The sequence below is a fragment of the Microbispora sp. NBC_01389 genome (assembly GCF_045040095.1).
In the GTDB taxonomy this organism is placed as follows: Bacteria; Actinomycetota; Actinomycetes; order Streptosporangiales; family Streptosporangiaceae; genus Microbispora.
The window spans coordinates 905,687-1,325,000 of sequence record NZ_CP109552.1 but is presented as its reverse complement, the minus strand read 5'-3'; the positions used below and the strand labels follow the sequence as shown (position 1 = coordinate 1,325,000).

The 419,314-nt window shown below is 70.9% G+C and carries 327 protein-coding genes, 5 tRNA genes, 2 rRNA genes, 6 pseudogenes and 1 riboswitch (2 of these 341 cut by a window edge); of the genes and pseudogenes, 210 read left to right on the top strand and 130 right to left on the bottom strand.

Annotated elements, in window-relative coordinates:
• The 3 genes from OG344_RS05825 to OG344_RS05815 form a co-directional block, all read left to right on the top strand.
• A 23S ribosomal RNA gene (locus OG344_RS05825) occupies nucleotides 1-2,822 on the top strand; it begins 286 nt to the left of the window's first position.
• Between the two features lie 88 nt (nucleotides 2,823-2,910).
• Nucleotides 2,911-3,027 (top strand): 5S ribosomal RNA (rrf, locus tag OG344_RS05820).
• An 881-nt stretch (nucleotides 3,028-3,908) separates the two neighbouring features.
• Nucleotides 3,909-4,274 carry a cell division protein SepF gene (locus OG344_RS05815; protein WP_307800863.1) on the top strand — a complete coding sequence of 122 codons (366 nt, stop codon included), beginning with the start codon at nucleotides 3,909-3,911 and terminating at the stop codon, nucleotides 4,272-4,274.
• A gap of 79 nt (nucleotides 4,275-4,353) precedes the next feature.
• On the opposite strand, the gene OG344_RS05810 is transcribed toward OG344_RS05815, so the two are convergent.
• From OG344_RS05810 to OG344_RS05795, 4 genes are all read right to left on the bottom strand, one after another.
• A complete protein-coding gene (locus OG344_RS05810) occupies nucleotides 4,354-5,667 on the bottom strand; it encodes a hypothetical protein (RefSeq protein WP_327049457.1) in 1,314 nt (437 codons plus the stop codon).
• 115 nt (nucleotides 5,668-5,782) lie between these two features.
• Entirely contained in the window at nucleotides 5,783-7,504 is a 1,722-nt protein-coding gene (argS, locus tag OG344_RS05805; protein ID WP_405087303.1) for an arginine--tRNA ligase, read from the bottom strand.
• A gap of 108 nt (nucleotides 7,505-7,612) precedes the next feature.
• Entirely contained in the window at nucleotides 7,613-8,641 is a 1,029-nt protein-coding gene (gene plsX, locus OG344_RS05800; protein ID WP_327048220.1) for a phosphate acyltransferase PlsX, read from the bottom strand.
• Between the two features lie 17 nt (nucleotides 8,642-8,658).
• Nucleotides 8,659-9,228 (bottom strand): DUF1707 domain-containing protein, encoded by a 570-nt coding sequence (locus OG344_RS05795; protein WP_405087302.1) that lies wholly within the window; start codon nucleotides 9,226-9,228, stop codon nucleotides 8,659-8,661.
• Nucleotides 9,229-9,645: 417 nt separating this feature from the next.
• Here OG344_RS05795 and OG344_RS05790 point away from each other — a divergent pair, with 417 nt between their 5' ends.
• Nucleotides 9,646-10,785: a hypothetical protein gene (locus OG344_RS05790; protein WP_405087301.1), complete on the top strand. Its 1,140-nt coding sequence runs from the start codon at nucleotides 9,646-9,648 to the stop codon at nucleotides 10,783-10,785.
• A gap of 170 nt (nucleotides 10,786-10,955) precedes the next feature.
• Here the strand turns inward: OG344_RS05790 and OG344_RS05785 are convergent, their stop codons facing one another.
• The 4 genes from OG344_RS05785 to OG344_RS05770 all read right to left on the bottom strand — a co-directional run bounded on the left by OG344_RS05785 (nucleotide 10,956) and on the right by OG344_RS05770 (nucleotide 13,488).
• A complete protein-coding gene (locus OG344_RS05785) occupies nucleotides 10,956-11,126 on the bottom strand; it encodes a hypothetical protein (RefSeq protein WP_405087300.1) in 171 nt (56 codons plus the stop codon).
• A gap of 62 nt (nucleotides 11,127-11,188) precedes the next feature.
• Nucleotides 11,189-11,725, bottom strand: coding sequence for a YbhB/YbcL family Raf kinase inhibitor-like protein (locus OG344_RS05780; RefSeq protein ID WP_405087299.1), 537 nt, complete (start codon nucleotides 11,723-11,725; stop codon nucleotides 11,189-11,191).
• A 19-nt stretch (nucleotides 11,726-11,744) separates the two neighbouring features.
• Nucleotides 11,745-12,473, bottom strand: coding sequence for an ABC transporter ATP-binding protein (locus OG344_RS05775; protein WP_405089051.1), 729 nt, complete (start codon nucleotides 12,471-12,473; stop codon nucleotides 11,745-11,747).
• Nucleotides 12,474-12,582: 109 nt separating this feature from the next.
• Nucleotides 12,583-13,488 carry an ABC transporter permease gene (locus OG344_RS05770; protein ID WP_327048214.1) on the bottom strand — a complete coding sequence of 302 codons (906 nt, stop codon included), beginning with the start codon at nucleotides 13,486-13,488 and terminating at the stop codon, nucleotides 12,583-12,585.
• A gap of 393 nt (nucleotides 13,489-13,881) precedes the next feature.
• Here OG344_RS05770 and OG344_RS05765 point away from each other — a divergent pair, with 393 nt between their 5' ends.
• The 5 genes from OG344_RS05765 (at nucleotide 13,882) to OG344_RS05745 (ending at nucleotide 19,566) form a co-directional block, all read left to right on the top strand.
• Nucleotides 13,882-15,543 carry an ABC transporter substrate-binding protein gene (locus OG344_RS05765; RefSeq protein ID WP_405087298.1) on the top strand — a complete coding sequence of 554 codons (1,662 nt, stop codon included), beginning with the start codon at nucleotides 13,882-13,884 and terminating at the stop codon, nucleotides 15,541-15,543.
• Nucleotides 15,544-15,655: 112 nt separating this feature from the next.
• Nucleotides 15,656-16,597 carry an ABC transporter permease gene (locus OG344_RS05760; RefSeq protein ID WP_327048212.1) on the top strand — a complete coding sequence of 314 codons (942 nt, stop codon included), beginning with the start codon at nucleotides 15,656-15,658 and terminating at the stop codon, nucleotides 16,595-16,597.
• Nucleotides 16,590-17,513 (top strand): ABC transporter permease, encoded by a 924-nt coding sequence (locus tag OG344_RS05755; protein ID WP_405087297.1) that lies wholly within the window; start codon nucleotides 16,590-16,592, stop codon nucleotides 17,511-17,513. The genes OG344_RS05760 and OG344_RS05755 overlap by 8 nt, the downstream gene beginning before the upstream one ends.
• Before the next feature lie 12 nt (nucleotides 17,514-17,525).
• Nucleotides 17,526-18,566: an ABC transporter ATP-binding protein gene (locus tag OG344_RS05750; protein WP_405087296.1), complete on the top strand. Its 1,041-nt coding sequence runs from the start codon at nucleotides 17,526-17,528 to the stop codon at nucleotides 18,564-18,566.
• Nucleotides 18,550-19,566, top strand: coding sequence for an ABC transporter ATP-binding protein (locus OG344_RS05745; protein WP_405087295.1), 1,017 nt, complete (start codon nucleotides 18,550-18,552; stop codon nucleotides 19,564-19,566). The genes OG344_RS05750 and OG344_RS05745 overlap by 17 nt, the downstream gene beginning before the upstream one ends.
• A 16-nt stretch (nucleotides 19,567-19,582) precedes the next feature.
• Here OG344_RS05745 and OG344_RS05740 read toward each other — a convergent pair whose 3' ends face one another.
• A complete protein-coding gene (locus tag OG344_RS05740; protein WP_405087294.1) occupies nucleotides 19,583-20,389 on the bottom strand; it encodes an S-adenosyl-l-methionine hydroxide adenosyltransferase family protein in 807 nt (268 codons plus the stop codon).
• Between the two features lie 109 nt (nucleotides 20,390-20,498).
• On the opposite strand from OG344_RS05740, the gene OG344_RS05735 reads away from it, so the two are divergent.
• The 4 genes from OG344_RS05735 to OG344_RS05720 are packed head-to-tail and all read left to right on the top strand — an operon-like array spanning nucleotide 20,499 to nucleotide 22,883.
• Entirely contained in the window at nucleotides 20,499-20,780 is a 282-nt protein-coding gene (locus OG344_RS05735; RefSeq protein WP_327048207.1) for a DUF3263 domain-containing protein, read from the top strand.
• Nucleotides 20,781-20,792: 12 nt separating this feature from the next.
• Nucleotides 20,793-21,614 (top strand): trehalose-phosphatase, encoded by an 822-nt coding sequence (gene otsB, locus OG344_RS05730; RefSeq protein ID WP_405087293.1) that lies wholly within the window; start codon nucleotides 20,793-20,795, stop codon nucleotides 21,612-21,614.
• Nucleotides 21,615-21,624: 10 nt separating this feature from the next.
• Nucleotides 21,625-22,233, top strand: a complete 609-nt coding sequence (locus OG344_RS05725; RefSeq protein WP_405087292.1) for a hypothetical protein — start codon at nucleotides 21,625-21,627, stop codon at nucleotides 22,231-22,233.
• 59 nt (nucleotides 22,234-22,292) lie between these two features.
• Nucleotides 22,293-22,883 (top strand): hypothetical protein, encoded by a 591-nt coding sequence (locus tag OG344_RS05720; protein WP_405087291.1) that lies wholly within the window; start codon nucleotides 22,293-22,295, stop codon nucleotides 22,881-22,883.
• A gap of 22 nt (nucleotides 22,884-22,905) precedes the next feature.
• Here the strand turns inward: OG344_RS05720 and OG344_RS05715 are convergent, their stop codons facing one another.
• Complete coding sequence (locus OG344_RS05715; RefSeq protein WP_405087290.1) at nucleotides 22,906-24,330, bottom strand: trehalose-6-phosphate synthase; 1,425 nt, start codon at nucleotides 24,328-24,330, stop codon at nucleotides 22,906-22,908.
• Nucleotides 24,331-24,432: 102 nt separating this feature from the next.
• Here OG344_RS05715 and OG344_RS05710 point away from each other — a divergent pair, with 102 nt between their 5' ends.
• The 5 genes from OG344_RS05710 (at nucleotide 24,433) to groL (ending at nucleotide 29,220) form a co-directional block, all read left to right on the top strand.
• Nucleotides 24,433-24,984 (top strand): RNA polymerase sigma factor, encoded by a 552-nt coding sequence (locus OG344_RS05710; protein WP_150938751.1) that lies wholly within the window; start codon nucleotides 24,433-24,435, stop codon nucleotides 24,982-24,984.
• Between the two features lie 96 nt (nucleotides 24,985-25,080).
• Nucleotides 25,081-25,220: riboswitch (SAM riboswitch) on the top strand.
• Nucleotides 25,221-25,234: 14 nt separating this feature from the next.
• Nucleotides 25,235-26,503, top strand: a complete 1,269-nt coding sequence (gene thrC, locus OG344_RS05705; protein WP_405087289.1) for a threonine synthase — start codon at nucleotides 25,235-25,237, stop codon at nucleotides 26,501-26,503.
• Between the two features lie 45 nt (nucleotides 26,504-26,548).
• Nucleotides 26,549-26,824 (top strand): MoaD/ThiS family protein, encoded by a 276-nt coding sequence (locus OG344_RS05700; protein ID WP_327048201.1) that lies wholly within the window; start codon nucleotides 26,549-26,551, stop codon nucleotides 26,822-26,824.
• Between the two features lie 256 nt (nucleotides 26,825-27,080).
• On the top strand, nucleotides 27,081-27,281 hold the full coding sequence (locus OG344_RS05695; RefSeq protein ID WP_142575003.1) for a cold-shock protein: 201 nt from the start codon (nucleotides 27,081-27,083) through the stop codon (nucleotides 27,279-27,281).
• A 316-nt stretch (nucleotides 27,282-27,597) separates the two neighbouring features.
• Entirely contained in the window at nucleotides 27,598-29,220 is a 1,623-nt protein-coding gene (groL, locus tag OG344_RS05690) for a chaperonin GroEL (RefSeq protein ID WP_405087288.1), read from the top strand.
• 122 nt (nucleotides 29,221-29,342) lie between these two features.
• Here the strand turns inward: groL and OG344_RS05685 are convergent, their stop codons facing one another.
• Together OG344_RS05685 and OG344_RS05680 are read right to left on the bottom strand one after the other, a co-directional pair.
• On the bottom strand, nucleotides 29,343-29,765 hold the full coding sequence (locus tag OG344_RS05685; RefSeq protein WP_405087287.1) for a GNAT family N-acetyltransferase: 423 nt from the start codon (nucleotides 29,763-29,765) through the stop codon (nucleotides 29,343-29,345).
• 13 nt (nucleotides 29,766-29,778) lie between these two features.
• A complete protein-coding gene (locus tag OG344_RS05680) occupies nucleotides 29,779-31,764 on the bottom strand; it encodes a HelD family protein (RefSeq protein ID WP_405087286.1) in 1,986 nt (661 codons plus the stop codon).
• Between the two features lie 202 nt (nucleotides 31,765-31,966).
• On the opposite strand from OG344_RS05680, the gene OG344_RS05675 reads away from it, so the two are divergent.
• Nucleotides 31,967-32,272 carry a hypothetical protein gene (locus OG344_RS05675; protein ID WP_405087285.1) on the top strand — a complete coding sequence of 102 codons (306 nt, stop codon included), beginning with the start codon at nucleotides 31,967-31,969 and terminating at the stop codon, nucleotides 32,270-32,272.
• Between the two features lie 549 nt (nucleotides 32,273-32,821).
• On the opposite strand, the gene OG344_RS05670 is transcribed toward OG344_RS05675, so the two are convergent.
• Together OG344_RS05670 and OG344_RS05665 are read right to left on the bottom strand one after the other, a co-directional pair.
• Nucleotides 32,822-34,477 carry a DNA repair helicase XPB gene (locus OG344_RS05670; RefSeq protein ID WP_405087284.1) on the bottom strand — a complete coding sequence of 552 codons (1,656 nt, stop codon included), beginning with the start codon at nucleotides 34,475-34,477 and terminating at the stop codon, nucleotides 32,822-32,824.
• 102 nt (nucleotides 34,478-34,579) lie between these two features.
• Nucleotides 34,580-37,009, bottom strand: a complete 2,430-nt coding sequence (locus OG344_RS05665; protein WP_405087283.1) for a helicase-associated domain-containing protein — start codon at nucleotides 37,007-37,009, stop codon at nucleotides 34,580-34,582.
• A gap of 185 nt (nucleotides 37,010-37,194) precedes the next feature.
• On the opposite strand from OG344_RS05665, the gene OG344_RS05660 reads away from it, so the two are divergent.
• Complete coding sequence (locus OG344_RS05660; RefSeq protein WP_405087282.1) at nucleotides 37,195-37,593, top strand: cold-shock protein; 399 nt, start codon at nucleotides 37,195-37,197, stop codon at nucleotides 37,591-37,593.
• 50 nt (nucleotides 37,594-37,643) lie between these two features.
• Here the strand turns inward: OG344_RS05660 and OG344_RS05655 are convergent, their stop codons facing one another.
• The gene (locus OG344_RS05655) at nucleotides 37,644-38,933 is read right to left on the bottom strand and encodes an MFS transporter (RefSeq protein WP_405087281.1); all 1,290 of its coding nucleotides are present in this window, start codon (nucleotides 38,931-38,933) and stop codon (nucleotides 37,644-37,646) included.
• A 76-nt stretch (nucleotides 38,934-39,009) separates the two neighbouring features.
• Between OG344_RS05655 and OG344_RS05650 the strand changes: the two genes are divergently transcribed.
• Together OG344_RS05650 and OG344_RS05645 are read left to right on the top strand one after the other, a co-directional pair.
• A complete protein-coding gene (locus tag OG344_RS05650) occupies nucleotides 39,010-39,813 on the top strand; it encodes a DUF3027 domain-containing protein (protein WP_405087280.1) in 804 nt (267 codons plus the stop codon).
• A 2-nt stretch (nucleotides 39,814-39,815) separates the two neighbouring features.
• Nucleotides 39,816-42,893 (top strand): sacsin N-terminal ATP-binding-like domain-containing protein, encoded by a 3,078-nt coding sequence (locus OG344_RS05645; protein ID WP_405087279.1) that lies wholly within the window; start codon nucleotides 39,816-39,818, stop codon nucleotides 42,891-42,893.
• 4 nt (nucleotides 42,894-42,897) lie between these two features.
• Here the strand turns inward: OG344_RS05645 and OG344_RS05640 are convergent, their stop codons facing one another.
• A complete protein-coding gene (locus OG344_RS05640; RefSeq protein ID WP_405087278.1) occupies nucleotides 42,898-44,103 on the bottom strand; it encodes an FAD-dependent monooxygenase in 1,206 nt (401 codons plus the stop codon).
• A 154-nt stretch (nucleotides 44,104-44,257) separates the two neighbouring features.
• Between OG344_RS05640 and OG344_RS05635 the strand changes: the two genes are divergently transcribed.
• A complete protein-coding gene (locus OG344_RS05635; protein WP_405087277.1) occupies nucleotides 44,258-45,253 on the top strand; it encodes a TetR/AcrR family transcriptional regulator C-terminal domain-containing protein in 996 nt (331 codons plus the stop codon).
• Between the two features lie 39 nt (nucleotides 45,254-45,292).
• Here the strand turns inward: OG344_RS05635 and OG344_RS05630 are convergent, their stop codons facing one another.
• A complete protein-coding gene (locus OG344_RS05630) occupies nucleotides 45,293-45,553 on the bottom strand; it encodes a DUF2530 domain-containing protein (RefSeq protein WP_405087276.1) in 261 nt (86 codons plus the stop codon).
• 94 nt (nucleotides 45,554-45,647) lie between these two features.
• On the opposite strand from OG344_RS05630, the gene OG344_RS05625 reads away from it, so the two are divergent.
• Nucleotides 45,648-47,159 (top strand): NCS2 family permease, encoded by a 1,512-nt coding sequence (locus tag OG344_RS05625; RefSeq protein WP_405087275.1) that lies wholly within the window; start codon nucleotides 45,648-45,650, stop codon nucleotides 47,157-47,159.
• Nucleotides 47,160-47,220: 61 nt separating this feature from the next.
• Here OG344_RS05625 and OG344_RS05620 read toward each other — a convergent pair whose 3' ends face one another.
• Complete coding sequence (locus OG344_RS05620) at nucleotides 47,221-47,691, bottom strand: hypothetical protein (protein WP_405087274.1); 471 nt, start codon at nucleotides 47,689-47,691, stop codon at nucleotides 47,221-47,223.
• Nucleotides 47,692-47,720: 29 nt separating this feature from the next.
• Complete coding sequence (locus OG344_RS05615; protein ID WP_405087273.1) at nucleotides 47,721-48,284, bottom strand: TetR family transcriptional regulator; 564 nt, start codon at nucleotides 48,282-48,284, stop codon at nucleotides 47,721-47,723.
• Between the two features lie 85 nt (nucleotides 48,285-48,369).
• Between OG344_RS05615 and OG344_RS05610 the strand changes: the two genes are divergently transcribed.
• On the top strand, nucleotides 48,370-48,576 hold the full coding sequence (locus tag OG344_RS05610; protein WP_405087272.1) for a hypothetical protein: 207 nt from the start codon (nucleotides 48,370-48,372) through the stop codon (nucleotides 48,574-48,576).
• Nucleotides 48,577-48,591: 15 nt separating this feature from the next.
• Here the strand turns inward: OG344_RS05610 and OG344_RS05605 are convergent, their stop codons facing one another.
• The gene (locus tag OG344_RS05605) at nucleotides 48,592-48,798 is read right to left on the bottom strand and encodes a transposase (RefSeq protein ID WP_405089050.1); all 207 of its coding nucleotides are present in this window, start codon (nucleotides 48,796-48,798) and stop codon (nucleotides 48,592-48,594) included.
• Nucleotides 48,799-48,868: 70 nt separating this feature from the next.
• Here OG344_RS05605 and OG344_RS05600 point away from each other — a divergent pair, with 70 nt between their 5' ends.
• The 6 genes from OG344_RS05600 to thpR all read left to right on the top strand — a co-directional run bounded on the left by OG344_RS05600 (nucleotide 48,869) and on the right by thpR (nucleotide 53,411).
• Nucleotides 48,869-50,137 (top strand): RNA-guided endonuclease InsQ/TnpB family protein, encoded by a 1,269-nt coding sequence (locus tag OG344_RS05600; RefSeq protein WP_405087271.1) that lies wholly within the window; start codon nucleotides 48,869-48,871, stop codon nucleotides 50,135-50,137.
• Between the two features lie 85 nt (nucleotides 50,138-50,222).
• A complete protein-coding gene (locus OG344_RS05595; protein ID WP_405087270.1) occupies nucleotides 50,223-50,519 on the top strand; it encodes a helix-turn-helix transcriptional regulator in 297 nt (98 codons plus the stop codon).
• 10 nt (nucleotides 50,520-50,529) lie between these two features.
• Nucleotides 50,530-50,955 (top strand): VOC family protein, encoded by a 426-nt coding sequence (locus tag OG344_RS05590; protein ID WP_327048183.1) that lies wholly within the window; start codon nucleotides 50,530-50,532, stop codon nucleotides 50,953-50,955.
• A 209-nt stretch (nucleotides 50,956-51,164) separates the two neighbouring features.
• Entirely contained in the window at nucleotides 51,165-51,608 is a 444-nt protein-coding gene (locus tag OG344_RS05585) for a MarR family winged helix-turn-helix transcriptional regulator (protein WP_405087269.1), read from the top strand.
• A gap of 5 nt (nucleotides 51,609-51,613) precedes the next feature.
• Complete coding sequence (locus tag OG344_RS05580; protein WP_405087268.1) at nucleotides 51,614-52,867, top strand: MFS transporter; 1,254 nt, start codon at nucleotides 51,614-51,616, stop codon at nucleotides 52,865-52,867.
• Nucleotides 52,830-53,411, top strand: coding sequence for an RNA 2',3'-cyclic phosphodiesterase (gene thpR / locus OG344_RS05575; RefSeq protein WP_405087267.1), 582 nt, complete (start codon nucleotides 52,830-52,832; stop codon nucleotides 53,409-53,411). Before OG344_RS05580 ends, thpR begins: the two co-directional genes overlap by 38 nt.
• Nucleotides 53,412-53,537: 126 nt before the next feature.
• Here thpR and OG344_RS05570 read toward each other — a convergent pair whose 3' ends face one another.
• Nucleotides 53,538-54,506 carry an aldo/keto reductase gene (locus OG344_RS05570; protein WP_405087266.1) on the bottom strand — a complete coding sequence of 323 codons (969 nt, stop codon included), beginning with the start codon at nucleotides 54,504-54,506 and terminating at the stop codon, nucleotides 53,538-53,540.
• 548 nt (nucleotides 54,507-55,054) lie between these two features.
• On the opposite strand from OG344_RS05570, the gene OG344_RS05565 reads away from it, so the two are divergent.
• Nucleotides 55,055-55,276: a hypothetical protein gene (locus OG344_RS05565; protein WP_405087265.1), complete on the top strand. Its 222-nt coding sequence runs from the start codon at nucleotides 55,055-55,057 to the stop codon at nucleotides 55,274-55,276.
• Nucleotides 55,273-57,621 carry a VWA domain-containing protein gene (locus OG344_RS05560; RefSeq protein WP_405087264.1) on the top strand — a complete coding sequence of 783 codons (2,349 nt, stop codon included), beginning with the start codon at nucleotides 55,273-55,275 and terminating at the stop codon, nucleotides 57,619-57,621. Before OG344_RS05565 ends, OG344_RS05560 begins: the two co-directional genes overlap by 4 nt.
• 33 nt (nucleotides 57,622-57,654) lie before the next feature.
• On the opposite strand, the gene OG344_RS05555 is transcribed toward OG344_RS05560, so the two are convergent.
• On the bottom strand, nucleotides 57,655-58,224 hold the full coding sequence (locus tag OG344_RS05555; protein ID WP_405087263.1) for a PadR family transcriptional regulator: 570 nt from the start codon (nucleotides 58,222-58,224) through the stop codon (nucleotides 57,655-57,657).
• 309 nt (nucleotides 58,225-58,533) lie between these two features.
• Between OG344_RS05555 and OG344_RS05550 the strand changes: the two are divergent.
• The 3 genes and pseudogenes from OG344_RS05550 to OG344_RS05540 form a co-directional block, all read left to right on the top strand.
• Nucleotides 58,534-59,451, top strand: a pseudogene (locus OG344_RS05550) (FAD-dependent monooxygenase); the annotation flags it as partial.
• A gap of 659 nt (nucleotides 59,452-60,110) precedes the next feature.
• Nucleotides 60,111-62,558: a helix-turn-helix domain-containing protein gene (locus OG344_RS05545; RefSeq protein WP_405087262.1), complete on the top strand. Its 2,448-nt coding sequence runs from the start codon at nucleotides 60,111-60,113 to the stop codon at nucleotides 62,556-62,558.
• Nucleotides 62,559-62,934: 376 nt separating this feature from the next.
• Complete coding sequence (locus OG344_RS05540) at nucleotides 62,935-63,927, top strand: hypothetical protein (protein WP_405087261.1); 993 nt, start codon at nucleotides 62,935-62,937, stop codon at nucleotides 63,925-63,927.
• Between the two features lie 231 nt (nucleotides 63,928-64,158).
• On the opposite strand, the gene OG344_RS05535 is transcribed toward OG344_RS05540, so the two are convergent.
• Both OG344_RS05535 and OG344_RS05530 read right to left on the bottom strand, forming a co-directional pair.
• A complete protein-coding gene (locus tag OG344_RS05535) occupies nucleotides 64,159-64,593 on the bottom strand; it encodes a CBS domain-containing protein (RefSeq protein WP_405087260.1) in 435 nt (144 codons plus the stop codon).
• Nucleotides 64,594-64,648: 55 nt separating this feature from the next.
• Complete coding sequence (locus OG344_RS05530) at nucleotides 64,649-65,011, bottom strand: hypothetical protein (protein ID WP_405087259.1); 363 nt, start codon at nucleotides 65,009-65,011, stop codon at nucleotides 64,649-64,651.
• Between the two features lie 90 nt (nucleotides 65,012-65,101).
• On the opposite strand from OG344_RS05530, the gene lhgO reads away from it, so the two are divergent.
• The 4 genes from lhgO to OG344_RS05510 all read left to right on the top strand — a co-directional run bounded on the left by lhgO (nucleotide 65,102) and on the right by OG344_RS05510 (nucleotide 67,799).
• Complete coding sequence (lhgO, locus tag OG344_RS05525) at nucleotides 65,102-66,286, top strand: L-2-hydroxyglutarate oxidase (protein WP_405087258.1); 1,185 nt, start codon at nucleotides 65,102-65,104, stop codon at nucleotides 66,284-66,286.
• Nucleotides 66,287-66,304: 18 nt separating this feature from the next.
• On the top strand, nucleotides 66,305-67,027 hold the full coding sequence (locus tag OG344_RS05520; RefSeq protein ID WP_327048170.1) for a response regulator transcription factor: 723 nt from the start codon (nucleotides 66,305-66,307) through the stop codon (nucleotides 67,025-67,027).
• A gap of 119 nt (nucleotides 67,028-67,146) precedes the next feature.
• Complete coding sequence (locus OG344_RS05515; RefSeq protein WP_405087257.1) at nucleotides 67,147-67,503, top strand: type II toxin-antitoxin system RelE/ParE family toxin; 357 nt, start codon at nucleotides 67,147-67,149, stop codon at nucleotides 67,501-67,503.
• Nucleotides 67,500-67,799, top strand: coding sequence for a helix-turn-helix domain-containing protein (locus tag OG344_RS05510; RefSeq protein WP_150938817.1), 300 nt, complete (start codon nucleotides 67,500-67,502; stop codon nucleotides 67,797-67,799). Before OG344_RS05515 ends, OG344_RS05510 begins: the two co-directional genes overlap by 4 nt.
• Here the strand turns inward: OG344_RS05510 and OG344_RS05505 are convergent.
• Both OG344_RS05505 and OG344_RS05500 read right to left on the bottom strand, forming a co-directional pair.
• Entirely contained in the window at nucleotides 67,774-68,067 is a 294-nt protein-coding gene (locus OG344_RS05505; protein ID WP_405087256.1) for a helix-turn-helix domain-containing protein, read from the bottom strand. The genes OG344_RS05510 and OG344_RS05505 overlap by 26 nt on opposite strands.
• A 245-nt stretch (nucleotides 68,068-68,312) precedes the next feature.
• Nucleotides 68,313-70,163: an efflux RND transporter periplasmic adaptor subunit gene (locus OG344_RS05500; protein ID WP_405087255.1), complete on the bottom strand. Its 1,851-nt coding sequence runs from the start codon at nucleotides 70,161-70,163 to the stop codon at nucleotides 68,313-68,315.
• 144 nt (nucleotides 70,164-70,307) lie between these two features.
• Here OG344_RS05500 and OG344_RS05495 point away from each other — a divergent pair, with 144 nt between their 5' ends.
• From OG344_RS05495 to OG344_RS05455, 9 genes are all read left to right on the top strand, one after another.
• Nucleotides 70,308-71,486: an efflux RND transporter periplasmic adaptor subunit gene (locus OG344_RS05495; protein ID WP_405087254.1), complete on the top strand. Its 1,179-nt coding sequence runs from the start codon at nucleotides 70,308-70,310 to the stop codon at nucleotides 71,484-71,486.
• A gap of 50 nt (nucleotides 71,487-71,536) precedes the next feature.
• A complete protein-coding gene (locus tag OG344_RS05490) occupies nucleotides 71,537-72,277 on the top strand; it encodes an ABC transporter ATP-binding protein (protein ID WP_405087253.1) in 741 nt (246 codons plus the stop codon).
• Nucleotides 72,274-73,566, top strand: coding sequence for an ABC transporter permease (locus tag OG344_RS05485; protein ID WP_405087252.1), 1,293 nt, complete (start codon nucleotides 72,274-72,276; stop codon nucleotides 73,564-73,566). The genes OG344_RS05490 and OG344_RS05485 overlap by 4 nt, the downstream gene beginning before the upstream one ends.
• 131 nt (nucleotides 73,567-73,697) lie before the next feature.
• The gene (locus OG344_RS05480) at nucleotides 73,698-74,309 is read left to right on the top strand and encodes a hypothetical protein (protein WP_405087251.1); all 612 of its coding nucleotides are present in this window, start codon (nucleotides 73,698-73,700) and stop codon (nucleotides 74,307-74,309) included.
• Nucleotides 74,306-74,995: a response regulator transcription factor gene (locus tag OG344_RS05475; RefSeq protein ID WP_405087250.1), complete on the top strand. Its 690-nt coding sequence runs from the start codon at nucleotides 74,306-74,308 to the stop codon at nucleotides 74,993-74,995. Before OG344_RS05480 ends, OG344_RS05475 begins: the two co-directional genes overlap by 4 nt.
• Nucleotides 74,988-76,505 (top strand): sensor histidine kinase, encoded by a 1,518-nt coding sequence (locus OG344_RS05470; protein ID WP_405087249.1) that lies wholly within the window; start codon nucleotides 74,988-74,990, stop codon nucleotides 76,503-76,505. The genes OG344_RS05475 and OG344_RS05470 overlap by 8 nt, the downstream gene beginning before the upstream one ends.
• 3 nt (nucleotides 76,506-76,508) lie before the next feature.
• Nucleotides 76,509-77,222, top strand: coding sequence for a hypothetical protein (locus OG344_RS05465; protein ID WP_405087248.1), 714 nt, complete (start codon nucleotides 76,509-76,511; stop codon nucleotides 77,220-77,222).
• 141 nt (nucleotides 77,223-77,363) lie between these two features.
• Nucleotides 77,364-79,115: an ABC transporter gene (locus tag OG344_RS05460; RefSeq protein ID WP_405087247.1), complete on the top strand. Its 1,752-nt coding sequence runs from the start codon at nucleotides 77,364-77,366 to the stop codon at nucleotides 79,113-79,115.
• Nucleotides 79,112-80,707, top strand: a complete 1,596-nt coding sequence (locus OG344_RS05455; RefSeq protein WP_405087246.1) for a YfjP family GTPase — start codon at nucleotides 79,112-79,114, stop codon at nucleotides 80,705-80,707. The genes OG344_RS05460 and OG344_RS05455 overlap by 4 nt, the downstream gene beginning before the upstream one ends.
• A gap of 115 nt (nucleotides 80,708-80,822) precedes the next feature.
• Here OG344_RS05455 and OG344_RS05450 read toward each other — a convergent pair whose 3' ends face one another.
• The 3 genes from OG344_RS05450 to OG344_RS05440 all read right to left on the bottom strand — a co-directional run bounded on the left by OG344_RS05450 (nucleotide 80,823) and on the right by OG344_RS05440 (nucleotide 82,908).
• Nucleotides 80,823-81,941 (bottom strand): SPFH domain-containing protein, encoded by a 1,119-nt coding sequence (locus tag OG344_RS05450; RefSeq protein ID WP_327048158.1) that lies wholly within the window; start codon nucleotides 81,939-81,941, stop codon nucleotides 80,823-80,825.
• A gap of 6 nt (nucleotides 81,942-81,947) precedes the next feature.
• The gene (locus OG344_RS05445) at nucleotides 81,948-82,379 is read right to left on the bottom strand and encodes an NfeD family protein (RefSeq protein WP_327048157.1); all 432 of its coding nucleotides are present in this window, start codon (nucleotides 82,377-82,379) and stop codon (nucleotides 81,948-81,950) included.
• 91 nt (nucleotides 82,380-82,470) lie between these two features.
• Nucleotides 82,471-82,908, bottom strand: coding sequence for a hypothetical protein (locus OG344_RS05440; RefSeq protein ID WP_405087245.1), 438 nt, complete (start codon nucleotides 82,906-82,908; stop codon nucleotides 82,471-82,473).
• A gap of 122 nt (nucleotides 82,909-83,030) precedes the next feature.
• Here OG344_RS05440 and OG344_RS05435 point away from each other — a divergent pair, with 122 nt between their 5' ends.
• Both OG344_RS05435 and OG344_RS05430 read left to right on the top strand, forming a co-directional pair.
• Nucleotides 83,031-83,684 carry a response regulator transcription factor gene (locus tag OG344_RS05435; RefSeq protein ID WP_327049455.1) on the top strand — a complete coding sequence of 218 codons (654 nt, stop codon included), beginning with the start codon at nucleotides 83,031-83,033 and terminating at the stop codon, nucleotides 83,682-83,684.
• A 95-nt stretch (nucleotides 83,685-83,779) separates the two neighbouring features.
• Nucleotides 83,780-84,910: a sensor histidine kinase gene (locus OG344_RS05430; RefSeq protein WP_405087244.1), complete on the top strand. Its 1,131-nt coding sequence runs from the start codon at nucleotides 83,780-83,782 to the stop codon at nucleotides 84,908-84,910.
• On the opposite strand, the gene OG344_RS05425 is transcribed toward OG344_RS05430, so the two are convergent.
• The 4 genes from OG344_RS05425 to OG344_RS05410 form a co-directional block, all read right to left on the bottom strand.
• Nucleotides 84,817-86,064, bottom strand: coding sequence for an Ig-like domain-containing protein (locus OG344_RS05425; protein WP_405087243.1), 1,248 nt, complete (start codon nucleotides 86,062-86,064; stop codon nucleotides 84,817-84,819). The genes OG344_RS05430 and OG344_RS05425 overlap by 94 nt on opposite strands.
• 134 nt (nucleotides 86,065-86,198) lie before the next feature.
• Nucleotides 86,199-87,290, bottom strand: a complete 1,092-nt coding sequence (fahA, locus tag OG344_RS05420) for a fumarylacetoacetase (RefSeq protein WP_405089049.1) — start codon at nucleotides 87,288-87,290, stop codon at nucleotides 86,199-86,201.
• Nucleotides 87,287-88,459, bottom strand: a complete 1,173-nt coding sequence (locus tag OG344_RS05415; RefSeq protein WP_405087242.1) for a homogentisate 1,2-dioxygenase — start codon at nucleotides 88,457-88,459, stop codon at nucleotides 87,287-87,289. The genes fahA and OG344_RS05415 overlap by 4 nt, the downstream gene beginning before the upstream one ends.
• A 162-nt stretch (nucleotides 88,460-88,621) precedes the next feature.
• Nucleotides 88,622-89,275, bottom strand: coding sequence for an IclR family transcriptional regulator (locus tag OG344_RS05410; protein WP_405087241.1), 654 nt, complete (start codon nucleotides 89,273-89,275; stop codon nucleotides 88,622-88,624).
• 151 nt (nucleotides 89,276-89,426) lie between these two features.
• On the opposite strand from OG344_RS05410, the gene OG344_RS05405 reads away from it, so the two are divergent.
• Nucleotides 89,427-89,579 (top strand): hypothetical protein, encoded by a 153-nt coding sequence (locus OG344_RS05405; RefSeq protein ID WP_405087240.1) that lies wholly within the window; start codon nucleotides 89,427-89,429, stop codon nucleotides 89,577-89,579.
• A 2-nt stretch (nucleotides 89,580-89,581) separates the two neighbouring features.
• On the opposite strand, the gene OG344_RS05400 is transcribed toward OG344_RS05405, so the two are convergent.
• The gene (locus OG344_RS05400) at nucleotides 89,582-89,785 is read right to left on the bottom strand and encodes an EF-hand domain-containing protein (RefSeq protein WP_405087239.1); all 204 of its coding nucleotides are present in this window, start codon (nucleotides 89,783-89,785) and stop codon (nucleotides 89,582-89,584) included.
• A 107-nt stretch (nucleotides 89,786-89,892) separates the two neighbouring features.
• Here OG344_RS05400 and OG344_RS05395 point away from each other — a divergent pair, with 107 nt between their 5' ends.
• Nucleotides 89,893-90,807 (top strand): SDR family oxidoreductase, encoded by a 915-nt coding sequence (locus OG344_RS05395; protein WP_405087238.1) that lies wholly within the window; start codon nucleotides 89,893-89,895, stop codon nucleotides 90,805-90,807.
• Nucleotides 90,808-90,853: 46 nt separating this feature from the next.
• On the opposite strand, the gene OG344_RS05390 is transcribed toward OG344_RS05395, so the two are convergent.
• Together OG344_RS05390 and OG344_RS05385 are read right to left on the bottom strand one after the other, a co-directional pair.
• Nucleotides 90,854-92,050 (bottom strand): RNA-guided endonuclease InsQ/TnpB family protein, encoded by a 1,197-nt coding sequence (locus OG344_RS05390; protein ID WP_405087237.1) that lies wholly within the window; start codon nucleotides 92,048-92,050, stop codon nucleotides 90,854-90,856.
• Between the two features lie 276 nt (nucleotides 92,051-92,326).
• Nucleotides 92,327-93,535 (bottom strand): cellulose binding domain-containing protein, encoded by a 1,209-nt coding sequence (locus OG344_RS05385; RefSeq protein ID WP_405087236.1) that lies wholly within the window; start codon nucleotides 93,533-93,535, stop codon nucleotides 92,327-92,329.
• A 608-nt stretch (nucleotides 93,536-94,143) separates the two neighbouring features.
• Between OG344_RS05385 and OG344_RS05380 the strand changes: the two genes are divergently transcribed.
• The 11 genes from OG344_RS05380 to OG344_RS05330 all read left to right on the top strand — a co-directional run bounded on the left by OG344_RS05380 (nucleotide 94,144) and on the right by OG344_RS05330 (nucleotide 106,468).
• Nucleotides 94,144-95,511 carry a cytochrome P450 gene (locus OG344_RS05380; protein WP_405087235.1) on the top strand — a complete coding sequence of 456 codons (1,368 nt, stop codon included), beginning with the start codon at nucleotides 94,144-94,146 and terminating at the stop codon, nucleotides 95,509-95,511.
• 9 nt (nucleotides 95,512-95,520) lie between these two features.
• Nucleotides 95,521-96,420, top strand: a complete 900-nt coding sequence (locus tag OG344_RS05375) for a terpene synthase family protein (RefSeq protein ID WP_405087234.1) — start codon at nucleotides 95,521-95,523, stop codon at nucleotides 96,418-96,420.
• Entirely contained in the window at nucleotides 96,417-98,015 is a 1,599-nt protein-coding gene (locus OG344_RS05370; RefSeq protein WP_405087233.1) for a prenyltransferase/squalene oxidase repeat-containing protein, read from the top strand. Before OG344_RS05375 ends, OG344_RS05370 begins: the two co-directional genes overlap by 4 nt.
• A 269-nt stretch (nucleotides 98,016-98,284) precedes the next feature.
• Nucleotides 98,285-100,513, top strand: coding sequence for a nitrate- and nitrite sensing domain-containing protein (locus OG344_RS05365; protein ID WP_405089048.1), 2,229 nt, complete (start codon nucleotides 98,285-98,287; stop codon nucleotides 100,511-100,513).
• The gene (locus OG344_RS05360) at nucleotides 100,510-100,944 is read left to right on the top strand and encodes a roadblock/LC7 domain-containing protein (protein ID WP_327048144.1); all 435 of its coding nucleotides are present in this window, start codon (nucleotides 100,510-100,512) and stop codon (nucleotides 100,942-100,944) included. The genes OG344_RS05365 and OG344_RS05360 overlap by 4 nt, the downstream gene beginning before the upstream one ends.
• Nucleotides 100,941-101,315, top strand: coding sequence for a DUF742 domain-containing protein (locus tag OG344_RS05355; RefSeq protein WP_327048143.1), 375 nt, complete (start codon nucleotides 100,941-100,943; stop codon nucleotides 101,313-101,315). The genes OG344_RS05360 and OG344_RS05355 overlap by 4 nt, the downstream gene beginning before the upstream one ends.
• The gene (locus OG344_RS05350; RefSeq protein WP_405087232.1) at nucleotides 101,296-101,883 is read left to right on the top strand and encodes a GTP-binding protein; all 588 of its coding nucleotides are present in this window, start codon (nucleotides 101,296-101,298) and stop codon (nucleotides 101,881-101,883) included. Before OG344_RS05355 ends, OG344_RS05350 begins: the two co-directional genes overlap by 20 nt.
• A 387-nt stretch (nucleotides 101,884-102,270) precedes the next feature.
• Nucleotides 102,271-103,443, top strand: a complete 1,173-nt coding sequence (locus OG344_RS05345; RefSeq protein ID WP_327048141.1) for an extracellular solute-binding protein — start codon at nucleotides 102,271-102,273, stop codon at nucleotides 103,441-103,443.
• 7 nt (nucleotides 103,444-103,450) lie between these two features.
• Nucleotides 103,451-104,377: a carbohydrate ABC transporter permease gene (locus OG344_RS05340; protein WP_405087231.1), complete on the top strand. Its 927-nt coding sequence runs from the start codon at nucleotides 103,451-103,453 to the stop codon at nucleotides 104,375-104,377.
• Nucleotides 104,374-105,231, top strand: coding sequence for a carbohydrate ABC transporter permease (locus OG344_RS05335; RefSeq protein ID WP_405087230.1), 858 nt, complete (start codon nucleotides 104,374-104,376; stop codon nucleotides 105,229-105,231). The genes OG344_RS05340 and OG344_RS05335 overlap by 4 nt, the downstream gene beginning before the upstream one ends.
• Before the next feature lie 352 nt (nucleotides 105,232-105,583).
• Nucleotides 105,584-106,468, top strand: a complete 885-nt coding sequence (locus OG344_RS05330) for a GNAT family N-acetyltransferase (RefSeq protein WP_405087229.1) — start codon at nucleotides 105,584-105,586, stop codon at nucleotides 106,466-106,468.
• A gap of 293 nt (nucleotides 106,469-106,761) precedes the next feature.
• Here the strand turns inward: OG344_RS05330 and OG344_RS05325 are convergent, their stop codons facing one another.
• From OG344_RS05325 to OG344_RS05300, 6 genes are all read right to left on the bottom strand, one after another.
• On the bottom strand, nucleotides 106,762-107,424 hold the full coding sequence (locus OG344_RS05325) for a hypothetical protein (RefSeq protein ID WP_405087228.1): 663 nt from the start codon (nucleotides 107,422-107,424) through the stop codon (nucleotides 106,762-106,764).
• A 141-nt stretch (nucleotides 107,425-107,565) separates the two neighbouring features.
• Nucleotides 107,566-109,707, bottom strand: a complete 2,142-nt coding sequence (locus tag OG344_RS05320; RefSeq protein ID WP_405087227.1) for a multicopper oxidase family protein — start codon at nucleotides 109,705-109,707, stop codon at nucleotides 107,566-107,568.
• Nucleotides 109,704-110,183, bottom strand: a complete 480-nt coding sequence (locus OG344_RS05315; RefSeq protein ID WP_405087226.1) for a DUF6220 domain-containing protein — start codon at nucleotides 110,181-110,183, stop codon at nucleotides 109,704-109,706. Before OG344_RS05315 ends, OG344_RS05320 begins: the two co-directional genes overlap by 4 nt.
• A gap of 264 nt (nucleotides 110,184-110,447) precedes the next feature.
• Complete coding sequence (locus OG344_RS05310; RefSeq protein WP_405087225.1) at nucleotides 110,448-110,984, bottom strand: hypothetical protein; 537 nt, start codon at nucleotides 110,982-110,984, stop codon at nucleotides 110,448-110,450.
• An 84-nt stretch (nucleotides 110,985-111,068) separates the two neighbouring features.
• On the bottom strand, nucleotides 111,069-112,118 hold the full coding sequence (locus tag OG344_RS05305; RefSeq protein WP_405087224.1) for a glycosyltransferase family 9 protein: 1,050 nt from the start codon (nucleotides 112,116-112,118) through the stop codon (nucleotides 111,069-111,071).
• Between the two features lie 75 nt (nucleotides 112,119-112,193).
• Nucleotides 112,194-112,361, bottom strand: coding sequence for a hypothetical protein (locus tag OG344_RS05300; protein ID WP_405087223.1), 168 nt, complete (start codon nucleotides 112,359-112,361; stop codon nucleotides 112,194-112,196).
• A gap of 149 nt (nucleotides 112,362-112,510) precedes the next feature.
• Between OG344_RS05300 and OG344_RS05295 the strand changes: the two genes are divergently transcribed.
• On the top strand, nucleotides 112,511-113,083 hold the full coding sequence (locus OG344_RS05295) for an RNA polymerase sigma factor (RefSeq protein ID WP_405087222.1): 573 nt from the start codon (nucleotides 112,511-112,513) through the stop codon (nucleotides 113,081-113,083).
• The gene (locus tag OG344_RS05290) at nucleotides 113,073-114,248 is read left to right on the top strand and encodes a hypothetical protein (RefSeq protein WP_405087221.1); all 1,176 of its coding nucleotides are present in this window, start codon (nucleotides 113,073-113,075) and stop codon (nucleotides 114,246-114,248) included. Before OG344_RS05295 ends, OG344_RS05290 begins: the two co-directional genes overlap by 11 nt.
• A gap of 17 nt (nucleotides 114,249-114,265) precedes the next feature.
• On the opposite strand, the gene OG344_RS05285 is transcribed toward OG344_RS05290, so the two are convergent.
• Both OG344_RS05285 and OG344_RS05280 read right to left on the bottom strand, forming a co-directional pair.
• The gene (locus tag OG344_RS05285) at nucleotides 114,266-115,441 is read right to left on the bottom strand and encodes a cation diffusion facilitator family transporter (protein ID WP_405087220.1); all 1,176 of its coding nucleotides are present in this window, start codon (nucleotides 115,439-115,441) and stop codon (nucleotides 114,266-114,268) included.
• Complete coding sequence (locus OG344_RS05280; protein WP_405087219.1) at nucleotides 115,434-115,841, bottom strand: ArsR/SmtB family transcription factor; 408 nt, start codon at nucleotides 115,839-115,841, stop codon at nucleotides 115,434-115,436. Before OG344_RS05280 ends, OG344_RS05285 begins: the two co-directional genes overlap by 8 nt.
• Nucleotides 115,842-116,028: 187 nt before the next feature.
• Between OG344_RS05280 and OG344_RS05275 the strand changes: the two genes are divergently transcribed.
• Nucleotides 116,029-116,817 (top strand): lytic polysaccharide monooxygenase, encoded by a 789-nt coding sequence (locus OG344_RS05275; protein ID WP_405087218.1) that lies wholly within the window; start codon nucleotides 116,029-116,031, stop codon nucleotides 116,815-116,817.
• 74 nt (nucleotides 116,818-116,891) lie between these two features.
• Here OG344_RS05275 and OG344_RS05270 read toward each other — a convergent pair whose 3' ends face one another.
• Nucleotides 116,892-117,521, bottom strand: coding sequence for an Ohr family peroxiredoxin (locus tag OG344_RS05270; RefSeq protein WP_405087217.1), 630 nt, complete (start codon nucleotides 117,519-117,521; stop codon nucleotides 116,892-116,894).
• Nucleotides 117,522-117,648: 127 nt separating this feature from the next.
• Here OG344_RS05270 and OG344_RS05265 point away from each other — a divergent pair, with 127 nt between their 5' ends.
• Nucleotides 117,649-118,599: a Gfo/Idh/MocA family protein gene (locus OG344_RS05265; RefSeq protein ID WP_405087216.1), complete on the top strand. Its 951-nt coding sequence runs from the start codon at nucleotides 117,649-117,651 to the stop codon at nucleotides 118,597-118,599.
• 54 nt (nucleotides 118,600-118,653) lie between these two features.
• Nucleotides 118,654-119,271: an HAD family hydrolase gene (locus OG344_RS05260; RefSeq protein ID WP_405087215.1), complete on the top strand. Its 618-nt coding sequence runs from the start codon at nucleotides 118,654-118,656 to the stop codon at nucleotides 119,269-119,271.
• 97 nt (nucleotides 119,272-119,368) lie between these two features.
• Here the strand turns inward: OG344_RS05260 and OG344_RS05255 are convergent, their stop codons facing one another.
• From OG344_RS05255 to OG344_RS05245, 3 genes are all read right to left on the bottom strand, one after another.
• Nucleotides 119,369-119,623: a hypothetical protein gene (locus OG344_RS05255; protein ID WP_405087214.1), complete on the bottom strand. Its 255-nt coding sequence runs from the start codon at nucleotides 119,621-119,623 to the stop codon at nucleotides 119,369-119,371.
• The gene (locus OG344_RS05250; protein ID WP_405087213.1) at nucleotides 119,624-119,995 is read right to left on the bottom strand and encodes a DUF6247 family protein; all 372 of its coding nucleotides are present in this window, start codon (nucleotides 119,993-119,995) and stop codon (nucleotides 119,624-119,626) included.
• A 118-nt stretch (nucleotides 119,996-120,113) separates the two neighbouring features.
• Complete coding sequence (locus tag OG344_RS05245) at nucleotides 120,114-120,893, bottom strand: class I SAM-dependent methyltransferase (protein ID WP_405087212.1); 780 nt, start codon at nucleotides 120,891-120,893, stop codon at nucleotides 120,114-120,116.
• 139 nt (nucleotides 120,894-121,032) lie between these two features.
• On the opposite strand from OG344_RS05245, the pseudogene OG344_RS05240 reads away from it, so the two are divergent.
• From OG344_RS05240 to OG344_RS05230, 3 genes and pseudogenes are all read left to right on the top strand, one after another.
• Nucleotides 121,033-121,134: pseudogene (locus OG344_RS05240) on the top strand (helix-turn-helix domain-containing protein); the annotation flags it as partial.
• Between the two features lie 19 nt (nucleotides 121,135-121,153).
• Complete coding sequence (locus tag OG344_RS05235) at nucleotides 121,154-121,459, top strand: Scr1 family TA system antitoxin-like transcriptional regulator (RefSeq protein ID WP_405087211.1); 306 nt, start codon at nucleotides 121,154-121,156, stop codon at nucleotides 121,457-121,459.
• Nucleotides 121,450-121,695, top strand: coding sequence for a DUF397 domain-containing protein (locus tag OG344_RS05230; protein WP_405089047.1), 246 nt, complete (start codon nucleotides 121,450-121,452; stop codon nucleotides 121,693-121,695). Before OG344_RS05235 ends, OG344_RS05230 begins: the two co-directional genes overlap by 10 nt.
• A 69-nt stretch (nucleotides 121,696-121,764) precedes the next feature.
• On the opposite strand, the gene OG344_RS05225 is transcribed toward OG344_RS05230, so the two are convergent.
• Both OG344_RS05225 and OG344_RS05220 read right to left on the bottom strand, forming a co-directional pair.
• Nucleotides 121,765-122,358, bottom strand: a complete 594-nt coding sequence (locus OG344_RS05225) for a TetR/AcrR family transcriptional regulator (protein WP_405087210.1) — start codon at nucleotides 122,356-122,358, stop codon at nucleotides 121,765-121,767.
• Between the two features lie 129 nt (nucleotides 122,359-122,487).
• Nucleotides 122,488-122,775 carry a hypothetical protein gene (locus tag OG344_RS05220; RefSeq protein WP_405087209.1) on the bottom strand — a complete coding sequence of 96 codons (288 nt, stop codon included), beginning with the start codon at nucleotides 122,773-122,775 and terminating at the stop codon, nucleotides 122,488-122,490.
• A gap of 339 nt (nucleotides 122,776-123,114) precedes the next feature.
• Between OG344_RS05220 and OG344_RS05215 the strand changes: the two genes are divergently transcribed.
• The 5 genes from OG344_RS05215 to OG344_RS05195 all read left to right on the top strand — a co-directional run bounded on the left by OG344_RS05215 (nucleotide 123,115) and on the right by OG344_RS05195 (nucleotide 125,582).
• Nucleotides 123,115-123,543 carry a hypothetical protein gene (locus tag OG344_RS05215; RefSeq protein WP_405087208.1) on the top strand — a complete coding sequence of 143 codons (429 nt, stop codon included), beginning with the start codon at nucleotides 123,115-123,117 and terminating at the stop codon, nucleotides 123,541-123,543.
• A 32-nt stretch (nucleotides 123,544-123,575) separates the two neighbouring features.
• A complete protein-coding gene (locus tag OG344_RS05210; protein ID WP_405087207.1) occupies nucleotides 123,576-123,743 on the top strand; it encodes a glycerophosphodiester phosphodiesterase family protein in 168 nt (55 codons plus the stop codon).
• A gap of 31 nt (nucleotides 123,744-123,774) precedes the next feature.
• Entirely contained in the window at nucleotides 123,775-124,185 is a 411-nt protein-coding gene (locus tag OG344_RS05205; RefSeq protein ID WP_405087206.1) for an Lsr2 family protein, read from the top strand.
• Nucleotides 124,186-124,383: 198 nt separating this feature from the next.
• Nucleotides 124,384-124,809, top strand: coding sequence for a hypothetical protein (locus OG344_RS05200; protein WP_405087205.1), 426 nt, complete (start codon nucleotides 124,384-124,386; stop codon nucleotides 124,807-124,809).
• 167 nt (nucleotides 124,810-124,976) lie between these two features.
• Nucleotides 124,977-125,582 (top strand): DUF1707 domain-containing protein, encoded by a 606-nt coding sequence (locus OG344_RS05195; RefSeq protein ID WP_405089046.1) that lies wholly within the window; start codon nucleotides 124,977-124,979, stop codon nucleotides 125,580-125,582.
• 115 nt (nucleotides 125,583-125,697) lie between these two features.
• On the opposite strand, the gene OG344_RS05190 is transcribed toward OG344_RS05195, so the two are convergent.
• The 3 genes from OG344_RS05190 to OG344_RS05180 all read right to left on the bottom strand — a co-directional run bounded on the left by OG344_RS05190 (nucleotide 125,698) and on the right by OG344_RS05180 (nucleotide 130,835).
• Entirely contained in the window at nucleotides 125,698-127,104 is a 1,407-nt protein-coding gene (locus tag OG344_RS05190) for an AMP-binding protein (RefSeq protein ID WP_405087204.1), read from the bottom strand.
• 195 nt (nucleotides 127,105-127,299) lie between these two features.
• The gene (locus OG344_RS05185; protein ID WP_405087203.1) at nucleotides 127,300-128,430 is read right to left on the bottom strand and encodes a hypothetical protein; all 1,131 of its coding nucleotides are present in this window, start codon (nucleotides 128,428-128,430) and stop codon (nucleotides 127,300-127,302) included.
• A 254-nt stretch (nucleotides 128,431-128,684) separates the two neighbouring features.
• Nucleotides 128,685-130,835: a peptidase domain-containing ABC transporter gene (locus OG344_RS05180; RefSeq protein ID WP_405087202.1), complete on the bottom strand. Its 2,151-nt coding sequence runs from the start codon at nucleotides 130,833-130,835 to the stop codon at nucleotides 128,685-128,687.
• Between the two features lie 244 nt (nucleotides 130,836-131,079).
• Between OG344_RS05180 and OG344_RS05175 the strand changes: the two genes are divergently transcribed.
• The 9 genes from OG344_RS05175 to OG344_RS05135 all read left to right on the top strand — a co-directional run bounded on the left by OG344_RS05175 (nucleotide 131,080) and on the right by OG344_RS05135 (nucleotide 139,431).
• Nucleotides 131,080-131,235: a hypothetical protein gene (locus OG344_RS05175; RefSeq protein WP_405087201.1), complete on the top strand. Its 156-nt coding sequence runs from the start codon at nucleotides 131,080-131,082 to the stop codon at nucleotides 131,233-131,235.
• A gap of 17 nt (nucleotides 131,236-131,252) precedes the next feature.
• Nucleotides 131,253-131,405, top strand: a complete 153-nt coding sequence (locus OG344_RS05170) for a hypothetical protein (RefSeq protein WP_204287722.1) — start codon at nucleotides 131,253-131,255, stop codon at nucleotides 131,403-131,405.
• A gap of 112 nt (nucleotides 131,406-131,517) precedes the next feature.
• Nucleotides 131,518-132,504 (top strand): MvdC/MvdD family ATP grasp protein, encoded by a 987-nt coding sequence (locus OG344_RS05165; protein ID WP_405087200.1) that lies wholly within the window; start codon nucleotides 131,518-131,520, stop codon nucleotides 132,502-132,504.
• 1 nt (nucleotide 132,505) lies between these two features.
• On the top strand, nucleotides 132,506-133,681 hold the full coding sequence (locus OG344_RS05160; RefSeq protein WP_405087199.1) for a TIGR04500 family putative peptide maturation system protein: 1,176 nt from the start codon (nucleotides 132,506-132,508) through the stop codon (nucleotides 133,679-133,681).
• A gap of 320 nt (nucleotides 133,682-134,001) precedes the next feature.
• Nucleotides 134,002-135,111 (top strand): 3,5-dihydroxyphenylacetyl-CoA synthase DpgA, encoded by a 1,110-nt coding sequence (gene dpgA / locus OG344_RS05155; protein ID WP_405087198.1) that lies wholly within the window; start codon nucleotides 134,002-134,004, stop codon nucleotides 135,109-135,111.
• A 26-nt stretch (nucleotides 135,112-135,137) separates the two neighbouring features.
• Complete coding sequence (gene dpgB, locus OG344_RS05150; RefSeq protein ID WP_405087197.1) at nucleotides 135,138-135,791, top strand: enoyl-CoA-hydratase DpgB; 654 nt, start codon at nucleotides 135,138-135,140, stop codon at nucleotides 135,789-135,791.
• A complete protein-coding gene (gene dpgC, locus OG344_RS05145; protein ID WP_405087196.1) occupies nucleotides 135,788-137,101 on the top strand; it encodes a (3,5-dihydroxyphenyl)acetyl-CoA 1,2-dioxygenase DpgC in 1,314 nt (437 codons plus the stop codon). The genes dpgB and dpgC overlap by 4 nt, the downstream gene beginning before the upstream one ends.
• A gap of 26 nt (nucleotides 137,102-137,127) precedes the next feature.
• Nucleotides 137,128-138,612, top strand: a complete 1,485-nt coding sequence (locus OG344_RS05140) for a tryptophan 7-halogenase (protein WP_327048105.1) — start codon at nucleotides 137,128-137,130, stop codon at nucleotides 138,610-138,612.
• 15 nt (nucleotides 138,613-138,627) lie between these two features.
• Nucleotides 138,628-139,431 (top strand): alpha/beta hydrolase, encoded by an 804-nt coding sequence (locus OG344_RS05135; protein WP_327048104.1) that lies wholly within the window; start codon nucleotides 138,628-138,630, stop codon nucleotides 139,429-139,431.
• Between the two features lie 25 nt (nucleotides 139,432-139,456).
• On the opposite strand, the gene OG344_RS05130 is transcribed toward OG344_RS05135, so the two are convergent.
• A complete protein-coding gene (locus OG344_RS05130) occupies nucleotides 139,457-140,740 on the bottom strand; it encodes an ATP-binding protein (RefSeq protein ID WP_327048103.1) in 1,284 nt (427 codons plus the stop codon).
• Nucleotides 140,737-141,402 (bottom strand): response regulator transcription factor, encoded by a 666-nt coding sequence (locus tag OG344_RS05125; protein WP_405087195.1) that lies wholly within the window; start codon nucleotides 141,400-141,402, stop codon nucleotides 140,737-140,739. The genes OG344_RS05130 and OG344_RS05125 overlap by 4 nt, the downstream gene beginning before the upstream one ends.
• Before the next feature lie 249 nt (nucleotides 141,403-141,651).
• On the opposite strand from OG344_RS05125, the gene OG344_RS05120 reads away from it, so the two are divergent.
• The 18 genes from OG344_RS05120 to OG344_RS05035 all read left to right on the top strand — a co-directional run bounded on the left by OG344_RS05120 (nucleotide 141,652) and on the right by OG344_RS05035 (nucleotide 218,129).
• Nucleotides 141,652-141,861: an MbtH family protein gene (locus OG344_RS05120; protein ID WP_150938947.1), complete on the top strand. Its 210-nt coding sequence runs from the start codon at nucleotides 141,652-141,654 to the stop codon at nucleotides 141,859-141,861.
• Between the two features lie 35 nt (nucleotides 141,862-141,896).
• Nucleotides 141,897-144,164 (top strand): ABC transporter ATP-binding protein, encoded by a 2,268-nt coding sequence (locus OG344_RS05115; protein WP_405087194.1) that lies wholly within the window; start codon nucleotides 141,897-141,899, stop codon nucleotides 144,162-144,164.
• A 239-nt stretch (nucleotides 144,165-144,403) separates the two neighbouring features.
• Nucleotides 144,404-161,170 carry an amino acid adenylation domain-containing protein gene (locus OG344_RS05110; protein ID WP_405087193.1) on the top strand — a complete coding sequence of 5,589 codons (16,767 nt, stop codon included), beginning with the start codon at nucleotides 144,404-144,406 and terminating at the stop codon, nucleotides 161,168-161,170.
• A 5-nt stretch (nucleotides 161,171-161,175) separates the two neighbouring features.
• Nucleotides 161,176-195,519 carry a non-ribosomal peptide synthase/polyketide synthase gene (locus OG344_RS05105; RefSeq protein WP_405087192.1) on the top strand — a complete coding sequence of 11,448 codons (34,344 nt, stop codon included), beginning with the start codon at nucleotides 161,176-161,178 and terminating at the stop codon, nucleotides 195,517-195,519.
• A 1-nt stretch (nucleotide 195,520) separates the two neighbouring features.
• Entirely contained in the window at nucleotides 195,521-202,657 is a 7,137-nt protein-coding gene (locus OG344_RS05100; protein ID WP_405087191.1) for an amino acid adenylation domain-containing protein, read from the top strand.
• A complete protein-coding gene (locus OG344_RS05095) occupies nucleotides 202,658-203,341 on the top strand; it encodes a hypothetical protein (RefSeq protein WP_405087190.1) in 684 nt (227 codons plus the stop codon). It abuts the gene before it with no gap.
• Between the two features lie 199 nt (nucleotides 203,342-203,540).
• On the top strand, nucleotides 203,541-204,218 hold the full coding sequence (locus OG344_RS05090) for a hypothetical protein (RefSeq protein WP_327048096.1): 678 nt from the start codon (nucleotides 203,541-203,543) through the stop codon (nucleotides 204,216-204,218).
• On the top strand, nucleotides 204,215-205,366 hold the full coding sequence (locus OG344_RS05085) for a peptidoglycan-binding protein (RefSeq protein WP_405087189.1): 1,152 nt from the start codon (nucleotides 204,215-204,217) through the stop codon (nucleotides 205,364-205,366). Before OG344_RS05090 ends, OG344_RS05085 begins: the two co-directional genes overlap by 4 nt.
• A complete protein-coding gene (locus OG344_RS05080; protein WP_327048094.1) occupies nucleotides 205,363-206,115 on the top strand; it encodes an ABC transporter ATP-binding protein in 753 nt (250 codons plus the stop codon). Before OG344_RS05085 ends, OG344_RS05080 begins: the two co-directional genes overlap by 4 nt.
• Nucleotides 206,116-206,120: 5 nt before the next feature.
• Complete coding sequence (locus tag OG344_RS05075) at nucleotides 206,121-207,311, top strand: ABC transporter permease (RefSeq protein WP_405089045.1); 1,191 nt, start codon at nucleotides 206,121-206,123, stop codon at nucleotides 207,309-207,311.
• Between the two features lie 480 nt (nucleotides 207,312-207,791).
• The gene (locus OG344_RS05070; protein WP_405087188.1) at nucleotides 207,792-208,769 is read left to right on the top strand and encodes a streptomycin biosynthesis regulator; all 978 of its coding nucleotides are present in this window, start codon (nucleotides 207,792-207,794) and stop codon (nucleotides 208,767-208,769) included.
• Nucleotides 208,770-209,216: 447 nt separating this feature from the next.
• Nucleotides 209,217-210,080 (top strand): ParB/RepB/Spo0J family partition protein, encoded by an 864-nt coding sequence (locus OG344_RS05065; protein WP_405087187.1) that lies wholly within the window; start codon nucleotides 209,217-209,219, stop codon nucleotides 210,078-210,080.
• Nucleotides 210,081-210,196: 116 nt separating this feature from the next.
• Entirely contained in the window at nucleotides 210,197-211,273 is a 1,077-nt protein-coding gene (gene hppD, locus OG344_RS05060) for a 4-hydroxyphenylpyruvate dioxygenase (RefSeq protein ID WP_405087186.1), read from the top strand.
• Nucleotides 211,274-211,275: 2 nt separating this feature from the next.
• Nucleotides 211,276-211,644 carry a chorismate mutase gene (aroH, locus tag OG344_RS05055; protein ID WP_405087185.1) on the top strand — a complete coding sequence of 123 codons (369 nt, stop codon included), beginning with the start codon at nucleotides 211,276-211,278 and terminating at the stop codon, nucleotides 211,642-211,644.
• Nucleotides 211,641-212,804, top strand: a complete 1,164-nt coding sequence (locus tag OG344_RS05050) for a prephenate dehydrogenase (protein WP_405087184.1) — start codon at nucleotides 211,641-211,643, stop codon at nucleotides 212,802-212,804. The genes aroH and OG344_RS05050 overlap by 4 nt, the downstream gene beginning before the upstream one ends.
• A gap of 44 nt (nucleotides 212,805-212,848) precedes the next feature.
• Nucleotides 212,849-215,332, top strand: coding sequence for an aminotransferase class I/II-fold pyridoxal phosphate-dependent enzyme (locus OG344_RS05045; protein WP_405087183.1), 2,484 nt, complete (start codon nucleotides 212,849-212,851; stop codon nucleotides 215,330-215,332).
• Entirely contained in the window at nucleotides 215,319-216,740 is a 1,422-nt protein-coding gene (locus OG344_RS05040; RefSeq protein WP_405087182.1) for an acyl-CoA carboxylase subunit beta, read from the top strand. Before OG344_RS05045 ends, OG344_RS05040 begins: the two co-directional genes overlap by 14 nt.
• A 72-nt stretch (nucleotides 216,741-216,812) precedes the next feature.
• A complete protein-coding gene (locus OG344_RS05035; protein ID WP_405087181.1) occupies nucleotides 216,813-218,129 on the top strand; it encodes a cation:proton antiporter in 1,317 nt (438 codons plus the stop codon).
• Nucleotides 218,130-218,367: 238 nt separating this feature from the next.
• Here the strand turns inward: OG344_RS05035 and dpgD are convergent, their stop codons facing one another.
• Nucleotides 218,368-219,204 (bottom strand): enoyl-CoA-hydratase DpgD, encoded by an 837-nt coding sequence (gene dpgD / locus OG344_RS05030; RefSeq protein WP_405087180.1) that lies wholly within the window; start codon nucleotides 219,202-219,204, stop codon nucleotides 218,368-218,370.
• A gap of 258 nt (nucleotides 219,205-219,462) precedes the next feature.
• Complete coding sequence (rox, locus tag OG344_RS05025; RefSeq protein WP_405087179.1) at nucleotides 219,463-220,890, bottom strand: rifampin monooxygenase; 1,428 nt, start codon at nucleotides 220,888-220,890, stop codon at nucleotides 219,463-219,465.
• A 217-nt stretch (nucleotides 220,891-221,107) separates the two neighbouring features.
• Here rox and OG344_RS05020 point away from each other — a divergent pair, with 217 nt between their 5' ends.
• The 5 genes from OG344_RS05020 to OG344_RS05000 all read left to right on the top strand — a co-directional run bounded on the left by OG344_RS05020 (nucleotide 221,108) and on the right by OG344_RS05000 (nucleotide 225,166).
• Entirely contained in the window at nucleotides 221,108-221,281 is a 174-nt protein-coding gene (locus tag OG344_RS05020) for a hypothetical protein (RefSeq protein ID WP_405087178.1), read from the top strand.
• A gap of 547 nt (nucleotides 221,282-221,828) precedes the next feature.
• Complete coding sequence (locus OG344_RS05015) at nucleotides 221,829-222,032, top strand: cold-shock protein (protein WP_111701102.1); 204 nt, start codon at nucleotides 221,829-221,831, stop codon at nucleotides 222,030-222,032.
• A 181-nt stretch (nucleotides 222,033-222,213) separates the two neighbouring features.
• Nucleotides 222,214-222,708, top strand: a complete 495-nt coding sequence (locus OG344_RS05010) for a hypothetical protein (RefSeq protein WP_405087177.1) — start codon at nucleotides 222,214-222,216, stop codon at nucleotides 222,706-222,708.
• Nucleotides 222,709-222,747: 39 nt separating this feature from the next.
• The gene (locus OG344_RS05005) at nucleotides 222,748-223,374 is read left to right on the top strand and encodes a hypothetical protein (RefSeq protein WP_405087176.1); all 627 of its coding nucleotides are present in this window, start codon (nucleotides 222,748-222,750) and stop codon (nucleotides 223,372-223,374) included.
• A 364-nt stretch (nucleotides 223,375-223,738) separates the two neighbouring features.
• Nucleotides 223,739-225,166, top strand: a complete 1,428-nt coding sequence (locus OG344_RS05000; protein ID WP_405087175.1) for a non-reducing end alpha-L-arabinofuranosidase family hydrolase — start codon at nucleotides 223,739-223,741, stop codon at nucleotides 225,164-225,166.
• Nucleotides 225,167-225,321: 155 nt separating this feature from the next.
• Here OG344_RS05000 and OG344_RS04995 read toward each other — a convergent pair whose 3' ends face one another.
• A complete protein-coding gene (locus OG344_RS04995; RefSeq protein ID WP_405087174.1) occupies nucleotides 225,322-227,076 on the bottom strand; it encodes a glycoside hydrolase family 15 protein in 1,755 nt (584 codons plus the stop codon).
• A 172-nt stretch (nucleotides 227,077-227,248) separates the two neighbouring features.
• Between OG344_RS04995 and OG344_RS04990 the strand changes: the two genes are divergently transcribed.
• Nucleotides 227,249-227,623, top strand: a complete 375-nt coding sequence (locus OG344_RS04990; protein WP_405087173.1) for a DUF488 domain-containing protein — start codon at nucleotides 227,249-227,251, stop codon at nucleotides 227,621-227,623.
• Between the two features lie 85 nt (nucleotides 227,624-227,708).
• Here OG344_RS04990 and OG344_RS04985 read toward each other — a convergent pair whose 3' ends face one another.
• From OG344_RS04985 to OG344_RS04965, 5 genes are read right to left on the bottom strand one after another with little or no spacing between them, the layout of a single operon-like run.
• Nucleotides 227,709-228,314: a DNA-binding response regulator gene (locus tag OG344_RS04985; RefSeq protein ID WP_405087172.1), complete on the bottom strand. Its 606-nt coding sequence runs from the start codon at nucleotides 228,312-228,314 to the stop codon at nucleotides 227,709-227,711.
• Complete coding sequence (locus OG344_RS04980) at nucleotides 228,311-229,414, bottom strand: sensor histidine kinase (protein WP_405087171.1); 1,104 nt, start codon at nucleotides 229,412-229,414, stop codon at nucleotides 228,311-228,313. Before OG344_RS04980 ends, OG344_RS04985 begins: the two co-directional genes overlap by 4 nt.
• A 10-nt stretch (nucleotides 229,415-229,424) precedes the next feature.
• A complete protein-coding gene (locus tag OG344_RS04975) occupies nucleotides 229,425-230,183 on the bottom strand; it encodes an ABC transporter permease (RefSeq protein ID WP_405087170.1) in 759 nt (252 codons plus the stop codon).
• Nucleotides 230,180-230,932 carry an ABC transporter permease gene (locus OG344_RS04970; protein ID WP_405087169.1) on the bottom strand — a complete coding sequence of 251 codons (753 nt, stop codon included), beginning with the start codon at nucleotides 230,930-230,932 and terminating at the stop codon, nucleotides 230,180-230,182. Before OG344_RS04970 ends, OG344_RS04975 begins: the two co-directional genes overlap by 4 nt.
• Nucleotides 230,925-231,875, bottom strand: coding sequence for an ABC transporter ATP-binding protein (locus OG344_RS04965; protein ID WP_405087168.1), 951 nt, complete (start codon nucleotides 231,873-231,875; stop codon nucleotides 230,925-230,927). The genes OG344_RS04970 and OG344_RS04965 overlap by 8 nt, the downstream gene beginning before the upstream one ends.
• Before the next feature lie 166 nt (nucleotides 231,876-232,041).
• Here OG344_RS04965 and OG344_RS04960 point away from each other — a divergent pair, with 166 nt between their 5' ends.
• Nucleotides 232,042-233,373 carry a hypothetical protein gene (locus tag OG344_RS04960; protein ID WP_405087167.1) on the top strand — a complete coding sequence of 444 codons (1,332 nt, stop codon included), beginning with the start codon at nucleotides 232,042-232,044 and terminating at the stop codon, nucleotides 233,371-233,373.
• Nucleotides 233,374-233,539: 166 nt separating this feature from the next.
• A complete protein-coding gene (locus tag OG344_RS04955) occupies nucleotides 233,540-233,956 on the top strand; it encodes a hypothetical protein (RefSeq protein WP_405087166.1) in 417 nt (138 codons plus the stop codon).
• Between the two features lie 291 nt (nucleotides 233,957-234,247).
• Here OG344_RS04955 and OG344_RS04950 read toward each other — a convergent pair whose 3' ends face one another.
• Nucleotides 234,248-234,850, bottom strand: a complete 603-nt coding sequence (locus tag OG344_RS04950; protein ID WP_405087165.1) for an ATP-binding protein — start codon at nucleotides 234,848-234,850, stop codon at nucleotides 234,248-234,250.
• A 214-nt stretch (nucleotides 234,851-235,064) separates the two neighbouring features.
• Here OG344_RS04950 and OG344_RS04945 point away from each other — a divergent pair, with 214 nt between their 5' ends.
• Complete coding sequence (locus tag OG344_RS04945) at nucleotides 235,065-236,450, top strand: hypothetical protein (RefSeq protein WP_405087164.1); 1,386 nt, start codon at nucleotides 235,065-235,067, stop codon at nucleotides 236,448-236,450.
• A gap of 69 nt (nucleotides 236,451-236,519) precedes the next feature.
• Nucleotides 236,520-237,407, top strand: a complete 888-nt coding sequence (locus OG344_RS04940; protein ID WP_405087163.1) for a phosphotransferase — start codon at nucleotides 236,520-236,522, stop codon at nucleotides 237,405-237,407.
• Between the two features lie 234 nt (nucleotides 237,408-237,641).
• On the opposite strand, the gene OG344_RS04935 is transcribed toward OG344_RS04940, so the two are convergent.
• A tRNA-Arg gene (locus OG344_RS04935) sits at nucleotides 237,642-237,723 on the bottom strand.
• Nucleotides 237,724-238,016: 293 nt separating this feature from the next.
• On the opposite strand from OG344_RS04935, the gene OG344_RS04930 reads away from it, so the two are divergent.
• Nucleotides 238,017-238,433: a hypothetical protein gene (locus OG344_RS04930; RefSeq protein WP_405087162.1), complete on the top strand. Its 417-nt coding sequence runs from the start codon at nucleotides 238,017-238,019 to the stop codon at nucleotides 238,431-238,433.
• Nucleotides 238,434-238,572: 139 nt separating this feature from the next.
• Here the strand turns inward: OG344_RS04930 and OG344_RS04925 are convergent, their stop codons facing one another.
• Nucleotides 238,573-242,244 carry an RNA-binding domain-containing protein gene (locus OG344_RS04925; protein WP_405087161.1) on the bottom strand — a complete coding sequence of 1,224 codons (3,672 nt, stop codon included), beginning with the start codon at nucleotides 242,242-242,244 and terminating at the stop codon, nucleotides 238,573-238,575.
• A 335-nt stretch (nucleotides 242,245-242,579) separates the two neighbouring features.
• Between OG344_RS04925 and OG344_RS04920 the strand changes: the two genes are divergently transcribed.
• The 4 genes from OG344_RS04920 (at nucleotide 242,580) to OG344_RS04905 (ending at nucleotide 255,276) form a co-directional block, all read left to right on the top strand.
• Nucleotides 242,580-245,522: a helicase-related protein gene (locus OG344_RS04920; RefSeq protein WP_405087160.1), complete on the top strand. Its 2,943-nt coding sequence runs from the start codon at nucleotides 242,580-242,582 to the stop codon at nucleotides 245,520-245,522.
• 2 nt (nucleotides 245,523-245,524) lie between these two features.
• A complete protein-coding gene (locus tag OG344_RS04915; protein WP_405087159.1) occupies nucleotides 245,525-249,358 on the top strand; it encodes an Eco57I restriction-modification methylase domain-containing protein in 3,834 nt (1,277 codons plus the stop codon).
• Nucleotides 249,359-249,481: 123 nt separating this feature from the next.
• On the top strand, nucleotides 249,482-254,407 hold the full coding sequence (locus tag OG344_RS04910; RefSeq protein WP_405087158.1) for a DEAD/DEAH box helicase: 4,926 nt from the start codon (nucleotides 249,482-249,484) through the stop codon (nucleotides 254,405-254,407).
• Complete coding sequence (locus OG344_RS04905; protein WP_405087157.1) at nucleotides 254,404-255,276, top strand: abortive infection family protein; 873 nt, start codon at nucleotides 254,404-254,406, stop codon at nucleotides 255,274-255,276. The genes OG344_RS04910 and OG344_RS04905 overlap by 4 nt, the downstream gene beginning before the upstream one ends.
• Here the strand turns inward: OG344_RS04905 and OG344_RS04900 are convergent.
• Nucleotides 255,255-257,360 carry a DUF262 domain-containing protein gene (locus tag OG344_RS04900; RefSeq protein WP_405087156.1) on the bottom strand — a complete coding sequence of 702 codons (2,106 nt, stop codon included), beginning with the start codon at nucleotides 257,358-257,360 and terminating at the stop codon, nucleotides 255,255-255,257. The genes OG344_RS04905 and OG344_RS04900 overlap by 22 nt on opposite strands.
• 476 nt (nucleotides 257,361-257,836) lie before the next feature.
• Nucleotides 257,837-258,562, bottom strand: a complete 726-nt coding sequence (locus tag OG344_RS04895; RefSeq protein ID WP_405087155.1) for an XRE family transcriptional regulator — start codon at nucleotides 258,560-258,562, stop codon at nucleotides 257,837-257,839.
• Nucleotides 258,563-258,727: 165 nt separating this feature from the next.
• On the opposite strand from OG344_RS04895, the gene OG344_RS04890 reads away from it, so the two are divergent.
• From OG344_RS04890 to OG344_RS04880, 3 genes are all read left to right on the top strand, one after another.
• Entirely contained in the window at nucleotides 258,728-259,081 is a 354-nt protein-coding gene (locus OG344_RS04890; RefSeq protein WP_405087154.1) for a hypothetical protein, read from the top strand.
• Nucleotides 259,065-259,544 carry a GntR family transcriptional regulator gene (locus OG344_RS04885; RefSeq protein WP_405087153.1) on the top strand — a complete coding sequence of 160 codons (480 nt, stop codon included), beginning with the start codon at nucleotides 259,065-259,067 and terminating at the stop codon, nucleotides 259,542-259,544. Before OG344_RS04890 ends, OG344_RS04885 begins: the two co-directional genes overlap by 17 nt.
• A 67-nt stretch (nucleotides 259,545-259,611) precedes the next feature.
• Nucleotides 259,612-260,163, top strand: coding sequence for an HD domain-containing protein (locus OG344_RS04880; protein WP_405087152.1), 552 nt, complete (start codon nucleotides 259,612-259,614; stop codon nucleotides 260,161-260,163).
• An 842-nt stretch (nucleotides 260,164-261,005) separates the two neighbouring features.
• On the opposite strand, the gene OG344_RS04875 is transcribed toward OG344_RS04880, so the two are convergent.
• Both OG344_RS04875 and OG344_RS04870 read right to left on the bottom strand, forming a co-directional pair.
• On the bottom strand, nucleotides 261,006-261,482 hold the full coding sequence (locus OG344_RS04875; protein WP_405087151.1) for an NUDIX domain-containing protein: 477 nt from the start codon (nucleotides 261,480-261,482) through the stop codon (nucleotides 261,006-261,008).
• 1 nt (nucleotide 261,483) lies between these two features.
• Nucleotides 261,484-262,224: a helix-turn-helix domain-containing protein gene (locus OG344_RS04870; RefSeq protein ID WP_405087150.1), complete on the bottom strand. Its 741-nt coding sequence runs from the start codon at nucleotides 262,222-262,224 to the stop codon at nucleotides 261,484-261,486.
• Nucleotides 262,225-262,378: 154 nt separating this feature from the next.
• On the opposite strand from OG344_RS04870, the gene OG344_RS04865 reads away from it, so the two are divergent.
• Complete coding sequence (locus OG344_RS04865; RefSeq protein WP_405087149.1) at nucleotides 262,379-262,597, top strand: hypothetical protein; 219 nt, start codon at nucleotides 262,379-262,381, stop codon at nucleotides 262,595-262,597.
• Between the two features lie 177 nt (nucleotides 262,598-262,774).
• Here the strand turns inward: OG344_RS04865 and OG344_RS04860 are convergent, their stop codons facing one another.
• Entirely contained in the window at nucleotides 262,775-263,131 is a 357-nt protein-coding gene (locus tag OG344_RS04860) for a GntR family transcriptional regulator (RefSeq protein ID WP_405087148.1), read from the bottom strand.
• A gap of 162 nt (nucleotides 263,132-263,293) precedes the next feature.
• Here OG344_RS04860 and OG344_RS04855 point away from each other — a divergent pair, with 162 nt between their 5' ends.
• From OG344_RS04855 to OG344_RS04835, 5 genes are all read left to right on the top strand, one after another.
• Nucleotides 263,294-263,635, top strand: a complete 342-nt coding sequence (locus OG344_RS04855) for a hypothetical protein (RefSeq protein WP_328855041.1) — start codon at nucleotides 263,294-263,296, stop codon at nucleotides 263,633-263,635.
• A complete protein-coding gene (locus OG344_RS04850; RefSeq protein ID WP_405087147.1) occupies nucleotides 263,628-264,980 on the top strand; it encodes an FtsK/SpoIIIE domain-containing protein in 1,353 nt (450 codons plus the stop codon). Before OG344_RS04855 ends, OG344_RS04850 begins: the two co-directional genes overlap by 8 nt.
• Nucleotides 264,981-264,998: 18 nt before the next feature.
• Nucleotides 264,999-265,658: a DUF2637 domain-containing protein gene (locus OG344_RS04845; protein WP_405087146.1), complete on the top strand. Its 660-nt coding sequence runs from the start codon at nucleotides 264,999-265,001 to the stop codon at nucleotides 265,656-265,658.
• An 18-nt stretch (nucleotides 265,659-265,676) separates the two neighbouring features.
• Nucleotides 265,677-265,817, top strand: a complete 141-nt coding sequence (locus OG344_RS04840; RefSeq protein ID WP_405087145.1) for a hypothetical protein — start codon at nucleotides 265,677-265,679, stop codon at nucleotides 265,815-265,817.
• A gap of 98 nt (nucleotides 265,818-265,915) precedes the next feature.
• Complete coding sequence (locus tag OG344_RS04835) at nucleotides 265,916-266,860, top strand: replication initiator (protein ID WP_405087144.1); 945 nt, start codon at nucleotides 265,916-265,918, stop codon at nucleotides 266,858-266,860.
• Between the two features lie 95 nt (nucleotides 266,861-266,955).
• Here the strand turns inward: OG344_RS04835 and OG344_RS04830 are convergent, their stop codons facing one another.
• Nucleotides 266,956-268,785 (bottom strand): group II intron reverse transcriptase/maturase, encoded by a 1,830-nt coding sequence (locus tag OG344_RS04830; RefSeq protein ID WP_405087143.1) that lies wholly within the window; start codon nucleotides 268,783-268,785, stop codon nucleotides 266,956-266,958.
• A 568-nt stretch (nucleotides 268,786-269,353) separates the two neighbouring features.
• On the opposite strand from OG344_RS04830, the gene OG344_RS04825 reads away from it, so the two are divergent.
• The 4 genes from OG344_RS04825 to OG344_RS04810 all read left to right on the top strand — a co-directional run bounded on the left by OG344_RS04825 (nucleotide 269,354) and on the right by OG344_RS04810 (nucleotide 272,329).
• The gene (locus OG344_RS04825) at nucleotides 269,354-269,839 is read left to right on the top strand and encodes a replication initiator (RefSeq protein ID WP_405089044.1); all 486 of its coding nucleotides are present in this window, start codon (nucleotides 269,354-269,356) and stop codon (nucleotides 269,837-269,839) included.
• Entirely contained in the window at nucleotides 269,839-270,030 is a 192-nt protein-coding gene (locus OG344_RS04820; protein WP_405087142.1) for a helix-turn-helix transcriptional regulator, read from the top strand. Before OG344_RS04825 ends, OG344_RS04820 begins: the two co-directional genes overlap by 1 nt.
• Entirely contained in the window at nucleotides 270,027-271,391 is a 1,365-nt protein-coding gene (locus OG344_RS04815; RefSeq protein ID WP_405087141.1) for a tyrosine-type recombinase/integrase, read from the top strand. Before OG344_RS04820 ends, OG344_RS04815 begins: the two co-directional genes overlap by 4 nt.
• Before the next feature lie 125 nt (nucleotides 271,392-271,516).
• Nucleotides 271,517-272,329 (top strand): hypothetical protein, encoded by an 813-nt coding sequence (locus OG344_RS04810; protein ID WP_405087140.1) that lies wholly within the window; start codon nucleotides 271,517-271,519, stop codon nucleotides 272,327-272,329.
• Nucleotides 272,330-272,587: 258 nt separating this feature from the next.
• On the opposite strand, the gene OG344_RS04805 is transcribed toward OG344_RS04810, so the two are convergent.
• Nucleotides 272,588-272,660: transfer RNA gene (locus OG344_RS04805), tRNA-Arg, on the bottom strand.
• A gap of 195 nt (nucleotides 272,661-272,855) precedes the next feature.
• Between OG344_RS04805 and OG344_RS04800 the strand changes: the two genes are divergently transcribed.
• Both OG344_RS04800 and OG344_RS04795 read left to right on the top strand, forming a co-directional pair.
• Nucleotides 272,856-273,338 carry a hypothetical protein gene (locus OG344_RS04800; RefSeq protein WP_405087139.1) on the top strand — a complete coding sequence of 161 codons (483 nt, stop codon included), beginning with the start codon at nucleotides 272,856-272,858 and terminating at the stop codon, nucleotides 273,336-273,338.
• Between the two features lie 138 nt (nucleotides 273,339-273,476).
• A complete protein-coding gene (locus OG344_RS04795; protein ID WP_405087138.1) occupies nucleotides 273,477-274,598 on the top strand; it encodes a D-alanyl-D-alanine carboxypeptidase family protein in 1,122 nt (373 codons plus the stop codon).
• 4 nt (nucleotides 274,599-274,602) lie between these two features.
• Here the strand turns inward: OG344_RS04795 and OG344_RS04790 are convergent, their stop codons facing one another.
• The 5 genes from OG344_RS04790 to OG344_RS04770 form a co-directional block, all read right to left on the bottom strand.
• Complete coding sequence (locus tag OG344_RS04790) at nucleotides 274,603-275,196, bottom strand: SAF domain-containing protein (protein ID WP_405087137.1); 594 nt, start codon at nucleotides 275,194-275,196, stop codon at nucleotides 274,603-274,605.
• A gap of 13 nt (nucleotides 275,197-275,209) precedes the next feature.
• Nucleotides 275,210-276,016, bottom strand: a complete 807-nt coding sequence (locus OG344_RS04785; protein WP_405087136.1) for an S-methyl-5'-thioadenosine phosphorylase — start codon at nucleotides 276,014-276,016, stop codon at nucleotides 275,210-275,212.
• A gap of 83 nt (nucleotides 276,017-276,099) precedes the next feature.
• Entirely contained in the window at nucleotides 276,100-276,456 is a 357-nt protein-coding gene (locus tag OG344_RS04780; RefSeq protein WP_405087135.1) for an FmdB family zinc ribbon protein, read from the bottom strand.
• A 128-nt stretch (nucleotides 276,457-276,584) separates the two neighbouring features.
• On the bottom strand, nucleotides 276,585-278,090 hold the full coding sequence (locus tag OG344_RS04775; protein WP_405087134.1) for a potassium/proton antiporter: 1,506 nt from the start codon (nucleotides 278,088-278,090) through the stop codon (nucleotides 276,585-276,587).
• A 31-nt stretch (nucleotides 278,091-278,121) separates the two neighbouring features.
• Nucleotides 278,122-278,697, bottom strand: coding sequence for a 5-formyltetrahydrofolate cyclo-ligase (locus OG344_RS04770; protein ID WP_405087133.1), 576 nt, complete (start codon nucleotides 278,695-278,697; stop codon nucleotides 278,122-278,124).
• Nucleotides 278,698-278,721: 24 nt separating this feature from the next.
• On the opposite strand from OG344_RS04770, the gene galU reads away from it, so the two are divergent.
• The 8 genes and pseudogenes from galU to OG344_RS04730 all read left to right on the top strand — a co-directional run bounded on the left by galU (nucleotide 278,722) and on the right by OG344_RS04730 (nucleotide 284,441).
• Complete coding sequence (gene galU, locus OG344_RS04765) at nucleotides 278,722-279,627, top strand: UTP--glucose-1-phosphate uridylyltransferase GalU (RefSeq protein ID WP_405087132.1); 906 nt, start codon at nucleotides 278,722-278,724, stop codon at nucleotides 279,625-279,627.
• A gap of 5 nt (nucleotides 279,628-279,632) precedes the next feature.
• Nucleotides 279,633-280,817: a gephyrin-like molybdotransferase Glp gene (gene glp / locus OG344_RS04760; RefSeq protein ID WP_405087131.1), complete on the top strand. Its 1,185-nt coding sequence runs from the start codon at nucleotides 279,633-279,635 to the stop codon at nucleotides 280,815-280,817.
• Between the two features lie 11 nt (nucleotides 280,818-280,828).
• Nucleotides 280,829-281,290, top strand: a pseudogene (gene moaC, locus OG344_RS04755) (cyclic pyranopterin monophosphate synthase MoaC); the annotation flags it as partial.
• A 154-nt stretch (nucleotides 281,291-281,444) separates the two neighbouring features.
• Nucleotides 281,445-281,921: a molybdenum cofactor biosynthesis protein B gene (locus OG344_RS04750; protein ID WP_405087130.1), complete on the top strand. Its 477-nt coding sequence runs from the start codon at nucleotides 281,445-281,447 to the stop codon at nucleotides 281,919-281,921.
• Between the two features lie 61 nt (nucleotides 281,922-281,982).
• On the top strand, nucleotides 281,983-282,624 hold the full coding sequence (locus OG344_RS04745; RefSeq protein ID WP_327048036.1) for a GNAT family protein: 642 nt from the start codon (nucleotides 281,983-281,985) through the stop codon (nucleotides 282,622-282,624).
• Between the two features lie 367 nt (nucleotides 282,625-282,991).
• Nucleotides 282,992-283,717, top strand: a complete 726-nt coding sequence (locus tag OG344_RS04740) for a hypothetical protein (protein WP_405087129.1) — start codon at nucleotides 282,992-282,994, stop codon at nucleotides 283,715-283,717.
• Between the two features lie 50 nt (nucleotides 283,718-283,767).
• Nucleotides 283,768-283,844: transfer RNA gene (locus tag OG344_RS04735), tRNA-Ala, on the top strand.
• A 447-nt stretch (nucleotides 283,845-284,291) separates the two neighbouring features.
• Entirely contained in the window at nucleotides 284,292-284,441 is a 150-nt protein-coding gene (locus tag OG344_RS04730; RefSeq protein ID WP_405087128.1) for a hypothetical protein, read from the top strand.
• Nucleotides 284,442-284,534: 93 nt separating this feature from the next.
• On the opposite strand, the gene OG344_RS04725 is transcribed toward OG344_RS04730, so the two are convergent.
• The 3 genes from OG344_RS04725 to OG344_RS04715 are packed head-to-tail and all read right to left on the bottom strand — an operon-like array spanning nucleotide 284,535 to nucleotide 287,270.
• Entirely contained in the window at nucleotides 284,535-285,335 is an 801-nt protein-coding gene (locus OG344_RS04725) for a DUF4097 family beta strand repeat-containing protein (RefSeq protein WP_405087127.1), read from the bottom strand.
• Nucleotides 285,336-285,345: 10 nt separating this feature from the next.
• Entirely contained in the window at nucleotides 285,346-285,987 is a 642-nt protein-coding gene (locus OG344_RS04720) for a response regulator (protein WP_405087126.1), read from the bottom strand.
• The gene (locus tag OG344_RS04715; RefSeq protein WP_405087125.1) at nucleotides 285,978-287,270 is read right to left on the bottom strand and encodes a sensor histidine kinase; all 1,293 of its coding nucleotides are present in this window, start codon (nucleotides 287,268-287,270) and stop codon (nucleotides 285,978-285,980) included. The genes OG344_RS04720 and OG344_RS04715 overlap by 10 nt, the downstream gene beginning before the upstream one ends.
• 132 nt (nucleotides 287,271-287,402) lie before the next feature.
• On the opposite strand from OG344_RS04715, the gene OG344_RS04710 reads away from it, so the two are divergent.
• Entirely contained in the window at nucleotides 287,403-289,574 is a 2,172-nt protein-coding gene (locus tag OG344_RS04710) for an MMPL family transporter (protein ID WP_405087124.1), read from the top strand.
• 635 nt (nucleotides 289,575-290,209) lie between these two features.
• Here the strand turns inward: OG344_RS04710 and OG344_RS04705 are convergent.
• From OG344_RS04705 to OG344_RS04695, 3 genes are all read right to left on the bottom strand, one after another.
• Nucleotides 290,210-290,779 carry a ferritin-like domain-containing protein gene (locus tag OG344_RS04705; protein WP_405087123.1) on the bottom strand — a complete coding sequence of 190 codons (570 nt, stop codon included), beginning with the start codon at nucleotides 290,777-290,779 and terminating at the stop codon, nucleotides 290,210-290,212.
• Nucleotides 290,780-290,794: 15 nt separating this feature from the next.
• Entirely contained in the window at nucleotides 290,795-291,448 is a 654-nt protein-coding gene (locus tag OG344_RS04700; protein WP_405087122.1) for an MIP/aquaporin family protein, read from the bottom strand.
• Nucleotides 291,449-291,924: 476 nt separating this feature from the next.
• Nucleotides 291,925-292,467, bottom strand: a complete 543-nt coding sequence (locus OG344_RS04695; protein WP_405087121.1) for a hypothetical protein — start codon at nucleotides 292,465-292,467, stop codon at nucleotides 291,925-291,927.
• A gap of 240 nt (nucleotides 292,468-292,707) precedes the next feature.
• Between OG344_RS04695 and OG344_RS04690 the strand changes: the two genes are divergently transcribed.
• Both OG344_RS04690 and OG344_RS04685 read left to right on the top strand, forming a co-directional pair.
• A complete protein-coding gene (locus OG344_RS04690) occupies nucleotides 292,708-293,328 on the top strand; it encodes a TetR/AcrR family transcriptional regulator (RefSeq protein WP_405087120.1) in 621 nt (206 codons plus the stop codon).
• Nucleotides 293,325-293,699: a VOC family protein gene (locus OG344_RS04685; RefSeq protein ID WP_405087119.1), complete on the top strand. Its 375-nt coding sequence runs from the start codon at nucleotides 293,325-293,327 to the stop codon at nucleotides 293,697-293,699. The genes OG344_RS04690 and OG344_RS04685 overlap by 4 nt, the downstream gene beginning before the upstream one ends.
• Here OG344_RS04685 and OG344_RS04680 read toward each other — a convergent pair.
• Nucleotides 293,675-294,133 carry a class I SAM-dependent methyltransferase gene (locus OG344_RS04680; protein ID WP_405089043.1) on the bottom strand — a complete coding sequence of 153 codons (459 nt, stop codon included), beginning with the start codon at nucleotides 294,131-294,133 and terminating at the stop codon, nucleotides 293,675-293,677. The two genes, OG344_RS04685 and OG344_RS04680, sit on opposite strands and share 25 nt — an antisense overlap.
• Before the next feature lie 74 nt (nucleotides 294,134-294,207).
• Here OG344_RS04680 and OG344_RS04675 point away from each other — a divergent pair, with 74 nt between their 5' ends.
• Together OG344_RS04675 and OG344_RS04670 are read left to right on the top strand one after the other, a co-directional pair.
• On the top strand, nucleotides 294,208-294,348 hold the full coding sequence (locus OG344_RS04675) for a hypothetical protein (protein WP_405087118.1): 141 nt from the start codon (nucleotides 294,208-294,210) through the stop codon (nucleotides 294,346-294,348).
• A gap of 211 nt (nucleotides 294,349-294,559) precedes the next feature.
• Nucleotides 294,560-295,420 (top strand): cellulose binding domain-containing protein, encoded by an 861-nt coding sequence (locus OG344_RS04670; protein WP_405087117.1) that lies wholly within the window; start codon nucleotides 294,560-294,562, stop codon nucleotides 295,418-295,420.
• 55 nt (nucleotides 295,421-295,475) lie between these two features.
• Here OG344_RS04670 and OG344_RS04665 read toward each other — a convergent pair whose 3' ends face one another.
• Together OG344_RS04665 and OG344_RS04660 are read right to left on the bottom strand one after the other, a co-directional pair.
• On the bottom strand, nucleotides 295,476-296,924 hold the full coding sequence (locus OG344_RS04665) for a hypothetical protein (protein WP_405087116.1): 1,449 nt from the start codon (nucleotides 296,922-296,924) through the stop codon (nucleotides 295,476-295,478).
• A 102-nt stretch (nucleotides 296,925-297,026) separates the two neighbouring features.
• Nucleotides 297,027-298,634 carry a dolichyl-phosphate-mannose--protein mannosyltransferase gene (locus OG344_RS04660; protein ID WP_405087115.1) on the bottom strand — a complete coding sequence of 536 codons (1,608 nt, stop codon included), beginning with the start codon at nucleotides 298,632-298,634 and terminating at the stop codon, nucleotides 297,027-297,029.
• Nucleotides 298,635-298,778: 144 nt separating this feature from the next.
• Here OG344_RS04660 and rsmI point away from each other — a divergent pair, with 144 nt between their 5' ends.
• Nucleotides 298,779-299,609, top strand: coding sequence for a 16S rRNA (cytidine(1402)-2'-O)-methyltransferase (gene rsmI / locus OG344_RS04655; RefSeq protein WP_405087114.1), 831 nt, complete (start codon nucleotides 298,779-298,781; stop codon nucleotides 299,607-299,609).
• Here the strand turns inward: rsmI and OG344_RS04650 are convergent.
• Nucleotides 299,576-301,150, bottom strand: a complete 1,575-nt coding sequence (locus OG344_RS04650; RefSeq protein WP_405087113.1) for a hypothetical protein — start codon at nucleotides 301,148-301,150, stop codon at nucleotides 299,576-299,578. The two genes, rsmI and OG344_RS04650, sit on opposite strands and share 34 nt — an antisense overlap.
• Before the next feature lie 293 nt (nucleotides 301,151-301,443).
• Here OG344_RS04650 and OG344_RS04645 point away from each other — a divergent pair, with 293 nt between their 5' ends.
• The 4 genes from OG344_RS04645 (at nucleotide 301,444) to rsmA (ending at nucleotide 306,215) form a co-directional block, all read left to right on the top strand.
• The gene (locus tag OG344_RS04645) at nucleotides 301,444-302,673 is read left to right on the top strand and encodes a glycosyltransferase family 2 protein (protein ID WP_204288722.1); all 1,230 of its coding nucleotides are present in this window, start codon (nucleotides 301,444-301,446) and stop codon (nucleotides 302,671-302,673) included.
• 145 nt (nucleotides 302,674-302,818) lie between these two features.
• A complete protein-coding gene (gene metG / locus OG344_RS04640; RefSeq protein WP_405087112.1) occupies nucleotides 302,819-304,405 on the top strand; it encodes a methionine--tRNA ligase in 1,587 nt (528 codons plus the stop codon).
• 2 nt (nucleotides 304,406-304,407) lie between these two features.
• Nucleotides 304,408-305,265 (top strand): TatD family hydrolase, encoded by an 858-nt coding sequence (locus OG344_RS04635; protein ID WP_405087111.1) that lies wholly within the window; start codon nucleotides 304,408-304,410, stop codon nucleotides 305,263-305,265.
• Nucleotides 305,266-305,342: 77 nt separating this feature from the next.
• Nucleotides 305,343-306,215 carry a 16S rRNA (adenine(1518)-N(6)/adenine(1519)-N(6))-dimethyltransferase RsmA gene (gene rsmA, locus OG344_RS04630; protein WP_327048023.1) on the top strand — a complete coding sequence of 291 codons (873 nt, stop codon included), beginning with the start codon at nucleotides 305,343-305,345 and terminating at the stop codon, nucleotides 306,213-306,215.
• An 80-nt stretch (nucleotides 306,216-306,295) separates the two neighbouring features.
• Here rsmA and OG344_RS04625 read toward each other — a convergent pair whose 3' ends face one another.
• On the bottom strand, nucleotides 306,296-309,430 hold the full coding sequence (locus tag OG344_RS04625; RefSeq protein ID WP_405087110.1) for a protein kinase domain-containing protein: 3,135 nt from the start codon (nucleotides 309,428-309,430) through the stop codon (nucleotides 306,296-306,298).
• Between the two features lie 174 nt (nucleotides 309,431-309,604).
• Here OG344_RS04625 and OG344_RS04620 point away from each other — a divergent pair, with 174 nt between their 5' ends.
• The 3 genes from OG344_RS04620 to OG344_RS04610 all read left to right on the top strand — a co-directional run bounded on the left by OG344_RS04620 (nucleotide 309,605) and on the right by OG344_RS04610 (nucleotide 314,410).
• The gene (locus OG344_RS04620; protein ID WP_405087109.1) at nucleotides 309,605-310,531 is read left to right on the top strand and encodes a 4-(cytidine 5'-diphospho)-2-C-methyl-D-erythritol kinase; all 927 of its coding nucleotides are present in this window, start codon (nucleotides 309,605-309,607) and stop codon (nucleotides 310,529-310,531) included.
• A gap of 58 nt (nucleotides 310,532-310,589) precedes the next feature.
• A complete protein-coding gene (locus OG344_RS04615; protein ID WP_405087108.1) occupies nucleotides 310,590-312,440 on the top strand; it encodes an ABC-F family ATP-binding cassette domain-containing protein in 1,851 nt (616 codons plus the stop codon).
• Between the two features lie 437 nt (nucleotides 312,441-312,877).
• Nucleotides 312,878-314,410, top strand: a complete 1,533-nt coding sequence (locus tag OG344_RS04610) for a trypsin-like serine peptidase (protein WP_405087107.1) — start codon at nucleotides 312,878-312,880, stop codon at nucleotides 314,408-314,410.
• 485 nt (nucleotides 314,411-314,895) lie between these two features.
• Here the strand turns inward: OG344_RS04610 and OG344_RS04605 are convergent, their stop codons facing one another.
• The 3 genes from OG344_RS04605 to OG344_RS04595 all read right to left on the bottom strand — a co-directional run bounded on the left by OG344_RS04605 (nucleotide 314,896) and on the right by OG344_RS04595 (nucleotide 319,469).
• The gene (locus OG344_RS04605; protein ID WP_405087106.1) at nucleotides 314,896-316,428 is read right to left on the bottom strand and encodes a trypsin-like serine peptidase; all 1,533 of its coding nucleotides are present in this window, start codon (nucleotides 316,426-316,428) and stop codon (nucleotides 314,896-314,898) included.
• Between the two features lie 535 nt (nucleotides 316,429-316,963).
• A complete protein-coding gene (locus tag OG344_RS04600) occupies nucleotides 316,964-318,592 on the bottom strand; it encodes a trypsin-like serine peptidase (protein WP_405087105.1) in 1,629 nt (542 codons plus the stop codon).
• Between the two features lie 340 nt (nucleotides 318,593-318,932).
• Nucleotides 318,933-319,469 (bottom strand): MarR family winged helix-turn-helix transcriptional regulator, encoded by a 537-nt coding sequence (locus OG344_RS04595; RefSeq protein ID WP_405087104.1) that lies wholly within the window; start codon nucleotides 319,467-319,469, stop codon nucleotides 318,933-318,935.
• A gap of 84 nt (nucleotides 319,470-319,553) precedes the next feature.
• Between OG344_RS04595 and OG344_RS04590 the strand changes: the two genes are divergently transcribed.
• Nucleotides 319,554-320,312: a trans-aconitate 2-methyltransferase gene (locus OG344_RS04590; protein WP_405087103.1), complete on the top strand. Its 759-nt coding sequence runs from the start codon at nucleotides 319,554-319,556 to the stop codon at nucleotides 320,310-320,312.
• A 59-nt stretch (nucleotides 320,313-320,371) separates the two neighbouring features.
• A complete protein-coding gene (locus tag OG344_RS04585) occupies nucleotides 320,372-321,838 on the top strand; it encodes a CHAD domain-containing protein (RefSeq protein WP_405087102.1) in 1,467 nt (488 codons plus the stop codon).
• 4 nt (nucleotides 321,839-321,842) lie between these two features.
• On the opposite strand, the gene OG344_RS04580 is transcribed toward OG344_RS04585, so the two are convergent.
• The 4 genes from OG344_RS04580 to OG344_RS04565 all read right to left on the bottom strand — a co-directional run bounded on the left by OG344_RS04580 (nucleotide 321,843) and on the right by OG344_RS04565 (nucleotide 327,145).
• On the bottom strand, nucleotides 321,843-322,739 hold the full coding sequence (locus OG344_RS04580) for an NUDIX domain-containing protein (protein WP_405087101.1): 897 nt from the start codon (nucleotides 322,737-322,739) through the stop codon (nucleotides 321,843-321,845).
• 65 nt (nucleotides 322,740-322,804) lie between these two features.
• Nucleotides 322,805-324,901, bottom strand: a complete 2,097-nt coding sequence (locus tag OG344_RS04575; protein ID WP_405087100.1) for an RNA degradosome polyphosphate kinase — start codon at nucleotides 324,899-324,901, stop codon at nucleotides 322,805-322,807.
• A 185-nt stretch (nucleotides 324,902-325,086) separates the two neighbouring features.
• Nucleotides 325,087-326,055, bottom strand: a complete 969-nt coding sequence (locus OG344_RS04570) for a TetR/AcrR family transcriptional regulator (protein ID WP_405087099.1) — start codon at nucleotides 326,053-326,055, stop codon at nucleotides 325,087-325,089.
• 151 nt (nucleotides 326,056-326,206) lie between these two features.
• Nucleotides 326,207-327,145, bottom strand: a complete 939-nt coding sequence (locus OG344_RS04565) for an acyl-CoA desaturase (RefSeq protein WP_327048008.1) — start codon at nucleotides 327,143-327,145, stop codon at nucleotides 326,207-326,209.
• A 493-nt stretch (nucleotides 327,146-327,638) separates the two neighbouring features.
• Here OG344_RS04565 and OG344_RS04560 point away from each other — a divergent pair.
• The 3 genes from OG344_RS04560 to OG344_RS04550 all read left to right on the top strand — a co-directional run bounded on the left by OG344_RS04560 (nucleotide 327,639) and on the right by OG344_RS04550 (nucleotide 330,610).
• Nucleotides 327,639-327,709 (top strand) — tRNA-Gln (locus OG344_RS04560).
• 195 nt (nucleotides 327,710-327,904) lie between these two features.
• A complete protein-coding gene (glmU, locus tag OG344_RS04555) occupies nucleotides 327,905-329,401 on the top strand; it encodes a bifunctional UDP-N-acetylglucosamine diphosphorylase/glucosamine-1-phosphate N-acetyltransferase GlmU (protein ID WP_327048007.1) in 1,497 nt (498 codons plus the stop codon).
• 231 nt (nucleotides 329,402-329,632) lie between these two features.
• Complete coding sequence (locus OG344_RS04550) at nucleotides 329,633-330,610, top strand: ribose-phosphate diphosphokinase (protein WP_405087098.1); 978 nt, start codon at nucleotides 329,633-329,635, stop codon at nucleotides 330,608-330,610.
• Between the two features lie 91 nt (nucleotides 330,611-330,701).
• Here the strand turns inward: OG344_RS04550 and OG344_RS04545 are convergent.
• Nucleotides 330,702-331,418 (bottom strand): annotated as a pseudogene (locus OG344_RS04545) (tryptophan--tRNA ligase); the annotation flags it as partial.
• Between the two features lie 321 nt (nucleotides 331,419-331,739).
• Here OG344_RS04545 and OG344_RS04540 point away from each other — a divergent pair.
• Entirely contained in the window at nucleotides 331,740-332,336 is a 597-nt protein-coding gene (locus tag OG344_RS04540) for a 50S ribosomal protein L25/general stress protein Ctc (protein ID WP_405087097.1), read from the top strand.
• A 79-nt stretch (nucleotides 332,337-332,415) separates the two neighbouring features.
• Nucleotides 332,416-333,027 carry an aminoacyl-tRNA hydrolase gene (gene pth, locus OG344_RS04535; RefSeq protein ID WP_327048004.1) on the top strand — a complete coding sequence of 204 codons (612 nt, stop codon included), beginning with the start codon at nucleotides 332,416-332,418 and terminating at the stop codon, nucleotides 333,025-333,027.
• Between the two features lie 142 nt (nucleotides 333,028-333,169).
• Here pth and OG344_RS04530 read toward each other — a convergent pair whose 3' ends face one another.
• The gene (locus tag OG344_RS04530) at nucleotides 333,170-334,501 is read right to left on the bottom strand and encodes a UDP-glucose dehydrogenase family protein (RefSeq protein ID WP_405087096.1); all 1,332 of its coding nucleotides are present in this window, start codon (nucleotides 334,499-334,501) and stop codon (nucleotides 333,170-333,172) included.
• Nucleotides 334,502-334,639: 138 nt separating this feature from the next.
• Between OG344_RS04530 and OG344_RS04525 the strand changes: the two are divergent.
• Nucleotides 334,640-335,860, top strand: a pseudogene (locus OG344_RS04525) (RNA-guided endonuclease InsQ/TnpB family protein); the annotation flags it as partial.
• Between the two features lie 93 nt (nucleotides 335,861-335,953).
• On the opposite strand, the gene OG344_RS04520 reads toward OG344_RS04525, so the two are convergent.
• Complete coding sequence (locus OG344_RS04520; RefSeq protein ID WP_327048002.1) at nucleotides 335,954-336,550, bottom strand: 3'-5' exoribonuclease domain-containing protein; 597 nt, start codon at nucleotides 336,548-336,550, stop codon at nucleotides 335,954-335,956.
• 486 nt (nucleotides 336,551-337,036) lie between these two features.
• Between OG344_RS04520 and OG344_RS04515 the strand changes: the two are divergent.
• From OG344_RS04515 to OG344_RS04485, 7 genes and pseudogenes are all read left to right on the top strand, one after another.
• Nucleotides 337,037-337,666: pseudogene (locus tag OG344_RS04515) on the top strand (sugar transferase); the annotation flags it as partial.
• 2 nt (nucleotides 337,667-337,668) lie between these two features.
• Nucleotides 337,669-338,457, top strand: coding sequence for a 3'(2'),5'-bisphosphate nucleotidase CysQ (locus tag OG344_RS04510; RefSeq protein ID WP_405087095.1), 789 nt, complete (start codon nucleotides 337,669-337,671; stop codon nucleotides 338,455-338,457).
• A gap of 10 nt (nucleotides 338,458-338,467) precedes the next feature.
• Nucleotides 338,468-339,382 (top strand): sulfate adenylyltransferase subunit CysD, encoded by a 915-nt coding sequence (gene cysD, locus OG344_RS04505; protein ID WP_327048000.1) that lies wholly within the window; start codon nucleotides 338,468-338,470, stop codon nucleotides 339,380-339,382.
• The gene (gene cysN / locus OG344_RS04500; RefSeq protein WP_327047999.1) at nucleotides 339,382-340,644 is read left to right on the top strand and encodes a sulfate adenylyltransferase subunit CysN; all 1,263 of its coding nucleotides are present in this window, start codon (nucleotides 339,382-339,384) and stop codon (nucleotides 340,642-340,644) included. Before cysD ends, cysN begins: the two co-directional genes overlap by 1 nt.
• Before the next feature lie 158 nt (nucleotides 340,645-340,802).
• Nucleotides 340,803-341,717 carry a sulfotransferase gene (locus OG344_RS04495; RefSeq protein WP_405087094.1) on the top strand — a complete coding sequence of 305 codons (915 nt, stop codon included), beginning with the start codon at nucleotides 340,803-340,805 and terminating at the stop codon, nucleotides 341,715-341,717.
• A complete protein-coding gene (locus tag OG344_RS04490; protein WP_405087093.1) occupies nucleotides 341,714-342,634 on the top strand; it encodes a glycosyltransferase family 2 protein in 921 nt (306 codons plus the stop codon). Before OG344_RS04495 ends, OG344_RS04490 begins: the two co-directional genes overlap by 4 nt.
• Nucleotides 342,634-343,515 carry a WecB/TagA/CpsF family glycosyltransferase gene (locus OG344_RS04485; protein ID WP_405087092.1) on the top strand — a complete coding sequence of 294 codons (882 nt, stop codon included), beginning with the start codon at nucleotides 342,634-342,636 and terminating at the stop codon, nucleotides 343,513-343,515. Before OG344_RS04490 ends, OG344_RS04485 begins: the two co-directional genes overlap by 1 nt.
• 449 nt (nucleotides 343,516-343,964) lie before the next feature.
• Here the strand turns inward: OG344_RS04485 and OG344_RS04480 are convergent, their stop codons facing one another.
• From OG344_RS04480 to OG344_RS04460, 5 genes are all read right to left on the bottom strand, one after another.
• Nucleotides 343,965-344,321, bottom strand: a complete 357-nt coding sequence (locus tag OG344_RS04480) for a hypothetical protein (protein ID WP_117409250.1) — start codon at nucleotides 344,319-344,321, stop codon at nucleotides 343,965-343,967.
• The gene (locus OG344_RS04475; RefSeq protein ID WP_405087091.1) at nucleotides 344,318-344,779 is read right to left on the bottom strand and encodes a hypothetical protein; all 462 of its coding nucleotides are present in this window, start codon (nucleotides 344,777-344,779) and stop codon (nucleotides 344,318-344,320) included. The genes OG344_RS04480 and OG344_RS04475 overlap by 4 nt, the downstream gene beginning before the upstream one ends.
• A gap of 97 nt (nucleotides 344,780-344,876) precedes the next feature.
• Nucleotides 344,877-345,737, bottom strand: coding sequence for a bifunctional 5,10-methylenetetrahydrofolate dehydrogenase/5,10-methenyltetrahydrofolate cyclohydrolase (locus OG344_RS04470; protein ID WP_405087090.1), 861 nt, complete (start codon nucleotides 345,735-345,737; stop codon nucleotides 344,877-344,879).
• On the bottom strand, nucleotides 345,734-346,393 hold the full coding sequence (locus OG344_RS04465; protein WP_405087089.1) for a cyclodeaminase/cyclohydrolase family protein: 660 nt from the start codon (nucleotides 346,391-346,393) through the stop codon (nucleotides 345,734-345,736). The genes OG344_RS04470 and OG344_RS04465 overlap by 4 nt, the downstream gene beginning before the upstream one ends.
• Nucleotides 346,394-346,460: 67 nt before the next feature.
• Nucleotides 346,461-347,405, bottom strand: a complete 945-nt coding sequence (locus OG344_RS04460) for an EamA family transporter (RefSeq protein WP_405087088.1) — start codon at nucleotides 347,403-347,405, stop codon at nucleotides 346,461-346,463.
• Between the two features lie 97 nt (nucleotides 347,406-347,502).
• On the opposite strand from OG344_RS04460, the gene OG344_RS04455 reads away from it, so the two are divergent.
• The 6 genes from OG344_RS04455 (at nucleotide 347,503) to OG344_RS04430 (ending at nucleotide 350,815) form a co-directional block, all read left to right on the top strand.
• Nucleotides 347,503-348,003 (top strand): MarR family winged helix-turn-helix transcriptional regulator, encoded by a 501-nt coding sequence (locus tag OG344_RS04455; protein WP_405087087.1) that lies wholly within the window; start codon nucleotides 347,503-347,505, stop codon nucleotides 348,001-348,003.
• Between the two features lie 115 nt (nucleotides 348,004-348,118).
• On the top strand, nucleotides 348,119-348,625 hold the full coding sequence (locus tag OG344_RS04450; RefSeq protein WP_327047986.1) for a hypothetical protein: 507 nt from the start codon (nucleotides 348,119-348,121) through the stop codon (nucleotides 348,623-348,625).
• A 225-nt stretch (nucleotides 348,626-348,850) separates the two neighbouring features.
• Nucleotides 348,851-349,600 (top strand): transposase family protein, encoded by a 750-nt coding sequence (locus OG344_RS04445; RefSeq protein WP_405087086.1) that lies wholly within the window; start codon nucleotides 348,851-348,853, stop codon nucleotides 349,598-349,600.
• Entirely contained in the window at nucleotides 349,488-349,742 is a 255-nt protein-coding gene (locus tag OG344_RS04440) for an EndoU domain-containing protein (protein WP_405087085.1), read from the top strand. Before OG344_RS04445 ends, OG344_RS04440 begins: the two co-directional genes overlap by 113 nt.
• Before the next feature lie 5 nt (nucleotides 349,743-349,747).
• Nucleotides 349,748-350,197, top strand: coding sequence for a hypothetical protein (locus OG344_RS04435; protein WP_405087084.1), 450 nt, complete (start codon nucleotides 349,748-349,750; stop codon nucleotides 350,195-350,197).
• 384 nt (nucleotides 350,198-350,581) lie between these two features.
• A complete protein-coding gene (locus OG344_RS04430) occupies nucleotides 350,582-350,815 on the top strand; it encodes a TetR family transcriptional regulator C-terminal domain-containing protein (RefSeq protein WP_327047983.1) in 234 nt (77 codons plus the stop codon).
• A 37-nt stretch (nucleotides 350,816-350,852) separates the two neighbouring features.
• Here OG344_RS04430 and OG344_RS04425 read toward each other — a convergent pair whose 3' ends face one another.
• The 6 genes from OG344_RS04425 to OG344_RS04400 form a co-directional block, all read right to left on the bottom strand.
• Nucleotides 350,853-351,803 carry a sulfotransferase domain-containing protein gene (locus OG344_RS04425; protein ID WP_405087083.1) on the bottom strand — a complete coding sequence of 317 codons (951 nt, stop codon included), beginning with the start codon at nucleotides 351,801-351,803 and terminating at the stop codon, nucleotides 350,853-350,855.
• Entirely contained in the window at nucleotides 351,800-353,107 is a 1,308-nt protein-coding gene (locus OG344_RS04420) for a lipopolysaccharide biosynthesis protein (protein ID WP_405087082.1), read from the bottom strand. Before OG344_RS04420 ends, OG344_RS04425 begins: the two co-directional genes overlap by 4 nt.
• Nucleotides 353,095-353,952 (bottom strand): sulfotransferase domain-containing protein, encoded by an 858-nt coding sequence (locus OG344_RS04415; RefSeq protein WP_405087081.1) that lies wholly within the window; start codon nucleotides 353,950-353,952, stop codon nucleotides 353,095-353,097. Before OG344_RS04415 ends, OG344_RS04420 begins: the two co-directional genes overlap by 13 nt.
• A 64-nt stretch (nucleotides 353,953-354,016) precedes the next feature.
• Nucleotides 354,017-355,018 carry a hypothetical protein gene (locus OG344_RS04410; RefSeq protein WP_405087080.1) on the bottom strand — a complete coding sequence of 334 codons (1,002 nt, stop codon included), beginning with the start codon at nucleotides 355,016-355,018 and terminating at the stop codon, nucleotides 354,017-354,019.
• Nucleotides 355,015-356,415: a hypothetical protein gene (locus tag OG344_RS04405; protein WP_405087079.1), complete on the bottom strand. Its 1,401-nt coding sequence runs from the start codon at nucleotides 356,413-356,415 to the stop codon at nucleotides 355,015-355,017. Before OG344_RS04405 ends, OG344_RS04410 begins: the two co-directional genes overlap by 4 nt.
• Entirely contained in the window at nucleotides 356,412-357,776 is a 1,365-nt protein-coding gene (locus OG344_RS04400) for a Wzz/FepE/Etk N-terminal domain-containing protein (protein WP_405087078.1), read from the bottom strand. The genes OG344_RS04405 and OG344_RS04400 overlap by 4 nt, the downstream gene beginning before the upstream one ends.
• A gap of 296 nt (nucleotides 357,777-358,072) precedes the next feature.
• Between OG344_RS04400 and OG344_RS04395 the strand changes: the two genes are divergently transcribed.
• The 4 genes from OG344_RS04395 (at nucleotide 358,073) to OG344_RS04380 (ending at nucleotide 362,636) form a co-directional block, all read left to right on the top strand.
• Nucleotides 358,073-359,140, top strand: coding sequence for a glycoside hydrolase family 26 protein (locus OG344_RS04395; protein WP_405087077.1), 1,068 nt, complete (start codon nucleotides 358,073-358,075; stop codon nucleotides 359,138-359,140).
• Nucleotides 359,141-359,303: 163 nt separating this feature from the next.
• On the top strand, nucleotides 359,304-360,164 hold the full coding sequence (locus OG344_RS04390; RefSeq protein ID WP_405087076.1) for an alkaline phosphatase family protein: 861 nt from the start codon (nucleotides 359,304-359,306) through the stop codon (nucleotides 360,162-360,164).
• Nucleotides 360,165-360,168: 4 nt separating this feature from the next.
• Nucleotides 360,169-361,554, top strand: a complete 1,386-nt coding sequence (locus OG344_RS04385; protein WP_405087075.1) for an MFS transporter — start codon at nucleotides 360,169-360,171, stop codon at nucleotides 361,552-361,554.
• Between the two features lie 23 nt (nucleotides 361,555-361,577).
• Complete coding sequence (locus OG344_RS04380; protein ID WP_405087074.1) at nucleotides 361,578-362,636, top strand: TolB family protein; 1,059 nt, start codon at nucleotides 361,578-361,580, stop codon at nucleotides 362,634-362,636.
• Nucleotides 362,637-362,754: 118 nt separating this feature from the next.
• Here the strand turns inward: OG344_RS04380 and cysC are convergent, their stop codons facing one another.
• Entirely contained in the window at nucleotides 362,755-364,041 is a 1,287-nt protein-coding gene (cysC, locus tag OG344_RS04375; RefSeq protein WP_405087073.1) for an adenylyl-sulfate kinase, read from the bottom strand.
• A gap of 123 nt (nucleotides 364,042-364,164) precedes the next feature.
• Nucleotides 364,165-364,896, bottom strand: a complete 732-nt coding sequence (locus OG344_RS04370; protein WP_405087072.1) for a methyltransferase domain-containing protein — start codon at nucleotides 364,894-364,896, stop codon at nucleotides 364,165-364,167.
• Nucleotides 364,897-365,249: 353 nt separating this feature from the next.
• On the opposite strand from OG344_RS04370, the gene mfd reads away from it, so the two are divergent.
• The 9 genes from mfd (at nucleotide 365,250) to OG344_RS04325 (ending at nucleotide 375,600) form a co-directional block, all read left to right on the top strand.
• Nucleotides 365,250-368,759 (top strand): transcription-repair coupling factor, encoded by a 3,510-nt coding sequence (gene mfd / locus OG344_RS04365; protein WP_405087071.1) that lies wholly within the window; start codon nucleotides 365,250-365,252, stop codon nucleotides 368,757-368,759.
• Between the two features lie 53 nt (nucleotides 368,760-368,812).
• Nucleotides 368,813-369,466: a hypothetical protein gene (locus OG344_RS04360; RefSeq protein WP_405087070.1), complete on the top strand. Its 654-nt coding sequence runs from the start codon at nucleotides 368,813-368,815 to the stop codon at nucleotides 369,464-369,466.
• 45 nt (nucleotides 369,467-369,511) lie between these two features.
• Entirely contained in the window at nucleotides 369,512-370,561 is a 1,050-nt protein-coding gene (locus tag OG344_RS04355; protein WP_405087069.1) for a MazG family protein, read from the top strand.
• An 82-nt stretch (nucleotides 370,562-370,643) separates the two neighbouring features.
• Nucleotides 370,644-371,924, top strand: coding sequence for a phosphopyruvate hydratase (eno, locus tag OG344_RS04350; protein WP_327047967.1), 1,281 nt, complete (start codon nucleotides 370,644-370,646; stop codon nucleotides 371,922-371,924).
• A gap of 88 nt (nucleotides 371,925-372,012) precedes the next feature.
• Nucleotides 372,013-372,468 carry a septum formation initiator family protein gene (locus OG344_RS04345; protein WP_405087068.1) on the top strand — a complete coding sequence of 152 codons (456 nt, stop codon included), beginning with the start codon at nucleotides 372,013-372,015 and terminating at the stop codon, nucleotides 372,466-372,468.
• A gap of 72 nt (nucleotides 372,469-372,540) precedes the next feature.
• Nucleotides 372,541-373,068 (top strand): DUF501 domain-containing protein, encoded by a 528-nt coding sequence (locus tag OG344_RS04340; protein WP_405087067.1) that lies wholly within the window; start codon nucleotides 372,541-372,543, stop codon nucleotides 373,066-373,068.
• A gap of 88 nt (nucleotides 373,069-373,156) precedes the next feature.
• Nucleotides 373,157-374,089, top strand: a complete 933-nt coding sequence (locus OG344_RS04335; RefSeq protein WP_405087066.1) for an exopolyphosphatase — start codon at nucleotides 373,157-373,159, stop codon at nucleotides 374,087-374,089.
• 69 nt (nucleotides 374,090-374,158) lie between these two features.
• The gene (locus OG344_RS04330) at nucleotides 374,159-374,488 is read left to right on the top strand and encodes a PadR family transcriptional regulator (RefSeq protein ID WP_208804240.1); all 330 of its coding nucleotides are present in this window, start codon (nucleotides 374,159-374,161) and stop codon (nucleotides 374,486-374,488) included.
• Nucleotides 374,485-375,600: an HAAS signaling domain-containing protein gene (locus OG344_RS04325; RefSeq protein WP_327047963.1), complete on the top strand. Its 1,116-nt coding sequence runs from the start codon at nucleotides 374,485-374,487 to the stop codon at nucleotides 375,598-375,600. Before OG344_RS04330 ends, OG344_RS04325 begins: the two co-directional genes overlap by 4 nt.
• A 4-nt stretch (nucleotides 375,601-375,604) precedes the next feature.
• Here OG344_RS04325 and OG344_RS04320 read toward each other — a convergent pair whose 3' ends face one another.
• Complete coding sequence (locus tag OG344_RS04320; protein WP_405087065.1) at nucleotides 375,605-376,810, bottom strand: cytochrome P450; 1,206 nt, start codon at nucleotides 376,808-376,810, stop codon at nucleotides 375,605-375,607.
• A 218-nt stretch (nucleotides 376,811-377,028) separates the two neighbouring features.
• On the opposite strand from OG344_RS04320, the gene OG344_RS04315 reads away from it, so the two are divergent.
• The 6 genes from OG344_RS04315 (at nucleotide 377,029) to OG344_RS04290 (ending at nucleotide 382,007) form a co-directional block, all read left to right on the top strand.
• A complete protein-coding gene (locus OG344_RS04315) occupies nucleotides 377,029-377,829 on the top strand; it encodes a uracil-DNA glycosylase (RefSeq protein ID WP_405087064.1) in 801 nt (266 codons plus the stop codon).
• A 162-nt stretch (nucleotides 377,830-377,991) separates the two neighbouring features.
• The gene (locus tag OG344_RS04310; protein ID WP_405087063.1) at nucleotides 377,992-379,350 is read left to right on the top strand and encodes an NAD(P)/FAD-dependent oxidoreductase; all 1,359 of its coding nucleotides are present in this window, start codon (nucleotides 377,992-377,994) and stop codon (nucleotides 379,348-379,350) included.
• A gap of 291 nt (nucleotides 379,351-379,641) precedes the next feature.
• Nucleotides 379,642-379,714, top strand: a tRNA-Leu gene (locus OG344_RS04305).
• 589 nt (nucleotides 379,715-380,303) lie between these two features.
• Entirely contained in the window at nucleotides 380,304-381,089 is a 786-nt protein-coding gene (locus OG344_RS04300; protein ID WP_405087062.1) for a Bax inhibitor-1/YccA family protein, read from the top strand.
• 231 nt (nucleotides 381,090-381,320) lie between these two features.
• Nucleotides 381,321-381,539 (top strand): DUF4287 domain-containing protein, encoded by a 219-nt coding sequence (locus OG344_RS04295; protein WP_117410461.1) that lies wholly within the window; start codon nucleotides 381,321-381,323, stop codon nucleotides 381,537-381,539.
• Nucleotides 381,540-381,596: 57 nt separating this feature from the next.
• Nucleotides 381,597-382,007, top strand: coding sequence for a PPOX class F420-dependent oxidoreductase (locus tag OG344_RS04290; protein ID WP_405087061.1), 411 nt, complete (start codon nucleotides 381,597-381,599; stop codon nucleotides 382,005-382,007).
• 58 nt (nucleotides 382,008-382,065) lie between these two features.
• Here OG344_RS04290 and OG344_RS04285 read toward each other — a convergent pair whose 3' ends face one another.
• Complete coding sequence (locus OG344_RS04285; protein ID WP_405087060.1) at nucleotides 382,066-383,283, bottom strand: acetyl-CoA C-acetyltransferase; 1,218 nt, start codon at nucleotides 383,281-383,283, stop codon at nucleotides 382,066-382,068.
• 90 nt (nucleotides 383,284-383,373) lie between these two features.
• Entirely contained in the window at nucleotides 383,374-384,735 is a 1,362-nt protein-coding gene (locus OG344_RS04280) for a hypothetical protein (protein ID WP_405087059.1), read from the bottom strand.
• 584 nt (nucleotides 384,736-385,319) lie between these two features.
• Between OG344_RS04280 and OG344_RS04275 the strand changes: the two genes are divergently transcribed.
• Both OG344_RS04275 and OG344_RS04270 read left to right on the top strand, forming a co-directional pair.
• Nucleotides 385,320-386,690: a cystathionine beta-synthase gene (locus OG344_RS04275; protein WP_405089042.1), complete on the top strand. Its 1,371-nt coding sequence runs from the start codon at nucleotides 385,320-385,322 to the stop codon at nucleotides 386,688-386,690.
• A gap of 91 nt (nucleotides 386,691-386,781) precedes the next feature.
• Complete coding sequence (locus OG344_RS04270) at nucleotides 386,782-387,921, top strand: cystathionine gamma-synthase (RefSeq protein ID WP_405087058.1); 1,140 nt, start codon at nucleotides 386,782-386,784, stop codon at nucleotides 387,919-387,921.
• Between the two features lie 30 nt (nucleotides 387,922-387,951).
• Here the strand turns inward: OG344_RS04270 and OG344_RS04265 are convergent, their stop codons facing one another.
• From OG344_RS04265 to OG344_RS04250, 4 genes are all read right to left on the bottom strand, one after another.
• Nucleotides 387,952-389,163 carry an MFS transporter gene (locus OG344_RS04265; RefSeq protein ID WP_405087057.1) on the bottom strand — a complete coding sequence of 404 codons (1,212 nt, stop codon included), beginning with the start codon at nucleotides 389,161-389,163 and terminating at the stop codon, nucleotides 387,952-387,954.
• Nucleotides 389,164-389,233: 70 nt separating this feature from the next.
• Entirely contained in the window at nucleotides 389,234-389,665 is a 432-nt protein-coding gene (locus OG344_RS04260) for a hypothetical protein (RefSeq protein ID WP_150937670.1), read from the bottom strand.
• A gap of 396 nt (nucleotides 389,666-390,061) precedes the next feature.
• Nucleotides 390,062-392,032: a hypothetical protein gene (locus OG344_RS04255; protein WP_405087056.1), complete on the bottom strand. Its 1,971-nt coding sequence runs from the start codon at nucleotides 392,030-392,032 to the stop codon at nucleotides 390,062-390,064.
• Nucleotides 392,029-393,489 carry a sigma 54-interacting transcriptional regulator gene (locus tag OG344_RS04250; RefSeq protein WP_405087055.1) on the bottom strand — a complete coding sequence of 487 codons (1,461 nt, stop codon included), beginning with the start codon at nucleotides 393,487-393,489 and terminating at the stop codon, nucleotides 392,029-392,031. Before OG344_RS04250 ends, OG344_RS04255 begins: the two co-directional genes overlap by 4 nt.
• Nucleotides 393,490-393,639: 150 nt before the next feature.
• Between OG344_RS04250 and OG344_RS04245 the strand changes: the two genes are divergently transcribed.
• The 3 genes from OG344_RS04245 (at nucleotide 393,640) to ilvA (ending at nucleotide 397,395) form a co-directional block, all read left to right on the top strand.
• Nucleotides 393,640-394,827 carry an FIST N-terminal domain-containing protein gene (locus OG344_RS04245; RefSeq protein ID WP_327047936.1) on the top strand — a complete coding sequence of 396 codons (1,188 nt, stop codon included), beginning with the start codon at nucleotides 393,640-393,642 and terminating at the stop codon, nucleotides 394,825-394,827.
• Nucleotides 394,824-395,939 (top strand): ROK family protein, encoded by a 1,116-nt coding sequence (locus OG344_RS04240; RefSeq protein WP_405087054.1) that lies wholly within the window; start codon nucleotides 394,824-394,826, stop codon nucleotides 395,937-395,939. Before OG344_RS04245 ends, OG344_RS04240 begins: the two co-directional genes overlap by 4 nt.
• Before the next feature lie 193 nt (nucleotides 395,940-396,132).
• On the top strand, nucleotides 396,133-397,395 hold the full coding sequence (ilvA, locus tag OG344_RS04235; protein ID WP_405087053.1) for a threonine ammonia-lyase: 1,263 nt from the start codon (nucleotides 396,133-396,135) through the stop codon (nucleotides 397,393-397,395).
• A 9-nt stretch (nucleotides 397,396-397,404) separates the two neighbouring features.
• Here the strand turns inward: ilvA and OG344_RS04230 are convergent, their stop codons facing one another.
• The 3 genes from OG344_RS04230 to hppD (OG344_RS04220) all read right to left on the bottom strand — a co-directional run bounded on the left by OG344_RS04230 (nucleotide 397,405) and on the right by hppD (OG344_RS04220) (nucleotide 400,672).
• Complete coding sequence (locus OG344_RS04230; RefSeq protein ID WP_405087052.1) at nucleotides 397,405-398,898, bottom strand: M1 family metallopeptidase; 1,494 nt, start codon at nucleotides 398,896-398,898, stop codon at nucleotides 397,405-397,407.
• A 76-nt stretch (nucleotides 398,899-398,974) separates the two neighbouring features.
• Nucleotides 398,975-399,511 carry an RDD family protein gene (locus OG344_RS04225; protein ID WP_405087051.1) on the bottom strand — a complete coding sequence of 179 codons (537 nt, stop codon included), beginning with the start codon at nucleotides 399,509-399,511 and terminating at the stop codon, nucleotides 398,975-398,977.
• 57 nt (nucleotides 399,512-399,568) lie between these two features.
• Nucleotides 399,569-400,672: a 4-hydroxyphenylpyruvate dioxygenase gene (gene hppD, locus OG344_RS04220; protein WP_405087050.1), complete on the bottom strand. Its 1,104-nt coding sequence runs from the start codon at nucleotides 400,670-400,672 to the stop codon at nucleotides 399,569-399,571.
• A gap of 96 nt (nucleotides 400,673-400,768) precedes the next feature.
• Between hppD (OG344_RS04220) and OG344_RS04215 the strand changes: the two genes are divergently transcribed.
• Both OG344_RS04215 and OG344_RS04210 read left to right on the top strand, forming a co-directional pair.
• Nucleotides 400,769-401,236 (top strand): Lrp/AsnC family transcriptional regulator, encoded by a 468-nt coding sequence (locus OG344_RS04215; protein ID WP_327047930.1) that lies wholly within the window; start codon nucleotides 400,769-400,771, stop codon nucleotides 401,234-401,236.
• Nucleotides 401,237-401,421: 185 nt separating this feature from the next.
• Nucleotides 401,422-403,989, top strand: a complete 2,568-nt coding sequence (locus tag OG344_RS04210; RefSeq protein WP_405087049.1) for a transglycosylase domain-containing protein — start codon at nucleotides 401,422-401,424, stop codon at nucleotides 403,987-403,989.
• 129 nt (nucleotides 403,990-404,118) lie between these two features.
• Here the strand turns inward: OG344_RS04210 and OG344_RS04205 are convergent, their stop codons facing one another.
• Entirely contained in the window at nucleotides 404,119-406,161 is a 2,043-nt protein-coding gene (locus OG344_RS04205; RefSeq protein ID WP_405087048.1) for a thioredoxin domain-containing protein, read from the bottom strand.
• Nucleotides 406,162-406,181: 20 nt separating this feature from the next.
• Nucleotides 406,182-406,484, bottom strand: coding sequence for a hypothetical protein (locus tag OG344_RS04200; protein ID WP_405087047.1), 303 nt, complete (start codon nucleotides 406,482-406,484; stop codon nucleotides 406,182-406,184).
• Between the two features lie 363 nt (nucleotides 406,485-406,847).
• Between OG344_RS04200 and OG344_RS04195 the strand changes: the two genes are divergently transcribed.
• Entirely contained in the window at nucleotides 406,848-408,011 is a 1,164-nt protein-coding gene (locus tag OG344_RS04195; protein WP_327047927.1) for a hypothetical protein, read from the top strand.
• Nucleotides 408,012-408,019: 8 nt separating this feature from the next.
• Here OG344_RS04195 and OG344_RS04190 read toward each other — a convergent pair whose 3' ends face one another.
• Genes OG344_RS04190 through mca form a run of 3 tightly spaced genes read right to left on the bottom strand, consistent with a single transcriptional unit; the run spans nucleotide 408,020 to nucleotide 409,368 of the window.
• A complete protein-coding gene (locus OG344_RS04190; protein ID WP_327047926.1) occupies nucleotides 408,020-408,313 on the bottom strand; it encodes a GNAT family N-acetyltransferase in 294 nt (97 codons plus the stop codon).
• Entirely contained in the window at nucleotides 408,310-408,477 is a 168-nt protein-coding gene (locus OG344_RS04185) for a hypothetical protein (protein WP_327047925.1), read from the bottom strand. Before OG344_RS04185 ends, OG344_RS04190 begins: the two co-directional genes overlap by 4 nt.
• A 9-nt stretch (nucleotides 408,478-408,486) precedes the next feature.
• Nucleotides 408,487-409,368 carry a mycothiol conjugate amidase Mca gene (gene mca, locus OG344_RS04180; protein WP_405087046.1) on the bottom strand — a complete coding sequence of 294 codons (882 nt, stop codon included), beginning with the start codon at nucleotides 409,366-409,368 and terminating at the stop codon, nucleotides 408,487-408,489.
• A 145-nt stretch (nucleotides 409,369-409,513) separates the two neighbouring features.
• Between mca and OG344_RS04175 the strand changes: the two genes are divergently transcribed.
• From OG344_RS04175 to OG344_RS04165, 3 genes are all read left to right on the top strand, one after another.
• On the top strand, nucleotides 409,514-409,939 hold the full coding sequence (locus tag OG344_RS04175; RefSeq protein ID WP_327047923.1) for a DUF4307 domain-containing protein: 426 nt from the start codon (nucleotides 409,514-409,516) through the stop codon (nucleotides 409,937-409,939).
• 75 nt (nucleotides 409,940-410,014) lie between these two features.
• Nucleotides 410,015-410,515, top strand: coding sequence for a transcription elongation factor GreA (greA, locus tag OG344_RS04170; RefSeq protein ID WP_327047922.1), 501 nt, complete (start codon nucleotides 410,015-410,017; stop codon nucleotides 410,513-410,515).
• 136 nt (nucleotides 410,516-410,651) lie between these two features.
• Entirely contained in the window at nucleotides 410,652-412,001 is a 1,350-nt protein-coding gene (locus tag OG344_RS04165) for a C40 family peptidase (protein ID WP_327047921.1), read from the top strand.
• A 13-nt stretch (nucleotides 412,002-412,014) separates the two neighbouring features.
• Here OG344_RS04165 and OG344_RS04160 read toward each other — a convergent pair whose 3' ends face one another.
• Complete coding sequence (locus OG344_RS04160; RefSeq protein WP_405087045.1) at nucleotides 412,015-412,311, bottom strand: hypothetical protein; 297 nt, start codon at nucleotides 412,309-412,311, stop codon at nucleotides 412,015-412,017.
• Between the two features lie 169 nt (nucleotides 412,312-412,480).
• On the opposite strand from OG344_RS04160, the gene OG344_RS04155 reads away from it, so the two are divergent.
• The 4 genes from OG344_RS04155 to OG344_RS04140 all read left to right on the top strand — a co-directional run bounded on the left by OG344_RS04155 (nucleotide 412,481) and on the right by OG344_RS04140 (nucleotide 417,535).
• A complete protein-coding gene (locus OG344_RS04155; RefSeq protein WP_405087044.1) occupies nucleotides 412,481-412,999 on the top strand; it encodes a hypothetical protein in 519 nt (172 codons plus the stop codon).
• A 281-nt stretch (nucleotides 413,000-413,280) separates the two neighbouring features.
• Nucleotides 413,281-415,077, top strand: coding sequence for a phosphoenolpyruvate carboxykinase (GTP) (locus OG344_RS04150; RefSeq protein ID WP_405087043.1), 1,797 nt, complete (start codon nucleotides 413,281-413,283; stop codon nucleotides 415,075-415,077).
• Between the two features lie 139 nt (nucleotides 415,078-415,216).
• Complete coding sequence (locus OG344_RS04145; RefSeq protein ID WP_327047917.1) at nucleotides 415,217-415,978, top strand: isoprenyl transferase; 762 nt, start codon at nucleotides 415,217-415,219, stop codon at nucleotides 415,976-415,978.
• A 246-nt stretch (nucleotides 415,979-416,224) separates the two neighbouring features.
• Nucleotides 416,225-417,535: a PhoH family protein gene (locus tag OG344_RS04140; RefSeq protein ID WP_327047916.1), complete on the top strand. Its 1,311-nt coding sequence runs from the start codon at nucleotides 416,225-416,227 to the stop codon at nucleotides 417,533-417,535.
• A 5-nt stretch (nucleotides 417,536-417,540) separates the two neighbouring features.
• Here OG344_RS04140 and OG344_RS04135 read toward each other — a convergent pair whose 3' ends face one another.
• Both OG344_RS04135 and OG344_RS04130 read right to left on the bottom strand, forming a co-directional pair.
• On the bottom strand, nucleotides 417,541-418,200 hold the full coding sequence (locus OG344_RS04135; protein WP_405087042.1) for a hypothetical protein: 660 nt from the start codon (nucleotides 418,198-418,200) through the stop codon (nucleotides 417,541-417,543).
• Nucleotides 418,197-419,314 carry the 3' portion of a sensor histidine kinase gene (locus OG344_RS04130; protein WP_405087041.1) on the bottom strand. The gene runs 328 nt beyond the window's last position, so 1,118 of the gene's 1,446 nt are visible here — the last part of the coding sequence; the start codon falls outside the window, past its right edge; it ends in the stop codon at nucleotides 418,197-418,199. Before OG344_RS04130 ends, OG344_RS04135 begins: the two co-directional genes overlap by 4 nt.

Genomic DNA, 419,314 nt, shown 5'->3' with positions numbered 1-419,314 from the left:
TGTGATAGCCGGCGGGCGTTGCGTGTGCGGGGTTGTGGGACCTTCCGGGGGAGACCGCCGTCTCTTCAGGCAGTGAGAAATCGGTGGGGTAGTCGAACGCTCTGGGAAGGGCGGCCGTAGACCGTGAGAGCCGGGTAGGCGAAACTTTACCGACTGTTGGGAGTGTTCCCGAGTAGCACGGGGCCCGAGAAATCCTGTGTGAATCTGCCAGGACCACCTGGTAAGCCTAAATACTTCCTGATGACCGATAGTGAACTAGTACCGTGAGGGAAAGGTGAAAAGCGCCCCGGTGAGGGGTCGTGAAATAGTACCTGAAACCGTGTGCCTACAAGCCGTAGGAGCGTAGTCGTTTTCGGACGGCTGTGATGTGACTGCGTGCCTTTTGAAGAATGAGCCTGCGAGTTATGGTGTGTGGCGAGGTTAACCCGTGTGGGGGAGCCGTAGCGAAAGCGAGTCTGAATAGGGCGCTTTTAGTCGCATGCTGTAGACCCGAAGCGGAGTGATCTACGCATGGGCAGGTTGAAGCGCGGGTAAGACCGCGTGGAGGACCGAACCCACCAGGGTTGAAAACCTGGGGGATGACCTGTGTGTAGGGGTGAAAGGCCAATCAAACTCCGTGATAGCTGGTTCTCCCCGAAATGCATTTAGGTGCAGCGTTACGTGGTGCTTGCCGGAGGTAGGGCTCTGGTTGGCTGATGGGCCCGACAAGGTTACTGACGTCAGCCAAACTTCGAATGCCGGTAAGTGGAGCGTGGCAGTGAGACTGCGGGGGATAAGCTCCGTGGTCGAGAGGGAAACAGCCCAGATCACCGACTAAGGCCCCTAAGCGTGTGCTAAGTGGGAAAGGATGTGGAGTCGCAGTGACAACCAGGAGGTTGGCTTAGAAGCAGCCACCCTTGAAAGAGTGCGTAATAGCTCACTGGTCAAGTGATTCTGCGCCGACAATGTAGCGGGGCTCAAGTACACCGCCGAAGTCGTGGCACTGTCAGCGTTTGCTGGTGGTGGGTAGGGGAGCGTCGTGCGAGCCGGTGAAGCTGCCGAGTGATCGTGTGGTGGAGGTCGTACGAGTGAGAATGCAGGCATGAGTAGCGAGTCAGAAGTGAGAATCTTCTGCGCCGAATGACCAAGGGTTCCTGGGGCAGGTTCGTCCGCCCAGGGTAAGTCGGGACCTAAGGCGAGGCCGACAGGCGTAGTCGATGGACAACGGGTTGATATTCCCGTACCCGCTGTGATGCGCCCATATCGAATCCGGGGATACTAAGGGTCCTTAAGCCGGTTGGCTCTTCGGAGCCGGCGTCAGGGTGAACGCCTGGCCTGATCTGGTAGTAGGTAAGCGATGGGGTGACGCAGGAAGGTAGCCCAGCCCGGGCGGTGGTTGTCCCGGGGTAAGCATGTAGGGAGAGAGATAGGCAAATCCGTCTCTCATTAATCCTGAGGTGTGATGCCGAGCCGATTGTGGCGAAGTGGGTGATCCTATGCTGCCGAGAAAAGCCTCTAGTGAGTGTCGTAGCGGCCCGTACCCTAAACCGACTCAGGTGGTCAGGTAGAGAATACCAAGGCGGTCGGGTGAACTGTGGTTAAGGAACTCGGCAAATTGCCCCCGTAACTTCGGGAGAAGGGGGACCTTTACTGGTGATGGAACTTGCTTCTTGAGCTGGTGGGGGTCGCAGTGGCCAGGGGGAAGCGACTGTTTACTAAAAACACAGGTCCGTGCGAAGTCGTAAGACGATGTATACGGACTGACGCCTGCCCGGTGCCGGAACGTTAAGGGGACCGCTTAGCATCCTTTTGGGGTGCGAAGGTGAGAACTTAAGCGCCGGTAAACGGCGGTGGTAACTATAACCATCCTAAGGTAGCGAAATTCCTTGTCGGGTAAGTTCCGACCTGCACGAATGGCGTAACGACTTCCCCGCTGTCTCAACCACAGGCCCGGTGAAATTGCAGTACGAGTAAAGATGCTCGTTTCGCGCAGCAGGACGGAAAGACCCCGGGACCTTCACTACAGCTTGACATTGGCGTTTGGAGCGTCTTGTGTAGGATAGGTGGGAGACTGTGAAGCGGTGACGCTAGTTATCGTGGAGTCATTGGTGAAATACCACTCTGGTCGTTTTGGACGTCTAACCCGCGCCCGTGTATCCGGGTGGGGGACAGTGTCTGGTGGGTAGTTTAACTGGGGCGGTTGCCTCCTAAAAGGTAACGGAGGCGCCCAAAGGTTCCCTCAGCCTGGTTGGCAATCAGGTGTCGAGTGTAAGTGCACAAGGGAGCTTGACTGTGAGACTGACGGGTCGAGCAGGAGCGAAAGCTGGGACTAGTGATCCGGCATCGGCGTGTGGAAGCGGTGTCGCTCAACGGCTAAAAGGTACCCCGGGGATAACAGGCTGATCTTCCCCAAGAGTCCATATCGACGGGATGGTTTGGCACCTCGATGTCGGCTCGTCGCATCCTGGGGCTGGAGTAGGTCCCAAGGGTTGGGCTGTTCGCCCATTAAAGCGGTACGCGAGCTGGGTTTAGAACGTCGCGAGACAGTTCGGTCCCTATCCGCTGCGCGCGCAGGAGACTTGCGAGGGGCTGTCCCTAGTACGAGAGGACCGGGACGGACGAACCTCTGGTGTGCCAGTTGTTCCGCCAGGAGCACGGCTGGTTGGCTACGTTCGGTAGGGATAACCGCTGAAAGCATCTAAGCGGGAAGCTCGCCTCAAGATGAGGTCTCCCACCACGAGAGTGGGTAAGGCCCCCTATAGACGATGGGGTTGATAGGCCGGAAGTGGAAGCGTAGTAATGCGTGGAGCTGACCGGTACTAATAGGCCGAGGACTTGACCATATTATGCTCGCGTTCACTATGCGATCTCAGAGACAGCAACCGGTACACACCTTTCGGGTGTGTGGTGTGGTTGTGTGTTTCATGGGGTTACGGCGGTTATAGCGGTGGGGAAACACCCGGTTACATTCCGAACCCGGAAGTTAAGCCCGCCAGCGCCGATGGTACTGCACCGGGGACGGTGTGGGAGAGTAGGACGCCGCCGGACAATCTTTTGAGGGGGGCCATCCCATTGGGATGGCCCCCCTTTTTTTGTGCCCAGAATCTCTGCGCCAGAGCGTCTGTGCCCTGGACCGCTCGGCCTGCCCTCCCGGTTTCCCCGCCCCGCCTCCTGCTTGCCCCGCGCATCGGAGGGTGCGCACTGGCTGTGTTGCGGCCGGCTACCGCTACCGGTGCCTCGCGCTCTCGCGGGCGCCGGCCGGTCGAGGGTCGGCATCGGTCGTGGGAGTCGTGGCCGGGGCTGGATGAGGCGGAGACGGGAAGTTCGCGTCATCCGGGAACCTATGGGCGTCTGTGAGCCTCTAACTCTTCGTGTGGCAATGCGTCGTCGGCTCCGAGGCTGACCACCATCGAGGATCTCCCAGCGGCAGCCGTCCAGCCGGCCCTGGGCTGCGCCTCCGGCGGTGCGGACGCCCGCGACTACTCTCGCAAATGTTTTCGAAATGCGAATTCCCGGCCCGCGGACGAGGCGTGCGTCACACAATTCGATCATCTTCGCCGGAGGTTCGATTCGTGTCTCCGGCATCCGTCCACGGCGGCTCTACCAGCAAGATCTTATTTCCGGAACCCTTCATCGGCGGCGTTCGTTGTGATCTACTGAGGGAACGACGTCCTTCCTGATGACCGGAAAAAATGTTTGCGAAGGGTTCCGTGGGGTAGGCGGGTTCGAGAGTTACCCTGGAAGGGCTGAAACAGAATTGACGATGAAGACATACGCACTCGGCCTCTACATAATCCAGCCAACAACCCTTAAACGGCCGGGCGTGTCGGTGGGGGATCGCTGAATCGTCGATTACGGTCCCATGTGCTGGGACAAGCCCGGAAAAGGACAAGCCGGAAAAGGACAAGCCGATGGGGGCTGTGCGCAAGGTGGCAAGCTACCTTGGCCTGGGTGGGGCAGAGCAGTACGACGAGGCCTACACCGACGAGGACGAGTACGAGGACGACTGGATGCCGGCGGCCGAGCGTGCCGCCAAGCGTTGGCAGCCCAATGCCGACCCTGCCCACATCGTGATGGTCCGCCCGCACAAGTACGACGACGCCCTGACGATCGGCCGGCACTTCCGTGAGGGCCACACTGTGGTGATGGACGTGGCGGGCATGTCGACCGCGGAGGCCACCCGCATGGTCGACTTCGCCGCGGGCCTCGCCTACGGCTGTGAGGGCCGCATCGAGCGGATCGCGGACAAGGTGTTCCTGATCACCCCCGCGAACGTGGAGGTCTCCAGCGCCTGAACCGGCGCCCGTGCATGTGACCGAAAGGGGCCCTCTCCCGCCATGGGAGAGGGCCCCTCGGTCGTACGGCGGAACGGCGTCAGGCGGCCCGTGGGCCCCGGCGCAGGATGGTGGTGATCTCCGTCAGATCGCGGGCGGCGACGGAGGCCCGCTCCTCGGACTCCCTCGCGTACTCGTGCAGGGCCCAGACGGCCTTGTCGGCGAGGTCGCCGAGCTTCCCGGCCCGCGACTGGACGTACCGCACGTCCGAGTGTTCCTGGATGCGGTGCCGCCACAGCAGGTGCCCACCCACCGCGGCGATCACCAGGCCGCCGAGGGCCAGCGGCGGGTTGACCACGAAACCCCAGGCGAAGACGGCGGCGGCGAGGACCAGGAGCAGGAACGCCGGCCAGGGCCGGCCACGCTTGGGCACGCACTCGGTGACGAGGCGCTGCTCGGCCGCCGCCATCGACTCCTGGTCCGGGCCCTCCGGCCGGAGCCGTACCGCATAGCCGAGGATCGGCACGTCCAGCGCGTCCGGCGGGGGCTCGCGCACCACGTCGACGAGCGCCTCGGCGGCGGCCCGTACGGCGGGCGCCGCGACGTGCAGGGCGAGTGCGGCCAGGTGCGGATCGGCGTCGGGGCGCAGGTCCTCCAGCAGATGGCCGGTGAGCGAGCTCAGCGGCCCGTCGGGGCCGCCCTGCCCGATCAACGCGCGGAGCACGGCCAGCGGCTCGTCGTCGGCCCACACGGTGCCGCGTACGACCTTGGTCACCTCGCCGGGCCGCCGGGTGGTGGTGATCGCGTCGCAGCGCTCACGGAGGCGCTGCAGCGTCACCGACGCCCGCAGGGAGCGCTCGATCTCGGCGACCTTCGCCAGTTCGGGGAACGGCTCCAGCGAGGGGGGCACCGACGTCTCGGGCGGGCCGGGCACGATGGCCTTCAGCCAGCGGTCGTCGCCGGCCGGCACGTCGGCCGCGTCCAGCCTGCGCAGCACGAAGATCTTTCCGACCGGCCCGTACGCCCCCCGCGCGGCGGCGAGCCACAGGGCCCGCTGGCCGGGGGCCACCGGACGCTCCTCGGAGAGGTCGCCGAAGGCGGTGCCGAGCCAGGACGCGTGGATGCGGTCGCCCTGGCCGCAGACGGCGAGGGCGAGGCACAGGAACAGGGCGGTGCGCCGCTCGTCGAGCTGGGAGGCGAGGGCCAGCGGCTCCAGCGCGTCCCCGCCCGACAGGATCAGCACGAGGGTCTCGACGGCCGGCGCGAGCCAGTAGCCCGGCACGTCCGTGACGCCCGGCGGCAGCTCGGGCGTGGTCCCGTCGGCCGCCAGGCTGACGAGCAGCGCTTCGGCGTAGCGGTGCAACTCCGTGGCGTCGGCCACGTTTCCGGGGTCCGGGCTCGTGGTCAGATCCATGCTCACGCGGAACGCTCCCCGAGGGATCGGCTGGCACTCCCTTGCCCGCGCCAGACTAGACGCTCGGCGCGCTGACAAGGGGTTAGGCACGCCGGAGCGGGTTCGGGCACGCCGCTCACATCCGCTCGGGCACTTCGATGCCGAGCAGGTCGAGGCCGCGCAGCAGCACGCGCAGCGTGAGCGCCGACAGGGCCAGGCGCGACTGCCGTACGGACTCGTCCTCGGCCTTGAGGACCGGGCAGCCCTCGTAGAACGAGGTGAACGCCTGCGCGAGGTCGAACAGGTAGTTGCACAGCCGGTGCGGCTCGGACAGGTCGGCGACGGCGGCGACGATCGTGCCGAAGCCGAGCAGCTGCAGCGCCAGCGCCCGCTCGGCCGGGTGGCCCAGCACGATCGGTCCGGTGACCGAATCCGGGTCGATCCCGCCGTTGCGGAAGATCGACCGGATGCGGGCCGTGGCGTACTGGAGATACGGCCCCGTGTTGCCGGTCAGCGCGAGCATGCGGTCGAAGTCGAAGACGTACTCGCTGTCGTGGCTGACCGACAGGTCGGCGTACTTGACGGCGCCCATGCCGACCTGGCGGGCGATCTGCCGCCGGGCCTCCGGCTCGTACCCGCGGTCGGCGATGACCGCCTCGGCCCGGACGACGGCCTCTTCGAGGAGGCCGGTGAGCTTGACCGACTCGCCGCTGCGGGTCTTGAACATCTTGCCGTCGCTGCCGAGCACGCTGCCGATCTGGACGTGCTCCGCCCTGACCTCGTCGTGCAGCCAGCCGGCCATCCGGGCCGCCGCGAAGACCATCTGGAAGTGCAGCGACTGGGTCGCGCCCACGACGTACAGGACGCGGTCGGCCTTGAGGTCGCGGACCCGGTGGCGGATCGCGGCGAGGTCGGTCGTGGCGTAGCCGTACCCGCCGTCGCTCTTGCGGACGATGAGCGGCAGCGGCTGGTCGTCGCGGCCGGTGAAGCCGGGCGGGAACACGCACAGCGCGCCCTCGCTCAGCTCGGCCACACCCATGCGCTCGAGCTCGTCGCAGACGTCGGCGAGCATCGGGTTGTACTTGCTCTCGCCCGCGATGTCGTCGTCGGTCAGCGTGACGCCGAGCGTCCGGTAGACCTTGGTGAAGTAGCGGTTGCTGTAGTCGACGAACTCGCGCCACAGGCGCAGGGTCTCCAGGTCGCCGCCCTGCAGCAGCGGCACCCGGCCGCGGGACCGCTGCTGGAACTCGGAGTCGTTGTCGAACTTGTGCCGCGCCGCCTGGTAGAAGGCGTTGCCGTCGCCGGCGGCCAGCATGCCGAGCGCCCGCTCCTCGCCGATGTCGAGGAGGTGCTCGATGAGCATGCCGAACTGCGTGCCCCAGTCGCCGAGGTGATTCTGCCGGATCACCTGGTTGCCGACGTGCTCGTGGGTGCGTGCGAGGGTGTCGCCGACGATCGTGGTGCGCAGGTGACCGACGTGCATCTCCTTGGCGGCGTTCGGCGCCGAGTAGTCGACGATCACGGTCTGCGGCGCCGACTGCGGCACGCCGAGGCGGTCGTCGAGCAGCCGATCCCCGGCCTGCTCGGCGATCCAGCCGTCGCGCAGCGTCAGGTTGAGGAACCCGGGCCCGCTGACCTCGACGCTCACGTCGGAGGTGTCGAGGTGGTCGGCGATGGCCTGGGCGACCTCCCGCGGCGCACGTCGGAGCCGCTTGGCCAGGCTGAGCGCGACGTTCGCCTGGTAGTCGGCGAACTGGGAGGGCCTGATCAGCGGGTCTTCGGTGGCGTACTCCGAGCCGAAGGCGGAGCCCAGCGCCTGCCGGACCCGCTCGGTGAGCACGAGCTGCGGATCGGTCATGCGTCAAGCTTATCGGCGCGCGACTCGCGCCCGCCTGCCATAATCGGCGGCCACCCCGCTGCCACCTCGCTGCCCGCCCGCACGGCCCCCGCACGGCCGCCTGTACGGTCAGCGGCGGCGGTGCGACCGGTTGCCCGAGGCGATCCGATCGCCGATCCTGGCGACGACCCCCTGGGCCGACAGGCGGGCGGCGAGCTCGCAGGCGGCGGCCACGCCGCGGGCCCGCGACGAGCCGTGGGCGATCACCACCGTGCCGTTGAGCCCGAGCAGCACGGCCCCGCCGTGCGCCTCGGGGTCGAGCCGGCCGGCCAGCTCGCGCAGCCGGGCCCGTTGCAGCATCCCGCCGATCCGGGCCAGGCGGCTGTCCGCGATCGCCTCCCGGAACTGGTCGAAGGCATACCGTACGGTGCCCTCCACCGTCTTCAGCGCGACGTTGCCGGTGAACCCGTCGGTGACGACGACGTCGGCCCTCCCGGTGAGCAGGTCGTGCCCCTCGACGTTGCCGACGAAGTCGATGCCGGGGGTGGCGGCGAGCAGCTCGTGCGCGCGTTTGGCGAGCTTGTTGCCCTTCTCGGCCTCGGCTCCGATCGTGAGCAGGCCGACGCGCGGGCGCCGCGTGTCGAGCACGGCCTCCGCGTACGCCACCCCGAGGTGGGCGAACTGCACCAGCATCTCCGGCTTGGCGTCCGCCGTGGCCCCCGCGTCGAGCAACACGGTGGGCTGGGGGAGCGTCGGCAGGCCGACCGCGATGGCGGGCCGTACGACGCCCTGCTGGGCCCGCAGGCGCAGCCGCCCGGTGGCGACGACGCCGGCGGTCGAACCGGCGGACACCACCGCGCAGGCGTCGCCGCGCCGGACGAGATGACACGCGACGGCGATGCTGGACCGCGGGCGCCGCAGGCTCGCCAGCGCCCCCTCGTTCATCGCCAGCGCCTCATCGGCGCGGACGATGGGGATCTCGGTGACCGCGTCGTGCCCGGCCAGCTCCTGGTAGAGCACGCGGGGATGGCCGACGAGCACGACGGGCACACCGCGTTCGCGCACCGCCCGCACGGCTCCCGCGACGATCTCGCCGGGCGCGTGGTCGCCGCCCATGGCGTCCAGGGCCACGGGCAGCGCACGGCCGGTGGGTTGCATGGCCGAATCGTAGGCCGTCAGCGGCGCATCCCCCGGGACACCACGATCTTGCCGAAGCGCGCGTTGCCGGTGAGGCGGATCAGCGGGCCGTCCTCGGCGCCGTCCCCACCACTGATCGCGCGCTTGGAGAACACCGTGCCGCCCTGGTCGATCACCCTGGCGTTCGGGGGAACGGTGATGATGATCTTGCCGCAGAACGAGTTCACCTCAAGCGTCAACTCCCGGCCGGGCAGGACCGCCTCGTCGAGGTTCACGATCAGCGCTCCGAAGACCGCGGTGAGCTCGGTGTGCCGCCCGGCGATCCAGCGCCCGCGCCGTATGATCTTGCTGAACACCGCCGCGATCCGGAGCCGGTCGGTGGGGAGCGCGGACGCCTGGCCGGACACGTCCGGCACATCCCTGATCAGTGGCACGAGTTCGCCGAGCGTCACGGCGTGGTAGACGGCGTCGAGCCGGTCGGCGTGTTCGAGGCTCGTCAGGCGGCCGGTGGCCAGCGCCTCGCCGAGCACGGCCGCGATCCTGTCGCGGTCCGCGTCGGAGGCGCGCTGCGCGGGGTCGTCGCCCGCGTACGGGGTGAGGTAGGTCACCCCGACAGCGTAACTCTTAACGAGATATGTCGCGATAGCGGCCGGTCGAGAACAGGGGGTCCCAGGGGTTGCGGTCCGGCGCCCGCCGGGGGCGCCAGGCAGCGGTTGTCACGGACGCCACGCGCGCGTCGCCAAAAGCGCGCGGAAAAATTCCCCGCCGCCACCGGGCGCGGTGTTTACCGTAGCTTTCTGCTGCGCGGGGATTGGGGCGACCGTGAAGTGGTCGTCCGATGCTCGATATCTCGACTTTTCCGGCGCGTCGTCCGGGCTGGATCCCCCACCTCACCGGGCCTTCCGCCGTGAACTCCGGTGATAGAAATGCCGACGTCTTTGTCGGCGTGCCCGCCGACGCACGGGGGTTCTTGGGTTCGTCATTCCCACTCTCGTGAAAAGGAATATGAACCGGGGGCAAGTCAAATGAAACGAACGGTTAGGACAGCCGTCGTCGCCGTCGCGATCGGCGTCGCCGGCATGGTCGCCGCGCCGGCGCAGGCCCAGGGGTGCGCGGTCAAGTGCACGAACAACCGGGTCGCGGCGGTGGCGAGCCTGCTGGCCGACCTGCGGGCCGGTGTGGTCGCCGGCGCGGTGGCCGGCACAAGGAGCGGAACGACGGGCAGTGCGACGAGCGGATCGGCGAGCAGCACGACGAGCGCCGCGACGGGTAACGCCGTCGCTCAGGCCGACGCCGCCGCCCAGGTGGCGGTGAACGTGACCGCCGCGCTCCGGGCCGACCTCGTCGCGGTCGCGGACCTCGCCGGCACGGCCACGGCCGCTCTCACCGCGAAGGCGAACGCGCAGATCAACGCGGCGGCCGCAATCGCGGCCGATATCGCCGCCGACATCACGGTGGACGCCGCGGTCGATGCCACGGCCGACGCCGCCACCGACGCCGCGGCCACCGCCGCTACCACCTCGGCCGCCGACGCGGCCGCGGACGCGACGGTCACCGTCGACGCCACCGTGGTCGCCGCCCTGGAGGCGCACCTGTGCGCCGCCCTTCAGGCGGTCGTCGACGCCACGGCCACCGTGGACGCGGCCGTGAGCGCCAAGGCGAAGGCCGCCGCGGCTCTCACCGCCCAGGCCGGCCGGCCGGTCGTCACGACGTCCGGCCGGACCGCCGACGCCGTGGACGCCTCGGCCGCGGCCGTCGCCGCCGCGGGCGCCGACGCCGATGCCGCGCTCGACGTCACCGCCAGGCTCAAGGCGCTGCTCAACCTGAACGGCGCCGCCGCGGCGACCGCCGGCAGCGCGGGCGGCCTGCTGACGCTGGTTCCGTGCGCCGACCCGGCCGGCGGCCTCACGAGCGGCACCCGTACGACGGCCGCCGACGCCGCGGCCCGCGTGAACGCGGGCGTCCGCGCGGTCGTCGGGGTGGCGGGTACCGCCACGCGCGTGCCGGCACAGGGGGCCGGCACGGCCACCGCCACGACGGCCCAGGTCGCCTCCTCCGTGGCCGTCACCGCCGACGCGGCCCTGTCGGGCGCGGTGTCGTCCGCCCCCGGCCTGGTGTCCGGCGCCGTCCCCTCGTCCGGCCGCATGCGCGGGTACGGCAACTGACCCGGAAATCGAAATACTCCGGCTTCGGCCGCGACGAACGGCCGGCACCCGCTGAGGGCGCCGGCCGTTCGCCGTTCCGGCGAGGTGGCCGCCGAGGGGGATCTCGTGGCGACGCCGCTAGCGACGGCTCCGGGTCCCGCGGATCCATGAGGCGAAGATCGGCGACGTGCCTAGTTGGGCGACTCGGAGGAGACGCGCAGGTAGGTGCGCCTGGCGATCTGGGCCTGCAGGCGGGCCATCTGCCAGTGCAGGTCGAGGAGCTGCTCGGCGACCAGCCCGACGGGCAGCTCAGAGGGATCTTCGGCGGCAAGACTGTCGATCGCCGACGCGAGGTCGCTCATCCCGGCCCTCCGCTATGTCGAATCTCCGTTCGAATCATAGTGGAAAGCCGGGACCTCCTGCATCAGGTTTCGTACACCGGTGCGATGTAGCCGCGGGCGAGTGTGTTCGCCGTGACGTTGAAGCCGACCACGGCGGGCGGCGTGTCGGTGCCCACGCCGAGGGAGTCCACACTCAGCGCGTGCACGGCGAAGAGGTAGCGGTGCGGGTGTCCGGGCGGAGGGGCCGCGCCGCCGTACTCCTTCGTGCTGAAGTCGTTGCGGGCGTGCCTGGCCCCTTCGGGCAGTCCCTTGAAGTCGGGGCCGTTGCCCGCGCCCGCCGGCAGCTCGGTGACGGAGGCCGGGATGTCGAACAGCACCCAGTGCCAGAAGCCGCTGCCCGTGGGGGCGTCCGGGTCGAAGCAGGTGACGGCGTAGCTCCGGGTGCCCTTGGGGGCGCCCGACCAGCGCAGGTGCGGGGAGACGTTCTGTCCGCCCATGCCCCAGTCGTCGAACACGTGGGCCTCGGGGAGCCTCTCGCCGTCCCGCACGTCGTCGCTCTCGACGGTCAGCGCGGGCACCTCGGGCAGGTGGTCGTACGGGATCGGTGGCGGCGTCGGCACGTTCGCCTCTCCGTTTCTCTCAGGCTTTGTTGTACGCCTCCAGGACTTCCTGGGGGTCGCCCTGCATTCTGATCTTCCCCTTGTGCAGCCAGATGACGCGGTTGCACGTCTCCTCGATCACGTCGAGGTTGTGGGCGACCAGGAAGACGGTGCCGGCGGACTCGCGCATCTGCTTGATGCGGTCCTGGCTCTTGCGCTTGAAATCACGGTCGCCGGTCGCGAGCGCCTCATCGATCAGCAGCACGTCGTGCGTCTTGGCCGACGAGATGGCGAAGCGCAGCCGGGCGCCCATGCCGGACGAGTAGGTCGACATGGGGAACTGGACGAACTCCCCGATGCCGGAAAAGTCCACGATCTCGTCGTACTTCTCGCGGACCTCGGCGGGGTTCATCCCCATGGCGTAACAGCCGAGGATGATGTTGCGCTCGCCGGTCAGTTCCTTCATGAGGGCCGCGTTGACGCCGAGGAGGGAGGGCTGGCCGTTGGTGTAGACGGCGCCCTTGTGCGGCGGCAGGAGACCGGCGATCGCGCGCAGCAGGGTCGACTTGCCCGAGCCGTTGCGGCCGATGATGCCGATGGCGTCGCCGTGGTGGGCCACGAAGCTCACGCCCTTGACGGCGTGCACCTCCTTCATCTGCGGCCGTCCCTGGCGCCGCAGAAGGCGCATGAGCGCGTTGGCCGCGTTGCCCTTCTCGGCGTCGCCGGCCGAGCCGTACACCTTGTAGACGATGTGGAGGTCGTCGACGATGACGGTCGGCGTCCCGGTCGTGGAGTCGGGCGACTCGGGGTCACGGGTCTCGGAGGGGGTCTGCGTCTTCGGGTCTTGGGGCGCCACCTGGGACAGCTCCTCGGTCAGCTCAGCCACGGCCGTACCTCTCCTCGGCCCGCCAGAAGTACCAGAAGCCGACGATCAGCGCGAACACTGCCCAGAATACGCAGGTCACCCACGCCCAGCGCTCCGGGAAACGCTGGTAGATCAGGAGGTCGCGCATGAACTCGATGTAGGCGGCCGCCGGGTTGAACTCCAGCGCCCAGCGGAGGAAGTCGGGGAGGTCCCGGGTCCTGTCGTCGATCGCGTAGAAGACGCCCGAGGCGTACAGCCAGGTGCGGGTGATGAACGGCAGGAGCTGGTTCATGTCCCGCATGAACGCGCCGACGCGGGCCATGAACAGGCCCATGCCGATGTTGAACACGGTCTGCGTCGCCAGCGTGACGGGGATCAGCAGCCAGAGCCAGGTGATCGGCTCCCCCGTGACCAGCACCAGCAGGAGCAGCACGCCCATCGAGTAACCGAGCTGCTGCAGCTCCTGCATGGTGTACGCGAGCGGGAGCGAGGCGCGCGGGAAGTGCAGCGCCCGGATCAGGGAGAGGTTCGACGAGATCGACTTGGCGCCGCTGATCACCGTGCGCTGGGTGAAGGTGAACACCATGACCCCGGTGATGAGGAACGCGGGGTAGTTCTCGATCTTCTTGCTCTGCCCGAGGATCACGCCGAACATCAGCCAGTAGACCGCGGCGTTGAGCAGAGGCGTCAGCACCTGCCAGAGCTGACCGAGCATCGACTCGGAGTACTTCGACACGTTGCGCGACGTGGCGTACGTGAGGATGAAGTGCCGCCGGTCCCACAGTTGGCGCAGGTAGGCGGGCATGCTGGGGCGTGCGATGGCGCGTCGCAGTCCGTGACGCTCGGCGAGCGCGGCCAGCGACTCCGGGGCTCGGCCGCCACCCTGGGCCTCCGCGACCGCGGATTCCGGCTGGCTCATGGCAGTGACTCTATTGGATGGAGGTCGATGGGACGGCTGTCGCACCGGACGTGGCTGCGACTGGTCAAAGGTAGCCCAGGACATCGTGACGGGGGGACCGGGGAAGGAGTGTTGCCGACACCGCGGGTCAAGGACTCGCACTCCGCCGGTGAATGTACGCTAAAGGGGGTTTTAGTGCACTGCTGGGCGTTTAGGGTTGGCTCGCGGGACTGCGTGTGTGACGCCCGACTCGCGCACGTGTGACCGAACTGCAACGCGCCAGAGATACCTCTGCTGCGAGCGGTAAGGGATGCTCCGGACGACTGGCAGGACGTCAGCTGGTTTGACGGTGCCCGCAAACCCGGGGTCACACCAGCATGAACGCCCATCCTAGAGGGAGGATCAAGATCCACTATGCGTGTGACTAGGGGCGTAAAGATTACCGCCGGAGCAGCGCTGCTGGCGCTCGCCGTGGCCGCCTGTGGCGGTGGTGGAGGGTCCGACAACTCCGGCTCCGGCTCCGCCGCGCAGCCGGTCCGCATCGAGATCGCCGAGCCGCAGAACGACCTGATCCCCGGCAACACCGGTGAGACCAGCGGCGCCGAGGTGCTGAACGCGCTCTTCATCGGCCTCGTCGACTACGACGACCAGAAGAAGCCGGTCAACCGGATCGCCGAGTCCATCGACTCGACCGACCAGACCACCTGGACGATCAAACTCAAGGACGGCTACACCTGGCACGACGGCACGCCGGTCACCGCCCAGAACTTCGTGGACTCCTGGAACTACACGGCCTTCGGGCCGAACCAGCAGCAGTCCAACTACTTCTTCTCGGTGTTCAAGGGCTACGACGCCATGAACCCGCAGGACCCGGACGGCGAAGAGGGCTCGAAGAAGGCCCCGGAGCCCACCGCGACGACGCTGTCGGGACTCAAGGCGGTCGACGAAAAGACCATCTCGGTCGAGCTCACGCACCCCTACTCGGGCTTCCCGACGATGCTGGGCTACACCGCCTTCTACCCGCTGCCGAAGGCCGCCTTCGAGTCCGAGGGCAAGATGAAGGCCGACTACGGCTCGAACCCGATCGGTGACGGCCCCTTCAAGATGAGCAAGCCGTACAAGCGCGGCACCGACCAGACGGTCGAGATGGCCCGCTTCGACGGCTTCAAGGAGGGCAAGGCCAAGGTCGACGCGCTCCAGTACAAGATCTACACGGACCTGAACACCGCGTACAACGACCTGCGGGCCGGCAACCTGGACATCATGGACCAGCTGCCGCCGGAGCAGATCGGCGGCGCCAAGGCCGAGTTCGGCGACCGCTACATCGAGCAGCCGTCCTCCGGCATCGGCTGGCTCGGGTTCAACATCAAGAGCGGTGACACGTACGCCAAGAGCCGCGAGCTGCGCACCGCGATCTCGATGTCGATCGACCGGGCGACCATCACCGACAAGGTCTTCTCCGGCACCCGCGTCCCGGCCGACGACAATATCAGCCCGGTCGTCGCCGGTTACCGCAAGGGCGCCTGCGGCGAGGCGTGCACCTTCGACCCCGCGAAGGCCAAGTCGCTCTGGGAGTCCAACGGCGGCAAGGGCGTCAAGTCCATCGACCTGAGCTACAACGCCGACGGCGCCCACAAGGAGTGGATGGAGGCGGTGGCCAACAACATCCGCACCAACCTCCAGGTCGAGGTCAACGTCAAGCCGTACGAGAAGTTCGCCGACATCCTCAACGACCTCGGTGACGGCAAGGTCAAGGGCGCCTTCCGGATGGCGTGGATCATGGACTACCCGTCGCCGGAGAACTACCTCCGCCCGATCTTCGGGACCGGCGGCAGCTCCAACTACGTCCAGTACTCCAACAAGGAGTTCGACGAGCTGCTCAACAAGGGCGACTCCGCCGCGTCCCTCGACGAGGGCGTGCAGTTCTACCAGCAGGCCGACGACCTGGCGCTGAAGGAGATGGCGTACGTGCCGATCTACTTCTACACCACGAACGGCGCGTTCTCCGCGAACGTGAAGAACGTCAAGATCGACCCGTTCGAGCGCATCGACGTCTTCCACGTCGAGCGGGCCTGACCGACAAGCTATTCGGGGGGTGGTCCTTGATCTGCCCCCCGGTAGTCGACCATCCTCAGGGGCAGCCCATGACGACAGAATGGGCTGCCCCTGTTCATGACCGGGAGACCTCATGGGTCGCTACGTGATCAGACGCCTACTGCAGGCGATCCCTGTACTGGTGGGTACCACGTTCCTGCTCTTCGCCACCGTCTACGCGCTGCCGGGTGATCCCATCGCGGCCCTGGGCGGGGACCGGCGTCTCGACCCCCAGCTCGTGTCGCGCATGCGGGAGCAGTTCCACCTGAACGATCCGCTGCTCGTCCAGTACTGGTACTACCTCCGCGACATCGTGTCCGGTGATTTCGGCACCACCTTCCGCGGGGTGCCGGTGTCCTCGCTGTTCCAGGGCAAGTTCCAGGTGACCTTCCAGCTCTCGGTCACCGCCCTCGTGTTCGAGGCGGTCATCGGCGTGGGGCTGGGCCTGTGGGCGGCGCTCCGCCGGGGCAGGTGGCAGGACCAGGCCGTGCTCGCGGTCACCCTGCTGCTGGTCTCGATCCCGACGCTGGTGAGCGGGTTCGTCCTGCAGCTCGTGCTCGGCGTGAAGCTGAAGCAGAACACCGGCATCGACTTCTTCCCCGTCGCCGGGATCCAGAACGGCATGCGGAGCTACCTCGTGCCCGGCCTGGTGCTGGCCGGCCTCTCGATCGCCTACCTCACCCGGCTCACCCGGACGAGCCTGATGGAGACGCTCCGCGCCGACTACATCCGCACCGCCGTGGCCAAGGGCATGTCCCGCCGGAGGGTGCTCGGCCGGCACGCGCTGCGCAACTCGCTCATCCCGCTGATCACCTATCTGGGCGCCGACCTGGGCACGCTGATGGGCGGCGCGATCATCACCGAGACCATCTTCAATCTGCCCGGCATCGGCCAGCAGCTCTTCCAGTCCGTATACCTGCGCGAGAACGCGGTGGTGGTCGGTATCGTGACGGTGCTGGTCCTGGTCTACATCCTGGCCAACCTGATCGTCGACCTGCTGTACGCCGTCCTCGACCCCCGGATCCGCTATGAGTAACGCGACTGTGGCCGAATCGGCCAAGGACAAGGACGCCAAGCCGGAGAAGGCGCGCAGGCCGGCCAGCCTGTGGTCGGACGCCTGGTACGACCTCCGCCGGAACAAGGTCTTCATCCTGGGGTCGATCCTCGTGTTGATCCTGCTCCTGATGGCGGCCTTCCCGTCGTTGTTCTCCTCCGTCAACGCCTACGACCCCTCCACGTGCGACCTGAGCAACGCGCGGGACGGCATCACCTCCAAGCACTGGTTCGGCACCGACAACCTCGGCTGCGACACCTACTCCCGCGTCATCTACGGCGCCCGGGTCTCGGTCATCGTCGGCATCGCCACCTCGCTGATCAGCGCCGTCGTCGGGGGCGGGCTCGGACTGCTGGCGGGCTACTACAGCCGCTGGGTCGACGTGCTGCTGTCGCGGCTCGCGGAGATCTTCTTCGCGATCCCCTCGGTGCTCGGCGCGCTGCTGTTCCTGTCGGCCATCGGCCGGGAGAACGCCGGAGCCTTCACCGTGGTCCTCTCGCTCTCCGTGCTCGCCTGGCCCCTGATCCTGCGCATCATGCGGGCCGCGGTCATCTCGGCGAAGAACCAGGACTACGTCACCGCGGCCCGGGCGCTGGGCGCGGGGCCGGGGCGCATCATGCTGCGGCACATCATGCCCAACGCGATCGCCCCGGTGATCGTGACGGCCACCCTCAACCTCGGCGTGTTCATCGCCGCCGAGGCCGGCCTGTCCTTCCTGGGGGTGGGCGTCCAGCCGCCGACGATCTCGTGGGGCCTGATGATCGGAGACGCCCGGCGCAGGTTCCTGGAGGCGCCGGAACCGCTCATCTTCCCCGCGATCTTCCTGAGCATCACCGTGCTGGCGTTCGTCATGCTCGGCGACGCCGTCCGCGACGCGCTCGACCCGAAGCTTCGATAAGAGGGGCGGCAAGTGAAGAACCCATCTGTCGACACGCATCTGCTCCCGGCGGAGCGCGCGGGCGACGAACCCCTGCTCGCCGTGGATAATCTGCACGTCGAGTTCCAGACCCGCCAGGGCGTCGTACGGGCCGTGAACGGCGTCTCCTACTCGGTCGACGCCGGCGAGACTCTCGCGGTGCTCGGGGAGTCGGGCTCCGGCAAGTCGGTCACCGCGCAGGCGATCATGGGCATCCTCGACATGCCGCCGGCGCGCATCCCCAAGGGGGAGGTCCGGTTCCACGGCACCGACCTGCTCACGATGCCGGACAACGCCCGCGGCCAGATCCGCGGGCGGCGGATCGCGATGATCTTCCAGGACGCGCTGTCCGCGCTCAACCCGGTGTTCACCGTGGGCTGGCAGATCGGGGAGATGTTCCGCGTCCACCAGGGCATGTCCAAGCGGGACGCCCGCCGGAAGGCCGTGGAGCTCATGGACCGGGTCAGGATCCCGGGCGCCAGGTCCAGGGTCGACGACTTCCCGCACCAGTTCTCCGGCGGCATGCGGCAGCGCATCATGATCGCGATGGCGATCGCGCTCGACCCGGAGATCCTGATCGCCGACGAGCCCACCACCGCCCTGGACGTGACCGTGCAGGCGCAGATCATGGGACTGCTGGCCGAGTTGCAGCAGGAAAGCGACATGGGCCTGATCCTGATCACCCATGACCTCGGCGTCGTCGCTGACGTGGCCGACAAGATCGCGGTCATGTACGGCGGGCGCATCGTCGAGAACGCCTCGGTCTTCGACGGATACCGCGCTCCCGCCCACCCCTACACCAAGGGCCTGCTGGAGTCGATCCCCCGGGTCGACCTCAAGGGCCAGGAGTTGTACGCCATCAAGGGCATGCCGCCGAACCTGCTCGACATGCCCACCGGCTGCGCCTTCCACCCGCGGTGCCCGTACCGCAAGGAGAACTGCGTGACCGACGCCCCACCGCTGTACACGGTCGGCGACACCCGCGGCAGCGCCTGCCACTACTGGAGGGAGGTTCTCGATGACGGCTCCAACTGAGTCCATCCTCGAGGTCCGCGACCTGGTGAAGCACTTCCCGCTGACCTACGGCGTCGTCTTCAAGCGGCAGGTCGGCGCCATCAAGGCGGTGGACGGCGTCTCCTTCGACCTGCGCAGGGGCGAGACGCTCGGAGTCGTGGGCGAGTCGGGCTGCGGCAAGTCCACGCTGGCCAAGCTGCTGATGGCGCTGGAGCGGCCCACGTCGGGCTCGGTGCGGATCAAGGGCAGGGACATCGCCACCGCCAGGGGCGCCGAGCTCAAGCGGATGCGCCGCAACATCCAGATGGTGATGCAGGACCCGTACACGTCGCTGAACCCCCGGATGACGGTCGGCGACATCGTCGGCGAGCCGTTCGAGATCCACACGGACGTCGCGCCGAAGGGCGGCCGGCGGCAACGGGTCCAGGAGCTGCTGGAGGTCGTGGGCCTCAACCCCGACCACGTCAACCGCTACCCGCACCAGTTCTCCGGCGGCCAGCGTCAGCGCATCGGCATCGCCCGCGGCCTGGCGCTCCAGCCGGAGATCATCATCTGCGACGAGCCGGTCTCCGCGCTCGACGTGTCGATCCAGGCCCAGGTGATGAACCTGCTGGAGCGGCTGCAGAACGAGTTCAACCTCGCCTACATCTTCATCGCGCACGACCTGTCGGTGGTCCGCCACATCTCCGACCGGATCGCGGTGATGTACCTCGGCAAGATCGTCGAGCTCGGGAACGACACCGCGATCTACGACAACCCGACGCATCCGTACACGCAGGCCCTGTTGTCGGCGGTGCCGGTGCCCGACCCGGAGGGCCGGGAGACCCGCCAGCGGATCATCCTGCAGGGCGACCCGCCCTCGCCGGCCAACCCGCCGTCGGGCTGCCACTTCCGCACCCGCTGCTGGAAGGCGCAGGAGATCTGCGCCGAGCAGGAGCCCATGCTGGAGGTTCGCCCGGGCAGCGCGCATCCCAGCGCCTGCCACTTCGCGGAGGTCCTCGACGTGGTGAACGCCGAGTAGGAGACCCGCCGCCGGGTCAGCGCCCGGGCGACAGCCGTACGTGCGCGCCCGGGGGCAGGCCCAGGCGGTCGGCGGCGTCCCCGGCGTTGATCGCCATCGCGACCAGGCCGGCGGAGTCGGCGAACGCCACGAGGTCGCCGGGCGGCACGGCGGTGAAGGTCTCCCGGTACGGCACCGCGACCTGGCGGCGCCCCAGCCACACGGCCAGGGTGTCGCCGAGCCGTACGCCGATCTCGGCCAGGTCGGTCGCGGTGATCGAGAACTGGACGTTGCCGTGCCGGTCCACCGACAGCACCTCGCCCTCCGCCGCGCCGTCCCGCAGGCGGCAGGTCGGCGCGGGCAGGGTCACCAGGCGGCCCACCGGCATCGGCGGCCCCACGTCGGCCACCGCCCGGCCGGCGCACAGGTGTGCGGCCACCGGGGCGAACAGGTCGCGTCCCTGGAAGGTCGGCGAGACGTTGGCCAGGAACAGCTCCCTGTTGGTGATCTCGTAGGCCGCGTCGGCGCCGCCCGCGGCCCGGACGGCCCACGACAGGACGCCGTTGTCCGGGCCGACGAACACCCGTCCGCCGGCGTCGACCGCGACCGGGCGGCGGTTGCCGCCGACGGCGGGATCGACGACGGCGAGGTGGACGCCGGCCGGGAGGTAGGGCAGGGTCTGCGCCAGGATGGCCGCGCCGCGCCGCACGTCCCCGGCGGGAACGAGATGGCCCACGTCGATGATCCGAGCCTGCGGTGCGATGCCCGCGATCACGCCGTGGCACGCGGCGACGAAGCCGTCCTCCAGCCCGTAGTCGGTCAGAAGCGTGATTACAGAGCTCACACCACGTGACACTACGTCGGCCTCCGTCCCGCTGCACACCCCGGGTCGTCCAACGTCGTCCGTCCCTTTACCATGAGGGGCGGGCTCGCGGCCGATCGAGGAGGAGCGGATGGACACCGAACCGACCGGCGGCGACGGGCTCGACCTCTCCGACCGCGACCGCGAGATGCTCGCGTTCGAGCGTCAGTGGTGGCGGTACGCGGGCGCCAAGGAGCAGGCGATCAGGGAGGCCTTCGGCGTCTCCGCCACCCGGTACTACCAGTTACTCGGGGAGCTGATCGACCGGCCGGAGGCGCTGGAGCACGACCCCATGCTGGTCAAGCGGCTGCGCCGGATGAGGGCCGGCCGGCGGCGCGACCGCTCCGCCCGCAGGTTCGGCACGCACTCCTGACGGAACGAGGCCATGACACTGCCCGCGCACCCAGGACTCGACGCGATCGTCGCCGATCCGGCAGGCGCCGTGATCGGGCTCGACTACGACGGCACGCTCTCCCCGATCGTCCCCGACCCCGCCGCCGCCCGCGTGCACCCCGCGGTGCCGGGCGTGCTGGCCGCGCTCGCCCCGCTCGTACGCGCCGTGGTCGTCGTGACGGGCCGGCCGCCCCTGACGGCCATCGGCCTGGGAGAGGTCCCCGGCGGGCCGTCGCTCGGGGACGTGCCCGGTCTGGTGATCCTCGGTCACTACGGCCTCGAACGCTGGGAGGACGGCCGCGTGACGGCCCCGCCGGCGCCGCCGGGGCTCGACCTCGTACGGACCCGGCTGCCCGTCGTCGTGGCCGGTCTCGCGGGCGCGTGGATCGAGGACAAGGGCCACGCCGTCGCCGTGCACACCCGGCGGTGCGCCGACCCCGCCGCGGCCCTGGACGCGCTGCGCGAACCGGTCGCGGCGCTGGCCGCGGAGGCCGGGCTCGCGGTGGAGCCGGGCCGCCTGGTGCTGGAACTGCGGCCCCCCGGCATGGACAAGGGCCGGGCACTTTCGGCCTTCCTCGCCGAGCGCGGCGCCCGCTCGGTCATGTTCGCCGGCGACGACCTCGGCGACCTCGCGGCCTTCGCCGCCGTGGAGGAGGCCGGCCTGCCCGGCGTGCGGGTGTGCAGCGGGTCCACCGAGGTGACCGCCCTGGCGGAGCGCGCCGACCTGGTGGTGGACGGCCCCGACGGCGTCGTGGCCCTGCTCGGCGACCTGGTGGAATCGCTTGGCAAGCGGTCTGCAAGCGGGCAGGTCTAACGTCCGGGGCATGAACCGGAAGACCATCCCGGCCGGGCTCGCCGTGCTGACCGCCGCCCTCGCGGCCGCCACCCTGGTGGCTCCCGCGGCGGCGTCCGCGAGCGACCTCGGCGGCACCAGGCAGCTGCACCTGCGCAAGGGCCTCACCCTCACCATCCCCGCGTCGTGGCGGGTCGACGCCGTCCGCACGGACTGGACCCGCGTCATCACCGGCTCGTGCCCCACCCGTGGCACCGTGGACTACGGTTTCCGCGACTCGGGGTGCCACAGCTTCTGGGTCCTGGGTCCCAAAGCCATCAAGATCGGCCACGAGCTGTTCAACGCGTACACGCCGGACGGGCCGTTCTATCCCGCCACCGACATCGGGCCCTGCCCGGTGAAGAAGAACCTCTACATCGGCCAGACCAAGCTCGTCGGGAAGGGACTGCGCCAGGTCGGGCCGGGGCACCGGGCCGACTACCGCGACTGGGCGGGGCCGTGCGTGACGATGACGAAGTTCACGGTGAAGGCCCACTTCCACCAGCGGGAGTGGTTCCTGCCCACGTCGAAGATCCTGATCGTCGACCAGTGGAACACCCCGGGCCTGGACGCCGTCCTCAAGAAGGCCACCTGGCACTGACCTCTTGCCGGCAGCGCTCCCCAAGCCGTCTCCAAGTGGCAGGGCATACCGTACGAGACATGATCGGAAAGACGATTGCGACCGCGGCGGCCGGGCTGGCCGTGCTGACGGCCACCCTGGCGGCTCCTTCCGCGGCGTCCGCGAGCGGCACCAAGCAGGTCCACCTGCGCAAGGGCCTCACCCTCACCGTCCCCGCGTCGTGGAAGACGGTCCAGGCCGGCTCGGACTGGACGCGGGTCATCACCGGCTCGTGTCCCAGCCTCGGCACCATGGACTTCGGTTTCCGCGACGCGGGGTGCCACGGTTTCTGGGTGCTGGGCCCGAAGGCCCTCGAAATCGGCGGCCACACGTTCCAGCGCTACAACCCCAGATACGAGTTCGATCCCGCGACCGACGTCAGCGTCTGCCCGAGGACCGTGAGCCTGTACAAGGGCACCTTCACGCTCGCCGGCAAGGGCCTGCGGAAGGTCGGGGCGGGTCACCGGGCGGAGTACCACGCGTGGGCGGGCACCTGCGTCGACAAGAAGTTCAGGGTGAAGATGCGCTACAGCCAGCGCGAGTGGTACCTGCCCACGTCGAAGATCCTGATCGTCGACCAGTGGGACACCCCGGGCCTGGACGGGATCCTGAGTAAGGCCATCTGGCGCTGACCACCGCCTCCGGCGCGGCCGGTCAGCGCAGCGCGGCGATCTGGTCGCCGAACCAGCGGCGGGGCGGCAGCGCGGTGGCCGCCTCCCGCAGCCGCAGGCCGCGCCTGAGGCGCTCCTCCTCCGGCAGCGTCAGCGCCTCGTGCAGCGCCGCCGCCGTGGCGGTCACGTCGAACGGGTTGACCAGCAGGGAGTCAGCGCCGAGCTCGGCCGCCGCGCCCGCCTCGCGGGACAGCACGAGCGCGCACCGGGGCGACAGGATCGGGCCCTCCTTGGCCACCAGGTTCATGCCGTCCCGGACGGGGTTGACGAGCAGCACGTCGGCCAGCCGGTACGCCGCGAGCGAGCGCGGGTAGTCGTCGTTGACGTTGAGGATCAGCGGGTCCCAGTCCTCGGTGGCGTACTCGTCCTCGATCTCCTGGGCGCACCGCTGCACGGCCGCCGTGTACTCGCGGTACTCCGGCAGGTCGTGCCGGGAGGGGTAGGCGAACGCCAGATGGACCACCCGTCCGTGCCACTCGGGATGCCCCGACAGGAACTCCTGGTAGGCCCGCAGGCCGCGGACGATGTTCTTGGACAGCTCCGTGCGGTCGATCCGCACGATCAGCCTGCGGTCGCCGACGTGGTCCCTGATCGCCGCCATGTGCGACTCGACGTCCGGCTCGGCCGCCCGTGCCCGCAGCGCGTCGCCGTCCACCCCGAGCGGGTGCACGCCGATCCGGGTGATCCTGCCGCCCCAGCTGACCGTACGGGCCGCGTGGTCCACCCGGGCCCCGAGCAGGGCGGCGCAGCAGTCCATGAAGGCGCGCGCCCAGCGCGCGGTGAGGAAGCCGGCGTGGTCGGCGCCGAGGATGCCCGACAGCACCTCCGCCGCGACGTCCTCGGGCAGCAGCGCGAAGTATTCCGGCGGGGCCCAGGGCGTGTGCGAGAAGTGCGCGATGCGCAGGTCGGGCCGTTCGACCCGGAGCATCGCGGGGGTGAGCGTCAGGTGGTAGTCCTGCACCATCACCCGGGCCCGGGCCGTGGCCTCCTCCGCCAGCGCGAGCGCGAACGCGCCGTTGTAGGTGCGGTACGACTCCCACTCCCGGGCGAACCGGGTGCCGAACTCGGGGGAGAAAGGCGTGTTGTAGAGCAGGTGGTTGACGAACCACAGGGTCGAGTTCGCCACGGCGTTGTAGGCCCGGTGGAAGACCGCGGGCGGGATGTCCAGCATGCGGATGGGTCCCGTGTCGAACGCCTCGTCGAGCCGGCCCCCCGGCGCCTGCCGCACCGCCCCGCGGTCGCCGTCCGACAGCGCCGCGCAGACCCACAGCACGTCGGTGTCCCTGACCACGTCCGACAGCCCGGACACGAGCCCGCCGCCGCCCCTGCGCATGGTGAGGCCGCCGTCCTCCGACAGGGTGAAGGACACCGGGCCCCGGTTGGACGCGATCAGAACGGAGCTGCTCATTGGGGTTTCCCCTCGATCAGAGCGGGCGCGCATGCCGGAAGGTTAATAAAAGCGGGCCTCCATCAATAGGATGTCAACCGATCGCGGGAGGGCTGGAACGGGATGGCACTGGACGACGTCACCGAGGAACTGGCCGGATCGGCCGCCCGGGGAGATCACCGCGCCCTCGGCGAGCTGCTGCGGCGCATCGAGCCGGACGTGCTGCGGCACTGCGAGCGGCTTCTACCGTACCGGCAGGACGCGGAGGAGGCGGCGCAGGACACGCTGCTCGCCGTGGCCCGCAACATCGCCCGGTTCGAGGGCCGGGCCAAGTTCAGCACCTGGCTGCACATCGTGACCGTGAACTGCGCCAGGACGACCTACCGGTCGCTCAAGCGGCGCTCGTCGGAACAGGCGGAGGAGCTGCCCGAGCAGCGGCCGGACCCGCGGCGGGTGAGCGTCATCGCCGGGTCGCGGCTCGACCTGCTCGACGCGATGGAGGCGCTGGAGGCCGAGCGGCCCGACCTCGCCCAGGCGCTCGTGCTGCGCGACATCTGCCAGCTCGACTACTCCCAGGTCGCCGAGCAGCTCGGCATTCCCCTCGGCACCGTCAAGTCCCGGATTCACCAGGCGCGCAAATACGTGCAGAGCGCGCTCGGCGAGGCCTACGGCTGATACAAACCTTCTCGCCATCTGAGACAACGGAACGGACACAGGGGACGCCGGGGTACAGTGCTGGAGGACCTTTCTCGAAGGTTCTACAACTGAAGATGCTCATCCAGAGGGGTGGAGGGACCGGCCCTGCGAAGCCCCGGCAACCTCCCCGGTGTCGAACTCGTGTCCACGAGGCCCGGCCGGGACAGGTGCCAATTCCGGCTCGCGGCCAGGGTGGTCGCGAGCGAAGATGAGGGAAAGGCCTCGCTTCATGGCGCACAGCAGCACTGCGGCCCCCACCACCGCCACCGACTTCGGCCCCGCCACCGGTCTGTCCTGCCGGGAGTGTGGCGCTCACTATGACCTCGGCCCGGTCTTCGCCTGTACGGAGTGTTTCGGCCCCCTTGAGGTGGCGTACGACTTCGGGGAGGTCCGCCGGGAGGACATCGCGGCGGGCCCGGCGAACATCTGGCGGTACCGCTCCCTGCTTCCCGTCCCCGCCGGGGTGGCGGACAAGCCCAACCTGCAGCCCGGCTGGACCAAGCTCGTGCGGGCCGACCGGCTGGCGGCAGAGCTCGGGCTGCGGTCGCTGCACGTCAAGGACGACTCCGGCAACCCGACCCACTCCTTCAAGGACCGGGTCGTCGCGATCGCGGTCGAGGCCGCGCGCGCCTTCGGCTTCCACACCCTGTCGTGCTCGTCCACCGGCAACCTCGCCGGCGCGGTGGGCGCCGCGGCGGCCAGGGCCGGGCTGGACTCCTGCGTGTTCATCCCCGCCGACCTGGAGGCGGCCAAGGTCACCATGGCCGCGGTGTACGGCGGCCGGCTGGTCGGCATCGACGGCACCTACGACGACGTGAACCGCTTCTGCTCCGAGCTCATCGGCGACGAGCTGGGCGAGAAGTGGGGATTCGTCAACGTCAACCTCCGGCCCTACTACGCCGAGGGTTCCAAGACGCTGGCGTACGAGATCGCCGAGCAGCTCGGCTGGCGGCTGCCCGAGCAGATCGTCGTCCCGGTGGCCTCCGGCTCGCAGCTCACGAAGATCGACAAGGGCTTCCGCGAGCTGATCAAGCTGGGCCTGGTCGAGGAGCGGCCGTACCGGATCTTCGGCGCGCAGGCCGAGGGCTGCTCGCCGGTCTCCCGCGCGTTCAAGGCCGGGCAGGACGTGGTGCAGCCGGTCAAGCCCGACACCATCGCCAAGTCGCTGGCCATCGGCAACCCGGCGGACGGTCCGTACGTGCTCGACATCGCCCGCCGTACGGGCGGCGCGGTGGAGGACGTGAACGACGGCGAGGTGGTCGAGGCGATCCGCCTGCTGGCCAGGACCGAGGGCGTCTTCGCCGAGACCGCGGGCGGCGTCACGGTCGGCGTGCTGCGCAAGCTCGTGCGCGAGGGCCGCCTCGATCCCGAGGCCGAAACCGTCGTCCTGAACACCGGCGACGGTCTCAAGACACTTGACGCCGTGGCCGCGCAGGCCCGTCCGTCCGCGGTCATCCGTCCCTCCCTCGGCGCCTTCCGTGCGGCATTCGCCGACTGAAAGCGTTATCACAGGCCCATCGGCAGCAACGAAAGCGAGTGAGCAATGAGCGTTTCCGTGCGGATTCCGACGATTCTACGGACGTACACCAACGGCGTCGCGGAGGTAAGCGGGGAGGGGGGAACGCTCCGCGACGTCCTGCAGAAGCTGGATGCGGACTATCCGGGCATCGGAGGTCGAATCCTGGATGAGACGGGCAAGATTCGGCGTTTTGTCAACGTCTATGTCGGAGAAGAGGACGTCCGTTTCGCCGATGGGCTGGACACCGCCACGCCGGACGGGGTACAGATTTCGGTCATCCCCGCCGTCGCCGGGGGCTGAGCCGCGACACCGCCGCCGGGCACCTGACATGCGCTTCTTTCACCGGGGAAGTGGGACGTCGCCGCGGCGAGTGGTGAAGCGCTCAACCTTTCGGTGGAAAAGTGAATAATCGTCTGTACCGCTTTGAGCGAACGCGACGTAGTAGTTTGCGGATTGACTCTGTTGTTCTACGCCTTGACACGGGTATGGTCGAAGACGATCGACGAAACCGGGGGCTTCTTGGGTGTGGTCCCCAGCCCAGCAAGAGGAGTCGGAAGTGGCGCAGGGCACCGTCAAATGGTTTAACGCGGACAAGGGCTACGGCTTCATCGCGGTAGACGGTGGGAAGGATGTGTTCGTCCATTACTCGGCAATCATGATGGACGGCTACAAGGCCCTCGAGCAGGGTCAGCGGGTGGAGTTCGACATCACGCAGGGGCAGAAGGGCCCGCAGGCGGAGGCCGTACGATCCGTCTGATCCCGTCAAGCGACCATTGAAGGCCCGGTCCGCGGTTCCGCGGACCGGGCCTTCGGCTCGTCCGCGCCTGCCGGTGTTCGTCCGTGCTTGCCGGTGTTCGTCCGGGTGTTCGGGAACCCCGTCCAAGCTGGTCAGGGTGGCTTCCGCTTGCACTCTCGGGGGTAGAGTGCTAAATACTTGTTTGGCACTCTGAGGTCGAGAGTGACAACAACCGGGATCGGGGCGATGGGGCTCGCGCAGGGATAGCGGGTCCACGCCGTCGCGGGCGTCGGCTCGGTCCGTTGAAGACACCCTGCTACTGGGAGGTCTAAGCCTTATGGCAGCCAAGATGATCGCGTTCAACGAGGACGCCCGGCGCGGTCTCGAGCGCGGTATGAACCAGCTCGCCGACGCCGTGAAGGTGACCCTCGGCCCCAAGGGCCGCAACGTCGTGCTGGAGAAGAAGTGGGGCGCCCCCACGATCACCAACGACGGTGTCTCCATCGCCAAGGAGATCGAGCTCGAGGACCCGTGGGAGAAGATCGGCGCCGAGCTCGTCAAGGAAGTCGCGAAGAAGACCGACGACGTCGCCGGTGACGGCACGACGACGGCCACCGTGCTCGCCCAGGCGCTGGTCCGCGAGGGCCTGCGCAACGTCGCCGCCGGCGCCAACCCGATGTCCCTGAAGAAGGGCATCGAGGCCGCCGTCGAGCGCGTCAGCGAGGAGCTGTCGAAGCTCGCCAAGGACGTGGAGACCAAGGAGCAGATCGCCTCCACCGCCTCCATCTCCGCCGCCGACCCGGAGATCGGCGCGCTCATCGCCGAGGCGATGGACAAGGTGGGCAAGGAAGGCGTCATCACCGTCGAGGAGAGCAACACCTTCGGTCTGGAGCTGGAGCTCACCGAGGGCATGCGCTTCGACAAGGGCTACGTGTCCGGCTACTTCGTGACCGACCCCGAGCGCATGGAGGCGGTCTTCGAGGACGCCTACATCCTCATCGCCAACCAGAAGATCTCGGCGAACAAGGACCTGCTCCCGCTGCTCGACAAGGTCGTGCAGTCCGGCAAGCCGCTGGTCCTCCTCGCGGAGGACGTCGAGGGCGAGGCCCTGGCGACCCTGGTCGTCAACAAGATCCGCGGCCTGTTCAAGTCCGTGGCCGTCAAGGCCCCCGGCTTCGGCGACCGCCGCAAGGCCATGCTGCAGGACATCGCGATCCTGACCGGCGGCCAGGTCATCTCCGAGGAGGTCGGTCTCAAGCTGGAGAACGCCACCCTCGACCTGCTCGGCCGCGCCCGCAAGATCGTCATCACCAAGGACGAGACCACGATCGTCGACGGCGCCGGTGACGCCGAGCAGATCTCCGGCCGCGTGAACGAGATCCGCGCCGAGATCGACCGCACCGACTCCGACTACGACCGCGAGAAGCTCCAGGAGCGTCTCGCCAAGCTGGCCGGCGGCGTCGCCGTCATCAAGGCCGGCGCGGCGACCGAGGTCGAGCTCAAGGAGCGCAAGCACCGCATCGAGGACGCCGTCCGCAACGCCAAGGCCGCGGTCGAGGAGGGCATCGTCCCCGGCGGCGGCGTGGCCCTGCTGCAGGCCGGCGCCAACGCGTTCGACAAGCTCGAGGTCAACGGCGACGAGGCGACCGGCGCGGCGATCGTCCGCAAGGCGCTCGAGGAGCCGCTGAAGCAGATCGCCGTCAACGCCGGCCTCGAGGGCGGCGTCGTGGTGGAGAAGGTCCGCAACCTGCCCGCGGGTGAGGGCCTCAACGCCGCGACCGGCGAGTACGTCAACATGTTCGAGTCGGGCATCATCGACCCGGCCAAGGTCACCCGCTCGGCGCTGCAGAACGCGGCGTCCATCGCGGCCCTGTTCCTCACGACCGAGGCCGTCATCGCCGAGAAGCCCGAGAAGGAGAAGGCCCCCGCCATGCCCGGCGGCGGCGACATGGACTTCTGAGTCCTGCTCTCCCGCTTCACCAGGAAGGGCGGTTCCCCTCGGGGAGCCGCCCTTTCCTCTGTTCGCCGCCCGGTCCGGGCGCGCCCGTGGCCAGATGAGGGGTGGCCAGGCGAGGTGGGGGGTCAGGTGAGGCGCCTGATCCAGCGGGCGCAGTCGGTCTGCATCGTGTATCCCGCCGCCGCCCAGGCGTGGTGCGCCAGGGCGTTGTCGTTGAGGACCATCGCGTCGACCCGGAACGCGCCGTGCTTCCGGAACCGCTCCTCCGCGGCCCGGATCAGCTGTGATCCGATGCCCCTGCGCCGCTCGGCCGGGTCGACGGCGAGCCGGTAGAGGCTCGCGCGCCAGCCGTCCCAGCCCGCGATCAGCGTGCCGGCCACGCGGCCGCCGATCTCGGCGATGAGCAGCGCCTCCGGATCGCGCTCGACCAATGCCGTGACCTTGGCGGCGTCATCGTGCCGGTCGGTGTTCTCCGCGGACTCCAGCCAGAACCGCAGCACGGCCTCGACGTCGTCGAGACCGCCGTACCGCAGGATGACCTCGCTCATGCCGGCTCCTCACTCAGGTCAGGTCGGGGGGCAGATCGTGGGTGTGCAGGATGGTCAGGGACGTCACGGCCCGGGTGAGCACGACGTAGAGGCGGGCGAGCCCCCGGTCCTCGGCGGCCACGATGCCGGCGGGCTCGGTCACGATCACGTGGTCGTACTCCAGGCCCTTGGCGAGCGTGGCCGGCACCAGCAGCACCCGGTCGTCGCCCGTCGCGTCGGGGCCGAGCACCGTGTGCGGCACGCCCGCGGTGCCCAGGGCGGCCGACAGGGCCGGTACGGCGGCGTCCGCCGCGATCACGCCGATCGAGCCCTCACAGCCGAGCGTCCGCCGCAGGGCCTCCGGAAGCGCCGCGGCGACGTCGGGGACCTGCCGTACGGACAGCGATCCGGCGCCGGGACGCAGGGAGCGGGGCGGGGCGAGATCGGGCGCGACGGAGGGCAGCAGCCGCGCGGCGAAGTCGAGGATCTCGCGGGGCACGCGGAAGCCGAGCGTGAGCTCGGTGACCTCGCCGGAGGACTGGCCGAGGTGGTCGAGCACGGTCTTCCACGACCGCGCCGACCAGGGCGTGGTGCCCTGGGCGAGGTCGCCGAGCACGGTCGCCGAACCGGTGCGGCAGCGCCGCCCGAGCGCGCGCAGCTGCATGGCCGACAGGTCCTGCGCCTCGTCCACCACGAGGTGGCCCTGGGACGGGGTGCGCTCGACGAGGTCGCCGAGCTCGTCCAGCAGGGCGGCGTCGGCGGCCGTCCACTTCGCCGACCGGTGCGACTTGTACGGCTTGCGCCACAGGAGCAGTTCCTGCTCCTCCGCGGAGAGGTCCGACCGGGCGGCCTTGGCGAGGAACTCGGGGTCCGACAGCAGGCGGTGCAGCACCTGTTGGGGAGTCAGTTTGGGCCACACGGCGTCGAGGACGGCCCTGACCGGCTTCGAGCGGGCCACCGCGTCCTGCGTACGGTCGTCGGGCGACTCGCCGCGGCGCTCCATCTGGACGAGCACGGCGTGCGCGAGCCGCTGGGCCAGCATCGTGCGGCCCGGGCCGTATCGCGTCGTCCCGCGCAGCGAGGCGACGATCTCCCGGACCTCGTGGTCGGGCACGCGGTAGCGGTTCACGCCCTTGGTGACGAGCACGCCCTCGACTGGCTTGACGACGTGCAGCCACAGGGCGCGGCGCAGGACCTCGGCCATCCGGGCGTCGCCCTTGACGGCCGCCACCGCCGGGTCCTCGGGATGCGCGTGCTCACCGAGGACACCCGCCACGGTGGTCTGGTCGACCTTCACCTCGCCGAGGGCCGGGAGGACCGAGGAGATGTACGCGAGGAAGGCGCGGTTGGGGCCGACGATCGTCACGCCCGACCTCGCCAGCCTCTCGCGGTGGGTGAACAGGAGGTAGGCCGCGCGGTGCAGGCCGACGGCGGTCTTGCCGGTGCCGGGGGCGCCCTGCACGCAGACGGTCACGCCGAGGTCCGCGCGGACGATCTCGTCCTGGTCGGGCTGGATGGTCGCGACGATGTCGCGCATGGGGCCGGTGCGGGGCCGCTCGATCTCCTCGGTGAGGAGCCTGCTCTGCCCGAGCGCCCGGCCGTCCAGCGGTTCGTCCTCGTACGCCGTGAGGTCGCCGCCCCGGTAGCCGAACCGGCGGCGCAACGCGACGCCCATCGGGTCGGACGGGCTCGCCTGGTAGAAGGCGCGGGAGATCGACGCGCGCCAGTCGATGACGAGGGGCCGGCTGTTGTCGTCGTGGACGTGCCGGCGGCCGACATAGATGGTGTCCGGCAGGTCGTCGCCGGCGGTCCGGTCGAGGCGGCCGAAGAACAGTGGAGTGTCGGGGTGGTCGGCCAGGGCGGCCACGCGCTGGTCGAGCAGGCCCTGGAGCACCTGCTGCGACACCCAGTCGGCGGCGGCGTCCGCGGACAGCGACTGCGCGTGTTCACGCATCGCCCGCAACGCGGCGCGGGAGGCCGCGAGATGGGCGCGCTCGGCTTCGAGCACATTCTCCGGCATGCGGAAAATCCTCCGTACACGATGAGGACGGGACTGGAGACGGGACTGAAGATGGGACCGATGACGGACCGGGGGCAGGACTGAAGACGGGCAGCGGACAGGACGGAGCCGGAAGGACAAGAGCTTAGCGACGGGCGCCCTGATGCCGAAACGGTATTTCTCTAGCGTGTCGCCGTTCACCTGCCTGGGTATCTCTCCGCGGGTGACGCGCACCTGGGTTCCTCCCGCGATCCCGGCGGCGGTGAGCCTGTTGCTCGCCACGCTGTGGGGTTTCGCGGTTTTCGGCGGCTGGAGCCGGCTGGCCTTCTGCGCCGGTCCGGAACCATCGTCGGACTGCGCGGATCGGCTGGCGCCGGTGGCCTCGCTGTCCGAACTGGTCGCGCTCGTCGCGGCGGGATTGACGGGGTTCGCCTGGTTCGCCCGTCGCGAGTCCCTGTACGGCGTGGCGGTGGGGGCGTGGATCGCGGCGCTGGCGGTGCTGTTCTTCGGCGGCCTGGCCGTCCGCTGAGCCGCCGGTGCCCGCCCTGCCGAGATGCTGCGGCGTTGTGCCCCGACGCCTGTCCGGCGCGTCTGACGCACCGGACACAGTGCTGCGAGGCGCCTGGTCACTGTGGCTGCTGAGCGTGCCTCGGCACCGTGCTGCCTTGCGTGCTGCGCGTTGTGCTGCTCAGGCGCGGCGATGCCGGGTGATTGCTGTGTGTCGCGTTTATCTAAACGCGTTCGGTAGCGATTTGCTTACACACCGGTGAATTGGTAACACTGTCCGCTTTTTTGCGACAAACCAGGGACAAGGTGAAAAATGCGCATATTGCGTGATTCGCCGTACTGAGTGGGTATTGCCGCCATCACGGCACCGTGATGTCGGTATAGGCGCGAGGGGGTGATGTGGTGGCACGGCCCGCAGGCATTTCCTGGATCTGACAGGTGCCCGTTCGATCTCCGCCCGTTCGATCTCCGCCCGTTCGATCTCCGCCCGTTCGGTCTTCAGCCGTTGGTCTTCACCGTGGACGTGGTCCCGGGGAAACGCGCCCCGGGACACGGCGCCCACCCGGCGAGGTCACCTCGCCGGGTCCTCCTGGCCCACGTCGTCGGCGTCGATGATGTGATAGGCGTACCCCTGTTCGGCCAGGAAGCGCTGCCGGTGCGCGGCGAACTCCTGGTCGACGGTGTCCCGGCTGACGACGGAGTAGAACAGCGCGCCCCCGCCGTCCGCCTTGGGGCGCAGCACCCGGCCGAGCCGCTGGGCCTCCTCCTGGCGTGAGCCGAACGTGCCGGAGACCTGGATCGCCACGGCCGCCTCGGGCAGGTCGATGGAGAAGTTCGCGACCTTCGAGACCACCAGCACCTGGATCTCCTTGTCGCGGAACGCCTGGAACAGCCGCTCGCGCTCCTTGATCTTGGTCTCTCCCTTGATGACCGGCGCGTCGAGGTGCTCGCCCAGCTCGTCGAGCTGGTCGATGTACTGCCCGATGACCAGCACCTGCTCGCCCTCGTGCCGCCGCACCAGCGCCTCGGTGACCCTGATCTTGGCGGGGGCGGTGGAGCAGAACCGGTAGCGCTCGTCGCTCTCGGCCATCGCGTAGGCCAGCCGCTCGTCGTCGCGGAGCGTCACCCGGACCTCCACGCACTCGGCCGGGGCGATGTAGCCCTGGTTCTCCATCTCCTTCCAGGGCGCGTCGTACCGCTTGGGCCCGATGAGCGAGAAGACGTCGCCCTCGCGGCCGTCCTCGCGCACCAGCGTGGCGGTCAGCCCCAGACGGCGGCGCGCCTGCAGGTCGGCGGTCATCCGGAAGATCGGCGCGGGCAGCAGGTGGACCTCGTCGTACACGACGAGCCCCCAGTCGCGGGCGTCGAAGAGTTCGAGGTGCCGGTACATGCCCTGCCTCCGGGTGGTCATGACCTGGTAGGTGGCGATGGTGACCGGGCGGATCTCCTTCTTGGTGCCGGTGTACTCCCCGATCTCGTCCTCGGTCAGCGAGGTGCGCCGCAGCAGTTCCTGCTTCCACTGGTGGGCCGAGACCGTGTTGGTGACCAGGATCAGAGTGGTCGCCCGCGCGTGCGCCATGGCCGCCGCGCCCACGATCGTCTTGCCCGCGCCGCAGGGCAGCACGACGACGCCGGAACCGCCGTGCCAGAACGCGTCCGCCGCCTCCTGCTGGTACGGCCGAAGCTCCCAGCCGTCCTCGCGCAGGTCGATCGCGTGATGCTCGCCGTCGACGTATCCGGCGAGGTCCTCGGCCGGCCAGCCGAGCTTGAGCAGCGTCTGCTTGATGTTGCCGCGTTCGGAGGGATGCACGGCCACCGAGTCGGCGCCGAGACGATCCCCGACCAGAGGCTGGATCTTCTTGGACCGCAGCACCTCCTCCAGCACCGCGCGATCACTGGTGGTGAGCACCAGGCCGTGCACCGGGTCCTTCTCCAGCCGCAGGCGGCCGTACCTCGCCATGGTCTCCGCGACGTCCACGAGCAGCGCGTGCGGCACGGGGTAGCGGCTGAACCCGATGAGGGCGTCGACGACCTGCTCGGCGTCGTGCCCGGCGGCCCGGGCGTTCCACAGCGCGAGCGGGGTGACCCGGTAGGTGTGGACGTGCTCGGGAGCGCGTTCGAGCTCGGCGAACGGGGCGATGGCCTTGCGGCACTCGCCGGCCCGCGGGTGATCCACCTCCAGCAGCAGCGTCTTGTCCGACTGAACGATCAGCGGCCCGTCACTCAATGCGTGCTCCCTAGTACGGCTGTCCCTTATCCAACAAGAGACCAGGCCCGATGAGTCCCGTTTCACCGAGACCGGGTCGCCCGCCGTGTCGGGGGACGCCCCTCAGTCGACTCCGGCGGCGCGCTCCCCGGACGTCTCCGACCGCTCGGAGCCGTAGCCGGCGACGCCGGTGATGCGGCTGAGGACGAAGCGGTGGACGGTCGCCCGGGTCTCGTCGTACGCCGTGAGGTAACCGCCCTCGATGCGGGCCGGTTCGAGGATACGGCTGGTGGCGTGCCCCTGCGAGTCCTGGTAGCCGATCCACACCCGCGCCCCCCGCCGGATGGCCTCCTCCAGCGCGCTGATCGTGGCGGCGCTGGGGGAGCGGGGCACCTGCCCCTCGGGAGTGTCGGCGGGCGGGCGGCGGGTCCGGTGCGCCGCGTCCCCCGCCCGCATCGCCCGTACGGTCCCGGCGGCGGCCTCGGGGCCGAGGCCGGGGTTGGCGGGCGGGCGGGCGCCCGGCGGCCCCTCGGTCCGCCGGGCGTCGGCCCGCGCGACGACGAGGTCGCCCTCCAGCGACTCGGCGACCGGCGCGTAGCCCATCGCCCGCAGCGTGTCGACCAGCGCCGCCCGGGACGTCTTGGACGCGAGCACGGTGGGCGCGAGCCGCCGCAGCCGCAGCAGGTGGGCCCGCTTGTCGGCGAGCACCTCGTCGAGAAGGGCCGGATCGTCGCAGCGGACGTAGGACGACGCCACGCCGACCCGGATGCGGCCATGGCGGCGGGCGACGTCGGTCACCAGGTAGGCCAGCGGCTGGGGGACCGGCGTGGCCGAGTGGCGCTCCAGCATCGCGAGCAGGTCGGCGGCGGAGTGCCCGGCGTCGAGCGCCCGGCGGACCGACTGCTCGGAGAAGCGGTAGACGGTCGCGCCGCCCTTGCTCTCGACGTCGGCCGTGAGCGCGAGCCGCCGGCCGAGGTCGGTGGTCAGCGGTCCGGGCGCCACGGCCGTCAGGTCGGCCTGCAGCAGCACGTGGTCGACCGCCCGCGGCAGCAGCGGCGCGAGCAGGTCCGCCGCACGCCGGCCGTCGCCGCGGGCCGCCGCGCGGCCGTGTGCCGCGGGCACGCCGAGGCCCGTCACGCCGATGTGCTCGGCCTCGCGCAGGGCGAACCGGACGAGCGGGTCACGCGGCGCGGACGGGCGCCGGGGCTGCTCCCAGGCGAGCCGGGCGAGCACCGACTCGGGCGTCGGCGCGAGGCCGGGCGGCGCCGCCTCCAGCACGGAGAGCGTGCGCGCCCGTGTCTGGGCCGCGCCGGACCGGCGCAGGTCGGGGTGGAGCGCGTTCAGCGGGCGGTCCCGGTCGTCGCGTTCGCCGATCAGGCCCGGCGCGCGGTCCATCGCGGCCCAGGCGGCGGCGAGCACGGCCCACCGGTCCTCGGTCGCCCTGATCCGCCAGCCGTCGTAGCCGCCGGTCGGCAGCCACTCACCCTCGCCCGCCGCGACCAGCCCGGCCGCGTGCGCCACCTCGGCGACCAGCCCGGCCGCCCATTCCGGCAGGTCGAGAAGCTGGGCCGCGCGCCGAAGGTCCCGTACGGACAGGCCGCCGGCGCGCAGCACCCCGGGCGGGTCGACGCTCCACAGCTCGCACAGCTCCTCCACCATGCGGACGAACATGAACGCCTGCCCGGCGGCCGTCCGGTCGGCCAGCTCCTGGTCGCGTACGGGCCCGTCCAGGGCGGGCGGCCCGGGGGACAGGTCGCGGTGTACCCGGCCCCCGCGCAGGACCAGGGCGACCTCCCGGGGCAGCGCGACGGTCTCCTCCCCGGTCGCCCCCAGGAGCCCGCGGGCCAGCAGCTGCTCGATGGGCGACTGCGCGGTCGCGGTGTCCACCTCCCGGCGGGCGCTCGGCAGCCGCCCGCTCGGCGGACCCCAGACGAGCGCGTCCAGCGCGGCCCTCGCCTGCGGAGACACCTCCTCCAGCAGGCGCGCGACGGTCGCGGGGCCGGACAGCAGCGCCGCGAGCCGCTGCCGGGCCGGCCTTCCCGCGTCCACCTGCCCGCCGGCCTCGTACGCGGGGTCGATGTCGCGCAGGAGGACGTCGAGCCGTTCGGGCGCATGGTGGCGGAAGACCTCGGCGGCCGGCGGGCCGAGCGCGGCCGGCGGTTCGAGGGCCGCGGGCACGCCGGGCGCGGGCCGCAGCGCGTCCGGCGGCCCGTAGACCAGGCCGCGGGTGACCAGCGCGTCGAGCGCCGCGTCCAGAGCGGCCCCGACCTCCTGCTCGGTGGACGTGCCGGGCGCCGCGCGTACGATCATGGAGAGCAGGGCCGCGCGGGAGGAAGGGCCGTCACGCAGCGCGAGGGTCTCCAGCACGGCGAGCTGGAAGCGGTCGAGCCGGTCCAGCGCCCGGCCGAGGGCGGAGGGGCTGCAGGCCCGGGCGGCGAGGCCGTCGAGATGGGCGGGGACGGGCGTGACGAGTTCGGGCCGTGCCGTCACGAGCGCTCGCAGGTGCTCGTCGGAACGGCCGCGCAGCCACTCGCTGAAGTCCGTGCCCGTCATCGTCTCCATCGTAGGGGGACGCCTCTCGGGGAGCACGCGACCGCCCGTGTGACAGGGGGTGACGGAAGATCCACGGGAATCCGGAGACGCGACGCTTCAGTGGCCCCTTAGTGGGTCCACGGGGCCGGTCTGTGGGCATAACCTACATCCATCACCTTCACGACAGTCTGAACGAGGTCACCCCTGTGCCGAGTGGCAAGGTCAAGTGGTACGACGCCGACAAGGGTTTCGGCTTCCTCACCCGCGACGACGGCGGTGAGGTCTTCGTCCATTCCTCCGCGCTGCCCAGGGGCGCCGAGGCCCTCAAGCCCGGGCAGAAGGTCGAGTTCGGGGTCGCGGAGAGCCGCCGCGGGCAGCAGGCGCTCTCCGTGCGCGTGATCGAGCAGCCTCCGACGCTGGCGAAGACCGTGAAGCCCAAGACGAAGCGGAAGAACCCGGACGAGATGGTCGTCATCATCGAGGACCTGATCAAGCTGCTCGACGACATCTCGAACTCCTACCAGCGAGGCAAGCACCCCGACGTGCCGCACGCCAAGAAAATCGCGGCCGTGCTGCGCGCGGTCGCCGACGACCTCGACGCGTAGGGCGGCACCCCGGCGTACGGGCGCGGCGAGGTCGGGCGGGCCGACGGGGCTCAGGCGGTGGCGGGCCGGGTGGCGAGCCTTCGGCGGCGCAGCGTGAGGAGGCGGCCGAAGGACAGCGCGAGGGCCGCTGACATCACGCCGAGCCCGGCCGGGCCGGCCACGAACAGGGAGAGCACCAGGCCGAGCAGGCCGCCGGACACCCAGGCGATCTGCAGCAGCGTCTCGGCGACCCCGAAGGCCGACGAGCGCACCTCCTCGCCGATCTCGCGTTGCACGATCGCGTCGAAGGCGAGCTTGCCGAGGCCCTGGGCGAACGCGCCCACGAGGGCGACGGCGGCGGCGGTCCAGATGGTGAAGACGAACGCCGCCGCGACGGTGGCGACCGTCGCGAGCGCGAGGGTGGCCAGCACGGTCAGCTGCGGCGAGCGGGACCGGGTCCAGGAGCCGGCGGCGGCCCCCGCCAGGCCGCCCGCGCCCGCCGCGGCCGCCAGCAGCGCCAGCGCCACCGTGGGGTCGACGCCGCGCAGGTGGCCGTCCTGGACGAGGAACAGCAGGAAGAACACCAGGAAGCCCGACTGGACCCGGATCGCGGCGTTGGCGCCCATGGCCTCGCCCACCACCGAGCCCACCACGGACCGCGTGCGCCAGCGCGGGCGCGGCTCGTCCTCCTCCGGGTCGGGCGCGTCCACATGGCGCGGCAGCCGTACGGCGAACACCCCGCACAGCAGGAACACCGGCACGGCGGCGCGCAGCACCCAGTCGGGCCCGGCCGCGGCGGACAGGCCCGTGGCCAGGCCCGCCCCGGCCCCGGCGGAGACCAGCGCGAACAACGCCACCCGCGCGTTCGCGGTCACCAGGGGGATGTCGGCGGGCAGCAGACTCGGCATGATCGCCGCCCGGGAGACGTTGTAGGCCTTCGACAACACCAGAACGGCGAGGGCGGACGGGAACAGCGTGACGGCGTCGGAGGCGTGGACGGCGCCTGCCATGCCCCAGCACAGCAGGCCCCGCGCGAGCAGGGTGCCCGCCATGATGTAGCGGCGGCCCGAGCGCAGCCGGTCGAGCACCGGCCCGACGAAGGGCGCCACGACCGCGAACGGCACCATCGTGACCAGCAGGTACGCCGCGACCTGCCCGCGGGCCTGGCCGACCGGGAGCCGGAACAGCAGCGCCCCGGCGAGGGCCACCGTGACGAGCGCGTCCCCGGCCGAGTGGGCGGCGGTCAGCTCGATCAGGCGGCCGAGCCCGGTGCGGTCCGCCCCCTGGGCGTGCGTGAGCCGGCGGGTCGCCCGGGCGGGCGCGCCCACAACATGCAGAACGTTCGCCCAAATGTTCACCATAGGCCCCGAGGGTCCTCTCATGATTTGCCCATCAAGCCGGTGCGGTCCGCTCTCGGCGTGGGTGAAAATGGAGAGTGTGAGTCGTACCCGAATTCGTAGCACTCCAGTCGACCAGGCCTGTGCGGCGGCGGTCGGCCTCGCCCGCGGCGCGGCTGAGGAGATCGCGCGCCCGGGGGAGGTGGGAGAGCACCTGGGCTTCGACAACGAAGGCGACCGGGTCGTCACCCACTTCTTCGAGTGCCTTGACCACGCCTACCTGGGCTGGCGCTGGGCGGTCACCGTCACCCGCGCCTCCCGCGCCCGCGTGGTGACCGTGAGCGAGACCGTGCTCCTGCCCGGGGCCCGCGCGCTGCTCGCCCCCCGCTGGGTGCCGTGGAACGAGCGGCTGCTCCCCGGCGACCTCGGCGTGGGCGATCTGCTGCCGGCCGAGGCCGACGACGACCGGCTCGTGCCGGGGTTCGCCTCCCCGGACGAGGAGATCGACGCGCAGGCCGTCTTCGAGCTCGGCCTGGGCCGGGCCCGCGTCCTGTCGGCCCTCGGCCGTGACCTCGCCGCGCACCGCTGGCGGTCCGGCGAGCCGGGCCCGCACGCCCCGATCGCGCACGCCGCACCCGCGCAATGCTCGACCTGCGGCTTCTACTGGCCGCTCGCCGGGACGCTGGGGCTGGGCTTCGGCGTCTGCGCCAACGAGTACGCGCCGGACGACGGCCGGGTGGTGTCGGCCGACCACGGCTGCGGCGCCCACTCCGAGGCGACCACCGTGCCCTCGATGGTCACGGACGCGGCGCCGCCGATCCTGGACGACCACGACCTGGGATATGACCTGATCGAGTCCGGCTCCGCCGACGAGGCGAGCTCCGCACCCTTGGGCAACGCCTGATCATGTTCGATACCGCGCGCCTACGTGACACGGTTCTCGCGGCCTGGGCGGCCTCGCCCGCCCGCTTCCGCGAGGACGCCAACGCCGAGGAGGACTTCGCCCTCGGCGGCTACCGCGACCGGCTGGTCGTGGAGCTCGCCCAGAACGCCGCCGACGCGGCGCTGCGGGCGGGCGTGCCGGGCCGTCTGCGGCTGACGCTCGCCGACGGCGTGCTGCTCGCCGCCAACACCGGCGCTCCGCTCGACGAGGACGGCGTCGAGGGCCTGAGCACGCTGCGGGTCTCCGGCAAGAAGGACGAGACGGGAGCGGCCGGACGGTTCGGCGTCGGCTTCGCCGCCGTGGTGTCGGTGACCGACGAGCCGTCGGTCGCCTCCCGGCTGCCGTCCGGCGAGCTCCGGGGAGTGCGCTGGTCGCGGGCGGAGACCGCCGCGCTGGTCGCCGCCACGCCGGCGCTCGCCGGGGAGCTGAAGGGCCGCGAGGGCCACGTCCCGCTGCTGCGGCTGCCGTTCGGCGACGACGCCCCGGGCGTCCCCGAGGGCTACGACACGCTCGTCCGGCTGCCGCTGCGCGACCAGGCCGCCGAGGAGGCCGTACGGCGGATGCTGGAGGAGGCCGGACCGGCGCTGCCGCTGTCGATGCCGGCGCTGGAGACCGTCGAGATCGAGGTCGACGGGCGGAGCCGCACGATCTCGGCCGAGGGCTGGCACGTGGTCGCCGAGTCGGGCACGTTCACCCCCGCGCAGGTGACCGAACTGTTCGCCGACCGGCCGACCGAGGAGCGGGCCCGGCCCTACTGGGAGGTCCGCTGGGCCGTCCCCGCCGGCCGCCCCGCCGGTGGCCGCGACGGCGTTCCCCGGGTGGTCCACGCGCCGACGCCGAGCGACGAGCCGCTCGACCTGCCCGCGCTGCTGATCGCGTCGTTCCCGATGACCACCGACCGGCGGCACGTCGCGCCGGGGCCGCTCACCGATTTCCTGGTCGCCAGGGCCGCCGAGGCATACGTGCGGCTGCTGGGGGAGCTTCCGGCCACCCCCGCACTGCTTGACCTCATCCCCGGCCTCATGGCCAGCGGCGCGCTCGACGCGGCGATCAGGCGGGAGATCATCACGGCGCTGCCGGACACGCCGCTGCTGCCGTCGATCTCCGGCGACGCCGACGGCGTCATTCCGGGCGGCGTCATTCCGGGCGGCGTCATCCCGGGCAACGAGGCGCGGGCGGTCGAGGGCCCGGCCGAGTTCCTGGCGAGGATCGCCGGCATCGTCCCCGGGCTGTTGCCCGCCGGATGGGCCTCCCGGCATCCGGCCCTGACCACGCTCGGCGTACGCCGGGTCGAGCCGGCCGACGTCGTGGACATGCTGTCCGGCGAGGCCGTCGAGGACAAGGACCCGGCGTGGTGGCGGTCGCTGTACGAGGCGCTGCCCGCCGACGACCCGGAGGCGATCGGGGCGATCCCCGTGCCGCTCGCCGACGGCCGCCTGGTGCGCGGCCCGCGCGGCACGCTGGTGCTGTCGCCGGACGGCGGCACCGCCTCGTCCGGCGCCTCGTCCACCCTCTCGTCCGGTGTCTTGTCCGGCGTTGCGGGCGGCGGGCCGTCCGGCCCGGGCTCACTGGACCCCGCCCTGCTGGCCCCACTCGGGCTGCGGATCGTCCACCCCGACGCCGTCCATCCGCTGCTGCTGCGGCTGGGCGCGGCCGAGGCGACTCCGCGTACGGTGCTGGAGGACCCGCTCACCCATGCGGCGGTGGCCGAGTCGCTGAACAGCGCCGACCCCGAGCCGGTGTCCCAGGCCGTGCTGGCCCTGGTGGACGCGGCGGGCCTGACGGCGGGAGAGGCGCCCTGGCTGGCCGAGCTGGCCCTGCGCGGCGCGGACGGCGAGCGGTACGCCGCGGGTGAGCTGCTGCTGGCCCAGGGATCGCTGGCCGGCCTGATCGACCCGGAGGTGCCGTTCGGCGTCGCCGCGCCCGACCTGGTCGAGAAGTACGGGCCGCACGTGCTCGCGGCGACCGGGGTGCTCGACGGCTTCGCCGTGGTCAACGACTCCGACGTGCTGCTCGACCCCGCCGAGTGCGACCACGACCTCGATCTCGAGGACGAGTGGCTGGAGGCGGTGCTCGACCTGCTGCCGGACCTTGACGTCCCCCCGGTGGTCCGGGAGTTCACCGCCGTACGCGACCTGGAGTACGTCGCCGACTGGCCGAACGCGCTCGCGCTGCTGTCGCGGCCGCCGCTGCGCGCCGCGCTGCGGCCGATGCGGGTGCTCGCGGCGGGGGAGACCGTCGAGGTGCCGTCGTACACCGCCTGGTGGCTGTCGCGGCACCCGGTGCTCGGCGGGCGCAGGCCGGTCGAGCTGCGGCTCCCGACGGGCGACCCGCTGCTGTTCGGCCTGTACGCCGAGGCGCCGGCGGGGATCGACGAGGACGCGCTCACGATGATGGGCGTCCGGTCGACCCTGGCCGGGCTGCTGGACGCGCGCGGCGGCCCCGAGGAGCTGCTCGACCTGCTGGCCGACGCGTCCCTGGAGGTGGACCGCGCCCAGCTGCGGTCGCTGTGGATCGCGCTCGCCGCCGTCGACCCGGACCGCGTCGGCCCGCCGGAGGCCGTACGGGCCGTGCGGAAGGGCATGGTCGCGGTCGCGGACGTCGAGGACGGCCCGGTCGTGGTGGAGGCGCCCGACCTGCTGCCCCTGGTGGAGGACCGCCCGCTGGTGCTGGCGCCGTTCGACCTCGCCGAGGCGTTGTCGGACGTGCTCGACCTGCCGCTGGCCGGAGAGACGGTCACAGGCGTGGTCACCTCGCACGGCGCGGAGAAGCCGGTGCCGCCCGAGGTGCGCTCACTGCTGCCCGGCGCCCCCGCGACGTACGTCGAGCACGATGAGCTTCTCGTGGACGGCACCCCGGTGCCGTGGCGGTTCTCCGAGGGCGTGGTCCACGCCACCGGTGTCGAGGGGCTGGCGCGAGGCCTGGCCTGGGCGTCCGGCCAGTGGGGCGACCGCCTCGCCGTCGCCGCGCTGCTGCGCGACCCGGCCCGGGTCCCCCTCCTCCTCGCCGAGGCCGATCTCGACCCCGTCACCTCCCTCTGACCCCTCACCGCATGGCGGGGAGGGGGTAGTCGGGGAGGGTGATGTTGCCGGCCTTGGCGAACTGGGCGGCCAGGATGCCGCGCATGGGCCAGCGGGTCATGGACCGCATCGAGGCGGCCCGTAGCCGGATCGCGAGCGCGGTGGAGGGCGCGAAGCCGCCGGCGCCGCCGGGCGGCAGTTTCTGCGCCTCCGTCACGTAGGGACGCATGACCCGTTCGTAGCCGCGCAGCGCGACCCGGTGGTCGCCGGCCGCGGCCAGTTCGCCGGCCAGGACGTACGCCCCGACCAGGGCGAGGCTGGTGCCGAGGCCGGTCAGCGGCGTGGCGCAGTAGCCCGCGTCGCCGAGCAGCGCCACCCGGCCGCGTGACCACCGGTCGAGGCGCACCTGTCCCAGGGGGTCGAAGAAGAAGTCCGGCGCGTCGGCCATCGCCGCCAGCAGTCGCGGGGTCTCCCATCCGGCGCCCGCGAAGCGGTCGGCGATGATCCGCTTCTGCGCGGCGACGTCGCGCCGGTCGTAGGCGATCGGCACCGACCGGAAGCTCAGGCCTGCCTTGATCTCCCCGGGCAGCCGGCCCGGCCGCGCCGAGACGACCAGGCCGCCCGGGGCGTTGTACATCTGGTACCAGCCGCCGAGGTCCAGCGGCAGCGTGGTGGTGAACCACGAGGTGTAGAGGCCGAGCGGGCGGACGAAGTCCGCCTCCGGGCCGAAGGCCAGCGCGCGTACGGCCGAGTGCGGCCCGTCCGCGCCGACGACCAGCCCGAACCGGCGCGGCGCGGACTTCTCGAAGGTGACGGTCACCCCGTCGTCGTCCTGCTCCAGGGCGGTGACGGTGTCGTCGAACAGATACTCGGTGCCGGGGAGGGACGCCTGGTAGAGGAGATCGGCCAGGTCGCCGCGGAGGATCTCGATCTCGGAGACGATTCCCTCGCCGCCGAAGGCGTCGACCGGGAGGGTGGCCGTGAAGCGGCCCTTCCCGTCGACCAGGGCGACGCCGTGCTGTTCGACGGCGATCTCCCGCGCGCGGTCGAGCAGGCCCATCCGGGCGGCCACGGTGCGGCCCGCGCCACGCAGGTCCACGGTCTGGCCGCCCGGGCGGGGCGCGGGCGCGCGCTCGACGACGGTGACGGTGAAACCCGCCCGGCCCAGCCAGTACGCCAGTGCGGGCCCGGCGATGCCGCCGCCGGAGACGAGGATGTCGGTGTTCTGCATACACCGGACTGTACGGCGTACGCATAGTGCACGCAAGGCGATAAGCTGGGTAAATATTTATAGAGCACTAGTGCGCAAGGGTTGCGGAGACTCTTGGGCCGGCTGTCGTGGCAGCGTGCTGGGCTACAGTGGTGCACTAGTGCGGGAGGTCGGCGTGGACGGATCGGGCGCGGGGCGCTACCAGGAGATCGCCGCCGAACTGCGGAGGCGGATCGAGGCGGGCGAGCTCAGGCCGGGCGACCGGGTGCCGTCCACGCGGGAGATCGTCGGGCGATGGGGCGTCGCGATGGCGACCGCGACGAAGGTGCTCACCGAGCTTCGCCGGGAGGGACTTGTCCGCGCCGTGCCCGGCGTCGGCACGGTCGTCGAGACAATCGTCGGCGCAGGCGCAGGCGCAGGCGCGGGCGTCGGCACCGGCACTGGGAGCCGGTCGTCACCCGCCGGGCGGCCGGGTGCGCCGGCCGCTTCCCGGCGGCGGGGTGCCCCGGACGGCGCGCTCACCTCGGCGCGGATCACCGCGGCGGCCGTCGCGGTCGCCGACGCGGAGGGACTCGGGGCGGTCTCCATGCGCCGGGTGGCCGCCGAGCTCGGGGTGGCGACCATGTCCCTCTACCGCCATGTCGCGGACAAGGACGCCCTGGTGCTGCGGATGATGGAGGAGATCTTCGGCCGGATGCGGTTCCCCGCCGAACCGCCCCGAGACTGGCGCGGCCGGGTCGAACTGGCCGCGCGCCTGCTGTGGGCGACGTTCCGCCGGCATCCGTGGCTCGCGCCGGCCATGTCGGTGACGCGGCCCCAGCCGATCGCCGGCGCGCTGCCCTTCACCGAGTGGGTGCTCACCGCTCTCGACGGTCACGGCCTCGACCTGGGGACGGTCTTCACCGCGTACATCACCGTGTTCAACCACGTCCGGGGCACGGCGGTCAATCTGGAGGTGGAGGCGGAGGCCGAGGCGCTCACCGGGATGAGCGTCGACGAGTGGATGGACGCCCAGGAGCCCGCCTTCAAGGAGATCATGGCCGGCCGCCGGCTGCCGATGTTCGAGGCCCTCAGCGCGAGCGGTTACGACTTCGACATCGACGAGCTGTTCGAGTTCGGCCTGCAGCGCCTTCTCGACGGCATCGCGATGCTCCTCACCGACGCTCCCTGAACGGAGCCGCCGTACGGAGCCGCCGTACGGGGCCGCGGGTCAGGGACTGTGCGACTCCGATCCGGACAGGCCGGAGGCGGGGGTGGTGTCGCGTACGCGGGCGTCGCGGCGGCGGACGTACAGGAGACCGAACACGCCGAGGCCGACGCCGGCCACGCAGGTCCAGACGAGCCGCGTGTCGGCCGGGCGCACGACCAGCAGCACCACGATCAGGGCGACCGCCCACAACACCGTTCCGGTCAGGATCGTCAGGGTGTCCCGGGTTTCCAGGGGCGTGGGGTCCGGCCGGCGTTCGCTCACGTGGGCCAGCTTAGAAGGGCAGGACGGCGACCCGGTATTTTTATGACAAACCAGTCACGAAAGGACAACGCTGCTCCCCTGGCTCTTCCCGCCGATGGTAGGGGCCTGCGACTCTGCGCGCGTGAATACGAACTCTATGAATTCCCCAAATTTCCTCGATCGATACTTCTCCATCTCAGCCCGTGGATCAACCGTGGGCCAGGAGGTCCGCGGCGGTTTCGCCACGTTCTTCACGATGGCCTACATCGTGGTGCTCAACCCCCTCATCATCGGCACGGTCGCCGACAAGACGGGCCAGTTCCTCGGTGACGGCTCCAACCCCAACATCCCGTTGGTCGCCGCGGCCACCGCGTTCGCGGCGGGCATCCTCACGATCCTGATGGGCGTCTTCGGCCGGGTGCCGTTCGCCCTGGCCGCCGGGCTCGGCCTGAACGCCTTCCTCGCCTTCGGCATCGCGAGCCAGATGTCGTGGGAGGACGCGATGGGCCTGGTGGTGCTCGAAGGCGTCGTCATCGCGATCCTCGTGGTGACGGGCTTCAGAGTGGCGGTGTTCCACGCGATCCCGGCGCAGCTCAAGACCGCGATCAGCGTCGGCATCGGCTTGTTCATCGCACTGATCGGGTTCGTCGACGCCGGGTTCGTCCGGCGGATGCCCGACGCGGGCGGCACCACCGTCCCGGTCAAGCTCGGCGCCCTGGGCAACGGCTCGCTGACCGGGTGGCCGACCCTGGTGTTCGTCGTCGGCCTGCTCATGACGGCCTTCCTCGTCGCCCGCAAGGTCAAGGGCGCCATCCTGATCGGCATCATCGGCACCACCGTGCTGGCCATGATCGTGGAGGCGATCGGCAAGATCGGGCCGCAGGTGGCTCCGGGTCAGCCGGTCAATCCCAACGGCTGGTCCCTCAACGTGCCCGCCTGGCCGGCCAAGTTCATCGAAGTGCCCGATCTGTCGCTGCTCGGTCAGTTCAGCCTGTTCGGCGGCTTCGCCAAGATCGGCGGCCTGGCGGCCGTGATGTTCGTCTTCACGCTCATGCTCGCCGACTTCTTCGACACCATGGGCACCATCGTCGGCGTGGGCCGGCAGGCGAACCTGGTCCAGGAGGACGGGACGGTCGAGCGCACCCGGGAGATCCTGCTGGTCGACTCGCTCGCCGCGGCGGCCGGCGGCGCGGCGAGCGTGTCGTCCAACACCACCTACATCGAGTCGGCGGCCGGCGTCGGCGAGGGCGCGCGTACGGGCCTCGCGAGCATCGTCACCGGCGTGCTCTTCCTGCTGGCCATGTTCGTCGCCCCGCTGACGGAGATCGTGCCGTTCGAGGCGGCGACCCCGGCTCTCGTCGTCGTCGGCTTCCTGATGATGACGCAGGTCAAGGAGATCGACTTCAGCGACTTCGAGACCGCGATCCCCGCGTTCCTGACCATCGTGCTGATGCCGTTCACCTACTCGATCACCGCTGGAATCGGCGCGGGCTTCGTGAGCTACATCGTGATCAAGGTCTTCCGCGGTAAGGCGAAGGAGCTCCACCCACTGCTGTGGCTGGTCGGCGCGTTGTTCGTCGTCTACTTCGCCCTGGAGCCCCTCAAGAACCTGCTCGGCCTGAACTGACCGCCGATCCGGTCCCGAGAGGCCGCCGCGACCGTTCGGCCGCGGCGGCCTCTTTCGCGTCTCAGAGCGTACGGGCGGCCGCGAACGTGCAGATCGCGGCCGCGAGCATGAGCGCGTGGAGGATCATGTGCTCCAGGTTGGGGCGCGGGCGATCGCCGCGGTGCGGCAGCACGATGACGGTCTTGGCGTACGTCCGGGCGTGCAACGCGGCCCAGCTCTCCTCGGTGCCCGCCGTCGCCCACGGGACCGTCACGGCGGCCAGGTAGGGAAGCCACCACAGCGCGAGGCCGTTGAGGACGGCGAGCAGTTCCAGCGCCCCGCCGGCGTACGCCAGGGCGGGCAGCCCGGCGCCGGCCGCCCAGGCGAGAAGCACGGCCGGGAGCGCCATGACCGGTGCGTTGATCGCCACCTCGGCGACCTGCTCCGACCGCCTCGCCTCCCGCACGTTGTTGAACGGGAACAGGTCCACAAGCGTGGTGAGAACGAAGTAGGCGTCGGCCAGGACAAGCAGGACGAGCGCGACGGAGACCATGGGGCTTCCTTTCCGTACGGCAGGGGGGTTCAGGCGCCGTAGCGCGCCTCGATGCCAGCGAGGAACGTCGAGACGGCGATGCCGAACCAGGCGTCGTAGTACGCGGTGGGCGCGGCCGGCGGCTCGGGGGTGTCGCCGAACTCGGCGAGGGCGTGGCCCGTCACGAGGATGTAAAGGGACTGCACGAGATACAGCGCCTCCTCGTCGGCCACTCGCAGGCCCGCGTTCATGGCGGCCAGCACCGTCGGGACGGCCCGCTCGAACACCTGCGGAGACGCGTGCCGTACAGCGACGACGGCGGCCGCGCCGGGGTGGGCCCGCAATGTCCGGCGCAGCCCCTGGGCGACGTCCGTGAGCAGGTCGCGCCACCCGCGGCCCGGAACGACCGACGCGATCACCTCTTCGGCGACCCTGTCGGCGACCAGTTGGAGCAGCGCGGCCTTGTTGGGCACGTGGTAGTAGAGCGACGCCGCCCTGACCTGGAGGCGGGCGGCGATCGTGCGCATGGAGAGCGCCGCGACGCCCTCCTCGTCGAGGACCTGCAGCGCGGCGCGCAGGACCGATTCGGTGTCGATACGGGCAGCCGGGCTCACTAGCAGTCCTTTCTAACATCGTTAGGCTCAATCTAACGTCGTTAGAAAGGATGGTGCAAGACGCTGGGAGCGGTAGTGTCGTGACGTGGCGCTCAGAGGAGGCGGGGCGGTGCCGGCGGACCTGGTGCCTCGGCTGCGCCTGGCCCGTGACCGCATCGACCGCGACTACCGGAGCGATCTCGATCTCGACGGGCTCGCCGCGGTCGCCGGGATCTCCAAGTTCTACCGGAATGCGGGCCAGTGCTCCGTCCTTCAGGCCGGGGGTGAAGGCCCGCGCGGGAGTGCCCGCTAGGGCGCGAACGTGCCTTCACCCGCAGGTCACAGTGGGCGTTGCCGCTGCTCGATGTACTGCTTGTTCGCCGTTGAACTCCCGACGTTCGACCTCGAAGTCGGCGCAGACCTCGCGCATGAGTTCCTCGCATCGGGCCGGCATCGGGCCGGTGAAAGCCCCACGCCGGTACTTCGTCACGCACACCACGTGGGCGTGGAGGGTGTGGACACCATGGCGTTCGATGCGTACATCGGGGTCACTCAGGGTGTGGATTCCATCACGATGACATAAACCAGAGGGATACGATCAGGGCGTGGAGGTGACCAGGCAGGCTCGTGCGCACGTGGCGCGACTCGACTTGAGCACGGCCCAGGTGGCGGTGCTGGACGGTCAGGCGCACACCGCCCGCGCGCTGTGGAACCTGCTGCACGAGTACGTCACCTTCCGGCAGGGCCGGTTGGCGACGGTGAAGGAGTGCGACACCGCGATCCGGGCGGCCCGCCATGGGATCGACTGGATGGGCCGGCTGCCCGCCCAGGCAGCGCAAGCGGTGCTGAAAACCTACCGGCAGGCGTGGGCGAACTTCTTCGATCCCGGCCACCCCGCCAAACGGCCCACGTTCAAGGCCCGGTTCCGGACCCGGTTGGCGGTGGATGTGCCGCAGGCCCGCGATCTGCAGGTCACGCGGGTGAACCGGCGGTGGGGTGCGGTCAGTCTGCCGAAGGTCGGGCGGGTCCGGTTTCGGTGGACCAGGGATCTTCCCGGCGTCACCAGGGGCGGCCCGGCCGGGCGGATCACCGGCGCGCGGCTGGTGAAGGACGCCTTCGGGTGGCAGATCGTGTTCCGCACCGAAGCAGTGGTCGCGGCGGCCCCGGCCGCCCACCCCGGCCCCGTGGCAGGGGTCGATCGGGGAATCGCCGTCGCTCTGGCGTTGTCGGACGGCACCATGCGCGAGCACGGGCCCTGGCTGCGCGACGGCGAGAAACAACGCCTGCGCCGACTGGAGAAGAAGTCCGCCCGGCAGCGCCGCACTCGCACTCCCGGCCGGCCCACGTCCAAACGGCTGGCCCGCACCTACGACCGGATCGCCCGGCTCCGCGCGACAGCCAAGCGCCGAGCCGTCGACTGGCAGCACCAGACCACCACCGAACTCGCGCGCACCTTCGGCGTGGTCGTGGTGGAAGACCTGACGATCACGAACATGGTCCGCTCCGCCAGCGGCACGATCGAGCGCCCCGGCCGGAACGTGCGGCAGAAGGCCGGGCTGAACCGCGCCATCACCGGGCAGGCATGGGGCCGCACCGTCACCCTGCTGGAGTACAAAACCCGTGATCGCGGCGGCCTGGTGGTGAAGGTGCCCGCCCCGGGCACGTCGCAGACCTGCCACCAATGCGGCCACCGCGACCCGGCGGCCCGGAACGGGATCAGGTACGCCTGTGCCAACCCCGCGTGCGGGTGGGCCGGGCACGCCGACACCAACGCCGCGATCAACATACGCAACGCCGCAGGAACCGCGGTGTCAGGACGTGGAGACCTCGGGGCTGCCCGGTCCGCGAAGCGTCAACCCCCGCACGCCGCCTGACCGCGACGCGACGGGAGAATCTCCGGCCTTCAGGCCGGGGAGGAGTTCAATTCGTCCGCTGCTTCGAGCGTACGGCGAGACGCCGATGCGCTACCTCACCCGGCGCAGGCTGGAGCGCGCGCAGGAACTGCTGCGCGGGGCCAACCTGACCGTCACCGAGATCTGCATGGCAGTCGGGTTCACCAGTCTCGGGTCGTTCTCGGCCAAGTTCCGGCGGCTGGTGGGGGAGAGCCCGAGCGAGTACCGCGACAGGTGGGCGGCACGCGGCGGCCCGCACGTCCCCGGCTGCTATCTGTTCATGTCCGGCGTGCTCGACCTCGGAGCGCACCGCGTCTCCGACTCTGCAATTTTGGAGAAGCCCAGGTCAGCGGGGCAGCAGTAGCGTCTTCCGCATGATTACGAACGTCTCTCTCGTCACCGTCTACTGCAGGGACCAGGACGAGGCCCGCGACTTCTACGTGGACGTCCTCGGTTTCGTCACGAAGACCGACGTCACGCTGGACGGATATCGCTGGCTGACCGTCGGCCTTCCCGCTCATCCGGAGCTGGAGATCACGCTCATGAAGCCGGGGCCTCCGCTGGACGAGGAGGGCGCCGACTTCCACCGCAGGCAACTCGACAAGGGGCAGGCCGGCGGGCTGGGGCTCGCCGTGGACGACTGCCGGAAGACGTACGAGGAGCTCACCGCGAAGGGGGTGACGTTCCTGCAGGAGCCGGCGGAGCGGCCGTACGGGATCGAGGCCGTCATGCGTGACAACCAGGGCAACTGGCTCGTGCTCGTGGAGCCGAGGCGGTTCACCCCGGAGGACTTCGCCTGACGACGGCAGGACGGCACGGCTCGTGGAGGCCCGGTCCCCGGCACGGGGGCCGGGCCTCTCCGTGAGCTGACAGACTGCGTCCTCCACGGGCAGGCCCGTGATCAACACCGGTCCGGTGCCGGTACGGTCGGTCCACCTGAATCACCCCAGATGGGGACCGTTTGGAGGAATGGCGACATGCGAGATATAGTTAGCAAAGGTAATGACTCATGCTAACGAACACCCAGAACTTGCGCAGCGACGCCGCGCTCGCGTCCGCCCTGCGCGTGTCCCTCGCGCGGCTGACGCGGAGGATGCGCAAGCAGGCCGCGCACCACTCACTGACGCCCACTCAGCTCGCGACGCTCGTCGCCGTCGAGCGCCACACCTCGATGACCCCCGGCGAGCTCGCGGAGCACGAGAAGGTGCAGCCGCCTTCGATGACCCGCGTAATCGCCAAGCTGGAGGCCCGGGGCCTGCTGGAACGCTCCCCGCATCCGACCGACCGCCGGCAGGTGACGGTCAGGGTGACGCCGCAGGGGGCGGCGCTGCTCAAGGAGGAGCGCCGGACGAAGGAAGCCTGGCTGGCGCAGCGGCTCGGGGACCTGACGCCGGAGGAGAGGGCGGCACTGCGGGCGGCGGCGCCGATCCTGGAGAAGCTGTCGACGATGTAGGCGGCATGTTCCGCTCGCTGCGGAACTACAACTACCGGCTGTTCGCCGCCGGTGGGGTCGTCTCCAACGTCGGCACCTGGATGCAGCGCACCGCCCAGGACTGGCTCGTCCTCGACCTCGCCCGGGGCAGCGGCTCGGCCCTCGGCGTGACCGTCGCGCTGCAGTTCCTGCCCACGATGCTGTTCGGGATGTTCGGCGGCGTGATCGCCGACCGTTATCCCAAGCGCAGGGTGCTCATGATCGCCCAGACGCTCATGGGCCTGCTCGCGCTCACCATGGGCGCGCTGGTCCTCACCGGGACGGCCCAGGTCTGGCACGTGTACGTCATGGCGTTCACGCTCGGCCTGGTGTCCTGTGTCGAGGTGCCGACGCGGCAGTCGTTCGTGGTCGAGATGGTGGGCAGGCGCGACCTGCCCAACGCGATCGCGCTGAACAGCTCGACCTTCAACCTCGCGCGGGTCGTCGGCCCGGCCCTGGCCGGGCTGCTGATCTACTGGATGGGCACCGGCCCGATCTTCGTGCTGAACGCCGTGTCGTTCGCCGCCGTGATCACCGGGCTCGCGCTGATGCGGTCCTCCGAGCTGCGCTCGCCGGAGCCGGTGCCGCGAGGCAGGGGACAGCTGCGGGAGGGCCTGCGTTACGTCGGCGGCCGGCCCGACCTGTTGCTGCCGCTGCTGATCGTGGCGTTCATGGCGATCTTCGCGCAGAGCTTCTCGACGAGCATCGCGCTGATGGCCAAGCAGGTGTTCGGCGCGGGGGCGTCCTCGTTCGGCATCGCGTCCAGCGCCTTCGCCGTCGGGGCGTTCGGCGGCGCGCTGCTGGCCGCCCGGCGGGTCAAGCCGAGCCGCCGGTTCCTGATCGCCGGCGCGCTGTGCTTCGGGCTGTTCCAGATCGTCTCCGGCCTTGCCCCCGGCTATCCGGCCTTCCTGCTGCTGCTGGTCCCGGCGGGAATGGCGATGATCACCGTGAACACGACCGCGAACACGATCGTGCAGCTCGGCGCGTCGCCCGAGATGCGCGGCCGGGTGATGGGCATCTACGTGCTGGTCTTCACCGGGGGAGCCCCGATCGGAGCGCCCCTGGTGGGCTGGCTCGCCGAGGTGACCGGTCCCCGCCTCGCGGTCGCCGCCGCGGGCGCGCTGAGTATGTGCGGGGTCTGCCTGGCCGTGCTGGTCACCCGCATGGTCGCGGCCCGCGTGGCGCGCGGGGAAGAATCCACGCGTGAGCAGATTGTTCGTGGCGCTGCTGCCGCCGCCTGAGGTGCTGGCGGAGATCGCCACGGCGGTCGAGCCCGTACGGGCCGAGTGGCCGGAGCTGCGCTGGGTCGATCCCGCCCGGTGGCACGTGACCGTGGCCTTCCTCGGCGAGGTGCCCGACGAGGTCCTGCCCGAGCTGCGCGTACGGCTGGCCCGGGCGGCGGCCCGGCACTCCGCGCAGACCGTGTCGTTCGGCGGCGCCGGGGCCTTCCCCTCCCCGGCCCGGGGCCGCATCTTCTGGCTGGGCCTCGACGCCGGCCCGGCGCTGACGAGACTGGCCCAGTCGGTGGCGGCCGGCGCGCGGCGGGCCGGGGCGGAGGAGACGGACCGCAAGCGGTTCCATCCCCACCTCACCCTGGCCCGCTCAAGAACCCGCTCAACCCGCTCAGGCCACGGCGACGACCTGCGCCCCCTGGTCGGCGGCGCGCTTGGCGCCTTCGGCGGGCGGCCCTGGGAGGCGTCGTCGGTCCACCTCGTGCGCAGCCACACCGGCGCGACCGTGTGGTACGAACAGGTCGAGGCGTACGCATTGGCGGTCCGCGGCTAGGCTCCATGACGTGGATCGTCCTCGTCGCTGGCTGTTGCCCACGGTGCTCGCGCTGCTCGTGCTCATCGTGATCGTCGGCGCGCTGCTCAACAACGGCTGATCACCGGGCCTGATCATCAGGGGTGATCACCAGGCGTACTCCTCCGGGGCGGTCCGAAAGCCGGGGAAGATCTCGTCGAGCCGGGCGAGCGCCTTGTCGTCCAGCTTGATCTCCAGCGCCCGCAGCGTCCCGTCGAGCTGCTCGACCGTACGGGGACCGATGATCGGCGCGGTGACCGCCCGCTGGTGCAGCAACCAGGCCAGCCCCACGTTGGGCGGGTCCTCGCCGAGCTCGTCGCAGAACGCCTCGTACGCCTCGATCTTGTCGCGGTGCCTGTCGAGCTGCGTGACGATGCGGTCGTCCGCGGACCGCCCCTTGTCGATCTTGCGGAGGATGCCGCCGAGCAGGCCGCCCGCGAGCGGGCTCCACGGGATCAGGCCGAGGCCGTAGTCCTCGCAGGCCGGGATGACCTCGAGTTCGGGGGCGCGGACGAGCAGGTTGTAGTGGGACTGCTCGCTGACCAGGCCGAGCGTGCCGCGGCGCCGGGCCGACTCCTGCGCCTTGGCGATGTGCCAGCCCGCGAAGTTCGACGAGCCGACGTACAGGATCTTGCCCTGCTGCTTGAGGATGTCCATGGCCTCCCAGAACTCCTCGAACGGGGTGTCCCGGTCGATGTGGTGGGCCTGGTAGACGTCGATGTAGTCGATCTGCATCCGGCGCAGCGAGGCCTCCGCGGCCCGCCGGATGTTCAGCGCCGACAGCTTCTCCTCGTTCGGCCAGTCGCCCATAGAGCCGTACAGCTTGGTGGCGATGACCGTCTTCTCGCGGCGGCCCCCGCCCTGGGCGAACCAGCGGCCGATGATGTTCTCGGTGATCCCCTCGCCCTGCTTCCAGCCGTAGACGTTGGCCGTGTCGAAGAAGTTGATCCCGAGTTCGTGCGCGCGATCCATGATCGCGAAGGAGTCTTCCTCCGTGGTCTGCGGACCGAAGTTCATGGTCCCCAGGCAGAGCTTGCTGACCAGTAGGCCGGTGCGGCCGAGATGTCCGTATTCCATGTCCTCCACCCTAGGAACCTGGAGTGGACTCCAGTCGAGTACCGGCACGTCCGCGCTCGGCGCGGCGCGGCGATTTGTTGCCGGGGCGGGTGGCGGGCCGGCCCTCCGTTGCAGCGGCGGGCCGGCCCCGGCGTCGCGGCGTCCGGACCAGAGGACCTCCGCTGTCACCGGTCCCGGCGCGCCGGGACCGCCTCCCAGTGTCGCCGAGCCGCCGTGGAATGTGGTCCGCGCTTTGTTGCGCGGCCGGGCCGCAACAATTCATCTCTGCTCTGACCTGCGGAGACTCCAGGAAACGGATGGTCGTCGTGGGCGGGCGCCGCGTAGGGCGGGGGCCGGGTGCCCGCCGCGCGGGGAGGCGCCGGCGGATGGGCCACGTGATATTGCGAACCGCCCGCTACATGTTGCTTTTGACGATTTACTGCTCGTGTGTGGTGGCGCCGAGGCCCACTCTTGAGGCATCCGCCGGGCCTGGCCGGGAGTTGCAGCTCCCGGCCGCCGTACACGGCCCGCGGCCCATCGCAGCGCAGTCCGGACCGGAGGAGTTCGTCGTGAGCAAGGCACAGCACAACGACGTACGGGAGTCTGCCGCCGTATCGCCGAACTGGCGGGCCGGCGTGTTCGTCGTGATCCAGATCGTGGTGGTCGTCCTGCTGGTGGCGGGTTACGATCTGCCGACCACGCTGGCCGTGGTGGTGGGCACCGGCCTCGCCGCCGGGCACGTCATCCGCCAGGTGTTCGGACCCCTGCTTCCCGGACGGGACACGCGATGAGCCCTGCGCAGGCCGGCCGGGGGCGTCCGGCTCCCGATCTCGACCCGCACAGGGGCCCGCTCGTTGCGCTCGCGTGGGCCCTGTTCGTCCTGCGTCCCCCGCGTGGGCGCGACGGCTACCGGACTCTGGAGGAGATCGGCCGCCTCATCAACTACGACAAGAGCAGTGTCTCGCGGCTGACCAACGGGAGGGAGTTGCCGTCACCGGAACCGATGAAGGCGTATCTCAAACTTCACGGCGTCGCGGACACCGAGCCGTGGGAGCGGCTGCGCGACCTCACGGAGAAGGCCGGCGAGGGTGCGGACGAACTCCGGCGGTTCGCGGAGGCATTCGTCGAGCTGTGCGCCACCAGCCTGCCGGAGCAGTTCGCCGCACAGCAGGTGGGAACCGCACAGGACCTCCTGGCCTCCTGGAGCCCTCCCGCCGCCTGCACCGAGGAGGAAGAGGAGGACGACGACTTCGAATCCGTACGGCCTGGCCGGGCACCGCGGCTCTGGTGGACGGCGGGCGTCGCGGCTGGGCTGGTCGTGGTGGTCGTCGTCACCGCCACGGTCGTCAGCCTCCGGGCGGACGGCGATGACACCGCGGCGCGGGTCCCGGGTGCGGGGGTCTCCGCATCGGGGGTCCCGGCGTCGCCGGACTCCGCGCTCGCGGCCTGCGGGCGGCCCACCGCGCAGCTGCGGATCGCCTCCTCGACCGACAAGTCCGCGATCCTCCGGGAGATCGCGCGGCTTTACGGGCCACGCTCCAGCCATGGCGGCTGCGTGACCGTCGTCGCGGACAGCGTCGACTCGGGCATCGCCATGCAGGCGCTGGCCCGAGGGTGGAATCCCGCGACCGACGGCCCGCGCCCGGACGTGTGGGCGCCCGCCGCGCGGTTGTGGCTGCAGGTCGCCCGGCAGCGGGCCGCCGGGAAGGACTCCCTGGAGCTGCTGCCGGAGGCCGCGGGCCCCTCGATCGTCACCAGCCCGCTGACCATCGCCATGCCCGAGACGATCGCCGAAGACCACGGCTGGCCCGGCAGGAAGATCGGCTGGAAGGACCTGCCCGCGATGATCAGGAAGGACCGTCTGACGCTCGGCAAGACCAACCCCGAATACTCCACCTCGGGCCTGAACGCCACCGTGGCCGCGTTCTACACGCAGACCGGCACCGTCGCGGAACTGGTCACGAGCGACCTCACCGACAGAGAGAACCGGAAGAAGGTGCAGGCCATCGAGAGGGCCGTGGTCCACTACGGCGACACGACCCTGACCTTCCTCGCCAACCTGCGCCGCGCCGACGACGCCGGGCACGCGACGGACTACATCTCCGCGGTCACCGTCGAGGAGAACAGCGTCGTCGCCTACAACGAGGGTTATCCCTGCGGCAGCCGGTCGGACGAGCCCGGCTGCGCGAAGAGGAACCCGCCGAGCGTCAGGCTCGTCGCCTTCTATCCCACCGACATCGATCCCACCGACAGCAGAGGCGTCGGCACGATGTACTCCGACCACCCCTACATCCCGTTGAACGGGTTGTCCCCCGCGCAGAGCGCCGTGGCGGCCGACTTCCTCCACGTCCTCACCACGTGGAAGCCCGCCCGGGACCGCTTCACCGAACTGGGGTTCCGCGGCCCGTCCCACGAGATCACCGAGAACATCACCAGGAACGGCGCCCCGGGCGTCCCCCTGCCCAGACAGCTCGCCGAGCCCCCCGCCGGCTGGGTGGACCGGCTCCTGACCGTCTGGCGGCAGCTCAGGAAGCCGGCCAACGTGCTGGTGCTGATCGACACCTCCGGCTCGATGAACTGGAACGCCAAGGACGATCCCGATCGGGCGCCCGGCGAGCCGAGCAAGCTCGACCTGGTCAAGAAGGCCCATGGTCCCCTGCTGGACGGGTTCACCGGCCGTGACCGGGTCGGGCTGTGGCACTTCTCCAGTACGCGCGTCGTCGACGACGAGGTCGCCGAGATGGAGGCCAGGGCCGCCGACGGCCGGACCCACCGCGAGCACCTCGAAGCCGACATCAGAGCACTTCACCCCAAAGCGGCCACCGCGCTGTACCAGACCATCGGTGACGCCGTGAAGTCACTGCGCGACCACTACGACCGCGACGCCATCAACGCCGTCGTCGTGCTGACCGACGGCCGCAACGAGACCGCCGGCGGTCCCACGCTCGACGAACTCAAGCGCGCCATCGGCGACTCGGGCAAGCCCGCCGTACGCGTGTTCACCATCGCCTACGGCGGCAAGGCCGACACCGGCGCGCTGCGGCAGATCGCCGAGGCCACCCACGCCCGCGCGTACGAGGCGAGCGACCCCGGCTCGATCGCGGGGGTGCTCGCTCACGTCATCTCGAACTTCTGAGACGGCTCATGAGCGCGGCCGGCTCCGGCCGCGTCAGATGCGGTAGTCCCAGTCGAGGCGGCCCTCGCCGAGATCGCCGGCGAGGCCGTGGACGAAGCCGAGCTCGCTTTCGAGCTGGGCCTTCTGATATTCGCTCTCCACGAGGAACAGCGGGGCGAGGAAGGTCCGGCCGTCCGCGATCTCGGCGTCGAGCGCGGACAGCCGGGCCTCCAGCGCGGCGATCCGCTGCCGCAGCGCCGCCAGCGCCTCCTGGGGCGGCAGTACGGGCAGGAAGGCGAGCGCGGCGGGGAACTCGGGGAACTCGCGGGCCGGGGTGGACAGCATGGCGCGCATCCACTGCCGCAGCGTCTCGCGGCCGGTCTCGGTGGCCTCGTAGACAGTGCGTTCCGGCCGGTTCTCCTCACGGGCAGTCTCGCGTACGGCCAGGAGCCCGTCACGAAGCAGGCGCTCGATCGTCTGGTAGACGCTGTTGCGCTGCGCGACGTTGACCACGTCGTCCTTGTGGCGCTCCTTGATCATCTGCTGCATGCGGTACGCGTGCATCGGCGCCTCGCAGACCAGCGACAACAGCGCCATGGCCAGTGGGGAACGGCGCGTCGGCATGGGCTCCATCGTATTCTCGCCGTGCTGTAGTCATAGTATGTATAGTCATAACATGACCAAGAAAGCCATCATCATCGGCGGCGGGATCGCGGGTCCCGTCACGGCCATGGCACTGCGGCGCGCGGGCCTCGACGCCGAGGTCTTCGAGGCGTACGACCGGGGAGCCGACGGGGTCGGCGCCTTCCTCACGCTGGCGGTCAACGGGCTGGAGGCCCTGCGAGTGCTCGACCTGCACGATCTCGTCCGCGACCTCGGCATGGACACGCCGCTGATGGAGATCCGCAACGCGCGGGGCAGGCATCTGGCCACCGTGCGGCAGCCGAGCCGCACGCTGAAGCGCGCGCCGATCTCTACCGGGCGCTGCGCGACGAGGCCGTACGGCGGGGCGTGCGGGTCCACTACGGCAGGCGGCTCGTGGACGCGGAGGCCACCGGCGACGGCGTCCGCGGCATCTTCGCCGACGGGAGCGAGGCCGAGGGCGACCTGCTGGTCGGCGCGGACGGGCTGGGCTCGCGCACCCGCGCTCTCATCGACCCCCGCGCGCCGCGCCCCCGGTACGTCGGGCTGCTGAACACGGGCGGCTTCGCCGACGGAGTCCAGGTGCCGGGACGGCCGGGGGTGTCCTCCTTCGTCTTCGGCAGGCGGTGCTTCTTCGGCTACCTGATCCATCCGGACGGGCAGGTGTGGTGGTTCGCCAACCCGCCGAGCCGCCGGGAGCTCTCGCCGGAGGAGCTCGCCGCGATCTCGCCGGAGCAGTGGCGGGCGAGGCTCCTGGACCTGTTCGAGGGTGACGCCGGGCCGATGCGGGAGATCGTCGCGGCGACCCCGCGCATCCTGCCGGCCTGGAACACCTACGACTTCCCGACCGTGCCGACCTGGTCCGGCGACCGCATGGTGATCGTCGGCGACGCCGCGCACGCGACCTCGCCGTCCTCCGGGCAGGGCGCGTCGATGGCCGTCGAGGACGCCGTGGTGCTGGCCAGATGCCTGCGTGACGTCCCGGACACGCGGGGCGCGTTCGCCGCGTTCGAGCGCCTGCGGCGCGCGCGGGTCGAGCGGGTCGTGGCGCACGGCAAGCGCAACGGTGACGGCAAGGCGCCGGGCGCCGTCGGGGCCTTCGTTCGCGACCTGTTCCTCCCGGTGGTGCTGCGGCAGGTCGGGAAGCGCGACGCCCTGGCCTGGCTGCACGACCACCGCATCACCTGGGACGACCGCGTCACGGTCTGATCGACCGTCTTCGGGGAACACTCCGGCGTCGCGGTACGGGCCTCCGGTCGCCGTGACTGGGCAGGCCGAGCAACGATAAAACGGTCAAGGCATCACTAATGCCTGATATGCCTAATTTTGCATGTTCGATGATGTAAAGGAGCATATAACGAGTAACAGAAGAATCATCCAAAACTCTGAGGCTCACAGGTTGCGATGTCCCGCTACGCTAGGGGCTGACTCTTTCTAGCTGTGCCCGTGGAAAGCCGAGTGGCTGGACCTCGAGGCGGCGTTTCCGGCAGGTACGGATAGAAAGGGCAAGGCGGGAATGGATGCTTCACACACCGGTCACGAACCGGCGCGCGGGGACGATGAGGAGAGGTCCTGTCAGCACAGACCTTCTCCTGGCGTCTCTCGAAGTAGCCGCCTTCGTCGCTGCTTTCGCTGGGCGCTGAAGCTGGCCGCGGCAACCACCGCGGTCATCAAGCTTTACGTCGCCATCCGCGAAGGCTGGCCCAAGCTGTAGGAGCTTGGACCAGCTAGCGGCGCACCAGGCGGGGGTTCCGTGATCAGTAGCAGCTGGGACCGGAGCCTCCGCCTTCTTCGGTTCGTCGTCGACTATTACATCGCGGCGGCTGAACACCTGGCTCTATCTCTATATAGCTAGATGGTAACCGCACATGCATCCTGATGTCCGTCTTACAAATGCCACGCTCGACGTGCTCGGGGTCGTGGCCGCCGCGGACGGGAGTCCCGTCTACGGCTTCCAGATATCGACGCTCACGGGCCGTCCCACGGGGACGGTGTATCCGCTGCTCAGTCGGCTGGAGCGGGTCGGCTGGCTGGAGGGAGCGTGGGAGTCGGAGCACCACCGAGGCAACGGTCCGCGCCGGAGGTACTACAAGGTCACGTCTCAGGGCCGGGAACACATCGCCGTCGCGTTGCGCAGGCGGGAGCGTCCCGCACCTGTCCGGGCCTTCCGCCCCGTGGAGGGGGAGCAGAGCAACCAGGAAGCGGGCGCCCCTGTCAGCGTCGAAGAGGTCGCTCGTGAGTTCGCCCGAGGCCTCCGCAGGCTGCGCGCGGACGCCGGGGATCCGTCTTTACGGCAACTGTCTGCTCGCACCTTCTACAGTCCGGCCGCGCTCAGCGAGGCGTTCTCCGGGCGGAGCATCCCCTCGGAAAAGCTGCTTGAGGTGCTTGTTCGCGCCTGCGGGGGAGACCCGCAGGAGTGGGCGCTGCGCCGGTCGACCGCCGAGCAGAGCATCCGCTACGGCGCGCGCATCCCCTTCCGTTTCGAGGACTTCTACCCGCTCGGGTCACGCTGGGTCCGCGACGCCCTGCGTGAACATGAACTGGAACCCGAGGACATCGAGGACGTGACACAGGAGACCCTCCTCGCCACGTACCGACGCTGGAACGCGATCAACGGAAACCTGCGGCCGTGGGTCACCTCGCACGCACGGAGCGTCGCCCGGATCTTCAACCGCACCACCGGAAGCGGGGGCAGGGTGCCGGTGACGTCCCTGGACGAGTTCGACGGCGCGGTGGACGCGCTGCCTCTTGTCGCATCCGATCAGGCCGGGCCGGGCGACGTCGCCGACGAGGTGGCCGAGCGATCCGCGGCCGCGCATCTGCTGAGCAGCCTGGACCGGCGGACCGCACAGATCCTTTATCTGACCGCCGAGGGTTTCCAGACCTTCGAGATCGCGCGCTTGCTCAAGACGACCCCGTCCGCGGTCGAGGCCCGGAGGCGGCGGGCGCGCAATCACCTGCGCATGGGCCTGACTCCGGAGCATCGGCGATATGTGCAGCACCTCGCGCACCTGCGGGAGCGGGCGGGCAACCCGTCGCTGCGCAAGATAGCCCGGCGCATCGGATACAGCCACACCCAGGTCGCAGCCGTACTTTCCGGGGCCGCTCCCCCTCCCACCTGGGAATTCACCGTACGGCTGGTGTCGAGTCTGCAGGGCGCGGTCGAAACGGCGCGCTGGATCTGGGAGATGGCCCGGCCCTCGGCGAGACTGCTGAGATCGGACAGTTACGCCGACATGGTGGCGCGGAGCGGTGACGCGTTCGCCCTCTGGAGGCTGACGGACGGGCTGGAACGTGTGGGGAGGACAGCCGACGCGGCGGGTGTGTGGCGCACGGCGGCCGAGACCGGAAACACCTACGCGATGGCGGTCACCGCCGAGTTCCTGGAGCGCATCGGAAACGTGGACGAGGCGGAGACCTGGTTGCGGAAAGCGGCCAAGGCGGGCGGGTACGAGGCGAAACGTGAGCTGGCCCGATTCCTGGAACGGGCGGGGCGCATCGAGGAGGCCATCGAGGTCTGGAGACGGGCCGCCGACGACGGTGAACCCGAGGCGAACCGCGAGTTCTCCACGCTCCTCGACCGTGCGGGGCGGCATGACGAGGCGCTTCGTGTGTGGGAGCGGTCGGCCGAGCCTGGCAGCACGTCGGCCACCAGGAGGATGGGCGAGCGGCTCATGCATGCCGGCAGGCTGGACCAGGCGGAGAACTACCTGCGCAGAGCGGCGGAGGCGGGCGACCCGTCCGCGCGGCGGCAACTGGCCGTGCTTCTGGACAAGGCGGAACGAGTGGACGAGGCCATCGAGATGTGGCGTCGGCTGGCCGACAACGGATACGGCTACGCCGTGCATGAGCTGGCGGCTCTGATGGAGCGTGTGGGGCGGGTGGACGAGGCCGTCGAGGTGTGGCGAGCGGCCGCGGGCAGGGGCTACGGCTTCGCCATGCAGGGGCTGGCGACCCTGTTGGAGCGTGTGGGGCGGGTGGACGAGGCCGTCGAGGTGTGGCGCCGGATCTCCGACGGCGCGACGGGTGCGGAAGAACGGGCCACCGCCTCCCGGGCGCTCGCGCGCCTGCTCGACAAGCCGTTGTCGAACATGCGGGTCGAGGCCGAATTGCGGGCGGCCGTGGGTGCGGGCGACAGCCTCTCTCTGCTGGCCCTGGCCCGCCTGCTCGACCAGGAGGGCAGGGACAGGGAGGCCGAGACGCTGCTACGTGACGCGGCGGTGGGCGGCAACCCTCTCGCCGCCGAAGCGCTCGCGCGTCGCCGTCAGGCCAGGCATGTCCAACTGGCCGCAGGTCGACAGGCCGCCATCGAATAGAGGTCGTGACCGAGACCGCCGCGCGTCTGGTCACCAGTTCGTCGAGGGACTGAACCGACAGTGGCGCTGGTCGAATCAGCCGCGCGACGGCGCGGTGGCCGCACCGGTGACAGGTCCGCGAGGTCCCCCGCGCCGGCACCTTCGCCGCCCGTCCGCGGCTGGACGTGCTCGCCGCCGACCTGCGCGACTTCTACGACGCCCTGCGGTGAAGCGGGGCGTATCCGGGTTCTTGACCTGATCCGGGGCGTGCGGGGGAATGCCGGTCGCCGCACGCGGAGCCGGCATCGGGAATGATGACCACATGGGGCGAGCAACGGGGCGGACGCGGACGAGATGGATTTCGCGGGCAGTCCTGGCTCTCCTCGCGGTCGCGGGCATGGCGCTGCCGGGAACGGCGCTGCTGCCGGGAACGGCGGCACGGGCCGACGACGGGGAGCGCCTGCTGTTCCGGTTCCGGGACGAGCGCATCACGGAGTCGAGCGGCCTGGCCGTCTCGCCCACCCACAAGGGCATCGTCTACACCCACAACGACAGCGGCGATTCGGCGCGGATCTTCGCGGTCGGCCCGGACGGACGCACCCGCGCCACCTTCACGATCGGGAACGCCGAAGCGAGGGACTGGGAGGCCATGGCGGCCTCCGTCGATCCCGCCACCGGCCGCGGCGTGCTGTGGATCGGCGACATCGGGGACAACCTCGCGGACGGCGGGAGGAACGGCTGGCCGGACGTGTCCGTCTACAAGGTCGTCGAGCCCCGGACGATGGCGGACGCGACGCTGCGGGCCGTCCGGTACCGCTTCCGCTACGCCGACGGCCCGCGCAACGCCGAGGGGCTGATGGTCCACCCCCGCACCGGCCGGCTCTACGTCGTCAGCAAGGAGTTCTCCGGAGACGTCTACGCCGCCCCCGCGAAGCTCCGTACGGACCGGGTGAACGTCCTGCGCCGGGTCGGCGAAGCGCCGCTCATGGCCACAGACGCGGCGTACGCGCCCGACGGGTCGAGCTTCGTCATCCGCACGTACTTCTCCGCGACCGTCTACCGCGCGCCCGGGAAAGTGCTCACGCGCGTCGCGATGCCCCCGCTCGAACAGGCCGAGTCGATCACGTACACCGAGGACGGCATGGCCCTGCTGACCGGGAGCGAGGGCGAGAAGAGCCCGGTCTACCGGGTGCCGCTGCCCGCCGCCGCGCGCCCGAGCCCCTCCCCGAGCCGGGTGCGCGCCTCCACGCGACCGCGTGCGGTCGCGGCGCGGGGCGAGGAGCCCGCCGGGAACGGCGGCCTGGGCGTGCCCATGCCGTTGTTATGGGCCGCGGTCGCCCTGGGAGCGACCGGGGCCATCGCGTTCATCGCCTACCGCACGGGCCGCTGAAGCCGCTCCCCGCCGATTGATGGACCGGCTGGCGGGTCCGGCTCACGGACTGGCTTACGGGCCGCCTAACGGACTGGCTCACGGACCGGATCACGGACCGGATCACGGGCCGCCTTGGGCCGACACGGGCCGGGCGCCGTCGGCACCCGGCCCTTCAGGTGGTGTCCGGCGGATCACGCCCGGCCGCACGTGGCCTGGGCGGCATCCGCCGGGCTCTCGGCGCCGCGAGCCTCAGCCGCGCGCGTACACGCGGTGGACGAACTCGGCGAGCTTGCTGTCGGGCAGTTCCTTGGCGAGGTCGGCCTCGCTGATCATCCCGACGATGCGGTGGTCCTCGATCACCGGCATCCGCTTGATCTGATGCTCCTCCATCTTCGCCAGGGCCTCCTCGACGCTGGCGCCGGACTCCACCCAGACCAGGCCGCGGGCGAGTTCGCTCGCCGTGGTCTGGTCGAGGTCCTTGCCCTCCGCGACACACTTGATCACGATGTCGCGGTCGGTGATGATGCCCTTGAGCCGGTCGTCGTCCCCGCAGATGGGGAGCGCGCCGACGTTCATGTCCCGCATCATCTCCGCGGCCGCGCGCAGGCTCTCGTGCTCGCCGACGCACTGGGCGCCCTCGTGCATGACCTGGCCCGCGGTCTTGTTCACTCCCTCTGTGGTCATGGCTAACCCCCGATTCCCTCTTCCAGGGGGTTATGCCCGTTATATCCGGAATGCTTCACAGTCGAGGCAGGAAGTGCTCCCCGCGCAGCGCGCGCTCCACCAGCGTGATCGACTCGGCCAGCCGTACCAGGCGGGGACCCTCCCGCCGGTAGACGTCCAGGACGGAGGCGACCGCGTGCGGCGGCAGGTGCTCCTTGAGGTCCACGGCGGCGCCGCGGTATCCCTCCCTGGCCGCCTGGATCGAGGCGCCCACCTGCTGGCGGGCCATCCGGGCGAGCGCGAGCGGATACCGGCGCAGCACGCCGTACGCGCGGTAGTCCGGCGGCACGGCGTCGAGTAGCCACGACACGGCCGACGTCTCCCAGTCGGGGCTGCCCGGCGGGCGGACCTCCGGCGGCCAGCCGGGTGGCACGTACACTCCGCAAGCATACCGAACAGAGGTTCGATCACGACGTGACGGCTCCGGTCGCGAGAGAATGGCCCACATGTTGTCGACAGCCCTGACGTCATGAGAATCGGAATCGTGGGCGCCGGGATCCTCGGCCTCGCCGTGGCCCGGCGGATGGCGCGCGAGGGCGCCGAGGTGACCGTCCTGGAGAAGGAACCCCGCGTCGCCGCCCACCAGACCGGGCACAACAGCGGGGTCGTCCACGCCGGGATCTACTACCAGCCGGGCTCGCTCAAGGCGACGCTCTGCCGGGAGGGCGTCGCGATGCTGCGCGAGTACTGCGCCGAGCACGGCCTGCCGTACGAGGAGGCGGGCAAGCTCGTCGTCGCCTCCACCCGGGCCGAGCTGCCGGGGCTGCGCCGCATCGCCGAGCGGGCCAGGGAGAACGGCGTGCCCGGCGTCGCCGAGCTCGACGCGATCGGCCTGCGGGAGATCGAGCCGTACGCCGCCGGGGTCGCCGCGGTCCACTCGCCGCACACCGCGATCACCGACTTCACGGCCGTCACGCGCCGCCTCGCCGCCGACGTGGCCGAGGCCGGCGGGTCCGTACGGCTGTCGCATCCCGTACGCGCGATCCGGCAGACCGCGGACGGCGTGCTGGTGGCGGCGGGGCGGGAGAGGTTCGCCTTCGACCGGCTGATCGCCTGCGCCGGTCTCGGCACCGACCGCGTGGCGGAGCTGGCGGGGGCGGACGGCGACGTGCGCATCATCCCCTTCCGGGGGGAGTACTACCGGCTCGCCGGACCCGCCACGCGCCTCGTCCGCGGGCTGATCTATCCCGTGCCGGACCCCCGCTATCCCTTCCTCGGCGTCCACCTGACCCGCCGGATCGACGGGGAGGTCCTCGCCGGGCCCAACGCCGTCCCGGCGCTCGCCCTGGAGGGCTACTCATGGGGGCGCGTCTCGCCGCGCGATCTGCGCGGCATCCTGTCCTGGCCGGGCACCGGGAAGCTGGCGGCCGAGCACTGGCGGACCGGCGTACGCGAGGTGTACGGCTCGCTGGTCAAGCGGGCGTTCACGGCCGCCGCCCGGCGTTACGTGCCCGCGCTGACCCCCGCCGATCTCGTCCGCGCCGGATCCGGCGTACGGGCCCAGGCGGTGACCAGGGACGGCAGGCTCCTGGACGACTTCGCGATCGACGTGCGCGGGCGGATCGTGCTGGTGCGCAACGCGCCGTCGCCCGCCGCCACGAGCAGCCTGGCGATCGCGCGGCACATCGCCTTAACGGTTCCCTTAGCCTTCTAGGGCTAGAGTGCTGGCGCCATGGTCGCTGAATCTTCCGAAGCCCGGCTGCTGGTCGTCGAGGACGAGCCGAACATCCTCGAACTGCTCGCGGCCAGTCTGCGCTACGCCGGATTCGAGGTGCACACCGCGTCCGACGGCGGCGCGGCGGTCGCCGCGGCCTACCGGCACCGTCCGGACCTGATCGTGCTCGACGTCATGCTGCCCGACATGGACGGGTTCGACATCGTACGGAGGCTCCGCGGCGGCGGCACCCACACCCCCGTCGTCTTCCTCACGGCGCGGGACGCGACCGAGGACAAGATCCGGGGGCTGACGCTCGGCGGCGACGACTACGTGACCAAGCCGTTCAGTCTGGAGGAGGTCATCGCCCGCATCCGGGCCGTGCTGCGCCGCGCCGCCGGTGACCCGCAGCCGGCCCCGCCGCGGCTGACCTTCGCCGACATCGAACTGGACGAGGAGTCCCACGAGGTCTGGCGCGGTGGCCGCGTCGTGTCGCTGTCGCCGACGGAGTTCAAGCTGCTGCGCTACTTCATGGCCAACGCCGGCCGGGTGCTGTCCAAGGCGCAGATCCTCGACCACGTGTGGGACTACGACTTCCGCGGCGACGCCGGGATCGTCGAGTCGTACGTCTCGGTGCTCCGCCGCAAGCTCGACAACGCCAGTTCCAGGGCCCATCCCCGGCTCATCCACACCCTGCGCGGCGTCGGCTACGTCATGCGCACCCCACCCGCCCGGCCCTGATCCCGTACCCCGCGATGGCCCCGCCGCGGATCCGTCCCAGAGCCGCCATGGTGCCGCGACGCCACGAATTCGCGTGAAAGCAGAGAGTTACTCCTACGGTCCGGCATAGCATCGCTGCTATGGACTGGGGTACCGTTGAGCTGGAACCAGAGGTTCAGCAGTGGCTAGAAGACCTGCCTGCCGAATCGTTTGCGAGGGTGGTGTTCTATGTCGATCTGCTTGCGGCGGAGGGGCCTCTACTGGGAGAGCCCTATACCAAACAGCTAGACGGCAAGTTACGCGAGCTACGGTTCCATCTCAACGACATCGCCGTCCGAATCACCTACTGGATAGCCTCCGGTCGCAGGATCGTGCTTCTGACGGTGTTTCACAAGTCGCGTTCACGCGATGACCGTGAGGTAGAGCGGGCTCGTCGAGCCTTGCGTCGTTGTGTCGAGTCGGCGCACACCGTGGACGAGGAAGAAGAAGCGGTATGAGCGAGCAGGAGACCTGGCGGGAACTCCGGGATCGCCGGATGGCCGAGCCCGGCGCGGCAGAGGCATACGAAGCGGCGCGTCTCGCCTACGAACTGGGCAGGGCGGTCCGCGTGATGCGGGAGGCGCGTGGCTGGAGCCAGAACGATCTGGCTCGTGAGGCCGGCATGACTCAGTCGGCGGTGGCGCGGTTCGAGGCTGGAGGGACGGTCCCCACCCTGCCTGTCATCGAGCGCCTGGCGAACGCTCTGGACGCGGAGGTCGAGGTCCGTCTTACACCACGGGCTCCCGCTGCGTGACCACGCTCGCACTGAACCGTACCGGATTCCGATGTCCATACGCCGTCAGGCCGCGAGCAATGCGCGGCGCGACGACCGTGACAGACAGAAGCCCGGCCTCTTCGAGGCGATGAATCTCCGGATGCAGGGTGGATGGGCTCACACCCAACTCTCGTGCGATAGACGCCAACGTCCACGTACGGCCAGGCTGTAAGCAAAGCGCGGCGAGCAGCTTCGCTTGTGTGTCGCTGCGGAAGATGGGCACCCCACGCTGGCCGATGCTTCGCATACTTCGAATATATCTTCGCTTTTTTCGAACTTCAACCCTTAGTGCTGAGGAGACAGCATAGTGTCACAGCGGGTGCTCGTCCCGGGGCCATCGCGGTAGGTGTGCGTCCACTCGCCGGGCCTCGGGTCCGGCGGTCCAACCAGGCCGACAGACCGATCGCCTGCCTGACTCCGGGTCATCCTCGCTCACGTCGAACGCTGGGCAGGCTGTACGCGGTGCTGGGGTGCCGGGGCTCAGCCGGGGGGTCATCGGGGAGCGGGGAAGCCTTCGTCGGGGAAGGCGGTGGTCGTCGTGGGGAGGACGACCCGGTCGCCTTGGGAGAGGCCGGTGACGACCTCCACGTTGGTGTCGCCGCGCACGCCGACTTCGACGGTCCGCCGGACCTGGGCGCCGCCGCCGTCGGCCACGGTGACCACGGCCGTGCCGTCGCCCTGGACGTGTACGGCCTGGGAGGGGACGTAGAGCGCGTCGGCCGCCTCGCCGGTGGTCACCTTGACGGTGGCGCTCTGCCCCAGCAGCAGCCGGGCCGGGCGGCTGTCGAGGTCGATGCGCACGCCGTAGCGGACGAGCCGGTCGGAAGTGGTCGCGGTGGGGTCGATGTGGGCCACCGTTCCGGGGTACTCCCGGCCCGGTTGCGTGGGCAGCGTGACGACGGCGGTCTGACCGGTCTTCAGGAAGCGGATGTCCGACTCCGTGAACAACGCCTGCACCTGCAGGTTGTCGAGGTCGCCCAGGGTGAGGAAGGCGCCCGAGGTGTAGTGGGAGCCCGTGTCCCCCGAGATCGACAGGACTGTCCCGTCCGCCGGGGCCTTGATCCGGATGCCCGCGAGGGCCTCCTTGGCCTCGGCCAGTTCGGTCGTCGCCTGACTGACCTGCGCTTCGGCCTGTGCCTCGGTGAGCCGCGCGCCGCCCTGACCCGCCTGCCCGCCTCGGCCGTCCTGTCCGCCCTGACCCGCCTGCCCGCCACTCCGGCCGCCGCCGAAGCCCGTACGTCCCTGAGTGCCCTGACCCCCCTGTCCCTGTGAACCTTGTCCCTGCGGGTTCTGTCCCTCTCCACCCTGGCCGGGCGCGCAGGCGCCGGAGGGACGGCCGGGGGAGGGGCGCGGCGAAGAGGACGGCTTCCCCGACGGCTGCCCGGGTTTCTGCCCGGGCGGTGCGGTGGGTGGAATCGAGATGCTGACCTCGGGATCGGGCCCGGTCCTGCCATCGTGCGCGGGGTTGGGACGGTGCGTTCTCGTCGGATGCGGATGGCGGCTCGGCGAGGACGTGGGCGTGGGACCGGGCTCGGGCCCGGAACCACCATGCTCACCGCCCCGGTAGGCCGCGAACACGACGCTCGCGGTCCCCGCCGTTCCGTTGCCTGCGTACAGCGCGATGCCGATCGAGGGTGTGGTGGCATGCGGGGACGGCTGAGCGGTCGGGTGCGCCGAAGGGCGGGGGGACGGCGTCGGGCAGGTCGCCTGACCGCCGCCGGAACCTCCCGGCCCCGCCGATCCGGCGCCTGCCCCGGTCGCGCCTCCGCCGGTTGTGCCTGCGCCGGTTGTGCCTGCGCCCGATCGACCGCCGGTGGCGCCGGCGGTCGATCCGGTGGCGCCGGCCCCTGCTCCACCACCTGTTCCGCTGCCGCCGGAAGGGGCGGATCCGGCCGTACCCCGGCCCGATCCGGCTGCGCCGGTTCCCGCTCCGTCGCCGCCTGAGGATACGGCGGTGCCTGAAGACACGGCGGTGCCGTTCCTGACGTCGTCGAGGGTCTCGCGGGCGGCGGCGAGGGCGGCCTTGGCGGCCTCGTAGTTCTCCCGGGCGATGGTGTCGTCGATCCGGGCGAGGACCTTGCCCCGGCGGACCTTCTCTCCGACCTTGACGTAGACCTTCTCGACCACACCCTCCGCCCCGAAGGCGAGATCGCGCACTCCCGTGTCGACCGTGTTGCCCGCGGCCGAGACGTACGCCGTGATCGTGCCCCGCCTGACGGAGACGAGCGACACCGGGCCGGTGCCGGAGGAGTCGTCGCCGGTGGCGGAGATCACGGCGACGCTCGCGATGACGATCCCCGCCAGCGCGAGCCCTCCGACGCGGTATGGGGCGCTCGATCTCATGGCGGTCATCCTGCTGACGCCATGTCACCGGTGGCTTGGCCGTACCTGAAAGTTGACTGTGGATGCGGACCGCAGGCGGACTGTCAGCAAACCCTCAGCATCGGCCGAGGTTGCCCGAAGCGGGGTTTGCCAGGGTTCGGGGTCGTGAAGCTGTCGACGAAGCGCAGGACGCTGGTCATCAACGGCGTCCTGGTGGTGCTGCTGCTCGGCGGGATCGCGGCGGCCTGGGCGTCACTGGGAGGCGATTCCTCCGCCGGGGCCGCGCCGCCGACGACCCGGGTGACCCGCGGGACCGTGCTCGCGTCGGTGTCGGCGTCCGGTTCCGTGGAGAGCGCCCGCACCCGGGCGCTCTCGTTCGGCACGAACGGTACGGTGCGGACCGTGCTGGTCGAGACCGGCGACAGGGTCAAGAAGGGCCAGGTGCTCGCCCGGCTCGACGACACGGCGGCCCGGGAGAGCCTGGAGGCGGCCAAGGCGAGCCTGGACGCCGCCGACGCCGCCGACACCTCGACGGCCTCGGGCTATTCGCAGTACATCAGCGCGAGGAACGCCTACCGGTCGGCGAAGCGGGCGCTGGCGGGTACGGTGCTCAAGGCGCCGTTCGCGGGGGTCGTCACGGCGGTCAACGGTTCGGAGGGCGGGTCCTCGGGCGGGTCCGGCGGTTCCTCCTCCCAGAGCGGACAATCGCAGTCCTCGTCCCAGTCCCAGGGCGCGTCCACGGGTTTCGCCGAGATCGCCGATCCCGCGCGGCTGCGGATCGTGGGGAACTTCACCGAGGCCGACGTCACCAGGATCAAGACCGGCCAGGCGGCGACGGTGACCTTCGACGCTCTCACCGGGGTGACGGCCGCCGGCAAGGTGTCCGTGATCGACCCGCAGCCGCAGACGAACAACAACGTCGTGCAGTACGCCGTGACGGTCGCGCTGACCGGCGTCCCCTCCTCCGTACGGCTCGGGCAGACGGCCACGGTCCAGGTGACGGTGGGCACGGCGGACGACGTGCTCACGGTGGCGTCCTCGGCGGTCACCACCGCGGGCGGCCAGACGCTGGTGACCGTGCTGGAGAACGGCAGGCAGGTGGTGAGACGGGTGGAGACCGGCCTGAAGGGCGACACGACCACCGAGATCAAGTCGGGGCTCCAGGAGGGCGACCAGGTGGTGCGGCCCCAGGCCACGACCACCGGCGGAGGCGGCGGCATCCAGTTCCCGGGCGGCGGAGGCGGGTTCGGGCGCGGCTTCGGCGGCGGCGCGGGTGGGAGCGCGGGTGGGGGCGCGGGTGGGGGCGGCAGAGGCGGCGCCGGGGGCGGCGGGGGCGGCCGGTGAACCCCGAACCGCCGGTGAACCTCGCTCCACCGGTGAACTCCGCTCCATCGGTGAACTCCGCCCCGCCGCCCGTACTCGTCCTCGGCCAGGTCACCAAGGTGTACGGCGAGGGAGAGACGGCGGTGCGCGCGCTGCGCGGGGTGTCGCTCACGGTCGAGCGCGGTGACTACGTCGCGATCATGGGGGCCTCGGGGTCCGGCAAGTCGACGCTGATGAACATCATCGGCTGCCTCGACGTGCCGTCCGGCGGCACCTATCACCTGGACGGCACCGACGTCGGCGCCCTCGACGAGCGGCGGCTGGCGATCGTCCGCAACCGGAAGGTCGGGTTCGTCTTCCAGTCGTTCAACCTGATCCCCCGGATGAGCGCGCTCGCCAACGTCGAGCTCCCCCTGGCGTACGGCGGGGTCCACGCCGCGGAGCGGCGCCGCCGGGCGCTGGCCGCGCTCGACCGGGTGGGCCTCGCCGACCGGGTCCACCACCAGCCCAACGAACTTTCCGGCGGTCAGCAGCAGCGGGTGGCGGTGGCCCGCGCGCTCGTCACCGCGCCGACCCTGCTGCTCGCGGACGAGCCCACGGGTGCCCTCGACAGCACGTCCAGCGGAGACATCATGAACATCTTCGACCGGCTCAGCGTGAGCGGCCGGACCCTCGTCCTCATCACGCACGAGGAGGAGGTCGCCGCCCACGCCAAGCGGGTCGTCCGCCTCATGGACGGCCGGATCGTGGACGACGTGCGCACCACCTCGGTCGGCGGCCCGCCGCCGCGGCTCGCCGAGGTGGCCTCGTGAACGCCGCGGAGGTCCTGCGCTTCGCGCTGCGCGGCCTGGCCGCCAACAAGATGCGCAGCGCGCTCACCATGCTCGGCATCCTGATCGGCGTCGCCGCGGTGATCCTGCTGGTCGCGGTGGGCGAGGGGTCCTCCCAGCAGATCCAGCAGAACATCCAGCGGCTCGGGGCGAACTCGCTGACCGTCACGCCCTCCACCTCGGGAGGCGGAGGGGGCCCAGGCGGAGGGTTCGCCCGGCTCCTCGGCGGCGGCGGGGGAGGCGGGGGAGGAGCGGGTGCGCGGCAGAACACCGGCCCCCGCACCCAGGCCAGGGACCTGACCCTGGACGACGCGCGGGCGCTGGCCGACCCGGCGAACGCCCCCTCCGTCAGGAGCGTCTCGCCGATCGTGACCGCCCAGTCCCAGACCGCGACGTACGAGGGGGCGAGCCACGCGATCGGGCAGTTCGTCGGCACCTATCCGAGCTATTTCGAGACGTCGAACAAGCCGGTCGTCAAGGGCGCCTACTTCTACAACGACGACGTGCTCGCCGCCCGGAAGGTCGTGGTCATCGGGCACACGGTGGCCGAGGACCTGTTCGGCGCGGTCGATCCGGTCGGCCGGCAGATCACCGTGTCGGGCGTGCCGTTCACGGTCGTGGGCGTGCTGAAGGAGGCCGGATCGTCGGGGTTCCAGGACGCCGACGACCTGGCGATCGCGCCGCTGCCCGCCGTACAGCAGAGCCTGACCGGGTTCGGGCCGCTGGGCCAGATCCTCGTGCAGGCGAAGAGCGCCGAGACGGTCGACGCGGCGCAGAGCGAGGTCGCCGGGGTGCTCGACCAGCGGCACGGGATCACGAACGCGGCGAGCGCCGACTATCGCATCCTCAACCAGGCGACCCTGCAGGAGACGGTCAGCGCGGCGACCGCGACGTTCACGGTCCTGCTCGGCGCGGTGGCGGCGATCAGCCTGCTCGTCGGCGGCATCGGCATCACCAACATCATGCTCGTCACGGTCACCGAGCGGACCCGGGAGATCGGCATCCGGAAGGCGATCGGCGCGCCCAGGGGGGCGATACTGGGACAGTTCCTCGCCGAGGCGACGCTGCTCAGCCTGGTCGGCGGCCTGCTGGGCGTGCTGATCGCGGTCGTCGGCGCCCAGTTCACGATCGCGGGCGTACGGCCGGTTGTCGTCCCGGCCTCGATCGCGCTGGCGCTGGGCGTGTCGGTCGCGATCGGCCTGTTCTTCGGCAGCTATCCCGCCAACCGCGCCGCCGGACTGCGGCCGATCGAGGCCCTGCGCTTCGAATGACCCCCGACCCCGGGCCCCCAGACCCCTGAGCCCGAACCCCCGAGCCGAGACCACCCGAACTGAGACCACCCGAACTGAGACCACCCGAGCCGAGACCACCCGAGCCGCGGACCCACCGAAGGGAGACGGATGTGAGCAGACGCGACACAGAGGAGCTTCTGGAGAGCTCGCCGTTCGGCGACGACCTCCAGGAGGTGCTGGCGGCGCATCCGGCCCGGGCGGGCGGGTCCAAGGTGACCCTGGCCCTGGCGGGAGGCGTCCTGCTGGTGGCCGGGCTGCTCCTCGGCATCCAGGCGCACAAGCTCTTCGGCGGCTCCACGCCGGGCCGCGCGGCCGGCGCGGGCGCGTACGGCAGCGGACAGGGCCCCGCCGGTGGTCAGTCCGCCGGTGGTCAGGCCGGCCAGGGCGCCGCCGGCGGCGGGTACGGCCGAGGCGGAGCGTTCGGAGGCGCGGGCAGAGGCGCCGAAGACGGAGGCGGAGGCGCTGCGGGCGCGGGCGGCATGACCTTCGGCACCGTCAAGCTGGTCGACGGCGACAAGATCTACGTCCAGACCATGAGCGGTGCGGTGGTCACGGTCACCACCTCCCACGACACCCGCGTGCAGGTGACCCGGGCGGGCAAGGTCGCGGACATCAAGCCGGGCGGCTTCGTCACCGTCGCCGGGACCGCCGACGCGGAGGGGCAGGTGGCGGCCACCTCCGTCACCCAGGGCTCACCCGGCGGCAGGAGGGCGGGCTCGTGACCACCGAGGGCCGTCTGCTCGTCGTCGACGACGAGCCGGACATCAGGGAGCTTCTGTCGGCGAGCCTGCGGTACGCCGGGTTCGAGGTGATCACCGCGGCGACCGGGCGCGAGGCGGTGGAACTCGCCGGCCAGGCGCGCCCGGATCTGATCGTGCTCGATGTCATGCTGCCCGACCTGGATGGGTTCGCCGTCTCCGACCGGCTCCGCCTGACGGGACGGCGGATCCCCGTGCTGTTCCTCACCGCGAGGGACGCCGCCGAGGACAAACTCGCCGGTCTCGGCCGCGGCGACGACTACGTGACCAAGCCGTTCAGCCTGGAGGAGGTGCTCGCCCGGATCCGGGCCGTGCTGCGCCGCACCCGTTCGGACGACCCGCTCCCCGCCCGGCTGTGCGTCGCCGACCTGGAGCTCGACGAGGAGTCCCACCAGGTGTGGCGCCGCGGCGCGCCGGTGCGGCTCTCGCCCACCGAGTTCAAGCTGCTGCACTACTTCATGGCGAACCAGGGCCGGGTGCTGTCGAAGGCGCAGATCCTCGACCACGTCTGGCACTACGACTTCGGCGGAGACCGCAACGTCGTCGAGTCGTACGTCTCCTACCTGCGGCGCAAGGTGGACGCGGTCGAGCCGAAGCTGATCCACACCCTGCGCGGCGTGGGCTATGTCCTCCGTGCGCCGCGTGGGTGAGCGGCTCCGCGCCCTGACCCGGGCGAGCCGGAGGCTCCGCCTGCTCGGCGTCCGCGAGCTTCGGCGGCGGGCCGCGCGGACCCCGCTGTGGCTGCGGCTCGTCGCGGGCACGCTGCTGCTCGTGACGCTCGCGATCGCGCTGACCGGGGGCTTCGCCGTACAGCTCCTGCGGGGTTATCTGGTGGACCGGGTCGACGCGCAGCTCTCGGCGTTCGCCCGGCGCCCGTCCGAGCCGCCTTCCGGGTCGCGGCCGAGAGACCCGGACAGAGACCCGAACAGAGACCAGGGCACGGAGCCGTATTCGCGGCCGCCGAGGCAGTTCGGCTTCTTCTACATCGTCCTGCTCGACGCCGACGGCAGGCTGCTGCACACGGTGCAGGAGCCGCCGAACTCCGACCCGCCCGCGCTGCCCAAGCCCAGGGCCGACCGCGCGCAGTGGCTGTTCACGGTGGAGTCCCCCTCAGGGGATCGGTGGCGGGGGATCGTCGTGCGCGAGGAGCGGCGCGGCCGCTTCCGCGTCGCCGCGGTGAGTCTCGCCGACATCGACGGCACGGTCTCCCGGCTCGTGCTCATCGTCACCGGGGTGGGCCTCGCCGTGGTCGTCGCGCTCGGCGTCGCCTGCTACTGGCTCGTACGGCACAGCCTGCGCCCGCTCGGGGAGATCGAGCGGACGGCGGAGGCCATCGCGGAGGGCGACCTGTCGCGGCGTGTCCCGCCCCGCCACCAGCGTACGGAGATGGGCCGGCTCGGCCGGTCCATCAACGGGATGCTCGCCCAGATCGAGACGGCGTTCCAGGAGCGGGAGGCGTCGCAGGAGCGGATGCGCCGCTTCATGGCCGACGCCTCCCACGAGCTGCGTACGCCGCTGACCTCGATCCGGGGCTACGCCGAGCTGTACCGGCAGCAGCGGTCGCAGGATCCCGGGACGCTGCTGCGCCGCATCGAGGACCAGGCCGTACGGATGGGCCTGCTGGTGGACGACCTGCTGCTGCTCGCGCGGCTCGACCAGCAGCGCCCGCTCGAACGCCGCCCGGTCGACGTGCTCAGCCTCGCGGCGGGGGCGGTGCTCGACGCGCAGACCCTGGCGCCGGACCGGGAGATCGACCTGTTCCGGCTGGACGGGTCGGATCGGCCGGTGCGGGTGCTCGGCGACGAGGCGCGGCTGCGGCAGGTCGTCGGCAACCTGGTGGGCAACGTCCTGCGTCACACGCCCGAGGGCACGGCCTTCCGCGTCGGCGTGGGCGCCCTGCCGGGCCCGGTCGCGGTGATCGAGGTGGCCGACGACGGGCCCGGTCTCGCGCCCGGCGACGCCGGCCGCGTCTTCGAGAGGTTCTACCGCGCCGACCCCGCCCGCAGCCGGGCCGACTCCGGCGGCACCGGACTGGGGTTGTCGATCGCCGCCGCCCTCGTCCAGGCGCACGGCGGCACCATCACGGCGGACAGCGAGCCCGGGCACGGTGCGGTGTTCCGCATCCGCATCCCCTCCTGCCCGCCCGTCGAGAAAGGCTGACAGATGCCAGGCACTTCGAGATCCGCCGTACGCGGCCCGGCCGGCGCCGCCTCGCTTCGTCGCCCGTACGCAGCTGTGGTCGCGGTGGTCCTCACGGTCATGGTGGCCGGCTGCGGTGGCGGCGGCAACGGTGGCGCCGACGGCGGTGGGAGCGCGGGTGGTGGGAGCGCGGGTGGTGGCCCTGGTGGCGCGACCGCCGGTGCCGCGACCGGCGACCGGGCCGCGGGGGCCGGGTCCCGGGCGGCGTTCACCGACTGCCTGCGCCAGAACGGCGTCACGCTGCCGAGCGGCCGCCCGTCCGCATGGCCCGGTGACCGGCCCGGTGACCGGCCCGGTGACCGGCGCAGGAGCAGGCCGACGGAGTGGCCGAGCGTGAGGCCCACTGCCTGGCCCACTGCCTGGCCCAGCGGTAGGCCCAGCGGCGGGCCGGGCGGGGGCTTCGGCGGGTTCCGCTCGATGGACCCGGCGACGCAGAAGGCGTTCGAGGCGTGTCGTTCGCTGATGCCGCAGGGTGGTCCGGGCGGGTTCGGCCGGCGCGGCGCGGATCCCCAGGCCCTGCAGGCCTTCCGCACCTGCATGAAGGACAACGGCGCGGAGATCTCCGGCGCGGTCCGCCTCCGCGACCTCGCGACGGCGGACCCCAAGGTCGCCAAGGCGTACGAGAAGTGCGGGGTGCTGCTGCCCGCCGCCACTCCCACTCCCGCCCCCGGCGGCTGACGAACCGGACGCCGCCCGCCGGTCCAGCCCCGGGCGCCTGGGGGTGCCGCCCCGATCGGGTGCCCGCGAAACAGGCCTGGCGCCGGGTGATCTCGGCGCGGGTGGCTGATTCGAGGGCCTTCCCCGGGGAAGGTCGGGTGTATGGCGGGGAACGACAGGCTGCGAGCGGCCCTGGAGATCCTGCGGCGTCACCTCGATCAGGACCTGTTCCCCCTGGAGATCGGGGACGCCGCGGCCGACCGGCGCGTGCTGAAGGAGCTGCGCGGACAGCTCGACGACTACCTGCTGCCCCGCCTCGCCGCCATCGACGCGCCGCTGCTCGCGGTCGTCGGCGGCTCGACCGGGGCGGGCAAGTCGACGCTGGTCAACTCCCTCGTCGGCACGACCGTGACCGAGCCGGGGGTGCTGCGGCCCACCACGCTAGCGCCGACCCTGGTGTGCAACCCCGCCGACTCTCCCTGGTTCACCTCGCCGGTGATCCTGCCCGGCCTGGCCAGGGTGACGGGCGGAGCGATCGGCGGCGCGACGGGGGGAGCGTCCGGCGCGGGACGGGGCGAGCCCGGCACGCTGCGGATCGCCCCCGTGGAGGCGCTGCCCCCCGGGCTGGCGCTGCTCGACGCCCCCGACATCGACTCGGTCGTCACCGCCAACCGGGAGCTGGCCGCGCAACTGCTCGCCGCGGCCGACCTGTGGCTGTTCGTCACGACCGCCGCGCGGTACGCCGACGAGGTGCCGTGGAGCTTCCTGCGCCTGGCCCGGGAGCGGAGCACGGCGCTCGCGGTGATCCTCCAGCGGGTGCCGGACGAGGCGCGCGAGCCCGTGGCCGCCGACCTGGCCCGGCTGCTCGCGGACAACGGCCTGGCCGGCACGCCGCTGTTCGCCGTGCCGGAGCTGGCGCTGCCCTCGGAACGGGCCCGGCTGCCCGCGCCCGCCGTGCAGCCGATCGCGACCTGGCTCGCCGACCTGTCGGTGGACGCCAAGGCGCGGGCCGAGGTGGTCCGGCGCACCCTCACCGGCGCGCTCGACAGCCTCGCGACCCGGGTGCCCGATCTCGCCGACCGCGTCGAGCGCCAGCGCGTGGGCATCGCCGAACTGCGCGCCATCGCCGACAAGGCGTACGACGTGGCGATGTCGGCGTTCGACGAGGGCATGCGGGACGGCAGGCTGCTGCGCGGTGAGGTGCTGGCCCGCTGGCAGGACTTCGTCGGCACGGGCGACCTCATGCGGTCGCTGGAGTCGCGGATCGGCTGGCTGCGCGACCGGATCGCGGCGGCGTTCCGGGGTGGTCCCGCGCCCGACCGGGAGCTGCGCGTGGCGCTGGAGAGCGGGGTGGAGTCGCTGATCCGGTCCACCGCCGACGGCGCCGCCGAGCGGGCCGTCGAGGCGTGGCTGGCCCTGCCCGCCGGGCGCGACGTGCTGGACAGGTCCGGCGTCGCCGTCTCAGGACGGCTCGGCCGCGCCTCCGCCGACCTGCCCCGCCGGGCGGGCGAAGCCGTACGCGCCTGGCAGGGCCACGTGCTCGACCTGGTGAGGTCGGAGGGCGCCGACCGGCGCACGATCGCCCGGGCGGCGTCGTTCGGGGTGAACAGCCTGGGAGTGCTGATCATGCTGGCCGTCTTCTCCACGACGGGCGGGATCACCGGCATAGAGCTGGGCATCGCGGGCGGCACCGGCGTGCTCAGTCAGAAACTGCTGGAGGCCGTATTCGGCGACCAGGCCGTGCGCACCCTGACGCAGGAGGCCCGGGAGGACCTGCGCCGCCGGGTCCGCGCGCTGCTCGACGAGGAACGCGCCCGCTTCTCCTCGCTGGTCGAGGGGCTGGGCCCGGCCACCGAGACGGCGGCGCGGCTGCGGGAGGCGGCCAAGGCCGTACAGGAGAGGGGCGACCTGTGAAGCTCCTGCGCAGGAAGGCGGAGGTGCCGCTGGACGACCGCCTGGAGGCGCTGGCGGAGGCCGTCGACCTGGCCGAGGGCCGGCTCGGCCCCGAAACCGTGGAGCGCGCCCGCGCCGTGGTGACCCGGGCCGGCGTACGGCGGGGCCTGTCGGTGGACCACACGGCGGTGACCCTCGCGGGGGCGACGGGCAGCGGGAAGTCGTCGCTGTTCAACGCGTTGTCCGGGACGGATCTCGCGACCGTGGGCGTGACCCGGCCCACCACGTCGAAGGCGCAGGCGGCCCTGTGGGGCCCGGACGGCTCCGGCCCGCTGCTCGACTGGCTCGGCGTCCCGCTGCGGCACACCGTCGAGGGGGAGTCGCCGGGGCTGATCCTGCTCGACCTGCCCGACCACGACTCGATCGAGCTGTCCCACCGCGAGGAGGTGGATCGCCTCGTCGCCGTGGTCGACCTGCTGGTGTGGGTGCTCGACCCGCAGAAGTACGCCGACGCGGCCGTGCACGAGCGTTACCTGCGGCCGCTCGCCCGGCACCGGGACGTCATGGTCGTGGTGCTCAACCAGGTGGACCGGCTGCCCGAGAACGCCGTCAAGCGTTGCCTGGACGACCTGCGGGGCCTGCTGGCGGCCGACGGCCTGGACGGCGTGCCGCTCCTCGCCGTGTCCGCCCGCACCGGTGCGGGCCTCCCCGAACTGCGGAAGCTGCTCGAAGGAGAGGTCTCCCGGCGCCGCGCCTGGTCGTCGCGCCTCGCCGCCGACGTGGCCTCGTCCGCCGCGGCGCTCTGGGCTCCGGAGGCGGCGTACGCGGGGCCGGCGCCGGGGGAGGTGGTCGTGCCCGAGGTCACCGTGAGCAGGGCCCTGACACGGGCGCTCGCCCAGGCGGCCGGAGTGCCGGTCGTGGTGGAGGCCGTCGCGAAGTCGCACCGGCACCGTTCGACCGCCGCGACGGGATGGCCCGTGACGCGCTGGCTGCGGAAGCTGAGGCCCGACCCGCTGCGCCGCCTGCACCTGGCCCGCGGCAGCCGGTCGTCGCTGCCCCCGGCGACCGCCGTGCAGGCGTCCGCCCTCGACACCGCGCTCCGCGACGTGGGAGTCGCCGCCTCGGCGGGCGTGCCCGAGCCGTGGGCGACAGCCGTACGCCACGCCGCCCGCTCGCGGTCGGGAGAGCTGACCGACACCCTGGACCGGGTGGTCGCGACCGTCTCCGGCGGCGTGTCCCGGGCTCCGCGCTGGTGGCGCGTGGCCGGGGCGGCCCAGTGGCTGACCGTCGCCGCGATGGCCGCCGGGGCGATCTGGCTGCTCGTGGTGTTCGGGCTCGACTATCTGATGCTGCCGCGGCCGCTCACGCCGACCCTTGGCCGGGCGCCCTGGCCGACCGTGCTGCTGATCGGCGGGGCGCTGCTGGGAGTGCTGATCGCCCTGGTGTGCCGGGCGGCGGCCTGGCTCGGCGGACGCCGCCGGGCACGCAAAGCCGCCAAAGCTCTGCGTGCCCGGATCGAGCAGGTCGCCGCGGAGTTGGTCATCACTCCCACACGGGACGAGCTGGCCCGCTACGCCCGGTTCGCCGAGTGCGTGACCGTCGCCGCGTCCTGACCCACCCCGGCTGCGGCGATTTCACCCTGTCGGTCGCGACCGCAGCCGGGCGAGTCCACGACGCGTTCACCCGGCTGACCACCAGGCGGCCGGGGCGTGGCGGTGGCGCACCGGGTCAGGGGCGTTCGGCGGGCGGGATGGCGCCCGACGGGTCGGGCGTGACGGCGTGGGCGGGGTCGGGGTTGGCGCCGGCCAGGGTGTCGAGGTTGGGCCGGCCGGCCTCGATCCGGCGCGGGCCCAGCTCGCTGTCCTCGGCCGCCGCCTTCGCCTCGGCGGCGGCGCGCTCGGCCTCCGCGACCGCCTCGCTGCCCGCCGCGCTCAGCTCCCGCCTGCCGCTTTCGGCCGTGGCGGCCGAGGAGGCGGGCAGCGCCTCGGTGAACGCCTTCGACACCGAGTGGAGCGCCGAGGTGACCTCGCTCGGGATCACCCAGAACGTGTTGTTCTCGCCCTGCGCGAGCTGGGGCAGCACCTGGAGGTACTGGTAGGCGAGCAGCTTGGGGTCCGGGTCGTTGCGGTGCACGGCCTGGAACACCTCGTCGATCGCCTGCGACTGGCCCTGGGCCTTGAGGATCTGCGAGGTCCGCTCGCCCTCGGCCCGCAGGATGGCGCTCTGCTTCTCGCCCTCGGCCGTGAGGATCTTCGACTGCCGCTGGCCCTCGGCCGTGAGGATCGCCGCGCGCTTGTCCCGCTCGGCGCGCATCTGCTTCTCCATCGCGTCCTTGATGGTCTTCGGCGGGTCGATCGCCTTGATCTCGACCCGGTTGACCCGGATGCCCCACTTGCCGGTCGCCTCGTCGAGCACGCCGCGCAGCTGGCTGTTGATCACGTCGCGGGAGGTGAGCGTCTTCTCCAGGTCCATGCCGCCGACCACGTTGCGCAGGGTCGTCACGGTGAGCTGCTCGACGCCCTGGATGAAGTTGGCGATCTCGTACTCCGCCGCCCGGGGATCGGTGACCTGGAAGTACAGCACCGTGTCGATGTCCACAACCAGGTTGTCCTCGGTGATGACCGGCTGCGGCTGGAACGACACCACCTGCTCGCGCAGGTCCAGCAGCGGACGGACCCGGTCGATGTACGGGATCACGAAGTTCAGGCCGGGACCGAGCGTGCGGTAGTACCTGCCCAGGCGTTCGACGTTGCCGGCCCGGGCCTGCGGCACGATGCGGATCGACCGTAGGACCGTGAAGACCACGACCAGGGCGATGATGATTCCGGCGATGACTGCTCCGTCCATGCCTCACTACTCCCGGGGATATACGAGGGCGGTCGCGCCCTCGATCTCTATGACGTCGACCGTGGCCCCTGCCGGGATCACGAGCGTCTCGTCGTATGCGCGGGCCGACCACTCCTCGCCGCCGATGCGTACCCGGCCGTCCCTGCCGGTGACCTCGGCGGTCACGTACGCGGACCTGCCGATCAGCGCGCGCACCCCGAACAGGCGTGGCGGAGGCTGTTTGATGTGCCGCACCGCGAGGGGCCGTACACCGGCGAGGCCGGCCGCGGAGGCGATGACGAACACGGCGAGCTGGAGCGCGGGCGGCAGCCCGACGAGCGCGACCACCGTCGTGAGAAGGGCCGCGATCGACAGCAGTCCCAGCGCCGCGGTCAGCGTGAAGAGCTCCGCGACGCCCAGCACCGCCGCCAGGATGAGCCATACGATCCAGGAGTCCATTGCCGCCTCCATAGCAATGAACGAATGTCATCGCCGTCTGGTTCCTCCATCAAACCTCACGAGCCGGGGAAACGGCGAGTTCGGGGCCGGTTCAGCGTCCCTTGATTTCCGGAGCGGACGGCGCGCGTGGAGCGGATGGAGCGCCCGGCAGCCGTGCCCCGGCGGGCAACAGCGGTTCGCACGCGTGCACCGCCGCACCATAGATCCGCGACGAGCCGTCGACCCGCTCACCCTTGATATCCAGGTTGACCAGGCCGTCCGATGAGAGCGTGACGTCGGGGAAGGCGGGTACGCCGTGCGCGCGCATGCAGGCCGTGAAGGCGGTGCCGATCTCCGCGCCGGTCGTGCCGCTCACGGCCGCGGTCGTGGTGGGGGTCGTCGTGGAGGTCGCGGAGGACTCCCCGCCCGTGACCACGCCTCTGATCACGCCGAACAGCACGGCGATCACGGCCACGGTCGCCACGGCACTCAGCACGATCGCCGGGCCGGATATGGCACGCGACAGCCGTCTGGTCGTCGGTCGCATCATCTTGCCGCTCCTCGGAGAGTAGGGACTTGCCGACACGTCCGAGTCAAGCCGGGCACCGGTTACGGGGACGGAACCGGAACGGTTACCCCGCTGTAACCGGTGGACGCGGCATGCTGAAGATCGTGAGGGTGCTGCTGGTCGAAGACCACGAGGAGCTGGCCGGGACGGTCGCCGCGGGCCTGCGCCGTGAGGGCATGGCGGTCGACGTGGTGCTGGACGGCCACGCCGCGCTCGTCAACGCCGCGGTCAACGGCTACGACGTGATCGTCCTCGACCGGGACCTGCCCGGCCTGCACGGCGACGAGGTCTGCAGGTCGCTGGTCGAATCGGGGCACCCGGCGCGGGTGCTGATGCTGACCGCCGCCGGCACGATCGACGACAGGGTGACCGGCCTCGGCATCGGCGCCGACGACTACCTGCCCAAACCGTTCGCCTACGCCGAACTGGTGGCGCGGATCCGGGCACTGGCCAGGCGGTCGCAACGGGCTCTGCGGCCGGTGCTCGTCCATGACGACCTTCGTCTCGACCCGGCCGCGCGGACCGCCACCCGGGCCGGCCGTCGCCTGCTGCTGAGTCCCAAGGAGTTCGCCGTCCTGGAACTGCTGCTGGCGGCCGAGGGCGCCGCGGTCTCCGCCGAGGAACTGCTGGAACACGCCTGGGACGAGTTCGCCGACCCCTTCACCCAGACGGTGAAGGTGACGATCAGCCGGCTGCGCCGCAAGCTGGGCGACCCGCCGCTGATCGAGACCGTTCCGCAGGCCGGATACCGCATCTGAGCCGCTCCCGTCACGGCAGCTCCCGTCACGGCCGCTCCGCCCCCGCGCCTGACGCCCACCACGCCGATCACGATGACCACCGGTCTGGAGGTTCAGTGAGGACCGTACGGCTGCGCCTGACCCTGCTCCACATGGGACTGTTCCTGGTGGCCGGGGCGCTGCTGGTCGCTCTCATCTACGTGCTCGTCCGCTTCTCGCCCTTCCCCGGCCCGGCAGTCGCTCCCACGGCCCCCGGCGGCGGACCGCCCGCCGGGACGCCCGGACCGGACCACGTCGCGCAGGCCGCGAGCCTGCGCCGCCTGCTGGTGAACTCCCTGGTCGCGTTCGCGGTGGCGGCCTTCGCGGCGATGATCCTGGGCTGGTTCGCGGCGGGGCGGGCGCTGCGGCCTCTGGGGGCGATGACCGCGACCGTCCGGCGCATCACCGCCGAACGGCTCGACCGGCGGCTGCCCGTCTCCGGGCCGGACGACGAGCTCAGGCGACTGGCCGTCACCTTCAACGACCTGCTCGACCGGCTTGAGGGGGCGTTCACCGCGCAGCGGAGGTTCGTCGCCAACGCTTCCCACGAGCTGCGCACCCCGCTGACCCTGCAACGGGCCACGGCCGAGATCGCGCTCGCCGATCCGGAGGCCGGCGCCGAGACGTTGCGGGCGGTGCTGGGGCGCGTGCTGGCGGCCGGAGAGCAGCAGGAACGGCTCATCGAAGCGCTGCTCACCCTGGCCCGCGGCCAGCAGGGCCCGCACCGGCGGGAGCGGCTCGACCTCGCGGCGGTCGCCGCGCAGGCGCTCTTCCACCAGGACGCCCCGGGCCGCCAGGACGCCCCGGACCCGCGGATCGAGGCGTCGCTCCACCCGGCGCCCGCCTCCGCCGACCCCGCCCTGATCGAGCGTCTGGTCGCGAACCTCCTCGGCAACGCGCGGAGGCACAACGTGCCGGGCGGGTGGATCACCGTGTGGACGGGCGCGGCGGACGGCCGCCCCACGCTCAGGATCCGCAACAGCGGCCCGCTGGTCCCGGCGGAGCGCGTGCCCCTGCTGCTTCAGCCCTTCCAGCGGATGGAGAGCGGCAGGAAGGCGGGCCGCGACGGGCTCGGGCTCGGGTTGTCGATCGTGGCCGCGATCGTGGAGGCCCATCACGGCACGCTGGAGGTCCGGCCACTCCCCGAGGGAGGTTTGGACGTGACCGTCGCCCTGCCCGGTCCCGTCCCGGAGGAAGGCCCGGCCTGACCGTCGCCCCGCAGGGCGCTGCCGGCGAGCCATCGAGGCCAGGAGAGCTGCCAGTAGCCCCAGCCGTTGTTCCACTCCAGTCTGCGGGAGGTGCCGGTGACGACGACGGGGTCGCCGCGGAGAGCGTGGTCGTAGAACCACCGGGCCTGGTCGGGACGGACGTTGACGCAGCCGTGGCTGACGTTCATCCTGCCCTGCGCCCACGTGTTGTCCATGGCGTGGACGTACTCGCCGCTGTTGGAGATCCGCACGGCGTAGCCGATGAGCTTGTCGTAGTAGCCGGGGTCGCCCTCGCGGCGGCCCGGCGACACCATGCGGACGGGGTTGCCCTTGTCCATCGTGAGATGCGTGCCGCTCGACGTGGTGTATTCCCTGGTGGTCGCCATGCCGGCGCTGATCGGCATCCGCTGCGCCACCACGCCGTCCTGCTGTACGACCATCTGGTGGGCCCGGGTGTCGACGGTGCTGACCATCGCCCGGCCGACGGTGAAGGCCACGCTCCGGTCGGCGACGCCGTACGTCGCGGGACCGGCGCGGACCCCGGCGAGGTGGGCGGTGAAGCGCACCCTGGTATCGGCCGGCCACATCCTGCGGGGACGGTAGACGACCTGGGCGGGCCCCGGCCAGTACCAGGCGCCCTCGGCCGGCCCGCGCACCTCCAGCGCGCGCTCGACGGCCGCGCGGTCCTCCACCGGCCGGGTGAACGTCACGACGATCGGCATGCCGATCCCCACCGTCTCCCCGTCGTACGGCGCGACCGAGGCCACGGCCACCTCACGGCGCGGGTGGAGGGTGCGGAAGCCGCCGGTGGCCTGGCTGGTCACGCCCTCGGCTCCGGTGGCGACGGCGTCGACCACGTACTGCGTGCCGGGACGCAGCGTCCAGGAGGACCGCCACACGGTGTGGGACGGATCGAACGCGCCGGGCACCGGATCACGCCCCGCGAACGCCAGCACGCTGGTCAGCCTGCCGCCCTCGGCTCGGATGACGAGGCCCGTCTCGGGCGGCGCCGCCGCCGTGCCCGAGGCCGGGGTGATCGTGATCCGCGGCGCGGCCGGCACGCGTACGGCGCAGCCGGCGGAAAGCGCCGCACACCCTGCCAGCAGCACCGCGAGCACCGCCCGGGCACTGAGCGTCGCGCGGGCCCTGAGCATCCCGCGGCGGGTGCGGCGCGCCGGTGGGCCGCCGGGCGCGCGCCGATCCGGCCGGCCGGGCCGCGTGCCTCGTTGGGAATGCTCGGATGCCTTCACGGGCCCCAAAGATAGCGGGGGGTGACGACAGAAATACGCTAAGTCGCCGGAAGGATCGTCCCCGAGACCTCGCCGAGGCTCACTCCGTGCGAGGTCCAGGCGGTGATCGTCACGGTGTCGCCGTCCTCCAGGAACGTGCGGGCCTCGCCCGGCAGCTTCACCGGCTCGGCGCCGTTCCAGGTCAGCTCGATGAGCGAGCCCGGCTGCCCGGCGGACGAGACCGTCCCGCTCGCGAACAGGTCGCCGGTGCGGAGACCGGCGCCGTTCACGGTCAGGTGGGCGAGCATCTGGTCAGGCGTCCAGTACATGTCGCGGTACGACGGCGTGGAGACCGTCTCGCCGTTCAGGTCGATCCGCAGGGTGAGGTCGAGACCCCAGGGCGCCTGCCTGGTGAGGTACGGAAGGGGCTCGGGGTCCTGCGACCGGCCCTCGACCCTGGCCTCCTCCAGCGCCTCCAGCGGGGTGATCCACGCCGACATGGAGGTGGCGAACGACTTGCCCAGGAAGGGGCCGAGCGGGACGTACTCCCACGCCTGGATGTCCCGGGCGCTCCAGTCGTTGACGAGCGCGACCCCGAAGACGTGGTCCTCGAACGCGCCGGCGTGCCCGCCGAGCGGCGCCGGCACCCCGACGACGAAGCCGAGCTCCGCCTCGATGTCCAGCTTCCGGGAGGGCCCGAAGGACGGCCGCTGCCCGCACGGCCGCCTGATCGGAGTCCCGGACACCACGACGCTGCCCGCCCGGCCGTGGTAGCCGACGGGCAGGTGCCGCCAGTTCGGCTTCAGCGGCTCCTCGCCCGGCCGCAGGATGCGCCCGAGGTTGGACGCGTGCTCCAGTGAGGCGTAGAAGTCGACGTAGTCGGCCACCTCGACCGGCAGGTGCAGGACGACCTCCGCCAGCGGGAACAGGTGGTCGCCCGCGGCCGCCGCCTCGCGCGCCCGTCCCCGCGCCTCCTGCCAGGCCGTACGGCCCAGGGCGAGGAACGGGTTGAGGCTGGGCGCGGCGAAGACGTCCCCGCCGAGGGCGGCCGCCAGGTCGAGGACGTGGTCCCCGACCCGGACGCCGACCCTGCGGGGCTCCCCGGCCCGGGAGAACACGCCGTACGGCAGGTTGCCGACGCCGAAGCTCATCGCCGCGCCGCCCACGTCCACGCGTAGCCGGTGTCCTCGCACGCGAGGGCGGCCTGCCCGAGGTCGAGCGGGCGGAACGTGTCGATCATCACGGCCATCTCGGTCGTCTCCGTGTGCCCCTGGCGTACGGCCTCGACGGCGGCCTCCACCGCGCCCGGCTGCGGGCCGTGCGTGAAGCCCGCGGGATGCAGCGAGATCGAGCCGACGTCGATGCCCGAGCCCTTCCTGGCCGTGTAGTCCCCGCCCACGTAGAACATGAACTCGTCGGAGTCCACGTTGTGGTGGTTGTACGGGATCGGCACCGCCTCGGGGTGGAAGTCCAGCGGCCGGGGGCAGAACGAGCAGACGACGAAGCCGGGCCCCTCGAACGTCTGGTGGACCGGCGGCGGCGCGTGGGTCCGCTTCACGATCGGCTCGAAGTCCCGGATGTCGAACGCGTACGGATAGAGGCAGCCGTCCCAGCCGACCACGTCGAAGGGATGGTGGGCGTAGGTCAGCCGGGTCAGCCCGCCCCGCGTCCTGACCAGGACCGGCACCTCCTCGCCGTCCACGAGCAGCGGCTCGGCCGGCGCCCGCAGGTCCCGCTCGCAGTACGGCGCGTGCTCCAGGAACTGGCCGTACTGGGACAGGTAGCGCTTCGGCGGCCTGATGTGCCCGGCCGCCTCGATCATCAGCGCGGTCACGGGTCCGTCGGGCACCCAGCGGTGGATGGTCCCGGTCGGGACGACCACGTAGTCGCCCTCGGCCACGTCCAGCGCGCCGTACGCCGACTCGAACCTGGCCCGGCCGCTCGCGACGTAGACGCACTCGTCGCCCATCGAGTCGCGGTACAGCTCGCTGGGAGCGTCGCACGCGGCGTACGAGATGCGGACGTCGGAGTTGCCGGCGAGCGGCAGGCGCCCGGAGACCAGGTCGCCCCCGGGCTTCAGGTCCTGGGTGCGGAAGTGGCGGGGGGAGAGCGGCAGGTTCGGCGTGAGGGCGGGCGTTCCCGCGTCGACGGCCTCGGCCTTGACGATCGCCGTCGGCGCGTGGCGGTGGTAGAGCAGCGAGGAGTCGGAGGAGAAGCCCTCCTCTCCCATGAGCTCCTCCTGGTACAGCCCGCCGCCGGGCGAGCGGAACTGCACGTGGCGCTTGCGCGGGACCTCCCCGACCACCCGGTAGTACGGCATGACGCCTCCCAGCTGTCCGTTTATCGGACGTGCATGTCCTATATATGTACGACGATTCGCCCTGCCTGGCCCGATGTCAAGCTTGCGGACATGAGCCCGGGCGCCCCGTGCTGCGGAGACAACACGGTCTTCGCCGAGCCGCGGCTGCTGAGAGGGTGAGCGTCAGCGCGTGGGTTCGGAGAGGGCGGTCGTGAGCCGGGCCGCCGCGTCGAGGACGAGCGGGCCCACCTTCTCGGCGTCCAGGTCGGCGAAGCTGATCACGCCGACCGACGCCTCCAGCCAGGGAAGGCCCCGGATCGGGGCGGCGATGCCCTGCGCCCCCTCCTGCAGCTGCCCCCTGCTCGTGTAAAGCGGCGGCTCCGCGAGGCCCTCCCGCAGCGCGAGCAGCGCCTGCCCGCCCGCGCCGCGCGTCAGGGGATGCCGCGATCCCTCGCGGTAGGCGACGTGGAGATCGGTCCACGAAGGCTCGACGACCGCGACCGCGAGCCCTTCGTCGCCTTCGGCCACGGTCAGGTGGGCGGTCGCCCCCGCGTGCTCGGCGAGCGTGCGCAGTTCCGGCAGGGCCGCCGCCCGCAGCAGCGGATGCACGGCCTGGGCCAGGACGAGCACGCCGAAACCCAGGTGTACGCGGCCGTTCGCGTCCCGCCGGGCGAACCCCTCCGCCTGCAGCGTCGTCAGCAGCCGGTAGACGACCGGACGGCTGAGGCCCAGCTCCTGGGCCAGCTCGGTGGGCGTCCGCCCCCGGTTGGCGTCGGCGAGCAGCCGTAAGAGCCGTAAGCCCCGTTCGAGCGTCTGCGCCGACTCGGCCGCCATCATGACTCGATTATCGCCGCTGCCGTCACCCGCGGAGCGGAACCCACATGCCTACGCCTGACGCAGGTTCACCGCGTGGGCTTCGTGAACAGAGTCGAGGAACTGGCGGCGCGGCGAGGCGAAGTGGGCGAGATCGGTCTCCGCGCGGCGGCTCGTGGGGAAGCTGTCGGAGAAGGCCGCCCGGCTCGTCCCGGATCCAGAGCGCCTGCGCTACGCCGTGTGCGCGCGGACCGAGGTGACGAACGCCGACGCGGGCGTGATGGCGATCACGGCGGCGGACGTCTTCGCTCCGGAACCGGGGGCCTGACGTCAGCGTCCGCTGAGCCAGGCGGCGAACTCGTCGAGATCGATCAGGCCGTCGCCGTCCGCGTCGACCTTGTTGATCGCGCCCTGGGCGCCCTCCGGTGTGAGCGGCTGCCCGAGCACCTCCATCAGGCGGACGAGTTCCTCGGCCGAGATCCGCCCGTCCTGGTCGGTGTCGATCAGGGTGAAAGTCGCCGCGTATTCGCTCATGCCGTCCTCCTAGGGATCGCGATCAGCACCATAGCCGAAACCACGCACTGCCCCCAGAGATCGCGGCCAACACTTTTTGTCGGTGACGTCTGGCAGCATGACGCCTCATGACGGTCAGCTTGGAGGGGACGGTCGCACTGGTCGCCGGGGCGACCCGCGGTGCGGGCCGCGGCATCGCGGTGGAGCTGGGCGCGGCGGGCGCGACGGTGTACGTGACCGGCCGCACCACCCGTGAACGGCGTTCGGAGATGAACCGCCCGGAGACGATCGAGGAGACGGCCGAGCTGGTCACCGCCGCCGGAGGGCGGGGGATCGCCGTGCCGGTCGACCACCTCGACCACGACCAGGTGCAGGCCCTGGTGAAGCGGATCGACGCCGAACAGGGCGGGCTCGACGTGCTGGTCAACGACATCTGGGGCGGGGAGCTGCTGTTCAGCTGGAGCGACCGGCTCTGGGAGCACTCCCTCGACGACGGCCTGCGCATCCTGCGGCTCGCCGTCGACACGCACATCGTCACCAGCCACTACGCGCTGCCCCTGCTGATCCGTAAACCGGGCGGGCTGGTCGTGGAGGTGACCGACGGCACGGCGGAGTACAACGCCGCCAACTACCGCGTCTCGTTCTTCTACGACCTCGCGAAGACCTCGGTGCTCCGCATGGCGTTCGCGCAGGCCAAGGAGCTGGCGCCGTACGGCGCGACGGCGGTGTCGCTCACGCCCGGCTGGCTGCGCTCGGAGATCATGCTGGAGCACTTCGGCGTGACGGAGGAGACCTGGCGGGACGCGCTGGCCGACCAGCCCCACTTCGCCATCTCCGAGACCCCGGCCTTCGTGGGGCGCGCGGTCGCGGCCCTGGCCGCCGACCCCGAGGCCGGCCGCTGGAACGGACAGTCGCTGTCCAGCGGGGGGCTGGCCCAGGTCTACGGCTTCACCGACGTGGACGGCAGCCGCCCGGACGCCTGGCGCTACCTGGTCGAGGTGCAGGACACCGGCCGTCCCGCCGACGTCACCGGCTACCGTTGACGCGCTCCCCGGCCTGAAGGCCGGGGATTCAGCCCGTGCCGCGCGTTCACGCGACACCTCTGAGGCTTCCTGCTTCCTCGCGCTGTGCCAGGCCAGCGCCTGGTCTTACCTGCGCTCCACAGGCGTTTAGTCTCTCCGCCCGTCCGGCGGCGAGGATGTTCTTCGCGGCGTTGACGTCCCGGTCATGGGCCGCCCCGCAGGGGCACTGCCACGACCGGACGTTCAACGGCATCGACTCGGCGACCGCCCCGCACTCGGAACACTGTTTCGAGGAGGGGAACCACCGGTCGATTCGATGGAGGGCCCGCCCGTGCAGGCGGGCTTTGTACTCCAGCATGTCGACGAAGGATGACCAGCCCGCGTCGTGCACGCTCTTGGACAGCCTCGTGCGTGCCAGTCCCTTGACCGCCAGGTCTTCCACGTAGATCGCTTGGTTGTCGCGAACTATCCGGGTGGACAGCTGGTGGTGGAACTCGCGGCGCGCGTCGGCGACCTTCGCATGCCGGCGGGCGACCTTCTGCCGGGCTTTGGCCCAGTTGTTCGACCCCTTGGCCTTGCGGGACAGCGCCCGCTGGAGGTGGGTGAGTTTCTTCTCGGCCCGGCGCAGGAAACGCGGGGCGTCGATCTTCCGCCCGTTGGACAGGACCGCGAAGGCGGTCAGTCCGAGGTCGATCCCGGTCTCCGGCTCGACCGGCGTGAGCGGGCGCTCGGCGACCTCGACCACGAACGAGGCGAAGTACCGCCCGGCGGCGTCCTTGATCACCGTCACCGATGAAGGTTCGGCGGGCAGGGTGCGGGACCAGCGGACCGGAACGTCTCCGATCTTCGGCAGGCGAAGCCTCCCGGCCGCGGTGATGGAGAATCGGGCGTTCTTGGTGAAGCGGATCGCCTGCCGGTTGTCCTTCTTGGACCGGAACCGGGGCGGGGCGACCTTCGCCCACTTCCGCTTGCCGGTGATCGAGGCGAAGAAGTTCCGGTACGCGGCGTTCAGGTCGGCGAGTGCCTGCTGTAACACCACGGCGGACACCTCGCCCAGCCAGGATCGCTCCGGTGTCTTCTTCGCCTCGGTGATGACCCGCGTGGACAACTCCCCGTCGGAGATGTACGGCAAGCCGTGCTCCCGGGCGTCCTGTCGTGCCCGCAGCCCGTCGTTGAACACGACCCGCGAGCACCCGAACGCCCGTGCCAGCGCGGCACGCTGACCAGGGGTGGGGTAGAGGCGGAAGTTGTACCTGAGCTGCACACCATGATTTTACCGATGGTGTGTGGCCGATTACAGGGAGATATCAGAACTGGCAGAAATCGCATGTTCGCCCTGCAGCCCACCTGGTTCTCGTGACCACCGGGGCATTACGCGGGCGGGTCCGCTTCACCCAGGCCTGAAGGCCGGATCACTGCGGACGAATCCGGTAGCGGTGCTCGGAGGTGTCGGCCGCGAGCGTGCCGATGGTCCAGGTGCGGCCCGCGTCGCCGGAGCGGCCGGGGCCGCCGCGCCGTGACCGGCCGGGCCCGGTGGAGGTCAGGGGGTGGCCGTACAGCTCGGGGAGGGGACGGAGTTGGCGCCGTTCCAGGAGGCGAGGAAGCCAAGGGTCGTGGTGGCGCCCGTGGTGAGGGAGCCGTTCCAGCTCACGTTCTTCGCCGTCACGCTCGCCCCGCTCTGGGTGAGCGTGCCGTTCCACGCCTGGGAGACCTGCTGGCCGTTCGCGAAGGTCCAGGTCACGGTCCAGCCGCTGATGGGAGCCGTGCCGGTGTTCTTCACCGTGATCTCGCCCTGGAAGCCGCCGCCCCACTGGTTGGTGACCACGTAGGTGGCGGAGCACCCTCCGGGGCCCGTCGACGGTGTACGCGACGGCGACGCGGACGGCGAGGGCGAGGGCGAGGGCGAGCGGGAGGGTGACGCGGACGGCGAGGGGGAGGGCGAGGGCGAGCGGGAGGGTGACGCGGACGGCGAGGGGGAGGGCGACGGGGACGGGGACGGGGACCGCGACGGCGATGCGGACGGCGATGCGGACGGCGATGCGGACGGCGACGGCTGGGCGCCGCCGAGCAGTGCCGACAGGGCCGGATACCACCGGTCGGCCATCTTCTGGTCGCCGCTCGCGTTGGGGTGGACGCCGTCGTAGGTGTCCGCGCTCGTGCTGAAGCCGGTCCACTGGTCGACCACCTGGATCGGGGACGCGGCGGTGGTCTTGGCGGCGGCCCAGCCGGGGATGGCGTTGTTCAGGTCGGCCACCCGCTGCCCGCACTCGGGGCAGGTGCCCGGGTTCATCGGAATGATCTTCGCGACCAGCACCCTCATGTTCGGGTTGCTCGCCCGCATCTGGTCCACGAGCGTGCAGTACGCCGCGAGGATGGTCGCGGTGGGCTTGTTGCTCCACACGTCGTTGGTGCCGAAGTGCATCAGCACGATGTCGGGGCGGGTCGCCGAGAGCCATCCGGGCAGCTGGTTCTGGTCGGCGACGGTGGTGACCAGCGCGCCGCCGTGACCCTCGTTGTCGCCGTCGTAGGGGACCGAACAGCCCTGCGGAGGCAGGGTACCCACCATGTCGATGTTGGTGAAGCCGTTGCTCTGCAGCCTGTTCCACAACAGTGCCCGCCAGCAGCCGGGCGATCCGGTGATCGAGTCGCCCAGCGCCATGATCCGCACCGGGGCCGCCTGCGCGGGCCGGGTGACGAGCACCCCGAGCACCACGAGCAGGGCCGCCATCACCGCACTTGTCCTCGACATCGCGTCTCCCCTCGTGCCGTCCGGCGCGATGGTAGAGAGCGGCCTCCCGGTTGGCCCAGGGCCGCGGGCTGGAGAACACCGCGGCCTGCGGCGACATATGTACGTTTCACTCTGATCGTCAGGCTCCCGGACCCACGCATCGTGACCCGCCACGGGGCGGGCGCGATCATCGCCGGAGGGGGACCACTGCCGCCGGGGCGGCCTCCGTTCGGGGGCGAGGCGGGTTTCGCCTGGCAGCGGGACCGAATATGCTGCAGGTCCGTTCACTTTTGCACGTCACCGAGAGGATTCGGTCCCCATGTACAAGGAGTTCCTCGGCGAGGTCGTGGTATGGCTGATTCCCGTCGTCATCCTCGTGGGGATCGCGCTGCTGGTGACCAGCCACGCCTGACGACGCGTCGTGCGGAGGGGCCAGGCCATGAGGTCTGGTCCTTCCCTCTTTCAGCTCCCGTGAAACGTGTCAAAACTCACAACTTGCGCAAACCGCGCTATCACCGCATCTCGCGCCTCACACGACAAGAGTGTCACTCGCCTGCAACATTGATCAATCGGTGTAGATCATGTGATACTTCGCGAATGGCGTGATCGTCAGGTGGGGAGCAGGCAGGATGCCGATCGAGGTTGACGCGAAACCGATCCGACAAGCGAGAACCCTTCCCCTCCGGCAGGTCCTTCCCGCCATCATTCGCGATCCGGTTCACGCCGTCCTCGAGATCGGCCGGCGGACCGGTGGCGACGTCGTCAGGGTGAATCTGGGTCCCTTCCGGCCGTACCTGATCACACACCCGGATCACCTGCAGCACGTCCTGCGCGGCAACTCCGCCAACTACCTGCGTGACGGCGTCCTCTGGAAACCGCTGCACCGGCTGTTCGGGGACGGCGTCATGGCCGACGGGCCGACATGGGAGCGCAGCCGCAGGGCTCTGCAGCCCGTGTTCACCGCCAAGAACGTCGAAGGGCTCGCCGGCCGCATGGCGGAGGCGGTCGCCGAGGGGGTCGACGAGCTCGCCCGGCCCGCCGGGTCCGGCCTTCCGATCGACGTGCCCGCGATGATGGCGAGGATCGTCAACAGGGTCGTGATGCGGGTCTTCTTCGGCGACAAGATCGATATGGCGGACGCCGCGCGGCTCGCCCCGGCCTTCGACGCCGTCGGCACGTCCGTCATCTTCCGCTACCTGCTCCCTTTCGTCCCCTACCGTTTCCCGGTTCCGGGAGACCGCGCCTTCAGGAACGCCGTACGGACGATCGACGACGTCGTCGTTCCGCTCGCGAACAGGCACATGGGCAGTCCCGGAGAGGGCGACGACATCGTCTCGGTCCTGTGCCGGGCCGCGGATGCGGTGGGCGGCAGGCGGAGCGCCCGATGGGTGCGCGACAACCTGGTCGCCATGCTGGCCACCGCCACCGAGACCACAGCGGGCGCGCTCACCTGGCTGTGGCCTCTCCTGCAGGCGCATCCCGAGGTGGCCGCGAGACTGCGGCAGGAGATCGGCCTCGTCGTCGGGGACGGGCCCATAGGGCCCGCCCATCTGGCGGACCTGCCCTACACGAAGCAGGTCGTGCAGGAACTGCTGCGGCTGTTCCCGGTGGGCTGGCTGTTCCCCCGGATGGTCGTGAAGTCGGAGCCCCTCGGCGGCGTGCTGCTCAAGAAGGGCGAGACGATCGTCATCAGCCCGTGGATCACCCACCGCATGGAGGAGTTCTGGGAGCGGCCGGAGGAGTTCGACCCCGGCCGCTTCTCCGGGCGCCGGTCCTCGGGCCGGCACAGGTACGCGTACTTTCCGTTCGGCGGGGGTCCTCATCAGTGTCTCGGCATGCACGTCTTCATGCTGGAGGCCCAGCTGATCATCGCCGGCATCCTCAGCCGTTACGAACTGCTCTCCTGTAGCCCGGAGGTGGCCACGCCCCAGATGGGGGCCTCGCTGCGGCCACGCCAGCGGGTCGAGATCACCCTGCGCCCCATCACCAGCGACTAACGGGACATCATGCACAAGACGAAGCCGACAGGAGACGCGCTCCGGGCGGCCAGGGAGTGCGGTGCCGCCGCCGCCGTGTCCGCCGGGCTCCAGCGGGATCTGCGCGAGTGCCAGGCGGCCTATCCCGGTCTCTTCCCCGCGCGGCCGTTCGACTCCACGCTGTTCAGCGCGGTCGCGCAGGCGAACGCGTTCGGCGCGATGTGGGCGAGCACGGACCGGTTGCGTGTCGCGAGCCGCACGGCGCTGTGGATCTTCGCGCTCGACTGGCTCCTCGACTACGTGGCGACGTCGCGGGAGGAGGTGGACCACCTCGTCCGGGGCTGTCTGGACGTGGCGGACGGCTCTCCGCCGCCGCCGGACTTCCTTCTGGGCCGTTTTCTCGCCGAGATCCAGGAGGAGCTCGCCACGGCGCCCGCGTTCGCCGGTTTCGAGCCCGTCTGGAGGGAGGAACTGCGGCGGATGCTGTCGGCCATGGCGCGGGAGTGGGACTGGAAGACGGCCGCCCGTGAGGGTAGGCCGCTGCCGACCCTGGACGAGTACCTCGCGAACGCGGACAACTTCGGCTCGTCCTTCGTCAACGTGTCCCACTGGATCCGGGGCGGAGACCTGGCCGCGCTCGGCCACTTCGACGAGCTCAGGGCCGCGAGCGGACAGGTACAGCGCGTCCTCCGCCTGCTCAACGACCTGGCCACCTACGAGCGGGACCTCGCCTGGGGCGATCTCAACGCGCTGATGCTCTGCTCGGGCCGGGAGGAGATCGCCGGACGCGTCGACGTCCTGGTGGACGGGTGCGGCGAGCTCCTGGAGCCGCTGCGCGACGTCTGCCCGGACGAGGTGGTCTATCTGGAAAGGCAGATTGGGTACAGCATGGGCTTCTACGGGATCACCGACTACTGGGGCGGACTGTGAACGTCGGCGGCCTGACCTTCCCCAAGGCGGTCGACGTCCCGGCCGCCGCCGCCGAACTGGTCACCGATCTCATGGTCCGGCCGTGGGGCACGGTCTCCCCCTCGGTGTACGAGACCGGGCGGCTGGTGAGCCTGGCGCCGTGGCTGGTGGGCCACCCGGAGCGGGTGCGGTTCCTGCTGAACGGGCAGCAGCCCGACGGCCGCTGGGGCGGGCCGGAAGGATACGCCCTCGTCCCCACGTTGAGCGCGACCGAGGCGCTTCTGTGCGCGATGTCGCGGGAGGAGCCCGGCGGGGAGTCACTCTCGCGGGCGGCCGGCAGGGGGCTGGACTGGCTGCTCGGCTGGCCGCCGCAGGGCGGTGCGCCGCTTTTCCCCGACATGCCGGCGATCGAACTGATCGTGCCCGCGCTGGTGGGCCTGGTCAACGCGCATCTGGACACGCTGGGCGGCGAAGGTGTGCCGCACCTCGGCGGGCGGCCGAGGCTGCGGCTGCCCGCGGGCATGAACGACCGCATGCTCGCCGCTGTCAGGTCGAGGGCCGGTTCCGGCGCGGAACTGCCGCAGAAACTCATGCACGCGCTGGAGGTGATCGGCCCTGTCGCCCACAGGATCCCGGGTGTCCAGCCCACGTCGATCGGCACCGTCGGCGCCTCCCCGGCCGCCACCGCGGCCTGGCTCAACGGCCGCGCCCTGCCGGACTCGGGCACCGCGGCCAGGCGGCACCTGGAGGCGGTCGCGCGACGGTACGGAGGGCCGGTCCCGGTGGGCCTCCCGATCACGATTTTCGAGCGCGGGTGGGTGCTGAGCTGGCTCGCTCGTGCGGGGATCCTCTTCGAGGTGCCGCCGGAGATGCTGGCGGATCTGCGGGCCGCCATCCAGCCGGTCGGCACGCCCGCCGGCGCCGGGCTGCCTCCGGACGCCGACACCACGTCGGTCGCCCTGTACGCCCTCGCGCTCCTCGGCATGCCGTACGAGCCGGACAGCCTGTGCGCCTTCCGTACGGACACCCACTTCTGCACCTGGCAGGGGGAGGAGGGTGCGTCGGTCAGCGTGAACGCCCACGTCCTCGACGCTTTCGGGCAGTACGCGGCGGTGCGGCCGGAGGCCGCCGAGCGCTATCGGCCGGACATGGACGCGATCGGGGTCTGGCTCTGTGAACGCCAGCGGCCGGAGGGGTGGTGGGACGACCGCTGGCACGCCTCGCCCTACTACGCGACTGTCTCCTGCGCACTGGCGCTGGACTCCTTCGGGGGCGCCGGCTGCGCCTCCTCCGTGCGGCGCGCAGTGCACTGGGTGCTGCGAACCCAGCGGCCGGACGGCTCCTGGGGCCGCTGGTGCGGCACCCGGGAGGAGACGGCCTACGCGATGCAACTGCTCCTGCTGAGCCGCGACAACCACCGTGAGGACGGACTCGTCGCGGAGGTGGCCGCCAGAGGGTACGACTACCTGCTCCGGTCGGGCGAGGCCGACGACCCGCCCCTGTGGCACGACAAGGACCTCTACCTGCCGGTGGCGGTCGTCGAAGCGGCGATCCTCGCCGCCCTGCACCTCGCACAGTCCAGCCGACTTGTTGTCGAGGCGCATCGTCAACTATGATCCCCTGGTCGCTTGATCACGGTATATAGGCATACATTCGTACATTTGGCCCGAATAGCGTACATAATGCGGCCTTGAGCGATTTTCCTTCCATTGCTAAGGTAGCGGGGCGTGGCGCGGCTATAAAGTTTGGGCGATGTCCGCCGCCCTAGCGATGAGCTTCTGGTTAATCGCCGGGAAACGCGCTATGACGGCTCTTCATATGTCGCTTGGTGGGTATTATGCGCTTCCGCAACTCCCGCGTGCGGACCAAAGTCACGGCCTTGCTCGTGTCGCTCGCGGCCCTGTGGATCTTCGCCGCGTGGGTGACCGTGCGCGACGGTCTCAACCTCGCGTGGGTGACGGTCTACAACAGCAACGTCGCCCAGCCGAGCGAGACCCTGCTGCTGGAGTTGCAGAAGGAGCGGCGCCTGTCGGTCTCCCGCGTGGTGAACCCGGCGCTGGTCCCGTCCGCCGACCTCGCCGCCCAGCGCAGCCGTACGGACGCCGCCGCCAACGAGTTCCGCAGGCTCACGCGCACCGACATCATGCGGTTCGCGGCGACCGACGGGCTCCAGAGACGGATCGACCGCACGACCCGGCAGCTCGACCAGCTCAATTCGGCACGGAACGTCGTGGACGCGCGTCAGGTGGACCGGAACAGGGTCGCCGGCGCCTACAACGACTCCATCGACGCCCTCTTTCAGACCTACTACGCGCTCGCCACTCTCGACGATGACGAAATCGCGAAAGACACGCGGACACTTATCAGCCTGAACTGGGCACGAGAGCTTATATCGCGAGAAGACGCGCTACTGACGGGCATCATCGGGGCGGGCAGGTTCGGCCAGGCGGAGGTCGCCCAGTTCATCCAGCTCGTCGGCGCCGAACGCAACGTGATGGACCTGGCGCAGGCCGACCTGGAGGAGCCGCTTCCCGACGTCCGCCGGCGGCTGAAGAACAGCGCCGCACTCGTCCGGCTCCACGACCTCGAGGACATGGTCGCGGAGCAGGGCAGGCCCGGCCTGCGCGTGCCCGTCAGCGGGGAGCAGTGGCAGTCCACGACGTCGGCCGCCCTGGCCCAGCTGCACGACGTGGTCAGCGGCGCGGGCACGACGATGATCGACCGGGCGGCCCCCGTCGCCGCCGGCGTCATCATCCGGCTGGTGCTGGCCGGCGTGCTCGGCCTGGTGGCGGTCATCGCGTCGGTCATCCTGTCGATCACGACGGCCAGGGCACTGGTCCGCCAGCTGGAGAAGCTGCGGGAGGCCGCGCTCGAACTGGCCAACGAACGGCTGCCCGGAGTGGTCGCCCGCCTCGCGCAGGGTGAGAAGGTCGACGTCCACGCGGAGGTGCCGCCGCTGAACTTCGGCCCGGACGTCATCGGCCAGGTGGGCGCGGCGTTCAACACGGTGCAGGAGACCGCGATCCGCACCGCGGTCGAGGAGGCGCAGCTCCGGCAGAGCATCCGCGACATCCTGCTGAGCCTCGCCCGGCGCACGCAGTCGCTGGTCCACCGCCAGCTGACCCTGCTCGACGTCATGGAGCGGCGCGAATCGGACCCGGCGGAGCTGAAGGACCTGTTCCGCATCGACCACCTCGCCACTCGCATGCGGCGCAACGCCGAGAACCTCATCGTCCTGTCGGGGGCGTCCCCCGCCCGCGCCTGGCGGCGCTCGGTGCCCATGGTCGACGTCGTACGCGGCGCGCTGGCCGAGGTCGAGGACTACACCCGGGTCACCGTGCTGCCGATGGGGCAGACCGCGCTCAACGGGCGCGCGGTCGGCGACGTCATCCACCTGCTCGCGGAGCTGATCGAGAACGCGGTGTCGTTCTCCCCGCCGTACACGATGGTGCAGGTGGGCGGTCAGGTGGTGGCCAGCGGGTACGCCCTCGAGATCGAGGACCGGGGTCTCGGGATGAGCCCCGACGACCTGGAGTCGGCCAACCAGCGGATCGCCGATCCGCCCGAGTTCAACCTGTCGAGCACCGCCCGGCTCGGCCTCTACGTGGTCAGCCGTCTCGCCGAGCGGCACGGCATCAGGGTGTCGCTCAAGGCGTCGCCGTACGGCGGCACGACCGCGGTCGTCCTGCTGCCGCGCGAACTCGTCATGGAGAACGGCGACGAACAGCCCGAGCAGGAGACCCGTCCCCGTCTCGACCGACGGGAACGCGGGGCGCGCGAGATCGCGCTGGTGGGCGCGCCCGACGCGGACCCGCTACCAGTCCAGGAGGTGGTTCCCGTGCCGAGGGCAGCAGAGACGCCCAGGCCCGAGCCGGCCGCCGGGCCGGAGCCCCCGGCCGCGTCGTTCACCCCGTCCGGGCTGCCGTTCCGGGTGCCCCAGGCGAGCCTCGCTCCGGCGCTCGCCGAGGAGCCGACGGGCGGCACGGAGCCGGAGGACGAGGAGGACCGCTCGCCGGAGGACATTCGCAAGATCATGGGCTCGTTCCAGTCGGGGACCAGGCGCGGCAGATCCGAGGCCGCCAAGCTGCTAGGTGAAGGGGAGGACAACCTGTGACGCAGAAGACCGGGGCGTCCGCGGACCTCGCGTGGCTGCTCGACGACCTCGTCGTGCGGGTCCGCGAAGTCGAGCACGGCATCGTGTTGTCCACGGACGGTCTGCTGCTGGCGACCTCCCAGGGCCTGCGCCTGGAGGACGCCGAACATCTGTCCGCCGTCGCGTCCGGGCTGCAGAGCCTCGCCCGCGGCGTCGGTGAGCGCTTCAAGGGCGGGCCCGTACGGCAGACCATCGTGGAGATGAAGTCCGCCTTCCTGATGGTGACGGTGGCGGGGCAGGGCGCCTGCCTGGCCGTGCTCTGCACGGGCGACGCCGACGTGGGCCTGGTGGCGTACGAGATGGCGATGCTCGTCGCGCGGGTCGGGCAGTACCTGACCTCGCCCGCGCGGACCACGATCGACCGGGCCACGGGTAGGGAGGTCCGCCTGTGAACCTTGAGTGGAGCCCGGACGAGGAACGCTTACTCGACGCGCCCACCATCCGGCCGTACGTCATCGCGCGCGGCCGCACGGAGGCGCAGGACCGCTTCGACCTCATCTCGCTGGCGGTGACGATCCGCCCCACCACCGGGGCGGAGATCGGGCTCGACCCCGAGCATCAGGCGATCGTGCGGCTGTGCCGCAGGGCGCTGTCGGTGGCGGAGATCGCCGCCCACCTGGACCTGCCGGCGGGGATCGTCCGGGTCCTCCTCGGCGACCTGTTCGACCGGGGGTTCGTGGCCGTGCAGCAGCCCCAACCGGAGATGGACGTGCTCGACGAGCGGATGTACAAGGCGGTGCTCGATGGTCTCCGGGCGCTCTGACACCCTGAAGATGCCCAAGGCGATCAAACTGCTGATCGCCGGCGGCTTCGGAGTCGGCAAGACGACGATGGTCGGCGCGGTCTCGGAGATCCGGCCCCTGCGCACCGAGGAGACGCTGACGAACCTCAGCGTCGGCGTCGACGACCTGTCCGGGGTCGAGACGAAGGCGACCACCACCGTGGCCATGGACTTCGGCCGCATCAGCATCGGGCAGGACTTCGTCCTCTATCTCTTCGGCACCCCGGGCCAGGAGCGGTTCTGGTTCGTGTGGGACGAGCTTGCCCGCGGAGCGCTCGGCGCGGTGGTGCTGGCCGACACCCGCAGGCTGGCCGACTGCTTCCCCTCCGTCGACTACTTCGAGCGGCGCGGCACCCCCTTCGTCGTCGCGGTGAACTGCTTCGAGGGCGCACCGGTGTTCGAACTGGACGAGGTCAAGCTCGCGCTCAACCTCGGCCCGGACGTGCCGATCCTGCTGTGCGACGCGCGCAAGCGGGAGTCGGGCAAGGAGGTTCTGATCGCGCTCGTCAAGCACGCGTACGGCCGGCGGCCGACCGCCGCCGCGCACTGACGCGTCCCGCGTCTTCAGGAGGCCGTGTCACCACACGGCCTCCTTCCGTTTTCAAGTGACTTGCGAGGTTCGTGAACCAAAGTCTGTTTTATTCGTTTGCATCCCTTTTGTGATTAGAGCGACGGACATGCCTTTCTTTCGCCGCCGGCGGCTCGTAACAGCTGCACAACAGCCGTTGATATGTAGCGTGAGCCCACTGTAGCCTCGCCCCATCGCAGAAACTATCGGTCTGAATTCCGAAAGTTTCGGTTGGAATTCAGAAGGGAAACCACCGTGAATTTAAGTCGTCGGAGTGCGGCGCTGATGGCGGCGTCCGCGCTTGTCCTCGGGGGATGTGGTAGTACCGGGAACGATGCCGGCGAGAGCAAGAGCTCAGCCGACAGCAAGGTGACGGTCGAGTGGTGGAACATCTGGACCACCGAGCCATTGAAGAGCTACGGCGTTCAGGCGATCAAGGATTTCCAGGCCAAGCACCCGAACATCACCATCAAGAGCGTTCCCTATGAGAACGAGGCGTTCAAGGCGAAGCTGACGACGCTCACGCAGTCCGGCAAGGCGCCGGACATCTTCCAGACCTGGGGCGGCGGCGTGCTCGGCCAGCAGGTCGACGCGGGCCTGGTCAAGGACCTCTCCGGCGACGCCGGTTCCTGGCTCGGCACGTTCACCGACGCGGCGCTGTCCGCGTACCAGGTCGAGGGCAAGACGTACGCGATCCCGGACGACATCGGCATGGTGGGCTTCTGGTACAACAAGGCCCTGTTCAAGAAGGCCGGGATCGCCGAGCCTCCGGGCACCTGGTCGCAGCTCATCGACGACGTCAAGAAGCTCAAGGCGGCCGGCGTCACCCCGATGGCCCTCGGCGGCAAGGACAAGTGGCCGGGCCACTACTACTGGGCGTACCTCGCCATGCGGATCGGCGGCCTCGACGCGCTGAAGCAGGCGGGTCAGAGCAAGGACTTCACGGGCGCGCCCTTCGTGCAGGCGGGGCAGAAGCTCAAGGAGCTCGCGGACCTCCAGCCGTTCCAGAAGGGCTTCCTCGGCGCGACGTACGGCGACCCGGGCGGCCAGGCCGCGACCATGGGCGACGGCAAGGCCGCCATGGAGCTGATGGGCCAGTGGGCGCCCGCGGTCGAGAAGGACGCCGGCAAGGGCCTCGGCGACGACCTCGGCTTCTTCCCCTTCCCGGCCGTCGACGGCGGCGCCGGTGCGGCCACCGACGCCTTCGGCGGCGGTGGCGGCTTCGCGATCGGTTCGGAGGCGCCGCCCGAGGCGATCGAGTTCGTGAAGTTCCTCACCGAGAGCAACGAGCACCGCAAGGCCGTCGCGACCGGCGGTGTGCTCCCGGTGCTGAAGGGTGAGGAGGACGCGGTCACCGACCCGAACCTGAGCGTGGTCGCCAAGAACCTCGCCGGGGCCACCGGGTTCCAGCTCTACCTCGACCAGGCGTATCCGCCGGCCGTCGGCCAGGAGGTCAACGACAGTGTGGCCCAGCTGATCGGCGGAACCAAGACGCCGGAGCAGGTGGCGCAGGCCATCACGGAAACGGCGAAGTCGGAGTAACTGCCGCGTGAAGACGACGAGACCCCGGAGCCATCGGCTCCGGGGGTTCACCACGATTCTCCTGTTCCTGCTGCCCGCGCTCGTGCTCTTCTTCGGGCTGGTGGTGGCGCCGATCCTGCTCGCCTTCTACGCGAGCGTCTTCAAGTGGAACGGCCTACGCGGACTGCCCACCGACTTCGTCGGCCTGGCGAACTTCACCCGCCTGCTGGCGGACGAGGTTTTCCTGGGCGACCTCTGGCGCGGCCTGTTGCTGATCATCATGTCGCTGGTGGTGCAGCTGCCCCTCTCACTGGGCATCGCCATGCTGCTCAACCAGAGGATCCGCGGCCGGGCCTTCTTCCGCCTGCTGTTCTTCGCCCCGTACATGCTGTCCGAGGCGATCACCGCGGTCCTGTTCATGATGATCCTGTCGCCGACGGACGGCCTGGCCAACGTCGTCCTGGGCTGGTTCGGGGTCGACCCCCTCGACTGGTTCGCCGACCCGTCGTCGGTGATGATGTCGGTGTTCATCGTCATGACCTGGAAGTACTTCGGCTTCCACATGATCTTGTACATCGCCGGGCGCCAGGGCATCCCGCGGGAGCTCACCGAGGCCGCCCAGATCGACGGCGCGACCGGCTGGAAGGTCTTCCGCTACGTCACGCTGCCGCTGCTCGGCCCCACCATCCGCATCAGCGTGTTCCTGTCGGTCATCGGTGCGATCCAGCTGTTCGACCTGGTCTGGATCATCACCGGCGGAGGCCCGTCGCACTCCTCCGAGACCATGGCCGTGACGATGTTCCAGTTCGGTTTCAAGCGCTTCCAGGTCGGCTACGCGAGTGCGATCAGCGTGGTGATGTTCTTCATCAGCCTCGTGTTCGCGCTCTTCTACCAGAGATACGTCATGCGGCGTGACCTCCAAGGAGCCTCCACCGTGCTGCGAGAACAGCGATGAGCGCCAACCGTCACAGGCAGTCGTCGACGTCGGGCGGTCCCCTGCGCAGCCTGTCCCTGCACACGATCGTCGTGATCACGGCGTTGTTCGTCGCCGTCCCCCTGGTGTACGCCGTGCTCGGCGGCTTCAAGACCACCCGGCAGCTGTCCAGCAACCCGATCGGCCTGCCCGACCCCTGGATGCCGGAGAACTACGGGGGCATCCTCGCCTCGGGGTCGTTCTGGCGCATGCTCTGGAACAGCACCTACATCGCGGTGCTGACCACGCTCGTGGTCGTCGCGGTGTCGGCGCTGGCGGCCTTCGTGTTCGCCCGGTTCGCCTTCCGGGGCCGCGAGGCGCTGTTCACGCTGTTCGCGGCCGGGCTCATGTTCCCGTTCGCGGTGGCGATCCTGCCGCTGTTCGTGCTGCTGCGGATGTTCGGGCTGCTCGACAACCCGCTCGGCGTGATCCTTCCGCAGGCGGCCTTCGGTATGCCGATGACGATCATCATCCTGCGCGGCTTCTTCCGGGCCATCCCGGGGGAGATCGAGGAGGCGGCGATCCTCGACGGATGCACCCCGTTCGGCTTCTTCTGGCGGATCCTGCTGCCGATGGCCCGGCCCGCGATCGCCACGGTCTCCGTGCTGGCCGTCGTCAACAGCTGGAACCAGTTCATGCTGCCGCTCGTGGTGTTCAGCGACGACAGCCTGTTCACGATCCCGCTGGGCGTCCAGCAGTTCCAGGGCCAGTACGCGACGGACGTCGCCCGGGTCATGGCCTACATCGTGGTGGCGATGCTGCCCGCCCTCGGTTTCTACGCCGTGGCCGAGCGTCAGCTCGTCAGCGGCCTCACCGCGGGGGCCGTCAAGGGCTGATCCCCGCGTGTACAGCCGCACGGTTTGACGCGCTCCCCGGCCTGAAGGCCGGAGCACTGCGGACGAATCTGGTAGCCGAGCACCCGGAAGGCTCGCTCCTTCCGGTAGTCCTTCCGCAGCAGCTCGCGCTTGGCCGTGTCCCGCCCGGACGTCAGGTCGGCGGGCACGGCCGCGTCGCGAGCGCTCCGCATGGGGCGGGCGCCGGCGTGGTGCCTCATCCTCACACGTCCTCCGTGTCCTCCCGGGTGTCCTCCGGCCCGTTCGCGTCCCACCCGCTGCCCCGCCGGGCAACAGGAAGGAGAACGGGGCCTAAGGTGAACCGAACGTGAGGAAAACTCGTAGGGAGAGATCGATGGCGGATTCCGTCGTCGTCCGCACCGCGACGGAGGCAGACGTTTCCGGACTGCGCGCCGTCGCGGATCACTTCCGGCTTCTCGACCGGTGGCCGGAGAGGCCCGACTTCCTGGACGCGGAGCGCGAGTTCGGCACCGTGGTCGTCGGCGAGGTGAACGGCACGATCGCGGGCTTCGGCGCGACCCTGCCCCGGGGGAAGATCACGCACCTCGGAGACCTGTTCGTCCTGCCGGACCATCAGTCGTCGGGAGCGGGCCGGATGATCCTGTCGCGGCTGCTGCCGTCCGGCGCCTCCATGATGACGTTCGCCTCGGCCGACCTCAGGGCGCTCGCCCTGTACGTCCGGCGCGGCATGCGGCCCCGATGCCCTCTGCTCTACCTCAGCCGGCCGCCACAGAGCGCACGCCCGGCGGAGAGCGGTCGCCCGGCACGGGCGAGGAACGAGCCTCTAGCGGAGGCGGCCCTCGCGCGTCCGGAGAGCGACCGGCTCGCGCCGGAAGCCCGCGACCTGGACGCGGCGGCGGCTCTGGACGCCCGGATCTCGGGCGGGGAGCGGATCGCGACCCTCGGCTGGTTCGCGGGCCTGCCCGGCGTGACGGTGCGGGCCGCGGCCTCGGGGTACGCGTTCGTGCGGGTGGCCGGTGACGCGGCCGTCATCGGGCCCGCCGGAGGCGACACCCCGGAAGACTGCGTCGAGGCGGTGCTGGAGGCGGCCGACGCCTGCTCGGGCGCGGGTTCCGTCGAGATCGCGGTGCCGGGCACACACCCGCTGTTGCCCCTGTTGCTCGACGCCGGATGGCGTATCGACGACAAGGACACGCTGATGACCAGCGAGGACTTCCTCCGGTTCGACTGCTACATCCCGCACCCCGACCTCGGCTGACCGGCCCGGGTGACACCGCGATCGGTTCGGGGTGGGCTTCCTGCCCCCTGGGCGAGCTGGGGTCGAGCACACCCCCGGCCTCGGGTGACGAGCCCGGGTGACACCGCGATCGGTTCGGGGGTGGTCTTGCCGCCCCGGCCTCGGGTGACGAGCTGGGCGGGTGGGGATGCTTCCCGTCCCCGGCCAGGGGGACACCGGGGACGGGACGGCGGCGGCGGCCCCCACGGGGGCGCGACGTCCGGCGCCGGGACGGACCCGCCGGCGTACGATCGCGGCGGACGGCCCGGCACCCCTTACGGGATCTTTCTCAGGTAGCGGGCCGAGGCCCAGCCGGGGATGCCGTCGGCGGTGTCCACGGCCACCCAGCCGTGGCCGGCGGTGCAGGCCCCGGCGATGTCGCCCTGCGCCGGGCGGATCTTCCCGACGGGGGCGTGGCCGAGCCCCGCGCCGTCGCGGACGTTGAGGTAACCGCCCTTGTGCACGTGCTTCAGGCGGTAGGCGCACGACAGCGAGGGCCGGCCGCTGAGATCGAGCCTGTGCAGGTAGCGGGCGGAGGCGAAGCCCGACGCGCCGTCGGCGGCGCGCACCGCGATCCAGCCGTGGGTGACGGCGCAGGAACCGGCGAATCCCCCGTCGGACACCCGCAGCCTGCCGACGGGGGCGTGCCGGCGCCCCGCGCCCTCGCGGACGTGGAGGAAACCTCCCGTGCGCACGCCCCGGAGACGGTAGGCGCACACACGTCCGGGGGCCTGCTCGATCTGCCGCGTGACCTCCTGGCGGGAGCCGGAGGACCCGGGCCGCTCAGGCGGGCGGACCGCCTCCCGGTGCGGCACGGCGGCCGCGGGTCCGCCCGGTACGGGCGGGCGGGCCGCCGCGAAGCCGTGCGCGGGAAGGCCGAGCCATCCCGCCGAGGCCCACACCGCCAGCGCCGGAACGACGCTCCTGGCCACTCTCACGGTCTCTCCCTTCGGGTCGGCATCGCCTGACGCCCGGCGGGGGACCCAGGCCTGCTCCACTCACCCGAAGTTGTGATCTGATTACCGTGTGTTTACACCTCGCCCGGCGGCGAGACCGGATTTTTTACCCGGCGCGGGTTCTCACCCGCCGTGGCCGCCGTGGAAGGGCGTGGTCACCCCCTCGTACGCCAGGTGCAGCATCATCCCCAGGTCGGCGTGGCTGAGGTTGTGGCAGTGGTTCATCCACAGACCGGGGTTGCCGGCGCGGAACGCGACCTCCCACACCTCCCCGGGCCGTACGTCGAAGGTGTCGAGCCACAGAGGGCTTCCGGTGGGGGAGCGGCCGTCACGCGCGAGCACCAGCACCCGGTGACCGTGGAGATGCCAGGGATGGGTGTCCCTGCCCCGGTTGACCACGGTGAGGCGGACGAGATCGCCCTCCGCGACCACCTGGGTGGGCACGTGCGGGTAGGCGCGGCCGTTGATCGTGTGCGCGTAGATCGGCAGTCCGTCCCCGAGCGCGAGCCCCCGGTCGAGCACGAGCGTGAACCGCCGGTCGAAGTGGGACCGCGACGTGTACGGCGTGGGCGCCGGCGTGCCGTACCGGGTGAGGTCGAGCTCCGGCCACCCGGCCGCCGCCGCGGCGTCCTCGGCGTTCGTGGTGTCCTCGGCGTTCGTGGTGTCCGTGGCGTCGTCGGAACGAAGCGAGGCATCCGTGGGGCCCGCGGTGTGCTGGGCGCCGGGAGCGTCGACGGCCCCGGAGACGTGACCGGTGCCGTTCGCCGCAGCCGTGAGGCGTACGGCCTCGGTGCGGTCGTCCGCCCGCAGGATCACCGGCCCGGACGGCATGGTGAAGGCGAGGTCGTACCTGCCGCCCGCCGGGAGCCTCAGCCCGGCCCGGCTCAGCGGGCCCGGCCCGCTCAGGTCCGCGCCGTCCACCGCCGCCAGCCGGTAGACCGTGCCCGCCAGGGTGAACCGGTGCGGGGTGTTGTCGGTGTTGACCAGGCGCAGCCGCACCGGTGTGCCCGGCGCCACTTCCTGGAGGATGGACTGGTCGTGGTCGCCCGCCACGGTCGTGCCCGCGAAGGTGTGCACGGGAAGCGTGAGATCCACGCCGGTGGCCGCGGGTCCTCTCGGCGCCACGACGAGCATGCCGTAGAGACCCATCCGTACGCCGATGTCGGAGACCTCGTGCGTGTGGTACCAGTAGGTCCCCGTCTGGGCGGCCAGGAACCGGTAGACGAACTCGCCGCCCGGCGGCACGGCCTCCTGCGTGAGCCCCGGCACGCCGTCCTCGCCCGAAGGCACGTCGTAGCCGTGCCAGTGCAGGGTGACGCCCTCCGTGATGTCCGCGTTGCGCAGCCGCACCTCGACGAGGTCGCCCTGTGTGGCGGTGATCGGCGGGCCGGGAACCTGTCCGTCGAAGGTCCAGGCGGCCACTTTCCGTCCGGACGACAGTGTGACGGTCGCCGTGCGCGCTGTCAGCGTGAACCGGCGTACGGTTCCGCCGGGCGCGGGCTCCGCCGGGCCGCGCAGATCCGTGACCGGGCGGACGGGTGCGGGCGCGTGGCCGGACGCCTGTGTGGACGCTTGTGTGGACGCCTGTGCGGACGCGGCATGCCCCGGCATGTCGTGGCCGCCCTCGGCATCGTCAGGGCCAGCGGCTCGGGCGCTGTCTCCCACGACGCTGTCTCCCGGAGAGCCGGCTCCGGCGGTGGTGGAGGGGAGGAACGTGAGGACCCCGCCGGCCAGGGCGGCGGCGACCGTCGCCGCCGTCGCCGCGCGCAGCAGGGGCACCCGCGGGACCATCGCCCGCCACGTCACCAGTACGGCCCCCGCGACGACGGTCAGGAGGATGAGCGCGGAGCCCGGCTCCGCCGGATACCCGAGCAGGAAGGTCTGCACGGGGCCGGCCGCCGCCGCGTACCCGGCCCCGAGCAGGGGGACCACGACCGCGGGCGACCTCACGGCGTCCCGGCCGGCCGCCGAGGTCGCGCGGGACGCGGCCAGCAGCCGCGGCCCGGCCGTCACGGCGGCGACGACGCTCGCCGTCAGGAGGAGCGGCAGGGCGATTGTGACCTTCTCCTGGACGAACCACCAACCGGCCCCGGCCAGCGCGAGAACCGACCACGCCCGGGCCGGTGACGCGACCATGGCCCCCGCCATCAGGGCCGCGGCCGTCCTCGGGCGCCGGGCGGCGGCCGCCGCCCCCGCGCCCGCCCACGCCGCCGCGGCCAGGACCGAGACGAGCAGGTCGAGCGCCATCAGCCGGTCGGTGGTCACGACGCGCGCACCGCCGGGCCGTCCACGGCGCCGTCCACGCGGCCCTCCACGGCGTCTTCCGCCGAGGCCGGGGCGCTCCACGCGAGCCGCCGCGCCCGGCCGAACACCGTGCCGCAGACGCCCATGACCGCCATGCCGTTGAGGGCGTGCAGCCCGAGGATCGCCAGGGAGAGCGGGGTGGTGTTGCCCGCCGCGTCCTCGAACACGCCGCCGAGCGCGACGATCAGCGACTGTACGACGACCAGCCCCACCGGCAGGGCGGTCAGGCCGATCAGCCGCCCCGGCGCCCGGGCCGCCGCCGCGGCGGCGGTGGCCACCAGCGACAGCACCGGAATGACCAGCATGCCGTTCATGCTGTGCGCGGCGAACGAGGAGTCGTCCTGGGGTTTGTCGAACGCGCCGACAGCCGCCAGGTACATCTGCACGATGGCGGCGGCGAGCAGTAGTCCCGCGAATACGGCGTAGACCTTGCGCACGGCGGTGCTCCCTTCGATGAGCGGATTGTGGGGATCACCGGGATCGTGTCCCACTTCGAACCGGCGCGTCGTCCCTCTGGGAGAGACACGTCGGCTACCGCTCGGGGAGTATGAGGGCAGCTCTTCCGCCCGCCCGCGTACTCTCCCGGCGGCGCTCCGATCGTCGCCGCCGGGGGCCGCCCGCGTCGTCGCACGCCGGAAGGCGCTTGCGACTACCGCCGCCGCATCAGCGGCGCGGGCCGCTACCGCGCGGGGAGTACGCCGTCACTGCGGCCAGCCGGCGATGATGCCGGGGGTGATGGCGTCGCTGTGGCAGTTCAGCGTCGCGCGGCGGGCCTTGTCCACGACGCAGACCTTGACGTCCACCCGCCTGATCCGGCCGTCCGACGACAGCCGGAACGCGTTCCGGGACGCGCAGGTCGTACGCGGCAGGGCCCAGCCGGTGCCGCCGCCGATGTAGTGGAAGCGCGCCCTGATGTAGGCGCAGTGGCCGCCGTGCGCGTCGCGATCGTAGAGGCTGCCGGAGACGACGAAGGTCTCCGCGGTGAACCGGGTGATCCAGACGTCGGCCTTGGCGTAGCCGCGGTGCCCGGCCCGCGACCGCACCGGCCCCCAGTGGATGAGCGGTGCCGCGCCAGGCCGGGTCCTCCCGGCCTGTGCCGTGGCGGCCTGGGTCGAGGTGGACTGTGCGGAGGCGGCCTGGTTCGCGATCCTGGGCGTGGCGGCCTGGGCCGGAGCGGCCTGCGGACCCATGGCCGACACGGCTGCCAGCAGTCCGCCGATGACGAGGTTCTTGCTCATGTCGGCCGACCCTAGGACGGGAGTCTTGGAGGGACCTTGCAGCCGTCTTGTCCCCGGGCGGTGCGGTGGCGCCCTGAGAGGTCCTCACTCGCCGCGCAGCAGGGCTTGGGCCTGTTGCACCACCTCGTCGACCGTGACCTCGGCCACCCACGACTCGTCGTGCGGGCACCGCTCCGCCCGCGGATCGAGCCCGCCGACGCCGCAGACCGGGCACTCGGCGGTCCAGGACATCAGGGGCCGGTGCAGGGTGCGGGTGAGCGGCCCGGCGTTGATGAGGTTGCCGCACCAGTAGACGCCCACGGTGGCGGTCCCCACCGCCGCGGCCAGGTGCCGGGGGCCGGTGTCGTTGGAGATCACCAGGTCGCACCGCTCGTAGAGCGCCGCCAGGCCGCCGATGCCGAGCGTCCCGACGGCCATGACGGCGGGCCGTCGCATCGCCGCCGCGACCTTCTCGGCCACCTCGCGCTCGGCCTGGACACCGGTGATCACGACCGGCCGGCCGAGCCGGTCGGCGGCCTCGGCGAAGGAACGGGCCGGCCAGCGTCGCCGCGGATCCGTCGCCCCGGGGTGCAGGGCCACCAGGCCGGGCGGCGGCTCGCCGTACACGCGGGCCAGTTCGGCACGGTCGGCGCCGGTCACGGTGATCCGCGGCTCGAACACCTCGGGCGTCCCGCCGACCAGCGCCGCCACCTCCAGGTGGCGGAGGGTCTCGTGCTGGAAGTGGACGTACGGCACCCAGAGGTCGAGCCGTTCGGCGTCCGGCGAGCACAGCCCGGCCGTCACCCGGGCGCCGATCGCCCTGACGAACGGATTGGAGTAACGGCCGCCGCCGTGGATCTGCACGGCGAGGTCGAACCGCCGCTCGCGCAGCTTCTCGAACAGGCTTTCCGGGGCCTTGTGGCCGTTCACGGCCGAGGAGACGCCCGAGATCGGCGGCAGGGCGACGACGTCGTCCACCGGGCCCGGCCTGGCCTTGAGGAAACGCGCGTGCCAGGGCCTGCCGAGGAGGGTCAGCCGCGCCTCCGGATAGGCTCGGCGCAGCGCCTCCAGGGCGGGTATGGCGAGAACCAGGTCACCCAGGGCGTTGGCCCGCAGGACCGCGATCCGGTCCACCCCCTCGATCACCCCGCCCATCGCCGCGCCCCTCGCCGGGTCTCCGTCTCCGAGCCGATCACCGTGCCCCTCGCCGGGTCTCCGTCTCCGAGCCGATCACCGTGCCCCTCGCCGGGTCCCCGTCTCCGAGCCGATCACCGTGCCCGAGGCGGTGTCGCTCGCGGTGTCGCTCGTTTGCGCCGCGAGACCCGCCGGCGTAACGGCGAGCGCACCGGGGCGGTCCCTGGCGGGCACGAGAACGTCGAGGTCAGGCGGGGTGGACATGCGCGGCTGATACCCCTGGGGTGGTAGGGCAAACAGCGCTGCCGAGTGGCCGCCCGCGCCCCTGGCCCCCAGGTTTTTCGCGTCCGGCTGTCATCCGCCGGGCGGTGCCGGACATAGACAGCTGCTGACGGACGGAGGGCGGGACATGGATGTCGGAGCAGGTGGTCAGGTTCACGCGGATGTTCGACACCTGTTATGAAAGCGTCCTGCGCTACGCGGCACGGCGGGTGGGCGAGGACACGGCCGGTGACATCGCCGGTGAGACGTTCTCCATCGCCTGGCGGAGGCTGCGGGACGTGCCGCCGCGGGACGCGGACGTGCTGCCCTGGTTGTACGGGGTCGCGCGGCGCGTCATCGCGAACGAGGAACGGCGCGAACGGCGGAGCGGGCGTCTGCTCGCCCGCCTGGCGAGCTTCGCGCGGTCCGGGCGGACGGCCGCCGGTGACCCTGGCGAGGACGTGGTGGCGGCCACCGCTCTGGAGGAGGTCCTCCACCGCATGAGCCCGGCCGATCGGGAGATCCTCCGGCTGATCGGCTGGGAGGACCTGTCCGTCTCGCAGGCCGCGGTGGTCTTCGGATGCTCGCCCGCGACCATGGCCGCCCGCGCCCGCCGCGCCCGGCAGCGCTTTCTCGCCGCCCTGCGCGACCATGGGGTGAGCGTCACGCCGGCCAGCGCGCCGCGGCCCGGTCCCCTTGAGAGGAGCGCGGGTCATGACCGATGACTTCGCCGACGTACGGCGACTGCTGGCGCCGGTCGATCCGGCGCCGCCGGAGATGTACGCCGGAGCCGCGTCGGCTCCGCGGGCGCGGGCGACGCTGCGGGACATCGTCTCCTCGACGCCGGACCTCACAGCGGAACCAACAGCGGCCCCCGGGGTGACGGCCCGGCGCCCGTTGGTCCGGCGCCCAGTGGTCCGGCGCCGGTCAGCCGGGCGCCTGTCGGTCCGGGGCGCGACGGTCGCGTGGCTGACGGCCGGGTGCGTGGTGATCGCTCTTCTCGCGGGAATCACGCGGCGGGGTCCCGCGGACGAGCCCGCGGACGAACCCGCCGCCCGTGTTCCGACCGTCGCCATGCTGTCCTACCACCGATCGGGGAGTGAGTCGTCGATGACGGGGAGCCTGCCGCCCGCGCGTCCGATCCTGCTGCGGCTGGCCAAGGCCGCCGGACGGCAACCGGACCCGATCAGACCGGTGGGGGCGAGATACAGCCACCTGCGGCTCAACGAGTGGAATCTCAACGTGGCCGTCTCCGGCGGTCGCGCCGGCGTGGCCGTCGTGCCCACGGTCACGGAGCAGTGGACGCCGATCTCCCCGGCGGACCCGGTGCGGCGGGTCGAGCGTCGCGGCACGCCGATCGTCATCGGGTACGGCAGCGAGCGGTTGGCGGCGGTCGCCACCGACGTAGCCCCCACGTCGGACGACGTGTCCGCGGCGGACGCCGCGCTGTCGAGCCGGTCGCCGGATCGGCTGCCGCCGGACGCCGCCGCCCTCCGCCGGGCCCTCCTGCCGCCGGGGCCCGTGCCCGGCGGCGTGACCGAGGCCGAGGAGCTGGTCCGGGCCGTCATCGACCTCCACGGCGAGTGGAACGTCCCTCCCCGGCTCTCGGCCGCGCTCTGGCGGATGCTGGCCGGCCAGCCGCTCGGCTACCTGGGCCGGACGACCGACCGGGCGGGCCGGGCCGGGGAGGCCGTCGCCCTGGACGTGACCAGGGGACTGCCCAGGAGGCTGGTCCTCGTCATCGATCCGGTCACGGGCCGCCTCGGCTCCAGCGAGGAGATCCTCACCACGGACGCCGGAAAGCTCGGGGTCGACGTTCCCGCCGTCGTCGGCTACCGGCTGTTCCTCGGCCGGGGATGGACGCTCGACGACCGGACCACGGCGGGGTGAACCGGTGATTGTGAGGGTCAGGTGGGGCGATCGGAGAGGCGGTCGGGGCGGGGGAACCTGATCCGGCGGCGTCCCGGGCACCCGTTCGGGCCGCGCCTGCCGGAGGCGTCCTCGGGAGGCCGTCCGTTGGTGTGCGCCGGGCCGTGCGCCTCCGCGCAGTGGGGCTCGGCCGGGCCGCCGATGGCGAGCAGGTCCGGAGGGGCGTGGTCGACCTGGAGGGTGGTGTGGGCGATGCCGTACTCGTCGTGGACCATCCGCTGGGCGGCCTGCCGTACGGCGTGGCAGTCGGCGCCGGGGGAGACCAGGATGTGCGCGGACATCGCCGGATAGCCGGAGGTGACCTCCCAGATGTGGAGGTCGTGCACCTCGACCACGTGCTCCAGGGCGGCCGTCCGGCGGCCGATCTCGGCGGGGCTCATGCCCGCGGGGGCAGCCTCCATGAAGACCCGGCCGGAGTCGCGCACCAGGCCCCAACCGGCCTTGAGCATCAGGGCGGCCACGACCAGCGCGGCCAGGGCGTCGGCCCGGCTCCAGCCGGTGGCCCACACCACCGCGCCGGCGACGGTGGTCGCGATGAACGCGAACAGGTCGTTCAGGATGTGCTGGAACGCGCCCTCGACGTTGAGGCTCGACCGGTTCGCCCTGCTCAGCAGCCAGGTCGCGGCGAGGTTGACGACGATCCCGGCGATCCCCGTCGCGACCACGTACGCGCCCGCGACCTCGGGGGGCTCGATCAGCCGGCGTACGCCCTCGTAGACGAACCAGACACTGAGCAGCAGCAGCGTGATGCCGTTGATCTGCGCGGAGATGATCTCCGCGCGTTTGAGGCCGTACGTGAAGCCGCCCTGGGGAGGCCGGGCGGCGATCCGCATCGCCACGATCGCGAAGGCGATCGCGATGGCGTCGGTGAGCATGTGCCCGGCGTCGGACACCAGGGCGAGGGAGTGCGCGACGACGCCGACGACGACCTCGGCCGCCATGAAGCCGAGGATGAGCACCAGCGCGCCGGTCAGCAGCCGCCGGTCGGCCTCGGCGCTGACCGCGTGCCCGTGCCCGTGCCCGTGCCCATGCCCATGCCCACGGCCGTGACCGGGTGCCTGTCCCGTCCCGCGCCGGAGTCCTCGCAGGTCCTCGTGCGCGGTTTCGTACGCGGTTTCGTACGGGGGTTCGTGCCCTGTGCCGGTCTCACTCATCGTCCCGGTCCTTCTCCTCATGCGTGATGTGCGTGATCGCCAGATCGAACAGCAGTCGCACATGCGAGTCCGCGAGGCGGTAGTAGGCCATCCTTCCCGTGCGCCGGACCTTCACCACGTTGTGGGCCCGCAGCAGGCGCAGGGCGTGGGACGCCGCGGACATGCTGTGCCCGGTCGCCGCGGCGAGGTCGCACACGCACATCTCGCCGCCTTCGAGCAGCGCCGCGATCAGCCGCAGCCGTCCGGGGTCGGACAGCAGCCCGAAGATCTGCGCCAGGTCCTCCATCGTCTCCGGGCCCGGCATGACCCGTCTGACGCTCTCCACCCGGTCGGCGTCGACCACGGGAAGCACGCAGGAGTCGGCGGTCTCGATGTCCACAACGATTGAACGGTCGTTCACATGAAGAAGTTTAGGTGACCGGGCCGACCTGTCAACGACCCGCCGCCCAGGGGCTCCGCCCACGACCGGCCGGTGGACCGATCCACTCGCGAGGATCTCGCCTCCGCAGGTAGTCGCAGTATTTGGTCTTCACTGTTAGGAAAGTTTCTTTTATATTTGCGCCACCCCCAGCAGTGAGGAGCACCACATGCGAAGAGCGCTGACCTTCCTCGCGACGGCCATGGTCGTCATCGGTGCCACGGTGTTCGTCGCCTCGCCCGCTCAGGCGCACGGGTACGTCTCGTCGCCGCCGAGCCGGCAGGCGATGTGCGCGCAGGGCCGCGTCCCCAACTGCGGCGACATCGTGTACGAACCCCAGAGCGTCGAAGGACCGAAGGGGCTGCGCAGCTGCAGCGGCGGCAACGCCCGGTTCGCCCAGCTCGACGACGAGAGCAGGCCGTGGCCCGCGACCAGTGTCGGCGACACCGTCACCTTCACCTGGTCGCTGACCGCCCGACACTCGACGAGCACGTGGGAGTACTACATCGGCGGCACGCGGATCGCCGTCTTCGACGATCACGGCGCGCAGCCGCCGGCCACCGTCAGCCACAGCGTGAGCCTGGGCGGCCGTACGGGCCGGCAGAAGGTCCTCGCCGTCTGGAACGTGGCCGACACCACGAACGCCTTCTACGCCTGCGTCGACCTCCAGGTCGGTTCGGGCGGGACGCCCAGCCCGAGCCCGTCCCCGACGCCGCAGCGCACCCCCTCGCCGAGTCCTTCTCCCAGTCCTTCTCCCAGTCCTTCTCCCAGCGCCTCTCCCACACGCAGTCCCTCGCCGACCCCGACCGTTCCCGGCGGCACCTGGGCGGCCGGTACGGCGTACAAGGTGGGAGACCGGGTCACCTACGCAGGCGTGACCTACCGGTGCCTCCAGGCGCACACCGCGCTCACCGGCTGGGAGCCGCCGAACGTCCCGGCGCTCTGGCAGCGGGTCTAAAGCTCGCTCCCGGCCGGCTCGCATGCGGCCCGTGCTCCCCGCGGGCACGGGTCCGCGTACGGTCAGGACGCGGTTCAGGCGACGTGGACGTGGACCTCGGCGCCCTGCGTGAAGGCGCGGGAGTACGGGCACTCGCGGTGGGCCTCGTCCACCAGCCGCCGGGCCGTCTCGGGCTCGACCCCCGGCAGGCGTACGGTCACGTCCGTACTGATCGTGTAGTCGTCGGCGATCCCCCGCTTGCGCAGCGTGACGGTCGCGTCCACGGTGGCGTCGGCGGTCCGGGCGCCCTGCCGCCCGGCGACCAGGGTCAGCGAGTTGTGGAAGCACGACGCGTACGCCGCCGCGAGCAGTTGCTCGGGGTTGGTCTCCCCGCCCGGCCCGCCCAGCTCCGGGGGCGCCTTGATGCGCAGGTCGAGCAGGCCGTCGTCGGAGGCCACCTTGCCCAGGGCGGACGAGGCGCGGGCCGTGTAGAGGCCGTCGTATGACCCGTCGCCCCCGCGCTCATGCCCCGGTCGGCCTTCCGGGGCAGGCTGCGCCGCCTCGCCGGGCTCCTTGCCGGGCCGCTCGCCGGTCCGGTCCTCCGGCCGGCCTTCGTCCGGGCACATGAGCCCGGTGATCTCCGCCTCCACTCCGGGGCCCGAATAGTCGGGCCCCGGAGCCCGGTCGCCCGGCAGATGAGTGGCTCGCCACACTTCCTCGCTCATCGCGTTTCCCCCGTCATGGATCGGCGGGTGGCGTACCCCTCTGACCTGCCCGATATCGGAAGCCAGGGGCAAATATTCGCCTGTGCTACCGTCCCCGCAGGATCTGGGCGACGAGGAGTGGATCGGTATGAGCGGTGTTCGGTGGGGCATCCTCGGCACGGCGGGCATCGCCGCCCGGGCGTTCCTTCCGGGTCTGCGCGAGGCGGGCGGCGGCACGGCCGCCGTCGTGGCGGGCCGCGACCTCGCGCGGGCCGAGGCGTTCGCCGGTGAGAACGGCGTCGGCCGTGCGGTGCGCGGGTACGAGGCCGTGATCGAGGACCCGGACATCGACGCGGTCTACGTCCCGCTCCCGAACGCCCTGCACGCGCCGTGGACGATCGCCGCCCTGGAGGCCGGCAAGGCGGTGCTGTGCGAGAAGCCGCTGTGCCTCACGGCCACGGAGGCCGAAAGCGTGATCGACGTGGCCCGCCGGTCGGCCCGCCCGCTCTGGGAGGCGTTCGTCTTCCCGTTCCACCCGCAGACGGCCCGGCTGCGCGACCTCCTCGACCAGGGCGTCATCGGCGACCTGCGGGAGATCTGGTCGTCCTTCCACTTCCAGCTCGAGGGCGCGGAGAACATCCGGCTCGACGCGGCCCTCGGCGGCGGCGCCCTCTACGACGTGGGCTGCTACTCTGTACGGCTCGCGCAACTGCTGTTCGGCCGTGAGGCCGTGGCCGGTCACGCCGTCACGGTCAAGGGCGAGGCCGGGGTGGACGTCGAGACCGCCGGAGTGCTCGAGTTCGATCCCGGCCGCCTGTTGCTGAGCTGCAGCTTCGACCTGCCGTTCACGACGTACGCCCGGCTGGTCGGCACCGACGGGGAGATCCGCCTGACCAATCCCTTCCACCCGAAGACGCACGACGTGCTGGAGGTCTGGCGCGAGGAGCGGCCGGTCCAGCGACACGAACCGGCGGAGGGCTCGACGTTCTCCTGGGGGATCCGCCACATCCACGAGGTGCTGCGCGGCGAGGCCGAGCCCCGGCACACCGCCGTCGACGACTCCCTCGGCACCGCCCGGGCCCTGGACCTGCTCCGCTGACCCCACCTCCCCGGAGAACCGTGGACGCGGGCCACGCCGTGGTATGCATGGGCGATGGCGACCCCCCGGCCGTTCGAAGCGGTGCTGTGCGACTTCGACGGCGTCATCCGTTTCCACGACCAGACGGAACTGGTCGAGCTGGAGCGCGCGGCCGGTCTCGCCGAGGGCACCACGACGAAGGTCGTCTTCGCGCCCGAGGTGGGCCTGCCGGCGCTGCTGGGGCACATCACCGTCGAGCAGTGGAAGGGCGCGGCCGAGGCCGCGCTGGCCCGGCAGGTGCCGCCGGAGCGGGCCCGCGCCCTGGTCACGGCGTTCTTGAAGGCGCCGACACGGGTGGACGAGGACATGCTCGGCCTGCTGCGCCGGGCCCAGGCGCATGTGCCCGTCGTGCTCGTGACCAACGCGACGCTGGACCTGGAGGACGACCTCGCGTGGCTGGGCCTCGCCCACTTCGCCGACGAGGTGGTCAGTAGCGCCCGGGTGGGAGTGACCAAGCCCGGCCCCCGCATCTACGAGATCGCCGCGGATCGGGCGGGAGTTCCGGCGCACCGATGTCTCTTCGTGGACGACCGCATGGATAACGTCGAGGTGGCCCGGGCGCTCGGCATGACCGCCGTCCTGTTCACCGGTGTGTCCGACCTCGAAGCCGCCCTCACCCCCCTGCTCGGCTGACCCTCAGCCGAGTCGATCCTCATCGGCCGAGACTCTCACCTCGGCCAACCGGTCGATTCGACCCGAGGCCGGCTGCGCGCCTGTTCTGCTTGGCTGTTCAGCCGTACCAGGCGACGTGAATGATCTCCACGAGGCGTCGATACTCGATGATCAGGTAAGTGACCATGCCAGAACCGCCGTCCCCGAACGTCTGTGTCCGCATCGGGGCGTCGGGACGCTCTCTCACGAAGGGGTTGCCGCTCCATGGTGCGACTTGGAGGAAAACGGTCACCTCGTGGAACGCCGCGAGCGCTTCCACGGGAAGGGCGGTGATCTGCTCGTCTACCTGCTTGCTCTTGCTGACCGTGTACATCTAGAGGTCGAGATCCACGCCGAGCTGGGATGCCCGTTCGGCCAGGAGTTCCCGCAACGGTCTCCCGGGGACGTATTCGCCGCCTTCGATCTGTTCTTGCATGCGAGCCCCGTGGTCCAGGACCGCTTCGTACTCCCCGGCGGCCTTCATCCTGGCCATGTGCCACCAATGTGCGAGCAGGGCGTTGACGGGCGCGAGGTCCAGTTCCTCGGTGGCTTTGGCCATGGCCCGCCGATAGTCGAGGTCGAAGTAGCCGCGATCGGCGGGAGGAAGACATGCACGGATGTTTCGTGGAGTCCGATCAGCTATCAGGGACTCCACGATCCGCTCGGGGCTTCGACCACTGGTCATCTCGTGCGACTCGGCCGTCATGTGACTTCCCCCTCACGATCACGGTAGCCCTGGGTGACTCCTCGAACCGAGCTTAGCCGTCAGGGCCGACAGGCCTGGCGGCGCCGTAGAAGGCGGTGACCGCTGTCGGCCCGCCCTTTCAGCCGAGTTTGCCCGCGAGGGCGAGTTGGGTGAGGTAGCGCTTGACGATCCGTCCGCCGTACCGGCTGTCGATGAGTGCCGCGATGCAGCCGAGTAGCCCCGTGCGGGCCTCGGCGGGCAGGGCACGGTGGCCGGAGTAGGTGCCGAGCAGGTCGAGATACTCCCGCGTCGTGTAGGCGTGGTCCCACTCGAAGCGGTGGAACCGCACCGGCCCGAAGCGGCCGGAGGCGTCGATCTCGCCGCTGTCGTACGGGATGTCGCTCGCGGGTGTCAACCGCAGGCCGGGCGGCGTGGCGGGGTCCCACCGCTCGTAGCAGCGCTGCACCTCGGCGAAGAACGCCTCGGTGCCACCGGCGACGTGCTCGGTCGAGACGACGGCCAGCAGGCCGCCCGGCCGCAACGCGCCGGCCGACCTGCCCACGCGGGTGGCCGGGTCGAGCCAGTGGAAGCTGGTGGCGGCGAAGACGACGTCGAACGGCTCCGGGGGCAGCGGCCACTCCTCGAAGGCCGCGTTGACCACCTCCACACCGGCGAACGGGGCGAGCTTGCGGCGGGCGAGCGCCGCCATGTCCGCCCCGAGTTCGACCGCCGTGACCGCGCAGCCGCGCCCGGCGAGGGCGACCGTAGCCTGACCGGTGCCGCAGCCGATCTCCAGCACCCGGCTGCCCCGGGGAACGTGCTTGAACAGCGCGGCCGGATAGCCGGGCCGCATCCGGTCGTACAGGACGGCGTCCTCGGTGAACGTACGGCGCAACAAGAGCCGGTCGTCGTCGTTCACGCCCAGCCGCCGGAGTTACCGGTTTCCCGGTAGAGGACCGCCAGTCTCGTCACAAGCAGTCACGCTACCCGCCGCACTTCCGACGCTCACGTTATTACTTTCTGTTGTAACTTGATTACCCGATGAAGAGGGTGTGCTGATGGACGTGTACTCACCTCAGGCGATATGGGGGCGGGAGTTGCGTCACTATCGGGGGCAGGCGGGGCTGACCCAGGCGCAACTCGCGCAGAAGGTCCACTTCAGCGAGTCGCTGATCAGTGGTGTCGAGACCGGTCAGCTTCCGGCGAGCCGGGGAGCAGTTGGCGCACCTCGCGTCGGTCGCCGGCCCCCGCGTCAGCGTGCAGATCGTGCCGCCCGGGCGGGTCCGCTCCGGGCTGCTGGCGGGGTTCACCATCGCGACGCTCGAGGTGGCGCATCTGGAGACGGCCGTCCGGGGGCTGACCACGAGCAACCGCGAGGATGTTGCCGCCGCCGCGAAAGTGTTCGACGCTATCCGCGTGGAGGCGCTGCCCCTGCACATGTCGACAGATCTCCTGAAGCGCGTCATGGAGGAGCGATGGACCTGAGCGAGGCACGGTGGCGCAAGTCGAGATTCAGCGGAAACAACGGTGGCAACTGTGTGGAGGTGGCGCGGCTGGACAACGTGACGGACGGGCCGGAGCACAAGCCGGGCCACGACCGGTTGATCGCCGTTCGAGACTCCAAGGACCCGGAGGGTCCAGCACTTCTCTTCACTCCGGCCGAATGGGCCGCGTTCCTCGACGGTGTCCGGGCCGGGGAGTTCGAGATCGGCCCGCAGTGACCCTGGCGCCACGCCGTCCGCTGTCAGCCAGGCGCGGGACCGGCGGAGCCGGGCCGGGTGACTCGTGGCTCAGTCGCGTACGACACCGGCGATGACCGTGCTCACCATCTTGTGTACGGCGTCGGCCTGGGGCGGGCCGCCGTCGCGGTCGGCGAACAGCAGGTGTGAGGCACCGAGCAGCGTGGGAGCGAGCGTGTCCACGTCGGCGTCCGCCGCGATCCGGCCCAGATCGCGCTCGGCGGCGAGGTAGGCGGCGAGCATGGCCGTGACCTCCGTGAGGAGCGGAAGGCCCTGGCCGGGCCTGGCCTGACGTAACCGGGCGCGCAGGCCGTCGCGGGAGATGATCAGGCTGACGACCGCGACGGCGATGGACCCGAACAGGTCCGTCAGCACGTCGGTGAGGTTGCCGGTGACGGTGCCGGTCCCGGCGGACCCGCGCAGGGCGGCGGCTTGACCGTCGATCCTGGAGATGCGGTCGAGCACCAGCTCGGCGAGGAAGGCGTCGAAGTCGGCGAAGTGCCGGTGCAGGACGCCCTTGGCGCAGCCCGCCTCGGTGGTGACCGCCCGGCTGGTCAGCGCGCTCGGTCCGTCCCTGAGCAGGACACGCTCGGCCGCGTCGAACAACTGCGTGCGTACGTCGCGGAGGGCCACTCCTGTTGGCACCGTTGCGTCCCTCCTCTCCGCCACGACCGACTTTACCGGTGCCGCCTTCTCGATCCCCGAAGCCGGAGGACCGAGCGTGTGACTCCACCACCGTCGACGCATCCGAAGATCGGGCGGTCGTCGGGACTTCTACTCCGCGAAGATCTGGTGGGCCGAGTCGACGGCGACGGCCCGGCGCACCCAGGTCCGCAGCTGGTCGAGGTCCTGGCACTGACAGATCCGCTCGCGTACGTCGTCGGCAACCTCCAGGCCCCGGGCCTCCAGCACGTTGAGAATCGCGTCGATCTCGCCTTCGGCGCGTCCTTTGGCCGCTCCTTTGACTTCTCCCATTTCCAGCCAGTGGGAGAAGTACTTCTCGCCGAGGTACTCGAAGTCCTGAATGGTGGTCACCACCTCCTCCAGACGCTTGACGGTCACTGCGGGTAGCGAACTGAACCCGTCGCCCGGTCCTCGTCAAGCGTCGCGAGCCCGGCCAGCAGAGCCTCCAGGGCGGGCCCGTCGTCTGCTTCCTCCGCGTGGGCCACGACCGACATGACCGCGAGTTCGGGGCAGGTGCGGGCGACGGTGGGACCGCTTCCACCCGGGCGGCCGCGAGGGGCGGGACCGGAGCCCCGGTCGCGACGTGGAGGAGCTCCAGCGCGGTCTCCGGTCGGTTGTGGATGAGGGCGATGGGCATCTAGTGGTCGAGTCAGCCGGACGTACGACGCGGTCGTCGCGGGGACGTCCTGGCACTGGGTCGACCCGGTCGCCGGCGCGTTGAAGGCCGCCGAGGTGCTGCGCCCCGGTGGCCGTCTGGCGGCGTTCTGGCATGTGTTCGAGCCACCGCCCATCGTGGCGGAGAACCTCGCCGCGGTCTACCGGCGGCTGATACCCGGCTTTCCCCCACGGGAGAGCGGCCCCCGAAAGCCGGCCCTCGACGGATACCGGCCGCTGCTGGCCAGGGCCGCCGGCGGCATCCGGGAGGCGGGCGCGTTCGGCGAGTCCGAGGAGTGGCGGTTCGGCTGGCAGCGGTTCTACACCCGTGACGAGTGGCTGGACCAGATGCCCACGTCCGGCATCCTGACCCGGCTCCCGCCGGACGCGCTGTCGGAGGTGCTCGCGGAGGCCGGGGCCGCGATCGACGGGATCGGGGGCGGCTTCACCATGGCCTACGTCACGGTGGTGGTCACCGCCGCGCGCCTCTGACCCGTACGGCCGGGATGCCGGAGACGGAGGCGATGCTCACCGAGACGGTCGGCTACGTCCGGCGCGTCCACAGGCTGGGGATGAAGGTCCTCGTGTGGACGGTGGACGCGCCCGCCGCCGTACGCCGCCTGACCGGCGCGGGCGTGGACGGGATCAGCGCGAGCGGGGATGCCCCGCGAGTAGGATGCCACGGTTCGTAAAGACGTAGATCCACCTGGGAAAGGGCGGCACGTGGCGCAGAAGGTGATACTGGTTGACGACCTCGACCACTCCGAGGGCGACGACGTGGCGAGACGGGAGTTCCCGCTGCTGAACCGGACCTTCGCCATCGACCTGTGCGACGAGAACCACAAGCGCCTGAACGAGGCGCTCGCCTTCGTCGAGGAAGTCCTGGAGAACGCCCGCGAGGTGAAGCAGGCGTCGCGGGCGAAGAAGGCCGCGGACGCCTCGCCGCGCCTGCGCGGTCACACGCTCACCGACGTCCGCGAGTGGGCCCGCGAGCAGGGGCTGGAGGTGCCCGCGCGCGGAAAGATGCCCGACGAGATCCTCGAACGGTTCGTCGCGGCCCACCCCGACGCCGCTCCGGAGGAGGCCTCCGAGGAGGCGTCCACCCACGACGCAGAATCGGACATTTCGGGATGAATAACTCATAAGTGGACTTATGGTGCTCTGGTACTCATAATGAGGCATCAAACACGGTAAATCACCGTTTATCGGTCATTCGGTCTGGAAACCATGCAATCGCGGGGTGATGGCGGCAGAACGGTCACCAAGCGACATAGCGCTCTAAGGGTGCATGTCGTGCAAATCAGGCAGTTGATCCTTTAGAGGGGGACACGAATGCCCAAGCTCAAGAAGGTCATCGCCGGATTCGCATTCTCCACCGCGCTCGCCGGTGGCGCTCTCACGCTGAGCGCCGCGGCCGCGGGCGCGGCGACCGCTCCAATGGAATACGGATACTCGAGCCCGGCTGAAGAAGTCCTGTTCAACAACACCTTCGCGAACAGCTTCGACAACTGGCGCAACAACTCCCGCAACACCGCCTGTAACCCCTGCGGCACCACCGGGTACGGCGACGGCTACTCCACAGTCGGCGTCAACAACACCTTCGACAACAGTTTCAACAACTGGCGCACCTCCTCCTCCTACGGGTACGGGGAGACGTGCGGCAGTGTCATTCCCTCGTGGAATGACTCCTGGTGGGACAACTGTCTCTGGGCCAACGCCGTCTGGGGATACGACTGCTGCGACGGCTACTACAACTAAACACCGGTGGAGCGTGCCCCTCCGCGCCGGTGAGGCGCGGAGGGGCACCGGCCGCCGGTCGTACGCTCTCCCGGGGCCGGACGGCGGGCGCCGCCGTTCACGGTCAGGCGGCGTCGCGGGTACGTTCGGCTCCCTGCCGGGGGCCGAGGAGAACTATCGTGACCATTATGGATAACCCCCCCGAGCGTCGTGACTCGCGGACGTCGCACCTGCGTGCCTCGGACAGCAACAGGGAGCAGGTCGCCGCCCTGCTCGGCGAGGCCCTGAGCAACGGTCAGCTGAGTCACGAGGAGTACTCCGACCGCCTGGACACCCTCTACCAGGCGAAGACGGTGGGAGAGCTCGACGTGCTCACCCACGATCTGCAGGTCGACCGGCGCCGTCCGGCCGCGACCCCGGTGTCCTACCACCCCGGCGCGACCTCCGAGCCCGAGAGCGTCGTCGCCGTCTTCGGCGGCGCCGTACGCAAGGGCCGTTGGAGGGTACGGCGGCGGACCAGGGCGCTCGCCGTCTTCGGCGGGATGCAGTTCGACCTCACCTCCGCCGAGTTCGAGGCGAAGGAGGTCGAGATCACGGTCTACGCGATCTTCGGCGGAGCCGAGATCATCGTGCCCGAGGGGGTCGAGGTGCGCTGCCACGGGACCGGCATCTTCGGCGGCTTCGACGTGCACAACGGCCCGGACATCGATCCTTCCGCGCCCGTGGTCGTGGTGCGGGGCCTGGCGTTGTTCGGCGGGGTGGGCGGCAGGGTCGCCCGCCGGCGCGACCGCTGAAGCGCGCCCCTCCGGGGGTTCCGGGCCGCCGCCGGCCGCCCGCGACGGTCACCGCCTCCGGGCGAGGCGGTGACCGTCTCGCCGGGTGGCCTCGCCGGGGATCGTCCCGGTGTGCTCACCGGCGGCCGAGCTCGCCCTTGACGACCTTGCCCAGCCGGTTCTTGGGCAGCTCCGGTACGAAGTTCACCTGCCGGGGCCGCTTGTGGACGGACAACTCGGTGGCGACGAAGCTCACGAGCTCGTCGGCCGCGACCGCGTCCGCCACGACGTAGGCGTGGATCTGCTCCCCGAGATCGTCGTCGGGGGCGCCCACGACGGCGGCCTCGCGCACCGCCGGATGCGCCAGGAGAGCGTCCTCCACCTCGGCGGCGCTCACCTTGAAGCCGCCGGTCTTGATGAAGTCGGTCGACGCCCTGCCCATGATCCGGTGGGCGCCGCCGGGCCCGACGATCGCGAGGTCGCCGGTGCGGAACCAGCCGTCCGCGGTCGTCGAGGCCGCCGTGGCCTCCGGCGCGTTGGTGTATTCGGTGAACAGGCTCGGCCCCCGCACCTCGAGCTCGCCCAGGGCGGAGCCGTCGTGGGGCAGGAGGGCGCCGTCCTCCGCCACCAGCCGCGTCTCCACACCGGGCAGGGCGGCCCCGACCCAGCCGGGTGTCTGGTCCTCTCCCGCCCGGCCGCTGACCGTGATCAGCGTCTCGGTCATGCCGTACCGGTTGACCAGGGCGTGTCCGGTGAGGGCCCGCACGTTCTCGAACAGCGCCTGCCGGAGCGGAGCGCTGCCGGAGACCAGCAGCCTGGCGCCGCGCAGGGCCCGCGCCGACTCCGGGTCGTCGCAGACCCGCGACCACACGGTGGGGACCCCGAAGTAGACGGTCCCCGGCGCCCCGGCGTACGCGCGGGGGGACGGCCGTCCCGTGTGAACCAGCGCCGAGCCGGTGTGGAAGGCGCCGAGCACGCCGAGGATCAGGCCGTGGACGTGGAACAGCGGCAGCCCGTGGACCAGGGTGTCCTCCTCCGTCCACGCCCACGCCTCGGCGAGCGCGCCGAGGTTGGCCGTGATGGCGCCGTGGGAGATCCGCACGCCCTTCGGGCGGCCCGTCGTGCCGCTGGTGTAGAGCACCAGGGCGGTCGAGCCGGGCTCCGGGCCGGGGAAGGACGTCTCCGCGCCCGCGACGTCGTCCACGGGGACGACGGGGACGCCGGGGACGCCCGGGTCCTCCAGCGCGCCCTTCGCCGCCAGCATGAGCGCGGGAGCCGAGTCGCGGAGGATGTGGCCGCGCTCCATGGGCCCGGCGTCGGGGGGCACCGGGACGACCGGCACGTTCGCGAGCAGTCCCGCGACCACCGCGATCACGGTGTCCATGGTCGGTGTGGCGTGCACGGCGACCGCGGGGGCGCCCGCGATCCCACCGGCCACGGCGCTCGCGGCGTGCAGCAGTTCCTCCGGCGCCAGTGCGTCGTCTCCGAGCCGTACGGCGGCGGCGCCGTCCCTTCCGGCCGCCTGTCGAAGTCCTTCCAGCATGGCCTGCGTCACCTTTCGTCGGTACTTCGAGGGTGGCACGGAAGGCATCGCTCCGATCCGCCGGCAGCGGCAGTATAGGCGGCTTCCTCCCGCGCGCCGGGAATGGCCGCCTCCCGGCGCGCGGGGCCTCCACTCGCGCCGGGCAGCCGTACGGCCGGCCCTCCCGCCGAGGCGAGGGCCGGCCGTACGGGGCGATCAGGACCCGGGCGGAGCCGGGGCGTCCGTGAGCGTCGGCTCAGGGGTGGGGGACACGGTGCCGGCAGGCGTCTCCGCCGGAGCGCTCGGGGTGGTCGGGGTGGTCGGGGCGTCGGTGGGAGTCTCGGTGGGGGTGTCGGTGGGGGTGTCGGTGGGGGTGTCGTCCGGCGCCGTGGGCGTGACCGTCGGCGTCGGGCAGGGCTTGGGGGTGTGCCAGGCGAGCTTGCCGGAGCGCCAGTGCGGGAAGTACGGCGAGCTCTTGCCGAGGTTCCACAGCTTCTTGCTCGGCCGGGAGAGATCGAAGACGTAGGCGGCCGCCGCGTTCTCCCCCTGAGAGGCGGCGGGCGCCGGTTCGGTCTTCGGCGCGACGGAGTCCGTCTCTCCCGGCGCCGCGGGAGCCTCCGGAGCCGGAGGGGTCAGGGTCTCGGGAGCGGGCGTGCTCTCGGGTGGGGTCGGCGTCTCCTCAGGGGGAGCGGGGGTGGCCTCGGGGGGAGTCGGCGTGCTCTCGGGTGGTGTGGGGGTCTCCTCGGGGAGAGTCGGCGTGGCTTCAGGCGTGGTCGGCGGGGTGGGGGTCGGAGGGGTGGGGCTCGGCGGGGCGGGTGACGGGGCGGCGGGGGCCGCGGCGACCACCGAGACCCAGGCGTCCTGCCGGATCTCGCCGCCGCGCCGGCCCGTGAACACCCGCGTCGAGTCGTCGACGGCGTACGACTGTTCGAAGCCGTCCTGGCTCCGGACGGTGACCGAGCCCTCGGCCACGGCGACGGCCTGGCCGGTCTGGGTGAACACCGTGACGGTGTCGCACCCGTTCTTGGCCGGCACGACCACCTCGCCGTGCAGCACGCCGAGGAACGGGCCCACGAGGGGCACCGTGGTGGCGGTCGCGGGGGCGGTCGTCTCGGCCGGGATGGTCTCCGGCGTGGGGGTGATCGTCACGGTGGCCGTCACCACGGGCTCCGGAGCGTCGGCCGGCGGGGTGACGGGAGCGGCGGAGGCCGCCGCCACTCCGACGCCGCCGGTCGCGGTCAGCACGAACGCGGTGGCGAGGATCATGGGATGGGAGATGCGCCTGCGTGGTCCGCCCGGGCCGGACGACTGCCCTTCCTTCGGGCGGCGGGGGTTGGTCGGCGTCACCGTTCCTCCATATCGTGCGGTGTGATGTTGTCCGCCGGACTGGCGGCGGCCGGAGCGCGTCGCTCCGCTACCTGACAGTGGCGATCGTTATATTTGTTGTCAAACCGTGTCTCTTCCGTGGGTTTGTGGAGACCTTTCCCATCTAGCCCGAATCCATGCAGGTGGATCTGCGACCGAGCGGCGTCCATGCGGCTTCTGGGCAGGTCGGAAGGGTGACGACCGAAATGAAAAATCTTGGGCCGGCCCGCCGCCGGTCACGCCCGCGGTGAGCCGCCGGCCAGGCGCGCGTACGGCCCGCCCGCCCGCAGCAGGTCGGCGTGACCGCCGGCCTCCACGACCCGGCCGGCCTCCAGCACGAGGATGAGATCGGCGTCCAGCACGGTGCTCAGCCGGTGGGCGATGACGATGCGCGTCATGTCCAGCCCGGCGAGGTTGGCCTCGATCGCCGCCTCCGTCGCCGTGTCGAGGTGGCTGGTGGCCTCGTCCAGGAGCAGCAGCCTCGGCCTGGACAGCAGGGCCCTGGCCAGCGCGACTCGCTGCCGCTGCCCTCCGGACAGGCCGCCCCCCTCGGCGAGCAGGGTGCCGTACCCCATGGGCATGGCCATGATGTCGTCGTGGACGCAGGCGAGGCGGGCCGCCTCGGCGATCTCCTCGGCCGGCGCGCCCGGAGCGTTCAGCGCGATGTTCTCGGCGATCGTGCCGGTGAACAGCACGGGTTCCTGCGGCACCACCGCGAACTGGCGGCGCAGCGCGCCCGGGTCGAAGCGGGAGGCGGGGAGGCCGTCGTAGCGGATCTCCCCCTCGGCCGGGGCGAAGAGCCCGAGCAGCACCCGGGCGAGGGTGGTCTTGCCCGAGCCCGACCGGCCCACCAGGGCGAGCTTCCGGCCCGGCGCGACCTCCACGCTGACGTCCCGCACCACCCAGGGCGCCGACGCCGTGTACCGGAAGCCCACGCCCTCCGCGCTGACGCGGCCGCTCACCTCTGCGGTCACCGCGTCCGGGGGGACCGGCTCCGCCTCGGCCTCCCAGACGTCGGCCAGGCGGTCCACGTACGGCCGGGCGGTCTGGAGTGCCCGCAGGCCGCCGATCAGCGAGGACAGCAGGGAGAGCGCGACGGCCGCGAGGGCCTGCAGCCCGAGCATCTCTCCCAGGGAGATCTCCCCGCCGACGACCTGCCGCGCCCCGACCCACACCAGGACCAGCGGGGCCGTGAACCTGAGCGCGTCGAACACCGCCTGCTGCAGGCCCTGGGCCCGGCTGCTGCGCCCGGCCCGGGCGACGTACACCGCGAGCAGCTTCGTCCACCGGTGCCGGACGCGGGGTTCGGAACCCGAGGCCTTGATGCTCTCGATGCCCCGCACCACCTCGACGAGCCGGCCCTGGACGTCGCTGCGCGTGTCCGCCTCGCGGCGGGCCAGGTCGCTCACGTGCCGCCGGGTGGCCAGCAGCAGGGCGACCTGGGCCGCCGCGAAGGCGAGCAGGCAGGCGCCGGTCAGCGGGCTGCGTACGGCCACCGTGACCAGGTATCCCAGCGCCAGCGGGCCGTCGAAGACCGCGAGGAGGGCCTGGCCGGTCACGATCTCCCTGATCAGCACGGTCCCCATGACCTTGTTGGACAGGTCCACCGACGTCCGCCCGGCGAAGAACCGGAACGGCGCCGCGAGCAGGCGGGTCGCGGTGATCTCCAGCAGGTCGGCGTCCGCGCGGACGCGCAGGGCCGCGAGCGTGAACGCGCGCAGCACCCCCACCGCCGTGTGCGCGGCGAAGACCGCGAGCAGGCCCGCGCCGAGGGCGGTGATCAGGTCCCGCTCGCCCGCGAGGACGACCCGGTCGACGATCAGCCCGGTCAGGACGGGCAGGACGAGCCCGAACGCCTGCGTCAGGACGCTGAGCAGGGCAAGCAGGGCGACCAGCGACCGCCGCGCGGCGAACGCCGTACGGATGAACCGGAGCCACGAGCGGCTCCGCGCGGTCCCGAACCGCCCGCGGGCGAACTCCGGCCCCGGTTCGAAGACGAGCACGACCCCGCTGAAGGACTCGGCGAACTCCTCGGCGCTGATCCGGTGGCGCCCCGTTCCCGGGTCGGCGATCGTGACGCGGCCATCCCCGAGGGCCTCGACGACGACGAAGTGGCGGGACTCCCAGTGGGCCACGGCGGGCAGGGGGACGTGCCGGACCGCGTCCGCGGGCAGGGAGAAGGCGCGTGCGGTGAGGCCTCGCCGGCGCGCCGCCCGGATGAGTGAGAGAGCGGTCCCGCCGTCGCGCCCGATCCCCATCTCGTCCGCGAGCGCGCGGACCGTGGTGTGGTGACCGTGTGCCCCGAGGACCATGGCGAGGCAGGCGGCGCCGCACTCGGTCATGGAGTCCTGGAACAGCAGCGGGACCCTCGTGCGATTGAACCTCATGGGTCCCGCAGTGTTCCGTCGCCCACTGCGCGGCGACTTGGATCATCCGGCGCGGGGACCGGTCCCGGGCCCGCCCCCCGGCGCCGCCGGGGTCACGGCGAGAGGGCCGGGCACGCCGCCGATCTGTGGTTGCAGCGGTACGCAGCCCTCCTCCAATCTGCCCGCAAGACGGTTCCAAGATCTTCCACCGAGCCTTGTTCGTACGGGAGCCTCCCCGGCTCCCGTACGAAAGGAGGGAGTTCACATGGGCAAGGACCCGCGCACGGAGCTGCGCGACATCTCCGAGGTCGGCGCCGAGCTGGACGAGAGCCGGCTCCAGGGGATCAACGGCGGAATGTACCCCGACGGGCCCTTCAGCTACACCGGCTGGTCCGGCAGCCGCGACGACGTCTACTGCTAGGACGAGGAGACACCGGAATGACTGTGCGGACCGTTCTCGCCGACATCGACGCCGTGGGCGCCGAACTCGACGAGGAGACCCTGCGGGGCGTCAGCGGCGGCATGTGGCCCGAGTACAACACGGGCTCGTACGGCGGCAACATGTGCTCCTGGGACGACATCGCCCTCTGAGCGCCGCTCACTGAAGCGCTCTCCGGAGCGCCTCTGAAGTGCCGCTGAGGCACGGGGTGGGAGCGCCCGCGGCGGCGCTCCCGCCTTCACCGTGATCACGAAAGGCCCGGCCTTGCCATCTCCGCATGTTCTCGTCCTCACGGGTGAGGACGACCCCCACGCCGACCGTGTCGGCGCCCTGCTCGCCGAGCGCGGCGCGCGGGTCACCGTCTTCGACCCCGGCGGCTTCCCCGTCTCCTGGAGGGTGGAGGTCGGCTACGCGGCGGACGGGCGCATGACGCGCCTCCTGCGGGGCGGTGCGGAGGAGATCGCGCTCGACACGGTCACCGCGTTGTGGTGGCGCCGTCCCAGCCCGCCCGCCCCGCATCCGGAGCTGACCGACCCGGCGGTCGCCGCGCACGCGGCCAAGGAGTGCCAGAGCCTGCTCAGCGATCTGTGGGAGCACCTGCCGTGCCCGCAGCTGCCCGCCCGCGAGTCGGTCTGGCGGCGGTCCGGCCAGAAGGCCTCCCAGCTTGCCCTCGCGGCGGAGCTCGGCTTCGCCGTACCGGACACGCTGATCACCACGGACCCGGAGTCGTTCTTCGCGTTCCACGAGCGGCACGACGGCCGCGTCATCACCAAGACGTTCCACATCCCCTTCATCGAGGGCGTCGGCGACGGCCTCACGGTCACGCGTCTCAGCGAACCGGTGTCGCCCCGCGACCTGGCGTACGCCGACGGGCTGCGGTTCTGCCCGATGATCGTGCAGGAGCGGGTGGACAAGCGCCTGGAGTTGCGCGTCACCGTCGTCGGCCGCCGGATCTTCGCCGCGGAGATCCACTCCCAGGTGTCCAACCGGTCCGCCGTCGACTGGCGGCGCTACGACACGCGGGTCACCCCGCACCGTCCGCACCGCCTGCCGGACGACGTCGCGGCGCGCTGTCTCACCCTCATGGAGCGGCTCGGCCTCACGTACGGGGCGATCGACCTGATCCTCACCCCCGAGGGCCGTCACGTCTTCCTCGAAGTGAACCCCAACGCGCAGTGGCTGTGGGTGGAGCACCTCACCGGCCTCCCTATCAGCGAGGCCATCTGCGAACACCTCCTGCGAGGAGCCTGACGTGCCGCTTTTCCCCGACCACCTGCTGAACGACGCCCTGGCCTTCCTGCGCCGGGTCTCCGGCGCCGAGCCGGCCGACGCGAGGCGCCTGCTGGGCGACCTGCGGGCCGGGTATCCGGACGTGCCGATGCGCCTCGTCTGGCAGCGCGACCATCCCGGCGGGAGCCACCACTACGACCTGCTGATCCCGGCGCCGGACGGCACGGTGTCCGTCGCGTTCGCACCGGCCCGGGCCGTCCCGTGGCCGCTGCGAGGCAGCCACGGCGCCGGCGAGCAGGTCGTCGTCCGCGTCGACGGCGTGGACGTCAGGATGGAGCAGGCCATGGCCGTGCTCGACGGGCTGTGGGGGGACAGCTCGACGGCCGCCCGCCTGGTGAACGCCGCCCTGGTGGAGCAGGAGCTGGAGCGGGAGCCGGTCGAGCTGTCCGCCGAGGAGCTTCAGGAGGCGATGGACGCCTTCCGGCGGTCCCGGGGCCTGCTCACCGTGCGGGCCACCCGTGACTGGATGGCGGAACGCGGGCTCGACCACGCGTCGCTGGAGATGATCGTCCACCAGGAGGCCGCCATCGCCCGGCTGCGCCGCCGGGTGGCCGCCGACGGCGCGGCCGAACTGTTCGCCGCCGACCCGGGTGACCACGACCGCCTGTGCGTGGTGCGCCTGCGGTATCCCCACCTCGAAGCCGCCCGGGCGGCGGCCGGGCGGCTGCGGGACCGCGCACGGCCCGGGAGCGGTCCGCTCGCCCCGGCCGCCGGGAAGGACGCCGCGGAAACTCGTGGACAGACCTTCCCGAAGGCCGCCGAAGAGGCCCGGGCGGAGACCTTCGCGAAGGTCGCCGAAGAGTCCTTCGAGTACGGCGCGGACGTCCGGCCGGCGCTCGTGTACCGCCGCGAACTCGGCCCGGACGCCGTCGGCGCCGGTGCTGGGGAGGTCCTCGGCGGCGGGCCGGAGCCGCTGGTCACCTGCGTACTGGAGGTGCGCCCCGCCGTCCTCGACGACGAGACCCGGAGGGCGATCGAGAACCGCGTCTTCGACGACTGGCTCGCGCGCAGGCGCGCCGAGGCGAGCGTCGAGTGGATGTGGGGCACCGCGCGACGGACCGGCTCGGTCACCCGGGCGCTCCGGACGCCGGACGGTTCGCGCGGCGCCTCGGCGACGTCCCTGGCCGCCGGCGGGTGACGGCCCGGCGGGAAAACGGCACGATCGGCATCTATAAGGAGCACACCGGTGACGGCGCGCGTGAACGAGAGCGAGTATTGAACCGTCCGGCCGTTGAATTATCGCGGATTTTGTGATTTCGGTTTCCCGCCGTCCGGGCTGAAGCGGTGGTCGCGGGCGGGGAATTCCGCACTTGGACACTTTCCATTGCTGATCTTCCATTGTGGAGATTACGGTTCTCACCTCTGTTCCGGATTTTTCACCAGAGGTGAGGAAATGACGGAAGACCAGGTGAAGACAATTCTCCGCGGCAAGCTCCGGACGTGGGGATGGATGTACCGATGACGATCAGCATGGAGCGCCCCGCCGCCGTCGTCACGGCCACCCCCCGGCTGCCGGAGATCTCCCGCATGGCCGGCGTGGGCACCGCGGTGTCCGACACGTCGTTCACGCAGTCCGAAGTGCTCGAACTCCTCGACATCGACAACCCCAAGATCCGCTCGGTGTTCCTCAACAGCGCGATCACCCGGCGTCACCTCACGCTGCCCCCGGCGGACGAGAGCGGCAGGCGCACCCCGGAGCCCCAGGGTGACCTGCTCGACAAACACAAGAGGCTCGCCGTCGAGATGGGCGCGCGGGCGCTGGAATCGTGCCTGAAGAACGCCGGCGCCGGCCTGTCCGACCTGCGTCACCTGTGCTGCGTGACCTCCACCGGTTTCCTTACCCCCGGCCTGAGCGCCCTGATCATCAGAGAACTCGGCATCGACCCGCACTGCAGCCGCTCCGACATCGTGGGCATGGGCTGCAACGCCGGGCTGAACGCGCTCGGCGTCGTGTCCGGCTGGTCCGCGGCCCATCCCGGCGAACTCGCGGTCGTCCTGTGCAGTGAGGCGTGCTCGGCCGCGTACGCGCTGGACGGCACCATGCGCACGGCGGTCGTCAACAGCCTCTTCGGCGACGGCGCCGCCGCGCTCGCCCTGGTCGCGGGCGCCGGCGAGGCCGCGCCCGCCGGGCCGCGCATCCTCAGGTTCGCCAGCCTCATCATCACCGACGCGCTCGACGCGATGCGTTACGACTGGGACCGGGCGCAGGACAGGTTCAGCTTCTTCCTCGACCCCCAGATCCCCTACGTCGTGGGCGCGCACGCCGAGATCGTCGTCGACCGCCTGCTGGCCGGGACGGGGCTGCGCCGCAGCGAGATCGGGCACTGGCTCGTCCACTCCGGCGGCAAGAAGGTCATCGACGCCGTCATGGTCAACCTCGGGCTCAGCCGGCACGACGTCCGGCACACCATCGGCGTCCTGCGCGACTACGGAAACGTCTCCAGCGCCTCGTTCCTGTTCTCCTACGAGCGCCTGCTGGCCGAGGAGGTCGCCAGGCCCGGCGACTACGGCGTGCTCATGACCATGGGGCCCGGCTCCACCATCGAGACGGCGCTGATCCAGTGGTGAGGCCGCCGGGAAGCGAAGGGGAACCCATGCTGTCGGTCGACGGCGCTCTCCCTCTCTCGGCCGGGCTGGTCGAGGCGGTCCAGACGCTCTGCGACGCCGCCGAGGACCACGCGGACCCCGGCCCGGTCGTGATCGCCCTGTCCGGCGTCCCGGACGGCGCCGCTTCCGGCACCGCGTCCGGTCCTGTGCCCGGCGGGCTCGACATCGGCCTGGTGTCCAAGTGGGAGCGCGCGCTGCGCCGCCTCGAACGGCTGCCCGTGCGCACCTGCGCGGTGGTCCTCGGCGACTGCGGCGGCACCGCGCTGGAGGTCCTGCTGGCCACCGACCTCAGGGTCGCCGCCCCCGGCGCCCGCCTGGTCGTCCCGGCGTACGGCGGCGCCGTGTGGCCCGGCATGGCGCTCTACCGGCTCACCCAGCAGGCGGGGGTCGGCGGCGTACGGCGGGCGGTGCTCGGCGGCGCGCCGATCTCCGCGGAGCGGGCGCTGGCGCTGTACCTCCTCGACGGGCTGAGCGACGATCCCGCCGCCGCCCTCGCGGCGCTCACGGACGACGCGCCCGGCAGGGACATGGCGATCCGGCGTCAGCTCATGTTCGACGCGGCCCGGACCAGCTTCGAGGACGCGCTCGGGACCCACCTGGCGGCCTGCGACCGCGCCCTGCGCAGGAGCGCGGCCTCATGAGCGGCGGCACGGTGGGCGGCGCCACGGTCCTGGAGGTCGCGAGCGCGGCGCTGTCCGAGGCGGCCGAACGGGCCGAGACCCAGCTGGCCGAGTTGCCCGAGCCGGGTGCCCGTACGGAGGCGGAGCGCGCGGCGGCCGACGAGATCAAGGACGAGATCCGGCTCCTCCGCACGCGGTTCATGGAGGCGTACGCCGAGGACGTCCACGACCGGCTCACGGAGGGCGGCAAGCGCGAACTGCGCGTCGGCGAGCTGGTCGAGGCCGCCGCGGACGCCTTCCCCGGGCTGGTGCCCACCGCCGCGCAACTCGCCGCCGAGCATGACCGGGCGCAGGCCGGCAAGGAGGGACGCGAGATCGACCAGGGCATCTTCCTGCGGGCGATCCTCGCCTCGCCCCGGGCCGGGCGCCACCTGGTCGACGCCATGCTCCGGCCCACCCCGCGCGCCCTGCGCCTGCTGCCCGACTTCCTCAGGACCGGCGTGGCCGAGATGGAGGCCGTACGGCTGGTGCGCGATGACGGGGTCGCGCGCCTCACCCTGTGCCGCGACGACTGCCTGAACGCCGAGGACGGCCGGCAGGTCGACGACATGGAGACCGCGGTCGACCTGGCCCTGCTCGACCCCGGCGTCCGCGTGTGCCTCGTGCGGGGCGGGGAGATGAGCCACCCCCGCTATCGGGGCAGGCGGGTCTTCAGCGCCGGCATCAACCTCAAGAGCCTGAGCTCCGGGGGCATCTCCCTGGTCGACTTCCTGCTGCGGCGCGAGCTCGGCTACCTCCACAAGATCATGCGTGGGGTGCGCGTGCGGGACGGCGCCTGGCACTCGCCGTTCGTCGAGAAGCCGTGGGTCGCCGCCGTGGACGGGTTCGCCATCGGCGGCGCGACCCAGCTCCTGCTGGTCTTCGATCACGTGCTGGCCGCCTCCGACGCCTACTTCAGCCTGCCCGCGGCCAAGGAGGGGATCGTCCCGGGGGCCGCGAACCTCAGGCTGACCAGGTTCGCCGGGCCACGCCTGGCCCGACAGATCATCCTGACGGGCCGCCGCCTGTGGGCCACCGAGCCGGACGCGCGGCTGCTGGCCGACGAGATCGTGGAGCCGGCCGAAATGGACGCCGCGGTCGAGCGCGCCCTGGCCCGGCTCGACGGCGCGGCGGTGCTGGCCAACCGGCGGATGCTGAACCTCGCCGACGAGTCCGTCGACGCCTTCCGCGTCTACCTGGCGGAATTCGCGCTTCAGCAGGCCATCCGCCTCTACAGCGAGGACGTAATCGACAAGGTCGGCAAATTCGGTGCCAAGCCGGGATCCCGTTAAAGGGAACGAAAAAGGAGGCAATGGCGGTGGAACGCGAGGAATTCGATGTCGTAGTGGTGGGCGGCGGCCCGGGCGGCGCCACGCTGGCCGCTCTCGTGGCGATGCAGGGCCACCGGGTGCTCGTCCTGGAGAAGGAGACCTTTCCCCGATACCAGATCGGCGAGTCGCTGCTGCCGTCGACGATCCACGGCGTGTGCAAACTGATCGGAGTGACCGACGACCTGGCGGCGGCGGGATTCACCCACAAGAAGGGCGGCACGTTCCGCTGGGGGGCCAAGCCGGAGCCGTGGACGTTCTCGTTCTCGGTGTCACCCAAGATCGCGAGCTCCACGTCGTACGCGTACCAGGTGGAGCGGTCGAAGTTCGACAAGATCCTGCTGGACAACGCCGTGTCGAAGGGCGCGGAGGTCCGCTTCCGGACGCAGGTGGGCGACGTCGTCGAGGAGGACGGCCGGGTCGTCGGCGTGACGTACTCCGGCGAGGACGGCGCCGAGCACCGGGCGTACGCGCGGTTCGTGGTGGACGCCTCCGGCAACGGCAGCCGCATCTACAAGAAGGTCGGCGGCACCCGCGTCTACTCCGAGTTCTTCCGCAGCCTGGCGCTGTTCGGCTACTTCGAGGGCGGCAGGCGGCTGCCCGCGCCCTTCTCCGGCAACATCCTGTCGGTGGCCTTCAAGAGCGGGTGGTTCTGGTACATCCCTCTCAGCGACACCCTTACGAGCGTGGGCGCGGTCGTCCGCAGGGAGAACGCGGAGAAGGTCCAGGGCGACCCCGAGGCCTCGCTGTCCGCGCTGATCGACGAGTGCCCGCTGATCAAGGACTACCTGTCCGGCGCCACCCGCGTGACGGAGGGCCAGTACGGGCAGATCCGCGCGCGGAAGGACTACTCCTACCACCAGACCACGTTCTGGCGGCCCGGGTTCGTGCTGATCGGCGACGCGGCGTGCTTCGTCGACCCGGTCTTCTCCTCCGGCGTCCACCTGGCCACGTACAGCGCCCTGCTGGCCTCGCGGTCCATCAACAGCGCCCTCGCGGGGCTGGTCGGCGAGGAGGAGGCCTTCACCGAGTTCGAGGCGCGCTACCGCCGGGAGTACGGCGTGTTCTACGAGTTCCTGATGTCGTTCTACGACATGCACCGGGACGAGGACTCCTACTTCTGGTCGGCCAAGAAGGTCACCCACAGCGGGCACACCGAGCTGGAGTCCTTCGTCGAGCTCGTCGCGGGCGTGTCCTCCTCGGAGTTCGCCCTCCGGGACGCCGAGTCGGCCGCGGTGCGAATGAAGGACAAGTCGGCCGAGTTCGCCGCCGCGATCGACGAGCTGGCCGCCGACCGCGAGGGCAACATGGCGCCGCTGTTCAAGTCGTCGGCCGTACGGCAGGCGATGCAGGAGGGCGCCCAGGTGCAGAGCCGGGCCTTCCTCGGCGAGGATCTCGGGCCCGACGTGCCCATGTTCCCCGGCGGCCTCGTCACCAGCAACGACGGGCTGTTCTGGCTGCCGGCCAAGGCGTAGGCGGGAGGAGAGACGATGCCGGTCGCCCGGGTCAACGGGATCACCCTGGGTTACGACGACTACGGCTCCGGAGACCCGGTCGTCCTGGTCACGGGCACCGGGGCGCCCGGCCGGATCTGGCGGACGCACCAGGTGCCCGCGCTGAAGGCGGCCGGCCATCGCGTCGTCACCGTCGACAACCGGGGCGTTCCGCCGAGCGACCTGTGCCCCGGCGGCTTCACCCTCGACGACATGGCCGCCGACGTCGCCGGCCTCATCGAGCACCTCGAACTGGGACCGTGCCGGGTCGTGGGCTTCTCCCTGGGCGCGATCATCGTCCAGGAGCTGCTCCTGGCCCGGCCCGGCCTCGTACGGCAGGCCGTCCTGATGGCCTCCTGCGGCCGGACCGACGCGTTCGTGGCCGCGATGACGGCCGCCGAGCTCGAGCTCTGCGACAGCGGGACGGTCCTGCCGCCGCGCTTCGGCGCCTACCTCCAGGCCGTGTCGAACCTGTCGCCGCGCACGCTCAGCGACGAGGAGCAGATCAGGGACTGGCTCGACGTGTTCGAGATGTCGGCGGTGGACCGCGCGGCCGTGCGCGGGCAGCTCACCCTTCAGGTGATCCCCAACCGGCTGCCGGCCTACCGGGACATCGACTGCCCCTGCCTGGTCATCGGCTTCGCCGACGATCTGATCATCCGGCCGCGGCTGACCCGGGAGGTGGCCGAGGCGATCCCGGGCGCACTCCACCTGGAGATCCCCGGCTGCGGGCACTACGGATACCTGGAGCGGCCCCGCGAGGTGAACGCCGCGATCATCGAGTTCTTCGGCCGCGGTTAGCGAGTGCCGTACGCGGCCTGTCGTCTCAGCCGGTCCGCACCGGCGTCGCGCCGTTGCCGTCCGGGGCGTGGTGCGGGGTCACGACGGGGAAGGAGACCGTGGTGATCAGGCCGCCCTCGGGCCGCGCGACCGTCGTGAGGCGGGCGCCGTGGGCCGCCGCGATGGCCTGCACGATCGACAGCCCCAGGCCGAGCCCGTCCCGGCGTCCGCCCGTACGCGCCGTGCCGAGCCGCTGGAACGGCTGGAAGAGGCGCTCGACGGCCTCGGGCGGCACGACCGGCCCGCTGTTGGCGACGGTGAGCACCGCGTGGCCGGCCATCACGCGGACCGACACGTCCACCCAGCCGTCGTCCGCGTTGTACTTGATCGCGTTGTCGACGAGGTTGACGACGAGACGCTCGGCCAGGTTCCGGTTGCCCGCGGCGGTCGCCGGCTCGGTCCGCACCCGCAGCGTCACCGACCGCAGCGCCGCCTCCTGGGCGCGCGCGCCGGTCACCTCCCGCGTGAGCTGCCCCAGGTCGAACGGCTGGCGCACCTCGATGCCCGCGTGACCGCGGGTCAGCGTGAGCAGCGCCTCGATCAGCCGCTCCTGCTGCGCGCCCGCCACGAGGATCCGCTCGTGCGCGGCGCGCAGGGAGTCGACGCTCGCCTCGGGGTCCGACAACGCGACCTGGCCCAGCGTGCGCTGCCGGGCCAGCGGCGTCCGCAGCTCGTGCGAGGCGTTCGCGACGAACTGCCGTTGCGCGAGGAAGCTCGCCTCCAGCCGGCCCAGCAGGTCGTCGAAGGTGTCGCCGAGCTCCTTGAGCTCGTCGCTCGGGCCCTGGAGCGCCAGGCGCCGGTTCAGGCTCGTCGCCGAGATGTCGCGGGCGGCCGCGGTGATCGTACGCAGGGGGCGCAGGATGCGGCCGGCCACGATCCAGCCGAGCGCGAGCGAGATCAGCGACATGATCCCGAGCGCGATCCCCGACTGGACGAGCAACTGGTCGAGCAGGGTCGAGCGCTGGTGTTCCATCGCCTCGGCCGCCTCCGGCGGGAGCATGTCCATGACCGCGCCCTCGTTGCTGCCCGGGCCCGGCCCCGGCACGCCGTCCGGCTGCAGGCCGCCGCCGTCGTGCGGCGGGAGCAGCGTCTGGCCCGAGACGACCTGACTGGACACGGCGTGGTGCACCAGGATGTAGGTGACGGCCAGCAGCGCCGCCCCCGAGACCAGGTACAGGCCGCCGTACAGGAACGTCAGCCGCAGCCGGACGGTGCGGCGCGGCAGGTGCCTCAGGGCCACCCGCCTGGAGAATCCGGAGATTCCGTTCATTGGCTTCCCGATATCTGGTAGCCGCGCTTGGCCGCGGTCTGGATGATGGGCGGGTCGCCCAGTTTCGTGCGCAACCGGCTGATCGTGATCTTCACCGCGTTGGTGAAGGGGTCGGCGGCCTCGTCCCAGACGCGTTCGAGCAGTTCCTCCGCCGACACGACCCGGCCCCTGGAGACCAGCAGCAGCTCCAGCACGCCGAACTCCTTCGGCGCCAGATCCAGCACCCGGCCACTCCTGGTCACGGTGCGCCGGGCGGCGTCCAGCACGAGATCACCGTGGCGGATCACCGGAGGCACCGCCGGATGCGACCGCCGCGCCAGCGCCCCGATCCTGGCGAGCAGCGCGGGAAAGTCGAACGGCTTGGGCAGGTAGTCGTCGGCTCCGCGGTTGAGGCCGTCGACCAGGTCCTCCGTCGTCGCGGCGGCCGTGAGCATGAGCACCCGGCTCCGGCAGCCCGCCTCGATGAGCTTGGCGCACACCTCGTCGCCGTGCAGTCCCGGTAGGTCACGGTCGAGCACGATCACGTCGTAGTCGTTGCACAACGCGCGTTCCAGGCCGCTCGGGCCGTCCAGCGCGATGTCCACCGCCATGTACGCGCGCCGCAGGCCGACCGCCACGGTCTGCGCCATCTCCTCGTCGTCCTCCACCACCAGCACTCGCACCGGTCCGTCCCCGCTTTCTGTCAGACCACTTCAACCTTGACAACTTCCTCCATCATCGTCCAGCGGCGGTTTCCGCGGCGTATCATCGCGCGTTCCTCGTTATTAACGGCCGTAAATCAATTGGCGGGCGCCGATGAATTGGCGTCCAAGTGCGGGGAACGCGCACTTGGACGGGCGGCCCTTGCCGGTCCCCAAGGGCCGGATTAGTGTGACCCCGGTCAGCCGCGGACAATTTTAATTGGAGTGGTCATGGCCAATCCCTTCGACGATGAAAACGGCACCTTCTACGTCCTGGTGAACGACGAGGGGCAGCATTCGCTCTGGCCGGCGTTCGCCACCGTGCCGGCCGGCTGGAAGGTCGTGTTCGGCGAGGACACCCGTAAGGCCTGCCTCGACTACGTCGAGGAGAACTGGACCGACATGCGCCCGAAGAGCCTCATCGACCAGATGGGGCAGTAGGTGGCGGGCGACCGCGGAAACGGGGGACATCCTCGATGATCGGCGGCCCGGGGCCGGTGATGATACGCGGAATGGGGCCCGATTCGCCGGTGTCCAGGCAGCAGATCAAGCCGGGCACCACGAGAAGGATCCTGCCGTACACCAGGCCATATCTTCGCCATATCATTTTACTTTTCAGCTGCACCGTGGTGAACGCCGGAATCACGGTGGCGACGCCCCTGTTGTTCAAGGCCGTCATCGACAACGGCATCCTCAGGCACGACGTGCCCGTGGTCGTGCGGACCTCGCTGGCCGTGGCCGGCATGGCCGTCCTGTCGGCGGGGCTCGGCTACGCCGTCGCCGCCTACTCCGCGCGGATCAGCGAGGGGCTCATCTACGACCTGCGCACCCAGGTCTTCGACCATGTGCAGCGGCAGCCGCTCGCGTTCTTCACCAGGGCGCAGACCGGCGCACTGGTGAGCCGGCTGAACACCGACGTGATCGGGGCGCAGCAGGCCGTCACGTCGCTGCTGTCCACCGTCGCCTCCGCCGGGCTGACGCTCGTGCTCGTCATGATCACGATGTTCGCGCTGTCCTGGCAGATCACGCTGATCTCCCTGCTCGTGCTGCCGTTCTTCGTCCTGCCGGGCAAGCTCGTCGGAAACCGGCTGCAGCGGCTCACCCGGACGATGATGGAGACCAACGCCGAGATGGGCTCGTTGATGAACGAGCGCTTCAACGTCACGGGCGCCCTGCTGGCCAAGCTCTACGGCTCGCCCCAGTCCGAGACCCGCGCGTTCTCCCGCCTGGCGGCCAGGGTCCGCGACATCGGCGTCCGGACGTACGTCTACGGCCAGCTCCTCTTTCTGTCGATCACCCTGCTGAGCGCCCTCGCCACCGCGATGGTGTACGGCCTGGGCGGCGGCCTGGCGATCAACGGCGTCTTCCAGATCGGCACGCTGGTGGCGCTCGCGACGCTGCTCACCCGGCTGTTCGGCCCGATCAACCAGCTCTCCAGCGCCCAGAGCAGCATTCTCACGGCACTGGTCAGCTTCGACCGCGTCTTCGAGGTGCTCGACCTTAAGCCGCTCATCGCGGAGAAGCCGGACGCGGCGCCCCTGCCCGTCACCGGGGCCGCTCCCGACATCGAGTTCGACGGGGTGTCCTTCCGCTACCCGGCCGCCGCCGACGTCTCGCTGGCCTCCCTTGAGTCGATCGCGCTGCCCGCCGTGGAACGCGTCGGCAACGCCTGGACGCTGCGTGAGCTGAGCTTCCGCGTGCCGGCCGGGAAGCTGACCGCGCTCGTGGGGCCGTCCGGAGCCGGGAAGACCACCATCACCCACCTGGTGCCGCGGCTGTACGACCCGGTCGAGGGCAGCGTACGGATCGGTGGCCGTGACCTGCGCGACCTGACGCTCGACTCGCTGCGCGACACCGTCGGCATGGTCACGCAGGACGCCCACCTCTTCCACCAGACCATCAGGGAGAACCTGCTCTACGCCAAGCCGGGCGCCACTGAGGAGGAACTGGTCGAGGCGTGCCGGGCCGCCCAGATCTGGCCCCTGATCACCTCCCTGCCGGACGGCTTCGACACCGTCGTCGGCGATCGCGGCTACCGGCTGTCCGGCGGCGAGAAGCAGCGCATCGCGATGGCCCGGCTGCTGCTCAAGGCCCCGCCGATCGTCGTCCTGGACGAGGCGACCGCGCATCTCGACTCCGAGTCGGAGGCGGCCCTGCAGCGGGCGCTGAAGACCGCGTTGACGGGACGCACCTCGCTCGTCATCGCCCACCGGCTCTCCACGATCAGGGACGCCGACCAGATCCTCGTCATCGACAAGGGACAGGTCAGGGAGAGCGGGACCCACGAGGAACTGCTGGAGCGCGGCGGCATGTACGCCGAGCTCTACCGCACGCAGTTCGCCGGCCGGCCGTCGTCCGCGAACGGCGACTCCGCTCCCGCGGACGACTTCGCCGCGGGTCCGCTCCCGGTCGGCGCGGCTCCCCACGACGGTCACTTCGCCCACCCGGGCCCCCGGCCCGTGGGCGGCCCCTATCCCGGCGGGCCTGGTCCCAATGGTCCCAATGGTCCCGGTGGGCACGGTGGGCACGGTGGGCACGGTCCCGTGCCCGGTGGCCCTCCCGGGCCCTTCTCCGGTGGCCACGGTCCCGGTGTTCATGGTCCCGGTGTTCATGGTCCTGGCGGCCCGGGCCCGGGTGGCCCTCCCGGTCCCTACCCCGGCGGTCCCGGTCCTGGTGGTCCCGGGCCCGTACCTGGAGGGCCGCCCGGGCCGTTCCACGGAGGGCCGCCCCCGGGACGCCCCTAGCAGGGACAGCGGGACCCCGGCCACACGCCGGCACCTCGGGAATGTCGATCGAGCAACAAATCGGTGGGAGCTCCGCTGTGTCTGATTCCCGTCCCCTCCCTTCTGCCGCGGGTCGGCTCACGAGGTGTTCTGTCGCCGGCGGTCGGCACATCCGGTTGGCCGACCGTCCCGAGCCGGTGGTGTGGCTGGATCGGTCTCCGGCCGAGGCCGTCGCCATCGCGACGGCCTATCTCCACCGCGTGAGCGGAGCACGTGAGGTCGTCCTCGACGTTGAAGGGCATCGCTCACCGGTCCGGCTTGAGGTGAAGCCGGGGAGCCGTCTGGACGAGCTGGTACGGCTGGCCGAGGAGGCCCTTACGGACGGCGGGTCCGTGGCCGGTCCGGGCGAGGAATGCGGGGTCTGCGAGGGTAGCCGGGAAGACGGGCAGGCGGCCTACGGGCGGATGTTCACGACATTCGCGCAGAACGCCTCCGCTGCTCCTGCCACCCCCATCGGTGAGATCGAGGTGCTGACCCCGGAGGAGCGTTCGCTGACGGTGGAGGGGTGGAACGACACCGCTGCCCCGGTGGTGGCCGGGACGGTGCTGGACCGGTTCTGTGAGCAGGCCGATCGTTCGCCGGATGCGGTGGCGGTGTGGTGCGACGGGGTCGGCGTCTCCTACCGGGAGGTGGAGGAGGCGGCGAACCGGCTGGCTCACTACCTGCGTGGGCTGGGGGTTGGCGCCGAGTCCCGGGTGGGGTTGGTGCTGCCGCGCGGGGTGCAGTTGGTCGTGTCGATTCTGGCCGCGTGGAAGGCCGGGGCGGGGTATGTGCCGATCGATCCTGCTTATCCGGCCGATCGGATCGGGTTCGTTCTGGCTGACAGCGGTGCCCAGGTCGTCATCGGCACCACCGCCACCCTGTCCACCACCCTGTCCACCACCCTGTTTGCCACCCTGGCCGGCATCACCACACCCGACACCGACGCGAACGCGGGCGAGGGCGGGCTGCGCCTGATCGCGCTGGATGACGAGCGCACGGCCGAGCTGATCGACGCCTTGCCTGCGGAGCGCTTCGAGGTGGCAGTCGATGCGGCGGGGTTGGCGTATGTGATTTACACGTCGGGGTCGACGGGTCGGCCGAAGGGGGTGGCGGTGCCGAATGCCGGGGTGGTGAACCTGGCGGAGGCGATGCGGCCTGCTTTGGACGTGGGTCCGGGGGTGACGGCGTTGCAGTTCGCCTCCTTCGGGTTCGACGCGGCCGTACTCGACGTCGCCGTCACTCTGGCGGCCGGCGGAACTCTGGCGATCGCGACGGAGGCCGAGCGGGCCGAACCCGGCGCCCTCGCAGAGATGATCGGCGCGGCGGGCGTCGAGGTGGCGAGTGTGGTGCCGTCTCTGCTGGGTGTGCTGGACCCGGAGAGTGTGCCGGGGGTGCGGCGGTGGGTTTTGGGTGCGGAGCGGTTGAGCGCCCGCTTGGCCGCACGATGGCTGGGGTCGGGGGCGGAGGTGTGGAACACCTACGGCCCGACCGAGGCCAGTGTGATCACCACCGCCAGCCCGATAGCGACTCCGGTGGAGCAGGATCCGGCGATCGGGGCGCCGCTCGCCAACACGGCCGTGTTCGTGCTGGATGACTTCCTGCGTCCGGTCCCGCCCGGGGTCACCGGGGAGCTCTATATCGCCGGCGCGGGTCTGGCCCGGGGGTATGTGGGTCGTCCGGGGATGACCGCCGAGCGGTTCGTCGCCTCCCCGTTCACCCCCGGGGAGCGGATGTACCGCAGCGGTGACCTGGCCCGCTGGTGTGGTGACGGTCAGCTTGCCTTTGTCGGGCGGGCGGATGAGCAGGTGAAGATCCGGGGGTTCCGGATCGAGCCCGGCGAGGTCGAAGCCGTCCTCGCCGCCCACGAGTCGGTGGCGCAGGTCGCCGTCGTCGTCCGCGAAGACCGCCCGGGCGAGAAGCGCCTGGTCGCCTACGTCGTCCCCACCCCCGACGCCGCAAGCCTGGACGCCGCAAGCCTGGACGCCGCAAGCTCCGGCGCGCTGGGCGGGGAGGGTGCCCCGCGCGGGATGGGCATGGATGTCACCGGTCCGGACGCCGGCCCGGCCACTGGCGGCGCGGGTGCCGGGCGGGTGGATGTGGCGGGGTTGCGGGAGTTCGCGGCGTCGCGGTTGCCGGATTACATGGTTCCGCTGGTCGTTCAGATCGAGGCGATTCCGTTGACGGTCAACGGGAAGCTGGACCGGGCCGCGCTGCCCGCCCCCGATCTGCCCGATGCCGGCCGGGCCGCGGAAACGCCGATGGAAGAGCTCCTGTGCGGGTTGTTCGCCGAGGTTCTGGGCGTGGGGCCGGTCGGGGCGGAGGCGTCGTTCTTCGAGTTGGGCGGCGACTCGATCATGTCGATGTTGCTGGTGGCCGCCGCCCGCCGCGCCGGTCTGGTGGTCACCACCCGCGAGGTGTTCGACCATCAGTCTCCGGCCGCGCTCGCCGGTGTCGTCCGTACGGCCGACCAGGCCGGTCCGGGAAGCGGCGGCGAGCCGGGTGTCGGTGAGATCCCGTTGACGCCGGTGATGTGGGAATTGCTGGAACGGGTGGGCCCGGGGGCGCTGGGTGAGGTGTTCCAGTCCGCTGTGGTGGTCACACCACCAGGGCTGGATTTCGACGCTTTGGTGGCTGCGGTTCAGGCGGTGGCGGATCGCCATGAGGTGCTGCGTGCCCGGCTGGTGACCGGGCCGGAGCCGCATCTGCTGGTGCCGCAGGCGGCCGACACCACGGCGTGGGTGCGGCGGGTGCAGGTTGGCAGCGTCGATTGGCCCGGCCGGGGCGATGGGCAGGGGGCCGGCGTCGATTGGCTCGGCGGGGTCGATGGGCAGGGGGTCGGCAGCACTGACTGGCCGGGCCGGGTCGACGAGCAGGGGGATGGCGCGGATTGGGCGGGTCAGGTCGGTGAGCAGACCAGGGCGGCTGTTGCGCGGTTGAATCCGCCGGCCGGGGTGATGGCCCAGGTGGTGTGGCTGGACGCCGGGCCCGGCGAGCCGGGGCGGTTGTTGCTGGTCATCGCCCACCTTGTCGTGGACGGCGTCTCCTGGCGCATTCTTCTGCCCGATCTGGCCGATGCCTACGAGAAGCTGTCCGCCGGGCACGAGATCACCCTTGACCCCGTCCCGACCTCCTACCGCCATTGGTCCCGGGAACTTACCGCCGAGGCGAGCGAGCGGACGGCGGAACTGCCCGATTGGCTCGCCCTTCTCCAAGGTCCCGAGCCGTTGCTGACCACCGAACCCCTGGACCCGGCTCGGGACATCGGCGCGACAGTGCGGCGCGTCGCGGCGACCGTACCCGCGGATGTCACCGCAGCCCTGCTGACCGCGGTGCCGGCCGCGTTCCACGCCGGTATCGACGACATCCTGCTCACCGGACTGGTCGCGGCTGTCGCCGAGTCGCAGGATGGACGGGACCCGGACGAGGGCATCGTCGTGGACGTCGAAGGGCACGGCAGGGTGCCGCTGGCCGACGGCGAGGACCTGACCAGGACCGTGGGCTGGTTCACCAGCATCCACCCGGCACAGCTCGACGCCGGAGCCGTGGACTTCGCCGACGTACGGAACGGCGGCCCGTCCGCGGGACGAGCGGTCAAGCGCGTCAAGGAGCAGCTGCGGGCGGTCCCCGGCGACGGCCTGGGATACGGCCTGCTCCGTTATCTCAACCACGACACCGCCGCGGAGTTGGCGGCGATCCCCAGGGCGCAGATCGGCTTCAACTACCTGGGACGGTTCACGACCCAGCACAGGAACTGGCAGCTCGCCGAGGACAACGGCCTTGGTGAGGGCATCGCGAACCGGTCGCCGGTCATGCACGCGCTCGAAGCCGAAGGCATGGTCAGGGACCTCGCGGAAGGACCGTCGCTCGTACTGACCCTTGCCTGGCCGGAGCGGCTGCTGTCCGAGAGCGCCGCGCAGGGCCTGGTCGACGCGTGGGCGGCGATGCTGGCCGGCCTCGTCGCGCACACGGCCGCCCGCGGGAGCGGCGGGCACACTCCCTCCGACTTTCCCCTCGTGCCGCTCGACCAGGCGCAGGTCGAGCGGCTTGAGGCGGACGTTCCGGACCTGGTCGAGGTCCTGCCGGTGTCACCGCTGCAGGAGGGGCTGCTCTTCCACGCCCTGTACGACGACCAGACGCGGGACGTCTACGCGGAGCAGATGGCCCTTGAACTCGAAGGGCCGCTGGACGCGCCGGCGTTGCGGGCGTCCTGGGAGGCGCTGCTCGAACGGCACGCCAGCTTGCGCGCGGGGTTCTACCAGGTCAGCGGCTTGGAGCACCCCGTGCAGGTGATCGTACGGCGGGCCGCGCTGCCGTGGCGTGAGGTGGACCTGTCGGCGCTTCCTCTGGACGAGGCCCGGACGGAGACGCAGCGTCTGGCGGACGAGGAGCGGGCCCGGCGGTTCTATCTGGGCGCACCACCGCTGCTGCGTGTCCTCCTGGTCAAGCTGGCCACTGACCGGCACCGCATGGTGATCACGCTGCATCACGTGGTGCTCGACGGGTGGTCGCTGCCGATCCTGCAGAGAGAACTGTGGGCCGCCTATTCGGAAGGCGGCGACGCCGGAACACTGGCACCCGTCACGCCGTACCGGGAGCATCTGGCCTGGCTGGGCCGGCAGGACAAGGACGCGGCACGGGAGGCGTGGCGGCAGGCGCTGGCCGGGGTGGAGGAGCCGACGCTGGTCGCATCGGCGTCTGCGGGGTCCACCACAGATCAGGTCGTGGTCGAACCCGACCGGGAGTTGACCCAGGCGCTGCGAGACCTGGCCCGCCGGCAGGGCGTGACCCTGAACACGGTGCTCCAGGTGGCGTGGGCGGTGCTCGTCGGGATGCTGAGCGGGCGTCGAGACGTGGTGTTCGGCGTCACCGTCGCCGGGCGGCCCGCCGAGCTTCCCGGCATGGAACACATGGTGGGGCTCTTCATCAACACCATCCCGCTGCGGGTACGCCTGGACCCGGCCGCGCAGATCGTACGAATCCTGGCGGAGGTCCAGGCAGCCCAGTCGGAACTGCTCGATCACCAACATCTGGGGTTGACGGAGATCCAGCGTCTGGCCGGGCCGGGTGCGACCTTCGACACCCTGATGGCCTTCGAGAACTATCGCGCGGGCGACAGCGAACCACCTCAGCCGTTGAAGCTCGTCGGAACGGAAGTCCGAGAGGCGACCAACTTCTCCCTGGCTCTGGGCGTGAATCCGATCGGCGAACTGAGGCTCCGCCTCGACTACCTGACGGAGTCGTTCGACGAGGTGACCGCTCAGGCGCTCGCGCGGCGGTTGGTGCGGGTGCTGGAGCAGGTGGCGGCCGATCCCTCGGTGCGGCTCAGCCAGGTCGATGTGCTGGAGGAGTCCGAGCGGCGGGCGGTTGTGGAGGAGTGGAACGACACCGCTGCCCCGGTGGTGGCCGGGACGGTGCTGGACCGGTTCTGTGAGCAGGCCGATCGTTCGCCGGATGCGGTGGCGGTGTGGTGCGACGGGGTCGGCGTCTCCTACCGGGAGGTGGAGGAGGCGGCCAACCGACTCGCCTCCTACCTGCGTGGGCTGGGGGTTGGTGCCGAGTCCAGGGTGGGGTTGGTGCTGCCGCGCGGCGTTCAGTTGGTCGTGTCGATTCTGGCCGCGTGGAAGGCCGGGGCTGGGTATGTGCCGATCGACCCGGCCTACCCGGCTGACCGGATCGGTTTCGTCCTGGCCGACAGCGCCGCCCAGGTTGTCATCGGCACCACCGCCACCCTCTCCACCACCCTCTCCACCACCCTGTCCACCACCCTGTTTGCCGCCCTGGCCGGCATCACCACACCCGACACCGACGCGAACGCGGGCGAGGGCGGGCTGCGCCTGATCGCGCTGGATGACGAGCACACGGCTGAGCTGATCGATGCCTTGCCTGCGGAGCGCTTGGAGGTGGCAGTCGACGCGTCGCAGTTGGCGTATGTGATTTACACGTCGGGGTCGACGGGGCGGCCGAAGGGGGTGGCGGTGCCGCATGCCGGGGTGGTGAACCTGGCACACGCGATGCGGCCTGCTTTGGATGTGGGTCCGGGGGTGACGGCGTTGCAGTTCGCCTCCTTCGGGTTCGACGCCGCCGTACTGGATGTCGCGGTGACGTTGGCGGCGGGGGGAACCCTGGCCGTCGCGACGGAGGCCGAGCGGGCCGAACCTGAGGCGCTGGCGCGGATGATCGGCGCGGCGGGGGTGGAGGTGGCGAGTGTGGTGCCGTCTCTGCTGGGTGTGCTGGATCCGGAGAGTGTGCCGGGGGTGCGGCGGTGGGTTTTGGGTGCGGAGCGGTTGAGCGCCCGGTTGGCCGCACGGTGGGCTGATGCGGCGGAGGTGTGGAACACCTACGGCCCGACGGAGGCCAGTGTGATCACCACCGCCAGCCCGATAGCGACGCCGGTGGAGCAGGATCCTCCGATCGGGGCGCCGATCGCGAACACGGCCGTGTTCGTGCTGGATGACTTCCTGCGTCCGGTCCCGCCCGGGGTCACCGGGGAGCTCTACATCGCCGGCGCGGGTCTGGCGCGGGGGTATGTGGGTCGTCCGGGGATGACCGCTGAGCGGTTCGTGGCCTGCCCGTTCTCCGCTGGGGAGCGGATGTACCGCAGCGGTGACCTGGCCCGCTGGCTCAACGACGGGCAGCTGGCTTTCGTCGGGCGGGCGGACGAGCAGGTGAAGATCCGGGGGTTCCGCATCGAGCCCGGCGAGGTCGAAGCCGTCCTCGCAGGCCATGAGTCGGTGGCCCAGGTCGCCGTCGTCGTGCGTGAGGACCGCCCCGGTGACAGGCGCCTGGTCGCCTACGTCGTCCCCTCCCGGGACCCGGCCGCACAAGTCCCCGCCGTCATCAGCCCGGCCACCGTGAGCGTGGATGCTGCGAGTTCGGGCGCAGTCGGCGCGGGTGCCGGGCGGGTGGATATCGCGGGGTTGCGGGAGTACGCGGCGTCGCGGTTGCCGGACTACATGGTTCCGCTGGTGGTGGCGATCGAGGCGATTCCGTTGACGGTCAACGGGAAGCTGGACCGGGCGGCGTTGCCCGTGCCTGATGTGCCTGGTGCGGGCCGTACGGCGGAAACGCCGATAGAAGAGCTCCTGTGCGGGTTGTTCGCCGAGGTTCTGGGCGTGGGGCAGGTCGGGGCGGAGGCGTCGTTCTTCGAGTTGGGCGGCGACTCGATCATGTCGATGTTGCTGGTGGCCGCCGCCCGCCGCGCCGGACTGGTCATCACCGCACGCCAGGTCTTCGAGCATCGCACGCCCGCTGGGGTCGCGGCGGTGGCCCGGCCGGTGAACGAAGGAATCAACCACTTCGTAGGGGTTTCGGGCGTGGGTGAGATTCCGTTGACGCCGGTGATGTGGGAGTTGCTGGAGCGGGTGGGCCCGGGGGCGTTGGGTGAGGTGTTCCAGTCGGCTGTGGTGGTCACGCCGCCGGGGCTGGATTTCGACGCTTTGGTGGCTGCGGTTCAGGCGGTGGCGGATCGCCATGAGGTGCTGCGTGCCCGGCTGGTGATGGGTTCGGAGCCGCATCTGCTGGTGCCGCAGGCGGCCGACACCACCGCGTGGGTGCGGCGGGTGCAAGTTGGCAGCACTGATCGGCCGCGCAAGGTCGATGGGCAGGGGGCGGGTGCCGATTGGCTCGGCGGGGTCGATGGGCCGGGGGTCGGCAGCACTGACTGGCCGGGCCGGGTCGACGAGCAGGGGGATGGCGCGGATTGGGCGGGTCAGGTCGGTGAGCAGACCAGGGCGGCTGTTGCGCGGTTGGATCCGCCGGCCGGGGTGATGGTCCAGGTGGTGTGGCTGGACGCCGGGCCCGGCGAGCCGGGGCGGTTGTTGCTGGTGATCGCGCACCTCGTGGTGGACACGGTGTCGTTGCGGGTTCTGCTGCCGGATCTGGCGGGCGCTTACGCGGCGTTGGCCGCCGGCCGGCCGGTCGTCCTCGATCCGGTCCCGACCTCCTACCGTCACTGGGCCCGGGAACTCGCGGCCGGGGCCGGGAGGCGTACGCCGGAGCTGCGGGACTGGCTGTCGCTGCTCGAAGGCCCCGACCAGCTGCTGACCAACGAACACGTCGATCCCGCCCAGGACGTCGATTCCACGGTTCGACGCATCTCGGTGACCGTCCCGGCCGAGGTGACGTCGGCGTTGGTGACGGGGGTTCCGGCGGCGTTTCATGCGGGGGTCGATGACGTTCTGCTGGCGGGGTTGGCGGCGGCGGTCGCGGAATGGCGGGCGCGGCGGGGCCGTCCGGGTGGCGGGGTCGTGGTGGATGTGGAGGGGCATGGGCGTGTCCCTCTGGCGGACGGCATGGACGTGTCGCGGACGGTGGGCTGGTTCACCAGCAGTCATCCGGTGCGGCTGGACGCCGGGGTGGCCGACTTTGCCGATCTGCGGGCGGGTGGGGTGACGGCCGGGCGGGTGGTCAAGCGCGTCAAGGAGCAGGTGCGGGCGGTCCCGGGCGACGGTCTGGGATACGGCCTGCTCCGCTATCTCAACCCCGAAACCACCCAAGACCTCGCGGCACTGCCCAGAGCCCAGATCGGCTTCAACTACCTCGGACGCTTCACCGAATCCACTGGAGATCGCCTGCACGGGTGGCTGCCGGTCGACGAAGGCGGCTCCGGGCCGGAGGTGAGCGGCCGGTTCCCCGTGATGCACGCGATCGAAACGGAGGGACTGGTCCGCGACCTTGGAGACGGCCCACGGCTCCTGCTGACCGTTGCCGCGCCCGGACGTCTCCTGACGGAGGAGGCGGCCCGGGAACTCGTCTCCGGCTGGGCGGCGATGCTCGCCGGACTCGCTGCGTACGTCGCGAGTCCGGGCGGCGGCGGCCACACCCCGTCGGACTTCCCGCTGGTGGCGCTCGGCCAGAGGCAGATCGAGGAACTCGAGGCGGATGTTCCGGAGCTCTCCGACGTGCTGCCCGCGTCGCCACTCCAGGAAGGGCTGCTGTTCCACGCGGTCTACGACGAGACCTCGACGGACGTGTACGTCGAGCAGATGATCCTCGGCCTTGAGGGATCGCTGGACGCGGAAACCCTGCGGGCGTCCTGGGAAGGCCTGCTGACACGTCACGCGAGTCTGCGGGCGAGCTTCCGGCAGGTCGCCGGGGCGGAGCAGCCGGTCCAGGTGATCTCGCAGCGGATCGAGCTCCCCTGGCGGCAGGTCGATCTGTCCGGCATGCCGGAAGAAGCGGCTCTGGCCGAGGCCGAGCGGCTGGAGATCGAGGAGCACGCCCGCCGGTTCGACCTGTCGGTGCCGCCGCTGGTACGGATCATGCTGCTGAAGCTGGGCCCGGACCAGCACCGCATGGTGATCACGCTGCACCACATCGTGATCGACGGTTGGTCACTTCCGATCATGCTGCGCGAGGTGTGGGCGCTCTACGCCGCTGGTGGGAGCGCAAGCGGGCTGCCCGCGGTCACGCCGTACCGGGACTATCTGGCGTGGCTCGGCAGGCAGGACAAGGACGCGGCGCGGGTGGCGTGGCGGCAGGCGCTGGCCGGCGTGCGGGAGCCGACCCTGGTGGCGCCGGCCGAGCCGGCGGAGGCAGCGGCCCCGACGGGGAAGCTGCTCTTCCAGGCGGACGTACGGCTGGCTCAGGCGCTCCGGAAACTGGCCCACGTCCAGGGGCTGACTCTCAACATCGTGATCCAGGCGGCCTGGGCGCTGGTGGTGGGTCAGCTCGCGGGACGCCGTGACGTGGTGTTCGGGGCGACGGTCGCGGGCCGCCCGGCGGAGCTGCCCGGCATGGAGGACATGCTGGGCCTGTTCATGAACACCGTTCCCGTGCTGGTGCGGCTCGACCCCGCCCGGCCGGTGAGAGACGTGCTGACCGACCTGCGGGCACGGCAGTCGGCGTTGCTGGACCACCAGCATCTCGGGCTGACGGAGATCCAGCGGCTGGCCGGTCCGGGGGCGACCTTCGACACGCTCGTCGCGTACGAGAACTATCCCGGAGACCCCGAAGCCACCCTTCCCGGCGGCACCCTGCGGATGACGGGCCTGACGGCCAGGGAGACAAGCAACTATCCGCTCGCGCTCGTCGTGGACCCGGCGCTGAAGTTCCGCCTCGACTATCGGCTCGATCTCTTCGACGAGCAGGCGGCGCTGGCTGTGGCCGGCCGGGTCGTGCGGGTGCTGGAGCAGGTGGCGGCCGATCCGTCGGCGCCGGTGGGCCAGATCGAGGTGCTCGGCGAGGCCGAGCGGCGGGCCGTGCTGGGCGAGTGGAACGACACCGCCACGCCGGTCGAGGTCCGTACCTTGCCGGAGCTGTTCGCGGCGCGGGTGGAGCGGTCGCCGGGTGCGGTGGCGGTGGCGGGGCCGGGGGTGTCGTGGTCGTACGCGGAGTTGGACGCGGCGGCGAACCGGATCGCGCATGAGCTGATCGGCCGGGGGGTGGGTCCGGAGGATCTGGTGGGCGTGATGATGGAGCGCTCGCCGGAGCTGGTCGCGGTGCTTTTGGGGGTGGCGAAGGCGGGTGCGGGGTTCGTGCCGGTGGATCCGGCCTATCCGGCGCAGCGGATCGCGTTCATGCTGGGTGACGCCGCTCCGGCGCTGGTGTTGTGCACCCGATCCGTGCGGCCGGCACTGGCGGAGGCCGAAGGGCTGCTCGGCGGCGGTGTTCCCGCGTGCGTGGTGATCGACGACCCGGTGGTGGCCGCGTCGATCGAGGCCCGTCCGGCATCACCGGTGACGGTGCCCGGCCATGCGGTCGACCATCCCGCGTACGTGATCTACACCTCCGGGTCGACCGGCACGCCGAAGGGTGTGGTAGTGACCCATCGGGGCCTGGGGAACCTGGCGGCCGTACACGTCGCGGCGTTCGACGTGGGCGCGGGCTCGCGGGTGCTGCAACTGTCCTCCCTGAGCTTCGACGCCTCCGTGTGGGAGCTCTGCATGGCGGTGCTGACAGGGGCGACGCTGGTGATGGCCGGGGCGGACCGGCTGCCTCCGGCGGGGTCGCTGGCCGACGCGGTGGGCGAGTTCGGGGTGACGCACGTGACGGTGTCGCCGTCGGTGCTCGCGTCGGTGGAGGAACTGCCGGACAGTCTGGAGACGCTGGTGGTGGCGGGTGAGGCGTGCCCGCCGTGGATGGCCGAGCGCTGGGCGGTGGGGCGGCGGCTGGTCAACGCGTACGGTCCGACGGAGACGACGGTCTGCGCGACGATGAGCCGGCCGCTGGGGCCGGACCTGGGCGGTGTGGTGCCGATCGGGGGCGCGATCGCCAACGCGCGGGTGTTCGTGCTGGACGATTTCCTGCGTCCGGTGCCGCCCGGGGTGACCGGGGAGTTGTACGTCGCGGGGGTGGGGCTGGCTCGGGGGTATCTGCGGCGGGCGGGGCTGACGGCCGGGCGGTTCGTGGCGTGTCCGCACGCGCCGGGTGAGCGGATGTACCGCACCGGGGACCTGGTGCGCTGGCAGGCGGATGGTCAGCTGGTGTTCGCGGGGCGGGCCGACGAGCAGGTGAAGATCCGCGGCTTCCGGATCGAGCTGGGCGAGATCGAGGCCGTGCTGGCCTCGCATGAGTCGGTGGGGCAGGTCGCGGTCGTCGTCCGGGAGGACCGCCCGGGTGACAGGCGCCTGGTCGCGTACGTCGTCCCGGCCGGCCAGAACCCGGCCGACCAGAGCCCGGACGTCGGGGTGCTGCGGGAGCACGTGGCCGCCCGGCTGCCCGACTACATGGTCCCGGCGGCGGTGGTGGTGCTGGACGCGTTGCCGGTCACCGTGAACGGCAAGCTCGACCGGGCCGCGCTGCCCGCCCCCGACTTCGCGGGCGCCGCCGCCGGCCGTGGCCCGGCCACCCCCGTCGAAGAGGTGTTGTGCGGGCTGTTCGGCGAGGTGCTGGGCCTCGACTGGGTGAGCACCGACGCCTCGTTCTTCGACCTCGGTGGCGACTCGCTGCTCGGAATGCGGCTGATCGCCCGCATCCGGGCCGTGCTCGACGCCGAACTCGGCATCGGCGAACTGTTCGGCACGCCGACCATCGCCGGGGTGGCCCGCCTCATCGAGGGTGGTGACGGCGGTGCCCGCGCGGTGCTGCGCCCGCTGCCACGGCCGGAGGTGCTGCCGCTGTCGTACGCCCAGCAGCGCATGTGGTTCCTCAACCGGCTGGAGGAGACAGATGCCGGCGCGGACGCGGCGTACAACCTCCCGCTGGCGCTTCGCCTGTCGGGTGAGCTGGACGTGGCGGCGCTGGAGGCCGCGGTCGGCGACGTCGCCGACCGCCACGAGAGCCTTCGCACGATCTTCCCGGTGAGCGAGGGCAGGGCCCGGCAGCGGATACTCCAGGGCGCGGCCGGCCATCCGCCGTTCTCGGTGACGGAGGCGACGGGGGACGCGCTCGTCGAGGTCATGGCCGCGCACGCCGGGCGGGGCTTCGACCTGGGTGTCGATCTGCCGTGGCGGGTTCACCTGTTCGTTCTCGGGCCGTCGGACCATGTGCTGCTGGTCGTGGCGCATCACATCGCGGTGGACGGCTGGTCGATGGGTGTGCTGGGCCGGGATCTGAGCCTGGCGTACGCGGCCCGGCGCGAGAGCCGGGCGCCGGACTGGCGGCCGCTGCCCGTGCAGTACGCGGACTACGCGTTGTGGCAGCGGGAGGTCCTGGGCGAGGCGGACGATCCAGGCAGCCTGATCAGCGGCCAGCTCGGCTACTGGCGGCAAACCCTGGAAGGGGCGCCGGAGGAGTTGACGCTCCCGGCCGATCGCTCACGTCCGGCGACGTCGTCGTTCCGCGGGGCCAACGTGCCCGTCGAGGTGGACGCGCGAACTCATGCGCGGCTGGTGGAGGTCGCTCAGAGCGGCCGGGCCACGATGTTCATGGTGGCGCATGCGGCGCTGGCGGTGTTGCTGGCGAAGGTCGGCGCGGGGACGGACATCCCGATCGGTACGGCGATCGTGGGCCGTGGGGACGCGGCGCTGGAGGACCTGGCCGGGTTCTTCGTCAACACACTGGTGTTGCGTACGGACCTGAGTGGCGATCCGTCGTTCGAAGACGTGCTGGGCCGGGTGCGGGAGACCGATCTTGCCGCCTACGCCCACCAGGACGTGCCGTTCGAGCGACTGGTGGACGAGCTGAATCCGGCGCGCTCGCTGTCCCGCAACCCGCTCTTCCAGATCATGCTGACCCTGCAGAATCTGCCCCCGGCCGAATGGAACCTGCCGGGCATGCACGTCAGCTCGATGCCACCGCTGCCCGACCCCTCCGCTCGCTTCGATCTGTCGGTGTCGCTGGTGGAACGCCGGGACGAGACCGGGGCCCCGGCCGGGCTGGGCGGCGGCGTCCTGTACGCCGCCGACCTCTTCGACGAGTCCACCGCCCAAGCGCTCGCCCAGCGGTTGGTACGGGTGCTGGAGCAGGTGGCGGACGATCCGTCGCTGCGGCTCAGCCAGGTCGATGTGCTGGAGGAGTCCGAGCGGCGGTCGGTGGTGGAGGAGTGGAACGACACCGCTGCCCCGGTGGTGGCCGGGACGGTGCTGGACCGGTTCGAGGAGTGGGCGGATTGTTCGCCGGATGCGGTGGCGGTGTGGTGCGACGGGGTCGGCGTCTCCTACCAGGAGGTGGAGGAGGCGGCCAACCGGTTAGCCGGTTATCTGCGTGAGTTGGGGGTGGGCGCCGAGTCCCGGGTGGGGCTGGTGCTGCCGCGCGGGGTGCAGTTGGTCGTGTCGATCCTGGCGGCGTGGAAGGCCGGGGCGGGGTATGTGCCGATCGATCCTGCTTATCCGGCCGATCGGGTCGGTTTTGTCCTGGCCGACAGCGGCGCCCAGGTCGTCATCGGCACCACCGCCACCCTGTCCGGCATCGCCACACTCCATGCCGGCACTGATACGGGCGCGGATGCCGCCACGAGTACGAACGCGGCTGCCGCGACCCCTGGCTCCGCCAACGCGGGCGAGGGTGTTGACGCCGCCAACGCGGATGTGGGTGCGAGTGCGACCGCCGATGTGGGTGCCGCCGCTGCTGCCGGCACTCCCATGGGTGCGGGCGGATGGCGCCTGGTCGTGCTGGATGACGAGCGCACGGCCGAGCTGATCGACGCCTTGCCTGCGGAGCGCTTGGAGGTGGCAGTCGATGCGTCGCAGTTGGCGTATGTGATCTATACGTCGGGGTCGACGGGTCGGCCGAAGGGGGTGGCGGTGCCGCATGCCGGGGTGGTGAACCTGGCGGAGGCGATGCGGCCTGCTTTGGATGTGGGTCCGGGGGTGACGGCGTTGCAGTTCGCCTCCTTCGGGTTCGACGCGGCCGTACTGGATGTCGCGGTGACGTTGGCGGCGGGTGGGACTCTGGCGATCGCGACGGAGGCCGAGCGGGCCGAACCCGGCGCCCTCGCAGAGATGATCGGCGCGGCGGGCGTCGAGGTGGCGAGTGTGGTGCCGTCTCTGCTGGGCGTGCTGGATCCGGAGAGTGTGCCGGGGGTGCGGCGGTGGGTTTTGGGTGCGGAGCGGTTGAGCGCCCGTCTTGCCGCACGGTGGGCTGATGCGGCGGAGGTGTGGAACACCTACGGCCCGACGGAGGCCAGTGTGATCACCACCGCCAGCCCTCTGCACACCCCGGTGAAGCAGGATCCGGCGATCGGGGCGCCGATCGCCAACACGGCCGTGTTCGTGCTGGATGACTTCCTGCGTCCGGTCCCGCCCGGCGTCACCGGAGAGCTCTATATCGCCGGCGCGGGTCTGGCCCGGGGGTATGTGGGCCGTCCGGGGATGACCGCCGAGCGGTTCGTGGCCTGCCCGTTCGCCGAGGGTGGGCGGATGTATCGCAGCGGTGACCTGGCCCGCTGGCTGAATGACGGTCAGCTTGCTTTTGTCGGGCGGGCGGATGAGCAGGTGAAGATCCGTGGGTTCCGGATCGAGCCCGGTGAGGTCGAAGCCGTCCTCGCGAGCCATGAGTCGGTGGCGCAGGTCGCCGTCGTCGTGCGCGAGGACCGCCCGGGCGAGAAGCGCCTGGTCGCCTACGTGGTCCCCTCCCAGGACCCGGACGCACAAGCCCCCGCCGTCATCAGCCCGGCCACCGCGAGCGTGGATGTCGCCGGCCTCGACACCGTGAGCGGCGAGGCCGCGAGTGCGGTCGCCGGGCGGGTGGATATCGCGGGGTTGCGGAAGTATGCGGCGTCCCGGTTGCCCGACTACATGGTGCCGCTGGTGGTGGCGATCGAGGCGATTCCGTTGACGGTCAACGGCAAGCTGGACCGGGCGGCGTTGCCCGTGCCTGATGTGCCTGGTGCGGGCCGTACGGCGGAAACGCCGATGGAAGAGCTTCTGTGCGGGTTGTTCGCCGAGGTTCTGGGCGTGGGGCCGGTCGGGGCGGAGGCGTCGTTCTTCGAGTTGGGCGGCGACTCGATCATGTCGATGTTGCTGGTGGCCGCCGCCCGCCGCGCCGGTCTGGTGGTCACCACCCGCGAGGTGTTCGACCATCAGTCTCCGGCCGCGCTCGCCGGTGTCGTCCGTACGGCCGACCAGGCCGGTCCGGGAAGCGGCGGCGAGCCGGGTGTCGGTGAGATCCCGTTGACGCCGGTGATGTGGGAATTGCTGGAACGGGTGGGCCCGGGGGAGCTGGGTGAGGTGTTCCAGTCCGCTGTGGTGGTCACACCACCAGGGCTGAGCTTCGATGCGCTGACCGCTGCGGTTCAGGCGGTGGCGGATCGCCATGAGGTGCTGCGTGCCCGGCTGGTGATGGGTTCGGAGCCGCATCTGGTGGTGCCGCAGGCGGCCGACACCACCGCGTGGGTGCGCCGGGTGCAAGTTGGCAGCACTGATCGGCCGGGCCGGGTCGATGGGCCGGGGGTCGGCGCGGATTGGGCGGGTCAGGTCGGTGAGCAGACCAGGGCGGCTGTTGCGCGGTTGGATCCGCCGGCCGGGGTGATGGTCCAGGTGGTGTGGCTGGACGCCGGGCCCGGCGAGCCCGGGCGGTTGTTGCTGGTGACCGCGCACCTCGTGGTGGACACGGTGTCGCTGCGGGTTCTGCTGCCGGATCTGGCGGGCGCTTACGCGGCGTTGGCCGCCGGTCGGCCGGTCGTCCTCGATCCGGTCCCGACCTCCTATCGCCATTGGGCCCGGGAACTCGCGGCCAGGGCCGGGAGGCGTACGCCGGAACTGCGGGACTGGCTCGCGATCCTCCAAGGCCCGGACCCGCTGCTGGCCACCGAGCCCCTGGACCCGGCCAGAGACGTCGGCGCGACGATGCGGGAGGTCTCGGTGACCGTCCCGGCCGAGGTGACGTCGGCGTTGCTGACGGGGGTTCCGGCGGCGTTCCATGCGGGGGTCGATGACGTTCTGCTGGCGGGGTTGGCGGCGGCGGTCGCGGAATGGCGGGCGCGGCGGGGCCGTCCGGGCGGCGGGGTCGTGGTGGATGTGGAGGGGCATGGGCGTGTCCCTCTGGCGGACGGCATGGACGTGTCGCGGACGGTGGGCTGGTTCACCAGCAGTCATCCGGTGCGGCTGGACGCCGGGGTGGCCGACTTCGCCGATCTGCGGGCGGGTGGGGTGACGGCCGGGCGGGTGGTCAAGCGCGTCAAGGAGCAGGTGCGGGCGGTCCCGGGCGACGGCCTGGGATACGGCCTGCTCCGCTATCTCAACCCCGAAACCACCCAAGACCTCGCGGCACTCCCCAGAGCCCAGATCGGCTTCAACTACCTCGGACGCTTCACCGGCCGGCGGACCCGAGCCGACTGGTCGCCCGCCCCGGAGGGCCCCGGCGGCGGGGTGGACGGAGACATCCCGGTCACCCATGTCCTGGAGGTCACGGGCATCGTCCACGACCTGCCCGACGGACCCCGGCTGACTCTGACCGTGGCCTGGCCCGGGCGCCTGCTCGACGAGCCGGCCGTACGGGAGTTCGCCGACCGCTGGGCGGCGATGCTCGCCGGACTCGCGGCGTACGTCGCGCGTCCGGGCGGCGGCGGCCACACGCCGTCCGACTTCTCCCTGATCAGCCTCGACCAGGGCCAGATCGACGAACTTGAGAGCGAACTCGCCGCCGACGAAAGGGGCGCCCGATGAGTCAGATGCGCGTTGAGGACATTTGGCCACTGTCGCCGCTGCAGGAGGGTCTGCTGTTCCACGCGGTCTACGGCGAGGGCGCCGGCGCCTCCTACGTCGAGCAGCTGGTCCTCGGCCTTGAGGGCCCGCTGAACGCCGAGATCCTGCGGGCGTCCTGGCAGGTGCTGCTCGCACGGCATGCCAGCCTGCGGGCGGGGTTCCGGCAGTTGGCGGGTTCCGAGCGGCCGGTGCAGGTGGTGGCGCGGGAGGTGACGCTGCCGTGGGGTGAGGAGGACCTCTCCGGGCTGCCCGTTGAGGAGGCGCTCGCGGAGGCCGAACGCCTGGGCGGTGAGGAACGCGCCCGTGGGTTCGACCCGGCGGTGCCGCCGCTACTGCGGATCATGCTGCTCAAGGTGGGTCCCGGCCGGCACCAGATGGTGATCACGCTGCACCACATCGTCCTGGACGGGTGGTCGCTGCAGGTGCTGCTGCGCGAGCTGTGGGCGGCGTACGCCGCCGGCGGCAGCACCCGCGGGCTGCCCACGGTGACGCCGTACCGGGACTATCTGGCGTGGCTGGGCAGGCAGGACAAGGACGCGGCGCGGGAGGCGTGGCGGCGGGCGCTGGCGGGGGTGGACGAGCCGACCCTGGTCTGGCCCGGCGAGCCGGGCGAGGCGCTGACCGCCGCGTCCGAGCGGGTGTCCGTCCGGGGCGGCGCCGAGCTCGCCGCGGCGGTGGGCGACCTCGCCCGTACGCGTGGCCTGACGGTGAACACGGTCGTCCAGGCGGCCTGGGCGCTGGTGGTGGGTCAGCTCGCGGGACGCCGTGACGTGGTGTTCGGGGCGACGGTCGCGGGCCGCCCGGCGGAGCTGCCCGGCATGGAGGACATGCTGGGCCTGTTCATCAACACCGTTCCCGTGCTGGTGCGGCTCGACCCCGCCCGGCCGGTGAGAGACGTGCTGACCGACCTGCAGGCGCGGCAGTCGGCGTTGCTGGACCACCAGCATCTCGGGCTGACGGAGATCCAGCGGCTGGCCGGTCCGGGCGCGACCTTCGACACGCTCATGGCGTTCGAGAACTTCCCCGGCGAGCCGGGAGGCCCTTCCTCGCTCGGTGGGCTGAGGGTCACCGAGACCATCGCCAGGGAGGCGACCAACTATCCCCTCGGCCTGGTCGTGAACCCGGCCGAGGACCTGGAGCTGCGGCTGGAGTACCGGCCGGGGCTGCTCGACGAGCAGGCGGCGCTGGCTGTGGCCGGCCGGGTCGTGCGGGTGCTGGAGCAGGTGGCGGCCGATCCGTCGGTGCCGGTGGGCCAGATCGAGGTGCTCGGCGAGGCCGAGCGGCGGGCCGTGCTGGGCGAGTGGAACGACACCGCCACGCCGGTCGAGGTCCGTACCTTGCCGGAGCTGTTCGCGGCGCGGGTGGAGCGGTCGCCGGGTGCGGTGGCGGTGGCCGGGCCGGGGGTGTCGTGGTCGTACGCGGAGTTGGACGCGGCGGCGAACCGGGTCGCGCATGAGCTGATCGGCCGGGGGGTGGGTCCGGAGGATCTGGTGGGCGTGATGATGGAGCGCTCGCCGGAGCTGGTCGCGGTGCTTTTGGGGGTGGCGAAGGCGGGTGCGGGGTTCGTGCCGGTGGATCCGGCCTATCCGGCGCAGCGGATCGCGTTCATGCTGGGTGACGCCGCCCCGGCGCTGGTGCTGTGCACCCAGGCCGTACGGCCGGCACTGGCGGAGGCCGAAGGGCTGCTCGACGGTGGTGCCCGCGCGTGCGTGGTGATCGACGACCCGGTGGTGGCCGCGTCGATCGAGGCCCGTCCGGTCTCCCCGGTGACGGTGCCCGGCCATGCGGTCGACCACCCCGCGTACGTGATCTACACCTCTGGGTCGACCGGCACGCCGAAGGGTGTGGTGGTGACCCACCGCGGCCTGGGGAACCTGGCGGAGGCCCAGATCGACCGGTTCGCGGTGGAGCCTTCGTCCCGGGTGCTGCAACTCGCGTCGGTGAGCTTCGACGCGGCGGTCTCGGAGATGTGCATGGCGTTGCTGTCAGGGGCGACGCTGGTGATGGCCGGGGCCGACCGGCTGCCTCCGGCGGGGTCGCTGGCGGACGCGGTGGATGACTTCGGGGTGACGCACCTGACGGTTCCGCCGTCGGTGCTGGCGACCGTCGACGAGCTTCCGGACAGCGTGGAGACGCTGGTGGTGGCGGGTGAGGCGTGCCCGCCGTCGCTGACCGAGCGCTGGGCGGACCGGATCCGCATGATCAACGCGTACGGTCCGACGGAGACGACCGTCTGCGCCACGATGAGCCGCCCCCTCGTGGCGGCCGGGACGGCCCAGGCCCCGATCGGCGCGCCCATCGCCAACACCCGCGTGTTCGTGCTGGACGACTTCCTGCGGCCGGTCCCCGCCGGGGTCCCGGGCGAGGTGTACGTCCAGGGTCCCGGGCTGGCGCGCGGATATCTGCGCCGTTCCGGGCTGACCGGTGAGCGGTTCGTCGCCTGCCCGTTCGACGACGGCGGCCGGATGTACCGCACCGGCGACCTGGCCCGCTGGAGCCCCGACGGGGAACTGCTCTTCGCGGGCAGGGCCGACGACCAGGTCAAGGTGCGCGGGTTCCGCGTCGAGCCCGGCGAGATCGAGGCCGTCCTCGCGAGCCACGAGTCGGTGGCGCGGGCCGTGGTGGTCACCCGTGAGGACCACCCCGGTGACAGGCGCCTGGTCGCGTACGTCGTCCCGGCCGGCCAGAACCCGGCCGGCCAGAGCCCGGACGTCGCGGTGCTGCGGGAACACGTGGCCGCCCGGCTGCCCGACTACATGGTCCCGGCGGCGGTGGTGGTGCTGGACGCGTTCCCGGTCACCGCCAACGGCAAGCTCGACCGGGCCGCGCTGCCCGCCCCCGACTTCGCGGGCGTCGCCGTGGGCCGTGGCCCGGCCACCCCGGTGGAAGAGGTGTTGTGCGCGCTGTTCGGCGAGGTGCTGGGCCTCGACTGGGTGAGCACCGACGCCTCGTTCTTCGACCTCGGCGGTGACTCGCTGCTCGGAATGCGGCTGATCGCCCGCATCCGGGCCGTGCTCGACGCCGAACTCGGCATCGGCGAGCTCTTCGGCACGCCCACCGTCGCCGGGGTGGCCCGCCTGATCGAGGAGCTCACCCGCGGCACCCAGACGAGCCCGGAGCCGCGGCCGCGCCCGGAGGTGCTGCCGCTGTCGTACGCCCAGCAGCGCATGTGGTTCCTCAACCGGCTCGAAGGAACCGCCCAGGGCGCGGGATACAACCTGCCGCTGGCGCTGCGCCTGTCCGGCCGCCTGGACGTGGCGGCGCTGGAGGCCGCGATCGGCGACGTCGCCGACCGCCACGAGAGCCTCCGTACGATCTTCCCGGAGGTCGAGGGCGTACCGCACCAGCGGGTGCTCGCGGACGCGCGCCCGGCCCTGCACGTCGTCGAGGTTCCCGAGGGCCGGGTGGACGACGTCCTCGCGGCGTACTCCGGTCAGGGCTTCGACCTGAGCACGGACCTGCCGTGGCGCGCCTGGCTCCTGGTCACGGGCCAGGACGAGCACGTCCTGCTCATCGTGGCCCATCACGTCGCGGCGGACGGCTGGTCGATGGGCGTGCTGGCGCGAGACCTGCGCACGGCCTACGCCGCGCGCCGTCAGAACGGCCGGGCGCCGGAGCCGGGGCCGCTGCCGGTGCAGTACGCCGACTACGCGCTCTGGCAGCGCGAGGTGCTCGGCGAACTGGACGATCCGGGCAGCCTGGTCAGCCGCCAGCTCGGCTACTGGCGCGAGGCCCTGGCGGGGGCGCCGCAGGAGCTCACCCTGCCCACGGACCGCCCGCGCCCCGCCACGCCCACCTTCGAGGGCGGCTCCCTGCGGCTGGAGGTGGACCCCGCCACGCACGCCCGGCTGGTGCAGGTCGCCCAGCGCGGCCGGGTCACGACGTTCATGGTCGTCCACGCCGCGCTGGCCGCGCTGCTGTCCCGCATGGGCGCCGGGGCGGACGTCCCGATCGGCACCGTCACGGCGGGACGCGGCGACGCCGCCCTCGACGACCTGATCGGCTTCTTCGTCAACACCCTCGTGCTCCGTACGGACCTGTCCGGCGACCCGTCCTTCACCGAGTTGCTCGGCCGGGTGCGCCGGACCGACCTGGCCGCCTACACCCACCAGGACGTGCCGTTCGAGCGACTGGTCGAGGACCTCAACCCGGCGCGCTCGCTGTCCCGCAACCCGCTCTTCCAGATCATGCTGACCCTGCAGAACGTGCCGCCGGGACAGTGGGACCTGCCCGGGCTCGACGTGAGCCTCGCGTCGCCCGGTGCGCCCGGTGCGCGGTTCGACCTGTCGGTGGACCTGGCTGAGCACCGCGACGCCGACGGCGGCCCGGCCGGCATCAGCGGTGGCTTGTTCTACGCCGCCGATCTGTTCGATCACCGGACCGCCGAGAAGCTGGCCGAACGCCTGATCCGGGTGCTGGAGCAGGTCGCGCAGGATCCTTCCGTACGGCTCAGCCAGGTCGAGGTGCTGGAGGAGTCCGAGCGGGGTGCGGTGGTGTGGGGGTGGAACGACACCGCTGCGGGGGTGGCGGAGGGGACGTTCCCGAGTCTGTTCGAGGCGCAGGTGGCGCGGACGCCGGATGCGGTGGCGGTGATCGGGCAGGGCCGGTCGTGGTCGTATGCGGAGTTGGACGCGGAGGCCAACCGGGTGGCGCATGCGCTGATCGGCCGGGGGGTGGGCCCGGAAGATCTGGTGGGCGTGATGATGGAGCGCTCGCCGGAGCTGATCGCGGTGCTTTTGGGGGTGGGCAAGGCGGGTGCGGGCTACCTGCCGATAGACCCCCGGCACCCCGCGTCGCGGATCGCGTTCATGCTGGACGATGCCGCCCCGGTGCTGACGGTGTGCACCACGGTCACGGAGCCGGCGCTGACCGCTGCTGCCGCCGATGCGCCTCGCTTGGTGTTCGATCTGCTGGACCTGTCCGCTCTGCCCAGTTTCGCGCCGGTGGATGCTGATCGGGTGGCGCCATTACGCCTCGATCATCCGGTGTATGCGATCTACACCTCGGGGTCGACCGGCACGCCGAAGGGGGTGGTGGTCTCCCATCGCGGGGTCGGGAGTCTGGCGGCGGCGCACATCTCCCGGTTGGGGGCGGGGGACGGGGCGCGGGTGCTGCAGTTCACCTCGCTGAGTTTCGATGTGGCGTTCGCCGAGTTCTGCACCGCCCTGCTGTCGGGGGGTGCGCTGGTGGTGGCCGGCAGCGAGATGTTGCCGCCGTACGGGTCGCTGGGTGAGGTGACGGCCGCCTTCGGGGTCACTCACCTGATGATGCCGCCGTCGGTACTCGCCGCGGCGGACGATCTGGCCCCCTCGGTGCACACGGTGTCGGTGGCGGGTGAGGTGTGTCCGTCGTCGTTGGTGGATCGGTGGGCGGTGGGCCGCCGGTTCGTCAATGCCTATGGTCCGACCGAGGCGACGGTGATCGCGGCGATGAGCGGGCCGCTGTCGGCCGGTGGGGGTGTGGTGCCGATCGGGCGGCCGATCGAGAACACCCGGACCTATGTCCTGGACGATTTCCTGCGGCCGGTGCCGCCGGGGGTGACCGGGGAGTTGTATCTGGCGGGTGCGGGGCTGGCGCGGGGGTATGCGAAGCGGCCGGGGTTGACGGCGGAGCGGTTCGTGGCGTGTCCGTTCGCTCGTGGGGAGCGGATGTACCGGACGGGTGACCTGGCGTATTGGACGGCCGACGGGCAGATCGTGGTGTCCGGGCGGGCCGACGACCAGGTGAAGATCCGCGGGTTCCGGGTGGAGCCGGGCGAGATCGAGGCCGTCCTCGCGAACCATGAGTCGGTGGCCCAGGTCGCGGTGCTCGTACGCGAGGACCGCCCGGGAGAGAAGATCCTCGTCGCCTACGTGGTGCCGGCCATGGACAACCGGGTGGACGCGGCGGTGCTGCGGGACTTCGTCGGCTCCCGGCTGCCCGACTACATGGTCCCGGCCGCCGTGGTGGCGCTTGAGGCGTTGCCGGTCACCGTGAACGGCAAGCTCGACCGGGCCGCGCTGCCCGCCCCCGACTTCGCGGGGGTGGCCACCGGTCGCGGCCCGGCCACGCCGGCCGAGGAGGTGCTGTGCGGGTTGTTCGCCGAGGTCCTGGGCCTGGCGGAGGTTGGTGCGGAGGCGTCGTTCTTCGACCTGGGCGGTGACTCGCTGCTGGCGATGCGGCTGATCGCCCGGATCCGCGCCGCCTTCGACGCCGAAGTGAGCATCCGGGAGCTGTTCACCACCCCGACCGTCGCCGGGGTGGCCCGGTTCGTCGACCAGGCCGCGGGCGAGGTGCGGCAGGCGCTGACGCCGCGACCGCGGCCCGAAGCGGTGCCGTTGTCGTATGCCCAGCAGCGGATGTGGTTCCTCAACCGGCTGGAGGACGCCGAGGAGAACGCGGTCTACAACCTGCCGTTCGCGCTCCGGTTGTCGGGCGCGCTGGACGCGGCGGCGCTGGAAGCCGCTCTCGGGGACGTGGCCGACCGGCACGAGAGCCTGCGGACCGTCTTCCCCCAGGTGGACGGGGTCCCGCGGCAGGAGGTGCTGGACGGGGCGGCCGGCCGGCCGCCGCTCGCGGTCGTCGAGACCACCGAGGCCGAACTGCCGGAACTGCTCGCCGCCCGGGCGGCCGACGGCTTCGACCTGAGCCGCGACCTGCCCTGGCGGGTGCGCCTGTTCACGCTGGGCCCGGACGAGCACGTGCTGCTCGTCGTGACCCACCACGTCGCGTCCGACGGCTGGTCGATGGGGGTGCTGGCACGCGATCTGGAGGCGGCGTACGCGGCCCGTCGCGAGGGCCGGGCGCCGGAGTGGCGGCCGCTGCCGGTGCAGTACGCGGACTACGCGCTGTGGCAGCGGGAGGTCCTGGGCGAGGCGGACGATCCCGGCAGCCTGATCAGCGGCCAGCTCGGCTACTGGCGTCAGGCATTGGAGGGGGCGCCGGAGGAGCTTGCCCTGCCCGTGGACCGGCCGCGTCCGGCGACGTCGTCGTTCCGCGGCGGAACCGTACACCTGGAAGTGGACCCACAGGCCCATGCCCGGCTGACCGAGCTGGCGCAGGGCGGTAACGCGACGATGTTCATGGTGGCGCACGCGGCGCTGGCCGTGCTGCTGGCCAAGGTCGGTGCGGGGACCGACATCCCTGTCGGTACGGCGATCGCCGGTCGTGGGGACGCCGCGCTGGAGGACCTGGCCGGATGCTTCGTCAACACCCTGGTGCTGCGTACGGATTTGAGTGGTGACCCGTCGTTCGAAGACGTGCTGGCGCGGGTGCGGGAGACCGACCTGGCCGCCTACGCACACCAGGACGTTCCGTTCGAACGTCTCGTGGACGAGCTGAACCCGGTCCGTTCGCTGTCGCGCAATCCGCTGTTCCAGGTGTCGCTCGGCGTGGAGAACTTCCCCGAGTCGCAGGGGCAGTGGGAGCTGGCCGGGCTGACCGTGAGTCCCATGCCGGCCACCGGCCCCGCCGCCCGGTTCGATCTGTCGGTGACGCTGGTGGAGCACCGGGACGAGGCCGGGGCTCCGGCCGGGCTGGGCGGAGGTGTCCTGTACGCCGCCGATCTGTTCGACGAGGCGACGGCTCAGGCGCTCGCGCGGCGGTTGGTGCGGGTGCTGGAGCAGGTGGCGGCCGATCCCTCGGTGCGGCTCAGTCAGGTCGATGTGCTGACGCCGGAGGAGCGTTCGCTGACGGTGGCGGGGTGGAACGACACCGCCGCCCCGGTGGCGGCGGGGACGGTGCTGGATCGGTTCGAGGAATGGGCTGACCGGGCGCCGGACGCGGTGGCGGTGTGGTGCGACGGGGTCGGCGTCTCCTACCAGGAGGTGGAGGAGGCGGCCAACCGCCTCGCCTCCTACCTGCGTGGGCTGGGGGTTGGTGCCGAGTCCAGGGTGGGGTTGGTGCTGCCGCGCGGCGTGCAGTTGGTCGTGTCGATTCTGGCGGCGTGGAAGGCCGGGGCGGGGTATGTGCCGATCGACCCGGCTTACCCCGCCGACCGGATCGGTTTCATCTTGACCGACAGCGGCGCCCAGGTCGTCATCGGCACCACCGCCACCCTCTCCACCACCCTGGCCGGCATCAGGACCGCCAACCCCGATTCCGACGCCGCCCACACGGGTGCGGGTGCCGACGCCAACGCCTATGCGGGTGGGGGCGCGACCGCCGACGTGAATGCGAACGCGGGCGCGGGTGGGTTGCGTGTGGTCGTGCTGGATGACGAGCGCACGGCCGAGCTGATCGATGCCTTGCCTGCGGAGCGCTTCGAGGTGGCAGTCGATGCGGCGGGGTTGGCGTATGTGATTTACACGTCGGGGTCGACGGGGCGGCCGAAGGGGGTGGCGGTGCCGCATGCGGGGGTGGTGAACCTGGCGGAGGCGTTGCGGTCCGCCCTTGATGTGGGTCCGGGGGTGACGGCGTTGCAGTTCGCCTCCTTTGGGTTCGACGCCGCCGTACTGGATGTCGCGGTGACGTTGGCGGCGGGTGGAACGCTGGCGATCGCGACGGAGGCCGAGCGGGCCGAACCGGAGGCACTCGCCCGCATGATCGCCGCGGCTGGGGTGGAGGTGGCGAGTGTGGTGCCGTCTCTGCTGGGTGTGCTGGATCCGGAGAGTGTGCCTGGGGTGCGGCGGTGGGTTTTGGGTGCGGAGCGGTTGAGCGCCCGGTTGGCTGCCCGGTGGCTGGGGTCGGGGGCGGAGGTGTGGAACACCTACGGCCCGACGGAGGCCAGTGTGATCACCACCGCCAGCCCGATAGCGACTCCGGTGGAGCAGGATCCTCCGATCGGGGCGCCGATCGCGAACACGGCCGTGTTCGTGCTGGACGATTTCCTGCGTCCGGTCCCGCCCGGGGTGACCGGGGAGGTGTACATCGCGGGCGCGGGTCTGGCCCGGGGGTATGTGGGCCGTCCGGGGATGACCGCCGAGCGGTTCGTCGCCTGCCCGTTCTCCGCTGGGGAGCGGATGTACCGCAGCGGTGACCTGGCCCGCTGGCTCAATGACGGTCAGTTGGCTTTCGTCGGGCGGGCCGATGAGCAGGTGAAGATCCGGGGGTTCCGGATCGAGCCCGGTGAGGTCGAAGCCGTCCTCGCAGGCCATGAGTCGGTGGCGCAGGTCGCTGTCATCGTGCGTGAGGACCGCCCCGGCGACAAACGCCTCGTCGCCTACATCGTCCCCACCCCCGACGCGACAAGCGCTGGCGCGCTGGGCAGGGAGGGTGCCCCGAGCGGGACGGGTACGGGTGTCGCCGTCCCCGCCGCCGCGGGTTCGGGCGATGTCCGCCCGGTCGCGGCACGGGTCGATGTGGCGGGGTTGCGGGAATACGCGGCCTCGCGCTTGCCGGACTACATGGTTCCGCTGGTGGTGCCGATCGAGGCGATTCCGCTGACGGTCAACGGCAAGCTGGACCGGGCTGCGCTGCCCGCGCCCGATCTGCCCGGTGCGGGGCGGGCGGCGCAGACCCCGGTGGAAGAGATCCTCTGCGGGCTGTTCGCCGAGGTCCTCGGTTTGGAACGGGTTGGGACCGAGGCGTCGTTCTTCGAGTTGGGTGGTGACTCGCTGCTGGCGATGCGGCTGATCGCCCGCATCAGGTCGGTGCTGGACGCCGAGATCAGCATCCGGGGACTGTTCGCCGAGCCGACGGTCGCCGGGCTGGCCAGGCTCGTGAGCGGTTCGGACGAGACGCGTCAGGCACTCTCGCCGTTGCCGCGGCCGGAGGTGCTGCCACTGTCGTACGCCCAGCAGCGTATGTGGTTCCTCAACCGGCTGGAGGACGCGGGCGAGGGCGCGGGGTACAACCTGCCGTTCGCGCTACGCCTGTTCGGCGAGCTGGACGCGGCGGCGCTGGAGGCGGCGATCGGGGATGTCGCCGAGCGCCACGAGAGCCTCCGCACGATCTTCCCGGAGACCGGCGGCGTGCCTCGCCAGCAGGTCCTGGAGGGGTTCGCCGGCCGCCCGATGCTGGAGGTGGTCCAGGGCGGCGGCCGTGACGTGGCCGGCCTGGTGGCGGCGTACACCGGGCGAAGGTTCGACGTGCGGGTCGATCTGCCGTGGCGGGTCTGCGTGGTGTCGGTGTCGCCCTTGGAGCATGTGCTGCTGGTCGTGACCCACCACATCGCGTCCGACGGCTGGTCGATGGGCGTCATCGGCGAGGATCTGAGCACGGCGTACGCGGCTCGTCGCGAGGGCCGCGCGCCGGAGTGGCGGCCGTTGCCGGTGCAGTACGCGGACTACGCGTTGTGGCAGCGTGAGGTCCTGGGCGATCTGGACGACCCGGGCAGCCTGATCAGCGGCCAGCTCGGCTACTGGCGGCAAACCCTGGAAGGCGCGCCGGAGGAGTTGTCGCTTCCGGTCGACCGGCCACGCCCGGCGACGTCGTCGTTCCGCGGCGGAACCGCGCACCTGGAGGTGGACGCGCGGACCCACGCCCGGCTGGCGGAGGTCGCGCAGCGCAGTGGAACCACGATGTTCATGGTGGCGCACGCGGCGCTGGCCGTGCTGCTGGCCAAGGTCGGCGCCGGCACGGACATCCCGATCGGTACGGCGATCGCCGGTCGTGGGGACGCGGCGTTGGAGGACCTGGCCGGGTTCTTCGTCAACACGCTCGTCCTGCGTACGGACCTTTCCGGCGACCCGTCGTTCGAAGACGTGCTGGCCCGGGTGCGGGAGACCGACCTGGCCGCATACGCCCACCAGGACGTGCCCTTCGAACGGCTGGTCGACGAGCTGAACCCCACCCGCTCGCTGTCCCGCAACCCGCTCTTCCAGATCATGCTGGTCCTGCAGAACCTGCCGGAGGGGCAGGGTCAGTGGGACCTCCCCGGCCTGCACGTGACCCCGATGCCGGACGGGGCGATCGACACGGCGGCGAAGTTCGACCTGTCGGTGACGCTGGTGGAACACCGGGACGAGACCGGGGCCCCGGCCGGCCTGATCGGCGGCATGTTGTACGCCGTCGACCTGTTCGACGAGGCGACGATTCAGGCGCTCGCACAGCGGTTGGTGCGGGTGCTGGAGCAGGTGGCCTCCGACCCCGCGGTACGGCTGAGGGACATCGAGGTCCTGACGCCGGAGGAGCGTTCTCTGACGGTGACGGGCTGGAACGACACGGCGGTGTCGTTGGCGGCCGGAACCGTGCTGGACCGGTTCCGCGAGCAGGCCGATCGGGCACCCGACGCGGTCGCGGTGTGGTGCGACGGCACGGGCCTTTCCTACCGGGAGGTGGAGCAGGCGGCCAACCGGCTGGCCCACTACCTGCGCGAGCAGGGCGTTGGCGCCGAGTCCCGGGTGGGGCTGGTGCTGCCGCGCGGCGTTCAGTTGGTCGTGTCGATCCTGGCGGCGTGGAAGGCCGGGGCAGGGTATGTGCCGATCGACCCCGCTTATCCGGCTGACCGGATCGGTTTTGTCCTGGCCGACAGCGGCGCCCAGGTCGTCATCGGCACCACCGCCACCCTGTCCACCACCCTGGCCGGCATCACCACACCCCATGCCGACGCGAACGTGAGCGCGGGTGGGGGTGCAGCTGCGAACGCAGTCGGCACCAACGCCGATGTGAGTGTGGGCGGGCTGCGCCTGATCGCGCTGGACGACGAGCGGACCGCCGGGCGGATCGACGCCGAGTCTCCGGAGGTGCCGGACGGCCGGATCGATGCGTCGCAGTTGGCGTATGTGATCTATACGTCGGGGTCGACGGGCCGGCCGAAGGGGGTGGCGGTGCCGCATGCCGGGGTGGTGAACCTGGCGCACGCGATGCGGCCCGCCCTTGACGTGGGGCCGGGGGTGACGGCGTTGCAGTTCGCCTCCTTCGGGTTCGACGCCGCCGTACTGGACGTCGCCGTCACTCTGGCGGCCGGCGGAACCCTGGCGATCGCGACGGAGGCTGAGCGGGCCGAGCCCGGCGCTCTCGCGCAGATGATCGCCACTGCGGGGGTGGAGGTGGCGAGTGTGGTGCCGTCTCTGCTGGATGTGCTGGATCCCGGGGCCGTCGCAGGGGTGCGGCGGTGGGTGGTGGGTGCCGAGCGGGTGAGTGCCCGTCTTGCCGCGCAGTGGGTGGAGCACACGCAGGTGTGGGTGGCCTACGGCCCGACCGAGGCGAGTGTGATCGCCACGTCCGGTCCGGTCCGGGCCCCGGTGGAGCAGGACCCGCCGATCGGTGCGCCGCTCGCCAACACGGCCGTGTTTGTGCTGGACGACTTCCTCCGCCCGGTCCCGCCCGGCGTCACCGGAGAGGTGTACATCGCGGGCGCCGGCCTGGCCCGGGGGTATGTGGGACGGGCGGGGATGACCGCCGAGCGGTTCGTGGCCTGCCCGTTCACCGAGGGTGGGCGGATGTATCGCAGTGGTGACGTGGCCCGCTGGCTGGCAGATGGGCAATTGGCTTTCGTCGGGCGGGCGGATGAGCAGGTGAAGATCCGCGGGTTCCGGATCGAGCCCGGTGAGGTCGAAGCCGTCCTCGCCGCCCACGAGTCGGTGGCGCAGGTCGCCGTTCTCGTGCGCGAAGACCGCCCCGGCGACAAACGCCTGGTCGCCTACATCGTCCCCGCCGATGGTCAGGTCGACGTCGAAGCGCTGCGGGAGCACGCCGCAGGACGGCTGCCGGATTACATGGTGCCGCTGGTCGTGCCGATCGAGGCGATGCCGCTGACGGCCAACGGCAAGCTGGACCGCGCCGCCCTGCCCGCGCCGGACCAGCCCGCTGCGGGCCGTACGGCGGAAACCCCGATGGAAGAGCTCCTGTGCGGGTTGTTCGCCGAGGTCCTGGGCGTGGAGCAGGTCGGTGCGGAGGCGTCGTTCTTCGACCTCGGCGGTGACTCGCTGCTGGCGATGCGGCTGCTGGCGCGGATCAGGGCGGTGCTGGAGACCGAGATCAGCATCGGTGACCTGTTCGGTGAACCGACCGTCGCCGGGCTGGCCCGGATGATCGGTGGGGCCGGCCAGGCCCGCCCGGCGCTCACGCCGCTGCCACGGCCCGAGGTGCTGCCGCTGTCGTACGCCCAGCAGCGCATGTGGTTCCTCAACCGCCTCGAAGACGCCGGAGGGGGAGCCGTCTACAACCTCCCGCTGGCGCTGCGCCTGTCGGGCGACCTGGACATGGCGGCCCTGGACGCCGCGATCGGGGATGTCGCCGACCGCCACGAGAGCCTTCGTACGATCTTCCCGGAGTCCGGCGGCGTCCCGCGCCAGGAGGTTCTCACCGGGGCCGCGGGCCGACCGGCCGTCGGGGTGACCCAGACCTCCGGGGACGGGCTGCGGGACGCGGTCGCCGCCCATCTCGACGCGGGCTTCGACGTGAGCGTGGATCTGCCGTGGCGGACCCACCTCTTCACTCTTGGCCCGTCGGAGCACGTGCTGCTCATCGTCGCGCATCACATCGCGGTGGACGGCTGGTCGATGGGCGTGCTGGGCCGGGACCTGAGCACGGCGTACGCGGCCCGTCGCGAGGGTCGCGTGCCGAGCTGGCGGCCGCTGCCCGTGCAGTACGCGGACTACGCGCTGTGGCAGCGGGAGGCGCTGGGCGACCTGGACGACCCCGGCAGCCTGATCAGCGGCCAGCTCGGCTACTGGCGGCAGGCCCTGGAAGGGGCGCCAGAGGAGCTCGCGCTTCCGGCCGATCGGCCGCGTCCGGCGGCGTCGTCGTTCCGCGGCGGCAACGTGCACCTGGAAGTGGACGCGCGGACCCACGCCCGGCTGGCGGAGGTCGCGCAGAACGGCCGGGCCACGATGTTCATGGTGGCCCACGCGGCGCTGGCGGTGCTGTTGGCGAAGGTCGGCGCGGGGACGGACCTTCCGATCGGTACGGCGATCGCGGGTCGTGGGGACGCGGCGTTGGAGGACCTGGCCGGGTTCTTCGTCAACACGCTCGTCCTGCGTACGGACCTTTCCGGCGACCCGTCCTTCGAGGACGTGCTGGCGCGGGTGCGGGAGACCGACCTGGCCGCCTACGCCCACCAGGACGTCCCCTTCGAACGCCTCGTGGAGGAGCTCAACCCGGCGCGCTCGCTGTCGCGCAACCCGCTCTTCCAGATCATGTTGGCCGTGCAGAATCTCACGCCCACCGTCTGGGAGCTGCCCGGTCTGCGGGGGGAATCGCTGCAGCTTGGTGCCGAGGCCGCCCGCATCGACCTGTCCGTGACTCTGGTGGAGCGACGCGACGACGGCGAGCCGTCCGGGATGGGCGGCATGATCCTCTACGCCGCCGACCTGTTCGACGAGGAGACGGCTCAGGCGCTCGCGCGGCGGTTGGTGCGGGTGCTGGAGCAGGTGGCCGCTGATCCGTCCGTACGGCTCAGTGAGCTGGAAGTGCTGGACGAGGCCGAGCGGCGGGCCGTGCTGGGGGAGTGGAACGACACCGCCACGCCGGTCGAGGTCCGTACGTTGCCGGAGCTGTTCGCGGCGCGGGTGGAGCGGTCGCCGGGTGCGGTGGCGGTGGCGGGGCCGGGGGTGTCGTGGTCGTACGCGGAGGTGGACGCGGCGGCGAACCGGATCGCGCATGAGCTGATCGGCCGGGGGGTGGGTCCGGAGGATCTGGTGGGCGTGATGATGGAGCGCGCGCCGGAGCTGGTCGCGGTGCTTTTGGGGGTGGCGAAGGCGGGTGCGGGGTTCGTGCCGGTGGATCCGGCCTATCCGGCGCAGCGGATCGCGTTCATGCTGGGTGACGCCGCCCCGGCGCTGGTGCTGTGCACCCAGGCCGTACGGCCGGCACTGGCGGAGGCCGAGGGACTGGTTCCGGACGGCGGGTCCCCCCATCTGGTGCTGGACGATCCGGCGGTGGCCGCGTCCGTGGCGTCCCGTCCGGCGTCGTCCGTGACGGATGCCGATCGGGTGGCGCCGCTGCGCGTCGGCCATCCCGCGTACGTGATCTACACGTCGGGGTCGACCGGCATCCCGAAGGGTGTGGTGGTGACCCATCGGGGCCTGGGAAACCTGGCGGAGTCGCAGATCGATCGGTTCGCGGTCGAGCCGTTGTCCCGGGTGCTGCAGCTCGCGTCGGTGAGCTTCGACGCGGCGGTCTCGGAGATGTGCATGGCGTTGCTGTCGGGCGCGACGCTGGTGATGGCGGGGGCCGATCGGCTGCCGCCGGCGGGGTCGCTGGCGGACGCGGTGGGCGAGTTCGGGGTGACGCACCTGACGGTGTCGCCGTCGGTGCTCGCTTCGGTGGAGACGCTGCCGGAGAGCATGGAGACGCTGGTGGTGGCGGGCGAGGCCTGCCCGCCGTCGCTGACCGAGCGCTGGGCGGACCGGATCCGCATGATCAACGCGTACGGTCCGACCGAGACGACCGTCTGCGCCACGATGAGCCGCCCCCTCGCGGCGGCCGGGACGGCCCCGATCGGCGCGCCCATCGCCAACACCCGCGTGTTCGTGCTGGACGATTTCCTGCGTCCGGTTCCGCCCGGGGTGACCGGGGAGTTGTACGTCGCGGGAGTTGGGCTGGCTCGGGGGTATCTGCGGCGGGCGGGGCTGACGGCCGGGCGGTTCGTGGCGTGTCCGCACGCGCCGGGTGAGCGGATGTACCGCACGGGCGACCTGGCCCGCTGGAGTCCCGACGGGGAACTGCTCTTCGCGGGGCGGGCCGACGAGCAGGTGAAGATCCGCGGCTTCCGGATCGAGCTGGGCGAGATCGAGGCCGTGCTGACCTCGCAGGGGTCGGTGGGGCAGGTCGCGGCGGTCGTGCGGGAGGACCGCCCGGGTGACAGGCGTCTGGTCGCCTACGTCGTCCCGGCCGATGGCCAGGTGGTGGACGTCGCGGCGCTGCGGGAGTTCGTCGGCTCCCGGTTGCCGGACTACATGGTGCCCATCGTCATGCCGATCGACGAGCTTCCGCTGTCCGTCAACGGCAAGCTGGACCATGCCGCGCTGCCCGCGCCCGACTTCGCTGGCGTCGCTGTGGGCCGTGGCCCGGCCACCCCCGTCGAGGAGGTGCTGTGCGGGCTGTTCGGCGAGGTGCTGGGCCTCGACTGGGTGAGCACCGACGCCTCCTTCTTCGACCTGGGCGGCGACTCACTGCTCGGCATGCGGCTGATCGCCCGCATTCGGGCCGTGCTGGAGGCCGAGCTCGGCATCGGCGAACTCTTCGGTGAGCCGACGGTTGCGGGGTTGGCGCGGTTGGTGGGTGGGTCGGGTCAGGTGCGTCGGGTCCTGTCGCCGGTGGTGCGGCCGGAGGTGTTGCCGCTGTCGTATGCCCAGCAGCGGATGTGGTTCCTGAACCGGCTGGAGGACGCGGGGGAGGGGGCGGGGTACAACCTGCCGCTGGCGTTGCGGTTGTCGGGTGAGCTGGATGTCGCGGCGCTGGAGGCGGCGGTCGGGGATGTGGCCGACCGGCATGAGAGCCTGCGCACGGTCTTCCCGGAGGCGGGCGGGGCGCCGTTCCAGCGGATCGTGGAGGGGCCGGCGGGCCGTCCGGGGCTGGAGGTGGTCCAGGGTGGTGGCCGTGATGTCGCCGATCTGGTCGCGGCGTACGCGGGTCGTAGGTTCGATGTGCGGGTCGATCTGCCGTGGCGGGTCTGTGTGGTGTCGGTGTCGCCGTCGGAGCATGTGCTGCTGGTGGTGGTGCATCACATCGCCTCTGACGGGTGGTCGATGGGTGTTCTGGGCCGGGATCTGGCGCGGGCGTATGCCGCGCGGTGTCAGGGTCAGGTGCCGGGCTGGCGGCCGCTTGCGGTGCAGTACGCGGATTACGCGTTGTGGCAGCGGGAGGTCCTGGGCGACCTGGACGACCCGGGCAGCCTGATCAGTGACCAGCTCGGCTACTGGCGCCAAGCCCTGGAGGGCGCGCCGGAGGAGTTGGCCCTGCCCGTGGACCGGCCTCGTCCGGCCACCTCGTCGTTCCGCAGTGGTGATGTGCGGTTGGAGGTGGGCGCGGGGACGCATGCCCGGTTGGTGGAGGTCGCCCAGCGGGGCGGGGCCACGATGTTCATGGTGGCGCACGCGGCGCTGGCGGTGTTGCTGGCGAAGGTCGGCGCGGGGACCGACATCCCTGTCGGTACGGCGATCGCGGGTCGTGGGGACGCGGCGCTGGAGGACCTGGCCGGGTTCTTCGTCAACACCCTCGTCCTGCGTACGGATTTGAGTGGTGACCCGTCGTTCGAAGACGTGCTGGGCCGGGTGCGGGAGACCGACCTTGCCGCATACGGCCACCAGGACGTTCCCTTCGAACGCCTCGTGGACGAACTGAACCCGTCACGTTCGCTGTCCCGCAACCCGCTCTTCCAGGTCATGCTGGTCCTGCAGAACCTGCCGGAGGCCCAGGGCCAGTGGGACCTGCCCGGCCTGAGAGTCGCCCCACTGGACGAGGGACCGGCGGACGCGACGGCCCGGTTCGATCTGTCGCTGACTCTGGTGGAGCACCGGGACGAGACCGGGGCTCCGGCCGGCCTGATCGGCGGGCTGCTCTACGCCGCCGACCTGTTCGACGAATCCACCGCGCAGGCGCTCGCGCAGCGGTTGGTACGGGTGCTGGAGCAGGTCGCGCAGGATCCTTCCGTACGGCTCAGCCAGGTCGAGGTGCTGGAGGAGTCCGAGCGGGGTGCGGTGGTGTGGGGGTGGAATGACACCGCTGCGGGGGTGGCGGAGGGGACGTTCGGGGGGTTGTTCGAGGCGCAGGTGGCGCGGACGCCGGATGCGGTGGCGGTGGTCGGGCAGGGCCGGTCGTGGTCGTATGCGGAGTTGGACGCGGCGGCCAACCGGGTGGCGCATGCGCTGATCGGCCGGGGCGTGGGCCCGGAAGATCTGGTGGGCGTGATGATGGAGCGCTCGCCGGAGCTGATCGCGGTGCTTTTGGGGGTGGGCAAGGCGGGTGCGGGCTACCTGCCGATAGACCCCCGGCACCCGGCGTCGCGGATCGCGTTCATGCTGGGTGACGCCGCCCCGGTGCTGACGGTGTGTACCACGGTCACGGAGGCGGCGCTGTCGGCTGCTGCCGCCGATGCGTCGCGGGTGGTGTTCGATCTGCTGGACCTGTCGGGGTTGCCCAGTTTCGCGCCGGCGGATGCGGATCGGGTGGCGCCGCTGCGGATGGACCATCCGGCGTATGTGATCTACACGTCGGGGTCGACCGGGACACCGAAGGGTGTGGTGGTGTCCCATCGCGGGGTGGGGAGTCTGGCGGCGGCGCATATCGGCCGGTTGGGGGCGGGGGCTGGGGCGCGGGTGCTGCAGTTCACCTCGCTGAGCTTCGATGTCGCCTTCGCCGAGTTCTGCACCGCCCTGCTGTCGGGGGGTGCGCTGGTGGTGGTCGGCAGCGAGGCGTTGCCGCCGTATGGGTCGCTGGGTGAGGTGACGGCCGCCTTCGGGGTCACTCACCTGATGATGCCGCCGTCGGTACTCGCCGCGGCGGACGATCTGGCCCCCTCGGTGCACACGGTGTCGGTGGCGGGTGAGGTGTGTCCGTCGTCGTTGGTGGATCGGTGGGCGGTGGGCCGCCGGTTCGTCAATGCCTATGGTCCGACCGAGGCGACGGTGATCGCGGCGATGAGCGGGCCGCTGTCGGCCGGTGGGGGTGTGGTGCCGATCGGGCGGCCGATCGAGAACACGCGGACGTATGTCCTGGACGACTTCTTGCGGCCGGTTCCGCCCGGGGTGACGGGGGAGTTGTACCTGGCGGGCGCGGGGCTGGCGCGGGGGTATGCCAAGCGGGCCGCGTTGACGGCGGAGCGGTTCGTCGCGGGGCCGTTCGCGTCTGGTGAGCGGATGTACCGGACGGGTGACCTGGCGTACTGGACGGCCGATGGGCAGATCGTGGTGTCCGGGCGTGCCGACGACCAGGTGAAGATCCGTGGTTTCCGGGTGGAACCGGGCGAGATCGAGGCCGTCCTTGCGAGCCATGAGTCGGTGGCCCAGGCCGCGGTGCTCGTACGAGAGGACCGGCCCGGTGACAGGCGCCTTGTCGCCTACGTCGTCCCGGCCGATGGCCAGGTCGTGGACGTCGCGGCGTTGCGGGAGTTCGTCGGGTCCCGGTTGCCGGACTACATGGTGCCGCTCGTCGTGCCGATCGGGTCGCTTCCGCTGACGGTCAACGGCAAGCTCGACCGGGCCGCGCTGCCTGCCCCGGAGTTCTCCGACATCGCCGCCGGTCGCGGCCCGGCCACGCCTGCCGAGGAGGTGCTCTGCGGCCTGTTCGCCGAGGTCCTGGGAGTGGACCAGGTCGGTGCGGAGGCGTCGTTCTTCGACCTGGGCGGTGACTCGCTGCTCGGCATGCGGCTGATCGCCCGGATCAGGTCGGTGCTGGACACCGAGGTGAGCATCCGCGGGCTGTTCGCCGAGCCGACGGTTGCCGGGTTGGCGCGGTTGGTGGGTGGGTCGGGTCAGGTGCGTCGGGTCCTGTCGCCGGTGGTGCGGCCGGAGGTGTTGCCGCTGTCGTATGCCCAGCAGCGGATGTGGTTCCTGAACCGGTTGGAGGACGCGGGGGAGGGGGCGGGGTACAACCTGCCGCTGGCGTTGCGCCTGTCGGGTGAGCTGGATGTGGCGGCGCTGGAGGCGGCGGTCGGGGATGTGGCCGACCGGCATGAGAGCCTGCGCACGGTCTTCCCGGAGGCGGGCGGGGTTCCGTGTCAGCGGGTCGTGGAGGGGCCGGCGGGCCGTCCGGGGCTGGAGGTGGTCCAGGGTGGTGGCCGTGATGTCGCCGGCCTGGTCGCGGCGTACGCGGGTCGTAGGTTCGATGTGCGGGTCGATCTGCCGTGGCGGGTCTGTGTGGTGTCGGTGTCGCCGTCGGAGCATGTGCTGCTGGTGGTGGTGCATCACATCGCCTCTGACGGGTGGTCGATGGGTGTTCTGGGCCGGGATCTGGCCCGGGCGTATGCCGCGCGGTGTCAGGGTCAGGTGCCGGGCTGGCGGCCGCTTGCGGTGCAGTACGCGGATTACGCGTTGTGGCAGCGGGAGGTCCTGGGCGATCTGGACGACCCGGGCAGCCTGATCAGCGACCAGCTCGGCTACTGGCGGCAGGCATTGGAAGGGGCGCCGGAGGAGCTTGCCCTGCCCGCGGATCGCCCACGCCCTGCGACGTCGTCGTTCCGTAGTGGCGATGTGCGGTTGGAGGTGGGCGCGGGGACGCATGCCCGGTTGGTGGAGGTCGCCCAGCGGGGCGGGGCCACGATGTTCATGGTGGCGCACGCGGCGCTGGCGGTGTTGCTGGCGAAGGTCGGCGCGGGGACCGACATCCCTGTCGGTACGGCGATCGCGGGTCGTGGGGACGCGGCGCTGGAGGACCTGGCCGGGTTCTTCGTCAACACGCTCGTCCTGCGTACGGACCTGTCCGGTGACCCGTCGTTCGAGGACGTGGTGGGCCGGGTGCGCGAGACCGACCTTGCCGCATACGGCCACCAGGACGTTCCCTTCGAACGCCTCGTGGACGAACTGAACCCGTCACGCTCCCTGTCCCGCAACCCGCTCTTCCAGGTCATGCTGTCTTTGCAGAACCTGCCGGAGGCCCAGGGCCAGTGGGACCTGCCGGGCCTGCACGCCGCTCCGCTGCAGGGCGGGTCGATCCAGGCGGCGGCGAAGTTCGATCTCTCCGTGACCTTGGTCGAGCGACGTGACGACGGCGAGCCCTCGGGCCTGGGGGGCATCATCCAGTACGCCGCCGACCTCTTCGACGAGTCCACCGCCCAAGCGCTCGCCCAGCGGTTGGTGCGGGTGCTGGAGCAGGTGGCTTCCGATCCCTCGGTGCGGCTCAGCCAGGTCGATGTGCTGGAGGAGTCCGAGCGGCGGTCGGTGGTGGAGGGGTGGAACGACACCGCTGCCCCGGTGGTGGCCGGGACGGTGCTGGATCGGTTCCAGGAGCAGGCCGATCGGGCGCCGGATGCGGTGGCGGTGTGGTGCGACGGGGTCGGCGTCTCCTACCGGGAGGTGGAGGAGGCGGCGAACCGGCTGGCTCACTACCTGCGTGGGCTGGGGGTTGGTGCCGAGTCCAGGGTGGGGTTGGTGCTGCCGCGCGGCGTTCAGCTGGTCGTGTCGATTCTGGCCGCGTGGAAGGCCGGGGCTGGGTATGTGCCGATCGACCCGGCCTACCCGGCTGACCGGATCGGTTTCGTCCTGGCCGACAGCGCCGCCCAGGTTGTCATCGGCACCACCGCCACCCTCTCCACCACCCTGTCCACCACCCTGTCCACCACCCTGTTTGCCGCCCTGGCCGGCATCACCACACCCGACACCGACGCGAACGCGGGCGAGGGCGGGCTGCGTGTGGTCGTGCTGGATGACGAGCGGACGGCTGAGCTGATCGATGCCTTGCCTGCGGAGCGCTTGGAGGTGGCAGTCGATGCGTCGCAGTTGGCGTATGTGATCTATACGTCGGGGTCGACGGGGCGGCCGAAGGGGGTGGCGGTGCCGCATGCGGGGGTGGTGAACCTGGCGCACGCGTTGCGGTCCGCCCTTGATGTGGGTCCGGGGGTGACGGCGTTGCAGTTCGCCTCCTTCGGGTTCGACGCCGCTGTACTGGATGTCGCGGTCACCTTGGCGGCGGGTGGGACTCTGGCGATCGCGACGGAGGCTGAGCGGGCCGAGCCCGGCGCTCTCGCGCAGATGATCGCCACTGCGGGGGTGGAGGTGGCGAGTGTGGTGCCGTCTCTGCTGGGCGTGCTGGACCCGGAGAGTGTGCCGGGGGTGCGGCGGTGGGTTTTGGGTGCGGAGCGGTTGAGCGCCCGCTTGGCCGCACGATGGCTGGGGTCGGGGGCGGAGGTGTGGAACACCTACGGCCCGACCGAGGCCAGTGTGATCACCACCGCCAGCCCGATAGCGACTCCGGTGGAGCAGGATCCTCCGATCGGGGCGCCGATCGCCAACACGGCCGTGTTCGTTCTGGACGATTTCCTCCGCCCGGTCCCGCCCGGGGTCACCGGGGAGCTCTACATCGCCGGCGCGGGTCTGGCCCGGGGGTATGTGGGTCGTCCGGGGATGACCGCCGAGCGGTTCGTCGCCTCCCCGTTCACCCTCGGGGAGCGGATGTACCGCAGCGGTGACCTGGCCCGCTGGTGTGGTGACGGTCAGCTTGCCTTTGTCGGGCGGGCGGATGAGCAGGTGAAGATCCGGGGGTTCCGGATCGAGCCCGGCGAGGTCGAAGCCGTCCTCGCCGCCCACGAGTCGGTGGCGCAGGTCGCCGTCGTCGTCCGCGAAGACCGCCCGGGCGAGAAGCGCCTGGTCGCCTACGTCGTCCCGACTACCCACGCCGCAAGCTCCGGCGTACGGGGTGCGGCGGCCCCGAGCGGGGCGGGCGGGGATGGCGCCGGCCTCGACACCGTGAGCGGCGAGGCCATGAGCCCGGTCGCCGGGCGGGTGGATGTGGCGGGGTTGCGGGAGTACGCGGCGTCGCGCTTGCCGGACTACATGGTGCCGCTGATCGTTCAGATCGAGGCGATCCCGCTGACGGTCAACGGCAAGCTCGACCGGGCGGCGCTACCTCTGCCGGACGCGGCGGGCCTGCCGGGCAGCCGTGGCCCGGCCACGCCCACCGAAGAGGTGCTCTGCGGGCTGTTCGCCGAGGTCCTGGGAGTGGAGCAGGTCGGCGCCGAGACGTCGTTCTTCGACCTGGGCGGTGACTCGCTGCTGGCGATGCGGCTGATCGCCCGCATCCGGGCCGTGCTGGACGCCGAGATCAGCATCCGCGGGCTGTTCGCCGAGCCGACTGTCGCCGGGCTGGCCAGGCTCGTGGACGGTACGGGTGACACCCGCCGGGCGTTGACGCCGATGCCGCGCCCCGAGGTGCTGCCGCTGTCGTACGCCCAGCAGCGCATGTGGTTCCTCAGCCGCCTGGAGGACGCCGGCAGCGGCGCGAACTACACCCTGCCGCTTGTCATGCGTCTTGGCGGGGAAATCGACGTCGCGGTGCTGGAAGCCGCACTGGGTGATGTCGCCGACCGGCACGAGAGCCTCCGCACGATCTTCCCGGAGACCGGCGGCGTACCTCGCCAGCACGTCCTGCAGGGGTCGGCGGGCCGGCCGCGACTGGTGGTCGTCGAGACCACTGAGGACCAGATCGAGGAACTACGGGCCGCGCACGCGGGTCGGGCCTTCGACCTCAGCGTCGATCTGCCGTGGCGGGTCCACCTGTTCACCCTCGGCCCGTCGGACCAGGTGCTGCTCATCGTCGCGCATCACATCGCGGTCGACGCCTGGTCGATGGGCGTCCTGGGCCGGGACCTGAGCGTCGCCTACGCGGCCCGGCGCGAGGGCCGCGCGCCGGAGTGGCAGCCGTTGCCGGTGCAGTACGCGGACTACGCGCTGTGGCAGCGTGAGGTCCTGGGCGATCTGGACGACCCCGGCAGCCTGATCAGCGATCAGCTCGGCTACTGGCGTCAGGCATTGCAGGGGGCGCCGGAGGAGCTCGCCCTGCCCGCGGACCGGCCACGCCCGGCGACGTCGTCGTTCCGCGGCGGAACCGTACACCTGGAAGTGGACGCACGGACCCACGCGCGGCTGGTGGAGGTCGCGCAGAGCGGCCGGGCCACGATGTTCATGGTGGCGCACGCGGCGCTGGCCGTGCTGCTGGCCAAGGTCGGCGCCGGCACGGACATCCCGATCGGTACGGCGATCGCCGGTCGTGGGGACGCGGCGTTGGAGGACCTGGCCGGGTTCTTCGTCAACACCCTCGTCCTGCGCGCCGACCTGTCCGGCGACCCGTCGTTCGAGGACGTGCTGGCCCGGGTGCGGGAGACCGATCTTGCCGCCTACGCCCACCAGGACGTGCCGTTCGAACGGCTGGTGGACGAGCTGAACCCCACCCGCTCGCTGTCCCGCAACCCGCTCTTCCAGATCATGCTGGCGCTGCAGAACGCCGCACCGGCGGCCTGGGAGCTGCAGGGTCTCACGGCGGGCCTCATGTCGTCGGCGGGTGAGGAGGTGTCCCGGTTCGACCTGTCGGTCACGCTGGTGGAGCGGCGTGACGATGGAGAGCCCACGGGGTTGCGCGGCGCGATGCAGTACGCCGCCGACCTGTTCGACGAGGCCACCGCGCAGGCACTGGCACAGCGGTTGGTACGGGTGCTGGAGCAGGTCGCCTCCGACCCGGCCGTACGGCTCAGCCAGGTCGATGTGCTGGAGGAGTCCGAGCGGCACGCGGTGGTGGCGGGGTGGAACGACACCGCTGCCCCGGTGGCGGCCGGGACGGTGCTGGACCGGTTCGAGGAGCAGGCCGATCGTTCGCCGGATGCGGTGGCGGTGTGGTGCGACGGGGTCGGCGTCTCCTACCAGGAGGTGGAGGAGGCGGCCAACCGGTTAGCCGGTTATCTGCGTGGTCTGGGCGTTGGCGCCGAGTCCCGGGTCGGGTTGGTGCTGCCGCGCGGGATTCAGTTGGTCGTGTCGATTCTGGCCGCGTGGAAGGCCGGGGCGGGGTATGTGCCGATCGACCCGGCCTATCCGGCTGACCGGATCGGTTTCGTTCTGGCCGACAGCGCCGCCCACGCCGTCATCGGCATCGGTGCCACGGTGGCGGAGGTGGATCCCGGGCAGGCGCGGGTGATCCTGCTCGACGACGAGCGGACCGCCGGGCGGATCGACGCCCAGTCTCCGGAGGTGCCGGACGGCCGGATCGATGCGTCGCAGTTGGCGTATGTGATCTATACGTCGGGGTCGACGGGCCGGCCGAAGGGGGTGGCGGTGCCGCATGCCGGGGTGGTGAACCTGGCACACGCGATGCGGCCCGCTTTGGATGTGGGGCCGGGGGTGACGGCGTTGCAGTTCGCCTCCTTCGGGTTCGACGCCGCCGTACTCGACGTCGCCGTCACTCTGGCGGTCGGCGGGACTCTGGCGATCGCGACGGAGGCTGAGCGGGCCGAGCCCGGCGCTCTCGCAGAGATGATCGCCACTGCGGGGGTGGAGGTGGCGAGTGTGGTGCCGTCTCTGCTGGATGTGCTGGATCCCGGGGCCGTCGCCGGGGTGCGGCGGTGGGTGGTGGGTGCCGAGCGGGTGAGTGCCCGTCTTGCCGCGCAGTGGGTGGAGCACACGCAGGTGTGGGTGGCCTACGGCCCGACCGAGGCGAGTGTGATCGCCACGTCCGGTCCGGTCCGGGCCCCGGTGGAGCAGGACCCGGCGATCGGTGCGCCGCTCGCCAACACCGCTGTGTTCGTGCTGGACGACTTCCTCCAGCCCGTCCCGCCCGGCGTCACCGGAGAGGTGTACATCGCGGGCGCGGGTCTGGCCCGGGGGTATGTGGGCCGTCCGGGGATGACCGCCGAGCGGTTCGTGGCCTGCCCGTTCGCCGAGGGTGGGCGGATGTATCGCAGTGGTGACCTGGCCCGCTGGCTGAATGACGGTCAGTTGGCTTTCGTCGGGCGGGCGGACGAGCAGGTGAAGATCCGCGGGTTCCGGATCGAGCCCGGTGAGGTCGAAGCCGTCCTCGCGAGCCACGAGTCGGTGGCGCAGGTCGCCGTTCTCGTGCGCGAAGACCGCCCCGGCGACAAACGCCTCATCGCCTACATCGTCCCCACCGATGGTCAGGTCGACGTCGAAGCGCTGCGGGAGCACGCCGCAGGACGGCTGCCGGATTACATGGTGCCGCTGGTCGTGCCGATCGAGGCGATGCCGCTGACGGCCAACGGCAAGCTGGACCGGGCCGCGCTGCCCGCGCCGGACGTCGCGGGTCTGCCGGGCGGTCGTGGCCCGGCGACACCCGCCGAAGAGGTGCTGTGCGGGCTGTTCGCCGAGGTGCTCGGTCTGGAGCAGGTCGGGGCCGAGACGTCGTTCTTCGACCTGGGCGGTGACTCGCTGCTGGCGATGCGGCTGATCGCCCGCATCCGGGCGGTGCTGGAGACCGAGATCAACATCGGTGACCTGTTCGGTGAACCGACCGTCGCCGGGCTGGCCCGGATGATCGGCGGGACCGGCCAGGTCCGGCGGGCGCTCACGCCGGTGCCGCGGCCCGAGGTGCTGCCGCTGTCGTACGCCCAGCAGCGCATGTGGTTCCTCAACCGCCTCGAAGACGCCGGAGAGGGCGCGGCGTACAACCTCTCGCTCGCACTCCGCCTGTCAGGGGACCCGGACATCGCGGCGCTGGAGGCGGCGATCGGCGACATCGCGGACCGTCACGAGAGCCTGCGCACGGTCTTCCCCGAGACCGACGGAGTCCCCCGCCAGCACATCCTGGACGGGCCCGCCGGCCGTCCGGCGCTGCTGGTCGCGGAGACCACGGAGCAGGACCTTCCGGAGACGCTCGCCTCGTACGCGGGGCGCAGGTTCGATCTCACCGCCGACCTGCCGTTGCGCGTTCACCTGCTCGCGGTCGCGCCGTCCGAGTACGTGCTGCTGATCGTGGTCCACCACATCGCGGTGGACGGCTGGTCGATGGGCGTCCTGGGCCGGGACCTGCGCGTGGCCTACGCGGCCCGCCGCGACGGCCGGGCGCCGGAACGGCAGCCGCTCCCTGTCCAGTACGCCGACTACGCGCTGTGGCAGCGTGAGGTCCTGGGCGACCTGGACGACCCCGGCAGCCTGATCAGCGGCCAGCTCGGCTACTGGCGCCAGGCCCTGCGGGGGGTGCCGGAGGAGGTGGCGCTCCCGTCCGACCGGCCACGCCCGGCCGTGTCCTCCTTCCGCGGCGCCAACGTGCCGGTCGAGGTGGACGCGGAGACCCACGCCCGGCTGGTGGAGCTCGCCCAGAACGGCCAGTCCACGATGTTCATGGTGGCCCACGCGGCGCTCGCGATGCTGCTGTCGCGGATGGGTGCCGGCTCCGACATCCCGATCGGTACGGTGATCGCCGGTCGCGGGGACGCGGCGCTGGAGGACCTCGCCGGTTTCTTCGTCAACACCCTGGTGTTGCGTACGGATTTGAGTGGTGACCCGTCCTTCGAAGACGTGCTGGCGCGGGTGCGGGAGACCGACCTGGCCGCCTACGCCCATCAGGACATCCCCTTCGAACGCCTCGTGGAGGACCTCAACCCGGCCCGCTCCCTGTCCCGCAACCCGCTCTTCCAGGTCACGCTGGCCGTACAGAACGGTGGGGGCTCGGAGAAGTGGGACCTCGCCGGGCTGCGGGTCGAACCGGTGCAGTCCGCGAGTGAGGACACGGCTCGGTTCGACCTGTCGGTGACGCTCGTGGAGCGGCGGGACGAGAGAGGTGAGCCCGCCGGACTGATCGGCGGCATCCTCTACGCCGTCGATTTGTTCGACGAGGCCACCGCCCAGGCGCTGTCGAGACGCCTGGTGCGCGTGCTGGAGCAGGTCGCCTCCGACCCGTCCGTACGGCTCAGCACGCTCGGCGTTCTGGGCGAGGCCGAGCGGCGGGTGGTGGTGGAGGAGTGGAACGACACCGCGCGGGTGGTGGGTGCGGGTTCGCTGGTGGAGCTGTTCGGGGCGCAGGTGGGGCGGTCGCCGGATGCGGTGGCGGTGTCGGACGGTGGGGTGGTGTGGACGTACGCGGAGTTGGATCGGGTTTCGGATCGGGTGGCGTGTGGGTTGCTGGCTCGGGGGGTGGGCCGGGGGGATCGGGTCGGGGTGGTGATGGAGCGGTCGGCCGCGGTGATCGCGGTGCTGTTGGGCGTTGTGAAGGCGGGGGCGGCGTATGTGCCGGTGGATGTGGCCTGGCCGGTCGCCCGGCAGCGGGCGGTGCTCGGTCAGACCAGGCTCGTGGTGATCGACCACGACACCACCGATCACGACACCACCGATCACGACACGACCATGGGCCAGGCCGCCGGTGGTGACGAGGTCGGTGCTCGTGTCGCGGCGGGGGTGTTGCTGGAGGGGCCGGACGGGGTTCCGGGGGTCGAGGTTCTTGCGGGTGATGTGGTGTATGTGATGTACACCTCGGGGTCGACGGGTGTGCCGAAGGGGGTGGAGGTTCCGCATGGGGCGGTGGCGGGTTTGGTCACCGATTCGTGCTGGGGTGCGGCGGTGCGGCGGGGGGTCGTGTGGCATGCGCCGTATGCGTTCGATGCGTCGGTGCTGGAGATCTGGGTGCCGTTGGCGGCCGGTGGCCGGGTGGTGGTCGCGCCGGGAGTGGTGACGGCGTCGGTCCTGGCCGGCCTGACTGGGCGGTCGGGGCCGGATGGGCTGGCCGACGGCTCGGAATCCGCTGCCCTGGCCGGGTCGGGCGGGGTGGCCGGGGTGGCCGGGGTGGGTGCGGTGCATCTGACGGCGGGGGCGTTCGGGGTGCTGGCGGAGGAGGATCCGGGGGCGCTGGCGGGGCTGGATGAGGTGTTGACCGGTGGGGATGTGGTCCCGGCGGGGGCGGTGGCGGCGGTGCGTGGCGCGGATGCCTCGGTGGTGATCCGGCATTTGTACGGGCCGACGGAGGCGACGTTGTGCGCGACGACGTTCACGGTGGGCCGGGGGGAGCGGGTTCCGGGGGTGTTGCCGATCGGGCGGCCGCGGGACAACACGCGGGTGTTCGTGCTGGATGAGTTCCTGCAGCCGGTCCCGCCGGGGGTGGCGGGGGAGGTGTATATCGCGGGTTCGGGGTTGGCGCGAGGCTATCTGGGCCGTCCGGATCTGACCGCTGAGCGGTTCGTGGCCTGCCTGTTCGCTCCCGGGGAGCGGATGTACCGCACAGGAGATCTGGCCCGTTGGCGGGGTGACGGTCAGCTGGTCTTCGCGGGGCGGGCCGATGAGCAGGTGAAGATCCGCGGGTTCCGCATCGAGCCGGGCGAGATCGAGGCCGTCCTGGCCGCGCATGAGTCGGTCGCGCAGGCGGTGGTGGTCGCCCGAGAGGACCGCCCGGGTGACAAGCGCCTGGTCGCCTACGTCGTCCCCACCACCCAAAGCAGCGAAAGCGACGACACCGCCGACACCGCCGGAAGCCGTGAAAGCGGTGACAGCAGCGGCCTCGTCGGAAGCGGTGGAAGCGGCGGGGGTGGGAACAGCAGGAGCGGCAGCGGTGGCAGCGTGGATGTGGCCGGGGTGCGGGAGTATGTGGCCGCGCGGTTGCCGGAGTACATGGTGCCGTCGGCGGTGGTGGTGCTGGAGCGGTTGCCGGTCACGGTGAACGGCAAGGTGGACCGGGCCGCGCTGCCCGCGCCGGACCTGGCCGGTCTGGCCGGCCCGTCCGGCGGTCGTGCCCCGGCGACCCCGACCGAGGAGGTGCTGTGCGGGCTGTTCGCCGAGATCCTCGGCCTGGCGGAGATCGGCACGGACGCCTCCTTCTTCGACCTCGGTGGCGACTCCCTGCGCGCAATGCGGCTGCTGGCCCGGATCCGGTCGGTGCTGAACGCCGAAGTCAGCATCCGCGGGCTGTTCACCGAGCCGACCGTCGCCGGAGTGGCCCGGCTCATCGACGGCTCGGGTGAGACCCGTCGGGCGTTGACGCCGATGCCGCGCCCGGAGGCACTGCCGCTTTCGTACGCCCAGCAGCGCATGTGGTTCCTCAGCCGGCTGGAGGAACTTGGCGGCGGGGCGAACTACAACCTGCCCCTGGCCCTGCGTCTGTCAGGTGATCTGAACATCACGGCCATGGAGGCGGCCGTCGGCGACGTCGCCGACCGGCACGAGAGCCTGCGCACGATCTTCCCCGAGACCGATGGCGTACCCCGTCAGCACATCCTGGACGGGCCCGCCGGCCGGCCGCCGCTGGTGGTCGTCGAGACCACCGCCGATCAGGCCGGGGAGGTGCTGGCCGCCCAATCAGGCCGCGGCTTCGATCTGAGCGTCGAGCTGCCCTGGCGGGTGCGGCTGCTGGTGACGGGTCCCTCGGAGTACGTGCTGCTGATCGTGACCCATCACATCGCGTCCGACGGCTGGTCGATGGGTGTCCTGGGCCGGGATCTGAGCCTGGCGTACGCGGCCCGCCACGAGGGCCGGGTGCCGGACTGGCGGCCGCTGCCCGTGCAGTACGCGGACTACGCGTTGTGGCAGCGGGAGGTCCTGGGCGATCTGGACGACCCGGGCAGCCTGATCAGCGACCAGCTCGGCTACTGGCGTCAGGCATTGGAAGGGGCTCCGGAGGAGCTTGCCCTGCCCGCGGACCGCCCACGCCCGGCGACGTCGTCGTTCCGCGGCGGCAACGTGCACCTCCAGGTGGACGCGGGGACGCATGCGCGGCTGGTGGAGGTCGCGCAGAGCGGCCGGGCCACGATGTTCATGGTGGCGCACGCGGCGCTGGCGGTGTTGCTGGCGAAGGTCGGCGCGGGGACCGACATCCCTGTCGGTACGGCGATCGCGGGTCGTGGGGACGCGGCGTTGGAGGACCTGGCCGGGTTCTTCGTCAACACCCTCGTCCTGCGCGCCGACCTGTCCGGCGACCCGTCGTTCGAGGACGTGCTGGCCCGGGTGCGGGAGACCGATCTTGCCGCCTATGCCCACCAGGACGTCCCCTTCGAACGACTCGTGGAGGAGCTCAACCCGGCGCGTTCGCTGTCGCGCAACCCCCTCTTCCAGATCATGCTGGCCGTGCAGAACGCCACACCGCCTACGTGGAACCTGCCGGATCTCCAGGTGTCCTCGGCACAGCCCTCTTCCGAAGAGGTCGCCCGGTTCGATCTGTCGGTGACGCTGGTGGAGCGCCGGGACGAGGCCGGGGCCCCGGCCGGGCTGGCCGGAGGCGTCCTGTACGCCGCCGATCTGTTCGACGAGGCGACGGCTCAGGCGCTCGCGCGGCGGTTGGTGCGGGTGCTGGAGCAGGTGGCCTCCGACCCGTCGCTGCGGCTCAGCCAGGTCGATGTGCTGGAGGAGTCCGAGCGGCGGGCGGTGGTGGCGGAGTGGAACGACACCGCTGCCCCGGTGGTGGCCGGGACGGTGCTGGACCGGTTCGAGGAGTGGGCTGACCGGACTCCGGATGGGGTCGCGGTGTGGTGCGACGGAACCGGCGTGTCGTACCGGGAGGTGGAGGAGGCGGCCAACCGGCTCGCCGGTCATTTGCGTGAGCTGGGCGTGGGTGCGGAGTCCCGGGTCGGGCTGGTGCTGCCGCGCGGGGTGCAGTTGGTCGTGTCGATCCTGGCGGCGTGGAAGGCCGGGGCGGGATATGTGCCGATCGACCCGGCCTATCCGGGCGACCGGATCGGTTTCATCCTGGCCGACAGCGGTGCCCAGGTCGTCATCGGCACCACCGCCACCCTGGCCGGCATCACGACGCCCGATACCGACGCCGGCACCAACGCCGCCAGCGCCAGGGCCAGCGGCGGCACGGGTGCTGAGGCTGCCATCGACACCAGCGCGGAGGTGGGTGGGGGCGCGACCGCCGACGTGAATGCGAATGCGAACGCGGGCGCGGGTGGGCGGGCGAACGCCGCTGCCACCACCGGCGCGGGTGCGAGCGCGGGTGGGTTGCGTGTGGTCGTGCTGGATGACGAGCGCACGGCCGAGCTGATCGATGCCTTGCCTGCGGAGCGCTTCGAGGTGGCAGTCGATGCGGCGGGGTTGGCGTATGTGATTTACACGTCGGGGTCGACGGGTCGGCCGAAGGGGGTGGCGGTGCCGCATGCCGGGGTGGTGAACCTGGCGGAGGCGATGCGGCCTGCTTTGGACGTGGGTCCGGGGGTGACGGCGTTGCAGTTCGCCTCCTTCGGGTTCGACGCCGCCGTACTGGACGTCGCGGTGACGTTGGCGGCGGGGGGAACCCTGGCGATCGCGACGGAGGCCGAGCGGGCCGAACCCGGCGCCCTCGCAGAGATGATCGGCGCGGCGGGCGTCGAGGTGGCGAGTGTGGTGCCGTCTCTGCTGGGCGTGCTGGATCCGGAGAGTGTGCCGGGGGTGCGGCGGTGGGTTTTGGGTGCGGAGCGGTTGAGCGCCCGGTTGGCCGCACGGTGGGCTGATGCGGCGGAGGTGTGGAACACCTACGGCCCGACGGAGGCCAGTGTGATCACCACCGCCAGCCCTCTGCACACCCCGGTGGAGCAGGATCCTCCGATCGGGGCGCCGATCGCCAACACGGCCGTGTTCGTTCTGGACGATTTCCTGCGTCCGGTCCCGCCCGGCGTCACCGGAGAGGTGTACATCGCGGGCGCGGGTCTGGCCCGGGGGTATGTGGGCCGTCCGGGGATGACCGCTGAGCGGTTCGTGGCCTGCCCGTTCGCCGAGGGTGGGCGGATGTACCGCAGTGGTGACCTGGCCCGCTGGCTGGCAGATGGGCAGCTTGCTTTTGTCGGGCGGGCGGATGAGCAGGTGAAGATCCGGGGGTTCCGGATCGAGCCCGGTGAGGTCGAAGCCGTCCTCGCGAGCCATGAGTCGGTGGCCCAGGTCGCCGTCGTCGTCCGCGAAGACCGCCCGGGCGAGAAGCGCCTGGTCGCCTACGTCGTCCCCACCCCCGACGCGACAAGCGCCGGCGGCCGGGGCGGGGTGGGTACCCCGAGCGGGACGAGCGGGGATGTCATCGACTCCGTGAGCAGCGAGGCCGCGAGTTCCGTTGTGCGGAGCGATGAGGGTGCCCCGCGCGAGACGGGCATCGATGTCACCGGTCCGGACGCCGGGAGCGCGGCCACTGGCGGCGCGGTCGCCGGGCGGGTGGATGTGGCGGGATTGCGGGAGTACGCGGCGTCGCGACTGCCGGACTACATGGTGCCGCTGGTCGTTCAGATCGAGGCGATTCCGCTGACGGTCAACGGCAAGCTGGATCGGGCGGCGTTGCCCGCGCCCGATCTGCCTGGTGCCGGGCGGGCCGCGGAAACGCCGATGGAAGAGATCCTGTGCGGGTTGTTCGCCGAGGTTCTGGGCGTGGAGCAGGTCGGGGCGGAGGCGTCGTTCTTCGAGTTGGGCGGCGACTCGATCATGTCGATGTTGCTGGTGGCCGCCGCCCGCCGCGCCGGACTGGTCATCACCGCGCGCCAGGTCTTCGAGAACCAGACCCCGGCCGCGCTCGCCACTGTCGTCCGTACGGCCGACCAGGCCGCTTCGGGAAGCGGCGAGCCGGGCGTAGGCGAGATCCCGCTGACGCCGGTGATGCACGAGATCCTGGACCGGGCGGGAACGGACCGGATCGCGCAGGCCGCGCAGTCGACGATGATCGTCACACCGGCCGATCTCGACTTCGGCACGCTGGCGAACGCCGTTCAGGCGCTGGTGGGCCACCACGACGTGCTGCGCGCGCGGCTGGAGGCCGAGCCGAAACCGCGCCTGGTGGTGCCGGAGACGGCCGCGGCGGCCGGTTGGCTGCACCGGGCCGACGTACGGGGACTCGACGGTGACGCGCTGCGCGAGGTGGTGGACGAGCAGACGCGGGCGGCGGCCGCCCGACTGGATCCACAGGCGGGGGTGATGGCCCAGTTCGTGTGGTTCGACGCGGGACCGGACACGCAGGGACGTCTCCTGGTCACCATCAACCACCTGGTGGTCGACGGGGTCTCCTGGCGGATTCTGGCGCCGGACCTGGCCGAGGCGTACATGTCGCTCGCCGCGGGCAGGGAGGTCGCGCTCCAGCCGGTGCCGACCTCGTTCCGGCACTGGGCGCGGGCGCTGGCCGCCCAGGCCGGCACTCCCGAACGGGTGGCCGAAACACCTGAATGGGTACGGCTCCTGCGGAGTCCCGACCCTTCGTTCACCTCCCGGCCGGTGGACCCGGGCAGGGATGTCGGCGCGGCGGTGCGCGAGCTGGCGGTGAAGGTGCCGGTCGACGTCACCACGGCGCTGCTGACCACCGTCCCCGCCGCGTTCCACGCGGGGGTCGAGGACGTGTTGCTGACCGGTCTCGCCGCGGCCGTCGCCGAATGGCGGCGCGAGCGCGGCGAGACCACGACCGGCGTCCTGCTGGACCTGGAGGGCCACGGCCGCGTCCCCCTGGCCGACGGTCTGGAGCTCTCCCGCACGGTGGGCTGGTTCACGGACAGCCATCCCGTACGGCTCGACGTCGGCGCTGCCGACCACACCGATCTGCGGGCGGGTGGCCCTGCCGCGGACCGGGCCGTCAAGCGGGTCAAGGAGCAGCTGCGGGCGGTTCCCGGAGACGGCCTGGGATTCGGCCTCCTCCGTTATCTCAACGACGAGGCCACCGCCGAGCTCGCCGCACTTCCGAGGCCGCAGATCGGCTTCAACTACCTCGGCAGGTCGGCGGCCGGGTCCGCGGCCGACGACCCGGCGGGCGGTGAGCGCCGGGAAGGCCGCGAAGCGCGGGAAGGCCGGGAAGGCCGGGAAGGCCGGGGAGGGCCACCCCGGCTGAGGGACTGGCAGACGACCACCGAGGGCGGCGGCGATGCCGACAAGGACATCCCCGTCATGCACCCCCTGGAGGTCATGGGGGTGGTCCACGACCTGCCGGAGGGTCCCCAGCTCTCGCTGGTCATGCTGTGGCCGGCGGAGCTCATGCCGGAGACGGCCGTACGCGCCCTGGCGGAGGGCTGGGCCGGGATGCTGGCCGGCCTCGCCGCTCACGCCTCCACCGGCGGCAGCGGAGGTCACACGCCCTCCGACTTCCCCCTGGTGGAGATCAGCCAAGGCGACCTGGACGAGTTCGAAGCCGCCGCGGCGGAGCTTGCGGAAGGGGAATGACATGAAGGAATCCGCGCTTGCGGGAGTGTGGCCGCTGTCCCCTCTCCAGGAGGGCATGCTCTTCCACTCCCTGTTCGACGAGCAGAACGCCGACGTGTACGTCGAGCAGATGATCATCGGTTTGGAGGGCGAGCTGGACGCGGCGCGGCTGCGGGCGTCCTGGCAGGCGTTGCTCGACCGCCACGAGAGCCTGCGCGCCGGTTTCCGCAGCCGCAGCTCGGGAGCCCCCGTACAGCTGATCATGAGGCGGGTGACGCTGCCGTGGCGCGAGGTGGACCTGTCGGAGCTGCCCGAGGACGAGGCGTGGGCCGAGTCGGAGCGGATCGGCATCGAGGAGCGGGCCGAGCGGTTCGACCTGGCGGTGCCGCCGCTGCTGAAGGTGCTCCTGGCGAAGGTGGCCCCCAGCCGATACCGGATGATGGTCACACTCCACCACATCCTGGTCGACGGCTGGTCGCTGCCGATCCTCATGGGCGAGCTGTGGCGGTCGTACGAATTGGGCGGCACGGCCGAGGGGCTGCCTCCGGTGACCCCGTACCGGCACTACCTGGAGTGGCTTGCCCGCCAGGACAAGGACGCGGCCAGGGAGGCGTGGCGGCAGGCGCTGAGCGACGTGGAGGGGCCGACGCTGGTCGCCCCGGCGGCGCGCGACGCCGCCCCCGGCCACTGCGACAGCCTGACGGGGGAGGCGAGCGCCGAGCTGGACCAGGCGCTGCAGGAACTGACCCGCTCCCACGGCGTGACGCTGAACACGGTGGTGCAGACCGCGTGGGCGGTGCTGCTCGGCAAGCTGACCGGCCGGCGTGACGTCGTCTTCGGCTCCGTCGTGGCCGGCCGCCCGATGGACCTGCCCGGCGTGGAGAGCATGCTCGGGCTGTTCATCAACACCATTCCGGTGCGCGTCCCGCTCGACCCCTCGCGTACGGTCGCGGAGACGCTGACCCGGCTCCAGGCACAGCAGTCGGCGTTGATGGACGCCCAATATCTGAGCCTCAGCGACATTCAGCGGCTGGCGGGGCCGGGCGCGACCTTCGACACCGCGCTGGCCTTCGAGAACTTCCCCTCCGGCTCCGGCGGCGGCAAGCCGCCCTCCGACGGCGCCTCGCGTCCGGCGGGGCCCGGAGGACTGAAGTTCACCGAGAACGGGCTCCGGGAGTCGATCAACTATCCCCTGGGCCTGGTCGCCGGCTCGCTCGGCGGGCTGAAGATGCGGCTGACCTACCGTCCCGACTTCTTCGACGAGAGCAGCGCCCAGGCGCTCATGGACCGCATGCTGCGGCTGCTCGACCAGATGGCGGCCGATCCCGGAGCCAGGATCGCCCACCTCGGCGTTCTGGGCGAGGCCGAGCGGCGGGTGGTGGTGGAGGAGTGGAACGACACCGCGCGGGTGGTGGGTGCGGGTTCGCTGGTGGAGCTGTTCGGGGCGCAGGTGGGGCGGTCGCCGGATGCGGTGGCGGTGTCGGACGGTGGGGTGGTGTGGACGTACGCGGAGTTGGATCGGGTTTCGGATCGGGTGGCGTGTGGGTTGCTGGCTCGGGGGGTGGGCCGGGGTGATCGGGTCGGGGTGGTGATGGAGCGGTCGGCCGCGGTGATCGCGGTGCTGTTGGGCGTCGTGAAGGCCGGGGCGGCGTATGTGCCGGTGGATGTGGCCTGGCCGGTCGCCCGGCAGCGGGCGGTGCTCGGTCAGACCAGGCTCGTGGTGATCGACAACGACACCACCGATCACGACACCACCGATCACGACACCACCGATCACGACACCACCGATCACGACACGACCATGGGCCAGGCCGCCGGTGGTGACGAGGTCGGTGCTCGTGTCGCGGCGGGGGTGTTGCTGGAGGGGCCGGACGGGGTTCCGGGGGTCGAGGTTCTTGCGGGTGATGTGGTGTATGTGATGTACACCTCGGGGTCGACGGGTGTGCCGAAGGGGGTGGAGGTTCCGCATGGGGCGGTGGCGGGTTTGGTCACCGATTCGTGCTGGGGTGCGGCGGTGCGGCGGGGGGTCGTGTGGCATGCGCCGTATGCGTTCGATGCGTCGGTGCTGGAGATCTGGGTGCCGTTGGCGGCCGGTGGCCGGGTGGTGGTCGCGCCGGGAGTGGTGACGGCGTCGGTCCTGGCCGGCCTGACTGGGCGGTCGGGGCCGGATGGGCTGGCCGACGGCTCGGAATCCGCTGCCCTGGCCGGGTCGGGCGGGGTGGCCGGGGTGGCCGGGGTGGGTGCGGTGCATCTGACGGCGGGGGCGTTCGGGGTGCTGGCGGAGGAGGATCCGGGGGCGCTGGCGGGGCTGGATGAGGTGTTGACCGGTGGGGATGTGGTCCCGGCGGGGGCGGTGGCGGCGGTGCGTGGCGCGGATGCCTCGGTGGTGATCCGGCATTTGTACGGGCCGACGGAGGCGACGTTGTGCGCGACGACGTTCACGGTGGGCCGGGGGGAGCGGGTTCCGGGGGTGTTGCCGATCGGGCGGCCGCGGGACAACACGCGGGTGTTCGTGCTGGATGAGTTCCTGCAGCCGGTCCCGCCGGGGGTGGCGGGGGAGGTGTATATCGCGGGTTCGGGGTTGGCGCGAGGCTATCTGGGCCGTCCGGATCTGACCGCTGAGCGGTTCGTGGCCTGCCTGTTCGCTCCCGGGGAGCGGATGTACCGCACAGGAGATCTGGCCCGTTGGCGGGGTGACGGTCAGCTGGTCTTCGCGGGGCGGGCGGATGAGCAGGTGAAGATCCGCGGGTTCCGCATCGAGCCGGGCGAGATCGAGGCCGTCCTGGCCGCGCACGAATCCGTCGCGCAGGCGGTGGTGGTCGCCCGCGAGGACCGCCCGGGTGACAAGCGCCTGGTCGCCTACGTCGTCCCCACCACCGACAGCAGCGGCGACAGCGTGGATGTGGCCGGGGTGCGGGAGTATGTGGCCGCGCGGTTGCCGGAGTACATGGTGCCGTCGGCGGTGGTGGTGCTGGAGCGGTTGCCGGTCACGGCCAACGGGAAGGTGGACCGGGCCGCGCTGCCCGCGCCGGATCTGGCCGGTCTGGCCGGGCCGGCCCGCGGTCGTGCCCCGGCGACCCCGACCGAAGAGGTGCTGTGCGGGCTGTTCGCCGAGATCCTCGGGGTGGCGGAGATCGGCACGGACGCCTCGTTCTTCGACCTCGGCGGCGACTCCCTGCGCGCCATGCGGCTGCTGGCCCGGATCCGGTCGGTGCTGAACGCCGAAGTCAGCATCCGCGGGCTGTTCGCCGAGCCGACCGTCGCCGGAGTGGCCCGGCTCATCGACGGCTCGGGCGAGACACGCAAAGCGTTGACGCCGATGCCGCGCCCGGAGGCACTGCCGCTGTCCTACGCCCAGCAGCGCATGTGGTTCCTCAACCGGCTGGAAGGCGCCGGGGAGGGCGCGGGCTACAACATGCCCCTGGCCCTGCGCTTGTCGGGTGATCTGGACATCCCGGCGCTGGAGGCGGCCATCGCCGACGTCGCCGACCGCCACGAGAGCCTCCGTACGATCTTCCCCGACCGGGACGGCGTCCCCTACCAGCGCGTTCTCGACCAGGCTCCGCCGCTGACCGTGCTGGAGGCCACGGAGGACGAGGCCGGCGAGGTGATCGCCGCGCGGGCCCGTGACGGGTTCGACGTCGGCGTCGACCTGCCGTGGCGGGTCACACTGCTCCGGCTGGCGCCTGCCGAGCACGTCCTCCTGACGGTGGTCCACCACATCGCCGCGGACGGCTGGTCGATGGGCGTGCTGTCCCGGGACCTGGTCGCCGCCTACGCGGCCCGCCACGAGGGCCGGGCGCCCGACTGGCGGCCGCTGCCCGTGCAGTACGCGGACTACGCCCTGTGGCAGCGCGAGGTCCTCGGCGACCTGGACGACCCCGGCAGCCTGATCAGCGGCCAGCTCGGCTACTGGCGGCAGGCGCTCGCCGGCGTTCCCCAGGAGCTCGCCCTGCCCGTGGACCGGCCGCGCCCGTCCGTGTCGTCCTTCCGTGGCGCGACCGTGCCCGTACGGGTCCCTCCGCAGGTCCACTCCCGGCTGGTGGAGCTCGCCCAGCGGGGCAAGGCCACCATGTTCATGGTCGTGCAGGCCGCGCTGGCGGTGCTGCTGTCGCGCATGGGAGCGGGCACCGACATCCCCGTCGGCACGGCCGTGGCCGGGCGGGGTGAGCCGGCGCTGGACGATCTGGCCGGGTTCTTCGTCAACACCCTCGTCCTGCGCGCCGACCTCTCCGGCGACCCGACCTTCATCGAGCTGCTGTCCCGGGTGCGGGAGGCCGACCTGGCGGCGTACACCCATCAGGATCTTCCGTTCGAGCGCCTGGTCGAGGATCTGAACCCGCCCCGGTCGCTCGGGCGCAACCCACTGTTCCAGGTCTCGCTCGCCATGCAGAACGCGCCGGAGGGGAAGGGCGGGCTCTGGGACCTGCCGGGGCTGCGGGTCCGCCCGCTGTCCTCCGGGGACGAGGCCGGCGCGGCCAGGGTCGACCTCACCCTCGACCTGGCCGAGCACCGCGACGGCGAGGGCAGGCCGTCCGGCATCGCGGGCGTGCTGCTCTACGCCGCCGACCTGTTCGACGAGAGCACGGTCCGGGCGCTCGCCGTACGGCTGGTGCGGGTGCTGGAGCAGGTCGTGTCCGATCCGGCCGTACGGCTGAGGGACGTCGACGTGCTGACGCGCGACGAGCGCTCGCGGACGCTGACGGAGTGGAACCGGACGGACCGCCCGGCCCCGGCCGGCACACTCGCGGAGCTGTTCGAGGCGCAGGTGGCACGTACCCCCGCCGCGACGGCGGTGACCGGCCCCGGGCGGGAGTGGACGTACGCGGAGCTGGACCGCGCCGCGAACGGCGTGGCGCGCGACCTGGTGGCCCGGGGCGTGCGCCCGGGGGACCTCGTCGCGGTGCTGATGGAGCGCTCGCCCGATCTGGTGGCGGTGCTGCTGGGCGTCGTGAAGGCGGGTGCCGGGTTCGTGCCGGTCGACCCGGCCTATCCGGCCGAGCGGATCGCGTTCATGCTGGCCGACGCCGCCCCCGCGCTGGTGCTGTGTACGCCGGAGACCCGGCAGGCGGCGCCGGAGGACGCGGTGGTGCTCGACGTCGGGCGCCCGCGCGAAGACCCGCGCGAAGACCCGCGCGAAGACCCGCGCGAAGACCCCGGCGGACCCGTCCGGGTGGCGGGCCGGGTGGACGACGTCGCGTACGTCATCTACACCTCCGGCTCCACCGGTACGCCGAAGGGGGTCGTCGTCACCCATCGGGGCCTCGGCAACCTGGCCGCCGACCAGATCGCCGCGTTCGGCGTGCGCCCCGGCGCGCGGGTGCTCCAACTGGCCTCGCTGAGCTTCGACGCCTCGGTCTGGGAGCTGTGCATGGCGCTGCTGTCGGGAGCGTGCCTGGTGGTCACGGGCGCCGACCGGCTGCCGCCGCACGGGACGCTGGCCGCCGTGACCGCCGAGTTCGGCGTGACGCACCTGACCGTGTCGCCGTCCGTGCTGGCCACGACCGAGGAACTGCCCGAGAGCCTGACCACGGTCGTGGTGGCGGGGGAGACGTGCCCGCCGTGGCTGCCCGGGCGCCTGCCGGGCCGCCGGGTGGTCAACGCGTACGGGCCGACCGAGGTGACGGTGTGCGCGACGATGAGCGGCCCGCTGGAGCCGGAGGCCGAGGTGACGATCGGCCGCCCGCTCGGCAACACCCGCGCCTACGTGCTGGACGAGTTCCTGACGCCGGTCCCCGTCGGCGTGCGGGGCGAGCTGTACGTGGCCGGAGTCGGCCTCGCCCGCGGCTACCTGAACCGTCCCGGGCTCACCGCCGGGAGATTCGTCGCGTCGCCGTTCGCCGAGGGCGGGCGGATGTACCGGACCGGCGACGTCGTCAGCTGGACCCCCGGCGGCGAACTACTGTTCACGGGCCGCGCCGACGACCAGGTGAAGGTGCGCGGCATCCGGGTCGAGCTGGGCGAGATCGAGGCGGTGCTGGCCGCCCACGAGAGCGTCGCCCAGGCGGCGGCGGTCGTCAGGACGGACCGGCTGGAGATAAAGAGCCTGGTGGCGTACGTGGTGCCGGCCGGTGACGCGGTGGACGCCGCGGCGCTGCGCGGGTATCTCGCCGAGCGGCTGCCCGAGCACATGGTCCCGGCCTCCGTCGTGCCGCTGCCGGCGCTGCCCGTCACCGTCAACGGCAAGCTCGACCGGGCCGCGCTGCCCGCGCCCGAGCTCGCCGGGCTGGGGGGCCGCGACCCCGAGACGGCCGTGGAAGAGGTGCTCTGCGGCCTGTTCGCCGAGGTGCTGGGGCTGGACCGGGTCGGGGCGGAGGCGTCGTTCTTCGAGCTGGGCGGCGACTCGCTCCTGGCGATGAAGCTGATCACCCGCATCCGGGGCGTGCTCGGCGCCGACGTGGGCATCCGGTCGGTCTTCACCGCCCAGACCCCGGCGGGCATCGCCGCGTCGCTGGGCGCCGACGATCTCGGCCTGATCCTGCCGCTCAGGACCGAGGGTGACAAGCCGCCGCTGTTCTGCGTCCACCCGAGTTCCGGGCTGAGCTGGTGCTACGCGGAACTCACCCGCCACCTGCCGGACGACCAGCCGGTGTACGGGCTGCAGGCCCGCGGGTTCGACCCGGGCGAACGACTGCCGGAGACGGTCGAGGAGATGGCCCGGGACTACGTGGAGCAGATCCGGGCGGTGCGACCCGAGGGCCCGTACCACCTGCTCGGCTGGTCCTTCGGCGCGGCGGTCGCGCACGCGATGGCCACGCTCCTCCAGGAACGCGGCGAGAAGGTGAGCACGCTGATCAGCCTGGACGGCTATCCGTTCGATCCCGACGACCGGCAGGGCGACCCGGATCCCGGCGACCCGCCGAGCGGCGCGGCCGAGGGGCCCGGGCAGCCGAAGACCCGCGTGCTGTCGGAGATCCAGAAGGTCAACGCGAACAACTTCGGGTTACTCCGGAATTTCACCGCCGGTGTGTTCCAGGGCGATCTGACGCTGTTCGTCGCCACACAGGGACACGTCGAAAGCCCAGGCGCGGCCGGCTGGGCCGACTATGTCCAAGGAAATATCGACAATATCCCGGTTAATACCGACCACGATGGCATGATGTCGGCGAAACCGATCGCGGACATCGCGCGAATCATTTCTCAGCGGTTGGGGGCATAAGTGGACGACAATACGGGCTCCACCGAAGTCGCGGGGCTCAGAAGGCGGCTTTGGCTGACGGGCGTGCTGGCCGCCGCGCTGGCGATCGCGGTGGCGGCGATGGCGGTCTACCTGGTGACGTCCTCCGGCGGGGACGACGACCGTGCCGCCGCCGCGGCTTCCCCTGTGGCCTCGCCCGCGGAGACGAACTCGCGGCACGCGCAGGCGGTGGCGTTCGTGCGGTGCCTGCGCGAGAACGGCGTGCCGAACTTCCCCGACCCCAGGCCGGACGGCGGGATCGGGCTCGACCCGTCCCTTATCGACGTCAACGGGCCCGCGTACAAGAAGGCCGAGCAGGCGTGCGAGTCGCAGGCCCCCAAGGGCGACCGGCAGGGGGCGCCGGCGGGCGGCCGGCCTCAGCCGGGCGGCCAGGCCGGTGCCCAGCCTGGTGCTCAGCCCGGACAGCCGCAGCCGGGAGAATCGCCCGGCGGTCAGCCCCAGGCGGCCCCGCAGGGGAACCGCCCGCTGCCCGACGTGTCCAAGTACGTCGCCTGCATGCGTAAGAACGGCCTGCCGGACTTCCCGGAGCCGAATGCGGACGGCATGTTCACCGGAATCGACCTCGGCAGCGCCGAGTTCAGGGCCGCGCAGCAGACCTGCCAGAAGCTTCTGCCGGCGGACGCGCCGCGCCCGCCCGCCGCGTGACCCTTCCGCGCCTTCCCTCCGTACGCGCTTCGGCCCCTCCGTAGTCGCTTCGGCGGCTCTCCGCACCCCCCAGCGCCCCGGCCCGCGAATCCCCCCAGCGCGGGCCGGGGCTTTTACCTCGCCTTACGAAACCCTGTCGAAACCGCTTACCCGATAGAAAGGAGGTCAGTGGAAAACCTCGCGAGTTATGGAGGATGAAATGTCCCCTATTGTTGGCCGTGCCCATCGGCGAAACGAGCTGAATAGGCATCTCTACCGGACTGTCCCGGTCGTCCTGGCCGCCGCGGCCGTCGCCCTGCTCTCCACCGCCTGCACGGGAGGCGAGCCCGAGGCCCGCGCCGTGGCCAGAGTCACCTCCGACGCCGCCACCGGCGGTGGCGACACCGCGGGCGGCAACGGCGGAGGCGCCCAGCCCTCGGGGTCGGGAGACATCGTGGCGTACGCCAACTGCATGCGTCACAACGGCATCCCGAAGTTCCCCGACCCCAAGCCCGGCGGCGGCATCGCCTTCCCCGAGGGCGGCGACATCGACCCGCAGTCTCCGGAGTTCAAGAAGGCCGAGGAGAAGTGCAAGCAGTACCTCCCCTCCGGCCCGCGCATCGACGCCAAGAACGACGCCGACCCGAACGCCGGCTGGCCCACCGCCGACAAGCTCAAGTACGCCCAGTGCATGCGTGAGAACGGCCTGCCGAAGTTCCCCGACCCCGACAAGAACGGCGGCTTCGCCTTCATGCAGGACAGCGGCATCGACCCGCAGTCGCCGCAGTTCCGGCAGGCGTCGGAGGCGTGCGCGAAGTACCAGCCGCAGAACCTCAGGCAGCAGCCCGGTCCCGGTGGCCCCGGCGGTCCCGCGGTGCAGGGCGGGGCCGGTTCGTGAGCACCACCGAGGTGCCGAGGCAGGCCGCCGACGTCAGTCCCCCCGCTCCCCTTCCGCCCGCGCCCCGCGGGCGGAGGGGATGGCGCACCGCGATCGTCGTCGTCACCGTCGTCGCGGCGGCCGGCGTGACGGTCGCCGTCGTCAGGCCGTTCGACCGCCAGGCGGCCACCGGAACGATCCAGAGCACCGCCCCGACCGGGCTCGCCCAGGTGACCAAGGGCACGCTGTCGGCCAGGACCATGGAGAACGGCACGCTCGGCTATGTCGGCAAGCTCCAGATCGTCGGTAAGGCGAGTGGCACGGTCACCCGGCTTCCCGCCGTCGGCGACATCATCGGTCAGGGCAAGCCGCTCTATCGGGTGGACAACAAACCGGTGATCTTCCTGAAGGGCACGGTCACCCCCGCGTACCGGGAGCTGAAGTGGGGCATGGAGGGCGCCGACGTGCGGCAGCTCAACGCCGCGCTCGTGGCGCTGAAGTACGCGAGCAAGAAGAAGCTCAGCCCCAAGTCCGACTACTTCGGCGCGCGGACCTACTACGCCCTGGTCCGGCTGCAGAAGAAGATGGGCCTGAAGCGGACCGGCACGCTGCCGCTCGGGCAGGCGCTGTTCCTGCCGGCCGACGAGATCAGGGTCACCAAGGTCTCCGGGGTGCGCGGCACGGCCGCGATGCCCGGATCGGTCGTCCTCGAAGGCTCCTCCACCCGCCGTGAGGTCACGGTCGCGCTCAACGCCTACCAGCAGTCGGACGTCGTGACCGGTGACAAGGTGCTCATCACGCTGCCCACCGGCAAGACCACTCCCGGCGAGGTGTCCTCGGTCGGCAAGGTGGCCGAGAAGAAGAACGACGACAGCACCACCATCACGGTGCGCATCAGGCCGGAGAAGCCCAAGGACACCGGCCGGCTCGACCAGGCGCCGGTGCAGGTGTCGATCGTCACGGACACCGCGAAGGACGTGCTGTCGGTGCCGGTGAACGCGCTGCTCGCGCTGGCCGGCGGCGGTTACGCCCTGGAGGTCGTCGAGGCGAACGGCTCGCACCGCCTGATCCCGGTGGAGGTCGGCCTGTTCGACGACGCCGCCGGGGTGGTCGAGGTGCGGGGCGAGGGGCTGCAGGTCGGCCAGAACGTGGTGGTGCCGGCGTCATGACCAGCCAGGAGGCGCGGACGATGGCCGTGGGCGACCGGCCCCGCATCGGTGAGCCGGTCATCCAGCTCGAGAACGTGACCAAGATCTACCCGGGCGCGTCGCCGGTCGTGGCCCTGGACAAGGCCACCTTCACCATCCGGCGGGGCGAACTGGTGGCCATCGTCGGCCCGTCGGGCTCGGGCAAGTCGACCCTGCTGCAGGTGATGGGCACGCTCGACCGCCCGACGTCCGGCCGGGTCAGGATCGTGGGGGAGGACGTGGCCCGCATGTCCGACCGCGCGCTGGCCCAGGTCAGGGCGACCCGGATCGGCTTCGTGTTCCAGCAGTTCTTCCTCGCCGAGCACGCCACGGCGCTGGAGAACGTCGCCGACGGGCTGCTGTACAGCGGTGTGCGGCACCGGTCCAGGCTCGCCGCGGCCCAGACCGCGCTGGAACGGGTCGGCCTCGGCCACCGCCTCCACCACCGCCCGTCCCAGCTCTCCGGAGGAGAGCGGCAACGGGTGGCCATCGCCAGGGCCCTGGTCGGCAACCCCGCGATCGTGCTGGCGGACGAACCCACCGGCAACCTCGACAGCGTCTCCGGAAGCGCGATCTTCGACCTGCTCCAGGAGCTCAACCGGGAGGGCGCGACCATCGTCATGATCACTCATGACCGGGCACTGGCCGCGCGGCTGCGCCGCCGCATCGAGGTGCTCGACGGTCACATCGTGGCCGAGGTCAACGCCGACGAGGAGGAGGCCCTGCTGTGACCACCATGACGGCTTCCACCCGGATGCACCCGGCCGACATCGCGAGGACCGCCGCCGTCGGCCTGCGGACCCGGCGGATGCGGGCCCTGCTCTCCGCGCTTGGCATCTCGATCGGCGTCGCCGCCATGGTGGCGGTGCTGGGGCTGTCCGCCTCGTCGCAGGCCGGGCTGCTCGCCGAGATCGACAAGCTGGGCACCAACCTGCTCACCGTCACCCCCGGCCAGACGCTCAGCGGGAAGGACGCGAAACTCCCGCGCGAGGCGCCCGGGATGATCGCCAGGATCGGACCGGTCGACTCGGTCGAGAGCACGGGCAAGACCTCGGCCAGCGTCTACCGCTCGCCCTACATCCCGAGTGTCAACACCAACGCGCTCACGGTCAGCGCCGCGAGCCTCGGCCTGCCGGCCGCGCTGCGGATGACGGTGGCCCAGGGCAGGTACCTGAACGCCGCGACCGCCGACCAGCCGGTCGTGGTGCTCGGCTGGACCGCCGCGGCGAGGCTGGGCATCGCGAAGATCCATCCGGGTGCCCGGCTGTGGGTCGGCGGGCAGTGGTTCTACATCGCCGGGATCCTCGGCAAGGCGAGCCTCGTGCAGGAGATCAACGAGTCGGTTCTGGTCGGGTACGGGGCCGCCGAGAAGTACCTCCACTTCGACGGCCATCCGACCAAGATATACATCCGAGCCCAGACCGAGCAGGTCAAAGACGTGCAGCAGGTGCTGGCCGCCACCGCCTACCCGGAGCACGCCGACGAGGTCGTCGTCAGCCAGCCCTCCGCCGCGCTGGAGGCCCGCGCCGTCGCCCAGTCCGCGCTGAACGGGCTGTTCCTCGGACTCGGGGCGGTGGCCCTGCTCGTCGGTGGCATCGGTGTGGCCAACACCATGGTCATCTCCGTGCTCGAACGGCGCTCGGAGATCGGGCTCCGGCGCTCGCTCGGGGCCACCCGGGGCAACATCCGCCTGCAGTTCCTCGCCGAGGCGGTCCTGCTGGCCGCCATGGGCGGTATCGCCGGGGTCGCGCTCGGCGTCGCCGTCACCGCGGCCTACGCCCTCCTCAAGGGGTGGGCCACAGTCGTGCCGCCGATCGCGTGGGGAGGCGGGCTCGGCGCGGCCGTCCTCATCGGCGCGGTCGCCGGGTTGCTGCCGGCGCTGCGCGCCGCCCGCATGCAGCCCACCGAGGCACTCAGAACGGTCTGAACCAGTCCCGCCCGCAGCCCGGCACCGCGAGACCGCGGTGCCGGGCTCGCTCGTCTTCGCCCCGGGTGTCCAAGCGCTGAAATTCGGCGGTTGGACACGAAAGCCGCCTTTATGCGGGTATGACAGGTGATGTGGACAGTGGTAATGGTTTTCGGTCCGTACATAGCGGTACATGATCGGGCGAAACCTTTTTGAAACCTCGGAATCTGTAGTAAGAAGAAGCACGGGACACGAACGGAAATGGGGGCCGGGGAGCGTGATCCGCTTACACACCCCGACTGTTGTCCCTGTCAAGAGCGCCAGGCACCTTTTTCCGGTGCCGTGGTGTCCAATTGCCGGCAGCGGGGTCAGCGGGGCCGGTAACGGCGGACATCCTCAAACAGAGGAAACGACCGCCTGAAAAGGGCACCGTGCGCTTGATTCACCAGGGATTCGTCGCCCGGTTGAACCAACGGGGACACCACACTGTGGAGGCACGGTATGACCGGTGACCTGGAGCAGCTGATCGATGCCGACGGGGGGCAGGTGACCATGGTCGCGGTGGACTCCCTCGTGGCGGGATTGTCTCCCAGAAAATCCGGAGAAGATCGCGAACATGTCCTACTACTGGCCGCGGTGCCCGACGAGCTCCCGCCGATCCTGGTGCACTACCCGACGATGCGTGTCATCGACGGCGCGCACCGTCTGGCCGCCGCCCGGCTGCGCGGCGCGGACCACATCGCCGTGCGGCTGTTCGACGGAGACGAGGTGGAGGCCTTCGTCCTCGCCGTGCGCGCCAACGCCGCGCACGGGCTGCCCCTCTCACTGAGCGACCGCAAGGCCGCCGCCGAGCGCATACTGAAGGTCCGCCCGCACTGGTCGGACCGCTATATCGCCTCGGTCGCGGGAATCAGCGCGAAGACGGTGGCCGAGATAAGGGCGGCCGGCGCCGAGATCCTGTCGCCGAACGCCCGGATCGGCCGCGACGGGCGGGTGCGCTCGGTGAACGCCGCCGAGGGCCGCAGGATCGCGATGGAACTGATCGCCGAAAATCCGGAATGGTCGTTACGGCAGATCGCCAAGGTGGCCGGGATCTCCCCGGAAACGGCCCGGGACGTCAGAAACAAAATGCGCCGTCAGGAGGATCCGGTGGCGGGCCGGCGGCCCAGGCCGCAGGCGCCTCCGGTGGACGATCCCGACGCGCGCGACGATCTCGGAGAACTGCGCCAGGGAATCGAGCGATTGCGCTCCGATCCCGGACTCATCGGCAGCCCGGCGGGCCGCGCGTTACTCAGACTGCTGAGCGTCCACCTGGCGGAGGTCGAGCGGTGGAAACGCCTGGGTGAACGCGTGCCGCCGTACCTCGGAGGCGTGCCGCCGTACTGGGGTGACATCGTCGCCTCCCTTGCCTTCGAATGCGGAAACATTTGGGACGAGTTCGCGCGGTGCGTCCAGGAACGGGTCGAGGAGACCGTCTGACTCGTGGTTAGACTAGACCACGCACGGTTTCGCCGCGGTTTCATTCCCGGCCCGGCTGCCGATACCTCATCGAAACCCCTGATCCCGTAGAAAGTCTCGTGCCGGGAATGCACGGGGCGTATGGGGTCCCGTCCCGGAGTCGAAGCGTCGGTTGGGCCGGCCCGGGCCGGCCCAACCGACGTTTTTCCGCCTGCTCGAATTCACTCGGCGAGCGCGACCGAATGCGAGGTCTCGGCCGTTTTCGCGTCGATCGTTATATTTTTTTTCTGGCCTGCGGATAACCGCAGGCGTCCCCGGTACCTGTTCCGCTTCCCATACAGGTGAGCAGACCGTGAGGAGTCCTCGTTGCAGTTCGCGCCGGATCCGGATTTCTGTTCGGTGGAAGTCGAGATCAGTTCGCTGTCGATCGGGGGTTCTCCGCGAAGTTCGGGGGAGAGCCGTGAACACGTGGAACTGCTGGCCGCCGCCACCGGCCCCCTGCCGCCGATCGTCGTGCACCGGCCCACCATGCGGGTCATCGACGGCATGCACCGTCTCAGGGCCGCCCAGCTGTGCGGGCGGCGGACGATTCCCGCCCGGTTCTTCGACGGCCCGGAAGGCGACGCCTTCGTCCTGTCCGTCAGGCTGAACGTCGCCCACGGCCTGCCGCTGTCGCTGACCGACCGCAAGAGCGCCGCAGAAAAGATCATCGAATCACATCCCGACTGGTCCGACCGGCTGATCGCCTCGACCACCGGCCTGTCGGCCAAGACGATCTCCGAGCTGCGCAGGCGTACGGCGCCGGAGTCGCCCTGCGTGGCCAGGATCGGCAGGGACGGCCGGGTCCGCTCCATCAACCGCGTCTCGGGGCGCACTCTGGCCTACGACCTGATGACCAAGGATCCCAGCCTGTCCTTCCGGCACATCGCGAGGATCGCCGGCATCTCGCCCGAGACCGTGCGCGACGTCAGGAAGCGCATGTACAGGGGAGAGAGCCCGGTGCCCGCGGGACGGCACAACCGTGCGGTGCCGGACGAGCCTCCCTCCATCGGACCGGCGGACCGGCCCGCCGCCCGGCGCGCCCTGGAACAGCCGCCGGCGGCGATCGTCGACCGGCTGAAGGCCGACCCGGCGCTGCGTCTCAACGAGAACGGCCGCGACCTCCTGCGCCTGTTGAATATCCATACCATTCCGCGGGAGGACTGGCTCAAGATCGTGGACAGCATTCCGCCGCACTGCGCGGAAATCATCGTCCAACTCGCGCGCGGATGCGCGGAGGGATGGCGGGAGTGCGCCACCCGGCTCGAACGCAAAATGTCGAAGACGACCTGACCGGAGCCTCCGCCGGGTAAATACGCGGTTGGACGCCGCAGGGTCGCGGCGAATATGCGAGTAAATTTGTCCCCGCCTGCTCCATAAACACTTGTACAGCGACGGAGGGACGGCCGGTGGACATTCTTTCGATCGACCACATCGAGTTATTCGCCGAGGACGCGGAACGCGCCGCGGCCGGTCTGCGCGATTCCTACGGATTCACCGTGGCGGGTCGCGGCGGGCCGCAGACCGGCCTGCCGGACTGCCGCTCGGTCCTGCTCAGGCAGCGCGACATCACCGTCCTGGTGACCTCCGCCATCGGTGGCGGCCACCGCGCCGCCGAGTACGTCGGGCGGCACGGCGAGGGCGTCGCCGTGATCGGCCTGGCCGTGCCCGACGCCCGGGAGGCGTTCGCGAAGGCGGTGGAACGCGGGGCGGCGCCGGTCGCCCCGCCCACCGAGTTCGGCCCGGAGGGCGCCCGCGTCACCTTCGCCTCCGTGGCCGGGTTCGGCGACGTCGAGCACCGCTTCACCTCGCGTGAGTCGCCCGGCGCGCCGTTCGCCCCCGGCACCATCGTCGAGACCGGCGCCGCCGCCTCCCCGGACGGGCTTCTCCGCGCGATCGACCACTTCGCGGTGTGCGTGCCCGCCGGTGAACTCGGCCCGACGATCCGCCACTACCAGGACGTGTTCGGGTTCGAGCAGACCTTCGAGGAACGGATCATCGTCGGCGCCCAGGCGATGGATTCCAAGGTGGTCCAGAGCGTCTCCCGGCAGGTGACCCTCACCGTCATCGAGCCGGACACCACGAGGGCGCCCGGGCAGATCGACGCGTTCGTCCGCGCGCACGACGGGGCGGGCGTCCAGCACGTCGCGTTCCTCACCGACGACATCGCCTCGGCCGTGCGCACCTGCTCCGAGCGGGGCGTGCGCTTCCTCACCACACCGGGGGCCTACTACGACAACCTGCCGGGACGGCTGGGCGACGTCGAGGTGCCCGTCGACGACCTGCGCGAGCTGAACATCCTGGCCGACCGCGACCACTCGGGCGTACTGCTGCAGATCTTCACCGAGTCGCGGCACCCCCGGGGGACCCTCTTCTACGAGCTGATCGACCGCCGCGGCGCCCGGACGTTCGGCAGCAACAACATCAAGGCCCTCTACGAGGCCGTCTCCCGGCAGTCGGCGGCGAACGAGGCCGGCCGGATCTGATCATGACCATCCACGCGATCAGCGGCGCCATCCGGGTCGGGGAGAACGCGAGCGAGGCGATCCTCGGGGCGACCGCCGAACTCGTCACCACCGTGCTGACCCGCAACGGCCTCGTGGCCGGCGACGTCGTCAGCGTGTTCCTCACCGCCACCCCCGACCTGACCGCCGCGTTCCCGGCGCGGGCCGCCCGCCTGACCGGCCTGCACGAGGTGCCCCTGATGTGCGCGCACGAGCCACCGGTGCCCGGCGGCATGCCGCGCGTCGTCCGCCTGCTGGCGCACGTCGACGTGGAGCGCCCGCGCTCGGAGCTCCGGCACGTGTACCTGCGCGGCGCCCGGGCGTCGTACGCAGCCGAGATGGTGAGCCGGTGAGCCGGGTGGAGACCAAGGTCGCGCCGGGGCGGGTCGCGGTCATCGGCACCGGCCTCATCGGCACCTCGATCGCGCTCGCGCTGCGCGGGCGGGGCACCGAGGTGCTGCTGGCCGACCGCGACCCGGCCGTCGTCCGGCTGGCCGCGGACGCGGGGGCCGGCACGCCGTTGTACGGCCGCCCGCACGAGCCCCGCGAGCCGTCCGAGCCGTTGGGGTCGTTGGAGTCGTTCGGGCCGGCGGACTTCGAGCCGGCCGACCTGGCGATCCTGGCGGTGCCGCCGGGGGCCGTGCCCGCAGCCCTGCTGGAGGCGCAGAAACGCGGCGTCGCCCGCGTCTACACCGACGTCGCGAGCGTCAAGGAACGCCCGATGGCCGAGGCCGTACGGCTCGGCTGTGACATGACGACCTACGTCGGCGGCCATCCCATGGGCGGCAGGGAGCGCTCCGGCCCGCTGGCCGCCCAGGCCGACCTCTTCCTCGGCCGCCCCTGGGCGCTGTGCCCCACGCGCGACACCGGCGAGGAGGCCGTTGAGGCGGCGACCGCGCTCATCCTGGCCTGCGGCGCCACACCGGTCGTCATGGACGCCGCCGACCACGACCGGGCGGTCGCCCTGATCTCCCACACCCCCCACGTGGTGTCCGCGGCGATGGCGGCCCGTTTCGCCGGCGCGCCCGGCGGCGTGCTGTCGCTGACCGGGCAGGGCGCCCGCGACGTGACCAGGATCGCGGCCGGCGATCCCGAACTGTGGCTCGGCATCCTGTGCGCCAACGCGCGGCCGATCGCCGACCTGCTGGAGGAGGTCGCCCGCGACCTCGTCACGGCCGCCGCCGGCCTGCGTGAGGGAGAGACGGAGGGCGCCGTCGCCGATCTGCTCGCCAGGGGAGTGGCCGGCCACGGCCGGATCCCCGGCAAGCACGGCGGGCGGCCCCGCCGCTACACCGCCGTGCCCGTCCTGGTCGCCGACCGGCCGGGCGAGCTCGCCCTGCTCTTCCAGGCCGCGGGAGTGGCGGGGATCAACATCGAGGACGTCGCGATCGAGCACTCGCCCGGACGCTCCGTCGGCCTGGTGGAGCTGTCGGTGCGGCCGGAGTCGGCCCAGGACCTGGCCCGGGAGCTGCGCGCCCGCGGATGGTCCGTCCCCGTCGGGGAGGCCGATTGAGCGGCCGCCGCACCGCACCGTATCCAGTCGGAGGGACACCCGAGATGTCTGCGAACAACGCCCCCGTGACGCTCAGGGACTACCGCGAGCTCGCCCGGAGACTGGTCGATCCCCCGGTCTGGGACTTCTGGGAAGGCGGCGCGGGCGAGGAGAGCACGCTCGCCGCCAACACCGAGGCGTTCGACCGGCTGCGCCTGAACCCGTCGGTGCTGCGCGGCGTGCACCGGCCGGAGACCACGGTCAAGATCCTCGGCGAGACGTGGGACGCGCCGGTCGCGATCGCCCCGCTGGCCCTGCAGACGATGGCGCACCCCCTGGGCGAGGTGGCCACCGTGCGCGGCACGGCGGCGGCGGCCCGGGTGCCGGTGATCGTCAGCATGATGGCCGGGCGCACGGTCGAGGACGTGGCCGCCGAGGCGGACGTCCCGCTCTGGCTTCAGGTGTACTGCCTGCGTGACCGGGAGCTCACCCGCCGCGTCGTCGAGCGCGCCGAGCGGGCGGGGTTCGGGACGCTCGTCCTCACCGTCGACGCGCCCCACCTCGGACGGCGCCTCCGCGACGAGCGGAACGGGTTCCGGGTGCCCGCGTCCGTCTTCCCCGCCAACCTCTACGCCGCCGACCCGGGCCGGGACGGCTTCACCTCGCCCGCCGGGCACGCCGGCGCGGAGTTCGACCCCGGCCTGGACTGGTCGGTGGTGGCCTGGCTGCGCTCGGTCAGCCGGCTGCCGATCCTGCTGAAGGGCATCCTGACGGCCGCCGACGCCGAACGCGCGATCGGGGCCGGAGCCGACGGCATCGTGGTCTCCAACCACGGCGGACGCCAGCTCGACGGCGTCCCGGCCGGCGTCGAGGTGCTGCCCGAGATCACCGCGGCCGTGGCCGGGCGGGTGCCCGTGCTGCTCGACGGCGGCGTCCGCCGGGGCCGCGACGTGCTGGCCGCCCTCGCGCTCGGCGCCGACGCGGTGCTGCTCGGCCGTCCCGTGCTGCACGGCCTCGCGGTCGCCCGGGAGGAGGGCGTGGCCCGCGTGCTCACGATCCTCCTGGAGGAACTGCGCGACGCCATGACGCTGACCGGGACCGGCACGGTCGCCGGGGCGGGGCCCGAGCTGGTGCGGCCCGGCGCCGCCCGCCCGAGCCCGGAACCCACGGAGATCGCGGCGCCGCCGGGCACCGCGCCACTGCCGGGAACTGTGCCGATGGAAACGGCGCCGGCGGGAACCGTGCCCCCGGCGGGAAGCGGGCTGTGGCGGGGCGATCTGCACTCCAGCGTCTCCGACCCCGTCATGGACACGATGAACTTCCTGAACGAGGTGACGAGCCGCTATCCCGAGGCGATCTCGTTCGCTCCCGGCCGGCCGTACGCGGGGTTCTTCGAGACCGAGCAGATCTTCTCCCAGATCCGTGCGTACCTGGACCATCTCGCCGCGCAGGGCGCGACGCCGGAGCAGGTCAGGGACGCCGTCTTCCAGTACGGCCCCTCGGCCGGCCGCATCCGCGAGATCATCGCGCGGTCGCTCCGGGCCGACGAGGGCATCGACGTCCCGCCCGAGTCGATCGTGGTCACCGTCGGCTGCCAGGAGGCGATGTTCCTGGCGCTGCGGGCGCTCATCTCCGGCCCGGACGACGTGCTGATCGTCTCCAGCCCGTGCTACGTGGGCATCACCGGGGCGGCGCTGCTGCTGGACGTCGAGCTGACCGCGGTCGAGGAGCGCGAGGACGGGCTGTCCTGCGCCGACCTGGAGGCCGCGGTCCTGGCCGAGCGGGCCCGGGGCCGCCGCCCCCGGGCGGTGTACGTGGTGCCCGACCACTCCAACCCCTCCGGCACGACGATGCCGCTCGCGGCCCGGCACGAGCTCATCGACCTCGCCGCCCGGCACGACCTGCTGATCCTGGAGGACAGCCCCTACCGGCTGGTCAGCCCGGGCGCCCGGGTGCCGGCGTTGAAGGCGCTCGACCGCGGGCGCCGGGTCGTCCATCTCGGGTCGTATTCCAAGTCGGTGTTCCCGGGCGCGCGGGTCGGCTTCGCGGTCGCCGACCAGGAGGTCGTGGACTCGGGCGGCCGCACGGTGCTGCTCGCCGACGAGCTCGCCAAGATCAAGAGCATGGTGACCGTCAACACCTCGCCGCTCAGCCAGGCCGCCGTGGCCGGGGCGCTGCTCGCCGCCGACGGGCGGGTCTCCGAGCTCAACCGCGAGACCGCCGAATACTACGGGGACGCCATGCGGCACACACTCGCCTGCCTGGAACGCCGCTTCGCCGGGGTGCCGGGAGTGCGCTGGAACTCTCCCACCGGCGGCTTCTTCCTGGCCCTGCACGTCCCCTTCCGCGCGGGCAACGCGGCGCTGGCCCGCTCCGCGCAGGACTTCGGGGTCATCTGGACGCCGATGTCGTACTTCTATCCGCAGGGCGGGGGCGAGCACACCATCCGGCTGTCCACCAGCTATCTCACCCACGAGGAGATCGAGGAGGGCGTCGCCCGGCTGGCGGAGTTCATCGCGGCGGAGAGGCACGCGGATGAGCGTCGTTGACAACGGGGTCGCCGCCCGCCCGGCTCCCGGCCAGGCGGCCGACCCCCGCGACCCGCTGGCCCGGCTCGCCACGCTCCTCGACGAGGGCCCGCTGCGGCCGATCGCTCCGCCGGACCAGTCGGGCGTGTGCGCCGTACGCGGCCGGATCGAGGGCGTGCCGGTGGTCGCGTTCTGCAGCGACGCCCGCGTGCAGGGCGGCGCGATGGGCGGCCAGGGCTGCGAGCACATCGTGCGCGCCTACGACCTCGCCGCCCGCGAGCGGCTGCCCGTGATCGGCGTCTGGCACTCCGGCGGCGCCCGGCTGGCCGAGGGCGTCGAGTCGCTGCACGCGGTGGGCCGCGTCTTCGAGGTGATGACCCGGAACTCGGGCGTCGTCCCGCAGATCTCCGTCGTCGTCGGCGCGGCGGCCGGAGGCGCGGCGTACGGGCCGGCGCTGACCGACCTGGTGATCCTCGCCGACACCGGGCGGATCTTCGTCACCGGTCCCGACGTGGTCCGCAGCGTCACCGGCGAGGAGATCGACACAGCCGCCCTGGGCGGCCCGGAGCCGCACGGCAGGCGCAGCGGCGTCGTCCACGTGGTGACGGAGTCCGAGGCCGAGGCGATGACTCGGGCCCGTCAGCTCGCGGTCCTGCTCGGGCACCAGGGACGGATGCGCGCCGTGGAGGAGACGGCGTTTCCGGTGGCCCTGCCCGACAATCCGCGCCGCGCCTACGACGTTCACCCGCTGATCCGGGCTGTCCTCGACGAGGGGACCGAGGTCGAGTTGCACCGCAGATGGGCGCCCAACATCGTCACCACCCTCGGCCGTCTGGGCGGCCGCACGATCGGGGTCGTCGCCAACAACCCGCTCAAACTCGGCGGCTGCCTCGACGCCGCCTCCGCCGAGAAGGCCGCCCGCTTCGTCCGGATGTGTGATGCCTTCGGGGTGCCGCTGCTGGTGCTGGTGGACGTCCCCGGCTACCTGCCCGGCGTCGGCCAGGAGCACAACGGGGTGGTCAGGCGGGGCGCCAAGCTGCTGCACGCCTTCGCCGAGGCGTCCGTGCCGAGGGTGACCCTGCTCACCGGCAAGGCGTACGGCGGCGCCTATATCGCCATGAACTCCCGCGCATTGGGCGCCACCCGGGTGCTCGCCTGGCCCAGGGCGGTCATCGCGGTGATGGGCCCGGTCGCGGCCGTGCGGATCCTCAGGCGGCGCGACCTCGCCGCGGTCTCCGAGGAGGAACGCCCGGAACTGGAGCGGCGCCTGGCCGAGGAGCACGAGAAGGAGGTCGGCGGCCTCGGCCGCGCCGTGGAGCTCGGCGTGGTCGACGAGGTCATCGACCCGGCCACGACCCGGACCGCCATCGTCGGAGCCCTGGCCCGGGCCACCCCCGCCCGTGGCGCGCACGGCAACATCCCGCTCTGACCCCGCCACCGACACCCGCCACCGACACCCGCCACCGACCTCGGCAACCACGGCAACCCTCAGGAGACCGCAATGTCCGGAACAGTCGTGGTGACGGCCGCGGAGGCGGCGGGCCCCGACCCGGTGCTCGCCTTCCTCCTCCAGGTCGTCGTCCTGCTGACGTCGGCCATGGTGCTCGGGCGCGTCGCCGTCCGGCTGGGCCTGCCCGCCATCGTCGGCGAGCTGTGCGTCGGTGTGCTGCTCGGCCCTTCGGTGCTGGGCCATGCCGCGCCCGCGCTGTCGCACTGGCTCCTGCCACAGGGCGCCGACAAGACGGGTCTCTTCGGCGGGCTCGCCCAGACCGGCGTGCTGCTGCTGATCGGCCTGACCGGCGTCGGCATCGACGGCGCGCTCTTCCGCCGCAAGGGCCGCGCGGCGCTGCGCGTCGGGATCCTGGCGCTGGTCGTGCCGCTTTCGCTGGGTGTGCTCGCCGGCTGGCTGATGCCGGAGCGGCAACTGCCCACGGGCGCCGACCGCCCCACGGCGGCGCTGTTCCTCGGCGTGGCGATAGGCATCAGCGCGTTGCCCGTCACCGCGAAGATCCTCATGGACATGAAGCTGTTCCACCGCAACGTGGGGCAGCTCACGCTCATGGCGGCGGCCCTGGACGACGTCGCCGGGTGGGTGCTGCTGTCGTTCGCGTCCGTCATGGTGACGGCCGGGCTGGGCGGCGGCGACGCCGTGGCACTCCTGTATCCCTGCGCCTTCGCCGCGCTGGCCTGGCTGGCGGGCCGTCCGCTGACCCGGCTGGCCGTACGCCTGGCGATGCGGTCCGCCGAGGCGGGGCCGGTGATCGTCGTCACGATCGCCGTCACCCTGTGCTGCGCGGCGGCCGCGCACGTGCTCGGCATGGACGCCGTCTTCGGCGCGTTCGTCGGCGGGCTGCTGGTCGGCTCAGAGGACGTGGCGGCCCGGCTCGCGCCGCTGCGCACCGTCACGCTCGCCGTCCTGGCCCCGCTGTTCTTCGCCACCGCCGGGCTCCACGTGGACCTGCTGGTCCTGGCCGATCCCGGGATCGTCGTGCTCGGGCTCGTGCTGCTCGTGATCGCCGTCCTGGGCAAGTTCGCCGGAGCGTACGCCGGTGCCAGGCTGGTGGGGCTGACCTCCTGGGAGGGGGTCGCCGTCGGAGCGGGCCTGAACGCCCGCGGGGTGGTGGAGATCGTGGTGGCGGGCGTCGGGCTGCGGCTCGGCGTGCTGAACGACGAACTCTACACGATCATCGTGCTCATCGCGATCATCACCTCGATCATGGCGCCGCCGATCCTGCGCGCCGCGATGTCGCGGATCGAGCAGACGGCCGAGGAACGCCTGCGGGCCCTGCACGCCGACCCCGCACCCCTCGAACACTGAGCCCCGACCACTGAGCCCCGACCACTGAGCCCCGACCACTGAGCCCCGACCACTGAGCCCCGACCACTGAGCCCCGACCACTGAGCCCCGACCACCGAGCCCCGACCACCGAGCCCCGACCACCGAGCCCCGACCGCGCACCCCTCGAACACTGGGCCCCGGCCACTGGGCCCCGAACAATGAGGCGGGCCCGGACGGCCTCCGCACCGGCCGTCCGGTCCGCCGGCCCGGAGTGTGGCTACGCACCGTTCCACACGGGCTTGCGTTTCTCGCTGAAAGCCGCGGGGCCCTCGATCGCGTCGCGGCTGCGCATCCGCCGGGCCTCCCACGGGTACGCCGCGCCGAAGGCCGCCTCCAGCGGCAGATGGAGCGAGCTGTGCACCGCCTCCTTGATCGCGCGCAACGACAGCGGCGCGCAGCTCAGCAGGTCGTCGAGCCACCCGGCGACGCACACGTCCAGATCCCCGGCCGGGACGACGTCGTTGACGAGCCCGTGCCGCAAAGCCAGATCGGCCGTCATCCGGCGGCCGGTGAGCAGGTAGCCCATGGCCGTCTTGAGCGGAAGCTGCCGTGCCAGCCGGAACGCCCCGCCCGCGCCGGGCACCAGTCCCAGCCGCGCCTCGGGCAGACCGAACACCGACCGGTCGGAGGCGATGATGAGATCGCAGGCCAGGGCGAGCTCGAAGCCGCCGCCCAGGGCGTACCCGTCGACCCGCGCGATCACCGGGGTGGTCATGTCGAAGCGCTCGGTGAGCCGCGGCCAGCCCGGCTGGCCGCGGCTGCCGAACGTCGTCGCCGGCGCGCCCAGCCGGTTGAGCCGCGCGCGCTCGCGCAGGTCCTGCCCCACGGAGAACGCCCGCTCGCCGGCGCCGGTCAGCACGGCCACCCGTACGGAGTCGTCGGCCTCCACGTCGTCCCAGATCGCGGCCAGTTCCTCGTGGGTCCTCAGGTCGAGCGCGTTCAGCACCTCGGGCCGGTCGATGGTCACCCAGGCCACGTGCTCCCGCTTCTCATACCGCACCCTGTTCCCGCCCGTCACGGCACTGTTTCCGTTCGAGGCCCTGTCCTCGCCCATCGGCGCGCCCCCTTCCCGGCTCGTCGATCAGCGCCCGGCCGTACGTCGGATCGTCCACGGGCGGCGGAACGCGCGCCGAGTGTCGGCGGCCCGGCCGGCCCGGCGCGGCCTCGTCACGAAGGCTGTCTGACATGGGAAAATGCGGGCGGCCGCGCGGATCTCAGTGAAACCGGCGGCCGCCGGGAAGTCAACGCGACGATCTCCCGTCGTCTGGACAGCGCTGTCTTTGCCCCCTCAGTCGCCCTCTCAGCCGCACTTTCAGTCGCGCGGCGCGCCGAACCACCTGGGCAGCCGGTCGAGCAGGCCCGCCTGGTCCTCGCCGGCCCATGCGACGTGACCGTCCGGCCGCAGCAGCACGGCGGGCACCTCCAGCTCCTCGCTGACGTCGACGACATGGTCGACCCGATCCGCCCAGCCGGCGACCGAGAGCCGGCCGGTCTGGTCGAGCAGCAGCCCGCGGCCGCCGCGCGTGAGCTCGTAGAGGCGTCCTCGCTTCAGCGTCACGTCCCGCATCCGCCGGCCGAGCAGGTCGTGCCCCTCGCCGAAGTCGTAGCGGATCCCGATCGCGGCGATCTTCTCGGCCAGGCGCCGTCTCACGTCCTCGAAGTCCATCAGCTCCGACACCAGGCGGCGCACCGCCTGGGCGCCCGGCTCGGTGGACATCAGCTCCATCTGCGCGCGGGCGTTGTCCAGCACCGCGGCGGCCACCGGGCGCCGTTCGGTCTCGTAGCTGTCCAGCAGCCCCTCCGGGGCCCAGCCGCCGATCTCGGCGGCCAGCTTCCAGCCGAGGTTGAACGCGTCCTGGATGCCGAGGTTGAGACCCTGCCCGCCGACCGGCGGATGGATGTGCGCCGCGTCGCCGGCCAGCAGCACCCGGCCGGCCCGGTAGCGGTCGGCCAGCCGGGTGGCGTCGCCGAAGCGGGAGAGCCGGCGGGGGGAGTGCACGCCGAAGTCGGTGCCGGCGACGGCCCGCAGCTGCTGCCTGAAGTCCTCCAGGGTCGGCGGGACCGAGCGGTCCTCGGTCACCCCCGCCGCGGGCACGACCACGCGGTACACCCCCTCGTCGAAGGGCGCGAGCCCGAACCGCTTCTGGGTCGCGCGGACCTCCGCCACCACGGCGGCCACCGTCTCCGGCGGCACCCCCACCTCCATCTCGCCGAGCAACGTCTCGACCCTGGTGGGCTCGCCGGGGAAGCCGACGCCCAGCAGCCTGCGCACCGTGCTGCGGCCGCCGTCGCAGCCGACGAGGTAACGCGCGCGCAGCCGCGTGCCGTCGGCCAGCTCGGCGGTCACGCCGTGCTCGTCCTGGCTCAGCCCGGCCAGCCCGCGGCCGCGCCGGATCTCGGCGCCCACCTCGGCGGCGTGTTCGCCCAGCAGGCGGTCGGTGATGGTCTGCCGGACGCCGAGGACGTACGGGTGCGCGGTGTCCAGCCGTTCGGGCGAGGGCTTCTCGATGGCGGCGAAGAACCCGCCGACCGGATGCTTACGTCCGTACGGGAGGAACCGCTCCAGCAGGCCGCGCTGGTCAAGCACCTCGATGCTGCGCACGTGCAGGCCCAGCGCGCGGACGAACCCGGTCGGCTCCGTCTCCTTCTCCAGCACGACCACCCGCACGCCGTGCAGCCGCAGCTCGGCGGCCAGCATCAGGCCGGTCGGCCCACCACCGGCGATGATCACGTCGATCATGAATCCCCCATTCGACAAGGTCCCGATCCCTGTTCGGACGGTGATTCTGCGGTACGACCGGGGTCTTGCCGCAAGCCCCCCGGTGCGCTATAGCTTGATAGTGGCGGGGGAGATCAGTAACCCGATCCGCGCCCCCGCACCAGCACACGGGTGAGTCACCCCATGCCTCCGGCCCAGGCACCGGCGAGCGCGTTGCCGGCGATGCCGCGGATCAGATGTGTCCCCAAGATCGTGGGCCGACGTCAACGGGCAGGCGGCGGCCGTGCTGCGCCGCGACGGTGAGGTGTTCACGGTGCTCACCGTCAACGCCTCCGACGAGGGCATCGACCAGGTGCTGTGGATGATGAACCCCGCCAAGATCGCCGCGCTGTCGGCCCCGGACGCCGGATGACAGCCTGCCGCCGGCCGCCGGGCCGGGTCGGGTCGGGCGGGCTGGAGCCACGTCGTGATCCGCTCGTACGGCGCGTAGAGGTCGGTCAGGGCCCTGCCGTGGCGGGCGATGCTCGTCTGACCGGCAGCCAGGACGTGAGAAGTGTCACCAAGGAGCCGGCCGTCGGCTCGCCGAAGACGCAGAGGGTCTACTCCCATGGGTGACCGAAAATGCCGGTGGTCATGTCCTCTTGCAGGAAGGCGGAGTAGGAAGAGGTCACGGGGTGACCGTAACCGGTGGACGCCCGGCGCGCCTCCGACCGGTGGACGGGCACGGCCCGCGTGGCGCATACAGGTTTTGCGGAACAGGGGCGCGAGAACCGGGGTGTGGCGTGTAGTGTCGGAACCAGAGGTTGTGTCGAAGTACCAGTATGCGTTGAAGCGCTTGCTGAGTAGTGACAGCGGGCGTTGCCGTACGGAGCCGAGGCTTTCCCGAGGCGGTCGGTCGCAGCAGCCCGAGGGATCACACCCGTGGCCTCTCGAGATCGTCTCATGAAGGAGAAAGCAGTATGGCCCAGGGAACCGTCAAGTGGTTCAACGCCGAGAAGGGCTTCGGCTTCATCGCCCCCGACGACGGCACTCCGGACGTCTTCGTCCACTACTCGGCCATCGACAGCCGCGGCTACCGCTCGCTGGAGGAGAACCAGCGGGTCGAGTACACCGCCGGCCAGGGGGCCAAGGGCCCGCAGGCCGAGCAGGTTCGGCCGCTCTAAGCAGCGTTTCACACCGCCGATGCCGGGCCCACTGATGTGAGGCCCGCCGTCCGACGGCTTCAGGCCCCGGCTCCTCGCGGAGTTCCGGGGCCTTCGTCATTCGCGGAGGAGCCGTCTCGGAGCCGGTGAAGCGGCACCGTGAGGGCAAGCCCTCACTGCGGCGGTCCCGTACGATTCGCTGGTGATCGGGAAGGCGGGACGAGACCGGGCCGGTCGCCGGGTGTGGCCGTGGATGGCCCTGGCGGTGGTCGTCTCAGCGGTGCCGGCCGTGCTGATGGCCCTGACCACGCGCGGCGGCGTCGGCTACCTGCCGCTCGTCTCTTTCGCCGGGCATTTCGTCGGGGTCGACGCACGCCACCTGCTCGCGCTCGATCTCCTCGTGGCGGGTGTCCTGCCGCTGCTCGCCCTGTCAGCGTCTGGCCTCTCGTGGCTGTGGTGGCGCACAGGGATGGCCGGCGCCTCACTCCTCGGCGTCATTGCGGTGGTCAACCTGGTGGTGTTCGTGGACGAACGTCCAGGGCCGTTCACACCGGCGGACGTGAGCGCGGGCAGCCAACCGGACTACGTCAGCGGCCCCACTCCATGGGCACCACCGCTGCTCGCCGCCATCGCCTGCGCTGCCGGTGCCGTCGCCATGTCCGTCGGCTCCCGGCGCGTGCGAGCGAACCGACAGTGATGGTGAAGTACGGTTGAGTCAACTGTGGTTCGCTCAAGTGTGCGCAAGCCTCAGCATGTGTTCGACCGGGAGCGAGAGTGGGCGGGCCTGGTCTCGTTCGCTTCTGATGCGAGCCCGGGAGCCCGGCTCGGCGTGGTGAGCGGCCGCCGCCGCCAGGGGAAGAGCTACCTTCTGCAGGCCCTGGCGATCACGTTCTATCAGGCGATCATGGTCAGGGAGTGGGCGCGGCTGGAGCGCGGGGACGCGGCGACGGTGTGGCGGGGCAGCGGGGCGCGCTTCCTGTCGCAGGTCGTCGGCCCCCACGTCGAGGTGCTCTGCCGCGAGTACGCCCTGGACGCCGATGGCGCAGCCGGTGAGGTGGGGAGCGGAGTCGTGCCGGATCCCGCCAACCGCACGCGGATCGAGGTCGATGTCGCCGTGCTGGCGCCCGTGGATCATGGACGCCCGCGACGTGTTCTGTCGCTGGGCGAGGTCAAGTGGGACCGGGTCATGGGGGCCGAGCATGTGGCCCGGCTCCGTCGTGCGCGCGATCTGCTCACCGCCAAGGGGTACGACACGCGCGACACGGTGCTCACATGTTATTCGGGCGCCGGATTCACGGCGGAACTCGGCGCCGGACCAGGGGGCGACGTGCGCCTGGTCACCCTTGACGACCTCTACGCCTGACCAAGCCTTGGTCTTCGGGGCAGACCTCCACCGGCGTGGCGCGCGTGTGAAAGTTTCATCACGAGGTTGTCGCGCGTCCTGTGCGGGCCGGGGCGGTAACGCCAGTTAGATGCGCTCCAGAAGGCCGAAGCGCCGCCGGAAGGTGCGACCGGCCTCTTGACGCCACCCGGTGTGTCCTAGTTGGCTCCGCCATTACCACCGACTTTGACGCCTGTGGACGCGACCTCTCGTGCCATAGAAAATGTTAGCGCTAACAAAGCTCTCCCGTACGACCCAGGCCTCCGCCTCGACCCACCCTCAGGAGTAGACCATGCATTCACCCCCCATCCGTTCGGCTGCCGGCCGGTGGCGTTCCCATGTCACCGTGGCGGCGCGTGTGTCCGCCGCGCTGGTGACGGTGCTGGCCGCGGCGCTGGTATCGGCGGCGCCCGCGTCGGCGGCGGCGGCTCCGCTGGTGGGCGCCGGGTCAGGCCGATGCCTCGACGTGGCGGGTAACACCGACGCGGTGGGCACGGGTCTGCAGATCTGGGACTGCAACGGCCAGGCCAACCAGGCGTTCGATTTCAACTCGGCGGGTGAGCTGCGGACGTTCAACGGCACGCGGTGCGTGGACGCCTACGGTCAGGGCACCGCGAACGGCACCAAGGTGGTCATCTATACCTGTAACGGCCAGGCCAACCAGAAGTGGCGCCTGAACGCCGACGGGTCGGTCACGGGCGTGCAGTCGGGTCTGTGCCTGGACGTGAGCAACTACGGCACGGCCAACGGGTCCGCCGTCTACCTGTGGACCTGCCACGGCGGGACCAACCAGAAGTGGAGCACCTCCGGAGGCGGCCCGAGCCAGTCTCCGTCGCCGACCCCGACGGTGACGCCGACCGGCGGCACGTGCAACCTGCCGTCGTCCTACCGCTGGACCTCGACGGGCTCGCTGGCGAATCCGAAGTCGGGCTGGGCCTCGCTCAAGGACTTCACCAACGTCGTCTACAACGGCAAGCACCTCGTCTACGCGACGACCCACGACAACGGGTCGAGCTGGGGTTCCATGAACTTCGGCCTGTTCACGAACTGGTCGGACATGGCCTCGGCCAGTCAGAACGGGATGAACTTCTCCGCTGTCGCGCCGACGCTGTTCTACTTCGCGCCGAAGAACATCTGGGTGCTCACCTACCAGTGGGGCGGGACCGCCTTCTCCTACCGCACCTCCAGCGACCCCAGCAACCCCAACGGCTGGTCGTCGCAGCAGACCCTGTCCACCGCGAGCATCTCCGGCTCCGGCACCGGCCCGATCGACCAGACGATCATCGGTGACGGCCAGAACATGTACCTGTTCTTCGCCGGGGACAACGGCAAGATCTACCGGTCGAGCATGCCCATCGGGAACTTCCCGGGCAACTTCGGCTCGAACTACACCCAGATCATGAGCGACTCGACCAACAACCTGTTCGAGGGCGTCGAGGTCTACAAGCTGCAGAACCAGAACAAGTACCTCATGCTCGTCGAGGCGATCGGTTCGCAGGGCCGCTACTTCCGCTCGTTCACGGCCGACAGCCTGAGCGGTTCGTGGACGCCGAACGCCGCCAGCGAGAGCAACCCGTTCGCCGGCAAGGCCAACAGCGGCGCCACCTGGACCAACGACATCAGCCACGGTGACCTGGTCCGCAGCAACCCCGACCAGACCAAGACCGTCGACCCCTGCAACCTGCAGCTGCTCTACCAGGGCCGCAGCCCCAGCTCCGGCGGCGACTACGGTCTCCTGCCCTACCGCCCGGGCGTCCTGACCCTGCAGCGCTAGGCATGACACAGGTAAGGCATGACACAGGTCCCGCCCGTACGTCCTGACGGCTGAACGCCAGGACCGGGTGGACCTGAACGGGCGGGTTCGGCACAACGCCGGGCCCGCCCCAGCCATGTCAGGCCCCGAATCATCCGCTGCCCGAGCGAGCGGCGTCAGCAGAGCGCGAGGGCCGTGTGGATCAGGTGGAGGTGGGTGAAGGCCTGCGGGAAGTTGCCCAGATGGCGCCCCTGGACGGGGTCGTACTCCTCGGGGAGCAGGCCGACGTCGTTGCTGAGAGTCAGTAGCCGCGCGAACAGGTCTCTGGCCTCGTCCTTGCGGCCGATGAGGTCGAGCGCCTCGGCCAGCCAGAAGCTGCAGGCGAGGAAGGCGCCCTCGGCTCCGGGCAGGCCGTCGACGTCGTTGCTCTCGGAGATCGGATAGCGCAGCACGAAGCAGTCGGTCATCAGCTCGCGTTGGATCGCGTCGATCGTGCCGATGACCCGGGGGTCCTCGGGAGGCAGAAAGCCGACGATCGGGATGAGAAGCAGCGCCGCGTCGAGTTCGCGAGAGCCGTACGACTGGGTGAACGTGCCGCGTTCACGGTCGAAGCCCCTGTCGCAGACCTCGGCGTGGATCCGGGCCCGCATGGCCCGCCAGCGCCGGAGGGGACCGGTGTGGCCGAGCTCCTCGATCGCGCGTACCTGACGGTCGACCGCCACCCACGCCATGACCTTGGAGTGGACGAAGTGCCGCCGCGGGCCGCGCACCTCCCACAGGCCCTCGTCGGGCTGGGTCCAGCTGCGCTCCAGGAAGTCCATCAGCCGGCTGACGATGGTCCAGGCGTAGTCGTGGGGCGGCATCCCCAGCTTGCGGGCCCGGTAGAGGCAGTTGAGCACCTCGCCGTAGACGTCGAGCTGAAGCTGGCCGGCCGCGCCGTTGCCGATCCGCACCGGCCGGGAGCCCTCGAACCCGGGAAGCCAGTCGAGCGTCTGCTCGGGCAGGCGCCTTTCGCCTGCCACGCCGTACATGATCTGGAGGTCCTCCGGGCGGCCCGCGACGGCGCGGAGCAGCCAGTCGAGCCAGGCGCCCGCCTCGGCGACGTATCCGGACTCGGTCAGGGCGTCGAGTGTCATCGCGGCGTCGCGCAGCCAGCAGTATCGGTAGTCCCAGTTGCGCACCCCGCCGAGATGCTCGGGCAGTGAAGTGGTGGGAGCCGCCACGACGCCGCCGGTCGGGCTGTAGGTGAGCGCCTTGAGCGTGATGAGGGAGCGGATCACGGTGGCGCGGCAGCGGCCCGGGAGCCAGCAGCGGGAGGCCCACCCCGTCCAGAACCGGCTGGTCTCGGTGAACTGCTCGCCGGGATCGATGATGCCGGGTTCCGGCTGGTGCGAGGGGTGCCACGTGAACACGAACGACCGGCGTTGCCCCGCGCCGACCGTGAAGACGCCGGTGTGCCGGCCGCCGCTGCCCCTGAGGTTGACGGCAGTGTCGATCCAGACCGAGTCGGGCCCGCCGATGGCGTGGAGGCGGCCGCCCAGGCGGCGGTCCCAGGGGACGACGCTGCCGTAGTCGAACCGGATGCTGATCTCCGTGGTCATGTCCACCGTCCCGGACATGCCCTCCACGATCCGGACCAGGGCGGGGTTGGCGTGCCGGGGAGGCATGAAGTCGATGACCTTGACGGTCCCCGTGGAGGTCTCCCAGATCGTCTCGAGGATCAGCGTGTCGTCGATGTACGCGCGCCGCGTGGCCATCTCGTGCCCGGCGGGGGCGAGCCGCCAGAACCCGTTGGACTCGTCACCGAGGAGCTTGGCGAAGCATGCGGGGGAGTCGAACCGGGGAAGGCAGAGCCAGTCGATCGATCCGTCTCGACCGACGAGGGCGGCAGACTGCGTGTCCCCGATGAGGGCGTAGTCCTCGATCCGCATGTGGACCACGCTACTCGCGGGGCGGCGCGTTGTCCGGGCGTGTCCCCATGTGAGGGCCCGGGCCACCGGACGCCATGGATTCGTGAACAGTACTGGTCCGCGGCCTGGTTGCGTGCCGGTCCCAGTGCGACGTCAACTGGTGAATGGGTGCAGCCAGTCGGGGAGCACTGCCATGACCAAGGACGTCACGTATCGCAGGATCTACGAGGAGTCCTCTCCCGAGGACGGCAGGCGGGTGCTCGTCGACCGCGTCTGGCCACGGGGGATGCGCAGGGCGGACGCGCATCTCGACGAGTGGCTGCGGGACGTCGCCCCCTCCACCGAACTGCGCCGCTGGTACGGCCACGAGCCCGGCCGGTTCGCCGAGTTCCGCCGGCGCTACCGCACCGAACTGCGCGAGCCCGCGCGGCGGCAGGCCGTGGACCATCTGCGGGACATCGCCGGCCACGACAGGCTGACGCTGCTGACCGCCACCCGCGACGTCGAGCACAGCCAGGCCGCCGTCCTCGCCGAGTGGCTGACCAGCGCCGGGAAATCTGAGGCTTGATTCCTTCGGTGGAAGCTCTGATGTGGGTGTGCTTGTGGGGGCGCGGTCGGTATGGCTGGGCATTGTGCGGTGCCGTCACCGGGGGTCACAGCCAGCCCGCGTCCTCGGCGATGCGGACGGCATCGATCTTGTTGCGGGCGCCGGTCTTGGTGATCGCGCCGGTGAGATAGTTGCGTACGGTGCCCACCGACAGGTGCAGCCGGGCGGCGATCTCCTCGGCGGAGGCACCTCGGGCGGCTTCGCGCAGGACCGTGGCCTCGCGTGGGGTGAGAGGGCTCTCCCCGTACTCCATCGCCGAGGCCACCAGCTCCGCGTCCAGCACCCGCAGCCCGGCCGCCGTACGCCTGATCGCGTCGGCCAGGCGGTCGCCGGGGGCGTCCTTGACCAGGAACGCCTCGATGCCCGCCGACAGGGCCCGCCGTACCTGACCCGGCCGGCCCAGCGCGGTCAGCACCAGGACGCGGCAGGAGGGGAGCACCTCCCGCAGCCGCGCGGCGGCGGTGATGCCGTCCAGCACGGGCAGGTCGATGTCGACGATCGCGACGTCCGGCCGCACCCGCAGCGCGGCGGGGACGATCTCGTCCCCGCGCGTCACCTCGGCCACCACATCCAGGTCGGGCTCCAGGCGCAGCAGGGCGGTGAGCGCGGCCCGGATCATGTGCATGTCCTCGGCGAGGAGGACGCGGATCACGTCGGCACCTCCATCGTCAGCCGGAATCCGCCCTCGGACGTGGCCCCGGCCTCGACCGTGCCGCCAATCTGCGCGGCCCGCTCCACCAGCCCGACCAGCCCGCCGCCGGAAGGCCCGGCGGTCCGCGCGTCATCAGGGGAGAGGCCGTTGTTGACGATCTCCAGGTGGATGCGTCCCGCGCGGTTCGAGGTGGTGATCGAACAGGTGGTGGCGCGGCTGTGGCGCAGGATGTTCGTGACGCCCTCGCGTACGGCCCAGGCGAGCGCCTCGTCCTGCTCGCGGGACGGGGTGATCTCGGCGAGGTTGACCTGGCAGCCGATCCCGGATGATTCCAGCAGGGCCGCGGCCCGGTGCACCTCGTCGGTGAGCGTCATCCGCCGGTAGCCGCGAGCCACCTGACGCACCTCCTGCGCGGCCTCCCTCGCCACCTGGACCAGCGCGCCGACCTCGGTCCTCGCGGCCGGCAGATCGCGGTCCATGAGCCGGGCGGCCAGGTCGCCTTTCAGCACGATCGAGGTGAGGCTGTGGCCCAGCCCGTCGTGCAGGTCGCGGGAGATCCGCAACCGCTCCTTCAGCACCGCCGCCTCCGCCAGGTCGGCCCGCGCCTGCTCCAGCTCGGCGGTGACCCGGACCAGCCGTACGACGACGTAGATCATGGCGCCGGTGATGACGATGGTGAGGGCGTAGAAGTACGAGCTGGTCACGTTGTGGAAGATGCTCTGAAGCCACCAGAACTGCGCCGCCGCCATCGTCGTCACCAGGACGCCGCCCCAGCGCAGCGGAAGCAGCAGGAGCACCGGCCCGGCCAGCAGCGGCGCGGTCCCGGCCGACCAGCCGGTGAACCCGAGGACCTCCGGCAGGTAGGTGGCGACCACCTGCACCGCCAGCGTCGCGGGCAGCCATCGGGATCGGGTGCCCGCGAACGCCTGCCGTACGTGCAGGAAGTGCGGCAGGTAGAACGCGGTCAGCACCGCGAGCAGCCGGGCGTTGATCGACCCGGGGGCGGTCGCGAGGGAGGCCACGAGAGGGATGATCGTGTAGCCGACGGAGACCAGGACGATCAGCGCGATTCCGAGCCGCCGCGCGGAGGTGGAGTTCATGGTCGGCCCATTATGACTTCCTGGTGTCCCAGCGGAACCACCTCCTGATCGAGAGCAGCGCGACCCCCGCCCACACCGCCAGAACCAGAGCCGGTACGGCCGCCGCCGCCAGGTCGGAGCCGAGCGTACCCGGCCGGTAGGAGGCGCGGACCGCGTCCACCACCGCGCTGGTGGGCAGGGCGGCGAAGAGCGGGTGCAGCCAGGAGGGCAGCAGGTCCACGATCGGGCCCATCGCCCCGGACGCGAGGCCGGCCAGGAAGAAGAACGGCAGCGTCATGGGCGCCGCGAGCTCCCCGCGCGGGATCGCGGCCGTCCACGCCACCCCCAGCGTCGCCATCACCGCCGCACCCGCGACCGCGAACACCACGAACAGCACCGGATTACGCGGCAGCGGCACGTCGGCCAGGAGGTGTACGGCCACGGCTGACACGATCATGAGGATGACCGTCTGCGTGACGGTGCTCGCGACCTCGCCGAGGAGGATCTGCCGGTCGGTGAGCCGGGTGGCGCGCAGCCGTTTGAGCAGGAGCTGGTCGCGGCGCATGGTCAGGGCGACGGTGATGTTCAGGAACGCGGCCCCCGACAGGATGAGCGCGAGCGTCCCCACGAACATCTGCGCCGCGGCCGTGACGCCGCCGGCCGTGACGTTGCGCATCAGCGTCGGCATCCCGATCGCGAGGCCCAGCGGGGTGATCACGGAGGCGGGCAGCATGCCCTTGTCGCGCCAGAACAGCCGGGCGCTCAGCTTGTAGGTGGCCGTGAGGCTCATCGGCGTGGGTCCCATCGGAAGAGGAAGCGGACGGCGACCAGGGCGAGGAGGGCCCAGACGGTCAGGTTCAGGACGGGCCCGGTCAGCGTCGCGGGCTCGCCGCCCCTGTAGGCGAGCCCGGCGATCTCGACCATCGCCCCGGTCGGCAGCAGGTCGAGTGCCCACCGGACCCAGCCGGGGAGGAGGCCGGTGACGAACGGTCCGTACGCTCCGGCCCCGAGCGCGCCGGCCAGCATGAACGGGATCGTGGCGGGGGCGTTCAGGTCGGGGCGGCGGGTCACGATGGAGAAGACGACGCCGATCAGCGCCAGCACCCCGGCCACCGCGACGACGCACGCCGCGAACAGCAGCGGAAGCTCGGGTGGCGGCAGGTAGGTGAAGGTGTAGAGGATCATGGAGACGAGGGCCGACAGGAGAGCGGCCTGCGTCACGATGTTGACCAGCTCGCCGCCGACGATGGCCCGCCCCCGCAGGCCCGAGGCGCGTAGCCGCTTGAGAACCAGCAGCTCCCGCCTGGCCGACAGCGTCACGGCCGTCTGGGTGGTCGCGACGATGGTCAGGAGCGTGGCGAGCAGGCCGAGATGCATGCCGAGCACCACCTCCGCGTCGCGGTTTTTGAGCGCGGCGGCGATCAGCAACGGCAGGCCCGCGCCCAGGCAGACGCCGAGCACCGCGACGCCGCCGACCGCCCGCCCGTCGCGCCAGAACAGCCGCCCGCCCAGCCGCGCCACGGCCAGCACCTCACGCACGGACGTCACCACTCCGGGCCGGGCGGTCGCCTCGGTCGGTTGTGCCGTTCTGGGCCATTTCGCCGTTTTGGGCCAGTTCCAGGAACAGGTCTTCCAGTGAGGCCGTGCGGACCTCCAGGCCGCGCAGGCGCAGGCCGCGTTCGCTCGCCCAGCCCAGCAGCGTCTGGGCGGCCAGGTCGGGATCGGCGGCCTGGACGATGGCCAGCTTGCCCCGTACGGTCGCGGGCAGCGGCAGCTCCCCGGGCTGGACCACGGACGGCAGCTCGAACGAGACCCGCCCCACCCGCGCGGCCAGCGTCTCGGCCATGTCGCCGCCGACGACGATCTGACCCCGGTCCATGATGGCCAGGTTCGTCGCCAGTTGCTGGGCCTCCTCCAGATAGTGGGTGGTCAGCAGCACGGTCGTGCCCCGGGCGGCGAGGTCGCGGACGACCTCCCAGATGTTGCGGCGGGCCTCGGGGTCCATGCCGGTCGTCGGCTCGTCCAGGAACAGCACGTCGGGCCGGCCCAGCAGGGCCAGCGCCAGGTCCAGGCGGCGTTTCTCGCCGCCGGACAACTGCCGCACCTTCGTCTTCGCCTTCGCCGTCAGGCCCGCCAACTCCAGCGCCTCGCTCGCGGGGCGCGCCGCGGGGGTAAAGTCACGCCAGATCTCGACCGTCTGCCCGGCCGTCAGGTCGGGGAAGAATCCGGCCTCCTGCAGCATGATGCCGGCGTTGCCGCGCACCTGGGCGCGGTCCCTGATCGGGTCGAGGCCCAGCACTCTGACCGAACCGGCGTCCGGCTTCTGGAACCCGGTGAGCAGCTCGATCGTCGTGGTCTTGCCCGCGCCGTTGCGGCCGAGCAAGGCGAAGACCGTGCCCGCCTCGACCTCGAACGAGATGTCGTTGACCGCCTGGAAACTGCCATAGCTCTTGCTGAGGTGGTTCACCTGAATCGCTGCCACGCCTCGATCCTTGGCCAGGGGCGGCGGCGGAAACAGTGAGCAATTCACAACTTCGCGCCCATGCCGAGTGCGCCGTTCGGAAGGCCGCCGTCGTCATTCCCGGTTGTCCGAGCGGTGCCATTCCCCGATGATCCGTACGTCGGGTGAGGCGCGCGGAAGGGCAACGATGAAGGCATTCCTGGTTTTCCTGTGCGTCGCCGCGGTGAGCGCGTTCGCCGCGGTCCTCCTGTTGTTGCGAAGCTCGGAGGACAGTGGCCGGGAGCCCGTCGCCTCAGACTCCAGCGTCACGGCGGCGGCCTCACCCGTGACTCGGAAGAGCGTGCTGCTTACTGCCGAGGGCGCTGTCATCGAGGAGTTCTCCGGCGACTGCGCGGGCAGCGCGTACCCCTACCTCTGCCGGTACGTCAGCGAGCGGCTTCTCGCCGAGGACCCGCGGCTGCTCACCCACGACGGCCTGACGATCCGTACGACGATCGACCAGCGGCTCCAGCGGGCGGCCCAGCAGGCCGTCGACGCGTACGTCGATCGCGACGACCCACAGCTCGCCACGCAGGTGATGATCGTGCCGGGCGAAGGCGCCATCAGGGCCATGGCCGCCAGCCATGACGCCGGCGACAGGCCTGCCTTCCAGCAGGGCACGACTTCGATGCCCTACACCCTTGCCACGGCGCTCGCCGCCGGCATGCGGTACGGCGACGGCTTCGCCGTCTCGGACGAGTACCAGGCCCAGGGTTCCACGATGTTCAGGAACTGCGCGGGCCAGGACGCCGCCGAACCGACTGTCGTCATCCACAATCGGGAGAAGGGCGGGAAACGGTTCGTCACCCTGCGGTCGGGCACGCGCGGCGCGGTGAACACCTTCTACATGCGCTTGCAGGAGAAGGTCGGCCTGTGCGAGACCGTCAGGATGGCCGAGGGGCTCGGGCTCAGGAGCGCCGACGGAAAACCGCTCCGGGAGATAGAGACGTTCACGCTGGGTCCCACCGAGGCCGATCCTGTCTCGGTGGCCAACTCCTACGCCAGCCTCGCCGCCCGTGGCCGCTTCTGCGAGCCTATGGTGATCACGGAGATTGGTGACGGCTCGGGCACCACGCGCTCCTTCCCGCCGCGCTGCCGACAGGTCCTGGACCCGGCGGTCGCCGACGCGGTCACCGGGGTGCTGTCGGATGTCCTGGCGAAGAGCACGCTCAAGGGCATCGGCCGCGAGGCGGCGGGCATGCCCGGCGAGGGCGACGCGCACCGCTCCGCCTGGTACGCCGGTTACACCCCTGATCTGGCCGCGGCCGTCAGCCTCGGCGACCCTCGCGGCGCTTACCGGTACCCCCTGGTCGACGTCACCATGGGCGGCCACCGCTATCGACAGGTGGGCGGTACGTCGGTTCCTGGCCTGATCTGGAAGCAGGCGATGACCGAGGCGACGCGGGGGACCCGGGAGACCCGCTTCACCCGCCCGGACATCGGGCGCTTCGGCGGCTGCCACGACGCCTGCCCGAACTGACCGCCACCCGGGGCATGCTGCGGAACAGCGACAAAGCGGGAGAACTTCGTATTGCCCAGGCATCCGCGGTCACGGGTGAGTGGCACGTGATCGCCGCCTACGACGTAGTGGAAAGCTGAAACACAACTCCAGAGACGAAGAGTGACAGCACGGATACGATCCGACCGTGACCAGCTACGTCCGCACCATTCGTCAGGCCATACGCGAGAATCCGGACCCGACCTGGATGGATCTGCCGCTGGCAGGAGAACGCCTTTCGGAGATCGTTCTGTTCGGTCATGGGAAGGACGCGGATGTGATGGTCGAACTGCTCGATGGTCGGCGGTTCGTCCTGGGGCTCGGCGGCATGCTGCGAGTCCGCGGGTCCTCTGACATACGATCGGAGGTGATCCGGTGGGATGACCGTTCTCTCATCATCAGGTACCGCGGAGAGAACCTGAAGGTCTCCGCCTTCCGGATCGAAATCCCGAGTTGGAACGACGACCTGGAGACGTTCCAGGCCATGGTCCGCGAGTGGCTGACCAAAGGCGATACTGAGGACCTCACCTGGTGCCTGTCAATGGAGATCGAGGTCACAGCGTGAGAAGGGCCGCGAGGAACCCGATCAATCCTTACCGCTGAGCGCCAGCTGGGCACCCACACCGATCATGGGTGCCCGAGACCCCGCCCATGATCTGCAGGCGCTGCGCCGTCTTTCCCAGCCAGGTCCGCGCGCTCCCCGCGAACAGCCCCCAGGAGACGTCGGAGATCAGGGCCACGCCGACGCGAGGTCATGCTCCAGCAATGGGGAAAGCGTCGCCACGTATAAGTGAACCGCGTGGCCGGAGTCAGGGGCACGTCCCGGGGGCGGACGATTCTCCGGCCACGCGGCGGCCTATGCGCCGCTTTGCTCTGAGGCGGCGATTCGGTGTGCAAGGTCGTGAGCAGACGAAGCCGAAATGAGAAGCGGCTTGGGCATCCGGGGCATGGCCCACCACTGACGTGTCTGGTCGCCGAACCAGCAGACCCAGGTGTCGAACTGGGTGCCCAGCTCAACGAGGGCGCGGGCTGGCTCGGCCTCTGGCGACGTCTGGGCGACGGACTGTTCCTCTGGCCAGCGGAACTCGGCCCACACGGTGCGGCCTCGCGCAGCCCCGTCGACACCCATCTGCTCGCTCAGGGCCGCCACGATCACAAGTCCACGGCCGCCTTCGAGGAGGTTCTCGTCCTGGGCGGCCCGGATGGCCGGCTGGGTCGGGGCTCCTGCGTCCACGACGGCGATGCGTAGTGCGTTGGTGCTGCGCTGCACGTGGACAACGAAGGTGCCGCCGTTTCCGGAGCGGGTGTGCATGATGGCGTTCGAGGCCAGCTCGGCCACGCAGGTGATGACGGCGTCGCGGTCCGGGCAGCCGGTCAGCAGGCCGCCGACATACCGGCGTACCTCCTGGAGTTGGCGCGCCTCGCCGCGAAAGGCGCGCTGGCACCAGCCAGGGGTCATTGCTGTCTCCTCGGAATGAAGGGCCAACCGCACTCCCGCTCGGTTGCCGAGGCCCAAGGAAATCTCATGTCCAGGGCTCTGGCCAGGCATTTCACGCCTGATGCGCGTTCGGAAAGTTCGCCATGTTCATCGGTGAACATGACAGTGATGGGGCGATTGCAGCCGGTTATCCTGCTGGCCCCGTTGTCCTCCTCCTGACGAAGGGAAGGACGAAATGATCGGACTCGCGCGCCTGTACGCAGAGGCCGGCTTCGGCAAGCACGAAAGTTTCGCCGCGGCGGTCAACTCCCATCCGCTCGCCCGCGAATCCGGGGTGAGCGTGAGCCGGGTGAGCATCGGGCGCTACCTGTCCGGGACGACCGTGCCGGACCTGGCGGTGGGCCGCGTCATCGTGGCCGTGCTCGCCGCTCGCCTCGGTCAGCCGCTCACGCTGAACGACGTGTGGCCGGTGGCCTTCGCCCCGGCGGTCTCCGATCTCGCTCTGCGGTACGAGCGATCCCTGCCCGTCACCGTCGAATGCGTCGCCCAGCTGCTGGCATGCGAGGTGGACCATGCACGCGCCCGGGCCTTGGCCGCGTTGGACTTCGCCCCTCCCGCTGTTTCCGAGGCCATCACCGGCTGGCGGTACGGTCTGGTCGACTCGGTAACCGGCAGGCAGACGGAAAGCCGGGATGTGACGCACCGCCAGGTCGCCCAGATCCGAGAGACGTGCGTATGGTTCTCCGGGCTCGACCACGCCCGAGGCGGCGGACTGGTACGCAGCGCGGTGACGACCTACCTGCACGATCACGTTGCTCCTCTGCTGCGCGGTAGCTACACCGATGCCGTGGGCCGCAGCCTGTTCGCTGTAGCGGCCGAGATGCTGCAACTGGCCGGATGGATGGCCTACGACCTCGAACGGCACGGCCTGGCCCAGCGCTACTACATCCAGGCATTGCGCCTGGCAAAGGCGTCCGGCGTGGAGTCGCGCGGCTTCGACGCGTTCGTGCTGGTACGGCTCAGCCAGCAGGCGCTCAACCGCGACCACGCCGATGAAGCCCTCTACCTCGCTCGTGCCGCCCACGACGACATCGCCCTGTCCGCCACGACGCCGGCCGTACGCGCACTCGCCTACGCCGCAGAGGCTCGCGCGTGCGCTCGGCTGTACGAGAAAGGTGACACCCACGCTGCCACGGCCTGCCGCCAGGCCCTCCTCGCCGCCGAACGTGTACTCGACGCCGGCGATCCCGGCGGTGAGCCTGCCTGGATCGGCTACTTCGACCCGCCCGAACTCGCGGCGGAGGTAGCGCACTCGCTCGTGGTGATCGGCGACACCACCGCCGCGCTGCCCCACCTCGACGCAGCACTCACTGGCAAGAGCAGCGACCGCGCTCGCGACAGGCTGTTCTGCCAGCTCAACCTGGCTACAGCCCATCTCAGGACGGGCGACCTCGACGCCGCCTTGGCCGTCGCAGAGCAGGCTCTGCCCACTGCTGGAACCATCGCCTCCGCCCGGGTCCGAAGCCGGTTTCGGAGCTTCCGCCGATCGCTACCGGCCAAGGAGCCTCGCGTTGTCGCGTTCAATGAACGCGTGCATGATGAATTGGCCGGAGTTGCGTAGAGCTCCGGGGATCAGACGACAAGGTGCCGTCTGGTGAGCCGGGCAACACGGGGAGCGCCAACTCGCACGATGAGTACGCAGCCGGTCGACGCCCCCTACAGGACAGCCCTGGTGAACGCCTGTCGACAGGTCGGGCTCGATTGTGATGGTGCTCGGCTGCTGCGCGTTCACGCCAATGCGATCTACCACTTGCCCCGGGAGAACGCCGTTGCCCGCGTTCGCAACGCCTCGGCACTGGAACGCATGCGCATCGCCGTTCAGACCGCCGCCTGGCTCGCCGAGCAGGGCTTTCCCACGCTTAGGCCGCTCGACGTGACCCAGCCCGTGGTCGTCGGCGCCCACTTGGTGACCTTCTGGGAGTACCTGCCGCCCCTCGACGGACGGTCGGCCGACATCACCCACCTCGCCGGCCTGCTGCGCGTGCTGCACCGTCATCCGCTGCCTCCATTGCCGCTTCCCTCTATTCGCCCGGTGGGGAGCACCGCAGCCGAGGCGAGGGCGTCCACCGTCCTGTCGGAGAGCGAGCGGGACTGGCTGGTCGGGCGTTGCGTGGAGTTGGAGGAGGGTTTCGCTCGGCTCGCGGCTACGCTGCCGTGGGGAATCGTGCACGGCGACGCCCACACCAACAACCTGCTCCCTCATCACGAAGGCGGCTGGGTGCTCATCGACTGGGACTCCGTCGGCGTCGGCCCGCCCGCATACGACTTCATGCCCATCTACCTGCGCCCCCGCCGCTTCGGCTATCCGCATTCCTTATGGCACGACTTCTGTACGGCCTACGGAACCGACCCAGTGGAGGACGGCGACCTGAACCTGCTGGCACAGATCCGTGAGGTTCGCAGCCTCAGCGCCTTCATCCGCGGCGCCGAACACAACCCCGCCGCCCGCGCTGAACTCTTCAACCGGCTGTCCTCCCTCATGACAGGAGACAGCACGCGCAGGTGGCACGCCCTCTGAACCGGTGAGGGCCGCCGCAGCCGCTGCGGCGGCCCCATTCACGCTGTTCGTCTGGTCAGTCACTCGCCGCTGACGCACATCAGGTCCGGCTCCCGTGAAGGACAGGGGGGAGCCGGGCTCGGGCACGAGAGGCGGTGGTCGAAACGATCGGAGTCGCCGCGGTGGCAGAAGAACGTCCCGGAAACGAAACAGGCGCCTGCCGGAGACAGGCGCCTGTGCCGAAGATTTGGTGAGTGCCCCCGGCAGGATTCGAACCTGCGGCACCCGCTTTAGGAGAGCGCGGCCCGAGTTGCCTGAGCACCTACTCTGAGCTGGCGAAATGTTCCGCTGGAGTCTCGTCAGGTACATGATCATCCCGCACCTATCCCGCGTCGCGATCGGTACCCCGTCTCCCAATGTGCCATTGGGCTGTTCTCTGAGCGATCTCGTAGCCCTCGCTTGTAACAGTCAATCGGCAAAGAAGTATAAGAAGACGATGCAAAAGATCACCCTTCGCGCTTCGATATGCCCTCGAGAGGAAACCCAATGGGTTGGTTCAGCGATTGGTTCTCAGGTCGCTCTGCGCCAGGGTCACGACGGTCTGCTTCGGCTCCGCGTACCCGTATACACATGAAGATCGACCCATACGCGCAGCTAACGCGCGAGGAAGAGCAGATGGTGGCTCGCGCCGAGGCCAACATTCAGCGCCGCCGAGCCGCCGATGCCGCCTCTCTCGTAGACGGGAGCCACTACACCGAGTTGATTCCTCTCCTCGATCAGTACCGAACGCAGAAACGAGATGATGACGCACTAGCCCTGCTCGCACGGATCTTCCCCGCGGTCGAAGCGCAGGCCCGGATACTTGGAGACTCCCCTATGCCTGGATACTACGAGCGCGCGGCGATCATCTACCGCCGGAAGAAGGACTATGCCGCCGAAGTGGCGATCCTTGAGCGATACGCCACACTTTGCCCGCCTGGCTTCGTCCACGAAGGGTTCGCTACACGCTTGGACAAGGCCCGCAAGCTACTCTCAGGCCAGCGGTGAAGCGACCGGGCTCTATTTGGCTGGGCGGCCGGTCTTGCCAGGCCAGCATGGCGTGGCACTCGCTCCGGGTGGAGCGGTTGGTCGGACGCTCCCTATCGCGCCGACCGTGCTGGCGAACGCTCGCCGTGGAAGTATCGAGTCACAGGTCCTGAACCTCCCAGGCGCGGAGCCCTTCATAAGCGAAACCCAGATAGCATGAGACCCGCTGATGGAGGGAGCGTCGATGATGGCCTGCCACGCCTGGGACATAGAACACTTGCAGGCCTTCTACCTCGATCCATCCCGCCTGAGGACTGGAGTAGTTGGTCACACGCCCCTCCACCCGCTCTAGGCAAGCGGCGTTCATGAAGAACCGGCGCTCGGGGTTCCACACGCCGAGCCGGGACTGGTGTACGAGACGGCTGACACCACATCCCGAGCCGAACCATTCAATGCTCTTAGTTCGGTCCGTGCGATACTGGGCCCGATGACGGCACTCCTCCTTGAGTCTCTCCGCTTCCTCCCGTGCCAGCCGAGAGTCGGAGTCCAGGTATTTCAGAGTGTTTACTACGTAGAGGTAGTACGTCGCCTCCAGGGATGGATTGATGCTGCGCCACAAACTGATCTGCTCAATCAGCTCATCGATGTCAGGCGGCGGGGAAAGGAATCGGGCGGCCTGTATCCACAACCGCATCGTGCGATCGTCGCCAGCGCCTTCACGCAAGTTGTCGCGCAGGAGGCGCTCAATGCGCCGTATGTCTTTCGGCTTGATATCGTGCCAACGGCGTTCTTGCTTGCGCAAGTATGTCCACACGAGCTGCCGTCGGATCGATGGATGGTCGACGCCGGGCCGTTCCAGCAAGACATGGTACGCCCGAAGGGCTTCCTCGTGATTGCCATAAAGCGCTTCCAGCTTGGCCCGACAGTCGAGCTCATACCGGCTCGGCTCCTCGCCTAGATGCAGTTGGCGCACTTGGGCGAGCAGGTCTTCGACCAGCTCCAATGCGTTATCGACCAGATTGTAGCCAGTGATGGTTAAGATAGGACCGCTCCGCTGCCCCTGTCGCTGGCGCGCGTAGTCGGCTAGCCTGAGCAGCATCTGTACCTCGCTGATGTACCCGTGCTCATTATCGCTGCGCAACCGACGGGCTTCGGCGAATGACTCACTCGCTTCCTGAGCGGCCTCGACCACTTTCTCCAAATTCACCTGATCGCGCAGCAGCTCATACACCACCTGCCGGTGGATCATCCCGCTCATGTGATACAGCACCGAATCACGGTCGGACTGCGAGAGCGCCTTCAGGATACTCCGCTTGGCCTCCTTCAAGTCCCGCATCCGAAACGCCTGATAGCGTGCAAGATGGGCATGGAAGTGGGGCTCTTCGGGAAAGAGATCCGCAAGCGTTCGCAGAACACGCACGGCTGCGTTGGGTAATTTGATGTCCTCGATGATCTGCGCGAAGGACCTTGAACTCGCACGCTCTGTTCCTAGCAGCTCGCTACTGTCTCGGTAAATGAATATGCGTTGTATCAGGTCTAGCTCTCGGTCGCCAACGATCGAAGAGCCTTCTCGGCAGAGATGGGCGAATTCGATTGCTTTGTCAGGCAATCGAGTCTGCCAGTCCTCCTTGTTAGTTAGGTCGGCACCAAGCAAGTGACGGAGAATTTCTTCAGAAAACAAAGCGTGAGCCGGGCGCCATACACCAGGCTCCTGTTCCACGAGCAGGTCGAGCATAGGATCCTGCAGCTTCTTGGCAAAGTCGACTGGCTTCCACGCCGGCACCCCAAGGAGGTCGGCAAAGAGCTGAGCCGAGACTCCCTGCTGACCGTAGTAGTGAGCGAGCGCTATATAGCACAGAATGTCCTGCTCTGTTTGCTCGATCTTTTTGACCCGTGTGGCAACGTAATTCTCCAGACCTCTAAAGTCCTTGCCAAAAGCAGTCAGGCCAAAGTAGAACGGAACTCTTTCCCGTCGGCTGCGGCTCGCTGACAACAACTCCAGATCGCGACTTCGTTCTGGTCGAGCTTCTGTATAGACCTCCAAGAAGCGCTCAGCCTCGTCATCCGTGAGGAAGGCAGGTAGCTGCACTACACGCTCTGCCTCCTGGGTAACCGCGAAGCGACGCATAACTTGCAAGATAACCGCGTTTACCTGACGGCTACGAAGCGTGTCGTAAAGCTCGTCGAGCATGCGCTCTGGGACTCGGCTGCTGTCGGCGAGCAGCAGGACAGGCCTTTGTGCGGCATGCGCTAGCCGCATCAGCCGGTCGGCGTTCTCCTCGGCCCACTTGTTGATCGCCTGAACGGACGGATTGCCCTTCAACGTCGCGGAAGGGTAGAGCTCGTGCAGGTCCCAGACGACGCGTCGGGCTACTGTACTGCCCCCCGCGCCGGCCGTGTGGTAGAGGTTGATCCGCGTTGCCCGGCCGCCACGGTCCAGCTCGCGCTCGACGATGCTACGCAGCCTGCTCGCCCGGCTACGGTCGATGTCCACGCGCCTGCTCAGGGCGTACCAACTGATCTCCTCGCCTTTGAGGAACATCATCCTGTCATCTCCGACAGGCTCATATCCGGCATCCAGGTAGAGCACCTCCAGCTCCTCCTCGATCCAAGGAGCATCCACTGGATCGAGTGGGATGGGCGCACCCGAGACGCTCGGCAGTATGCGACTGGGAGGATTTTCAGCCGATGCGAGAGATAGTTGGGCAAGGCCAATGCAAAGCTGCTCCAAGGGAATTGCAATCAGCGGCGCCTCGAATTGGTCGGCGAGTCGACTATAGGCCGATATATCATCAGTAGCGACCACCAACTTCAGACTCTCACCCAGGGTCCCAGATGCGGCATCAAGGATCGAATTGATGATGAGAAGGTTCGCCGGATCATATCCCAGGACGACGCAAATGACTGGTGCAGGACGCAGCGCGGCTGTAAGTCTCGTGAGATGAGAACGAAGGCCGTGTGAATAGCGAGTGTTCCATTGCTTGTACGTCATCGAGTGGAGTGTGATCGAATTGCTCGACAGCCCTTTAGCGAAGATCCACTGCAGTGTGTTGTGGCCGCCGAGTACCATATCTGGATCATCTGGTGTCACGCGGTAAAGGCTTCGAGAGCCGACCAGCTTCTTCTCTACGACGCTTAGCAGACCATGCCACTCGCTCATCGGATCCAGATCAAGAACGGCGTGCCACGATGGAACACCTAGGCCCTGCAGGGAGCGAATGCGCTCTTTATCGAGAGGTGGCGCGACCAGCAGATATCGATAGTCGGATTTGAAGTGGTGGACCTCATCAAGGAAACGTTCCCACGAGGCCTCCATTTCGGCTTCGAGGCCGCGCACAGGTTCGACCTTTCCGGCCTCCATCCATGTGATGATGCGTCGCAAAGCATCCGCATCTGCCTCAGTGTTTCTGCTCCCCCTGCGGTAGTAAACGACCCCTTTGCGTAGCGCTTCCTTGCCGAACTCCTTGTTCGTTATAAAAGGGCCATGTCGACCATCGATAATGGTCAGTATGCCAAATACCTTACCTTCATGAACAACTGGCTCAAAATGGAACCTGGGAGCGGGATTGACTGCAGAGGCCACAATTTCCTGGAGTGTGGCATCATCCGGAACCCGGCTCATTCCAACAGGCTGAACCTTGCCGTTACCGAGCTCTTTGACCCCGAACACGATGCATGCATCGCCTTCCCGAGGCGTGTTGGCCATGCTGACTACGTCCTTCACCAGCGCGGCCTTACCGTAATCGGTGGCTATGTCGTAGGCCTCAAGCTTGAAGTCGAGAGTCTCGCCTTCCGGTCGGCGCAGCAACATCGACAGCTTCTCTGCGAGCAAATTTCCTCCCATCCGCTCTTATAGCACCTCGGGCAACGAAGTGGGCCTGGATTGAGGGAAAGATAATCGACCGAAGTATACCTAATGCGCCATAAAGGCACGTATTGTCCGATTCGACTGAATGGCAGAGATGGAACTGCAACCAGCTCTGCCCGGATATTCCGATCACGAGCCAGTGAACCTAATGAGAGCTGACGGGCCTGCTTCAGACAGACTCGAACCTGGTAGCCAACCGGCCGGTGAGCACTCAGCCTCGCACTGAGCAGTCCCCGCGTAGGACGGTTGCCGATAGCCTGACCTCCGGCGATTATGACAAGTGGGGAGAGCACGCGAGCATGTTCGAACGCGGGATGCGGGTGCGGCTCCGGGATCGATTGTGGGAGGTCGAAGGGGTCCGGGGAGGTGGCGCCGAAACCTTCTTAGATCTCCGTCGCGCCGACGACCGCCCCGGCCCGCGCCGCCTCACCGTGCTGGCCAAAGCCGAGCCCACCCTGAAGATGCAAACAGCGACCCGCCTCCGCTTCGAAGTGGGCAACCCGGTGCGGCTCGCCGAGTTGCACGACGCCCTCGCGCTCACTATGGCGCATGGAAGGGGCGACCTCCTCGCCGTTGAGCACGGACGCATCGATGTGGAGCCCTACCAGCTCGTCCCGGTCCTGGCGGGCTTACGTCACCCGAAAGCGCGGCTGCTGATCGCCGACGATGTCGGTCTTGGCAAGACCATCGAGGCCGGCCTCGTCTTGCTGGAGCTTGCCCGACGTGGCCGTGCGGACCGGGTCCTCATCGCCTGTCCGGCGGGATTGCAGGATCAGTGGGTCGACGAGATGCGGTTCCGCTTCAACCTGGACTTCTCCAAGGTCGACAGCAAGAAGTGGCTGGAGCTGCGCCGCGACAATCCCACCACGGTTAGCCCATGGACGGCCGTGCCGTACGCGGTCTCCTCGATTGACTATCTGAAGAACCACCTCACTGCGATTCAGGCCGCCCCACCGTTCGATGTGGTGATCATCGACGAGGCGCATCACGTGGCTCGTGCCTACGGGGGAGAGGGCCGTTCATCGGCCACGGACCGGAGCCGTCTTGCGCGCACACTTGCGGACCACAGCCGGGAACTGCTGCTGCTGTCCGCAACGCCGCACAATGGCTACCAGGAGTCGTTCGCCAGCCTCGTGCAACTGCTGTCCCCGCACCTAGCGACCGACGACGGCCGCCTTGACCCGGAGTTGGTCCGTCCCTACATCGTGCGTCGACTCAAGGACGACGTCGCCCGAGGCAACCCGCCGCAGCCGATCAGCCGCCGGCACCCACCGCAGCCGATCGAGGTCACTCCCACCGGCAGGGAGAAGGAGATCCATCAGCGGCTTCGTGGCCATAGCAAGCGCGTGCTGCGGGCGCTTCGCGGCAAGGATTCCTACTATGTTCAGGCGTTCGCCCTGGAAGTGCTGCGCAAGCGGGCGCTCTCCAGCCCGTATGCCCTGCGCCAGAGCCTGCGCCGCCGCGCACAGAGCATGGGCGTGCCTGCTATCGAGCACATAGGGCGCAGGCGGCGGGACGCGTTGCAGCAATATCGCGGCGATACGGTTCTTCCAGAGGTCGAGCTCGACACGGCCGAAGAGATCGCCCTCGAAGGCGTGGCAGCACACCTCCCGGAAGAGGACCTTCAGGAAGAGCGCCGTCTCGTCGCGACCCTCCTGCAGGTGGTCGAAGCGCTGACGCCGGGGGACGACAGCAAACTCACTCGGCTCCGCGGCTGGCTGGAGGGTTTTCGCGCGGGGCGTCGCGGTGAACGGGTCATCATCTTCACCGAGTATCGCGACACCCTGGACTATCTGGAGGCGAACCTCGGGCTCGGACCGGTGCTGCGTATCGACGGGCAGGTCTCGCTGGCGAAGCGGCGGGCGGTGCTTGAGCGATTCGCCGCCACCCCCGGCGCCATCCTCCTGGCCACCGACGCGGCGGGGGAGGGGCTCAACCTCCAGGACGCCTGCCACGTCGTGGTCCACTACGAGCTCCCATGGAACCCCAACCGCCTGGAGCAGCGCAACGGACGTGTCGACCGGTACGGCCAGCTCAATATTGTGGAGATCAGCTACCTCTACTTGAGTGACACTCGGGACGAGGAGATCCTGCAGCGATTGCGCCAGAAGCTCGCGGTGATCTCCAAGCAGCTCGGTTCCAGCAGCGACGTGCTCGGCATCGGCGGTCGCAACGAGATCATCGACGGCCTGCTTGAAGACCTCTCCGACCAGGAGCTAGAGGAGCGGCTCGAACGGGTCGCCCAGCAGGTGCGCGACTACCTGGAACGCACCGGTGCACTCGTCCTCATGCAGGGCATGCGCAATGAGAAGGAAGCGGAGGCGGACACCACTGCTGCTCGTGAGCAGGCGCACTGGCTGCTCCCGGACTTCGAGGAGTTCCGGCGGCTGGTCACCTCCGTGGTCCAGCAGAGCAGCGGCAGGGTATCCGGCACCGGAGACATGATCGAGATCAACCCCGGTCCGCTCCTCAGCCAGTACCCTCAGGTTTCGGCGGAGCCATTCCAGGCGACCTTCAGCCGTGCCGTGGCTCTTGACCCGGCCAACCGCGGGATCGCCTTCCTCACCCCGGTTCACCCCCTCGTCCGGGCAGTGCTCCAACGTGTCCGCACCCGGCTTTACGACGAGCAGGCCTCCGACCGGGTCGTGGTACGTCCAACCGCAGGAGACGAAGGATGGCTCTTCACCTTCGTCGGCAGGATCGTCTCTGACGAGCGGAGAATCCTGGAAGAGCCGCTCATCCCGGTCTTCGTCCCGCTGGCGGCCGACGGCGACCCTGCCGCGCCGAGCCAGGACGAAAAGCTCGACCTCCAACGGCTGCGACAGCGTGGTGTCTCCGGAAGGAGCGAGGCCGTGGAGAAGGCTCGGCGGAAGTTCTCGGCGGGCTTCGAGACCGCCACGGCGCTCGCCCAGCAGGAGGCGACCCGCCGGCTCATCCAGCGGGTGGTGCACGTCCGGAGGCAGCTCTCAGCGGAGGCCGATCGCCTCAAGGTCGACATGGACCGCTGGCATCAGGCCGAGCTCGCGGAGGCTGAGCGCAGGTTCGCCTCCAATTTCGGCGACATGGTGCAGTTCGGTCTCTTCGCCGATCTCGGCCACGGGGGATTCCACTCCCTAGAGGAGGCCAAGGCCATGGTCGATGCCGAGTTCGACCGCCGTCGTCAAGCGCTGTCCCGCGGATTCGCGGTCGCCGACGTGGACCCGGCCGAACCGGTGGGCTGCATCGTGTGTGTGGAGGCCTGAGCATGCTGAACATCACGGTCGCCGGCACGACCCTGTCCACCTACTACCTGTCTGATCCCGGCCTCTTCCTCCGTGAGCAGCGTGGCCGAATCGGGTCGGAGGACGCTGAAGCGGGCATCCGGCAGGCGCGACGGGAGCTCCGTCGCCTGGTCGCCGACATCGACGAGACCAGTACAACAGGCCAGACCCGCAAGCACATGCTCACCTGGCTCGGCTCGTTCGGCTGGCGGTTTCCCGCAACCCTTCCCGGAGTTGACGACCCGGTAATCGCGAGGGCAGAGGCGGAGACGGACGACCTGGTGTGGGTGCTGATTACGCCCCCGGGGCAGCATCTCGATGCCGCCCCCAGTGGACGGCGTGCGGGAAAGCTGCGCCCGCAGCGTCAGGCCGAGGTGTGCGCCCGTGAGGGGACATTGCCCGCCGTTCTGCTCAGCAACGGGTCCGAGCTGCGGGTGATTCGGCGTGACCCTGGGCTCGGAGGAGAGGCAAGTTATCTCGCCGTCGATCTCGCCGGGCTCGCGGAGTTAGGCGACGACCACGAGTGGCGGGTCTTGTGGGCGCTGCTCCGTCCCGAGGCCTTCATACCGGATGACAACGGGCAGTCACTGTGGGACAGGGTCGAGACGGCCAGCGCCGATGCCGCGACCTCGGTCAGCGAGAACTTGTCGGGAGGCGTGCGAAAGGCCCTGAGAGCCATCGCGAACGGTGCGCTCGCCGACTGGCGTAGCCGTGGCGAGCCGGTTCCGGCGCCTCGCGAACTCTTCGCCGACGCACTCAAGATCGCCTACCGGTTGCTGTTCGTCGCGTACGCGGAGGACCGAGGCCTGCTCCCAGTCGGGACCCCGGCCTACGATCAGGGGTACTCCCTGCGCGGTCTCCGCAAGCAGATCATTGACCCCGCCTCCGTGTGGACCCCCGACGGGGGATACCTGTGGAGCACCCTTCGTGCCCAGTGGGCCATGCTCCGCGACGGCGCCGAGGCCGGAGAGCTCCAGATCACGGCCTTCGACGGAGGGCTCTTCGACCCAGCGAAATGCCCCCTGCTCGACCACCCGGCCCTAACCGTCGGCGACGCCTTCGTCCGGGACGTCATCGACGCCCTTTCCTTCACCGAGCCGATCAAGAGCACCAAAGCAAACCAGATCATGGGACGCCGCCCCGTCAATTACCGGGAGCTCGGCGTTGAACAGCTCGGCAGCATCTACGAGGGCCTACTCTCCTTCGAGCCGCAGATCGCCGATGCGCCAAAGGTGCTCGCTCGGATCGGTCGCGGCCAGGCGGCCGTCTTCCAGGTCCTCGACGCCGATCGGCTCCCCGAGGGCGCCGAGACGCTGGAGGACTACGAGGCGGGCACCTTCTATCTCTTTGAGGCGACGGGGCAGCGGAAAGGATCCGGCTCCTACTACACCGCCCGCCCCCTGGCTCACTTTGTGGTCGGCGAGACGCTGCGTCCGCTCACCGAGAACGCCACCCCCGAGCAGATCCTCAATCTGCGGGTCTGCGACCCCGCGATGGGCTCCGGCGCGTTCCTGGTGCCCGCCGTGCACCGGCTCACCGAGGCGTACGGCGAGGCCCTGGCGCGCGAGGGCGAGCTCCTCGACCACAAGTTGGACGACACCCAGCGGGCCGCCTACCGACGTCTCATCGTCGAACGCTGCATCTACGGTGTCGATCTCAACCCGATGGCGGTGGAGCTGGCCAAGGTCTCCCTCTGGCTGGCCACGGCCGCCGCCGGCAAGCCGCTCTCCTTCCTCGACGCTCACCTGCGGTGCGGTAATGCCGTCGTCGGTGCGAGCTTTGACAGCTGGGAAGGCGTCCCAGCGCTGGCGCAGGGCGGACGCGAGGGAAAGGTGGGCGCCACGCCGGAGAACGACCTCCAGGGAACGCTGTTCGATATGCCGGAACCCGACCTTGCCATGGTGACTCGGGTACGGCGGAGCCTCGCCACGGACCCCTCAGACGACCGGCTCCAGATCCGGGCCAAGGAACAGCGCTTCACCCGCCTGCTGAAGGGCGATGACTTCACTCGACTCCGGGAGCTCGGAGATTGGTGGGTCGCCCCGTTCTTCGAGGAACGGCTCAGGGGTAACAGCGCCCAGTGGCGGAACGGCCGAAAGGACATCAAGGGAGGTAAGGAGCTATCTCCGCACCTGCAGGGGGTGACCCAGCGGATCCGGAAGCAGGTCCGGCCTTTTCACTGGGAGATCGAGTTTCCTGAGGTCTTCTTCGACAGCGAGGGCAGGAGGCGAGCCGACGCTGGCTTCGACGTTATGATCGGCAACCCTCCGTGGGAGGGCATCACATTCAAGGCCGCTGAGTTCTACGGCCGATTCGACCCTTCATATTCGCTCCTCAAGAAGAAGGAGGAAAAGGAGGCGCGGCAGGCGGAGCTCTACGAGCGTCCAGAGGTGAGGGCCGCGGCCGAGCAGGCCAATCTTCACCTGTCCGGGGTGAAGAATTTCATCGGGAAGTCCGGCGTCTATCGGATGCTGTACTCCCACGGGACAACGTTCAACTACTATCGGACCTTTCTGGAGCGGGAACTGGCCCTGCTCGCACCCAATGGTCGGATCGGGTTGGTCATTGATTCAGGAGTAGTATCCGACGCTGCTACCGCAGAGCACCGCAAAGAGCTGCTTGAGCGTAGTACCGTGGAGCAGTTCGTGCTCTGCGACAACGTCAATGGCATCTTTCCAATTCACCGCAGTGAGCAGTTCCTGCTCCTGGTCGCCAGGAAGGGAGGGGCAACGGACCCGCTGCCATTCACTAGTGGCGTCTCTCTGCTGGAGCACCTGCTAGACCTTGACCGTCGTACCCTGCTTATCCCGCGTGAGACCATCCAAGCTCTTGCCCCCGAGACCCTTGCTATCCCGGATACCCGTGATCGTGCTTTGCTTGATCTACTAACTACGATCTATAAGGACAAGCCGTACTTGCTGGACGACATGGTTTCGGGCAGGTGGCGGATCGACTGGGGACGAGAGCTTCATCTTGACGACGATCGCGCTGGTTTCGCTGAAGATGGTCTCGGCATGCCATTGCGTGACGGAAAAAATGTCCATCAATATGTACATAACTTTTCTGATCCCATTTACCATCTGAAGGAGGATGTGGGAGAGGGAATGTTGGTTAATCGAGCCAGAAAAAGGGCAAAGAAAAAGGATATTCATTCGCTCAAGCGCCCAGTTGGGGAACGGCCTCTATGTGAGGCGGAACTTCGCACCAACGTGCTCGAGATCCCCGCATACCAGTTCCGCCCGTGTCTCCGTCGCAAAGCTCGCGCCACAGATGAGCGCACGCTGATTTCTGCGATACTCCCCCCGCGAACTGCCTTGACGGAGATGCATTTCTTCTATCGATCGGAATTTGATTTCGCGGCAAACGGCTATCGCACCATACTTGGTTCTTCTGCTATGGCCTTCATCGTGGGACTATTGAACAGTATGGTTCTAGACTTTGTTGTAAGGCGCAAGATCTCGACTAACGTGAGTAAGTCGATCATGGCGACGGTTCCTATTGCCGACGTTCCGCTCGATCATGGATCAGGAGCTGAAATCGTACGGCTTTCCGCTCGGCTGACCTGTCGCGCGCCGGAGTTCGACGAGCTGGCCGAGGTGCTTGGCGTCGAGTGCACACCTCTGAGCAAGGCGGAGGAGCGGGAGCTACGGGCCGAGCTGGACGCTCGGGTGGCGCACCTCTATGGGCTATCGGCGGATCACTTGGAGCTGATCCTCGCTGACTTCAAGCAGAGCGCCGACAGCGAGGGCAGCCCGGTCCGTCCCGATAACGACTACAAGAACCTCGTCCGAAGGCATTTCGTCAGTCTGGCCCCTTGATGAGTCCTTCGTTCCGGGCTGATTTGTTGGTGACATAAGTTACATTGATCGTTCGGGAAGCCCTGTCATAGGGGTTTACCTGCATGGCGATCAGTTCGACGAAAGCCGATGGAGGCGCCCGGTATGAACCCGCTGGAGCTGGCCGAGCGGTTGCGTGACGACTACCGGCGCTTCACGTGGACCACCTATCCGATCGCGGACCCTAGCCTCAGGGCACAGTTCGACCGGTTGGTCGACGAGCAGGCGTTGCTGTGGCGCGGGCCGTACCTCTCGGTGCAGCCTCGGTTCCAGCTCGACGCGCCCCTTGGGGAGCTGGCCGGCCGGATCGGCCTCCCTGCCCAGATCGTCAGCGCCTTCCCGAGGGTCGAGCGGCTCTTCACTCACCAGGTCGCGGCCGTCACGCGGCTCCACCGGGGTCAGAACACCTTGGTGGCGACCGGCACCGGCTCCGGCAAGACCGAGGCGTTCCTGATCCCCGTCGTCGCGCACGCCTTCGCCAACCGTTATGCGCGCGGGGTGAAGGCCATCCTGCTCTACCCCATGAACGCGCTCGTCAACGACCAGCAGGATCGCGTCGCGGTGGCTTGCCAGGCGCTCGGCCTCAGCTATGGCGTCTACACCGGCGCCACCCCGCAGCATGAGCGCAATCGGCTTCAGGACAACCCGCCGGACATTCTGTTGACCAACTACTCCATGTTGGAGTACATCCTGACCCGGAGAGACGACCGGAAGCTCTTCGGCGACGGCGTCTTGCGCTACCTGGTCCTCGACGAGGTGCACACCTACCAGGGCGCGCTGGGCACAGAGATCGCGGGGCTTGTCCGCCGCCTGCGCGGGCACGTCGATGCTTCCGGCCTGGTCTGTGTCGGGCTTTCCGCGACCGTCAGCGCCGGGGGCGACCACGAGGCGGACCTGCGGAGGACGGCTGACTTCGCGACCCGGCTCTTCGCTTCTGCCTTCGATGTGGATGCGATCGTCGAGGAGACGGCGGTCCCGCATCCCATCCCCGACCTTGGCACTATCGGAACCGCTCCCAATCGCCAACTGCTCCGGGAGGCGCTCGCCGACGGCGGTGACGTGGCTCGGCTACGGGAGATCCTCGGGGATCCGGAGCGGAGCCCGGTCTTGGACTTCCTTCGTGCCGAGTTGTCCGAGCCGCGGACGATTGCCGAGTTGGTCGAGGCGTTCGCCAAACTGCCGCACCGTTCGGGTGCGGACCTCGCTGCGCTGCACGACGAGGTTGCGGGCTGGCTGCTGCTCGGCGCGGGGACGCACTCGCTCGCCGGACCTCCCGTCCTCGAGGCCAAGGTCCACCTGTTCCTGCGCGGGCTGCCCAACCCTGTGCGGTGCACGGGAGAAGGGGAACATCTGCTGCTCGACGGGGCGACCACCTGCTCTGCCTGCGATGCCAAGGCCACCACTGCCCTCGGGGTATGTCTCGGGTGCGGCCAGGACTACGATCTTGAGAGTGACGATCCGGAAGGGGCCCCGGTCCGGTACGTCGCGCGCCGCCTGATCACAGACGACCCGATGGAGGAGCCCAGTCCGCGTAGCCGGACCTGGTACCCGGACTGCCGGTGCACCGTCTGCGGCGCGAGCGCCGGCGGTCCCATCTGTCTCGGCTGTGGAGCCGCGACCCGTGCGGTGTTCGTAGCGGTAGCCGACCCAGGGCGTCCCTTGACCCGATGCCCCGTGTGCGGCTATGGCCGACCGAACGGCGGAGCCGTCCAGGGGTTCACCGCCCGGACCGCTGCGGCCGTCACCGCGGCGGCGTTCAGCCTGCACACCGGCCTGGCCGAGCAGAGCGAAGACGACATGCTGCGGCGGCTCTTGGTGTTCGCCGACTCCCGTCAGGACACGGCCTTCCAGGCCGGATATACGCGTGACAGGTCCCGCGCTGTACGGGTCCGCCGCATGATCGTGGAGAGCGTTCGCGCCCGTGTGAACGCCGGCCAGCCGTCGCCGAGCTTCAACGGCCTGGTGCAGGACGTCTTCCGGCGCGGCCAGGAAACCGGACTCTACGCCGACCCGGCCGGAGCCGACGCCCGCCAGCGCGCCCTGCGGGTTTGTGAATGGGACGTGCTCGGGGAGATCGCCAGCAATGAGCGACGGCCGCCGTCGTTGGAACGGCTCGGTGTCATCACCATCGGTTACCCCGCTCTGGAACGTCTCTCTGAGATTGACCTGGGACCGCTCATCAAGCTGCTGGGCCCGGACACCTCCGCCATCAAGTGGATGCTCGCCCGGGTCCTCGATCTGGTCAGGACCCGGGGAGGAGTGGGACACGAACTGCTCCGCACCCGCCTGGACGCGAAGATCGAGGCCGAACTAATAGAGGCGGGGGCGACCCTGCACGGGGCCGGTGCGGTCACCGGCCTCGGCGAGACCGCGGTCAAGCCGCCGGGATCCGACATCCTGAGCCTGGGATACAAGGGCTCCGCCGTACGCATCCTCAAGCTCGCCTTCCCGGCGCTCCTCGGCGGCGACGACCAGGAACGGGCCATGCGCGCCGCAGTGGAGCTGCTCGCCCGTCACGGCCTGCTCACCGACACCCACGTGGGAACTGGCAGGGCGAAGGTCCTGCTGCGCCAGGTGGCGCCGCAGGAGATCGAAATCCGCAATCCCGGCGAGGTCCTCTACCGCTGCCGAGCCTGTCGAGTGGTGCATCCCGGCCCGTCGCCGCGGAACCGCTGCACCACCTTCAACTGCAAGGGGAAGCCGGAACCCTGGCACGGCGACGACTCCGACCATGAGCGACTGCTGGTCAACGCTGTCGCGCCTCTGGTGGTGAAGGCGGAGGAGCACTCCGGTCAGGTGCCGCTGGAGCGGCGCGAGCAGATCGAAGAGCAGTTCAAGAACGGGGACCTTAACCTGCTCGTCTGCACGATGACCTTGGAACTGGGAGTTGACCTCGGGCAGCTTCTCGCTGTGATCCTGCGCAACGTCCCCCCGAGGCCGAGCAACTACGCCCAGCGTGCCGGGCGCGCCGGTCGCCGCGAGGAACGTGTCGCGCTGATCGTCACGTTCGCGGGCGGGATGCCGCACGACAGCTACTACTACGCGCGTCCGGTCGAGATGATCAGAGGTGCCATCCGCCCGCCTGCCTTCCTGCTGGACAACCAACGTGTCATCACCCGGCACGCCCGGGCCATGGCTCTGGAGCTCTGCAGTGAAGACCTCCCCATCTGGATGCAGGACCTGGTCACTACCGATCACGCGGGTACCCTGCAAGGAGTCGAGCAAGTCCAGGGCGCCCTCACCCGAGACGCCGCGGAGATCGCCGCCCGCGTCCACAGCACTTTCCGGCTCGGGCTGCGAGACGATGAGCTGCCATGGCTGACGGAGGAGTGGGCCAGATCCGTCGTCGACTCATGGGTCGCCGACCTCGATAAGGCGGTCGAGCCGTACCGGATCCGGCAGAAGACCCTGCTAGAGGAGTGGACGCAGGCAACCAGCCGCGCCGGCCACAAGGACGCGGCCAGGGCGGTCATGAGCATCAGTGCCAGCCTGGAGGCGATGCGCCGGACGGACAGGACCCGTGCCTACGTGCTGTCCTACCTCGGCAACGTGGGATTCCTGCCGTCCTACGCGTTCCCCACAGACACCACGTCCCTGTCGCTGGAGCGGGAGGCGACCGAGCTCGCACAGGATTCGGTCCAGGCGCTCAAGGACTATGCCCCTGGACAGCTCGTGTACGCCAGGGGCGCCAAGTGGCTGGTCGACCAGGTGGACTTCCATCGTGCCAACCTCGTCAACTCGGAAGGGGTCGGCGCTCTCGAATTCGTCAACCTCTGCGCCCGTTGTGACACGGTGAACGCCCCTACCGACGCCCACTGCCTGTCGTGCAACAGTGACGACCTGAATCCTCAACTCAGCGTTCCCATGCGCGCGATGCGGGCCGTCCGCCGTCAGCGCATCACCGCCGACGAGGAGCATCGCGCACGCTCACCGTTCGACGTCAGCCACCACCTCGGCGCTCCCAACACCGCTGAGACCTGGCTCTTCGAGCGGCCCGGACTGGTGCTCCATTGGGAGCGAGGCGCAGACCTGACCATTCTCAACCGCGGCCGGCTGGCCAAGGACCACCGGGACAGCGAGCGCTTCATCATCTGCACCGGCTGCGGCCTCTGGTTCGACGCCATCCCTGGGCCCAGGCCCACTCAGGCTCAGAAGAACCGGATCAAGTTGCATGATGCGATGTGCCAGAATCAGCGCCTGGAGCCGAGTGTCCTCCAGGTCGACCGGCGTGTCGACTGCCTGCAGATCCTGCCCGACCTGGAAGAGCTCGATATCCCACAGAATCGGCTGGAGGAGTTCCTCGCGAGCATCCGCGCCGCCCTCGACCTAGGCTGCCGCGTGATCCTCCAGGCGGGGGAGGACGAGGTCGCCGGGTTCGACTGGCCCCGGCCGGATCCGGAGAGCGACGATGCCTCGCTGCGCCTCGCGGTCCTCTATGAGGAGGTGCCGGGCGGCGCCGGATACCTCCGTCAGCTCGCCGAGCGCTTCGGTGAAGTGGCGCAGGTGCTCGTCCCTGTCCTTGACGGCTGCTCGTGTGAGCGGTCCTGCTACGCCTGCCTGCGCTCGTACGGTAATCAACTGGAAGAGGACCTCCTGGATCGACGTGTGGCCGCGGACTTCCTCCGGCACTTCGCCGGTGCTCCTGACGTTTCCGGCCGCCGGGTCCCTACTTACTCGGATGTCTTCGTCGGGCGTCCGCGTTCGGCCATTGAGCGGCGGCTGGCCATCGCGCTCATGACCGCCGGCGTTCCCCGGGGGCATGCGCAGTATGAGTGGGGCGATCGCGGTTCGACCGACGGCAACCCCCGTCCCGTCACGGTCGCCGATTTCGCCTGGCCGGACCAGCGGGTCGCTGTGTTCTGCGACGGGTGGAAGCACCATCATTCGGCGGAGCGTCAGGCCGCCGACCGAGCCAAGCGAAGTGCGATGGAAGCAGCAGGCTGGACTGTCCTGTCGTTCTGGGGAGGCGAGATCGTACGCGACGCGCAACGATGTGCGACAGCGATCGCCGCGCATCTTGTAAAGGAATGATGAGTGTCGTGGCGCAGGCGGGTCGTCCTTTGCTCAGTAACGATTCCATCGGTGCGATCGCGGACATTGCGCGCTCCACTGGTGACGCGGAACGTGCGTTCGCTGCGGTTGGCATCAAATTGGAGAGGAGACCGGCCACTCAGCACGAGGGAAGGCTGATCGTTCCTAGTACGCCGAGCCACGTGTCGCGGACGCTTCGCAACCTCGATCTCGGCGACCCGCAGGTGGTGAGCGCCGTGTTGCGCGCGACCGCGGCACTGGCTGAAATCTACGAATTGGCGCCTTCAGCGAACAAGAGCCGACTGGTACGGCTTCGCCACTGCCTGGCCGCCGACGGGTTTCCGCTGGATTCGATCGGCGACCCGTTGGCCGCGATCCGCGCACTCGGCGCGGTTGCCGGAGCCGTCCTCCTCGACGCGTCGGCGATACGCGTCGAGCTGGCGCGTCTGGAACGGTCGCTGGACGACGATCCCAGCCTGGCGATCGGTAAGGCCAAGAACTTGATCGAGGCCACGGCCAAGGCAGTCCTGGCACAGAAAGGACAGCCCGTCGGAAGCAATCTGATCGTGCCGACGCTGGTCAAGGGCGCGATGGAGGCGCTCGGTGTGCACCCAAATCAGGCGGACGCCGTGAAGTCGCCTCTGATCCGCGTCATTTTGGATGACCTACAGGATATCGCGCTTAAAATCGGCACCTTGCGAAACAAGGCGGGCGACGGTCACGGCGGCTTGACCGCCGTGACCGGCATCGAGGCCAGAGACAGCCGCCTCGCTGTACGCGCCGCTATCGCCTGGTGCGCGTACATGCTCGACTCGCTCGGTGAGACCACTGGGCCGCTGCCAGCCGGTCATTCCGACGGCTCGGACTGAGCGGTCTGCTGGACGAATTCTTCTCGGAGGTCGGCGAGTAGCTTCACGCCGTTCTCGGTGTCGGCATACCAGAACTCCCAGCCGTTGCGATTCTGCACGCCGGGCACGGCGCGCGCAGCCTCAGTGGGCGTATCGAACGTCTCACCATCGAGTTCGATCCTGCCCTCTGAGGTGACAACTGCTGTCGCCTCCGTTCCACGCTGCAAGTCCACGAGGGTGGTGCCGACATCCAGGAGGCCGATGTCGATGAGATCGGAGAGCCTGACCCCGAAGGCGAGATGGGGGGAAGGGGGGCTGCCGGGAGTGGGGTAGTCGGGCTGGTAGGACTGGTCTCTGAGCAGGTTGAATGCGTCTTTAGTGACCTGGGCCATCAGCTGTCGGCGTGCCGCGAGGAATGAGGGATAGTCCAGCTCGTGCCACTGCTTCGGAAGGGCGTGCAGGTAGGTGTGCTTCGCCAGCTCGGCAGGGGGCAGGTTCGCTTCGGAGGTCTCATCCGGCCAGTACTCGGCGGGCGCCTTGTCGGAGATGGCGATATTGGTGAACCACTCGACTAGTGCCATATTGGCGATCTGATTGATCTTGCTGGTCTCTGTGATCTTGAGTGTGTTGCGAAGATACTTGCGGGGGAACAGATGGTGCCGTTCGATTCCCTTCCTCGCGATGACGGCGGGATCCAGCCGGGCACGGACCCGTACATGGGACAGGAGTGCGGGAGCGTCGTGGATGTTGAGTGCCGCGATGTACGCCATCAGCGCGGGTGACTTCGCCGCCGATGTCGCCAGGCCATTGGGCAGCGTGATGCTCCAGAAGTCGCCGGTCAGCGTGTCGTTGATCAGGCTGTCTAGCGCATCACAGAATCCCTGAGCGTCTCCCTGCGGGATGGCGTTCAAGATGGTGAAGTCGCGCTCGGCCTGGCTTTCGAATGCGCCCGAGTAGCGGCTGGTGGTGTGCGTCATGAAGAACCACCGTGCGATGACCTCGCGAAGCCGGGGGAGCGGCACGGCATAGTGGACCTTGCCGAAGAGCCACATTGCGTAGGTGAACAGGATCACGTTGTCACTGGTGATCATCTTGCTGCTGCGGAACCCGGCCCGCTCCAGGCAGAGAAGAAATTCGTGCCAGTGAGTGAGATCGAGGACGTGGGCCTGCGCCTCTTCGAGCTTGGCGAACTGGGCCTCTCTGATCTGCGGGGAGGCGTCTCCCGACTCCAGGTCCCGGCCGCGGAGCAGGGTGTAGACGTTTTTCAGAACTGCACGTCGGAAAGCGAGAGCGACGGTGACGCGGAGAAGCTGCGGTGGCTGTGGCTGAAGGTACCAGTTGAAGGGGGAAGCGGTGTTCAGCTTGGGAGTCTTGGCCTCCCGGCAGAAGTCTTCGAGCTCGCGGCGGCCCTTCTCCCAGAACACGCTCATCAGTGTGAGGATGAAGTCGGCCTGGTTCAGGGTCACGCCCTCGCTGTTGATGCGTACGAAGATCTCAGCCACCCGCTCCTCGTCGACCGCGCGCGTCAGCTCCATCACCTTGAATGGGTAGCTGTTCAGGTCTCGCAGCCGGTCGAGGACATCGGCCAGGCGGTCCCGCTCCACCTGATCGACTTCACGCCTAGCGCTCAAACGGTTGAGGAAGTCCCGGACGGACTGACGGAAGTTGCCCGGAGCCCACAGGACGCTGATGTCTGGGATGAACTCGGGGTCCTTCTCGATCGCCGCGTCGGTGACCGCGAATGTCTCGTCCGCAGGACGAAAGGCGATGCGGATCCGGGTCTTGGAGTAGTCCTCGCGGAGGACCTCTGTGCCCTTCATGACGGCGTACAGCGAGGTCAATCGCTGCTGTCCATCGACGATCAGGTAGCGCGGGACGACGGTGCCGGTGCCGATCTGCCGTGCCCCCGGATCGGCGTCGGTCTCCCAAAACAGCAGGAAGCCGACAGGGAACCCCTTGTACATCGAGTCGAAGAGCGAGCGGACCTTGGTGGCCTGCCAGACGAAGGGCCGTTGGATGTCAGGTAGTGCGATATCTCCGCGCTCTATGGCCTCCATCAGATGACCTACCGAGTAGCCGGAGTCGCTGAAGAGCATCGTGGTCATGATCACCTGCAACTCGAAGGGGGTAGCTGATCTTTAACCTTAATTCAGGAGTTCAAGGCCGTCCCTCGGTTTTTTAGTCTCGATCTTTCGCGATCTCCGTTGGGCCGGCTGAGTTGCGCTGGAAGTTAATTTCCCGTTGAGGCCAGCGCGGGCACCCTGCTGTCGCACCGGGTGGGCGGGGTTCCAAGCCCCGTAGGGCTCCCCATATCAACGCAGGTCATCCGATGGCAAGGCCCGACGAAGGAGGGCCGCGGCAGCCGATCGCCCCGACCACGTCTGATGAGACCCCGAAGTGTGCGATCGCCACGGTGTTAAGTACGGCTTCTGCCGGCCTTTCGGGCTCGCGGACGGTGCGTGCCCGGACCGGCCGAAGAGCCGCAGCCGGGCACGCTTGCCGACCAGCGCGCCCGGCGGGCCGCGCAGCGGGCCGCTTTAATAGCGAGAAGAAAAGTTGCTTCCGGTCGCGAGACGGGTCGTCATCTGAGTGGTTCGGCTGTGGTCCAGACGCGTTCGAGGCTGGTGAGGTAGACGGCTGTGCTGTCCTCGTCCTTGGTGGCCGTCAGGTACAGCACAGGGGCTTGGGCCGCCGCGGTGCCATAGGCGTGGACGTTCACGAGCAGTTCGTCATCGGCTCGGTAGATCGAGTTGTAGAGGATCGTGCGGTGGAGGCGGGTCTCTACGCCGTCGATCTCCTGTAGCGGCCGGTACAGCATGAGGGCGTTCCGTACTCGGGCGGCCATGACGTCTGCTCCGATGCCTTCTTCGTCTCCTCGTGCGGCCACCTCGGGGCTGTCGGGGGCGCCGAGAAGGATGCGGACCTTCACGCCTGCGCGGGCTTGGCTGCCCAGGAGGCGGATCATGCCGGTGTCCTCGGCGAGGAACAGGCTGCTGTAGGTCAGGATGTCGATCTCGCGACTCGCGCCCTGGAAGAGCCGCCGCCAGATGGTCTGCGGTACGGCCCAGCGGTGGGGGTAGACGGCCTTCACTTCGTGGGAGATGGTTCGCCGCGGTTGGGCGACGCCGGGCCAGAGGTCGCCTTCGTCGAGTTCCAGCATGTCGGCGAGCGCCCAGCGGTGGCGCGGGTAGGGGATGCGGCCCTTGAGCCAGCGGTCGACCGTCTTGGGGTCCACTTCAAGGGCGGCGGCGACGTCGACGGTTCCGAGTCTGGCCCGGGCAAGGGCATGGCGCAGGGTGTCGCTCACGTGGGTGCACCTCCTGAGGCGGCGGCTCTGCCTGCGACGTTAACACGAGACGTCCCTAGACGTCCCTTAGTCGCGGTGTAGAGATTCCTTGCCCTCGACGGAAGCTCGTTCGGCACGGGCGCGACGAACGCGCCCACCGCCAAGCCGAAGGGAGCGTGTCAGGGCATGGAGCAACTGCGGCCGGTCCAGAAGCGGCAGCGCGAGTATCAGGAACAGCTCTTGACGGAGCTGCGGGATGAGCTGGAGGAACGCGGGATCACGGCGGTCCTGATCGTGGATGAGAAGAACCGGCCCGCCTTGGACGTGACCGACAGTCGGCTACGGCCCCGCCGGGTCTACGTCCACCTGGCGTTCCTGTGGTTCTACTGGGGCGACCAGCACGACGAACGGGTCTCATGCCTGAAGCTGGGGCCGGCGGCCGACCGAATCGAGAAGGCGGCGCGCGAGGGCTGGCGCGACGGCGAACAGGGAGAACTCGGCATCGACCTGACAAAGATTCTCGATGCACACCGCTCCTGAACGGCGCAAGGCGTGGCTGACCGGGCAACGAGTCTCCGGCAAGCTGGCCGAGCGGCTGCGCGAGCGGATCAGGACGGGTGTCTATCCGGCGGGGCGGGCGCTGCCCTCGGAGACCGCTCTGACGGCGGAGTTCCGCGTTGCCCGCAACACAGTGCGTCGTGCGTTGCGGACCTTGGAGTCAGAGGGGTTGATCGTGACGGTCCCCTCGAAGGGGCGGCTCGTGCAAGGCGCTGACGCGCCGGTCGATGCCTCCTACCGTTACCAGCTCATCGCCCGCGAGCTGCGGCGGCGAATCGAGCGGGGCGACCTCGGCCCCGGGGACCTGCTGCCCAGCGAAGCCGAACTTCGCTGGCTGTACGACGCGTCCCGCAACACCGTACGGCAGGCATTCGCGAAGCTGGAGCACGAGGGGATGATCGTGTCCCGGCAGGGCAAGGGCCGGTTCGTCCACCCTGGCGAGTAGGACGTCCTAGGACGTCTGGGTTGGTGCCCTAGGTTGCACGGGGGTGGGTGCGCCTATCGTCTGTCTCGTGGGACAAGCTGCGTGGGCGCGTGATCTGGCCGAACGTCTCCTTGCCGAGCCGCTGCCCCGGCGCTGGGCGCACACCCAGAGTGTGGCGGCGCGGGCCGTGTCGCTGGCTCCGATCCTCGGTGACGAGGCCGACATGCTGACCGCCGCCGCCTATCTCCATGACATCGGCTACTCTCCGGACCTAGTCGACACTGGGTTTCACCCCCTCGACGGCGCCCGCTACCTGCGCGATGTGGCGGGCGCTGACGAGCGCCTGTGCCGCCTGGTCGCCCATCACTCCTGCGCCGTTAACGAGGCCAGTGAACGCGACCTGTACGACGCCTTGACCAAGGAGTTCGCCCCGGAGCGGCGAGACCTGGCCGACGCGCTGACCTACTGCGATATGACCACCGGCCCCGACGGCCGGCACCTCGACGTACACGACCGCCTGGCCGAAATCCACTCCCGCTACGGCCCCGACCATTTGGTCAGCCGCTCAATTACAGCATCGACACCGTCCATCCTTCGTGCGGTGGAGTCGGTAAAGGAGAGAGTCACCATACTTTCATAGGGCGTCTTAACCGCTACCGAGCCTCGTGTCTGCGTAAGAAAAGAGGCGTAGTGCCCAATCTCTAGGAAGGCTTGGCCTGGGCGGGGACGTAGTGATTACAGGCAGGAATGAGTCGGCACACGCTGTGGAGCTCAAAGTGACCGAATTGTGCTGCTCGCAGGCCGGCTCTGCGGGGAAAGACCGCTACGCTTGCGGTCACTATGAGGGCACTACGACTACTACTGGTCATCGTCTTCTCCGTCGGCCTAGGTATTGGTGGCACGATCGGTGTCCAGGCATGGCAACGCAGCGCAGGCAACAAGGCAGGATCCGTAGCTACGCCGGTTGCGGCCCCGGCAGAGACGCCAACAACAGCTTCCATTCCCCCCGCTTGTCAGGCACTTCCTGCGGCTACGCGCGCCCGTGCAACAGCCCCTGAATTGCTGCAGGCTGCGGCTCTACTCAGCGATCCTGGTATGACTGCTAATGACCCATCGCTTGTAAATCGGGTTTCCGACATCGCGCGTCAGGCTGAGGAGGCGGCTGTTGCGACGGAAAGTATTTGCCGAATCGTGCAAGAGCCCGGTGGGCTGGCCGAGGATGCGGCGTCTCCATGCCTCTACGAGAGAGACTTCAGGCGCGTTGCCATGCAGCCCATCGAGCTTCCCCTTGGAGCAATGTCAAGTCAAGCAGATCGCTTTAGGGAGGCGCTCAAGACTATTCAGAGCGATCTACTAGTGGTAGCCACTAATCTCTCCATGCATTGCAATGCTGAGGTGCGTACGGAAATTGAAGCTGGTCAATAAGTAGTACTTGTGACAGCGTCAGAATGGTGAGATCGCTAGACGCCTTGAACGGCCACTCTACCCAATATGGGGAAGATCTGTACCTGTAATGTAATGGCTGATTCGCAGGGCCATTGAGCGGTGCATTGGCAGGGTGCCGACCCGGTCGCGGGGCACCCAGCGAACTTCGCGGGACTCGTCGCTCGGGGTGGGTTCGCCGCTGACGGCCTGGGCGGTGAGGACTATGGAGAACTCCTGGCGGGCCTCGCCGTTGCTGGTGTAGAGGATCACGTGTTTAGGGTCGGTGTACGTGCCTACGAAGCCGGTGACTTCGCACAGGATCCCGGTCTCTTCGAGGGTTTCCCGTACGGCGGCCTGCGGCAACGATTCACCGAGGTCGATCGCGCCGCCGGGGACGGCCCAGTTGCCGTTGTCGCTGCGGCGGATCATCAGGATGTCTCCGGCGTCGTTGGTGACGACGACGTTGACGGACGGGACGAGGCTGTTGGGTGCGGGGGCGTCGGGGTCGTCGTAGAAGTCGATCCGGCGGGCCATGTCACGACTCTAACGGTCGGGCCTGCTCCCACACCCGTTCGAAGCTGTCCAGGTAGGTGGTGACCATGTCGCCGCCGAGGACCTTGCGCAGGTGCAGGACGGGCGCGTTGCCGGCGGGCACGCCGTACACGTGAGTGTTGACGAGAAGCTGATCGTCCCCGCGGTAGATCGAGTTGTACAGCACCGTGCCGTGAAGGCGGAACTCGACGTTGTTGAGTCCCCGGATGGGCTTGTACAGGACGAGGACGTTGCGGATTTTGGCGGACATGCCGTCGTCGATGCCCTCGTCCGCGCCGCGCTGGGCGACCTCCGGACTGTCGGGGTCGCCGAGCACGATTCGCACCCGTACCCCGGCGCCGGCCTTCTCGCCGAGCATTCGCACAATGCCCGCGTCGTCGGCGAGGAACAACCCGCTGTAGACGAGGATGCCGATCTCCTGGCTGGCGGCGGCGAACAGTCGTCCCCAGGCGTCCCGGGGGACGGCCCAGCGGTGCGGGTAGACGGTGACGATCTCGCTTTCGGACGCTGAGGCGACCTGTTCCCGCGTCAGGGCCTCGGGCCATAGGTAGCCCTCGTCTATCCCCAGGTGGGTGGCGACGGCGTACCTGTGCTTTCGGTACGGCGCGCGGCCTTTGGTGATCCAGCGCTCGACGGTCTTGGGGTCCACCTGGATTGCGGTCGCCAATTCGGCGATGCTCACCCCGCGTTCCAGAAGGGCCGCGCGTAGTCGCTCGTTGGCCATTTCACCTGCCGCGTCAGGACGTCCAGGGACGTGGCAATCGTAGACGGGACGTCTTGAACATGTCCCGTCGTGTAGTGATCTCGTCCTGCCCTCCTCCCGCACTCTCGGTGTCACAACGCATCACCACTACCTGCGACGGAAGGAGAACAGACCAATGACAGACACCACGATCACCCATCCGGAGGAGGTGCCCGGCTGCGAGTGCGGGGCGCTGCTGGAGGAGGGACAGACCCGCTGCTCCAAGTGCATCGCTCGTGACCGGTGGGCTCGCCGTCAGGTCGCCCGCCGCCGGGCCGCTCGGCGTCGCGCCATCACCCGCCGTCCCCCGCGCGGCCCGCTCAGCGCCGCCGCCCTGGGGGTGATCTGGTCGTGAGCGCGCTGCCTCTGATCATCGCCCTGGCGCTCAGCGCGGTCGTGGCCGTCGGCTACGTGACGGTCCTGCTCGGCATCCGGCGGGAGGACAAGGCCATGCGCGGCGGGGTTGCCTCCGGGGACGTGTCCGCGCGGCTGGCTCGGCACGTCACCGGCTTAAAGGTCCGGAACGGCGGTCCTAACTCTCGGATCGCTGAGACAAGGTCTCTTCGACCCGTGCCAGGCGTTCCGACAGGTCCTGTACGGCGGTGCGTAGCGCGATGACCTCGCCAGCCAAGTCGCCCGCCGGCCCCGGGTCGGTGTCCGGGACGTCTTCCCGGACGAACACGCCCTTGCCCTGCTGGCCGATGACCAGGCCCTCGTTCCGCAAGATTCCGACCGCGAGCTTCACGACGCTGAGCGAGGCGTCGTACCGCTCGGCGAGCTGGGTGGTCGACGGCAACGGGGCGCCGGGTGGCAGAGATCCGCCGCGGATCTGTTCGCGCAGATCGTCGGCGATCTGGAGGTAACCGGGCCGTCCCGTCTTCCTCACCATTTGCGTCCCTTGCCCAGTCTCAGCCGCAGATCTTGCCCAGTCTCATCCAATCCCATCTCAGCACAACAGCACGACCAAGCCAACCGAGAAGACATTGACAACCAGGCCAACCTAGTTAACTATGTTGGCCTATGTTGGCATCGAGCTTAAGGAGGTCCACGCATGCGCACCATTCCGATCCCGGTCGACGTGACCAAGCTGCAGTTCGTCTGCGTCCGCGCGCCCCGCCCGCGCGTCCTCAACCAGGACACCGGCGAGATCAAGACCGACAAGAACGGCAACACCGTCTACGAGATCGTCCTGTCGGTGGAGGACGAGTTCGGCCGGATCGAACTCGTCAAGGTCGGCACCTCCGGCGAGCCGCAGATCGCCGCCGGGCAGGACGTCACCCCGGTCGGATTGGTCGGCTACGTCTGGGAGATGTCCCGGGGCGGCGAGGCCCGCTGGGGCATCAGCTACCGGGCCAGCTCAATCGTCCCCGCCGGGGTGAGCGCCCGTGCCTGACGCCCTCCCACTGCTGCTCGCGGGCCTGGCCGCTGCGGCGGCCGGCCTGTGGGCCTGGCACCGCTACCACTTCCGCTCCTTCTGGTTGATCGTCGGCTTCCCTCTCGTCGCGGTCGCCGTCCGGGCGACCTGGCGGAAAGTGGCCCTCGGGTGCGGGTTGACCAAGAAGCGGCAACGCTGGTGGTTCACCACCGTCCCCGGTGCGATTGCCTCGACCGGGCTCGTGAAGGTACGGCGGCGCTTCCAGCGGGTCGCGGTCGACACCAAACCGTTCATGTGGCTACCCCGCCCGACCCGGCACGGCTGGCGCGTCACCGTCCACACCCTGGAAGGGCAGATCCCCGCCGACTACGCCCAGGCCGCCGAACGGCTCGCGCACTCCTGGGGTGTGCATGCCGTCCGGGTCTCGTCCCCTCGTCCCGGCCGGGTCGTCCTAGCCGCCACCGTGCGGGATCCGCTCGTCCGGCTCGACCACCTGTCGGCCTCGGGCGAGCTGCTCAAGGTCCATGTCGGGCGGCTGGAGACCGGCGGGCTGTGGACGATCGACTTCCGCATGGTGCCGCACTGGATCAACGCGGGTGCCACCCAATCGGGCAAGTCCAACCTGGCGAATGCCCTGCTGGTCGGGCTCGCTCCGCAGCCGGTCGCCCTGGTCGGCATCGACCTCAAAGGCGGGGTCGAGTTCACCCCGTACGCGCCCCGGTTGTCGGCCCTGGCGACCACGCGGGCCGAGAGCGTGGGCCTGCTGGATGACCTGATGGCGGTGATGGTCGACCGGATGGGGCTGTGCCGTACGGCCGGCGCCCGCAACATCTGGCAACTGCCGCCCGGCGTGCGGCCGATTCCGGTGGTGGTGCTGGTCGACGAGCTGGCCGAGCTGTACCTGATGGCCGACAAGTCCGAGAAAGACGAGATCGCCCATACCTCGACCGCGCTGCTGCGCATCGCCCAGCTCGGGCGGGCGCTCGGCATCTACCTGTTCTGCTCTGGTCAGCGGATCGGCTCCGACCTCGGCCCCGGCGTCACCGCGCTTCGCGCCCAGTGCTCGGGGCGGATCTGCCACCGGGTCAACGACCCGGAGACCGCCACCATGACGCTCGGCGACCTCGACCCCGCCGCCCTGGTGTCCGCCCGTGCCATCCCCGCCGAGACCCCTGGCGTCGCGATCGTCGCCTCCCAGGACGGCCAGTGGTACCGCGCCCGCTCCTTCCATGTCTCCGAGCAGACCGCAGAACACACCGCCCGGCACTGGTCCCAGCTCACTCCCACGTGGGCCGAAATCGCCCAGCCCGGCCGCGTCACCGGCCTTGATGAGGCTGTGCTCTCCGAGTTGCTGTCCGCCTGACCACGAAAGGGGGTAACGATGCGACGCCTTGCCTCATGGCTGCTCGACACCGGGCCGGTCCTCGTGCTGGCCGCCATCGCGGGTGCCGGATCGTTCACCCACATCCGCGACACCGCCACCGACCACGGACAGACCGGTTGGATGTCGTGGGCCGTGGCCGTCTGCGTCGACCTCACCTGCGTCATGGCCGCCCGGGAGCGCCAGCGGGACAAGAAGACGGGACGCCAGCGCAACGGGTGGGTGTCCTGGCCGACGCTCGTCCTGGCCGGCGGGATCGTGCTGTCCCTGGCCGCCAACCTGCACCAGGCCGAACCGACCGTGTGGGGCTGGTTGACGGCAGCCACCCCCGCCGGGGCGTTCCTTATCGCCGTCTCGATGCTCGAACGCCGCGCCGCCGCCCCTCGTCCTGAACCGTCCGCGCCCGTCCTGACCGTCGATGCCGTCTCGTCCTCGCTGTCCCCGGCTCCCGCGCTCGTCCCCGTCGTACAGGACGGGCAGGACGGCGAGGCAGGACCGTCCCCGGCGCTGGTCGACTACGCCCGCCGCGTGGCTGACGAACACCAGGCCAAGCACGGCAAGCCGATCACGCGCGATCTGCTGCGCGCCCGCCTGGGTGTGTCCAACCAGCTCGCCTCCGACCTGCTGCGCACCTTGCGTACCGCATCCGAACCCGCCTGAGGAAAGGAGGTGACACCCATGTCCGACACCGAGCAGGCCCCGCCCACAGAACACGTGCCGATCACGCCCCGGCGGTGGCAGTGCTGCCACTGCGGCGGAGGCGGTCTCGACTCCTACGGCGAGACCTGCCGCCACTGTGACGGGCTCGGCTTCTGCTGAACCGCGTCAGCGCCCCCGGCCTGGCCGTACATCCGCCAAGACAACCGCCAGGTCGGGGGCCATCCCTCCACCCCATCGAGTGAAAGGAGGTCTCCATCTTGCCCGTAGCATCCGCCAACGCGCACGCCATCCGCGGCGCCATCGCCCGACTCAACGACCCCAACTGCTCCCGCTTCGCTTCCCAGATCCGCCACACGGGCGGCTGCCGACAGCCGATCCACCTGCGTGGCAAGGTCGAACACTGGGATAGGGCTACCGGGACCCTGCTGCACCGCTACAGCACCCGCCTCGAACCCGACGGCGTCCTGCGCGTGCCGTGCAAGACCCGCCGCGCCTCCCGCTGCCCGGCCTGCGCCGAGACCTACCGGGCAGACACCTACCACCTCATCCGCGCCGGCCTCATTGGCGGCAAGGGCGTCCCTACGTCGGTGACGGCGCACCCGTGCCTGTTCGTCACCCTCACCGCGCCGTCGTTCGGCCCGGTCCACACCCGCAGGCAGCACAACGGGAGCGTCCTGCCCTGCCACCCCCGACGTGACGCCGAGCCCTGCCCGCACGGGCGCGTCCTGTCCTGCACCGCCCGGCACGGGGCCGACGATGACTGCCTCGGCGAGCCGCTGTGCCCTGACTGCTACGACTACACCGGCTCGGTGCTGTTCAACGCGGTCGCGCCGCTGCTTTGGAAGCGCTTCGCCGACGCCCTGCGGCGGCACCTGGCCAAGCTCGGCGGCCTGACCCTCCGCAACATGCGCGACCAGCTTGTCGTCTCCTTCGCCAAGGTCGCCGAATACCAACGGCGCGGCGTCGTCCACCTCCACGCCGTCATCCGCCTCGACGGACCGGCCGGACCCATCTCGCAGCCCCCGGCCTGGGCCACCCTCGATCTCCTCAGCCAAGCCGTACAGCACGCCGTCTCCGTAGTCACGGCCAAGACACCCGCGCACGACGGCCACCCGGAACGGGTACTCCGCTGGGGCGCGCAACTCGACACCCGCCCGATCACCATGGACGGCGAGCTGACCGACCAGGCCGTAGCCGGGTAGTCGGGTAGGCCCGGGGCATTGCTGCGCCGGGCCCCCCTCAGAACCGTGCGGGCGGGTCGTCCCCGCACACGGCTCAAGCAAGCCACGATGAGCTGTCAGGCGTGCAGAAGCGCTGGAACACCGGCGCTGTCCTGGTGGCAGTGGGTGTGTATCAAGCGTTTCCGGGTCGGGTCCGACACGGTGCGGTCCTCGGTGGTGACGATCTGCTGCTTGGTGATCGCCTTGCGAGTCACGCGGAACCACTGCTCCCATTCCTGCGGGGAGCCGGGTGGCCGGTCGGCGTGCAAGAGAAGGTCTCCGCACAGCGGGCAGCGGCCCTGTTGGATGCGCAGCAGGGCCACGGTGCTGTCGCGGAGCGGAGGCCTGTGCTTGCCTCGCCGCTCGGCCCAGTACCCGGCCAGGGCGGGGTCATCGGGGGATGCCCTGCCCTTGACCAGGGTGTGCCGGACGATGTTCGTCCAGGAGAATCGGCGCATGTAGGCGCCGCTGTCGCGGTCGCCGAACACCCACCGATCGTTCCTGCCCGGATGGAACCGGTCGAAGTAGCGGTCCACGACCCACTTCTTCGGCTTGTTCGGGTGGCGGTACTTGGCCCATTTGTAGGCCAGCATCCACAGGTAGTCGTCCAGAACCTGGAAGACTCTGCTGGAACACGCGGCCCGATAGTAGGCCGCCCAGCCCCGCACGATCTGGTTGATCCTGCGGATCAGGGCGAGTACCGGAGCGCCGCGCAGCGCGCGGAACTCCGCCCGTAGCCGCTGACGGATCCGCTTGACAGCGTCCCTACTGGGTTTGATCAACAGCTTGCCCTCCAAGCGGCGGATGGTGAACCCGAGGAAGTCAAACCCCTCCTCCAGATGCACAATCCGGGTTTTGGCCTCGTTGAAGGCCAGGCCCCGAGGCCGTAGCCACTCGGCGAGCCGCTGTTGGACCTGTTCGGCCTGCCGCTGGCTGTGGCAGCCGACCACCAGGTCATCGGCGTAGGCGACCAGGACGGGAGATCCCGCCCTGGCCTCCCCGACCCGGGAGGGGGAGGTGACGTGCCGGACTCCGGCCGCCTCCGCCATCCCATGCACCGCGACATTGAAGATCAACGGGCTGATGACTCCGCCCTGCGGGACACCTTCCGCCGTGACAGACAACAGCCCCGCCTCGATCACGCCCGCCGCCAGCCACTGCCGGATCAACCCGTTGCCGGGGAAGGACCCGAGCATCGACATGACGTGGTTGTGATCGACACGATCGAACGCCGCGGCCAGGTCCGCATCCAGCCACCACAGGCGCTTGGCGTTGACCCCGCGCCCCACTTTGAAGATGGCCTCGATCGCGTCCTGGCAACTACGGCCCGGCCGAAACCCGTAACTGCGGGCATCGAACCGTGCCTCCCACTGCGGTTCCAACGCGTTCTTCACCCGGGCCTGCAACACCCGATCAAAGATCACCGGAATCGACAGCGGGCGTAGTTTCGCCTGGTTCCCCGGTTTGGGGATGTACACCCGCCGGACCGGTCGGGCCTGCCAGGACTTCACCAGGCCCACCCGATGGATCAGGTTCGCCCTGGCCGCATCGGTCAACGCGATCTCACCATCGATCCCGGCGGTCGCCCGTCCGGCGTTGATCTCCGTCACCCGCTCTACGCTGACCAGCGTGTTGCTGTGGCTGCGGAGCATCAGCTTCTGCAAGTTCCGGACCTTCTTGCGGTCCCCTGCCTGTTCAGCCTTGAAGATCCGGCCGCGTAGACGGGCTACGTTCTCCCGCGCCCGGCGCATGCTCAACCCCTGGGCGGGCCGATGCATCTGCCAGGCAGTGGGCGCGTCCGTGGGCTCGTTCACCACAGCGACGGCGGCCGCCTCATCGGCGTCCGCCGCGTTGTTCGCCATGCCGTCCAACTCGCCTTCCGGTTCGCTCGCCTGCGTGTCGATCACTTCAAAGGCTCACCTGCCTGCGTCAGCGCCCTTTCGGGTCCGGGCACCAGGCCCGGTATCCGGCCAGTTATCCGCCGGGCGGCCGGCGGAGGAGCCGGCCCCTGCCTGCCCTTGCGGTTTCCTGTCGCCTTTCGGCCACCGGCGTTTGCTTTTCAGGCATCCTTGTCCCGCCATGGATCTAGTGGTCCTACCCGGCGCCGGAACAGGCCGGGACCATGACGGGGTTTCCACGTTCCGCACGCATGAGTTGCGACCGGATTGGGTGCCCTCTTCACCCCGGGGACGGTGATGCTCTCCGGCCACCGCTACGTCCATGACCGGCACCCGCCGCTTCCCAGCGGCAGCCCCTACCCCGCTCCTCATCCCATCTCGCAGGGGTGTACTTGACGAGGCATCATCAAGGGTTCACTCGCGTTCACCCGCCCGGCCTTCCCCTCGCCCTTCGGCCCCAGATGGAGTGAGGCCTTCCAGACTTCTTCCCTGAGCTTCGTACCTCGCCGTTACCAACGGCGACGCACGTCAGAGCGGAGACGGGCCATGAGCACAAGCCCGGGGTTACACCTTCGCTATCACGCGAACCTCCTTAGACATAACCCACTCATCACGTGCGACCTCGTGTCGCACCGTGGCCAAGTACGCAACCAAGGCCGCCGAATGCGTCGGTACCATCGACCGGCGCATCGTCCCCGGCGAGGACCTGACGGCCCTGCCCGTCCGTGAGCACGCCCGGCGTCTCATCGCCGAATGCCTCCGTCTCGGCGCCTTCGAGGAGCTGGCCGACCTCCGGGTGACCCAGTGGGCGCACATGCTCGGCTTCCGCGGTCACTTCTCCACTCGATCCCGCCGTTACTCCACCACCCTCGGCGATATCCGGGCTGAACGGCAGGAACATGCCCGCGATGAGCAGATCACGACGGGCCGCCTGCCCCTCCTCGAGGAGGACACCGTCCTCGTGATCAGCGAATGGGAGTACGCCGGGAAGGGCTACTCCCCAGGTGACGCCCTCGTGGCCGCTCTTACCGCCTCATCAGCCGTCATCGGAGGTGGCGGCTGATGGCGCGCAACGATCAGCTCCTCACGGTTCCCGAGGTGCTCGCCGAGCTGGGCGGAGTGTCCCGCCGGACCTTCTACCGCTGGCGTGAACTCGGCCACGCGCCCAAGTGCATCAAGCTTCCCAACGGAGAGATCCGCGTCTGGCGGAGCGACCTCGCGGCCTGGCTGGAATCCCTCCGGGAGGCGGCGTGAACACCTCCTACGACGTCAAGTTCTGGGACATCCGCCGGAACGCCTCCAGCAAGACGCCCTCGTACGTGACGCGGTGGAAGGTCGGCCCTAAGGAGAAGTCCAAGACCTTCCGTACCAAGGCACTCGCCGAGAACTTCGTGTCCGACCTGCGGCAGGCGGCCAAGCGGGGCGAGGCTTTCGACCTGACCACAGGACTTCCCGAATCGATGGCCAAGCCAGCCGATACCGGGCCGACCTTCTTCGACTTCGCCCGGTCGTATATGGCGGCCCGCTGGGTCCATTCCGCGGCTCGGACTCGCGAGACGATGACGTACGCCCTGCTGTCCCTCGTCCCCGCCCTCGTCAAGGATCTTCCGGGTAGGCCGGATGACGAGGACCTTCGCGCGGTGCTGCGGGAGTACGCCTTCCTGCCCGACAAGCGGCGCGGGGAGCTGCGGCCGGAGCACAAGGCGGCGTTCGGCTGGCTGGAAGCGGCGTCCCTGTCCCTGGTCGACCTGATGGAACCGGCCGTGATCCGCTCGGCCCTCGACGCTATCGCCCTCCGCTTCGACGGCGAACCGGCGGCGCCCAACACCGTACGGCGCAAGCGAGCCGTGTTCCATCACATGATGGAATCCGCGGTGGAGCTCAAGAAGCTGCCCGCAAACCCGCTGAACGCGGTGAAGTGGAAGCCTCCGAAAGCCGCCGGAGCCGTCGACCCGCGAACGGTGGTCAACCCGGCTCAGGCGCGGGCGCTGCTTGACGCGGTGACGCAGGTGGGCCGGACTCGTGGCCCCCGGATGATGGCCATGTTCGCCTGTATGTATTACGCGGCCCTCCGCCCGGAGGAGGCTTCGGGGCTACGTCGGCAGAACTGCGACCTCCCCGCCGAGGGGTGGGGTCTGATCACGCTTGAGAAGGCGCGGCCACAGGCGAACAAGCGATGGACGAACTCGGGGGAGACCCACGACGAACGCGGCCTTAAGCATCGGGCAGTGGACGACACGCGGGAGATTCCAATCCCTGCGGTCCTCGTCGCGATCCTCCGTGAGTACATCGATGCGTACGGCACGGCGAAGGACGGCAGGATCTTCCGGACGAGCAAGGGCCGGCCTTTCTCCTCCTCGGCGTACTCCGCCGTCTGGCAGGAGGCCCGGCGGCTGGCCTTCACTGTCGAACAGGTCGCGTCGCCGCTGGCGGCTCGCCCCTATGACCTTCGGCATGCGGCAGTCTCGCTCTGGCTGAACGCGGGCGTCCCTCCGACCGAGGTAGCCCAGCGCGCCGGGCACGGCGTTGACGTGCTCCTACGCGTATACGCCAAGTGCATCGATGGGCAACGGGCCTTCGCTAACAACCAGATCGCCATGGCCCTCGACAATTAGGGCCAAGGTGGCCTGAGGCCTTCCTGGTGGGACACCTACTCCGGAAGGAACTATCGGTCGTACCGGCCCGTTTCACGCATCAAGATCCTCCTACGAACCCACGCGCCTCAGCGGAGGAATGCTCGGTGCTTGACCTTGGCGAGTTCCTGACCACTCCCATACCGCTCCCGTTCCAGTGGGGCTCGATTCCAGTCTGGTCTCCGCTCCTGGGAACGGTGCTCGCGGTTGGCCTCGGAGTAGTCTTCGAGTGGATTATTGACACGAACGAAGTGAGGCGCCGCAGCAAGCCTGATCACGCTGAGATCTCCGCACGAGGGAGCCTTCTCGGCGCTCGCGGGCAGATCGCAGGTTCCATCATCGCGGCAGTCGCTCTGATCACAAGCGTGTATATGTGGCAGGAGCAACGACACGAGGATGCGCAGCGTCAGGAGCAGCTATCGCGCGAGGATGCGCAGCGTCAGGAGCAGCTATCGCGCGAGGATGCGCAGCGTCAGGAGCAGCTATCGCGCGAGGAAGCGCAGCGTGCGGAGCAACTGCGGCAGGCTGAAGAGAAGCGTGCCCACGCCGCGTTCGTTCAGCACGTCTCAGTACTGGCCTACATCGATCCCGCCGGAATGCGGATCAAGATTCGCAACGCGAACTCGGCCGCCGCCACGGTCCTTGTCCTGTCCCTCGTAGGCGCTAGGAATACAAGGCAGAACGCGGAGGTGCTTGTTTCGCCTTGTAGCCAAGCAAGCTTTGTGATGCGCTCTCCGACTACCTGGACAGCAGTTGTCCGTAAGGGCGGTCTCGACTGGATCCCGGGGGCCGACCCGACTCTCGCCCCGCAAGATTACATTTTTCACACTTATGGGACACGGGCGAAGAAGGGGAGGGAGGAGATTAGGTTCGTCCCGTTCGGGGTCTTCGAGGAGCCGATCAGCAGTTGCCTGTCTTGAAGCGGCGCTGACCCGTCCTGTCTAGACGATGCCGCTGCTCAGGTCACATGCTCTGCCCCTCTGCCGGTCGAGGGAGAGCACTTGAAAGCGTGCTGCCCTACAGCTCTGGATCGAGGTTGAGCAGTAACAAGATCATCCCGTGGATATTCCGTGAACGGCGATTCAGAGCTGCTCTCGGCGGCCTACGGCTGCACACCGGCGGAAGCCGCACCTGGAGAGAACCCCCAGGTCAGGTGGCAAGTTACAAGGTAAACTCGGTGCCCCCGGCAGGATTCGAACCTGCGGCACCCGCTTTAGGAGAGCGGTGCTCTATCCCCTGAGCTACGGAGGCAAGTGTGCGGTAGTAAGCCTAGCGAAAGGTTGGGGCGCTCGCGCCTCCACCCGGGGTGCGGTGGAGAAGTCGGTGGTCATCGGTCGGCCGACCTGCGGTAAAGGCATGGCAACTCGCCGCCGCTAGCGCCAGGGAGGCCCCTTACCGTCGCTGGCTGTGACCGTAACGCGACGCGGATCCCTGGGGCGGCGATCGATGACGCTCGTCGCGGCGATGATCGCGCCGGGGATCCTGGCTTCAGGCTTGCTCGTGGCCGATCTCGCGGGCTACGGGGAACGTACGCGGAGCGGCCTGGCGGATGAGGTCCGGCGCGTGCCCGCCGCGCCTGCCGGCGGAGTACGGAGTGCCGGGCCGGGGCTGTCCGCCGAGGCGCCGTCGGGGGCCCGGGCGCTAACAAACGCCGACCGGGCCGCGCAGACGGCAAAGACGCTACTGGATCCGACGCCGGTGCCGGAGCCGTACGGGCCGGCGCGTCGTTACGAGGGGCTGGTGCGGCTTCCCGCTGTTCCCGCGCCGGTTGTCGGGCGAGTCTGGAAGGCCGCCCCCCGGAGCGCCCCGGAGAAGGAGAAGAGGCGGCCCATCAAGAGGCCGGAACCCCGGGAAGAGCGCCCGGCGTGTGCTTCGGAGTGGAAGGACACCTGGCTCTGGGATGCCTGCCGGGAGGGCGGCGGGCAGTAGGCGCATGAGCTGGAAAGGCGCAAACGCGACGTGATCGGTCGATAGCGCTTGGGCGAACCAGGGCACCGGCCCACCGGACGCTGTAGTAACGTGCGTCCCTGACCCAGGTCACGAGTTCGCAAACGGGGGAGTCGGAGCGTGTCATCTCCTCGGTCGGCCGGGCTGATCGCGGTCGTCACGGTGATGACTTCGCTGGCCTCGACGACCGGTACGGCTGCGGCTGCCTCGGTGCCCATGACGGTCGGCGCGAGCGCCCGTACGGACGCCGCCGTCTGGGCGGGCGAGCTCGGCAAGGAGCCCACGTCCCTGACGGAGCTGCGGCGTGAGGCTGAGAAGGCCTACAAGTCGATCGAGGACGCGAACCGGGCGCTGGTGGCGCGGCAGAAGAAGTTCGCGGGCGTGGAGAAGGAGCTCGCGGGCAAGCTCACCCGCCTCCAGGAGGCCACGGCCGAGTTCAACAGGCTGCGCAAGCCGTTGTCCGACCTGGCGGCGTCGCTCTACCAGGACCCCTCGGTCGGGGGCCTCAGCCCGTTCATCGCCGGCGGGGACGGCACGGCCATCCTGCGCAGCATGAGCGACATGCAGCACCTGGTCGCCGGGCACAGCACCGTCCTCAGCGAGGCGTCGAAGCTGCTCGAAGGTCAGCAGCGGCTCGCGCAGGAGGCGCAGGAGCTGCGGGCGGCCAGCCTGCTCCAGGAGGCGCAGCTCAGCGCTCAGGTCACCATCATGCGTAAGCGCTCCACCACTCTGGTCCGGTCCTTGACCAAGGCGCTGGTCAAGCTGGGCGTGAAGATCGGCCAGGGGACGGAAGGCGCGGGGGGCTGCGATCCCACCCGGATCGCCCAGGCGGAGCAGTATCCGAACGGCCTCCTCCCCCAGAACATCCTGTGCCCCCTCCCGCAGCGCGGGGAGACCCTGCGGGCCGACGCCGCGATCGCTTTCGCCGACCTCAACATCGCCTACAAGAAGCGCTTCGGCGCGCCGATGTGCATCTCCGACAGCTACCGCAGCCTCGGCGAGCAGCAGGCCGTCTACTACCGGCGGCCCGGGTTCGCGGCCACGCCGGGCAAGAGCAACCACGGGCTCGGGCTCGCCGTCGACCTCTGCGGCGGCGTGCAGAGCTTCCGGTCCGTCCAGTTCAACTGGCTTGAGGCCAACGGCAAGAAGTATGGCTGGTTCCACCCCGACTGGGCCTATCACAGCCCCTTCGAGCCGTGGCACTGGGAGTACGACCCCAAGCTCGGATCACTCCTGCCCTAACCGCTCAGCGGGGGTGGATCGTCACCGAGAGCCTGCCCTGTGCCTGGGCCTGGGCGAGCCCGGCGGCCTGGGCGGGAGTCGTGGCCAGCACGAGCAGCCCTCCGCCGTCCGTGGAGCCCGGCGGCCGGGCGATCACCCGGACTTCCTGGGCGACCGTCCTGGCCTCGAAGGGGCCGTCCTCGTACGCCGCCAGGACGTCGATCACATCCCCCGGCGACAGCAGCCGGGCGGCGCCCGGGTCCGCGATCCGGACCGGCGTCGCGACCGACTCCGGCGATCCGGAGAGCCGGAACAGGCCCGGCCCGAGGAGACGCGCGTCGGTGAGCGGCTCACCCCGGCGCAGCGGTCCCGCGACCACCCTGCCGGTCACCGGGGAGCCGGCCGCGTACGCCCCGGCGGGCACGGCGTCGGGCGGCAGCCGTACGACCATCACGTCGGAGGAGGCCAGCCTGCCTCCGGCGAGGTCGCGGGCGGCGGCGAGCACCTCCACGCCCCGCGGCGCCCGTACGGCCGACAGCGCGCACGCCGCCGCGAGCCCGGCGAGGATCGCGGCGCCCGCACGGCGACGGCGCACGGGAAGCCGTTTCAGGGCGCGCATGACAACCCGACCATCAGGGAAGCTCGATCGGGAGCTTGATGCCGTCGAGGGCGTTGCCGCAGGGGCAGGTTCGATCCTCCGGCAGGGCCTCCACGACCTGGGAGACCAGCGTGCGCATCCGCTCCACGTTGGCCGCGAAGAAGGCCAGCACCTCCTCGTGGGTGACCCCCTCCCCAGCCTCGACACCGGCGTCGTGGTCGGTGACGAGGGAGAGCGTCGTGTAGCAGAGGGCCAGCTCACGGGCGAGGACGGCCTCGGGGTGCCCGGTCATGCCGATGATCGACCAGCCCGCGCCCGCGTACCACCGCGACTCGGCGCGGGTGGAGAAGCGGGGACCCTCGATCACGACCAGCGTTCCGCCGTCGACCGTGTCCCAGCCGGCCTCGCGTGCCGTGGCTGTCGCGGCGGCCCGGCCGGAGGGGCAGTAGGGGTCGGCGAACGACACGTGGACGGCGCCGCCCGTGTCGTAGAAGGTCTGCTCGCGGCTCTGGGTGCGGTCCACGAGCTGGTCGGGGATCACGAGGGCGCCCGGGCCGATCTCGGGGCGCAGGGACCCGACCGCGCTGGGCGCGAGGACCTGCCGGACGCCGAGGGACCGCAGAGCCCACATGTTCGCCCGATAGGGGATGCGGTGCGGAGGATACGTGTGGCCGCGGCCGTGCCGGGGGATGAACGCGACGGACCTGCCGCCGATGCGGCCCACGGAGATCGTGTCACTGGGCGGGCCGTACGGCGTCGTCACGTCGACCTCGTGGGCGTCCTCCAGCAGGGAGTAGAGCCCGGATCCGCCGATGACCCCGATGTCTGCGCGATTGACCATGGGGCCGACCCTAGCGAACGGCGCCGTGCCTCCGGCGCGGCCCGGCGGCCCCTGTGGACAACATCAGACCCCTGTGGGCAACCTCAGGCGGCGGCGGTCGATCCCGACGACGAGGAGGTCGTCGACGTGCTGGTCGAGGCGGTCTCCTTCTTCGCGGGCGCGGGCGCGGGCGAACCGCTCGAGCCACCGGAGTCACCCGAGCCGGCGGAGTCGGCGGACTTCGACGGCGCCGTCGTGCTCGGCGCGGTCGTCGACGTGCTCGACGAACGGCTGTCGGTCCGGTAGAAGCCGGAGCCCTTGAACACGATGCCGACGGCGGAGAACACCTTGCGCAGCTTGCCCTGGCAGGCCGGGCACTCCGTGAGCGGGTCGTCAGAGAACCTCTGAACGGCCTCCAGCTGCTCCCCGCAAGCGGTACAGGCGTACTGGTAGGTGGGCACTCGCTCCTCCTGAGACTGGCACTCGACCGGGTCGATTGCTAATGGTATTCAACCAACAAGCGCAAACGCCACACCAGCCCGGTTTATTGCCCCCCGACGTCCCGTCCGCCCACAGCCTCTACAGCAGGTCAGCCGCCGCGTTCGCCGTACCATCCGGCCAGCTTGCCCTTGCGGCTGACCGCGCGCAGGCGGCGCTCGACGGTCTCCCGCTGCGCCGCCGTGGTGACCACGAGAAGCTGGTCCCCGACCAGAAGCTGGGTCGTCGGACCGGGCACGAACGACCGCCCGTTCCGTACGACGAGAGTCACCATGGTGTCGGTGGGCAGCCGCAGCTCGAAGATCTCCACGCCGTGCATGAGCGACCCGCGCGGGATGCGGACCTGCAGCAGGTCGGCATTCAGCTCCTCCAGCGGCGCGGCCTCCACGTCGAGATCGCGCGCCTCGCCCTCGGCGGCCAGGCCGAGCACCCGCGCGAGGTACGGCAGGGTCGGCCCCTGCAGGAGCGTGAACACGATGACGATGATGAAGACGTCGTTGAACAGGCCCTTCGCCCCCGGCACGCCCGCGCTCCAGGGGATGGTGGCGAGCACGATCGGCACCGCGCCGCGCAGCCCGGCCCACGACAGGAAGATCTGTTCCCGCCACGGCATCGAGCCGAGACGCAGGAGCCGTACGACCACGCTGGACACCAGGACCGACGCCGGCCGGGCGACCAGGACCAGCAGCACCCCCGACACCAGGGCGGGCACGATCACGACGGGCAGCTCCGCCGGGTCGGCCAGGATGCCGAGCATCACGAACAGCCCGATCTGGGCGAGCCACGCCGAGCCCTCCGCGAAGCCGCGGGTCGCGGCGCGGTGGGGGAGGCGGGCGTTGCCGAGGATCAGCGTCGCGACGTACACCGCGAGGAAGCCGCTGCCGTGCAGCAGCGCCGCCCCGCTGTAGGCGACGAACGCCAGCGCCAGCACCGCGATCGGGTAGAGACCGGAGGCGGGCAGGGCCACCCGGCGCAGCGCGTACGCCCCGGCCGGGCCGACCGCGAGGCCGACGGCCGCGCCGATGGCGAGTTCGGCGGCGGTGTCCAGCAGGGTGGCCGGCACCGAGAGCGTCAGCGTCGAGCCCACGCTCAGCGTCATCACGAGGATGACGGCGGGCGCGTCGTTGAAGCCCGACTCCGCCTCCAGGATCCCGGCGAGCCGGAGCGGCAGCGGCAGCCGCCGCAGCACGGAGAACACGGCCGCCGCGTCGGTGGAGGCCAGCACGGCGCCGAGCAGGAACGCCGACCGCCAGTCCAGGCCGAGCAGGAGCGAGGCGGTCGCGGCGAGTACGGAGACGCTGACCGCGATGCCCACCGTGGCGAGCACGAGCGCGCTCGGCACGGCGTCGCGTACGTGACTCCAGTTGGTGGTCAGGCCGCCTTCGGCCAGGATCACGGCGAGCGCGATCAGGCCGAGCTGCTGGGCGAGGTGCGCGTTGTCGAAGTGGATGCCGCCGAGGCCGCGCTCGCCGAGCAGCAGCCCGAGGCAGAGATAGATGAGCAGGGTGGGCAGGCCGGTGCGGTGCGCGATCCGTACGGACGCGATGGCCGCGATGACGACGGCGGCGGACAGCAACAGCCAGATGTTCAGACCCACCGCTCCCTTCGCCGCGCCTGCGCCAATCTTGTCACACCTGCAATAACCGGACGATTCCGCTCGGAAGGGCAGCGAACCGTACATGCTGATCATGCGGCTCCGCCGGGACCCCCTCGATCAGCTCGCCCTCGTGCAGCAGCGCCACCGTCGGCACGTTCGGCCCGACGCGGGCCAGCGCCCGGTCGTAGAAGCCGCCGCCCCGGCCGAGCCGTACGCCCGTGACCCGGTCGACGGCGAGGGCGGGGACGAGGACCAGCGCGGCCGTCCTGATCGCATCCACCCCGCGCCGGACGTCGACCGGCTCCATGACCCCGTACGGTCCCGGAGCGAGCGAGTCCGGGCCGTCGTACACCGCCCAGTCGAGCTCGCCGTCGGGCCGCTGCACCGGCAGGATCACGGTCGCGCCGTGCTTCCACAGGGCCAGGATCAGCCCGTGCGTGGACGGTTCCGTCCCGATCGACCAGTAGCAGGCGACGAGCCCGGCCATCTGCGCCCACGGCTGGTCGAGGAGCGTCTCACGGATCGCGCCCGAGGACGCGCGCTGTGTGCGTTCGTCCAGCTCCGACCGGTCGCGGAGGATACGGCGACGCAGGTTCAGCTTGTCCACAGCCCGCTCCGTTACTGTTCAACCATGGCTGACTTCGATCCCGTGACCAAAGCCGTCGTGCCCGCCGCGGGTCTGGGCACCCGCTTCCTTCCCGCGACGAAGGCGACCCCCAAGGAGATGCTGCCCATCGTCGACAAACCGGCCATCCAGTATGTGGTGGAGGAGGCCGTCTCCGCCGGGCTGCTCGACGTCCTGATGGTGACCGGCCGCAACAAGCGTTCGATCGAGGACCACTTCGACGTAGCGTACGAGCTTGAGGACGCGCTGCGCGCCAAGGGCGACGAGGAGCGGCTCAGCCAGGTGAAGGAGCCGGTGGACCTCGCCACCATGCACTACGTGCGGCAGGGCGAGCCCAAGGGTCTCGGCCACGCCGTCCTGTGCGCCAAGCAGCACGTCGGCGACGAGCCGTTCGCCTGCCTGCTCGGCGACGACCTCATCGACCCCCGCGACCCGCTGCTCAGGCGCATGATCGAGGTGCGCGCGACGTACGGCGGCAGCGTCGTCGCGCTGATGGAGGTGCCGAGCGAGCACATCTCCCTGTACGGCGCCGCCGCCATCGAGCCGACCGACGAGGACGACGTCGTCCGCGTCACCGACCTCGTGGAGAAGCCCCCGGCCGACGAGGCCCCCTCGAACTGGGCGATCATCGGCCGCTACGTGATCGACCCGACGGTGTTCGAGGTGCTGGAGCGGACCCCGCCCGGGCGCGGCGGCGAGATCCAGCTCACCGACGCGCTGCGCACGCTGGCCGCGACGGCCCCCGGCGAGGGCGGCCCGGTGCACGGCGTGCTCTTCCGGGGCCGCCGCTACGACACCGGCAACAAGCTCGAATATCTCCAGACCGTGGTGCAGTTCGCCGCGAACCGGGGCGATCTCGCACCCGACTTCCTGCCCTGGCTCCGGCAGTTCCTCGACACGATCGAGTCCTGAGAGACATGAAGCCCGTCAACCGCCATCTCGCCGACATCCTCGCGGTGGTGCGCCCGCTCGCCCCGCTGGAAGTCGAGATCGACGCCGCCCTCGGCGCCGTGCTGGCCGAGGACGTCGCCTCGCCCGTGCCGCTGCCGCCGTTCGACAACTCGGCGATGGACGGCTACGCCGTACGGGCCGAGGACGTCGCGGGGGCGCCCGTCACGCTGCCCGTGATCGGGGACGTGGCGGCGGGCGACGGCGGGCTGACCGCCGTCGGGCCCGGCCTGGTCGCCCGCGTCATGACCGGCGCGCCGATGCCGGCCGGGGCCGACGCCGTCGTCCCGGTCGAGTGGACGGACGGCGGCACCGTCCGCGTACGGATCGACCGGCCGGCCCCGCCGGGCAACGCGATCCGGCGGGCGGGCGAGGACGTCCTGGCGGGGGAGACGGTGCTCCGCGAGGGTAGCCGGATCGGCGCCGCCCAGGTCGGGATCCTCGCCGGAGCCGGCCGGCGGCGGGTGCGGGTGCGGCCCCGGCCGCGGGTCGTCGTGCTCTCCACGGGTGCCGAGCTCGCCGAGCCCGGCACCCCGCTGGGCGCGGGCCAGATCTGGGAGTCCAACAGCTTCATGCTGACGGCCGCCGTACGGGAGGCCGGAGCGGACGCGTTCCGGGCCGGTTCGGTCTCCGACGACCCCAAGGAGCTCCTGGACGTCCTCGACGCCCAGCTCCTGCGGGCCGACGCCGTGATCACCAGCGGCGGGGTCTCGATGGGGGCGTACGAGCCGGTCAAGGAGGCCCTCTCGCCGCTGGGCACGGTGGCCTTCGAGAAGGTCGCGATGCAGCCGGGGATGCCGCAGGGCTTCGGCGTCGTCGGGCCCGACCGTGTGCCGATCTTCACGCTGCCCGGCAACCCGGTGTCGTCGTTCGTGTCGTTCGTGCTCTTCGTCCGGCCGGCCCTGCGCGCCATGCAGGGGCTCCCGGCGGGGCCGCCGGAGGCCGTACGGGCCACCGTGACGGCGCCGCTGCGGTCGCCCGCCGGGAGGCGGTCCTACCTGCGGGCCGTGCTGACCGGGCGGACCGTCGCGCCGGTCACCGGCCAGGGTTCGCACCAGCTCGCGGCGCTGGCCGCGGCGAACGCGCTGATCGTGGTTCCGGAGGACGTGACCTCGCTGCCCGAGGGCGCCGAGGTGGAGGTGATCGCACTGTGAGTGATCGCGGTGTGGGGCTGACCCACGTCGACGAGACCGGGGCCGCCCGGATGGTCGACGTCTCGGAGAAGGACGTCAGCGCCCGTACGGCCGTCGCGACCGGCCGCGTCCTGCTGTCGCCGGAGGCGGTGGCCGTGCTGCGGGCGGGCGACGTGCCCAAGGGCGACGCGCTCGGGGTGGCGCGGATCGCCGGGATCATGGGGGCCAAGCGCACGCCCGACCTGGTGCCGCTCTGTCACCCGATCGCCCTGACCGGCGTCAAGATCGATCTGGCCGTCGTGGACGAGGGCGTGGAGATCACCGCCCGGGTCCGTACGGCGGACCGTACGGGCGTCGAGATGGAGGCCCTGACCGCCGTCACCGTCGCGGCGCTCGCCCTGATCGACATGATCAAGGCGGTGGACCCGGCGGCGGTCATCACCGACGTCCGGGTGGAGGAGAAGATCGGCGGCAAGACGGGCCACTGGGACCGCGACGCTCATAGCGGCGGCGATGCCCGCGATGCCCGCGACGCCCGCGACGCCCGCGCTGCGCGCGATGCCCGCGACGCCCGCGATGTTCCCGGCCCTCCCAGCGCTCCCGGCGCTCCCGGCGCTCCCGGCGCTCGTGATCGGAAGTGAGGGCGGCGTGCGCGCGCTGGTGGTGACCGTCTCCAACAGGGCGTCCGCGGGCGTGTACGAGGACCGTTCCGGGCCGCTGCTCGCCTCCCTCCTCACGGAGGCGGGCTGCGACCGGGTGGACGGGCCGCGGGTGGTCCCGGACGGCGAGCCCGTCGAGACGGCGCTGCGCGAGGGCGTCGGCGCGGGATACGACGTGATCGTGACCACCGGCGGCACCGGTGTCACGCCCCTGGACCTCACGCCCGAGATGACCCGCCGCGTCCTGGACCGGGAGATTCCCGGCATCGCCGAGGCCGTACGGCAGGTCAACCGCGAGAAGGTGCCGACGTCGATCCTGTCCCGCGGGCTCGCCGGGCAGGCCGGCCGGACGCTGGTGGTCAACCTCCCCGGGTCGTCCGGCGGCGTACGGGACGGCATGGCCGTGCTGGCCCCGATCCTGGCCCACGTGGTGGACCAGATCCGCGGCGGCGACCATGCCCGCTGACCGCTCGATGTCATACACACCCACGTGGCGCGTTGACGGTTCTCCGGTGGATGATTGACAAATGGATCGACTTCGCGGCTGGCCGGTGTCCCTGACCGAGGGACCCGTGGGGCTACGGCCGCTGCGCCTGCGTGACGTCCGTGACTGGCGCGACACCCGGCTGCGCAACGCCGACTGGCTCCGTCCGTGGGAGCCGAGCAACCCGGAGACCCCGCTGTTCCGCACCGGTCTCGGGCCGTACGTCTCGATGGTCGGCACGCTGCGCCGCGAGGCCCGCCAGGGGATGGCCATGCCCTGGGTCGTCACGTATGAGGGGCGGTTCGCCGGGCAGCTCACCGTGGGGGCGATCGTGTGGGGATCGGCCCGCTCCGCCCAGGTGGGCTACTGGGTGGACGGCAGGCTGGCCGGGCGGGGCATCATCCCGACCGCGCTCGCCATGGCCGTGGACCACTGCTTCTTCACCACCGGTTTACACCGCCTGGAGGCCAACATCCGGCCGGAGAACCAGGCCAGCCGCCGGGTCGTGGAGAAGCTCGGCTTCCGCGAGGAGGGCATCCGCCGGCGTCAGCTGCACATCGACGGCGCCTGGCGCGACCACATCTGCTACGCGCTGACCGTCGAGGACGTGCCCCGCGGGCTGCTCGTCCAGTGGCGCCGCACGATGAACCCGGCCGCCCGCCGCAGCGAGCCCAGCCCCGGATAGCGGGTCCGGCGGGTGTGCCCGGCCGCCGTCGCAACCGAGGCACAAGTGGATCGCCAGAGGGCCCCGTGATGCTTCGTCGCCGTAAGCGAAACCGCATCACGGGGAGACCCCCATGACGGGACCCGGGCCGGCCGTGCTCGGGATCCGCCTGGTACGGGTGGGACCACGCGGCCTCCGCGGGATCGAATTACATGAACGGCTTTGACGATCTCGCGACACACCGGACCGAATGCTCGTCATTCATCGACACGCGGTCCTACGGTGCGTGACGTGAACACCTCTCAGACGACACGAGTCCAGGGACGTGTTCACCATGCCCTCGGACACGCCCGTACGGCGTTCCGGAGGCTGATCCGGAGGTGGGCGCGTGGGTAGCGCCGTGCTCTACCTCGCCATCGTGGTCATGTGGCTCAGCGTCCTGCTGCCCATGTGGCTGCGCCGTGACCGGCACATCGACGACGACCTGTTCGAGGACCCGTCGGCGGAGGCGGCCACGCTGTCCGAGCCGCCCGCCGCCGGGTCCGGCGCAGACGCCGACCTCGAAGCCGGCCCCGACTCCGAAGCTGTTCCGGGCGACGCGATCGAGGACGGCGCCGAGGAGAACGACGCCGACACGATCGTCACCCCGCCTGCCAGGTCCACAGCGGCCCCGAATTCCGCGGCCCCGGCTTCCGCGGACCACGTCGCCGCCCACCAGGTCGCGGCGGAGAGGCACACGCGGGCCCGCAGGATGGCCGCCCATCGCCGTGCCCGGATCCTCGCGCGGCGCCGCAGGCGCCTCCTTTGGAGCGTTCTGCTCGTCCTGGCCTCCGTGGTCACCGCGGCCGTCCGCGTGATGCCCTGGTGGGCGGTCGCGCCCTCCGGCGTGCTCCTCGTCGGCTACCTCGCCGTGCTGCGCGTGGCCGTACGCGCGGACCGGGAACAGCGGGAGAAGGCCGCACGGGCGCGGGCGGCGTACCTGCGCCGGCAGCGGGAGCGCCGCCGCGCGCTGGCCGCCCTGGCCCACGAGGCGGAGATCCTCAAGTTCGAGGCGCGCAGGCGTTCACAGGTCTTCGACCAGTACGCCGACGGGCGGCGCGCGGCCGGCGACTGATCCGGTGGCGCGAACACCCCGCAGAGTTTGCTAATCTGGTCGAGGTCGTTGGGGCTATAGCGCAGTCCGGTAGCGCACTTCGTTCGCATCGAAGGGGTCTGGGGTTCAAATCCCCATAGCTCCACCACGACGAAGGCCCGTCAGGTGATCCACCTGGCGGGCCTTTTCGCTGCTCGGAGACGTTTCGCTACGTCCCGGGCCGTTCGCCGCCGAGGCCGGTCGGTACGGCTACCGCCTCGTTGCCGCTGGCAGAAGTCAGCGAAAAGTCAGCGAAGACCGCGCGAGCCCTGCTGTTCCGATCTCCCGAGGCGTGCGTGTTCGCAGGAGGCCACGGTCTTGCGATCTTGTTACCTCGGTAGGCGTAACGGCAGACCGTCACGTCTGAAGCCGGAAGTACTCGACCCCACCTGCTGCGATCAACCATCGGCCTGAGCCGGTCTGGAGTTGACTGCGCAGCTCCAGGCCGCGCAAGTATCCCGAACTGGCAGCCGCGCCGGGCCGGCCGGCCCCGCGCGAGTTCGAGTACGTCCGGCACGGCTTGCGCCGCGGCGAGTTCACCTCCCGCGAGGATCTCATGGCACAGATCGATGAGTTCACCATCCGGCACAACGCCGCCGCCCAGCCGTATCGCTGGCGCTACGACGCCCGCGCCGAACACGTCCGCTACCTCTTCCGACGTGACCGCGAACGGGCGAGCGCAACCGGACTGGGGATAGCAGCGTGAGATCACGAACGGTAGCCAAGCGAACCCATCAGAACTTCTGCGGGCCTGCACTAGTACCAGTTGGCCCATCAGCGCATGATGCCGACGCGGAGGTCAGGCGTACCTGACGGTGATGTTGCCGCTCGCCGTAGTGGCCGTGATCACCTGCGGGCTGGCCGAGTCCTCCCGTACGGTCACCTCGCGCTTGCCGTCGCGGGTCTCGGCCGCCACGCGGTAGCCGTCCTGGGCGGCGGAACCGGTGCCGTGCGGCACGGTGATCCAGATGTTGCCGGCTCCGGTGTTCCCGCGTACGTTCCCCGGCACCGCCACGTACCGCAGGTCGAGGTGGCCGGACGCGGTCTCGACGTCGGTGTCGCCGCGCAGGCCGTTGGCGGTGATGTCCCCGTCCGCGCTGCGGACCCACAGCTTGCCCGCGGTATTGTCGATGGTCACCTCGCCAGCGCCGGTGTGGAGGCGGACCTCGCCCGTCAGGTCGCGGACGGTGAGATCACCGGCGTCGGTGTCCGCCTGGACGGGCACCCCGGCGGGCACCCGGACGGTGTAGTCGGCGGCGCAGTCGTGCTGGTCTTCCGGGCACTGCGCGAGCAGTCGCAGCGTGTCGCCGTGCCACTCCTCGCGGATGGTCGGCTTGCCCGACCGCCAGTGCAGCGTGCGCCGCACCGAGACCTCACCGGGTTCGCCCGCGGACACCTCGATGTGACCGGCATCCAGGTCGAGTTCGACCCAGCTGACCGGCCGCTGGTACGTCTGGGCCTGATCCTCGGTTTTGGCCCCCGGCCTGGCGGCCCACCGCCACACCGCCGTGCCGCTGATCCCGAGCGCGACCACCGTGGCCAGGACTCCGCCGACGAGCCAGGTCCGGTTCGGCGGGCTCCCGCTGGTCTGGACAGACATTGGGTCTCCTTCAGGACTTCAAGAATTGGAGGACGGCCAGCACCCGTCGGTGGTCGCGGTCGGCGGCGGTGAGGTCGAGTTTGGCGAAGATGCTGTTCACGTGCTTGGCGACGGCGCTTTCGCTCACGTACAGGGCCGCGGCGATGCCGGAGTTGGAACGTCCCTCGGCCATGAGGGACAGTACTTCGCGCTCCCGCTTGGTGAGCTGCTCAATCGGGTTCCGCCGGTGGCGCACCAGGATCTGGGCGACGACCTCGGGGTCGAGTGCGGTACCGCCGGAGGCGACCCGGCGTAGGGCGTCCAGGAATTCCACGATGTCGGCGACCCGGTCCTTGAGCAGGTAACCCACTCCGCTGGTCTCGCGGGACAGCAGTTCGCTGGCGTACCGCTCCTCGACGTACTGGGAGAGCACGAGGACGGCCACCGGGGGCCGACGCTTGCGCAGATCGAGCGCCGCGCGCAGCCCTTCGTCGGTGTGGTTCGGCGGCATCCGCACGTCGACGATGGCCAGGTCAGGCCGGTGTTCGTCAACCGCGACGAGCAGCCCCTCGGCGTTGTCGACCGCGGCGACGACCTCGAAGCCGACACCGCCGAGCAGCTTGACCAGGCCCTCCCGGAGCAGCACAGAATCCTCGGCGATCACTATGCGCACGGCAGCTCCACCACCACGATGGTCGGCCCGCCCTCCGGGCTGTTGATCGTCAGCGTGCCGTCCACGGAGCCGACCCGCTGCCGCAGGCCACGCAGTCCGGTGCCGCGGTCGGGATCGGCGCCACCGCGGCCGTCGTCGGAGATGGTAATCGTCAACACGCCGTCCGGGGTCGCTTCGACGACGATGTCCACCCTGGTGGCCTGGGCGTGCTTGGCCACGTTGCTCAGCGCCTCGGCGACCACGAAGTACGCCACGGCCTCCACGGTTCGTGGTGGCCGCCGCGGCAGCTCCACGAGCAGCCGGACGGGCACCGGCGACCTGGCCGCGATCCCGGACAGCGCCGCGTCCAGACCCAGATCGTCGAGGACCGCGGGGTGCATGCCGCGGACCACGTCCCGAAGTTCGGTGAGGGCCAGCTTCGCCTCCTCGTGCGCCTGATCGATCGTCTCCCGCACGGATTCGGGGACCTCGGTCAGCGTGGTGCGTGCCAGGCCCAGGTTCATCGCGAGGGACACGAGCCGTTGCTGCGTGCCGTCGTGCAGATCGCGCTCGATCCGGCGCCGTTCGGCGTCGGCCGCCTCGATCACCTCGGCCCGGCTTTCGGACAGCGAGGCGACCCGGCGGGCCAACTGCTCGCTGCGGCTGGGCGCGAGCAGCCTCGTGGCCAGTGTCGCGTCGAGCCTGGCGGCGACGTGCGCGACCCGCGGGGCGCAGAAGAAGATGACCAGACCGAGCGTGGTCAACAGGACGAGTCCGGCGGGGCTGACGAGCGGGTCGAGTACGGTGTCGTCCGGCAGCGCCCAACCGTGGAGGACGATCGTGCTGAGCATCGCGCCCACGGTCCAGAATCCCACCACGAACGTGAAACCGATCGAGGCGGTGAGCCCGGACAGCAGGTGGTACCCGAGTTGCCGCCAGGTGTTGGGGTCGCGGGCTTCGCTCCACAGCCGGCGGAGCCAGCTGGAACCGGTGTACCGGACTGGCGGCGCGGGGATCGAAACGCCGGTGAACCCCTGGATGCGTGCGCGCTGCCAGGAGGAGAACAGCCGGCCGCACAGGAAGGTGGCGGCCAGGAGGGGGACGGCGAGCACCGCCGTGATGGCGAGTGAGAGTGTCGTAGCGGCCAGCGAGGCGATGACCGTGCAGGCCACGACGGCGATCGGAAATCCCGCAACCACCTGCGCGGTGTCGATCCATGCCGATGCTCGCCATGGCGCGGACAAAAGGGTGGCCGATGTATGGGTTACCCCGGAGGTGGGCGGTCTTTCCGTAGCTGTCGCCATGCCTAAACCATAGAAAAGGTGGATCCAAAAAACCATCATGCACAATCCCGGCCCGGGCTGTACCTAGCATGACCCCGCACCGGGGCATGAGCGCTACTGACTGCGGCGTGGCCGCGGGACATTCTCATCGTCATGACGACTCGACTCGGACATTTCAGTTACCGCCATCGGTGGTGGATTCTGATCATCTGGCTGATGATCGTTGGTGCCGGTTCGACCGCGATCGGACCATTGTTCGCCGGCATGGGCGACGTTAATCAGCTCAAAGGCACGGAGGTCGGCGCGGCGGCCGACGCGATCGAGGCCGGGCTGGATCGCGGGGTCCAGTACACGGTCCTGGTGGACGATATCGACGCGCGCGCGGACACGGCGCAGAGCACGCTGCAGCGAGCGATCACCGACACCGCCGCGATGCCCGGGGTCAAGGAGGTGTCCGATCCGGACATCGCCACGGACGGCCGGGCGGCCGCGATCACGGTCACCCTCGAGAAGAGTGACCACCAGTACCAGCCGTTCACCGACTCGAAGACACGGATGCAGCGGTTGACCGAGGAGCTGTCCGGGTCGACGGTGCGGTTCGGCGGCGGTGAGTTGCTCGGTGACCAGTCCAACGAGGCGATCCAGGACGACCTGAACCGTGCGGAGTGGCTGTCCCTCCCGCTCACCCTGATCGTTCTGGTGCTCGTGTTTGGGGGGATCATCGCGGCCGGGCTGCCGATCCTCGCGGCCGTTGGCGCGATCATGGCGAGTACCGGGATCCTGCTCGGCTTCTCCGGCCTGATCGATCTGGACGCCAACGCTGTTACCGTCGTCGCGATCCTGGGCCTGGGGCTGTCCATCGACTACGCCCTGCTGCTCGTAGCCCGATTCCGTGAAGAGCTGGTCGGCAACGACGACCGGGAAGAGGCCCTGCGGCGGGCGTGGAGTACCGCCGGTCGTACGATCATGTTCAGTGGGCTGACCGTGGCGGCCGCACTCACCGGCCTGCTTGCGTTCAACGTGGGCCGGTTGCAGGGGCTGGCGGCGGCGGGCATCGCGACCACGGTGGTGGCGATGCTGGCCGCGCTGACCCTGACCGCCGCGCTGCTGGGACTGGCCGGCAAGCGGGTCAAGCCGTCCAAGCGACAGCTCGCCCGGTACGCGGCCATGCAGGCCGCGCGGGAGGGGGCCGGCAAGGACACGATGGCACGCGAACTGGAGAGCGGCTTCTTCGCCCGACTGGCCCGGGCCACTCAGCGACGTTCGCTGCTGCTGGTGCTCGGGTGCATCGCGGTGCTCCTGGCCATGGCGTCGCCACTGCTGCACGTGACCATCAAGGACCCGCAGCTTGAGGGCCTGCCCCGCACGATCGAGGCGGTGCAGGTGGCGGACGAGCTGAGCACCCGATTCGGGCAGACCACCCAACCCGCCGTACGCGTGCTGGCGCGCACCGATCCGGCAACCCTGGACGCGTACGTCGCCAAGTGGCGCTCCGATCCGGCCGTGCAGCGGGTGGAAGAGGCGAACCAGATCACCGCCGGTCTGTCCAGCGTCGTGCTGGCGGTCCGTGGCGACGGGCAGGGCAAGGACGCGCGGGCGTTGGTCGAGCGGCTGCGCGCCGACCGCCCGGCTGGCTACGAGTCCTGGGTGATCGGTGACGCGGCCAAGCTGATCGACCTCAACCAGCGGCTGGTGTCGGGGCTACCGCTGGCCATCGCGATCACTGCGGTGGCGATGATCATGCTGCTGTTCCTGATGACGGGTTCGCTCGTCATCCCGTTGAAGGCCATCGCGCTCAACCTGGTTTCGCTCGGTGCCACGTTCGGCGTGCTGGTGGCAGTGTTCCAGGACGGCTGGCTGGCCGGCCCGCTGGACACGCTCACCGTGGGTGGGCTCAGCCCATTCGTGATCTTGATCGTGTTCGCCTTCGCGTTCGGCTTCTCAATGGACTACGAGGTGTTCATCCTCGGCCGGATCAAGGAGTACGTGGACAGTGGCGAGGACAGCAACACGGCGGTCCGGCACGGCCTGCAGAAGAGCGGCTGGATCATCACCTCGGCCGCGCTGCTGATGCTGATCGTGTTCGCCGTCTTCGCCGCAGCGAAGGTCGGCCAGATCGAGCAGATCGGCCTCGGCCTGTTCGTCGCGGTCCTGCTGGACGCCAGCATCGTGCGGTGTCTCATGCTGCCGGCCATGATGACCCTGCTGGGTCGGGCCGCGTGGTGGGCGCCCGGGCCACTGAAGCGGTTCCACCGCCGGCACGGCTTGCGCGAGGTTTCGCCCGTGGACGAGTTCCGGGAGCCTGAGGCCGAAATGGCGCGCTAGGGACAATCGGGGGACGGCCTCGCCGATACGGGTCTGCCGCCGATCAGGCATGCTAGACGACATGTCCAGCCCCGACCTACCCAGTCCGCTTCCGGATTTCTTCGATTGCGGCTGTCCCGATATCTACTTCTGCCCGACCTCCCGTGAGGTGGAGTGTCCCCGGCACAGCGGGTTCACGGTGTGCTGCGATGCTGTCGACCGGCACATACCTGCACGGACCCACCATGGTCATCATTGAGCGTACAAACATCCCACGCTTAATCGCAGCGGTGCCCAAGTGGTGCAACTCCCGAGGAGTCCACTCCTTCCCGAGTCCGGCCTTCTTGGTGATCGCCCGGAAGGATCGACGGACGTTGTGGGCGTCCAGGGGAGTGCCGACCGTGGTACAGAAGGTCAGGCCGTGATCCTGCCATGCCTCGCCCGCCTTGAGACGCTGAGCGGCCTGCCGTGCGTGGTGCTGACGTAGTGCCTCGATGGCTTGCTGAGGTAGCTCCAGCGTGCGCCGGCTTCCGCGTCCCGCAGGCCGAAGGCCGACAGGCCCTGCTCGTGATGTCGATCAGGCCGAGGCGGCGGAGGAGATCGCATCGCGTTCGCGCGACCGCGTGCCCGGATCCTGCAGGAGTACGTTGATGAGGTCACGCTGTCGGCTCGGTCCTCTCGGAGGCGACAGACAGACGGGCGAGGAAGGGGGAGCGGCCGCGGAAGCCGGGGCGGAAGCGCGCAGGCGGTCCTGTGCTGAGGAACTCTTCCAGCCACGCCATGTGTTCGATCTTCTCGTTGCGGATCGCCTGGGCCAGCACGAAGGTGCGTTGATCTCTGCCTTCGGTGAGGTCGCACAGGCCGCCGTAGGGGTGGACGGCGCGTCGTACGTCTTCGATGAGTGTCGTGACCGGATCCTGCGCGTCGCTGGGGAATCCCCACGGCGACGCATGCCCGCTTCCCAGGAACTGCCGGATGTCCTCGGGGAGCGTTCCGTCCAGTTCGTAGATGCGGTTGATGAGTGCGTCGAAGTGGTGGCGATCCTCATCGCGGATGTCTTTGAGGATCTGGCGTAGTTCCTCATCGGCGAAGCCGAGCGGATAAGCGGTCAGGATTGTGTAGCGGTAGACGGCGCTCAGCTCCGCTGCGGCGGCGGAGGTGAGCCGGTCGATCAGTTTGTTCACATCGACGCCTGCTTGCTCGACGACTTCGCGCGCGCTGATCATGTCGGCTCCAGGCGGTCAGGTCGCGGAGAGTTCCAGCGGGGCGCGTTCCTTCGGGTTGAGCGCGAGGAAGGCGACTCCGGCCAGGGCGCCGCCGGCCAGGTCGGCCAGGAGCCAGATCCAGATCTTGGACCAGGCGAGAAGCCCCATGGAGGCGGCGCCGACGGCGACAGCCGGGTTGAAGGCGCCACCGGAAATGCCGCCGACCGCGAATGCGCCGGCCGTCACGGTGAATCCGATGGCCAGGCCGTAGAAGCTGTTACCAGGGTGGTCCCTGCTGGTGGCCGCGTTCAGCACCACGTACGCGAGCGCGAACGTGAACAGCGCCTCGGCCAGCAGCGCGACCCCCAGCTCACGCCCAGAGGGCGAGAGCGTCGGCACGCTGCGGGGATTGACGATATAGGTAGCGGTAAGCGCGGCGAGAACACCGCCGGCTAGCTGGGCGATCCAGTAGGGAACGGCGTCCGCCAGATTGATCCGGCCGCGGAGGAGCACGGCCAAGGTCACGGCGGGGTTGTAGTGGGCACCGGAGACATGTCCTCCGGCGTACACCATGACCATCAGGATCGCGCCGATGGCCACGGGTGCCAAGGGCGTCTTCGTTAAGACCGTGACACCGACCGTGAGAACCAGGAAGTACGTTCCGATGAATTCCGTAATGTAGCTGCGCATGAACTGTCCTCTCTACATGTGAACCGAGACCGGTCACGCACTGCGGCAGCGCATCCAGATAGTGCCATGATCCGCGGCCCAGGAGATTGCGGGCTTCTTACGGCCCCTTACGGCCCCTTACGGCTCGCCGAACCACAAATGAGGGCTCTTGTCAGATGCTCGGCCCGCATCCGAACGCTGGATGGCGGTAACTCCCGGCAACAGCGCTCCGCTAGGGCCACTGGCCGTTCGGTTGCTGCTCAAGGGCCGGCTCTCGACAGGGATCGAACCCGCATCGCCGCGGAGCGGGGGACGCGGCTCCGTCCCTCGCACGGCGAGGGCCGGCCACGATTGTCATGCGATCCGCTACGGGGGCGTCGGTAAGTCCGGTTCCGCCCGGCGGGACCGCCCTCTCTGCTTGCACGGGTGACCATGAGCGGCCACGCCCATCCTCAGCCCCCTCCAGGGGCCCGGGCCGCGCCGGCGGGCCAGGGCGGTCAGGAGTAGGCGGCGACCAGGCCGACCACGATCAGCACCAGGGACAGGGTGGCGACCACCGATCCCGCGATCACGGCGGTCCTGCGGCCCCGCCTGACCTTGAAGACGTACAGCAGGACGTAGGGCAGGAAGGCCAGCGCGCCGAGGCCGGTGGCGGGGAGCGTCATGGCCCGCAGGACGCCCTTCGTGCCGGAAGGCAGCGCCCGGTCACCCTCGGGGGTGAGCTGGGCCCGCGTCACGTCCCCCGCCTCCGAGTCGGGCGAGGCGGCCACCGCGACCGCGTCTCCACCGCCGTCGGGGACGAACCTGCCCTTGCAGTCGTACCGTCCCTGGCCGAGGGCGACGCAGGAGACGACGGTGAGGGTGCCGGGAGTGCCGATCTTTCCGGTCGCCAGCTTGAAGTCCGGCACCGCGGCCACGAACGGCAGCACCCCGAGCGCGAGCCAGCAGATCAGGAGGATGCCCATCCCGATTTTTCCCGGCATCCGGCGCCCCGGGGTCACGGTCGTGGTGAGCGCCTCGACAGCGTCGGTCAGGTCCATGAGCTCAGCATGGCGTCGCGCACTTGGGACTGACCTGGAACAGGCTTGCCAGACTGACCGGCCCGCCCTGGCCACGCGGCGCGAAGGACTGACAACTTCAGTGGGCCTGAGAGAAGGCCGGCAAGCAGGGGTGCTTCCGAGGCAGGCGGCGGGTGCTCGGCGGCGGCGACCGTGTGCGGGTCGGGAGCGATGACGTATTTCCTTTGACGGAGTGAGTACTCACTCCGCACAATGGATCACATGACAGAGACGACGACACCCCGCCGGCGAGCCCCGGCGATGAGCACCGAACAACGCAGAGAGATGATCGTGGCCGCGGCGCTTCCCCTGGTCGCCGACCACGGCGCCGCGGTCACCACCAGCCAGATCGCCCGCGCGGCCGGCATCGGGGAGGGCACGATCTTCCGGGTCTTCACCGACAAGGACGAACTCCTCGACGCGTGTCTCGTCGAGGCGATGAACCCCGGCCACGTGCTGCGCGAACTGGCCTCGATCTCCCTCGACGAACCGCTGGCCGATCGGCTGACGCAGGCGGCGGAGGCGCTGCGCGCCCACCTGGGCCGCATGGGGACCGTGATCGGCGCCCTGCACGGCAGCGGACACCGCCGCGAGCGAGGCTCCGGAGACCGGCCACCCGGTGGCAGGGAGGCGTCGATGAAGGCGACCCGCGAGGCGATCGTCGAGCTGATCGAGCCCGACCGGGCGTCGCTGCGCCTGGAACCCGGAAAGGTCGCATCGGTCTTCCTGGGGATGCTCTTCACCCGGCCGCTTCCCGCGTCCGGTGACCTGGGCTCGTCTCCCGGGGAACTCGTCGACGTCCTCCTGCACGGCACCCTCGGCACCCCCGGGAGCCCGGCATGACCATCACGTTGAACCACACCATCGTCCCCGCCGCGGACAACCGCGAGGCGGCCCGGTTCTTCGCCTCGATCATGGGGCTGGAGGAGATGCCGCCCGCCGGCCGCGACGGCAACTTCGCGCCCATACGGGTGAACGACACGCTGACCTTGGACTTCATGACCGTCGAAGACCCCGTCGGCGTGCATCTGGCCTTCGACGTGGACCCGGCCACGTTCGACCGGATCCTGGCCCGGCTGCGGGAGGCCGGGGTGCCCTACGGCAGCCGTCCGGCCCATCCCGACAACGGCCGGATCGACCACCCGCTGTGCCCGCGCGGGCTGTTCTTCGTCGATTCGGCGCGCAACCTCTACGAGGTCATGTCCCCCGCCTGACCGCGGGTGGCGGCGACCATCGTCGTCCTGGCGTGTGGCCCGCCGTACCAGAACCGCCAGCCGAGGTCGTAGACCTGCACGTCGGCCGCCCCGCACTCGCGGAGCACGGCGGCGTACCGGCCGGCGTTGCGGAAGTCGGCAAGGCGCAGCCTGCCGCCCGGCTTCAGCACGCGGAACGCCTCCCGTACGGCCAGCGTCCGCCCCTCGTCGCCGGGGATGTTGTGGACGGCGAGGCTCGACACGACCACGTCGAACTCCGCGTCGGCGAAGGGCAGGTCGCGCATGTCGGCGGTGACCAGGGTCACCCGGTCGCCGACGCCCTCGGCGGCGGCGTTGGCCAGCGTCGCCTCCGCCCGGTTGCCCGATTGGTCCGCGGTCCACAGGTCCGGGCCGGTCGCGTCGCCGCCGGGAACCCGCGCCGCGGCCCTGAGCAGTACGAGCCCGCGCCCGCAGCCGAGATCGAGGACGCGTTCGTTCCAAGGTGGTGTGCGCGAAGAACGCGGCGCCGATGAGCATCATGATCCCGCCGACCAGCAGCACCACCGCAGGGGCGACCCAGCCGACGCCGAAAAGGATCACGGCGAGCCCGGTCTCCGCGATCCCGCCCACCGTCAGCCCGGCGAGCACCCCCGGCGCGTCCACCCCATAGTTCGTACGCGGCTTCACGATCAGTTTGTACCGCCGCCCGCGTCGCGCCGTACAGTGCCCGCGTCTTACCGGACAGGAGACTCCGGATGAAAGTTGCAGGGCCGTGCGCCGTTCGTCCGGGTCTTACGGCCCTGCGCGCCCGCGTTCGTTGACCAAGAGACCCCATTCGCGGACGATCCCGGGCAAGGGGCAGGTCGACACGAGGAGTGGGGATGACACGGACCAGAACGGGGACGGGCGCGTGGATCACGGCGGCCCTGCTGGCGGGGGCCGCGATCATCGCGCCCGCGGCGGCCCGCGCGACCGCCGGGAGCACGGCGGCCTACACGACGTCGCCGCCGGCGACCCCGTCGCCGACGGGCAGCCCCACTCCCTGCCCGGCGATCCAGCCCCCGTCGGGGCAGAACACGCCGCCGACCGCCCCGGGGGCGCCGGAGGCCGTCCAGGTCGTCATGACGCTGGTTCGCCTGCGCTGGGCGCCCGCGACCGACGCGGACGGCATCGCCTGCTACCAGGTCCGCGAGGTGCGGAACGGCGCCGAATACGTCGTGGGGACCTTCGGGGGGACGGTCACCGAGGGTTCGGTCTACCTGCCGTGGCCGCCTGGCTCGACTCGCTCCGAGGTCCATCAGCTGTACGTCGTGGCGGTGGACACGAAGGGCGCGGCCGGGCCGGCGTCCGGCAGCACGTCCGTGACCGTCTACAACGACGTCGTCTACCCGCCCTCGCCGTCACCGTCCCCCTCACCGGCCCGGGTCACCTGCCGGGTGGCGGTCGACTCCTCCAGCTGGTGGAGCGGGATGACCACGAGCATCACGATCACCAACACGGCCGAGACGGCCGTGAACGGATGGCGGCTCACGTTCGCCTTCCCCGACCCCGGGCAGAAGGTGACCAACGGCTGGTCGGCCACCTGGTCGCAGAGCGGCACCGAGGTGACGGCGGTGAACCTCGACTGGAACAAGACCATCGCGCCGGGCAGGTCCGTGACCATCGGCTTCCTCGGCAGCCACACCGGCGCTAACCCGTCGCCAGCGACGTACTCCCTCAACGGCGCCTCCTGCGCCCGCTGACCGCCACGCTTCCCGCCGTCCCCGCCCGAAGGGACGGCGGGAGCCCGGGCGAGGCTCAGCCGAGGCCGGCGTACTGGCGGGGGCGCAGCGCCTGCGCGCGCAGCGCGGTCAGCGCGGCGCGGCGGCCCGTGCCGGTGAGCCGCCAGACGTACGCGGCCCGGGTGGGCCCGGAAGGCTCCCGGCCGTCCCCGTCGGCGGATCCCGCGGCGGGATCCGCCGCGGACTCGGACGCCCGCATCGGGGCGGCCGACCCAGAGCCGCCCGAAGCGTCGGCCGCGAGGCCGAGGGCGTCGAGACGGTGCCGGAGCCGGGCCAGCGGATGGGAGAGGTCCACGCCGGTGACACGGCCGCCGTCGGCCGAACGCCAGCCCTCGCCGTTGACCACCTCGGCGACCCGGTCGCGCAGGTCGCCGTCCGGTACGGTGTCGCCGTCCGCCAGGATCATCAACGCGGACTCGCGGATGGAGATCTCGAAGTCGTGTTCGCCGGGGGCGGGGACGAGCAGGGTCACCGCGGCGGCCTCCCACAGGGCGGCGGGATCGTCCAGGAGGTTCCGGCCGGTGGTCGTGAGCACCAGCCTCCGCCCGCTGCGCCGCAGCGCCCCGAGGTCGTGGACGGCGATTCGCCGCAGCTCGGTCATGGCGGGCACGTCGGCCTCGCCGCGCACCGCCCGCGGTCGCGTGTCCGGTTCCGCGCCCGCCGCCGCCCCCGTACGCGGGCCCGTACGGGCGGCCCAGCCGAAGCGGCCCGCCGCCTCCGCCGCCACGGCCCGCCCGACGTTGAGCCGTTCGGTCAGGCGGACGCCGGTGCGGGCCAGGTCGAGCAGCCAGCGCAGCGGCTCCAGGTGGGGCTCGGCCGGCGCCTCGATGGGCGCGTGCAGTCGCACCTCGAAGGGCTGGGCGAGCTCGCGGCGGGCGGTGCCGCGCCCGAGCACCCAGCGGTTCAGCCGCTCGCCGTGCACCCGGTGGAGCCAGCAGTCGCCGCCCAGCTCCATCCGGGGGGTGGTGAGCCAGCGGCGGGTCAGCTCCTCGCGGTCCACGGGCTCGCCGGCGACGATGGCGAGCTCCAGCGCGGCGGCGCAGGCGACGTGCGCCCCGAGTTCCTCCGGGCCCATGATCGAGCTCCAGGACAGCTCGGCGACGTCCGGGGGCAGCACTCCCGTCGACTCCAGCTCACGGTGGTAGGCCGAGGTGCCGGCCTCCTCGCCCTCCCTGGCGTACGTGAGCAGGATCCGGGCCGTGGCGGGGGAGTCGCACAGCGCGGCGTACCGCTCCATCCCGGCGAGGCGGAGCAGCTTGCCGAGCGCGCGTGCGATGGTCGACTGGTCGCCCGGGACCTTGATCGGCAACGTGTACCAGAGGAACTCGCACACGTCGAACTGGCTGATCGTCTCCAGCGCCTCGCCGCCGGCGAGCCATTCGACCGCAACGCGGGCGGGCTCGGCGGTGTCCGGTTCGGAGCGCTCCAGTTGGGCCAGGAGCGCGGCGACGTCAGGTGCGGGCATGACCCGAAGTCTGCCGTATCGACCCCATCGTTGACGACGACCCGGTATCACTGACGACCACCCCCTCTGGGCGCAACGGTACGGCCCAACCATACGAGGGTGTCAGATCCAGGAGTTGAACAGCATCCTCGCGTGCCAGGAGTCGTACGGGATGACCTCGGCCGCTATCACCGGATAGAGCCAGCCGAAGTTGACCAACGACAGGAGGACGAACGCGCCGACGACGGCGGTGCCGACCACCCGGCGGTTCGGCCGGGCGGGATCGGCCCGCCCCATGATCAGCCCGCAGCCCAGCACGATCGCCAGGATCATGAACGGCACCATCGGCATCGCGTAGAACGCGAACATCGTCCGGTTGTCGGAGATGGAGAAGTAGAACCACGGCAGCCACCCGGCGGCGTAGCCGAGCAGCACGGAGCCCGCACGCCAGTCCCGGGTCGCGACGTACCAGGCGATCATGGCGATCAGCGCGAGGAGCCCGGCGAACCAGATGATCGGCGTGCCGGTGCCGAGGATCGAGTAGGAGCAGCCGGGCGCGCCGCACGTCGTCGGCGACTCGTAGAAGAACGCCACCGGGCGCAGCAGCAGCGGCCACTGCCAGGGCCTCGACTGGTACGGGTGGGTCTGCGCGAGGCCGGTGTGGAAGCTCAGCACCTGGTGCTGGTAGTCGAACCACGACCGGAGCGAGTCGATGACGAAGTAGGCCGGGCCGTTGGCGGTGGCCTGCTCCCAGTTGCGCCCGTAGCCCTTGTCGGTGACGAACCACCCCGTGAACGAGACGAGGTAGGCGAGGACCGGGACGACCGCCATCCAGGCCGCCGCGAGCGGCAGGTCGCGCCCGACGACGGCGCGGAAGGGGCGCGGCACCCCGGTGGCCCGCCGCGCGCCGAGGTCCCACAGCAGCACCATGACCGCGAAGGCGGCGATGTAGAAGGCCGCGGTCCACTTGGTGGCCAGGGCCGCGCCGAGGCAGAGCCCGGCGCCGAGGAGCCAGGGCCGCAGGCCCGTCCGCGGGCCGTCGTCCGGCGACCCCGCCTCGTTCCAGGAGACCAGCCGGGAGCGGAACCAGTCGCGGTCGGCGACCAGGCAGGCGAACCCGGCGACCACCCAGAACATCAGGAAGATGTCCAGCAGGGCCGTGCGGGACAGCACGAAGTGGAGGGCGTCGAGGGAGAGCAGCAGACCGGCCACGCAGCCGAGCAGCGTCGAACGGGTCATCCTGCGGGCCGTGCGGGCGAGGATCAGGATCGACAGCGAGCCGAGCAGCGCCGCGGCGAACCGCCAGCCGTACGGGTTCGGGCCGAAGATCACCTCCCCGAGGCCGATCATCCACTTGCCGAGGGGTGGATGCACCACGTACGAGGCGCACTCGCTCACGGTCGGGCACTGCTTGAAGATGTGGTCGTTCCCGGCGAGCAGGAGCTGGTCCGCGCCGTCCACGAACTGCCGCTCGGCGCCGTACCTGACCGTCGCCCACGAGTCCTTGGCGTAGTACGTCTCGTCGAAGACGACCGAGTGGGGCGTGCCCAGCCGGAAGAAGCGGAGGAACGCGCCGAACAACGCGATCACGATGGGGCCGACCCAGCCCCACATCACGCTGCCGGGCATGGGCGGCACCAGCCGGTCGCGGAGGGACACCACGGGGGCTTCGCCCTCCGGTTCCTCTTCCGGCTGCTCGAACGCCTTGTGGGAATAGTCGGTCACGGCCACCCGGACAGATTACTGGTGAGCCCGCGCGGAGGACACGATTCGCGCCGTGATCGGGTCCTGCGCGCCTCTCACCGTGAATGTTTCACACCTTTAGTGAACACGGCACGTCGCGGGGTGGCCGTCCGCCGGTCATAGGGTGGACGGGTGCTCGTTCTCGCCGCGGCGCCCATCGGCCAGCCCAAAGACGCCTCCCCACGGCTCCGCGAGGTGCTCGCGACGGCCGACGTGATCGCGGCGGAGGACACCCGCCGGCTGCGGCGGCTCACGGCCGACCTGGAGGTGACTCCGACGGGCCGGGTGGTGTCCTACTACGACGCGAACGAGAGCGCCCGGGCCGCCGAACTGCTGGAGGCGCTGCGCGAGGGACGCACCGTCGTCGTGATCACCGACGCCGGCATGCCCGGGGTGTCCGACCCCGGCTACCGGCTCACCCGCCTCGCGGTCGAGGCCGGCCTGCCGGTGACGGCGCTGCCCGGCCCGTCGGCGGTGACGACGGCCCTCGCCGTCTCGGGCCTGCCGAGCGACCGGTTCTGCTTCGAGGGCTTCCCGCCGCGCAAGCCGGGGGAGCGGGCCCGGCGGCTCGCCTCGCTGGCGGCCGAGGAGCGCACGATGGTCTTCTTCGAGGCGCCGCACCGCCTGCGGGCGACCCTGGAGGCGATGGCGGAGGCCTTCGGCCCCGCACGGCCCGCCGCCGTCTGCCGCGAGCTGACCAAGACGTACGAGGAGGTGCTGCGCGGCGGCCTCGGCGAGCTGGCCGGATGGGCGGCCGGCGAGGTCAGGGGTGAGATCACGCTCGTCGTGGCGGGGCGGACGGCCGAGGAGGCCGCGCCCGGCATCGACGAGCTGATCGAGGAGGTGGCCCGGCGCGAGACCGCGGGAGTCCCCCGCAAGCAGGCCATCGTCGAGGTGGCCAGGGCCGCGGGCGTCTCCAGGCGCGACCTCTACAACGCCGTCCACACCTCCGGCTCCCCCTGACCACTCTTCCCCTGGCCGCTCTCCGCCTGACCGCTCTCCGCCTGACCGCTCTCCCCCTGGTCACCCTTCGCCTGGTCACGCTTCGCCTGGTCGTCTCGCCGCTCCGCCCGCGCTCCGGCCCGGCGCCGTACGAGGTCGCGCGCGGTGATCGCGGCGGCGAGGCAGGCGAGGGGGACGGCGGGCAGCAGGTAGCGGTAGTCGAACTCGGCGGTCGCCGCCGGCGCCAGGATCAGGCCGGCCGACCCCAGCCAGGGCAGCAGCGCGGGCCCGCCGAGCTCACGCCAGCGCCGCACCACGCCGTACAGGCCGGACAGCAGCAGCAGGCCCAGCACGAGGCCCGGCAGCCGGACGGCCTTCTGGTAGCCGATCATGAAGTTCGACCAGGGCGAGACGACCCGCGTCGCGGCTGGCCCGTTCTCGTACGCCTCGGCGTCCTTGTCGGTGGTGCTGTGGTAGGAGCTCCACTTCGGCAGCTTGCGGGTGTAGTCGTTGGAGAACTCGTACTGCATGTAGGTCTTGGCGTCCGGGAAGCGCGGGCGGCCCCAGTGGAAGGCGCGGAAGAAGTCCTTGGCCACCGCCGCGAGGTAGTCGCCGGGCTGCGACAGGATCGCCTTCTTCGCGAACGCGCTCGCGTTCGCGTTGATCTCCGGGGTGAACTTCATGCCCGACCCGAACACGTGGAGCTGGTTCTGGTCGTCCCACCACAGGTACGCCTGGGAGTAGAGGCCGCGCTCGTCCGGCGGCGTGTTGATGCACAGCAGGGCGAGCTCGAGCTCGCGCCGCTCGTCGAGGTCCATCTTGTGGCAGTCGGCGAACAGCGACGTCCGCATGTAGAGGATGACCCCGTCGCTGTTGGTCATCGCGAACTGCCCGTTCACCGCCTTGAACCAGCCCATGTACGCCAGGACGGGCAGCGCGCAGGCGACGACCATCGCGGCGACCGGCCGCCATCCGGCCCGCTTGATCACCAGGTACGCGACGACGAGCGCGAGGATCGGCAGGCCGATGCTCCGGGTCAGCGCGGTCACCGCGAGCAGCAGCCCGACGGCGGTCCCGCCGAGCCAGGTCATCTTCTCCCGCCACAGCACGAGCGTGACCACGCCCACCACGAGCAGGATGAACATGGCGTCCGACATGACCAGCTGTTCGAGCTGGATCTGGTAGGCGTCGAACAGCACCGGGGCCGCCGCGAGCGTGGCCCCCCAGCCCGGCAGCCCGAATCTCCTGGTCAGCAGCGCGTAGATCAGGACCGCCACGGCCAGCCCCATCAGGTGCTGGCTCAGGATGACGAGCGAGAAGCTGTGGAGCGGCCTGAGCAGGAGCAGCCAGAAGCTGTATCCGTCCGGGCGGATCGGGTGCGGCCGGGGGCGCAGCGCCACCGAGACGTAGTCGTAGGAGTCGTTGAACCACATCGCCGGGCCGAAGCCGAGCATGGTGACGATCCGCAGCACGAAGGCCACGCCCAGGGTGACCGAGAAGACCCGGTGCCGGCGCAGCAGGGCGACCGCGCGACCCCATCGGCCGAGCGGCGCCGCGTCCACCGAGGGAGGATCCGCGACCGCGACCATCAGCGTCGCGCGGAGGCGACCGGCTGCCTCGGCAGGCGGGCGGGTCCGCGCTTCCTCCCCTCGGATCTCGTCGGTGATGTCTTCCGATTCCCGGGGCCGGGCCCGTCCTCTGCGTCGCCGTCCGGGCGGTGACGCGGGCCGCCCGCCGCTCCGGCGGTGAGTGGAGTCACGGTTACAGAATGCCAGCCGTTTCGCCGACTTGACTCGGACGCTACCGGGAAGCAGGCATCATTGGTGTCCTGCCGTCATATGCAAGGAGTTGCGACGTGGAACTTACCGTTGTCATGCCATGCCTCAATGAGGCCGAGACCGTTGAGATCTGTGTCCGCAAGGCCCTTGACTGCATGCGGGAGAACGGTGTCGACGGCGAGGTGGTGATCGCCGACAACGGCAGCACGGACGGCTCGCAACAGCTGGCCCGCGACGCGGGCGCCCGGGTTGTCCACGTCGACGCGAAGGGCTACGGCAACGCCCTGATCGGCGGCATCCGGGCCGCCCGCGGCAGGTACGTCATCATGGGCGACGCCGACGACTCCTACGACTTCACCAACCTGATGCCCTTCGTCGAGCAGCTCCGGGACGGCGCCGAGCTGGTCATGGGCAACCGGTTCCGCGGCGGGATCGCGCCGGGCGCCATGCCCCCGCTCCACCGCTACCTGGGCAACCCGGTCCTGTCCTTCATCGGGCGGCTGTTCTTCCCCAGCGAGATCGGCGACTTCCACTGCGGCCTGCGGGGCTTCCGCCGCGAGTCGATCCTGCGACTCGGGCTGCAGACCGGCGGCATGGAGTTCGCCTCCGAGATGGTCGTCAAGGCGACCCTGCAGGGGCTCGACGTCCGCGAGGTGCCGACCACCCTGTCGCCCGACGGCCGCTCCCGCCCGCCGCACCTGCGCTCCTGGCGGGACGGCTGGCGCCACCTGCGCTTCCTGATGCTCTACAGCCCGCGCTGGCTGTTCTTCATCCCCGGCCTGGTGCTGATGACCCTCGGTCTCGTCGCCGGCGCCGCGCTCACGTTCGGCCAGGTGCGCATCGGCAAGCTCGCCTTCGACGTCGACACGCTGGTCGGCGCGTCCGCGATGGTGGTGATCGGCTTCCAGGCCGTGCTGTTCGCGCTGTTCACCAAGGTGTACGCGGCCGAGGAGGGCTTCCTCCCCGAGGACCGCCGGGTCAGGAAGCTGGTCGACATCGTCACGCTGGAGCGGGGCCTGCTGGCCGGCGGCGCGCTCGCGGTGGCCGGTCTCGCCGGCCTGGTGGCCTCGCTGTCCCACTGGGGCGGCCGGGGCTTCGGCGAGCTGATCCCGGCCGAGTCGCTGCGTCTCGTCGTGCCGTCGGCGACCGCGTTCGTCATGAGCTTCCAGACGATCTTCGCGTCGCTGTTCATCAGCATCCTCGGCATCCGCCGCTCGCGGGAGACCCCGGCCGACATCGCCGCGTCCGCCGCCGAGGAGGCCGCCGAGGCCGTCAACCAGGACGTCAACCGCGAGTCCGTCGCCTGATCCGGGGCCTTGATCCGGGCCTGATCCGGGCCTGATCCGGGCCTGATCCGGGCCTGATCCGGGCCTGATCCGGCGGCTCGCGCGGACCCGTGTGCCGCCCCGTAACCAAGGGGAGGCACCGGTCGCGGACCGATAGGATTTGCGCATGGCGGCTACAGGAACGACAGCATCCGGGGAGTCGGCGTACTACGTGACGACGCCGATCTACTACGTCAACGACGCCCCGCACCTGGGCCACGCCTACACGACCGTCGCGGGCGACGTGCTCACCCGCTGGCACCGCCAGCGCGGCGAGAAGGTGTGGTACCTCACCGGCACGGACGAGCACGGTCAGAAGGTCATGCGCACGGCCGAGGCGAACGGCGTCACACCCCAGGAGTGGTGCGACAAGCTCGTCGAGGACGCCTGGAAGCCGCTCTGGGAGCACCTCCAGATCGCCAACGACGACTTCATCCGGACGACCGAGCCGCGCCACACCGACCGCGTGCAGGAGTTCGTGCAGGACCTGTACGAGAAGGGCGAGATCTACAAGGGCGGGTACGAAGGGCCCTACTGCGTCGCGTGCGAGGAGTACAAGTCGCCCGGCGACCTGCTGGAGGGCGACCTGTGCCCGATCCACAAGCGCCCGGTGGAGTGGCTGAAGGAGGAGAACTACTTCTTCCGGCTCTCCGCGTTCGGCGACCGGCTGCTGGAGTACTACGAGAGCAACCCCGACTTCATCCGGCCCGCCTCGGCGCGCAACGAGGTCCTGTCGTTCGTGAAGCAGGGCCTGCAGGACCTGTCGATCTCGCGGTCGACCTTCGACTGGGGCGTCCCGATCCCCTGGGACACCAAGCACGTCATCTACGTGTGGATCGACGCCCTGCTCAACTACGCCACGGCCGCCGGTTACGGCGCGGACCAGGAGAAGTTCGACGCCACCTGGCCGGCGAACATCCACCTGGTCGGCAAGGACATCCTCCGCTTCCACGCGGTGATCTGGCCCGCCATGCTGCTGGCGAACGGCCTGCCGCTGCCGCGCGGGGTCTTCGCCAACGGCTGGCTGATGGTCGGCGGCGAGAAGATGAGCAAGTCGAACCTGACCGGCATCTCGCCGCGCGAGCTGACCGAGCACTTCGGCGTGGACGCCTACCGCTACTACTTCCTGCGGGCGATCCCGTTCGGCCAGGACGGCTCGTTCTCCTGGGAGGACTTCTCCGCCCGATACATCTCCGAGCTCGCCAACGACTTCGGCAACCTGGCGTCCCGGGTGGCCGCGATGGTCGGCAAGTACTTCGATGGTGTGCTGCCCGAGGCCAAGGACGCGGGTCCGGCCGAGCAGGGGATAGCGGACGGCCTCGCCGCGGCGGCGGCGCGGGCGGACACCCTGATCGGCGACAACCTGGACTTCTCCGCCGGCATCGGCGCGATCTTCGAGTTCGTGAAGCAGGTCAACGGCTACCTCAGCGACCAGGCGCCCTGGAAGGTCGCCAAGGACGACTCGCCGGAGGGGCAGGCGCGCCTCGCGACGATCCTCTACACGGCGGCCGAGTCGCTGCGCGCGATCGCGGTGCTGCTGCACCCGGTCATGCCGGCCACCGCTGAGAAGCTCTGGGCGTCCCTCGGGGCGGAGCCGCACCTCGGCGCGCTCGCGGACCAGCGGATCGCCGACGTCGCCACCTGGGGCCGGCTTCCCGCCGGGGCGCGGGTCGTCAAGGGAGAGATCCTCTTCCCGAGGCTGGAGAACGCCTGACCATGTCGCGAGAGCGTCCGGCGCCGCCCGAGGCGCTGCCCGTGGAGGTGTTCGACAGCCACTGCCACCTCGACATCATGGTCGGCGACCGGCAGGCGTCCTCCGGTGATCCGGTCGCGCTGGCGGCCCAGGCCGCCGGGGCGAGCGTCGAGACGATCGTGGCCGAGGCGAGGGCGGTCGGCGTGACCCGCCTGGTGACCGTCGGGTACGACCTGCCGTCCTCCCGCTGGAACGCCGCCGTGGCCGCCGGGCACCGCGACGTGTACGCGGCGGTGGCCATCCACCCCAACGAGGCGCACGCGTCCACGCCCGAGGTCCTCGCCGAGATCGAGGACCTCGCGCGGCGGCCGGACGTGCGGGCGGTGGGGGAGACCGGGCTCGACTACTACCGCGACTGGGCCTCGAAGGAGGACCAGCACGCGAGCTTCCGCGCGCACATCGAGATCGCCAGGCGGACCGGGAAGGCCCTGGTGATCCACGACCGGGACGCGCACGACGACGTGCTCGCCGTGCTCGCCGACCAGGGCGCCCCGGACGTGGTCGTCTTCCACAGCTTCTCCGGCGACGCCGAGATGGCCAAGCGGTGCGTGGACGCGGGCTACTACATGTCGTTCTCCGGCCCGGTGACGTACAAGAACGCCGGATATCTCCGGGAGGCGGCGGCGGTGGCCCCACCCGAGCTCATGCTGGTCGAGACCGACGCGCCCTACCTGCCGCCGACGCCGCACCGGGGCAGGCCCAACGCGCCCTACCTGGTCCCGCTCACGCTTCGCTGCCTGGCCGAGGTCAAGGGCATGGACGTCGCCGACCTCGCGGCCCGGATCTCCGCCAACGGCGAGGCCGCGTTCGGCGCCTGGTGAGGCGCCCGCCCGGTGGCTCAGGCCGGCCGCGCCCGGCCGTGGTCCGGACCGGCGCGGGGATGCCCGACACTGGAGGAATGAGTCTGCTTGGGCCGGTCGAAGTGCGTGTGCTGGCGGAGAAGCTGAACCTCCGCCCGACGAAGAGGCTGGGGCAGAACTTCGTGATCGACGGCGGCACGGTCCGCCGGATCGTCCGGCTCGCCGAGGTCACCCCGCAGGACGTGGCGATCGAGGTCGGCCCCGGCCTCGGCTCGCTCACCCTCGCGCTGCTGCCGGAGGTCGCCGAGGTCGTCGCCGTGGAGATCGACCCGGTGCTGGCCGGGCAGTTGCCGCTGACGGTCGAACAGCGGGCTCCCGAGGTGGCGGGCCGGCTGACCGTGGTGCCCGCCGACGCGCTCAAGGTCGGCCCCGGCGACCTCCCGGCCGAGCCGACCGTGCTCGTGGCCAATCTGCCGTACAACGTGTCGGTTCCGGTCGTGCTGCACCTGCTGCGGGTGCTGCCGTCACTGCGGCGCGGGCTGGTGATGGTGCAGGCGGAGGTCGCCGACCGCCTGGCCGCCGCGCCGGGCTCGCGCGTCTACGGGGTGCCCTCGGTCAAGGCCGCCTGGTACGCCGACGTGCGCCGGGCCGGACCGGTCGGGCGCAACGTCTTCTGGCCCGCGCCGAACGTCGACTCGGGCCTGGTCTCCCTAGTACGGCGCGAGCCGCCGGCGACGACCGCGACCCGCGAGGAGGTCTTCGCCGCCGTCGACGCGGCCTTCGCCCAGCGCCGCAAGACGCTGCGCGCCGCGCTCGCCTCCTGGGCCGGCACGCCCGCCGCCGCCGAGGAGGCGCTGGTCGGTGCCGGAGTCGACCCCTCGGCCCGGGGTGAGCAACTGCGGGTCGAGGACTTCGCCCGCATCGCCGAGCAGCGCCCCGCCAGAGCCCCCCGCCCCGCGACCACCCCCTGACCGGCTTCCGCGCACCTCCTGATCGCCTCCTGGCCGCCTCCTGATCACCCAGGCCGCCGTCCGCTCGCCGCCCGCGGCGGTCAGCCGGCGACGGCGGCGCCGAAGTCGAGGGTGTCCGCACCGTCCGGCCCGGGCAGCACCATCCGCTCGCCGGGCCCGGGCGAAGGTCCGGAGCCGGAGGACGCCCCGGCGCGGGGGATCGTCGAAAGGATCGCCGCGCCCGTGACCCCGGCGTCCGGAGCCCCGGCCAGCACCCGGCCGTCCGCCGTGCCGCCGACGCTCCACCCCAGATGGTCGTACGGCGCGGGTCTGTCCTCCCGGAGCACGACGCGGCCGGGCGGGCCGGTGAGCCGGATCACGTGGACCGCACCCGCCTCGGGCACGCCCGGCAGCGCCTGGCCGGGGGCCCCGGCGAGCAGGGACGGCCCGGCCAGCGCGAGGGAGAAGCCGAACCGGCCGCGTTCGCCCGCCTCGGCCTGCGCGCCCAGCAGCCGGACGAACCGCGGCCCGGGACCGGCCGCCTGGAAGAGCAGGACGGCCCCCGCGTCACGGGTGTCGTAGGGATCGGCCCCCGGGGCGCCCACGGCCAGGTATCCCGCGCCGTACGCCAGGGAGTAGCCGAGGCGGTCGCCGGGGTGGGACGGCAGGTCGCCGGTGAGGCCGGAGATGTCCCACCCGGCGCCCTGGTAGGCCCACGGCCGGGTCGCCACATCGTAGATCACCGTGACGGCCCCGGTGTCCGCCTGGCCGTTCTCCTCCTGGTCCTCGAACGGCGCGCCCACGGCGAGGTCGAGCGGCCCGGCGGCGCCGCCGAGCCGCCCGAGGGCGAGCGACCAGCCGAACATGTCGCCGGGCTGGGACGCTCCCGGAACGCCGGGCGAGTCCTGCGTGATGCGCTGCGGCGTGCCGGGGTCGCGGCCGGTGAACCGATAGACGTAGACGGCTCCGGAGTCGGCCTTGCCGTCGGCGTCCTCGTGCGGCGCGCCGACCACGACCACCCCCTGCGCGCCCGCGCCGGTGCCGCTATTCGCGGCCATCCCGCTGCCGGCCTCGGCCGTGCCGGTGCCGCCGTTTTCACCGGCGATCGTCGTCTGCGCGGCTGCACCTGTGCCCGGGCTCGTACCGGTGATCGCCGTGTCCTCGCTCCCGCCGCCGGTGCCGGGAGCCGGGGCGGCGGGGCCGATGTCGGGAGCCGGGTCGCTCACGGCGAGGGACCAGCCGAAGTGGGCGTCGGTCCTGGCCTCCGGCGGGCGTAGCTCGGTCCGGGGCGCGCCGGGCGTGCCGAAGTCGCGCCCGCCCCAGTAGACGTACGCCACCCCCGCCCCGTGCGCCTGCACCTGACCCGCGCCCCCGTACGCGTACGGGGTCGAGACCACGAGATCGAGGCACCGGTCGCCGTCGATGTGCGCGGCGCGGGCCGTCCAGCCGGGCGCCGCCGCGTCGAACGCGGTGACCACGGGCGCCGACGCCGACGGCGGCCCGCCGCGCAGGAGGAACACACGGCCCGACCCCACCGCCGTGCTGTCCGGGCTCGGGGCCAGCGGGTCGGTGACCACCGCGTCGTCGAAGCCGTCTCCGTCGAAGTCGGCCGGGCCGGCCCGCGCGCAGTCGCCGCCTCCGGCTCCGGCTCCGGCTTCGGCTCCGTCCAGGGGCGTCGCCGCTGTCGCGCCGGTCGCCTCCCGGGCGGCGTCCGGCGTCCCTCCGGAGGCCGGACTCACGGGGCCAGGCTCCGGAGCGGCCCGCCGGGGCGCCTCCCCGGGCGCCTTCCCGTACGCGTCCCCGGGTGGAGGAAGACGTACGTGGACGACCGGCGCGTGGGCGACGAACGAGCCGTCGAGGCGGGCCGCCGTGCGGCCGGAGGCCAGCGCGTACTCGGCGCTGAGCGTGACCATCGCCCCCGGAGCGAGCGTGGCCGGAGCGGAGCGGGAGGCGCGGGGGTGGTGCGGCACGTTCCGGTCGTCGAGAAGGTCGGGCGGGCCGGCCGGCTCGGCGTCCGCGCCGCCCATGTTGAGCATGATCCAGTCGATTCGGCACACCGGGGCGGCGCCGGTCGGCGGATGGCACGAGGGGGGCTGGACGACGACCTGGACGTCACCGATCTCGATGCGGCGGCCCACGTCGCTCGCCCGGCCGGCGGGCGGAGGGCCGCCGGAACGGGAGGTGAGCAACCCGACCGCGAGGCCCGCGACGATGGCGAGGGCCACGGCGGAGGCGACCAGCGCGAGCAGCCTCCCGGTCCGCCGCCGGGGGCGCGGCCCGGACGGACGCGGCCCGGACGGAGGCGCCGGCGGGTCCCACGAGCCCTCGATCACCTGGGTGGCCGGGTCGGGCCGGCTGCCGACGAGGTCCAGCAGCAGTTCCTGCGACGTGGGCCGGTTGCGCGGCTCCCGGTCGAGCGCCCGGCGGACCAGGCGGTCCAGCGGCGCGGGCAGCGCGCCGAGATCGGGAGCGCTCTCCAGCAGACGGTGGGCGAGGACCATCGGGTCGCCCTCCCCGAAGGGATGTCGGCCGGTGGCGGCGTACGCCACGAGGCAGCCCCAGGTGAAGACGTCGGCGGCGGGGGTGACCGGGAGGCCCCGGAGCTGCTCGGGCGCCCACCAGCCGGGGGTGCCGACCAGTTCGTCGGTCCCCGTGTGGCCGTGGGTGGCGTCCACGGCCCGCGAGATCCCGAAGTCGATCACACGGGGGCCGGACATCGACAGGATCACGTTCGAGGGCTTGAGGTCCCGGTGGACCAGCCCGGCCGCGTGGATCGCGGTCAGCGCCGCCGCCACGCCGAACGCGACACCGTGGAGGGTGCCCGGCTCCAGCGGTCCGTCCATCGTGATGTGCCGGTCGAGCGGCGTGCCGGGAATGTACTCGGTGACCATGTACGGCCGTCCGTCCGGCGTCTCGCCGTGACCGAGCACCTGGGCGGTGCAGAACGACGCGACGGCGCGGGCGTGCTCGACCTCCGAGGCGAACCGCGCCGTGAAGCCGGAGTCGCCCGAGCGCCCGGCCCGGATCACCTTGACCGCGACGTGCCGCTCCTCCGGGGAGACGCCCAGGTAGACCGTGCCCATCCCGCCCGAGCCGATCCGGCCCACCAGCCGGTAGTCGCCGATCGTCTTCGGGTCGCTCGCGGCAAGGGGGGTGGTGGCGTCGGAATCGATCGGGGCTCCCAGGGGGTGGTGCCGGGGACGGTCATGACGGGCGGCGTCACGGAAGACCGGCACGGGGGCGGACCTGAGGTCACCGTACCGGGATGTGTACGGCTTTCGCCCTTGTTTGTGGCCTTCTCTTGGCCGGGCGAGGGACGGGACCACGTTAGGCTCGGGTCCCATGTCTGGAGCGAACCCGCAGGCCGCGCGCGGAGCCGGCCGTCAGGACGTCCCGCGGGCGGCGGCCCGATGAGGGCGATCACCGTACGCGTGCCCGCGAAGGTCAACCTGCAGCTCGCGGTCGGGCCGCTGCGCGAGGACGGCTACCACGACCTGGTGAACGTCTTCCACGCCGTGTCGATCTTCGACGAGGTCACGGCCGCCGAGCCCGGCGACGTGTCGGCGGCCGCGCCGCCGCTGACCGTGCGGATCGAGGGGGAGTCGGCGGGCGAGGTGCCCGCGAACGACGACAATCTGGCCGTACGGGCGGCCCGCGCGCTGGCCGCCCGGGCCGGTCGCTCCTACCGGGCCGACCTGGTGATCCGGAAGTCGATCCCGGTCGCCGGCGGCATGGCGGGGGGCAGCGCCGACGCGGCCGCCGCCCTGGTGGCCTGCAACGAGCTGTGGGGCCTCGGCCTGCCGGTGGAGGACCTCATGGAGATCGCGGCCGACGTCGGCAGCGACGTGCCGTTCGCCCTGTTCGGCGGCACGGCCGTGGGCACCGGCCGGGGCGAGCGGCTGTCGCGCCTGGAGACGTCGGGCTCCTTCCACTGGGTCTTCGCGCTCGCCGACGGCGGCCTGTCCACTCCCCGTGTGTACGGCGAGTGCGACCGCCTGCGTGCGGAGGCCGGGACGGACCCCGGTCGTCCGGCGGCGAGCGAACCCCTGCTGGCCGCGCTGCGCGAGGGGGACGCCGTCGCCCTCGGCCGGGCGCTGACCAACGACCTGCAGCCCGCGGCGCTGTCCCTGCGGCCGTCGCTCGCGCGCACGCTGCACGCCGGCGACGAGCTGGGCGCCCTGGGCTCTCTCGTCTCGGGGTCGGGCCCGACCTGCGCGTTCCTCGCCGCGTCGGAGACGCACGCCGCGGAGATCGCCGCCGGGCTCAAGAACGCCGAGGGCTGCCGGGCCGCCGTCACGGCCACCGGCCCGGTCCCCGGAGCCGTGGTCGTCGGCTGAAGCCCGCAGGCTCGCCGAATACGCTCGGGGGACCGAGGGCGGATAGGCTTGTCGGACGATGAACCTGGTCAATCTGGAGTCGGTCTCCCACGCCTTCGGCCTCAAGCCCCTGCTGGCCGATGTCTCTCTCGGCATCGAGCAGGGCGACCGGATCGGCGTCGTGGGCCGCAACGGCGGCGGCAAGACCACGCTCATCTCGATCATCTCCGGCGCGCTGCGGCCCGACGGCGGGCGCGTGACGCACACGCGCAACCTGCGGGTGGGCATGCTCTCCCAGCGCGACGAGTTCGACCCGGACATGCCGGTGAAGGACATCGTCCTGGCCGGGCGGGCCGAGCACGAATGGGCCGGCGACGCGGCGATCAGGGAGATCCTCGCCCGGCTGCTCGGTGACGTCGACCTGGCGTCCCCGGCAGGGTCCCTGTCCGGCGGTGAGCGCCGCCGTACGGCGCTGGCCAGGCTGCTGATCGGCGAGCACGACCTGATCGTCCTCGACGAGCCGACGAACCACCTCGACATCGAGGCCATCGCGTGGCTGGCCGGGCATCTGTCCCGGCGCAGGTCGGCGTTGCTGGTGGTCACGCACGACCGGTGGTTCCTCGACGCGGTGGCCACCCGCACCTGGGAGGTCGTGGACGGCACGGTCGAGCGGTACGAGGGCGGCTACGCCGCCTACGTCCTCGCCAAGGCCGAGCGCGCCCGCCTCGCCCAGGCTGCCGAGGAGCGCAGGCAGAACCTGATGCGCAAGGAGATCGCCTGGCTGCGGCGCGGCCCGCCGGCGCGTACGTCGAAGCCGAAGTTCCGGATCAACGCCGCCGAGGCGCTGATCGCGAACGAGCCGCCGCCGCGGGAGACGGTCGAGCTGCTCGGCTTCGCCTCGGCGCGGCTGGGCAAGACGGTCTTCGACCTGGAGGACGTGACGCTCCACGCGGGAGGGCCCGGCGCCGGGCCGCTCGTGCTCGACCACAGCACGTACCAGTTCGGCCCGGGTGACCGGATCGGGCTGATCGGGGTCAACGGCTCGGGCAAGTCGTCGGTGCTGCGCCTGCTGTCGGGCACGGTCACGCAGGACGGCGGCCGGGTCGTGCGGGGCCGGACCGTACGGCTCGCGCATCTGTCGCAGGAACTGCACGATCTCGATCCGTCGCGGCGGGTGCTGGAGACGGTCGAGGAGGTGCGCAAGTACGTCCAGGTCGGCAAGAAGGAATGGTCGGCCTCCCAGCTGCTCGAACGCCTCGGCTTCCGGGGCGAGGCGCAGTGGAAGGTCGTCGGCGACCTGTCCGGCGGTGAGCGGCGGCGGCTCCAGCTCCTTCGGCTGATCATGGACGAGCCGAACGTGCTCCTGCTCGACGAGCCCACCAACGATCTCGACATCGAGACCCTCACCGAGCTGGAGGACCTGCTCGACGGCTGGGCCGGCACGCTGGTCGTGGTGAGCCACGACCGCTACTTCCTGGAGCGGGTGGCCGACCGCTGCGTGGCCCTGCTCGGGGACGGCAGGCTCTCCATGCTCCCGGGGGGCGTGGACGAATACCTGGAGCGCCGGGCCTCGGGAACCGCGCTGTCCGCCCGCGGCGCGGCCTCGTCGGCCGCGCCCGCCGCCGTACCGGCGGAGCGGAGGCAGGGCGGGGACGGGCAGGAAACGGGCGGGCAGGGCGCGGACCAGGCGGCCACCGCCGGACTGTCGGCCAAGGAGCTGCGGGAGCTGCGCAAGGAGCTCAACCGGCTGGAGCGGCAGCTCGACAAGCTCGGCGGGCGGGAGGCGGCGCTGCACGCCGGCATGGCCGGGGCCGCCGGCGACTTCACCCGCCTGGCCGCCCTCGACGCGGAGCTGCGCGAGGTCGGCGCGCAGAAGGAGATGGTCGAGCTCGAATGGATGGAGCTCGCCGAACGCCTGGAAGGCCAGTGACGCGAACCCCGGTCCCCGCGCGGCGCGCCTAGGACTCGGAGACCCGAAAGCAGGACACAGGACAAGGCGGCGCGTGGCCCGGGAGGGCCGCGCGCCGCCGCGTTGTGGCGGTGTGGCGGTGTGGCGGTGTGGCGGTGGGCGAGGCCGCCGGACGTATGCACGACGGGTATGGGTTCCGTGCCTCGGATGTGACCTTTGTCACAGCACCTTTGACCCGCCGGATGACAACCGTCTCGCGAGATCCCTCATGATCAGCGCAAACACAGCTGACATTCAGGAATGGTCCTGACGTGCGGACACGTATGTCGCGCTTGGTGGCTATTTGCGCAGCCGGATTACCACTTTTCCCCCGCATTCTTCGTATAACTTTCTCCTCGTTCCTTCACTGACGCATGGGGCGCAAGTGACGCCTCACGACAGACCAGGGAGAATTTTCCATGAAGCGCACGCTTACTCTGGGCGGCATGGCGGCCGGTCTGCTGGCCACCGCCGTTGTCGCCACCCCCGCTGCGAACGCCGCGAACGACGTTTCCGCCAACTCGCTGGCCAAGACCAACCTGGCCGCGCAGCAGGTTGCGGCATTCTGGTACGGCGAGGACGCGGCGAACCTGATCAACGCCACGCCGTACGGCGTGGAGACCAAGGTCGTCGCCAAGCACATCTCCAAGGGCGGGCCGTCCGCGGACAGCAAGCCCGGCGTGGTGCCGGCGATCGGCGACGAGAAGAAGTCGGCCGCGAAGTCGAAGAACGTGAACCTGCCCAAGACCACGGGCAAGGTGTTCTTCCTCGGCGCCGACGGAAAGCCGCACTGGTGCACCGGCACCTCGGTGCAGTCGGCTTACCACAACGTCGTCGCGACCGCGGGTCACTGCGTGTACGACACCGAGTCGAACGCGGCCACCCTCGACAAGTGGGTGTTCATCCCCGGTTACTACCAGACCAAGACCCCGTGGGGCATCTACGTCGGTAAGACGGCGTACACGCACTACGACTACGACGTGTACGAGGACGGCGACCGCGACTACGCGTTCGTCACCGTGTACAACGGCGTCAAGGTCGAGAGCAGAGGCGTGTCCAGCTCGTCGACCGACGGCGGCAAGGACTGGGGCACCTTCGAGACCCGCGCCGAGGCCGAGAAGAAGGTCAAGGACCTGCAGGACGCCAAGGAGACCGGCGCGTCCAAGCTGGAGATCACCCCCGTCGTCGACTGGGCCCACAAGGTCGCCCTGGGCACGCCCGACTCGCAGAAGGTCGCGGCCAGCGTCGCCCAGCTCGCGGTCGACCCGGCCACGATCGGCACGGCTCGGACCACCCTGGAGAACTGGGCCAAGGGCCACCTCGGCGCCTCCACCTACACGGACAACACGTGGGGCTCCGTGGTCACCGAGACCTACCGGAACTCCGCCACCGGCTGGAACTCGAACAACGCCACGAAGCAGACGACCTTCGTCTTCGCCCAGGGCAACAAGAAGTACAAGGCCACCTTCTGGGGCAACTTCGACACCGACTACCAGGTCACCGGCAAGGTGCTGTCGATCGGCCTGTCGGACGTCGGCCGCCTCGGCGACAACGTCGGTGGTCAGGGCCTGGCCTACAACCAGAAGCTCGGCCAGCCGGTCTTCGTGTTCGGCTACCCCAGCGGGTCGCACCCGGACGGCAACCACGCCTTCACCGGCCACACGCTCAAGTGGACGTACGGCAAGACCTTCGCCGCCAAGGCCCCGGCCATCAAGGCCGAGGAGCTGCAGGCCGTCAAGTCGTCCTTCACCGGTGAGGGCGCGCTCGGCTCGTCCTGGCTGCTCAAGTACAACAACGGCCGCCGTCTCGGCTACCTGAACGGCGTGACCATCGGCGTCTCCGACACCGACGGCAACGACCGCTACGACACCTCCGTCTCCCCGTACTTCGACGGCGAGACCTACGGCGTCTACAAGGCGGCCGCCAACCTGTGGTCCGGCAAGATCGTCTGATCTGCCCACAACTGATCGCGAAGGGGCCCGGCATCCAGCCGGGCCCTTTTTTGTGTGCGCGGCTTTTGTGTGCGGCTTCCGTGTGCGGCTTTTGTGTGCGGCTTCCGTGTGCGCGGCTTCCGTGTGTGCGGCTTCCGTGCGCGCGGCTTTCGTGCGCGCGGCGTCGTGCCGGCAGGTCCCCCAGGTCGTGTGCTCCACGGTCCCGAGCGCCGTGGGCGCGGCGGCATGTGGTCACGGTGGCATTGCGGTCATGGTGGCATTGTGGTCGCGGCCGCAGCGGTTCACGGGCACGTGCTCTTGGGCTGCTGCGGTCGCTGGGCCGTCTTCACATCCGCCGCCCGCGCCCGCTGCCTGTGTCGGTCGCCCGTGTCCGCCGGCGCTCGTCCACCTGCCGGGGACGGTTCGCCGGAGGGGTTTCGGGGTGGCCGGGACAACGGAAAAGGGCCCGGCACGAAGCCGGGCCCTTCTCGTCAGGCGTACGGAGATCAGACGATCTTGCCGGACCACAGGTTGGCGGCCGCCTTGTAGACGCCGTAGGTCTCGCCGTCGAAGTACGGGGAGACGGAGGTGTCGTAGCGGTCGTTGCCGTCGGTGTCGGAGACGCCGATGGTCACGCCGTTCAGGTAGCCGAGACGGCGGCCGTTGTTGTACTTGAGCAGCCACGCCGAGCCGAGCGCGCCCTCTCCGGTGAAGGACGACTTGACGCCCTGCAGCTCCTCGGCCTTGATGGCCGGGGCCTTCGCGGCGAAGGTCTTGCCGTAGCTCCACTTGAGGGTCTTGCCGGTGAAGGCGTTGTTGCCGTCCGGGTGCGACCCGCTCGGGTAGCCGAACACGAAGACCGCCTGGCCGATCTTCTGGTTGTAGGCCAGACCCTGACCACCGACGTTGTCGCCGAGACGGCCGACGTCCTTCAGGCCGATCGACAGCAGCTTGCCGGTGATCTTGTAGTCGACGTCGAAGTTGCCCCAGAAGGTGGCCTCGTACGTCTTGCGGTCCTTGGTGAAGGTGTAGACCGTCTGCTTCGCGGCGTCGCCCGAGTTCCAGCCGAGGCGGGAGGAGTGGTGCCTCCGGCCCTGGCGGACCTCCTTGACCACGGAGCCCCACGTGTTGTCGGTGTAGGTGGACTCGCCGAGGTGACCCTTGGCCCAGTCCTCCAGGGTGGTCCGAGCCGTGCCGATCGTGGCCGGGTCGACCGCGATCTGGGCGACGCTGGCCGCGACCTTCTTGGAGTCGGGCGTGCCCACGGCGACCTTGTGGGCCCAGTCCACGACGGACTCGACCTTCAGGCTGGAGTAGCCCGTCTCCTTGTCCGCCTGCAGCTTCTTGAGGGCCTCGGCAGCCTCGCCGGCGGTCTCGTACGAAGCCGACTCGTAGTTCTTGCCGCCCGCGACCGAGGTCGGGAGCACGCCGTTGTACACGGTGACGAACGCGTAGTCGCGGTCGCCGTCCTCGTACACGTCGTAGTCGTAGTGCGTGTACGCCGTCTTACCGACGTAGATGCCCCACGGGGTCTTGCCCTGGTAGTAACCCGGGACGAACACCCACTTGTCGAGGGTGGCCTTGTTCGACTGGGTGTCGTACACGCAGTGCCCCGCGGTCGCGACCAGGTTGTGGTACGTCGACTGCACCGAGGTGGCCGAGCACCAGTGCGGCTTGTGGTCGGCGCCGATGAAGAACACCTTGCCCGTGGTCTTGGGCAGGTTCACGTTCTTCGACTTGGACGTCGACTTCTTCTCGTCGCCGATCGCCGGGACGGTGCCGGGCTTGCTGTCCGCGGACGGCCCGCCCTTGGAGATGTGCTTGGCGGAGACCTTGGTCTCCACACCGTACGGCTTGGCGTTGACGAGGTTGGCCTTGTTCTCGCCGTACCAGAACGCCGCGACCTGCTGGGCGGCCAGGTTGGTCTTGGCCAGCGTGTCGTTGGACACGGTGTTCCCCGCGTGGGCGGCGGGGGAGGCGACGACGGCGGAGGCCAGGAGGCCGGCCGCCATGCCACCGAGGGTGAGGGTGCGCTTCAAGAGGGTTCTCCCTTGGTCTGCCGTGAGGCACCACCTGTGCCCCATGCGTCAGTAAAGGTGCGATAAACAAAGTTATAAGAGAAATCAGGAGGATCAACGGCGTTTGGGTGAGCGAACCATCGCCCTCCGTGATGACCGGCCTCTTGGGCCCTCAAGCCGCTGCTGAGATTTTGCTGCGTTTCGCCTGTTGGGAGTGTGAATCTTCGGCCGGTTCCGGGGCCGCTCGCAAGATCCCGTGGAGGCCTCTAATGTGACCTAAATCACACTAAATAGACGAAACCAGAAAGCATCGTGATCACGTCTGAGTTGTCCGCCGCGGTGATGGCGGGGTCGCGCCGAGGCTTCGGACCGTCCGGGAAGCGGTGTGCGGCGCCGCTGAGTGGCGACGAGCTTCGAGAGGGTCTCCGCACGGCAGGAAGGGCGCGTACGGCCGTCAGGCGCGCGCTCGGCGCGACGGATGCGGCGGAAACGCCCCCGGAAACACGAAAAGGGCCCGGCTGGATGCCGGGCCCCTTCGGGATCAGTCTGGGACAGATCAGACGATCTTGCCGGACCAGTTGCCGGCCGCGGCCTTGTAGACGCCGTAGGTCTCACCGTCGAAGTACGGGGAGACGCTGGTGTCGATCCGGTCGTTCTTGTCGGTGTCGGCGAGGCCGATGGTCACACCGTTCAGGTAACCGAGGCGACGGGCGCTCTTGTACTGCAGCAGCCAGGACGAACCGATGGCGCCCTCTCCGGTGAAGGAGGACTTGACGCCGACCAGTTCCTCGCCCTTGATCGCGGCGGCCGAGGCGGCGAAGGTCTTGCCGTAGCTCCACTTGAGGGTCGCACCCGAGAAGGCGTTGTTGCCGTCGGGGTGGTATCCGCTCGGGTAGCCGAAGACGAAGACCGAGCTGCCGATCTTCTGGTTGTAGGCCAGGCCCTGACCACCGACGTTGTCGCCGAGGCGGCCGACGTCCTTGAGGCCGATGACCGGGCCGTGACCGCCACGGACGCTCTTCGCGAAGAAGGTCCGCTTGAAGTAGCGGTACTCGGGGCCGGTGGGGGTGGGCGTCGGAGTCGGAGTGGCCGTGGGCGTCTCCGTGGGCGTCGCGCTGGGCGAAGGAGTGGGCGTCACGCTCGCGGACGGGCTCGGCGAGGGGCTGCGCCTGCCCACGATGGTGGCGGGCGTCGCGTCGCGGTCGCCGTGGTCGCCACGACCGTGGTGGTCGTCGCGCCCGTGGTGGTCGTCACGACCGCGCACTTCCTTGCGGAAGTACAGGGTCTTGCCGTCCCGGCTGACGTACCAGTCCCGCCGGCTGTCGTACTCGCGGGCGGTGATCTCCTTGGTCACGACACTCGTGCCCGAGGCCCACGGGCCGTCGCCCGTGAGGTCCTTGCCCTTGTTCTTGGCCTGGAAGTCGCGCACGCTGACCTGGGTGGTCTGCGTGCGGTCGTCGTGCCCGCGGCCACGGCGCTCGTCGCGACCGTAACGGTCGTCACGGCCGTGGTGGTCGTCGCGCCCGTGGTGGTCGTCACGGCCGCGGCTGTCGTCGACCACGGTCGGGAGCACGCCGTTGTACACGGTGACGAACGCGTAGTCGCGGTCGCCGTCCTCGTACACGTCGTAGTCGTAGTGCGTGTACGCCGTCTTACCGACGTAGATGCCCCACGGGGTCTTGCCCTGGTAGTAACCGGGGACGAACACCCAGCGGTCGAGCGTGGCCCGGTTCGACTCGGTGTCGTACACGCAGTGCCCGGCCGTGGCGACCAGGTTGTGGTACGACGACTGCACCGAGGTGGCCGAGCACCAGTGCGGCCTGTGGTCGGCGCCGATGAAGAACACCTTGCCCGTGGTCTTGGGCAGGTTCACGTTCTTCGACTTGGCGGCCGACTTCTTCTCGTCGCCGATCGCCGGCACGATGCCGGGCTTGCTGTCCGCGGACGGCCCGCCCTTGGACACGTGCTTGGCGACGACCTTGGTCTCCACGCCGTACGGCGTGGCGTTGATCAGGTTCGCCTTCTGCTCGCCGTACCAGAACGCGGCGACTTCCTTGGCGGCCAGGTTGGTCCCGGCCAGAGTGGCGGCGCGGTGGTCGGAGCCGGCATGAGCGGCGGGGGAGGCGACGACGGCGGAGGCCAGCAGGCCTACCGCGACGCCACCGAGAGTGAGCGTGCGCTTCAAGAGAAACTCCCTGGTCTGTCGTGAGGCGCCACCTGCGCCCCAAGCGTCAGTAAAGGAACGAAATTGAAAGGTATCTGAGAGAATCCTGGGAAAGAGGGTATTTCAGCTGACCAGATTGTGAAGGCCACGGCACCGCGTCGTTGTCCGAGGGGCTCTGGCGTGGTCGTTTCCGCTGATCATGATGGGTGGATCCGCTTCCCGGTCACGCTCGGTGATGGATCGGTCCAGCAAGGGGTGTGACAAACGTCACACTCCGCGATGAAACCGGTTGTCACCGAAGAACCGTCCGAGATTGCCGCGCCGACGCCTTGGCCGGTCCGCCCGGGGGAACGGCCGCCGCCTACCGGAGCCCGTTGTCGGGCGTGTCCGAGGGGGCGTCGAAGGGCACGAGGAGTGTGCGCAGCAGGCGGGCGAGGGCCTGCTGCTCGTGCGGGTCGAGGCCGGCCAGCAGCTCGCGTTCGCGCCGCAGCAGGTCGGCGAACGCGGCGTCCACCCGGTCCATGCCGGCGCGGGTGAGGCGCACCAGCACGCCGCGCCGGTCCTCGGGATCGGGGCGCCGGGTGACCAGCCCGGCGGCGGCGAGCCGGTCGATGCGGTTCGTCATCGTGCCCGACGTCACCAGGGTGGCGCGCAGCAGCGCGCCGGGGCTCAGCTCGTACGGCTCGCCGGAGCGGCGGAGCGCCGTCAGCACGTCGAACTCCCACGACTCGATGTCGTGGGAGGCGAAGGCGGCCCGGCGCTCACGTTCAAGGTGCCGGCTCAGGCGGGAGACCCGGCTGAGCACCTCAAGTGGTGTCACGTCCAGGTCCGGGCGCTCCTGCTTCCAGGCCGCGACCAGCCGGTCCACCTCGTCCTCGGCGGGCCTCGAGAGGGTCATGGACCGAGTCTAGCTTTTCTTGACATCGAGATATCTCACGCGATATCGAGTTATCTCGACATCAAGGTAACTGGGGAGGCGGGCATGCCTGGGGACATCTGGGACCCGGAGGTCTACGAGCGCTACGCGGCCGAACGCGGGAGGCCCTTCCACGAACTCGTGAGCCGGATCGGCGCGCGGTCGCCCGGATACGTCGTCGATCTCGGCTGCGGGACCGGAGAGCTCACGGCGACGCTCCTCACCAGGTGGCCCGGCGCCCGGGTCCACGGAGTGGACGCCTCGCCCGCGATGATCGGCAAGGCGCCGGCGGGGCCTTTCTTCGAGGTGGCCGACGTACGCGACTGGAGTCCGTCGCGGCCGGTCGACGTGATCGTCTCGAACGCGCTGCTGCAGTGGCTCCCCGAGCGCCGTGACCTGCTGCGCCGGTGGAGGGGCTGGCTCGCCGAGGACGGGTGGCTCGCCTTCCAGATGCCCGGCAACTTCGACGCGCCGAGCCACGCCGTCGTGCGCGAGCTGTGCCGTACGACCTGGCGGGCGGAGCTGGGCGACGTGCCGCGCGGGGCGACGGTGGGGGAACCGGAGGAGTACGTGGACCTGCTCGCCGGTCTCGGCCTCACGGTGGACGCCTGGGAGACGACCTATGTCCACGTCCTGCGCGGCGAGGACCCGGTGCTGAACTGGGTCAGGGGCACGGCGCTGCGGCCGATGCTCGACCGGCTGCCGCCCGAGCGGCACGCGGCCTTCCTCGCCGACTGCGCGCGGGCCCTGCGGGAGGCCTACCCGCCCCGCCCGTACGGCACCCTCTTCCCCTTCCGCCGCATCTTCGCCGTCGCCCACTCATGAGACCTGTTCACCTGCGCGTGGCACTATGACGGCCCGACCGGGAGGCACTTGGGGGAACGGTGGCGCTTGAGATCGAGGACAAGTTCGACGTACAGGAAGACTTCACCCTGCCCGACCTGGGCGGCGTGCCGGGATGCGCGCGGGTGGCCGAACCCCTGTCACACCGCCTGACCGCGGTCTACTTCGACACTCCCGATCTGCGCCTGGCCGCCCGGGGCGTCACGCTGCGGCGCCGGCGCGGCGGGGACGACGAGGGCTGGCACCTCAAGCTGCCGAAGGCCGCGGGCGCCCGCGAGGAGATCACCCGGCCGCTCACCCGCAGCGCGAAGACGGTGCCCGCCGAACTGGCGAGCCTCGTCCTGGCGTACACGCGGGGCGCCCCGCTGGCGCCGGTGGCCCGGCTGGAGACCCGCCGTTCCATCGCGCTGCTGCTCGGACCCGGGGACACGCCGCTCGTGGAGGTCGCCGACGACCGGGTCAAGGGCACCGTGCTCGGCGACGAGCCGGTGGTGCGGCGCTGGCGGGAGGTCGAGGCCGAGATCAAGGAGGGCGACCCCGAGATCCTCAGGAAGGTGGGCAAGCGGCTGCGCAGGGCGGGCGCCGCCCCCTCGGCCAGCGGGAGCAAGCTCGCCCGGGTCCTCGGCGACCGGATCCCCGCTCCGCGCCCCGCGACGCGGCCCGAGCCCGGCTCCGTCGGCGAGGTCGTCGTCGGCTACCTCCGCGCCCAGGTCGCCGCGCTCGCCGCCCAGGACCCCCGCGTACGGCTCGCCGGGGAGGACGCCGTACACCAGGCGAGAGTGGCCTGCCGCCGGCTGCGCAGCGCGCTCAAGGCGTTCAAGCGGATCGTCGTGGAGACCGAATCCGTGCAGGAGGAGCTGAAGTGGCTCGGCGAGGTGCTGGGCGAGGCCCGTGATCTGGAGGTCATGCGGGTGCGCTTCGGCGACCGTCTCGACGCGCTCGACCCCCGGCTCGTCACCGGCGAGGCGCGCCGCAGGCTGGGCGACGACCTGCTGGCCAGGGAACACGACGCGTACGACCGGATCCGGGCCGCGCTCGGCGGCGAGCGTTACTTCGCGCTGCTCGACGCCCTCGACGTGCTGGCGGCCGACCCGCCGCTGACGGCGGCGGCGGGCAGGGACGCGGCCAGGGCGCTGCCGAAGATCGTGGACAAAAACTGGCGGCGGGTGGTGGACGCCTACGACGCGGCCGGGCGCGCGGAGGAGGGCGAGGAGCGCGAGGCGGCCATGCACGAGGTGCGTAAGGCCGCAAAGCGCGCTCGATACACCGCGGAGGCGGTCGGCGTGTCCGGGCCGGCCAAACGGGCCAAGAAGGTGCAGACGGTGCTCGGCCGGCACCAGGACGGCGTGGTCGCCCAGGACACGCTGCTGGAGGAGGCCGCCCGGGCGCGGGAGGCGGGGGAGGACACCTTCACCTACGGCGTGCTCGCGGGCGTCGAGAGCGCCGAGGCGGCCCGCGCCCACGAGGAGTTTCCCGCCGTGTGGGCGTCCGTCACCGGTTCCACGTGATCCGTCAGGTCACGTAGCGCTCCAGCGTGACCACCCGACCGGCCGCGTGGTGGAGGACGGCGAAGCCGCCCTTGGCGAGGGCGAGGTCGGCGGACCGCGCCCGGTGCAGCGCCTCACCCGCCATGCCCAGCAGCGCGGGCAGCACCTTGCCGTGGCTGCACAGCACCGCCGCCTCCGCCGCGGCGAGCGACTCGCGCACCAGGCGTTCCGCCTCGCGGGGGTCGTAGCCGCTCTCCGACAGCGCCTTCTCCCGGCGCACCTCCAGGCCGCGCCGTTCCGCGTACGGCCCGATCGTCTGGGTGCAGCGCCTGCTGTGCGAGCTGACGAGCCGCTCCGGCCGGTACGCCCCGAGCACCGTGGCCAGGATCTCGGCCTGGGCGCGACCCCGCTCGTCCAGCGGGCGGTGGTCGTCGTCACCCTTCCACTCCTGCCGGGAGCCCGCCAGAGCGTGCCGCAGGAAGATCAGCGGAGTGGTCGTGAGGGGCGCGGCGCCGACGGCCCGCAGCAGGTGCCTGTCCCACTGATAGGTGAGGCGCCGCACCGCCTCCTCGATCGGCAGCCAGACGACCTCGTCGACCTCCTCGTCGATCCCCGTGCCGATCCCCTCGCCGCCCTCCTCGCCGACCTCGGGGCCGTCGCCGGGATCGCGGGCGAGCCAGTAGTCCACCCGCTTGAGCCGGCCGTCCTTCAGGTAGTGCACGGGCGGGAGGGCGCGGCCGAGCACGACCCCCAGGCCGGTCTCCTCCCGCACCTCGCGCAGCGCCGCGGCGATCACGTGCTCGCCGTTCCTGAGCTTGCCCTTGGGCAGGCTCCAGTCGTCGTACGCCGGCCGGTGGACGAGCACGATCTCCGGATCGGCCGCCTCGCCCCGCCAGACGACCGCCCCGGCCGCCCTGATCACTCGTGCCGCCCTTCTCGAACCGGCCGTCCTTCTCGCACCGGCCGCCCTGATCGGCCCGGTCGTCATCACTCGCCCCCGTCGTCCACGGTCCGCCAGCGGCGGCTCGCGATCAGGTGGTGCTGGAGGTCGGTCTCGCCCCGGTGGCGCAGCCACTTGCCGTCGGAGTGCAGCGTCCAGGAGGTGGTGGTGTCCTCGAAGGCCAGGTCGAGTAGATGGGCGAGATACCTGCGGTGCTCCGGGCTGGTGACCTTGACCAGCGCCTCGACCCGCCGGTCCAGGTTGCGGCGCATCAGGTCGGCGCTGCCGATCCAGATCTCCGGCCGGCGTCCCCCGCCGAACTCGAACACGCGGGAGTGTTCGAGGAACCGGCCGAGCACGCTGCGTACGCGGATGGTCTCCGACAGGCCCGGCAGGCCGGGGCGGAGCGTGCAGATGCCGCGGACCCACAGGTCGATCGGCACGCCCGCCTGCGACGCGCGGTACAACGCGTCGATGACCGGCTCGTCCACCATCGAGTTCGTCTTGATCCGGATGCGGGCCGTGCGGCCGGCCGCGCGATGGGCGATCTCCTGCTCGATCCGGTCGAGCAGGCCCTGGCGCAGCGAGTCCGGCGCGACCAGCAGCCTGCGGTAGTCGGACTGGTGGGAGTAGCCGGTCAGGTGGATGAACAGGTCGGTCACGTCCTCGCCGACCTGCGGGTCGGCGGTGAGCAGGCCGAAGTCCTCGTAATGCCGGGCCGTCTTCGGGTTGTAGTTCCCGGTGCCGATGTGGCAGTAGCGCCGCAGTTCGCCGCCCGCCTCCTGGCGGACCACCATGGCGAGCTTGCAGTGCGTCTTGAGGCCGAGCACGCCGTAGACCACGTGGCACCCGGCCGTCTCCAGCTTGCGGGCCCAGGAGATGTTCGCGTGCTCGTCGAACCTCGCCTTGATCTCCACCACGACCACGACCTGCTTGCCCGCCTCGGCCGCGTCGATCAGCGCGTCCACGACGGGCGAGTCGCCGCTGGTGCGGTAGAGCGTCTGCTTGATGGCCAGCACGTCCGGGTCGGCCGCCGCGTCCTCCACGAACCGCTGCACGCTCGTCGCGAACGAGTCGTACGGGTGGTGGACGAGGATGTCACGCTCGCGCAGGGTGGCGAACAGATCGTCCTCGGCGCTGATCGCCTCCGCCGGGACGAACGGCCGGTAGTGGAGCTCCGGGCGGTCGAGGTCGGCGATGGCGTGCAGCCCGATCAGATCGAGCGGCCCGGGCAGGCGGTAGATCTCGTTGTCGGCCACGCCCAGCTCGTCCACGAGCAGTTCCAGCACCTGGGGGGTGATGGTGTCCTCGACCTCCAGCCGCACCGGCGGCCCGAACCGGCGGCGCAGCAGCTCGCGTTCCAGCGCCTTCATCAGGTTCTCGGTGACGTCCTCGTCGACCTCCAGGTCCTCGTTCCTGGTCACCCGGAAGACGTGGTGCTGCACGATCTGCATGCCCTTGAACAGCTCGCCCAGGTGCGCCGCGATCACGTCCTCCAGCGGGACGAACCGGTCCTTCGACGCGTTCACGAACCGGGGGAGCTGCGAGGGCACCTTCACCCGCGCGAACACCGTGTGGCCCGTCACCGGGTTGCGCACGGTGACCGCCAGGTTCAGCGAGAGCCCCGAGATGTACGGGAACGGGTGGGCGGGATCGACGGCCAGCGGCGTCAGGACCGGCCGGATCCGCTGGCGGAAGAGTTTGCGCAGCGCCGTCCGCTCCTCCCGGGCGAGGTCGTCCCAGCGGACGATCGCGATGCCCTGCTCGGCCAGCTCCGGGCAGATCCGTTCATGGAAGACCGCCGCGTGCCTGCGGGCGAGGTCGTCGGCGACCGACGCGATCCGGGTCAGCGCCTCGCTCGGCTTGAGCCCGCCCGGTGTCCGCAGCAGCAGCCCGGTCGCCATCCGCCGCTTCAGCCCGGCCACCCGTACGCGGAAGAACTCGTCGAGGTTGCTCGCGAAGATGGCGAGGAACCGCACGCGTTCGAGCAGCGGCACGGAGGAGTCCTCGGCGAGCTCCAGGACCCGTTCGTTGAAGAGGAGCCAGCTCTCCTCACGGTTGAGGAACCGGTCGTTCGGCAGGGGGGCGGGCGCGGGGAGGTCGGCCTCCTCCGGCGCAGGTGAGGGGGAGCTTTGGGCGGACATATAACGAAATATGCCCCACAACATTGAACGGAACGTTAACTTCGCAGCAACGAAACAGTCAGGCCCGCTCACCCCCGCCGGTCACCTGGCCCGCGGTATCGCGAGCCGTCCCGCCGGCTGTCTCCCGGGGGCGCCCCTCAGATCTCCCCGGGCTGCTGCCAGTCGAGGCCCCGGCCCCGTTCGCGCTACTCGCGTTCCTTGGTCTTCTCCAGCTCGCGCTGGCGGCGTTCGAGCTCCCTGGCGCGTTCGCGTTGCTCGCGTTCGCGGGCCTTCTCCTGCTCGCGGCGGAGCTTCTCCTGCTCCTTGAGCTGCCGTTCGAGCTCCTTGGCGCGTTCGCGTTGCTCGCGTTCCCTGGTCTTCTCCAGCTCGCGCTGGCGGCGTTCGAGCTCCCTGGCGCGTTCGCGTTGCTCGCGTTCGCGGGCCTTCTCCTGCTCGCGGCGGAGCTTCTCCTGCTCCTTCGCCTCGCGCTCGGTGGGCCGCGGCGTACGGGTCTCGGCGGCGGGGCTCAGGACCAGCCCGCGGGTCGCGCCGGTGAGCCCGGGGTCGGAGTCGAGGCCCTTCAGGCCGTTCCAGGACAGGTTCACGAGGTGGGCGGCGACCTCCTCGCGGCGCGGCGTGCGCACGTCGAGCCACCACTGGCCGGTGAGGGCGGTCATCCCCACGAGCATCTGCGCGTACATCGGCGCGAACTTGGGGTCGTAGCCGCGTTCCCGGAACTCGTCCGCGAGCACGTCCTCGACCTGGCTCGCGATGTCGCTGATCAGGCTGGCGAAGGTGCCCGTTCCCGACGCGGCGTGGGAGTCGCGGACCAGGATGCGGAAGCCCTCGCTGCTCTCCTCGATGTACTGCAGGAGGGCGAGCGCGGCGCGCTCCAGCTTGACGCGTGCGTGCGAGGCCGACAGCGCCTGGGTGACCAGGCTCAGCAGGCGCTGCATCTCCCGGTCGATCACGACGGCGTAGATGCCCTCCTTGCCGCCGAAGTGCTCGTAGACCACGGGCTTGGAGACCTTGGCGCTCGCCGCGATCTCCTCGACCGACGTGCCGTCGAAGCCCTTGTCCGCGAACAGGGCCCGGCCGACCTGGATCAGCTGCTCGCGCCGCTCCGCGCCGGTCATGCGTCGTCGAGCTCGGGAGGACTCGCTCACAGGTTCCATGATGGCGGTTGCCCTGGCCGGAGCCCGGCCCGGGACGGGTAAGGGGAGCGGCGCCGCCAGGGGCGCCGGTGCGGACGTCAGCGGAGCGATGGTTGGAGACAGGGCCGCCGCCTGTGCGAAAGCGGCCCCGCCATCCGCGCCGACTGGGGCGTCAGGCAATGCGCTTCGCCGCCAGCCGCTCCGGTGTCGGCCAGCGAACGTCACGGGCCCAGCCGGCCTTCTCGAACCAGCGGATGACGCCGGCGCTCAGGTCGATCTGGCCCTTCAGCGCGCCGTGCCGGGCGCAGGTGGGGTCCGAGTGGTGCAGGTTGTGCCACGACTCGCCGAACGAGGGGATCGCCAGCCACCACACGTTGCGGGACTTGTCACGCGACTCGAAGACCTCCTCGCCGAAGACGTGGCAGATGGAGTTGATCGACCAGGTGACGTGGTGCAGCAGGCCGATCCGGATGACCGTGCCCCAGAAGAACGCGGTCACCGCGCCCTGCCAGGACCACGAGATCAGGCCGCCCAGGATCCCCGGGAGCAGCAGGGAGGTGATCGCCAGGGCCGGGAAGGCCCGGTGCAGCTTCATCACGTCCGGGTCCTTCATCAGGTCCGGGGCGTACTTGGCCCGGTTGACCCGCTCGGACTCGAACAGCCAGCCGATGTGGGCGTACAGCAGGCCCTTGCACATGGACTTGAAGCCGGGGCCGAAGCGCCACGGCGAGTGCGGGTCGCCCTCCTTGTCGGAGAACTTGTGGTGCTTGCGGTGGGCGGCCACCCAGTCGAGCACGGACATCTCCAGCGAGAGGCTGCCGGCGATGCCGAGGGCGATCTTCAGCGGCCGGTTCGCCTTGAACGATCCGTGTGTGAAGTAGCGGTGGTATCCGACGGTGACGCCCAGGCCGGAAACGACGTAGAACACTCCGGCGATCGCGAGGTCGGTCCAGCCCAGGCCCCAGCCCCAGGCGAACGGCACCGCGGCGAAGACCGCCAGGATCGGCGCGCCGACGACGAGCGCGAAGACAACCAAGTCGGCCTTGCTCTTGTCCTGTGGTTCGAAGTCCGGCTTCGGCTGCGGCGCGGCGCGGTCGGAGACGACGGTCATGGGCTACCTCACGGGTGTTGAGAAGATTTTCTGGCTACGCGACCGTAACTTACGCCATCGTAAGTTAGGAACCCCTAAGAGCGAATGTGTGGAAGGTGACGCGCCGGGCCACATCTGGTGGCGAATCCACGTCTTGCCCCAACGCTCGGCAATCTGGTAATGCCTGTCGCCCCACATCAGAGGCTCGTCGCCGGTCGCGTGAGGTCCACGGCGCCCTGCCCGCAATGTGGCTTATCTAACATCCCGGCGTGCTGTCGCAGGCGTGTGAGAGGTCGCGTCCGCGAGGCGGATGCCGAGCACCCGAACCGTGGGCCGGGCGGTGGCGCGGGGATCCGGGGAGGGGTGCCCGCCGGAGGCGGGCGGGCGGACCGGCCGGGCCGATGAGCGTAGTTTTGGGGGCGCGGTTTTGGGGGCGCGCGCGAGGGGTCGGCTCTGTATCCTGAGGTCGGATTCCGGCACTTGCCAGAATCGGACAAATGGGGTTTTGGCCCATTCCCGGGTCGTCTAGGGGCAAGACTACAGATTTTGGTTCTGTCAACGGAGGTTCGAATCCTCCCCCGGGAGCCTGTCCGTCCGTCCGTCGTGCGCCCCGGGGGGCCTGGTTCCCACCCGGGGGACGGCAGGTAAGCTCACCTTGTCGAGCGGGTGACCGTGCGGTTCATGGGTAGTGGACGCGTGGAAGCCGCAGCCGATCCCGCACCGTTTCGTGTAGTAAGCCGCTTCGTGTAGTGAGCCGCGACGCCGAGGGAGCCTCAGTCCGTGAGTGTGCCGCGCCCGGCAGCCGTGATCGTCCTCGCCGCCGGCGAGGGCACCCGGATGAAGTCGAAAACCCCCAAGGTCCTTCACGAGGTCTGTGGCCGGACGCTCGTGGACCACATGCTCGCCGCCGCGCGCGGCCTCACCCCCGAACGGCTGGTCGTCGTCATCGGCCACGCCCGGGAGCAGGTCGGCGCGCACCTGGCGGAGACCGCGCCGGACGCCCGCACGGTCGTGCAGGAGAAGCGGAACGGCACCGGCCACGCCGTGCGCACCGCCCTGGAGGCCGAGGGCCCGATCGAGGGCACCGTCCTGGTGACGTACGGCGACACGCCGCTGCTGCGCGCCGAGACCCTGGCGGCCCTGCTGGAGCGGCACGCCGCCGACGGCAACGCCGTCACCGTGCTGACCGCCGTGGTCCCCGACCCCACCGGTTACGGGCGCATCGTGCGCGACGAGGACGGCGCGGTGCTGGAGATCGTCGAGGAGAAGGACGCGTCCCCCGAGCAGCGCGCGATCACCGAGATGAACTCGGGCGTGTACGCCTTCGACGGCACGCTGCTGGCCGACGGCCTGCGGCGGATCGGCGCCGCCAACGCCCAGGGCGAGGAGTATCTGACCGACGTGCTGGCCGTCCTCCGCGAGGACGGCCATCGGGTGGGCGCCCACGTCGCCGCCGACCATGCGGAGGTCGAGGGCGTCAACGACCGCGTCCAGCTCGCCTTCGTGCGGCGGGTGCTCAACGACCGCATCCTGGCGGCGCACATGCGCGCCGGGGTCACCGTCGTCGACCCGGCCGGCACGTGGGTCGACGCCGGCGTCGTCATGGAACCCGACGTCGTGATCCATCCCGGCACCCAGCTCAGGGGCGCCACGAGGATCGGGACGGGAGCCGAGGTGGGGCCGGGCAGCACGCTGACCGACACCGTCGTCGGCGAGGACGCCGTCGTACGAAACACCGTGGCCGACGGCGCGGAGATCGGCGCCGGCGCCACCGTGGGCCCGTTCGCGTACCTGCGCCCCGGCACCGTGCTCGGCCGCGGCGGCAAGATCGGCGCGTACGTCGAGACCAAGAACGCGCGGATCGGCGAGGGCTCGAAGGTCCCCCACCTCACCTACGTCGGCGACGCGACGATCGGCACCGGCTCGAACATCGGCGCCGCCTGCGTCTTCGTCAACTACGACGGCGTCGGCAAGCACCACACCGTCGTGGGCGACCACGTCCGCGTGGGCAGCGACAACATGCTCGTCGCGCCGGTCACCATCGGCGACGGCGCCTACACCGCCGCCGGCTCGGTGATCACGTCCGACGTGCCGCCCGGGGCGATGGCGGTCGCCCGCGGCCGGCAGCGCAACATCGAGGGCTGGGTGGCCCGCCGCAGGGCCGGCACCCCGTCCGACGAGGCGGCCCGGCGGGCGCCGGCCGGCCCCGAGGCCGCGCCCGAGGCTGCCCTGGAGGGCGCGCCCGAGGTGAACGGCGGGGACGCCGCCGCCCAGTGAGGACCACCCACGGCCCGCGCCCCGGCGCGCCGTGCGGGGACAGGGAAGAGTACGAGGCGCGGTCCGACCGCGTAGCGCCGAAGGGCCAGGCCAGGAGGACACCGTGACCGACCACATCGACGGGGCGAAGGAGTTCGCGGGCCCCGGGCGAGGCGAGGGCACCGCGGACCGGTCCGTCCGGCCACATCAGGCCCGGCACGGCCGACAGGCTCGACACGCGAGGAGCGCGGCATGAGCGGCAAGAAGACGACCGGCGAGCGGAACCTCATGTTCTTCTCCGGCCGGGCCCACCCCGAGCTCGCCGAGGAGGTCGCGAACGCGCTCGGTGTCGAGATCACGCCGACCGCGCTGCGCGACTTCGCCAACGGCGAGATCTACGTGCGCTACCTGGAGTCGGTGCGCGGCTGCGACGCCTTCGTGATGCAGAGCCACACCGCGCCGATCAACCAGTGGATCATGGAACAGCTGATCATGGTGGACGCGCTCAAGCGGGCCTCGGCCAAGCGGATCACCGTGATCATGCCGTTCTACGGCTACGCCCGCCAGGACAAGAAGGGCCGCGGCCGCGAGCCGATCACCGCCCGGCTGGTGGCCGACATGTTCAAGCAGGCGGGCGCCGACCGGATGATGTCCATCGACCTGCACACCTCGCAGATCCAGGGCTTCTTCGACGGCCCGGTGGACCACCTGTTCGCGATGCCCGTGCTGATCAACTACCTGCGCGGCAAGCTCGACCCGGCGACGACCACGATCGTCTCGCCCGACACCGGCCGCGTACGGCTCGCCGAGCGCTGGTCCGACAGCCTGGGCACCCCGGTGGCCTTCATCCACAAGCGGCGCGACCTCGACGTGGCGAACCAGGTGAAGGTGCACGAGGTGGTCGGCAAGGTCCACGGCCGGACCTGCGTGCTGATCGACGACATGATCGACACCGGCGGCTCGATCTGCAAGGCCGCCGACGCCCTGTACGAGCACGGCGCGACCGACGTCATCGTGGCCGCCACCCACGCGGTGTTCTCCGGGCCCGCCGTGGACCGCCTGAAGAACTCCCGGATCTCCGAGGTGGTCGTGACCAACACGCTGCCCATCGAGGAGGAGAAGAGGTTCGACAGCCTCACGGTGATGTCGATCGCCCCGCTGATCGCCCGGGCCATCACCGAGGTCTTCACCGACGGCTCCGTCACCAGCCTCTTCGAGGGCGACGCCTGATCCGCTCCGAGCCCCCGGACGTCCCCGGGGGCCCGGACCGGGTCTAGTAGCGGGCGCCCATCGCCGTACGGACCTCCGTGAGGGTCGCGTCGGTGACCAGCGCCTTCAGCGCGGCGGCCCCCCGGCCGCCGATCTCGCCGGCCACCTCGTGCGCGTCCCCGCCGAGGCACAGCGCGGCCAGGAGGACGAGGCTGGACACCTCGGGCCGGGCGGCCGGGTCATAGGTGATGTGGCGGTCCGCGTCGGTCCTCGCGCCGCGGATCAGCCGGGCGGTCTCGTCGGCGGTGGCGGACAGGGCGACGGCGTTGTCCCGGCTCTTGCTCATCTTGGCGCCGTCGGTGCCGAGCAGCAGCGGCGCCGCGGACAGCAGGGCCTCGGGCTCGGGGAACACCGGGTGCGAGGGGGAGCCGTAGCGGTGGTTGAAGCGGCGCGCGATCAGGCGGGCGACCTCCAGGTGAGGGAGCTGGTCCTGCCCGACCGGGACGATCCCGGCCCTGCAGAACAGGATGTCGGCGGCCTGGTGCACGGGATAGGTGAACATCAGCCCGCTGACCGCCGACTGCCGCGAGTGGGCGATCTCGTCCTTGACCGTGGGGTTGCGGCCCAGCTCCGCGACCGAGACCAGGCTGAGGAACGGCAGGAGCAGCTGGTTGAGCGCGGGCACGGTGCTGTGCGTGAAGATCGTGGCCCGGCCGGGGTCGAGGCCCGCGGCCAGGTAGTCGAGCACCAGGTCCTCCACGTGCTCGGTGAGCCGGTCGGCGACGTCCCGGTCGGTAAGGACCTGGTAGTCCGCGACGAGCACCGCCGAGGTCGTCGGACGGACTGCTCTCCAGAGTGGTCGTCATGTGATCTCTCCCTTGGCAGGTGGTCCGCCGCCGACGGCGACCCCTCGTCCAGGGAGCACGAAAAAGGGCCGTCCATCCGAACGGCCCGTCGTACGCGTGTGATCGGCCGCTCCTATCCGGAGCGCCACCAGCCCTGACACGACGTACGTTGCATGCCGCCAGTCTAAGGGCCACCTGGCCACCACGGAAGACGCGATAGGCTTGTGGGGTTGCGCTCGTAACGCCTTCCGCTAGGGCGGGTGAGGGGGAGCGCGTCATCCGTCGACATCCCTAGGAGATGTGCCGTGTCCGAAGTACGCATCGCCGCCGAGCTCCGCGACGAGTTCGGCAAGGGCGCCGCCCGCAAGATCCGCCGGGGGAACAAGGTCCCCGCCGTTCTCTACGGCCACGGCACCGAGACCAAGCACCTGACCCTCCCCGGCCACGAGCTGCTGCTCGCGCTGCGCACGCCCAACGTGCTCATCCGCCTGCACGGTGAGGGCGTGGACGAGATCGCGCTGCCCAAGGGCGTCCAGCGCGACCCGATCAAGGGCTTCCTGGAGCACGTCGACCTGCTCCTGGTCAAGCGGGGCGAGAAGGTCGTCGTCGAGATCCCGGTCACCGTCGTCGGCGCGACGAACGGCAGCGCCATCGTCGACCAGCCGCTGAACACGCTCTCGGTCGAGGCCGAGGCGACCCACATCCCGACCGGCGTCGAGGTCGACGTGGACGGTAAGGAAGAGGGCTACACGGTGCACGCGGCCGACCTGAAGCTGCCGGAGGGCACCACGCTGGCCGGTGACCCCGAGGCCCTGGTGCTGCAGGTGATCGCCGCTCCGTCGGCCGGGCTGCCCGAGCAGGGCGAGGCCGCCGAGGGTGGCACCGCCCTGGCCGCCGAGTAGGACTGATTCGTGAGAGAGTCCTCCGCGGGGTGTCCCGCGGAGGACTCTTCCACGTGAGGCGACAGTGGAGGAGACAGCGATGTCCGACACGGCCGCGCAGCGGTGGCTGGTCGTGGGCCTGGGCAACCCCGGGCCGGAGTACGCCGGGAACCGCCACAACGCGGGTTTCCTGGTGCTCGACGAGCTGGCGGCCCGGGTGGGCGGGCGGTTCAAGGCGCACCGGTCGCGGGCCGAGGTGGTCGAGGGCCGTCTGGCCGCGCTGCCCGTGGTGCTGGCCAAGCCGCTGTCCTTCATGAACCTGTCCGGCGGTCCGGTCAAGGCGCTGGCCGACTTCTACAAGATCACTCCTGACCGGGTCGCCGTGGTCCACGACGAGCTGGACATCCCGTACGGCGCGCTGCGCGCGAAGCTCGGCGGCGGCGACAACGGGCACAACGGCCTGAAGTCGATCACGAAGTCGCTCGGCACGCGCGACTACCCGCGCATCCGGTTCGGCATCGGCCGCCCGCCGGGCCGGATGGACCCGGCGACGTTCGTGCTGCGCGACTTCGCCACGGCCGAGCGCAAGGACCTGCCGTTCCTCGTGGACCGGGCCGCCGACATGGTGGAGTCGCTGATGACGGCGGGCCTGGAGGCGACGCAGAACCGGTTCCACGCCGGCGACCTCAACCCGGCCAAGCCGCCCCGCTGAGTTCCCCCCTGCTGAGTTCCCCGCTGAGGTCCGCCGCCAGAGGGTCCCCGCTGAGGGTCCCGCCGCCGGGAGCGCGCGGCTCCCGGCGAAGGGCGACCCGCGGGGGTCCCTGATCCGCGGAGGTCCCTGATCCGCGGGGGCCTCAGGGACGGCCGAGGGCGCGATACTCCCAGCCCGCCGCGCGCCAGGCGTCCCGGTCGAGGGCGTGCCGGCCGTCCACGATCCGCCGGTGCGCGACGACCGCCGCCAGCGCCTCGGGCCGGATCGCGCGGAACTCGGCCCACTCGGTGAGCAGGACCACCACGTCCGCGTCCCCGGCCACGTCCATGGCGCTGGTGCCGTACCTGAGCTCCGGGTAGGCGCGGCGGGCGTTGTCCAGCGCCACCGGGTCGTAGACCCGTACGTCGGCGCCCAGCCCGTGCATCGTCCGGGCCACGTCGAGCGCCGGGGCGTCCCTGATGTCGTCGGAGTTGGGCTTGAAGGCGGCGCCGAGGCAGGCCACCCTCCGGCCGTCGAGTTGACCGCCGAGCAGCTCCCTGACCAGGTCGATCGTACGGGATCGGCGGCGCCGGTTGATGGCGTCGACCTCCCGCAGGAAGGACACGGCCTGGCCGGCGCCGATCTCCTCGGCCCGGTGGGCGAAGGCCCGGATGTCCTTGGGCAGGCAGCCGCCGCCGAACCCGAGGCCGGGCTGGAGGAAACGCCCGCCGATCCGGTCGTCGTAGGCGAGGGCCTGCGCCAGGTCGCGTACGTCGGCTCCGGTGGCCTCGCAGACCTCCGCCATCGCGTTGATGTACGAGATCTTGGTGGCCAGGAAGGAGTTGGCGGCGACCTTGACCAGCTCGGCGGTGGGGAGGTCGGTGACCACGGTCGGGGTGCCGTGGCGGAGGATCGGCGCGAACGCCGCGGCCAGCCGCTCACGCGCCCACTCCGTGGTGACGCCGAAGACGAGCCGGTCGGGCCGGAGCGTGTCGTCGACGGCGAAGCCCTCCCGCAGGAACTCCGGATTCCAGGCCAGCTCCACCTCCGCGCCGGCCGGGGCCAGTTCGGTCAGCAGTCCGCCCAGCCGGGCCGCGGTGCCGACCGGCACGGTCGACTTGCCGACCACCAGGCAGCGGCGGGTCAGGTGCGGGGCCAGGCCCCGGACGGCGGCGTCGACGTAGCTGAGGTCGCAGGCGTCCAGGCCGGGCTGCTGGGGGGTGCCCACGCAGATGAAGTGGACGTCGCCGTGCTCGGCGGCCTCGGTGTAGGAGGTGGTGAAGCGGAGCCGTCCCGACTCCAGGGTCTTGGCCAGCAGCTCGGGCAGGCCCGGCTCGAAGAACGGCACCTCCCCCGACTGTAGTTTGCGGATCTTCTCGGCGTCCACGTCGAGCCCGACCACGTCGTAGCCCAGCGAGGCCATGCAGATGGCGTGCGTCGCCCCAAGGTAACCGGTCCCGATCACCGTCAGCCGGGGGAGTTCGGCGTCGCTCATCAAAGCCTCCGAGGAAACCCCCGCCTTCGGGCGGGGGAGGAATTGGACTGCCTGCGGGAGCAGGGCAGGGGTAGGTGTTTCGCCGCAAGGCGAACCGCTGTGCGAATTCACGCGAGCGTCAGCTGATCGGGTGGCATGATGTGCGGAGTGGCGCAGACGGTGAAGCGGGCCTACCGGTACCGCTTCCATCCCACTCCCGAGCAGGCGTCCGAGCTTGCCCGGACGTTCGGGTGCGTGCGCCTGGTCTACAACAAGGCGCTGGAGGAACGGACCCGCGCCTACACCCTGGAGGGCCGTCGCGTCTCCTACGCGGAGTCCTCGGCCGCGTTGACGGCGTGGAAACGCGAGGAGGAACTGGCGTTCCTCAACGGCGTGTCCAGTGTGCCGTTGCAGCAGGCGCTGCGACACCTGCAGGCGGCGTTCGCGAACTTCTTCGCCAAGCGGGCCAGATATCCGGTGTTCAAGTCGCGTAAGAAGTCCCGGGCGTCGGCCGAATACACCCGCTCGGCGTTCCGCTACCGCGACGGGCAGCTCACGCTGGCGAAGATGGACGCCCCGCTGGACATCGTGTGGTCGCGTCCGCTCCCGCAGGAGGCGGAGCCGTCCACGGTGACCGTGAGCAGGGACGCGGCCGGGCGATGGTTCGTGTCCCTCCTGGTGGAGGAGACGATCCGCCCCCTCGACCCCACCGGGGACATGGTCGGCCTGGATGCGGGGATCACCAGCCTGGTGGCCCTGTCCCGCCCGATCCCCGGGGTGACCGACGAAGACGGCAAGGTCGCCAACCCCCGGCATGAGCGCACCGACCGGCGCAAGCTGGCCAAGGCCCAGCGCTCGCTGGCCCGCAAAGCGGCGGGCAGCGCGAACCGGGCCAAGGCCCGGCTGAAGGTCGCCCGCGCCCACGCCCGCATCAGTGACCGGCGCCGGGACTTCCTGCACAAGCTCACCACCTCGCTCGTCCACGAGAACCAAGTGGTCGTGATCGAGGACCTGACCGTCCGCCACATGGTCAAGAACCGCTCCCTCGCCCGCGCCATCTCCGACGCCTCCTGGCGGGAACTGCGCTCGATGCTGGAGTACAAGGCGCAGTGGTACGGGCGGGAACTGGTCGTGATCGACCGGTGGTTCCCCTCGTCCAAACGGTGCTCGGCCTGCGGGACCCTGGCCGAGGCGATGCCGCTGAACGTCCGGACCTGGGAATGCGCCTGCGGCGCGGTCCACGACCGGGACGTCAACGCCGCCAGGAACATCCTCGCCGCCGGGCTGGCGGAGAGGTGAAACGCCTGCGGAGCTGGTGTAAGACCTCAACGGAGTCCTCCGAGCGGGCAACCGGCAGCGAAGCAGGAAGACCAACCTGTGAGGGTTGGAATCCCCTCTTTCCAGGGAGGGGAGAATGTCAAGTCAGTTCCCAAAGAGTGTCGGCGTTCCGGTGAGTGCCCGCGTTTGTCTGGTTCAACTGTCCTTCGGTTTCCTGTGGGGGGAACGCCACTCCATGAGGTTCTGCAGCAGCTCGGCCTGCTCGACGGCGTCGTCGAGCGCGTTGTGGGTGTGCTGCCGGCTCGACCGCACCTCGCGCGGCATCTGCCGCTTGGTGGCCCAGGCGATCGGCACCGTGGCCTTCGCCGCGTACAGCGTCTTGATGTCGACGCACCGGGAGTGGCCGAACGGCGACTCGCCGGTGAAGCGCAGGAAGTACCAGTACATCCACATCCAGTCGTACGACAGGGGGAAGGCCGCGAGCACCGGCAGATCCGCGCCGCAGACCTCCGCGATCCAGGCGGCCGCGGCCGTCATCGCCTCCGCCGGATCGCGGCCCTCGCGTAGCAGTGTGTCGCGGTCGAGGCCGCTCACCGCCAGCGCCTCCGGCACGAAGTCGTCGCTGATCGGCCGCAGTTCGGCGTAGAAGGTCCGGGCCTCCGGATCGGTCCGCTCGAAGCGCCGTCCCGTCATGCGGCCCGCCACGGTCATGCCGAAGCTGACCATGGAGTAGGGGCCGGGGATGGGGCCGTCCGCCTCGATGTCGACGGATATGTACGTCTCGGCTTTCACCAGTTCTCCCTGAGGGGCCAGGGTGCGGCCGCTAGCATTCCATCACGTTCGGTAGTGGGCGAATCACGAGGGGTGAGAGTGCTGGACGGTGGCGCCTCCCTGGGCAGAGCCGGCGCCTCTCTGGTCGGAGCCGGCGCGTCCCTGCTCGGAGCCGGCGCGTCGCGGGGCGCGCCCCGCCGTCCGGCCGCGCGACCACCGGAGTGGGCCGCGCGACACGGGTTCGCCGCCGTCTGCGACATCTCGGGCACCTCTCTCACAGGGATCACCACCGTCGTGATCCGGTCCGGCGAGGGTACTGGGTACGTGACTCCGTTCGTGATGGCGAGTGGCGCGCTGCCGGTCGCCTGGGTGATCGTCCTGGGCGTGCGGCGCGGGCTGCGCCGGCTCCGGGCGGCGGGCGCGGGCCGCGCGGAGCCACCGCCACCACCGCCACCGCCGCCACCGCCACCGCCGCCACCGCCGCCACCGCCGCCGCCGCCACCGCCGCCGCCGCCGCACGCCGGGCGTCCGGGGCTCTCCGGCCGGCGGCGGCTGGTCAAGGCCGTCTTCGACCGGCTGGTGGCCGCCGCGGCGCTGGTGGTGCTGGCCCCGCTGCTGGCCGCGGTCGCCGTGGCCGTACGGGCGAGCGGGCCGGGCCCGGCCCTGTCCCGGCAGCGGCGGGTGGGCCGGGACGGCGCCGAGTTCACGATCCTGAGGTTCCGCACGACGCACCGCCACGCCGAAGCACGCAAGGTCGAGCTGACCGGCGACGCCCGCGGCGCGCTGTTCAGGGTCCGCAGGGACCCCCGCGTCACCCCGCTCGGCGCCCTGCTGCGGCGATACTCGATCGACGAGCTGCCGCAGCTCGTCAACGTGCTGCGCGGCGACATGTCGCTCGTCGGGCCGCGCCCGCCCCTGCCGGAGGAGGTCGCGCGATACGGCGACGACGTCCGGGGGAGGCCCGCGCTGCGGCCGGGGATGACCGGACCGTGGCAGGTCAGCGGCCGACCTGACCTGTCATGGGAGGAATCGGTACGGTTGGACCTGCGTTATGTCGAGAACTGGTCTCTCACGCTGGATCTGCGGATCCTATGGAGGACATGGGCCGCGGTCGCACGCGGGGCGGGAGCGTACTGAAGATGACGATGCGGGACGACCATTCCCTCGCGGGGGAGCTGGCGTCGGAGGCGGGGGAGCGGCTCCTGGAGCTGCGCGCACGCCTCGGTTTCGAGAACGGCCCGGCGTTGAAGGACGCCGGTGACCAGGCCTCGCACCGGTTCCTGATGGACGCCCTGCGGCGGCTCCGCCCGGACGACGCCGTGCTGTCGGAGGAGGCGACCCGCGAGGAGCGGATGGACCCCCGGCGGCTGTCGGCCGGACGCGTCTGGATCGTCGACCCCCTCGACGGCACCCGCGAGTTCTCCGAGGAGGGCCGCGCCGACTGGGCCGTCCACGTCGCGTTGTGGGAGCGGGGCTCCCTGACGGCGGGCGCCGTCGCGCTGCCGGCCTGGCCTGGATCGGCACAGGGTCGCACGCTCACCACTGCGGCTCCGCCGGAGCTGCCGGAGAAGGTGCGCGAGCCGTTCCGCATCGCGGTCAGCCGCACCCGGCCGCCGGAGTTCGTCCGTGACCTCGCCGCCCGCCTCGGCGCGGAGCTCGTCCCGATCGGCTCGGCCGGCGCCAAGATCGCCGCCGTGCTCACGGGCGAGGTCGAGGCGTACGTCCACGCGGGAGGCCAGTACGAGTGGGACTCGGCCGCGCCGGTCGCGGTGGCGCTCGCGGCAGGGGCCCACGCGAGCAGGATCGACGGCTCAAACCTGACCTACAACCAGGGGGACCCGTCACTCCCGGATATCCTGGTCTCCCTACCGGATCTGGCGCCAACGTTGCTCGCCGGAATCCGTGACCTGCATCGCCAGACTCCCTGAAGGAAGCCGAATGCTTCAGCGTGACTACACCACGTCGCAGCTCGACGTGCTCGAGGCCGAGGCGATCCACATCATGCGTGAGGTCGCGGCCGAGTTCGAGCGCCCCTGTCTGCTCTTCTCCGGCGGCAAGGACTCCATCGTCATGCTGCGGGTCGCGGAGAAGGCGTTCTGGCCGGCGCCGATCCCCTTCCCCCTCATGCACGTCGACACCGGGCACAACTTCTCCGAGGTGATCGACTACCGCGACCGCCGCGTCGGCGAGCTCGGCGCGCGGCTGGTGGTCGCCTCGGTCCAGGCGTCGATCGACGCCGGGCGGGTGGCCGAGGAGACCGGGCGGCGGGCCTCCCGCAACCGGCTGCAGACCACGACCCTGCTGGACGCCATCGAGGAGCACGAGTTCGACGCGGTGTTCGGCGGGGCCCGGCGCGACGAGGAGAAGGCCCGGGCCAAGGAGCGGGTGTTCTCCTTCCGCGACGACTTCGGCCAGTGGGACCCGAAGAACCAGCGTCCCGAGCTGTGGAACCTCTACAACACCAAGATCCGCCGCGGTGAGCACATCCGCGTGTTCCCGTTGTCGAACTGGACCGAGCTGGACGTGTGGCACTACATCCGGCGGGAGGGCATCGAGATCCCGTCGATCTACTTCGCCCACTCCCGCGCGGTCTTCGAGCGCGACGGCATGCTGCTGGCCGACTCGGAGGTCGTCCAGCGGGGCGACGACGAGCCGGTGTTCGACGCGGTCGTCCGCTACCGCACGGTCGGCGACATGACCTGCACCGGGGCGGTCGCCTCCACCGCCACGACCGTCGAGCAGATCATCGACGAGATCGCCGCCACCCGGATCACCGAGCGCGGCGCGACCCGCGCCGACGACCGGGCGTCCGAGGCCGCCATGGAAGATCGCAAGAAGGAAGGCTACTTCTGATGGACATCCTTCGTTTCGCGACGGCGGGCAGCGTCGACGACGGCAAGTCCACGCTGATCGGGCGGCTGCTGTTCGACTCCAAGGCGATCTTCGAGGACCAGCTGGAGGCGGTCGAGCGGACCTCCCGCGACCGGGGCACGGAATACACCGACCTGTCGCTGCTGACCGACGGCCTGCGGGCCGAGCGCGAGCAGGGCATCACGATCGACGTGGCCTACCGCTACTTCGCCACGCCCAAGCGGAAGTTCATCATCGCCGACACCCCGGGGCACATCCAGTACACCCGGAACATGGTCACCGGCGCCTCCACCGCCGACCTGGCGATCATCCTCATCGACGCGCGCAAGGGCGTGCTGGAGCAGTCGCGGCGGCACGCCTTCCTGACGACGCTGCTGCGGGTGCCGCACCTGGTCCTGGCGGTCAACAAGATGGACCTCGTCGACTACTCCGAGGCCCGCTTCGACGAAATCCGCGAGGAGTTCACCGCGTTCGCCAGCAAGCTGAACGCGAGCGACCTCACCTTCATCCCGATCTCGGCGCTGCACGGCGACAACGTCGTCTCCCGCTCCGAGAACATGCCGTGGTACGAGGGCTCCTCGCTGCTGCACCACCTGGAGCACGTGCACATCGCCTCCGACCGCAACCTGGTCGACGTGCGCTTCCCGGTGCAGTACGTCATCCGCCCGCACAGCGCGACCAGCCAGGAGCTGCACGACTACCGGGGGTACGCCGGGCAGGTCGCGGGCGGCGTGCTCAAGCCGGGTGACGAGGTGCTGCACCTGCCCTCGGGCCTGACCACCACCATCGCCGCGATCGACACCTTCGACGGGCCGGTGGAGGAGGCGTTCCCGCCCATGTCGGTCACGCTGCGGCTGGCCGACGACATCGACATCTCCCGCGGCGACATGATCTGCCGGCCGAACAACCAGCCGCAGGCCGCCCAGGAGATCGACGCGATGGTCAGCTGGATGGCCGACGGCGTGAAGCTCCAGCCCAGGTCGAAGCTGATCATCAAGCACACCACCCGTACGGCCCGGGCGCTGGTGCGCGACCTGCACTACCGGCTCGACGTCAACACCCTGCACCGGGACGAGTCGGCCACCGGCCTCGGCCTGAACGAGATCGGCCGGGTGTCGCTGCGGACGACCCAGCCGCTGTTCGTGGACGACTACGCCCGCAACCGCCTCACCGGCGGCTTCATCCTGATCGACGAGGCCACCAACGGCACCGTCGGCGCCGGAATGATCGTCGACGCGCACTGATTCCCTGCTCAACGGCCCCCGAGCGCGCCCGCGCCGGGGGCCGTTCTCGTAGGCAAGGAGCCACCCCGCCCTCCGGTAGATCCTTTGGGGATCGCCAGCCGGTGGATTACTCTGCGCGCTAGGGTCGTCACGTTTCGCATCCGTTTCGTGGAGGACACGTGGCCGACGCTCATCGGGTGATCTTCGTAGGCGGCCTGGGACGCAGCGGAAGCACCCTGATCGAGCGCCTGCTCGGCGAACTGCCGGGGGTGGCGCCGCTCGGCGAGGTGGTCCATCTGTGGGAGCGCGGGGTGCGGGCCGACGAGCCCTGCGGCTGCGGGCAGCCGTTCTCCCGGTGCCCGTTCTGGACGAAGGTGGGCGAGCACGCGTTCGGGCAGTGGCGGCAGAGCCAGGCGGGGTGGCTCCCGGGCCTGCGCATGCGGGTCGACCGCACCCGCCGGCTGCCCGTCCTCGCTCTCGGGCTCCCGAGCCGTGAGGCCGAACTGGCCGAATACGTCCGGTCGTACTCCCGCATCTACGCGGCGGCGGCCGAGGTGGCCGACGCCCGGGCCGTCGTCGACTCCAGCAAGCACGCCTCCCTGGCGTACTGCCTGGCCGCGATCATGAAACTGCGGGTCGTCCACGTGGTGCGCGACCCGAGGGCGGTGGCCGCGTCCTGGCGCCGCAGGGTGCGCAGGCCGGAGAACGGGCGGCCGATGACCCGCTGGACGCCCGCCAGGACCGCCGTCCACTGGCTGGCCCAGAACCTCGCCTTCGAGATCCTGCGCCGCCGGGGCGTGCGGGTCGTCCGGGTCCGGCACGAGGACCTGCTGCGCGACCCGCGCGCCACCGTCACCCGCCTCGCCATGCGGCTCGGGCTGCCCACCGGCGGGCTCGACTTCCTGGACGGCCACCACGCGCGCCTCGGCGTCGCCCACACCGTCTCCGGCAATCCGATGCGCTTCTCCGTCGGCCCGGTCGAGCTGCGCGACCGCACCGCGCCCCTGCCGCGTGCGCAGCGGTGGCTGGTCACCGCGCTCACCTTCCCGCTGCTCCTCTGGTACGGCTACCGCCTCGCGGGAGCCGGGCGGTGACGCCGTCGGTCGGGGTCGTCATCCCCACCAGGGGCGACCGGCCCGGCCCGCTCCGGGCCGCGCTGACCGGAGTGCTCGGTCAGGAGTACGGCGGCGAGGTGCGCGTGCTGGTCGTGGCCGACGGCGTCCCGGCTCCCCAGGTGGCCGGACAGGTCGCCGGTGTGGCCCTGCCCGGAAGCGGAGGCCCGCGCGGCGTCCGGGTGCTGGGCAACCGGCGCACCCCCGGGCTGCCGGGCGCCAGGAACACCGGGATCGCCGTGCTGGAGACCGATCTCGTCGCCTTCTGCGACGACGACGACCTCTGGCTGCCGGGCAAGCTGGCCGCCCAGGTGGCCGCGCTCGCGGAGGAGCCCGCGGCGGCCTTCGCCAGCTGCGCGGTCGAGGTCGAGTACGGCACGCGCCGCGTGCCGCGGCTGGCCGGCACCGACCGGGTCGCCCACCACCACCTCACCCGCTCGCGGATGATGATGGTCCACTCCTCGACGTACCTGTTCCGGCGTGGTTCCACGTGGGTGGACGAGAGCGCCCCCGGCGGCCAGAACGAGGACTGGGACCTCGCGCTGCGGGCCGCCCGGCGGCACCCGATCGTCCACGTCGACCACCCGCTCGTACGGGTGCGCTGGGGGTCGTCGCACTATGCGGTGCGGTGGGCCGACCGGATCGCGGGGCTGGAGTGGATGCTCGCCCGGCATCCGGGCCTGGCCGTCGAACCCCGCGGCGCGGCCCGCGTCTACGGGCAGCTCGCCTTCTGCCACGCCGCTCTCGGACGGCGCCGCGAGGCCGCCCGGTGGTCGCTGCGGGCCTTCTCCGCCCGGCCGGGCGAGCCGCGCGCCGCGGTGGCGCTGGCGGTCGCCGGCGGCCTGCTCACCCCGCGCGCCGTACTGCACGCCCTCCACCTGCGCGGCCACGGCATCTGATGACCGATCCCGCATCGACCCCCACGGCCGCTCTGGACCCGGCGTTCGCGGCCCGGCCCGGCTGGGCCGGGAACGAGGTGGGCGGGCCCGGGACGGACAGGGTCGGGGTGGGCGGGGTGCTGCTCGACCCGTTCACCGAGGCGCAGGTGGTGGCCCACATCATGGTCGCCCTGGAGCGCGGCGAGGGAGGTCACCTGGTCACGCCGAACGTCGACATCTGCCGGGCCGCCGCCCGCGACCCCTCCCTGCGTACGCTGATCGACGCGGCCGAGCTCGCCGTGGCCGACGGCATGCCCCTGGTCTGGGCGTCGCGGCTGCTCGGGACTCCGCTGCCGGAGCGGGTGACGGGAGCCGACCTGATCTGGTCGCTGACCGGGGCCGCCGCGGCGCGCGGCCTGCCCGTCTACCTGATCGGGGGGCCGCCGGGCGTCGCCGAGGCGGCGCGTGACGCGCTGTGCGGGCGGCATCCGGGCCTGGTGGTGGCGGGCGTCCACGCTCCGCCGTACGGGTTCGAGACCAGCCCGGCGGCCCTGGCGGAGGTGCGGGCGCGACTCGTCGCCGCGCGGCCGTCCCTGGTCTTCGTGGGTCTCGGGTTCCCCCGGCAGGACCGGCTCATCGAGCGGCTCCGGCCCGACCTGCCGGGCTCGTGGTTCGTGGGCTGCGGCGCGGCCATCGCCTTCGCCGCCGGGTCGGTGCGCCGCGCCCCCGGCTGGATGGGCGACCACGGGCTGGAATGGCTGTTCCGCCTGATCAGTGAGCCCCATCGGCTCGCCCGCCGCTACCTCGTCGACGACCTCCCCTTCGCCCTCCGCCTCCTCACCCACGCCCTCCTCCACCGCGCACTCACCGGTCGCCCACCAGGACGCCGGCGCTCACCCTGACGGCGCCCAAGGAGCGTGATCTTTTCGCGGGCGGAGAGCTCTGGTTCTTCGTTCTGCTCGGTTCTACGCTGCGGTCATGGCGGCGGGCTCTCGATCCTGGCCTGTTCGACGAGTTCCGCGTACGCGCTGTGCTCGCCAAGGTCCGATTGGCGGAGCAGCGACACCGACCACGGAATCGGGCACGGCGGAGCATGGTCCGGATCCGGGCACAGCAGTCTCGTGACGTGTTCCTTGATCTCTTCGGCCTGTTGGGCAGTCGCATAAACGCACAACCGGATCTGCTAGATGGTCGGTTCCTCAGACATCGGCACATGTCCTTCCCGGCGGCGCTGCGCCGCCCCGCCGCGGAGAAGAGGAGGTGGCCGGGTTCCGCCTTCCTCGGGGGACGCTACCAAACGGGTTTCGCGTCGGCAGCGGCGCTTGTAGTGGCCCCTGGGGGAATGTCGCGGTCAGGCGTCGGTGTCCTTGGGATGGCGAGTCGAGGCGTAGACGAGGTAGACGGTGCGCCGGGACTCGTCGACCAGGTAGCGGACACGACCGCCCGCGGTGACCTCGTACTCCCACTGGGGGTAGTCGCGGCCGCCGAGCGATCCCGTCGCAAGGCGGCCACGCAGGCGATGCTGCCGGTCGGGGTCATTCTGTGACAGCGGGTCGGCGCGTAACGCCTCGAAACAGCGCCGGGTGTTCCCGGCCGCATCCGTGCACAGGTCGCTCCAGCCTTTGGCGGCCTCGCTGGTGGCGAAGCGCAGATGCCACTCGTCGCCGACCGGCGGTGGAGCCACCGCGTCTCCGCGCTTGGGGCTCACGGCGCGAGCACCTCGCCGTGGTCCTCGTCCGGAAGCGGCCGGGTGAGCTGTGCGGTCAGAGCCGGACTCGCCAGTATTCGGGCTGTGGCCCGCCACTCGACGATGACCCGGTGCAGTGTCGCGTGCACGTCCAGATCTATCGCGTCATGAGTGGCATCGAGAAGGTCCTGGATGAACTGCTGTCTCTCGTCGCCGGACAGGTGCCTGACCCAGGGGAAGACGCGGGGCAGGGCGTGCAGAACGACCTGCGTGCCCTCTTCGCTGGACAGGAGCGCCGAGACCATGCGGGCCGCGACCTCGGCGGTCTCCTCGCGTTCGCGGTCGTGACGAGCGGTGGAGATGAACAGATCCTCCCCGTCGCGCCGCTTGATATGCACGCGGTGAACCCGCTCCACCGTCTCGGCGACGCGCTTGGAGTGCTTCGACAAGTCGGAGAACGGGACAGTCGGCATGGTCATGCCTCATACTACTTCGGAACACGTTCCGAAGTGAAGAGCCGTGGGCGCGACGCCTTACCTCCCAGCGGCGGGGTGGACCTGCGCGACGACGGCTTGATCAGCGGGGGCCGGGACAAGTACGGTCCGCGGCGTGGACGGTGTGGCGCAGCAGGAGGGCGGTGGTCACCGGGCCGACGCCGCCGGGCACGGGCGTGAGCGCTCCGGCCCTCTCGGCGACCGCGACGGCGTCCACGTCGCCGACCAGGCCGCCGTCCTCGGTGGGGTTGGTGCCGACGTCCACCACGACCGCTCCCGGCCGTACGTGCTCGGCGGTGATCAGGCCGGCGCGGCCGACCGCGGCGACGACCACGTCGGCCGTGGAGGTGACGGCGGCCAGGTCCCTCGTACGGGAGTGACAGACCGTCACGGTGGCGTTCCGGTCCAGCAGGAGGTGGGCGGCGGGCTTGCCGACGACGGTGGAGCGGCCGACCACGGCGACGTGCCGGCCGGCCAGGTCGATCCCGTGGTGGTCGAGGATCGCGACGACCGCCTCGGCGGTCGCCGGGGCGAACGCGGGCAGTCCGGCGGCCAGGCGGCCGAGCGAGAGCGGGTTAGCGCCGTCGACGTCCTTTTCGAACGCGATGGCGCCGGCCAGGTCCTCAAGCCTGGCCCCCTGCGGCAGCGGAGTCTGGAGGATGATCCCGTTGACGGTGTCGTCGGTGCTCAGCGACGCCAGCCTGTCGCGGATCAGGGCGGGTCCGGCCTCCGCGCCGAGGTCGACGATCTCGCACATGATCCCGGACTTCTCGGCGGCCCGGGCGATCGAGCGGACGTACCAGGCGCTGGACTCGTCCGCCGTGGCGACGACGACCGCGAGCTTCGCCGGGGCCCCGGCCGCCGCGAGTTCGGCGGCCCGCCCGGTGGCCTCGGACCGGATGGACGCGGCGAGTTCCTTGCCGGACAGCACGCGGGCGCTCATCCGGCGATCTCCTCCCGTACGGCGGCGGTGACCCGCTCGGCACGCGCGGCGACGCCGTCCACCTCCGCCGCCTCGGCGGCCAGCCCGGCGCGGACCTTCTCGTCCTTGATACCGCCCAGGTTGATCTCGATGTTCACCCGGGCGGTGGTCGCGGCGGCCCGCGCGGCCTCAGTGGCGGCGGCGATGTCGGAGACGACGTTGCGGTTGGCGACGGGTAGCAGTTCCTCGGCGATCTCGACGGCCCGCCGGGCGACGTCGACCACCTTCGCCGGCACGGTGCCCGCCACCACCAGGGCCCGCGCGATGGCGGCGGACCGGGCGTCCTTCGCCTCGTCGGTGTCCTTGGGCAGCTTGTAGGCATTGGCCACCGCCCCGAAGGCCGCCGCGTCGTCCTCGGCCAGGCGCAGGGCCTCCGACCGCAGCACGTCGGTCTCGCCGATGATCCGTTCGACCAGGGACGTGTGCTCGGCGTACTTCTCGCCGGTGCTGTAACGCGCGACCATCCCCAGCAGCGCCACGGCCTGGGCGGCCTGCAGGGCCGCCGCGGCGCCTCCGCCGGGCGCCGGCACCCGGTCGGCGAGGTGGAACAGGAAGTCGCCGATCGTCTCCTCGCGCATCGCGCCGCCCTCCGCTTGTCTCTCCGCTCGTCGCAGCACAGCGTGAAAATCTTCGCACGCCCGTCCGGGCGCCCGGCCCCCGCGTACGCGTGTCGCCTGCGGAGAGTCAGGAGGTTACGGCCTTGAGATCGTTCAGCGGGACGGATCCACCGCCCGGGGCGGCGGGCCGTACGGGAGGGGACGCGGGGGCCTGGCCGAGCAGGGTGCCGGCGAGGGCGAGGGCCATGCCCAGCAGCTGGATCGGGGTGAGGGCCTGGCCGAGCGCCGCCCAGCCGATCACGGTGGCCGACACCGGGCTGAGCAGGGCCAGGAAGGCGACCGAGGTCGCGGGGAGCCGGGAGATGCCGCGGAACCAGATCCAGTACGCGCAGGCGGTGCCGACGATCCCGAGATAGGCGTAGCCCAGGACGTTCTCGCTGGTCAACGCTGGCGGTGCCCCTTCGATGAGCAGGGCGACCGGGAGGAGCAGCAGCCCGCCCGCGGTCAGTTGCCATCCGGTGAGCGCGAGGGCTCCGACGCCCTCGGGACGGCCCCAGCGCTTGGTCAGCACCGTTCCGGCGGACATGGAGGCGGCCCCGGCGAGCCCGGCCAGCACCCCGATCACGTCGAGCCCCGCGTCGGCGCGCAGGACGACCAGGCCGACGCCGGCCAGCCCGGTGAGGCCGGCGAGCAGTTTCCGGCCGGTCGGCCGTTCGGCGAGCAGGGCGCGGGCGAAGGCGAGCGCGAACAGCGGGCCCGCCGCGCCCAGCACGGCGGCGACGCCGCCGGGCAGCCGGTACGCCGCGAGGAACAGGAACGGGAAGAACGCCCCGATGTTCAGCACGCCGAGCGTCGCCGCCCGCCAGATCCACTCACCGCGTGGCAGCACGCGGGTGACGGCGAGCAGCCCGAGCCCGGCCGGTAACGCCCTGGTCAGCGCGGTGAACAACGGGCGGTCCGGCGGCAGGAACTCGGTCGTCACCGCGTACGTCGAGCCCCAGACCAGTGGGGTCAGCCCGGTGACCGCCAGAGTGCCCGCGATCGACATGGACGTGCGGTTCGCGGCTCCCATGATTACTCCTCCGTTGATAATCTCAACGTTGAGATAAAAACATGCAAGAAGCTTTAACGTCAAGTAAGCGAACGTTGAGATATATGGAGGGGTGTCGATGGGCGACGCCGTGGACCTGTTGCTGGATCAGTGGCGGCGGGAACGGCCGGACGTGGACCCCTGGCCGATGGGCGTCGTCGGGCGGGTCTCGCGGCTGGCCAAGCTGCTGGACCGGGAGTTGAAGGAGTTCTTCGCGTCGTACGGGCTGGAACACTGGGAGTTCGACGTGCTCGCGACGCTCCGCCGCTCGGGCCCGCCGTACGAGCTGGCGGCGGGCGCCCTGGTCAAGGCGGCGATGGTGACTTCCGGCGCGATCACCAACCGGGTCGACCGGATGGTGGCCAAGGGGCTGGTCGATCGGCTGCCGGACGAGGAGGACCGCAGGTCGGTCCGGGTGCGGCTCACCGACCGCGGGCTCGCGCTCGTGGACGAGATGCTGGCGCCGCACGTCGCGAACGAGGAGCGCCTGCTCGCCGCCCTCGACCCCCGCGACCGCGACCACCTGGCCGACGCCCTGCGCACCCTCCTCGCATCCCTCGGCGACACCACACTCGGATAGCGAGAGATCTTGCCCGGCGGCCGTATCCTTTCACGCCGGCTACGCACGCGATCATCGTTCGAAATCCAAACGGGACATTCAAGACTGCATATCCGGTACTCTAATCATCGGTCGGGTGAAGATGACTTTTCGTATCGTGTTAGAAGGGCCCGTACTTCGTGATGAGGTCCTATTTGTTGACCCGGCCGAGGATCTGGAAGAGTTCGATTCAGTGATCATGTACTCATGTGAACTGTTGTCCGAAACGGACTGCCGTCTCTTGGTCGGCGGGTTCGGGCAGGATGTTTGGCCAGTAAGTATTGATTACGATCTGTCTACGATTCTCGAACAGTTGCCGACGCTTATTGCAGATCTTAGGGCTGGGCAATTGACCGAATTGGATTTCTATGCTCAAGGGGTTCAGAGAATTTTGGATTTTATTCCCGATGGGGAGATGCTGAGGATAAGGTGTCGCTCGGGAACTTCCTGGACTCCTGAGCCGGAATTCGAGGTAGCAGCCAAAGAGGACATTGTCTCTATGTTGACTCGACTTGCAAGTGATTTCGCTTCAATTCTGCAACGAGTTGCCCCCAGTATTGGTACCTTGATGCCATTTCCGCAATGGGCTGCAGGAAGATTGTGATGGTATCGCAGCCGCGATTATCTCTCAGTGGGGTCGTGACGAGTGGGCCCGGTTCCTCGGACTGTCCGCGATCAGGGCGATTTCAAGGTCGCCGCTCTGGGGCGAGTGTGTCTTGGTGTCCGGATCGGTTTTGGTCACCTAGCGTGATGCTGAAACGAGGATGACCTTCCGTTCGAGATCATGGGAGTTCTCTACGCTGCCAAGATCCGAACAAGAAGGTCATCGGTGTCAGTCTCCCATGTCTCTGCTCTGCCGTCGCTGCTGGAGGCCCTTTCGGGCCTGACCGATCCGCGTAAGCGGCGCGGGGTACGGCACACGCTGGGCTCGGTGCTCGCGGTGGCGGTGGTTGCGATCTTGGGAGGGGCGTGCAACTACCGGGACCTGGGCTCGCATGCCCGTGATTTCTCCCCCCGGCTACTCGAACTGCTGGGAGCGCGGTGGCATCCACTGCGCAGACGGCACTCCCCGCCCGGCGCCGGCACGCTGCGCCGCGTCTTGCTCGCGGTGGACGCCGACGCCCTGGATCACGTGATCGGGCAGTGGCTGAGAGCGCACGCCGCCTGCGACGGCGACGGCTGGGCGGTCGCGCTGGACGGCAAGGACCTGCACGGGGCGTGGAACGACGAGGGCCGGCTGGTGCTGTTGTCCGCCTTGATGCACCGAAGTGGCAAGCGGGGCGCGGTCACGCTCGCCCACGTCCAGGTGCCCGCCGACACCACCGAGGTCACCCAGGTCAAGGCCGTGCTGGAGGGCGTCGACACCGCCCGGGCGCTGGTGACGGCGGACGCCGCGCACACCTGCGCCACCACGGCCCGCCACCGGCGCTTCGCGGCTGGGGGCGAGTTAACTAACCAGGGGAGGCATGAGACATTTCTTGCTGCGCCATCACCCCCGCTATTGGAATGGATCCGCAAAGGAGACCCAGTCCTTCTTTCCGAAGAATTGGTCTGTCCAGGATATACAGGAGAGAATTGAGGAGATTATGAGACAGAACTCGGCGGACCTCGCTGCAGGAGTGGGACAAAAGGGAAAGAGGCAAATCTCGGGAACATATAGAGGGCGAACGTGCCCTGTTGGTTTCAAAAATGGCAAGATCGGTCAATTCTACTGCAAGTGAGGAATGTGAAGATTCCGCGCGGCGCCACAGGCATCTTCGATCGGCGCGATAAACCCTCCTGGATTTCCTTCGAGGAGGTGGTATCGACTGCTCACTTGGTCGCTCTTGTGCTTCATCTTAGAGTGAGGCAAGCGGCTGACGGAGAAGGGAGTTTCTGGCCGTTTGTCATCGAAGATAGCAAGCGCCCGATCGCGATGCTATTTCATAAGGTCATTCCCGTTGTGGCGCTCGCTGAGCCGCCGGGCCCGGGTGACATGGAATATGATTTTATCGATCATGATCAAATTTCGGATATGCTATCAAATTCCGGCCCCTTTAGAGTTCTTGGTAAAGAGATGCTGGATGCTCCAATTGAATCATGTGATCTAGCGGAACTGGGAAGGATTGAGCGGAAACTGGTTTCCTTCTGGGAACCCAACACGGTAGGTGAATTGCTCTTCAACCTATGGGATTAGCTGGGATTGGTTGTCGCTTACTGTAAAATGCGGAAGTCCTTGTATATCTCAAAGGGGAGAATATTGGCGACGATCGGATTGGGTCGGGCCCGGTGAAGGTCTCCGCTTGGCGGAGGTTCCTGTCTGATCGTCCCGTTCGTCTTGTCTTTACGGCGTGAGTGCCGCCCGATGCGTTCGGGTGGGCGGCGGCTTCCCCGGGGTCCGCGGGTGGTGTGATCACTCCTTCCTATCTCGGCGGGACACGTATGTGCCCTGCTCAGATCGGTGCGGGCAGGGCGCACAGCCGCTGCCAGCAGATCAGGAACGCTTCCTTCCATGGCCAGGTGGCGCTGAGTTTCAGGATGCGGCGGCGGGCGTGGGTGACGAGCCGGGCGGGCAGGTGCCATGGTGATTGCGCCGCGTGGGCTGGAGAACCTGGTCGCCGACCTGATCGCGCAGGGCCAGGAAACCGGTCAGGTGCCCCGGGACATCGACGCCGCGGCGGAGGCCGCGTTCCTGGTGGCAGGCGCCGAGGGGATGCAGTCGAGCATTCTGCTGAGGCAGCGGGTCGCTGAGGACGCCGTAGCCGTGATCGACCACCAGCTCGCCCGCGTCTTCACCAAGACGAACTGTGAGTGACCGCCTCCTCGAACACCTCGGCCGCCACCACCACTGTTCAGCCGGATACCGCCGGATCGGTCAGGGCTCGTACGCGGGTGGCGTCTGCGGCGGGGAGGGAAGGCGAGGCGAGGGCCTGGCGGGAGTCCATCGGACGGAAGGCCGTGCGGGACAGGCCGGTCCAGGTGAACGCGGAACGGGCCGGGGCACGGCGGGACGTGCAGGCGGCCGCGACGCGGCGGGCGGCGCGATCGGTCCAGGGCAGGCCGCACCAGGCGTACAGGTCGCGGAAACCGTCGAGCGGCGCCGCACACAGGTCCTCGTACCGCACGACCAGGATGCCGCCGGTACGGCCGGCCACCGTGCGAACGACCTGGTGAGCGACGCGCCACAGCATGGCCGCCCCCGCGATCACGTCCAGACCGCCGACGACGGACTCCAGCTCCGCGACGTACGGATGGTCGCGGACCAGGAGCGGCTGGCTCAGCAGTTCGCGGACGTCCACCGACCAGCCGAGCCGCCGCCAGCTTCCGGCGAACGACACGGGGTCGCGGACCACGACGACCACCCGGCAGCCGAGGCGGCCGGCGAACCATTCGGCGGACAGCAGCGCGAACGGGTCGTCGAGCAGCGCCCGCCGCGCGAGCAGCCGGCCGAGGGTGAAGGCGGTGCCGTATTTGGCCATTCTGGCGAGGTCGCCGGGCCGGTGGTTGCGGCGCAGTTCCGCCGGCCAGCCGTAGCGCAGTGCGACCGTACGGGAGAACGCCGTCAGCCAGGGCGCCTCGTCGTCCGGGCAGATGTACTGGAACCGGTGCGTGACGGACGCGTCGAGCACGCCGGGGGAGCGGCCGGGCGGGCGCTGCGGGTTGAGCGGTTCGTTGACGTAGACCAGGCGGCCGCTCGCCGTGAGCATCCGGCCCACCCAGCTCGTGCCGCTGCGCGGCAGGCCCGTGACCAGCACAGGCGGCCCAGCCGCGCACCCGTACGGCGACGCGGGTAACGGCATCATGGCGTCCGCGCCACAGGACCCAGGCCGAACGGACGCAGGCCGTAGCGCCGGGAGACCTGCACGGCGGGCAGCAGGTTCTTCACCAGCACCCCGCCCGACCAGCCGAGCGCGGCTCCCAGCGCGCCGTACGCGGGGACGAGCAGCACGTCGAGGGCGACCGTGACGGCGACGGCCGCGGACACGTTCGCCAGACTGGCCGCCGTACGCCCGGCCGCCACGAGGACGACGTCGACCATCCCGCAGGCCGTGGCGACCATCATCGTGGCCGACAGGACGAGCGCGATCGCGACACCCCCCGCGTACGCGGGCCCGAACAGCGACAGCGCCCACGGCGCGAGCGCCGCGTACCCCAGCCAGAGCGGCCACGTCAGCCCGACCAGCCACCTCGTCGTGGTCCGATACACCCTCCCGGCCGTGGTTGAGTCGCCCTCCGCCAGGGCTCTGACCAGGCGGGCCTGCGCGGCCTGGGCGAGCCCCTGACCGGCGAGCTGTCCCACCACCTTGAAGCGGGTCGCGGCGGTGTAGACGGCCGCGGCGGCCGGCCCGGCGAGCAGCGCGACGACCACAACGTCGAGCCGCTGGAACACCGACTGCACCGCCGCCGCCACCGACCGGGGCGCGGTGTGCCGCCAGAAGGCGCGCAGGTCTCCCACGTCGTACGGCCCGAGCCCGCGCAACCGGACGGCGGCGAGCACCGCGCAGGCCACGGAGGGCAGTGCCCAGGCCGCCGCCAGCACCGCCGGCGGAGCCCCGGCGAGGACGGCCGCGGTGACGAGGGCGAGCTGCCCGAGCGGCTGGACGGCCCCGGAGATCAGCAGCGTCGGCCGCATCGTGCCGAGGCCGCGGGTGGCGCAGACCAGCACGTCCGAGAGGACCACGAACGGCAGGGCGGCGGCCAGCACCGCCCAGACGCCGGGGGACACGCCGGTCAGCCCGGCCAGCGGAGCCGCCGCCAGCCAGACCCCGGCCGCGGCCACGCACGACAGCGCCGCCACCGGGGCCAGGACCCCCCGCACCGATCCCGCCGACCCGGCGTTCCGCGCCGGCCTCGTACGGCTCCCGGCGAGGGCGTGGACGAGGCCGTTGCCGGTGTCGAGGCGTACGACGCCCGCGAGCATCAGGCACGCCGTGGTGGCCGTGAAGAACGCGCCGGCGGCGCGGGGTTCGAGCGTCCGCGTCACCACCAGCACGATCGCGAACTGCCCGATCGCGGCGGTCGCGGCGGCGGACAGACCGGCGACACCGTGCCGCACCAGGCCGCGCCGGAGCAGCCCCCGGCGCACCACCCCGGTCAGCGGCGCCATGACGGGTCGGCTCCCAGCCACCGGACGAGCAGGGCGTCCCATGGCTCGAAGTGCTCGTTCAGTCGGCGGCGCACCGACTCGGGCACGACGCCCGTACGCGGCCGGGCGTTGTGCCGCGCGAACTCCACGCCGCCGATCCGGGGCAGGTCCAAAAATTCCAGCACCCGGTCGTACGCGGAGCCCGGGTCGTCGAACATCCGCCCGCTGTCGAGGACGAGGATCCGGTCGCGGCCGAAAAGGGGCTCCAGCCGGGCCAGTTGCTCGGCGTACCGTCCCCGGGCCAGATAGGCGTGGTGCCGGTGGGCCGCGCTCACGTAGCCGGGTACGTCCCGCAGCCGTTCGATCTCTCCGGCCAGGCGGAGCGGTTCGAGCTCGACGGCGCGCTCGAAGCCCGGCTCGGTCTCGTAGCCCCGCGCCAGCTCGTGCGCGTGGGCGGAGCAGGCCCGCTCGACCGGGTCCCGGACCAGGACGATCAGCTTGACGCCGGGCAGGTCGGCGGCGATCCGGGCGCCCGCGAGCGGATGAAAGAGGTAGTAGGGGGTGGATTCGAAGGCCTGGACGCGCCCGCCGTGCCTGCGGCCCAACGCCCGCGCCGTGGTCACCAGCGGGAAGTGGGCGCGATACCAGGGAAGGCCCCGGTCGTAGGCCATGTCGAAGTAGTGGACGCCCTTGCGCAGAACCGGCTTCATGACGAGCGGGTGGTGTGACAGCGCGCGGTAGAGCGAGGTCGTGCCACACCGCTGCGCCCCGGCGATGAGGAACGACGGGAGCACCCGCGCCTCCGTGGTGAGCCGTCCGGCGGCGAACGAGACCGCGTGGGCCGAGCGCTTAAGTACGGACGTCACCGTCGCCCCTTCCACAGTCCCGGGATGGAAGCTCGCCCGCGCGATCGGGCGCGTCCGACAGGTTTCACAGCAGGCACTCCAGGTGGTCGATGGCGGGGTTGAGCCAGGTGGCGGGGGACCCGAGCGGCTCGTGGCCGTCGCGGCGGTGCCGTTCGGCGAGGGTGATCAGATAGTGGGCCGCCGTACGACGCGCTCCGGCGGCGTCGGCGCCGAACGGCTCCAGGATCCGGCCCGCCTGGGCCAGGCAGGCGCGGGCCGCGACCGGGGGAGGCATCCGGCGCAGCGCCCGGTGGAAGAAGTGGTGCAGCGCGTCGAAGCCCACGGGCACGCCGACGGCGAACCGCTCCCAGTCCCACACGAGCAGCCGTCCGTCCGGGCCCGCCGCCGTGTTCCACGCGGTGAAGTCCCCATGCCACGCCGCGGTCCGGTCACGGTCCGCGTGCGGGTCACCGGGCGGCCCGTCCTGATGCCTGGGCCCCGCCGTCCCGGTCCCGGTGCGGGGGCCGAGGGCGGCGATCTCCCGTACGGCCGAGGCGAGCAGGCCGGGCGGTACTCGCCGGGACGTGACGGGCAGAGGTGACAGCGCCAGCACCTCCAGGCCACGCCACACACCTTGATGCAGCACCGTGGGCGGCGCGACGACCTTGAGCGCCCGATCGGCGAGCCCGCGCAGCACCTCGCCCTCGTGCCGCACCAGCGCGCGGGCCCGCTCCGAAGCGCCGATCTTCACGAACGCCACGAGCCCGGAGGAGTCGTACGCCTCCAGGACCGGCTTGCGGTTGGCGCGGCGGGCGGGTCTGACGTGGACGACGACGCGCACGCGGCGGCCGAGGACCTCGCTCAGGTGCGTCTCGATCGTGCCGGACGCCCCGCCGGTCCGCAGGCCGCGGCCCAGAGCCGCGTGCCACCACGCGCGGGGGACCACCCGCCGGGGCACGAGGCGGTGCGGCAGCACGGTGCGCGCCGTCACCCCGGCGGGCCGGTCACCGTCACGTTCTCCACCGGCCGGGAACAGCTCTTCCAGGACCTCGTCGAGGTAGCGAAGACGGATGGTCGCGTCTCTCATGACCGCCGCCGATCGTCGAGGTGCACATAGGTGGCTGTCGTGGCTCCGTTGCGCCACAGGAGGGCGAAGGAGATCAGGTAGAGGGTCAGGGCACTCACCAGTCCGTCGTAGACGACCATGTAGAGCAGCACGAGGAGCATCACGAGCGTCCCGGCCTTGCCGATCGGCGACCGGTCGGCCCAGTAGCGCCGCACCGCGCCGGCGAAGAAGGCGACGTACAGCAGCGCCCCCGTGAAGCCCTGGCTGATCAGCAGCAGCCACAGGTGCCCGTCGCTGCCCAGCGGCGGATGGCCGCAGTCGGGGCACCACGCGCTGCGGCCCGTCGTGACCGTGCGGTGGCTGCCGTACGCGGTGCGGGTGTTGCCGAAGCCGATGACCGGAGACGTGGCCGCGACCCGGACCGTGGTCGCGATCGTGAAGGCCCGGATGCCGTTGCTCTGGGGATTGTCCAGGCGCTGCGCGACGATCCCGCTCAGCGGCGACAGCAGGAAGGCGACCCCCGCGACGGCCGCGACCAGGCCCGAGAGGAGGGGACGCCCGCCCCGGACGGCCACGTACGCCGCCGAGACCCCGAGCCCGATCCACAGGCCCCGGTTGAGCGAGTAGACGACCGGGACCGCCGCGACGGCGAGCAGCAGCACGGCCGCCGCCCGCCGGTACGGCCCGCCGTAGGTCCACCAGCCCACCACGAACCAGATCACCAGCACCGAGACGTCGCTGCCCCAGGCGTTGGCCCACTCGAACGGCGCCTCCGGACGCGGCGAGGCGTGCCCGAGCACGTGCTGCACCTGGGCCGCCGTCGGATGGATCAGGTTGGCGACGAACGGGTTGCCGCCGAGCCACGACGGCAGCGCCATCTCCAGCGGCGAGGTGAACTCGAAGCGCGGGACGAGGACGCCGAGCAGCCCGCCCGCGACGGCCGTCAGGAACAGCGCGCCGAGCCACCTCACCAGCGTGCGCTGCGGCAGCTCCTCCAGAGTCAGGTTGCCCAGGTAGAGAACCATGACGAGAAGCGAGACGTAGACCGCGAGCCGCATCAGATAGCCGATGACCCGGCCGGTGTTGAGCTCGCCGTAGGTGCCGTCCGGGGTCTCGGCGAGCGTGAGCGCGCTGACCAGGTAGCCCGTGAGCAGCAGCGCCCACAGGCCGAAGCCCTTCGGCGCCCTGATCGGACGCCTGCGCCACAGCACCACCGCCATCGGCACGGCCAGCACCACCACCGACAGGGCCCCCAGGCCGAGCGCCCACCAGAGCGGATAACCCAGCAGGAGCGCCCCGATCGGCCACGCCGCCGCGGACGCCCGCGCCGCTCCGCTCACCGGCCCGTCCACCGGCGCGCGGTGCCTGCCGCGCTTCGGCTCCCGTACGCCGGCGGGCGGTACCAAGAGTGACGTCAAGCGCTCCACCTCGTGGGCTCGGTGATGGGCCCAGTGGTGGGCGCGGGAGCGGGTGCCGTGAATCCCCGGGGCATGGTGACCACGCCGAGCACCCGCGCTCCCTGCCTCCTGAGTTGCCGTACGGCCTGGAGGACCTCGGTGGAGGTCGTCCGCCTGAGGCCGACGAGCAGCAGGGCGGAGTCCGGGTGGGCGGCCCGGCCGGTCACGACCGTCACCGGCACGAGATGGGCGAGCGTGCCGCCGAGTCCCCGGGCGATCTGCCTGGCCACGCCGTCGGCGCCGGCTCGCCGGGCTCCGCCGTCGGCCCCCACCCGCCTTGTCCGGGTGCCGTCCCCGCCCCGCCGAGACCCGGCGGTGTCGGCCCCGACGCCTTCGACGAGCAGCCGGTGCGGGCCGCCGCCCAGGGACGTGGCGACGGCGGCGGCCATCTCGCCGAGGAACTCCGGGCCCGGTCTGGCCGGCAGTTCGGCGAGCAGGGGCAGGCCGCACATCCGCTCGACGTCCGCGCAGGTGCGCAACCGCGTGTCCGTACGGTCGCGGGCGAAGGCGGCGCCCGCCCCCGCGAGTATCCCGAGGAACAGACCGCTGCCCAGGAAGAGCGATGGGCTGGGGCTGCTGGGCCGGATCGGCGGCCGGGCCGGGCTGATCACCGTGCCCGGCGTGACCGCGACCGTCCTGAGCGCGTCGTGGCGCAGGGTGAGATCCGACACCTGCCGGGCGAGCACGGCCTGCCGCCGGGCCGCTCCCAGCCGGGCCGCCGGATCACCCTGCCCCGCCGTGCGAGCGGTCCGCCCGGCCGTCTGCCCGGTCTGCGCGGCCGCCTGAGTGGTCCCGGCGGCCCCGTCCAGGTCGTCCTCGACCTGGCGCAGCCGCGCGGAGATGAGCTTGAGCTGGGCGGCGAGCGCGTCCTCGGCGGCGCGGGCGCGATTGTGCAGATACGCCTCCGCGTACGCCTGGGCGCCCGCCGCCGCGGCCATGGGATCGTACGCCGTGTAAGAAATGGAGAGAATGGCGGAATTGGGTGGCACGTCCACCATGACGTGTTCCCGTAATTCCTCCGCGTCCTGATATTTCAGAGTTCTGGCGGCAACGGCGGAGACGACCGCCGAGCGGGCGATCTGTGATTCGGTGTCGAGATTGAGTGGTTCGCGTTGCCGGGTGCTCGGCGTATTGAGTTGGTCCTGTATGCCGGTCGGCAGCACCTGCACCTGGGCGACCGCGGTGTACCGCGCGGGGGCCACCGCCAGCGCCGCCGCCCCGCCGCCCACTCCGGCCAGCAGGCAGGCGGCCACGACCAGCCGCCTGCGCCAGAGCACCGAACCGTACTCCCCGATGTCGCGGCTGTGCGGCGGCAGGCTCATGGACCTCTCCGTGCGCTCGTTCGTCACCCCGCCGCGGTCGCGGCACAGCGGCGGCACGCCGTCGGAGACGGGCGCGTCCGCGGTCCGGGCGGCCCTCCGGCCTGACCCGATTTCGAACTATAGGCGGCGGCGGACTTTCGCCCCGGGCTATTGCTGAATTCCCTCGGGACAATGGCCGCCAATTAGCTACTTAAAACGCACTATTTCCGTACACATGAGATGAGGAAAACGGCCTCGGAATCCGGGGAGTCGGTGGGATGGTGTTCACCCATCCATTGCGGGGACAGGGGGGCGCGATGAGACGGATCGCCGGCGTGGCCGTACTGGTGGCGGGGGCGTGCCTGACGGCCTGCGGGGGCACCGCGACGGGCGGCACCACGACGGGGCGGCCGGGAGCCGGCGCGGGGCCGGGAAAGCCGGGGGACGGCGCCGCGCGAGCGGCGGGCGCCTGCGCGGTCACGGACAAGCTGATCCCGACGTGCGGCGTGTGGTGGGGGATCGCGCCCGACGTCTTCTCCGGGCGCGGCCCGGTCCGCGCGATCGAGCTCGCCGAGCGGCGGATGGGCCGCAGGGCCGACATCGTGCACGTCTATCACCGGGGCGGCGAGCTCTTCCCGACCGCGGAGGAGCGGGAGGTCGCGAAGGGGCCCCGCCTGCTGCTGGTCAACTGGAAGCCCGCGCTCGACCACACCTGGGCGGAGGTCGCCCGCGGCGACGTGGACGGGCGGATCGACCGGCTCGCCGAGCACGTCAGGCGCACCTTCCCCGGCCGGTTCTTCCTCACGATCCACCACGAGCCGGAAAACGACGTGCGCGAGGGCGGGGGATACACGGCGGCCGACTACACCGCCATGTTCCGCCACGTCGTGACCCGTCTGCGGGAGCGGGGCGTGCGCAATGCGGTGACCGTGATGACCTACATGGGCGCGCCCAACTGGACGGCCAGGCCGTGGTTCGGCCGGCTCTACCCGGGTGACGACGTGGTCGACTGGGTGGCGTTCGACCCCTACGCCGACGGCCGGGTGGGCGACTTCGCCTCGCTGGTCGACAAGACCCGCCCCGACGTGCCGGGGTGGCCGGGGTTCTACCGGTGGATGCAGGCCAGGTTCCCGGCCAAGCCGATCATGGTCGCCGAGTGGGGCGCGTTCGAGCGGCCGGACGCGCCGCACTTCAAGCGCGACTTCTTCGACTCCGTCGCCCGCCAGATCGGGAACTATCCGCAGATCAAGGCGCTGGTCTACTTCGACTCGCCGCTGGCGCCCCGGGGGGACACCCGGTTCGACACCACACCCGGCGCCACCCGGGCGTTCGCCCAGCTCGGCCGGGACCGCCGCTTCACCTCCACACCGGTGCCGGCCTCCTGACCCGCCCTGCCGCCACAGCGCCGCGCCGCGAGGCCGTACGGGATCCAAGCGACAGGAGGGCTTCACCCACCGTTCGGCCCGGCTTAACGTCGGGCGAGCGGTCCCCGTCACGACGCGCTCCTAGCCTGAGCCGGTCGCAGACACCCCCCAGTGGAGGACAGCCATGCCGTCCCGCCGGATCACCGCTCTCGCCGCCGCCCTCACGCTGTCCGCCGCCTCCCTGGGCCTGTGGGCCACCGGAGGCATCGGCGCCCGGGCGGCCACGTTGCCGACACCCGACCACACGGTGGTCGTGGTCTTCGAGAACCACGCCTACTCCCAGGTCGTCGGCAGCTCCAGCGCGCCGTACATCAACTCGCTGAAGAGCGGCGGGGCCAACCTGACCGCCTTCTACGGCGAGACCCACCCCAGCCAGCCCAACTACTTCGCCATGTTCTCCGGGTCGACGCAGGGCATCACCGACGACTCCTGCTACACCCCCGGCTTCAGCTCCAAGCCCAACCTGGCGTCCGAGCTGATCGCGGCGGGCAGGAGCTGGGCCAGTTACAACGAGACGCTGCCCAGCCAGGGCTCGACCACGTGCAGCAGCGGGAAGTACGCCCGCAAGCACAACCCCTGGTTCGGGTTCTCCAACGTGCCGACGTCCACCGCGTACACGTTCGCCCAGTTCCCCACCGACTTCACCAAACTGCCGGCGGTGTCGTTCGTCGTCCCGAACCTGTGCAGCGACATGCACGACTGCTCGGTGTCCACCGGCGACACCTGGCTGAAGAACAACCTCGGGGCGTACGCGACCTGGGCCAAGACCCACAACAGCCTGCTCGTGGTCACCTTCGACGAGGACGACCGGCTGAGCGGCAACCGCATCGCCACCGTGCTGTACGGGCAGCCGGTGCTGGCGGGATCGTCCTCCGGAACCACCTACAACCACTACAACCTGCTGCGGACCATCGAAGACATGTACGGCACCGCCCACGCGGGCAACGCGGCGTCGGCGTCGGCCGTCTCCGGCGTCTGGAACTGACCGCGTGTACCTCGCGGACAGCCGCGGCACGCCCGCCGTCGTCCCGCACCGGGGACGGCGGTGGGCGGCCGTCCCGGGAACCGTGCTGGCCCTGGGCGCGGTGAGCCTGATCACGGACGTGTCGGCGGAGATGGTCACCGCCGTGCTGCCGCTCTATCTCGTCTCCGCGCTGGGGCTGTCCCCGCTCGGCTTCGGGGTGCTGGACGGCGTCTACAACGGGGTCGGCGCCCTCGTGCGGCTGGCCGGAGGCCACCTCGCCGACGGCGGGGGCGGGCGGCACAAGGCGGTCGCCGTGGCCGGCTACGGCCTGTCGGCGCTGTGCAAGCCGCTGCTGCTGGTCGCCCACACCCTGCCGGTGATCGGCGCGGTGCTGGCGCTCGACCGTACGGGCAAGGGCCTGCGCACCGCGCCCAGGGACGCCCTCATCTCGCTGGCCACTCCGCCCGAGCGCCGGGGGCGGGCGTTCGGCGTGCACCGGGCGATGGACACCACCGGAGCCCTCTGCGGGCCGATCCTGGCGTTCCTGGTGCTCGGCGTGGCGGCGGAGGGCTACGACGCCGTCTTCACGGTCAGTTCCTGCGTCGCCGTGCTGGGCGTGGTGGTGCTGGTGCTCTTCGTCCCCGCCCGCCCCGCCACCGCCGCCGCTGACACCGCCGCCGCTGACACCGCCGCCGCGAACGCCGCCACCGCTGACACCGCCGCCGCGAACGCCGCCGCCGGGAGTGCGGCGACCTCCGGCCCGCTCCGGGTGACCGCGCTCCTGCGGATGCCCGGCGTACGGCGGCTGGCGGCGTGCGCGGTGCTGCTGGGGCTGACGACGGTGAGCGACTCCTTCGTCTACCTGCTGCTGCAGCGCAGGTTCGCGGTGCCCGCGCAGTGGTTCCCCCTGCTGCCGCTCGGGACCGCGGCCGCCTTCCTGCTGCTGGCCGTGCCCCTCGGCGTCGTCGCCGACCGGATCGGCCGGCGGAGGCTGTTCCTGCTCGGGCACCTGGCGCTGCTCGCCGCGTACGGGGTCGTGCTGGCCGTCCCCGGCGGGCCGCTGCCGGTGGTGGCGGTGTCGGTGGTGGCGGTGCTCGTCCTGCACGGCGCCTTCTACGCGGCGACCGACGGCGTGCTGGCGGCCGCGGTCGCCGGGCTCGTGCCGGACGCGATGCGGGCGAGAGGGCTGGCCCTGGTGGGCACCGGCCAGGCCCTCGCCCGGTTCGCCTGCTCGATCGCCTTCGGCGCCGCCTGGACGGCCTGGGGCGACGGCCCGGCCCTCGCCGTCGCGACCGCGGCGCTGGCGATCTCCACCCCCGTCGCGATCGCCGCACTGCGCCCCTCCACGGGCCCCTCAGCGGGCTCCCCCACGGGCCCCGCCGGGACCCCCTCCCGGCAGCGGGCGACCTGAGCGTGCGCCGAGAAGGGAACCCCGTGCCCGGCCCACCCCACGTGCCCGGCTTACCGCCCGCGACCCGCCCACCCCGCCTGACGGTCCTGCTGGCCGCGGTCCTGCTCCTCGGAGGACTGTCCGTCTGGGCGGTGGTGCACGCCGCCGCCCGCGCGGAGAGCCGGGGCCTGGCCAGGGCGGGGGAGCCCGCCGCTGCTCCTGGAGCGGTCACACTCGCGGCGGGACCCGAGCGCAGGATGCTCTTCCGGACGATGGAGTGGGGTCCGCACCGCGACGAGGTGGTCTCCGTGCCCGCGGACGACCCGGGGGCCCCGCGCGTCTCGGCGGGGGTGCGGTGCCTGCGCTTCCACGCCTCGTCCGGCACCGGCTCCTGTCTGCAGGCCGTGCACGGCTCACTGGGCGACACCTACCGGGCCGTGGTGCTCGACGCGCGCCTGCGGGTGCGGCGAGCGTTCCCCCTCGCCGGAATCCCCACCCGCACGAGGGTCTCGCCGTCCGGCCGCATGGCGGCCTGGACCGTCTTCGTGAGCGGCGACTCGTACGCGGGGACGAACTTCTCCACCCGCACCTCGATCCTGGACACGCGCACCTGGTCCCTGCAGGACAGCCTGGAGACCTACCGCGTCGTCAAGGACGGCCGCCCCTATCACGCGGCCGACGTCAACCTGTGGGGGGTGACCTTCGCCGACGACGGCCACTTCTGGGTCACCCTCGCCACCGGGGGCCGGACGTGGCTGGCCCGCGGCGACGTCGCGGCCCGCAGCCTGACCACGGTCCGGCAGAACGTGGAGTGCCCGTCCCTCTCCCCGGACGGCACCCGCGTCGCGTTCAAGAAGCGGGTGTCCGGCCTGCCCGAGGACGCGCCGTGGCGGCTCTACGTTCTCGACCTCCGGACGATGCGGGAGACCCCGGTCGCCGAGCGGCGCAGCGTCGACGACCAGGCGGTGTGGTTCGACGACCGCACACTCGGCTACGCCCTGCCGGGGGACTTCGGCGCCGACGTCTGGACGGCGCCGGCGGACGGCTCGGGCGCCCCGCGCCGCCTGCTCACCGCCGCGCTCGCCCCCGCCGTCGTGGAGTGACCGTTCGTCGAGTGACCGTTCGTCGAGTGGCTGCCGTCGAGTGACGCCGTCGAGTGACCGCCGCCGCCCCCGCCGAAGCCAGGCCCTGTCCGGAAAACGGGTCTACCGGAAAACGGGTCTAACGGATCCAGCCGCCCGAGGCGACGAGGTTCAGCACGGACCCGACCGCGCGTTCGATCGTCATGCCGGTGGTGTCGAGGACGAGGTCGGCGTCCTCCGGCTCCTCGTACGGGTCGGAGACGCCGGTGAACTCCGGGATCAGCCCGGCCCGCGCCTTGGCGTACAGGCCCTTGCGGTCGCGCCGCTCGCACTCCTCCAGCGGTGTGGCCACGTGGACCAGCAGGAAGTCGCCGCCGACCGCCGCGACCATCGCCCGCACCTCGTCGCGGGTCGCGGCGTAGGGCGCGATGGGCGCGCAGATCGCCAGGCCGCCGTGCCGGGCGACCTCGGCGGCGACGAACCCGATCCGGCGGATGTTGCGGTCGCGGTCCTCCCGCGAGAACGTCAGCCCGGCCGACAGCAGGCGCCGTACGACGTCGCCGTCGAGGTAGGTGACGGCGCGGCCGCCCCGCTCCAGCAGCGCGTCGCGCAGCCCCCGCGCGATCGTCGACTTGCCCGAGCCGGAGAGGCCGGTGAAGAACACGACGAGCCCCCGCCGGTGCGGCGGCCCGGGGATCGTGACCGGCGCGGGGCCGGCGTAGTGCTCGGTGGCGCCGTAGTTGCGGGCCACGTGCTCGCGGAGTTCGAGGTCGATCTCGGTGTCCTCGCGCGGCGCGAGCGGCACCGCGACCACCATCGCCCCGGGCAGCCGCTCGGCCGCCTTGAGCGCGGCCCGCACCACCGCGGGACCCTCCTCCCCGAAGACCAGGGGCATCAGGAGCACGGCCGCGTCGAGTTCCTCCGCGGTCGCCGCGACGTCGTCGAGCGCGGCCGAGTCGAGCGGCCCGCGCATGGTCACCGCGAGGACCTCGCCGCCGTCCGGCAGGTCCTTGCGCACCTCCTCCGGAGTACGGCGCAGCCGCGCGAACGGGCCGTACACGGGGGCGTCGAGCGCCTCGACCGGCCCGGCCGCGTGGTGCCCGTCGCGCTCGGTGACGGTCAGCACCGCGACCGCCGCGCCCTCGGGGTCCTTCAGCGTCACGCGGTCGCCGGGCCCGATCTCATCAGGCAGCGCGATGGTGACGGGGTCGGGCCAGGGGGCGCCGCCGGGCAGCCGCCCGCGCCCGGCCACGCTCTCCACCTCCGCGACGGTGAGGAAGCCCGTCAGCGGCGCGTACGCCCCGGACAGCAGCAGCTCAAGGTCGGCCAGCTCACGCGCGTCGGGCGTCCACTCGGTCATCGTTTCCGCTTCGTCGGTCGGTGGGTCGTCGGGGTCAGGAAACCTTACCTCGGAGTACGGCCGCACCCGAGCCCCTCGCACGCGCCCATGAACCCGCGAGGGCCGGACATCGCGGCGACGTCCGGCCCTCTGCCGCGGAACGTGTCGCGGAGCCCCGGTACGAGGACCGGCCTGACGACGGGCGCCGGGTCAGATGAGGCGGGCGAAGTGGTTCTGGGGCCGCCGGATCACCATGGTGATCTCGTCCTCGGTGCCGTTGAGCCCGCCCCGCGAGAGCGCGGCCACAGCCCGGCAGACCAGGGCGACCAGGGTGGGGTGCGGGCCCCGCCGGGCCGAACCGCTCACCGCCGAGTAGTCCTCAGCGATCATGAGCCCGCGCATCAGGCAGTACGCCTGGATGCCCTCGCGCGAGGCCAGCGGCTCGTACACCGCCGGCAGCGGCCCCACGGTCCCGGCCGGGGCGAGCGCCCGCCACACCGTCCGCCTGAACCAGCCGGGGATCGTCCGGTCGCAGAAGCCGTACGCCGACCTGCGGTCGCGCATCTTGAGCAGCAGCAGCCCGCCGGGGCGCAGCCCCGCGACGAGCCGGTCGAGCACGAGCTCGGCGTGGCGGATGCGTTCGAGCAGGAACGACACGTAGACGACGTCGAAGGAGCGCGGCGGGATCGGCACCAGGCGCAGGTCGCCGAGATGACGCGCCTCCAGGTCCCCGCGGGCGGCGGTGCGGGCCCGCAGCGCCGGGAGGTCCTCGTCCACCCCCGTCATCCTGGGCTCGTACCGCCCGACGTCGAGCTCGCCGCCCCGGCCGCACCCGGCGACGAGGATGTCGAGCCGCCGCCCGAGCTGGTCGGTCCACTGCTCGCGGATCCGCTGACTGAACACGTCGTCCTGGTCGGCGGACGACACCCGAACCTCTGTCATGACACCGAGAGTAATCACCCGGCGACTCATCGTTGCGCATTTGCCGTCACCCATCATGTCCGGACCGAGAAGAGAGCGGAGCGAGCGAGTGGACATGCGAAGGGCGCGGCCGTGTCTGGACTGAGGAGCGCGCGGAGCGCGGAACGAGCGGGCACGTACCGAGGCAGGCGCCTGTCGCGCCTTCGGCACGGCCGACGGACCGCAGGCGTCCCCGGATACCCCGAGCGCCCGGACGGAGTGGGCCGGATAAACGGGGGTAGCCTTGGTAGCCGCGGCCCGGTCGGGATCGTCTCGCGGATCGGGCCCGTGTCCGCACGCCTGCTGTCTTAGTCACGGGGCTTTTGAAGGCATTGATGTCTCTTTCCGGACTGCTCGACCTCGTTTCCGCCGAACCAGGGCTGGCCGCCGCGCTCGACGCCGCCGGGCAGTCCGCCGATCCGCGTGCCCAGCTGGGCGCCGACCTGGTGGCGCCGCCCGCGCTGCGGCCGTTCGCCGTGGCCGCGCTGTCCCGCGTACGGCCCGTGCTCGCCGTCACGGCGACCGAGCGCGAGGCGGAGGACCTCGCGGCGGCGCTCACGAGCCTGATCGACGAGAGCACGGTGGCCGTCTTCCCCGCCTGGGAGACGCTTCCGCACGAGCGCCTGTCGCCTCGCAGCGACACGGTCGGCCAGCGCCTGGCCGTCCTGCGGCGGCTGGCGCACCCGATCGAGGGCGACCCGGCCGCCGGGCCGCTGCGCGTCGTGGTGGCCCCGGTCCGCTCGCTGCTGCAGCCGATCGTGTCCGGCCTCGGCGACCTCGCGCCCGTACGGCTGCACGCGGGCGACGACGCCGACCTGGACGCCGTGGTGGCCCGGCTGGTGCAGAACGGCTACCACCGGGTCGACATGGTCGAGAAGCGCGGCGAGGTGGCCGTGCGCGGCGGCCTGCTCGACGTGTTCCCGCCGACCGAGGAGCACCCGCTCCGGCTGGAGTTCTGGGGCGACACGGTCGAGGAGATCCGCTGGTTCAAGGTGGCCGACCAGCGCTCCCTGGAGGTCGCGCGCGACGGCCTGTTCGCCGCGCCCTGCCGTGAGCTGCTGCTGACCGACGACGTACGGCGGCGGGCCCGCGAGCTGGGGGAGGAGCACCCGGCGCTGAAGGACGTGCTGGACCAGCTCGCCGAGGGCGTGCCGGTCGAGGGCATGGAGGCGTTCGCGCCCGTGCTCGCCGGGTCGATGGACCTGCTGCTCGACCATCTGCCGGTGCGGTCGGCCGTGTTCGTCTGCGACCCCGAGCGCATCCGCAGCCGCGCCGTCGAGCTGGTCCGGACGAGCCAGGAGTTCATGGAGGCGTCGTGGATCGCCGCGGCGGCCGGCGGCGAGGCCCCGATCGACCTGGAGGCGGCCTCGTTCCGGACGCTGGAGGAGGTGCGCGACCAGGCCCGCGAGCTGGGCCAGCCGTGGTGGAGCATCGCCCCCTTCGGGGAGGGCGTCGAGCTGGAGGCCCAGGACGTCGAGGCGTACCGGGGTGACACGCAGCGCGCGCTCGCCGACATCAAGGGCTGGCTCGGCGCGGGCCGGGCCGTCGTGCTGCTGAGCGAGGGACACGGCCCGGCCGAGCGGATGGTCGAGCTGCTCCGGGGCGTGGACGTGGCGGCGCGGCTGGTGCCGTCCCTCGACGGCCCGCCGCCCGCCGACGTCGTGCAGGTCACCACCGGGCGGATCGACCACGGGTTCATCGCGCCCGGCGTCGCCGTGCTGACCCACCTCGACCTGGTCGGGCAGAAGGCCTCGACCAAGGACATGCGGCGGCTGCCGTCGCGCCGCCGCAACATGGTCGACCCGCTCCAGCTCAAGGTCGGCGACCACGTGGTGCACGAGCAGCACGGCGTGGGCCGCTACGTCGAGATGGTGCAGCGCACGATCCAGGGCGCGACCCGGGAGTACCTCGTGATCGAGTACGCCAGGGGCGACCGGCTCTACGTGCCGACCGACCAGCTCGACGAGGTCACCCGTTACGTCGGCGGCGAGGCCCCCACGCTCAACCGGATGGGCGGCGCCGACTGGGCCAAGGCCAAGACCCGGGCGAAGAAGGCGGTCAGGGAGATCGCGGGCGAGCTGATCCGGCTCTACTCGGCCCGGATGGCCTCCCCGGGCCACCCCTTCGGCCCCGACAGCCCCTGGCAGCGGGAGATGGAGGACGCCTTCCCGTACGCCGAGACGAACGACCAGCTCGAAGCGATCGACGAGGTCAAGCGCGACATGGAACGGGCGATCCCGATGGACCGCCTGATCTGCGGCGACGTGGGCTACGGCAAGACCGAGATCGCGGTGCGGGCGGCCTTCAAGGCGGTGCAGGACGGCAAGCAGGTCGCCGTGCTCGTGCCGACGACGCTGCTGGTGCAGCAGCACCTGTCGACGTTCGGCGAGCGGTTCGCCAGCTTCCCCGTCACGGTGAAGCCGATCTCCCGGTTCCAGACCGACGCCGACGTGCGGGAGACGCTCGACGGCCTCCGTGCGGGCGGGGTGGACGTCGTGATCGGCACCCACCGGCTGCTGTCGCCGGAGGTCAGGTTCAAGGACCTCGGGCTGATCATCGTGGACGAGGAGCAGCGGTTTGGCGTCGAGCACAAAGAGGCCATGAAGCACATGCGCACGCAGGTGGACGTGCTCGCCATGTCGGCCACGCCGATCCCGCGGACGCTGGAGATGGGCCTCACCGGCATCCGCGAGATGTCGACGATCCTCACCCCGCCGGAGGAGCGGCACCCGATCCTCACCTTCGTCGGGCCGTACGACGAGAAGCAGATCGGCGCGGCGATCCGGCGCGAGCTGATGCGCGACGGCCAGGTGTTCTTCGTCCACAACCGGGTCCGCACCATCGACAAGGTGGCCGCGCGGCTGCACGAGCTGGTGCCGGAGGCGCGGATCGCGGTCGCGCACGGGCAGATGAACGAGACCCAGCTCGAAAAGATCATGGTGGCCTTCTGGGAGCGCGACTTCGACGTGCTCGTGTGCACCACGATCGTGGAGTCGGGCCTGGACGTGCCCAACGCCAACACGCTCATCGTGGACCGGGCCGACAACTACGGCCTGTCGCAGCTCCACCAGCTGCGTGGCCGGGTGGGCCGGGGCCGGGAGCGGGGATACGCCTACTTCCTCTACCCGCCCGAGTCGCCGCTGACCGAGACCGCGCACGAGCGGCTCGCCACGATCGCCCAGCACACCGAGATGGGCGCCGGCATGTACGTCGCGATGAAGGACCTGGAGATCCGCGGCGCCGGCAACATCCTCGGCGCCGAGCAGTCCGGGCACATCGCCGGTGTCGGCTTCGACCTGTACGTCCGGATGATGGCCGAGGCCGTCCAGGAGCAGAAGGCGAAGCTCACGGGGGGCACGCAGACGGAGGAGCGGCCGGACGTCAAGGTCGAGCTGCCGATCAACGCCCACGTGCCGCACGACTACGTCACCTCCGAGCGGCTGCGGCTGGAGGCGTACAAGCGGATCGCGGCCATCGGCTCGGAGGACGACATCGCGGCGGTCCTCGACGAGCTCAACGACCGGTACGGCAGGCCGCCGCGCGAGGTGGACAACCTGCTGGAGGTGGCCCGCTTCCGGATCAACGCGCGGCGGGCCGGGCTGACGGACGTGACGCTGCAGGGCCAGCAGATCAGGTTCGCCCCGGTGGAGCTGAGGGACTCCCAGCAGGTGCGGCTGCAGCGGCTCTATCCCCGGTCGCTGTGGAAGCAGGCCACCAGGACTCTGCTCGTGCCGGTGCCCAAGACCAAGCCGATCGGCGGGCAGCCGCTGCGCGATCTCGACCTGCTGAAATGGTGCGGAGACCTGGTCGAGGCCCTGTTCCTGGAACCGATGCGGGTACAGTGACCCGCGAAATCGTCAACACCACGCCTGGCCGGTGTCGTTCGGGAGGATTGTCCGTGAAGTCGTATCGAGTGCGCGTCGCCGTGACGCTGGCGGCGGCCGGTATCGCCATGACCGCCTGCGGCGGCCCGGTGCAGGCGGGTTCCGCGGCCATCATCGGCAACGAGCGCATCACCTCCAGCCAGGTGAACGACGAGGTGCGCGCGCTGCGCGCCGACCTCGCCGCGAACAAGATCCCCGAGGACCAGCTTCAGCTGCCCGCCTCGCTGCCGCAGATGGTGCTGCTCAACATGACCTTCAGCAGGCAGTTCGAGGAGCTCGGCCGGCGCAAGGGCGTCACCGCCAGCGATCGGGACATCGACGACCTCGCCGTGGCGCAGGGCGGCTGGGCGCAGTTCGACAAGGTGCTGCTGGCCAACGGCATCCCGGGCGACCAGAGCCGGGCCTTCCTCCGCGCCTACATCATCCGGTCGAAGCTGGCCCAGCAGGCCGGGGCGGGCCAGGACGAGGCGAGCCAGCAGGCCGCAGGGCAGAAGGTGCTCCAGGAGGCCGAGACGACGGTCCCGGTGAAGTACAGCCCGCGGTACGGCAAGTACGACCCCCAGCAGGGGTTCGTGGCCGACGACCGCTTCGGTGCGTACCAGCCCGCCCCGCCCGCCGCGCCCGCTGACGCCGGGGCCGCCGAGGAGGCCCCGCCGGCCGCCGGCTGAGCAGCGGCTGAGCGGCGGCCGTGCACCGGTCGTTAGGGTGAGGGCATGTCGTTGATCGTGGTGACCACCTCGCCCCGGGTCGCCCCCGGCCTGCTCGCCCCCGCGGCGTGGCGGGCCCTCACCCGGGGCCGGGTGCTCACCGGCGCCGCGGATCATCCGTACCTGCCCTATCTCGGCGAGGCCGGCGTCCCGGTCGAGGTGGTGACGCCCGACCCGGGCGCGCTCGCCCGCGAGAGCCGTACGGGGACGGTGGTGTGGCTGGCCGCCCAGGACGGCGACGAGGACCTCATGCGCGCGGTCGGCCACGCCGCGCTCTCCCTGGCCGACCCGCCGGAGATCGAGGTCGTCCCCGGCTCCTACGACCTTCCCGGGGCCCGGGTGCTTGATCTCGTCCAGGTCATGGACCGGCTGCGCCGCGAGTGCCCGTGGGACCGCGGGCAGACCCACGAGTCGCTCGCGCCCTACCTGGTCGAGGAGGCCTACGAGGTGCTCGAGACCATCGACCAGGGCGACTACCCGGCCCTCCGGGAGGAACTGGGCGACCTGCTGCTCCAGGTGATGTTCCACTCCCGGGTGGCCCAGGAGCGGACGGCCGAGGGCGGCGGCTTCGACGTCGACGACGTGGCCGCCGGAATCGTGGAGAAGCTGGTGCGCCGGCACCCCCACGTCTTCGGCGGCGTCCGGGTGACCGGGGCCGGAGAGGTCAGCGACAACTGGGAGACGATCAAGGCCGCCGAGCGCGCCGCCAAGGGCGAGACCGCGTCGGCGCTCAGCGGCGTGCCGATGGGACAGCCCGCGATCTCCCTGGCCGCCCAGCTGCTCCGCCGGGCCGGTCGGGCCGGCGCGCCCGCCTCGCTCGCCGACGGCCTCACCGCCGGTGCCGGGTCCCGCCTGTTCGGGCTCGTACGGATGGTCCAGGAGGACGGGCTCGACCCCGAGGCCGAGCTCAGGGCGGCGGCCAGGGAGTATCGGCGGCGGGTCGAGCGGTGGGAGGCCGGCACAGAGCAGATCGGCACAGAGCAGATCGGCACAGGGCAGGCGGGGGAAGGGCAGGCGGGGGAAGGGCAGGCACGGGAGCCTCGGGACACGCCGTGAACCGGAGCCCCTCCGCCGTACCGTGTATTAGGGACCGATAGGCTCCTGTCGCAAACCGCCCGCCTTTTTGCTAGGAGCGTTCGTGGCTGCCATCGAGGCCGTTACCGCCCGCGAGATCCTCGATTCCCGTGGGAACCCCACGGTCGAGGTCGAGGTACTGCTGGACGACTACAGCACCGGCCGCGCCGCCGTTCCGAGCGGCGCCTCCACCGGCCAGTTCGAGGCCGTCGAGCTGCGCGACGGGGACAAGAGCCGCTATCTCGGCAAGGGTGTCGAGAAGGCCGTCCTCGGCGTCACCGACGAGATCGCCGACGAGATCATCGGCTTCGACGCCGAGGAGCAGCGTCTGATCGACCAGACGATGATCGACCTCGACGGCACGCCGAACAAGGCCCGCCTCGGGGCCAACGCGCTCCTCGGCATCTCGCTGGCCGTCGCCAAGGCCGCCGCCGACAGCGCCGACCTGCCCCTGTTCCGCTACATCGGGGGCCCGAACGCGCACATCCTGCCCGTGCCGATGATGAACATCCTGAACGGCGGCGCGCACGCCGACACCAACGTGGACATCCAGGAGTTCATGATCGCCCCGATCGGGGCCGAGACGTTCTCCGAGGCGCTGCGCATGGGCGCCGAGACCTACCACACGCTCAAGGGCGTGCTGAAGGAGAAGGGCTACGCCACGGGCCTCGGCGACGAGGGCGGCTTCGCGCCGAACCTGCCGTCGAACCGCGACGCGCTCGACCTGATCCTGGTGGCGATCGAGAAGGCCGGCTACACCCCGGGCCAGGACATCGCGCTCGCGCTCGACGTCGCGGCGAGCGAGTTCCACAAGGACGGCGTCTACACGATCGACGGCAAGGGCGTGTCGTCCGCCGAGCTGATCTCCTTCTACGAGGACCTGGTCCGCTCCTATCCGCTGGTCTCCATCGAGGACCCGCTGAACGAGGAGGACTGGGAGGGCTGGAAGGCCATCACCACGTCCCTCGGCGCGAAGGTCCAGCTCGTGGGTGACGACCTGTTCGTGACCAATCCCGAGCGGCTCGGCCGCGGCATCGGCGAGGGCGCGGCCAACGCCCTGCTGGTGAAGGTGAACCAGATCGGCACGCTGTCGGAGACCCTCGACGCGGTCGACCTCGCCCACCGCAGCGGCTACCGCTGCATGATGAGCCACCGCTCCGGCGAGACCGAGGACACCACGATCGCCGACCTCGCCGTGGCCACCAACTGCGGCCAGATCAAGACCGGCGCCCCGGCCCGCTCCGACCGCGTGGCGAAGTACAACCAGCTCCTGCGCATCGAGGAGCTGCTCGACGACGCGGCGCGGTACGCCGGTCGCGCCGCCTTCCCGCGCTTCAAGGGATAACGGCGGCGCGACGGGGTAGCCTGCGGCGAACGCGGGCGGCCCCGCCGGGTCCTGCGCGAGGGCTGACCGGGGAGGGATGGTTTCGGTGGTGGCGACGCGGCCGCAGCTCACCGGGCGCGCGGCGATCCTCGCGGTCGTCGTGTGCGCTATCGCGATGAGCCTGGCCTATCCCGCCCGGGAGTACGTCGCCCAGCGGCGGCAGATCGCCCAGCTGGAGGCGCAGCAGGCGAACGCGCTGAGCAAACTCCAGAGGCTGGAGGAGCGGCGCCGCCGCCTGGAGGACCCGGAGTACATCAAGCGCCTGGCCAAGGAGCGGCTCTTCTACTGCGAGCCGGGGGCCGACTGCTACCAGGTGCTCGACGAGGCGGACGGCTCCACCGCCGCCAAGGCCGGAAGCAAGCCCCCGGAGCGACCCGCGTGGTACGTCACGCTCTGGCGGTCCTTCGAGGCGGCGGACAAGGGACGGCCCGCCGCACCGGCGGCGCGGCCGAGTCCCGCGCAGCCGGCGGGGCAGCAGGAGAGCACGGCGCCGTCGGCGGGATGAGGCCCGCGAACGGCCGTACGGACCGGCGCGCGGACACCGCGGCGGGCATGGGGAACGGCGAGGAGAATCGACGTGGCGGACCAGGTGGACCAGGCGGACCTGGCGGCGGCGCGGGCGCAGCTCGGGCGTCCCCCGCGCGGGGTGCGGGCCGTCGCCCACCGGTGCCCCTGCGGGCTGCCCGACGTGCTGGAGACCGCGCCGCGGCTGCCCGACGGCACGCCGTTCCCCACCCTGTTCTACCTGACCTGCCCCAAGGCGGCCTCGGCCATCGGCACGCTGGAGTCGTCCGGGCTGATGAAGCGGATGCAGGCCCGGCTCGCCGAGGACCCCGAACTGGCCGAGGCCTACCGGGCGGCCCACGAGGACTACCTCGACCGCCGCGACCGGGCGGCCGGCGAGGAGGGCATGGAGTCGCTGCCCCGCGACATGCAGAGCGCGGGCGGGATGCCCGGCCGGGTCAAGTGCCTCCACGCGCTGGTCGCGCACGAACTGGCCGCGCCCGGCGTCAACCCGTTCGGCCGGGAGGCCCTGGACGCGCTGCCGCGGTGGTGGGCCGACGGACCCTGCGTAGAGACGGGTCAAGAGACGGATTCCGCGTGACCACGCGCGGAGACGCGCCCCGCGTGACGTGGGCGGAGACGGACCAGGATTCGGACGGGGAACGGCGCACCGACGGGAGGACCGGGGCATGAGGCGGGTGGCGGCGATCGACTGCGGGACCAACTCGGTCCGGCTCCTCATCGCGGACGTCTCCGGTGACGACCTCACGGACGTCGAGCGTCGGATGGAGATCGTCCGGCTCGGCCAGGACGTCGACAGGACGGGGCGGCTCGCGCCCGAGGCGTTGGAGCGCACGTTCACCGCCATGCGCGGATACGCCAAGCTGATCAGGGAGCACGCCTCGGGCGAGGAGGTGCCGGTCCGGGTGGTCGCCACCTCGGCGACCCGGGACGCCGCCAACCGGGCCGACTTCGTGACCGGCGTGCGGGAGATCTTCGGCGTGGAGCCCGAGGTGGTCTCGGGCGACGAGGAGGCCGGGCTGTCCTTCGCCGGAGCGACCCGGGGCCTCGCCCGCGCCGGGGCCGCGGCCGAGACGCCGTGTCTGGTGGTCGACATCGGCGGCGGCAGCACCGAGTTCGTCGTCGGCTCGCGGAGCGTCGAGGGCGCGTTGTCGGTGGACATCGGGTGCGTACGGCTCACGGAGCGGCACCTGCGGGCCGATCCTCCGGCGGACGGGGACGTGACGGCCGCCGTCGCCGACATCGAGGCGGCCATGGACCGGGTGGAGGAGCACGTTCCCGTCCGTACGGCGCGGACGCTCGTCGGCCTCGCCGGTTCGGTCACCACGGTCGCCGGGATCGCGCTGGACCTGCCCGCCTACGACCCCGCGCGCATCCACCACTCGCGGATCCCCGCCGAGCGGGTCCACGAGGTGTCCGCGCGCCTGCTGCGCATGACCCACGACGAGCGGGCGGCCATACCGGTCATGCATCCGGGACGGGTGGACGTGATCGGCGCGGGCGCGCTGATCCTCGACCGGATCGTCCGCCGCTACGGCTTCGCCGAGGTCGTCGTCAGCGAGCACGACATCCTCGACGGGATCGCCTGGTCGCTCGCCTGACCCGCCGGGAGGCGTCCGCGCCAGGCTCGATCTTGTAGCTACTGTGCATTGCGTAGTACTCTGCGATGCGTGGACAGTAGCCAGCTTCTCAAGGGGGTCCTCGACCTGGCCGTCCTCGCGGTGCTCGCCGAACGTGACAGCTACGGCTACGACGTCGTACGCCGCCTGCGCGAGGCGGGGCTGGAGGACGTCGGCGACGCCTCTGTGTACGGGACCCTGCGGCGGCTCTTCAAGGCCGGAGCGCTCAACTCCTACGTGGTCGCCTCCGACGAGGGGCCGCACCGCAAGTACTACGGCCTGAACGACGTCGGCCGCTCGCTCCTCCAGAACTCGGCGACGACCTGGACGTCGTTCGCCGCCACCATGAACGACCTGCTGAAGGAGGTCGCCTCGGCATGAACTCCCCCCTGACGCCCAAGGCGTACGCCGACGCCGTGCGCGAGGCACTGGCCGATCTTCCCCCGGAGGACCGGGAGACCCTGCTGGAAGACCTCCACGACCACATCTCGGAGGTCGCGGCCGAGCCGGGACTGTCCCTGGAGGACCGGCTCGGCGCTCCGGAGGCGTACGCCGCCGAGTTGCGCGCCGCCTACGGCGGCCGGCCGGCGGGCGCCCCGACCTCCCGGCGCGGCCGGCTGCGCGCCGGGACGGCCGGGACCGCCCGGCGCGTCCACACCCGCATGCTGGGCCTGCCGCCCTACCGCCAGGCGGCCGCCTTCCTCCCCGAGTTGCGCCCGGCCTGGTGGGTGCTGCGCGGCTACGCGGTCGCGCTGGCCGTGCTCGCGCCCCTGACCTCGCCCGGGCTGGTCCCCGGCGACCTGGTGGCGTGGGTGTTCACCCTCACCGTCGTCTGGGGCTCCGTCTGGCTGGGCCGGCACGCCCGCGCGGGTTCACGGGGCTGGGGGCGGACGCTGCTCGCCGGGGTCAACGTGCTGGCGGTGGTCCTCGTGATCTCCGCAATGACCCTCGTGCCGAGCACGTCGCCCCGGGACGTGTCCTTCGACTACGGCCCCGCCCCGGCCGCGATGCGGGGAGAGAGGGTGTTGACGATCGAGCGCGTCGCCGCCCCGGAGGGCGGTCCGGTCTACAACATCCTCCCGTACGCCGCGGACGGCACCCAACTGCACGACGTGCGCCTCTATGATCAGGACGGCAGGCCGCTCACCCTGCGGCCGGAGGACTTCGGGCAGATGCTCGTCATCCCCTGTGAGGGGGAGCCGCCACTCCGCAACGCCTACCCCCTGCCGCTCACGTCGTTCGACCCCAGGGCCGCCCGGGAACGCGACTGCGTCTCCGACTCGGCCACCGACTCAGCCGCCGACTCCGCCTCGGCCACCGCCGCGCCGGCCCCCATGGTCACGGCGACCCACGGTGAAGGTGGCAGTGACGGCGACGGCGGCGAGGAGGCGGGCCCGACACCCGCGCCCGCCACATCCACCACACCCGCCGCGCCTGCCGCGTCGCCGGCCCCGTCCCGGACGAAGCCGGCGCCGGACCGCCGGGGCGACTGACCGGTCAGGCGCGCAGCCGGACCGGGAGGGAGAACAGGCCGCGCATGATCATGCTCGGCCACCAGCGCAGCTCGGCCGGGTCGACGGCGAGGGCCAGATCGGGGAAGCGCTCCAGCACCCTGCCGATCGCGGCCTCTCCCTCGACCTTGGCCAGGGCGGCGCCGATGCAGTAGTGGGCCCCCCGGCCGAACGCGAGGTGCGGTTCGCCGATCCGGCCCGGCGCGAACGTGTCCGGGTCGGCGAAGGCCGCGGGGTCCCGGTTGGCCGCCGGCAGCGAGACGAGGATCGGCTCCCCGGGCCGCATCTCCTGGCCGCCGATCACGACCGGCTCGGTGGGGAACCGCCAGGTGGCGTTCCGTACGGGACCGTCGTAGCGCAGGATCTCGTCGATGTGGTCCGGCAGCAGGGCGGGATCGTCACGCAGGGCCCGCGCCTGGGCGGGATGCCGCAGCAGCGCGAGGAGGCCGTTGCCGATCAGCGCCACCGTCGTCTCGTGACCCGCGACGAGCAGCAGGAACGCGGTCGAGGTGAGCTCGTCCTTGTCGATCTCGCCCTGGTTGGACCGTCGTACGAGGTCGGTGAGCAGGTCGTTCCCCGGCCTCGACCGCTTGAGCTCGACCAGGTCGTCCAGGAACGCCTCCAGGGCGTCGGTGGCCCGGGCGATCTCCTCCAGCTCCGAGGCGGCGGCGGAGTCGATCACCGAGGCGTGCCGGTGGAAGACGGCCCGGTCCTCCTCGGGCACGCCGAGCAGGTCGCAGATGATCGCGATCGGCAGGGGATAGGCGAGACCGGCGACCAGGTCCGCCTCCGGGCCGTCGAGACGGTCGAGGAGGTCGTCGGTGATCTCCAGTGCCCGGGCCCGCAGCCCCGCGATCCGCCGGGGCGTGAAGGCCGCGCTCACGACACGGCGCAGCCGCGCGTGGTCGGCCCCGTCCGCGTTGATCATGTGCCGGGCGAGCGACGGCCGGTGATCGAGGGGCAGGCCGAGACCGGCGGCCCGCCACTCCGGCGAACCCGCTGCGGGATCCTTGGCGAGCGACGGGTGGGTCAGCGTGGCGACGGCGTCCTCGTACCGCGTGACCAGCCACGCGTCGCAGCCGGGCAGCGGCACGCGGCTGACCGGCGCGTTGCGCCGCAGCCAGTCGAAGGCGGGATAGGGGTCGGCGTCGAAGGCGGGGCCGAACAGCGGGGGGCATGGGTCGGTGGACACGGGCCGGTACGTACCCACCTCCGGCGCGGCGGAAAAGATCGGAATCTTCGTCGGTGTATGCCCTCACGACACTCGCGCCCACTAGCGGCCACGCGGGCTCACTCGCGCCCACGCGGGCCGCGCGGGCCGGTGCCCGGGCGTCGTGACCGGCGGTCGCGGGCGTCGTGAGAGCCGGCTTCCGGCCGGCGCATCCCCGTCGACCTGGCACGATCGGTGGCATGAGCTTCGTTCCTCCCGGTTCCGGCTGGCCGGGCGATCCCGCCGGCCCCGGCACCCCCGTCGCCCGTGACGCCCACGAGGTCGCCAAGCTCGCGGCCGAGAGCCGCACGCTCGCGGACCTGACGGCCAGGCAGTCGGTGTGCCGGGCCTGCCCCCGGCTCGTCGAATGGCGGGAGGAGGTCGCCGACGTGCGGCGGCGGGCGTTCGCGGACGAGACCTACTGGGGTCGGCCGATCGCGGGCTGGGGCGACGACGCGCCGCACACGCTGATCGTGGGTCTGGCCCCCGCCGCGCACGGGGGCAACCGTACCGGGCGGATCTTCACCGGCGACCGCAGCGGCGACTGGCTGTTCGCCTCGCTGCACCGCACCGGGCTCGCCGCGAAGGAGACCAGCGTCCACGCGGGCGACGGCCAGCGGCTGATCGGAGCCCGCATGATGGCCGCCGTGCGCTGCGCGCCGCCCGCCAACAAGCCGACCCCCGAGGAGCGCGACACCTGCTTCCCCTGGCTCGCGGCGGAGCTGGCGCTGGTCGCCGGAACGACCCGGGTGATCGTGGCCCTCGGCGGCTTCGCCTGGCAGGCGGTCTGGCCCGCGCTGCGCGCGGCGGGCTTCACCCTGCCGTCCCGCAGGCCCGCGTTCGGGCACGCCGTCGAGGTGCCGCTCGTCCACGGCGCGACGCCCGTCACCCTCATCGGCTGCTATCACCCCAGCCAGCAGAACACCTTCACCGGAAGGGTCACGGCGGAGATGCTCGACGCCGTCTTCGCCCGGGCCGCCGCCCTCGGGAGCACCGCCTGATCAGGCTTGTGAACGGATTCACGAGTGCGAACTCCATCACTCCCGGAATATCGCGGTAATTTTTGCCGGAACATCGCCGACGGATGACCAAGTGGGGAAAATCACTCGACCTTCGGCCCTTGCGCGTTGGCCTCGTGGCCAACTCGTGACGTAAGCTTGTGAATGGTTTCACAAGCCTTGGAGGGCATCGTGGCAGACCGCAAGCCGCAGCACATCGTCATCGTCGGCGGTGGATACGTGGGCCTCTACTCCGCCCTTCGTCTCCAGCGCACGCTCCGTCGTGAGCTCCGTGACGGCAGCGTGCGGATCACGCTCATCGACCCGCAGTCGTACATGACCTACCAGCCGTTCCTGCCCGAGGCGGCGGCCGGCAACATCTCGCCGCGCCACGTCGTGGCGCCGCTGCGCCGGGTGCTCCCGAAGGTCCGCATCCTCAACGGCAGGGTCTCCAAGGTGCACCACGAGGCCCGTACGGTCACCTTCGAGCCCCCGGCGGGCCAGTCGAGGGAGATCGAGTACGACGTCATCGTGATGGCCGCCGGGTCGATCTCCCGGACGCTGCCGATCCCCGGCCTGGAGGACGCGGCCATCGGCTTCAAGAGCGTCGGCGAGGCCATCGCGCTCCGCAACAGGGTCCTCGCCCTCCTCGACCGCGCCGAGTCGGCCGAGGACGAGGACGTGCGCCGCCGGGCGCTCACCTTCGTCGTGGTCGGCGGCGGCTTCGCGGGCATCGAGGCGCTCGCCGAGCTGGAGGACATGACCGAGGACGCGATCAAGTACTACCCGGGCATCGACAAGAAGGACCTGCGCTGGGTCCTCATCGAGGCGTCCAACCGCATCCTCCCCGAGGTCGGCCCCGAGATGGGCGAGTGGACCGCCGAGCAGCTCCGCGAGCGCGGCATCGAGCTCAAGATGGAGACGTTCCTGCAGTCCTGTGAGGGCGGCCTGGTCAAGACCTCCGACGGCGACGAGTTTGAGTCGGCCACGATCGTCTGGACCGCTGGCGTCAAGCCCAGCCCGGTCGTCAACTCCACCGACCTGCCGCTCGACGAGCGCGGCCGGATCAAGACCACCACCCGCCTGACCATCGCGGGCGTCAAGGGCGCCTTCGCCGCCGGCGACGTCGCGGGTGTGCCCGACGTGACCAACCCCGGTCAGTTCTGCGCCCCGAACGCCCAGCACGCCGTACGGCAGGCCCGGGTCCTGGGCGACAACATCACCGCGTACCTGCGCGGGGAGGAGCTGAAGGACTACCGGCACAAGTACGTCGGGTCGGTCGCGGGCCTGGGCCTCCACCGGGGCGTCGCCAACGTCTACGGCATCAAGCTGCGCGGCCTCCCCGCCTGGTTCATGCACCGCACCTACCACCTGTCGCGGGTGCCCACCGTGAACCGCAAGGTGCGGGTGGTCATGGACTGGACGCTGTCGCTGTTCTTCAAGCGGGAGACGATCTCCCTGGGCGAGATCGAGCACCCGCGCGACGAGTTCCGGGCCGCCGCCAAGAGCGGGCTCAAGCGCTGAGCCTCCGGCCGGGCGCCACCACGGCGGATGCCCGGCCGGAGGTCGTGTCTCCCACGGCCTGGGACGGCCCGGCGCGCACCGCCGGGCCGTTCCGCGCTCTCCACGGCCCGGACCGGTGATGTCATGAAGGCGTGAGCGCCGCCGGATCGCGGTCCGGGCGCTCCCGGAGGGTCTCCCGTTCCTTGACCGGCCGGCGCCCACCGACGCCGTTCACCGACCGTGGAAAGGGGGACAAGCCGCGTAAGACGTAACTTGCTTACAGAGGAGTGATCCGTGACATATGATCGCGGCGCCCCCGTAGCCCAATGGCAGAGGCAAGCCCCTTAAAAGGGCTGTGGTGTGGGTTCGAGTCCCACCGGGGGCACTGTGTGCCGCCTCACCCAATCAGCCCGTGACCTGCGGGAGCGTGCCCACAGGCCGATCGCGACCAGCCGGCTGAGTACGGCCGGCCCGTATCGACTACGGCCCGTCCTGCCCCCGTGTGCCCGCGATTCCATTTCCCGTCCCGTACATAGGTGACGAAGTGGCGGCGGTCTGCCCGCACGCTGTACGGCGCGGAAATGGCCGGTTCGGTGAACGGTCGGCAACGGCAGCGCTCTTCGCGGTGGACGCCTTTCCGGGCAGTGCATGTAGCACGCCGATGATTCGCACCTTCTGACCCTGATCTCGCCCCCGACGGGCTCGCTCCGGTCAAGGCGCGGTACGCCCTGATGGCGGCGCTCGGCGGAGGCGGGCGGCAGGCCGTACGGGACTGGTTCGCCCGGCTCTGACTGCACCGGGAGTCCCGGCTTTTTTCCTTACCGGGTGGCGGGAACCCGGCCGGGGGGCCGAACGTTGCCATTGTGGCGGGGTGGCGTTCCATGTGCGATGAGCCCGAGGAACACCGCCCCCCGGGCATGTCCCCACTGGCCGCCCCAGCGGCTGATCGGCAAGTCGCGTCCTGGAGGAAGCGGATGGAGAGCAAGAACCCCATATTCAGTCGGCGTGGAGCGGCTGGTCAGCAGACGTGGACCGGCCCGACGCCCAGCGCGCGTGAACTGAACGACATGTACGCCGCCCCCTCCTACGCCCCAACGGCTGAGCGCGCCATGACGATGGACGACGTCGTCATGCGCGGCTTCATGACGCTCGGCACGCTCGTCGTCTCGGCCGCCCTGGCGTGGTATTTCAACGTCGGCTGGGGGCTCGCCGCCCCCGCGATGATCGTGGGCCTGATCCTCGGGCTCATCGTGTCGTTCAAGCAGAGCACGAACCCGGCGCTGATCCTCGGCTACTCCCTCTGCTACGGCATCGCCATCGGCGTGCTGAGCCACATGTACGAGACGGTGTACAACGGCATCGTCCTGCAGGCCGTGCTCGGCACGATGGTCGCCTTCGGCGGCACGCTCGCGGTGTACGCACTGAAGATCTTCCGGCCGACGCCGAAGTTCGCCAAGTTCGTGGTCGCCGCCGCGTTCGGGGCGATCGGCCTCATGCTGATCAACTGGATCGCGAGCATCTTCGTCAGCGGCGGCCTGGGCCTGCGGACCGACAGCCCGATCGGCTGGATCTTCAGCATCGGCATGATCCTGCTGGGCTGCTTCTTCCTGCTGCTCGACTTCAGCGAGATCGAGCAGGGGGTGCGGGCCGGCGTGCCGGAGCGCTACTCCTGGCTGATGGCGTTCGGCCTGACGCTGAGCCTCGTCTGGCTCTACCTGGAGATCCTCCGCTTCATCAGCTACTTCACGAACAACGACTAGCGGGTGCCCGCCGGGCCTGCCGAAGGTCCACCGGGCACCTCCCAGTCACCGCGTGAGCAGGGCGCCGTTCCTCCCGGAGCGGCGCTCTTTTTTGGTGCTATAGCAGGATTCGGTGATCGGATCTGTAAGTTTGGATCAACATCCTGTAACAAAACGATGCCGTTGGGGGCTTGTCAAGCGCGGACCGGTGATGCACTGTGACACAAAGCAGCCTTTTCCGTGGAGGTGCCCATGTCGTTGAACCACTCACCGGAGACCCAGACCAAGCTGATCGCCCGCGTCCCGTCCATAACCGGGCGTGAACTCCCCGAGTGGTTCGAAGCCATCGACAACGGTCCGTCGTTCCTGCGCTGTGAGGAGCGGGCCAACTGGCTCGCCGACGAGCACGGGCTGAGCCACGGCTACGCCGCCGCGATCGTCCGCGAGCACGAGCGGCGCCGTCGCTTCTAGCAGCAGCACGAGCAGGAACGCGCCCGCGCCGGCCAGGTGCGGGCGCATCATTGTCTTATGGATCTCGACAAGGCGCGTGAGTTCGTCAGGAACAACCACCGAGCGGTCATGCTGACCTGGCATCCGGACGGACGCCCCCAGACCTCCCCGGTCACCGTCGGCTGCGACGAGGACGGCCACATCGTGGTCAGCAGCCGTGAAACCGCCGTGAAGACCCGCAATCTCCGCAACAACCCGCAGGTCGTGCTGACCGTGACGACCGACGCGTTCTTCGGGGCGTGGGTCCAGATCGAGGGCACGGCGGAGGTCGTCCCGCTGCCCGAGGCGATGGAGTCGCTGGTCCGGTACTACCGCGACATCAGCGGCGAGCACCCGGACTGGGACGACTACCGCGCGGCGATGGTCCGGGACAAGCGCGTGATCATCCGCATCGAGCCCACCCGCGCCGGCCCCGACCACCACGGCTGACGATCCCGATGTGGCCGTCCGCGCCGGGCCCGGCGCGGGGTCAGGCGCGGGATCAGGCTCAGGACAGCCGCTCCAGCACCATCGCCATGCCCTGGCCGCCGCCGACGCACATGGTCTCCAGGCCGATCGACCTGTCGTGGAACCGCAGGCTGTTGACCAGCGTGGAGGTGATGCGGGCGCCGGTCATGCCGAACGGGTGGCCCACCGCGATGGCCCCGCCGTTCACGTTGAGCCGGTCGACGTCGATGCCGAGTTCGCGGTAGGAGGGGATCACCTGGGCGGCGAACGCCTCGTTGATCTCGACCAGGTCGACGTCATCGATGGACATGCCGGCCCGGGTGAGTGCCTGGCGCGACGCCTCGACCGGGCCGAGGCCCATGATCTCGGGGGACAGGCCCGTGACGCCGGTCGACACGATCCGGGCGAGCGGCGTGATGCCCAGCTGGGCCGCCTTCACGTCGCTCATGACGATCACCGCGGCGGCGCCGTCGTTCAGCGGGCAGCAGTTGCCGGCCGTCACCGTGCCGTCCGGCCGGAAGACCGGCTTGAGCCGCGCGACCGCCTCGTACGTCGTGCCGGCCCTGGGGCCGTCGTCCCTCCTCACCACGGTGCCGTCGGGCAGCGTGACCGGGGTGATGTCGGTGTCCCAGAAGCCGTTGGCGACGGCCTTCTCCGCGAGGTTCTGCGAGCGCACGCCGAACTCGTCCTGCTCGCGCCGCGAGACGCCCTTCAGGGCGGCCACGTTCTCGGCGGTCTGTCCCATGGCGATGTAGACGTCGGGCAGCGCGCCGTCCTCGCGTGGGTCGTGCCACACCGGGCCCCCGCCCTTCGCGGTCTCCTCCGTCCGGGCCTTGGCATCCCCGAAGAGCGGGTTCTGCGCGTCGGGCAGGTCCGAGCTGCCGTTCCCGAAGCGGGAGACGGTCTCGACGCCCGCCGAGACGAACACGTCGCCCTCGCCCGCCCGGATGGCGTGGAACGCCATCCGGGTCGTCTGGAGAGAGGAGGAGCAGTAGCGGGTCACGGTCGTGCCGGGCACGTTGTCCAGGCCGAGCAGCACCGACACGACCCGGCCCAGGTTGTGGCCCTGCTCGCCGCCCGGGAGGCCGCAGCCCAGCATGAGGTCGTCGATGTCGGCCGGGTCGAGCTGCGGCACCTTCGCCAGCGCGGCGCGGACCATCTGCACGGTCAGGTCGTCGGGACGGATGTCCTTGAGTGACCCCTTGAAGGCGCGGCCGATCGGCGACCGCGCGGTCGCCACGATGACTGCCTCGGGCATGTGACTCTCCTGCCTGAACTCGTGCCCCTCCACCTCGCGGGGCCTCCCTCCCGGAGGTTACCCCCCGGTACGGCGCCCGCCACGCCCTGCCTACCCGTACATGCCGGGGGCGGTGGCGGTGTGGTCGTTGACGGCGTGCAGGCCGCCCTTCTCGTCACGCCAGAGGCGCCAGCCGTTCTGGCTGCCGGTGAACCAGGAGGGCGGCGCGGCGGAGGAGCTCTTGCGCTTGCCCGTGGCGAGGTCGAACTCGCACAACGCCGCGATCGAGTAGAACCCGGGGATCACGCCGCGCAGCGACAGCGGCTTGGGGTCGGTGACGCAGAACGACCACCCGCTCGCGCCGCTCACGGGGGTCGGCTCTCCGGTGCCGAGGTCGAAGACCGAGCCGGGGGCGTCGCGCTTGAGGAAGCCGAGCCGGTCCATGTCGCGCGGGAAGGCCAGCCACCAGCCCGACCCCGGCACCTGGGCGGGGGTGATCTGCCCCAGGACCCGCCCGCTCTCGGCGTCGAGCCGGGCGAACCCGCCATACTGGCCCTGCTCGTCCACCGGCCGGACGATCGGCGCGTACGCGGGGTTGCCGCTGGGGTAGACGCGGACGACGGACGGCCGCATCCAGTCGACGGCCCCGTCCGTGAGACGCGCCGAGAACAGGCCGAACGCCGAGGTCCGCTTGGTCTGGGGGCTGGTGTACGGCGCGACGTAACCGACAATCTTGTCGCCGGTCGCGCCGAAGGCCCAGCCTCCGCTCAGGTCGACGCCGGGGCCGAGGGCGTCCTCGATCGGCAACTGCCAGACGGCCTTGCCGTCCTTCAGCGTGCGCGCCTCCAGCACCGGATGCGAGGCCATCCTGAGCAGCACGACCCTGGCCGGGTCGGACCACTCGACCTCGGCGATGCCGGGCAGGCGCCACATCACCGCGCCGTCGCGGGGGTTCAGCACCACGACGCGGGCGGTGGCGAGCTCGGTGTCCTCCGAGACGCAGACGTACGGCCCGCAGCGCTGCGGGCCGAAGGTGGACCGCATCGGCCGGGTCCACTTCTGCTGCCCGGTGCGCCCGTCCCGGGCGACGAGGGTGACGTTCTTCCCGCCGGCGGGGTCGAGCGCGACCACCACGGACTGGCCGACGCCGGTCTCGACGGTGGCGGGGGCCTGCACCCCCATCCCCGGCAGGCGTCCGGCCATCGTCGCCGGATGCGTCCACAGGCGGCGGCCGGTGGTGAGGTCGAGGGCGACGGTCTCCAGCGTGCCGTCGGGCCGCATGGAGGTGGTGGCGGCGACGCCGCCTCCCGTGGTGGCCCGGCTGACCGCGTTCACCTGCGTGTTGTGCCAGGCCGGATCGTCCTTCACGGCGTCGTCGCCGCCGGAGCAGCCGGTGAGGGCCGCCCCGGTCAGCAGAGCGCTCGCCGCGAGCGCCAGAGCGGGTCTCAGGTGGGTGGACTGGGGCCGGATCATTTCGCTCCTACAGGGGGTGACGGCCCGGCCGCAGGAGGTGACCGGCTCTGGGCGCTCGGAAGCGGCCCAGGTCTCCGGCGGAGCGGCGCCGCCCACCGTGCACGGGGGCCGACCGCCCGGCCGGCGACCCGGGTCGCGACGACCTCGGTGCCGGGCTCCTCCACGGCCATTGCGGCCAAGAGGTGTTGCGATCCTTCGACGCGTACGGGTTCCGGCTCGGGCCACAACCCCAACGCGGTGCATACAGACGGTAGCACTGCGTACGCGGCCTGTAGGTAACCTCGGGCAGATGGATGAAAACGATCAGGTCAGAACATCTCGGCCGGGTCGGCCTCGAACTCGGGTCCGAGCAGGTCGGCGAACGCGACGGTCCGCCCGCCCTCTTCGAGGACGGCGACCGTCCGGGCCGCGGCGAGCCGGCGCGACCGGCGCCGGATGAGCGCCGGCCCTCCTCACCGTCACGGTACGGTGTGGAACCTGACGGTACGGTTTGAAAGCAGGAGACAAGCCGAGGTCCGGCCACCCCTACGGACCCCGGCGTGAAGACGGCCGACAGGCCTCGGGCGGACAAGGTGGTCCTCGCGGTGCGCGTACACGACTCGCTGATCGAGCTGATGGGAAACACCCCGCTCGTCCGGTTGCGCAAGGTCACGGCGGGCGCTCCCGCCCAGGTGCTGGCCAAGGTGGAGTACTTCAACCCCGGCGGCTCGGTGAAGGACCGCATCGCGGTGCGGATGATCGAGGCGGCCGAGCGGAGCGGAGCGCTCAAGCCCGGTGGCACGATCGTCGAGCCGACCTCCGGCAACACCGGCGTGGGCCTCGCCATCGTGGCGCAGGAGAAGGGCTACCGCTGCCTGTTCGTCTGCCCGGACAAGGTCGCCCAGGACAAGGTCAACGTGCTCCGGGCGTACGGCGCGGAGGTGGTCGTCTGCCCGACCGCCGTCTCGCCGGACCATCCCGACTCCTACTACTCGGTGTCCGACCGGCTGGCCCGCGAGGTCCCGAACGCCTGGAAGCCCGACCAGTACTCCAACCCCGGGAACCCGGAGAGCCACTACCACTCCACCGGCCCGGAGATCTGGGAGCAGACCGAGGGCAGGATCACCCACTTCGTCGCGGGCATCGGCACCGGCGGGACGATCAGCGGCACGGGTAGGTACCTGAAGGAGATCTCCGGCGGCCGGGTGAAGATCATCGGCGCCGACCCGGTCGGGTCGGTCTACTCGGGCGGCACCGGCCGGCCGTACCTGGTCGAGGGCGTCGGCGAGGACATCTGGCCCGCGACGTACGACACCACGATCTGCGACGAGATCATCGCGGTCTCCGACAAGGACTCGTTCGGCATGACCCGCAGGCTCGCCCGCGAGGAGGCGCTGCTCGTCGGCGGCTCGTGCGGCATGGCGGTGGTCGCGGCGGTGCGGGTGGCCCAGGCGGCCGGCCCGGACGACGTCGTGGTCGTGCTGCTGCCGGACGGCGGCCGCGGCTACCTGTCGAAGATCTTCAACGACGAGTGGATGGCCGACTACGGCTTCCTCACCGAAACGAGCGAGGAGGGCCTGGTCGGCGACGTGCTGGGCCGCAAGTCGTCCGGGCTGCCCGAGTTCGTGCACGTCCACCCGCACGAGTCGGTCGGCACCGCGATCTCGATCATGCGGGAGTACAACGTCTCCCAGCTCCCCGTCATGAAGGAGGAACCGCCGGTCATGGCGGCGGAGGTCGTCGGCTCGATCGTCGAGCGCGACCTGCTCGACGGCCTCTACCGCGGCCGGGTGCGGGCGGAGGACGAGATCGGCACCCACATGTCCGCGCCGCTGCCGATGATCGGCTACGGTGAGCCGGTGGCCCGGGCGGTCGAGGCGCTGGAGAAGGCCGACGCCGCGGTGGTCCTCGACGACGGCAAGCCGGTGGGCATGGTCACCCGCCAGGACCTGCTGGCCTTCCTCGCCAACCACTGAGCCAACCACTGAGCCGGCCGCTCGGCCGTCTCTGAGCCGGCCGCTGACGCGCCCGCCGGGACCAGGTGGGACGGGCGGCTACGCTCGACGCATGAACCATGGTTTCGAGACGCTCGCCATTCACGCAGGCCAGGAGGCGGACCCCTACACGGGCGCCGTCGTGCCTCCCATATATGCCGTTTCCACCTACAAGCAGGACGGCGTGGGCGGCCTGCGGGCGGGATACGAGTACAGCCGGTCGGCCAACCCCACCAGGACCGCCCTGGAGGAGGCGCTGGCCGCCGTCGAGGGAGGCGTGCGCGGGCTGGCCTTCGCGTCGGGCCTGGCCGCCGAGGACACGCTGCTGCGCGCCGTCTGCAGGCCGGGCGACCACGTGGTGATCCCGAACGACGCGTACGGCGGGACCTACCGGCTGTTCGCCCGGGTGCTGGAGGAGTGGGGGGTCACCTTCGACCCGGTGCCGCTCGGAGACGTGGACGCGGTGCGCGCCGCCATGCGGCCGCGGACGCGGGCGGTCTGGGTGGAGACCCCCACGAACCCCTTGCTGAATGTCGCGGACCTCGCCGCGCTGGCGGACGTCGCGCACGACGCGGGCGCGCTGCTCGTCGTGGACAACACCTTCGCCTCGCCGTACCTGCAGCAGCCGCTCGGCCTCGGCGCGGACGTGGTGGTCCACTCGACGACCAAGTATGTCGGCGGCCACTCCGACGTGGTCGGCGGGGCGCTGGTGACCCGGTCGGCCGACCTCGGCGAGCGGCTCGCCTACCACCAGAACGCCATGGGCGCCGTGGCCGGGCCGTTCGACGCCTGGCTCACCCTGCGCGGGCTCAAGACGCTGGGCATCCGCATGGACCGGCACTGCGACAACGCCGAGCGGGTGGCCGACCTGCTGCTGTCGCACCCGAAGGTCGTCCAGGTCCTCTATCCCGGCCTGCCCGAGCACCCCGGTCACGAGGTCGCGGCCAAGCAGATGCGCCGTTTCGGCGGGATGGTCTCCTTCCGGGTCGAGGGCGGCGAGGAGGCGGCCGTCGCGGTCTGCGACCGGGCCCGCCTGTTCACGCTCGGGGAGTCTCTCGGCGGCGTCGAGTCGCTGATCGAGCACCCCGGGCGGATGACCCACGCCTCCGCCGCGGGGTCGCCGCTGGAGGTTCCCGCCGACCTGGTGCGCCTGTCGGTCGGCATCGAGAGCATCGACGACCTGCTGGCGGACCTCTCCCGGGCACTCGGCTGACGACTGTCCGGTGACCGCTCCGCGCCCTGACTAACGCCCGCTCCGCGTCAGGGTCGTACGCTCCGGCGCGGGGGCGGGAGCCACCCACCGTTCGCAGAGCAGGGCGGCGAGCGCGGCGGCGGTCAGGACGGCCCCCGCCGCGGTGACGCTGCGGACCCCCGAGTGGTCGATGAGCACACCGCCGAGCATCGAGCCGCCCGCTATGCCGATGTTGAAGGCCGAGCCGCTGCCGGCCGAGGCGATGTCGGTGCTTCCCGGGGCCACCTGCAGCGCGCGGCTCGCGATGGCCGCCGCCAGCGCGCTGAACGACATGCCCGTCACACAGAGGGCGACCACGGACACCGGGTGCAGGGCGCCGAAGAAGTAGAGGACGAGCAGCGCGCACGTGATGAGGGCCAGCGGCCCGGCCAGCGCGGTCCTCGGCCGGCTGTCGAGCAGCCGGCCGACGACGACCGCCCCCGCGACTCCGGCGATCCCGGACGCGAGGAGCAGCGGGCTCAGCGCGGCCGGGGCGAAGCCGCCGAAATCCAGCAGGAACGGCGTGATGTAGGTGTACGCGGTGAGGTAGCCGCCCACTCCCATGACGGTGGCGACGATGAGCAGCACGTAGCGGCGCGCGTCGGGGGTCGCGCCACGGCCCGGCTCGTGGCCGGTGGAGTCGGCCCCTGCCCGCCGCCCGCCGGGCATCAGCGCCGCCACGATGACGCACGTGACGAGGCCGACGGCGGCGGCGAGGGCGAACGCGGCCCGCCAGCCGAACTGCTGGCCGAGCCAGGTGCCGGCCGGGACCCCGAGGACGGGACCGAGGGCGCTGCCGATCGACATCCGGGCGATCGCGCGCCCCCGGATCCGCGGGGGGAACAGGGCCGCCGCGGCCGGAGTCGCGACCGACCAGAACAGCGCCTGGGTGGCGGCGACCAGCAGTCGCGCGCCGAGCAGCACCGGGTAGTTCGGCGCCACCGCGCTCAGCAGCATCGCCACGACGAACACGCCGAGCGTGACCGTGAGCAGCCTGCGCCGCGACACCCGCCGGGTCAGCCGGGTGAGCGGCAACGACGCCAGCACCACGACCGCGGCGTATCCGGTGACGAGCAGGCCCGTCTGGGACGGCGACCGGTGCAGGTCGGCCGCCATCACCGTGAGCAGCCCGATGGGCAGGACCTCGGCGGTGACGTAGGTGAACGCCCCGACGGAGAGGGCGATCAGCGCCCAAGTCGCCCGGCGTTGCGTCGTAAGGTGCACCCGCTCCTCTTTCTCCCGTTTTGTGCCAAAGACGTTCTATCTGGCATTCAGGGAAGAGCGGGAATCGACGTCAGGGGTTGAAGAAGACCATCAGGAAGAGGATGACGAGCCAGATCAGCGCGCTGATCCCGCCGAGCGCGGCGATCCGCCCGGTCTGCACCTTGGCGTCGTCCTCCGGCGACTCGGTGGACAGCGCCTCGATCGCCGTGCGCTGGTCCCGCTCGACGATCACCAGCAGGACGGCCGCCACCACGAACAGCGTCATCGACACCGACAGATAGGGCGCGCCGAGGGCGCTGCGGCCCAGCAGCAGGCCGAAGAGGAACACCCCGATCGTGAGCAGCCCGAACAGCCGGGTCGAGCGGTGCAGGTAGCGCAGCACGCCGAGATCCCGGGCCCTGATGTAGCGCGGCGTGACGCTCGTGACCGCCGTCAGCGGGCCGAGCGCGAAGATCGCGAATCCTATGTGCAGCCACAGCAGCAGATGGTCGAGAGGCGACATGGGCCAGAGGTTATCGCGTCGGTTCCGTACCGCACGCGTCACGGCGCGCATCGCGGCACACGCGATGCCGGGCGGGCCGGGGCCGGCTCACTTCCGGCGGCGCGGGCGGTTGTGGACCGACATCTCGTAGAGGACTCCGGTGAGGATCATGAGGACGACGAGTCCGACCGCTGCGAACATGGGAGCGCTCCTTCCACCGGCGTGTGGAACGACCAGCGCGAACACGGGGAGTGCCTGTCTATCGTCCGCCGATTGCAACCCGGTCGGCAATCGATTATCGATCCCGCCGGCGGCGGTCCCGCGGCGTGCCGCGTGCCGGTGCGGGGCCGTCCCCCGTGACGCCCTTGTCCCACCAGGGTGCCCCGTGCGGGCCCGGCGTACCCCGTCCGGCTCCGCTCAGCGGGTGCGGCGGGCGCGCAGGAAGTCGCTGACGACGTACTCGCCGAGCCGGTCCGCGCCGGCGGAGAAGACCCGGCCGCCGTTGCGCCGGGCCACCTCGTCGACGAACTCGCGCAGCCGGTCGTCGGCGGCCAGCATGAAGACGTTGATCGTCGCGCGGCGCCGGGTCATCTTGTCGACCTCGGCGAGCGTGAGCGTCAGCGTCTCCTGCGAGGGCGGCCACTCGAACCGCGGCGCGCCGTTCCGCATCAGGTGCGCCGTCGGCTCGCCGTCGGTCACCACGAGGACCACCGGCTCGAAGTCGGGGTGCCGGTCGAGGTGACGGCCCGCGATCAGCAGCGCGTGGTGCAGATTGGTGCCCTGCACCGTGTCCCATTCGAGCCCGGCGAGCTCGTCCGGCCGCAGCACCCGCGCGTAGTTCGAGAAGCCGATGATCTGCACCGCGTCCTGCGGGAACTTCGAGGCGGCCAGTGCCTGGAGCGCCAGCGCGGTCTGCTTGGCCGCCGCCCAGGTGCCGCGCAGGGCCATCGAGTACGACAGGTCGACCAGCAGGCAGACGGCCGCCGCCGAGCGCCGCTCGGTCTCCACCACCTCGAAGTCGTCCACCGACAGGGCCACCGGGGCGCCCCCGCCCCGCCGTACGCCGTTGACGACGGTCCGGACGACGTCGATCGGCTGCTCGTCGCCGAAGCGCCACTGCCGGGTCGACCCGGTCGGCTCGCCGGCCGTCCCGGCGTCGCGCTGGTCGTGGTCGCCGCGGCGGCCGGATTCCAGCGACGAGAACACGCGGCGCAGGGCGGTCTCGCCGAGTCGCCGTACGGCCTTGGGGGTGAGCTCCAGCTTGCCGCGGTTACGCCGCAGGTAGCCCTGGGCCTCCAGCTCGCGCTCGACCTGGCGCAGGGACGCCAGGTCGTCCACCGCCGAACGGCCGAGGGCCCGGCGTACGGCCTCCTCGTCGACGTCGTCGAGCCGGGCGCCGGGGTAGTCCTGCCGCAGCGCGCTCTCCAGGTCGCCGAGGTCGGCCAGCTCCTGCAGGGCGGTCACGGCGTCGCCCATCTCCGTCGGCCGCTCGCCCGACACGCGTTCGGGAGTGCCCCAGGCGAGGTCGGGGCGGCGGGCGTGGAGGGCGTCGCCGAGCCGGCTCATCTGCTCGGCCAGGCCGGCCTGCTCCAGCGTGTGGTCGATCAGCCCGGCCAGTTCCTCGCGCTGCTCGGGGGTGAGCGAGGCCAGCAGCCGCTGGGCGGCGGCGGCGCGGCGGGCCAGCTGATCGACCAGCTCGTCCAGGTTTCGCGGGTTCTCGGGAAACATGTCCCCGTATTTCCGCATGAACTGGTCGAAGTCATCCTGGGTGTGCTCGCCCCGGGCATCCCGGTCGAGCATGTCGTTGAGGTCCGACATCATCTGCCGGACCTGTTCCATCGCCGCCGGATCGGGGTTCGCCAGGGCGTCCCGCATGCCGCGGAACCGGCTGTCGAGGACCTCCCTGCGCAGCAGGTCGCGCAGTTCCTCGAACGTCCGCCGGGCGGCGGCCGACCGCCAGTCGTAGCCGGCGAGCTCCCGCACCGCGCGGGCGGTGTCGGAGGGCAGCGCGTCCAGCATCGCCTCACGGAACCGGGCGTCGTCCGCGGAATCCCCGGATTCCCCCCGGCCCTCGGACTCTCCCTGGAGCTCCGCCCGCTCCTGGCCGATCGCCTTGTCGAGCAGGGCGCGGGCCCGCTCCAGCGTCCCGTCGAGCCGGGTGCCCTCCCGCAGCTCCCGGCGGCGGCGCCGCACCTGGCGGAGCAGATCCTCCAGGCCGCGGCGGTCCGGCGCGCCGGGCAGCCCCCGGCGCAGCAGGTCGCGCAGCGCGTCGAGCGGCGTCGAGCCGGACAGGACGGCGTCGCCCATCTCGTCCAGGGCCGCGCGCACGTCGTATGGCGGAGCCAGCGGATCCGGCCCGTCGTGGTAATCCCGGTAGAAGTAGCTCACGTGCGGTACACCATGCCGCCGTCGGTCTCGTCCTTGGACAGCCTGCGCATCAGATACAGCCCCTCCAGGGCGAATTCCAGCGCCGCGGCGGCGTGACCGGGTGACTCGTCGCCCTCGCCCATGCCGAGCCTGGCCATCATCTTCGACAGCCCCTCGACGCGGCCGATGCGGCGCAGCAGCTCGGTGGCGGGCACCAGATCGCCCGACTCGACCCGCGCGCCCTCGCCGAACCGGTCCAGCAGCGGCGTGAGGTCGGCCCCGCCGAGCGTGCCGCGGAAGGTCTCCGCGGTCGCCCGTCGCAGCAGGTGGGAGAGCACGTCGACCTCCCGCCCCTCCTCGCTGACCTCGAACTCCACCTTGCCGCGCAGCGTGTGGACCACGCCGGGCAGGTCGCACACCCGCGTGACCGGCCGTTCCTCCCCGGTCAGCGCGGCGCGCCGTACGGCGGAGGCGGCGGCGGTCTCGGCCGCGGCGATCGAGAAGCGCGCCGACACGCCCGAGCGGGAGTCGACGGCGGTCGACTCGCGGACGAGGCGGGTGAACCTGGCGATCACCTCCACGAGGTGGTCGGGCAGGTCGGCGCCGAGGGCGTCGAGGTCGGCCTCCTGGCGGATCAGGACCAGCTCGTCCTCGACCGTCCGGGGATAGTGCGTGCGGATCTCCGCGCCGAAGCGGTCCTTGAGCGGCGTGATGATCCGGCCGCGGTTGGTGTAGTCCTCGGGGTTGGCGCTGGCGATCAGCAGGACGTCCAGGGGGAGGCGGAGGTTGTAGCCGCGGACCTGGATGTCGCGCTCCTCCAGCACGTTCAGCAGCGCCACCTGGATGCGCTCGGCCAGGTCGGGCAGTTCGTTGACGGAGAAGACGCCCCTGTTGGTGCGGGGGACCAGGCCGTAGTGCACCGTCTCCGGGTCGCCGAGCGTGCGGCCCTCGGCGATCTTGATGGGGTCCACGTCGCCGATCAGGTCGCCGACGGAGGTGTCCGGGGTGGCCAGCTTCTCGCCGTACCGGTCCTCGCGGTGCTTCCACGCGACCGGCAGGTCGTCGCCGTGGGCGGCGGCCAGCCGACGGCACCGGACGCAGGCGGGCGCGTACGGGTGGTCGTTGATCTCACAGCCCTTGACCATGGGCGACCACTCGTCGAGCAGGCCGGTGATGGTGCGGATCAGCCGGGTCTTGCCCTGGCCGCGCTCACCGAGGAGCACGAGGTCGTGCCCGGCGATCAGCGCCCTCTCCAGGTGCGGCAGGACGGTCTCGTCGAAGCCGACGATGCCGGGGAACCGGGACTCGCCGGAACGTAGCCTGGCCAGCAGGTTCTCCCTGATCTCGGCCTTGACCGTCCGGTGTCGATGTCCACTCTCGCGCAGTTCACGCAGAGTGCTGGGGGCAGGCGTGGGCGATTTGTGCACGGAGTCGAGCCTACGTCCCCGCCCGGTGATCCGGCAGCGGTGTCGCGTCATCCGGGCCCCTCATCCGGGCCGTGATCGGGCTGTAGGAGCGCGATTCACCGGGCGTACCGCGCGTTGACCTCCGTTCAGTGGGGAGAATCGTGGAAACGACCGGCCGCCGAGAAGCGGTCGCGCGAAAGAGAGGGCGAGACGATGGCGGTAATGACGAGCCGCTTCGCCGACGGTCTCGCCGTGGGCGCCAACCTGGAGGAGGCGGCCGAGACCGCCGTACGCCAGGCGCTGGCCGGCCTGTCGGGTCCGCCGGACCTGATCTGTTTCTTCGTCTGCGGGGACGACCCCGACGACGTGGCCCGGGCGGGGCGGCGGGCGATGTCCGTCGCCTCCGGGGCCGACGTGATCGGATGCAGCGCGACGGGCGTGATCGGCCACGGCCAGGGCGTGGAGCTCGCCCCGGCGGTCAGCGCGTGGGCCGCGTCCCTCGACGGGGCCAGGATCGACGCGTTCGCGCTGGAGACGCTGCGGACCGAGGACAAGTTCGTGGTCGTGGGGCTGCCCGAGCGGATTCCGGACGACCGGGTGGCGATCCTCCTGGCCGATCCCTACAGCTTCCCGACCGACGCCTTCGTCGAGCACTCCGACGAGGTGCTGGAGGGCCTGCCGGTCGTCGGCGGCCTGGCCAACGGACTGCAGGGCCGCGGGTCCGTCCGGCTTTTCGCCAACGGCGAGGTGCACGAGTCGGGCGCCATCGGGGTGGTCATCGGCGGTGAGGTGAACGTGAGCACGGTGGTGAGCCAGGGCTGCCGGCCGATAGGCCCGACCATGGTCGTCACCCGCGCCGAGGACAACGTGCTGCTCGAACTCGCCGGCCAGCCCGCCCTCGCCCGCCTTGAGGACATCGTCAGCGATCTCGACGAGGAGGACCGCGAACTGGTCGCCACCGGCTTACAGATCGGCGTCGCCATGGACGAGTACGCCGAGCGCCACGAGCGGGGCGACTTCCTGATCCGGGGGGTCATCGGCATCGACCCCGAGCGGGAGGCGGTCGCCATCGGCGACGTGGTCGAGATCGGCAGGACCGTGCGGTTCCAGGTCAGGGATGCCGAAGCGGCCGACGAGGACCTCTACGAGCTGCTCGACGCCCATCTGCGCGACACCGGCAGGGCCGACGGCGCGCTGCTGTTCTCCTGCAACGGCCGCGGCTCCGGGATGTTCGACTCCGCCGACCACGACGCGCTGGCCGTACGCGAGACGCTGGGGCCGATCGGGGTCGCGGGGTTCTTCGCGGCGGGGGAGGTCGGGCCGGTCGCCGGGCACAACCACGTCCACGGGTTCACCGCCTCGCTGCTCGTCTTCTCCGCCGGCCCGTCCGGCGTGGGGAAGGGCGCGTGAGCGATCTCACCCTGGCCGTCGACATCGGCGGCACGAAGTTCGCGGCCGGGCTGGTGGAGCCGGACGGGCGGGTCGTGGCCGCGCAGCGGGTAGCGACACCCCGGGGCGGCGACGCGGAGACCCTGTGGGAGACCCTGACCGGCCTGCTCGACCGGCTGGCACCGCCCCCGGGCGTCGCGGGCGTGGGGATCGGCTGCGGCGGCCCGATGACCTGGCCCGCCGGGGAGGTCTCCCCGCTCAACATGGGCGGCTGGCGCGGTTTCCCGCTGCGTGAGCGGCTCGCCGCGCGGTTCCCCGGCATACCGGTCCGCATCCACAACGACGCGATCTGTCTGGCCGTGGCCGAGCACTGGCGCGGCGCGGGACAGGGGAGCGCGGCCATGCTCGGGATGGTCGTGTCGACCGGCGTCGGCGGCGGCCTGATCCTCGGCGGCAGGATCGTCGACGGCGGGACGGGCAACGCCGGTCACGTCGGTCACGTCGTGGTCGACCCCGGGGGACCGCCGTGCGGCTGCGGCGGCAACGGCTGCCTGGAGGCGGTCGCCCGTGGCCCCGGGCTCGCCGCCTGGGCGCTCGCCCAGGGCTGGTCACCCGGCCCCACAGGTTCGCCCGGCGGCACCGGTTCGCCCGGCCCCACCGGTTCGCCCGGCCGCGCCCGACCGCCGGAGGACCCGGGCGGAGATCCGTCACAGCCGGGCAGGGCTTCGGAGCCGGGCGGGGAGCCGTCCCGGGACGGCGGGGAGCCGTCCGGGCAGGGCGGGGAGCTTTACCGGGAGGAGGGGACGGCCACCGCGCGGCGCCTGGCCGCCGACGCGGCGGCGGGCGACCCGATCGCGCTGGCCGCGATGACGCGGGCCGGGCGGGCCCTCGGGATCGCGATCGCCTCGGCCGTCAACCTCTGCGACCTCGACCTCGTGACCATCGGCGGCGGGCTCAGCCAGGCCGGCGACCTGCTCTTCGGGCCGCTGGAGGAGGCGCTGCGCGAGCACACCCGGATGGGGTTCGCCCGGCGGGTGCGGGTCGTGCCCGCCGCGCTCGGTCAGGACGCCGGCCTCGTCGGCGCCGCCGCCCTGGTGATCGCCGGCGACCGGTACTGGTCGCCCGGACCGTGACGACGCCCCCGCCCATGCCCCCACCCACACGCCCTCCGCCCCTGCCCCACCCCTGCCCCACCCCTGCCCCACCCACGCCCTCCGCCCATGCCCCCAACCACGCCACCACCCATGCCCCCACCCATGCCCTCCGCCCCCGACCGCTGTCTCCCCGGAACCTGTGATGACCCCCGGAACCTGTGATGATGGGCGCATGGCTGTCCCACAGGTGACGTACGACGACGTCGTCGCCGCGCGCGCGATGCTGTCCGAGGTGGCGGCGCTGACGCCGATGCTGCACTCGCGGGTGCTGTCGGAGACCGTCGGCGGCTCGGTCCACCTCAAGTGCGAGAACCTGCAGCGGGCCGGGTCGTTCAAGATCCGCGGCGCGTACGTGCGCATCGCGCGGCTGACCGCGGAGGAGCGGGCCCGGGGGGTGGTCGCGGCCAGCGCGGGCAACCACGCGCAGGGGGTGGCGCTCGGCTCGTCCCTGCTCGGGGCCAAGTCGACGGTCTACATGCCCGAGGGCGCGCCGCTGCCGAAGGTGGAGGCCACCCGGGCGTACGGCGCGGACGTGGTGTTCGCCGGGCACACCGTGGACGAGGCCCTCCGGGCGGCCAGGGAGCACGCGGAGCGCACCGGGGCGGTGTTCATCCACCCGTTCGACCACCCCGACGTCGTCGCCGGTCAGGGCACGGTCGGCCTGGAGATCCTGGATCAGCTTCCCGGCACGGCCACGATCGTGCTGCCGATCGGCGGCGGCGGCCTCGCGGCGGGCGTCGCGCTCGCGGTGAAGTCCCAGCGTCCGGGGATCAAGGTGGTGGGGGTGCAGGCGGAGCGGGCCGCCGCCTATCCCGACTCGCTGGCCGCGGGCCACCCTGTGATGGTCGTGCCGACGTCCACGATGGCCGACGGCATCGCGGTCGGGCAGCCGGGCGACCTGCCGTTCGAACTGATCCACTACCTCGTCGACAGCGTCGTCACCGTCTCGGAGGAGTCGCTGTCGCGGGCCCTGCTGCTCTGCCTCGAACGCTCGAAGCTGCTGGTGGAACCGGCCGGCGTGGCCGCGGTGGCCGCGCTGCTCGACCATCCCGAGGCGTTCGAGCCGCCGGTGGTCGCCGTGCTGTCCGGCGGGAACATCGACCCGCTGCTGCTGGCCCGGGTGCTGCGGCACGGCCTGGCCGCGGCCGGCCGCTATCTCGCCTTCCGCATCCGGCTGACCGACCGGCCCGGCGCGCTCGCCGTGCTGCTGGCCAGGCTGGCGGATCTCGGGGTCAACGTGCTCGACGTGGTCCACGAGCGGTTCGGCTCCCGGCTGCACCTCGACGAGGCCGAGGTCCTGCTGCACCTGGAGACCCGGGGGCCCGCGCACGGCGACGAGGTGCTCGGCGCGCTGCGGCGGCACGGCTACCGCATCGACGCGGAGTACGGCCTCCAGGTGGGCGGCGAGGGCGTCGTCGCGGCCCTTGGGCCCTGACCGGGCGGGTCAGACGACCGGCGCCGGGCGCCCCGGCCGGAAGAGCCAGGCGTCGAACAGCGGCTTGAGGTTCTTCCCCGAGACGCGCTCGGCCAGCGCGACGAACTCGGGCGTCGTGACGTTGCCGTACCGGTGCGCGGCGGTCCACTGCCTGAGCAGCGGGAAGAAACTCTGGTCGCCGATCTCCCGGCGCAGGGCGTGCAGCGTCATCGCGCCGCGCGTGTAGACCGCGGCGTTGAACAGGTCGTCGGCGCGGGCCACGCCCGGGGGATAGCTCCACATGGCGTCCGCCTCGTTCGCGTAGTAGCGGCGGAAGGTCGCGTCGGCGGTGCCCTGGCCGCTGTGCTCCGCCCAGAGCCACTCGGCGTACGTCGCGAAGCCCTCGTTCAGCCACAGGTCACGCCAGCGGCCGATGCTCAGGCTGTCGCCGAACCACTGGTGGGCCAGTTCGTGCGCGATTATGGCGGGCTCGGGCGTGAAGCCGCCGTAGATCGGCTTGGTCTGGTTCTCCAGCGCGTACCCCACCGCGTGGTCGTCGATCACCCCGCCCGTGGAGGAGAAGGGGTACGGCCCGAAGACGCTCGACCAGTAGTCCGTGATCTTGCCGGTCTGGGTGATCAGGGTGTCGAGCGAGCCGCGGAACGAGTCGGCCACGGCGGCGTAGATCGGCAGCCCCCCGCCGCTCGTGCCGGTGCGCACCTGGAACTTCCCGGTCGTCATCGTGGCGAGATAGCTCGCCATCGGGTGCTTCTCCCGCCAGACGAACGTGGTCTTGCCCCCCGTGGTGCGCGGCGTCCCCGACATCTCGCCGTTGGCGATCGCGGTCAGCCCCGCGGGCACGGTGATCTGGAAGTCGTACGTCGCCTTGTCGGCGGGGTGGTCGTTGGAGGGGAACCACGTCTTGGCGCCGTTCGGCTCGCAGGTGACGAAGGCGCCGTCCGGCGTGGCGATGAAGCCGTACTCGCCGAGGCTCGACGACCGCAGCGACCGGGGCACGCCGGAGTAGTCGACCGCCACCGCGAACATCCCGCCGTCCGCGATCCGCCGGGCCGGTGTCACCACGAGCTCGTCGTCCTGCCGGCTGAACGTGGCCGCCGCGCCGTCCACCGTCACCCGGCTCACCGTGAGCCCGTGCAGGTCGAGGTCGAACGAGGTCAGGTCCTGCGTGGCCTTCGCCCGGATCGTCGTGCTGCCCGCGAGGTTCCGCGACGCCGGATCGTAGGACAGCGTGAGGTCGTAGTGCTCGACGTCGTAGCCGCCGTTGCCGTCGCCGGGAAAGTCGGGGTCCCCGATCCCGGGAGCGCCCGTCGTGCTTCCCGTGCCGCCCGTGCTTCCCGTGCTCGCCGTGCCGCCCGTACGCGCGGGGGCCGCGACGGTGGCCGTGCCCGGCGAGGCCGAGGCGGCGGCGCTCTCGGAAGGCGCGCAGGCCGTGGCGGTCGCGACGGCGACGGCGCAGACGATCGCCGGGATGGCCGGGATGACTGGAGAACGGTTCAGCGGCATAGAGTCGTCACTCTACGCGAGGCGGCGGCGTGCTCCGTGTCGCCACGTCACGGTGTCTCCCCTGCTCACAGGGGATTCAGGCGTCCACGACGAGAGTCCTGGCGGCTTTGTCGTGCAGGGCCTGCTTCCTGGGGTCGAACAGGATCCACGCGAGGTCGACCAGCCCCAGGCAGCAGAGCGAGCCGAGCACGGTCATCACCGCCTGCCGCACCGCGACCGGCCCGAGACCGGCGGGTTCCCCGGTCTCCCGGACGACGCGCATGCCGAACAGCCGCTTTCCCACCGTCTGCCCGTTCCAGTACGACTGGAGCAGCCAGTAGTAGAGGAACCCGATCACCGCGACGACGAGGCCGTCACCGGCCGGGACCCTCGTCACCACGCCCGTCACGTCGTCGTACGCGGCCCTCCAGTCGTCCCAGGTGACCGGCGCCGTGACCAGCGAGACGATCACGCCGTCCACGATCCCGGCGAACAGCCGCCGCCACCGCCCGGCGAGCCGCGGCGCCGTCTGCCCGAAGGGAGGGGGCGTCCAGGGACGCCTTGGTCCCCCGTACGGGGATCGCCCGTACGGGGATTCCTCGTACGGGCTTCCCGGAGGCGGCGGCGTTCCCATGGCTGAATGGTCACCCCGCCGCCCTTGGGGCAAAGCCCGGCACGCGCAAAGTGTGCGTTAGAGGGTGCCCCGGCGCTCCTGCTCGCGCTCGATGGCCTCGAAGAGGGCCTTGAAGTTGCCCTTGCCGAAGCCGAGGGAGCCGTGCCGCTCGATGAGCTCGTAGAACACGGTCGGGCGGTCCAGGACGGGCTTGGTGAAGATCTGCAGCAGGTAGCCGTCCTCGTCGCGGTCCACCAGGATGCGGCGCTTCTTCAGCTCCTCGACCGGCACGCGGACCTCGCCGATGCGCGAGCGCAGCTCCGGGTCGTCGTAGTAGGAGTCGGGCGTGTCGAGGAACTCGACGCCCGCCTGCCGCATCGCGTCCACCGTCGCGACGATGTCGTTGGTGGCCAGCGCGACGTGCTGCACGCCCGGGCCGCCGTAGAACTCCAGGAACTCCTCGATCTGCGACTTCTTCTTGCCCTCGGCCGGCTCGTTCAGGGGGAACTTGACCTTGCGGGTGCCGTCCGCGACGACCTTGGACATCAGCGCCGAGTACTCGGTCGCGATGTCGTCGCCGACGAACTCCGCCATCTTGGTGAAGCCCATGACCTTCTCGTAGAACCCGACCCACTCCTCCATGTGCTCGACGTTGCCGACGCAGTGGTCGACCGCCTGGAAGAACCGCCCGTTCTTCACCGCGGGAGGCGCGGCGATGGGCTCGGCCGCCACGTATCCGGGCAGGTAGGGGCCGGTGTAGTTGGCCCGGTCGACGAGCGTGTGCCGGGTCTCGCCGTACGTCGCGATCGCCGCGACCACGACCTTGCCGTGCTCGTCCTCCACGACGTGGGGCTCCTCCAGCCCCCGGGCGCCCTGCCCCAGCGCGTACCGGTAGGCCGCCTCCACGTCGGGCACGTCCAGCGCGAGGTCGATCACGCCGTCGCCGTGGTCGGCCACGTGCCGCGCGAGCGGCGTGCCCGCCCGTACGGCCCCGCGCAGCTCGAAGCGCGCCGAACCCGAGACGAGGACGTACGCCACCTCGTCGCGGCTGCCGGTCTCCGGCCCCCGGTAGGCCACCAGGCGCATCCCGAAGGCGGTCGAGTAGTAGTGGGCGGCCTGCTTCGCGTTGCCGACCGCGAAGACCACCGCGTCCATGCCGTGAACCGGAAAGACATCGTTCATGCGACAACTGTCGGTTGGCGTAGCCAATTTGTGCAACAGTGAGTTGATTCGGTGGACAATTTGCTCAGTCTCTGTGCTTGTGAAGGGGATATCGTCATGACGATTGACCACCTCGACGCCCGGCTCGTCGCCCTGCTGGCCGCCGAGCCCAGGATCGGCGTACTGGAGTGCTCCCGCAGGCTCGACGTCGCCCGGGGGACGGTGCAGGCCCGGCTCGACCGGATGGCCGCGAAGGGGGTCATCACCGGCTACGGCCCGGACATCGATCCGGCCGCGCTCGGCTTCGACGTGACCGCGTTCGTGACGTTGCACATCAGGCAGGTCGCGGGGCACGTGCCGGTGGCCGACCAGCTCGCGGTCGTCCCCGAGGTGCTGGAGGTCCACACGATCACCGGCGGGGGAGACATGCTCTGCCGGGTGGTCGCCCGGAGCAACGCCGACCTCCAGCGCGTCATCGACCTGATCGTGGACGTGCAGGGGGTCGTACGGACCGAATCGGTGATCGCGCTCGACACGCCGGTGCCGTACCGGACCCTTCCCCTCGTAAGGGCGGCGGGCGGCTGATTGGGGCACGGGGGTCATGTTGGCGCGGTTTATCCACAGGTGCTTGTCCGCGGGGCATCTTTTCCACAGAGGTGACGGGGAGTGCGGAACCATCGTGGGTCATCGTTTACCGTGGTTGCATTCGCCCAGCTCACGGGGCCACAAGCGGGCGTATCGGGGGTATCGGACTTATCGGGGGTCGCAGGGTGGGCAACACCGGGGAGGGCCCGGCCGAGAAGGGCGGAGCCGGGCGGGGCCCGGCCGAGGGGGGCCCGGGCGAGGGGAGCACCGTCGCGCCGGGGGCGGCGCACGGCAGCGCGGCCGGGGCGGGCGGGACGGGCGGTGGCGGCGCACGTGGAGACTCGCGGGACGGCGGCGGACGGCCGGAACGCCGTGGACGCCGTGGACGCCGACGGCTGCCGCGCGTCCTGCTCGGCTGCCTCGCCACCTCGGTCGCCGGGCTGGTCGTGTTCCTCGCCGTCGTGTGGGCGCTGACCCCGATTCCGGGCGGCACCCAGGAGCTGGCGACGGCCCAGGGGTCGGTGATCTACTACCGGGACGGCAGGACCGTCCTCGCCACCGAGGGCGTCAACCGCAAGAACGTGCCGCTCGCGCGGGTTCCCAAGGTGGTCAGGGACGCGGTCATCGCCGCCGAGAACCGCACCTTCTACCAGGACCAGGGCGTCTCCGTGCAGGGCACGGCGCGCGCGCTCTGGTCGACGGTCACCGGCCGGCAGCTTCAGGGCGGCTCCACGATCACCCAGCAGATGGTCCGCAACTACTACAGCGGCCTCGGCCAGGAACGCTCTGTCGGGCGCAAGCTCAAGGAGATCATGATCGCGCTCAAGGTGGATCGCTCCGAGCCGAAGGACTGGGTGCTGGAGCGCTACCTCAACACGATCTACTTCGGCCGCGGGGCGTACGGCATCCAGGCCGCCTCCCGCGCCTACTTCGACAAGGACGTGCAGAAGCTCACGCCGGCGGAGGGGGCCTACCTAGCGGCCGTGATCCAGCAGCCCACCCGTTTCGCCGATCCCACCGGCCCCGCGCTCGACGCGGTCAGGGCGCGGTGGGCGTCGGTGATCCAGGGCATGCGCGAGATCGGCGCGATCAGCCGCGAGGAGGCCGGGGCGCAGACGTTCCCGACGCTCGCCAGGCAGCGGCCGCCGCTGTCCCTGGGCGGCCAGAACGGCTACATGCTCGCGCAGGTACGGGCCGAGCTCAACCGGCTGGGCTTCACCGACGAGGACATCAACCACGGCGGCCTGAAGGTCACCACGACGTTCGACAAGAAGCTCATGTCCCTCGCCGCCGAGGCGGTCAGGTCGGTGCTCCCCGAAGGCACCCCCAAGAAGGTCCGCACCGGCCTCGCGGCCGTCGACCCCGGCACCGGCGAGGTCGTCGCCTTCTACGGCGGGCGGTACGAGACCAACCAGTACGACAACGCCTTCTCCGCCAAGGTCCAGGCCGGGTCCACCTTCAAGCCCTACACGCTGGCCGCGGCGCTCGAAGCCGGCTACGGGCTCGACACGCTGGTGTACGGCAACTCGCCCATCACGATCGGATCCGCGAGCATTCCCAACTCCGGGGGCAGGTCCTACGGCCCGGCCATTCCGCTGGCCCAGGCCACGCAGTACTCGGTCAACACCGCCTTCGTCGACCTCGGGCAGCGGATCGGCCTCGACAGGGTCGTCGCGGCGGCCCGTGCGGCCGGCATCCCCGAGACGCAGCTCGCCCCGCACGCGAAGGCCGCCACGCTGCCGCTCGGGGTGGCGTCGGTGAGCGCCGTGCAGCAGGCCTCCGGGTTCGCCACCTTCGCCGCCGGCGGGATCCACCGCGAGGCCCACGTGATCAGGTCCGTCACCGACGGCAGCGGGCTCGTGCGCACGTTCGCGCCCTCCGGCACCCGGGCCTTCAGCGAGAACACCGCCGCCGACACGACGTACGCGCTGGAGCAGGTCGTGCTGAACGGCACCGGCACGGCCGCGCGGCTGTGGGACCGGCCGGCGGCGGGCAAGACCGGCACCACCGACGAGTCGGCCGCGGTCTGGTTCTCCGGGTACGTCCCGCAACTGGCGGTCGCCGTCGACATGTTCCGCGACGACAACAAGCCGGTGACCGTCCCCGGATACGGCGAGTTGTACGGTGGCACGCTTCCCGCGGAGATCTGGAAGACCTTCGTGGGCGCCGCCATGGAGGGCAAGCCGGTGAAGGAGTTCCCCGAGCCGGTCACCTGGAACCCTTACTACTCCTGGGACTACGGCAGGGCCACGCCCCAGCCGAGCGGCGATCCCAACGCCATCCCGATGGACCCCTCGGCCACCTTCCCGCCGTACGGGCCGGGGGCGCCCGGGCTGCCTCCCGGCGCGCCCGGAGACGAGGAGCAGCCCGGCGGCACCGGCCAGGAGGGCCCGGGCCAGGACGGCGGCGGCACGGGCGGCGGCGGCACGGGCGGCGGCGGCACGGGCGGCGGCCAGGGCGGCGCCAACAACCTGCGCCCCAACACCCTGCGTCCGAACGGCCTCCTCCCAGACGATCTTCGCCCGAACGACCCGGGCCGGGCCGGTGAGGCGGGGAGCCCGCCGGGCGGGCCCGGCACCGGGCAGGACGCCCCCGCGCCCGGCGGCGCCGACCGCACGGGGGCCGACCGCACGGGGGCCGACCGCACGGGCGCGGGCACCGGCGGCACCGGCGGCACCGGCACCGGCGGCACCGGCACCGGCACGGGCGGCCGAAGGAGCACCGGCGGCGCCCCGGCGGGCCTACTGCCGTAACCGCCGGAGGATTCGCCCGGACGGAGCGGTGTCCAGCCATGGGTGAAGAGGATGCCGGGTGAGGGACGCCGCGAGGTGCCGCTCCGGTCGACGCGGCGGAGGCGATCGGCAGCGGGCGTCGGCCCCGCGTCAGTTGGCCAGTTCGGCCCGTAGCTCGGCGGGGGTGGTGACCGGCGCCCGGCAGGTGAAGCGGCGGCACACGTAGGCGGCGGGCGAACCGCCGATCATGCCGCGCCCCTCCAGCAGCGGCACGTCCACCGACCCGGCTTCTCCTGATCCGGCGTCTCCTGATCCGGCGCCTGCCGATCCGTTGCCGGCGGATCCGTCGCCGAGCGCGACCACCAGGCCTGGCGCGCCGGACAGCAGGGCCGCCCGGTGCAACGCGCGGGTGCGGGCATCGCCGGGCGGGCCGACGATCGCCACCTCGGCGGGCCCGCGCAGGGCCGCCTCCGCCACCGCGAGGCCCCATCCCGCGAAGCGGGCGTACCGCCCGGCCAGCGTGGAGACCGCGCCGAGCGCGGCCTCGGCCGCCTCCCGGTGCCGGGCCGAACCGGTCAGCGCGGCGTACGACAGCAGCGCGCCCGCCGCCGCGAACCGCCCGGACGGCGTGGCGTTGTCGGTGGGGTCCGCGGGCCGCTGGAACAGCCGCTCGCCGTCGTCCGGGGCGTCGTAGAACCCCCCGGAGCCGTCGGGGAACCGGGTGAGGATGGTCTCCAGCAGGTCGCCCGCCCGGTGGAACCAGCGGCTCTCGCCGGTGACGCCGTAGAGGGCGATGAAGCCTTCCGCCGCGTTCGCGTAGTCCTCCAGCATGCCGGCGTTGGTGCCCGCCCGGCCGTCGCGTGAGGTGCGCAGCAGCCGGGCCGGGCCGCGGCTCACCGTGTGCAGGTCGTCGAGCAGCACGGCCGCCTCCCGCGCGGCGTCCACCAGCACGGGCCGCTCGAACAGCGCGCCCGCCTCGGCGAGGGCGGCGATCACCAGCCCGTTCCACGAGGCCACGATCTTGTCGTCCCGGCCCGGCCGCGGGCGCCGTTCCCGGGCGGCGCGCAGGGACGTACGGATCCGGTCGAACCGCTCCGGATCATCGGGGTCCGCCAGAAGCTGGAGCACCGACGTGCCGTGCTCGAACGTGCCCGTGACCTCGAACACCGAGGCCGCCCAGGCGCCGTCGTCCTCTCCGAGGACCTCGCGAAGCTGCTCCGGCGTCCAGACGTAGAACAGGCCCTCGCCGTGGGCGCCGTCCGCCCCCTCGCTGTCGGCGTCGAGGGCCGAGGCGAAGCCGCCCTCCGGGGTCCGCATCTCCCGCAGCAGCCACTCGGCGGTCTCCAGGGCCACCCGCCGGGCGAGGACCGAGCCCGTCGCACGCCACCAGTGGGCGTAGACCCGCAGCAGCAGCGCGTTGTCGTACAGCATCTTCTCGAAGTGCGGCACCACCCAGTCGGCGTCGACGGAGTAGCGGGCGAAGCCGCCGCCGAGCTGGTCGTACAGGCCGCCCCTGGCCATGGCCTCCATGGTCGCCTCGGCCATGGAGACCGCCTCGGGCGTGCCGTGCCGCAGCAGGAACTCAAGGACCATGGACGGCGGGAACTTCGGCGCCCCGCCGAAGCCGCCCCGCCGTTCGTCGAAGCCCTCCGCGAGGTTCCGTACGGCGAGGGCGAGCGTGCCGGCGTCCGGCAGCGGGCCCGACGGCACCCCGGTCTGCTCGCCGAGTGCCTCCACCACCTTCGCGCCCTGGCTCAGCACACCCTCCCGGTCCTGCCGCCAGGCCTCCGAGACGGCCTGCAGCAGCCGGTGGAGGTGCGGCCGGGGAAAGTAGGTCCCGGCGTAGAACGGATGCCCCTCCGGCGTGGCGAACACCGTCATCGGCCAGCCGCCCTGCCCGGTCATCGCCTGGACCGCGCCCATGTAGACGGCGTCCACGTCGGGGCGTTCCTCGCGGTCGACCTTCACGTTGACGAACAGCTCGTTCATCTGCCGCGCGGTGGGCTCGTCCTCGAACGACTCGTGCGCCATGACATGACACCAGTGACACGCCGAGTAGCCGACGCTGATCAGCAGGGGGACGTCGCGCCTGCGCGCCTCCGCGAACGCCTCCTCGCCCCACGGAAACCAGTCCACCGGGTTGTCCACGTGCTGCAGGAGGTAAGGAGAGGTCTCGCCGCCCAGCCGGTTCATATCGCCAGCCTCTCACACGCTCAGAAAAGCACTACGCGGCCGCGCTCCTGCCTACGGCGGGAGATGTCGTCCATCGTGGTGGTAGGAAGCGAACCCGTCTCGGCGGCCGCGCGGATACGGTCACGCTGGGGATCGGTGTCGAGCATCGCTCGCCCCCACCAGGCCGTGAGCACGCCGTCGAGTTCCGGCCCCTGCTGAGCTTCCAGCAACTCCGCGAAGAACTGGGCCCGACGGGCGCCTCGGAGCGCGTCGGAGATCCCACCGATGGTGCGGGGCACACGCGGCGCTTCGGCCGAATGCTGGTGGACGGGTTGAGCGCCCATCGACACCGCCTTTCGTCGCTCCCGACCAGGGTAATGCGCAGCGGACGAGCTTCAGAGTCACCCGCGTCATCCGGCCGCCCAGCCGGTTCATATGGCCAGACTCTCACACGCTCAGAAAGGCCCTACGCGGCCGCGCGGATACGGTCACGCTGGGGATCGGTGTCGAGCATCGCTCGCCCCCACCAGGCCGTGAGCACGCCGTCGAGTTCCGGCCCCTGCTGAGCTTCCAGCAACTCCGCGAAGAACTGGGCCCGGCGGGCGGACTCCGGGGCGGTGGCCGGGTTCGGCGGAACGGACCCTGGAGAACGCGCGGGGAGAACGTGGGGATGTGTTCGGGCGCGTCCGGGCGTAGGCTCACAGGACGTGGGCTTGGATCTGGACTTCGCGGTCAGGCACTCGGGGCGCCCGGCGGCCGTCATGACGCGGCGGGACGTCGCCCGGGTGCTGCTGGCTGTGCCCTCCGGGCAGGCTCTGGTCGCCCTTCCCGACCTGCGGCGGCAGTTGCTCGCCGCGGGCAATCCGCTGTCGGTCACGTTCTGGGAGTCCGCGAAGGCGGTGCTGACCAGCATCGAGTCGGGCGTCGCCACGGTGGGCGACGTGCAGCGCTGGCTGGAGTCCAGCGGCACCGAGCCGATCATGCTCACCCGCAGCTACTTCCTGTGGCCCGAGGAGAGCGAGCGCGGCCCGGTGGCCACCGAGATGTACGAGCGGCTGGTCGAGTTCCTGGAGGAGCGGCTGGCGGCCGGGGAGATCGACGCGGACGCGCTGGCCGCCGGAGACCCCGGGGCTCGCCACGCCTACGAGGAACTCCAGGAAAACTGGCTCGGTACGCCGCTTCCCGACGGCCGGGTGCCCAACGTCGTGGTCAACGACGAGCAGGACAAGGAGCTGTACGCCGCCTGGGACGAGGAGGAGGCCTTCGCGCTGAGCGAGTTGCGGCGGGTGCTCGACGACCTGCCCGAGCCGCCCTTCCCCGAGGCCGACCTCCGCATGGCCGCCCGGCGGCTGCGCGTCACGCTGGGCCGGCCCGGCTATCCCGGCAACGTGCTGCGCGCGTGCGCCGGCCTGGAGGAGGGCGACCTGCCGGAACGGGACGAGGACCTGTGGCTCACGGTCGCCGCCGGGATCGCCGCGCCGATCTCCGACCTCCCGGACGAGGAGGACGCCGCCCGGTTCTTCGACATGGAGGGCGATCTCAGTCACGAGGACTCGATACTGGCCTCGCTGTGCGCCATCCACCACGCCGACTGGCTCGCCTCGGTGATCACCCTCGTCCGGTACGGCCCCGGCGTGCTCGCCTCACCGGAGCGGATCGCCCGGTTCATCGCCGACTCCGAGGACGTCGACGTCGACCCGGACGAGCCGGAGGACCTGGAGGCGACGGAGATGCTGTTCACGGCGGTCACCCCGCTGTGGGCGCATCTCGGCATCGTGGACCGGGCGGAGGTGCTGACCCCGCTCGGCTGGTGGGGCCTGCCCAAGGCGCTGGAGCGCGCCTGGTCCTCCGGCCCCGCCCTGCCCGACTGACGGACGGCTCACCCGGCAGCGTCCACCAGGTCGCGGTACTCAGGGTGCCGCTGGATGAACCAGGCCACGAACGAGCACAGGGGCACCACGCTCAGCCCTGCCGTACGCGCGCCGTCGAGGGCGGCGCCCACCAGGTGGCCGCCCAGCCCCCGGCCCTCGTACTCGCCGCGCACCTCGGTGTGCGTGAAGACCATCGCCCCGTCCCGCATCCGGTACTGCGCGAACCCGGCGACCACCCCGTCGACCAGGATCTCGTAGCGCGACGCGGCCGGGTCGGCGACGACCTCGACGGCCGCGCTCACGCGTCCGGTCCGTTCCCGGGCCGTTCGTCCTCCCGGCGGTCGTCCGGCACCTGGATCTTCTTCATCTGCTTGTTCATGTTCTTCAGCAGGAGGAACAGGGCGACGCCGATCGCGGCGACGACGAGGAAGCCCAGGAGACCCGGCCCGTAACTGTTTGCGTCCACCCGTCCAGCTTACGAGCGGGCAGGGGCGGCCTCCGCGTGGATCCCCGTGAACAGGTCGTCCTCCGGCAGCGTGGTGTCCACCAGCGACCGCGCGAGGTGGTAGTCCTCGGTCGGCCAGATCTCCTCCTGGAGATCCCTCGGGCAGACGAACCAGAAGCCGTCGGGGTCGACCTGGGTGGCGTGCGCGAGCAGGGCGAGATCGCGGAGCTCGAAGTAGTCCGCGCACGGCACCCTGGTCGTGACCTCCCACTTCTCCGGGCGGTCCTCCCAGCGGGCGATCCAGTCGGCGTACGGCGAGCCGATGCCGCGCTCGGTCATCGCGTTGTGCAGCGCCTCGAACCGCTCCCTGGTGAAGCCCATGTGGTAGTAGAGCTTCAGCGGCTGCCACGGCTCGCCGGTGCCCGGGTAGCGGTCGGGGTCACCCGCCGCCTCGAACGCCTCGACCGACACCCGGTTGGTCTTGATGTGGTCCGGGTGCGGGTAGCCGCCGTTGTCGTCGTACGTGAGGATCACGTGCGGCCGGAACTCCCGCACGGCGGCGACGAGCGGCGCGGAGGCCGCCTCCAGCGACTGGAGCGCGAAGCAGCCCTCCGGCAGCGGCTCGTTCTCGTCCTCCGGCAGTCCGGAGTCGACGAACCCGAGGAAGCGCTGCCGCACGCCGAGGATCTCGCGGGCCTTCTCCATCTCCTGCCGGCGCACCTCGCCCATGTTCTCGAGGATGTCGGGCCGGTCCATCTTGGGATTGAGGATCGAGCCGCGTTCACCGCCCGTACAGGTGACGACGAGGACCTCCGCGCCCTCCGCGACGTAGCGGGCCATCGTGGCGGCACCCTTGCTCGACTCGTCGTCGGGGTGCGCGTGCACGGCCATCAGCCTCAACGGTGCGCTCACGGCTCTCCTCATGGTGTCCTCTGGCTGTCAAAGAGGTTAGCTTCTAAGTGACCGTGCGTACCGGACCGGCATGGCCCGCGCCGGCACGGTCCCGGTGCGGACGATCGTCTCGCACAACACCGACAATCCTCAGGGAGATTCCGCGATGCCCACGGATGAGGCCGGCGGCGGGGGGACACGACCGGTGCTCGGCACGCCGGACGAGTTCGCGCCGCGCCCGGCGCGGCCCGGCCGGCTGGTGCCGTACGTCGTGATGGCGCTGGTCGTGGCGCTGATCGCGGGCGGCTGGGGCTACGTCATGCTCCGCGCGAACGGGAACCCGGTCGTCAGCGCCCAGGTGATCACCTTCGACGCGAGCGCTCCGGACTCCGCCGTAATAACGTTCACCGTGCACAAGCCCGCCGGCCGGGCGGCGACGTGCCGGATCCAGGCACTCGACACCAGGCATCTGGAGGTCGGCAGCCGCGAGGTGGACGTCCCGCGGGGCCGGTCGGACCTCGAGTTCACCGAGCGGGTGAGAACAAGCGCGCAGGCCACGGCGGTACATGTCGACTACTGCGATCTCGTATAGTGGAATCTTTGGGGAAGCGTTCGAAGGCGTTAACTCGTTAGCCTTTCGAGTCACTTACGGAAACAAGGAGAGCCCGTGGCCGTCTCCCAGAACGACAACGTCACCTGGCTGACGCAAGAGGCGTACGACCGCCTCAAGGAGGAGTTCGAGTACCTTTCGGGCCCGGGTCGCACGGACATCGCCAAGAAGATCGAAGCCGCCCGGGAAGAGGGTGACCTCAAGGAGAACGGTGGCTACCACGCCGCCAAGGACGAGCAGGGCAAGATGGAGGCCCGCATCTTCCACCTCCGGCAGATCCTGGACAGCGCCAAGGTCGGTGAGGCTCCCCGCGCCGAAGGCATCGTCGGACCCGGCATGACCGTGACGGTCCGCTTCGACGGCGACGACGAGGAGGTCACCTTCCTGCTGGCCTCCCGCGAGGAGAGCGGCGCTCCGATCGACGTCTACTCGCCGAACTCTCCCCTCGGGTCCGCGATCAACGGTAAGAAGATCGGCGAGCAGGCGACCTACACGATGCCCAACGGCAGGCAGAACAGCGTCGAGATCCTCGAGGCCGTGCCGTACGTCGGCAACTAGTCGGCATCCAGGGGCCGTGGCCCACAGGTCTTGTCCCTTTTCGCCCCGGCCGGGAATTCTGCAATCGATTGCGGTATTCCCGGCCGTACGGCAGTCTCGTCGTGGAACGAAGCATTCACTGCGGAAGGGGGAGATCGTGCTCGAACGCCGAGCGCGCTTATCCACCCGTGTCCGCAGGAAACTCGCCACAGTCGTGTTCGAGGCGCGTCAGGACCTCGCGTACCGGCCGCGCCTTCCCCGGCGGGGCCACGCGCGGCGGGGCGCCGGGTTGCGCAGGACGGTCCCCTTCATCGCCGTGCTGCTCGCGTGCGTGCTGGCGGCCGACGTCCTCGCGCTCGGCGAGCTCACGTCGGACGCGGCGAACCCCGATGTGACCGCGGCGGTCTCCCAGCGGCGTGCGGGCCACGGTTACGTGGCGGCGGCGCGGCAGGACCGCGCCGCGACGGCACCCGGAACGGCCCCCGACCCGGCGGCGGGCCCGGCCGCGGGATCGCCGGAGAGCCCGGCGGCCGCGCAGGTGGCGCCGCTGGAGCGCCTGATCCGCCCGCACCTGTTCGTGGTGGCCGAGCGGCCGCTGCCCGCCGAACTGGTCGAGAAGGTGCGCCGGGTCAAGGGCGTGGCGGACGCCGAGGTGACCGGCGCGGCCGACGTGACCGTGGACGGCAAGCGCGTGCAGACGATGGGCGTCGACCCGTCGACGTTCCGCGCGTACACGCCGAAGGTGACGGCCGGCACCGACGGGCTGTGGCGCAACATCGCGGCCGGGGACATGGCGGTCTCCTTCGAGCTCGGCCACGACGGCGGCGTCAAGCTCGGGTCCGTCGTCGAGGGCGGCGGCAGGCGCCTGCGCATCGGCGCGTACGCCACGGTCGGCATGGGCTCGATCGCCGCGATCGTCTCGAAGGACACGGCGGCGGCGCTCGGCGTCCCGGACGGCAACGCCCTCGTCGTGAGCGCGCCGAAGGTCGACTCGGCCGGGCTCCGCCGGAGCCTGCTGAAGATCCTGCCCAAGGGCAGCCAGGTCGCCACGATCAACCCGGTGGTGGTCACGCCCAAGGGGCGCACCGTGTGGCCGTCGACCGCGTTCATGTCCGCCGACCAGCTCAAGGTGGCGCTGGAGGCGGCCGTCGGCAAGCTCGGCCGGCCGTACGTCTGGGGCGCCGAGGGACCGGATAGCTTCGACTGCTCCGGGCTCGTGCAGTGGGCGTACGCGCAGGCGGGCGTGAAGATGCCGCGGGTGACGTACCAGCAGTGGGTCACCGGGCCGCAGGTGCCGCTGTCGCAGGCGCAGCCGGGCGACCTGCTGTTCTGGCGCAACGACCCGACCAACCCCGGCTACATCTCGCACGTCGCCATCTACTGGGGCAACGGGAAGATGCTGCACGCCCCGCACACCGGCGACGTCGTGAGGATCGCGAACGTCTACACGAAGAACCTCGCCGGGGTCGTCCGGGTCAGCCCCCAGGTCTCCGCCCGGGTCCGCTGACCCCACGGGCGCCCTACGTCGGCAGGCCGGCTTCGAGGAGCCCGAGGGCCTCGTCGACCAGGGCTGGGAGCGGCGTCGCGCCGTCCTGGTCGACCCAGGTGAACAGGGCGGTGATCAGGGCTCCCATGACCGCCCCAGCGAGCGTCCGTACGGCGAAGTCGCCGGGATCGCGGCCGGACCGCCCGGCGACGGCCGCGGCGAGCATGTCGACCGTGGCGAACAGTCCCTCCGCGGTACGCGCCCGCAGAGCGGGCACCGAGGTGGACAGCCGGGTCCGGGCGAGGGTCTGGTCCAGTTCCTCCGGATCCATCGCCTCGAAGGCCCCCCGGCACGGCGCGGACGGAGGGGGCGTCCTGCCGGTCGGCGCGCCGCGGTGAGCTCATGCCTCGATTCTGCCGTTCATCCGGACCGGGATGCTCGCCGGAAGACCGGCGACATGATCTCGCCATGAAGAGCGGAAGCGGTGTAATTTTGATTACATGAATGCAGAAGAAGAGTTGAAGACGTGGTTCGCCGGCCGCCTGCCGGAGACGTGGTTCGCCGGCCGGCCGGAGGTGGTCGTGGACCGCGAGGAGATCACCGTGCTCGGGACGCTGCCGCCGTTGTCGGTGGCCGAGGGGCTGCCCGACCTCGAACGGGCCGCGGCCGTCGAGGGATACGTCGAGCGGTTCCGCGAGGAGACCCGCGAGCGCCGGATTGAGATCGCCCGCGAGGCCGAGCACCGCTTCCGGCGCAAGGTGTCCTGGGGGGCCGTCACCGGGGGTGAGACAGTGATGTTCACCACTCTTTCCGTGCCCGTCATGACCCGCCTGCGCCAGCCGGAGCGGCAGGTGCTCGACACCCTGGTCGCCGCGGGTGTGGCGCGCAGCCGCAGCGACGCGCTGGCCTGGTGCGTCCGGCTGGTCGGGAAGCACACCGACAACTGGCTCGCTGACCTGCGCGATGCCCTCCAGCACGTCGACCGCGTCCGGGCGGAGGGCCCCGGCGGATTGGACTGAACCAATTCGTGCAGAGGTCTAAACCATTGCGATCGGTCTATACCAATGTGTAACGCCGGTGAGGCGGGTAAGGAGGGGAAAGACGTTTTTTCGACAGGGCCCCGAGTGGGTAAGGTCGCACAACATCACGGTCCCTGCCTGGGCGGATACCGTCGGGGACCGTGCTGGAGAATGGCACCGAATTAAGTGGGAGTGGAAACGCGATGGTCTACTCCAATTGGCTTCGGGAGCCGTTCGCCGCGAATGACGCTCAGGCCCTGAGAGATTAAGGAGCCGCCCCCGTGTCCATTTCAGTAGATGCACCGACGCCCACCACTCACAGCGATCTGGCCGCCTGGGTGAGCCGGATCGCGGAGCTGACCCAGCCGGACCGCGTCGAATGGTGCGACGGTTCGGAGGCCGAGTGGACGCGCCTGACCAACCTTCTGGTCGAGCAGGGCACCTTCCGGCGGCTCGTCAAGCGTCCCAACAGCTTCTACGCGGCCTCGGACCCGGGCGACGTCGCCCGGGTGGAGGACCGCACGTTCATCTGCTCCGAGCGCAAGGAGGACGCGGGCCCGACCAACAACTGGATCGCGCCGGACGAGATGCGCGGGACGTTCGCCACGCTGTTCCGGGGCTGCATGCGGGGCCGGACGATGTACGTCGTGCCGTTCTGCATGGGCCCCCTGGGCGGTGATCTCTCCCAGCTCGGCGTGGAGATCACCGACTCGCCGTACGTCGTGGTGTCGATGCGGATCATGACCAGGATGGGCGAGGAGGCGCTGCGTCTCATCGAGGAGCGCAAGGACTTCGTTCGGGCGGTGCATTCGGTGGGGGCGCCGCTGGAGCACGGCCAGGCCGACGTGCCGTGGCCGTGCAGCCCGACCAAGTACATCAGCCACTTCCCCGAGACCCGCGAGATCTGGTCGTACGGCTCGGGCTACGGCGGCAACGCGCTGCTGGGCAAGAAGTGCTACGCGCTGCGGATCGCCAGCGTGATGGCCCGCGACGAGGGCTGGCTGGCCGAGCACATGCTGGTCCTCAAGCTCACGCCGCCGGAGGGCGAGGCGCGGTACATCGCGGCCGCCTTCCCGTCGGCCTGCGGCAAGACCAACCTCGCCATGCTCCGGCCCACGATCCCGGGCTGGAAGGTCGAGACGATCGGCGACGACATCGCCTGGATGCGCTTCGGCGCCGACGGCCGGCTGCACGCGATCAACCCGGAGGCCGGCTTCTTCGGCGTCGCGCCCGGGACCGGCCAGACCACGAACGCCGGCGCGATCGAGACGCTGTGGGGCAACAGCGTCTTCACGAACGTCGCGCTGACCGACGACGGCGACGTCTGGTGGGAGGGCCTCACCGACGAGCCGCCCGCGCACCTGACCGACTGGAAGGGCCGTGACTGGACGCCGGAGTCGGGCGAGCCCGCCGCCCACCCGAACGCCCGGTTCACCACCCCGGCCGGGCAGTGCCCGACGATCGCCCCCGAGTGGCAGGACCCGGCCGGCGTGCCGATCTCGGCCATCCTGTTCGGCGGGCGCAGGGCGACCGCCGTGCCGCTGGTGACCGAGTCGCTGAGCTGGCGGCACGGCGTCTTCCTGGGCGCCAACGTGGCGTCGGAGAAGACCGCGGCGGCCGAGGGCAGGGTCGGCGAGCTGCGCCGCGACCCCTTCGCGATGCTGCCGTTCTGCGGCTACAACATGGGCGACTACTTCGCGCACTGGATCAGGATCGGCGAGTCGGCCGACCCGGAGAAGCTGCCGAGGATCTACTACGTGAACTGGTTCCGCAAGGACGCGGACGGCCGCTTCCTGTGGCCGGGCTTCGGCGAGAACAGCCGGGTGCTCAAGTGGATCGTCGACCGGCTGAACGGCGTGGCCGGCGTCGTGCCCTCGGCGATCGGCAACCTGCCGGACGCCCTCGACACCGAGGGCCTCGGCATCGCGCCCGAGGACATGGAGCTGCTGCTCGGCGTCGACCCCGAGGTGTGGCGGGAGGAGGCGGCACTGATCCCGTCCCACTTCGCGACCTTCGGCGACCACATGCCGAAGGAGCTGTGGGACGAATACCACGCCCTGGTCGAGCGGCTCGGCTGAGTCACGCGTACGTCCCGCGCGGACGGTCACGCGTACGTCCCGCGGGCCGGGGAAGCCGGAGGAGAGCGGGCGGGGCACGCCGCGCCGCCCGCGATAATTGGTCACCGAACCCCCCACCGGTCGTGAGGAAGAGGGTCGCATGAGCATGCGCGATCTCGTGTACAAGCTGTACGAGCGCAGGCTCGAAGGGAGGCTGTCCTCCACCCAGATTCCCCGGCACGTCGGCGTCATCGTCGACGGCAACCGCAGGTGGGCGCGGGCCATGGGTCTCCGGGACGTGAGCCGGGGCCACCAGAAGGGCGCCGACAAGATCTCCGAGCTGCTCGGGTGGTGCCGGGAGGCCGGGGTCGGCTACGTCACGCTGTGGCTGCTGTCCACCGACAACCTCTCCAGGGACCAGGCCGAGCTGGGGCCGCTGCTCCAGGTCATCGAGAACCTGGTGCAGGATCTCGTGGACCAGGGCTGGCACGTCAACCCGATGGGATCGCTCGACCTTCTGCCCGATCACACGGCTCGTGTCCTCAAAGACGCGAAAGAAACCACATCGCATCGCCCCGGCCTGATTGTGAACGTTGCCGTTGGGTATGGAGGAAGACGTGAGATCGCTGATGCGGTGCGCTCCCTCCTCCAGGAGCACGCCAGCAAGGGCGCGAGCATCGAGGACCTCGTCGAGGTCCTCGACGTGGAGCATATCGCGGAGCATCTCTACACGCGCGGCCTGCCCGACCCCGACCTCGTCATCCGGACCTCGGGAGAGCAGCGCCTCTCCGGATTCCTGCTCTGGCAGAGCGCCCACTCCGAGTTCTACTTCTGCGAGGCCTACTGGCCTGACTTCCGCAGAGTCGACTTCCTGCGGGCGCTCCGCTCGTACGCCGCGCGACACCGTCGGTACGGCTCCTGAGACGGTACGTGACCAGCACCTTTTAACCAGGCCAAACCTATTGGGCTGGGGACTTTCGTTACGTACCGTGGTAGCTGAGCGGCCGTCGAGAGGATCGGCGGTCACCACCTCGGGAGAGGGCCCGTCCTTGCGCGACCACCATGCGGGGAGGGCCGGACGCCCGGTCCGCCTTCGCAGGTCACGGGCCCGGTCCGGTCACCACCAGTCAAGGCAGGGCGCCGGCCTCAGGCGCCCGGGGGAGAACGCGTGGCAGTGTCCTCGAGCAACCCGTCCACATCCCGCACCTACGTTCTGGACACCTCCGTCCTGCTCGCCGACCCGGCGGCGCTGAGCCGCTTCGCCGAGCACGAGGTCGTCGTCCCGATCGTCGTCATCACGGAACTGGAGGCCAAGCGTCACCACCCGGAGCTCGGCTACTTCGCCCGGGAGGCGCTTCGCTTCCTCGATGACCTCAGGGTGCGGTACGGACGGCTGGATGAGCCCATGCCGATCGGCGAGGGGACCATCCGAGTCGAGTTGAACCATAGTGATCCGTCCTGCCTCCCGGCGGGGTTCCGCCTGGGTGACAACGACACCCGCATCCTGACCGTCGCCCAGAACCTCGCGGCGGAGGGCGCGGACGTGGTGCTTGTGTCGAAGGATCTGCCGATGCGGGTCAAGGCCGCGTCCATCGGCCTCAGCGCGGAGGAGTACCGCGCGGGCATGGTGGTCGAGTCGGGCTGGACCGGCATGGCGGAGCTCCAGGTCACCACCGAGGAGATGGACACGCTCTTCGAGGCGGGCACCACCGACCTCGACGAGGCGCGCGACCTGCCGTGCCACACCGGCCTGCGGCTGCTGTCGAGCCGCGGCTCGGCGCTCGGCCGCGTCATGCCGGACAAGTCGGTGCGGCTGGTGCGGGGCGACCGGGAGGTCTTCGGGCTGCGCGGCCGGTCCGCCGAGCAGCGGATCGCGCTCGACCTGCTCATGGACCCCGACGTCGGCATCGTCTCGATGGGCGGCCGCGCGGGCACCGGCAAGTCGGCGCTCGCGCTGTGCGCGGGCCTGGAGGCGGTGCTGGAGCGCCGCCAGCACCGCAAGATCATCGTCTTCCGGCCCCTGTACGCCGTGGGCGGCCAGGAGCTCGGCTACCTGCCCGGCACGGAGAACGACAAGATGGGCCCGTGGGCCCAGGCGGTCTACGACACGCTGGGCGCGGTGACGACTCCGGAGGTCATCGAGGAGGTCATCGACCGGGGCATGCTGGAGGTCCTGCCGCTGACCCACATCCGCGGCCGTTCCCTCCACGACGCGTTCGTGATCGTGGACGAGGCGCAGTCGCTGGAGCGCGGCGTGCTGCTGACCGTGCTGTCCCGCATCGGGGCCAACTCCCGGGTCGTGCTCACCCATGACATCGCCCAGCGCGACAACCTGCGGGTGGGCCGCCACGACGGCGTGCTCGCGGTGGTGGAGAAGCTCAAGGGCCACCCGCTGTTCGCCCACATCACGCTGACCCGGTCCGAGCGGTCGCCGATCGCGGCCCTGGTGACCGAGATGCTGGAGAACATCACGCTCTGACCCCGTCAGGGGGGGAGCTGGCCGTCCTCGGGGGCCAGGTCCCAGTACTCCCGGCAGGTGTGGGCCTTCAGCCGCCCGCTCCTGCCGGGAGTCACGTGGGCGATCTCCACGACCCAGACCTCCGGGCTCAGCCGGGCCGTACAGGTGATCTGGGCCATGGCCGCCCTGGAGATCTTCAGCCCGCTGACGAACAGCCGCAGGCGCAGGCTCAGCGAGCTGTCCGGGTCGTTGCGGCTGCCCTCGTACGGCGAGTACCTGACGAGTTGCGTCTGGGCCGGCGAGAGCCCGGTCAGCGCGGTGGACAGGCGGTTCGCGGGCCGTCCGCTGGCCTTGAACAACGCGTCGAGGACGTCGTTGACGTGGGCGGAGCGCGCCGCGACCCGGGCGGGCCGCAGCTTGCCGTCCCGCAGCAGGTAGATCGTGACGAGGGTCGGGGTGCCGCTGATGGCCGGCGCCGGGCCGGCGTCGACCACCTCGCTCGGCACGACCCCGCAGGCCGCGGACGCCGCCAGCAGTGCCGCCAGCAGTGCCGCCAGCAGGGCTGAGAGCAGGGCTGAGAGCAGGGTCGTGCGCCGGCCCGCCGTCCCGGCCCGCGGGCGCCGTCCCCGGCCGTTTCCGACGCCGTTGCCGATGCCGTTGCCGACGCCGGTCCCGATGCCGGTCATGGCGTGGGGATCCACAGCCGGAAGAGGATGCCGGGCTCGCGTCGCTCGGCCGTGACCGAGCCGTCGTGCAACTCGGCGTTGGCCCTGGCGATGGCCAGCCCGAGGCCGCTGCCCACGCTGCGCGCCCGGTCGGCGCCCGCCTTGTAGAAGCGCTCGAAGACGTGCGGGAGGACGTGCTCGGGGATGCCGCTCCCGTGGTCGCGCACCGTCACCTCCAGGCCCCTCGACGCGTCCGGGCGGACGCGCACCCGGGCGGTGACCACGACGGGCGGCGCGCCGTGGTTGAGCGCGTTGCCGACGAAGTTGGCCACGATCACGTCGAACCTCCGGATGTCCAGCGAGAAGGTGAGGCCGACGGGCACGGTGAGCTTCACCTTGTCGGCCCAGCCCCGCATCTCCAGGCAGTCGGTCAGGGCGTCGCCCACGTCGACGGTCTCCCGGTGGAGCGTGGCGGCGCCCGCGTCCAGCCTGCTGATCTCGATGAGGTGCTCGACCAGCACGCGGAGCCGGCCGATCTCGCGGACGACGATCCGGACGGCCTCCCCGGCGTCGTCCGGCAGGTTCTCGGCGTCCTCGGAGAGCATGTCGGTCACCGCCGTCATCGCGGTCAGCGGGGTGCGCAGCTCGTGGGAGACGTCGGCGACGAACCGGCGCGACATCGACTCCAGCGTCCGCAGCTCGCCGACCGTCTCCTCCAGCGCCGCCGCCGTCTCGTTGAACGTCGCGGTCAGCTCCGCCAGTTCGTCCCTGCCGCGTACGGGCAGCCGGACGTGCAGGTCGCCCGAGCCCAGCGCCCGCGCGGCGGCGCCGAGCCGGCGCACCGGCAGCAGCACGCGCCGGGCCGACAACAGGGCCAGGGTCAGCGCCAGCACCAGGGTGATCCCCCCGGCCTGCGCGAGGGCGGTCCGCAGGCGGGACAGGACGGCGTCCTCCTCCGACAGCGGGACGAAGACGTACGTCGTCAGGCCGGTCGGCCGCATCACCCCCTGACCGGTCTCCCGCTGGATCTGGGTGGCCACGATCAGCCACGGCCGGCGCCTGAGGAGCACCCGCTGGAAGGCCAGCCGCCCGGCCGCCCGCTCGCGCAGCCCGCGGGGCACGTCGGCCAGGGTGA

What these genes read in the sequence shown, in the direction of transcription:
- OG344_RS04510 (WP_405087095.1), top strand. Translation starts at nt 337,669, where the DNA reads ATGACGATGCGGGACGACCATTCCCTCGCGGGGGAGCTGGCGTCGGAG.
- OG344_RS04980 (WP_405087171.1), bottom strand. Translation starts at nt 229,414, where the DNA reads ATGAACTCCACCTCCGCGCGGCGGCTCGGAATCGCGCTGATCGTCCTG.
- glp (WP_405087131.1), top strand. Translation starts at nt 279,633, where the DNA reads ATGAAGCCCGTCAACCGCCATCTCGCCGACATCCTCGCGGTGGTGCGC.
- OG344_RS05760 (WP_327048212.1), top strand. Translation starts at nt 15,656, where the DNA reads ATGGGTCGCTACGTGATCAGACGCCTACTGCAGGCGATCCCTGTACTG.
- OG344_RS04675 (WP_405087118.1), top strand. Translation starts at nt 294,208, where the DNA reads ATGAGCATCATGATCCCGCCGACCAGCAGCACCACCGCAGGGGCGACC.
- OG344_RS04475 (WP_405087091.1), bottom strand. Translation starts at nt 344,779, where the DNA reads ATGACCATGCCGACTGTCCCGTTCTCCGACTTGTCGAAGCACTCCAAG.
- OG344_RS04335 (WP_405087066.1), top strand. Translation starts at nt 373,157, where the DNA reads ATGAGGCGGGTGGCGGCGATCGACTGCGGGACCAACTCGGTCCGGCTC.
- dpgC (WP_405087196.1), top strand. Translation starts at nt 135,788, where the DNA reads ATGAGCGGCGGCACGGTGGGCGGCGCCACGGTCCTGGAGGTCGCGAGC.
- OG344_RS04790 (WP_405087137.1), bottom strand. Translation starts at nt 275,196, where the DNA reads ATGCGCGCCCTGAAACGGCTTCCCGTGCGCCGTCGCCGTGCGGGCGCC.
- OG344_RS05540 (WP_405087261.1), top strand. Translation starts at nt 62,935, where the DNA reads ATGGCGCTGCCGGGAACGGCGCTGCTGCCGGGAACGGCGGCACGGGCC.
- OG344_RS05260 (WP_405087215.1), top strand. Translation starts at nt 118,654, where the DNA reads ATGGCGACCCCCCGGCCGTTCGAAGCGGTGCTGTGCGACTTCGACGGC.
- OG344_RS05385 (WP_405087236.1), bottom strand. Translation starts at nt 93,535, where the DNA reads ATGTCGAGGACAAGTGCGGTGATGGCGGCCCTGCTCGTGGTGCTCGGG.
- OG344_RS04745 (WP_327048036.1), top strand. Translation starts at nt 281,983, where the DNA reads ATGGATCGACTTCGCGGCTGGCCGGTGTCCCTGACCGAGGGACCCGTG.
- aroH (WP_405087185.1), top strand. Translation starts at nt 211,276, where the DNA reads ATGACCATCCACGCGATCAGCGGCGCCATCCGGGTCGGGGAGAACGCG.
- otsB (WP_405087293.1), top strand. Translation starts at nt 20,793, where the DNA reads ATGACACTGCCCGCGCACCCAGGACTCGACGCGATCGTCGCCGATCCG.
- OG344_RS04930 (WP_405087162.1), top strand. Translation starts at nt 238,017, where the DNA reads ATGAAGATCGACCCATACGCGCAGCTAACGCGCGAGGAAGAGCAGATG.
- OG344_RS04695 (WP_405087121.1), bottom strand. Translation starts at nt 292,467, where the DNA reads ATGGACCTGACCGACGCTGTCGAGGCGCTCACCACGACCGTGACCCCG.
- OG344_RS04715 (WP_405087125.1), bottom strand. Translation starts at nt 287,270, where the DNA reads ATGGCGACAGCTACGGAAAGACCGCCCACCTCCGGGGTAACCCATACA.
- OG344_RS05520 (WP_327048170.1), top strand. Translation starts at nt 66,305, where the DNA reads ATGGTCGCTGAATCTTCCGAAGCCCGGCTGCTGGTCGTCGAGGACGAG.
- OG344_RS05285 (WP_405087220.1), bottom strand. Translation starts at nt 115,441, where the DNA reads ATGAGTGAGACCGGCACAGGGCACGAACCCCCGTACGAAACCGCGTAC.
- OG344_RS04370 (WP_405087072.1), bottom strand. Translation starts at nt 364,896, where the DNA reads ATGACAGAGGTTCGGGTGTCGTCCGCCGACCAGGACGACGTGTTCAGT.
- argS (WP_405087303.1), bottom strand. Translation starts at nt 7,504, where the DNA reads ATGACCGATCCGCAGCTCGTGCTCACCGAGCGGGTCCGGCAGGCGCTG.
- OG344_RS05725 (WP_405087292.1), top strand. Translation starts at nt 21,625, where the DNA reads ATGAACCGGAAGACCATCCCGGCCGGGCTCGCCGTGCTGACCGCCGCC.
- OG344_RS04460 (WP_405087088.1), bottom strand. Translation starts at nt 347,405, where the DNA reads ATGGGAGCCGCGAACCGCACGTCCATGTCGATCGCGGGCACTCTGGCG.
- OG344_RS04260 (WP_150937670.1), bottom strand. Translation starts at nt 389,665, where the DNA reads ATGTCGCCTCTCGACCATCTGCTGCTGTGGCTGCACATAGGATTCGCG.
- OG344_RS05510 (WP_150938817.1), top strand. Translation starts at nt 67,500, where the DNA reads ATGAGCGAGCAGGAGACCTGGCGGGAACTCCGGGATCGCCGGATGGCC.
- OG344_RS05770 (WP_327048214.1), bottom strand. Translation starts at nt 13,488, where the DNA reads ATGAGCCAGCCGGAATCCGCGGTCGCGGAGGCCCAGGGTGGCGGCCGA.
- OG344_RS05250 (WP_405087213.1), bottom strand. Translation starts at nt 119,995, where the DNA reads ATGACGGCCGAGTCGCACGAGATGACCAGTGGTCGAAGCCCCGAGCGG.
- OG344_RS05255 (WP_405087214.1), bottom strand. Translation starts at nt 119,623, where the DNA reads ATGTACACGGTCAGCAAGAGCAAGCAGGTAGACGAGCAGATCACCGCC.
- OG344_RS05035 (WP_405087181.1), top strand. Translation starts at nt 216,813, where the DNA reads ATGTCCGGAACAGTCGTGGTGACGGCCGCGGAGGCGGCGGGCCCCGAC.
- OG344_RS05105 (WP_405087192.1), top strand. Translation starts at nt 161,176, where the DNA reads ATGCGCGTTGAGGACATTTGGCCACTGTCGCCGCTGCAGGAGGGTCTG.
- OG344_RS04470 (WP_405087090.1), bottom strand. Translation starts at nt 345,737, where the DNA reads ATGAGCGCCCGCGTGCTGTCCGGCAAGGAACTCGCCGCGTCCATCCGG.
- OG344_RS04995 (WP_405087174.1), bottom strand. Translation starts at nt 227,076, where the DNA reads ATGCGGATCGAGGACTACGCCCTCATCGGGGACACGCAGTCTGCCGCC.
- OG344_RS05310 (WP_405087225.1), bottom strand. Translation starts at nt 110,984, where the DNA reads ATGAGCAAGAACCTCGTCATCGGCGGACTGCTGGCAGCCGTGTCGGCC.
- OG344_RS04620 (WP_405087109.1), top strand. Translation starts at nt 309,605, where the DNA reads ATGAGGGCGATCACCGTACGCGTGCCCGCGAAGGTCAACCTGCAGCTC.
- OG344_RS04575 (WP_405087100.1), bottom strand. Translation starts at nt 324,901, where the DNA reads ATGTCCGCCCAAAGCTCCCCCTCACCTGCGCCGGAGGAGGCCGACCTC.
- OG344_RS05685 (WP_405087287.1), bottom strand. Translation starts at nt 29,765, where the DNA reads ATGAGCGAGGTCATCCTGCGGTACGGCGGTCTCGACGACGTCGAGGCC.
- OG344_RS05545 (WP_405087262.1), top strand. Translation starts at nt 60,111, where the DNA reads ATGCATCCTGATGTCCGTCTTACAAATGCCACGCTCGACGTGCTCGGG.
- OG344_RS05500 (WP_405087255.1), bottom strand. Translation starts at nt 70,163, where the DNA reads ATGAGATCGAGCGCCCCATACCGCGTCGGAGGGCTCGCGCTGGCGGGG.
- OG344_RS04665 (WP_405087116.1), bottom strand. Translation starts at nt 296,924, where the DNA reads ATGCCCGCACCTGACGTCGCCGCGCTCCTGGCCCAACTGGAGCGCTCC.
- OG344_RS05810 (WP_327049457.1), bottom strand. Translation starts at nt 5,667, where the DNA reads ATGGATCTGACCACGAGCCCGGACCCCGGAAACGTGGCCGACGCCACG.
- OG344_RS05135 (WP_327048104.1), top strand. Translation starts at nt 138,628, where the DNA reads ATGCCGGTCGCCCGGGTCAACGGGATCACCCTGGGTTACGACGACTAC.
- OG344_RS05445 (WP_327048157.1), bottom strand. Translation starts at nt 82,379, where the DNA reads ATGGACTCCTGGATCGTATGGCTCATCCTGGCGGCGGTGCTGGGCGTC.
- OG344_RS05080 (WP_327048094.1), top strand. Translation starts at nt 205,363, where the DNA reads ATGACCAGCCAGGAGGCGCGGACGATGGCCGTGGGCGACCGGCCCCGC.
- OG344_RS05785 (WP_405087300.1), bottom strand. Translation starts at nt 11,126, where the DNA reads ATGAGCGACCTCGCGTCGGCGATCGACAGTCTTGCCGCCGAAGATCCC.
- OG344_RS05070 (WP_405087188.1), top strand. Translation starts at nt 207,792, where the DNA reads ATGACCGGTGACCTGGAGCAGCTGATCGATGCCGACGGGGGGCAGGTG.
- OG344_RS04690 (WP_405087120.1), top strand. Translation starts at nt 292,708, where the DNA reads ATGACAGAGACGACGACACCCCGCCGGCGAGCCCCGGCGATGAGCACC.
- OG344_RS05075 (WP_405089045.1), top strand. Translation starts at nt 206,121, where the DNA reads ATGACGGCTTCCACCCGGATGCACCCGGCCGACATCGCGAGGACCGCC.
- OG344_RS04700 (WP_405087122.1), bottom strand. Translation starts at nt 291,448, where the DNA reads ATGCGCAGCTACATTACGGAATTCATCGGAACGTACTTCCTGGTTCTC.
- OG344_RS04570 (WP_405087099.1), bottom strand. Translation starts at nt 326,055, where the DNA reads ATGGAACCTGTGAGCGAGTCCTCCCGAGCTCGACGACGCATGACCGGC.
- OG344_RS04200 (WP_405087047.1), bottom strand. Translation starts at nt 406,484, where the DNA reads ATGGGCGCTCAACCCGTCCACCAGCATTCGGCCGAAGCGCCGCGTGTG.
- OG344_RS04820 (WP_405087142.1), top strand. Translation starts at nt 269,839, where the DNA reads ATGGCGCGCAACGATCAGCTCCTCACGGTTCCCGAGGTGCTCGCCGAG.
- OG344_RS04205 (WP_405087048.1), bottom strand. Translation starts at nt 406,161, where the DNA reads ATGAACCGGCTGGGCGGCGAGACCTCTCCTTACCTCCTGCAGCACGTG.
- OG344_RS04845 (WP_405087146.1), top strand. Translation starts at nt 264,999, where the DNA reads ATGCGACGCCTTGCCTCATGGCTGCTCGACACCGGGCCGGTCCTCGTG.
- OG344_RS05755 (WP_405087297.1), top strand. Translation starts at nt 16,590, where the DNA reads ATGAGTAACGCGACTGTGGCCGAATCGGCCAAGGACAAGGACGCCAAG.
- OG344_RS04530 (WP_405087096.1), bottom strand. Translation starts at nt 334,501, where the DNA reads ATGAGCGACGCCGAACTCCCCCGGCTGACGGTGATCGGGACCGGTTAC.
- OG344_RS04225 (WP_405087051.1), bottom strand. Translation starts at nt 399,511, where the DNA reads ATGGGAACGCCGCCGCCTCCGGGAAGCCCGTACGAGGAATCCCCGTAC.
- OG344_RS05720 (WP_405087291.1), top strand. Translation starts at nt 22,293, where the DNA reads ATGATCGGAAAGACGATTGCGACCGCGGCGGCCGGGCTGGCCGTGCTG.
- OG344_RS05645 (WP_405087279.1), top strand. Translation starts at nt 39,816, where the DNA reads ATGTTCGATACCGCGCGCCTACGTGACACGGTTCTCGCGGCCTGGGCG.
- OG344_RS04890 (WP_405087154.1), top strand. Translation starts at nt 258,728, where the DNA reads ATGGAGCAACTGCGGCCGGTCCAGAAGCGGCAGCGCGAGTATCAGGAA.
- pth (WP_327048004.1), top strand. Translation starts at nt 332,416, where the DNA reads ATGTCCGACACGGCCGCGCAGCGGTGGCTGGTCGTGGGCCTGGGCAAC.
- OG344_RS04635 (WP_405087111.1), top strand. Translation starts at nt 304,408, where the DNA reads ATGTCGCGAGAGCGTCCGGCGCCGCCCGAGGCGCTGCCCGTGGAGGTG.
- OG344_RS04920 (WP_405087160.1), top strand. Translation starts at nt 242,580, where the DNA reads ATGTTCGAACGCGGGATGCGGGTGCGGCTCCGGGATCGATTGTGGGAG.
- OG344_RS04390 (WP_405087076.1), top strand. Translation starts at nt 359,304, where the DNA reads ATGCCGTCCCGCCGGATCACCGCTCTCGCCGCCGCCCTCACGCTGTCC.
- OG344_RS05305 (WP_405087224.1), bottom strand. Translation starts at nt 112,118, where the DNA reads ATGGGCGGGGTGATCGAGGGGGTGGACCGGATCGCGGTCCTGCGGGCC.
- OG344_RS05735 (WP_327048207.1), top strand. Translation starts at nt 20,499, where the DNA reads ATGGACACCGAACCGACCGGCGGCGACGGGCTCGACCTCTCCGACCGC.
- OG344_RS04270 (WP_405087058.1), top strand. Translation starts at nt 386,782, where the DNA reads ATGAACCATGGTTTCGAGACGCTCGCCATTCACGCAGGCCAGGAGGCG.
- OG344_RS05625 (WP_405087275.1), top strand. Translation starts at nt 45,648, where the DNA reads ATGGTAGGGGCCTGCGACTCTGCGCGCGTGAATACGAACTCTATGAAT.
- dpgA (WP_405087198.1), top strand. Translation starts at nt 134,002, where the DNA reads ATGACGATCAGCATGGAGCGCCCCGCCGCCGTCGTCACGGCCACCCCC.
- OG344_RS04155 (WP_405087044.1), top strand. Translation starts at nt 412,481, where the DNA reads ATGAATGCAGAAGAAGAGTTGAAGACGTGGTTCGCCGGCCGCCTGCCG.
- OG344_RS05580 (WP_405087268.1), top strand. Translation starts at nt 51,614, where the DNA reads ATGTTCCGCTCGCTGCGGAACTACAACTACCGGCTGTTCGCCGCCGGT.
- OG344_RS05395 (WP_405087238.1), top strand. Translation starts at nt 89,893, where the DNA reads ATGACGGTCAGCTTGGAGGGGACGGTCGCACTGGTCGCCGGGGCGACC.
- OG344_RS04355 (WP_405087069.1), top strand. Translation starts at nt 369,512, where the DNA reads ATGTCGTTGATCGTGGTGACCACCTCGCCCCGGGTCGCCCCCGGCCTG.
- OG344_RS05015 (WP_111701102.1), top strand. Translation starts at nt 221,829, where the DNA reads ATGGCCCAGGGAACCGTCAAGTGGTTCAACGCCGAGAAGGGCTTCGGC.
- OG344_RS04960 (WP_405087167.1), top strand. Translation starts at nt 232,042, where the DNA reads ATGAAGGCATTCCTGGTTTTCCTGTGCGTCGCCGCGGTGAGCGCGTTC.
- OG344_RS04550 (WP_405087098.1), top strand. Translation starts at nt 329,633, where the DNA reads ATGAGCGGCAAGAAGACGACCGGCGAGCGGAACCTCATGTTCTTCTCC.
- OG344_RS04840 (WP_405087145.1), top strand. Translation starts at nt 265,677, where the DNA reads ATGTCCGACACCGAGCAGGCCCCGCCCACAGAACACGTGCCGATCACG.
- OG344_RS04685 (WP_405087119.1), top strand. Translation starts at nt 293,325, where the DNA reads ATGACCATCACGTTGAACCACACCATCGTCCCCGCCGCGGACAACCGC.
- OG344_RS04670 (WP_405087117.1), top strand. Translation starts at nt 294,560, where the DNA reads ATGACACGGACCAGAACGGGGACGGGCGCGTGGATCACGGCGGCCCTG.
- OG344_RS04310 (WP_405087063.1), top strand. Translation starts at nt 377,992, where the DNA reads ATGGTTTCACAAGCCTTGGAGGGCATCGTGGCAGACCGCAAGCCGCAG.
- OG344_RS05295 (WP_405087222.1), top strand. Translation starts at nt 112,511, where the DNA reads ATGTCGGAGCAGGTGGTCAGGTTCACGCGGATGTTCGACACCTGTTAT.
- OG344_RS04885 (WP_405087153.1), top strand. Translation starts at nt 259,065, where the DNA reads ATGCACACCGCTCCTGAACGGCGCAAGGCGTGGCTGACCGGGCAACGA.
- OG344_RS04900 (WP_405087156.1), bottom strand. Translation starts at nt 257,360, where the DNA reads ATGACCACGATGCTCTTCAGCGACTCCGGCTACTCGGTAGGTCATCTG.
- dpgB (WP_405087197.1), top strand. Translation starts at nt 135,138, where the DNA reads ATGCTGTCGGTCGACGGCGCTCTCCCTCTCTCGGCCGGGCTGGTCGAG.
- OG344_RS05130 (WP_327048103.1), bottom strand. Translation starts at nt 140,740, where the DNA reads ATGAACGGAATCTCCGGATTCTCCAGGCGGGTGGCCCTGAGGCACCTG.
- OG344_RS04905 (WP_405087157.1), top strand. Translation starts at nt 254,404, where the DNA reads ATGATGAGTGTCGTGGCGCAGGCGGGTCGTCCTTTGCTCAGTAACGAT.
- OG344_RS04870 (WP_405087150.1), bottom strand. Translation starts at nt 262,224, where the DNA reads ATGGCCAACGAGCGACTACGCGCGGCCCTTCTGGAACGCGGGGTGAGC.
- OG344_RS04440 (WP_405087085.1), top strand. Translation starts at nt 349,488, where the DNA reads ATGAGACATTTCTTGCTGCGCCATCACCCCCGCTATTGGAATGGATCC.
- OG344_RS04135 (WP_405087042.1), bottom strand. Translation starts at nt 418,200, where the DNA reads ATGACCGGCATCGGGACCGGCGTCGGCAACGGCATCGGCAACGGCGTC.
- cysN (WP_327047999.1), top strand. Translation starts at nt 339,382, where the DNA reads ATGGACATCCTTCGTTTCGCGACGGCGGGCAGCGTCGACGACGGCAAG.
- OG344_RS05040 (WP_405087182.1), top strand. Translation starts at nt 215,319, where the DNA reads ATGAGCGTCGTTGACAACGGGGTCGCCGCCCGCCCGGCTCCCGGCCAG.
- OG344_RS05210 (WP_405087207.1), top strand. Translation starts at nt 123,576, where the DNA reads ATGCTCACCGAGACGGTCGGCTACGTCCGGCGCGTCCACAGGCTGGGG.
- OG344_RS05265 (WP_405087216.1), top strand. Translation starts at nt 117,649, where the DNA reads ATGAGCGGTGTTCGGTGGGGCATCCTCGGCACGGCGGGCATCGCCGCC.
- OG344_RS04705 (WP_405087123.1), bottom strand. Translation starts at nt 290,779, where the DNA reads ATGATCAGCGCGCGCGAAGTCGTCGAGCAAGCAGGCGTCGATGTGAAC.
- mfd (WP_405087071.1), top strand. Translation starts at nt 365,250, where the DNA reads ATGTCTCTTTCCGGACTGCTCGACCTCGTTTCCGCCGAACCAGGGCTG.
- OG344_RS05620 (WP_405087274.1), bottom strand. Translation starts at nt 47,691, where the DNA reads ATGGTCTCCGTCGCGCTCGTCCTGCTTGTCCTGGCCGACGCCTACTTC.
- OG344_RS05045 (WP_405087183.1), top strand. Translation starts at nt 212,849, where the DNA reads ATGTCTGCGAACAACGCCCCCGTGACGCTCAGGGACTACCGCGAGCTC.
- OG344_RS04800 (WP_405087139.1), top strand. Translation starts at nt 272,856, where the DNA reads ATGACGCTCGTCGCGGCGATGATCGCGCCGGGGATCCTGGCTTCAGGC.
- OG344_RS05190 (WP_405087204.1), bottom strand. Translation starts at nt 127,104, where the DNA reads ATGCTGGAAGGACTTCGACAGGCGGCCGGAAGGGACGGCGCCGCCGCC.
- OG344_RS05450 (WP_327048158.1), bottom strand. Translation starts at nt 81,941, where the DNA reads ATGGACGGAGCAGTCATCGCCGGAATCATCATCGCCCTGGTCGTGGTC.
- OG344_RS04250 (WP_405087055.1), bottom strand. Translation starts at nt 393,489, where the DNA reads ATGACGCGACACCGCTGCCGGATCACCGGGCGGGGACGTAGGCTCGAC.
- OG344_RS04565 (WP_327048008.1), bottom strand. Translation starts at nt 327,145, where the DNA reads ATGACCGTCGTCTCCGACCGCGCCGCGCCGCAGCCGAAGCCGGACTTC.
- OG344_RS05715 (WP_405087290.1), bottom strand. Translation starts at nt 24,330, where the DNA reads ATGAGCAGCTCCGTTCTGATCGCGTCCAACCGGGGCCCGGTGTCCTTC.
- OG344_RS04785 (WP_405087136.1), bottom strand. Translation starts at nt 276,016, where the DNA reads ATGGTCAATCGCGCAGACATCGGGGTCATCGGCGGATCCGGGCTCTAC.
- OG344_RS04710 (WP_405087124.1), top strand. Translation starts at nt 287,403, where the DNA reads ATGACGACTCGACTCGGACATTTCAGTTACCGCCATCGGTGGTGGATT.
- OG344_RS05440 (WP_405087245.1), bottom strand. Translation starts at nt 82,908, where the DNA reads ATGATGCGACCGACGACCAGACGGCTGTCGCGTGCCATATCCGGCCCG.
- OG344_RS05090 (WP_327048096.1), top strand. Translation starts at nt 203,541, where the DNA reads ATGTCCCCTATTGTTGGCCGTGCCCATCGGCGAAACGAGCTGAATAGG.
- rsmA (WP_327048023.1), top strand. Translation starts at nt 305,343, where the DNA reads ATGAGTCTGCTTGGGCCGGTCGAAGTGCGTGTGCTGGCGGAGAAGCTG.
- metG (WP_405087112.1), top strand. Translation starts at nt 302,819, where the DNA reads ATGGCGGCTACAGGAACGACAGCATCCGGGGAGTCGGCGTACTACGTG.
- OG344_RS05375 (WP_405087234.1), top strand. Translation starts at nt 95,521, where the DNA reads ATGCACAAGACGAAGCCGACAGGAGACGCGCTCCGGGCGGCCAGGGAG.
- OG344_RS05585 (WP_405087269.1), top strand. Translation starts at nt 51,165, where the DNA reads ATGCTAACGAACACCCAGAACTTGCGCAGCGACGCCGCGCTCGCGTCC.
- lhgO (WP_405087258.1), top strand. Translation starts at nt 65,102, where the DNA reads ATGAGAATCGGAATCGTGGGCGCCGGGATCCTCGGCCTCGCCGTGGCC.
- OG344_RS05275 (WP_405087218.1), top strand. Translation starts at nt 116,029, where the DNA reads ATGCGAAGAGCGCTGACCTTCCTCGCGACGGCCATGGTCGTCATCGGT.
- OG344_RS05330 (WP_405087229.1), top strand. Translation starts at nt 105,584, where the DNA reads ATGGCGGATTCCGTCGTCGTCCGCACCGCGACGGAGGCAGACGTTTCC.
- OG344_RS05410 (WP_405087241.1), bottom strand. Translation starts at nt 89,275, where the DNA reads ATGATGGCGGCCGAGTCGGCGCAGACGCTCGAACGGGGCTTACGGCTC.
- OG344_RS05790 (WP_405087301.1), top strand. Translation starts at nt 9,646, where the DNA reads ATGAAACGAACGGTTAGGACAGCCGTCGTCGCCGTCGCGATCGGCGTC.
- OG344_RS04215 (WP_327047930.1), top strand. Translation starts at nt 400,769, where the DNA reads ATGACGATTGACCACCTCGACGCCCGGCTCGTCGCCCTGCTGGCCGCC.
- OG344_RS04160 (WP_405087045.1), bottom strand. Translation starts at nt 412,311, where the DNA reads ATGGATCCGGAGGAACTGGACCAGACCCTCGCCCGGACCCGGCTGTCC.
- OG344_RS05415 (WP_405087242.1), bottom strand. Translation starts at nt 88,459, where the DNA reads ATGCCGTACTACCGGGTGGTCGGGGAGGTCCCGCGCAAGCGCCACGTG.
- OG344_RS05465 (WP_405087248.1), top strand. Translation starts at nt 76,509, where the DNA reads ATGCCAGGCACTTCGAGATCCGCCGTACGCGGCCCGGCCGGCGCCGCC.
- OG344_RS04855 (WP_328855041.1), top strand. Translation starts at nt 263,294, where the DNA reads ATGCGCACCATTCCGATCCCGGTCGACGTGACCAAGCTGCAGTTCGTC.
- OG344_RS05300 (WP_405087223.1), bottom strand. Translation starts at nt 112,361, where the DNA reads ATGTCCACCCCGCCTGACCTCGACGTTCTCGTGCCCGCCAGGGACCGC.
- OG344_RS05175 (WP_405087201.1), top strand. Translation starts at nt 131,080, where the DNA reads ATGGGCAAGGACCCGCGCACGGAGCTGCGCGACATCTCCGAGGTCGGC.
- OG344_RS05570 (WP_405087266.1), bottom strand. Translation starts at nt 54,506, where the DNA reads ATGGAATACGGACATCTCGGCCGCACCGGCCTACTGGTCAGCAAGCTC.
- OG344_RS05425 (WP_405087243.1), bottom strand. Translation starts at nt 86,064, where the DNA reads ATGCTCAGGGCCCGCGCGACGCTCAGTGCCCGGGCGGTGCTCGCGGTG.
- OG344_RS04245 (WP_327047936.1), top strand. Translation starts at nt 393,640, where the DNA reads ATGACGAGCCGCTTCGCCGACGGTCTCGCCGTGGGCGCCAACCTGGAG.
- OG344_RS05170 (WP_204287722.1), top strand. Translation starts at nt 131,253, where the DNA reads ATGACTGTGCGGACCGTTCTCGCCGACATCGACGCCGTGGGCGCCGAA.
- OG344_RS04420 (WP_405087082.1), bottom strand. Translation starts at nt 353,107, where the DNA reads ATGGCGCCGCTGACCGGGGTGGTGCGCCGGGGGCTGCTCCGGCGCGGC.
- OG344_RS04975 (WP_405087170.1), bottom strand. Translation starts at nt 230,183, where the DNA reads ATGAGCCTCACGGCCACCTACAAGCTGAGCGCCCGGCTGTTCTGGCGC.
- OG344_RS04410 (WP_405087080.1), bottom strand. Translation starts at nt 355,018, where the DNA reads ATGAGAGACGCGACCATCCGTCTTCGCTACCTCGACGAGGTCCTGGAA.
- OG344_RS04145 (WP_327047917.1), top strand. Translation starts at nt 415,217, where the DNA reads ATGAGCATGCGCGATCTCGTGTACAAGCTGTACGAGCGCAGGCTCGAA.
- OG344_RS05460 (WP_405087247.1), top strand. Translation starts at nt 77,364, where the DNA reads ATGGCGGGGAACGACAGGCTGCGAGCGGCCCTGGAGATCCTGCGGCGT.
- OG344_RS04485 (WP_405087092.1), top strand. Translation starts at nt 342,634, where the DNA reads ATGACCGATCCCGCATCGACCCCCACGGCCGCTCTGGACCCGGCGTTC.
- OG344_RS05195 (WP_405089046.1), top strand. Translation starts at nt 124,977, where the DNA reads ATGGATAACCCCCCCGAGCGTCGTGACTCGCGGACGTCGCACCTGCGT.
- hppD (WP_405087050.1), bottom strand. Translation starts at nt 400,672, where the DNA reads ATGAACGATGTCTTTCCGGTTCACGGCATGGACGCGGTGGTCTTCGCG.
- OG344_RS04910 (WP_405087158.1), top strand. Translation starts at nt 249,482, where the DNA reads ATGAACCCGCTGGAGCTGGCCGAGCGGTTGCGTGACGACTACCGGCGC.
- groL (WP_405087288.1), top strand. Translation starts at nt 27,598, where the DNA reads ATGGCAGCCAAGATGATCGCGTTCAACGAGGACGCCCGGCGCGGTCTC.
- OG344_RS04175 (WP_327047923.1), top strand. Translation starts at nt 409,514, where the DNA reads ATGCCCACGGATGAGGCCGGCGGCGGGGGGACACGACCGGTGCTCGGC.
- fahA (WP_405089049.1), bottom strand. Translation starts at nt 87,290, where the DNA reads ATGAGCTTCGGCGTCGGCAACCTGCCGTACGGCGTGTTCTCCCGGGCC.
- OG344_RS05655 (WP_405087281.1), bottom strand. Translation starts at nt 38,933, where the DNA reads ATGGTGAACATTTGGGCGAACGTTCTGCATGTTGTGGGCGCGCCCGCC.
- OG344_RS04730 (WP_405087128.1), top strand. Translation starts at nt 284,292, where the DNA reads ATGGCACAGATCGATGAGTTCACCATCCGGCACAACGCCGCCGCCCAG.
- OG344_RS05380 (WP_405087235.1), top strand. Translation starts at nt 94,144, where the DNA reads ATGCCGATCGAGGTTGACGCGAAACCGATCCGACAAGCGAGAACCCTT.
- OG344_RS04875 (WP_405087151.1), bottom strand. Translation starts at nt 261,482, where the DNA reads ATGGCCCGCCGGATCGACTTCTACGACGACCCCGACGCCCCCGCACCC.
- OG344_RS05590 (WP_327048183.1), top strand. Translation starts at nt 50,530, where the DNA reads ATGATTACGAACGTCTCTCTCGTCACCGTCTACTGCAGGGACCAGGAC.
- OG344_RS04615 (WP_405087108.1), top strand. Translation starts at nt 310,590, where the DNA reads ATGAACCTGGTCAATCTGGAGTCGGTCTCCCACGCCTTCGGCCTCAAG.
- OG344_RS05555 (WP_405087263.1), bottom strand. Translation starts at nt 58,224, where the DNA reads ATGCCGACGCGCCGTTCCCCACTGGCCATGGCGCTGTTGTCGCTGGTC.
- OG344_RS05120 (WP_150938947.1), top strand. Translation starts at nt 141,652, where the DNA reads ATGGCCAATCCCTTCGACGATGAAAACGGCACCTTCTACGTCCTGGTG.
- cysD (WP_327048000.1), top strand. Translation starts at nt 338,468, where the DNA reads ATGCTTCAGCGTGACTACACCACGTCGCAGCTCGACGTGCTCGAGGCC.
- OG344_RS04940 (WP_405087163.1), top strand. Translation starts at nt 236,520, where the DNA reads ATGAGTACGCAGCCGGTCGACGCCCCCTACAGGACAGCCCTGGTGAAC.
- OG344_RS04610 (WP_405087107.1), top strand. Translation starts at nt 312,878, where the DNA reads ATGAAGCGCACGCTTACTCTGGGCGGCATGGCGGCCGGTCTGCTGGCC.
- OG344_RS05535 (WP_405087260.1), bottom strand. Translation starts at nt 64,593, where the DNA reads ATGACCACAGAGGGAGTGAACAAGACCGCGGGCCAGGTCATGCACGAG.
- OG344_RS05200 (WP_405087205.1), top strand. Translation starts at nt 124,384, where the DNA reads ATGCCCAAGCTCAAGAAGGTCATCGCCGGATTCGCATTCTCCACCGCG.
- OG344_RS05700 (WP_327048201.1), top strand. Translation starts at nt 26,549, where the DNA reads ATGAGCGTTTCCGTGCGGATTCCGACGATTCTACGGACGTACACCAAC.
- OG344_RS04290 (WP_405087061.1), top strand. Translation starts at nt 381,597, where the DNA reads ATGGATCTCGACAAGGCGCGTGAGTTCGTCAGGAACAACCACCGAGCG.
- thrC (WP_405087289.1), top strand. Translation starts at nt 25,235, where the DNA reads ATGGCGCACAGCAGCACTGCGGCCCCCACCACCGCCACCGACTTCGGC.
- OG344_RS04230 (WP_405087052.1), bottom strand. Translation starts at nt 398,898, where the DNA reads ATGCCGCTGAACCGTTCTCCAGTCATCCCGGCCATCCCGGCGATCGTC.
- OG344_RS04945 (WP_405087164.1), top strand. Translation starts at nt 235,065, where the DNA reads ATGATCGGACTCGCGCGCCTGTACGCAGAGGCCGGCTTCGGCAAGCAC.
- OG344_RS05335 (WP_405087230.1), top strand. Translation starts at nt 104,374, where the DNA reads ATGAGCGCCAACCGTCACAGGCAGTCGTCGACGTCGGGCGGTCCCCTG.
- OG344_RS05230 (WP_405089047.1), top strand. Translation starts at nt 121,450, where the DNA reads ATGGACCTGAGCGAGGCACGGTGGCGCAAGTCGAGATTCAGCGGAAAC.
- OG344_RS04315 (WP_405087064.1), top strand. Translation starts at nt 377,029, where the DNA reads ATGAGCTTCGTTCCTCCCGGTTCCGGCTGGCCGGGCGATCCCGCCGGC.
- rox (WP_405087179.1), bottom strand. Translation starts at nt 220,890, where the DNA reads ATGATCGACGTGATCATCGCCGGTGGTGGGCCGACCGGCCTGATGCTG.
- OG344_RS05515 (WP_405087257.1), top strand. Translation starts at nt 67,147, where the DNA reads ATGGACTGGGGTACCGTTGAGCTGGAACCAGAGGTTCAGCAGTGGCTA.
- ilvA (WP_405087053.1), top strand. Translation starts at nt 396,133, where the DNA reads ATGGCTGTCCCACAGGTGACGTACGACGACGTCGTCGCCGCGCGCGCG.
- OG344_RS05100 (WP_405087191.1), top strand. Translation starts at nt 195,521, where the DNA reads ATGAAGGAATCCGCGCTTGCGGGAGTGTGGCCGCTGTCCCCTCTCCAG.
- OG344_RS04300 (WP_405087062.1), top strand. Translation starts at nt 380,304, where the DNA reads ATGGAGAGCAAGAACCCCATATTCAGTCGGCGTGGAGCGGCTGGTCAG.
- plsX (WP_327048220.1), bottom strand. Translation starts at nt 8,641, where the DNA reads ATGCAACCCACCGGCCGTGCGCTGCCCGTGGCCCTGGACGCCATGGGC.
- OG344_RS04725 (WP_405087127.1), bottom strand. Translation starts at nt 285,335, where the DNA reads ATGTCTGTCCAGACCAGCGGGAGCCCGCCGAACCGGACCTGGCTCGTC.
- OG344_RS05710 (WP_150938751.1), top strand. Translation starts at nt 24,433, where the DNA reads ATGGCACTGGACGACGTCACCGAGGAACTGGCCGGATCGGCCGCCCGG.
- OG344_RS04950 (WP_405087165.1), bottom strand. Translation starts at nt 234,850, where the DNA reads ATGACCCCTGGCTGGTGCCAGCGCGCCTTTCGCGGCGAGGCGCGCCAA.
- OG344_RS05560 (WP_405087264.1), top strand. Translation starts at nt 55,273, where the DNA reads ATGAGCCCTGCGCAGGCCGGCCGGGGGCGTCCGGCTCCCGATCTCGAC.
- OG344_RS04425 (WP_405087083.1), bottom strand. Translation starts at nt 351,803, where the DNA reads ATGATGCCGTTACCCGCGTCGCCGTACGGGTGCGCGGCTGGGCCGCCT.
- OG344_RS04595 (WP_405087104.1), bottom strand. Translation starts at nt 319,469, where the DNA reads ATGACCCTCTCGAGGCCCGCCGAGGACGAGGTGGACCGGCTGGTCGCG.
- OG344_RS04430 (WP_327047983.1), top strand. Translation starts at nt 350,582, where the DNA reads ATGGTGATTGCGCCGCGTGGGCTGGAGAACCTGGTCGCCGACCTGATC.
- OG344_RS04395 (WP_405087077.1), top strand. Translation starts at nt 358,073, where the DNA reads ATGAGACGGATCGCCGGCGTGGCCGTACTGGTGGCGGGGGCGTGCCTG.
- OG344_RS05270 (WP_405087217.1), bottom strand. Translation starts at nt 117,521, where the DNA reads ATGAGCGAGGAAGTGTGGCGAGCCACTCATCTGCCGGGCGACCGGGCT.
- OG344_RS04325 (WP_327047963.1), top strand. Translation starts at nt 374,485, where the DNA reads ATGAACTCCCCCCTGACGCCCAAGGCGTACGCCGACGCCGTGCGCGAG.
- OG344_RS04285 (WP_405087060.1), bottom strand. Translation starts at nt 383,283, where the DNA reads ATGCCCGAGGCAGTCATCGTGGCGACCGCGCGGTCGCCGATCGGCCGC.
- galU (WP_405087132.1), top strand. Translation starts at nt 278,722, where the DNA reads ATGGCTGACTTCGATCCCGTGACCAAAGCCGTCGTGCCCGCCGCGGGT.
- OG344_RS04400 (WP_405087078.1), bottom strand. Translation starts at nt 357,776, where the DNA reads ATGAGCCTGCCGCCGCACAGCCGCGACATCGGGGAGTACGGTTCGGTG.
- OG344_RS04295 (WP_117410461.1), top strand. Translation starts at nt 381,321, where the DNA reads ATGTCGTTGAACCACTCACCGGAGACCCAGACCAAGCTGATCGCCCGC.
- OG344_RS04590 (WP_405087103.1), top strand. Translation starts at nt 319,554, where the DNA reads ATGCCTGGGGACATCTGGGACCCGGAGGTCTACGAGCGCTACGCGGCC.
- OG344_RS04455 (WP_405087087.1), top strand. Translation starts at nt 347,503, where the DNA reads ATGGGCGACGCCGTGGACCTGTTGCTGGATCAGTGGCGGCGGGAACGG.
- OG344_RS05350 (WP_405087232.1), top strand. Translation starts at nt 101,296, where the DNA reads ATGGTCTCCGGGCGCTCTGACACCCTGAAGATGCCCAAGGCGATCAAA.
- OG344_RS04860 (WP_405087148.1), bottom strand. Translation starts at nt 263,131, where the DNA reads ATGGTGAGGAAGACGGGACGGCCCGGTTACCTCCAGATCGCCGACGAT.
- OG344_RS05680 (WP_405087286.1), bottom strand. Translation starts at nt 31,764, where the DNA reads ATGCCGGAGAATGTGCTCGAAGCCGAGCGCGCCCATCTCGCGGCCTCC.
- OG344_RS05290 (WP_405087221.1), top strand. Translation starts at nt 113,073, where the DNA reads ATGACCGATGACTTCGCCGACGTACGGCGACTGCTGGCGCCGGTCGAT.
- OG344_RS04915 (WP_405087159.1), top strand. Translation starts at nt 245,525, where the DNA reads ATGCTGAACATCACGGTCGCCGGCACGACCCTGTCCACCTACTACCTG.
- OG344_RS05505 (WP_405087256.1), bottom strand. Translation starts at nt 68,067, where the DNA reads ATGCGAAGCATCGGCCAGCGTGGGGTGCCCATCTTCCGCAGCGACACA.
- OG344_RS05640 (WP_405087278.1), bottom strand. Translation starts at nt 44,103, where the DNA reads ATGCAGAACACCGACATCCTCGTCTCCGGCGGCGGCATCGCCGGGCCC.
- OG344_RS04990 (WP_405087173.1), top strand. Translation starts at nt 227,249, where the DNA reads ATGACCAAGGACGTCACGTATCGCAGGATCTACGAGGAGTCCTCTCCC.
- OG344_RS05745 (WP_405087295.1), top strand. Translation starts at nt 18,550, where the DNA reads ATGACGGCTCCAACTGAGTCCATCCTCGAGGTCCGCGACCTGGTGAAG.
- OG344_RS05400 (WP_405087239.1), bottom strand. Translation starts at nt 89,785, where the DNA reads ATGAGCGAATACGCGGCGACTTTCACCCTGATCGACACCGACCAGGAC.
- OG344_RS05115 (WP_405087194.1), top strand. Translation starts at nt 141,897, where the DNA reads ATGATCGGCGGCCCGGGGCCGGTGATGATACGCGGAATGGGGCCCGAT.
- OG344_RS04865 (WP_405087149.1), top strand. Translation starts at nt 262,379, where the DNA reads ATGACAGACACCACGATCACCCATCCGGAGGAGGTGCCCGGCTGCGAG.
- OG344_RS05595 (WP_405087270.1), top strand. Translation starts at nt 50,223, where the DNA reads ATGCGCTACCTCACCCGGCGCAGGCTGGAGCGCGCGCAGGAACTGCTG.
- OG344_RS05180 (WP_405087202.1), bottom strand. Translation starts at nt 130,835, where the DNA reads ATGAGGTTCAATCGCACGAGGGTCCCGCTGCTGTTCCAGGACTCCATG.
- dpgD (WP_405087180.1), bottom strand. Translation starts at nt 219,204, where the DNA reads ATGGGCGAGGACAGGGCCTCGAACGGAAACAGTGCCGTGACGGGCGGG.
- OG344_RS05765 (WP_405087298.1), top strand. Translation starts at nt 13,882, where the DNA reads ATGCGTGTGACTAGGGGCGTAAAGATTACCGCCGGAGCAGCGCTGCTG.
- OG344_RS05665 (WP_405087283.1), bottom strand. Translation starts at nt 37,009, where the DNA reads ATGACGGGCACGGACTTCAGCGAGTGGCTGCGCGGCCGTTCCGACGAG.
- OG344_RS04280 (WP_405087059.1), bottom strand. Translation starts at nt 384,735, where the DNA reads ATGATCCGGCCCCAGTCCACCCACCTGAGACCCGCTCTGGCGCTCGCG.